The following is a 461,373-nucleotide window of genomic DNA, read 5'->3' on the forward strand; positions in this document are numbered from 1 at the left end:
TAAGCTGATAAGACTGTCTAATGTCTGCAAACGCTCAGGATCAGGCAACTGTTGCTCAGCATAATCTGACAGTAAACCTGTTACCTCAGTAATTTGTTGCTGTGCTAAATGCAGCTGCTCGGAGGCTTGCTCAAAGGTTTGGCTGACACTCATTTGATTATCACAAAGCTTAATCGCCTGCCCAAGCAAGGTCATGACGTCTGGCTCATCCGTGTCATTGTCGAGCAGATGCAAGCCATGACTGGCCTCTTGCATGAGGGCGTCGATATTAGACAGCTCTTCGTGCTCTGCTTCAACTTCTGCATAATCAACCGCCAATAACGGCGCAATATCAGCAAGTTGGCTTTGCAATAGTTGAATACGGTCTTGTCGTTGAGCCTCACGGCTCGCAATGTCGTCAGCACGGCGTTTGAGCTGCTGATAGGTTTGATAGCTACTGGCAGTTTGTATGGCTAGTGGCGTGATTTGTGCCATCTCGTCGAGCCATTGCACTACAAACTGCGGCTTGAGGAGCGCTTGCTGAGCATGTTGACTATGAATATTGACCAGCAATGCACCTAAGCTTTTGAGCTCTGCCAAGCTGACAGGCGTGCCATTTAACCACGCTTTTGAGCGTCCGCTATTGCTGAGCTGACGACGAATGAGGACTTCAGGCTCTTCTAGAGCTCGATCATTTTTAGCAAACCACTCAGCGATGACACCGTTATTTTCTACATCAAACTGCGCATAGATATCTGCATGCGCTGCGCCATGTCTGACCATTGCACTGTCTGCGCGCTCACCAACACATAAAGACAGCGCATCAAGCAATAATGACTTGCCAGCACCGGTCTCACCAGTGATGACATTGAAGCCTTCGGCCACACTCAGCTCATGCTGAGCGATCAACGCAAACTGATGTAAAGTTAATGATACTAGCATCAACGCCTCTCATGACAGACAATAGACTTCATATAAATCTCAAGAAGCCATAGATAAAGTAGGGTAGATAAGGGAGTGAAATTATTCATTTAACCGTGTTAATGAGATAAATGTTATAGGCAAATAGTATGATGTTAAACGCGCTTAAATACAAACTTTCAGGCACTGTATAATAGAATTTATTCTTGGAAGATTACCATAAAGCTATCAAAAACTGGCAATGAGTCGTCATCATAATATTCACAATATCAATCATTAAGATGACTAAGCCTGTCAAAATGATGGCGTTAGACTAAGAATGGTTGCGGATCAAATGTATAAAAAAAGCTCCATTATAGTGATAAGGTGCTGACTCAAAAAAAGATGAGTAAGTAAGTTTAAGATTCGCATCAAACAGCATTTTCCTAGTCGCTTTAACAAACTTTATAGATATAATGTGGTAGCATAATCTCACATAATGATAAACTCTTCTGATTAGATTAGTACGGTGTAATACACGATAACGAGTCATAATTTTGTAAAATGATAGGCGTATAGTTGGAAGAGTATGCCACTCGGTCATTATTCTAAAGTATTTTCATAGAACCTGTGGCTAGCTTTAGCGCACAGATACCTAGTATAGAAGGATACAGTACGTAGTACAGAGGTGTCGGTTAACGACGCAACTCTGGCGGTACTCTAACCAATTACTTATTTTTTAGTTTCGTAATGATTATTTGATAAGGAAGCCACTATGACAGCGGCGCAATTTACTAATGTAACAGTCAATGCTCAAGCGACGGTATCTTATGATGGTCGTTGTTCAAGCCACACTATTATGTTCGAAGATGGTCGACATAAAACATTGGGCGTTATCTTGCCTTGTGATAATTTGGTTGAGCATTACCATTTTAGCACCAATACCTCCGAGCGTATCGAAATCACGGGCGGTGAGTGTGAGGTCAAAATTAATGGTGATGAAGAATTCAGCTATTACCGCGCTGGTCAATCATTCGTGGTTGGAGGCAATAGTGGTTTTAATCTGCGGACAGAAGAAATTGTTCAATATATCTGCCACTTAGAAGGGTAAGTTTGCTAAAGCTGTTATTAAGTGATTGATGACAGCAAAAAGCCTTTTACTCAAAAAAAGAAAAACCTTATCGGATTGGTAAGGTTTTTCTTTTTCTGCTGATATTATTTATATGCAGATATCCATTTATTGATACAATTACTGTCATCTCTTTTTATCGCCTAGTTTTTATCATATAGCGCGATACCCACTTTATAATCAATAGGCCTATTATGGCAAAACCTACCTATTTTTATGGCATTCATGCGATTGATGCCTTACTCGAATATCGTCCTTTAGATGGGCTAAGCTTGTTTGTGCAGCAAGGTCGTGAGACTGATAGCCATGTACAAGCGATTATGGCGCAAGCACGTGACAATGGTATCAGTATCCAACCCACGCAAAAAGACAAACTCACGCAATTGTGTGGCAGCCCGCAGCACCAAGGTGTGGTGCTGAATGCGCGTCCTTTAGGATTTGCTGATGAAGGCTTGCTTGCTACCCTTGCTGGGCGTGACCAATGCTTATTATTGGTCTTAGATCAAATTACGGATGCACATAACTTTGGTGCTTGCTTGCGTACCGCAGTGGCGATGGGTGTGGATGCCGTGGTTTGTCCGAAACATCATGCGGCAAGTCTGACACCAACAGTGGCTAAAGTATCAGTCGGTGCAGCAGAGATGATGCCGATTATTAGTGTTACCAATCTGGCACGTACGCTCACGCAAATCAAAAATGCTGGGGTATTTGTGTTTGGTACAGCGCTTAATGCGGATGCCAAACCCATTCATGCTGCTGATCTGACTGGCAAAACAGCCATTATCATGGGTTCAGAAGGTGAGGGGATGCGTCGCCTGACTATGGAGAGCTGTGATGAGCTGGTGTATATTCCGATGTCAGGAAATGAGCATGGCAACCTTCAAAGTCTAAATGTGAGTGTTGCCACTGGTATGGCGCTATATGAAGTCAATCGACAGCGTACTTTAGCTGCTGGGCAAGCTTAAGATATTCTTGGTGTAATGGCGCTAATTGCACATACAGAGCCGCAAGATCACTTTCGTTGAGCACCACATCATCTGCATGACGATTACGCTCTTCGCGGCTCAGCTGATTCACCATGATGGCTTTGATTTTTTGTATGCTTTGTTCGTCGCGCTGACTGGCACGCGCAATCTGCGTATCTTCGGTGGCATCCATTACTAAGATACGTTGGCATAAATTGGCAAGCCCTGCTTCTGCTGCTTCAATAAGTAAAGGCGCTGACAATATCACGTAAGGCGAAGTACTGGTTGCCAACTGTGCTTTTGCTGCTTCGCGTATCGCTGGGTGAGTGATGGCTTCTAACTCAATCAATGCCTCAGGATGTGAAAAGACGTGCGTTCTTACTGCCACTCGATCCATTGATCCATCACTATTCAAAACCCAATCACCAAATTTTTTCTGGATTTTGTGCAGAGTGGTGCTACCTTTAGCGACGACTTCATGGGCAATTACATCCGCATCGATAATGTCAATGCCTTGCTCAGCGAACCAAGCACTCGCAGCGGACTTACCACTACCGATACCACCCGTTAAGCCAACTACTAAGGTTTTGCTTTTCTTTTGAGGGGTCTGGGGCTTATGAGAATAAGGTGAAGATGCTTGTTTTGACATAATAATGACTTATCTGCTCGATATAATGACAGTGATGGTTATAAGCTAAGAAAGTATTTTGGTGTCTATTTTAAGATTTGGTATCTGCTTGAAAAGGAGCGACCGAAATACTTTCTAGGACAATTTAGTAAGTATACATGCCGAGATACCAGTTGACGATATCTGAGCCATATAATAAAGCAACAATACCAGCGATAGCGATATAAGGACCAAAGGCAAACGGCTTGCTTTCACCCTGTTTCTTCATCAAAATAATCCCAACGATTGAGCCTAATAGAGAAGACAATAAAATAATCAATGGCAACATCATGGGTCCAAGCCAAGCACCTAATACTGCCAATAATTTGAAATCTCCCTGCCCCATACCATGCTTTTTAGTGATTAGATAAAATATCTTAACCACTATCCACAATGACAAAAATCCTAGCAATAAGCCCCAAATTGACTGGGTAGGTGAGACAAACCAGCCTTGTGAATTCACTGCTAATCCTAAACCTGCTAATGGAAAGGTCAAGCGATCAGGCAGTAATTGGGTATCAAAATCAATACCGGTTAAGGCAACCAGCGTCCATACCAAAATCATGGCCGACAAGCCAGCTGCAGTTACGCCAAACTGATAAATGACTAATACTGACAGTAGGGCTGTTGCTAGCTCGACTAGTGGATAACGCAGTCCAATCGCAGCTTTACATTCTGAGCAACGGCCACGTAGTATTAACCAGCTAATTAACGGTATGTTTTCGTACCACTTTATTTTGTGGGCGCAATGAGGGCAGCGTGAGGCTGGTCGACTCAAAGTAATCGGCTGGTCAGCTGCTACGATATTTGTTAGGGGCAGAGTGTGTTCGCGAGGCATGTCTGCTTGTTCTGACATAAACTGGCTGCACTCTTGTCGCCAACTATAAACCATCATCAGCGGAATACGGTGGATCACCACATTTAAAAAACTGCCAACACAAAGACCTAATAGGCCGAATATGCCTAAAGCGATAGGCATATTATCTTGTAATAACTCTATAAATTGCATGAACAAGCTGTCCTTTAAATAGCTTTTAGCCTACTACTGCGCCCATCTGGAAAATCGGTAAATACATGGCAATCACCAAGCCACCTACTAATACACCGAGCACTGCCATAATCATAGGCTCCATCAAGCTAGTTAGACCATCAACGGCATTATCGACTTCGTTTTCATAATATACTGCTACTTTATCAAGCATCTCTTCTAAGCTACCAGACTCTTCACCGATGCCAACCATTTGAATAGCCATACTTGGAAATAAATTAGTAGAACGTATTGAAAACTGTAGCTGTTGACCAGTAGAAACATCATTTTTGATTTGCTGAGTGGCATTATAAAATACAACATTATTGGTTGCACCCGCTGTAGAATCGAGGGCATCAATAAGCGGCACGCCTGCAGCAAAGGTCGTCGATAGTGTACGAGCAAAACGCGCAATAATCGCTTGATAAGCGATATTGCCAAATACTGGAACCTTTAAAACCGCACGGTCTAAAAAGTCACGGAATTTCTTAGAGCGTTTTTTCGCCTCTGAAAAGCCAACGATAGTACCGCCGATAATGATGATTAAAATAAACCACCACGCCTGCATCCACTCAGACATATTGACAACCATTTGGGTAAAAGCAGGCAGCTCTGCACCAAAAGATTCGAATAAATCTGAGAAAACTGGAACTACTTTTATCAATAGAATCATGGTGACAATGATAGCGACTACGATGACTGCAATAGGATATTTTACTGCTTTTTTAATTTTAGATTTGAGTAATTCACTTTTTTCTTTATAGGTCGCGACGCGTTCAAGCATGGTTTCCAGTGCACCTGACTGCTCACCAGAATCGACGAGTGAACAAAACAGATCATCAAAATAACGCGGGTGCTTGCGTAATGCTGAAGCAAAGGTTCCACCCGCTTCAATGTCAGATTTTATTTGTAATACCAAGTCTTTCATACTGGGGTTATCAAGTGAGTCAGCAACAATCTCAAAGGATTGGGTCAATGGCACGCCCGCTTTCATCATAGTAGCCAATTGACGGGCAAAAATAGCAATATCCATGGGTTTGATGGATTTCTTGAAAGTGTAAAGCGGCTTCGGTTTTTTCTTAATACCTTTGACGCTGATACCTTGTTTGCGTAAAGTCGCTTTTGCTAACTCTAAACTACGGCTGGTGGTCTCCCCTTTTACTTTTTGTCCGCGTCGATTCACCCCATCATAGACAAAGTCTAACAGCATGTCGGTCTTCGCTTTTGCCATGTTACTACCCTCAAAATATTGTCTAATATAGATATTGCAAAGATGTACAACGATGCCTGACTAATTACATAAAAAAGGCATACTTTATTTTAACGTAAAAAACCAGTATAACTCTGTTTTATATTTAAGTATATCTGGTAGGGATTATTGCTAATTTATAAAAGTCTGTACGATTACCACCCATCATATAAGTCCTCATATAAATAATGGCATTATTCATATAAGAGTGATTCTGAACTTTCGACTATACTTTTCACCATCGCACTGACAAAGACTGCTTTTTAGATAGCTAAAGATTAAAAAGTAGTTGGTTAGTCGCTTTGAACGTTCCCTTTCAGCAATCAGCAGTGCTTTTTTCTGTGCGTATTTGACCTGTAAAAAAGCAAACATCCTTACTCGGAAGTAACGCGCATCATTTCTTGAATACTGGTTACGCCTTGCAAGACTTTTAAAATGCCAGAGCGACGCAGGTCTCGGAAGCCATTTTTAAGTGCAGCGTCTTTAATATCTATCGCGTTACCGTCTTCCATAATGATGCGTGAGATATCAGGGCTGACTTTCATGACTTCGTAGATACCGACTCGTCCTTTATAACCTTCACGGCATTCATTACAGCCTACTGGCTCGTGAATGATATTGTCTGGATTGTCCAAATCGGCGTCTGTAAAGCCGAGCTCAAGCAGACTTTGCTTAGGGATGTTAATAGGTTTTTTGCAGTTTTTACACAAACGTCGTGCTAGGCGCTGGGCGATAACCAAGTTCACTGAAGTCGCGATATTAAAGGAGGCCACACCCATGTTACGCAGCCGCGTCAGTGTTTCAGGTGCTGAGTTGGTATGTAGGGTTGAGAGCACCATATGCCCTGTTTGCGCTGCTTTAATTGCAATTTCAGCAGTTTCAAGGTCACGAATCTCACCAACCATGACAATATCAGGATCTTGGCGTAAAAAAGATTTGAGGGCATTTGCGAAAGTTAGACCCACTTTTGGATTGACGCTGACTCGATTGATCCCCTCCAAGTTAATCTCCACTGGATCTTCAGCAGTGGATATGTTGGTCGCGCCAGTATTTAAAATATTAATACCAGTATAAAGCGACACGGTCTTACCAGAACCAGTTGGTCCCGTGATAAGCAACATACCTTGCGGTTTATGCAGTGCCTCTAAAAACATATCTTTCTGATCAGGTTCATAACCGAGCGCTTCAATACCCAACATCGCTGAAGAAGGATCCAAAATACGAAGTACAAGTTTTTCGCCAAATAGGGTAGGCAGACAGCTTACTCGAAAGTCGATGGCTTTATCTTTAGATATCTTGAGCTTGATACGTCCATCTTGTGGCACACGGCGCTCTGAAATATCCATCTGCGACATGACTTTTAAACGGGCCGCAATTTTCCCAGCCAGTTGTACAGGTGGATTGGCCATTTTTTGCATCACCCCATCGACACGAAAGCGAACGCGATAGGTTTTTTCATAGGGTTCAAAGTGCAAATCAGAGGCGCCCATACGAATGGCATCAACCAGCATTTTATTAACAAATTTTACAACAGGTGCTTCCTCGACGCTATCACTAAGCTTGGTCTCGCTTTCCTCTTCTTCACCTTCATCAAAGCCAATATTTAAATCGCTATCAGAGAAGCTATTAAAATTTTGCATGGTATCAGCGTAAAGACTTTCAATACGCTTTTTTAACTTATCTTCTTCGACGACAATAGTTTCAATAGACAGCCGTGAATTAAAAGCAATAGCGTCGATTGCATCCACACGAGTTGGATCACTCAATGCGACGAATAAACGCTGTCCTCGTTTGAATAGTGGCAACGCATTAAATTTACGAACGATTTTTTCATCTACTAAGTCTTTTGGAATGACATCAATATGTAAGGCATCAAGGTCGAAAAGAGGATCACCAAAAGCTTGTGACAACATCTGCGCAAGATGATAAGCATCTGCCAATTTATTGTCGACTAGGTAGGGCACTAGTCCTACTTGTTGCTGTTGCGATTCGGTCTGCGCGATTTTCATATTCGCTTCGCTGACGATACCTTCGCTGATTAGCTGGTGCGCTAAACCACCATATTTGCTCGTGGTGATAGACATTACGACTTCTCCTTAATACCCCATATGCTATATATTTGTCTGAAATCCATACACTTCTGAGAGCCACTTACTATTATAATTTTTAACAGATACCTGCTATAAGTCATTGTTAGCCTTTGGGCTATCATTAATAACAGTCAATGCAGAGATGCTCTTACAAGAGATTTAGCAGAGAAAGCGTTTTAATAGTGTAGGTCATCAGTAGCTTGGTCATTAGATTGTTGATAATGTTCTGTTATATATAGACACAATACTATAAAACATTACTTTAGTTTAAAGGTTTTATATGAACGATTGAGTGCTTGACCCAAAAAATTATAGCTTGAGACAATGTCTAGAGCGTATCCTCAATTTAATAGACTATCCTCTAAATAAGTTGAAAATGGTTGGATTTTGCCAAACATCGTCGAGTAGCCTATCAATATCTCGATAATATTTGCGCTACTTTCATTGTTTGATATCAATTTATCTCATTTTCATCATAATTTTTTAGAGTGAGGACAAGCCCTAGTAAATATTCGCACTGACTGTCTGTTTTTCTGCTGGCGGCAGCATACTATAGCACTTGGGAATTATTTGTTATACTGGCGCGCATATTAGCCAAATTGGCAAGAATAGATGAAACAAGGTAGATGAGTATGCAAGCTTGGGTAATTGGTAATTGGAAACAAAATCCAGCAACGAGTCACGACGTCGATTTGTTGTTGAATAATTTGTTGACTACGATTGATGCTAAAGAGCAAGCCGACACAGAACGGTCAAATAGTCGCTGTCAGTTGATGGTGGCACCAAGCTGTATTCATCTGGCAGCTGTCAGTGCGCGTTTAGCCGGTAGTTCGATATTGAGTGCAGCGCAAGACGTCAGTGCGCATAGTGCTAGCGTTGGCGCTTATACAGGCGATTGCTCAGCACAGCAAATAGCAGACGCTGGGGCAACTTGGACGATACTGGGTCATTCTGAGCGTCGCCAGTATCATAGCGAGTCTCACGATACGTTATTGCAAAAAGTGACTCACGCACTCACCCAAGGTTTGGGTATGGTATTTTGTATTGGTGAAACTCAGGCTCAATATGATGATAAGCAAACCCTTGACGTAATTGACACTCAGTTATCAGTCATAAAAGAAGTAATTACTACTCAACCAGATCTCATATCATCACTATCTAATCGCCTGATCATTGCTTATGAGCCAGTGTGGGCGATTGGTACTGGCAAAGTCCCAACCGTGAGCGAAGTCAGTCAAACGCATCAGCATATTAAGCAAACCATCACAGGCTTTGCAGAATCACTAAAGGTAATGAGTGTGCTATATGGTGGTAGTGTCAATGCGGACAATGCTGATAGCTTTGCCGCAGATCCTATGATTGATGGGGCATTGGTTGGCGGCGCATCATTAAAGGTAGAGAGTTTTTTGGCAATTGCCAATGCCTTTAGTCGAGCTAAAGACTAGTTAATAGAGATAAAACGTGCATTTCATAGCGGTCTCGATTATAAAATGTCTTTATCAGTTGGCAAAAGTAGGTTTAACAGTGCCCTTGCAATCGTGTACAATGCGCCTTATTTATATAATCGATTTGGCAGCATTACCCGTCAATTGCTATTCCTATTAACCGTAAGATTTATTTTCCGTTATCAGTCGTCATTACGCGGCAAAAGAGGCCACCATGTTTACGTTTATATTAGCCCTGCATATTATCGTGGCGATTGCCATGATCGGCTTGATTTTGATACAGCATGGTAAAGGGGCAGACGCTGGAGCTTCTTTTGGCGCTGGCTCGTCAGGTACGGTCTTTGGTGCGGCAGGAACAGCGAACTTTTTAACGCGTGCGACAGCAGTCTTAACAGTGATATTTTTTATCACCAGTATGACGCTAGCCGTTCATGCGCGCAAACAGGCTGAAGATCAGTTCCGTTTAGATGCACCTGTGTCAGCACCACAAACGCCGCGTCCATTGACACAGAATTCTCAATAACTGTACTTTAAAGACACTTGCCTTTACTAGCTGTCTTTAGTCATTGCCTTTTAATTGAGGCAGCTCTTGCTATTTTGAGGCGTTAGATTTACAATGCTTTTCTGTTTTAGCAGTCTGATTCTATCGATGCCTACCTTAAGCATCTATTATGATAGATTAGATAGTAATAATAGAGCAGTGAAAAATGCGATTGTGGTGGAATGGTAGACACGCCATCTTGAGGGGGTGGTGGCGCAAGCTGTGGGGGTTCAAGTCCCCCCAATCGCACCAAGTTTTTAAAGTTGTAACGTATTGAGTGCGGCGTTAGTAATATAGGTAAGAAATTTAGTTTAATTTATTTAAAATAAAGATTGACACTTATATAAAATCTCCCTATAATACGCACCATAGATTGATGCGGGGTGGAGCAGTCTGGTAGCTCGTCGGGCTCATAACCCGAAGGTCGTTGGTTCAAATCCAGCCCCCGCTACCACTTTTTATACTGATGTTTTGTACACTAAATTTGTCAGTAACGATTAGCCCACCATTATGTTTGTGGGTTTTTTTGTATCTGATGGTCAGTGGTATCGCGGTATCTATCCTACTTATGCTAAGCTCTAGTTCTATAGAGTGCGATATTATTCGTTATTGGTTGTCACCTGCCGCTATCGGCGCGCTGCTTCTTAAGCACACTATCCTTTATTCCTCACTCTTTTATCGATAGTACTGCTTTGTGAATAATAAAAGCATTGTCTGGCTGAGCTTGATGTTTTTTGTGCTCATCCCTATATAAGCGCATATCATATAAAATAATATGTTTGTGATTTAAGATAATATAATGATTGTGTCTCTCACTAATAAATAAACTCCATGAGTGAGCGACAATTACGCGGTTTACTAAGTACGATAGATACGTGAATAGGAAAAGATAAATAGATTATGAAGCTTTCAACCAAAGTTACAGAACTAACCAATATTATTGCTCCTGCCGTCGCGGCTTGCGATGTGGCATTATGGGGTATCGAGTTTGCACCGCAAGGCAATCGCTCTTTATTACGCATCTATATTGAGGCATTGCCAGAAGAGCAGGCTCAAAATAAACAAGTAACCATTGAAAACTGTGCAGCAGTGAACCATCAAGTGAGTGGTATTCTTGAGGTTCATGATCCGATTGCTGGTGAGTTTATCTTAGAAGTCTCTTCACCAGGTTTCGACCGTGCATTCTTTTCCGATGAGCAGATGCATGCCTATGTTGGTCAAACCGTCAGCTTGCGTTTAATACAAGCGATTGGTGAAGGTGATCAAAAACGTCGCAAAGCGACAGGTACTTTAGATAGTATCGATGCAAATGTCTTAAATCTGACATCAAGCGATGGTCAGCAGTTTGAGATTGCACTGAGTAATATTGATAAAGCCAATTTGATTTATGAAGATGCCTAAGCTTTTGTACAGCTTGGTTTGATTTGAAAACTTGAAGTAACAAATCATCCATCAGCATTTTAATATCCAAACAGCTTATATAGCTTACGGTGAAAATATAATAGCAATACATAAATTATAAAATTTAAGTCAATTAAAAATGATAGGACAGGTATAGCATGAGTCGTGAAATCTTAACGGTAGTAGAAACTGTCAGTAATGAAAAGGGCTTAAATCCTGAAGATATCTTTGAAGCGATAGAAGATGCTTTGGTGGTATCGACTAAGAAAAAAGTATACACCGAACAGCCAGAAGTGGCAGTACGGGTTGCTATTGACCGTACAACGGGCGATTATGATACTTATCGTTACTGGACAGTGGTTGCAGATGAAGACCATGAAATGCCGGCTTGTCAGCTAGCCATCAGCGATCTTGATCCAGAAGAATGGTCAATCGGTGATGTCAAAGAAGAACAGATTGAATCGATTGAGTTTGGTCGTATTGCTGCGACGCAAGCCAAACAAGTCATCATCCAAAAGATTCGTGAAGCTGAGCGTAATTTAGTAGCAGATGCTTTTGAGCCACGTGTTGGCGAGATGATGTATGGCGAAGTCAAGAAGCAGACTCGTGATGGCTATATCATTGATCTAGGTGACAATGCCGAAGGCTATTTGTCACGTGATCAGATGCTGCCGCGTGAGCAATTACGTGCAAAATCACGTATCAATGCCATTTTGTATCATGTAAACCGTGAAAACCGCGGCGCTCAGTTGCTACTGTCTCGTACTCATCCTGAAATGCTTTCAGCATTGATGCAAAAAGAAGTGCCTGAAATTGCCGAACAAATTATTGAAATCCGCAACGTCGCGCGCTTGCCGGGTACTCGTGCTAAAATAGCTGTGAAAACCAACGATCATCGTATCGATCCAGTTGGTGCTTGTATTGGTATGCGTGGTACACGTATCCAAGCCGTACAGCAGGAGCTTGATGGCGAACGCATTGATGTGGTGGTATGGTCAGATGATCCAGCACAGTTCATTATCAGTGCTTTAGAGCCAGCTGACGTCAGTAGCATCATCTTGGATGAAGATACGCAAACGGCTGATATTATCTTTAGCACCAATGATCAGTTGGCGCGTGCGATCGGTTCACAAGGTCAAAACGTACGTTTGGCGTCTGAGCTAACGGGCTATAAGCTTAATATGATGCTAGAAGAAGAATATCAGCAGCGTCAACAAAACGAATCGAAAGCCTTTATCGAATTATTCTATGAACGTTTAGAAGTGGATAAAGACTTAGCGCAAGCACTGGTCGATATTGGTTTTACCAGTATTGAAGAAGTGGCTTACGTACCAGTTGAAACCTTTTACGATATCGAAGGTCTAGACGATGAAGCGATTGAGATGATTCAAGAGCGTGCAAAAGAAGTCGTCATCGCTGATGAGCTGGTCAAACAACAGAACATGAAAGAGCCAAGTCAAGAGCTACAAGAGCTTGAAGGTATGACAGTCAATTGGGCTTATAAAATGGCACAAAAAGACATTATTACCGTTGATGATTTGGCAGAACAAGCAGTCTTCGATCTCGAAGATATCGAAGGTTTAGACTCTGAAACCGCAGGAAAACTCATCATGAAAGCTCGGGAATCTTGGTTCAATGAATAAGCGGTAACTGCATATCGCTGTCTTTTAGTGATATGCTATCGATAATAAAGTGCTGGTATGAACGCAGTACCAATACCAGCCTTACCCCAATCATTTGTAGCCAACAACTGAATTGAACATATAGCAAATAATAGACAGTAGGTGATAATAAATGGCAGATAAGACCGTCAAAGAACTGGCAGATATGGTAGGCAAAACCGCAAGTGCTGTACAACAGCAATTGGTAGATGCTGGACTGCCTGCTCGTGCAGAGGGTGACCTAGTCACTGAGCTTGAGCAAGAGAAGTTGGTGACGTATTTAAAGCAAAGTCATGGTCAGCAAGAAAAGCGTCGTATTAGTCTTAAATCTAAGACAACTAGCACTGCGCGCGTGACCGGCTCTTCAGGTAAATCTAAGAGCGTCAATGTGGAAGTGCGTAAAAAGAAAGTATTTGAAAAGCCTGATCCAGAAAAAATGGCTGAAGAGTTGGCTGCGCGTGAGCAAGCGATGATTGAGTCGCAAGCGCGTGCTGCTAAAGATGCTGAAGAGCGTGCTGCTACTAAGAAAAAATCTGAAGAACGTCAAGCTGCAACCTTGGCGGCAATGCGTGCAAGCTTAGGCTCTAGCAAAAAGTCAGATGATAAAAACGACGATATCTCAACCTCAGTGGTTGTGAAAAAAGGTGGCAAAACCACTGTCGAAGTCAAACCTAAAGACCAACCGAAGAAAAAAGTTGCAGCGACGAAACCGAAAGTTGAAACGGCAGTTGAGCGTAAAGCGCGCGAAATGCGTGAGAAAGAAGAAGCTCGTTTACGTGAAATCGAAACAGAAACACGCCGCGCTCAAGCTGAAGAAGCACAGAAACGTACGCTTGAACAAATGCGTAAAATGGCTGGAAAATATACAGATCAGCCTGCTTCTGAAGTTCGTAAAGACGAGCCACTAGCAGAAGGTTTGGTTGGTGATGCCTTAGAAGAATCGTTTGAAAAAGAACGTCGTGAAATCAAGCGTGGCACCAGTAGTACTAGTGCTCGTGGCCGTGGTCGTCGTAAGAATCAAGATGAGCGTGAGATCAAAAACCGTAAAAACGGTTTGCGTTCAACGCAAGCATCACAGCATAAGTTCGAAAAGCCTGTTGAAAAAATTGTTTACGATGTTGAGATTAGTGAACAAATTACCGTTGCAGATCTTGCTCAACGTATGGCAGTTAAAGCGCGCGAAGTCACCAAATTGCTTATGAAAATGGGTGAGATGGCTCGTGAGTCAGATACGATTGATCAAGCGACAGCAAGTTTGCTCGTTGAAGAGATGGGTCACAATCCAGTACTGGTTAGTGATACTAAGGTTGAAGACGATCTACAAGACGCCGTTGATGAGCGTAGCAGTAACGTTCAAACTCGTCCGCCAGTCGTCACAATCATGGGTCACGTCGATCACGGTAAGACATCATTACTTGATAAAATTCGTGAAACAAAAGTGGCAACTGGTGAAGCAGGTGGTATTACTCAGCATATCGGTGCTTATCACGTTAAAACCGATCGTGGTGTGATTACCTTCCTTGATACTCCAGGTCACGCCGCCTTTAGTGCTATGCGTTCACGCGGTGCACAGGCGACTGATATTGTTGTGTTAGTTGTGGCCGCTGATGATGGTATGATGCCGCAAACAGCAGAAGCTATTGATCATGCCCGTGCTGCTGGTACACCAATTATCGTTGCAATTAATAAAATGGATAAGCCAAGCGCTGATCCAGATCGCGTCCTTAATGAATTAACTGCTAAAGAAGTTGTTTCAGAAGAGTGGGGCGGTGATACCCCAATGGCTCGCATCTCAGCCAAAACTGGTGATGGTATTGATGAGCTGTTAGAACTTATTAGCCTACAAGCTGAACTAATGGAGCTAGAAGCACCGTTAGATGGCGCTGCTCAAGGTGTGGTCATTGAATCAAGACTTGAAAAAGGGCGCGGTCCAGTTGTTAGCGTCTTAGTTAAAAAAGGTACATTGAAGCAAGGCGACTTGGTATTGGCCGGCGAGCATTACGGTAAAGTTCGTGCGATGACTGATGAACATGGTAAGCGTATTCAATCAGCAGGTCCTTCTATCCCTGTAGAAATTTTAGGCCTACCTGAAACACCAGCAGCTGGCAGCGAGTTCTTAGTCTTAACCGACGAGAAAAAAGCTCGCGAAGTGGCAGAGTTTAGAAGCAACCGTGAGCGTGAGCGTCAACTTGAACGTCAGAATGCCATGCGTTTAGAAAGCATGTTTGATCAGATGGAACAAGGCGATGTGTCATTCTTGAATATCGTATTGAAAACCGATGTTCGTGGTTCGCTTGAAGCACTGCTTTCTGCATTGAATGAGCTATCAACTGATGAAGTTAAAGTCAGAGTAATCAGCTCAGGCGTCGGTCCTATCTCTGAATCTGATGTGACACTTGCAGAATCTAGCGAAGCGGTATTGTTAGGTTTCAACGTTCGTGCTGATGCGACCGCACGTCGCAAAGCGGATGCCGCCAACATGGATATCCGTTATTACAGCGTTATCTATGGTTTGATTGATGATGTCAAAGCAGCTATGAGTGGTATGCTTGCGCCAGAACATCGTGAGAAAATCCTTGGTGTTGCAGACGTTCGTGAAGTATTCCGTTCTAGTAAGTTCGGTGCTGCTGCTGGTTGTATGGTGGTTGAAGGTACAATTTATCGCAACAAACCGATCCGCGTATTGCGTGATGACCAAGTTATCTTTACCGGTCAATTGCAATCATTGCGTCGCTATAAAGAAGACGTTAATGAAGTACGTACTGGTATGGAATGTGGTATGGCTGTTCGTGGCTATGATGTCGAAGCTGGCGATAAGATCGAAGTCTTTGAAATCCAAGAGTTTGCACGTACTATCTAACGTTACAGTTCGATAGCAGGATATCTAATCATGCAATATGCTTAATCAGCTGAGCAGGTTAGTATCTTCTTAATATCTAGCTGTACTTAGGCCTAACAGGTACATCCTGCTAGGCCTTTTTTACCAACTATTAGTCCTAAAATTTGTTAATGAGCCAATATATCAATCAGTGAAAATAAGCCATATTAAAGTAAGGTAAAAATATGAACCAACGTCTACAACGCTTAGCCGACCAAATTCAGCGTGAGCTTGCTGTTCTCATCCGTGATGCAGTCAATGACCCTCGTTTAACTGGTTTTGTCACTATTTCTAGTGTCAAAGTTAGTCCTGACTTAGGATATGCTGATGTCTATGTCACCATCATGGAGCCTGAGCTTAATGATTCCATGAATAAGACCAATCATGAAGAGAGTATCAAAGTACTTAATAAAGCGGCGGGCTTTTTGCGTACTGAATTGAGCCATAGTCTCAAAACACGTACCACACCACGCTTGCGTTTTCATTATGACGAAGTGACTGCTCGTGGTAATTACATGATGGATTTAATCAGTAAAGCAGTTATTAAGACTGAAGAAAATGAGTCTGACGAGCAAGAAAACGAAGAGTAGAAGGGTAAAAGTCGTTATGTCTATCGCATCTACGCAAGCGGATAAAAAGTCTAGTAATCACTTTAACAAGATTAAAGTCTCGGGTGTTATTTTAGTCGACAAGCCTCAAGGTATGACCTCTCAGCAAGTCGTATCGAAGGTGAAGTATCTTTTTAAGTCGCCAAATCATGACAGTAAAAAAGCGGGGCACACAGGGACACTTGATCCAATGGCAACCGGTCTATTGCCGATTTGTATGGGTGAAGCGACGAAATTTAGTCATTATCAGCTAGATGCAGATAAATCTTATCAAGCAACTATTCTACTTGGTGGTCAAACTGATACTGGTGATGCCGATGGTCAAATCGTTGCACAAGCACCCATTCCAAAATTTGATGATGTACTTTTAGACAAAGTCGCCCAGCAGTTTTTAGGTGCCCAGCAGCAGATACCACCGATGTATTCTGCACTAAAAAAAGATGGCAAAAAACTCTATGAGTATGCTCGTGCTGGTATTAAAGTAGAACGAGCGCCTAGAGATATTGTAATCAAGGCCATTGATTTAAAAGCGCTTGATCATGAGAAAATTCAATTGACAGTGACCTGTACTAAAGGGACTTATGTGCGTGTACTTGGTGAGGACATCGCCAAAGCGATGGGTACATTAGGGCATTTGACTGCATTACGCCGTACGCAGGTTGGTGATTTTAAAATCAATGATGCGATTACTTTGTCAGACTTGGAAGTATTAGCGTTTGATAACAGGCAAGAGCAATTGATGCCGGTAGATGCTTGCATTAATATTGAAGCTGAGATGGTATTGACGGTTGAGCAGTGTGAGCGTATACACATGGGTCAACGTTTGAATGTATTTGAGCAACTGACAGACAGTCTGCGCGACTATATTTCAACTAGTATCAGTCATCAGTCGTCTGTGTCAGAAAACAACGATATTCAACTAGATAGTGATATTGTGAGTAGTGACGATGACCAACAACCCTTGATCCATGAGATTCCAGTTGATATTCGTTTGATAAATCAGCAAGGTCAGTTTCTTGGATTGGGTGCCGTAAGTCTCAACGGTAGATTGCAGCCTAAAAAATTAATCCAGCGTTAATGTTACGGTTCTTATATAACCCTCGTTTAAACACGATTTAGCTTACTAATAGTTTACACTAATCACATATCCTCACATTTTATTGCAGGTTTCACCTATGGTGGAACCTGTTTTTTTTGTACTTTAGATCTACCGGATAGGAAGTCTGGATAGAAAAATAAATCGAACTAAGACTCTAAGAATAAGAACATAAAAAAATAATAAGATAAAAAGTCATATATCAAAAATAAAAACTAGGTTCGAAAGAGAATGTTTAATAGGAACAAGATGGGTCAGAGGAAGACTATACAGCCAATAATAACAACAACTCATAAAAATAAAGTATGAATAATAAAACAACTAAAAGAAAATCACTCATAACGAAAAAAGGAATATCATGAAAACCATCGCTTTTTTACTACACAATAACTTCGAGCAAGCAGAATACGAAGAGGTTAATAACCAACTCAAAGATAAAGGTTACAAGACACTTCTTATAACCACAAATAAAGAAAAAGAAGTGCAAGCCATGCAGCAAGATGTAGACAAAGGCGACACCTTTATTGCTGATATTTTTGCAAAAGACGCAAGCATTTCTGATTATGATGCGTTGGTACTACCAGGTGGTACTGTCAATGCGGATACGATTCGTGGCAATGAAGAGGCTCATAGTATTATCAATGCTATCAATGATGCAGGCAAGCCATTAGCTGTCATTTGCCATGCTCCTTGGGCACTTATCAATACAGGTATTGCTAAAGGTAAAACACTTACTGCTTATCATACGTTGCAGATAGATTTAGGAAACGCTGGTGCAAAATTTGTAGATCAAACAGTACAGGTAGACGGTAATTTGATTACCTCACGTAATCCCGATGATATCAGCAATTTCGTTGATGCTATTGATAAGGCGTTATCTTAATTTTTCTACCCATTTACTGAATAATTAATTATTTATATTTCTTAAACATTCACAACCGTAACTGAGGAAAATATTATGTCAAACTCTAACCCAAACGATACCAAGCTTGAGCAACAACGTTCTGAATCAGCAACTGCAGCGCTTAAAGGCCAAACTGAGAACAGTCATATTGAAGATAGTGAAGCCGCAGCAGATCGTATTGCAGACAATGTAAAAAACGCTAAAAAAGACAAGTAGGATATGTAACGTGTCATCCATAATAAGGTGACACTGATATATTTGCTGATTATCTCTACATCTCAATATCACTGATGACATTTGCATCTCAATGTAAAAAGTATAAAGCAGCTAATTCAAAAAATAATAATTTAGGAGCTAATATGAGTAATTCATTGAATAACATGGATGAGCAAGAAAAAGAGATTGAAAGGCTTGCAGAAGACATTAATCCTAGTGAGCATGCTACTCCTGATAGTTTAGCAGAAGTTACCACAGCTGCACCGCTTGAAGATGATGAGTTAGGCGGTAACGCAACGGAAAATGACGTCAAGTAATAAGCAAATTCTATTGCCTATTGACGGATGATTTAACTATAAAAAATAAATCTGACTTTACAAGTATTATGAAAAACTGCTGCTAGTTCAGCAGTTTTTTGTTATAATCACCGTCACATTTACATTAGGTTGAGATAAGACATCGTGCTTCATAGGCTGTCCAAAACGGATAGTTATATTAAGTGGTCTCTCATCGCCGCTTATTCTAGATGGTCGTTATGACTAATTAGCTTGTCGTACACTAGGTCAACTCTAGTAATGCAGGGTTGTCCTGAATGATGTGCAGGCTATTTTATTTACTATTCTACTGCTTTAGAACTTACTCAAATTCGAGAATGTCTTAAAGCTTTTAGCATTGCCGGAGATATTTATGCTAACTAATACCGATCGCGAACAAATCATTGCTCAATACCAACGTGGCGAAAATGACACTGGTTCTCCAGAAGTTCAAGTAGCACTATTGAGTGCTCGTATCAACGATTTGCAGAACCATTTTAAAGCACATAAAGCTGATCATCATAGCCGTCGCGGTCTTATCCGTATGGTTAACACGCGTCGTAAATTGCTTGATTACCTAAAAGGTAAAGATCTTGGTCGTTACACCACGCTTATCAGCCAGTTAGGTCTACGTCGTTAATCTAACGACAATAGTACGAGTGGATGCTAAAATAAAAGAAGCCATCATATGGTGCTATTTTAGAATTTTTGCTGAATCGCTTGGAACTTGCTTGTTGCTATCGATAAAATAGATTTTTCTAAAAACGGTGTGGAATAGTTTCACGCCGTTTTTTTATGCTTATTCATTTTCAAGATTGATTTTGGATAGCATTGGTTATAAAGACCAATTCAAAGTAGGTAATAGACGTTTTCGTAAAAACAGTAATACTAGAGCCTAGAGCTAAGTGTTTTCTATCGATAATTGCTGTGTTCCGCAATTCATTGGTCAATGGCTATAAATCACTGTAAAATAATGCCTTGTGAGTTTGATAGCATATCTACTACATATATGGTGACTATTTATAAAGTACCTGTTGCTTAGCTTATAGAATAGCTAGCTGCGCTAATATCCAACTCTCAAAAGCGCAGAAAAATAGCCTGTAGGGTTTTTAGCACCGAAGTCTTTTGACTTAAGGTCTTTTTGATAGTATTTATAGTAAAGCCAAAATTGAATGACCAAATATACACAATAGTACGATGTCTAGCACCGATAGGCATATGGAATAACTAGGTAATGTTATTGGCACTGGTTGAGATGATTTCTGAGAGAAAGACTGTCAATTATTAGTCATATACACTAGTAGTCACATACACAGAATTTTAATGAAAAATATCAGCTTTTTATAATGCTGATATTACTTTCGTCAGTCAACATTAGGAAGATTATATGACAATGTTTAACACCATTAAGCGTGAATTTCAGTATGGCAACCAACAGGTTGTGATCGAGACAGGTCGTATTGCTCGTCAAGCAAACTCTATCTTAGTACATATGGGCGGCGTTACGGTACTTGTCGCAGCAGTGGTAAAGTCAGAGGCTAAAGAAGGTCAAAACTTCTTTCCGCTAACGGTCAACTATCAAGAAAAAATGTATGCAGCGGGCAAAATCCCAGGTGCCTATGGCAAACGTGAAGGTCGTGCAAGCGAGTTCGAAACCCTAACCTCACGCTTGATTGACCGCCCGATTCGTCCGCTATTCCCTGAAGGTTATGTTAACGAAATTCAAATTACGGCAACGGTTGTTTCATCAGATAAAACTCAGTCTGCAGATATCGCAGCCTTAATCGGTGCTTCAGCAGCATTGGCCATCTCTGATGCACCATTCAATGGTCCTGTCGCAGCTGCCCGTGTTGGCTTCATCAACGGCGAGTACATCCTGAACCCAACAATTGAGCAGCTTAAAGAGAGTGATCTTGATTTGGTTGTGGCTGGTACGAAATCTGCGGTACTAATGGTTGAATCTGAAGCAGCAGAGCTGTCAGAAGATCAAATGCTAGGCGCGGTATTATATGGTCATCAGCAACAGCAAATCGTTATTGATAACATTGCTTCAATGGCAGAAGAAATCGGTACTGCTAAGCAGCAGTATACTGCCCCTGAGCGTGATCAAGCGCTTACCAGCAGCATGAAAGAGCAGTTTGGCGAGCAAGTTGCTGACGCTTATACGATTACTGATAAGCAAGCGCGCTACACTAAGCTTGATGAAATCAAGCAGTCAATTATTGATGCACTTGCTGGTGATGCTGAGTCAGAAACTTACGCTGATACAGTATCTGAGCTTAAAGAAATCTATGACGATCTTAAATATCGTACGGTTCGTGACAATATCTTGTCAGGTAAGCCGCGTATTGATGGTCGTGACCTTGAGACTGTTCGTGCCCTTGACGTACAAGTTGGTGTATTGCCATACACGCATGGTTCAGCATTGTTCACACGCGGTGAAACGCAAGCATTGGTTACGACCACGCTTGGTAACAGCCGTGATGTCAACATGATTGACTCACTAGGTGGCACGATTCGTGACCATTTCATGCTGCATTACAACTTCCCACATTTCTCAGTTGGTGAGACGGGCCGCGAAGGTATTCCAAAACGTCGTGAAATTGGTCATGGCCGTTTAGCACGCCGTGGTGTACAAGCGATGCTACCGGATAGCGAACGCTTCCCGTATGTCATCCGTGTGGTATCAGAGATTACTGAGTCAAACGGTTCATCTTCTATGGCGTCTGTTTGTGGTGCAAGTTTGGCATTGATGGATGCTGGTGTTCCACTAAAAGCACCAGTTGCTGGTATCGCCATGGGTCTGGTTAAAGAAGGTGAGCGTTTCGCTGTACTATCAGACATCTTAGGTGATGAAGATCATCTTGGCGATATGGATTTTAAAGTTGCTGGTTCTAAAGATGGTATCACTGCGCTGCAGATGGACATCAAAATCGAAGGTATTACGCCTGACATCATGGAGCAAGCGCTTAAGCAAGCCCATGCCGGTCGTATCCACATCTTAGATGCGATGAATAAAGTATTGCCTGAGAGCCGTACTGAAATCAACGCTCATGCACCAAACTATGCGGTTATCGAAATCAATCCGGACAAAATCCGTGACGTAATCGGTAAAGGCGGCGCGATGATTCGTCAGCTAACCGAAGAGACTGGCGCAGTTATCGATATCGATGATGGCGGCACGATTCGTATCTTTGGTGAAAACAAAGCGGCAACTAAAGCAGCTATCGGTAGAATCGAAGCGTTGACGGCAGAAGTTGAAGTGGGCAAAACTTATGAAGGTACGGTTGCTCGTATCGTTGATTTTGGCGCGTTTATTAACGTCTTGCCAAACACTGATGGCTTGGTACACATCTCACAAATCGCTGAAGAGCGCGTTGAGAATGTTTCTGACTACCTAAAAGAAGGTCAGATCGTTAAAGTCTTCGTCCAAGACGTTGATAACCGTGGTCGTATTAAATTGACTATGAAAGGTATCGAACAAAGCTAATCGATATCTAATATAGTCAACATCTAAAAACCGCTTTAAGTCTCTCGTCATGAGTGCTTAAGGCGGTTTTTTTATGGGTGTAAAATCTTGTTTGCAGTAGAATATCTTATTAAAGTAACTGGCCTATATCAAAGTGATTGGTCTATATTAAAGTCTTTAGGAAGGTGAATATCGATACGAAGTTTTGGCAAGTCTTGTAGGTGCTGTAAGAGTAACGGTAAGATATCAGCATGCCAGTCTAACGCAAGTGAGCCTGCGTTTGCTAAATTGGCTGCGTTAGACACGTTAGCTGTCTCATTTCGTGAGTGGTTATGAATAAGTGGGCGTGCGAGGAGGGCAATTCTACGAATACCTTGATAACGGATAAGCGGGATAAGCTGCTCAGATAAATCATTCAATGCGGCAATTAACCATTGTGACCGTGTGGGGTGGTAAGGATGATTTGATACCACAAGATTAGCAATATAACTAGGCTGATTGCCATTACTGCTGATGCTTAAACCAGCTTGCTCAAGCACGCGTTTATGCAGTAAGCAGCTGCCAACACTCAGACTGCCATCGCGGCATGCGCGATAGTAACGTTGATAATTATCAGCAAATAAAGTTTTAGCTTTTGTGAGAACAGGGTCTAAAAGAATCCCTGCAGTATTGACTGGTAGAATAAGCAGCTGCGCGCTACTATTTAAGATAGGGGCGTGGGTAAGTTGCAAAGTCGCCATTGTCAGCCCCTTGATAAAAGTCTAAATAATGAGCTACTGGTTGTCGCCGTTTGTCTCGGCTTCTAATTGCGCTATTTGTTGTTCAAGTAGGGCGATTTGCTCTGCTTTCATATCAGTTAATTGCTTGTTCATCGTCAGTTGTTCAGCAGCCAATTTTTCTTGTTCGGCTAAGCGCTTACGCTCGTCTTCTAAGCGATCTATTTCTTCTTTGGCAAGACTATCTGTTTCTGGCAAAGCCGCATTTAAGATGGCATCAGCATTAGGTATTTGATTAACTGTGGTTGTCTCATTAGTATTTGACGTTAAGTCACTATTGTTTAAACTATTGTCATTATTACCTAAGGACGTAGCATCTAATTGGGTAGCGCTATCTGGTTCGGTAGTCGACGGTGTACTTTCGATAGGCGCAGTATTAGTGTCTATCGAATTGTTTTTCCAGACCAAGTAGCCAATCAATAATGCCGCTAATATAATAATTGACCACCATTTCTGGCGTGACTTAGAGGGCTTTTTTTTCAGTGATTTGGTTGACAGAGGACGCATTTTTTGGCTTTTCATACTATAGTCGATTTATGTTAGAAATATAAGTAGCCATACTATAGCAAACTCAAAATAAAAAGCCTATCTATTGCTAGATAGGCTGGTAGCTATTAATACTTGACGCTTAATATTTAAGGCTTGAATTTTTCTGTGCCGCTGGTACCAGTAGCCATAGCATCACGAGAAATTTGGTCTTCAGCATGGTTTTTGGCACTGATAGCATCAGGGTCGGGGCGATGCTCTGTATGTCCGCACTGCGTACATTCTATATACTCATCTGGCGCAGGTGTGACGATGTTTACTTGCACCACCGCATCCATCGCCTGACACTTAGGGCAGCGAACACCGGATAAAAACTGCCGCTTTGGTCGCGTTGATTGATAGCGCATTTAGATAACCTCGTGCGTCGTTTGGGCATTGCTTTCAATATTGGCAGCATCGTCATTTTTAGCGTTATCAAAACCGCTATGACGTAACAAAGCATCGATACTAGCACTGCGACCACGGAAGTTCTCAAAGTTGGTCTTGGCAGGGAAGCTACCACCAACTGATAGGATTGTCTCACGGAAGGCTTTACCAGTGACTGGGTTAAAAATACCTTCTTCTTCAAACTTGCTAAACGCATCGGCAGATAGCAGCTCCGCCCATTTATACGAGTAATAACCTGCCGCATAGCCGCCTGCAAAGATATGACTAAAGCCGTTGGCAAAACGGTTGTAGTCAGGTGTCTGCATGATAGCAATGTCGTCTCGAACGGTATTTAGCGTGGCTAATATACCGTCATAATCTAGCGCTGGCGTATGCGCATGAATCAATAAGTCAAACAGTGCGAATTCGATTTGACGTAGGGTTTGCATGCCGCTTTGGAAATTCTTCACCGCCAATAATGCTGCAAGTTTGTCTTTTGGTAATGGCGCACCCGTTTCGACGTGGCTACTAATCAGCGCAATACCTTCGGCATCCCACGCCCAGTTTTCCATAAATTGACTGGGCAGCTCGACCGCGTCCCACTCAACGCCATTGACACCAGCGACATCACCGACCGTCACTTGGGTCAACAGGTGATGTAGGCCGTGACCAAACTCATGGAATAGAGTCAATACTTCATCATGCGTCAATAAGCTTGGTTTGCCATCGAGGGCAGGGGTAAAGTTACCCACCATAAAGCAAACGGGTAGCTGCTGATGGTCTTGCTCGTCATACGTATAACGCGACTGAAAACCACTCATCCAAGCGCCGCCGCGTTTACCACTACGAGCAAATAAGTCAAAGTAAAAGCCACCAAGCACGTTATCATCAGCATCAAACAACTGATAAAAGCTGACATCGTCGTGCCAGCGTGATACGGATTCACTTTGCTCTTGGACTTTGATACCGTACAAACGCTCAACGATGGCAAATAATCCGCTAATTACTTTTGGTAAGGGAAAGTACGGGCGGATTTCTTCTTGTGATAAGCTGAACTCGCTTTGTTTGACTTTTTCAGCGATATAAGCACTGTCCCACGCTTGTAACTCCTTAATATCATAATCCTGCGCATACTTTTGCAACTGAGCTAAGTCTTGCTTAGCCGCTGGAGTTGCTTGCGTGGCCAAACTCCGTAAAAAGGTTTCTACTTCTGCCACGTTATCTGCCATTTTAGTCGATAATGAGACTTCTGCATAATTGTCAAAACCTAATAGCTTGGCTTTTTGCTCACGTAATTGCAGGATTTGACCCATGATATTGGCGTTGTTTAGCGACTCACCTTTGGCATTGGTATGCGCATCAAACTCAGAAGCACGGGTGACATAAGCGCGGTATAGGGTCTCGCGCAGTTTACGGTCATCCGCATGGGTCATGATGGCAAGATAAACAGGGATATTTAAGCTTGCCACGTAATAAGGACTTGGTAACGCATCGACTTCTACTTGCGTGAGCGTACCGTTGGTAAGCGCGCGCGCTTTATACTGTTCGCCAGCATCTGCGAGTAGGGCCAGTCCACTTTCTGTTAGACCTGTCAATTGCTCTTGCTGCAGCGGTAAGGCATAAGCTTGGGTGGCGTCTAATACATTGTCTGAAAAGGTCGCTGATAAGGTGGAAAGCTCACTTTGAATAGCCGCAAACTTTTCCTGTTTATCTTTTGGTAATGCGACACCTGACAGCTCAAAACTGCGTAGCGCAAGCTCAATAGCCCGCGCTCGTGCAGGCTCAAGCGCAGCAAAAAATGCTGTGTCATTAACGATAGTTTGATAACGATTAAATAGCGGCTGATGCTGTCCCACTCGTGTGCCATAAGCAGATAATTTAGGTAGCAGTTCATGATGGACATGACGAATGTCGTCATTGCTCATGACGCTATTCAGGTGCGATAAAATGCCCCAACTGCGATCCAATGCCAGATTAATATGATCAAAAGTCATCACATCGGCCAGCGCTTGCTCAGCATTGATATTAGCAGCACTGTTATGGCTATCAGTATCTGCACTCATCTCATCTAAAAATGTATTGGCTGCATCAATGGCACTTATGACATGGCTTTGTAATGTACTTGGCGAAACGTTGTCAAAATCGACAAGGCGTAAATCTGCAGGAAGGGTTTTCATAAAAGTATCCGATATCTGATCGTAGTGAATGAATTATTATTGAGTAAACGTCGCTTTATATAAGAGATTGGCTTGCCGTGACATTTAGAACGTTATTAGCTTTGTGTTATTTTTCTTTTTTTGCTGTCTTATCGATAAGCTATATAAAAGATGGGTTCGTTTGACGAAAATGCAACCTAATCATTGACTATATAAAAAGTGAAGCGAGAAGATAGTGAATATCAAACGGGTTTAAAGCCGATCAGCTAGACTTTTAGAACAATACAGAGTGTTCTACTTACAAAGCGCTATCATTTGCTTGCAAATTAACCCTACAGCGAGTGAGGTTTGACTGCTAGCATCAAGGCAATGGAATAGAAATATTAAGTGCTGCTGATAGTAAAAACTATGAATCAGTTGATTAATAGTAAAAATCACAATGTTAAAAGTAAATGATAATAAAACAAGGAGCAATAAATGAAAGCGACTCTCAAAAGTTTACGTGAAACCAAAGCCAACCCTGCGGTTAGTATCTTTGTTAAGACTCATCGCGAGCATCCTGCTAATGATCAAGATCCCATTGCCCTGAAGAACCAATTAAAAGTGGCTGAAGAACGCTTAACCAACGAATACGATAAGCGCACAGCGACTACAATACTTGATAAGATTCATGATAAGACCAAAGAGCTAAATCACAACTTAAATCTTGATACCTTAGCTATTTTTGCCAGTACCGACGATGTGCAAGTTATCCGTATGCCGATTGACACCACGGAGCGTGTGGTGATTTCACATCGTTTTGCGACTCGAGATTTGGTGCGTGATATGGCAAGTGCGGTGCACTATTACACCTTGGTGCTCACTCGTGATAATGCTCGCTTGATTGAAGCGTCTAATGATCGTGTGGTGAGAGAGTTCGATAAGGACGATGACTTACAAAAAAACATGGATAATATTCCATTTCCTATTGAAAACAATGGTCTATATACGACAGGCGACGGTGGCTCAGATCGCTCATCTAATAATGAAAGCAGCTATCTAAAAGAGTTTTTTAATCAGGTGGATAAAAGTGTCCAAGAGCTGTGGGGTGAGCATAAAATGCCTTTGGTTGTCGTTGGCGATGCTAAAAATATCGGCTACTATAAAGAAGTTTGTGATCGTCCAGACAACATCATTGCCACAGTGTCAAATGCGACCAATCTAGAAGATGGTAGTGCTCAGCATATTATCAATAGTGTGCAAGAGGCGGTGGAAGGCTATCGTGCATCACTGCATCAAGCAGCCATGGGTGAGATTGATAAAGCACGCGGTGCTAATATGTTGCAAACAGATCTACAAGAAGTCTACCGCAGTGCCTTCCAAGGTGCAGGCGAGACACTTTATGTCCGTCGTGGTTATATACAATCGGCTAAAATTGATGAAAAGGCACAGACTTTGAGTCCTGCAGATGATGCGGCTTCAGAAGGTGTCACCGATGATGCCATTGGCGAAATCATTGAGCATGTCATTCATAATGGTGGCGAAGCAGTATTTATGCCACAAGATATTATGGGGGAAGATCAACCAATTGCTTTGGTGACACGCTATTAATTGCTAGATAGTGGCTATTGATGACAATCCTTTGCGAATTCGCCATTGATAGAAGATAGGTATAATATGGGAGCATTGGTTCGATAACAATCAATGCTCTTTTTACATTGATGATATATTAAGCCTTTATCTAAAACTTATACTTGATTGCCTTAGGTTATTAAATGATGCTAAATAACATACCAAATACTCTCATGCTATTTAGCGTCACAGCAATGATAGCCTTTAGCTCCAGTCTCAGTATGGCAGAGACAGATATGAATAATATATCTGTGAGCCATCTATCATGGGGTCAATTGCCGCCTTCTATTCAAAACTATTATCAAATAGACTCTAAAAAAAATAAAATGAGGCTAAAGACCAAAGATATTGTTGCTATTCGTTCTTGGATTGGCACAGTAGGAGAACAGTATTTGGTTCAATTACAGCGTTTCAATTCAACTAATAGCCCTGACGAGCCAGCAGGAGAGGTCTTCACGCATTTATATGTTATAGATGAACAAGAGGCTTTACGAGTATGGCAAATATATGACTATGTACCCTGCGATGGGTTAGATGTAATCGCAGAATTCGCTAAAAACACCGCCGTAGTGACTGATATTAATAATAACGGTGTTGTCGAAGTGAGTGTGCCTTATTATCTCGGTTGTCGTGGTGACGTAAGTTATGATGAGATGAAAATAATCATGTACGAAGGGCAGCAAAAACTTGCCATCCGTGGTAACTCTGCAATTTGTAACGCCAAGACGGGTCAGCCAGTTGACGCTACTGGTTATTACGGTGGCGACTATAAGGTTGATGAAAAATTACTACAGCAATCAGCGCTATCAGCTCCTCAAAAATCAGTATTTAGGCGTCACTTGCAATCAGTGTGGCGAGATAACCAATGTTCCATTTATTTTAAGTATGATGACTAATTCTATGACTACCACAACCTCTTTTGTGCTAACCAGCTATAACATTCATAAAGGCATGTCGCCGATGAATCGCCAAGTTAAAATACAAGGTATCGCCCAAGCGCTCGATATTATTGGCTCCGATGTACTGTGTCTCCAAGAAGTGCAAGGTCAGAATCTTAAGCGCAATATGCAGTACAACGAATACCCTGATCAATCGCAACATGAATGGTTTGGTGAGTATTTACAGCTGCAAAATAGCTATGGTAAAAACTCAGAGTATGAAAATGGTCATCATGGCAATGCGGTATTGAGCCGTTTTCCATTGGATCCTAAGCATAACGTCAATATCACCGTTAATAAGCTTGAGCAGCGTGGCGTCTTGCACTGCGAAGTACAACCAGTTGGATGGGATGTACCAGTCGTTGTATTGTGTGCACACCTAAATTTGTTTGAGCGTGATCGCATCAAGCAATATGAAGCCATTGCCAACTATGTTCGTAATGAGATTGCACCTGATCAACCACTGATTTTGGCAGGAGATTTTAATGATTGGAAAAAAATGTCTTGTGATAAGCTGGCTACTAGCTTGGGTATGACCGAAGCTTTCAAGCATTGTCATGGCAAACTGCTGCCAACTTTCCCAGCCAAGCTTCCTGTGCTGAGCTTAGATCGTATTTATGTGCGTAATTTAAGCGTGAAAAATGCTTGGGTGCATACGGGCAAACCATGGTCGACACTGTCTGATCATCTGCCACTCAGTGCGGAATTGGCACATTTATAAATGATTATTAAATAAGCTTAAGTTATTCACTAAAAATAAAATTGAATGCAACTATAAAGTAATAGATACCTATAAGGATATATAACGATGTCTACTCTTTCTCATAATCCGCTACCAACGACCCAACATGCCGTACTCATACGTGAGTTTGGCGAACCTGAAGTGATGAGCTATCAAGAGGATGTGGCCATTCCTGTGTTAACAGACAATCAGGTATTGGTCAAAATTGCTTATGCGGGTATCAATCCTGTCGATTACAAAACACGTCAAGGCAAAGGCTGGGGCGCTGATGCCATTCAAAAAGACAAGTTTGATAAAAATGAGCCTGCAATTTTGGGGTTTGATATGTCAGGCACTGTGGTCGATAGTCGTAGTGAGCAATTTACTATCGGTACACAGGTCGCTGCCCTGACTTTTCATGGTGGCTGTTATGCAGAGTATGTAGCAGTCGATGCTGACATGCTGGCAAAAGTACCGGATTCTGTCACGTTACAGCAAGCAGGTGCGCTGCCTTGTATCGGACAGACGGCGATACAGTTTGTAGAGTTTGCAGATATTCAAGATGGTGAGCATGTGGTGATAAACGCGCCAGCAGGCGGCGTGGGTCACTTATTGATTCAGCTGCTCATGGATAAAGTGGCTAAAAACAATATCAAGGTGACCGTCATTTGCTCACCAGAAAAATATGCCAAGCTTGATGAAATAATAGATACCAATCAGCTTACAGGTTGGATTGATTATACCAAAGATGGTGAATTCCCTGAGTTACAGGCAGATGTGCTACTGGATTTGGTCGGTAATGAAGCAGGGGTACGGGCGCTTAGCGTGCTCAAATCTGGTGGTCGCGTCAATGTGTTACCAACGATTTGGGTGGATAAACTCAAAGAGGCGGGTAGCCAGAAACAGCTAAAGGTAGCGGGTTATAAGGCGCAGCGTAGTGGTGAAGATATGGCGCGAGTTTTACAGCTCGTTGCAGATGGTAAGCTAACGCTACGTATTCAGCAAACCTATCCTTTGTCCGAAGTGGTCGCGGCTCATCATGAGCTGCAAAAAGGTGCTGCTTTTGGCAAGATCGTTTTAAAAGTGAGCTAGGACATGTCTTCAATCTGAAGGCATGCGAATAAGTGGGCTAAAAATGGTTAAATCTTTCTAGACTGCATCAAATAGCACTGTTAATATTCCGATATTAACGGTGCTATTTTCCTTGTTTGGCTACCGTTTAGCTCATTTTTATCACCATTTTCAAAACGAGGACGCGCTCTAGCTTATATTAAGTTACATTAATTTAATGCGGTAGCACTTTTCGAAACGTGAGGCTGATGCGCCCTGATGCGACAGTTTTGGTTTTTGTAATGGTATGATTCCAAAAATCCTGCGTATCGCCATGCATAACGATAAGCTGACCGGACTCAAGATATAGCTCAACTTTGACGGGCTTGTTCTTTTGTCTAATAGTTTTATGCTTAAAAACAAATTTTCGCCTAGCACCGAGCGATAAAGAAGCAATAATCGGCTGCGCGCCCAGCTCTTTTTCATCGTCAGCATGATAGCCCATACCATCCTCACCAGAGGGATAGTAATTAAGCAAGCAAGAATTAAAATCAACGTTGATACCACTGCTTGATAACTGCTGTTCAATATGTCGTTTTACGTGCAACATCTGCTTTGTCCATGGAATGGCTCGACGCGTCTGTCCAGAGTAATGATAACTGACATCGTGGTCACCCATCCAGACGATTTGGCGAGTGGTAACATGCGTTTTACCAAACAACGTCACGATGTCAGACTGCCAAGGTAGCTCATTTAGTAAATTCTCATACAGAGCGTTAGCATCATTGATAACTACCCCTAAGTCATTGACCTGACCATCGTAAGGCAACAGATTGTCAGTCGGTTTAGGGGCAAAGAGGTCAGTCATCACTTAGACGGCTCAGCTTATTTATGACTATGATAATGCTCATTGATAACTTGAGCACATAATTCAGGTGCTTCCATCGGCAGTAGATGACCGTAATCTAACAAAGATATGATGCTGTCATCAGGGACGAATTTTTGCCATTGTTGTCGCACTTTATGGTTAATAAACAACGTCGGCTTACCAGTGATAAGTGTATAAGGACAGCTTAATTGCTTGAGAGCGGTATCGATATGTGGCGCGCCGAAATAGTTGGCGAGCTCTTGCTCAGGCGCAAATATCAGCGTGTAACTGCCACTGGTATCTTTGGATAAACTTTGCTCTGCAAATACCCGCAAATGCGCATCACTCATTCGCCTATAAGCACGTTGAGCGCGTAAGTTCTCATAATAATCATCGATGCTTGCCCAAGTAGATTGTTTGGTGAGAGTGCTTTTAAACGGTTCGCGACTAAGCAGAAGCTTACGCGGCAATAGATTATAGAGTCGGGCTTGTGGTTTGGTAAACGTCACAGGCTCTATTAAATAGAGCTGTGAAAACAGATCTGGGCGCTGGGCTGCAGCGATGGCAGTGGCAGTGGCTCCTTGCGAATGACCAATACCAACGATGGGTTTGTCTTGCGTTTTTTCTAAAAACTCAATAAGTATCTCAGCATCCTGCTCGCGCGTAAGACGACGGCGCTGCGGCTTGTCATACCAATAGCCACGAAGTGCAAGCGAGCTGATTTTGAAGTCAGTTGCCAGCGCATTTAATAAGGGACTATAAGTACCAACGGTAAAACTATTGCCACCATAAAAGTGTGCTGGCACGCGAGAGGCAGTACTTGATTGTATCGATGGTGTAAGCTGGCTAAGGTTATAGTAGCGCGCTTGTTTTCCACTAATATTAATATTTTTTGCAAATGCTTTCATAATGTACACACCTCCTTGTGTCTGATTTTTAATGAAAATTAAGGGTTGTACTTAGCTGTCTTCACCTAAAAAACCACCACTTTGACGGTGCCACAAGCGAGCATAAACACCGTGTAGATTTAATAATTCATCATGGCTGCCTTGTTCGATAATTTGACCTTTATCCATGACCACCAATCGATCAAGTGCGGCAATGGTAGAGAGACGATGGGCAATCGCAATAACCGTTTTACCTGTCATAATGTCATTCAGGCTTTCGGTAATGGCAAATTCAATCTCAGAGTCAAGGGCGCTGGTCGCTTCGTCCAATAGTAAGATGGGCGCATTTTTCAGCATAACACGTGAGATGGCGATACGCTGACGTTGACCGCCAGATAGTTTGACGCCGCGCTCACCGACTTGGGTATCAAGTCCTGTATTGCCTTTATCATCATATAAGTCTTTAATAAAGTCCCATGCTTGCGCTTGCTTGGCAGCGGTAATAATTTCTTCATCGGTTGCGTCAGGACGACCGTAAGCGATATTTTCACGTACTGTCCGATGTAGCAAAGACGTATCTTGCGTCACCATACCTATCTGCTGGCGCAAAGACTCTTGGGTGACTTCATCAATTGCTTGTCCATCGATAAGGATTTTACCGCTATCAACATCAAAGAAGCGTAACAATAAATTAACTAAGGTAGATTTGCCGGCACCTGAGCGCCCAACCAAGCCTATCTTTTCGCCGGGTTTAATGTCCAAATAAAAGTTATCGAGCAGTTTAGTCTTCGTAGTAGGCGTTGCTGATGTTTTCACTGTATCTAAGATATCGCCTTCGACAGCGTCGCTATCATTCTCATAACTGAAATCAACATGATCAAAAACGATACGACCTTCGGTGACTTTCAAGGCGGGTGCATTGGGCTTATCAACGATTTTTTGCGGCGCTGATAAGGTACGCATGCCATCTTGTACGGTTCCGATACTTTCAAATAGACTGGCAGTTTGCCACATGATCCAACGAGTCAAACCGTTCAAACGTAGTGCCATGGCTGTCGCGGCAGCAATCGCACCGACACCGACCGCGCCTTGTTGCCATAAATATAAGCCAATAGCTGCAGTGCCACTAACCAAAATCACACTGATTAGATGGGTTGATACTTCTAAGTAACTGACCCAGCGCATCTGTGCATGGACGGTACCTAAAAATTGCCCCATGGCATTTTTGGCATAACTCAGCTCACGGCGTGAATGGCTAAACAGCTTGACGGTCATGATATTGGCATAAGCATCGGTAATGCGGCCAGTCATCAAGGCACGGGCATCGGCTTGCACAATGGCAGTTTGTTTGAGCTTAGGAATAAAGTACCAAATGGTCAGCGCAACCAAGACTAGCCAAACGATAAACGGGATTAATAATAGGCTGTCCAGATTAAATAAAATGACACCTGACGTAATAAAATAAACGGTGACATACATAAACATGTCGGTGACGGTCATGACTGTATCACGTACGGCCAGTGCGGTTTGCATTACTTTGGCTGAGACACGTCCAGAGAATTCATCTTGATAAAACTGCATCGATTGCCCAAGCATCCGCTGGTGAAAGCGCCAGCGCATTTGCATAGGAAAGACGCCTTGCAAGGTCTGAAAATGGATGAATGATGACAATGCAATCCATAGCGGACTCATGATCATGACGGCTAGCATGAGCAGTAGCATATCGCCTTTTTCTAACCACAGATTCTGCGGTGTATAGACGCCTAGCCAGTCAACAATATTCCCAATCCAAGCAAATAGCATCGCTTCATAGATGCCAATGCCCGCAGACAAAATCATAAATATCAATAGCCAGCCACGTAAACCGTTGGTACACGCCCACAAGAACTTTAGCATGCCCTCACGGGGTGAAGGTAGCGGCATAGGGGTTTCAGGAAAGGCAGGGAGGCGAGTTTCAAAAAATCGAAATAGAGCATTCATAGGCAGTCATAAAACATCAATAGCAGTACGCCAAAATCAACGACATTACTCGTTATTTTGAATCTTTACTTTTGTTATTAGGATTGAGTACTATTTTAGCAAACTTCCCAATCAGACCTGCATGCTAATTGTAAATTGAAGGCTAAAGAGCTACTTGTCAGCAGTCGAATAAAAGCCAATAAATAGATTGCTGTGTAAGAAATACTTTGTTACATTCTATGGCTTTATCCTAATTGGCGGTTCGCGCTTTATCTTCAGTATATGAATGATGAGCGAATAATGTCCCCATAAAGCGGCAGTTTAACAAGGTAATAGCTCATGATATATTTGACGATAGCGGTGCTTTGTAGTGTCGCCGTTTCAGTATTGCTAAAAGTGTTACGACAGAAAAATATAGACATACGGCAGACTATCGTCGCAGGCTATCCGGTGGCTTTTCTGCTGACGTGGTTTTTATTGAAGCCAGACGTCAGTGGACTCGGTACGCTTGGCAGTGCATGGGGCATTATTATCGCGCTTGGTATCCTGCTTCCCGCCGTGTTTATTGTCCTTGGAAGGGCGATTGAATCTGTGGGAATGGTAGCAACCGATGCGGCTCAGCGGCTATCGTTGATTATTCCTATCGTCGCGGCTTTTTTATTGTTTGGTGAAATACTGACCAGCACGCGAATATTTGGACTGTTATTGGGCTTTCTAGCACTCGGAGCGTTGATTTATCGTCCACAGCAGGGTCAGATTAGCAGACAATCGAAGCATACACCGCTATGGTTGTTTGGCGTCTGGGCAGGCTATGGCATTATTGATATCTTGTTCAAGCAAGTTGCCAAGCAGGGCGCTGCTTTTCCTCTTACATTATTTGTCAGTTTTGGCTTAGCAGGATTATTGCTGTTTATTTATTTGCTGATTACGCGGGTGCGCTGGCAGGGGAATGCGCTCGCAGCAGGATTGTTATTAGGTGCGCTCAATATGGGCAATATTTATGCTTATGTACGTGCGCATCAATTATTATCCGAGTCGCCTAGCATCGTCTTTACCGGTATGAATGTCGGTGTCATTGCAGTGGCAACCTTGATAGGGGTTGGTGTGTTTAAGGAGTCGCTTAACCGTATTAATGTATTGGGTTTATTATTAGCCATTTGCTGTGTGGCAGTGCTGTTTTTAGCATAAACGTTTAGCCTAGTGAGTTTGCTTATAGGATAGGTGATAATTATTTTATCAACGCGTTAACTTATCAGATATAGGCACAAAGAGCGTCCTATGATAAGGTTGTCTACAAACAGTAAGGCTGATATTAGCCAATAAAAAGCGATTTACTTTGTGACACTTGACCTTAACAAATAACAATAGGACGCACTCTCAATGGAATATCAAAACCAATATAACAAACAACTACAACGTATCAAAAATGGTTCAGGGTTCATTGCGGCACTTGATCAAAGTGGTGGCAGTACACCAAAAGCGTTAGAGAATTATGGTGTCACAGGCGATGATTATGACAACGATGAAGCCATGTTCGACCAAGTGCATGAAATGCGCGCGCGTATCATGACTTGTGAGGCTTTTGATAATGAGCGTGTGCTTGGGGCGATTTTGTTCGAAGATACTATGGAACGTGAGGTCAATGGCAAACCGACGGCCAATTATCTATGGGAAGATAAAAATATCGTACCGTTTTTAAAAGTGGATAAGGGTTTGGCTGAGCAAATGAATGGCGTCCAAGTGATGCGTCCGATGCCAAATTTAGATTTGCTACTCGATAAAGCCAAAAACTATCCAGTATTTGGCACCAAAATGCGCTCAGTAATTTATGAGCCGAATGTCGATGGCATTGAGCTGGTCGTGCAACAGCAATTCGATGTGGCAAAACAGATACTCTCAAAAGGTCTGATGCCAATCGTAGAGCCTGAAGTAGATATCAACAGTAGCAAAAAGCATGAATGTGAAATAATACTCAAAACTAATATTTTGCGCAACCTTGAGCGTTTAAACGATGAGCAGCAAGTGATGCTAAAACTGACTTTGCCAGAAGAAGCGGGTTTTTACCAAGAGCTGATTGATCATCCAAAAATGCTAAAAGTTGTGGCGTTATCGGGCGGCTACAGCCGTGGCGATGCTTGTGCTAAGCTCAAGCAAAATCCAGGTATGATTGCTAGTTTTTCACGGGCCTTTACTGAGGGGCTGAGTAAGCAGCAAAGTGATGAAGCATTTTCTGAAACGATTAATAACTCAATCGAAGAGATTTATGAGGCGTCGAAGGTTTAAAGCCTTATACTTTTATAATTGATTTTGAATCCCAGCTGACTTTAGGTTTGCTGGGATTTTTTTAATGGCATTCACAGTAGATATTTATTAAACTTGTGTTTGTTTTTATGGTTTCTGGAGAGGTTGTGTTTCGCTTTATTACTTTAGGATTGTTTTTATTAAGTTGGAGTGTTTCTAGTCAATCTATGGAGCCTGTAGGCTATTCAGGTACTTGGGCAAGCGCTGCTTATTTTAATAATGCCATCGATGTTATATCAGAGACAGTTAATATCGATATTACAGATGATGCTAATAATGCTGGTTATACAGTGAGCTATAAGCTGTATAACAATCGTGAAGGGCTTCAATTCCCATTGGTTTTTGAAGTATTCGATGAATTTGGACAAAGTAATGAGTTCGAAATTACTGTCGATGGTCAATCAGTGCCTGTCGTAACGGTTACTGAAGATAATAAAGGGCTTGAGACATCTGACTTCTATATGCCAGCCAATACTGGTTTAGAGCAATTCAGAGCAGATTCAAAGTATATCAACCTGGATTTGTCGTCAGGGTTGCATACTATTACAGCTACTTATGACGTCCAGCCGCATTATTATGGCAGTGATTGGACTGGGATAAGCACTTACTCTTATTCGTTAGTGCCGATGAAGGAGAGCGTCAGTGATGATAAGCAGTTTAAAGGGTCATTTATTAAGCTAAATTTCAATGGTAGTTTAGACTATATCAGTATGAGTATCGATGGCATGAAGAATACTTTACCTTCTAATAACCAATGGCATTTCAAAGATAATCTAACAAAAGAGATTGATTTTACTATTCAAGCACCTCTGAATCCTGTGGCAAAAGTTTTGACGGCTGTTTCGCCATTCATAACTATAAGTTTCGCGCTATTTGTATTGGGTGGACTACATTTACGTATGATGAAACGTAGACAGCAAGCCCAGCCCGAAACCCTTTGGACAGTCATGCTCGTGGGTGGTTTCCTAGTGCCTCTGCTTAGCCTGATAATTTATTACCTCTATCTACTGGTGACAGATATGATCATTGGTCAAGGCGCAACAGGAGACAGTCGTGATTTGTTCTTTATATGGGTTTTGCCGTTAGGCTATATAGTAATAACACCTATTTATTTGATAATTAGTTTTGTGGTTTTTATGATGGTTAAACAGACGGTTACTAAAACAGTAAAGTAATTATAGTTGAAGGCTGTAAATAGCTTTGTGATTCGCGAACAGCTAGCTGACGAGCCATTTGAGAGAATATTAATGCGTAGGATCATTTTAGGATTGCTTTTATTAAGTACTAGCATGTCTAGCTATGCCAATATGGCGTCTCCCATTATCGACGGTACTAATGCCAGTACGGCATATTCAAGCAAAGATATCGATATATTGTCTGAAAGCATAGATATCAATATTGCTGAAGGTTTTAATCAAGCTGACTATGATGTCACTTACGAAATTTATAGCGCTAAAGAAGGCGATCGAATACCTTTGGTTTTTGAGGTGTTCGATAGCATAGGTAATGATGCAGACAAAAGCTTTATAGTCGAAGTCGATGGGCAAGCGGTACCAGTACTCATCAATTATGATTATGAAAGTCATTCAAAATCATTGCCTGCTTATTATGATCCGGAAACGGATACGGCTGTGCCGTTCAATAATGACGCTAAATACTTTGAGATAAACTTAAGCGAAGGCAATCATGTCATTAATGTTAAATATTCTGCTCATCCTACAATAGACCGTAGTAATTGGACCAATCAGTATATCTATAGCTATTCATTAAAACCTGCCAAAACTTGGAAAAGCTTTGGTGACCTGACCGTTACTCTAAAGATTGCTGATGAACCACAATACTTAAAGACTAATCTTGGTAAGCCTTTAGATGGAGCGCTACAAGCTGATTCGAAGTGGGTCTTTGATCATCTGCCTCAAGATGTTCTTGAGATATCTTATCAACCACAACCAATGCCTCTAGCACAGTGGTTAATTAACTTAGACTCATTAATACTTCTGTTGTTTTTGATATGTTTGTTAGGGGGTGCTCACTATGGACTTATGTATTGGAGCCGGAAGAAAAGCCTTAAAAAAGCATGGATGGTCACATGGTTAGGGATTCTGATAGTTCCATTTATCGTATTGATGATAGTTTTCTATAAGATATATCTTATAGATTGGTTACTGGGCGAGCATGCCAGCAGGTATCATGGTTATACTATTATTATTATTATCTTTGGCTATCCACTGATTTTGCTTGTTTATTTAATCATTATGAAGTTATGCGATTCTTATTTGAAACGGGTTTTTTTACAACCCTCACAAGTAAGTACTTAAAAAGCTTGAACCCAGTGGATGGATTCAAGCTTTTTAAGTTAGCCAGTTTTCAGTAAGTAAAGCACTACACCTCTTTAATAACATGACCTACATTGATTGAATCATCCGATTTCGGAGTTGATTTTTTATTAGCGGCATCTTTATCCAGCCCTGCCGCATAATCCCGCACATTCTGAGTGATTTTCATTGAGCAAAACTTAGGTCCACACATCGAGCAAAAGTGCGCCGTCTTATGCGCGTCTTTAGGCAAGGTTTCATCATGGAACTCACGGGCGGTATCTGGGTCGAGCGCCAGATTAAACTGGTCGTCCCAGCGGAATTCAAATCGTGCTTTCGATAACGCATTATCACGTGCCTGCGCACCGGGATGACCTTTAGCCAAATCAGCCGCGTGGGCTGCGATTTTATAGGTGATGATACCGTCTTTAACATCTTTTTTATTAGGCAGACCTAAATGCTCTTTTGGCGTGACATAGCACAGCATGGCCGTACCGAACCAGCCAATCATTGCCGCGCCAATCGCACTGGTGATGTGGTCATAACCGGGTGCGATATCAGTCGTTAATGGTCCCAAGGTATAAAAAGGCGCGTCGGCACAAACCTCAAGCTGCAAGTCCATATTTTCTTTAATACGGTTCATCGCGACATGTCCCGGACCTTCAATCATGACCTGCACGTCATGCTTCCAAGCGATTTGAGTCAACTCGCCAAGGGTACGCAGCTCACCAAATTGCGCCTCATCATTGGCATCTTGCAAGCAGCCTGGGCGCAAGCCATCGCCTAGACTAAACGCCACGTCATACTGCTTCATGATTTCGCAGATATCTTCAAAATGAGTATATAAAAAGCTCTCTTTATTATGAAACATGCACCACTGCGCCATGATAGATCCGCCACGCGAGACGATGCCCGTCAAGCGTCCAGCAGTTAGCGGCACATAACGCAGCAGTACACCGGCGTGAATGGTGAAGTAATCAACGCCTTGTTCTGCTTGCTCAATGAGTGTATCCCGAAATATTTCCCACGTTAAATCTTCTGCTACGCCATCGACTTTTTCGAGCGCTTGATAAATGGGTACGGTACCAATAGGTACGGGCGAGTTACGAATCAGCCATTCACGCGTTTCATGAATATGGTTACCAGTGGATAAATCCATGATGTTATCCGCACCCCAACGTGTGGCCCACGTCATCTTGGACACTTCTTCATCGATAGAAGAGCCTAGCGCTGAGTTACCAATATTGGCGTTAATTTTAACCAAGAAATTGCGTCCGATAATCATCGGCTCAGATTCAGGGTGATTGATATTGTTTGGAATAATCGCTCGCCCAGCCGCCACTTCACTCCGCACAAACTCAGGGGTAATAACCGTCGGCGTATTAGCGCCAAAGTTATCACCGTCATGCTGACGCATATCGGTCAATTCGTGCTGCTTTTGGGTTTCGCGAATGGCGATATATTCCATTTCTGGGGTGATGATGCCGCGGCGTGCATAGTACATCTGCGTGACGTTGCCAGCTTTGCCATCGACATCTTTGGCGCGGCGAGGTTTGTCGATATGAGCAAATCGTAGATTGGCAGTGCTGATATCGCGGGCGCGTGCCATTCCGTAAGAGCTAGACAGTCCGCTTAATTGCTCGGTATCACCGCGCTCATTTATCCAACCTTCACGCAGTTTCGGCAAGCCTTTCGTCAAATCAATCTCGACGTTGGGGTCGGTATACACGCCTGATGTGTCATATACATAAAAGGGTGGGTTCTGTTCCCATTCGTTCTCAGAAACGCCTTGCACAGGAGTAGGGTCAAGCGTGATTTCACGCATGGGTACTTGAATATCGGATCTAGAGCCTTCGATATAGACTTTACGAGAGGCGGGGAGTATGCGGTGTAAATCGCGAGCGTCTTCTTCAAAGCGCGCATCACTAGCACTGCGGTGAGCAGGGGTCTTTAACGCATCTGTCTTAGAAGGTTTTTGAGAAGGAGAAGTGGCTAATAAAGTTGTCATATGCTGTCCTAGCGTGTTGGTTTTTGAATAAAAGCAACACCGCCAGTAGCTGCGGGGGGTAGCACCTGTGATCCAGACAAATTCAGCTCATGAGCATTAGCCTACGACCAAAAAACATAGTCGCGGATGATGCTCATCAAACGTTGGACGCAGCTTTATATCAGTCTTCACTACTTAATAGTACATCAGGCACATTAAGGGAGTAATGAGGATAAAAAAGGCATTTCTGCACGTCCTTTGCCATAAATAACAAAGTGCTTAAGACTTCCCTGCGTCGGTACTAACCGCATCAGGTTCGGCGGGTGATCTCTCAGCGAATGTATAAAGACGACTACTTTAATAAAGCAAGTTTAGTAAAGCGAGCCAATAATACACCGCACCCCGAGTCTGTCAGTGTTGTAAATCAACTCAATACTAACAAAGTTCTGCAATGAGGGCTAATGATATTTAGATGAAAATATCAGGCGTTGAGTTTGAGGTTCGATGTTTTTATGAGAACGACTCTAGAGTACCAGTGATTGAAATCACTTGATATTACTGAGCTGTAGATAGCTTATCTAAATATTATGTAAAGCGAATGAAAGATTCTGGAGGTTGTCATTAAACTGTCATAAAAATTTGGCAAGATAGCACGCATGTCACAAACAATGCTTTTTTGTATCGTTGTTAAACTTTAGGAGTCCTACATGCGTTATTCGTTATTAGCAGTGGCCGTTAGTTGTACATTAGTGCTTACGGCATGTAATAAATCGACTGAAACGACAGAGCCAGCTGCGGATAGCAGTAGCGCTGTCACCACCACTGAAGCAACTACTCAGACAACCTCTGCTTCTGCAGCAGGTTTTAAATCTGCTGAGAATATCGCTATGAATATCACGGGTGCAGGGGCATCGTTCCCGCAGCCTATCTATGCTAAATGGTCTTACGACTATAACGCTGCTACCGGTGGTCAAGTCAATTACCAGTCGATTGGCTCTTCTGGTGGTATCAAACAAATCGAATCAAAGACAGTCGATTTTGGGGCGTCTGACGCGCCGATGACGCCTGAAGAGCTAGACGCAGCAGGCTTAATTCAGTTTCCGACGGTTATCGGTGGCGTCGTGCCAATCGTCAACATCGATGGTATTGAGCCGGGCGCGTTGAAATTAGACGGTGCAATGTTGGCAGACATCTATTTGGGTAAAATCAGTAATTGGAATGACCCTGCTATCAAAGCCATGAACCCAGATTTGACTTTGCCTGATGCCGCTATTACGACAGTATTCCGCTCAGACGGTTCAGGGACAACGTTTAACTTTACGGATTATCTTGCCAAGGTTTCACCAGACTGGAAAGACAGCGTCGGGGTTGATAAAACAGTCAAATGGCCAACTTCTGCGACTGGTGCAGGTGGTAAAGGTAACGAAGGGGTTTCAAGCTACGTCAACCGTATGAAAAACTCTATCGGTTATGTGGAATATGCTTACGCTAAGCAAAATAACATGTCACATACTGCATTGAAAAACGCTGCTGGCAACGTCGTTCAACCATCTGCTGAGACATTTGCTGCGGCAGGTGATATCGACTGGTCACAGCAAGCAGGCTTTTATAAAGTCATCACCAACTCTGAGACTGAGCAAGCATGGCCGATCGCTGCTGCGACCTTTATCTTGGTACATAAGCAGCCAGAGAATCCTCAGCAAGTGGCTGGCGTGTTGAACTTCTTTGATTGGGCTTATACCCAAGGCGACGATGATGCCATGGCACTCGATTACGTACCATTCTCTGATGCAGCGGTTGCCTTATTCAAGGAAAAATGGAACGAGGTAAAAGGCAGTGATGGACAGCCTGTTTATAAGCCTGCTCAGTAACCTGTTTCTGCTAAATATTCTTTAATATCTTGTCAGTGCCTTACTAGTCCCTTTCGAGTTATCCTCTCGAATAACTATTCTCCGGTAGTTATTTGAGAGGTTTTATCACAGCAAATTTGATGACAAGTTTGTTGTGATAAAACCGAATGAATGCTTCTACTATTTTGACTTGATCCTATTTAATGCTGAGACACTTATGAATGATTTAAGGTCCCAACTGGCTAAACAAAAGCGCTATGACTTATTGTTTGTGAATGCTACTAAGGCTTTTGCCATATTGGTACTCTTATCGTTGGGCGGCATTTTAGTCTCCTTGATCATCGGAGCATGGCCGAGCATTCAGGCATTTGGTCTTGGATTTTATACCAGTAATAATTGGGATACGGTCGCCAATGAGTACGGGGCTCTTGCCCCTATTTATGGCACGCTAGTAACGTCATTTATAGCTATTCTTATTGCAGTACCAATCAGTTTTGGCATTGCCATATTTTTGACCGAGATGTGCCCAACCTTCCTCAAAAAACCACTTGGTATTGCCATTGAGTTATTAGCGGGTATCCCTTCTATCATTTACGGTATGTGGGGATTGTTTGTCTTTGCGCCTTTCTTCGGTGATCACATTCAGCCTTGGTTTATTGAGCACGTCGGTCCATTGCCTATCATTGGCAAGCTATTTACGGGCGCGCCAATGGGACTGGGTATGTTTACGGCATCCCTTGTACTCGCCATCATGATCATTCCATTTATCGCCGCTACCATGCGCGACGTCTTCTCTGTTGTGCCAGACCTGCTTAAAGAATCAGCATATGGTATGGGCGCAACGACGTGGGAAGTCATGTTCAAGATCATTTTGCCATATACCAAAGCTGGCGTGGTTGGTGGCGTGATCTTAGGACTGGGTCGGGCATTGGGTGAGACGATGGCAGTGACTTTCTTGATTGGTAATGCCTTTAATATCAGTCCGAGTCTATTTACCTCTGGTGTCACCATTACCTCAGCTTTAGCCAACGAGTTTGCCGAAGCGTCGAGTGAGCTACATTTGGCTTCCTTATTACATTTAGGCTTAATCTTATTTGTCATCACCTTCATTGTACTATCTCTAGCAAAACTCATGCTCATGCGCATGGATCACAAGGCAGGCAATCGGTAGTCGTTTGACAATCTCGATAGGTGTTTTACGGATTTATTGGACATCAATAAACATTGATAGATATTGATAAAAGATATGGGAAATAAATAGTATGGCTGCTAACAATGCGATCAATGCACCACTACCGACTCAGCCAAACAGCGCTAGCCGCTACAATCAAAACCTTTATAACAAGCGCCGTTTGACCAACAAGTTAGGTCTAGGCTTTGCCATGTCGGCGATGGTTTTTGGACTATTTTGGTTGTTTTGGATATTGTTGACGCTCTTTGTTGAAGGCTTTCAAGGTATTGTGCAGCTGCCTATTTTTACTGCTGATACACCGCCACCGATGAGTGCGGGCGGGCTGCGTAACGCCATTGTCGGTTCAGTAATGCTCGCGTTTTCAGGATTGTTTATCGGTGCACCTATTGGCCTCATGACGGGTATTTATTTATCCGAGTTCGCTCAAGGCAGTATGCTTGGCAAGGTAACGCGTTTCTTAAATGATATTTTGTTATCCGCACCCTCGATTGTGATTGGTCTCTTTATTTATGCATTAATGGTAAAAGGTCAAAGTTTCTCTGGTTGGGCAGGCGCGTTGGCCTTGGCATTAATCGTTATTCCTGTGGTCGTGCGTACCACTGAGAATATGCTCAATCTGGTTCCTAATAGCATTCGTGAAGCGGCTTACGCACTTGGCACACCCAAGTGGAAAATGGTGACTCAAGTAACGATTAAGGCGGCTAGAGCAGGACTGACCACTGGGGTGTTACTGGCATTTGCTCGAATCACCGGTGAGACAGCACCGTTGCTATTTACGGCGCTTAACAACCAATATTTCAGTACAGATATGGGTCAGCCTATTGCCAACTTGCCCAATACCATCTACCAGTTTGCGATGAGTCCTTATGATAACTGGCATACCTTAGCGTGGGCGGCAGCGTTGCTGATCACGACCTCTGTCTTGGTATTAAACATTTTGGCAAGGTTCATCGGTAGTAGAGGTCAGGCTAAATAAAGACTGATGGTAAATTAAGGCTTGTCCTAGATTACCTCGAGCATTTACTTCCATTTATATTCATTGAGCTGGGTTGGAACATATTATGAATGACGTCATGAGTAAAATCCGTACAAAAAAGCCTGTCGATAAATTCAATGCGGCAGATAAATTTAATCCAACAACAGACAGTTTATTAAACAGACCGATGTCGACGGCAGCACAAATAGAGCAGCCAGATATTGCCAGCCTAACCAAACAGACGCTTCATGATATTCCCAAAAACATGCCTGCAGCAAAAATGCAAATTCGAGATCTGAATTTTTATTATGGTGACTTTCAAGCGCTAAAAAATATCAATATCGATATTCCTGATAAAAAAGTCACTGCTTTCATTGGTCCTTCAGGTTGCGGCAAGTCGACGCTGTTGCGTACCTTCAACCGTATGTATGATTTATATCCAGGTATGCGGGCAGAAGGCAATATTAATCTTGATGGCAACAATATCTTGGGTAAAGACGTCGATGTCAATTTGCTACGCGCCCAAGTTGGTATGGTCTTTCAGAAACCAACCCCGTTCCCGATGTCAATCTATGACAATGTCGCCTTTGGAGTACGCCTTTATGAAAAGTTGAGCAAGGCTGAGCTAGACAATCGGGTAGAGTGGGCACTCAAAAAATCTGCATTATGGCCAGAAGTAAAAGACAAGCTCAAAGCATCAGGGCTTTCGTTATCAGGCGGTCAGCAGCAACGCTTGTGTATTGCGCGTAGCGTCGCGACCAAGCCTGAAGTATTGCTGCTTGATGAGCCGACATCAGCGCTTGACCCTATCTCGACAGGTGCGATCGAAGATTTGATTGAAGACTTAAAACAGGATTACACCATTGCCATTGTCACGCATAACATGCAACAGGCCGCGCGCGTGTCAGATTACACCGTCTATATGTACTTAGGCGATATGATTGAGATGGGCGAGACCGACCAGATATTTACCAAGCCTGCCCAAACCGCCACAGAAGATTATATTACGGGTCGTTATGGCTAACATCGCGGTCTGAGCAAGGACGACGTGCTCGATATGTTCGATAAGATATCGTGAGCCAATCTGTTCGACTCAACAGCCACACCGCGCTACCAAAATATGGATTTTAGGGAATACCTCTTATGCAAAGCGATAAGCATATCTCCAAAAGTTTTGACCAAGATCTTGATGAAGCTATCCGTTTATTTTTATACATGGGTGATAGCGCGGCCAACCAAGTGGCGAAAGCGATCCATGCGCTTATCGATAAAAATGAGACACTGGCGCAAGAGGTGATTGATATGGACTTTGATATCAATCGAATGGAAGTCGAGTTGGATGAGCATATCTTGCTATTGGTCGCCAAACGCCAGCCAGCTGCCAGTGATTTACGCTTGGTCATGTCCATCAGTAAAGGCGTGGTTGATTTAGAACGCATCGGTGATGAAGCTGTCAAAATCGCTCAGATGGCCAAAAAAATTGCGGCACAAGGTAAACTGTCATACGGTTATGCGGAGGTGCAACACCTCAGCAATCAGGTTCGTTTGATGCTGCACAATGCGCTAGAGGCATTTAGTCAATCGAATGCTGAGCAAGCGTTTGAGGTCATGCGTAACGATAGCATGGTCAATGATGAGTATCAGTCAGCCATCCGTGCTTTGATGACCTATATTATGGAAGATTCACGGCACGTTTCAAAAGTTATCAATATTATGTGGGTATTGCGCGCGCTTGAGCGGGTAGGCGATCATGCACAAAATATTGCAGAACTGGTGATTAACTATATTAGTGGGCAAGATGTGCGTCATTCCGACTATGCGCTGGTCGAAAAAGCCGTGCAAGAAGCCAATGACCGTATGGCGGCGCGCCAAGTCAGCACCCTGTCTGCCACTAAACCTGCCGTCAATTCAGCCGCTGATTTTGTAGACTCAAACGGTGATGAGGGCTGAAAAAAACAGTTCATCGTTAATTTTACATCCAAAAAAACGCGCGATATTAAATAGCGCGTTTTTTATTTTATGGCAATAATAAAAAACAACTAGCTCTCCGGCGTCCAACCTTGTGCACGCTCATAATCTTCATTATCTAAAAATTTATCCCGTTGTTCGGTGAGGAATTTTTTGGCAGCAGGATCTAACATACTTAGATGGTTTTCGTTAATCAGCATCGTTTGCTGTTCAAGCCATTCTTTCCACGCTTTGTCAGATACCGTTTCTTGTAGCTCCTGACCTTTTTTATTAGGAAAAGGCGGGTGCGGCATTTTTGGCAATTCTTGCTGATACTTACGGCAAAATACCGTATTGGCTTGCGGATTAAAAGTTTCAGTCATAAGGCGTTCCTTATTATGGTTTGGTTATTATAAAAATATGTTATTGAATCACTCATGAGAATAGTTATACCAAACCCAAAAAGTAAGATTAGCTGTGTCAAACTCGCTTAGCCTACAAGGCGTAGTACTTTCACTCGTTTTCCTTGCTACTCTAATTTCTGTGAATGGTATTAGTTAGCACTTATTCAGCATGAGCGCCTTAAATATTATTAGCTGAATTTACTTTACCTCATCATGGTATCAAAAACACCCGCAGCAGGGGCGGGTGTTTTTTATGGTAAAAGCTGTCAGGTCAACAATGCGCTTTTACGCAAATACCTCTAAACGGCTGCGACCGCGAGCAACGGCTTGCTTAACTTGATTTGGTGCTGTACCACCTAAGTGGTCACGGGCTGCTAATGAGCCTTCTAACGTTAAATATTCAAAGACATCATCACCGATTGCATCGCTAAACTGCTGTAGCTGTGCCAATGATAAATCACTTAAATCAACGCCCTCGGCAATACCCAAAGCAACGGCATTACCGACCACTTCATGCGCATCACGGAACGCCACGCCTTGGCGTACCAGATAATCTGCAAGATCAGTCGCAGTCGCATAGCCTTTCATCGTAGCGGCGCGCATGTTTTCTTTATTTGGAGTGATATTCGGTAGCATATCAGCAAAAGCCAATAAACAGCCGGTAAGCGTATCGACGCAATCAAACAACGGCTCTTTGTCTTCTTGGTTGTCTTTGTTATAAGCCAGTGGCTGACTCTTCATTAGACTTAAAAGTGTCATTAACTGCCCAAAGACACGTGCTGCTTTACCGCGGACCAACTCTGGCACATCAGGATTTTTCTTTTGCGGCATGATAGATGAGCCAGTACAAAAGCGATCAGGGATTTGTACAAAGTTAAACTGCGCTGACATCCATAGGATAATCTCTTCGCTCATCCGTGACATATGCATCATCAAGATAGAAGCGGCTGAGGTAAATTCAATCGCAAAGTCACGGTCTGATACGGCATCAAGCGAGTTTTGGCAAATACCTTCGAAACCTAACAACTCAGCAGTAATGGTACGATCGATTGGGAATGTCGTGCCAGCAAGGGCAGCACTACCAAGTGGCATCTGATTAATACGGCGGCGCGCATCGACCAGACGTTCGGTATCGCGATATAACATCTCAAACCACGCCATGACGTGATGACCAAAGCTCACTGGCTGCGCCGTTTGTAAATGCGTAAAGCCGGGCATAATAGTGTCAGTATGCTGCTCAGCCAAATCAAGTAAACCACTTTGCAAGCGTACTAATAAGGCAATGATATTATCAGTCTCTTCGCGTAGCCAAAGACGAATATCGGTGGCAACCTGATCGTTACGGCTACGACCCGTATGCAGTTTTTTACCAACAGCGCCGATGATGTCAGTCAAGCGCGACTCAACATTCATGTGCACGTCTTCTAGCGCGATTGACCAGTTAAACTCGCCAGCCTCAATCTCACGCAGTACCTGATGCAGACCATCAATAATGGTGGCTACTTCGTCAGCGGTCAAAATGTCACATTCTTTAAGCATGGTCGCGTGGGCGATTGAGCCTTGAATATCGTGACGTGCAAAGCGTTGGTCAAAGCCCACAGAGGCGGTGAAGGCAGCAACAAAGCTGTCCGTCGCTTCACTGAAGCGTCCGCCCCACATCTGCTGGCCTTGGCTGTTTGAAGAACTGCTTACAGGGTTGTTTTGTGCAGCGTTATTTGTTATCGGAGCATCTGTGCTAGAATCAGAGACAGATGGGTTTACATTTGATTCGGGACTACTAGGTTTTGAAGAATTGGCGTTCATATCGGTACAAGACAAGTCAGCAGAATAAGAGCTCAAGTATAGCAAAGGATGAGGTTGCCTTACTAGCGGAGCGCTTAGAGTTTTTTATTCCCAAGCTCATGGAAGTCATGAAGCCTTGGCAGTGGTTCATTTATATCTTTTTTTGGTCACTATTTGTCACGGTAATAAATCGCTATGATATTGCCACGTGGTCAGATTTTTTGATTCAGCTGTTTAGCAGAGTCCTGCAAAACACCTTGAGTATTATTCCTTCCTTATACCTCATTGATTATTTGCGTCCCATTTTTAAGGGTATGAGCATACCTAAAGCCAGCATGTATGTGCTTGCCTTACTCATGGTGGCATCTACCATATCCATGATTTTAGTCATGCTGGTGATGATTAATATTGGTTGGTTTGAATATGACCGTCAAACTTTTATTCTAAATATATTATTTGATGCGGTGATTAGTGGTGGCTTTACCTTAGTGTTCTTACTGTATTTTTTACGTCGTTATCGTGAGACGAATGCGCTCAAACAATCGTTTGAGCAGAAATTGAGTGCACAAAATGATGTGATCAAAGCACGAATCGCTCCGCATTTCTTCTTTAATACCATTAATACCCTTGTGTCACTGATAGAGTCCAATCCAGCAAGAGCTTCTGCTTTATTACAGCACGTTTCTGCATTATTCCGTGCCAGTTTCAATGGGGCACGAGAGATTAGTTTTGAAGAAGAAATTGCTCTTTGTGAGCACTATCTAGCGATTGAGTCTAGCCGCTTAGCGGATAAGCTTGAAGTGAGTTGGCAATTACCTGACGAAGATATCATGTATGACATGGTGATTACCGCCTTGACCTTACAGAGCGTGCTAGAAAAAATGCTGCTGAATGTGGTGGAGATGACCACTGAAACCATTTATATCAATATTAAAGTCACTTGGCAGCAGCATCGGGTTGTGATTACGATTGGTGTCGCGCTGCCGAAAAAAACCATGATTATTAACCATGATTTACGTCAGCACATGAACTTTTATATTCAAGCGGAACGTTTACGGGCTTATTTCGGTCAAAGTGCGGATATTAAAAGTAGCGTTACCAGTAGTCGAATTATTACCGTCATCGACTATCCGCTGCAAGATGTTAGTTTATGACCATTTTGTTGGGGCTTAATTTTGTATTTTATTTCTCAAGAAATAGGTATGGCATATTTATTGCATCATCTTTATAGCTAATGGGTTGTTTTACTTTATATTTAGCCATGATCCCCCATAAAAATTATTATCGATAAATGCATCGCAATAAAACTCAATGCACAAGGCTATCAACGTCAATATAGCCAGTTATTGTTTTATGAAATAATTAAAGGTTTTTATGCTAAGTGATTGGTAATGAGTGCTAATATGTTGGTAAGGCCATTGAAAAAAATACTAAGTTTATCCTGGGATTGGAGTTTGCATGCGTATCGTAGTTTGTGATGATGAGCCACTAGCACGTGAGCGTTTGGTTAGAATTGTACAGGAGTCAGGTCATCAAGTCGTTGCTCAAGCAACCACGGGTGCAGAAGCCATTATCGCTGTCAAAACTCAGCAGCCAGACATCATATTATTAGATATTCGTATGCCTGAGATGGATGGGGTGCGCTGTGCGCAAGAGCTTGCCAAGCTTGAGCATCCGCCAGCTATTATATTTGTCACCGCTTATGATCATTATGCCATTGCCGCGCTAAAAGCCAATGCGATTGGTTATTTATTAAAGCCTGCCAATAAAGATGAGTTACTAGAAGCACTAGATAAAGCGAAAAATTTGAACGCGGCGCAGTTAAATGAGATTCGTAAACTCGAAGACCCAACAGCGCGGCCAGTACGTGAGCATATCGCTGCTCGTACTCACCGAGGCGTTGAGCTCATCAAGCTTAAAGATATCTATTATTTTACCGCCGATCAAAAGTACGTCAAAGTCCGTCACAAAGATGGCATTGTCCTGATTGATGAGACGCTAAAAGAGCTTGAGCAAGAATTTGAGGATCGGCTGTTTCGAGTACACCGTAATGCCATCATCAACCTTAGCTTTTTGGACTTTTTAGAAACGTTGGATGCAGGACAATATCAAATACGCTTTAAAGGCATTGATGAGACACTCGCGGTTAGCCGCCGTCACTTACCTGCATTACGTGACAAGATTCAAAGCATGTAAGCTGCGGTTTGCATAGTGAAATAACAGCAAAATAACCGTGAAATAATCATCCCATATCATCAAACCCTTATTTATGCTTAAATAGGGGTATTTTTTTTGCGTCAGCATTGACTATATATGGTTTATATCGCCCATTTTTTGTGGAAAATTTACAGTATTGTTTAATACTGACCTGCATAGTACTGACGTGAACAGTATCGAATTTATTGAGGCCCTTTATGAGCAATCCGCAGCAAACTGCTTTGACTACCTTGAATATCGCCACGCGTCAGAGCCCTTTAGCATTATGGCAAGCTGAGCATATCCGTGCTCGTCTACTAGATTTGTATCCTGAATTGACGATTAACTTGCTAAAAATTGTCACTAAGGGTGACAAGATTTTGGACACACCTTTGGCTAAAATTGGCGGTAAAGGTTTGTTTGTCAAAGAGCTTGAGCAAGCGCTATATGACAAACAAGCGGACATCGCGGTACATTCATTAAAGGACGTACCGATGCAGCTTCCTGAAGGCTTGGTGCTAGGCGTCTATTGCAAACGCGCCTCACCGACTGATGCTTTTGTGTCTAACACCTATAATAGTATTGATGAATTGCCGCAAGGGGCAGTCGTTGGCACGTCTAGTTTGCGTCGTCAGTGTCAGCTTAAAGCCTATCGTCCAGACCTACAAATTAAAACCTTACGCGGTAACGTCGGTACACGTTTGGGCAAGCTGGATGCTGGCGAGTATGATGCGATTATTTTAGCGACCAGTGGTTTGCAGCGTATCGAGCTGGATGAGCGCATACGCGGCGAGCTTGATATCAATGCCTGCCTGCCTGCGGTTGGTCAGGGCGCCTTAGCGATTGAATGCCGTGAAGGTGATGATGAGGTGCTAAAATTACTGGCACCACTGAATGATGATAAAGCTCGTATCCGCCTCATTGCTGAACGCGCGCTAAACCGTCATTTAGAGGGTGGCTGCCAAGTGCCCATTGCTGCTTATGCTGTGTTACAAATGGCGGATGAAACAAGCAGCAACAATGATGATAACGGTGACAATGGCAATAACGACAACGGCAATGTGTTATGGCTACGTGGCCGCGTCGGTCAAGCGGATGGCAGTGAGCTGCTAAAAGCAGAAAAACGTGTCACGTTGATTGGCACACAAGAAGAGCAAGAAGTACAGGCTAATCAGCTTGGTATTGATGTTGCCAATATACTGCTTGCCGATGGTGCGGGTGATATCTTATCCGCGATTTATCATCCTGAATAACAGGCCAGTATTTTGATTATCTTAGTCATAGCCCCAGTATTATTGATGCTAGGGCTATCGTTAAGCCAATTCTATCAGTCTTTTGTCATGGTATGTCTATGTCATCAACATTAAATCACGCCCAGCTTATTGCTAACAGTCAATCAAATAATGAGTCATCACCCACGCAAGTAGTCATCAATACTCGCCCAGTGGAGCGTGCCGCTGCATTGACGGATCATCTACAAGCAGCAGGGCTGACGATGGTAGAGATACCGATGTTGACGTTACAATCGCGCCCAACGACTGAGCAAGACATGACGCTGATGCGGCATTGGCTAGCAGGCGATTATAAAGCGCTTGTGATTGTTAGCCCAACGGCGGCTGCTTCAGGACTGGCTGTTTGGCAAGCGCTTGAAGATGAGCGTCAAGCTCAAAACCATGACAATGACAATGATAATAATAATGAGCGAAAAGATATAGCAATTAATGCTCTGCAAGCGCCGAGCTACTTGATTGCCGTGGGTGAAGCGACCGCGTCGGTATTAAACAATGCCAAAATCGAGGCGTCGAACTATCAAGTACTTCAGCCTCACATTGCCAATAACGAAGGTATGCTAGCGATGCCTGAGATTGAGCATTTGCAAGCAGGTGACAAGTTGCTCGTGTGGCGCGGATTGGGTGGTAGGCGATTATTGGTCGATACGTTGCTGGCACGCGGTGTGCATATCGATAGCATTGCTTGGTATGAGCGCATAATGCCGGTCGATGCGATGGCTCAATACGAGCAGTGGCTACAAGGGTTTGTAGCTCGCAATGATATGCAAGATACATCAGCTAGTCAGCCAAAGCCAATCGTTGTGGTCAGTAGCGGTACAGCCTTTGAGCATTGGGAAAGCATTGTTCGGGCTGTGGCAGAAAAGGCATTAAAGCAAGAAACAGCCAGAGAAACCCCTGCTATTTTGCCCTATAAATTGTCAGACTTTTCTTATGTGGTGTTGGGTGAGCGTTTAGCCAATATGGTCGCTGAACAGCAGTTAAGTTATTGGCGTGTGGAAGATTTGGCACCAGAAACTATTCTTGCTGCTATCCATGCTAAAGCCTGTTAAATGTATAAATGTACCAACCGATGATCTGTCCTTATCTATTATGTTTCACTTTTTATTTATTCGCTTTAAACCTGTTTTAGCCAAAATAACGGTGCTGCCTTATGTCAATCAATTCTGAATCGTTATCTCAGGAACCTTCTGCTACTCAGCAGCGCCGACAAGCAAATGTGTTTTTGTTGCGCCTGCAGTGGTTGGTTATCTTGTTGCTTATCGCCGCCCTATTGTGGCTCTACATCAGCCAGCAGCGTTTCCAGCATAGTGTTAATGAGCGTTTGCAAAGCAACGAGCAAGTCGTCAGCCGTCTGAATGAGATGGATGACCGTCTATTTGCGATGAGTCAGCAGACGCTGCCAGAGCCTCGATCTGCCGCCAGTAGCCAAGCGCAAAACCAGTTAGATTTATTGCGTATTCAGATACAAGCCGCTGATAGATTGTTGGCAGACAATAACGACAGTGCAGCGATTGATTTGTTGCGTGGTCTACACTGGCAGCTTTCGCAAAGCAGCAATGAGATTGCTCCAGCGCTAACGGTTGTGATCAAACAAAGCTTGATGAAAGACATCGAACGTTTGCAGGCGAGCAGCACTCAGCCCAGTCCTTGGCAGCTACAAAACCTCGCCATCCAAAATATTCAAGAGTTTTTGCACCGCTATGAGCGTGTGAGTAGTGAGGCGACACCGCACAATAGCGCTGATAATAATATGAGCCTCTCGCGCAAACAACTGACCATTCACGAAGTGATTATGACCTTAAATCTGGCCAGTCAAGCCAGTAATATGCGCGAACAAGAGCAGCTGGTTGGTTATCTGCGTCAAGCACGAAATCAACTACAAACCTTGGTGCCGAAATCTGCTATTCCTCAAGAGTCAGCGCCAAAGGCAGCCATGACTAATACTGAAAACGCCTCTAATGATGCGTCCGTAGGCAAAAAGCAAACCTCTACCGACAAGAACCTACCAACCAGATCCTCTCCGACAAATATCGCAGAAGTTATAGATTGGTTAGATAAATTGATTGCCAATGCACCAAAACCAACGCCATTGTTGACCACTCAGATTTTGGATAAATCTCAGCGTTAGTGGTTCATTGGATGTTGATTGATAGATTTATGAATACAAAAATAAGAGAAGTGACGTTATGGACAGTTTGAATCAAGCAGCACATGCAGCCTCCAATATCGCAGATAATCATCCTGACGAATTGTCTCATTATCCCATTATTCATCACCAGCCCATTCACTGGGGCGAGATGGATGCGTTTAACCATTTAAATAATGTGATTTATTACCGTTATGCTGAATCAGCACGAATTGGCTATTTGCAGGCGCTAGGTATGTTTGATGGTAATATGGTGACGGTATTGGCACAATCTCGCTGCCAGTATTTACGCCCTGTGACTTATCCTGATACTTTGCTATTAGGAGTGCGCTGTCAGCGCTTGGGCAATACGAGTATCGTGATGGAATATAGCTACTATAGCACCGCGCAAGCGGCCATCGTCGCGACAGCTGAGGCAGTCGTGGTACGTCTCGATAGTGAGGGAAAGCGTAAATTAGCTTGGACAGAGGAAGAGCGCGCTCGGCTATTGGCATTAGAAGCGAAAGTTGGTCATACACCAAAGCTTTAGCACTGAATATTAAATATGTGAAAAAAGGGCACGCTAACGTAACGTTAGCGTGCCCTTTTGCTATTTGACTGATATCGAATTAGCCAGTCAAACAGTCAAACAGTCAAACAGTCAAACATTAATCTTGCTTTGGCGCATGTACGAAATCGATGACGTTCAAGTCAAAGCCTGATAATGCGTAAAACTTCATGGGTGATGATAATAAACGCATATCACGAACGCCTAAATGACGCAAAATCTGTGCGCCAACACCAATGCTGCGATACGGCTGCTGAGTAATGGTCGATTGCGATTCATTGTCTGCCGCTTTGTCTAACGCCTCTCCTAAATCTATTGGCTGGTTGTTGCCAATCCAAACTAATACGCCGCGATCTGAATTACTGATTTCCTCCAGTGCTGAGCGCACGCTCCAGCCACTACGACCCGTCATATCATTTTTGGCAGCAAACAAGTCGCGTAGTGGGTGAAAACCATGGACACGGACGGTGCTGACGCCTTCGCTCACATCGCCTTTTACCAAAGCCAAATGCGTTTCATCAGCGCCAAATTCGCGGAAGCGATGTAGCGTAAAGGTGCCGTATTCCGTTTCAAAAGGACGCGACTCAATTTCTTCTACCGTTTGCTCGTTCGCGATGCGGTAGTTGATGAGGTCAGCAATTGTACCCATCTTGATGCCATGCTCTTCGGCAAATATCTCAAGGTCATCACGGCGCGCCATCGTACCATCAGCATTGATGATTTCGACAATCACTGCTGCGGGCTCAAGCCCTGCTAGGCGTGCTAAATCACAACCAGCTTCGGTATGTCCAGCGCGGTGCAAGACGCCACCATTTTGAGCCATGATTGGGAAGATATGTCCAGGCTGGACGATGTCTTCAGGTTTTGCCGAAGAAGAAACCGCGGCTTGAATTGTACGAGCGCGATCAGCAGCAGAGATACCCGTGGTAACGCCTTCAGCGGCTTCGATAGAAACCGTAAAGTTGGTGCTAAATTTTGCTTCGTTACGATCAGACATCAGCGGCAATGCCAACTGTTGGCAGCGTGCTTGTGACAAGGTCAAGCAGACCAAACCACGTGCATGAGTAATCATAAAGTTAATATCTTCAGGGCGCACATGGGTCGCTGCCATGATGATATCACCTTCATTTTCACGGTCTTCATCATCCATTAAGATGACCATCTTGCCAGCACGAATGTCTTCGATAATCTCAGGAATCGTATTTAAACTCATAGTAAGTCTCAATATTTTATTATTTATAGATAGGTGTGATGTGGAATATAAAGCATTGTCTGTCTATTGTAACAGTAGATGCTACATAGCGCTGTTGCGGTTAGGCAAAGTGCATGGAATCAAATTGATCCACCGTAGACATTATCTAATCATTGCTTATATATCAATATGAGGACATTTTAACGCTTTTCAGCCCACTGTGCTGATTCATCTCAAAACTATATGGACTAGTCTGTCAAATATAGTGATAAGTATTACTAATGGTCACGACGATTCATGTATTCAATGACGCAGTAAGCAATGTGCTAACCTATATTGCGAGCCATCAGTCGTTGCTGGCTGCTTGGCTTTTTAGCCAATCCATAAACTGTTTACTGTGTTGCTCGCGCTGGTTGTCAGCAAATTCATAAAAGCTGGTATCAACTAAATTGTCTGGCAAATAGCTTTGCGGATAATAGTGATTGGGATAATCGTGTGGATAGGCGTAACCTTGACCATAGCCTTGATTACGCATCAGTTTGGTCACGCCATTACGTAGGTGTAGCGGTACTGGAGAGGCATCTTTTTCTGCTAACGCCATCGCAGCGTTGATGGCTTTATAAGTGCTGTTACTTTTGGCACTGGTCGCCAGATAAACCACTACTTGCCCCAAGATAATACGCGCTTCTGGCATACCAATTGATTGCACACTACGTAATGCTGCATCGGCAAGGAGTAAAGCATTAGGGTTGGCATTACCAATATCTTCACTGGCCAAGATGACCAAACGCCGCGCGATAAAATCAGCAGGCTCACCGCCAACTAACATCCGCGCCATCCAATAAAGCGCGGCATCAGGGTCTGAGCCACGTACGGACTTTATCATCGCCGAGATAATATCGTAATGCTGCTCGCCATCTTTGTCATAGCGTACCAGCGCGGTCTGAGCGACACGGGCGACCAATTCATCGTTAATGACGAGCGGTGATTGCTTAGTGTCCGCCGTTTGAATAGCCAGCTCTAATAAATTTAGCGCCTTCCTAGCATCGCCATGCGCCAGTTGGCTGATAGTGTCCTGTGCTTGTAAATCAACCGTCAAATTCTTCAGCACTGAATCTTCTGAAATTGCCCTTTGCAATACCGCACTGATTTGCTCAGGCGTCAGTGGCTCTAAACGATACACTTGGCAACGTGATAGCAGCGCATTATTGACACTAAAGGAGGGGTTTTCAGTTGTCGCACCAATCAAGGTAATATCACCAGATTCGACCGCGCCCAGTAAGGCATCCTGCTGAGCCTTGTTAAAGCGGTGTATCTCATCGATAAAAACCACTGGCGATTCAAATGCTAATGAGTCCTTATTGTCTAACACTTCTCGCAGCTGTTTGACCCCAGTATTCAAGGCAGACAAGGCATGAAAAGGTCTGCCAACAGCATCAGCCAACAGCATGGCAATAGTCGTTTTGCCGATGCCAGCTTCACCATGCAAAATAATCGATGGCAGATGTCCTTGTTCGACCAAACGCCGCAAGGGCGCACCTGCTGCCAGTAGATGTTCTTGACCAATGATTGCATCAAGTGTCGTTGGGCGCATACGCTGGGCAAGGGGTGTGTCGGCATGAAAATTAGGCGGCATAGAAATCTCTATTATCAATTTAAACAGCTATCAATTAGTTCATAACGACAGTGATTAATGGGTTTTTATTGCTGCATCTAAATGACTACATCCTAGATTACATTCATCATTGCTATGGAAAAAGACCATATCTGTCTGTTTGGCATGATTTTCGCACTAATGAATATTAGACATGAGTAGTAAAAGTAGGCTAATTTATAAAGATGCTATTTGGTATGTGTCTTGATATGTGTCATACACGATAGGCTAACGCAGATTTACGTTAATAAAAGTCAATCAAGTGTACAGCTTATGTCCCAAATACTTTGATTTTTATGCTTTTATCCCTATTAACGGTTCAGCAGCATTGATAGATCGCAGATATCACGCCCGATTTACGACCTATCATTTGTGATTATCCATTCATTAGGCATAAGGTATTACCGTCATGATGTCTCCGCCGATATTGCAGCGCTTGTTTGCTCGCTATTTATATCGCAGTGCCAAACAGCAATCACGTTTGCTTACTACAGGTGAGATAGCGCTGGCGCGTTCAGTATTTGGCGACAGTATCAATCTCGATGAGGTTCAGCTCAAGACTGCTTGGTGGGTGTTGAAACATTATGCCGTTAGTCCTAATGGCAATATTTATTTTAACCCAGCAGATTGGATAATAGATTTTAGCGATGCTTCATTGAGTAAAAAAAGTTGGCTGATACATGAATTGACCCATGTATGGCAATTACAGCAAGGCTTAAAAGTGGTGCGCGGTGCACTTATTGATCGCCGCTATGATTATGTACTCAAGACAGGCAAATCCTTCTTTAACTACGGTATCGAACAGCAGGCGCGTATGGTTCAGGATTATTTTATTCGTCGTCAGCGTGGACAAGACTGTCAAGCGTTAGAAACTTGTATTCCATTTTTAATCGTGAAGTCTGACGACAATATGAAGTGATATCCATTGGCAATGGATTGCCATGACGACTTTGGTTTTTATTATTTTGCCTTAACAAGGACACGTACCCTTATGTTTAAATTTTTGCCGAAAAAGCCCAATTATAAAATGAATAAAGGTGTGGTTGATGATTCTATCAATCAAAACAACACCCTTTTACAGCACTCGTCAACCTTGCTTGCGGCAACACTCAGCGGCGTATTGCTGTTAAGTGGTTGTCAGCAGCAAGCAGAGACTCAACCTGCGCCAGAAGACAGTCAGAGCGTTGAAAAAACGAGCACTGAAGACAGTCAGCCTATGCGGCCAAGTGATTCTGCTGCTACCCGTATAAAGCAGTTTCAGCCTATATATGTCGCGCAAGCACAAAGGCTACAGCGTCGTTTACAAGCAGAGTATGAATCCCTACAAGCCGCTGATAGCTTAGATAGTGAGGATTCATTGCTGATAAATGATGATACTGCTAGCGATACTAATACTGATAACGTGATGGAGAATAACAGCGATACAGCTGATAGCAACACACCATCTGCTGAAATCACAGATGATGAAGTGGATATCCCCGCTGAGGCTGATATCAATACCAGTACGGAAGTTGGCGAGCGTGATTTGACGGTGTTAAAGCGCATTAGCCTTGAGCCGCGTAAGCCTGTCATGCTAACAGAAGATCAAATCATCGAAGGCTACCAGCAAGCGATGGAAGCGCTTTATCAGCCTGTGACGACGCCTCTTAGCGCAGAAGATGTTGATACGTTAATCAATATCGCGACATTGGCTCCACAGTTATTTGAGCATGCAGAAATTGCTGGCAGGCTCAGTGCCAAGAGCCCAGCATTAGCGCGTTTGATTATTCAGCATCAGGTTTGGGAGCAGATAGAAGCGCAGCAAGTGATTGATATGCAGCAGATGAAACTGAATCAACAAAAAGAGTTTGAGACGCTTATGACTAAGTTTAATGACACCATTAAAGGTTATGATGAGCAAATTGCCAAATATGAGCAAACACTAAAAGAATTCCAGTAGCCGCAATTCTGTCACTCAACCAGTTATTCATTCAGTAACGGATAGGGTTTCTATAAAATGTAATGTGGCTAACCGTATCAAATGAGACAGTAAGAACCATAAAAAATCCCGCACGATGGCGGGATTTTTTATGGTTCTAAAAACTAAAATATAAGTGACTATTTACGGTCTTCAACTTTAACGAAGTCGCGATGCGTTTCACCCGTGTATAACTGACGTGGACGACCGATTTTGAACGGTGTGCTGTGCATCTCTAACCAATGGCTGATCCAACCAGAGGTACGAGCCAATGAGAAGATTACGGTAAACATTGACGTTGGGATACCGATGGCTTTAAGGATAATGCCCGAGTAAAAATCAACGTTTGGATACAAGTTACGCTCAACGAAGAACGGGTCTTCTAAAGCGATTTTCTCAAGTGCCATGGCAAGCTCAAGCTTAGGATCATTGATGCCCAATGCGCCCAATACTTCGTCACAAGTTTCTTTCATCACTTGTGCGCGTGGATCAAAGTTTTTATAAACGCGATGACCAAAGCCCATCAGTTTCACTTCACGGCTCTTCACTTTTTCCATGAACTCAGGCACATTTTCAACTGAACCGATCTCATCTAACATCTCAAGCACGGCTTCGTTCGCGCCGCCATGTGATGGCCCCCAAAGGGCGGCGATACCAGCAGCGATACACGCATACGGGTTAGCGCCAGTAGAACCTGCTAGACGTACCGTAGACGTTGACGCGTTTTGCTCATGGTCAGCATGCAAAGTAAAGATTTTGTCCATGGCGCGAGTGATGACGTCATTGGTTTGGTAATCAACATCAGCAGGCGTGGCAAACATCATGTATAAGAAGTTTTCAGCATAGCTAAAGTCATTGCGTGGATACATGAACGGTTCGCCTTGCGAGTATTTATAACTCATCGCAGCAAGCGTTGGCATTTTAGCGATTAGACGGATAGCCGTGATTTCACGATGCTCTTCGTTACTGACGTCTAATGCTTCATGATAAAACGCAGATAAAGCGCCAACGACACCAACCATAATGGCCATTGGATGTGCGTCACGGCGGAAGCCTTCAAAGAACTTGCGTAATTGATCATGAACACCCGTATGCTTACGGATTTTTTCAAAGAAATCTGCTTTTTGCTCAGCGTTCGGCAAGTCGCCATGAATCAAGGCATAAGCCACTTCTAAATATTCAGCATTGTTTGCCAATTGATCGATAGGGTAGCCGCGGTGTAGTAGCTCACCTTTACCGCCATCAATATAAGTAATCTTTGATTCAACAGGAGCGGTTACTTTAAAACCAGGGTCATAAGACCAAAATCCTGATTCTTGTAGAGCAGCAATATCTAGAACTGGACGCCCTAAAGTACCTTCGATAATAGGAAACTCGTATTCTTTACCATTGACGGTTAGTTTGGCATTAGTGTCAGCCATAAATTGCTCTCCATTGGTTTTAGCTTGTTAGAATAAAATTACGACAGACGCATACCCTCGGTCTATCGTTAGTCAAATCATAAAAATGCATTTAACTCATTTAATACGCAGGGTATATTAGCAGTAATTACTTATGATTTGAAAAGACTTTTACCATCAATAGCACCAATTGGCACGGTTTAGTCGTGTTTATTCACTGTAATTTTTGTATCAAAATATGTCTGATTGGTTATTTTGCTTAGAAAGCTTGTTTTTATGACAGTAAGTACAGCTACATTATCCGCATAATTTTTAAAGAATTTTACGATAATAATGTAGCAGGTTTTATTAATATTCGGGTTAAAAACAGACAGAGTATGCGTAGTAGACGAATTGAGTTTGGCGTAAATTTCCTCAAAATTGAGCAATTTTGGCAAATACGTATGACCGCTGTCTATTTATTTGTTAACCCAGCGTTTGCCTTTTACTACTTAGGGGATAAATTTGTAATTATCGCCCAGTCATTTTATAATTGTAGGAACTTAACTGGCACTCGCTTTGTGCGAATTGATAAGTGGTCATGATGTAGTGTCGTTTTTCTATTCATACTCGGTTATGGCTGAGTAGCACAAGAGCAACGACGCACTAGCGTTTTGATAGACAATATCTGTAATCCATGGTTTGAATGCTTTTGTTAACTGTTCTATTTTTAAGTCATTAGTAAAAGGGCTGTATTGATATCGATGACGGAGTAGCGCTGTCTTTATTGATATGACCAGTAAAAATAGACTAGTTAATCGATCTTACTCATGTTTATTTTCTTTGTTGTATAATAGACGGGTTGTTTTATAGACCTGTCGATTTGACGAGCGATATTAAACAGTTTATCAATACCTTGTACCCCACGATCCTTTCTTCATATTTAGCGCAAACTAAACGAAGTCAGCTAGCTCTTCCTTACTTTATTCGTCTCGTGTGTTGCTCAATGCTTAATCGACATCAGTGATATCAAGCGTTGATAGCAGATACAGGAGTATAACCGCAAAAAGGATGCCCGCTGTGAAAAGCAACCGACCTATTGATCTGCCTTTAAGCCAAGTGATTAGCGTTAATCGCTCACCGATTGCGATCGCCTCTATCTTGCATCGTATCTCTGGCATTATTTTATTTTTATTGATTCCTGTCATGCTGTGGTTACTACAGAACTCATTGGCTTCGGCTGAGAGCTTTGCAACCGTATTTGACAATGTACTTGTGCGCTTCTTAGCATGGATATTTGTTGCCGCGATTGCTTATCACTTTGTGATGGGTATTAAGCACTTATTTGCTGATATGGGCATGAACGAAGAGCTAAAATCTGGTCGCACTGCGTCTATGGTTAGTTTTGTGATTGCAGCGATTCTAATTGTCGCGTCATTTGTATGGGTGATGTTCTAATGATAAAAAATGATTCAGGAATCAAAAGTGCGACTGGTCTGACAGGTTCAGGCTCACGCGATTGGATTATCCAGCGTATTAGCGCTGTCGTTTTAGCCATTTATAGTGTGGTATTGCTGGGCTTCTTTTTGACGCACGGCGATGTTACTTATCTTGAATGGTCATCATTTATGACCAGTTTACCTATGCGTCTATTTAGCTTGGTGGCGGTACTTGCCCTAGCTGGTCATGCTTGGGTTGGTATGTGGACGGTTTTCACTGACTATATTACCACGGGCAAATTGGGCTCAAGCGCAGCAGGTCTACGCTTAGTGCTACAGTCATTGATGATTATCGCTATTTTAGTGTTTCTATTTTGGGGTATTATGATTTTTTGGGGTACTGGTTTCGGTGTGGTTGCTGTTTAACGATAGCCAATCCCCTATAATCTGGATACGGTGTCAGACTCGCCTAGTCTACTATTTGTAGTTCTGGTGACATGCCCTCCTTGTATCCATATTATATTGAACAGACTATGTATTGATAATATTTATTTATCTGCAACTTGATTTATCTATAAACAATAACGGACGCGACTAGCAAATGTCAAAGTCATCCGTTAGTAGCCAAAAATAGTCATAGCCAATCATAGCGTTGGACATCATTGACTTAGCCAGTCACTTATATAATAGGTGCGCTATGGTTTAGTCAGTGAGCGAACCCAATATAACGATAGATATGCAAATTAGGTGGTTAAAGGTTGTGAGCGTCATCCACTTTGATAATTGCAAATAGTGGCAAGACAATAAAGTTTTTTGTCCAGCAATAGGATGATTTTGAGACAGCCTTTTTATTTACTTCTAAGCATTAATAGGCATTAGGAAAACCGTAATGGCAACTAGACAAGATAATACCATTAGTAATATTAAGACGCTAAACTATGACGCAGTCATCGTTGGTGGCGGCGGCTCAGGTATGCGTGCTTCACTACATTTGGCAGAAGCAGGCATGAAAGTTGCCGTTTTGACCAAAGTATTCCCAACCCGTTCGCACACGGTTGCGGCTCAGGGCGGTATCGGCGCAAGTTTGGGCAACATGAGCAACGATAACTGGCATTTCCACTTTTATGACACCGTTAAAGGGTCAGATTGGTTGGGTGACCAAGACGCGATTGAATATATGTGCCGTGAAGCGCCTAAAGTCGTCTATGAGCTTGAGCACATGGGCATGCCGTTTGACCGTAACGAAGACGGCACGATTTATCAGCGCCCATTCGGTGGTCATACCTCAAACTATGGCGAAAAAGCCGTACAACGTGCGTGTGCTGCAGCTGACCGTACGGGTCACGCGCTATTACATACGCTATATCAGAAGAATTTGCAGCAAGGCACTGAGTTCTTTATCGAGTGGATTGCGCTTGATTTGATCAAAGACGAAGCGGGTAATATCAACGGTGTTATCGCGCTTGAGCAAGAAACAGGTACGGTTGCCGTATTCCAATCACCAATTACTGTCCTAGCGACAGGTGGTGCAGGTCGTATCTTCGCCGCCTCTACTAACGCTTATATCAATACTGGTGACGGTATTGGTATGGCCGTTCGTGCTGGTATTCCATTACAAGACATGGAGTTTTGGCAGTTCCACCCAACAGGTGTCCACGGTGCAGGCGTACTGTTAACTGAAGGTTGCCGTGGTGAAGGCGCTATCTTACGTAATAAAGATGGCGAAGCGTTCATGGAGCGTTATGCGCCAACGGTTAAAGACTTAGCACCACGTGATTTGGTTTCTCGTTCTATGGATCAAGAAATCAAAGAAGGTCGTGGTTGTGGTCCAAATGCTGACCATATTGTGATGGATATGACGCATTTAGGTGTTGAAACTATCATGAAGCGTTTACCATCAGTATTTGAGATTGGTAAAAACTTCGCTAACGTTGATATCACCAAAGAGCCAATTCCCGTTATTCCAACCATTCACTATATGATGGGCGGTATTCCAACCACTATCCATGGTCAAGTAATCACGCCTGATCTAGAAGCAGGTACGGATGAAGACGGTCTATATGCAAAAGGCAACGTGGTTAAAGGTCTTTATGCTATCGGTGAATGTGCTTGTGTCAGTGTTCACGGTGCCAACCGTTTAGGTACGAATTCACTGCTTGATCTCTTGGTATTTGGTCGTGCTGCTGGTAAGCATATCGTTGATGAATTCCATCATGCCGATCATAACTATAAGCCTCTAGATCCACGCGTGCTAGATTATACGGTCGGTCGTTTAGACAAGCTGCAACAGTCAACTGAAGGCTACAATGCCCAAGACGTGGCTGACGAGATTCGTGCAACCATGCAAGCGCATGCGAGTGTGTTCCGTACTCAAGCGATGATGGACGAAGGCGTTGAGAAGATTTTAGCGCTTGGTGACAAGATTGAGAAAATCCATTTGGCCGATAAATCACAAGTATTTAACACAGCGCGCATTGAAGCATTCGAAGTGGCTAACTTGTATGAAGTGGCGAAAGCGACGATGGTATCAGCGGCAATGCGTCACGAAAGCCGCGGTGCTCATAGTGTGTCTGACTATGACCGTCCAGAAGATGATGATTACGCACCAAATGGCCGTAATGACCACGAGTGGATGAAGCATACCTTATGGTATTCTGAAGGCAATCGAATCATTTATAAGCCAGTTCGTAAAGTACCACTAACGGTTGATTATATCGAACCAAAAGTTCGCGTCTACTAATTTTAGACTGCGCAATTTAGCGATACGAACAGCGTAAACGTTTTATTTTTTATTCATTTATTAAAAGGTGACCGCCAGCTACATGCTCATGCCAGCGTGACAATATGATTAGTTGATATTTGATAATTACTGTCAATATGGGCTAATCAATAGCGCTGATATGCTGCAACCTTTGTATGCCCGCCATCACCTACGTGTGGAGTTTAGCATTATGAGCCGAGGTACTCGCACCATCGAAATCTATCGCTACGATCCTGATCTGGACGCAGCGCCGCGCATGCAAACGTATACGATTGAGTTGTTAGACTCAGATCGTATGTTGCTTGACGTGTTATTACGCCTGAAAAAGGAAGACGAAACACTGACCTTCCGTCGCTCTTGCCGTGAAGGTATTTGTGGCTCTGATGGCATGAACATCAATGGCAAAAATGGTCTAGCGTGTCTCATTAACATGAACACTCTGCCAGAAAAAGTCACGGTTCGTCCATTACCAGGTCTACCTGTTGTTCGCGATTTGGTTGTTGATATGAACCAATTCTATGAGCAGTATGAGAAAGTACATCCTTACTTGATCAATGACCAGCCAGCACCGCCGACAGAGCGTTTGCAGTCACCTGAACAACGCGAAAAGCTAAACGGTTTGTACGAATGTATTCTATGCGCATGCTGTTCAACCAGCTGCCCATCGTTCTGGTGGAACCCTGATAAATTCTTAGGTCCATCAGCACTACTGCATGCTTATCGCTTCGTGGCTGATAGCCGTGATGGTGATACGCAAGCACGTTTGGCGCGCTTAGATGATCCATTTAGCCTATTCCGTTGCCGCGGTATCATGAACTGTGTATCAGTTTGTCCAAAAGGTTTAAACCCAACCAAAGCAATTGGTCATTTACGTAATATGCTCATTGACCAAGCAGGTTAATCGTTTATAATTGTCTGGTTTTTTTGCAGATAGCGTACGAAAAACACCACCTAATCATTAGGTGGTGTTTTTTATGAGCAATAATCTGAGATTCTTTGATTGTCTTTCAGTGCCAGATAGGGCTTATAGAGAAAGTTATTCGACATGGTTAAAGGTAAGGCTGGGCTATCAATACGTTGGTTGTATGTAAGAAGGCATGATATATACGTCAGCAATCTATATAATTGGTGTTAGAAAAAAGTATTCAGCCAGAGATATTCACCACGTTAAATGTTAGAATAGCGCATTATTTTAATAATTAGTCGTTTTGACGAACCACTATCAGTCGTTAATGTTTAACTTACTGATAAATAAGTATTCAAAACAAGTAATAGACTGGAATAATGCATTCAAAATGATAGTAGATATTCATTAACTAAATAGTTAGTATTGAACAAACAAACTATGGCGCGAAACGCTGTCATGCTACTCTATACAGCAACGTATGTTTGCCATAAAAGTAATGATAGCTTGGGAATAACCAGACGTTCCAGCGAGGATAGCCAAATAATAGGCCAGCTGAAGGCGTCAATAATTCATCGATCGTTTATCTTTGATGAATTGGTTATGACTAACTTCAGTATATATAAATTAATGTTGTGAGACGAGTCAGATAACAAAACTGGACGTTCACAAATAATTATATTTTTAATATAGGTATTGTAATGGCACTTATTATCACTATTTAGCATCACTGTCTGTCATAAGCAAAAGTACAGACAAGCGTACTTCTTTTATAGTAATAAGTGTGGTTCATAAATCAGTACTGAACAGAATACGATTGAGTTTTTATAGCATTAAGTATTTAGATGTCTCACATACAACAGATTACACAATAATAAGCACGATTCCATTCATTTATCTATCAAATAGACGATTATTATGAATAGTATAACTAAAGAAGCCGCAAGCCTAGGACATACAGAACTGGCTGCTGACAACGCCAGCTATATAGAAGCTCTTTATGAGCAGTACCTAAACGACCCTGATAGCGTTGATACCGATTGGCAAACGTATTTTGAACAATACAAATCGCCAAACGATGCACAGCATAAAGCTATTAAGGAACAGTTTTTGTTGCTTGCCCGCAACCAAACTGCTAATAAAGCCAGCACTCAAGAGCCTGCTGCAAATGCAGGCTTAGCCGACTGTGCTAACCCTAAACAAATGGGTGTACAACAGCTAATTTCAGCTTACCGTCGCCGTGGTCATCGCCGCGCGAAGCTTGATCCGTTAAATCTACATCCACGTGCAGAAGTGGAAGATTTAACCCTTGCTTATCATAATCTTTCAGAAGCAGATCTGGATACAGTATTTCCTACCAATGATTTGAACATCGGTAAAGACGAAGCGCCTTTACGTGAAATCATCGAAATTATGGAACGTGTTTACTGCCGTTACATTGGTACTGAATACATGCACGTTACCACCAGTACTGAAAAACGCTGGATGGAAAAGTATCTAGAAACTAACTTAGGTTACATCAAGTTTGATAAAGAAAAGCGCTTATCTATTCTTGAGCGGCTCACAGCAGCTGAAGGTCTAGAAAAATACTTAGCACGTAAATATACGGGCGTTAAGCGTTTCGGGCTAGAGGGCGGCGAAAGCTTTATCCCTGCTATCAATGAAATCATCCAACGTGCAGGCGGTTATGGCACTAAAGAGATGGTCATTGGTATGGCTCACCGTGGTCGCCTAAACCTACTGGTCAATATCTTAGGTAAAAACCCTGCGGACTTGTTTGACGAGTTTGATGGTAAAGTACAGCCAGAAAAAGGCTCAGGTGACGTTAAATACCATAATGGTTTTTCATCAAACGTGATGACGCCAGGCGGTGAAGCGCATTTGGCTTTGGCATTTAACCCATCACATCTTGAGATTGTCGCACCGGTATTGCAAGGCTCTGTACGTGCCCGTCAGGTGCGCCGCAACGATCAGCCGCTATTGGATAATAAAGGTGGTAATTCAGTATTGCCAATCGTTATTCATGGTGATGCTGCGTTTGCTGGTCAAGGCGTGGTTCAAGAAACGTTCCAAATGTCACAAACCCGTGCTTATACCACTGGTGGTACTGTACATATTGTGATCAATAACCAAGTCGGTTTCACGACCAGCCGTCAAGAAGATGTGCGTTCGACTGAGTACTGTACTGACGTTGCAAAAATGGTACATGCACCTATCCTACATGTGAATGGTGATGATCCTGAGTCGGTCGTATTTGCCGCGCAGTTAGCATTAGATTACCGTCACGAGTTTGATAAAGACATCATTATCGATCTGTTCTGCTATCGCCGTAATGGTCATAATGAAGCCGATGAGCCGTCAGCGACTCAGCCACTCATGTATGCAGTTATCAAGAAGCTACCAACGACTCGTACGATTTATGCACAAAAACTTATCGAAGACGGTATTTTGAATGCTGAAGAAGAAAAGCAGTATGAAGATGACTATCGTGAGTCTTTAGACCGTGGTGACTATGTTGCAAACTCATTGGTTAATGAGCCTAACGAAGAGTTGTTCGTCGATTGGAAACCTTATTTAGGTCACGATTTGGTGGATGATTGGGATACCAGTGTCGACATCGAGATTCTAAAAGGGTATGGACGTCGTATGGCGGAAATGCCAGAAGGCTATAAGTTACAACGCCAAGTACAAAAAGTGGTTGAGCAGCGCTTGGCCATGCAGACAGGCGAAGAGCCATTAAACTGGGGTGCAGCTGAAACGTTGGCATACGCATCACTAGTCGATAACGATAAAGTATTGGTACGCATCACTGGTGAAGATGTGGGTCGCGGTACTTTCTCACATCGTCATAGCGAAATCTATAATATCAATGATGGCAGTATGTATGTGCCATTGGCTCATATGAGTGACACTCAAGCCCGCTTTGCCACTTATAACTCATTGTTGTCAGAAGAAGCGGTATTAGCCTTTGAGTATGGTTATGCAACGACAGTACCAAATGCCTTGATCGTTTGGGAAGCGCAGTTTGGTGACTTCGTCAACGGCGCGCAGGTAGTGATTGACCAGTTTATCTCAAGTGGTGAGACGAAATGGCAGCGCGTTTGTGGTCTGACTATGTTATTACCACATGGTTTTGAAGGTCAAGGTCCTGAGCATTCATCTGCTCGTCTTGAGCGTTTCTTACAGCTATGTGCTGAAGACAATATGCAAGTAATAACGCCAACGACACCTGCGCAGATCTATCATGCGCTACGTCGTCAAGCAGTTCGCCCAATTCGTAAGCCATTGATTGTCATGTCACCGAAGAGTTTACTACGTCATAAGCTAGCCACTTCAAATCTTGAAGAGCTGGCGAATGGTAAGTTTGAAACGGTACTGCCAGAGATGGACAACCAAAATGCAGACCAAGTCACTCGTATGGTGCTTTGTGGCGGTAAAGTTTACTATGACCTATTAGAGCAACGCCGTGCGCTAGGTTTGGATCATGTTGCGATTGTGCGTATTGAGCAGCTTTATCCATTACCAGAAGAGCGTTTGATTGCTGAGATTGAAAAATATAGTAACTTGGCTGAGATCGTTTGGACGCAAGAAGAGCCACTTAACCAAGGTGCTTGGTATTATTTAGCGCCGCATATGTTCCGCATTGTTGTGCCACACCCAACCAAAGCAAAAGTAATGGAGCCGGTCGCGCGTCCTGCGAGTGCAGCACCTGCTACAGGGTCACCGAAACTGCATGCTCAGCAGCAGCAAGCGTTGATCGCTGGTGGTCTTGGTATCAGTGTCGATGAGTTGGCTAAGTAACAGATTATTGAAGATAAATGAATCAGGCGATAACAGTCAGTATGTTGTAATAAAATCTAGATAGTATTATCTAAGATCGCTATGCAAGATGGCACTGACTGCCTATCACGACTTAATAACAAATATGAATATCCCAATCTAAGGAGTATATCGATGGCTGATATCAAAGCCCCCGTTTTTCCAGAATCAGTTGCCGACGGTACTATCGTTGAGTGGCATGTCACTGAAGGTCAGCAAGTCAATCGTGATGACCTATTGGCTGAAATCGAAACTGATAAAGTCGTATTAGAAGTTGTGGCGCCTGATAACGGCGTTGTGACCAAAATCGTTAAGCAGGTTGATGATACCGTGTTGTCTGACGAGATCATTGGTCAATTTGAAGCTGGTGCAAGCGCCAGTGCAGATAGTGCTCCTGCGGTAGATCCAGATCAACCAGCAGCGCCAGTACAAGCTAAGCAAGCAGCAGATGGTGGCGAGCCTGTCCAAGCAACAGATAAAAAAGACGAAGCGGATCATAAAGATCAAAGCCCAGCAGTGCGTAAAGCAGCGAAAGAGTCTGGTGTAGATCCTAAAGAAGTGGAAGGCAGTGGTCGCGGCGGTCGTGTGACCAAAACCGATATGGCTAACCCAACATTGAAAGCAGACAGCAGCATCAAATCTGATAGCGGCCGTCCAGTGGCTGAATCAATGGGTGAGCGTACTGAGAAACGTGTGCCAATGACGCGTCTACGTAAGACAGTCGCCAATCGTCTGCTAGCAGCTTCACAAGAAACGGCGATGCTAACGACGTTTAACGAAGTGAACATGAAGCCATTAATGGACATGCGCGCTAAATATAAAGACCAGTTCGAAAAACGTCATGGCGTACGTTTAGGCTTTATGTCATTGTTCGTGAAAGCGGCAACCGAAGCACTTAAGCGCTTCCCAGCAGTAAACGCTTCACTAGACGGTGATGACATTGTTTATCATGGTTTCTACGATATCGGTGTTGCTGTATCATCTGACCGTGGTTTGGTTGTTCCAGTACTACGTGATACCGATCGCATGAGCATGGCGGATGTTGAAAGCCGTATCCGTGAGCTTGGTGGCTTGGCTCAGAAAGGTAAACTTGGTCTAGATGACATGACTGGTGGTACATTCACTATCTCAAATGGCGGTGTATTTGGCTCATTGATGTCAACGCCTATTTTGAACCCACCACAAACGGCTATCCTAGGTATGCATGCGATCAACGACCGCCCTATGGCTGTTGATGGTAAAGTTGAAATTCTACCGATGATGTATCTTGCATTGTCTTATGACCATCGTATGATTGATGGTAAAGAAGCGGTACAGTTCTTAGTAACCATCAAAGAATTGGTTGAAGATCCAGCCATGTTGCTACTAGACCTGTAAGCTTTTAAGCTTGTATTGGCAACCACCGATACAAGCTTTTTAACTTTAGTCTAAACAGTGGTGCTCGTTGTTTATTAATAAATAAGAATGTTTCACTGATGTGGTGTATTTACCATAAAGTGAAAAAATTGGAACTAAAATATGGCTTATTTATTAACGAGACAATCCTCAGTTTAAACGATATTTACAATTAGAATGATAATTAGAAATAGGAACGTACTATGAAAGACAATTATGATTTAGTCGTCATCGGCGGCGGTCCTGGTGGTTATGAAGCCGCTATCCGTGCAGGTCAGTTAGGTATGAGCGTTGCTTGTATCGAAAAGCGCGTTTATAAAGGTGAGCCAGCACTTGGCGGCACTTGCTTAAACGTTGGTTGCATTCCATCAAAAGCATTACTTGATAGCTCGCATCGTTACGAAGCGACTAAGCATGACCTTGCTGAACATGGTATCAGCACTGGTGACGTTGCTATTGATATTGAGCAAATGATTGCACGCAAAGAAGGTATCGTTAAGCAATTGACGGGCGGCGTTGCTGCACTATTGAAAGGCAATGGCGTTGACTGGCTACAAGGCTGGGGCACGTTAGAAGATGGCAAGGGCGCTGATAAAAAAGTTAAATTTACCGCGCTTGCAGATGAAGCAGAAACGACTATCACTGCTAAAAACGTGATTCTTGCGGCAGGTTCTGTACCGATCGATATCCCAGTTGCTAAAACTGATGGTGATCGTATCGTTGACTCTACTGGCGCACTTGATTTCACTTCAGTTCCTAAGCGTCTAGGCGTGATTGGTGCTGGTGTCATCGGTCTTGAGCTTGGTTCAGTATGGCGTCGTCTAGGCGCTGAAGTGGTTGTTTATGAAGCGTTGCCAAGTTTCTTAGCAGCCGCTGACAAAGATATCGCAAAAGAAGCGGGCAAAATGCTGAAGAAGCAAGGTCTTGATATCCGCGTTGATACCAAAGTAACCAATGCTGAAGTCAAAGGCGATCAAGTTGTCGTCACGAGCGAAACCAAAGGCGAGTCATCTGAAGAAAGCTTCGACAAACTGATCGTTTGTGTTGGTCGCCGTGCATACTCTGAGAAACTGCTTGGTGATGACAGTGGCATTCAATTGACTGAACGTGGTCTTATCGACGTGAATGATCAATGTAAAACCAATCTTGATGGTGTTTATGCCATCGGTGATTTGGTTCGTGGTCCAATGCTTGCGCATAAAGCGATGGAAGAAGGCATGATGGCCGTTGAGCGCATTCATGGCGAAAAAGCCCAAGTTAATTATGACACGATTATTAACGTTATCTATACCCATCCAGAAATCGCATGGGTTGGTTTGACTGAGCAAGAAGCTGAAGCCGCTGGCTACGAAGTTAAAACAGGTTCATTCAATCTAGCAGCGAACGGCCGTGCATTGGCTCAAAGCGAAGCAGAAGGCTCTATCAAAGTCGTGGCTGATGCTAAAACAGATCGCCTATTAGGTATGCATGCTATCTCTGCTGGTGCTGGTGATATCGTCCATCAAGGTATGATCGCGATGGAATTTGTCTCTAGTATCGAAGATTTGCAGTTGATGACCTTTGCTCATCCAACCATTTCAGAAGCCGTGCACGAAGCTGCTCTGTCTGCTGATGGCCGTGCTATTCATGCCATTCAGCGTAAAAAGCGTAAGAAATAAGTCGTTATTTTGATCAGTACCAACTTATAACCTGATCGCGGTGGGGTTGTTATGGCTTCCACCACGGTCATGAGTGCGCCATATGCTTGTCTAATATGTATATACGCGCACTTGTTTTCACTTTTTATTAATTGTAAAAAATAAAGGATACAATCAATGAATTTACATGAGTATCAAGCAAAAGAGCTATTAAAAAGCTATGGTTTGCCGATTCAAGAAGGCATTATTGCCTATAACGGCGACGAAGCTGCTGCTGCTTTTGATAAAACGCCAACAGACATTGCGGTAATCAAAGCGCAAGTACATGCTGGTGGTCGCGGTAAAGCGGGTGGCGTAAAGCTGGTTAAAACTCGTGAAGAAGCCAAGCAAGTTGCTGAAGAGCTAATTGGTACCAATTTGGTTACTTTCCAAACTGACGCTGATGGCCAACCAGTTAACTTCGTATTGGTTGCAGAAGATATGTATCCAGTACAAACTGAGCTATATCTTGGTGCAGTCGTTGATCGTTCTACGCGTCGCGTAACGTTCATGGCATCAACCGAAGGCGGCGTTGATATCGAAGAAGTCGCAAATGAGACACCAGAAAAAATCTTTAAAGTAAACGTTGATCCTCTAGTTGGTTTGATGCCCTTCCAAGCACGTGATGTGGCATTCAAACTAGGTTTAGAAGGCAAGCAAATCAATCAATTCGTTAAATTGATGACGGGTGCTTATCAAGCATTTATCGATAACGATTTTGCCTTGTTAGAAATCAACCCATTAGCCGTTCGTGAAAATGGCGAAATCGTTTGTGTTGATGGCAAAATTGGTATCGATTCAAACGCATTGTATCGTCTGCCTAAAATCGCAGCACTACAAGACAAGTCACAAGAAAATGAGCGTGAGCTTAAAGCGGCTGAGTTTGACCTAAACTATGTTGCGCTAGAAGGCAATATCGGTTGTATGGTTAACGGTGCTGGTCTTGCAATGGCAACGATGGACATCATCAAATTGTATGGCGGCAAACCTGCTAACTTCTTGGACGTTGGCGGCGGTGCAACTAAAGATCGCGTTGTTGAAGCATTCAAGATCATTCTTGAAGACAGCAGCGTTGAAGGTGTTCTAATCAACATCTTCGGTGGTATTGTACGTTGTGACATGATTGCAGAAGCGATTATCGCTGCTATCAAAGAAGTTGACGTAAAAGTACCTGTTGTTGTACGTCTAGAGGGTAACAACGCTGAAAAAGGCGCGCAAATCCTAGAAGAGTCTGGTCTGAAATTGATTTCTGCCCAAGGCCTATCAGATGCGGCTCAAAAAATTGTCGATGCTGTTAAAGCTTAATATATTTGAGGCATAGTCCTTTAAATATACGTGCTTAAGCATAGTAGTCAACGCGTAATAGCAGCTTGTTGATATAAATTTATCATTAATATTTAATGGATAACACATCATCAAGTGGCTATTGCAAGACAACCGAATACAAGGAATAAATAATGAGTGTATTAATCGATAAAGATACCAAAGTATTGGTACAAGGTTTTACTGGTAAAAATGGTACTTTCCACTCTGAACAAGCGATTGAGTACGGTACTAAAGTCGTCGGCGGCGTAACTCCAGGTAAAGGCGGTCAAACGCATTTAGGCCTACCAGTATTCAACACGATGGCAGAAGCTATGGAAGCGACCCAAGCTGACGCTTCTGTTATCTATGTACCAGCACCATTCGTACTAGATTCTATCGTTGAAGCGGTAGATGCTGGTGTTAAATTGATTATCGTTATTACTGAAGGCGTGCCTACTTTAGACATGCTAAAAGCAAAACGTTATATCGAAGAAGCTGAAGGCGTACGCATGGTTGGTCCTAACTGTCCAGGTGTTATCACGCCAGGTCAGTGCAAAATCGGCATCATGCCAGGTCATATCCATTTACCAGGTAAAGTGGGTATCATCTCACGCTCTGGTACATTGACTTATGAAGCCGTTGCTCAGACCACTAAGCTTGGTTTTGGTCAGTCAACTTGTATCGGTATCGGTGGTGACCCTATCCCTGGTATGAACCAAATTGACGCATTGAAACTGTTTCAAGAAGATCCGCAAACTGAAGCGATCATCCTAATCGGTGAGATCGGTGGTACTGCTGAAGAAGAAGCTGCTGCTTATATCAAAGACCATGTAACCAAGCCAGTTGTTGGTTATATCGCTGGTGTTACCGCTCCAGAAGGCAAGCGTATGGGTCATGCTGGCGCAATCATCTCTGGTGGTCAAGGTACTGCTGAAGAGAAATTCAAAGCGTTTGAAGATGCTGGTATCGCGTATACACGTGACCCATCTAAACTTGGCGAAAAGCTAAAAGAAGTGACAGGTTGGTAATATAGACATAAGTCTATTGTATAGCTACCAAAACTATCTTGAAAAAACAAAGAGACACCCCTACAATGGGGTGTCTCTTTGTATGGAAGACAAGTAGGATGTATTTTGGATAATAGTTGCTAATAATCAAACATATCAAAATTGAAGTTTAAGCTGCTTTTCTCCATGAAAAAAATAAATTTTTTATTCTAGTAAGGAAGTCAGATATTATAGTTATTGAATGTTCAAAATAGAATGAGAGAGATCAACATGAAAAGTGTAGAAGCGCTAGAGTTAAAATTACTAATTTTAGAAAAAGAAAACTTAGAAATTAAAAAAAACTTACATGAAGCCTATGAAGAGATGGAAAAAATATTTATAAACAACAATCCTAATAAAATTAAAAATAATTTTAAAGTAACACAGATTGATCAGCGCTATGGAGCTGCTGAGATAATTAGAAAATCATTACAATATAGGCTGGGTGCCACTATTATAAACGATACAAGGTCTATTAATAGTATACCAAAAGTCCCTTTTAATTTGTTGAAAAATTATATAGATTTCAAAAAAATAATGCAATTACTAAAGAAAAACATGATTTGCATGATTATTATGATTATCCAAAAGCAGTGGAGTTACAAGATCACTTATCATATAAAGTAGGTTCATGTATAGTTAATAGTATTGAGAATCCACTTCAAGCACCTTTACTGCTTTTTAGGATATTTTCTGAAATATATAAATTTAAACATAAATGATATTTTGATTTTTAATCTGTTGAGAGGTTGATATAAGGATATGACTTTTAGAAAATTTGAAATTGCAGATAAAAAATTGAGAAATAATAATTTTACTCAATCTATTAAGTTGTATGAAGAACTAATTAATTCCTGTCCCTTTTATCCTTTCTACTATAAAAATCTTGCAGATGCATATGAAAGTATTAACAAAGGTTTAAAATCATATATTAATTTAGTACAAGCATCAATCCTACTAGGAGATAAAGAATCTCTTGAAGAAGCTAATATACATAAATTATGGAGTAGAAAGATAGCTAGTACTAAGGATTTAAATTCCGATAAGGCTTTAGTTATAGTTCCAGTTTATAACTCGTCTTCTACTATCGAAAAATCATTATCATCAGTATTTAATCAAACTCATAAAAGCATATTAGTAGTAGCAATTGATGATGGAAGTAGTGATGAAAGTGTAAGTTTACTCAAGAATTTACAAAAAAAACACAGTAATTTAATTGTTCTTATATCGCCAGTTAATCAAGGTACCTATAGTTCTATAAATCTTGTACTACGTATATTCTCCAGACTTGATTTTAGTTATTTTTGTATTCATGGTGCTGATGATCTTATGCATAAGAGTAAGATAGAACTCCAAATAAGGTCAATTTATAATAATAATTATTTAGGTAGTATAGCTGGATATAAAAGAATATCTATACATGGGAAATGTCTAGGATACCAAGAAATTGGTCATTCAATGGTTGTTTACAAAAAAGCGGTTTTCGAAAAAATAGGATATTATGATGATACGAGATTTGGTGGGGACAGTGAATATATATCAAGATTTAAGTCGAAATTTGGAACTCAGAAACTTCATTTGATTAAAAAGCCATTAACTGAAGCTTATTATGGTGTCAATAATATTAGTCACGCTATAGCAGATAAATCCGAGATCCGAAAAGCATATGCTGATGGTTTTAAAATTAAACATAAGTTAATGAAAAAATCTCATAATTGGTATATGTCTTATCAGTTTAGTAATAATTTCGTTGAGTATAGTAAGAAAAAATATTATGGTAGTAGAATAATATGTGGAGTGGCTACTATAGAGTCTCGATCATCTGCTTTGTTTGATATGGTAAGCTCTATATTGAATCAAGTCGATAAACTAATAATATATCAAAATGGTTATAAAAAAATTAATGACTTTCTTAATCATGAGAAAATAGAAGTGATAAGCTCTATTGATACTGGAAGCGACATGGGTGATGCAGGTAAATATTACTGTGTTGATAATTATGATAATTGTTATTATCTTTCTTTAGATGATGATCTCATATACCCTCCAGATTATGTAGAGAATTTGATTCAAGGTCTTAACTATTATAATAATGAAGTCATTTTATCCTATCATGGTAGAACATTGAAACCAGATGCTCACTGCTATTATAAAGATTATCAAGAATATTTCAGGTGCTTAGGTGCTTTAAACGAAGATAGGTTTGTACATTTTGGAGGAACTGGAGTTATGGGTTTTCATACAAGTGCTTTCAATGTGAAATATGAAATGCTCAAAAAAGCTAATATGGCAGACATATGGATCGGATTATTAGCTAGGAAACAGCTTCTACCTATCGTAGTTCGAAAGCATGCTAGTGGATGGATTAAGTATAATGATAAGGTCAATCTAAATGAAACTATATATAAAAAATATGAACATAGCCATAGTTTTCAGAATAAACTTTTAGTTGGCTTTGAGACTAATATTATAATTGAATACAAATAAGTATTTTTGCTAATTATATAGGGCATGATGCCTTAAAGAGATACTAAGGAATAACATGAAGAAGTTTATTACAGTAGTTGGTGCTCGTCCTCAGTTTGTAAAAGCAGCTGCTTTTAGTAAGACAATTAAAGAAGAGTATAGTAACGAATTCGATGAAAAAATATTACATACAGGTCAGCATTATGATTTTAGTATGAGCCAATCTTTTTTCAATGAACTTAATATACCCGCACCATATAAAAACTTAAATATAAATTCAGAAAAATATCCTGAGCCAACTGGAATAATGGTGAACGAGTTATATCATGAATTTCAAAATGAGCAGCCAGATTTTGTTTTAGTATACGGTGATACTAACTCTACATTAGCCGCGGCTATAGCTGCAGGTAAGTTGTATATCCCAGTAGTACATATTGAAGGGGGAGTTAGAAACGCTGACACAAAAGTACCTGAACATTTCAATAGAGTCTTAACTGATCATGCTTCAGAACTTATATTTTGCGTATCTAATCAGGATTTAAAAAATCTTAAAAACGAAGGTTTGGGTTCAAAATCTTTCAAAACTGGAGATATAATGCTCGATACAGTACGTATCTTCAGAGAAAGTTCTATTCCTACAGAAAATGAGGTAGATTATACTAATCATGCATTATTAACTATACATCGTAATTTTAATACTGATAATCCCATCGTATTAGGTAATATTCTTAAAAATATTGGAGAGCTTAATACTAAAATTATTTTCCCAATACATCCTAGAACTATGAATGCTATAAATAGTTTAAATTTAAAAATTCCAAAAAATATTGAAATTTGTAAGCCTTTGACTTATGTTGAAATGCTAAAGGTTTTAAAACAGTGTAAGTATGTATTGACAGACTCAGGCGGATTACAAAAAGAGGCTTTCTATTTTGGGAAAAAAGCAGCTTTCGTTTGTCATTTTGATACATTTTGGGATGACCTTGTTAGTTTAGATGCGTTAAAAACTTTGGATCCTATGAATAGTTTTTTACCTTATGAGAGCTGGTTGAACGAGCCTATGTTATTAGATTCAAACCCCTATGGCGATGGATATACGGCTAAACATACTATTGATATAATCCGAAATAATATATAGATTTTTTTAAGCCACTCACTATATAAGAATCATGGGACTACAAGTGAAAGATAATAAATTTTTTACCGTTAGAAAAATGAAAAAATTACTAAGAAATCCAAAGTTATTTTTTATTGACTCTTATAATAAAAGATTCTCGAAAACGCATAAAATGTTTCCTGTATTAAATGTTAGTACTAAAAATTCTAACATTACTTCTAATAGGTATTCTAAAGAAGATATTTCAAGCCCTGTATCTTTTGCTAATAAATTTATCAATGATACGAAACAGATGTACCAACTGAAATATGATGGTGATATATATCCACTGCTCAATGAAAGAGTCTTTAAAGCTAATGAAGAAAGTTTACAAGGGTTTTGGAATCCTTTATTGGATTCTGATTTAGGAAAAGGGTTAAAGATTGAAAAGAACAATACTATAGTGCGCCATTTTAGTAAGGTGAACAGCTGTAAGACAGGTAAGATTAAAGTTGCAGTGCTATCTGAGAACTTTCATTTTATGAAGCCCCTCTATCAATCCGAAATAGTAAAACAATATATTGAGTTTAGAGAAGTAAGCTTTACAGAGATTAGTAGAGGTTTTTCTGCACAGCATCGAAAATTTCCATCTTTGGACCACTTGCATACGCACGGCCAATTAGTAGGGAGAGGCGAGTCAGCCTCTGATATTGATAAAGTGTTTTCTTCTTTTGCACGTTTTTTTCCAGGAAATTACGAAACTATACAGTGGGCAGATATCGTTTGGGCAGAGTGGTGGGTTCACCCTACGGTCTGGGCATCTAGATTTCTTCCCGATAATACTAAGCTCATTACACGATGTCATGCATATGAAGCATTTACGTACTGGCCACATTTTATTGATTTTGAAAGAATTGACAAAAATATATTTGTTGGTGAACATATTAAGGAAATTGCATTAGAAAGTTTTGAAAATTTTAGAGATTTTGACGATACCAATAATCACTTAATTAGAAATTATATTGATTTCTCAAATTTTGAAACATCAAAAACATTTAATGCTAGATTTCATATAGGTATGGTCCAGTGGGGGGATTCTAATAAGAATCCGCTATTGGCTCTACAAGTCCTTGAGAAATTAGTTAGTATAGATTCTCGTTTCAAAATGAAATTTGCAGGATTACCTTTTAATAAACCTACTAATGAAATCGAAGAAGCCTATCAAAAGCTCTTTGAAGGAAAAGCTGCTCAACTTTCAAGCAATATTGAGTTTTCAGGTTTTGTTGATGATATGAATGTTTGGTACAAGGACGTTGGATTTGTAATCAACTGTTCAAATAGAGAAAGTCAATCTGTCTCTGTATGTGAAGGAGCGGCTACTGGCGCTATTCCTGTAATCAAAGAATGGTCTATGTTGGATAAATTCGAAGCAGCTAGTAAAATATACCCTGGCTATGTTTATAGTGATGTTGATAGTATGGTTCAAAGTATACTTAGAGATAATGAAAATTTTGATAGAGTTCGTTCAAATATAATACATAAATTTAGAGAAGATTTTGGTCTTGAGAAAACAGCTAAACAGACATTAAATCTAATCCTTGAAACTATGAATAGATAATTATGAAAATTGAAATTTTGTATACGCAGTATGAAAAATATTTTGCAGAGAACTTAGCTGCTATTATTATAAATAATGGGGGTTCTGCTAACTTAGTAGAAGTGATTACAAATGAAAACTATTTAGTAAATCATAATAATGGTTATCAGAAAGTCTTGATCTTCCCTAGTATATTTCTAGTCTACCATACACAGGGCCTTATAAGATTTCTTGAACATATTATCAGGTTAGGCTGTTTAGAAAAAACTATATGTTTTGACTACTCAGATGTTAATGATATAGTAGACAAAAATTTATGTAAAGAAGCTTTAAGTTTCTTAGCGACTAAATTTAAAAAAATAGAAGCTATGAAAAAAAATATATGTTTAGATCAGTACTTTCATAAAAAGATTGGGGTGTTGAATACTTCTGAATTTAAATATATTACAATAAATAGTCGAAATAGTTTGAAGAATTTTAACTTTAGCTTAGAGTCACATAAACCTATACAAAGTTTCTTTTTAGATTCTGAGTTTAGCTTTTACGACTACATTTTTGCTTTAGAAAAATCAGACTTTTGTTTAGCAAATTATAATATAAGTCCAGATTCTATAATATATCAAATAAGTAATTATCTAAACAAACCTATACTAACAACTGATTTCAAAGATTCTAATATTAATAACTTGAATTTCAATTTTTCCGATTTTGTATCTGGGAAATTAAAAATGCGCGATGAACATATCAATCGAATTTTAAATGAAAATTTAGTTGATAGAGGCTTATTGCAAAGCAGTTTGATTGAATTACTTAGCTAATTAGAGTAAAAACTATGTCAGTAGTAAAAAATAAAGATATCAAAGTTAGTATAATTACCTATGTTTATGTAGATGGTAATAATAGCCGATTACAATTATTTAGAGAAAATCTTGATTCTGTAAGTAGGCAAAAGTATAGCTCCTATGAGCACGTAATCGTTGACGATGGTTCAAAAATTGATATTAAGTCTTTAATAGATCTTTATCCAAATACAGTGTACGTTAGAAAAAATCAATCGGGCATAACAGCATCATCACACACTTTTAATACTGCTATTAAAAATACACAAGGTAGTTATATTGCAGTCTTATCTTCTGATGATTTGCATTTAGATAATTCTATTGAAGTGATGGCAAAAGCTTTAGATGAAAATCCAAACTGGGTAGGAGTTTGCGGCGCTGCAATTTATTCAGTCAATAATGAAAGACAAATTATATTTATTCCTAGTTATGAAGCAACTGTTGAAAACTTTGCACAATACGGTTGTTTTATAAATGGTTGCGCAGTAATGTTCAGAAAATCTATTTTCAAAGAAATTGGTATGCCACCTCATTTTGCTTCTTCAGCCGCCGATTTTGATTTATGGATTCGTCTAGCCCACTTGGGTAAAATAGGGTACATTAGTAATATAGTCGTCGATTATAGAGATCATTCAGACTCTACTAGAAAAAAGACAGTTATGCCTAGGCAGCTTAGGCCTAAAGAGTATGAGAGTGGCTACTATAAATATGATAAGTCAACTAGAATAATTTTTGTTATAAGTTCTGCTATTAAAAGGTTGAAAAAAATCAAATCTTCTATTAATCCGGCAATTCAAACTGAAAATAGGGTTGAAGTTGCAGGTAATACATATTATTTGCCACATAATGAATTTGAAAAATTACTACCGTTCTTACATAAAGCTAGGAATTTAGAGTTTAAAAAAGATTATTTAAAAAAAATGATAAATGTTGAATATAAAAAAGTCTTAAATATTATAGACGGAGTAGGGGAAGTAACGTTTGACTCTATTAATCCGGTTTCTGTTGTCTTGTCTCATTTCTTAGAACCTACTACTAAACAAAATTTAAATATCCAAGAAGATTATAAAGTTATATTTTACACAGAATTCTTCAACTGGGGATATTTAGATGTATTGAATGCTGAAAATGAAGAAATTTCGTATCTAGGTCTCGAAGGTATGGTGAATAAACCAGATCAACTCAGCTATATAGATGGTTTATCTGATAGTGATATTATCTGAATTACTTAACATAAAGTACTGCTATAATAATTTTTTATCTGTATGTTTAATATAAAATATTTCAATGACTAAAATGAGAAATTTAATGAAAAGATTTGCTTTAATTGGAGCAGCAGGTTATATAGCACCACGTCACATGAAGGCTATTAAAGAATTAGGCGGCACTTTAGTTGCGGCTTATGATAAATCCGATTCTGTAGGCGTTATTGATAGCATTTCACCTGATTCGGAATTTTTTACTGAGTTTGAACGTTTTTCCCATTATATATATCAGCTGCAAAGAAATGGGGCTACAAAAGTTGACTATATATCTATATGCTCTCCCAATTATCTACACTTATCGCATATAACTCTTGCATTAAGAATGGGATGTGACGTCATATGTGAGAAGCCCTTAGTTTTAAGTAAAGAAGATCTTGAAGAAATACAGTTGGTAGAGCAAGAAACAGGAAAACGTCTTTATAACATTCTTCAGTTACGTTTACATGATGCTGTTATTTCTTTGAAGTCTCAAATTGATCAAGAGTTGCTGGAAAATCCTGATAAGCAGTATGATTGCGAGATACAGTACATTACGTCTCGTGGTAAATGGTACCAAGAGAGCTGGAAAGGTGACATAAATAAATCGGGCGGTATAGCGACAAATATAGGTGTGCATTTCTTTGATCTTCTGCATCACCTATTTGGTGAGCCAATTATTAATGAGAATGATTTTCAAGGTTCGCACTCTTCAAAAGGTATGTTGAAATTTAAAAATGCGAATGTAAACTGGTTTCTATCGGTCAATTCAGATGATTTGCCTGAAGAAGTTAAAGGTAAGCAGCCAACTTTCCGTGCAATAAAAATTGGTGATGAGTTAGTAGAGTTCTCCAAAGGTTTCACTGATTTACATACAATAAGTTATAAAGAAATACTTGAAGGAAGAGGTTTTGGTGCACAAGAAGCCGTTTGTTGTATTGAAATGACAGAATCAATTAGAAATCAGTCAATGGTTTCTTAAATAAGCTATAGGCATACTTATGAGCAATACAATTCATCCCTCTGCTGTTATTAATGAAAACGTTATCTTAGGTGATAATGTATATATAGGCCCAAACTGTACTATCGGTTTCCCCGCTGAGTACAAAGAAGGGTTCGGTAAAAGTGTAGGTTATACTGTTAAGGTTGAAGATAATGTTGTTCTTACTGGTAATGTTACTATAGATGCAGGCTCTCGTAGAGATACTGTAATTGGGGAGGGCAGCTTTTTAATGAAAGCTGCTTATATAGCTCATGACGTAGTAATTGGCAAACGGTCTATAATCTCTGCGCATACTTGCTTAGGTGGGCACGTAGAAGTCGGAGACTTCGTTAATATAGGGATGGGTGCCATTGTACACCCTCGGCAGCGGATTGGTTCTCATGCCATGATTGGTATGGGAACGGTAGTAACGAAGAAGGCCAGAATCTTACCAGGCCGTATTTATGCAGGGAACCCATCTAAAGAAATAGGTATAAATAAGATAGGTTTAGAGCGAAATGAAATTAATGATTTAAAGCTTAGACAGCTAATTGATGACTTCGAGAGTAATAATGGAAATTAACTTTATAGATTTAGAGCGCCAACAGCAAAAAATTGAAAAAGGGGTCAATGAAGCTATATCTCGGGTATTGAGAGCTGGCCAATATATTATGGGTCAAGAATGCTTGGATTTAGAGCAGCAATTATCTGAATATACAGGTAGGAAATACTGTCTCTTATGTGCCAATGGCACGGATGCCATTCGTTTAGCTTTGATAGCGCTTAAAATTAAGAAAGGTGATTTAGTACTTACCACGGACTTCACATTTTTTGCAACTTCTGAGGTTATTGCAGAATTGGGTGCTATTCCTATATTTGTAGATATTGATGATACATACAATATTTGCCCTCTAGATTTAGAGAAAAAAATATTAACATTAAAGAATAGTAATAAAAATTTAGCTGGTATTCTGAGTGTTGATCTTTTTGGACTTCCTGCCAATCATAATGAAATTGATCGTTTGGCGAAAGAGCATGGATTATGGCATGTTGAAGATGCCGCTCAAGGTTTCGGAGGTAAGATAGATAATAATAGGGCGTGCAGTTTTGGAGACATAAGTACTACTAGCTTCTTCCCGGCGAAACCTTTAGGTTGTTACGGTGATGGAGGCGCTATATTTACCGATAATATAGATGTGGCAGAGCATATCAAGTCATTGCGAGTACATGGCAAAGGATCACACAAATACGAAAATGTTAATATTGGGTATAATAGTAGACTTGATACTATCCAAGCTGCCATTTTGCTCGAAAAGCTCAAGATATTTGATAAAGAAGTAGTTAAGAAGAATGAAATAGCAGCCATGTATACTTCTGCTTTAGAAGATGTTAAAGGCGTTATAGTGCCCAAGATTACACCAGGCTATACTAGTAGTTGGGCACAATACACTTTGAGAGTAGATAAAAGAGAAGAATTAATGGCTTACCTTAAGAGTCAGGGTATTCCAACTACAGTATATTATCCTAAAACAATGAGTCAGACTAAAGCTCTAGCCTCATTCTTGAAGTATCAAATTGGTGAATTGAAAAATTCTACAAATTTTGCTAGTTCAGTACTCAGTCTTCCGATGCACGCTTATTTAACAGACGAAGAAGTTGGCTATATCTATAGTAAGATATCAAATTTTTATAATTGATAATGACCAAACGGTAGACAGTTTTCCTGAAAAGAAATTCGTAATGGATATTTTTTCTCGAGCTTTCTGTGCTAATTTTTACTATTCCATAGATTTCTAGAAGTGCTGTAGGTTGTATATTAATGCTGATTGAAAAAATAAATCTTCATGAGATTGCTCATCTCACTACAGAAAGGCCTGAAGCTCCTATAGTTGAAGATTTTTTTAACTATTTTTCCAATTTTAATTTAGAGCGTGTATTAATTGTCACAGATGAAGATGTAAGAACTGATATACGGGTTTTGAATCAACTAACAGCCCTACAGCGAACAACTAAAAACATAACTATTTTAAAAGTAAAGCCAGATAATAATTATACAAATAGTCAAAAAAAGGATATGTTGAAAGCGTTACATTTGAAAACCTTGAAAAATATTATATATTTACCATGGTTTTTTATATTAGTTGTTATACATCATCCATTCTTAGCGTTTAGAAATAAAGCAAAGCAGGGAATATATAACGATCATAGTTATTCTCTAACACAGAAAATTGATACTTCTAGTTATACTTGTGTGATTTGCAATAATTTAATATCGACAAGTAGTGTTGACTCCCATAGTGAAGTTGATTATATATACGATATCCATGAACTTGAGGTCTTTAGAAATCGAAACAAAGCTTCGATTCAGAGGTCTTTCTATATCTATCTTAAAGAGATGGAAGAGCTGCGTAAGCGGGAAAATATCATTACGATAAGTAAGTATATTGCTGACACTCTTTCTACTATGTATAATTTCAGAAGATCAAAAATAAAAGCTATTTATAATAAGAATTTTTTTAATACAAATATTTCCTTTGATTCCGAAAGTAAGAAAGATAAATATTTATTGATATACATAGGTAATGTATCAATAGACCGTGGATTAGACGATATTGCCAGACTGTCTTATAAATACGACATATTAATAATTGCATGTAATTACAATGAAGAAGCCATATCATATTTAGAGAACAATAGTAATCTCTACCGTCTTACAATTTTTAAAGGGATGGATTATCAATCTATATTGCTAAAAAAAATTAGGAAATATCAATATCCCTTCTTTTTAATTTTGATAAATCCCAACCATCCTAGCTATAGATATGCATTACCTAATAAATTTTTCCAAGCTCAAGCTGTCGAATGCCCTATTATAGTATATGATAAAACTTATTTAGGGAGCATTGTAAAGAAATATGGATGTGGTTTAATTTTTCTGATATAACTCATATAGATTTTTAAATAGTATAAGTAATATAGAATATGTGGCTATGCAACAAGCTATGAAAGTGAAAATAGCTGAAGCTATAGAAGATAAGAGCCTATAGTCTAGATTTGACCTTTTACTATAGTAAGTTTGCATTTTGTGAGAAACGAGAAAGATACTGAACTTTAAAAACCATAACATTAATAAGAAAGTAAGGATAGTTTTAACTATCTTACTTTCCTACAGAGATATAACGTACTTATAAACGCCAGTCTGGATTTACTAATGCACCTTTAACATCGATAACTACTTTAGGCTTAGTACAAAATCCATCTATTCTGTCATCTTCACCAACAAAATCTGAATGGTTAACAGCTACAATAACAGCGTCAAAACTATTCTCTTGAATATCTTCATAGTCGATATAATCAACATCTAGGCTATTCCAGTCTTCTTCAGTAACCCAAGGATCGGAATAAGTCATTCTTACCCCATATTTCTCAAGTTCAATACCAATATCTGTTACTTTAGTATTTCTGACATCTGGACAGTTTTCTTTAAAGGTAACACCTAAAAGTAAAATACGGGCATCTTTGATATTTTTTCCATATGAGATAAGCTTTTTGATGGTTTGTTCGGCAACGAATTTACTCATAGAGTTGTTGATTGCGCGAGAAGTCAAAATTAAATTGGGATTTAATCCTAAAGATGATGCTTTGTGTGCCAAGTAATAAGGATCTACGCCAATACAATGCCCACCTACTAAACCAGGCATAAGCTTGATAAAGTTCCATTTAGTAGCAGCAGCTTCTATGACTTCATGAGTGTCGATACCAACTTCGTTGAAAATAAGGGCCAATTCGTTTATCAAAGCAATATTGACATCACGCTGAGTGTTTTCAATAACTTTAGATGCTTCTGCGACTTTTATAGAGGAAGCCTTGAATGTGCCAGCAGTAATTACTGAGCTATATAATTCATCCACTATGTCTGTGTAGTAAGGGTTTGAACCTGAAGTGACTTTTAATATGTTCTCTACTGTGCGCAGTTTGTCGCCTGGATTAATACGTTCTGGAGAATAACCAACACCAAAATCTATATTTAACTTTAAGTTGGATTTTTCTAGCTCAGGAATACAAACTTCTTCTGTAGCACCTGGATATACTGTTGATTCATAGATAACGATATCATCTCGCTTAATAATTTTACTTAACATCTGAGAAGCTTTAACCAATGGGGACAAATCTGGTAAGTTATTATCATCAATTGGTGTTGGTACGGTAATGATAAATACGTTTGCTGCGGTTAGGTCATTAGTGTCAGAAGTAAAAGTAAGACGAGAAGTGTTTTTGAGATATTCGCTAGTCACTTCTCTAGTTTTATCAATATTATTAGATAACTCGTTAATACGTGTTTCATTTATATCAAAGCCTATAACGTCATATTTTTTTGCAAACGCACAAGCTAGTGGTAGACCTACGTAACCTAACCCTATAATGGCGATTTTTTTGGAATTCATCGAATGACCTTTTTGTATGAATTAATTAGATAAGAGTGTTTGGCTACTTTAGTGATAATTAAGATTGTAGGCATAATAGCAGATATAAAATAGCTGAGAAAGTAACGGTGTGTTTGATTTTATATCATCAGAGCATAAGCCGTAATAAAAAGGTCGCCCTAATACGGTGACCTTTTTGCCTCTTAACAACGCCTCAAATCCACCCAAAGACGTAATCGTATATACGTGATCGACTGTCTCTAACGCGTCGACCAAATGAATAGACTGGTTAAGGATTAGGCAATCTAGCTCAGTGAGTTCATCAACGATAGAGTGATCATCAAGCGTCATTGGATGTGGTTTGACTATAATTTGTGCATCAGGATTTTCTGCAATTGCCTGATTGACCACATCAAGCAATGTAATACCAATGCCGCCGCCGTACTTTAATGAATCATCATGCGGCACTTGACCTAATACCAAAATACGCTTTTTATCTTTAACGCCATATATTGGTGCTATATCGACATAAGGCTGATGATTGTATTTGCTCACGCGATGTGACACATAATAATCAAGTATCTCTTGAGCCAATGTCTTATCATAGCCATCCTGTTCAAAATTAAAGTTTGCTATGAGGTCAGTTAAGTCATTTGGGCGAGTGGTATCGAAGTAGGGCGCTTGGCTATCCATTACAATAGACAATGGTGGAGCGCCTGATTCATCATCAGGGCCAGAACGAATGAATCCGTCTTCTAAAAAGAAAATATCTAGACCTTGCTTGCGGATATAATCAATAAAATACTCAGGCGCTTTATAACCCCAAATATAGATAACAGGGTTTACACGCTTGATAAATGGCTTTAACCACGTAGCAAAGTAACGCTTATCAAAATGTCGTTGTATTTGAACATGTGATGACTCCAATACCCAGTCACCAACCAAGTCTTGCCATGGCAGCATACCAACGACTAACGCCAAACGCTGTTTTGGCTGACGATTATGTTTATAATAACCGAATAGTAGCGGTTGGATGTAAGCGTTAAATTTCATAATATGTTGGCTGGCTTAGATTGATAGTTGAAGAGCAGATAGGCATGATTGGGGCATTTACGTTGGCAATGTTTTATCGTTCCCAGTATAGTTGCATTTACGAGTAAAAACGAATATCTACTTCGAAAAATAATAGCTTTAAAAAATAATAGGTCGATATTATGAAAAACAAGATACTAGTCACAGGCGGTGCGGGTTATATTGGTACACACACCTGTATCGCCTTGCATGAAGCAGGCTATGATATTGTCGTATATGACAATTTATCTAATAGTAGCCGTGAATCGATCAATCGTGTCTCAGCTCTCATTAGCCAACCTATTGAGTTTATCGAAGGCGATATTCGCGATGCTGAGTCACTCAAGCAAGTATTTGCTACGCATCAGTTTTTTGGCGTCATTCACTTTGCAGGTCTTAAAGCGGTTGGAGAATCTGTTGCCAAGCCATTGCTGTACTACAATAACAACGTCAGTGGTACCATTACCTTGCTAGAAGTGATGACTGAGTATGATGTCAAAAACCTCGTTTTTTCTTCCTCTGCGACTGTTTATGGTGATCCCGAAACGCTACCTATCGATGAGAACTCAAAGCGCTCTTGTACCAATCCTTATGGACAAAGTAAACTGACGGTCGAGCACATATTAGAAGATCTTGCCGTATCCGATGACAGTTGGAACCTGATACCTCTTAGATACTTTAATCCAGTAGGAGCGCATCCATCAGGGCAGATTGGTGAAGACCCTAATGATATCCCAAATAATTTGATGCCTTATATCTCGCAAGTCGCTGTTGGTAAGCTTGCCAAACTTAATATTTTTGGTAATGACTATCCAACTACTGATGGTACTGGCGTGCGTGATTTTATCCATGTCACTGATTTGGCGCAAGGTCATGTCGCTGCGTTAAATTATTTAGAGCAACAAGTGGCACCAGTAGGATTTTTACCCATTAACTTAGGTACTGGTAAAGGGACTTCTGTATTAGAGTTAGTAACGGCATTTTCTAAAGTTTCTGGACAACCAATTCCTTATCAATTCGCAGACCGCCGCGCAGGTGACATTGCCAGTTGCTATGCCAGTGCTGATAAAGCGAAAAACCTGTTAGAGTGGCAAGCAAAATTATCAATTACTGAGATGTGCCAAGATAGCTGGCGTTGGCAAAGTATGAATCCGAATGGCTATAATCTAGCTTAGTTTTTATAAAATATAACCTTTATCTTATTCTCTTTTAATACAGTTTAAAAATTATGAAAAAAATCACCCACGCTGTTATCCCTGTTGCAGGCTTTGGTACCCGTATGTTGCCATTGTCTAAATCTGTGCCAAAAGAGCTATTGCCACTTGGTAATCGTCCCGCTATTCACTATGTGGTTGAAGAGGCAATTGCCGCTGGTATTAAGCATATTGTCTTGGTTGGTCATGCACAAAAGAGCGCGATTGAAAACTACTTCGATATCAATGCTGAGCTGGACAACCAGCTGCGTCATAAAGGTAAAGATGAGCTAGCCGATAGCTTAAACTGGCTGCCAGACGATGTGACGGTTTCGATGATACGTCAAGGCAAGGCGTTAGGTTTAGGTCATGCGGTACTCGCGGCTCGCCCCATTATTGGTGAGCATGATTTTGCCGTATTATTGCCCGACGTTGTGCTTGATCCTTTTACGGGCGATATGGCTGCTGATAACTTAGCCTTTATGATTGATGCTTTTGCTGAAGACAACCATTCACAGATATTGGTGGATAAAGTCGCTGATGAAGATGTGCATAAGTATGGTATTGCCAAATTGAATGAAGCGTTTAGTGAAGTGAATAGGGAAGATGATAAAGCAAATATAAATGCCAGCTTTAAAGTCGCGGGATTTATAGAAAAGCCCAACTTAGCCGATGCTCCTTCGAAATTAGCAGTTGTTGGTCGTTATGTCTTTAGCAATCACATTTTTGACTATCTGGCCAATACCAAAGCCTCGGTCGGTGGTGAAATTCAGCTGACCGATGCTATTGATGCACTGATTAGTGAATACGGCGTGAATGTCACGACCATGCGCGGCGACAGCTATGATGCAGGCGATATGCGCTCATACATGCAAGCATTTATCTATTTTGCCGAGCAGCAATTAGCAAATGAAGAGTAATCAATGAGCGATACGAAAGATAATAACAAGTATAGTAGTGCTCGAAATTCTAAGTACTGGCAGCAATTGCAAGAATTAGCGGCACAGCCATGGTCGCTGGATAAACTATTTACGCAAGATACTGAGCGCACGAGTCGTTTTAGCACTCAAGTTGGTGCACTATATATGGACTATAGCAAGCAATGTATTGATGAACAGGTACTGGCAAGTCTTTTGCAGCTAGCAGAAAGCTGTGAATTGCCCACAAGGATTGATGCACTTATGCAAGGTGCGATGGTCAATACTAGCGAGGAGCGTGCTGCCTTGCATACAGCACTACGATTGCCAGAGTCTGCCAAACTAGACGTTGATGGACAAAATGTCGTCGCTGATGTGCATGATAGTCTGTCGCAAGTAGCACGTTTATCTGAACGTGTCCGTAGTGGTACATGGCGCGGATTTTCTGGTAAAGCCATCACGGATGTGGTCAATATTGGTGTTGGTGGCTCTGACCTTGGGCCGCTTATGGCGACGACCGCGCTAGATGAGTGGGCAGATACCGACATTGAAGTACATTTCGTCTCTAATATGGACGGTACTCAGCTTGATAATTTGCTCAAGCACCTCAATCCTGAGACCACCTTGTTTATTATTTCGTCCAAATCATTTGGTACGGTTGATACGTTATCTAATGCTAAAACAGCATTGTCATGGCTGCTTGCCACTGCCAAGCGGCGTGCAGGTACTGAAGACAGTGTGCTACGCCGCCACTTTATTGGTATCTCCGCTAATAGTGAAAGAATGAGTGCGTGGGGTATTCATCCTGAGCATCAATTGCAGCTTTGGGAATGGGTGGGCGGGCGCTTTTCTTTATGGTCAGCGATTGGATTGGCGATTGCCATTCGTATTGGCATGGCTGGTTTTAAAGCGTTATTAGCTGGTGCGCATAGTATGGATCAGCACTTTGCCAAAGCAGGTTTTGCAGAAAATTTACCAGTATTGTTGGGTTTGCTTGCTGTTTGGAACAGTACCTTTTTACAGGTAAATGCTCATACCGTATTGCCCTATGATGGTCGTCTCAGCTATTTACCAAGCTACTTAACCCAGCTTGAGATGGAGAGTAATGGTAAATCGGTCACCCAACACGGGGATCATATTGATTATGATACCTGTCCGATTCTGTGGGGCGAGATTGGCTCCAATGCTCAGCATGCCTTTTATCAGCTGCTACATCAAGGCACACAGCAAGTATCTTGTGACTTTATTGCTTGTGTGCGCCGTTATAGTGGTCAATCGCAAAATGCGCCATTACAGCAGCAGCATGAGCTGTCTTTAGCCAATTGTCTAGCACAGAGCCGAGTGCTGGCTTTTGGTAATGCGGCGCTCCAAGAGTCTGAGGTTCAAGTAGCTTCTGCCGCTGATAAATACAAATATTACCGTGGCAATCAGCCATCAACGACATTGCTGATCGACGAACTGACGCCGCACAGTTTGGGCGCACTGATTGCGCTTTATGAGCATAAAGTCTATGTCATGGCCAGCATTTGGGATATTAACCCGTTTGATCAATGGGGCGTTGAGATGGGTAAGCAGATGGCGGAGTCCGTACATCAAGCCATGCAGCAAGCAGGTGAGAGTCAGTTTGACAGCTCCACTAACCAGCTGTTAAAACATATTCAGCAGTTGTCTTGATCGTTTTGCTACTAAGTCGATAATCATTAAAGGTGAACGCATGAGCGCTGTTTCTATAAATAACAATACACCTAAATATACGCATGAATCTAAACCACATAGCACTGCAAGCAAGCAAGTTTGTGTGCTTATTGGTCATAGCATTGAGGCCATTACTAGCGCCGTGGTGCTGGCAAGTCTAGGTCAGCGCGTGCATCTTTATGCAGATAGTGAGCTATTGACGCAGCAAATACAACAATACGGCTTTGAGCATCATTTACAAGCACTGTGGCAGATGTATGAGCAGCAGCAGGTTATTATCAGTACAGCATTACCAGCTAGCGCTGACACGTTAATACAATATTATGAAACGACAAATTTTAGTGACAGTCGTCACATCAATGAGAGCAATGAGATTGACGACCAAAGCACCGTTGCGTTGTATTGGTTATTTTTAGACAGTATCAAGCCAGTATGGGCAGAAGCCAGCTGGATTACTGCCTTCAACCACAGCCATCAGCAATCGCTACCCGTGATTATAAGTGGCATTGAGAAACTAGGGGTGGTCTCAGCACTGGCGCAAAATTTGCAGCGCGCGTGGGTCTATTATGTGCCGTTCGTATTCTTGCAAGACGGCGATGCCTATAGCTCAATGTTAAATCCTTCACTGTGGTTGCTTGGTGAAAAAACAGCCAACAGTAGCCAGCATCTAGAAGTATTGAAGCCGTTAATGCAGCATGCGCGTGCCGCTCATCACGCTGATATCGCAACGATAGAGTTTGCCCGTAGCAGTATCATGGCGATGCTGGCGACGCGAGTGAGTTTTATGAATGAGATGTCACGCTTGGCGGACAGTCAACAGGTAGATATCAAGCAAGTCAGTCGTATCATAGGGCTAGACGCGCGGGTCGGCAGCAGTTATCTGCAAGCAGGCTGGGGCTTTGGTGGTAACACACTACCCATCGAATTGGCGAAGTTACAGCAGTCCAGCCAAATGCACAGTTTAAATATGCCGCTTTTGCAGTCAGTCATGCACATCAACGAAGATCAAAAAGAGCTGATATTCCGCAAATTTTGGCAATACTTTGATGGATTTATTGACAATAAAACGGTGATGATTTGGGGCGGTAGTTATAAATCAGGCTCTGGACGTACTGCAGGCTCAGCCATACATCCATTACTAGCGTTATTATGGTCTTATAATATTCGTACGATAGTCTATAGTGACAAAGCGCAGGCCGAACTCGCTGTGCTTTATCAGCAGCAACCTTTACTGCAATTGATTAATAATCCTTATCAGCAGCTAAGTGCCGCACAGGCGATTTTTATCATTAGTTGGTCGCCACAAGATCAACTAGACATCGCTAAGCTTAATCAACACGCGATGCCAGTATTTGATGCGCAAAATGCACTGACACGATTGCAGATCGATAGTCTGGTAGGCGACTATATGGGCATTGGTCGGTCTAAATAGCTTTATTCAAGTTTTTCAGTTACTAAAAAAGCTCGTTGATAATTATCAGCGAGCTTTTTTTGGTTTTTAATCGAAATCACCCATATTAAATCGTATTCGTTTACGCTGGTACAGCACCTTGTGCCGCTAGCCACTGTTGAATCTCTCGAATTTTAATAGCTAATAACTCTTTATCGCCACGACTTTCAATATTTAATCTGATCAGTGGTTCGGTATTGGAAGCACGCAGATTAAAGCGCCACTCGCCAAAGTTCAAACTGAGTCCGTCAAGGGTTGATTTGGTCGGATTTTCGCTGCTAAATTTTTCCTCAATAGCGCTAATAATCGTTGGCGCATCATTTGTTGTGAGCCGAAAATTAAGCTCGCCTGAACTTGGATAGGCTTGAATATATCCAGTAACCAATTCTGATAAAGTCTTACCAGTGACAGACAACAGCTCAATGGTTAATAACCAAGGGATCATGCCGCTATCGCAATAGAAAAAGTCACGGAAATAGTGATGTGCAGACATCTCGCCGCCATAAACAGCGCCAGAGTCACGCATGACTTGCTTAATAAATGAATGTCCAGATTTACTGATGACAGCCTTACCGTTATGTTCCTTAATCACTGCTTCAGTATTGTAAATGACACGTGGATCGTAGACGATTGACTCATTTGGGTACTTATTCAAAAATGCTTGAGCGAGCATGCCGACGATGTAACTGCCATCAATAAATTCACCATGTTCATCGAATAAAAAGCAGCGGTCAAAGTCGCCATCAAAGGCAATGCCAAGGTCTGCTTTGTTTTCCAAAACAGCATGTTGGGTCGCCACTCTATTGGCTTCAATCATAGGATTAGGGATGCCATTAGGAAAGCTGCCATCCGGTGTATGGTGCAGTTTAATCACTTCAATTGGCGCGCCAGCTTGTGCAAGCTTCTCAATCAATAAATCAACCGCGGGTCCCGCACTGCCATTACCTGAGTTAATTACTAATTTAAGCGGTTTGAGTTTATCAGTATCAATAAAAGTCATGACATGATTTATATACGCACTTTTATCAGTCAATAATTGCAATGTTCCTGATCGGTTTTCAGCGGTAAATTGCCCAGACTCTGCCAATGCCTGAATCTCTGCCAAACCATCATCAGCACTGATCGGCTTTGAGTGATCTTTGACCAGTTTTAAGCCGTTATAATTGATAGGATTGTGACTGGCTGTGACTTCGATACCACCCAACGCCTGATAGTGACTGGTGGAAAAATACACTTCTTCTGTACCGCTCATGCCCAAGTCAATCACATCGACACCAGCATCTACAATGCCTTTGATAGCTGCCTGCTTTAATTGCTCGCTTGAATGACGAATATCACTACCGATAACGATGGCAGGTTTTAGAGTTACCATATCATTGTCATGAGCCTCAACCGCCGCATGATAACGCTGAGATAAAATCTGTGCGAAGGCACGACCAATACGGTAAGCGATATCTTCGTTTAGATTAACCCCCAGCTCGCCGCGAATATCGTAAGCTTTAAATGAATCAATAATAATAGGGCTGAATTCAGTCGCTGGCTGATAGCTAGTGGTCGCAGACGTAGACATAATGATAAAATTCCTTATGCTAAAGCAGTGATAAAGTAATGAAATGGACAACACAATTATAAGCTAATAAGCGTTCAATGCTACACTAACGAGAAAATCGTTATGAAGTTAACGTAATTCTATAGTCGATACTAAATAAAATGGGTACACAACATTATGATGCGTGACTGGTACAAACTTTTCTTGCTTGCTGTGCCTACGCAGACAGAGGCTACGAAAAATTTATACCAGTCACGCTGTCTCTTTTTTATATTGACCTGACTATATCTAATAACAAACGAAAGTGTAAGAGTATCCCTCATGAGCAATCAAGACGATAAAGTAGCAGCGCCTGCACCAGTACAAGGAACGCCAACCGCCAGTGGTGAATTAGACGATTTATTGGCTTTGATGGCACGGCTACGTGTTGACTGTCCGTGGGATAAAAAGCAAACCAATCACAGCCTTATTCCGTATGCCATCGAAGAAGCTTATGAGCTGGGCGAGGCGGTACAAAGTAATGACGATGAGGATATCAAAGGCGAGCTAGGCGATGTGCTGCTGCAAGTGGTGTTTCATTGTCAGATGTATGCGGAGCAAGGTCGCTTTGATATGAGCGATGTTATCGCCACTTTACAAGAAAAGCTTATTCGTCGTCATCCGCATGTGTTTGAGGCTGAAACCCTTGAAGATGACGCGGCGGTAAAAGCTCGTTGGGATGAGATTAAAGTGGAAGAGCAGCAAGCGCGCGAGGCACGAGGCAAACCCAAACGTCGTCTAGACAATACTAAAGCGGGCAGTGCGCTCATGCAAGCGCAAGATGTGCAAAAACAGGCGTCAAAGCTAGGTTTTGACTGGGAGGGCGTTGGCGGTGCTTTTGATAAGCTAGATGAAGAGATTGCCGAGTTAAAGGCTGAATTGATAGATAAATCAAAAGATGTTGCTGAATATAACACAAGCAAAGCCAATATTAGCGATATTGAAAAAGAGCTGGGTGATTGTATGTTTGCGCTCGTCAATGTGGCGCGTAAACTCAATCTTGATGCAGAAGCAGCCACCTTAACGTGTGTGCATAAATTCAAATCACGTTTTGGTTATATTGAAGCGCAATTAGCCGCGGCTGATAAGTGTTTAGAGGACAGCGATATTAACGAGATGGATGCGTTATGGGAAGCGGCGAAACAACATGAACGATCGTCATGAACGCTTATCATACGGCCTCGTTTGTTAGCTTGGTCAATATGGCTGTTTTCAGTCTAATATTGGCGGTTTTTATGTTGAACAGTGTTCAAGCTGCGCCCTGTTTTGATAATCCTCAAAGGGCTTATGAATATCTATTGGCGCAAGAAAGTGCCAAAATACAGGTACGTGACCAAGCCACCATTAATATCAATCGTGCTAGTGAAGGCGCGCTCGTTTCATTAAATGGTATCGGCAGCAGCAAAGCCCAAGCGATTATTTTATATCGTGAGATGTTTGGTGGTTTTAAGACAGTGGATGAGTTAGCAAAGGTCAAAGGTATTGGCGTAAAAACGGTTGAGAAAAATCGAGGACGTTTACGCGTACAAGATTAAGGGCAGTATTTTGCTTTAATTAACCCCAATATTGACAAAATAGCACGTAAGTATCAGTCATAACACACCTACTAGGCGCAAAATTTGTTAAACTAGCAGGTACATCCGCCTGATAAACGCTGTGTTCATCAGGGGTGGTTAAAGAATACCGGCGAGGAGTAGATGCATGGCCGAGCGTGCCGCCAAGCAGTTAGAACTGAATAAATCTGAATTACCCAATTCCATTACTGAAGTGATTGCCACCTTAAACCGAGCTGGGTTTGATGCCTATATCGTCGGTGGCGGTGTGCGTGATACCTTATTGGGTTTACGTCCAAAAGACTTTGACGCTGTCACTGATGCCAAGCCGCATGAGATCAAAGACGTCTTTGGCAAGCGCTGCCGCATTATCGGTCGCCGCTTTCAGTTGGCGCACGTGTATTCAGGCCGTGAGTTGATTGAGGTTGCTACCTTCCGTGGTCCACCAACCAATGATGCTAATACCAATCAAGACGGTATGATCCTGCGTGATAATGTTTGGGGTGATATCAAACAAGACTTCTCTCGTCGTGATTTTTCTATCAACGCGCTTTATTATCAACCGCTTAAAGGTGTGGTTCATGATTTTTGCGGTGCGCTTGACGACATTGATAATAAAATCATTCGTCTGCTCGGCCATGCGCCAGTGCGTATCGAAGAAGATCCAGTACGTTTGTTGCGTGCTTTACGTTTCAAAGCCAAGCTCGGTTTTGAGTTTGATGACGAGTTAGCCGATCAGTTTCATGATGGCAACTGGGCATTGCTTGAGCAAATATCACCGCATCGTCTCTATGATGAAACCCAGAAAATGTTTACCGGTGGTTATCTGGTGCCATTATTGCTGCTATTGTTTGAGTCAGGGGCGATTGATAGCTTAATTATCTATCCACCATCTGAGCCGAGTGCACTGGTCAATCAAGTCGCTATTAATACCGACAAACGTATTGCTGCTGGCAAAAGCATCAATCCGGCGTTCTTTTATGCTGCGCTATTATGGGAAAACTATCTGCATCAGTTGGCAAAAGCTAAAAAGCGCAATATGCCGTTTGCTGAAGCACAAATGCACGCCGCTGGTAAAGTGATTGATCGTCAACGTATCAAGACCGCGATTCCTAAATTTGCAGAGCAGTTTATCCGTGATATCTGGATATTGCAGCCAAGACTTGCAGCCCCGCGTAGCAAACAAATCGTCCAACTCTCTGAGCATCCACGCTTTCGCGCAGGTTTTGACTTTTTGTTATTGCGTGAGCAATGCGGTGATGCTGAGCATCCGTTATCAGAGTCGACCAATGGTATGGGCGATTGGTGGCAGACTTATCAGACATTGTCTGAACGAGAGCAGCAGCAAGCCATTGATGATTTTGATGAAAATATTCGTCGCGGTGCCTATAAAAAAGGGCAACAAGCGCAGCGTGGTCGTGGGCGTAATCGTCAAAATTCAGAGTCAAATAGCATCGATCACTCAATATCTCATCAAAAAAATACCAAGCACAGCAAAGCCAATGATACTGCTGAGCAGGGTAGGAATGATCAGAATATGGTAAATGACCCGTCAAATATTCCAGCACGCCGTCGCCGCGCTGTCAGTCAATCAGCCTCTGTTAAGCAATCTGGTGGCAATAACAACAAGCACTATGAATCGCAGCAAGTAAGTCAAGACAGCCATGAGCTTGCTCAGTTACGACTGCTATCCCTTGCCAATAGCAGCAACCAAGCGGCAAATAAACGCCATCATTCCAAGCCTGCACCACTCTTTGTAATTGAGCATGAAAAAGTCGTGCCGCCATTACAGAAGCAGCTATCAAATGGCGATAAGCCTGATAGACGTCAAGGGACAGCACAGAAAAAACCTGCTCAGAAGAATGTATCGGCTGAGAAAGCGCTAAAAAGTCAGGATGCCAGTTCTGATGCCAACTCTTATAGTAGTAAGGCTGACAGTAAACCTGATCGCTCAAATCAAGCTCAGCAACCAAAAGCAACACAGTCAGAGGTTATGCCTTCATCTGTGGCTCGCTCGGTAGCAAGATCGCCATCGCTCGTCATTATGAATAACGAGCCGATACCGCATAAGCGTCGCCGTCGTCAGCCGAGTGTAGAGAGTATAAATCTCGCTAGTAACACAGAGACGCAAGTAACGACTAACAACGATGTTAAAGCTGCAGCAAAGTATGCAAAAAAAGCACCTAAGCCCCCAGCCCAGCCTACTGATAAAACAGATATTCCGGCTAAAAAAACGGCTGAGCGCAAAAAAGTGGCGAAGGTTACGACACCTGCAAGCACTAAAAAACCAGCCAAAGCGACAGAAGCAAAGTCTGCTAAAACCAGCCAAGCTGCTAACGGCAATGTTGGTATGAGTAGTGTAAATGACAATAAAGGCCCTATCCCATCGAAACGTCGCCGTCGCCAGCCTAGTACTGACAATGTCTAATATTACTAATGATGCGGGCAACGCGAATTGGGTAACCTGCTACGTAGGTTTGGGTAGCAATTTGTCTAACGACTTGGGTTCACCAGTAGAACATTTGCAGCAGGCAATCGCCGCGATGCAAGAGCATAAGCAAATACGTGCGGTTCGTGTTTCTTCGTTTTATGCTTCAGCGCCTATGGGACCGCAAGATCAGCCTGATTTTGTTAATGCCGTCGCTGAGTTTGAGACGATATTGCCGCCTTTTGAGTTGCTTGCTTACTGTCAACAGTTAGAAAAAGAGGCTAAGCGTGCACGAATACGGCGTTGGGGTGAGCGTAGTTTGGATGTCGATATTTTGTTATACGGTGAGGCGCAAATCACTGAGCCACAATTAACCGTACCGCACGCTGGATTGTTTGAGCGTAATTTTGTCTTATTACCACTGCGTGAGTTAACTCCAGCGCTTATCATTGCTGGCAAATCGATAGATGACTATCCGCCTAGCAAAGATTGGGCAGGCTTAAAATTACTGTAGCCAATCTATTGTAAAAGAGTGAAAACGTTCACCTCTTTTAAGGTAAATCACCTATACCAAACGATTGCTAAAAGTTTTGATCACAATCAGAATAATAGCTAAAGGTACTAAAGGTTAATCGAGGATCATATGACGACGTTATCTACTTTAAAAAAATTCAAAAAAGACGGCACCAAGTTCACTTGCTTAACGTGCTATGACTCGATGTTTGCACGCATGATGGAAAAAGCAGAGATTGATACCATTTTAATAGGTGACAGTTTAGGTATGGTGGTGCAAGGTCATGACTCAACGTTACCTGTGACTGTCAATGACATGGCTTATCATACAGCCAATATTGCCCGTAGCAATAAACACGCACTGATTTTGGCTGACCTACCATTTATGAGCTATGTCACCCTACCAGAAGCAGTTGCCAATAGTCGCCAGCTGATGCAGGCGGGCGCGCATGTGATTAAGATTGAAGGTGGTAGTGAGCTTTGCGATTTAATCACGACGTTGGCGCAAGCAGGGACGCCTACTTGTGTGCATTTAGGATTAACACCGCAATCAGTCAATGTGTTTGGTGGTTATAAAATCCAAGGTCGTGGTGACGAAGCGGCTGATAAATTGCTTGCTGATGCGAAAGCAGTCGTTGCGGCAGGTGCTGCGCTGCTAGTGTTAGAGTGCGTACCTGCTGAGCTTGCAAAAGTAGTGACAGAAGCCGTCGCAGTGCCAGTTATTGGGATTGGCGCTGGCGCAGATACGGATGGTCAAGTGTTGGTCATGCATGACATGTTAGGTATGGCGCACGGCCGTGTCCCGCGCTTTATTCATGACTTTTTGACCGATGAACGTAATATCGCGCACAGTATCGTAGGCGCATTTGCCCTTTACCAGCAGTCAGTACGTGAAGGCAGTTTTCCAACCGAGCAGCACCAGTTTAGCTAACATTTTAGTTTTTACGATTATCAGTAGAAGAATAGTTAACCATGCCAATCATTCATCATCATATCTCCGCATTGCGTACGGCTTTACAGTCTTATCGTGGACAAAAAAATGACAATCAAGATGGCCCACAGCGTATCGCTTTAGTGCCAACGATGGGCAATCTGCATGCTGGTCATCTTGAATTAGTAAAAATAGCCAAGCAACATGCTGATATCGTGGTGGTTAGTATTTTTGTCAACCCTACTCAATTTGGCGAGGGAGAGGATTTTGATAGTTATCCTCGCACGCTTGATGAGGATGTCGCTAAGCTAGCATCAGTCGATACTGATTATGTGTTTGCGCCCAGTATTGAAGAGATGTACCCAGTCTTACCGCCGCCAACCTCCGTTCTCGCGGGAGCTATTACCACTCAATTATGTGGTCAATCACGCCCTGGGCATTTTGACGGTGTTGGTATTGTCGTCTCTAAACTGTTCAATATTGTACAACCGGATATGGCTATTTTTGGACAAAAAGATTATCAGCAATTAGCGATTATTAAACAATTGGTACGTGATTTAAGTTATCCCATTGAAATTATAGGGGCACCTATTGTCCGCGCTGCAGATGGTTTGGCGCTCTCATCGCGTAACCAATATTTAAGTGCCACTGAACGTGAGGTAGCACCTGTTATCCATCAAGCGCTACAATATTTAGCAAAGCAGTTAGAAAAAGGCGAACAGAGCCAACAAGCTGTTCAGTCGTTGTTAGCAGAAACGCATCAGCGCATTACGGATGCTGGCTTCATTATTGATTATTTAGACATTAAAACCGATACGCTAGAGTCACTCACTAATGATACTGTAACTTTTAATGCAGAAAACAAGAATTTGATGATTTTAGTCGCTGCTTGGCTGGGACGTGCACGTTTGTTAGACAATCAATTGGTGACGGTGGATCAATCGTTGTGACATAGTAATTTGCAGGATGCAATGACTAGAATGGGTGAATCATGGATGTGAGTCAGGGTGAAAATAACAGTCAATCTGAGCAGGCAGCGTGTAAAATAGCAACCGACAAGCTCAGTATCCTAGTGGTATCAGGGCGTTCAGGCTCAGGTAAAACATCAGTATTAAATATCTTAGAAGATTTAGGATATTATTCTATTGATAACTTACCGTTATCCTTATTGCCGGATGCTGCGCATAAATTGGTCAATGAAAGTGGGATTCGTCGTATTGCGCTTGGTGTTGATATTCGAACACCGCGAGCGGATCTATCCAACTTTGCAGAGATGCATGCATCCCTAAAAAAAACATACGGGGCGCATGCGGTCAAAGTAGTGTACGTGACCGCGCAAGAAAGCACTTTGATAGCACGTTTTAATGCGACACGCCGCGTACATCCGCTGATGTCGCAGGATATCGATAGTGATAATGCCAAGCACATTGCTTTTAATCTACCTGCCGCGATTAAAAAAGAAGTGGAGCTGTTAGAGCCTATCGCAGGTCATGCCGATATCAGAATTGATACCAGCAATTTGAATATTCATCAATTGAAAGACAGCTTGCGTGAACATGTCGGCGTGGGCAATCAGATTGTGATTAATCTGCTGTCTTTTGGCTTTAAATATGGCAGTCCTATTGATGCAGATTTTGTCTTTGATGTGAGAATTTTGCCGAATCCACATTGGAATCCTGAATTGCGTACTTCGACAGGTCTAGACACGGAAGTTGCCGCATTCTTTGCCGACTATCCAGAAGTGGCTGAGATGACTGATGATATAGATAAGTTTTTGACCCGTTGGTTACCCGAATTTTTACACAATAACCGCCATACAGTGACAGTGGCTATTGGCTGTACTGGTGGTAAGCATCGTTCAGTATTCATCACCGATAATTTACAACGTCGTCTTGCCGATGTTATGCCGCAAAGTATAAAAGTGCTGGCGAAACATCGTGAAAAAAATCGTTGGTAGTTATTGGTAAACACTGGGGCATATCTTCATTTTTATGACTATTCCTAAAATGAGGACATGCCCCTGTTAATTTTATTATTTATTATTTTGGAAAGCTTTTATGATTGACTGGAAAGAACAGGATATGCGCGTCTCGCGCACTGAACTCAAAAAGGCCCATGAGCGCTTGCAGAAGTTGTCGATACCACTTGCCAGCTTATCGAAAAAGCAACTCAAAAATCTGCCAGCCAGTGACTATTTTATGGCAGAACTCATGGCATTGGCCGATATCACCAGCGCTAATGCGCGTATTCGCCAAACCAAGCGCGTTGGTAAGCTGATTAGTGAAGAAAACCGCCACGAATTGGTAAAAGCATTATTTGATGCGTTTTTCCCTAAAGAACAGGTCTCAAAGATAGAAAGTTGGTTTGAGCGTTTAAATATTAATGATGAAGGGACGCTTAAGCAGTTCGTTAAACAATACCAAGCATCTGAACAAAATAGTATGTATCAATTACTGTTATGGATTGAGTACGCCAAACATACCCAAGATGATGAGCTGATGGCAGAGTCTAAAGCAGACTTAGCCAGTTATATTCGTGAAGTCACTATTTTGTCGCAATTGAAAAAAGAAAAATAATAAGATGATATTGTACAAATAGCTTTGACCACTATTTATACAATATCTCCACTTATAAATGAATGTAGTCTGCAAATGCAAAAAGCCAATCATCACGTGATTGGCTTTTTTATGGGTGAGAGCATTTAGGTACAAATGGCACTTGTGGATAAATGCTAGTCCCTAATTTATAACGGTACTTAATTTATATTGGTACTTAACCTATTTCTTTTCAGCACGCACTTTGTCAACCAAATAGTCAACGACTTTAGGTACAGTGGCGCTTTCACCAGTTACAACGTATTTGCCTTGCACGACGACTGCTGGCACACCAGAGAGCTGATAACGCTTAGCACCTGCTTGTGAACGACCAATTTTCGTACCAACGGCGAATGAATTATAAAGGCTATTGAATTTCTTCTCATTAACGCCTTTCGATGCATACCATTTGCTTAATGATGATTGGTCAAAGATTTTCTTACCATCTTTGTGAATGGCATCAAATAGCGCGTCATGAGTCTTGTCTTCAAACCCTAGCAGCTGAGCGGCATAGAAACCACGAGCGTTGGCTTCCCAGACAGGGTTAAGCGCTGCTGGCGTTTTGAAAAAGGCAACGTCTTTGTCTTTGTTTTTAGCCCATTTTTCCATATGCGGGTTAAGAACGTTACAATGCGGGCAACCATACCAAAAAAACTCACGAACAATGATAGCATCACCGCTGATTTTTTCTGGATTGTCTAGCACGCGATAGTCTTTTCCGGCGACATAGTCGGCAGCTTGTGCGCCCATAGTGGCAAGTCCAATGGCCATGGCCAGACCAGTCAGTGTGATGACACGTTTCATACTTTATCCTTGAGGTGTGAAAACTTAGGGTTTGTTGAGGTGTTTTAGTATCGTATGGTTTTGGGTATAGCGCACAGGTTTTTAAAGTGCCCAAACGAGACAGTGTCGAGTATAATCGAACTATAGTGACGTATCGACTATAATAACGTAAAACATGGTCGCTTGTGAATCCGATTCTTAACTAATGGTTGTAAAGCTGTGAGCCATTATTCAAGGCTTATTTCACCGCATTTTTTGGAATTTTTTTAGCGTTTTATTATTTAGGTTTGAAGCTGTTTGAAGCATCTATCCTCTAAAAAAACGGTACAGAAAGTATGAACGTTTGCTAAGAGCATTCACAATCGGTGACGATGTACTCACGACAAAGCTGCCGCTCTCATGCTAATATTAGGCACATAATTGTGCACTGTATATGATTACAACGATAATGACAATAAAGGAAAAATGCAATGAGCTCAGCTCTATCTTCCTCGCCTTCTTTGAATGAGCAAGCAAACAGCGGTCTTGATGATACAACGGCTACCGCCATTAATGTAGATCCTAGCGAAGTCGACAAGTTTAATAAGTTGGCAAGCGAATGGTGGAGTAAGACGGGTGCATTTGCGACTTTGCATGAAATAAATCCACTGCGTCTAAATTGGATAGAAGAAAACGTCAAGCGCAGTTATCAAAATGACAGTGCTGATACAGATATTCATAAAACGGCTGAAACCGGCTTGGCTGGAAAAAAAGTGCTCGATGTCGGCTGTGGCGGCGGTATATTGTCAGAGTCTATGGCACGTCGCGGTGCGGATGTGACAGGGATTGATTTGGGTACCGAAAACCTAAAAGCGGCAGCGCTGCATGCAGAGCAAAGCGCTTTACATGAGACGCTGCGCTATCAGCATATCCCAGTAGAAGAATTGGCCAAAACTCATGCAGGTCAGTTTGATGTAGTGACTTGTATGGAGATGCTCGAACATGTGCCTGACCCCAGCTCGATTGTGCAGGCGTGTTTTGAGTTATTGGCACCAGGCGGTGTTTGCGTGCTATCGACGATCAATCGAAACCCTAAATCATACCTATTTGCCATCGTTGGGGCAGAATATGTATTGCGCTTGCTCGATCGCGGCACTCATGACTACGCCAAATTTATCACGCCAGCCGAATTAGATAAAATAGCAATTGATGCGGGATTCACACGTCAAGATATCATTGGCTTGCATTATAATCCGCTGACCAAGCGTTATTGGCTGGCTCAAAATGTCGATGTTAATTACATGATGGCAGTACACAAGCCACTGGCTTAAGCTGAATGCCGTATTTGGTTGTTTTCATGCCATACTATTTCACTCAACACCTTATCTATATTAAGAGCATTCACTATGAGCCAATTTGTAAAAGCGGTTTTATTTGATCTCGATGGGACATTAATCGATACGGCTGCTGACTTTGTCCGTATTATCGGTAAAATGAGCCGCGAAAATGATTGGCAAGCACCGCCTGAAACAGAAATTCGCGAGCAAGTTTCTGCTGGTGCCTCAGCGATGGTACAGTTGATGCTACGTCATAACGATCAAATTGAGGTTAGCGAAGAAGCTTTGCAGGAGTTTCGCCAACAGTTTTTAGATGATTATGAAGCTGAGATATGCGTCGATAGTTGTGTGTTCGCTGAATTAGAAGACGTGTTGACTGCTCTTGAAGAAAAAGGGGTGCCATGGGGTATTGTGACCAACAAGCCGCGTTATCTGGCAGAGAAGTTACTAGACAAGATGCAGTTAGACGGGCGCTGTTCTGCTTTGGTCTGTCCTGATGATGTGTCTCGCTCAAAGCCTGACCCAGAGCCTATGTATGCGGCGTTAGAGAAGCTTGGTATCCCTCGCGGCGCCGCTGAAAGCGTGATTTATGTTGGCGATCATATACGTGACATTGAAGCTGGCAACGCGGCTGGTATGCCAACAATTTTGGCAGCCTACGGTTATATCCCGCCTGAAGATCAAAAAAACCTAAAGAAATGGGGTGCAGATTATATTACTGATACGCCTGAGCAATTAAATAAACTGTTGCTCTCATCTGGTAAATTTGACTATTTATAAATCAAATTATAAATCGAGTCCGCCACACTCTATGTTTTTAAAGAAATACGATAAATACTTAGCATCCCAACTATTAAACGATAAGCAGTGAGCAATGCCATGAGTGACAATATTAACCAGTCAGCTAGTCAGCAAGACCACCAAAAAACCGTTCAAAGTCTAACTCAACCTTTAACTCATAACGATATTCGCAACTTTGTACCATCTGATAATTGTTTAGACGGTAAGACTATTTTGGTCACAGGTGCAGGTGATGGTATCGGCCGCGTTGCCGCGCTGACTTATGCTCGCTATGGAGCGACAGTCCTGTTATTGGGACGTACCAGCAGCAAGCTTGAATATGTTTATGATGAGATTGAAAGTCTTGGCGGCAAACAGCCTGCCATGCTACCGATGAATCTAGAAGGGGCAACCTATGCTGAGATGCAGCAGTTAGAGGGGTTGATTAATAAAGAAGTCGGTCAGCTCGATGGTATCTTGCACAATGCGGGCATGCTTGGGCAGCTAACCCCACTTGAGATGTATGACGTCGATACTTTTGCACAAGTTATGAAGGTGAACTTTACCTCGACTTTTATGCTCACCCAAGCACTGCTACCACTACTTAAAGATGCTGAGAATGGTTCTATTGTTTTCACCTCTAGCACGGTCGGTACACATCCTCGCGCGTTCTGGGGTGCTTATGCGCTGTCCAAGCAAGCCGTAGAAGGTATGAGTGATATCTTTACCCAAGAGACGCAGAATACGACTAATTTACGTTTTAACTGTGTCAATCCTGGTGGCACTCGTACCAATATGCGCGCCCATGCTTATCCAGGAGAGAGTCCTATGAGCTTAAAAACGCCTGAAGATATCATGGCAGGCTATGTTTGTCTGATGAGTGATGCCAGTATCGGGGTACGCGGGCAAGTGGTCGAGCTACAGCCAAAAGATTAGTCATGTGATTTTTTGCTAGGAAATGTCATTACTTAGCGCATTTATTCGCATACTTTCAGATTGAGGCATGCTCTAGTAGGTTGCAATTAATTATAAACAACCCCATCTATTTGTTATTAAAGCGATTTGTAATATCTGATTATCGTAAATAGGATAGAATTATGGCAGGTGGTTGGTCAAGAGATGGTGCTGAGCATGAGCAAATGGATGCAACGGTAAATGATGCATTAGAGCGGGCAAGACGTGCGTTGCCAACTGGCATCAGTGCCGAGATGTGTGATGAATGCGGCAAGCCTATTCCAGAAGCACGGCGGTTAGCAGTGCCTGGTATTCAGCATTGCGTCAGCTGTCAGACAGAACTTGAACAAGAGGCGAGAGCCGCTGAGTTGTTCAACCGGCGAGGTAGTAAAGACAGTCAATTACGTTAAAAAAGAAAAAGGGCAGACATTGCTATATCGAACAGCAATGTCTGCCCTTTTTTTGTCTATTACTATATAACCAGTGCCATTAGTTTACGGTCGCAGGTATCCCAATCGATAGAAGGTAGCGTCTCTATAGAAGATAAAAATGCTGTCCTATCTTGTTCTTCTGAGCGGTCGCTTTCTACCGCTGTATCGTTGTCGTTATTAGCATTTGCCTCCAACTGTAATATAATCTCTAGCCGACTATCAACTTGTGCGCTGACCGTACTGGTGGTTAAGCTGTCAGGGGTAAAATTGATTTGTAGCCAGCCATCAGACGTATGCACCACACCTTTGATACGTTGCCAGTTCGGTAGCGTTAATAACCAACTCTGTAACTCATCCGCTTTTAATATGTAGTGCGCTGGCAGTCGCCAACCCGCCAACTGTAACTCTTGCTGTTTTTCATGATAACGATAAGGTAGCTCAATATCTGTGTCGGTCTGCGAATCATCTTTGTTTGTAAAAGCGTCGGATGACAAGGTGGTCGATATCGATAGGGCATTACTCTGCGGTTGCAAGCTAGTAGTCGATTTTTGAGGGTGAACAATATTGACTGTACGTTGTTTAGAGATAACCTGACTGGGCTTGGTTAGCTGAGTTTTCAACTCTGACACGCTTGATTCTGATAAAAGAATATTGGATGAGTCGTTTGTATCATGAGAGATCTGCTCAGATGCTGCCCAAATAATTTTTACCTGTGCATTGAGCTTGGCTATCCATTGTTGCAGTGCTTGCTTTTCGCTATCGCTCAATCGAGCATAGCGATTAATGACTAACACATCGGCATCACGGACATGCGCTTGAAAACCGTCGTGATGACGATATTTATCTTGTTGCCATTGCACGCCACTCAGTACCGTTATTACTGCCTGCATATTGAGCGCTGTTTGCCAATGCGGTGCACTGAGCTGCATGATAAGCTCACGTGGATGAGCAAGCCCTGTGGGTTCGATGAGCAACCGCTGTGGATGATGCTCACTAAGTAGCCGACTGATAGCAATTTGTAATGGCAGCTGACTGGTACAACAAATACAGCCACCACTGACTTCGCGTATAGCAATATTATCTTGCTCAGGCTTACTATCTTGCGCGCTTGCCAGCAGCGCACCATCAATACCGATACGACCAAACTCATTGATTAGTAATGCCCAGCGCTCATCGGCAGGTTTGATAGCAAGCAGCTGATTAATCACTGTGGTCTTGCCAGCACCCAAAAACCCTGTCACCAAGGTGCAGGGTATGTTTTGAAAAATAATAGGTTTTTTCACAGAGACACTCATCATATAGGCCGTATTTGTGAGTAATCAAACACGGCCTATATTAAAAGGAAATGATGTTAGCGTGTGTTCTCAATTCAATCGATAATCGGAATTTTCGAAATGAGGACACACATAGTCAAAAGTTACTCACTTTTAACGGTTTCTACTTCAGCTTCGTCAGGAACGAATACATAGCCTACACCCCAAACGGTTTGGATGTAACGCGCTTGTGAAGGGTTGTCTTCAATCAAACGACGCAAACGTGATACCTGTACGTCGATAGAACGCTCCATCGCACCCCATTCACGACCACGCGCAAGGTTCATCAGTTTGTCACGGGTTAATGGCTCACGTGGATGCTGCACCAGTGCTTTTAGCACCGAAAACTCACCTGTCGTTAAAGTGACAACGTTGCCGTCACGTTTAAGCGTACGTGTCGATAAATCAAGCGTCCACGGTCCAAACTCAACCACTTCAAGCTGATGGCTTGGTGCGCCAGGCAGCTCGCGATTTTGACGACGTAATACCGCTTTGATACGAGCCAACAGCTCTTTTGGGTTAAATGGTTTTGGCAGATAATCATCTGCGCCCGCTTCTAGACCAGCGATACGATCGGCATCACCACCTTTAGCTGTCAGCATGATGATAGGAATGTCGCCATTGTCTTCGCGTAGACGCTTACAGATACTGATGCCGTCTTCGCCTGGCAGCATCAAATCGAGTACCACCAACGAGAAAAGCTCACGCTGTAACAGTTTGTCCATTTGGCTACCATCATGAGCGGTACGGACGACAAAACCGTCGTCTTCTAGAAAGCGCTGTAATAAAGAGCGCAAGCGTGCATCGTCATCAACGACTAAAATTCGTTGAGTTAAGGTATCAGGGCTGTTATTTTCAGACATACAGGCATCCTCTTATAAAAATTATTATTAGTAGAAATTATCGTTAACAGTCAAGGCTAAAGGTTATATCATCAAAATGATATAAAAAAAATACGGTGTCAGGCTCGTTGAGTCTACTATTTATAGTATTTTAACGTGCTTTCCTCATCGCTAAATTATCTTGAATCGACTATACAAAAAAACCTGAGCAAAAAAACTGTCTTTATTCAATGAGTGTTCAAAAGTAAAGGTCCGTCTCAATCCATCATAAATTTGAATACTATTGTTAAATGCGTCAGCACGTACCAATATTTGCGCCTTCGATACTTTAGTGTATAAGATTGCACCACTAATTGCATCACCCATCAGGACAAATGCTGTATGCGTTTGTTTAACAAAGCGACAGAACCTATGATATGAGACGATTTTCGTCATAAAACTAGCGATAAATAACGAAAAGATAAAAAGGATTTTTATTCATGCAGCTTTTGCTATAATGCAAAACTACATTTCTCAACGATTGATACGTCTATGAGTAGCACTGATACCTTAACGCCATCTCAAACCTCGACAAATGCACAGGTTTTGGATGCAACCACACACGCGAATATTCACGACAAGCTTGCTCGCGCGCTTGGCATTAAGACTGCTCAAGTCAATGCGTTTGTCAAACTTTACGATGAAGGCGCGACCGTTCCGTTTATTGCCCGTTACCGTAAAGAAAAGACGCAGAATCTTGACGATGCGCAATTGCGAGCTTTAGAGAAGTCGCTCAATTATGAGCGCGATATGGCAACCCGTCGCCTCAAAATTACCGAGCTGCTCAGCACGCAGGGCAATTTGACTGACGAGCTACAGACGCGTATCGATAATGCGACGTCGAAACTTGAGCTTGAAGATATTTACTTGCCATACCGCCCGCGTCGCCGCTCTCCTGCCGCCAAAGCACGTGCTGCTGGTCTTGATGTGGCAGCGCAAGCCGTCTTGACGCAAGAAATCACGCCGACCGATGCGCTAGCAGACTATCAAGTACAATCTAGCATTACCGATGATAGTGGTAATGAGATCGAAGTTGATTTTAGCGATATCACCAAGCAACTTGCTGGTGTACAAGCCATCATCGTTGATGAATGGACACAGGCTTTGGCTTTGCTAGACAACTTGCGCAGTGGCTTTGCCAAGACGGCCAGTATCGTATCTGCCGTTGCCAGTGAGGAAAAACGCGAAGTCGGCGAGAAATTCAAAGATTACTTCGAGCATAGTGAAAGCCTTGCGCGTCTGCCGAATCATCGTTTATTAGCGATGCTACGTGGTCGTCAAGAAAACGTCTTAGGCCTCAAAATAGAAGGCGAAGACGCACCCTTTATCGAAAAAATTATTAAGCATTTTGACGTTGATACAAAAGCTCCAGCCGAGCGTCAAGAGTTTTTGACAGAAGCGGCGACGAGTTTGTGGAAAGACAAATGGCGTCCGCATATTGAACACCGTTTATTGACAGAAAAACGTCTGACCGCTGAAGCTGACGCGATTGACGTGTTTGCTAATAATTTACAGCACTTATTAATGTCAGCGCCTGCCGGTCGTAAAGTGATTTTAGGTGTTGATCCTGGCATTCGTCATGGCGTAAAAATGGCCATCGTCGATGCTCAAGGTCACGTTATGTTAGACAGTGAAGACAAGCCTGTCGTCGCAACCGTTTATCCATTTGCCCCTGATAATAAAATGGATGAAGCCAAAAAAGTCATCGATGAATTATTAAGTACTTACAACGTTGATTTGGTGGCTATCGGTAATGGTACGGCGAGCCGCGAAACAGATGCGATGATTAAAGAAATTTTGGCTGCCAACTCTGAATTACAAGCCAAATCAGTTATCGTCAATGAGTCAGGTGCGTCTGTTTATTCAGCCAGTGAGCTTGCCACTGATGAGCTTGGTAATTTAGACGTTTCTGTACGCGGTGCGGTTTCTATCGCCCGTCGCTTGCAAGACCCTTTATCAGAATTGGTCAAGGTTGATCCAAAAGCCATTGGCGTTGGTCAATATCAGCATGATGTCAACCAAACGCAATTGGCAGATAGTCTTGATAAAGTCACGCAAGATAGCGTAAATGCGGTTGGCGTTGATGTAAATACTGCAAGCCCTGCTATCTTGACACATATCGCTGGTTTGAATAAAAACGTCGCGCAGCAAATCGTGACCTATCGTAAAGAGCATGGTGCTTTTGAAAGTCGTGAATCATTAAAAAACGTTCCACGCTTAGGCGCTAAGACCTTTGAGCAAGCAGCAGGCTTCTTGCGTATCCATGGTGGTAGTAATCCTCTTGATGCCACTGGTGTGCATCCAGAAAGCTATGCGCTGGTCGATAGCTTATTGGCACAAACTGGTAAAGCATTGCCAGAAGTCATCGGTAATGACGGCGTACTAAATACGATCGATACTACTGCATTGGCTGCTAATGATGACAATATTAGTGTAACTGCTATCATCGATGAGCTAGCCAAACCAGCACGCGACCCACGTCCTGAGTTTAAGACTGCTAACTTCCGTGAAGACGTTAACAGTATTAAAGACTTGAGTGAGGGCATGCAGCTTGAAGGCGTGGTGACCAATGTGACAGCCTTTGGTTGCTTCGTTGATGTTGGCGTCCATCAGGATGGTTTGGTACATATCTCACAAATGGCCAATGACTTTGTCGCTGATCCGATGAACCGCGTCAAGCCTGGCGATATTGTTTCGGTACGTGTCATCTCTATCGATGAAAAACGTGGTCGTATTGGCTTTAGTATGAAGCCAGAATCTGAAAAGCCTGCGCGCCCAGCAGCGAAATCGGCTGAAAGTACTGGTAATGATGAGAAAGTCAGTCGTCCACGTAGCGATCATACAAATAGCAAACGCCCAAACAGTAGCCGTCCAGCGACTGATAAGCGCCCGTCGAAATCTCGCGGTAATCGTCAGGATAAAGACAATGCTAATAACGATCGTAGCAAAGCGCCAAGGGCTGATAAAGCAGAAGCACCTAGCAAAATGGGTACGCTTGGGGCGCTGTTACAGGAAGCTGGCGTGACTAAAACCAAAAAATAGTTAATGTTAATAGTGATAAAAAAGGCAGCCATTAGGCTGCCTTTTTTATGGAATGTATCTAAAGATAGAAATTGTTAATGAACACTGATAACTGCTCAAACCTAACTCGCTGAATAACCTCTTTTCAATGATTTCAGCTAACAGCGGGATTTGTATCGTATTCTATAATTCTTCTGTGGCTTCTTCAGCTTCTTGTAATTCTTCTTGTGTGTCTAACGAGTCTTCTTCTTGCATCGCTTCTTCAGAATCTTGAATCACCTCTTGTTCGGCAGCCATTGCTTCTCGCTCCGCTTGAAGCTCAGTAGTCATCGGCTGTTGCTCAGCACTGTTGTTAACGTTTGCTCTTGAGATAATCTGTGTCTCACTAATCTGAAATGGGCTAGATTGATTGTCTGCTGAGGCATTATTTGTATTGTCAACTTCCATCTCAAGTGTGGTGGCGGTAGCCGCTGCTTGCACATCTACTGCCGCAATATCAGCAGGTGCTGCCATCGCCAAACTTGGGATAGTGAGCGCAGCGCCAATCAGTAGCGATAAAGATAGAGTACTTTTTTTCATTAATCAATTCCTTAATTTACAATCTTATAATGTCAGCTTAAAAAATTTCAAACTTGACGCTTATGTTGCTAACTGCTGTATACAGCAGTTGCATATTACACATTCATTTAGTAATTCAAATCTATATATTTAATATATCTAACATTTAATTGATAGACAAAATAAAATCATGATAACCATTAAGAGACTATCATGATGGATTTGGATAAAGAGCTTTATAAGCTGACCTAAATCAGTGATAAAAATCTAAAGGGGAGAATACCAATTAAACAAGCGTTAGTTCAGTAGTCCATAGATTAAAATTCTAACAGACGGATGTTAGCAGGTGACTTTGTGCAACTATTGTATGGTTATTGTCAGATAGGAAAATAGCATTATTTTCTACTTTCCCATCTCTAATTTTCCCATCTCTAATTCTTTTACCAATGATGTCTCAACGAATCTCGTTCGTCTGTATTTCATTAAAGTCTTATTCAATAACGATATACTTGCCAGTGTTTGGATCAATGACGCGTTGTTGAGTGCTGCTACTAGGAACACGAATGACTGGGAAGGTTTGATTGATTTCAGTATTTTCGATGACATCCGCATCTGCTTCTTCACCAACGATTACAGTACGGTTAGCCTCGTCTTCGATAGCAATGGCTGTACCTGACGCTGTGTTTACTCGCTTGATTTGATCTTTCGGTACGATGATGACTTCTTTGACACTATATTTAGTAGGGCGGATAACACGTGTGGTTTCAACGATGACAGGCTCTACACGGCGATCTTCGATAATCGCGAGTTGTGCTTCTGGTGCTGTAGCTTCTTTTGTTTCGCTCATAATAGGCGTTGGAAACTTGGCACCGAAGTGGTTATCGCACTGCTGCATGCTTAAGCGTACTGGATTGCCAGCCTTATCCATATAGACGTTGACAGGCATATCAGCGGCGATAGGGACGTATTTTCCAACCAATGCTCCCGAAACACCATAGCGACCATTTGACTGCCCAACCCCTAAATCACAAGCACCTGCTGAGTAATCACTGGCTGTTAAGTTGTTTGCATTGACCACTGTTTGAGGAATCATTACTTCAGACAAGCGCATTTTTTTGACAGTCGCTTCAGCTGCTTGGCGCTTTGGGTTTTGATAAGTATAAGGGGTATAAAATTTGGCCGAACCGTCTTTGACAGCGGTGACACACTCCTCATAACTGTCATAGCCAACATTACCGTGGCTATCGGTAGTCATAGCAGCGTTAGCAGAGCTTGCAAACATAGCAAGACTGGATGTTATCACGGCAGCGGTCAATATATTTATTTTCATTGTTATGTCCTTTTAATTAGATGAGGGTCTATTGATTTATTACAAATTTATGATAAACAAGTAAAACTTAATTTTTATTAATATGATTTTTATTGCACTAGAAAATTACTCTGACGCGTTTAAAGCCGCAATGAAATTTTAATGAGCCAATTACTCCTCTCAAAGCTGCTATACAATATGGGATAAAAAAATATGAGGTAAAAAATTGCCTAACCTTTTTTATCCTACGTCATTCACTGCAATATGGCTGTGACATTACTCTAGAAATGTGTAGCTTAATGTATTAAAAAGGCAAGAAGTGCCAATATCGTTTACCAAAGAATCACGTTATTATTATTTATTAACAATCGCTCAAAAGATTTAAATCTGAATAATGAGGAAAAATAGGCAATAAAAAACCGTATCTCGTTGCTAAGATACGGTCATTAATTAGATGTTAAGAGGTAGATTGCTTCGATTTATAAATGGGTAATCTTACGAATCGACAACTTCAAAACTAAGACCCGCATGCTCTTCTAAACGTGCTAGTAGATGATTACCCATGGCAGAGGCTGGCGTCCAAAAACCACCACCAACTTCTTCTTTGCTGATATCTTGTGCTAAGCATAACGCTGCTTGCGCTAGCATACGCGAGGTACTGCCGTAACCTGGATCTTTATCACCCGTTACTTTCGTATTGATGGTGTTTTTATTAGCTGTTTCCCCAAAGAGGCGAATGTCAAAGTAGCCGTTTGCTTGCTCTTCTGCAGACGGACCAGAACCTGACTTGGGTAGCACGTGCTTAGCTAATAATTCACGGCTCGGTTTGACCATCATAGCAGTAGCAAATCCAAACAAGCCTGCGCTCATTGCATAGCTTGATAATTGACCTTTCACACCATCTTGCATCCACATTGCTTCGTCATATTTAAAGTCACGACCATATTCATAGCCAAGCAATTGGTTGGTGCGATGCACGATACGGGTATTGATACTGGCCATGACAAAAGGCGCAAGCCAGCGTTTGTGCTCACTATCGTATTCTGGCTTACTGACATTAGCTTGGCGCACGTTTGGCGCATCTTTGTCATCATTGAGTAGATAAGGATTTGCTACCTGCTTACGACGTGACTTGTCCTTTCCAACTTCTTCAAAAATAGTCGCCATCGAGGCAATGGTGCCACCTGATAGACCGCCTTTCGCCGCTTTGACACGCATATGAATCACATCACAAGCGCGACCAAATTTCTCTTCTGCTTGGGTTTGGGTAAAGTAGACGCCCAAATCCGATGGAATAGAATCAAAGCCACACGAGTTGACAATACGAGCGCCGCTTTGCTTTGCCGCGTCCTGATACTTGTCCATCATGTCTTTGATGAAAATGGCTTCACCGGTAAGGTCGACATAATCTGTCCCATGAGTGGTACAAGATTTGATCAACGGCTCACCGTATTTGAGATAAGGACCGACGGTTGAAATGATGACTTGGGTTTGTTTGGTCATCTCATCAAGGCTGTCCGCATCGTCACTATTAGCAAGAATAATATCGACAGTGCTGCCAAGTTTAGATTGCAATTCGTTCAGTTTTGCTTCATCACGCCCAGCAATCGCCCACGTGACATCGGCGCCATCTTTGTCTTTAGTATTAGATAGAAACTCTGTTAAATAGTGTGCTGTAATTTGACCAACAAAGCTGGTTGCACCATATAAGACGACCGCGTAAGGGCGCTTTTCATCGCTGCGCTGTCGTGTATTGTTCGAGGTATCCGTATTGGTATTGGTATCCATATTTATTATCCTTAATAGCTATTTTGATGAGTTGTGTGACGTTTAAAATTTGTTGCCATTTAACAGTCAGATTTTGAAGTCTAATTTTTTGATAGCAATCAGGCAGATATATTAAAGTATTTTTGACCAGTAAAAATGACTTGTAAGTTACTGTTTATAGCAGATTATATGATGGAAATGTTGACGGCTAAGTAATAACTAACCATCTATACACATATAGTTAATCTTAGATAAAACCGATACAATGTTTATAATCAATTCATTTAGTGAAATAAACGATGACCTATTCAATCGACTTTCGCAAACAAGTACTGCGTAGCATTAAAGACGGCATGACCATTCGAGAAGCTGCTGCTTTTTACGAGCTTAGCACAAGCTCTATTCACAGCTGGCAGCAGAGCTTAGTTCCTAAAACGACTAGAAATAAAGCACCGACTAAAATATCAAATGAAGCATTACTGAAAGATGTTAAGCAGTATCCAGACGATTATATGTACGAGCGAGCACAGCGTTTAGGTTGCAGTAAGTCAGGCATTGAGTCGGCCTTAAAGCGTCTTGGCATCAGTCAAAAAAGACCTTAGAACATCCAAAAGCATGTCCGATCAAAAGAGCGGCGTATCAAAGTAAGCTTGATCATTTTATGAAGCAAGGCTATCCCATTATTTATATGGATGAAAGCGGCTTTGAAGCTGAAACTATTCGCCCTTACGGCTATACACCAATAGGAAAACCTTGCATTGATCGCTACAACTGGCAAGCAAAAAGCGTACCAACGTCATCGGTGCTTTATATGAAAAGATGCTGTTTGCGCTTGATTACTTTGATAAAAATATTAATGGCGATATATTCTACGACTGGTGTAAATACACCCTAATCCCAAGTCTTAGAACCAAATGTGTAATTGTTATGGATAACGCCAGCTTTCACAAACGAGTTCAAAGACTGCTGAATAGGTACGGTCACAGGCTTCTATTCTTACCACCCTACAGTCCTGATCTAAATCCTATCGAAAAGAAATGGGCGCAAGCAAAGTTTCTACGCCAAGGTTGGATGGAGAATAATCTACCTAAACTATTTTATGATATGGGTTGTTCCAGTTTTATTGTGGATTGACTATAACTCCCATAAAGAGATGAAAAAAAGGTTCGATGTTAAGATTTGCTACAAAGGTTACATAACCTACCGATATCATTACCAAAATGAACGTTTTCTAAAGATAAATATTGCTAATCTATGGTCGTAAGCAGTAATAATGGTTGAAAAACTAATAAGTATTAAAAAAACAAAAAGTAAAGAAAAAGGAGTTTTAGAGAGAGCAAGGTACTCATTAATAATAGTAGTTATGTCTTATTAATAATTGTCCATTGCATCAATCTAAATATCTGGTTTTCTAATAATAATTTTTAAGGAGAAGGTTATGTTTCGCTGGGCTATTATTTTTGCCGTGATCGCACTGTTAGCAAGTTTATTGGGTTTTGGCGGTGTCGCAGGATTGTCTGCTAATTTGGCATATATTTTCTTAGCAGTCGCTGTCATTTTATTTATTGTGGCATTTGTAAGCCGCAAGATGTAATTAATACCTGTAGATTATTAAATACCAAAAAAAAGTCCTCAATTGAGGACTTTTTTTTGGTATTTAATAATGTATTTACTAATAAAGGATTTTTATAAACATTATAAAAACAAACACATCACTATAAACGTTTCGGCTGGACTATGTGTTCCATCCGTTTCGCCAGACGAATATCATGGCTGGTAATACCGCCAGTATCGCCAGTAGTTAAGCGCACCTCTACCACGTTATACGTGTTGCGCCATTCGGGATGATGCTCGAGCGCTTCGGCATGGAACGCTGCTTGATTCATAAAGCTTATGGCTTCGATGAAATCGCTAAAGTGATATGTTTTTACGATAGCATTGCCCTCGCGCTGCCAACCGGGCAATTCTTCCAGCTGCAAATTTACTTGCTTATCAGATAAACTACTCATATTAATCACCTTTATTATTATGTTGGTTTGGTTTATTAAAAACTATATCAGGCACTACATTGTAGCTGTCAAAGCTATTGTACGAAATATCAATTCTATTTTTCAGTTATATCATTAACGCTATTACGTCACTGTAAAGACCTTTTGTTCTATTGCCATTATAGGCCAGAAAATCCGCCTATATTTGCTATCTTGCTATATATTCGAAGATAAATATACGAGGGCAGATAGCAAATAAATAGGAGGGTAGTAAGGTATTAACGCTTCAATTTTATTAGACAAGCTGAACCATAATAAATGCTTAAAATATTTCTAAAGAAATCGTGGTGCTTATTAGCATGCTACATTTTCTACGGCTTATTGCTAAGGAGTGGACTATAGCAAGTCTTGGTAATCAGGATGTTTGCTGATATATGACGAGACAAATGAGCACTGTGGTATCACTTTTTTATTCTGTTCACGAGCATAGTTGAGGGCATGCTTGACCAATGCTGAGCCAATACCGCGCCCGCCTAGCTCCTGAGGTACGATAGTATGATCATAAACTAATGTATCGTCACGCTCTTGATAGCTAATATAGCCAGTATAACCGTCAATAGAGGTTTCAAAGCGTTTAGCTTGTTCATCATGGGTAATGGTTAGGTTTTGTTCAGAGTTTTGATTTTTCATGGATATTCTCCGTTATTATTGATTATTATCGTTAAATATGGGGCTGTCCTAGATAACTAGTTCAGTTCTTGTTTAACCCATTGTTTAACCCATTGTTTTAGCTGATATAATTGACGTTTTGGTTCGCTGTAGTTAAAACGCCACTCACATTCCTTCAAAAACAGATGGAAATGCTCTTTTGGGATGCCATTATATTTACGCATATGTCGCTTGGCTTGGCTCCAAAAGTTCTCTATTCCGTTGATATGGTTTCTGTCTTGTGCAAACTCTTTTGAATGATTGATACGGTAATGGGTGAACTCACTGATATCAAGTGCGTTGTAACTTCTAAAGGAGTCAGTGTGAACAATACTATCAGGCTCTACTTTCTCTCTTATATATAGGGATTAAGGTATCGGCTCTGGTATTAGGGATAATACAAGCGTAGATGCTAGCAGTACGCTTAAGCAGTCCAAACACAGGCACTTTGTTACCAGCACCGCGACCACGTTTGCCTTTGCGCCTGCCGCCAAAGTAGCTCTCATCAACTTCTATTTCGCCTTCTAGAAGGCCAGGTTCCTGACTATTTTCATAAATCAATAGTCTTAGCCTGTGAAAGTAATAGCTAGCTGTTGTTTTATTAACACCCACTAAGCTTGATGCTGTTCTTGCGGTAGAATCGGCAATAAATAGTTCAATGAGTCTGGTTTGTTTGTACCAACTTAATCTACTCTTTCTCATATGACTATCCTAGATTATTTTACTTATCTAGGACAGCCCCTTAAATATTATTGGTTTTTTTTAGTATGGATCAAGCGTATTTTTAAATGAAAAGAGCTTGAATGACCAAATAGATTGTTCACTAAAGTATGAGTCCTTTCGATTCACATTTATAGTTCTTTAGCGTAAGAGTCGATAGAGTAAATGTTAAGACTAAAGGGGTCTACCAGTGATCTCCATATGAGCTGTACATCAAGCATAAAATAAGGCTTGGCGCATGACAGGGGGAAGATATTTACCTAATCCACGTATAGCGGGCAGCTCTTTTGGTCTTTCTGTTACGGCATGATTTGTTTCAGCGATTGACGTAGTTTGTGAGTGTAAATAAGACTGCCATTCTTCAGCACTTGGCTTGCTAAAGTGGCGGATACGTCCCAGCATTTGCCGGAATTGTGTACTAAAGCGCCCAGTATTGTAGGGTAGATTGTACTTGCGACAGATCACCTGTAATTGTGGTGCGATACGAGCATAGTGACTGGCTGGCATATCAGGGAAAATATGATGCTCGATTTGATGCGATAAATTACCCGTCAAAATATGAAACAGCTTACTGCCTTGAATATTGCTGGAGCCAAGAATTTGACGCACATACCAGTCGCCTTTAGTCTCATCGGCATCGAGATGGGTATAGATATGGGCTTGTTCGGTAAAGTGTCCACAGAATATTACCGCCCATGTCCACAGATTACGAGCGATATTGGCAGTAACATTACCGCTCAGTGTCGTCATAGCACTACCTCGACCTAATGTCAGCCCTGCTAACGTGGGTAGCACAATATGATCTTTGCCCACTTGCCGGGCGATTTTGGCAAATAATGCGCGAGATTTCTGTTGCATGGTTTGGTGTCGATCAGGGGAGTCCGCGTATTCGTCGACACTGATTTGAATATCATGAAAGGCGACAGCCCACTCAAAACCTAGAGCCAATATCGCTGTTTTAAACATATTATGGCGGTCGCTTGGCGTCCAAGGTTGCTCATCAGTCACGCGAATTAAGTGATAGCCAACGTCGTGGTCACGACCAACGATATTGGTAAAAGTATGATGCAAGTAATTATGAGAGTGTTGCCACAAGGGGGCAGGACAGACAATGTCCCAATCAAAATTTTGGCTATTGAGATACGGGTGCTGCATCCAGTCATACTGACCATGCATGACATTATGCCCAAGTTCCATATTATTTAGGATTTTGCTGAGACTCAGTAGTGAGGTACCCAATAACCAAGTCGCGACAATTTTACGTTTTGACTGCATGCATCCAGCCGCTGCCAGTAAGCCACGTGCTGTCATTTCACTATAGACTACCGCGGCATACACTCGTTTAATGTATCGTGCCTCCTCACTACCTAACGAATCCATCACGCTTCGGTAAAGCATATTTGATTCATGAGCGAGGGCATCAGATTGCGCCTTTGGTAAGGGCGCTCCTGTCAACGTTGGGTAGCGAGTCAACTGCTTTGCTTTCTGCTGTTTTGCATCAGTTAGTGGGGTCAAAACTGGTACAGCAGATTGTGCAGTAGTGACGGGTGGTAGCAAGCGCATAAATAATCCTTAACCGAAATGGTACGGAGAGTCGGTACTGGGTTCGGTTTAATAAGTTGTTTAAGTTTTTTACCGTAGGCTATAAGGTAACAGCAGGCTGTGTTTCTATCTTATGAGCCGTTATGAGCATTTATTTTTATCACCGTGTTGCTAAATATCCAGTACCACATCAGTCATGGCAATGTTGATGCAAGTTTGAATAGATTCATAACCATCACTGCTTATTTTTCCTGTGTGAATATTTTTGACCACACCGCTGACTTTATTGCAGCGACACAACTGGCAGATACCCTGTCTACAACCATGCGCTAAGCGAATTCCTGCGTTTTCTGCGGCATTCAATAATGTCGTGCTACTGTCAAACTGCCGTTGCCTCGCCCGTAAATAAACAGTATGTTGTGCTGCGTGTTTTTTTCTATCGAGCGCTTGTTCGTTATCAAAGTTGAAATCAGGCAACGCATGACCAAAGTTTTCTACAATGATATTATCGCGCAGGTTTTTATTGTGGGGTAAGGTTACCTTCGCCGCTGCTCTATATAAGCCAGTCAACAGAGCCTGTGACCCGCATGCAAATATTTGCGTATCTGCCAGCGGTAAGTTCAATGCCAACAAACTGTCTACGCTCAAGTGTCGCTTGCCAGCCAAATAAGTATCAGATTTCTCGGTATTGACCAGATGATAGGTGAAAGCTGGATACGCTGTGCTCAGTTGTTGCCATTGGTTTTTGAACGCGAGCATTTCAGTGCGACTGTAATATAGCAACGTCACCTGATGTCCGTTGTCCAGTGCTTGCGTGATGAGCCCTAACATGGGCGTAATACCGCTGCCACCCGCGATAAATAGTAAATAAGTAGGTTTTTCGGCAGCTGATTTTTTCTGTACCGTTATAGATGCTTGTGCCAAAGTGAAAGAGCCACTGGGGACACTACTGTTGATGACACTGCCAAGTGCCATATGTTTGGTTAAGTAATCCGAAACCAAGCCTTGTGGCTTAATAGCAATGGTAATCGCAAGATAAGGTGGTTGCTTTTTGCTATCGCCACTATTAATACTGTTGCCAGTAGTAACGTCGTGCCACCAGAGCGGTTGGTGCGCCAAACCTAATAATGAATAGCTGCGCTGATGATACACGTCCTCAATAAGAACGTTTAAGTTAAGATGTTGCCCACCCTGCCAACCACGTTGCGAACCCACTAATTGCCGTCGAAAAGCATGATTGGTCTCAAATTTGAGCGCTATTAAGTCATCGCTAAGGGTATACCGCGCAACAAGGCGCAGCTTTGGGACAGTGAAAGACCAAAGCGGCTGTAAGTGTGATCCAATAAAATCGATAAATGCATGTTGAATCATTTCAGGGCGATAGCCGTTGGTCATATTATCAATACCTTTGTTAATATTATCAAAATGATTGACGTCATAAATATTGTGTTCACCTGTGCGCCGATTTAGCGGATATCACTTAGGTCAGGTCGCTTGAATTTGTTAAGCTATCCTAACATGCTAACGGCTATTGATTAAATTTGCGAAAGTTTTGATGCTATTTTTTGTGGTCTTTATAAAACAGTTATAAGTCAGAATGTTAAGCGAAACGGTTCGATAGTAGGTTTCGTTACCGCTTTTAGCTAGAAAGCTGAGCACTCTGTGATAAAAGCCGTAAAACAATCGTTAAAACAATCTGTTGGCTTGCAGGGTATGCGCCACAATGCGATAATGGCTTATAATTTGTAACCCTGATTTTGAGGTGCAGCACGCTTGGCATCATTGCTAAGTATGATTCGCTTGCCTCTTTTATGCAGTCTATCGGAGTGTTAATGGCTCAATATATTTACACGATGAACAACGTGTCAAAACTTGTTCCGCCTAAGCGTGAAATCTTAAAGAACATAAACTTATCATTTTTCCCAGGTGCCAAAATTGGTGTCTTGGGTATCAATGGTTCAGGTAAATCAACCTTGCTACGCATTATGGCGGGCGTGGATACAGAATTTAGTGGCGAAGCGCGCGCGCAAACTGGCACCAAAATTGGTTATTTGCCGCAGGAACCACAGCTTGACGACAGCAAAGACGTGCGTGGTAACGTCGAAGACGGTATGCGTGAAGCCTTAGATGCGCTCGCACGTTTAGATGCCATTTACGCAGAATACGCTGAACCCGATGCTGACTTTGATAAGCTTGCTGAAGAACAAGGCAAGATGGAAGACATTATTCAAGCGTGGGATGCCCATAACTTAAATACTCAGTTAGAAAAAGCGGCTGATGCCCTACGTCTGCCACCTTGGGATGCGGATGTGAGTAAGCTGTCTGGTGGTGAAAAACGCCGTGTGGCACTATGTCGTTTGCTATTGTCACGCCCTGATATGCTGTTACTTGACGAACCAACCAACCATTTAGACGCCGAATCTGTTGCATGGCTAGAGCAGTTCTTACAGAACTACAGCGGTACAATCGTTGCCATTACCCATGATAGATATTTCCTAGACAACGTCGCTCAGTGGATTTTGGAGCTAGATCGTGGCCATGGTTATCCGTATGAAGGCAACTATACTGAGTGGCTCGAGCAAAAGAACACGCGTTTAGAGCAGCAGAATAAGCAAGAAGAATCATTTGCTAAAGCACTGAAAAAAGAGCTAGATTGGATTCGCAAAAACCAAAAAGGTCAACAAGCCAAGTCTAAATCTCGTGTACAGCGCTTTGAAGAGCTGAACTCAACAGAGTTCCAGCAGCGCAATGAGACAGCTGAGATTTATATTCCGCCCGGTCCACGTTTAGGTAATAAAGTCATTGAAGTGAATAACATCTCCAAATCATTTGGTGATCGTCTGCTTTATGAAAACTTAAGCTTTAACGTGCCAGCTGGTGCGATCGTCGGTATCATCGGACCAAATGGTGCGGGTAAAACCACGCTATTTAATATGATTACCGAACGTGATACGCCAGATACCGGTTCAGTCGATTTGGGCGAAAGTGTTAAAGTTGCCTATGTTGGTCAGGTACGTGACAACTTAGATGACAGCAAAACCGTTTGGGAAGAAGTGTCTGACGGTCTTGATATTATTACGGTTGGCGATTACACCACGCCAAGCCGCGCTTATATCGGTCGCTTTAACTTCAAAGGCTCAGATCAGCAAAAGCACGTCGGTCAATTGTCAGGTGGTGAGCGTAACCGCTTGCAGCTTGCTAAGACATTGAAGCAGGGCGCCAACGTCTTGCTCCTTGATGAACCTTCAAACGATTTGGACATTGAAACCTTACGTGCGCTAGAAGATGCGATTCAGGTCTTCCCAGGTACGGTCATGGTCGTCTCGCATGATCGCTGGTTCCTTGACCGTATCGCGACTCATATCTTAGCGTTCGAAGATGAAGGCCCAGTTTGGTTCGATGGTAACTATTCTGAGTTTGAAACCTATCGCAAAAAGACGATGGGTGATGCTGCCACTCCTAAGCGCATGAAATATAAAAAGATTTCGACCTAGGACTGTTGTTTAAAAGGTAGTTACTTAAAAGATAGTTGTTAAAAAAACCGCTACTTAGAAATTTTAAATTTGAAGATAAAAAAAGACCTCTAATCAATTAGAGGTCTTTTTTTGCTCGATATATTCAGTTTAGCTCATTAAATATTGTAGCTGGTTACAAATTAACGCTTACGCCCAAATTTACGCTGCTTTTTATTACTAATCTCAGTAATCGCATGAGTAATTTCTTCTTCATCTAAGCTGGCGACTTGCTGCAAAATCTGCATCATGTCAGGCGTTAGCACGTACTTAGCATGACGAGCAATATCATTGATACGATGATCGAAGGTCAATACGCCAGTTTCATCATCTTTTTGCAAGTAATCAAGACGAGTCAAGGCACTGATGAAGCTGGTGAATAAGGCGCGGTCAAAGAAATCAGGAATATCATCTGCATATAGTACAGATAAGCGCTGACCCAGCAGATGACACAGATCAACGACTTCGCTTTCGGTTAGATTGCCTGAGCCTTGCTGGGCGAGTAGGGCAAGCGTCATAAAGTAACGCTCAAGGCTCTGTCCGACAGGCGTCGCTAGCACTTGCAGCTGCTGATAGCATTTGCTGTTTGACTCAGGGACGCTGAGTACGCCATCGCTCAATTCTACAATTAGACCATGCGAGAGTAAGCTGTCGACTTTTTTGTTTAAGGTATCAGCTAAGCCATGTGCTGGGTAATATAAGAACAGCTCGCTTTGTAAAAATGGATAGAGTTGCTTAGCAATATTGTCCAAACGACTACGCTCGATACGACCGTTCCGCGCCACTAATGCTGATAAGAAAGACAGTAAAATAAACACATGCAGGATGTTATTACGGAAATAGCTGAGCAATGCCGCTTGCTTGCCGGCAATCTGAATGATGTCACCTAAAATATGCGGCGTACGTTCAATGAGCTTTAGCTTGATACCATAATCAATAATTTGCTGCGGACTCATATCTGTAATAACGGTATCATCTGAGTAGGACAACTGCTGAGCAAGACCTTGATAGAGAGCAATTTGCTCACGGCAGATTTCTTCATCTAAAGCCGCTTTAGGCGCTGATAATAATACCAATGATAATAACGAAACGGGCGTCACAACCGCCGCCTTATTGATGTGCTGCATGATTTTGACGCCGATGTTATCGACCATCGCGCTGGCTTTATCATCGAGCGGGGTATCGGTGCGATCCGTTGGCAAGCTATTGGCTGGCACATCGAATTTTGTCATAAAGTCGCTAAGATGCAGCGGTGTGCCAAAGCTTAGATGTACATTACCAAAGATACGCTCAATTTTACGACCAACCTTGAGTAAGCCTAGTAAAGATTCAGATTCTTTTGGCTTGCCTTTTAGCTCACCAACATAGGTGCCACCTTCCATAATACGCTCATAACCGATATAAGTCGGAATGAAAACCACTGGCTTCTCAGAATGACGTAATTGACTGTGCACTGTCATTGCTAGCATGCCCATCTTCGGTGGTAATAAACGTCCTGAACGCGAGCGACCACCCTCGATAAAGTATTCAATCGGTGTGTTACGCGTAATAAGGGTGTGCATATATTCGCGGAGGACGGCAGTATAAAGTGCATTGCCACGAAAGCTACGACGTATATAAAAGGCAACCGCGCCGCGTAATAAAGGCCCTAATACGGGTACATCTAGGTTGTCACCAGCAGCGACATAAGGAATGCTCAGACCGCGCTTGTAGATGACGTAAGATAGCAATAGATAATCGACATGGCTACGATGACAAGGCACATAAACCAGCTCATAGTCAGTCGCAAGCTCACGTACGCGCTCGAAATGATGGACTTCTACGCCATCATAGAGTTGCGTCCATAACCACGTTAAAAACTTATAAAAACCGCGCACGATGGAATGTGAATAGTCATTGACCATCTCATTGGCGTAACCTTTAGCCAAGACACGGGCTTCACGTACACTGATACCAGATTCTACTGCTTCTGCCTCTATCGCATGTTTGATAGCTGGGGAATACACCAGCTTGTCTACTAAGTTGCGTCTGTCTGATAAATCAGGACCGAGCATACTGGCACGCTGCTTGTCTAAATAAACCGTAAGCCGCTGCTGTAGTATACGTACCAGTTCACGATTGCTGTCAGCGGTCGCTACCAAAGCATAGTTTGGTGCTTCGTCAGCATCGCCCACGCTACTCGTGATGTCTAAATTGCTATCCTTTACATCACCTTCTTTTATAAAGTTCTCTTTTGAATCAGTAGCTAGCGAATCAAAAATAGAAAACCCTTCTTCATCACCTTTAAGGCTATCATTGATAAGGGTACGTAGATCTTGAGGTGGATGGAACTGTACAAAGGTGTCACGTCCCATTACTCCGATATTAAAGAGCTGCTTGGTGATGCTAGGGTCTTGCCAGTTGTCAGCGGTCAGCAGTTTAAACAGGGAATCCTCTTTTTCTGGGGCGCGTCCCCATAAAATAGAGACGGGCACCAAACGTACTTTTAGCTCTGGATGTTGCAATACAGCAGACACCAAACGTGACAGGCGCGGCGATAGCTGACTGTCTTTGGCGCTTGGATGGTTCAAAAATATGATGGCTGCGTTTTCTTTGATATTATGGGCGGCATCATGTACCCCAACCAATGCTGGTGGTAAATTGTGCTCTTGCGTCTGCAGGTCAATCAAAATACTGTTGGAGCGCGAATAATCTTGCAACACATAAAATCTTAGCGTTTGATCGTCTGTATCGAACTCAGGTAATTCACCCAACAGCTTAGGTTTGACAGCGACATCGAGTAGCTGCCCCGATAGCTTGCGATAAATTTGATTAATCGGCGCATTGGAATAAGGCTTGGGGGCGATTGGATTGACGTCAGTATTAGAAGCGTTGTCGGTTGTGACTGGCGCTTTAAAAATCCGTTTTTTTAAGAACTTCGGTATCATAATCAGTATCAAAAATAGTCAAATATGTTGCGCTTATGATGCCATAAAAGCCATCAAAGCGATATATAGTGTCTGTATATACTGCTAATATTAATACGGTCTGGTTACTATATAGTGAGTTAAGTCGCTCTTAATAAGCTCAAATAATTGAAAGTTAATGTATTTAGCGCAATAATAGTTCGGCGACAACCAAGAGTCACTATAGAGTAATTATGTTTAAATCTACCCATTAATATCATTGATATAAGCTGAAATATTATGACACCAGCGATTAATCTTGCCAAACAACGCGCTCTGAACTATCAATTACACGACTATGTCCATGACAGTAATGCCGCCTCTTTTGGCTTAGAGGCGGCAGAAAAGCTAGGCGTGGATGTGTCACAAGTCTTCAAAACCTTGGTGGTGTCGACAGAGACTGGTACGCTTGCCGTTGCTATCTTACCCGTGGATAAAACGTTAAACTTTAAAAAAATGGCTAAGGCGCTATCTTCGAATAAGTTGCTGACCTGCAAAAAAGTGCAAATGGCAGATCCTAAGCAGGTAGAGCGTAGTACGGGCTATGTGCTAGGTGGCGTCAGCCCATTGGGACAAAAAAAGCGCTTGCCGACTATCATAGACAGCTCGGCTGCAGAGCAGACAACGATTTATGTCAGCGGTGGTCGCCGTGGTTTAGAAATTGAGCTGCCACCAGCACAATTAGCTGAGACCCTTGCTGCTTGCTTTAGTACTATTATTGATGACTAAAAAGTTACTGATGACTAAAAATCGTTGCCGCTGATGGGCTGTTCAATCAAGCCTGAAACGATGGCTAATATTTTACTCCCTCACTCATATTTTATAAGGACATATTCATGCCACATCTAACCATTCAAATGACGCCCAATGTCAGTATTGCTCATGAAGAATCATTGCTTAAAGCGTTAAATAAAGCGTTATGGGACAGTGGGCACTTTGGCACGCTGACTGATATTAAAGCACGGATCGTGCCCATTGAGACATTTTTGGTAGGCGTTGAAGATGATGAGCAGGCGTATGGCTTTATTTATGCGCATCTAAAACTAATGACTGGTCGTGACAAGGTTATTCGTAATCAGCTAGCAGGGCTGCTGGTAACGGCGATAGAGCAGGAGATAGGCGCAGAGCAATCAGGGCGAGCAGCCTTACAGATATGTGTGGAAGTTGAAGAAATTAGCACGGTGTATCATAAAAAAATGCTGGGTAGCTAAAATGCTGATATCGTCCGAAACAACGATTCATCAATCGTTATAAGTATTCACATAGCGATTTACTGGCATATGTGGGTAATATCATTACCTCAACCTTATAACCAGCCGTTTTGTTTTCAGTCGCCATCAAGTTGCGGGCAATGCGTAAGCGATATTCTCCGGTTGCGGGTAGGCAGCCTTGATACACGATACCGCCTTTGCTGCCATCTTGCGTACCGTTTGGCATATGTAATACGCCGACATTGGCGGTCTCAGGCGTACCAGTAAGTGGTGCAATATTAATAACGGCATATTGCCAGCTGGTGGCATCAAAGCGATACCAGCGCCCATCTTCATTGGGGCTTAATTTGCCAGTGACCGTACTACTGATCGCACCTTGGGCAAATTTAATAGGAACGTAAGGGTTTTTAGCCAGCTCCGTAGCACTAGTTGCGCTAAAACTGATCAGTGCTGTACTGAGCAGTAGTACTCGTATAGATAATGAGGCTAAAGAAGTTTTTTGATAATCAATGGATAACATTATTGGCTCCTAAAATGGCCGTTTATCTATAATGAATTACTCGTTAACCCTCATCTATGATGTATATTTATTATCGATAGGCTTTAATGAGAACGTCTGTACTTTTAGTTAAGCATAAAAAAGCGCCTACATGCTAGGCGCTTTTCTTATTAATTACTGCTTAATTGTGATGCTATCTTAGTCTAAAAAACTTAGTCTAGAAAAGCAAAGTTCTCAATCTTCATTGCTGTCATGCTGTCACTTGGTGCAACCATGGCTTCGGCATGCCCTGAGGTACGTGGTAACAACTTATCAAAGTAGAATTCAGCCGTTTGGATCTTAGCTTTGTAGAATTCTGGTGATTCAGCGCCGCCATTTTCTAGCTTGTCATAAGCGACCGCTGCCATACGCGCCCAATGATAACCCATCATGACATAGCCTGAGTACATCAAGAAATCGTCTGATGCAGCAGAGATGATCTCACGGTCTTTACGTGCCATTAGCATCAAGCGTACAGTCAGTGTGTTCCACTCAGCACATAGCTTGGTGAGCGCCCAAACAAATTTACGCATGTCTTTATCAAGTGCATACTCACCACACCATTTCATAATGCTTGAGGTGTAATCACGGATGATTTTGCCTTTAGACTGCAAGATCACTTTACGACCGAGTAAATCCAATGCTTGAATACCAGTTGTACCTTCGTACATGGTGGCGATACGAGCATCACGAGCAATTAGCTCCATGCCCCATTCTTTGATATAACCATGACCGCCATAGATTTGCTGACCGTGTTTGGCCGCTTCAATGCCTAGTTCAGTTAGGAAGCCTTTTAGGATTGGTGTGTAGAAACCCAATTTGTCATCCCATTTTTCAAACTCTTCATCATCGCCATTGATGATACCCTGTGCCATTTTATCAGCATAGCGCGCAGAATGATAAATCATCGAGCGACCGCCTTCGGCAAAGGCTTTTTGGGTCAATAGCATACGACGTACGTCAGCATGGTTGATGATGGCATCAGCAACTTTTTCAGGCTCTTTCGTGCCTGATAAGGTGCGCATAGAACGGCGATCTTTTGCATACGGCAGCGCGTTTTGGAATGACAATTCAGTATGCGCCAAACCTTGGATACCAGTACCAATACGGGCTGTGTTCATAAAGGTGAACATAGCTTTTAGACCTTTGTTCGGCTCACCAATTAAGTAACCCACGGCATCATCAAAGTTCAACACACAAGTAGCCGATGAGCTAATGCCCATTTTGTGTTCGATCGATCCACAAGTCACACCATTACGCTCGCCAATTTCACCCTCAGTAGTTGGTAAAAATTTCGGTACGATAAATAATGAGATACCGCGTGTGCCTTCTGGTGCATTTGGCAAACGTGCTAAAACAATATGAACGATGTTTTCCGTTAAATCATGCTCACCACTTGAGATGAAAATCTTAGTACCGCTAAGCTTATAAGAGCCGTCATCTTGTGGAATAGCTTTAGACTTAACTTGACCCAAATCCGTACCACATTGTGGTTCAGTCAAGCACATGGTACCAGCCCAAGAGCCTTCGACCAATTTATGCAAGTAGGTTTCTTTTTGCTCATCGGTACCATATTGCATAATGGTATTAATACAGCCAGTTGATAGACCAGGATACATTGCCCATGGCCAGTTCGCCGTACCGATCATTTCAGCTTTAATTAAGTTCAATGAGGTCGGTAAGTTCATACCGCCGTACTCTTCAGGGTAAGAAATACCCTGCCAGCCGCCTTCTACAAATTGATCATAAGCTTCTTTAAAGCCTTTAGGGGTTGTGACAACCCCATTCTCAAAATGACAACCTTCAGCATCTGCTGGCTGATATAAAGGCGCTAAGACATTTTCAGCAAAATCTGCCATCCCTTGAAGAATCATATCAACGGTTTCAGGATCGGCATTTTCGCCATTGTCCAAATCTTTATAATGAGTTTGAAAGTCGAAAACATCATTTATTAAAAACTTGATATCACGTAAAGGTGCTTTGTAAGTTAACATAGTCGCTCTCTTTAGTTATTCGCTATCATAAATGGCTAGCTCGGTATTTGAGCCACGTTTCATGTAAAAGGGTGTTTAATTATTTGGGGTAAGAATAGACGATATCACGGCTCGTCATTCAGATTTATCAAAAACAGCTCATCCATTTTGATTACCGTTAAGGCATCCTTGATAAAAAACAGCTGTCGCGGCGTTACTGTCAGTATAAATCTTCTATAGCGACAAATATATAACTAATAACTAATATTCATAATTAATATTTTAAATCAAAACATTAATTTATGTATTGATGAATTCGATTTTTATTAGTGTCTGTGGTTAAGTAGCTATTTATGATAGATGTGACCGTATCAGAAAAATATTTTTTAACTGCATTTACGATATAAGGAAAGCCAATTATGAGCGCATCCAAGCGCGAGGCAACGCGAGCATCTTGGCTGACAGCGTTATTTGCTCGCATAAAGGCTTTAATTGATGGCGAGCTGGCGCATTTGCTGACAGTGAACCGTAGTAAGAGACCGTGGCATATGCCGATTATCGCGGCGATTGCGATTAGCTTCCCCGTGTTTGTGGGCGCTTATTTTGATGCTTTATCGTCAGGCATTAAAGCGTCTTTGGGGGCGATGGTTATTTTGAATATACCGTTAGTGGGCAAGCTGCCGTATCGATTGGTGACGGTGATGGCTTGGGGTTTTGCCATGTCGCTGTGCTTTGCGCTCGGTCTAATTGCTCAGCAAATCCCGCTATTAAAACTGCCGATATTTACGCTAATGGCGTTTGGTATTGTGATTTTTGGACGTTATTATCGTCAGCCACCGCCAGCGGGACTGTTTGTGATGATGGCAGGTGCTATTGCGCTATTTATACCGCTACCTTTGGAAGACATCTTACGTGCAACTGGACTGGTGATGCTTGGCAGTGGCTTTGCTTTAGTGATGGCATTGCTTTATTCGTTGTTTTTATTAGCAACGCGCCCAGCGACGCCGACGCCTACTTATAGCTACGAGCCAGATACCATTACTGAAAGTTTGATTGTCGCCAGTTTTGTCAGTTTAGCCTTGCTCATAGCCGTTACTTTACAGCTGTCCAACCCCTATTGGGCAGCAGTTAGTTGCTTTTTGATTATCCAAGGTATTCATTTGCGTACCATGTGGATTAAGCAAATACATCGTTTACTTGGTACAGTATTGGGCGTGGTTTTGGCGAGTTGGATGTTGTCTTGGGGATTATCAATATGGGGGGTGGCACTGGCGATACTGACGATGATGCTTTGTATCGAGACGTTGGTGGATCGACATTATGGTTTGGCAGTCATATTTATCACGCCGTTGACGATATTTATTGCAGAATACGGCAGTGGTTTACCGTTTTCTGAGTCCGCCTATCAAGAAGTGATTCGCACGCGCCTTTTTGATACCGTGATTGGCTGCTTGGTGGGTCTGAGCGGCGGAGTAGTAATGCATTCAACCAACTTACGCATACCACTACGGCGTATCGAAAACTGGCTGCTGGCGCGCTTTGGCTAATTGATGAGTGTCAAATCATCAGTACGTTTGAAATCAAGTATTAATCAAAGTCGCATGAGCTAAGTTCATGCGACTTTTTTCATATCAATTTTCGATTAACGATTGTGTAACGCTTCGGTCGCTTGCGCAACATCGATCGTATGACCTGTCCAACGCTCAAAACTTAGCGCTGCTTGCCCGATGAGCATGCCATAGCCATTAGAAATCTGCGCGCCACGTGCAGAAAAATGCTGCAAAAACGGCAGCGTGCGTCCGTACATCATGTCATAAGCATAGTCACCGTTTAGCGTGTCGCTTAGTGGTAGCGTATCTGCTGATAAACCAATAGAAGTCGCATTGATAATAATATCAAACTTTCCATTTAAATCCGCTGTGCGACAAGTTTCAATCTGCTGCTCATGAATAGCAGTGCTTGCCGCGCTAAGCTCAGTGACTAACGCTGTTGCCTTGCTCAGCGTACGATTGGCAATCGTAAGATGTGCGATACCGGCTTCAATCAATGGCAATATCACCCCACGTGCTGCGCCGCCTGCACCAATGAGTGCCACACGTGCACCATTCAATGGCCAACCCAAACTTACGATGTGATTGACCAGTCCTTGTCCATCGGTATTATCGCCATACAATGCCTCGGTGATTGGCACGCCACTTTTCACCAGCGCTTTATTTAGTAACAGCGTATTGACTGCGCCTGCAGCTTTGGCATGCTCCGATAAACCACCGCGCGCCACGCAGCAGTCATAAGCGATTTGTTTAAAAGGTACAGTCACGTTGGCTCCAACGCCACCACCCTGAAAAAACGCCTCAAGCACCGCGGTAAAACTGGCTACATCATCGGGGCAATATTGGCGTTGATAGCTAATCTCAATGCCCGTCTGCGCTGCAAATAACGTATGAATTTCAGGGGATTTGCTGTGGGCAATGGGATTGCCGATAACGATAAAATGCTGGGTCATAATGGGTCTGCTTGCGGTAAGAGGCAAAAATTAATCAGCGGAAGGGCATTGATATGCAATCATCATAAGGGATAACGCAATATTTGACAAATCGGTGGTCTAACAAGTAAACACTTGAATAGGTAGGTTTTTTGACAGGTTAGGTCTTTAACAAATCTGTACTGTCTGGGAGCGTTATCCGTAACGTAAAGGGTGGTCAAGTGTTAAGCAGTTGGGTAAACTAGAGAGCATGAAATTTTTATATTGATATTTTGGCAGTTGCATAACTATCAGTAACTGAACTGTCAAACACCAAGTCATAAGAAACTGACATAACAAACTGAGTCATACAATACCAAGTATAAGAACGCTTGTTTATAAAATATAATGTCCATTATCAGCGGCCTATCTGCCTGCTCGTTAATACTATTTTGAGAATCATCTAAAAGTGTGAGTAAATTGCCCATGTGGAATAATAGCCTACAGACCCTCTTGGTCGGTACGATAATGGCAGTCGGCGTGTCGCTTAGTGGCTGTGATAGCAGTAAAGACGACGCCCAAAACCAAGATGCCGATATGAGCGAGCAAACCGTCGCTGACGATGCGCTAGTACAGGACAATGCTGCGACGAACGCCGATTTAGACGGCGCTACTGCTCAGCAAGGTACACAAGTGAAATATGACGTTGCGGGATGGGGCACTAAAAATGTAGCGTCACTGAACGTCGATAATTTAGATGAGATCAAAGCGACTTTTGGCAAGGTCATGAGCACTGATGAGAACAGCCTCGACTATGCCAGTAATCCAGCCGCCAAATATCGTTTTATGGATACCGATGCGCCGTATTTGGATCTGATTGATTCTGAAAAGTATCTCGAACTGGGCTGGTACTTTGCCAATCCTACTGACTCTGATAAAGAAAAAGAGATAAGTCAAAACCATGCTGAAAAAGCGCATAAGCTTGCCCGCCAACTGATGGGTGATGAGGGCGGACAACTGATTTCTGATATGCTTAATGGTCAAATTATCAAAAATAAAGTCATCGGTGGTCAAAAAATAGAACTGGCAAAATGTGAGTTTTATAGTTGTATGCTGGTCATCAATAAATCTGCTGCCCAAACAGATAAGAGGTAAGCTGTGCTCGCTATCATGCCGCTCAATAATTGGCTATGCATACATCCATCAAGTGCTACGACGGATAGCTCAGGCACAGTATCGCTAGACAATCGTGGGTTGGCATATGGCGATGGATTTTTTACCACGATGGGGGTCATCGATGGGCAAATACTGTGGTTGGCTCATCATCAGCAGCGCCTTATTTCCCATGCTGAAGCTTTACAACTTGAATTCGACAGTCACTCTGTATTGGCTATAATACGGACGCATGCCGAGCAACTACAACAAGGCATGTTGAAACTGATGGTGACTCGCGCCGTGCAAGATGTCCGTGGTTATGGCTATGTGCCAACCACGTCTGGTAGCGCTTGTGAGATTTGGCTGAAATCCTCTGCGATGACCGTCACTACGACTGAGCAATTACGCTTGCCTGATGGATGCTTAATCCCGATGCAGCCTATCAGTTCTGCCATTTGCCTATCTTCGCAGCTTGCCTGCTTACCGCCACCATTAGCAGGACTCAAAAGCCTCAATCGCCTTGATAATGTGCTGGCAAGTGGTGAGCTACAAGGCATCAAAGCCAAAGTATTGGAAGACAATATTAAACCAAGCATCAGTGAGGGGCTGCTACGAGATATGAGTGGTCGTTGGGTTGAAGGTACGATGAGCAATGTCTTTTATCAGTTATCAGACTCGCGTTTATCAACACTATCATCAGAAAAAACGGCATCAGAAAAATTGTCTACGCTACCGCTTTATGAAGACAATGCAAACTATCTAACCACTGGTCAATGGTATACACCATCCATGGCGCAATCGGGCGTCGCTGGCGTGATGCGGCAAGTGCTTATCGATGCGTTATCGACTAGCAAACATCCCGTCATTATCAGATCATTAAAAGATGAGGATTTGCCACGACTAAGCCAGCTATTCTTTTGCAATGCGCTGCGCGGTGTCATGCCAATGACTAGCCTGACGTTATTATCGGGTGAAGTGGTGGATTTTTAAGCGATTCTAATCGTATTTAAAAATATTAAACTTGGTATCAATAAAGTCATCTTGGTACAAAATAACTTCCTCATTGCGATACATATCTCGCACTTTTAATAGTGCTTCTTGCTCGTTCTCTGCGTTAACCTCCACTATATTATTCAACGTCTCGACAATCTCTATCTGAAAGGCTCTTTTCAGTTTTTTATCTACTTTCATCATTACTATTCCCGATATATGCTTATCAAAATTTCTTGAGTATTTATATATTCTAGGTTAGTAAAGGCGCTTAAAAAGAAGTGATCGTCTTTTGTTACGTAGACTTGTGCGATAAGGAAAATCGATCAATGATAGTGTTTTGATAAGGAGAGATATCCATGGACTACATCTACGAAGATGAACGAATACCTTTACAAATCCGTCGACTATTAATTTTTGATGAGATTTGCAAATTAGCAAAAAAACAACCTGATGAAATTATTCACTTATCAAGATTCACTAAATTATCGCTCGGTGTTATGTATTTGAAAGACTTTAAAAAGTTTATTGCGTTTGGCAGTGTGTTTGAGTACGCAGAAACAAGAGAAGAAGTTATCGAGCAACGTATTAGAGTCTTTCCTAACGACGAACCAGTCACACGTGCGCTGACAGTCAACTTAAAACAGTTTACTCAGCCCGCGCGCACAGCTATCCAGCTGGTCTGGTATTGGAATAAATATGTTAAAAATAGAATGCACGCTTACGTCGATTATCGTGAAGAGCACTTTTTTAAAATCAATGATGAAATTGATGGAGAGTATCCACCGCATAAGTGTCATGGCCGTTTAGTTGCAACGGCACGTTTACCTTTATGGGACGATAGAGATGATTTAATTGCAGACGTGTACCGTGATAATGAGGGAAAACCAAGGCCTGAGCGATTCAATGAGAAACGTTTAATATAATTTTCGATAATGCCCGCGACTGATAAATTCAATAATGCCTCTATCACGTAACACTTGTAGCTGCTGACGAATTTTATCTTTAATATGATTGTTTTCGGGATGCTTAAGCTTTAATAGTTCAGCAAACGCATAAACCTGATTGAGAGAAAAATTAACGTTCAGTTTATCAATACATTGCCAAACATCTAACGTCCAACCACGTGAGGTCGTAGATTGCTCGCGTAAAAACAAGGTTTTTTGAAATTGCTCGGTGACATTATCGCGTGGTATGACTTGCTGGTTTTTAACCAAAAATACTTTGCCTGATTCGGGCACTTGTCGCAAATCAATATTGCAACCAACCCAACCGGCACGTTTAGCAGAGACTGATAAAGGCTTACGTTTGACAATCATATCAGGCTTGAAGAACTGCTTGGGAATGATTAAGAAGTTATGAACGCTATATTCTTGAGAATAGGTTAAAAAGAAAAAGTTAGGATTATTGTCGCTACTGATACGCTCAATCATGGTGTCATAAGCGCCGTCATTGATAATGTTGCTTAACTTTGCTTGCTTACTTTTTAGCTCATATTGCTCATTACAATTTGCACAATAAAAGTCAGCGACAGGCTGATTGTTAGTAAATTCCGCCAATGGTTCAGCATCGCAATTAGGGCAGTAACTTTGCTTAGCAACCCAATCTTCACTGAGTACTCTAATGATTTGACTAGGCGACTTGTAATTTTTGGCAAGGTTTTGATTAAAATGTAGGTTCATAACCAGTTTTCGTTATTAGAGAAAAGGAAAAACACCAAAATAAGGTAGAAATATTAGCCCATATCAGCAGGCGTAAATACCAAGATAATTGGTAAGCTAAGCAAATACCATTGAAAATCGCACGGTTCAGTGCTAAATTCTAGCAAACTTCTGCCTCGCGAGTTGCCATGAGCAAGCCTACATCTGAAACGCCTCCTGAACGTCCTAATGAAACGCAATCGAATAAACCAGATAGCAGTGTTGAGGAGCGTGTCGATACCACACTACCAGACACGCAACCAGCAGTTGATGGAGTAGAGGAAACGCCAGCGACAGATGTGTCACTCATCAGTGGAGCGGCTAAGCCACGCGAATATAAAGCGGATAATCAATCGTTCTTTATGCAGCGTGGTTATCAAGTGTTGCTAGTGTTGGGGCTTATCGCTGCGTTTTTCTTAGTGATGGTCTATCAGACATTGTTTGGGCGGATTGAGCAGCCAAAGCAAATGGTCACCATTGAGCAGGGTCAGAGCTATTATGGCTTACTGCCGCAGTGGCAACAGCAAATCCCGCTGTTTTCTGCCACGATTGCCAAGCTCTATATGAAAACACAAGTCGATGGGCCCTTACATGCTGGTATTTATCAATTACCAGAAAACCCTACCTTTGCTGAAACGCTACATATACTTGGGCAAGGGGTAAAAGCATCGATGGTAAAGGTGCAAATCATCGAAGGCAAAACCTCTAAAGATTTATATCAAACATTGAGGGACAATAAAGGCATCAAAAAAGAGGTGCTGACCGACGATAGTGGCAATGATAGAGACAATGCTGGTATTGCTCAAGCGTTGGATTTGGTCGGTATATTGCCAAATGAAGTGATCAATAGTAGCGACCCTATCGTCAATCACAATCTTGAAGGCTGGTTTGCCCCTGACACTTATTATTATGGTGAAGGTAGCACTGATAAGCAGGTACTGACCGATTTATATAAGCGTCAGCAGCAAGTATTGACTGAAGCGTGGGAAAATCGTGCGCCCAATTTGCCTTATAAGACGCCTTATGAGGCGTTAGTGATGGCCTCTATTATCGAAAAAGAAACCAGTGTGGCAGAAGAGCGTCCTTTGGTCTCTGCGGTGTTTAGAAATCGTTTAGATAAAGGCATGCGAATGCAGACCGATCCGACCATCATCTATGGTATGGGCAGTCGCTATGAAGGCAACATTCGCCGTAAAGACATTGATGAAAAAACGGCTTATAACACCTATCAAATTGATGGCCTACCGCCAACACCTATCGCGCTACCATCTGCTGCCTCTATCGAAGCGACCTTGCACCCAGCAGATAGTGATGCATTGTACTTTGTAGCGACGGGTAATGGCGGGCACAAATTTACCAATAGCTTGGCGGCGCACAATCAAGCGGTAAAAGAATATCTCGGCGTCATGCGTGAGAAAAAATCACAAACCCCGCCGCAGTAATTTAATCCTCTATCTTTTCTCAAAACCTATCGTGAACTGAGCGTTATGCAACTGTCTACATAAAGACATAAAGACATAACGCTCATCAATGACATAAGGTCATATCATGTCAGCATCTATACAAAACCATGTATCTCAAACAGTCCAGTCGCAAGCAAGTCAGCCCAAAACAAGTCAGCCCAAAGCAAGCAATGACATCAATGATATCGCACTCAATCAAGGGCGCTTTATCAGTTTTGAAGGTACTGAGGGCGTAGGCAAAACGACTGCCATTGAGCAGCTGTGCACACGCTTAGACGATAACAATATTGCGTATCTGCGTACCCGTGAGCCGGGTGGTAGCCTGTTTGCAGAACGTTTGCGCGCGATATTATTGGACCCTGCGACCGATATCAATGATGATACAGAGCTATTGCTACTATTTGCGGCGCGCTGCGACCATATGCAGCAAGTGATTTTGCCAGCGCTACAACGTGGGACGTGGGTAATATGCGATCGTTTTACCGATTCTACCATTGCTTATCAGGGCTTTGGGCGGGCACATGGCGATGCGGTGGTACGAGCCAAAATTGAATCGCTTATCGAGCAGTTTGTGCCGCAACTACCTGAGCTGACATTGTGGCTAGATTTGCCCGTATTAGAAGGTATGACACGCGCTAATAAACGTAGCGCCGCTGATAGATTTGAGCAGCAAGCGACCGAGTTTTTTACTTGGGTGCATAAAGGCTTTAACACGCTGGCGACTCAGCACCCCGAACGGATACAGCGTATTGACGCATCAGGCAGCGCCGATGAGGTGAGCGCGCGAGTATGGCAGACGGTACAAGGCAGATTTGATGTTTCGTAACGGATTTTATAAAGCCATCACCTAGCCAAATAAAAAGCCCCAACATTGCGTTGGGGCTTTCGTGTTTTATAAACTATTATTTTTTACAAAGTATTAAAGCAGTTGTCAAGATATTGTCAAAACTGTGTTAAATCAAAGCTGTGGCAACGATTATTTATCCTGCTTATTCACAGCTTTATTATCTGAAATTTCTTGAATATTGTCTTTGTTAATGTTGTCTTTAGTGATATCGCCTTTAGTAATATCGCCATCAGAGCTTGCATTGGTTGTATTATCTTGACTAGAGTCGGGTAAACGATTTGGATCGAGCGCGCCCTTCTTGGTTTTAGGTGCGTTGCCATTACCATTCGTACTACTGCTGTTAGACACCTTATTTTTAGGAATTGCCTTCGAAGTCGCTGTCGAGTTGGCTGACATGACGCCTTTATTAACGACGTCAATAGACTTATCTTTTGACGCTATCACTTTGTCATTTAAGGTGTCTGGCGTGGTTTTAGTTTCAGCATTGCTGCTCGAATGGTTTGATACCTCAGTATGTGCATTTTGCTCAGTGATTGCCTGCTCAGCAATTGTTTCTTTAGCGCTGTCGCTATCAGTGGCAATGGATTGTTCTGTTGCATTAACATTATCATCGCTCAGCTCTTTTTCTTTACGCTTTTCAGGTGCTTTTGAGCTGGACTCAAAGTTAGCATCAGCTGCCAGTCGCGCCTGCTCTTGTTTAGGTGTCACGTCGACAGGTTTTGGCTGTACTTCATCTTCCACTACCAGTGAGATGAGTTTGCGATCGCGTGGCACGATGCCATCAAACTTATCGGTAATGACGTGTAGCTTGCCTTCTTTGTCGATTGTATACAGCGGCACGAATTGCTTATTGTCGGCTTTGTATTGCTCAAAGCTGTAGCTGTCGGTGATGTTGGTAATCTTGATACGGGCTTTTTTCGACAGCATGCTGGCAAGTTTGGTATAGGTGACGTCTTTGCCAAACAGCCACTGCGAGTGGAAGTTGCCTTGCTTATCATCGCGCTCGCTTTTGACTTTTTCGTCGCTGAACTTGAGACGGTACAATTTGCGCTCACCAAATTCATGACGATAATGAATCTCAGACAAGGTATTCATCTCTTTGTCCATACTCATGGCAAACAGACGACCTATACCGATCAGGTCAAGATGATGATCGGCATGATCAGAGATAGGATTGCCAAAATAAGTACGCAGACCGCTCATGCGTGCGCGGGCAATATTGGTATAGTTGTTGTGTGCGACGATGACATCAAAGCCCTGATCTTTTAGAGAAGTTGCTACCAAAAGCGCAATGGGATTTGAGCCGACGATAAGAATACCATTAGTCTCAGGCTCACGGACGCCCAGCAAGTTGCCGACTATTTTCGCCCCCAAGCCCTGAATCATAACCGCGCCAATAATGACCATGAATACTAAGGGTACAAGCAGTTCAACACCTTGAATATCATACTCTTGCAGACGAATCGCAAACAACGATGAAATAGCCGCAGCGACGATACCACGTGGCCCAATCCAACTAATCATCAGCTTTTCATTGGTCTTTAAGTTTGAGCCAATAGACGATGCCCAAACGGATAAAGGTCGCGCCACAAACATGACGATAGCAAGTAACACCAGACCTGCGAAACCAACGCTAAGTAAGCTTTCCAGCTCTACACGTGCTGCAAGGATAATAAACAGCACAGAGATAAGAAGGATGGTTAAAGATTCATTGAACTCTAAAATCGTATCGCGTGGGAATTTTGGCCAATTCGCCAATGCCACGCCCAATACGGTGACTGTCAATAGCCCAGACTCATGCTCTAAATGGTTCGATACTGAAAATAACACTAAGACAAAGGCGAGCGTAAAGACATTGCGTAAAAATTCAGGAATCATATGCCGACGCATCAAGAAGGCAAGCAGCCAAGCGCCTGCCATACCCATCGCTGTCGCTAATACCACGATTTTGGCAAACAATAAGATACTGCTGGCTTCGCCGCCTGAGATGATGTATTCATAAACCAAAACCACGGCAATAGCGCCGATTGGGTCAATGATGATACCTTCCCATTTGAGGATATTAGAGATGGTCTTATTGGGACGCACACTACGTAATAGCGGCATAATCACCGTTGGACCCGTGACGCACACGAGCGCACCGAACAGCAAAGCAATCAGTGGATCGACGTCAAATAAGAGATAAGTCGATAACGCCACGATAGCAATGGTGATAAGTACACCGACCGACACCAGCATTTGCACCACGGTGCCATGCTGTTTAATCTCGTCAAACTCTAACGTCAGCGAGCCTTCAAATAGGATAATCGCCACGCCCAAAGAGATGAAGGGGAACATCAGCTCCCCCAGCACCAAGTCAGGATCGAAGACTCCCAGCACTGGGCCCACGATAATGCCAATCAGTAATAAAAATAAAATGGACGGTTGCTTTAAATACCAAGCCAACCATTGGGCAGCAATGCCAATCCCAACCACGCCAGATAATAATAGGGCGGTATCCATAAATTGATCCTTTTATAATCTTGTCGTATTTTATAGCTATCAACCGCTTTTTTAGAGTAGCGGCTGCCAGTAGTATAGTAATAAGTTGACGCTACTCGCTATAGAGACACATCTCTATGAAACGTAAGCGACGACAATGGTATCCATCATGAATCACAACATGAGCTAGATATGATATAACTACTATAGAGTAGTAAAGACAAAAGCATTGCTAGAAAAAATAGTCAATCTTATATAAATCGTATATGGCATCAAGCTCGCTCAGTCTATTATTGATAGTACTGTCACGCGACTTTTTTTTATCCATTTATCTTGAATCGACCATCGCATTATTCTAGTGATGCAAAAGATGAAAAATAAGGGTGATAATAGCCAGCTTCATAAAACAATAGTCAATAATGATTATTTATAGACTTTAGTTTGCTTAAAAATTTATTTGGCTTGCTATCATAACATGCTTTTATTTCATGCTGAGCAAGGCTGTATATAGCACGATATCAGTAGGCAGCGATAAAAATATACAATAACTGGGTCAAATAATTGCGCCTTGGGTTATCCTACATGATCGGAATAATGACAAAATAGCACGATGACTTATCATACAGTAGCCGTCTTTATCATGCACCTAGCGAGGATTATCATTGTTTTGGGGTGTTTATATAAGGAAAGGCGAATGGTCGATGGCATAAGGGTATAAAAAACAGTAATCTAATAAACGACTAGATGGCGACTAAAAAGGTTGGCCGCCGTAACATTCAGTGCCGATGCAACGTTTGTCATATACGGGCTTGGTTAAAATTAAAATATCGTATACACGTCACTAGCGATAGTAGCCAAAACATAACCACTAAAAATAACAACGATTACTTATATGGAGGACAACATGCCTATCAATATGCTTACAGCGCAATCTAAGTTTTGTGTGCCGCATTGGTTAAAACGTAGTGCGCTGGTGCTTGCTGTCAGTACCTCGATGGTTACTGGCGTCACTGCCACCGCCATGGCAAGCGCCCAAGCTGTCGTCACTACGGCGGATTTTTCTGATTTAGTACAGCAAGTTACCCCAGCCGTTGCTCGCGTAAATGTCACCAAGACCGTCAGCGAGGCTGAGCTTGCCAAAGCCCAAACAGCCGAATTGTTGCGGCAGTTCTTTGGTGATCGTTTACGTATTCCTGATCAGGCTGCCACGCCAGCGATTGAGCATGCTTATGGCACGGCCTTTTTTGTCACAGCCGATGGTTATATGCTGACCAACCATCATGTGGTGGAGGGCGCTGATAAAATCACTGTCACTCTTAACGATAGAACAGAGCTTGATGCAACCTTGGTTGGTAGTGATGAGCGCTCTGATGTGGCTGTACTAAAAGTTTCGGGCAACCAATTTCCTGCTTTGCCTATTGGCGACTCAAATGCTCTGAAAGTAGGAGAACCAGTACTAGCCATTGGTTCGCCATTTGGTTTTGATTACTCTGCATCGGCGGGCATTGTCAGTGCTAAATCACGCAGTTTTTCACGCGATACTAGCGTGCCATTTATCCAAACAGACGTGGCATTGAACCCTGGTAACTCAGGCGGACCACTATTTAATCAGCGCGGTGAAGTGATTGGTATTAATTCGCGTATCTTTAGTGGTACTGGTGGTTACATGGGTCTGTCGTTTTCCATTCCGATTGATGCGGCGATGGATATTTACGAGCAGTTAAAAACCGATGGCGAAGTGGTACGTGCTTATTTAGGTATTTATCCACAAGACATCGATCGCAATTTAGCAGAAGCTTATAACTTAGATCGTCCTCAAGGTGCGCTACTGACAAGAGTATCACCAGACTCACCTGCACAAAAAGCTGGTCTAAAACCTGGCGATATCATTTTGCAATATAATGAAGTGCAAATTATGCGCGCCTCAGATTTATTAAACTTGCTCAATCGTGCCAAACCGAGCGATAGCTTCCGCGCACAGATTCAGCGTAATGGTAAGCAGATGACCATCAGCGGTAAACTCACTTATGCGCCCAATGATGTGAGAGCACAAAGCGGCGATCAGCAGAATGATGAGGTGCAGTTAGGCTTGCGTTTACGTAACTTGACCGCTGATGAGCAAGCAGAAATCGCAGTGGATAATAAGACGGGCATTTTGGTCACCACAGTTGACCCAACGGGATTGGCGGCGCGCTCAGGTCTATTGGCAGGTGATGTGATTACCAATTTCCACCAAAAGCCAATTAAAAAGGTCACGGATTTTTCAAGCGCGATCTCATCATTGCCCAAAAAAGGCGTAGTAACCATTGAAATTATCCGCCAAGGTATTCCCGCGATTATTGGCTTACGTATTGAGTAAGCCTTGATAGCTTTGATAGCTTTGATAGCTTTGATAGCTTGGTAGGAGTAATGGGTAGTCGGGGCAGCAATTGAGCATGGCATAACAGGCGCGTCAATAATTCTACTTGTCTATGATAGAGCTCGACCCCTATAATGGCTGATTTTTTTAACCATGACTTAAAATAATTTAACACTGTCACTAACTTATTCATTGAGCGATTTATTTATCGCTCTATACGTTCTAATATAGGGTAAGCCAGTTGCTAGGCTCATACCCTCCCGTAACCATCAGGTAATTATGACTGACCATGCTCTTTATATCCTAAGTATCTCTACGGTAGCAGTATTGCTCGCGTATATTATACTGTGGTCAGGATTACAAACGTTCAATGCCAATCCTACCAAACGTTTCATGCGTATTTGGTTTAAATTGGCACTATATTATGTTGCCTATACTATGCCCGTTTGGGCTTTGCTGTTGGTGATAGGTTGGTCGCAAGACATGCTGCCGATACTGGCGCAGCTATCACTGCCACTCGTGCTAGTGGCTATATTTGCAATGGGGTTCTATTTTTATACTGTGGTGATACAACCCAATCGTTTACGTTTAGATCATCATGCAATCGACTTAGATTTATCCACACCGCTGACGGTTGCCGTATTGGCTGATTTACGCATAGGCTTGTATAGCGGCAAGCCGCGTCATATTCGTAAATTGGTTGCTACCATCAATGCGTTACCAGCAGATGCGGTGCTGATTACGGGCGACTGGTTGTATTACCCAAGTGCTGATTTAGTGGGTCAGCTCATGTTGTTTAAAGGGGTTAATAAGCCTATTTATACAGTGATGAGTACCTCAGACTTGCGTTATCAATCGATTAATACAACTAAACAAGGACAGCCGCTATTAGAAGATACGTTGTCTAGTGCCTTTGATGTGCTTGATATCAGCTATATCGGTCAGCAGTGTACCTCGCTGCCACTCAAATGTACTGGGGCTACTAATGCGCTTTCAGTAATGCCCGATGCGAGCTATTCTAAAAATAGTAAAGAGGGTTTTAGACAGCAAAATTTGGAAAATAGCCCAACCGTCGCCGTGCTTTGCGGCTGGCAAGATATTCCTAAACAGTTTGCTGATATTGAAGGTGCAAATGCGTCTGATAAAGCCGCACTTGGTGCTGAAATTGCTAATACCACGAAGCCCGTCATCATCTTGGCTTCACGATTTGATAGTATTAGCGATTTGCCAAAATCCTTACAACCACGACCACTATTGATTACTGGTGCAGCAAAGGCGATTCAAAAAAATATATGGTTGGCACAAAAACAAAAAAATATCGCACGTAGTAGCGAGCAGTCAACCCTGTTAAATAATAGCCGCATGGGCAAGCAGCGAGGTTTATACCAACACGGCAGTGCGCAGATATTTGTCAGTAGCGGTATCGGTACACGAGGGCTGCCTTTTCGCTTGTATCGCCCCACTATCGATGTGTTGACGATTCGTTAACATGACTCAAAAGACTTATCAGCGCTGATTCATTGCGCTAAACTGAGAGTTGAATAATAAGGCTGTTGGTTTGTAGGTTGTAATGGCATGTCAGCAATTCAATTGATTGAACGTTAATTGATTGATAGCGGTCAAATCAAAATATGCTACACTAGCAGGCGTTTTTATTATTCTATTTTTAGTATTAAATAAGCGTTGTCGGTCATTGGCAAAAATAAGGCTAAGACGATTTTTAGCATTTATATTGCGAACGCTTTTATCATAGAAAAAGATTGATCATAAAAAATACTCAGCATTAATATCAAGCAAGATATTGCCAATGGCGCCTATGAATGTACACAATATGAGTACAGGTGTAGACGTAATCATTGACACTTGCCAACGACCTATCATGTGACAGCTTTGAAAAAAGCTAGGATAATACAGTAAGGCACGGTTATGAGCACAGCATACGACGAGATCAAAACCCGACTACAAGGCTCAATGGTAGCCTTGGTAACGCCCATGCATCCTGACGGCACGGTCGATTATAAACGTCTGGCGGATCTCATAGATTGGCAGATTGAGCAAGGCACGCATTGTCTCGTTGCCGTTGGTACTACTGGCGAGTCAGCGACCCTATCTATGCAAGAACACAGCGATGTCATTCGCTACTTTGTTCAGCATGTCAAAGGTCGTGTACCAGTGATTGCTGGAACAGGTGCCAATAATACGATGGAAGCCATTAAGCTGACCCAAGATGCTGCCGACGCTGGTGCAGATTGTGCCTTATTGGTTGCGCCTTATTATAACAAGCCGCCACAAGAAGGCTTATACCAACATTATAAGGCTATCGCGCGCGCGGTGAATATCCCGCAGATGCTTTATAATGTGCCAGGACGTACGGTCGTTGATATTGCACAAGAGACGGTAGAACGTCTGGCTGATATCGATAATATCGTCGCGATTAAAGATGCCACAGGCTCTATCGCTCGCGGTGAGCAATTGATCAAAGCAGTGGGCGATAGAATCGTCGTGCTATCTGGCGATGACAGTACGGCGCTTGATTTGATGACATTTGGTGGTAAAGGTAATATCTCAGTCACTGCCAACGTCGCCCCGAAAGCGATGAGCGAGACTTTTACAGCCGCGCTTCGTGGTGATTTTGATGCGGCTCATAAAGCACATGATGTGGTCAAGCATTTACACCGTGACTTGTTTATTGAGTCAAGTCCTAACCCAGCCAAATATGCGCTTCATAAAATGGGTATGATAGATACTGGTATTCGTCTGCCTTTGGTATGGTTGGCTGAACAACATCATGCCACTATTGATGAAGCCTTGGTGCGTGCGAACTTATTATAAAATGATGCGTGTAAATGCTAACTCAGAGAGATAATATGATGAAAACATCATCACCGACTGCAAAAATATTCCCTGCGCTGCTGACCTTAATATTGGGAAGCACCTTAGTATTGAGCGGTTGCCAAAGTGCTAAAAACTTACTTGGTAAGCGTGACAATGGTAGCTTAGAATATCAGCAAAGCAAGAAGCTTGTGCCAATAGAGCTGCCTGCTAACAAAGAACCAGCGCCTTTTGTACCTTTGTATGCAACTCCTAATGCTGGTGCAAATACGCTGAAATTACAGAACGAATCAGGTAATCAGTACCAGCTACCGAAGCCTGAGCGCGCTGTCAGTAGTCCTTCGAATTAAAGCTATTTCCTTATTTATACCGCTGACATTTTACAGTGATTAATGTAAATATTATTCATTCTGTCATACAAAAATCAGCGGTCGCTGCGCGTTTTTACCACATAAGCTTGAACGAACAGGAACTCCCTTAATGCAAAAGCAACAACTGCTGTATAAAGGCAAAGCCAAATCTGTCTATGAAACTGAAGATAATGATCTTTTGATTCTACATTTCCGTGATGATACTTCAGCGCTTGATGGCAAGCGTATTGAGCAATTAGCACGCAAAGGTGTCGTTAATAATCGTTTTAACGCTTTCATCATGCAAAAACTGGCTGATGCTGGTATCGAAACGCATTTTGAAAAGCAATTGTCTGAAGATGAAGTATTGGTCAAGCGTTTAGAGATGATTCCAGTTGAGTGCGTGGTTCGTAACTTTGCTGCGGGCAGCTTGGTTCGTCGTTTGGGCTTAGAAGAAGGGCAAGCATTGACGCCGCCTACTTATGAATTGTTTTATAAAGATGATGCGCTGGGTGATCCAATGGTCAATGAGTCACTTGCTGTGTCTCTTGGCTGGGCAACCGAAGCACAACTGGCAAGAATGGAAGAGCTGACTCATCAAGTAAATGAGGTGTTAAAGGCGTTATTCGAAGCAGGTGATTTGATACTAGTTGATTTCAAACTAGAATTTGGTGTGTTCCATGACCGTATCGTCTTAGGGGATGAATTCTCACCAGATGGCTGCCGTATTTGGGACAAGACGACTAAGAAGAAGCTGGATAAAGACCGCTTCCGTCAATCATTAGGCGATGTCATTGAAGCTTATGAAGAAGTGGCTAACCGTATTGGTGTGCCATTAAGCTAGATGTTTGATTGGCACTGCACTGCAGGTCAATCTTTAGCGTAAAAAAAACTGAGCCATGTGCTCAGTTTTTTTGTGATTTTAAATTAATCTTCGTGTTTATCTTACGACTAATAATATAAAGGCTTTGACCTAAAGGTAGTCGTTATTATCAAATATGGCTATTCTGAATAGCTCCACTGCTATTTGATTTACTTCATTATTATCTAAAGATAAGAACAACCTCTTTATTAAAATAGTTAAGGTTGGAGTTATAGGATTTATTATAAAAACAAGAGTCCTAAACCAATCACAACACCACTGACAATCAGCACGATGACACAAAAACCCATGATATCTTTGGCTTTTAGACCTGCGATCGCAAGTGCTGGTAATGCCCAAAATGGCTGAATCATATTTGTCCAAGCATCACCCCATGCTACAGCCATAGCAACTCGTGACGGATCACTACCCAACATTTCCGCCGCTTCTAACATGATTGGTGCTTGTACTGCCCATTGTCCACCACCTGAAGGAACAAAAAAGTTGACGAGTCCTGCACTGAGGAAAGCAAAAAGTGGTAGCGTCTCCGCTGTTGAAACGTTGACAAAAGCTTCTGACATCACACCTGCCAACCCTGAAGCTGTCATCATTCCCATAATGCCTGCATAAAAAGGAAATTGGACGATGATAGCGCCTGCACCTTTAACCGCTTCTTGAACTGCAATCAAATACTTGCGAGGTGTACCGTGAAATATAATACCAAGAAACAAGAACATAAAGTTAACCAAGTCGAGCGTTAGAGCAAAACCGTTCTGTGCGAAATAATACACGATAAAGGCGATGCCCAATACGCCAATGACCATTGATAAAATCCAGCTGTTTTCTAAACGTTCTGCTGGTGTCATATCCGATTTGGCTGGCAGATCCTCAGAGATAGGATCTACTAGAATTTTTGGATCTACCGTAATCGTATCTTCTTTTTTTGGCATCATCAGACGGTTTAATAAAGGGACGATAATAACCAATGCTGCAACGATAATTAGGTTATAGCTAGCAAAGATGGTCGCACTTGTTGGAATAACACCGATTTTATCAACGAAGGGATGGCCTGCTGTTGCAATGGATAATGGAATCGACCCAGAGAATCCGGCATGCCAAATGATAAATCCAGAATAGGCGCTGGCAATCAATAAACGGTAATCGACATTTTCGACACGCTTGGCCAGCTCTTTGGCAAATAATGCCCCAATGACCAAGCCAAATCCCCAATTAATCCAGCTTGCTGCAAGCGATACTAAGGTAACCAGTATAATCGCACTACCTGGCGAGCGTGCGAAACTGGCAAGTTTACCCAGACCTTTTTTAAATATGGGGCTGCTTGCTAATACAAAACCAGTTACTAGCACCAAAACCATTTGCATTGAGAATGCCAGCAAAGCCCAGAAGCCTTCACCCCAAAACGCCACCATCTGTACCGGTGAAGAGTCGGTTAAACCTAAGCCCATTACAAAAATAACCAAGGTTAAAATAATGACGAATAAAAATGGATCTGGTAGATATTTTTCCATCAAGCTATTCGAGAAGCGTGTAATCCCTTTCATTTTTTGACTTCCTTTTTGTCTAAGTTTACGTTTCATTCCTCATTCCAATGTTACCTCATTCTTACTTTTTTATGCTTATTCATTCAGCAGAAATCATCTTTTTGAATGCTATACCGACCTTGCAAGGTTTGTTTAAACATTCCTTAAACACTGTGCGCCATATCTTGCTTTATTTTTATGCTAACTTATTAGGGTATGTGGAACAGTCACAAATCGGTACTGTCAGTGCCATGGTCAAATATTACACACGCCCTAATTATTCAATAATACAAAAAGTATAAAAGGCCATTACTAATGTCAACGCCTCAAACTTCCACGGCGCAGCCTACTATTTTAGAGCCATCATGGTTTACTCGACCAACCTGTGTGGTCGCTGCTGACTTAATAGGTAAAGTGCTGTGTAGAAAGCTGTTAGATACGGATGGCACAACTAAAATATTGCGTATGCGCATCTCAGAAACTGAAGCTTATATCGGTGCGGGCGATTCCGCTTGTCATTCACATGCTGGCAGCCGTACGCCGCGTACTGAAATCATGTATGAGCAAGGTGGCGTTTTTTATGTATATTTGACTTATGGTGTCCATCATATGCTCAATTTAATCAGTGGTGCTCTCGACTCCCCTGAGTCAGTGCTGATACGCGCAGGGTTTTTAGCAGAAGATAGTGACCGCCTGCGAGATGAGCAATTATTGAACTTAGATCAACAACTGATTCATCCCAAGCAGTTCGCTGGTCCCGGTAAGCTGACCAAGCGTTTACAAATCGACCGTGACTTGTATGGCAAATCTATTCATCCAGCATCAGCCGTTTGGGTAGAAGAAGACGGTTGTAAGCCACCAGTATCGCTGCGTCCACGGATTGGCATTGATTATGCGGGCGAGGCAAAAGAGTGGTTATTGCGCTACATTTGGACTGACCATCCTTCGTTATCCAAAAAATAGTAAGATTGATAGTTGATGGCTGTTTTTCTAAATAGACTGGAAGGAAGTAATACATGTATAAACTGACGGTTTTTATTCCAGATACAGCATTAGAGCAGGTAAAGTCCGCTTTATTTTCGGCAGGCGCGGGGATGATTGGCAATTATGAACAGTGCTGTTGGCAAGTGCAGGGAATAGGGCAGTTTATGCCACTGGCAGGCAGTAATCCGAATATTGGAGCACATAATCAACTGGAAACCGTTGAGGAGTGGCGGGTAGAAATGGTAGTGGCTGATGCTGATATTAAACAGGTCATCGAGGTGTTAAAGCAGGTGCATCCTTATGAAATGCCTGCCTATGATGTGATTGAAGTACTAGACTTTTAGGGTTAGCTATTAGTCCTCTTTGATCTTGATCACGTTATAACTCGGATAGCCAAGCTCGATTTTGTAATCTTCACTGCCGCGTTTGGCTTTTACTTTTATTTTACTGTCACCTTTTTTGTATTTGACTCGATAACCCATATTGCTGACTTTATTGGCAGCCCTTTGCTCGATAGCAGGCTGATAAAGCTCTTTATCAATGGAGCTGATAGTCTTCTTGTGCTTTTTGTAGACCTTACTGTCTTTATAAATATCTTCATAAAGGTCGCCGTAAGCATTATAACCAGGTGCGGTGGCACAGCCAGTCGTTATCGTCAGCAACACTGCAATCATACTGGCGCTAGTAGTGGTTTTTAATAAAGTATGGGGGTTCATCAAATCCTCTTATGATGTCAAAGATGTTTTTGCTGCTCTTATAAAAAAGGGTCAAATAAACCAAGGGCTGGCTTATTTGACCAAAGGCATCAAGTAATAAACGATGCCAAAACTTTATTTAATAGCTTTATTTTGCTACTCTCATTTTTAGCGCACTTAGATATAGTCGGTTCAATATAATTTAGATTCAAGGAAGGCAAGCGAAAGCACTACAAATAGTAGACTAAGCGAGCCTGATACCGTATCTGATTTATATAGGATTGACTATAACTATCAATTGAATGGAGGATATGCTCTAGTCTTTTTCAATCTTAATCACATTTAAGTTTGGGTAACCAAGTCGTATTTCATATTCTTGCGAGCCGCGCTTGGCTTCAATCTCGAACACGCCGCGTCCGTTATTTTCTTCCAGCTCAATGTCTTTGACCCGATAGCCCATGCCTTGTATTTTATTGATTGCACGTTGCTTAATTGCTGGATAACGCGAGTCTCTTTTAATGCTATCTTCGATATCATCATTCTTATAGTGCTTATTATTCTTATGCTTGCCATTATTTTTATATTTGTCTTTGTTGTAATGGTCTTTGTCATATCTATCGTCTTGCCATACATTAGACCAAGCTTTTTTATTTGAGCTAATAAGTTTTAGATCGGGATACGTGTATTTTAGCTCGTATGCTTGGTTGTTCTTTTTGGCATAAGCGGTCATTGTGCGATTGCCACGGTAGTTATCGGATTTGATATCCATAACCTGATAGCCTTTACGGCGCAGATCAGCGCGTAGCTTTTGACTAATGCGGTTGTAGTCAGCGTTACCATAATCATCATTACCACCATATACTGGGTAATTATCATACCCTGGACCGACGACGGCACACCCAACTGTAGTACCCAATAATGCAACCGCAAGACCAGTAGATATAACGGTCTTAAATGAGAAAGGCTTTAGAGTTTTCATGATCCAATATCCTATAATATTTTTAAATTACCCGTCGCATTATTGCTGGTGATAGCCGAGCACGTACGCACTCTGTAAATTTTTCATATAATCGTACTCATAACTTACTGGCAAATTAATTATTACCATCGTCATTACCATCATGCGCTTTGAAATATTTTCTTACATTATCTATCATAATGGACAAAGCTTGATGATTAGTGTCTTTTGCGTTAATAAGTTGTAATCAGAGCAACGAATATGAATCATGTAAGCATATGCTTACACGTAATGACGCTTACGCCACTTAACATCAGGTTAGGAATTAGGCATTATAGTCACACGGCATTAGGGAATGTGACTCAAGGATTGAGTTGACCGCATTAAGGATAATGATTCACTTATTACCATCAGGATGATAATGATAAGTGGAGTAAGGACACATACCCTTTGCTGCTATCAGTAGTTAATGCTGGTAGTTGTAGTAAAAAGGGCAGGATGCCCAGTATCACAATGTGCTGAATATTATGCAAGGATGCATGGGAAACAGTGGTGATAGGTAACATGGATGGTTAACAATAAAACCGCATAACAGTTAATTGCTATGCGGTTTTATCGTGTCTGGACTTTGAGTTTTATCTCTTATAATTATTTGATATAAATCAAGTTGGTGATAAGTCCAGCATAAAAAAACCGCATTAGAAACTAATGCGGTTTTCGTTTAAATAATCTGCTTATAAAATTTTTATCTTAATACTTCTTACAGCATGATTATCTACTAGTATTTATGTTCAGTACGCCATGCATCTACTTCACGTTCAGCATCATCTTTGCTGTGACCATAACGTTCTTGAACTTTTCCGACCAATTTATCACGGCTACCTTCAACGTGTAATAAATCATCATCAGTAAGATCAGCCCATTTTTGCTTTACTGAGCCTTTTATTTGGTTCCATTCACCTTTTAGAGTATGTTCGTTCATTTTTATGTTCCTTCTTTTATTATAAAATTGGTTATTGAGACAATTATTCCATCTGTCTTTAATCGACATTTTACTCAGCTGCTATCAGTACTTATTAATCAGCTAACTGGTGATATCTAATATAAGTGCTCACCATCGTCATGTCTGTATATGCAATGTTGAGAGTGTTGCTCCATTATTGAGATCTGCACAGCTATGTTATGCATCGTCCATTTGTGTAATGAATGAAGTGTTTTATCAGTGACATACGTAAAGAGAATCAACAAGTCTGGCGATGATTTATAAAAAATGACGTCGTAACACGCTGTAAATATAGGAATAAAAAAAGTAGCTGTCATCATAAATATGGCGGCTATTTTTTATGATAGTTTTAGGATGGGTTAAAACGAATCATCAAGAATAGGTAAGGTTAAAAATTTAGTGATAGACTTCTTGTTTAAATGGCTATAGCCTTATAGTTAAAATAACAATTGTTTTATAGATTAAGTTGGGGCAGATTGATAATGGATGTACTTAACAGCGTAAGTGCTAAAAAACCGGAAACTAAGCGCGAGCTGGCAAAGGCGAAAACGCGTCATACGTTACTAAAAAGTGCCTTGCAGCTGTATAGCGTAGAGGGCGCTTGTGGTATGAGTATGAATAAAATCGCGAAAGGCGCAGGTATTGCTCAGCCAAGTTTTTATAATCATTTTGATAGTTTAGATGCGTTGCAGCAGGTGTTAAGCGAGCAACTTAAAGGCAATTATTTATCTCCGATGCGCATGGCGTGGGTAGATATGCTTAAAGACTATCCAACGCTGTCTAAAGAGGATTTCAATGAGCGTTGTCAGGAATGCCTAACATTGATTTTTGATGCCGCCTTTCAAAACATCACTTTATTTCAACGTTTGCTCGAAGACAGTCTGCGCTTTGATTCAAACATAGAACGTAACGGGTTGGGAAGTCTAATCATAGAGATAAGACACGAGTGGACTAAGATATTTATAGAGGGATTGCAGTCAGCTGAGTGTTCTTTTGAGGCGTTTGACGTTCAACTCTGTGTCGATATCGCTGCCGCCCAAGTACATGAGTTGATATTGGGATGTCATCAACAGCGTTATTCACGGCAGCAAGCCATTGAGATGTTGTGCAAAAACTTTGATGGCGTCTTTAGCCATTTTTTCACCAAAGACAAGCGCAGAGTAGATGGCTAGTTATTTAGCTTATCAATGTTGAACTTTGACTAATTCTCAGTGTTTTTAAGATTGTTAAGGTGAGTAAATTTAGCAACCATATTAAACCTATAAAACGGAATTTATATAGTGAAAGCGCTATAGTCGATTCAATTTAAAAGTAGTACAAGGCAACCGAGTGTAGATGTATATTTAATACTTCAAGCGAGGTTAACGCAGTAATACCTTTGTAGTGGAATGACTATAGTAAAAAATAACAGGGAGCGCGACCATGGCTAGTGAAAAGAGTCACACGGATGAACAAACACATTTTAGAACCTGCAATTTATGCGAAGCAATGTGCGGAATTGTTATCAAGCACGATGGTGACAAGGTATTATCGATTAAAGGCGATAAAGACGATCCATTTTCTAAAGGGTATATTTGTCCAAAAGCGACTGCTTTGCAAGACTTGCATGAAGACAGTGATCGCCTGCGTCATCCCGTTGAGAGAACCGCTAACGGTTGGAAAGAGATTAGCTGGGCTGATGCGTTGGATAAGGTGGCAGCTGGTATTCAGTTGGTACAGAAAAAACACGGTCAAAATGCCTTTGGTATTTATCTAGGCAATCCTAATGTCCATAATTTGGGCGGCATGTTAACCATTAAGCATCTATTAACCAGTATCAATACGCGCAGCCGCTTTTCTGCGACTTCCATCGACCAGTTACCGCATCACATTGTGAGCATGCACCTGTTCGGGCATATGCTGCGCATCCCTGTGCCTGACGTCAATCGTACCCAATATATGCTTATCATTGGTGGCAATCCGCTGGCGTCTAACGGCAGTATTATGACCGCGCCAAATATGCGTCAAAAATTAAAAGACATCCAAGCACGTGATGGTAAAGTGGTGGTGATTGATCCAAGGCGCACCGAAACGGCAGATATTGCTAGCGAGCATCACTTTATTCGTCCAGCGACCGATGTTTTGCTCTTGCTCGCCATGCTCAATGAAATCTATGCGCAAGGTTACGCGGACCAAGCACAGGCTCATAATAGAGCCGCAGCACTGACGCCAGAGCTTGCGAGCTTGGCAGATTTTGCCAAAGACTATAGCGCCGAGTCCGTCGCTGAGATTACTGGCATTGCGGCAAAAAAGATTAAGCGACTGGTCAAAGAATTTTGTGAAGCCGAAAGCTCGGTCTGTTACGGGCGTATGGGCGTCTCGGTGCAAGAGTTTGGCTTATTAAGCCAGTATCTAATCATGCTGATTAATATTGTCACAGGTCGTTTGGATGAAGTGGGTGGTCTGATGTTCCCCAATCCTGCGGTCGACGTGGTCAATAACTCAGGCCCAGGTTATTTAGGTAAGCGCCATAGCCGCGTGAGTAACTTGCCTGACTTTAATGGTGATTATCCCGTCGTGGCAATGGCGGATGAGATGTTGGTAGAAGGGGCGGGGCAGTTAAAAGGCTTTATGACTGTCGCGGGCAACCCTGTACTCAGCACGCCGAATGGTGAAAAGTTGGATAAAGCCTTTGCCAACTTGGACTTTATGGTCGCTATTGATTACTTTGTCACAGAAACCAGCCGTCATGCGCATATTATTTTGCCGCCGGTATCGCCACTAGAGCGCGATCATTATGACGTCACCTTTAACAATTTTGCCGTCCATAACGTCGCCAAATATTCAAAGGCATTGTTTGCTAAGCAAAGAAGTGCCAAACATGACTGGCAAATCTACTTAGAGCTGGCGAAACGCTTGGATAAAAAAGCCGTACTTGCAACCAAAGTCGAACGCCTATTAATAAAATTTTTGGGTCCGCAGTTTGTGCTTAATCAAGGTCTAAAACGTGGGCCTTATAAGGGTCTCAATCTAAAGCAATTGAAGAAAAATCCGCATGGAATTGATTTGGGAGCGCTCAAAACCATGCTGCCACAAGCGTTAAAACATAAAGATAAGCAGATTCATCTCAATGTTGATTTTTATCAAGCAGATTTAGAGCGGGTACAGGAGATGATGCAGGACTATGATGACAAGCAAATTCTATTGATTGGTCGTCGTCATGTCCGCAGCAATAATTCGTGGCTGCATAACAGCTATCGCTTGGTAAAAGGTAAGCCGCGCTGTACGCTCATGCTGCATCCTGAAACAGCGAAAGAGTACGGTATTGAGGATGGTCAAAACGTGAAAGTAACGTCGCGTGTGGGTAGTGTGACGATCGTAGCAGAAGTGACGGATGAGCTGATGCCCAAAGTGGTGAGTATCCCTCATGGGTGGGGTCACGGCCGTAAAGGGGTAAAACAAAAAATCGCTCAAGCGCATGCGGGCGTCAGTGTCAATGATTTGACAGACGATACCTTAATCGATCAGCTAAGTGGCAATGCGGCAGTCAATGGCGTCCCAGTACAATTGCAAGCAATCGCGCCAGAAGCGACTGATTTGGAGACGGCTGATTCTGACGTTGATTTCGATATGAAATCAGGGAGCGCTGCATAAAATAGTTCTAAAATAAAAGTCTTCCATGTAAAGAAAAAAGGCGCTGACTTATATTGGTAGCGCCTTTTTTACGTTTCCTATTCTTACGTTTCTTATTTTTACGTTCCTAAGCCAACAAAATCAAAATCGACTTGCGGTGTCTCACCCTGTATTAATAAACTGATCGCCTTTGCAGAACCGCAAGCATGGGTCCAGCCAAGCGTACCATGACCTGTATTGAGCCATAAATTATCAAAACTAGCATCCACATTATGACTGCCATGACGGACTTGACCCCTATGCGCGCGCCCAATTAACGGCACATTTGATGGAGTCATTGGACGTAGCCCTGTCCAATATTGCACAGAATTGGCAATGATACCTTTCGGGAATAACTGCTGCACACGGCGCGTGATGGCTTCGCAGCGTGTGCTATTCAAATCCAAATTGTAGCCGTTAAATTCTGCCGTTCCAGCGACGCGTAACTTGTCGCCAAGGCGTGATGTCACCAGCTTAAACTCATCATCAATGAGACTGACAAAGGGTGCTAGATGCGGGGCGCGGGGGTTGATATGATAAGTAGCTGAGTAGCCTTTGGCTGGAAATATAGACGCATGTATTCCCAAAGGTCTTAGTAATGACACACTATAGCTACCGAGGGCTAGTACATGGCTGTCTGCACTAAAGGTTTGCGCGTTTTCTCCCTTAGGTTGAATGGTAATACTATGTACATGCGGGCGAGCAGAATGGGCGTCAGTGTTTAACGCCAGAATCTCGGTATCGTATAAAAACTTCACGCCAGACTTTATGCAGCGCTCGGCTAAGCGCTGGGTAAATAAATGGGCATTACCCGATTCATCACGGCTGGTATAAGTCGCACCTTTTAGCTTATGAGCAATAGGGTAAAGCGCAGGCTCTAAGTTAACGGCATTATTGATATCGATGATATGACGCTCACAGCCTAACGCTTGCATGCGCTCCGTTGGCGCAATAGCGGCATCAAATTCCGCTTGATTGGTATAAAAATGCATAATACCGCGCGTTTGCTGCTCGTAATCAATACCAATATCAGCACGCAGCTGTTGTAGTGCATCTCGTGAATACAAGCCCAAACGTACCATTTGTACCAGATTGGCATCGGCTCTATCTGCACGGCATTCTTGCAAAAACTGCATCGCCCACTTAAGCTGCGCCTTATCAGCACGCAAGCGATACAACAGCGGCGCATCCTCGCGAAACAGCCATTTAAGGGCTTTCATTGGAGCCGCAGGGTTTGCCCAAGGGGTTGCGTGCGAGACAGATATTTGCCCACCATTGGCAAATGAGGTCTGCATACCGGCAGCAGATTCGCGCTCAATGATGGTCACATCGTAGCCTGCTTGGCGAAGATACCATGCGGTGGTCACGCCCACCACACCCGCTCCGAGTACCGCAATATGGGTCATAGATTACTCTGCTGCTTTTTTAGTAAAAATGTTTGTACGAGTGCTGTTTATTATGCGTCATTCATCATGTCGCACTATTTTTGGCGCGCAACATCGGCTTGCAGCGCTGGCGGTAAGTCTAATATCGTAAGCTCACTATCGGCTAAATGCTCTGGACGGGCAACGACCAATGCTTTAAAACCATTACCATTAATAGTGTCATCGGCAATCGCATTAACCACATGGATTTTTTCTAGCTTGTCACCGGCTGCTGGCACGTCACCTGCGCCGCTGACATAATGTAAAAACGCTTTTGGCGCTGCTTTAAAATAAATACGGGCAATCACTTCTTGACCAAGATAGCAGCCTTTATCATAGTCCATACCGCCGCGCTGATGCAGACGCAGCTCTTGTGGCTGAAACAGACCCTGTGTAGCAGCAACTATCCAATAGTTGCCAATGGCAAGACTCGCTTGCATCCACGCTTGCATCCACGCTTGGGTATCGGTTGGCGTATTGTGGTCTTCCTGATGACTAAAAGTTGGAACGTCATCAAGCACGCAAGGATAAATGGGCGCGGGCGTACTGGTATCAAACTTTGAAAAGGCACCGAACTTTTTTAAATGGGCTTGAAAAGCCTCAGCGCAATCGGCACTGATAACCACATCATAATGCTTTTCGGCTTGTTTTTTTATCCACAAACCAAAATCAATGCGACCTTTTAAATTGCTAAGCGCCGTTGCTTGATAACTGAGTCCGAGCTTGGTGACATCAGAGGTTAGCTGACCCTGCAAGAATTTTTCTGCATCTTCACCTTGAATCGTTAGTTGAACAAATTGTGGCAGTGTTGATGAGAGGGTCGATACGTTTGATTGAGTCATTATTATTATCCTATTCATAAGTCGCTATCGTTATCAGTAGCCATAGCCTCAGATATTGTGGTGAATACTGAGTTGTTAAAGTAATTGATAAAGTAAATATTGAGGTTTTACCATCTAAAGATACATGGTCATCAAACCAAATTTAGTTAAAGCAGAGTACCACAAAACACTGTGTGATAAAAAACGTCCGCTGTAAGACATGAGCGAATCTATCAATTAGTCACAGCACCGCATTTACGAGCGAAGCGATTGGTTAAAGCTGGCGAGTTACGGTACAATGTTAGCTCTAGAATACACCCAATTTATCACGGCTGACGAGGAAATTATGAGCTTACCCAATTGCCCAAAATGCGATGCTGAATATACGTACGAAGATGGTGCGTTACTGGTATGTCCCATGTGTGCTCATGAATGGACTGCGGCTGAAACCGATGCGGCACAAGCTGAAGCGCAAGACGCGGTCATTCGTGATGCGGTCGGTAATGAGCTGCAAGATGGCGATACTGTCACCGTGATTAAAGACTTAAAAGTCAAAGGCTCATCGACCGTTATTAAAGTCGGTACTAAAGCAAAAGGTATTCGCCTGCTGCCCGATGCCTCTGATGGTCATGATATTGACTGTAAACTTGATGGTTTTGGCCCAATGAAGCTTAAATCATCTGTGGTCAAAAAAGCATAAATTATTAAATGTGCTTTAAAAATCTGCTAAGCATTAACAACAAGCAGCAAAGTTATTTTTAATAAAATAAGACAGAATCAATATTAAAGAAATAATAAGTAGAGAATAATGATGAGCACTAAAAACGAACAGCTATTTGCGCAAGCCCGCAAACATATTCCTGGCGGCGTAAACTCGCCCGTCCGTGCCTTTGCTGGTGTCGGTGGCACGCCTATTTTTATGCACCGTGCTAACGGCAGCAAAATTTATGATACCGAAGACAATGCGTATATCGATTATGTCGGCTCTTGGGGCCCAATGATTTTGGGACACGCACACCCTAAAGTGATTGATGCGGTCAAAAAAGCCGCTGATGATGGTTTAAGTTTTGGTACGCCTACACCGTTTGAAACAACCGTTGCAGATAAGATTTGCGAAATCGTTCCTAGTGTGGAGATGATTCGTATGACTAGCTCAGGTACAGAAGCGACCATGAGTGCGATTCGCTTGGCACGTGGTTATACCCAACGTGACAAAATCGTTAAATTTGAAGGTTGCTATCATGGGCACTCAGACAGCTTATTGGTAAAAGCAGGTTCGGGCATGCTTGATATCGGTGAGCCAACCTCAAAAGGCGTGCCTGCTGATTTTGCCAAGCATACGATTACGATTCCTTATAATGACCCACAAGCGATTAAAGATTGCTTTGAGAAATGGGGCGAAGAAGTCGCTTGCGTGATCTTAGAGCCGATCGCCGGCAACATGAATATGGTCATTCCAACCCAAGAATTCCATGATACGTTGCGTGCAGAGTGTACTGCCAACGGTTCAGTGCTGATCTTTGATGAAGTGATGACCGGCTTTCGCGTTGGACTTGGCGGTGCACAAGCACATTTCGGCATTGATCCTGATTTGACGTGCTTTGGCAAAATCATCGGTGCAGGTCTGCCAGTTGGTGCTTTCGGTGGTAAAAAAGAAGTCATGTCTTGTATCGCACCACTTGGCGGTGTCTACCAAGCTGGTACGTTATCAGGAAACCCACTCGCGATGCGTGCGGGTATTGCGATGTTTGAAGACTTAACCGTAGATGGTTTTTATGCTGAGTTAGCAGCGAAAGTTGATCGTCTAGTAGATGGTTTTCAAGCAGCGGCTGACAAACACGGCATCAACATGCGTACCAATAAATTGGGCGGTATGTTTGGCATGTTCTTTGTTAAAAACAATGAAACTGACACGCCAAAGAACTTCGATGACGTGACAGAGTGCGATATGACGGTGTTTAACACGTTCTTCCATGGCATGTTGGATCGCGGTATTTATCTGGCACCCTCTGCTTATGAAGCAGGCTTTATGTCAATTAAACACAGCAATGAAGATATTGATGCGTCGATTAAAGCCGCTGACGAGATTTTTGCAGAAATGGCAAAAGCGTAACTGTTTGTTCAGGACCTTATTTATTCAGGACCTTATTTATTCAGGACCTTATTTATTCAGGACCTTGTTTATTTAAGACCTGTTTAAAATGTATGTACTTACAAGAACCAGTATGAGAAATCATGCTGGTTTTTTTGTGCCCAATATTTATCCTTTTGTGATTTTTACTATAAGAGATAAAGATTTTCTGACGATGACTGCATAAATTAAAAAACTAAGACTAAGACAGTTCCTTCTTTGGGTGATTGCAAAATAAACAATAAATTATGCTATTCTGAGATGAATCAAGACAATTGAGCAAGGATGCCAACTGATGACTACAAGCACTAATGATATGCCTAGCAGTAATACGCCACCGTTATGGCAAGCCTCATATGAGAAATATGGAATAAGAAATAATTTAGATGTATTAGAGGACAAGCACAACCTGCTAAATTTGTTGCAACCCAAGATAGATCAGCATAGTGATTCTGTGGCTTTTAGTATGGGGCCCGCCACCCTTACCTTTGCACAATTGGATATTGCCAGCCGCCGTTTTGCTGCTTTTTTGCAAGCACAAGGAATCAATAAAGGCGACCGTGTCGCTGTGCAATTACCTAATATATTGCAGTATGCCGTGGTGTTACTTGGTTGCCTGCGAGCAGGCGCGGTATTGGTGAATGTCAATCCGATGTATACCCATTATGAATTGGCGCATCAGCTGACGGATGCTCAAGCTAGTGTGCTGATTGTCCTCGATGGTATGACCTCTGCTTACGATCAGTTAGATGATGCAGTCAAAGCGCAACTGTCATTCGTCGTACATTGTTCCGTCAATCCGAATGCTGCACCTGCTGATAACGATATTGCTTTGCTTACCCAACTTAAACCGTCGACCGATACTACTCGTCAATTCAATCAAACCAACCGAACCACAGCCGATAATGCTGCAAACTATATCTCAGAGCATAATATAAGCTTTGCCCATATTATGAGTGCATACCACGCTGAGCAATATCAGGCTGTTACTATCGAGCGTGAAGATTTAGCTTTATTGCAATATACGGGTGGCACGACTGGCAAGCCAAAAGGCGCGATGCTCACGCACTACAATGTCATGGCCAATGTCTGTCAGTGTTATGCGATGTTTGGTCATGCGATTGAAGCGGGTCGTAGCGAGCAGATCAAAATACTCAATCCGTTGCCGCTCTATCATATCTTCTCATTTACCGTTTGCGGCTTACTAGGCATTTATGGCGGCTGGGAAGACATACTGGTCACCAATCCGCGTGATATCGATGGACTAGTCAATACCATCGAGCAGCACCGTCCGCATGTCATTCCTTCGGTTAATACCTTATTTATTGGTATGCTGCATCATCCAAAGTTTGCCAACCTTGATTTTAGTCGCTTGGCACTATCTATAGGTGGCGGTACCGCAATTATCAAAGCCGTATCTGATCAGTGGCAACAAGTCACTGGTATGATTATCAATGAAGGTTATGGCATGTCCGAAACTGCACCAGTTATCTCTTTTAACCCACCTGGTATAGATCGTTTTAATGGTAGCGTTGGTCTGCCACTTGCGATGATGGATATTAAAATCATTGATGAACAGGGTGCAACTTGTGCAATAGGTACACGGGGCGAGGTTTGTATTAAAGGCCCTCAGGTCATGCGTGGTTATTGGCAACGAGACAATGCAGATACTTTTACAAAGGATGGCTACTTTAAATCGGGTGATATTGGTGTGCTAGATGAACATGGATTTTTGACGCTGGTGGATCGCAAAAAAGACATGATACTGGTTTCAGGATTTAACGTCTATCCAAACGAAGTGGAAGCGGCATTGACAGAGCATCCGAAAGTACTTGAAGTCGCGGTGGTTGGTATTGCAGATGAGCACAGCGGTGAAGTACCTAAAGCGTTTGTGGTTAAAAAGGAGTTGAGCCTAACGGTAGAAGAGCTACAAAGCTTCGCAAGCGAGCGTTTAACAGGTTATAAACGCCCGCAGTCATACGAGTTTATCGATGAATTGCCCAAAACTGCGGTAGGCAAAATATTACGTAAGTCTTTACGTTAGTTGGGCTAGTGGCGAGTTATAATCGTCCGGTTTTATCAAATTTACGGTCTTTTAAGCTGAGTCTACCACGTAGGACATCACTGTACATACGAAAGTCGCTAGCAAAGCTTTTTAGCGGGAATTTGAACGAGGCAGGTTTGTTTTTTTCAAAGAAAAAATGACCGACCCAAGCGCAAGCATATCCAGCAGCGATGCCTTTGAGTAATGGTTTTGGCGAAGCGGTTTTTACCGACTTTGCGAGTCCCAATAAGCCAAAGCTACTACCGGCGAAATGTAAGCGGCGACAAGCCATGTTTTGATGTTCAGCTAAATAGAAGTCATAAAATTTCTGCTTTGTTGGGCTGACGGTTGTCATCATGTTTTTTTTAGCATTGCTGACCGCTTGAGCATCGGCGTTTTTGGTAGTGTTTTGTGTGGTCGTTTGATTCATTTGTTTAGCTTCCTTGCTAATCGTTTCTTGAGTATAGATATTAGGGTGAGTCATTAGGGGGCTTTCTGTTTTAATAAAGCGGCTAGGCGGTCATTAAGTAACTGTTATTTATTATAATATTGGTCGTTTTTAATGTAGCAAAACGCTATCCTTAACACAAGCAATGGATATTTATGGCGCATTGGTTATTTTGTGAATGATGCGCTTGCTGCTTAATTAGCATTTGGGTCACTTGCCAGTGTTTGGCATAAATGCTTTAATGGCGAAAATTACGTCAAACACGTGAGCATCTTTGTATAGATGGCATTATTTGGTGCAGCTATGATGTTTATATGACTCAATCGTCTGATTTTTAGCCCATATCCTCTCCCTTTTATCCAACACGGTAACGATTCCTCTTATGCCTATTGACTACCTTACAAATCCGCCGCTCGCTGATGATGAAATGATGGCAGCCATTGATATCGGTTCCAATAGTTTTCATCTGGCCATTGCGCGTCTTGACCATGGTGAGGTGCGAAAAGTCGTTTCTATGTCTGAAAAAGTCCAGCTCGCCGCAGGCTTGGATGAGAATAATATCTTAAGTGCGGCAGCTGCACAGCGAGGTCTTGACTGTTTGAGCCGATTTGTGGCGCGTTTGGATTCGGTGCCACCCGAACGCATTCGCGTGGTCGCGACCAACGCTTTACGCCAAGCCAAAAATGCCAATGACTTTATTGCCCGTGCCAATAAAATATTGCCGAAACCTATTGAGATTATCGCGGGACGAGAAGAGGCACGCTTGATTTATTTGGGCGTCTCACACACCAATGCCAGTAGTGACAAGCGTTTGGTCATCGATATTGGTGGCGGTTCGACAGAGTTTATCATTGGTCAAGAGTTCGATCCGCTACTGACCGAGAGTTTGCAGATGGGCTGTGTCGCCTTTACCCAGAAGTACTTTGCCGATGGTCAAATCACGAAAGAAGCCTTTAATAATGCGATATCAGCCGCTCGCAAAGAAGTGTTAGCGATTCAGGGTCGTTATCAAAAATTGGGCTGGAGTAGTGTGGTTGGCTCGAGTGGGACGATTAAAGCGGTACGTAATGTGCTGGTATCTAAGGGCTGGGCTGATGAGCAAGAGCGCATCACTTATAAAGGTGTCAAAAAGTTAGAGAAACTGTTGCTTAAAATTGGCAATGTCGATGACATCGATTTAGAAGGCGTTAAGGAACATCGCAAAGCCGTCTTCCCAGCAGGCGTTGCGGTACTGCGTGCAGTCATGAAAGTGCTGGGTGTCGATACCATTACTTACTCAGATGGTGCACTACGTGAAGGTGTGATGTACGACATGCTTGGACGCTTTGCTAGCGAAGATGTTCGTGACCGCAGTGTGCTGGCGCTGATTAAGCGTTATTCAGGGGACAAAAAACAAGCCAAACAAGTGGTGAAAACCAGTCGTCATTTATTTGAACAAGTGAAGAGTCAGCTTGCCCTTACCAATGATGATTGTGATTTACTCAGACGTGCGGCTTTCTTGCATGAGATAGGATTGGCCATCAGTCATAGTAGTTATCATAAGCACAGCGCGTATTTGCTTGAGTATTCTGATATTCCAGGATTCTCGCAAGTCGATCAAAAGCGCATGGCACAGCTGATGCTCAATCATCGTCGTAAGCTCAAGGCTGATATGTTAGAGCAGACCTGTACTATCGGTGGTAATCAGCTCGTTTATCTTTGCCTGTTGCTACGCTTAGCCGTACTGGCGCATCACAGCCGCAGCGATTATGAATTACCAGAATTACAGTTACAAGCCATGGATGATCATTGCTGGCAAATCACCGTTGCCAATAGCAGTGAGCACTACGCTTTCTTATTGCCCGATTTGCATACTGAGATTGAGCAGTTTGCCAAATGGGGCGTGACGCTGAGCGTGGTTGAGGGCTAGGCAGCGCTAGTTTGCACTGACGATCAACACGATGCCGTTACTATTGTAATGAATATGCTATAGATTAACGTAACAAAAGCGGCTTTGTCAGTAATGTCATGCCATTTAAGATGTGCTACTATAGCTTCTATTGAGTTTACAACTGTACTTTCATTATCTAAAAATCGATAACGATATTATTCTTAAACATAAATACATTAAGTATAATTATTAAAGGGAAGCGTCTATGAGCACTGTCTGGGATAGTGTGCAGCTTGCACGGCACGCCAAGCGTCCATTATTTATGGACTATGTTAATCAGCTGTTTACCGAATTCGATGAGCTGCACGGTGACCGTGCTTTTGCCGATGACAAAGCCATTCTTGGTGGTCTGGCGCGTTTTGATGGTCAGCCTGTGATGGTAATTGGTCAACATCGCGGTCGCAGCACCCGTGAGCGTATTGCTCATAACTTTGGCATGGCCAATCCTGAAGGTTACCGCAAAGTCATTCGTTTGGTCAAAATGGCTGAGCGCTTTAATATCCCTGTGATGACCTTTGTCGATACCCAAGGCGCTTATCCGGGTATCGGCGCTGAAGAGCGCGGACAAGCGCAAGCCATTGCCGAAAGTATCGCCGTTTTTTCTAGCCTAAAAGTGCCTATTATCGTGACTATCATCGGTGAAGGCGGCTCAGGTGGGGCGTTGGCTATTGGCGTTGGTGACAAAGTAAATATGCTACAAAATAGTATTTATTCGGTTATCTCTCCGGAAGGTTGTGCTTCTATCCTGTGGAAAACAGCTGAAAAAGCACAAGACGCTAGTGAAGCCTTGAAATTAAATGCGATTAATTTATATCAAATGGGGCTGATTGATGCCGTCATTGAAGAAGGTGAAGGCGCGCATATCAAGCCGCAACCAGTCATGATCGCCTTGAAAGCACTTATTGCTGAGCAGTTAGATGAGATTAAAGATTTAGACGCACACGCGCGTTGTGAGCTGCGTTATGAGAAGCTGAAAACCTTTAACTCAGAAGTGATGTTGCCTGCTTAATTGGTCGCTATGACACCTCTGTTACAAAGCCTCTATTCATGGACACAAAGCTTTTCATATTAGAGACTGAGTCTTAATGCTAAAATAAAAACGTGTCATTTTATGGCGCGTTTTTTTGTGGCTGTTAATATAGGTACTAACTGACACTATAACTGATGCCGTAGCTGACGTATAAGCAGATTCATTTATATGTCAATTCATGTATGCATGCTAAATAAATAAGGCTGATTATGACCAGCAGTGCAATCCTTTCGCATCCTATGAAGCCAATCGCAGACTTGCCTGTCGATGCCGATCTGGCACAAGCATTATTGAGCAGTATGGCTGAGTATGGTGAACAGCTGCACGGTCGACGGCTTTGGCTGGCGTGTAGTGGTGGTCGTGATTCATTAGCATTGGCTGCGCTGTGTGTGCAGCTCTATCGCCAAGGTAAGTTGCCATTTTTACCGCAGCTCTTACATGTGAACCATGGTTTGCAAGCAGATAGTGACACTTGGGCGATGCATGTCGCTCATTGGGCAGCAGTGCAGCAGATACCGTGTCGGATTTTACGTGCGCAAGTGAATGGTCATGATGAGCAAGCCGCAAGGCTAGCTCGTTATGATGTCATGCGAGCGCAACTCAATCAAGATGATGTATTGCTCTTAGCGCATCATGCCGATGACCAAGCAGAGACAGTGCTGATGCGGCTGATACAAGGCGCTGGGGTGAATGGTCTGTCGGGTATGCAGCCGTGGTGTATCCAAACGCAAGGCACACAGCGTATGGCATTATGGCGACCTTGGCTGACGGTCAAACGCGCCAACATCAGCAATTATGCTCAGCGCCTAAAGCTCCCTTATATTGATGACCCAACCAATGATGCTGGCGATAATGTACGTAGTGGGCTACGCCTCGACATCATGCCAGTATTGGCGACCTATAATTCCAATGTCATTGACAATATCGCCCGTAGCGCACAGCTATTGCGTGATGCCCAATTAATAATCAATGCACAAGCGGCAGAAGATTTACAGCAGATAGAGGTAGCATCATTACAGCTATCGTCTGCCCAGCGTGTGCTAAATATAGACAAGCTACAAGCATTACCCATTTACCGTCAGCGCCAACTATTGCATCATTGGCTCGGTCAAGATGAACCGTTACCGCCTGCTAAGCAGTTGGTCGATGATGTATTTATGCTAAGCCAACGTGAAGATCCTGATCACCAAACGGCGCTTTTTTGGCAAGCTCGCAAGCAGTCCTATACGATTTGCCGCTATCGTCAGCAGCTTTATCGTTTAAGCAGTGAGTGGAGCAAGTGGTTAGTATTGCCGCTTACCAAACAGATTCAACCCTTATCTAATCTTGTGGTGGCTGATGCTGATTCAGCGGCTGCTCAGCCTGTATCAGTTACCTTACGTAGTGATGATAACTTTATTTGGCAAGTGCAAATGATGCCAAATGCCTTGGCAGAGCTATTAGACAGCGACCAAGATGGTGATGAGAAGTTTGAGATTACCTTTGCACCATTAGGTCGTCAACAGCGTGTGCAAACTGCCTTGGCATCACGTCCACAAGCGGGCAAGAAACTATATCAAACGCTTGGTGTACCTTTATGGTTGCGCGAGAGTTTGGTGGTGGTCAGTGCCGTATCCGTACAGCAGGATAAAGAATGGCCATTATTGCTGGTATCACCTTTTGAGAGCTGGATACTAGGGACGAGTAGATCGCTGACAGGCACACCAGACAATACTGGTGTTTTAGACAGTGCTATTAGAAGCAATGTTATTACAAACAATGTTATTACAAACAATGTTATTACAAACAATGTTATTACAAACAATGTTATTACAAACAATGTTATTACAAACAGTCTAAGCATCAATAATGCTTTTTAATATTTGTAACATAAACCTTTTAGGAGGTCAGGTTATCTAGGGCTAGGCCATCAAGTTATCAAGTTATCAAGCTTTCTGATCATTTTGATATCTATTATTTGCATGCTTTTGTAGCATTCTTCACTCTTTTCGCCATTACCTACAAAGCCAAATTTTTGATAGAAATCAATAGCAGCCACATTATTTTCTAATACCCATAAATAAAAATAGGCATGGATATGAGATTCTAAGAGGGCTTGTAATGATGCTGTCATTAATTGAGTGCCTATACCCAATCCTTGATAGTCGGGCAAAACATACAACGTGGTAATTTCATAATTTTTATTATTAATGAAGTAGCCAATAAACCCCAAGTTATGATGATGAGCATCATATGCTATCCAGACAATAACATCAGGATGTGCCATTAACTCCTGCCACATTTTTGTCTTATTACATAAGTTGTTTTTATCATTGATATAGGACACTGGTAGCAAATCTAAATAGGCGGCATGCCAACTTTTGAAGTGAATGTTAGCAACATCTGCATAATCCTCAGGGTTGGCTTTACGAATGAAAAACATAGTACTCTCCGTCACTGATTTTATATAATGCCCTTGTTAATCTAACCGTTTGATTGTGCAATAGTCCATGGCAATTCAGTGGTTCAATGGAGCTTACAGCCGGGTTAGATGCCGTCAATTTATCAAACGATGCCAGTAGCAGTATGGTAAACTGAGTGTCATTTTACCTATCATTATGTTAGTTTGAATACCTTTGGATTTTTGAATGGGAGACATGTATGTCAGTATTAGATAATAAGAAAATCAGCTTTATCGGTGGCGGTAATATGGCGCAGGCTTTGATTAGCGGGCTTGTCAGCTGCGGTGTCAAACCGAGTTTGATTACCGTTGCTGATCCTAGCAGTGAAGCGCGCGAGCAATTGGCTGCTAAAGGACTGAACACGGTCGATCCAACTGCTGATGCAAAAGCTGCCGTTATCGATGCTGACATTGTGGTGCTGGCGGTCAAGCCGCAAGTGATGAAAGCGGTAGTCAGTAGCTTTGCGGATGTCTTAGACACGCAGTTGGTAATTTCAGTGGCAGCAGGTTTGTCGACTGAGCTTTTATCTGACATGTTGGGTGGCTATGATAATATCGTCCGTGCGATGCCAAATACCCCTGCAATGATTCAAATGGGCGCAACGGGTCTGTACGGTACTGATAATATTTCTGCTGAACAAAAGCAGTTAGCAACGGCGGCGATGGAAGCATCCGGATTGGTCATGGGGGTCGATAATGGAGAACACATGCATGCGGTAACCGCCGTATCAGGATCAGCGCCAGCGTATATTTTTTACTTCATTGAATCCATGATTGACGGGGCAGTGGCTTTAGGTTTGGATAAAGAGCAGGCTTCAGCATTGGCCATGCAAACCATGCTAGGCGCAGCAAAAATGGCGATGAATAGTGAGGATGCACCTGCTGAATTGCGTCGCAAGGTTACCTCGCCAAATGGAACAACCCAAGCAGCCGTTGAGTCAATGCAAGCCAATGATATCGGTAGTCAAATCGTTGAGGCTATGCAGGCCTGCTATGACCGTAGCCAAGCCTTGAGTGAAGAGATGAGTAAATAATCATCCATATATCAGGCGCGTTATTTGCTACAAGCGAATGACGCGCCTGAGCTGTAATACTAAGCACCAATACCAAGCACCTAGTAATGACAGTCGTCATCCCAAAACCTGTTAATAATGTCACATTGAGTAGCACTTCATGAACAACATGTTATTTCAAATCTTTGATTTGGTCACCACCTTCGCCATGATGTTGGTGTTTATTCGCTTTATGCTGCAATTTGCAGGGATGGATGCCAGCAACCCCATGATTGCGCCTGCTTATAAAGCAACGCATATTGTCGACGTGTTTGGGCGTATTTTTCCAACCGTCGGGCAAGGGCGTATCAGTATTGCGGCTATCGTCCTGATGTTTTTGATTCGTTTGATCGATATCTCTGGAAAAGCAGCACTGACCCATAAAGGTATCGCTCCTGTACCGTTATTTTTCACTGGTACTATCAGCTTGGTATTAGACTTTTTACGTATGTGTCGCTATCTCGTCATTGGTTCCATCATTGTCAGCTGGATTGTGGTATTTACCCAATCTCAGCATCCGATTATTGGTATCATTGTCAATTTAGCGGAGCCAATCTTGGCACCATTTCGTCGAATCACGCCAAACTTGGGCATGATTGATTTATCACCAATGGTTGCATTCATTGCTTTTATTTTGCTTGAGATGCTCATTGGTGGCTTTGCCGCGAGCTTTATGCCGATGTTGGGTTGAGCTGGATTAATGGTCACTTGAAAGCTGCTATCTGAAATTACCAGTAGCTATCTGAAAAAGGGCGCTCTAAGAGATATAGAGCGCCCTTTTTTTATTGATTATTTAGAGGTTATGTTGAAAGTCTATAAAACGATTGGGTATTAATTGGGCTTGGTCATTATTAGGGTGCGGTGCATCAGCGGCACGCAGCGTCTGGGTAATCCAGCTGTCTGCTGCCCTTACTGCATCGATAAGCGCATCACCCATTGCTAAGCGCCCAGCGATAAAGCTGGCAAGCGAACAGCCAGAGCCATGAAATTCGCCCGTTAAGCGCGGCAAGGTGCTTTTATGTACCATCTCACCCTTTATATACAAATACTGCTCTATATCGCCGCTATCAAAGTCGTGTGAGGTCTTTACCAATACAGCATAGGTGCCTTGGGCGCATAATTCTTGCGCGCCAATGTGTAAGTCTTGCTCACCGCTTAATGCGCGTAGCTCATGAGTATTCGGTGTGATGAGGGTCGCGTATGGTAACAGCTCCCTAAATGCGCTAACGAGCGTTTTTTCATCGCCCAAACTGCCACCACTATTGGCAACCAATACAGGATCTAATACAAATGGCGTATCAGCGGCGATAAGGCGCTCGGCAAACAATTGAGTCAGCATAGCGATATTATCAGTCGTACCCAACATACCTGACTTAATAGCTGCAACAGGCAAATCATCGAGCACTGCGGTGGCCTGATCCTTTACCAAATTTGCTGCACAAGCTTCAAAACCAAAGACTTGCTGCGAGTTTTGTATGGTAATAGCTGTACAAGCAATGGCAGCATGCGCACCTGCTTGACCGATGGCTTCAATATCCGCTTGTAATCCAGCGCCGCCTGAGGGGTCTAATCCTGAAAAACACAGTACCACTGGTCGCATAAAAATTCCTTTGACATAATCTAAAATGAGTAACAAATACTATAGACACCCACTGCTAAAAAAGCCATAGTAGGTGAGAGATGATACATAGACAATCCATCCATTAATCCATCAATTAACAACAACCCAGAGCGTGCTGACTAACTTAAACATCGTTTTTAATAGTTTTTATTGATATTTGAGCTGCTCAAGAGGCTATGAGACCATATAAACAAATAAATATGATAAAAACTGCATTAAATTTGTAGACAGTGCTTGCAATTCGTTTTGGCTTTGCTATAATACTCGCCCACGGGATAAGACGTATTATCAGCAATAATACTATTTTTTAGAACTTAAAAAGTCTTACATCGTTTGGTGAAGTGGGTGAGTGGCTGAAACCAGTTCCCTGCTAAGGAACCATACGTTTGCGCGTATCGAGGGTTCGAATCCCTCCTTCACCTCCATTTATTCGGTTTTTAGTAGAGTAGTGACGCGATATAAAAGCGTTAATAATCTTCTGTTTTATTAAAGCAAAAAATAATTTGATTTTAATAAAAAAAGATATTGACACAAGCGAAATTATATATATAATAACCAACCTAATTTGCTGCAATTGTTTCTTAACAACGCAGTAAATGATGTGCAAAGTACGCGCTTGTAGCTCAGTTGGATAGAGCACTTGGCTACGAACTAAGGGGTCGGGAGTTCGAATCTCTCCAAGCGCACCATTTGCATCATCAATTCTTTAACCCAGTTAAAGAAACCTTAAAATAATCGCCTGTCTTATGACAATTTGGCGATTTTTTTATGTCTGCAATTTCTGTGTGATAGTCTTATGAGTTGATGAGTCATACGACATGGTTATACCACATTGTTATATGATTTATGGCATCTTAGGATAATGTACGATAAGACAGTGAATTACGGTACAATAGAGTCACTATTCACTGCTTGCTATGAGCTTGTACCATGTCAAAGAGTTTACCTAAACGACCTACCAAATCTGCTGCTAAAACTAAAGCATCAGCACGCCATGCCTCTGAAAGTGAAGAGCTAGCGATTGCTAAACCTGGCACCCGTATGGCAGCCATTCTCTATGATGGCATGTTAATTTTAGCGTTGTTGTTTTTGGTCGGTACCCTGCTAACCGTGATTGGTACACTTATCACGATGGAGACGGGTAGCGAGTCGTCACAAGCGCAGTCGCTGCCAACGTGGTATCAAAACGTGATTATGACGCCGTCTTTTATACTGACGTTAGTAGGATTCTATGGGATATTTTGGCGTCGCGGTGGACAGACATTAGGTATGCAGACTTGGCGGTTAAAGACGGTCAATAGTAATGGTCATTTGCTAACGTGGGGACAGTCATTTAAGCGGATTGTAGCGGCCAGTATTATGCCACTTATATTTGGTATCATTGGTAGTGTCATCGATGGCTCGCGTGCTGTTTTATTGACCAGTGCCTTTCTGGGCTTTGTCTTTAACTATACTTTTTGCCTCTTTAACCCACGTGGTCTCGCAGTGCAAGATATGCTATCGAATACCATTACCTTAAAAATGCCAAAAACAGAGAATGAAGGACTATGGCGGGTGATTAGAAATCGCAAGCAAGGAAAATAAAACACATTATCATCGCCATAGTCTGTTCATACATTTTGAGGTCTGTTAATACACTTTAAGCGTTACAGGTTGACGGTTTGTATCAGCCATAAAGTATAGCCGACAAAGAATAAGACCAAGGTTGACCCAGAAGTGCGACCGAATGGACGCTTACTCATAAAGGCAAACCCGCACAATACCAAGAGTAACAAGGTGACCAATCCCATCGCCACTATATCGCGTGATAAGATAATTGGACTGACTGTGATTGGCGCTATAAGCGCTGCGAGACCAACGACGCCTAAGGTGTTAAATATATTAGAGCCAATAATATTACCCAGTGCCATGTCGTGTTCGCCTTTACGGGCAGCTGATAAGCTCGATACCAGCTCAGGTAACGAGGTCCCCACAGCAACAATCGTCAATCCAATCACCAGTTCGCTCACGCCCCACAGCGTTGCCAATTCTACTGCACCCCAAACTATAGCCCGTGAGCTAATGACCAGTAAAAGCATGCCGATAACTAAGCTGATGAGTCCCCGTGTTAGGGTTTGTTCGATATGTTCAGCATCGACGCTTTCTGCTATGGGTTCTCCTTCGTGCTCATGGTTGCCTTCACGTAAGCTTAGTACAATCTGAATGCCTAAAGTCACGACCAGCAGTGCTATCAATACAATCGCATCTGCTTGGTCTAATTGCCCATCACGCAGCTGCCATGCGGCGACCATAGTAATCAATACTAATAGAGGTAAATCACGCTTGATGATGCCCTTACGAATGATAATAGGGCTAATCAATACGGTTGCACCCAATACCAGCGCAATATTGATGATGTTTGAGCCATAAGCGTTGCCTAATGCCAAATCAGGGCTGCCTTCTAGTGCCGCCAATACCGACACGACCATCTCAGGGGCGGATGTACCCACACCCAAAATCAACACACCTATTAAGAAACTAGGGACGTTGAATTTTTTTGCTAAGGCAGTGGCGCCATCAACAAAAAGGTCTGCACTCCAAACAAGAATAGCTAGTCCGATCAATACTGCAATAACTGCCAACCACATCAGTCTGTTTCCTTATTAGTGTTAATACCAAACCTAAAAATACGCTTAGCCGTGTCAAATTCATTTAGCCTAAAAACATAGCGCTGACGTTTATTTTCCTGACGACTTCATCTTTTAAGAGTGGTATAAAATGTGAATTTGCCATATAAAAATGGCATAAAAAAAGCTGAATCGGAATGGAGATTCAGCTCTCATATTAGCATAGCGGTTTTGGTTGGATAATAAGAATAACTTCAACAGCTTAGTCGATTATTTATCCTTGCTTTATCCAAAAATCTTCGGTGTTCCAGTGCTTTAAGCCACTTGTACCGGAATGATGTTTGCTGTGTCTTTTACAGTGTTGTCTTCGTTGCAATACACCAGTTTTGGCTGGTAGGTTGCCGCCTCTACTTCATCAAAATGAGCATAGGCACAGATGATAACGATATCGCCTAAATCTGCCATGTGAGCCGCCGCACCATTTAGCGAGATGATACCAGAACCCGCTTCAGCGCGGATAGCGTAGGTGCGAAAGCGCTTACCATTGGTCACATTGTAGATATCGATAGACTCATTTTCGCGCAGACCAGCAAGATCCAATAAATCACCATCGATACCGCATGAGCCTTCATAATGAAGTTCGGCATGGGTGACGCGAGCACGGTGTAATTTGCATTTAAGCATATTAAGTAGCATAGGTTGCTTCCTTAGCGTAACTGAGATTAATGATTCAAATCAAAAGGTTAATGGGGGATAACTTGCTAAAATAAAAGGCTATTATAGTTAAAGCATGATTTTATTCTGGCAGTTTGAAGCCATTAATTTGTGAACGTGCTTTTTCAATATCGCCATTTAGTAATAATGGTAGCGCCTCAAATGCTGCTGTCAGAGCGCTATCAATGGCAATCTGTTCATCGGGCGCAGCTTTTGAGAGCACATGACCACTAACTTTAGACTTATGACCAGGATGACCAATACCAATACGCAAACGATGGAAGTCGTTGCCGATATGAGGGGTGATATCACGCAGACCATTATGACCGCCATGACCACCATTCGTCTTAAGTTTGATACTGCCAGCTGGAATATCGAGCTCATCATGAGCAATCAGTAACTCATCATTTGCAATGCCATAAAATTTCACCATCGGCACCACTGACTGACCAGACTTATTCATAAAGGTGAGCGGCATCAATAGACGTACGTCATGCCCATGAATCTGCCCACGTCCTGTGATTCCATGAAACTTTTTATCATGAGAGAGGGTAATGTTGAACTGCTGAGCCAAGTGATGGACAAACCAAAACCCTGCATTATGACGTGTAAACATATACTGCTGACCAGGATTACCAAGACCGACAATAAGCTTTATGGCCATAAAAACACCCTGCTTAAATTGAATAAATGAGGCATAAGGTTTGCGATTATGCTATTTATTCATAGCATATCTGTTATTTTTCAAACCTTACTTACAAAAACAGCAGGAGATATTTATCACCTGCTGTTTTTTGACTAAACAAACCTTGTATTACATAGCAGACGCTAGATTGCGTGCTCTATGTAAACGTGGTTTATTATTCGCCGTCTTTGTCTTCAGTGCCTTGCTCAGTAGCAGGTACGTCAGCAGCATCAACTTCTTCAGCGTCTGCGTCAACTTCTTCAACCGTTGGTGGCTGCATGTTAACGATAGTACGGTCGTGAGCATCTTCCATGTCAAGATCAAAGATGATAACGCCTTCAGGTAGTTTGATGTCTGATAGACGGAATAGATCACCAATTTCCATGCCTGATACGTCAATTTCTAGGTATTCAGGTAATTGTGATGGTAGGCAAACGATTTCGATATCAGATACTAGCGTTGATAGAACACCACCAGCTTTAGTACCAGGCGCTTCTTCACGACCAGCAAAATGCACAGGAACGTTCATGTTGATTTTCTGACCTTTTACAACGCGCTGGAAATCAGCATGCATTGGGAAGCCTTTAGCTGGATGGCGTTGCAAGTCTTTAATAACCGCTTGATGCTCTACGCCATCAACATTGATTGTCAAAATGTGTGAGAAGAACGCTTCGAATTCAAGTGACTTTACTAGCTCGTTGATCTTGATAGAGATAGACGTTGGCTCTTCGTTACCACCATAGATGATAGCAGGAACTAGGTTCTGCTTACGTAGGCGGCGGCTCGCACCTTTACCTTGTTGCTCAGCAGAACGATCAACAGCGTTTAGTTCAAAATGATTAATGCTCATGGATATAATCCTATAAAAAGAATGATGAAGTGTCTGGTCATAAAAAAGTGGATTTGCGACCAATCCACTAATACGTGATGATAGCTAACATTTATGATTGCTAATAAAATTCACAATTTTTAAATGTAGCCATTTGCTCATCATAACGATTTTTTGGATAGTCATTATCATGACAATCGTTACTTTTGGGCATGATCAGCACTTTTGAGAATGCCAACCTAATTAAATCGAACAAATGGTTGGCACAGGCGCGCATTATACGTGATTTTGTAGTAATAATAAAGACCTACGCAAAATGACTGTGCAACACCAATAGGCAAAAAAAGCGTCAAGTAAGAATACTTGACGCTTTTTTTTAAACTTAAGCAGTGTTTTATAACGAGCATTGCCAACAGAAAGTAGAGCGAGTGCTCATTAAAAATCTAAGCGTCAAACATGGCGCTGATAGATTCTTCGTTATTGATACGGCGTAAGCTTTCAGCAAGCATCGGTGCGATACTCACTTGGCGGATTTTGCTACAGGATTTTGCCGCTTCAGACAATGGAATCGTATCGGTAACAACGACTTCGTCTAGCGCAGATTCGCTGATATTTTGTAGTGCGTTGCCTGATAGGACAGGGTGCGTAATATAAGCCAATACGCGACGTGCACCGTTTGCTTTTAATGCTTCAGCTGCTTTACATAGCGTACCTGCGGTATCAACCATGTCATCAACGATGACGCAATCACGGTCACGAACATCGCCGATGATGTGCATGACTTGCGACTCATTGGCACGGGCACGGCGTTTATCGATAATCGCCATGTCAGTATCGCCCAACTGTTTAGCCATAGCACGCGCACGCACCACGCCGCCCACATCAGGTGAAACAACCATGATGTTGTCGTAATCTTGTTTTTGTAGGTCGTTAAGCAATACAGGCGTGCCGTAGATATTGTCTACAGGAATGTCAAAGAAGCCTTGAATCTGATCTGAGTGCAAATCAACCGTCATCACGCGATCGATACTCACGATATTTAGCATGTCAGCGACGACTTTAGCAGAGATAGGCACACGAGCTGAACGAGGGCGACGGTCTTGACGGGCATAACCGAAGTAGGGCATGACTGCTGTGATGCGACCCGCACTAGAGCGACGCAGCGCATCGGCCATCATCATGATTTCCATCAAATTGTCATTGGTTGGTGCACAGGTTGGCTGCATGATAAACACGTCTTTACCGCGCACGTGTTCTTTGATTTCTACGGCGATTTCGCCATCAGAAAAACGCGTGATATCAGCTTTACCAAGAGGTATATGGAGATGATCGGCTACGGTTTTTGCTAATTCAGGGTGGGCATTACCCGTAAAAATCGCCAAATAAGGCATGACAGAAGTCCTATTGATTGACTCAAGCAGCGACCGCTAAGCAGTGTCAAACTGCTCAAATTCAGAAAAGAGTATTGAAAACTATTGATGACTACTATTACAGTAAAAAATGGCAGGGGTAGCTGGACTCGAACCAACGGATGTCAGGATCAAAACCTGATGCCTTACCAACTTGGCTATACCCCTGTAATGTCTAGGCTGTGTACGTCGATATCTAATCATAACTTTACTAACAGTTATTCTTAAAGTAGCGTCACGACCTGTTTGTTATCTAATAAACGGAAAAACCGTTTACAACATAACTGTTCCCTAGCGGTGTCCATTGCGAACTATACCGAAACTGGGATAACGTTGTCAATGTCAATAAGATAAGCGGCTATTTATAAACCACCTATGATCACTGCATATCAAACGCTTCGTACTAAAAAATGGCAGGGGTAGCTGGACTCGAACCAACGGATGTCAGGATCAAAACCTGATGCCTTACCAACTTGGCTATACCCCTATTGAGGCGACCTATTATAATTAAATTTTCAGATTTTGCAAGTCATTTGCGCCTTTTTATGGATTTTATTAAAAAATAGGTCAAAAAAAACGAATATCGGGTCAACAAAGCGCTTTACGCTGTATTTATAATCATTTTATCTTCGCACTACAGCTCAAATCTAACTCATAGATTACGAACTAAATATGCAGAACAAGGCGCCTCTTCAATCCACTTTGCTAAAAGTGCTTTGTCAGTAGCCACGCTTGCATCCAAAGGCAAGAACACCGCGCTACCAGAGCCTGTCATTCGTGCTGTGCCGAGTGCTTGCGCCTCTAACCCTTGCAAGTAACGTAATGCTTCGCTGACCGTATGGGCGAGGCTCGTCACCACTGGCGTAAAGACATTGTGATAGGGCGTGTTTAAATGTTGTACATAGTCAGCTTGCTTATTTTTAATTGTCTCAACCGATAGCACAGCGATATCACGTTGTAATTTAGGATGCGCGAACAGCTTGGCAGTATTAACGTGAGCATTGGGGGTCAATACTAAATATTGCTGGTCGGGCAACTTGATTGCGGTTAACTGCTCTCCAATACCCATCGCAATCGCATCTTGCCCAAAGATAAAAATCGGCACATCTGCGCCAATAGCGGCAGCAATTTTTATCAGCTTATCTTGCGTCAATTTAAGCTGCCAAATTTCATTAAGTGTCATCAATGTCGTTGCGGCATTGGATGAGCCGCCACCCAAGCCTGCACCCATCGGCAAATGCTTATCTAAAGCGATATGCACAGGTGCTAACTGCTCAGGTAAGGTGTCTGACTGTATGGCAGACGCTAGCAATGCACGTGCTGCTTTAAAAATTAAGTTGTCTTCTATATCGACAGTTATAGTCTCTGCACCAGCCAATATTAGCAGTTGATGACAGAGCTTATTGGCATCCAATTTACTATTTTCCGTAGATTCACTATCTACTGTAAAAATTACGGCTTCATCTATGACTGAGAAATGCAAATAATCGCCCCAATCAAGCAGGCGAAACACGGTTTGCAAATTATGATAGCCATCAGCACGCTTACCTGTGATATGCAAAAACAGATTAATCTTTGCCGGTGATAAGCGGGTGATGGTGGAAGTAGGCGTAGCGGCTAGGTTTTTAATCATAGTTCTTAATGATTGTTCTCAGTGATAGTTTTTAATCATAACTTTTCGCCATAACCATCAGTTATAGACAGCTATGTTAATAAATATTGACGATTTGATAGTTATAGTCAAGTTCATATAAATTCGATACATCGTCAGCCTTGCTAACCATACTAATGTATAGCTCTCAATCGGCTTCCTTGTATCGGAATCATTTGAATTCAACTATATTTATTCATCATTCAATGACGTCTTAATGATTGATCGTCATTACCACCTTATTGCCTTGTGGCAGCACGGCACTGATTTTATTTGGTAACTTATCGGACCCTTTATAGGTGAAGCTTGCGGTCCATTCACCATTGACTGAGCTGATTAAACGATTCTGATCATCGAGCTGTGGTGCGCTATCGGAAGGCGCCGGGCGACCAGATATCCAATAGGGCATTTGTGAAATAGGCGCTTGCCATCCTGTGGCCTTTTTGAGCAAAGTCTCAGGATCATCAGCAGTTAAGGTACCTGTTTTTTCGCTGACTAAAGTGGCGGTTTGACCATTATACTCGATGTTGGTTTTACCAATACCGAGCGCGCCGATCAGCTCAATGGCAAAGCGATCATTCTGCTGCCCCCATGCATAGAACGCACTACCACCTTGAGTGCCTGTGGTGTCATTGGCGGGCATCGTTACACCGATTTTGCCAGTGATATTAAAGTTCTCAAGCTTTTGCGGTGGCTCAGCGTTTTGACCTTGTAAGGTCGCGCTGGGTTGGTTAGTAGCGTTTGCTGTTTTTAGTGATTGACAACCAGACGTGATGACGAGCGCGGTTGTCACGGCAGCGAATAGCGCCAATTTATTAGGCTTATTAGCATTGACCAATACTGACATGATGTTTCCTCAAAAATAGACAAATTTACGAAATCATTGTTTCGAAAATAGATTAGCTTAATGGTTGTATGTTACTCAGTTATGCGTGGCTGTTAGCATCTTATGAGTGCCTTGTAATCATAGCACGCAACGATTTGTCCACTATAAAACGGCGGGTCAGTAAAGTTGTATACGGTCATTGATATTGTGTTGCCCAAATGAGAAGCGCTGCTGCAAGTCTGCGAGTAATGCCTCAACTTTTTCATTGTTGCCTAAACCTTGATAAGCGCGCAGCAGTAAGCTGCCAGAGCGCAAGGTAGGAAACACATCGTAAGGGGTTTGCAGGTAGTCGATGACTTGTTGGTAGTTCTCATTGGCCAATGCATTGCCAGCCAGCACATTCAGCGCTTGCAGGTGCAGCTCATTGTCATAACGTGGATCATCATAGCGAATCTGAATGATGGCTGTGGCCAATGCCAATCCTTGTTCAGAGCTGCGTTCATTGGCTAGCAATAGCTGCGCATAACTGAGCTGGTAGGAGAGGTTGGTTGGGTCAAGTGCTTGCAGATGATTGAGCAAGGTGCGCTTAACGATATAGTCGTCTTTGTCATCAAGGAGCTGGGCGCGTGCAAACAAGAGCATCTCATTATCAGGATACTTGCGAGCAGCTTTGGTTAGTAGGCGCAGGGCTTCTTCAGACTCATTTTGCTGCCATAAAATATCAGCTTGTAGCACAAAGGTATCTGGCGCAAAGACGTTGAAGTCTTTACGCAGCTTTTCTAAAGTAGCAATCGCCGCATCTACATCGCCGTTAAGCAATTCAAAAGCCACTACTTTTCTACGAGCCTCTAATACCAAGTCTTCTTGCATGACACCGTTGAGATAGTATTTGGCTTGGTCAAAGTGCTGCTGACGCTCGGCACTGATGCCAAGGTAATAATAAGCTTGATCAAGGTAAGCGGGGTTTTTTGCGAGCATATTGAGTAGCTCATCGGCACTGTTATATTCTTCGATGTCTAAGCTCACCAACGCAGCCAACAGAGTAATCTCGGCATCATCAGCAAAGCGACCATGGGCATCCAGCAATAATTGCCACGCTTCTTGGCTTTGCTTTAAGTCAAGCAAGTAGCGAATCTCATACAGATAGAGACTTTTACTATCGGGATTACGCAGGCGTGCTTGGCTCACATAATTGACGACGGTTTCAGCCGTGACGATTTTGCGCAGTATGTCTGCCTTTAGCGTAATAAAAGGTACATAGTCAGGCTGGCGTTCTAGCGCCCGATTGATATGGACAATGGCAATCTCAGGCTCGTTAAATTGGTAAAGCAACCCTGCTTTCAATACCGACAATGAGGCATTCTGCTCGCTATCTAGTGGTTGCAAAGCGGCAAGTAATTCACGTTTGTCTTCATCATTGTTTGGATAGATACCGATAAGGATTTCGCTTAAGTCCGCTCTAGGGTCATAAAGCAAAATACGATTCAAGGTTTCGCCAGCTAACAGATAATCGTGTGCTCGCAGGGCCAAATGCGCCACATAAAACCAAGCAGGCACGTGATCCGGATTTTGGTCTTGCCATGACTTGGCAAATTGTAAGGATTTCTCAACCCTTTCAGTGCGTAAAGAAAGGCTGAGTGCTCTTTCAAATACGGCAGTTGCATCTTCTTTAAATGCTTGCTGCTTATAGATAGTAATCGCTCGTTGTCTATCACCGCGATCTGCTGCGAATTCTGCATCAAGCAGCGCATACAGGCTAGGCTCTTTGAGCTCAGGTTGCCATAAGGTAGTTGGCGCTAATCCATTAATATTGGCGACATTCTCTATTGGTTGTGCGTTGGTAGGAGTAGTTGCTGGTAGCGTTGAGCGGCTATTATCAATGCCGTCGCTACTGACTGCCTTGTCGTTCTTATCAGCAATGGATATGTTGGGTACATGGGCTTCGAGCGAGATATCAGGATGACTGGCATGAACGGAAGACGATCCTAAGCATAGGCAAAAGGCCAACGACAAGGTTAGCTTATAACGCTGGCACAGACGTTCGATAACCGCATGCAATAGAGCACGCAGATTAGATTGGTCGTCATGCGCAAGTTGTGATCGAAATAATGACCCAAAAAAAATCATAGATAACCGTATTCGCCCATTATTCATCTATATCGATAAGACAATTTTATTTTAATCATTTCAAACTAACTATTGGTAACGAGTACCCATGCCTGACATTATAAAAGCAGACTGATGGGATAAACAATAGTGCCCGTGTTACTCCGTTATTAATAGCCGCCGCTCTACCAAGTCTTTGCTAACAAAGTAGGATTGGCCGATAACCTGTATCAACGAGGTATTTCATTGGTTGTAAGTCTTAGCCTAAATATTGTGAAAATATAACAAGTTAACGTCAAGTAAGCGAATGATTTCTATCCATTTCTATAAGCGCTCGCTAAAACATAGATATTGGTTTTAACAATCGTATCGGTAGTTGATTTGTTACTCATGTGCCCAGATACAAGCAAATAGCTATCATCGATAGCTGAGTGTTAATTAAAGCTGGCAATAATGATATAATAGGCGGCTTTTAGAGTCTTCCTTTCAGCGCTGTCGTCTACAACTGTCTTTTAACAATAATGAGATAGCGTGGGCTGGCAGGTGAGCGTCATGTTTATGGTCTATCAATAATGAGATTAGTGGTCATTGGGGTCAATCACAAAACTGCACCAGTCGCTCTAAGAGAGCGCTTGGCGCTTGTGGGTGACGATGTGAATATCGCTCTCAAACAATTAGAGGCCTTTACTGATGGCAGTGTGATTGTTTCGACTTGCAATCGTACGGAAATCTATGCGCTCGTGCCGCAGCTAGCAGAGCCGCAAGATGTCCCCTCTATGTCTGCTAATGGCGCGGTCGGTGCTCAGACATCTTCGGCGGCCATTAGTGCTCATATCTTAAAAATTAAAGCGTGGCTTGCTGACTTTAAGCAGTTGTCACTGTCTGAGATTGATCCCTATCTTTATGTACACCGTGACACTCACGCGCTGACCCATTGGCTTAGGGTCGCTGCAGGGCTTGACTCTATGATATTGGGTGAGCCGCAGATACTCGGTCAAATCAAACGCTCAGTACAGCTCGCGCAAGAACAAAAAGCGCTGAGTAATCAGCTTGGCTGGATTATCGATCAAGTATTTGCTGCCGCCAAACGCGTACGTAATGAGACCCAAGTGGGTGCTCAAGCGGTATCGCTTAGCTATGCAGCCGCCAAATTAGTGACGCAAATATTTGATGATTTACCCAGTCGCACTTTGCTGGTGGTCGCGGCAGGCGAGATGAACCGTTTGGTTGCCACCCACATTGCTGGGCTTGGTGTAGGTCGTGTGATTATTTGCAACCGCAATCCTGAGCGCGCTGAAGCGCTGGCAGTGGATCTGCGCCGCGCAGGTCACTTGGTAGAAGTCAGACCTTTGCAAGAGTTACCACAAGTTTTAGCAGAAGCCGATATCGTTAGTAGCTGTAGCGGTAGTATGGATGTGTTGATCGATAAAACCATGACTTTGCGGGCGCTGAAACATCGTCGTTATCAGCCCATGTTGATGATTGACTTAGCCGTACCGCGCGATATTGACTCGACCATTAGTCGTATCGATGATGTTTATCTCTACTCTGTCGATGATTTACAACACGTGATCGCTGGAAATATTGAACAGCGGAGGCAAGCAGCAGTTGATGCAGAATTGCTCGTTAGCCAATTAGTCGTTGAGATGGATCGCAGCTTTCAAGTGCGCCAAGTCGGTAAAGACATTCAGCAGTATCGCGCGCATACGCAGGATCAAGTAGATAAACTCCTGCATGAATCCATTGCCAAGCTACAACAGGATAATGCCAGTCCTGAAGATATTATCATTGAGCTGTCACGCCGCCTGACGCAGACGCTAACCCACGCACCATCGAAGCTTATGCGCAAGGCTGCCCGTGAAGGGGATAGTGAGTTGCTAGACTTTGTGGTATCTGGGCTGCAAGAGGCTCATCGCGGACGTCGATAGCCATTATGGACTGATCAAAAAAACATAAGTGGCGCAAACGTTATTATTGCGCAAACATATCGTTGTCAACCTGCATTATCAGTGCTAATATCAAGCTGTTATGAGTATATTAAGCGATGATAATCTTTTGTTATATGCGAGCGGTTATTCTCCAAAACCTTAGTGTATATGTTCTCGTTTGATGCCTATTCATCTCATCAGTTGTTAGTGACCATTATTAGCCTACCACCGCGTAGCCCCTATAGTGGCGCACCTGTTCTGTACGACTTTGTCTAAAATCAATAAAAACACGGCGTGCAAAACACAATCACCAACGGCAATAGCGCTAGGATAAAGTGCTATATCGTCAACCCTGCGTCATGCTCTCGACTATTACCCAATATTAATATTCAGTTAATACTACCCATAGTAGTATCTAGCTGCTATGCAATCTAACAACTATACTATTGGTCAGCAATGCTATTTGACAGCCATATTATTTAACAAAGACGTTATTTGACAACCATGTTATCTAATAGAAGCACTATTTGGCTAAGTTGGCGAACAGTAGGTTTCTAGATTGGTTAGCGTTATTAAGGCAGGTTGGTTTAAGAGAGTATCTGGATTTTGCTATAGCCAATGCTTGAGAAAAATTAAACTATCTAACTATAAACTAGGAGCTTCCTATGACTGCATTACGTCAAGATATTGATCCAAACGGCTTATTAGAATACTCAGTGGTCTATACTGACCGCGCCTTAAACCACATGTCAAAAGTCTTTCAACAAGTAATGAATGACTTATCTAGCGACTTAAAATCCGTGTATAACGCCGAAGCAGTGGTCATTGTACCCGGTGCTGGTACTTATGGAATGGAAGCCGTTGCGCGCCAATTGGCTAATGACGAAGATTGCCTCATTATTCGTAACGGTTGGTTTAGCTATCGCTGGACGCAAATTTTAGAAAAAGGCAAAATCGCCAAGTCGTCTACGGTATTGACGGCACATCGTGAAGAGGGTGAGTCACCAAAGCCATTTGCCCCCGTTGATATCGATGAAGCCGTTGCTAAAATTAAAGCAGAGAAACCAGCAGTGGTCTTTGCGCCGCACGTCGAAACCTCATCGGGTATTATTTTATCATCAGACTATATCAAAGCGCTAAGCGCGGCTGTACATAGCGTTGGCGGTTTATTGGTCATTGATTGTATCGCTTCAGGTTGTGTGTGGTTGGACATGAAAGACTTGGGTATTGATGTTCTCATCAGCGCCCCGCAAAAAGGGTGGAGCAGCACTCCGTGTGCAGGCTTAGTCATGTTAAGCGCTGCGGCAATCGAAAAAGTAGACAATACAGAATCAGATAGCTTTAGCTTAGACTTAAAGCAGTGGTTAAATGTCATGCGTGCCTATGAAAATGGCGGTCACGCTTATCATGCCACCATGCCAACCGATAGCTTACGTCAATTCCGCGATACTATTTTAGAGTCAAAAGAGATTGGCTTTGATAAACTGCGTGATGCGCAGTGGCAATTGGGCAACCGTATTCGTGAAGTATTAGCCGCTAAAGGCATTGAAAGCGTCGCGGCGAAAGGTTTTGAAGCGCCAGGCGTCGTGGTTGCTTATACTGATCGCGATGATATGCATAAAGGCAGTGCGTTTGCCGAAACAGGCATGCAAATCGCTGCTGGTGTACCGCTAAAAGTTGGTGAGCCGGATAACTTTAAAACGTTCCGCTTAGGTTTATTTGGTCTAGATAAATTGACTGATGTAGACGGAGCAGTACAGCGTTTTGAAACTGCACTTGATGAAGTATTGGCAAAATAATATCTTTATCTCGTAAGATGTTCTTTAAGTAAAAAGAATACTGAGCCCTTGTAACGAGGGTTCAGTATTTTTTACCTATTTATTATATTTTATAATATAATGTATTTATATAAAACGAAATCCAAAACTGTTTTGATAAAAATTGGCTTAGGTAAATATTATGAGTATACAAATAGATTGGCAGGCCTTTACGCCAATTTTCTTGGTAGGCGGGCTGATGCTAGGCGTTGCAACGGTCATCTTGCTATTGGGCATTGGTCGTATTGCGGGTATTAGTGGTATTTTCTCAAGTCTCTTAAAACCCAAGCGTGTCGAGATGTGGCAGGTGTTATTCATACTTGGTCTTGTTATCTCGCCATTACTTTATGGTCTGGTGAAACCGTTGCCCGATATAGAGATTAGTAGCTCTTTGCCACTGCTTATTGGGGCAGGATTGCTGGTTGGTTTTGGGACACGTTTGGGTTCAGGTTGCACCAGTGGACATGGTATCTGCGGTAATGCGCGACTGTCACCACGATCAATGGCGGCGACGGTTACCTTTATGTTATTTGGTATTGTGACCGTTTATATTGGTCGTCATGTCTTGGGTTTGATTTAAAAACCACATAGACAGTACGTTGCGAAGACAGATTTTAGTACTATTATGAAAAAATAAAGACAGCGAGAAAAAACATGCTAAAAAATATAATTGGATTACTGGCAGGGTTATTATTTGGCTTTGGACTGCTGATATCAGGCATGACTGATCCTGTAAAAGTACAGGGCTTTTTGGACGTCTTTGGTGCATGGGATATTTCTCTGGCACTGGTGATGGGCGGCGGTCTAATGGTAGCAATAGTCGGTGTACAATTGGCTAAGCGTCAAAAGACCAGCTGGATTGGGTCATCAATTGAGATGCCAACCAAAACCACCATTAATAAAAAACTGCTAATCGGCGCCATGCTATTTGGTATCGGTTGGGGTTTGGTTGGTATTTGCCCAGGCCCCGGTATTGTGTTGCTTGGTACAGGACAGTGGCAGGCTTATGTCTTTATCCCAGCGATGATAGTCGGGATGTTGGTGTATCAGTGGCTAGAACCTAAGCTTAATTAACATTGGTTTGGTTTTTTTAGCGCAATAAAAGGTTCAGTCTAATTCAATTAGGCTGACCTTTTTTTATCAATGATGTTTCATTAATATTAACGATACTTCCGTACTATTGAGGCTTAGTGATAAACACTTACTTAGCGCTAGCCGTTACTTTTGGCGTCTCATGTGCCAATGATTTAGCCGCTTGACGCAGCTCAAACTTCTGCACTTTACCGGTGCTAGTTTTTGGAATTTCAGCGAAGATAATATATTTTGGCACTTTAAAGCCCGCCAAATGCTGCTTGCAATGCTCCATCACATGGTCGCGCTGCAAGGTGCTGCCTTCATGAATCTCGATAAAGGCGACGGGCACTTCACCCCATTTATCATGCGGCGCGGCGACGACCGCACAGCTTTGGATTTCTGGCATTTTATATAAGACGTTTTCGACCTCGATACTAGAGATGTTTTCGCCACCTGAGATGATGATATCTTTGAGCCTGTCCATGATTTTGATATAGCCGTCAGGGTATTTAATGCCCAAATCACCAGTACGGAACCAACCGTCAGCAAAAGCTTCTTCGGTGGCTTTACGGCTTTTTAGATAACCTTTCATCACCATATTGCCGCGCAATGCTAGCTCGCCCATTTCTTCGCCATCCGCGGCAACTGGCTCCGTGGTGCCTTGTTTAAACAGCTCAAAGCCAGTCATCAAATGTGACGTTACGCCCTGACGTGATTTCTTTTGTGCACGAGTAGCGACATCCAGTTCATCCCATTCTTGCTGCTCAGCGCAGACGGTGACTGGACCATAGACTTCGGTAAGACCGTAAACGTGCGAGATATGAAAGCCCATGGCTTCCATGGCGGCGAGCATGGTTTCAGACGGCGGCGCACCAGCGACCCAGCCTTTTACTTCATGATTAATCGCTTTTTTATATTCAGGTTTGCCGCCAGCAATCATATTGTGCACCACAGGCGCTGAGCAATAATGCGTGACTTTATGCTTGGCAATCAGCTGCAAAATCAAATCAGCGTCAATCTTGCGCAAGCAGACATTGACGCCCGCACGTTCGGCAATCGTCCACGGAAAGCACCAACCATTACAGTGAAATAATGGCAGCGTCCATAGATACATCGGGTGCTTGGGCATATCCCAATCTAAAATATTGGAGACGGCGTTAAGCGTCGCACCGCGATGATGATAGACCACGCCTTTTGGCTTACCCGTCGTGCCAGAGGTATAGTTGAGCGCGATAGCATCCCATTCGTCTAAAGGTTTCTCCCAATTATCTAAACTGTCTGAGCTGGCGATTAATGCTTCGTAGCTCATTTGCCCAAAACGTTCAATATCGAGCGCCGCATCCGTCGCATGAATCACGATTAGATTAGGAAAGGCTTCATCGATAATTTCAGCATGCTCAGCAAACTCGCTGTCTAGAATCAACACTTTGGCTTCAGAATGTTGTAGGCAAAAGGTCAGGGCGTTGATATCAAGACGGGTATTAAGGGTGCAAAGTACCCCGCCTGACATCGGTACACCAAAAGCGCACTCGATCATCGCTGGGGTGTTTGGCATCATGACTGCGACAGTGTCATTTTTATCGATGCCTAATTTGCGTAGACCATCCGCCAATTGACGACAACGGTCATAAGTCTGTTGCCACGTTTGCATGAGGTTATTGTGTTCTAAATCGTCATAAATGATGGCAGTTTTATCGGGATAGACCTGAGCACTACGGATAATAAAGTCGATAGGGGTAAGCGGTTGATGGTTGGCAGCATTTTTGCCGAGACCTGTGTGGAAGTCTGTCATGGGGATAGTCCTTTATCTTGCTGTTATAATTCGGTGAATACGCTACAAACTTGCTATAAAGTCGGCTTCGTTATTTATCACTGCTTGCTAAGCCGTTAATATTTTGCTGACCTTCCTTGTAGCAACCCGCCAATAGATGACTCACGGTAAATATTTGTTCGTCCATTATAGACAATGCTCTGTGAAAAGCGAGTATGTTTTTAGCGCTTGCTTATATTGAATCACATGATCAATTAGCCGAATGCACATAGTGTTCACTCATCAGTCGCTTGTCTGCATAGCTGATGATAATGGCGGTGTGTTACGATACCAGTGATGTTAAATCCTATCGCTTAACTATTTCTAAAAGCCTCATTTTTAAAAATCTTAACTTTTAAAAAGCCCGGCCAGCTTTAATAAGCATTTCCACAAACCATTCATAAGGAAAATGATATGTCCGCCAGCCGCACTGCCAATACCATCGAGACTGCTAGCACCAATGAACACTACCCACATTTATTTGAGCCGCTAGATTTAGGGTTTACCACGCTTAAAAACCGTATAGTCATGGGCTCAATGCACACGGGGCTTGAAGACCGTTTTTATAATTATGGTAAGCTGGCGGCGTATTTTGCTGAACGTGCCAAAGGCGGCGTGGCGATGATGATTACGGGCGGTATTTCGCCCAATCGTGAAGGGTGGTTGCTCCCTGCTGGTGGCACCATGAATACCAAAGCTGACGTGATTAACCATCAGCGTGTGACCCGTGCGGCGCATAAATATGACAGCAAAATCATCATGCAAATCTTGCACAGTGGTCGTTACGGCTATCATCCGTTTGTCGTCTCCTCTAGTCCAATAAAATCACCAATTTCACCCTTTAAGCCGCGTAAGATGAGCATTAAAAACATCGAACAAACGGTAAAGGATTATGCCCGTTCAGCTAAACTTGCCAAGCAAGCGGGTTATGACGGTGTGGAAATCATGGGCTCAGAAGGTTATTTGCTCAATCAGTTTTTATCGCGTCATGTAAATCAACGTACCGACGAATACGGCGGTGATATTCAAGGTCGTATGAAGCTGGCGGTTGATGTCGTCAAAGCCGTACGCGAAGCTGCTGGTGAAGATTTCATTATCTTATTCCGCTTGTCAGTGATTGATCTGGTCAAAGACGGCAACGTCATGAACGAAGTTATTACCGTTGCCAAAGCGCTAGAAGAAGCGGGCGTAACCATTATGAATACGGGTATCGGCTGGCATGAAGCGCGTGTACCGACGATTGTCACCAGCGTACCGCGTGCCGCGTTTGTTGATTTCACTGCTGAAATTAAAAAGCACATTAGCATTCCCATGATGGCAGCCAACCGTATCAATATGCCAGACACCGCTGAGGAAATCGTGGCTAGTGGTCAGGCGGATATGATTCAAATGGCGCGTCCGTTCTTAGCCGATGCCCATTGGGTCAATAAAGCCAAAGATGGTCAAGCCGATCGCATTAATACCTGTATCGCTTGTAATCAAGCTTGCCTCGACCATACCTTTGAGAATAAACGCTCAACTTGTTTGGTTAATCCACAAGCGTGTTATGAGACGGAATTGGTTTATAAGAAAACTAAAAAACCTAAAAAAGTTGCCGTTATCGGTGGGGGTGTCGCTGGTATGTCAGCCGCTCATGTTGCCGCCTTGCGTGGTCATGACGTCACATTATTTGAAGCAAAAGACATCTTAGGCGGGCAGTTTAACTACGCCAAAGTTATCCCTGGTAAAGAAGAGTTCTTTGAAACCATCCGCTACTATATCAATGAGCTTGAGCATTTAGGCGTTGAGATTAGACTCAATACTAAAGTCGATAAAGCGATGCTAGAAAAAGCGAAATTTCATCATGTTATCGTCGCAACGGGTGTTGTCCCTAGAAGCCTAGCTGGCAAACTGGAAGGCGCGGATTTGCCACAAGTAATGAGCTATGCTGAATTACTCTCTGGTGAAAAATCCGTCGGTGATACCGTTGCTGTCATTGGTGCTGGCGGTATTGGCTTTGATGTCAGTGAGTATCTGACCGCCAATCACGGTCAGTCATTAGATGAAATCGGTCCTGACGCACTAAAAGATCCAAGCTACCGCACCACGCCGCAGTCAATTAGCGAGTGGCGCGAAGAGTGGGGCGTGACCTCTGATACCAATTATCAAACCGAGGGTGGTCTGATTAAGCCTGAAGCCATCAAGCCGGTGCGCCAAGTATACTTGATGCAGCGTACCAAAGGTCGTTTGGGCAGTGGTCTTAATAAAACCTCGGGCTGGGTACATCGCGCTCACGTTAAATCGCACGGCGTCATCCAAGTATCAGGCGCCCAGTACGATAAGATCACCAATGAAGGCATTTGGATCACCAATAACCAAGGTCAAAGCCAGCTGCTACGTGTCGATAGCGTCGTTGTCTGTGCGGGTCAAGAGTCGGTCGTTGAGCTGATGCCAAACGTCGGTGATGCACCTGATGCGCAATATCACTTAATTGGTGGTGCTAAGCTTGCTGCTGAGCTGGATGCCAAACGAGCGATTCGTGATGGTGCTGAGGTTGCGGCAGCGATTTAGGGTTTAGTTCAGAAGTAATGAGAGCGGCAAGATGGATTATCTTGCCGCTTTTTTTGTTAGATAATATAGACTTGCTCAGTGTATAGATGATCGTAAAAAGCTATAAGTATCTTTAAATTACTATTTGGATAAAGGCTAAGAGGTATGAGAAAGGAACACTTCCAATTTGGTGACGTAAATTTTAAATGGGGTGATAAGTTATCTGATATAAAAGCTCAGCTTCCTGAAAAAGATACGGTAATGCATTCTTATGAAGAAAGCTATATGCCTGAAACAGTCACTATAAAACTGTCTGAAATGTGGTCTCTTAAAGTTGCTTACTGTCATTTTAGTGCAGCAGATGATGACCGATTGATAGATTCAATATGGATCAACATCCCAGCACAACTATTTAATAGACAACCAGTGATTAAAAAGCTAATAGCATATTTAGGATCAGAGTCAAACTACTCCTCCGATAGCCATTACTGTAGTGGCAACGTAGTAGAACACTGTGAATGGATATTTGATAATTGTGTCATTGGCGTTAGCATGTATGGTGGCGTACGAGAGGAAGACGACGAAAGAATTATTGGCTGTTTATCTATATCATTAAGTGATGTAGAGCTTTTAGATTCATTGTATTCAAAGCCTATACGTGATGTAGAGTATAAAATGGCTGACGAGGTTGATATCAGCACTATCCAATCTTTTCAGACACAGCAAGCACAGAGTATGCGACGGTCAAGGGAAAGAGAAGAGTTTCCGAACCATCCTGCTGCTTTCGTCATCCGCGCATTCGATGGATTTCACAAAGAGGCACTGTTTCAAACGCCATTAGCGGTTCAATCAATCATAACTGAATCTGAAGTTTAATCTATGACAGGAGATTATTATTTATCGAACTATTGGCAAACTGTAAAACTAGAGAATAATATTTCATCTAAGTGGACTAATCTATTACCCACTAAGTCTTTTGGTGTCTGCTATGTTTCGATAGGAGGTCTGCTAATTATTGACGAAGATAGTAGACCTGAGACAAAAGTATTTGTCGAGCATATTGAAAAAATAATTAAGTCTAAGATAGCGTATCACGAAACATATGACTGTTAGGTTACCTAAGTTAATATCTGGCGAGCCTTTCCTAAAAACTGTGTAACTGCTTATAATCCACTAACCGGAGAATAAGCAATGACTACTCAATCTGACATTAAAAAACTGGCCGAGCAAATGGCTGGTAGCATGAAAAGCTTTGATGACATCAAAGACTCCCAAAAGCAGCTCATGCAATCCTTTATCGATACTGCCTTAGAGGCTGAGATGGAAGACCATCTCGGCTATCCCAAGCATGAAAAGGCGGATAAACCTAATAAGCGTAACGGTCACACTAAAAAGACCGTCCGCAGTGACACAGGCGATCTTGAGATCTCCACCCCAAGAGACCGTCATGGTGACTTTGAACCTACACTCGTGCGCAAGCATCAAACCCGTATTAGTGGCCTTGATGACAAGATCATATTCCTTTACGCCAAGGGTCAAACCACCACCGAGATCGTAGAGAGCATTAAAGAGCTCTACGATGTCGACATCTCAAGCTCTCTTGTCTCAAGAGTCACCGATAACATATTAGAGGACATCACCGCTTGGCAGAACCGGCCGCTGAGCAGTGTTTATCCTATCGTCTATTTGGACTGCATCGTCGTGAAGATACGTCAAGACAAGCAGATCATCAACAAGGCGATCTATCTGGCCTTAGGCGTGGGACTCGACGGCAGAAAAGAGCTGCTTGGTATGTGGCTCTCAGAGAATGAAGGCGCTAAGTTCTGGCTAGGCGTTCTCACTGAACTACAAAACCGCGGGGTACAAGATATCCTCATTGCCTGTGTCGATGGTTTAAAGGGCTTCCCTGATGCTATCAACACCGTTTATCCAAACGCTCAGGTTCAGCTGTGTATCGTGCATATGCTGCGCTATTCAATGAAGTTTGTGCCATGGACGGATAAGAAGAAAGTAGCGGCTGATTTAAAAGCCATCTACGGAGCTGATACGCTTGAGATAGCCGAGGCCAATCTTGAACACTTTGATGAGACTTGGGGCACAGAGTACCCGCACGTGGTCAAGTCTTGGCGCAATAACTGGGAGGGCTTAACGGTGTTCTTTAATTACCCTAAAGACATCAGAAAAGCCATTTATACCACCAATGCTATTGAGTCTTTAAACAGCGTGATTCGGACAGCGGTGAATAAGCGTAAGGTGTTCCCCTCTGATCAGGCAGCATTCAAAGTGGTGTACTTAGCCACCCAGCAGGCATCCAAAAAGTGGTCGATGCCAATCCGTAACTGGACGTCTGCTCTGAATCGTTTTATGATTATGTTTGATGATCGTATCAGCAGGCATTTAATCTAAATGGCAGTTACACAGAATCTGGGATGGTCTCTATCTGGCTCATCATTATCATTGGCTCATGTTTTCAATATCACCTAATGTGAGACCAGTTTCCTGTGTGCTATAAATAACGATACCTTCATCGTCAATTTTACCATTCATGACCAATCTACCAATGCGATTGCTGGCTTCTTGATTGCCTTGATCGGCGGCTTTTTTGTACCATTCAAAAGCTGTGTCATAGTCTTGAGGGACGCCATAGCCATTCTCGTAGAGACCACCAATATTAAGTTGTGCCACATCTAGTCCTTGGTCAGCCGCTTTGGTATACCACTCAAAAGCTTTGTCATAGTCTTGCGTCACACCATAACCGTATTCGTAAAAATTACCAATATTATTTTGAGCGTCAAAAGATCCATTGTTAGCTGCTAATAGATACCACTGCATTGCTTTTTGATAATCTTGCTCAATACCAATACTCTCATGATACATAATTCCGAGATTGAATTGAGCATCAGTGTATCCTTGATTAGCGGATTTTTGAAACCATTCAAGTTTTTTTATCTCATCTTGTTCGACAGCAATACCTTCATGATACATAACACCGAGATCGAATTGAGCATTAGCATATCCTTGGTTGGCAGCTTGCTCGATCCATTCAAATGCTTTTTGATAATTTTGATCTACGCCCAAACCTTCATAATACATAATACCTAGATAATGTTTAGCAGGTGCGTAGCCTTGATCGGCAGATTTTTGAAACAGTTCAAAAGCTTTGTCATCATCTTCAGGGACTGAATCGCCCTCATAGTAGGCGAGGCCGAGTTCGTACATTTCATTAGGGGTACTTTGATCTGATAGTACTGGTATGTTTGATGACTCTGCTGAGCAAGCAGAAGTTATTAAGCTACTGGATAGCACTGTCGCTAGCAATATAGATTGAGTTAAGGTATAGAATTTTTTTTGATACATTATAATTCCTTCGGAAAAATTGTTTTTTATCTATAATGAAACTTTGAGGAAAATATCCTCAATTATTTATTATCTGGCATTAGTATGACTATACTGTGGCTCATTTAAGTCATAACAAGGTAAGCTGTAATCGTACTTAAGCTCCACCAAAGTACGTGCTTTAAATAAATCAATAAGATAATCATTTTGCATGTCGGTCATATACATAAAAATGGTAGCTTTATCCTTACATAGAATACGGACACGTTTGGCTGTTTTATCAGATCTACTTGAGGTATTAGCTATATAATCGTTTTTGTCAATTTTATCAGTCATATCTACCCAGCCTTCTTTGAGAAGAAAGCCATGTAAATGTAACAGTCTATTCTTGTCAAACTCGGGGCTTGCATATCTGGATGTGTACCACACATCCCTATTAGAATGACTATGATCGCTTACTTTGAAGTTCATAAACTTAGCAATATTATCAAGTTCGGATATAAGCCAGCTTTCTTTCTCAACCAATTCTTGTTGGTATATTTCAAGCTCTTTATTTGGTTCTAAGTCTACAGTCCATATAAATAAAATAATAACGAAAGCAATAAGTGAAATATCAGATAACTTATATTCTTTACCTCTTATTTTCACTGATTATTTTCCTACATACTTAATTATATTTCCTGCAGAGTTATATTCCATATCTGCTGCTGCTTCCATATTTGTAGAGCCTTTACCAGCGCCAAAAGAAGAACTCTTTTTATTACCTCCTAGAGAGAGTTGTTTACCTAAACTGAAAACCCCTCCAGTTACTTTTCCGTCATGAGTAGTTTCAAAAGCAGTACTTGCGGGGCCAAATTCAACCGAATATGAATGGCCTTGCCCTGATAGTATAATATCAGTGGCATCAGTACGGCTTTCTCCATTCCTGTTTATGATACGCCCAACTCCTATTTGGGCACTAATAGAAAGTGCCTTATTAGTGCTAACGTTAGCATTTGCAGCTACAGGCACATATACTTTTCCATTATGCACATTCACAACCATTGAGGTTTCTATAGCGAAGTGTTTAATACCGCCTCCGCCAACTATATATACAAAGTCTACGTTCGATCTTTGGCCAAATCGTAGCATGGCAGTTGCTGCTGATGCCTTAGTTCTCTCGGGGAAATCCTTTAATCCAGCTTCTATAACGCCAAGGTTTATAATCATTGCATTTTTAGTATGCTTGGCAACATTGACCGTGTTTTCACCAAACTCTTTCCCTTTCTTTTTAGTGCCACCCCAATATGAAGTTACAGTATCAACAGCTGCTTGATACGAATCTGACGCAAGAGCAGAGAGCTGATTTCCAATACCTTTTTCTTTATACCAAGTTGAATCAGAAACCAATAGATCACTAGGTTTATCTGCTAGATTATAGCTACCTAAATAATCTCCATCATCATTGTATTCATCGACTGCAATATTGCTAGAGTTACCTTCTGAACCATAATTACTTATTGAATCTTCTTTATGGTTGAACTCAATTACTTCAATAGCAAAGTGAATTTCTTCAAGTTCTTCCTCATTATCATCTACAAACGAATTACTCATATCCGACTTCGCAAACTGCAAAGGCGCTGCCTGCGCAATACTGCCGACATCAAAACCTGACTCCGCAAATGACTGCTGACTAGCAATCAGTTTCGCACCGCAGCTGGTGACATCACCGCCACGTGCAATGGGTGCGCCATCGACAATAAAGGAGGCATCACCACTAACAATAGTGGTGACCTTTTTGCATTTTTTACAGATGACTTTATCGCCTTTACGCGCGATAGGGATACCGTTATGAGTGGTGTGCGGTGAGCCGGAGATGACCGTCCCACCGTGGGAGGTCTTTGCGCCGACGGTGATATAGGCTGCCATAGTGCTACCTTACTTAAACGTTTAAAGTTTGAACTTTTATAGCGGATCTATTATTTGCATCACATTATAGATGGCTAAAGCGTAAAATATCAAACTTAAGTTTGTCTAAGGGTGTGACCTAGACAGCAAGCCTAATCTGTACAAAGTATAAAGGCGATTGAAATATTGACGTCAATAAGAAATTGAGACTCTTTACTAATTATCAATAACAAGCAAAAATCTAACCTTCCATCTCACCAGTCAGCCATTTAGACACATCATCAATTTGTGCTGCCAACTCAGTATGCGCTCTACCTAATTCATCAAGCTTTGTTTTGATGTCGACTTTATTGTATTTAGCGTCAGTCAGCGTGTTTTTTAATAGCTCAATTAATTCAACATTTAGCGCATCAGAGAAGATAACCACATCGCGTATCACTGCTTGCTTCACATCAAGGTGCAAGTCAATAATGCCCCAATCAAAGCGCGTCTCAATATGATGGCTGAATTCAGGTGTCTTACCAAAGCGCCAATCCCAATCTGCCATTTGTTGATAGTATTTTTTTAATGACGGCTCTTTTGCAAGTGTGGCTTCATCCAATTCTTCGACTGGCGTAGTGTCGCCATAATCAGTGTCACGATAATATTCACAAAAGGCCTCGATAATCGCATCGGATAAGATCTCGTGATTGATGTCTGCATTAAACTCAACCAAATTAGCGACGCGCGCGCGCACGGATTTAATACCTTTGGCTTTTAGTTTTAGCGGATGCGGATTGAGATAATCGCCCAGTTTTTGCATGTTGGCATTTACCAGTAATGTGCCGTGATGAAAGCTACGATCGGACGCATGTTTAAACGCGCTGCCTGATATTTTCTTATCACCGACTTGCATGTCGTTACGCCCAGATAAATCCGCGTCTATGCCTAACTTTTTTAGTGCATTAATGATGATGGTGAAGTTTGCCTCTTGGTCGTAGTCGGCTTTGGGCGATAAAAAGGTAAAGTTGGTATTGCCCAAATCATGAAATACCGCGCCGCCGCCACTTTGACGCCGTGCCAAAAACACATAGTCTTCTTCCATCTTATCGATTTTGCATTCTACCCATGGGTTTTGCGAGCGCCCAATGACCACGGTCTCGCTATTGCGCCATAAGAATAGGGTGTGCGAGTCGGGATTGAGCGTATTAAATATCCAATCCTCGGTCGCGAGGTTAAACCAAGGGTTGGTCACGGCAGATTTTAAGATGCGCAGTTTCATTATTTGTCCTTTTTCTCGAATGGTTTTAAAGCTGTAAAATTAGTATACTTTTGTATAACTTAACATCTGAAGTGTATATACTTAACTATTTTCGCTAAAATACTATCAAGTATAAAGAATGCTCTAGATATTAAAGCGTTTTTATCATCAAATTATAAAGGTATTAAGTAATATGAGTAACAATAAAATAATATTAGATGGCTGTATAAAGGCTTTCAAAGAAAGTAACGAAATAGACCTTTCTGACAGTGAGGTCTTTGAAATATTTGCATTAACTCAAGTTCATAAAGATATAGTTAATCTTAGATAAAACCGATACAATGTTTATAATCAATTCATTTAGTGAAATAAACGATGACCTATTCAATCGACTTTCGCAAACAAGTACTGCGTAGCATTAAAGACGGCATGACCATTCGAGAAGCTGCTGCTTTTTACGAGCTTAGCACAAGCTCTATTCACAGCTGGCAGCAGAGCTTAGTTCCTAAAACGACTAGAAATAAAGCACCGACTAAAATATCAAATGAAGCATTACTGAAAGATGTTAAGCAGTATCCAGACGATTATATGTACGAGCGAGCACAGCGTTTAGGTTGCAGTAAGTCAGGCATTGAGTCGGCCTTAAAGCGTCTTGGCATCAGTCAAAAAAGACCTTAGAACATCCAAAAGCATGTCCGATCAAAAGAGCGGCGTATCAAAGTAAGCTTGATCATTTTATGAAGCAAGGCTATCCCATTATTTATATGGATGAAAGCGGCTTTGAAGCTGAAACTATTCGCCCTTACGGCTATACACCAATAGGAAAACCTTGCATTGATCGCTACAACTGGCAAGCAAAAAAGCGTACCAACGTCATCGGTGCTTTATATGAAAAGATGCTGTTTGCGCTTGATTACTTTGATAAAAATATTAATGGCGATATATTCTACGACTGGTGTAAATACACCCTAATCCCAAGTCTTAGAACCAAATGTGTAATTGTTATGGATAACGCCAGCTTTCACAAACGAGTTCAAAGACTGCTGAATAGGTACGGTCACAGGCTTCTATTCTTACCACCCTACAGTCCTGATCTAAATCCTATCGAAAAGAAATGGGCGCAAGCAAAGTTTCTACGCCAAGGTTGGATGGAGAATAATCTACCTAAACTATTTTATGATATGGGTTGTTCCAGTTTTATTGTGGATTGACTATAGTAATGTTACTTATGAGAACATCATTTCATCGATTGTTGATGGAGGTAATGATGGTGGGATTGACTCAATCATGGTGTTTATAGACGATGAATTTATCGAGACTATTTACAGTCTTGAAAGCTTTGATTTTACAAATAAAACTAATGCAAAGTTCATCATCTCTCAATGTAAAAAAGTATAGTCTAATCCAAATAAAACCGATACAATCCTATTAACAATTGCATTTAATGAAATAAACGATGACTTATTCAATAGACTATCGCAAGCAGGTACTTTCTAGCATCGCTAATGGTATGACCATACGTGAAGCTTCCCTGTTTTATGGACTTAGCACCAGCACCATTCACAGCTGGCAGCAGAATTTAGCCCCTAAAACAACCAGAAATAAAGCACCGACTAAAATACCTGATGACGCATTGATTGAAGACGTAAGAAGATTCCCTGATGATTATAACTACGAAAGAGCTCGTCGATTAAATTGTAGTAAAACGGGCATCTTCAATGCTCTAAAGCGTCTTGGCATCAGTCAAAAAAAGACACTGGAGCATCCAAAAGCATGTCTGATAAAGAGAGCTCAGTATCAGAGTAGGCTTAGTAGCTTTATGCAGCAAGGTTATCCCATAGTATATATGGATGAAAGTGGCTTTGAGGCTGAAACTATCAGACCTTATGGCTATGCACCGATTGGAACCCCTTGTATTGATAGCTACAACTGGCAAGCAAAAAAACGTACCAACGTCATCGGTGCTCTCTATGAGAAAGTACTGTTTGCGCTTGATTACTTTGAACAGAATATCAACAGCCATATATTTTATGACTGGTGCAAGTTCACGCTTATTCCAAGTCTCAAGACTAAATGCGTGATTGTCATGGATAATGCTCGGTTTCATAAAAATAAGCGTATTCAGAGATTACTGAACAGGCATGGCCATCGCATTCTATGGCTGCCACCCTACAGTCCTGATCTCAACCCCATTGAAAAGAAGTGGGCACAAGCAAAGTTTTTACGCCAAGGTTGGATGGAGAATAATCTGCCTAAACTATTTCATGATATAAGCTGTATCGATTTTATAACGACTTAACTATAGATAAATTCAAAGAAAGCACTATTGATAAACTTATTACAACGGTACCAGTTTTATTCGATTTAGAAAATGATGAGACTAATCTTTTGAAGAGATTTAATTCTGACCTAGTGAATCAGACACTGTTGCTCATAGATGTTTGGAAAAAGACTGCAATAAGCGGTGGTAAAATATCATTAGAGTACCTGTACATATGTAATGCGTCGGATAAAAAATATAACACAGTTTTCACTCAGAAAACTGAGCAACTGGTAGACGCTACTAAAAATTTATTTGGTACTTCTGATGTATGTTTTTCAAATTATAGCTCTCATGAGTTGTTAAAGTTATATCAAAAACAAAAATCAAATCGAATTGCTATCGAATTTAAAGATAGACCATTATCGACAGATTTTAATGAAAATGGTATAGGTTATATTGGAACAGTAAAACTTGGTCAGTATAGAGAGTTTTTAACTTCTGATAATGGCGAGATTAGAGATGATCTGTTTGAAAGTAATATTAGACATTTTCAAGGTTCAGTCGATGTTAATAAGAAAATAAAAGACTCCATTGAAAACCCTTCTACCGAAGACTTTTGGTGGTTAAATAATGGCATTACGATCATCGCTGAAGAACCTAAGGAGGTTGGGAAAAAACTATCCATTGAAAATATTCAAATAGTTAACGGGTTGCAAACATCTTATTCCATCTTCAATCACCATACCTCTGATTTAGAAGATAACAGGTCAGTACTAGTCAAAGTTATAATAAATAAGGATAAAGAAACAACAGATAATATCATTGCTTCTACTAATAGTCAGAGCCCTGTATCAGCAACATTATTAAGAGCTACAGAACCAGTGCAAAAAGATATTGAGCAGTTCTTCATAAATGAAGGGTATTATTATGACAGGCGTAAAAATTATTAGACCTCTTGCAAAAGTCAGATATTAAGCTCAAGATTTACCAGTCCTGCGAACAGCTTCATTCTTAAATCATAACGTTGACGTCGATTACGGTAGCGTTCAGCCACAATTTTGAATAGCTTAATCAGCCCTATTTTATGCTCAACCAGAATACGACATTTTGCCAAATATTGATTGGCCTGTTTGCAAAGCGCTAGCAACTCACCGCCTTTTGGTTTCTTAAAGGGGATAAAGGTCTGATCGTGTAGCTTGGCTATACCTTGATAACCGCTGTCTGCTAGATAGCTGGTGTTTTTAGGCAGCCAATCAGGACAAGTTTGTTTATAAAGACTAAAGTCATGTACTGAACCGTTGCAGGTTTGCACATCCAATATCAGTCCTGTTTGCCAATGTACGATGACTTGCGCTTTTAAGGTATGTTGTTTCTTTTTTCCACTGTAGTACTGTTTTTGGTTTTTTTGGCCGTTCAATGGGCGTTTCGGTGGCATCAATGATGACTGCTGACCAATTGATATCCTCAGGCTTACCGTGTGGCAGTTTTCGTGGCAAATCAAATCTGCCTGAGTGGATAAGGATGTCTTCTACTCTTCTGACAATGCGACTGGCAGAGGACTCATGAACGTTGAAGTCCACACCAATATGATAAAGGGTTCGGTATTCACGCCAATAGGTCAGTGCGAGTAAAATCTGCGCCTCTAAGCTAAGTTCACTTGGACGACCTGATTTGGTCTTGGAAGCTTCATGCTCTTGCATGGCTTCTAGCATTTTCTCAAAAGTGGCTTTGTGGATGCCAGTATAACGTTTAAAACCTGCATCGCTCTGTTCAAGTAGTTTGGCTATATTTGGCATATCTTTTAAATATTTAGGGTTCAGTTATAGTCTTTGAGTCTTGAAACTACTTTTGCAAGAGGTCTATTATAAAAACCAAGGAAAGCCTGCTACAAAAATCTTTAGTATTCAATTAACTGCTCAGTCAGTACAGTCTATTGCATACAATGATCCACATACTGCTCGATCTAGGCCTACCTCGCTATTGAAAAAAGAGAGCAACTATAAGAAGGTTTTTGATCCTAAGAAAAGTTTCAAAAGTATTCTGAATTGTTGCTTAATATATAAAAAAGGTCATGGTTTTTGGCTTAAATATGATGATCCCGCAGTCAAAAACAAGACTTCTAATTTTAAACTACATCTTGCTATGATACTCTCTAAAGAGTATTTTAAAAAATCTAATGTTAGTTTTAAGGAAGTTGAAACTGTTGATATGGACCTTATTAATGAGGATCTATTTGACGTAGCTATAACATTTCTGAATAAAGAAATAGATGATTACTTACTCAATAACCATGAAACTAACTTGATCAATATTGCTAAGAATAAAGTTTTCACTGATTATTTGTTAGAGAGATTAAAAAATAAGTATCAAACGAATATCCTATCGCTACTTTGATCGTATATTTCTTTTAAGTCGGGGCAAGTGTATCCCAAACAATTAATATTCCCTTCCTCGCCAAGATGAACAAATACAAGCAGAAGGTAAGAAATAGCTCCATTAAGCCGACTAAAACCCAAAGAAAACGCTCCTCAAGAGCGTTTTCATCCAACCAAATTTTATAACTACAACAACCTACCCAAAATCTTCCTTCAAAATACTCGCCATATTACGCTCAGCAAGTCCTGTGATAAATACATATGGATTGACGCCAGCGCTACCGGGGATTAACGCGCCATCTTGCACATAGATATTTTCGTGCCCTTTGATGCGACCGAACTCATCAGTCGCTTTGCCTAATACGCAGCCACCTAGTGGGTGATAACAGAAGTCGTCACCAAAGCCTTTGGTAAACAGCAAACTTGAAGTTGATCCACCATTTACTTTGGCGAGTTTTTCGATCAGCTCTTTAGCCGCATTTACTGAGTACTCATTTTGCTCGCGTTTCCAGTTGAGCTTGACGGTTTTTGAGGTTTTATCATAGTAATAGTTACCGCGTTCTGGGTTGTCAGTGATGGCGAGATAGAGCGTCGTCCAAGTCTCAAGTCCTAGCGGTAATGGCGCAAGTTCAGCAAAGATTTTATACTTTGAGCCACCTCTATCACCGTCCCACATATTGATGCCCTTGACTGGAATAGTAGATTGGGTAGTGCCCGCGGCGTGGACGAAATTGCGTCCCGTCATGATGTTACCGTTGGGTCCCCAATGCTGTCCAATATGCTCGTTTAGCTTAGTAAGCTTGCCCTCCGCTTGGCTTTTGAGTAGCAGCTCTGAGGTTCCCGTACTGCCTGCATTGAGAAACAGCTTATCGCAGGTATAATGCTCAACTTTATCCACACCGCCAGTCTTATTGATAACATGGACTTCTAAACGCAGTTGGTCGTTATCAAGCGCTTGAATAGTATTAACTTTGCGCAAGGTTTTGACCGTGACATTGCCCGTGGCTTCAGCGTCTTTTAGGTAGGTTAAATCCAGTGAAAACTTGCCCGCATTGTTGCCATAGATAACTTCACCGCCGAGCGCAGATTTATACACTTCGCCGCGCGCTTCCTTTTGCATATAGTCAAAATCGTAGCTATTACCGAAAAACTCTGTTTTTAGTCCCGCCCTTGAAGCTTGGCGTTCAGCCGAACGAGTAAACTCGTAATGCTCGGATTGATTAAAAAACGACTCAGGAATTTGGCTGACTTTTAATTCTCGCATGGCGCGAGGGAAGTAAATATCATACATCTCATCGCTGTCAATCCAAGGAAAAACCGCTTCAAAGTGCGAGCGTCTGGGCTGAATGGCAATCGCGCCATTTACGATAGAGCCGCCACCATAAGCACGCCCTGCGAAGACTTTCATATCATCATATTCGATTAAATCTAAAACCTCAGGGTACTTTTTGATAGGTATCGGAATGGGAATAGGGGCGTTTGGCATATTGCTAAACCAGCTTGAGCGTTTATCAGCGTTAATCATTTTGCAAAAGGTATTATGTTCGGGTGTTCTGTCCCAGCGCATACCCATCTCAAGTATCAACACTTTATGACCTTTTTCACTCAATCGCAGCGCCGATACCGCACCGCCATAGCCACTACCAACGATGATATTAGGAAAATGCCCAGCTTGAGTAATTTTGCTTGGTAGCTTTGGCTGCTTGGCAAGCGTTTGGCAACCACTCACCGCAGCGGAGGTGCTGATAGCGCCTAAGCTTAAACCCATGGCTTTAATCAGTTGGCGTCGTTGCATGGTGTATCCTAATTTGATATTTAAGCTAAAAAGCCTGTATGAAATAATATTAGCTTTCGACCGCAAAGGTGCGCTAAGCCAAGCGAGTATCATATTAGCAAACATAGGTTGCGTTATTATTTCAGTCACACGATTGCTGTAATACTTATAGTCAAATCGGGCTTTCATTCACTGATTATTCTTGCCAGCTTTTAATCAATTGTTTTTAGAGTGACGTGTAAACTTGACCGAATAGAGAATTTCGCTTATTATCTTGTTTCAATGTACTAGAACACAAATACATCAAAATATTTTTATTACTAAAAATGCTAAATAATTCGGCAAAAATGCCAATACTAATACTCCATTTAAAATAACAAGGCTTAACTATGACAACGCAAAATACAGCAGCTGGCTACGGTTTACATCAATCAATACTACCGAATAACGATGGTTTATATGGCGAGTTCGGTGGCAAAATTGGTCATCCTGAGCTTGCCAAAGCCATGGCAGAAATCGAAGTAGGCTTTCGTGAAATCATTAAAAATGACGATTTTATCGCTGAGATGAAGCGCTTGCGTGAGACCTATGTTGGTCGTCCAAGTCCTATTTATCATGCGCAGCGTTTGACCGAGCATTGCGGCGGCGCGCAGATTTATTTTAAGCGTGAAGATTTAAATCATACGGGCGCGCACAAGATTAATCACTGTTTGGGTGAAGTGTTATTAGCCAAAAAATTAGGCAAAAAAAAGGTGATTGCCGAGACGGGTGCGGGGCAACATGGCGTAGCGTTGGCAACGGCAGCGGCATTGATGGGCTTAGAGTGTGAGATTCACATGGGTGTGGTCGATATTAAAAAGGAGCATCCAAACGTCAGTCGTATGAAGATTTTGGGTGCCAATATCGTACCAGTCTCGCGTGGCGCGGGTACGCTAAAAGAAGCGGTCGATAGCGCCTTTGAGACTTATTTGAATGAGCTTGATAGCAGTATGTTTGCGATTGGCTCGGCACTGGGACCTGCGCCCTATCCTGAAATGGTCAGCTATTTTCAGTCAGTGGTCGGACATGAAGCGCGGGCGCAGTTCTTAGCGACGACGGGTAAGCTACCTAATAAAGTGGTTGCTTGTATTGGCGGCGGCTCTAATGCTATTGGTATGTTTAGCGGCTTTTTTGATGATGCAGAGGTACAAAAAATCGGCGTGGAACCTGCAGGTGAAGGCTTGGATACTCCTAATCATGCCGCAACGATGTCACTGGGCGTGAAAGGTGAGATTCATGGTTTTAAATGTTACGTGCTGCTCGATGAAAAAGGCGAGCCAGCTCCCGTACATTCGATTGCCTCCGGTCTTGATTATCCTGGGGTTGGACCACAGCACTCGCATCTGCGAGATTTAAAACTGGCTACTTATGAGTCGGCAACTGATGCTGAATGTCTAGAAGCGTTTATGGCATTGTCGCGCCTTGAGGGTATTATTCCTGCCTTAGAGTCGGCACATGCCATCGCTTATGCGATGAAAATCGCCAAGGATATGTCAGCGGATGAGACGATTTTGGTCAATTTGTCAGGTCGCGGCGATAAGGATATTGACTTTATTTTGGATAAAGTAAATTTGTAGAAGAAATCAGCGATAAATACAGAAAATACAACATCAATCGAGCAATTAAAAAGTTATCATCGAGGTTTTTTTATCACACGATACTTTTTACGACTGAGCCTTTTATAACTGCGCTTTTATGATGAATTTATTGATAACAATCATTTCATAACGAGAAGTTCATAAATAGCCATTTTATAAGTAAGGAGCAATCGTCTAACGCTTGATAGGATCACCCCATGTCTAACCGCGACCTCATTATTTTTATCACCTTATCTTTTATGTGGTCGCTGTCTTTTATTTTTTATCGTATCGGCGTGCCTGAATTTGGCTCGTTAGCTTTTGCCAGCCTTCGTGTGGTCTTGGCTGGGCTGACCATGCTGGTTTTTGTTTTGATCAGCCCAAAAAACAGAGAGGGTATACGGGATAATTGGAAAGTGTTGACGCTGGTTGGATTATTTTCTGCGGCTATTCCCTTTATCCTGTTTGCCTTTTCAGCGCGCTCGGTAAATGCAGGGGTGTTGGCGGTACTTAATGCATCTGTGCCGATGATGAGCGGTTTCATCGCCAGTACCTTTTTTAAAGACAGACTGTCAAGAACACAAATTCTCGGTTTAGTCATCGGTGTTATCGGTGTGATTATTTTGATGAGTGAAAACTTATTTGGCGGTAGCGGGCAGAGCGCTGAGTCAAGTTCAGGGTTGCTGCCAATGGGCTATGCGTTACTGGCCTGTGTCGGTTATGCCGTCGGTGCCAATATCACCAGAAACTACTTATACAATGTCTCACCAGTCGCTATTACCGCAGGTTCGCTCATCATTGCCAGTATTATCATGCTGCCGATAGCAGTCTATGAATTCCCGTATGGTAAAAGCATTAGCCTTACTGCTTGGGTTTCTGTCATTTGTATTGGCGTATTTTCAACCGCCATTGCCTTGATTTTTATGAATCAATTGATAAAAAGTATTGGTCCTATGCGCGCAACCAGTATTACCTTAGTGATTCCAATTTTTGCCATTATTTTTGGCTATCTGCTACTTGGCGAAGCGTTAGACACGCCAGCGATTATCGGCTCGATGGTGATATTGTTTGGCACTTACTTGTCTTTAGAGTTGTCCATTAAAAAGATGCTCAAGTTGTAAAAATCTCGATTGGGTCATCGTTCAACACTCTCCAAGTAGACTTTTAACTGAAAGGTTATGAGTACAGGTTATTGATGAATAAATTATTTTGCTATTTATGTTTTTAAATGATTAAAGCCATTCGCTTAATAGGCTAATAAGAGGCGTTGAATAATGAGTATTATCAATACCGATATCATGCCATATTGATATTTTTATTGGTCATTTTTCCTTGGAATTATCACGTTTGCCCCCTATAAAGACTACGGATTATAAATAGCGTATTAAAAAACGAGCGCGCTATTTATTCATTAATAACAAACCAATCATTATGGTTTTATAACAACAAATAAGGCTTTTTATGGCACACGATAATTTATTTGAACCCGTAAAAATGGGTACGCAAACCCTAAAAAACCGCATCATCATGGCACCGTTGACACGTCTGCGTTCTGTTGAACCTGGTGATGTACCTACGGCACTTGCTGGAGAGTATTATTCACAGCGTGCGAGCGCTGGGCTTGTTATTACTGAAGCGACGCAGGTATCTTTTCAGGCAAAAGGCTATGCTGGCGCGCCGGGTATCCATACCCAAGATCAAATCACTGCGTGGAAAACCATCGTTGACAATGTCCATGCCAAAGGTGGCAAGATTGTGGTGCAGTTATGGCATACAGGATTGGTTGCGCATGAAAGCGTGCAGCCTGATGGCAAAGCGCCGATTTCAGCGTCTGATGTGCATGTCGGTGTGCGTACGTCATTGCGTGATAGCAATAATCACGCCATTCGCGTTGAAGCGACTACGCCACGTCCAGCGACACTTGATGAGATTAAGCAAGTCATCGCTGATTTTGCCCAAGCGACCAAAAATGCTAAAGAAGCAGGCTTTGATGGGGTAGAGATTCATGGTGCACACGGTTATCTATTACATCAGTTTTGGGTTGAGCAAACCAACCAGCGTGATGATGAGTATGGCGGTAGCCGTGAGAATCGTGCGCGTCTGACTCTTGATGTTATCGATGCTTGTGTTGATGCGTGGGATGCTGATCATGTGGGTATTCGTATCTCGCCACTTGGCACGTTTAACAATGTAGAAGCAGGCTACAACGAAGACGAAAACATCTGGCTAGTTGAACAGATCAACAAGCGTGGTCTGATGTATTTGCATATCTCTGAGCCTGATTGGGCAGGTGGTACGCCTTATAGTGATGCATTCCGTCAGCGTGTCCGTGATGCTTTTGATAATATGATTATTGCTGCTGGTGGCTATACTGCTGAAAAAGCGGAGAAAAATATCAAGGAAGGCTATATCGATGCGGTTGCTTTTGGCCGTGATTATATCGCCAATCCTGATTTGGTTGAGCGTATCCGAGAAGGGGCGGCGCTCAATGAGCAGCACCCAGAGAGTTTTTATGGTGGTGGCAATGAAGGCTATACCGATTATCCATTCCTTAACCAAGCATAATGGATAATCAGCTGCCCTTATAATTAGCTAACCTTAAGGTGTGTTAAAAACACCCTCAGCGTTAGCCGATACATAAGCACATAATAAAAAGCCACCTGACGCAGACCGTCAGGTGGCTTTTTGATGCCTGTATTTTAACTATTTAACAAAGTTGCCCGTTTGGTAATCCCGAAACGTTTGGCGGAGCTCTTCTTGGGTGTTCATTACAAAGGGTCCATAACCTGCGACTGGTTCGCCGATAGGTTCGCCGCTCAATAGTAAAAGCTTGACTGGTGCTTGCTCGCCATTTTCGGTAGCAGGATAATGCAGCTCAATGTTATCAGTAGCCAGTGTTTGCTGAGCTTGCCCATCAGTGCGGTGCTGAGTTGGCGCATCAAATTGAATCAAATTGCCAGCACTGACTGACGTACCATTGACCAGTAGCTCACCTTCTTGTACCAGCAGTAGCGTATTGTGGGTGTTGGGCACTTTTAGCGTCGTCGCGCCCGCAGTATGCAGTTCAATATCCCATAAGTTAATCGGAGTAAAGGTATTTGCCGCGCCTGTTATTTCTTGCCACACACCAGCAATGATAGCCGCCTTACCAATCGTCGTTTGGTGGTCAGGGTTGCTGCTGTCGATCAACTCAACGATAGGCAGATCTGCCCGTTTGATGCTTTGATAGTTTGGGTCGGTCAGTTTGTGCGCACTTGGCAAGTTAACCCACAGTTGCACCATACTAAAGACCCCACCGCGTTGACCGAAAGCCTCGGAATGAAACTCTTCGTGCATGATGCCACGACCTGCGGTCGTCCATTGCACATCGCCTTTTTGAATAATCCCTTGCCCGCCCACTGAATCGGCATGACTGATTTCACCTTCGTAGGCGATAGTGACGGTTTCAAAGCCTTTGTGTGGATGCTGTCCGACTCCATGCGGCTGTGTTTTATAATTGGGGTTCGGATGAAAGGTCGTTGGTTTGCCATAATCGAATAATAAAAAAGGGTCGGTATGGCTATAATTAAAATGAGGGTTGTCGTCAAGATGGTTGATTAAGGTCTTTACATAAAAACCGTCACCTACCCAGTGCGGCGCTTTATCACCATGAATATTTTTAATAGGACGCATTTATTACCTCGTCAGACAAAACGTATTTTTTAATAAAAAAGTTCTGTTAAGTTACGCTACATTTATAGCTACCTATATTGTGTTTATTTTAATAATTTATCAAGGGCTAATATAGATAAAAGGCAACTTAAGTAGAATAAAAATAGGGGTATCTCATTAGGGCGTGGTGGGCGTTTAGCCATGGCACTGTTTATAAGTGCTGTCTGTAAACACTGCTGATAAGCACTGTTTATGATTAAGCAATGCCAAATCGTTATGATTAAATGAGGTTAAACCACTTCACCGCACACAAAGCCACTGGCCCATGCCCATTGGAAGTTATAACCGCCAAGCCAACCAGTAACATCCAGCACTTCACCGATAAAGTATAAGCCCTCCTGCATGTTACTTTGCATGGTCTTTGAGGAGACTTCATCAGTTTTTACGCCACCGCGAGTCACCTCAGCGGTACGATAGCCTTCTGTACCAGAGGGTTTGAGCTGCCAACCATTCAAAGTCGCGCCAAGCTCCGTCAGCCGCTCATCTTTAATATTGGCAAGTTCGGTGTCTTTGATATCGTCCCAAAGGTGCGTTTGTAGCGCGGCAAGCAGCTTTTTTGGTAGCTTATTACTGTCATCGCCACTATCGGTATAATCCGCGACGACCGTCCGAATCAGTTGCTTTGGGTGCGATTTTTTGTGCGCAAGGAGCAGCGCTGTCATGTCGATATTTGGCAGCAGGTTGATACTAATGGTCTCGCCAGTGTGCCAATAGTTTGATAGTTGTAGCATAGCAGGGCCTGACAGTCCGCGATGGGTAAACAACATAGGCAATTTAAAAGAGATGCGCTCATTGCTAGCGATGACTGGCAAACTAATACCAGCCAAAGATCGGATCAGCTCACCCGTTTTATCCGTAAAGGTAAAAGGCACTAAGCTGGCATCGGTTGCAATCAGCGTGTGCCCAAATTGCTGCGCCAATTCATATCCCAAACCACTGGCTCCCATCGTTGGAATAGACAGTCCGCCCGTGGCGACCACGAGTGACTCACAGCGGTAGCCTGTTTGCGGCAGTTTGGTTTGATTGGCGGATTCTTTTCTCTCTTGCTTTTCTTTTTTGCTAAGCTGCTTGCTGGTCAGTAATTCAAATTTGGCGTTCTTGCCGTTTTCGATAGCTTGCACACTGTCAATCTGCGCATTTAGCTTTACTTGTACACCAGCTGCCGTACATTCCGCGAGGAGCATGGTCAAAATATCTTGCGCTGAATCATCACAAAATAGCTGACCATGTTCGCGCTCATGGTAAGGGATCTTATGTGCTGCCACCATACCAATAAATTCCCAGCTGGGATAACGACTGAGCGCGGATTTACAGAAATGTTGATTGGCACCGATAAAGTGCTCAGGCTCCACATAATAATTGGTAAAGTTGCAGCGTCCACCACCTGACATGAGGATTTTTTTGCCCGCTTTATTGGCATGGTCTAATACCAGTACGCGGCGACCACGGCGACCCGCTGTGAGCGCACAGTATAGCCCTGACGCGCCAGCGCCGATGATGATGACATCATAGTGGGTGTATTGTGATGCATTGCGCAGATTGCTCATGGTAGTCTCATAAAATAATAGGTTTAAAAACCAGCCACCAAATCCGTCATCGAATCAACAACGCCGATTGCTTATCTTTATAGCAGCAGGTCAATAAGAGGGTTTGGTGAAGGGTGTATTTTGGCGTCGTATCTCGCGTGTAGCTATTGTCCATATTTCATACAAGGTTACAAGGATTAAATGTCATATCGTTATCTGATATCTGGACGGTGATGCCTTTATTTATACCAAAATAAAAGTTTATGCCAAAATCAAAACATGTTTTAAATTGGCCAATACCAATACCAATACCAATACCAATACCAATACCAATACCAATACCAATAGCGAGTAGATGCAAAACCACACCTCGTCAATAAATTTTATCATGGGTGAGCAAGTATACCGCTATATAGGCATATTGTTATGAATGGCTTTTGATACCTTGCAACCGTTCTGCTTATTTGTCAAACTAACCATGAGTGTCACACATTATGGAAGATGACCCTTATCACCTGTACAGGCAGTCGTTTTCGACCGTTATGCGTGCAGGTCATAATAATTAAAAAGGACAAATACGATGACTCAAAAATCATTCCCCATTGCAGCCGAATTTATCGCTGCTGCCAATACTACCGCTGAACAATACCGCGAAGACTATGAAAAATCTATCGAATCACCTCAGGCTAATAATGCTTTTTGGGCGAAGCGTGCCGAGCTGATCGATTGGATAAAAAAACCGACCAAAATCAGCAACGTTAACTATGATTTGGATGATTTTCGCATAAAATGGTTTGAGGACGGCGAGTTGAATATCTCTGTCAATTGTCTCGACCGACATGTCAAAAAAAATCCTTACAAGCCTGCCATTATTTGGGAGGGCGATCACCCTTCACTGCACAAAATCATCTCCTTTAAAGAGCTACATCAAGCGGTCTGTCGCTTGGGTAATTCTATGCGTAAGCTTGGGGTCAAAAAAGGCGATCGCGTGACCTTATATATGCCGATGATACCTGAAGCAATGATAGCGATGCTGGCATGTACACGTATTGGCGCTGTACATTCCGTGGTCTTTGGTGGCTTTTCTGCTGAGAGCTTGGGCAATCGTCTAATAGACAGTCGCTCAAAAATCATCATTACGGCTGATGAAGGCTTACGTGGTAATAAGCATACGCCGCTCAAAGCCAATGTCGATCGGGCACTAGATATGGATGGCACTGATAGCGTGACCAACGTCATCGTCGTTCATCGTACGGGTAATTCTGTACCGATGAGTGGTCGCCGTGATGTTTGGTATCATAACTTGGTCGATGGCGAGTCAGAACATTGCGAGCCAGAAGTCATGAATGCCGAAGACCCGCTATTTTTATTGTATACCTCTGGCTCTACTGGCAAACCTAAAGGTGTGCTGCATACCACGGGCGGCTATATCACCTATGCTCTCTCTACTTTTCGAGATGTGTTCGATATTAAAGACGATGACGTCTACTGGTGTACTGCGGACGTAGGCTGGATCACAGGTCATACCTATGCAACCTACGCACCGCTTGCCAACGGTACGACGACGGTGATGTTCGAGGGCGTACCAGAATATCCCACATGGGCACGCATCGGTCATATTATCGATAAGCACGATGTGACCATTCTGTACACTGCACCGACGGCGATTCGAGCGATGATGAAGGAGGGCGATGTCTTTGTGCGGGAGTCTGATCGTTCAAGTTTGCGGCTACTCGGAACAGTCGGCGAGCCGATCAATCCAGAAGCATGGGATTGGTATTATCATGTCGTCGGCGGTGGCAAGTGTCCGATTGTAGATACTTGGTGGCAAACTGAGACAGGTGGCATCCTCATGGCACCGATACCAGGCACGGTCGCCCTCAAGCCGGGTGCAGCGATGAATCCTTTGTACGGTATCAAGCCAGAGATTGTTGATAGTGACGGTACTATGCTAGAAGGCTCTGCTGAAGGAAACCTAGCAATTAACAGCAGTTGGCCGGGGCAAATGCGTACTATTTATAATGACCATGAGCGTTTTTTACAGACGTACTTTAGTGAGTATCCCGGTTATTATTTCACTGGTGATGGGGCGCAGCGTGACGAAGATGGACATTACTGGATCACAGGTCGCGTCGATGATGTGCTTAATGTCGCAGGTCATCGTCTGGGAACAGCAGAAATTGAGAGCGCCGTGGTCGCGCATCCTGCGACAGCGGAGGCCGCCATTGTTGGGATGCCGCACGAGATTCGCGGCATGGGCGTTTGTGCCTTTATTATTCTAAAATCGGGTGAAAAAGAGACAGAAGCGCTAAAGGCTGAGCTGAATCGACATGTTCGCGCTGAGATTGGTCCGATTGCCAATTTGGATGCTATTCATATCGTTGAGGCGCTACCCAAAACCCGCTCGGGCAAAATCATGCGCCGTATTTTACGTAATCTTGCAGCAGGTCAGTATGTTGGTTTGGGTGATTTGTCTACTCTTGCGGATAGCTCGGTGATTAATCAGCTGGTTGAGGTAGTCAAAGCTGCGCGAGGAGAGTAGGCTAAATTATCGATTAAAAGCACGTTCAGTAAATAGATGATTAGCGTTCAGAAAAGTCATGTTATGAAAACTAGCATGGCTTTTTTACGCAGACGATATTGATATCAACAAACTTTAAAGGTTCAATACTTTCTATAACCATCTTATCTAACGATAACCACATTATCTAAAACATTCCTACTATTATCACTCCCTTTTTTATCAAACATTATATGAGGCCTGCTGTCATTATGACCAATCACTCTTTGCCCGCTGTCGCTACCCAATCACCAAAAATCGCTATCATTGGTGGTGGTTTGACGGGGCTATTTACCGCTACATTATTAGAGCGCGCCTTTGCTCAAAACATAGCACAAGATAGTGCGAAAACATCCTTACCGCAAATTATTGTCTTTGAAAAGTCACGTAGCGTAGGGCGTTTAGCCACTCGATATCGTACTGATAGCCACACTGGCAAAAACTGGCAATGGGCATTTGGAGCACAGTTTTTTACGGCTAAGACGGCAAGTTTTAAGCAATTCATTACGCCTTGGTTAGAGACGGGATTGCTACAGCCATGGTGCGCGCAGGTGATCAATTTAACACCAGCGAATCATGATACTCAATCGCTTGATATCCAAGCGCCCGATATTCAGAGTAAGGAGCAATGGAACACCACGCAAGCCCGCTATATCAGTACACCAAAAATGACCAGTTGGGGACGTACACTGGCTGATGAGTTGCAGTACAGCACCATAAAATTTAAAACCCGCGTTGCGCCATTGGCTCAATATGACAGGTCTATAGCGGGAAAGGTTGATAAAAAAACTGAGCTATTTGACGAGACTGGCGCGAGTCTAGGTCACTTTGACTGGGTGATATGTACCGCGCCAAATGGTCAGACCATAGAGCTAATGGCAGAGAGCGGCTTTGCTGAGCAAGCCAAGATTTCTGAGCCAAAAATGCTGGCGTGTTATACACTGATGCTGGGTTGGGATAATTTTGATACATTACCAAAAATGTTAAGCGCTCAAGCAGAGCCACGCTGGGATGTGGCTTATCTCAATCACTCTATACTCGATAGAATATTTATCGAGCACCAAAAACCTGCTCGCGATGACCTGCTACCCAGTGTCACTATTCATGCGCGCAACGACTGGTCAGAGCAGCATGTCGATGACGATATGGAGACGATCAAAGCGCAGTTATTAACAGCTGCCAAGCAGTCATTGAATTGGAACGATGACCATGCTCCTAGCCAAATAGATTGCCATCGTTGGCGCTATGCCGCCACTGTTTCTGATAGTGATAAAGAAGCATTAGGCATCTTGATAGATGAGTCTCATCAATGGATTGTCAGTGGTGATTGGTGCGGACAAGGCAATATCGAAAGTTGCTATCAAATGGCGCAACAGACGGTTGAGGCAATCAACAAAGCAAAATAATGGCGAAAGTTTACTTAGCGACTGACGCTATCCGAAACTGGACTTTAAGGGTGTTTTCTTAATATGACAAGGTGATAACGATGTTTGGATTCGATATAGATTTAGAGCTGATGGGCTATCATTTTTTCCAGTTGGGCATCGCCTTTATATTGTCATTACCGATTGCCCTTAATCGTGAGATGAAAGACAACGGCGCGGGGTTAAGGACGTTTCCACTGGTAACCATTGCGTCATGCGCGTTTATGTTGGTTGGTATGGATATTTATGATGCTACTGGTGAAGCGAGAATCATGTATGCCATCATCACAGGTATGGGATTTATCGGTGGTGGGGCGATTTTTAAAAATGAAAAAGGCTCAAAGGGCACTGCCACGGCAGCGAGCTTATGGAATACGGGTGCCATCGGTATTTCGGTGGCTTACGGTCGTTATGAGATTGCCATTATATTATCGGTCGTTGGTTTTTTGATTTTGCAATTTTCAGAGCCCTTTAAAGTTAAAAAACACTAAGCGATGGATGAGATGAGTTAATGTGCATATACACTTAAATACTAAAGAGACTATAAATCAATACTATATAGTATCTCTATATCTATATGATATAGCAAGAAATCTATAAATTGTTGAAAATAAAGGATAGTTTATGAGTACCAGATTGAGAGGAAGTGGGCTGACTTGTGCCATGCTAGCACGAGGGGATAAGCAGGTTTTATGCGCGGTCAGTAATGAGAGCGACGAGCAAGCGATGGCTAGTATCGATAGCGCTGAATATGATTTGCTAAGGCACATTATTTCTTTTGAAAATGATAAATTCTCCTGTAAAGAAGGCGTTGAATGGCAATGCGCCATACCAGTAAAAAAAGTAGAACTTTTTTATGATGATATAAATCTATAGCCGCTTATAACTGAAAATTTGTGTATTAATTTGTAATACTTTAATTGAAAATAAAGCTGTCCAAATTGCTAAGAAACAGTTATATTCGTATAACATAATATACAAAATAGTACGAAGTTAGAGGTGAATATAGTGCTTAGAGGAAGTGAGCTGACTCGTGTAATGCTTGAGCATGGCTGCCATGAGATATGGTGTGCGGTAGATGATAATAGTGATGAAGAAGCTATGTGTGATCAAGATTCAAACGATTTTACTGCCCAAATCGTTTCTTATCATAACGACAGATTCTATTGTACTGCTGGTACTGCGTGGCTATTCGCTGTGCCAATTAAGATAACTGCGATGACACTGAGTGATGTAAAGCTCTGAATATCTTTCTTTGTGTTATTAAGCCATCGCCGATTCATTGTTTGTATTATAAAAACCCACCTTATGGTGGGTTTTTCCTTGTAAGCAATATGCCGCTTTTTAGATTATTGCTCAAACGATACAGATTTTTGCAGATAGTCATACTTATATATGACAAACCTTTAATTAAGCATGAATTACAGGCAAAAAAAGAGCCCACAGAGGAGGAGCTGTGGGCCGAGGAAAACTGATCGTGTAAAGGAGCTACAGAGGCAGTGGTTGTGACCTATTGTTATTATGAGTGTTTCTATATTAACTAATATTAGGGTGGTGGTGATTAATTCAATAACTGCATATATTTACTTACATATTTAAGTATACAAGTGTTTTTATTAGAATCGCTATCATAGCGCAATTAGCAGCGGTTTGGCTATTTTGGTTACATGACATTACGTTTAGAGCTTATAAGAGAGAAAATTAACGTCGTATTGCATCTCCAGTAGATGAGTCTTTTAGTCGTGTCATATCTGACATTGATAAATACGTATCAAAGTTTTGTAGTTATATATGAAAGATTGATTAATTTTAATAGTCATTCCACTATAAAAATATTACTGCGTTAACCTCGCTTGAAGTATTAAAGATACATCTACATTCGGTTGCCTTGTACTATTTTTAAATTCAACCGACTGTTTTTAAATGCAACTGACTATATCGATAACTGAATAGCTAAAGAGATGGCATGACGACCTGCGTGAAAAATGCTAAGCTATCTACCATTAATACGTCTATATAAAACTGGGTTTGCCATGACTGAGAATACGCATTTGCATACGCAGGAGCCGCAAAATACCAAGAGTATTTTTAATTTGCCTAATAACCTTACTATCGCGCGGATTTTAATGATTCCGCTATTTGTCGCGATTGCTTATTGGCCACCTGCTATGGGAATTGGCATGCCTGCCATCTCAGACAATGTGATTGCGCGGGTCGGTATGAGCGAATTTAGTGATAGCTTGTTACGCCATTTACTTTTGACTAGCGTTTTTATTATTGCAGCGATTACTGATTGGCTTGATGGATATTTTGCCCGTAAGCTTAATGTTATGTCAGCCTTCGGTCGTTTTTTAGACCCTGTCGCTGATAAGTTAATGGTGGCAGCGGCGCTTATTATCTTGGTGCAATGGCATCCCAATATTATTATGGCAATCGCCGCGATTGTGATTATCTCGCGTGAAATTGCGGTATCAGCGCTGCGTGAATGGATGGCAGAGCTGGGCAAAAGTACCAGTGTGGCAGTGTCATATGTCGGCAAGCTAAAAACGACGTTTCAAATGGTGGCTATTACGGTACTTTTATTAAACTGGGAGTCGCTCGAAACGATCGGTTATGTGCTGATGGTTGCTGCTGTTATTTTGACACTATGGTCGATGATGATTTATCTCAAAGCGGCTTGGCCGTACCTAAAGCAAAGCGGGTAAATATATAACGCAGATATGGTCAACAAACAACATAGACCACAAAAAACGCCAGTCGCATTAGCCGCTGGCGTTTTTTATGGTCTGTTTGAAATACGGCTGATGTTGCCTATTTGCCTTAGACATTGTTTGTATGGTTGATATATACTCGAAATTATTAGGGTCTGTTGAACATTCAAATATTAGGGCTGCTGATTGTTAAAATTGCACCAAACTAGGCGCAAACCGACGATAATGTCGAGACCTTAGCTAGGCTTGCAACAACGTTTGGGGTGATTTTAGCATCAGCCTTTCAGGGCAATACTCTTTTTTGCCAATATATGGCGAAATTGTTTAACCTAGAATGACTAGGCATCAAAAATTTCACTGCATATTGTCTAAAAAATAATGACTGCCAGTACCACATTTGAATGTTCAACAGACCCTGAACAAAATACAAGAAAGTTGATCGAGCTATCATGAAACGGCATTCAAATAAGGAAATAAGCATGACATCATATCAGGCACAGTCGGGCATTGCCGTATTATTGTTGGCATTATTAACGGGGTGTTCTTCTGGCTCAAACATGCAGGAAGAGTCCACCTCAACCATTCAGCGAGAAAAATCTATTCAAATAGACGCTACTGCAGAACGTTCCACTCAGGACGCGGCAGAATCGGAGCGTTTGGGCACAAAATGGGGTGATGACGTTAATTCAGAAGTGACGACTGTTGATCTGCGCCGTACGAGCAGTGAGCCTATCGAGCAGATGCAAGTCCGTTATGCTGATAAATCTTATAATGGACGTGCGGTTAATAGCATGTCACTACTGGCGGGCAAGGTGGATTTTTCGATGGAAACCGACACAGATACGTTATCGATCTATCGAGACTCGGGCAATTATTACGTGCAAGGTCAAGCGGGTCAGGCCTACCGCTTGGTGTATCATAATAACAGCGATAACACTTATGAAATCGTCGCTAGTGTCGATGGAATAAATGTCCTCAATGGCAGTGCTGCCAGTCGCTATGACAGTGGATATGTGCTAAACCCACATGATAATTTGGTGATTGAAGGCTTCCGTAAGAGCCAAAGCTCAGTGGCTTCCTTTATATTTAGCAAGCCCGCGAGTGCTTATGCTGCTAATACCAGCTTAGGCTCTATCAATAACACAGGTGTAATAGGTACAGTCATCTATGGCTTATATGATCCTACTAGACCTAAATCTAAGCAACCGCAAGCGTATCCAGCAGACAATGGTTATGCGAAACCACCGCAGTAATGCCTATCAATAGATAACTTATATATAGATAACGCATAAAGAAACGCCAGTCGCATTAGCCACTGGCGTTTTTAATTTTGCTATTTCTGGTTTAGATAACTTATAACGTGACTGAGTTATTTTCACCCAGATTGGTCGCTTTTTTGCCGTCCATTACGGCAGCAGTGGTCATCTTAAACATATTGACGACCGAACTACCACTGAGCCAGTACTCTGCGCCATGTGGTACGACTTTGATCAGCTGTACATTTGGATCATCTTTACCTTGCTCATAGAATGCATTGTAAATCGGCGACCATAGCTCGTCTAATTTCTCTTGGTCTTCGACCAGTTCCGCTTTACCATTAATTGAGACATAATTTTTGGCATCTTGACTGACATAAGCCAAGTTTACTTGCCGGTCTTTCTCAATGTCGCTGACGGTTTCGGTACTCTTGTCACCGATGAACCAAATCTCTTTTGCACCGAGGCTCGTCTCGCTCGTTGTCATTGGGCAGGCATGCAAATGGCCTTCGTGGGTACGAGTTGTCATCATGGCAAACTTGATGTCTTTTACTAATTCTTGCACTTTATTGATATGGTCTTGTCTACTCATAGTAAATTTCCCTTTCTTTATTTTGATTAAGTCGTAGTGATTAAATAGTTGATTGTTTATAGTAGTTTTTATTCAAGCTAAGCGTTTTTCAAATATCGAAAACCAGATGAATTGAGAAAAACAATCGTCGCCTTAACAACTGAAACTAGAATACCGAGTTGTGAACTTGTGTTTATATAGGTTGCCCGTAAGGCGATGTGAGGGTTTGTAAGGACTATAAGCTTTAGGTAAAAATTGTGACGATATCGCTGTTAAGTTTCTATTGTGAAAGTAGCATGTTGTAAAAGTAACAAGGGTTTCAACGATGGCAAAAATTTCACTATTATTGAATAGCAACCATCAGCAATTTATCTTGGTTTTGACCTGCTTATTACAGGGCTTCTTGTTATAATACCCAGACCATTTACTTTGCATGGCAGAGATGCCTTGATCTTACGGATTATGCCTTTATGATGACCATCGCCGGACAACCGTTTCTTACCGATTTTCAGACGCAGCAACTCATCAGTCAGTTTCAGCAAAAAACCGAGCTCAATGTCAGTCAAATAAGTACCCAGCAAGTGTATGTGCTATCACGCAAGCTCGAAGGTGATGAACATAAAAAGGCGTTAGACCTACTCGCTGTTGACAGTGCGACAGTGCTGACTGACCCACAAGCTAATCAAATACAAGTCATCGTTGGTCCACGTTTTGGCACGATTTCGCCATGGGCAAGTAAAGCGACTGATATCTTTAATAACTGTGAAATTGAGCTCAACCGTGTTGAGCGTGTGGTTGTTTATACGTTAACCATTGATGGTGACGCAGGCGAAAAACTACCAGCAGACGCTGAGCAATTATTGTTTGACCGTATGACGCAGAGCTTGGTTTATGATTTGAATGATTTGAACAAATTGTTTGATGATGAGCAGCCAGCATCATTGAATCATATTGATGTCATCGGACAAGGTCAGTCAGCGCTAGAGTCTGCCAATACCCAGTTTGGTTTTGCATTATCAAGTGAAGACATTGACTATTTGATGAATGCTTATGTCAATGAGCTAAAGCGTAATCCAACTGACGTTGAGCTAATGATGTTTGCACAGGCCAACTCAGAGCATTGCCGTCATAAGATTTTCAACGCTGAGTGGACAGTCGATGGTGCTGTACAGCCAAAGTCATTGTTCCAAATGATTAAGAACACTTATAAAGCCAATCCACAAGGTATCTTGTCAGCGTATAAAGACAATGCCGCGGTAATGGCAGGTTCTGAGGGTATGCGTTTTTATCCAATTCCTACCGACGCGATGGATGCCAATTCAATTCACCCTTATGACTTTCATCAAGAAGAAATCGACATTTTAATGAAGGTCGAAACCCATAACCATCCAACCGCGATTGCCCCTTATTCTGGTGCAGCGACGGGTGCTGGTGGCGAGATTCGTGATGAAGGCGCGACTGGTCGTGGCGGTAAGCCAAAAGCAGGTCTGACAGGCTTCCATGTATCACACTTGCATATCCCAGAGCTCGCTGAGAAGTGGGAGCAGTCAGGTCAGTTGAGTACTCAGGCTTATGGCACGCCAGATCGTATGGCAACCAGTCTTGAGATTATGACTGAAGCGCCTCTCGGTTCAGCCAACTTCTCAAACGAATTTGGTCGTCCAAACCTATGCGGTTATTTCCGTAGTTTTCAGCTTGATACCTCAGCGGCAAAAGACGGCAGCGAAATGCGCGGCTATCATAAGCCAATCATGCTGGCAGGTGGTTATGGCAATATCAAACGCAACCTCATTGAAAAAAACACCATTCAGCAAGGTGATTTATTAATCGTCCTTGGTGGCCCTGCGATGCAGATTGGTCTAGGCGGTGGTGCAGCCTCTTCGGTTGATAGTGGTGACCTTGATGAAGGCTTGGATTTTGCCTCAGTTCAGCGCGATAACGCTGAGATGGAGCGTCGTTGCCAAGAAGTTTTAGATCGCTGCTGGGCACTTGCTGGTAATGATGTCGATGCGAGTAACAATAGTAAAGATGGTGACCCTATCGTGTCATTGCATGATGTGGGCGCGGGCGGTATCTCTAATGCAATGCCTGAACTGGTCAATGACCATGAGATGGGCGCGATACTAAATCTGCGTAAAATACCATCGTTAGAAGCTGGCATGTCGCCAATGGCTATTTGGTCAAACGAAGCGCAAGAGCGTTATGTCCTCGCGATTCGTCCAGACAGCGAAGCCCAATTCGATGCGATCTGTGCGCGTGAGCGTTGCCCGTATGCCATCTTGGGAACAGCCACGGATGTCCGTCAGCTAGTTGTTAATGATACGCTGCTAGAAGACCAACCTGTCGATATGCCGATGCAAGTATTGCTCGGTGGCACGCCGAAGATGAAGCGTAGCTTTGACCGTCATGACAGCAGCTTACCTGCATTAGAGTTAGGTGAGGTCAATTTAGCTGAGTCAATCAAAGACGTGTTGCGTCACCCAACGGTCGCTAGCAAATCATTCTTGATCAGCATTGGTGACCGCTCTATCACAGGTATGGTCGTGCGCGATCAGTATGTGGGTCGCTATCAAGTGCCTGTATCGGATTGTGCAGTGACGGCGTCAGGCTTGGTTGCGCTCGATGGTCAGGTGATGAGCGGCGAAGCGATGAGTGTCGGCGAGCGTACGCCTGTTGCGCTTATTAGTCCAAAAGCCTCAGCACGCCTTGCCATTGGTGAAGCGATTACCAACATCGCTGGCGCACGTATTGCTCAGTTGTCTGATATCACGATGTCAGCGAACTGGATGGCAGCTTGCGGTGATGATGCAGAAGATGCAGCATTATTCGACGCGGTATATACCGTCGGTGAAGAGTTATGCCCAGCACTGGGTATCGCGATTCCAGTCGGTAAAGACTCGCTATCGATGCGTGCGAACTGGACTGACAGTAGTGAAGCAGGTGATACGGATAAATCAGTCGTTTCACCAATGAGCTTGGTGATTACTGCATTTGCTCCTGTGGTTGATGTGGCAAAAACGCTAACCCCTGAGCTAATCAATGGTGACAGCGCGTTCTACCGTATTGATTTGTCTAAAGGCAAGCTACGTCTAGGCGGCTCAATCCTTGCGCAAACGCTTAGCCAATTGGGTAACGATTGCCCAGATTTGGCACAGCCAAGCGACTTGGTTGATTTCTTTAACTTTGTCCAAGCGGGTAATGCGCAAGGCGTCATCAGTGCATATCACGATATCGGTGATGGTGGTCTATTGGCAACGATCGCTGAGATGCAATTCACCAGCCGTCAAGGTATCAAACTGTCATTGACCGATGACAATCTGCTTGGTCAGCTGTTCAGTGAAGAGCTGGGTGCCGTCATCCAAGTATTGCCAGAAAACGTCGCGGCTCTCATGCAATTGGCAGAAGAGTTCAACGTTGCTGATATGCTCAGCCTTGTGGGTCAAAGCTCAGAAGAAGACAGTCTGCTTATCCAAACGCCAACGCTCATGGGTAATGACACTCTCAGCTTTAGCCGTACTGAATTGCAGCAAGCGTGGACTCAGGTCAGTTATCAAATCGCGCGTCGCCGTGATAACCCTGCGTGCGTACAGCAAGAGTACGACTTAATCGCTGATGCGAGCCATCAAGGCCTAATCGCTGCGCCAAACTTTGATTTGAATCAAAAAGTTGAAGAACCATATGTAAACAGCCGTGCTGATTCTGATAACAGCACGCCAAGAGTCGCTATCTTGCGTGAGCAAGGCGTAAATGGTCAGACGGAAATGGCAGCAGGCTTTACGCAAGCTGGCTTTGAAGCGGTCGATGTACACATGAGCGATCTGCTGAATGGTCGTATCAATCTACGTGACTTCGATGGTTTAGTCGCTTGTGGTGGCTTTAGTTATGGTGATGTACTGGGCGCTGGCTCTGGCTGGGCAAACTCTATCTTGTTCCATGACGAGCTACGCATGCAGTTTGTCCGCTTCTTTGCCCGTCCTGAAACCTTCTCACTAGGCGTCTGTAACGGTTGTCAGATGATGGCTCAGTTAAAAGACCTCATCCCAGGTGCGGACAACTTCCCACGCTTCATCGCTAACCAGTCAGCGCGTTTTGAAGGGCGTACGGTTAATGTGAAAATCGAGCGTACCAAGTCTATCCTGTTCAAAGGCATGCAAGACAGCATCTTGCCAATCGCCGTGGCGCATGGTGAAGGCTATGCCACACTAGACAACACAGAGATTGACGGTATGGCCAAACACGGTCAGCTTGCGATGCGTTATGTTGATAGCCAAGGTCATCCAACTGAGACGTATCCGCTCAATCCAAACGGTTCTGTCGGCGGTGTCACGGGTCTGTGTAGCACTGATGGTCGTGTGACGATTATGATGCCACATCCTGAGCGTAACCTAAAAGCCTACAATCATAGCTGGAAACCAGAAGAGTGGGACGAGGACGGCGCGTGGATGCGTATGTTCCGTAACGCTCGTGCTTGGTTGCGCTAGTCGCAAACCTAGATGCTTGATTAGCTTCGTCAAACTTGCTGAGCCTACGACATGTAGTGCTTGTGCATGTTTTCCTCGCTACTCAAACCTCTAGCAATTGCTGATAGTTTTAGATAGCGGTTTTTTAAAATAAAAAGGTGGGCTCAAAGCTCACCTTTTTTGTGTTTGGGATTTGGGTGTTTTTAAGAGTAGGGGAGCTATTTCCCGCCTTACGCTTGTATCTGCCAGTCTGGGCGCGGCGCTGTCTACGGTTTGGATCGTCGCTTGCTTCGCGTCGACACCCCAAAACCTAGCCATCGCAACTTGCCCAAACCAGCAGGATACCGCTACAGTCGGGGCTAAAACGCGTCTCAAGGCCACTATTTGTAGCTAACGAAGATTTTCAGACATCAGCTTATCGTGGTTGTCCCAGTATTTAGCTGTATCTTCATACGAACGTGCCATATTCTCAAACATTTCAGCTACATAAGGATGTGAAATAATCCACGGTTTAGCATACTGTCTGTACTTGTCTGCTAAAGCCCTTTCTTGTTTTCCACCTTTGTCCCTCCAGTGAGCACCTCTTTGGTTGATAGTACCTGAATAGAACCCTCGTCTCAAATCTTCAGCGTCAAACAAATCTAAAACATCTGCCACCATCGTCAATATACTTTTTTCATCGTCTTCATGTGGAGAGTGAGATAATATTCGACCAAGTACTCTATCGCAAGCTTCTAAAATACCAAGAGCTTCGCTTCGCACTCTAACTTCTTTAACAAAAGCTCTAAAATCAGGTTCATTAAGTTCCATATCTTTATTAATACTTGGTAAAAACTCACACTCATCAAGTATTTTGTAGTTGTGCAGAGTTGTAGGTTTTTCTTGTTTAGGTGCATCATCATTTTTTAAGTAAAATGACTGAAGTAATTGTATAAAGAAATTTGGGTCATTCATTATATTTCTATAAAGAGTTTTTAGCCTGATCGCTTCATCGTACCCAAGTAATGAAAACAGCTGATATTCTATATATACCAATCTTGACTCGTCAAAACCACTTTGCTCTTCAAGATATTCAATCATCTCTTTAATTATATGACTGTCGAAATTTTTATACTGATCTTCAGGGTTGTTAATAAAAAGCTCTAAAATTTGTAGAAGCTGCTCGACTGGTAAGACTGTAAACTTTAAGCTAATAGCATTTAATAAAGCCACTGGACGTTGTCTTTCTATAAGCTTCCCGATACAGTATTCTTTGTCCTGTACATCGCCTATCCAAGCTAAATAACCATTAAACCTGTCCCAGTATTCATCTTCAAGGTTATATAGCTTTGCTGTATCCCATACGTTTTTATTAAACGGTAAGTTCAAAAGCAAACTAACTTTATCTTCATTATTCAATATAGAAGATATATTTGATTCATCCATGATTAATTTAAAGTTTGTGATAACTTTTGAGTTGCCTTCAGACCATACAATACTATCTAGGATATCAAGATCATATAAATCGATATTCTGTACTAACAAATCTATGATATTTTTGGGCTCTAAAATTTTGGATTGAATGATTGCAACTGAGCAGAGTCTTTTATTATTTGATTTAGCTAGTAGTTTAAATATTACTTCTTTTCCATATTTTTCATAGATTACTATGATAGCTTCAATTCTTTTTTTATCGCCTATCTCTTGGCGCTCTTTGTAATCGTAATCATTAGAAGCTCCTTTAAAGCAGCTATCAGCTTGATTAGTAAATAGCCATAAATACTCATTAACAATAGATTCGGGTTTAAAAATTTCAATATAATAATCCAGCTGACGTGTTAGATCCTCAGAATTCAAAGAGGTTCTTGGGTGATGATTTTTAAATTGTCTTAATTTACTTTGAAAGCGTATACGAACATCGTCTTCTATATATGATTTAGCCAAATCATAAAGCAAGTTAAGTACTTTTTGCCATAAGTCTAAACTATCAAATATATATAACTCAAGAATTTGTAAAATTCTATCCGAATTAAGATTTGCTAATTTTATTATGCTGTCATTCGCATATTCTATGCCTTTATGCATATCAGCTTCTAATACAATATGACCAGCATTATCATCTCGCCAAACTGGCTGAGCATTTGAATATGCATGATCACCCCTCAAATCTATTTGTCTTAAAAATATTTTGAAAGCAGTTTTTTCGTCAAGCGTTATGATTCGTTCTAGCAGTGTTATACGTTGTTCTACAGTTGTATTGGTCTGTGGAAACCATGGTCTAAAGAAGGAATAAAGAGTGTTAAATGGACTATTAGACCAGTTTGAAGGAACTATAAATTTATCTAACACAATTAAAATTTTGCAGGCACGAGTAATGTATCGAGGATTCCAAGCTAAAACTTCGAATGCCCATAATAGGTTATTGAAATAACGTCGACCAGTCATGACGTCACTACTACTCTCTGTAAATAAAGTTTGAATTAAAGGAGTGTCTCTTTGAAGGTCTTTTTCTATCGAACCCAAGAATTCTTCTGGACTAGCTTCTGCAAAGCTTCTAAAGTACGGCTCTAGTGTCAACCAGTTTTCTCTACTATTGTTTGATAATATTTCTTTTATCAGTTGATTGATTTCAAATTGAAAATTAGTAGCTGTTAGCTTGACGAATCTATCACCTATGACAGCGAGCTTAACCAATGAGTTAGTAATACCTTCAAGCAATACTTCTGAATAAGGGAATTGTTTACCAATGACTTTAGCCATATAGCGTTGATTGATATCTAGTTCAAACTTTGGATGCTTTGTTAAAAATAATTCAAGCAAACTATCAAAGTAGTGTTGGACTAACTCACTGCTAATGGAACTACTAACAAAAGGTAATGCCTCTACAGGGGATTTGATCTTCCATACCTGCTCAATTTTCATTACAGGCGTATTATCAATAGAAGCTAACTTCAAAAGCTCCGATTCAATATTTTGATATTCAGTTTGTGCAATAGAAGATACAAAAGCCTTATCATTTGCATTGTTTCCGTCCCATGAACCAATCAGGGATAATAAACTAAGAGCTAGAGAATTTCCGTCTGACCAGTCAGGTTTGGAGATAGCTGGATTAATAGCTTTAAGTCTTCGGTAAACTGACCATGACCTACCTGCTTGATGTGATAAGCGTTTTGCATCGCTTTCTTCTTCTCCTAAAGCTACTAAAGCTTTCTCAAACTCTGAGTAACTGGCTCTTTCTAGAATAATATTTTTCTCATCAGCAGGTTTGTTGCCTAATGATTGAGGTGATATTAGTGTTAAGTCGTTTCTAACACTAGGTTGTTTAGCAATTTCAGGTGACGCACAGATTATGATTTTAACTTCTGGATTATTTTGAACGTATTGCCAACCTTGTTCATTAGTAATTACTAGAGAGTTTAAGAGAAGCTTGTTATTATTAATTACGGTAACGATAGCACTTATCACAGACTCTTCAATACTGTCAGAGTACACACTAATAACTGAATAATTGTCCTTAATAAAATTGTTAGTAAATTCTTTATCCAATGGTTCGAAAGAGCTTTCTCTTCCTAATGTTAGCGCTTCTTTAGTTATAGCTGGTTTACATTGATGCGCCCAATCATTGAAATAAACTTCAGCACTTTTAATGCCGTAGCCACCAATCCCTAGAACCTCTGCAATATAGACTGCATTTGAAGGCTGACTATCAATCCACTCCTCTAAATCAGTAGCATCATATGCTCTAACTTCTTTCCAGCCTTCTGTATTTTTATTGTCAGTAATCCATCTTTCTTTATTCTTCCAACGTCGGGGAGTAATAAAGATATAAGTATTTTCAGCTTTAAACTCTTCTGAAGCGTCTTCTGTTCTTTTCCCAAAATCACTATTAGCTTTACTACCTATTGAACTATAGTTAAGTCTTTATAAAATCGATACAGCCCATATCATGAAACAGTTTAGGGAGATTATTCTCCATCCACCCTTGGCGCAGAAACTTAGCCTGTGCCCATTTTTTCTCGATAGGGTTCAGATCAGGGCTGTACGGCGGCAGCCATAAAATACGATGGCCATGCCTGTTGAGTAGTTTTTGAATGCGTCTACTTTTATGAAACCGAGCGTTATCCATGACAATCACGCACTTGGTTTTAAGACTTGGAATAAGTGTGAACTTACACCAATCATAAAATATATTGCTATTGATGTTCTGCTCAACGTACTCAAGCGCAAACAGCATCTTTTTATAGAGAGCTCCGATGACATTAGTACGCTTCTTTGCTTGCCAGTTGTAGCTATCGATACAGGGTTTACCTATCGGTGCATAGCCATGAGAACGAATAGTTTCAGCCTCAAAGCCGCTTTCATCCATATAGACAATGGGATAGCCTTGCTGAGTAAAGCAATCAAGCCTACTCTGGAATATCGCTCTTTTTATCGGACACGCTTTTGGATGTTCTAAGGTCTTTTTTTTGACTGATACCAAGACGCTTTAAAGCATTAAAGATGCCCGTTTTACTACAGTTCAAGCGACGAGCTCTTTCATAGTTATAATCATCTGGGTATCTTTTTACGTCTTCAATCAATGCGTCATCAGGTATTTTAGTCGGTGCTTTATTTCTGGTTGTTTTAGGCGCTAATTTCTTCTGCCAGCTGTGAATGGTGCTGGTGCTAAGTCCATAAAATAGCGCAGCTTCTCGTATGGTCATACCATCAGTGATGCTAGAAAGTACCTGTTTGCGATAGTCTATTGAATAAGTCATCGTTTATTTCATTAAATGCAATTGTTAATAGGGTTGTATCGGTTTTATTTGGATTAGACTATATCTGTACCTATCTCCCAAACGGATTTCCCAGCAGGAATCCATGCATTCCCGTCAGTTGATTCAAGAGTTCCGTCCCATGATGGCATAAAAGTAGAGTCACCAGCAGGGAACGAGATTGCCTTTGTATCTTTTGCATGAAAGCAGAGCCGCCTTATTATTTGAGGTAGCTCTTGCTGCGCTATTTTATTATTGTTTTCTACCCAGCTAATTATATTGGATGCGGATACTTTCAATTTGAGTCCTTAGATATTTGTGAGTCAATAGTCCGTTACTATAGTTAATCTTAGATAAAACCGATACAATGTTTATAATCAATTCATTTAGTGAAATAAACGATGACCTATTCAATCGACTTTCGCAAACAAGTACTGCGTAGCATTAAAGACGGCATGACCATTCGAGAAGCTGCTGCTTTTTACGAGCTTAGCACAAGCTCTATTCACAGCTGGCAGCAGAGCTTAGTTCCTAAAACGACTAGAAATAAAGCACCGACTAAAATATCAAATGAAGCATTACTGAAAGATGTTAAGCAGTATCCAGACGATTATATGTACGAGCGAGCACAGCGTTTAGGTTGCAGTAAGTCAGGCATTGAGTCGGCCTTAAAGCGTCTTGGCATCAGTCAAAAAAAAGACCTTAGAACATCCAAAAGCATGTCCGATCAAAAGAGCGGCGTATCAAAGTAAGCTTGATCATTTTATGAAGCAAGGCTATCCCATTATTTATATGGATGAAAGCGGCTTTGAAGCTGAAACTATTCGCCCTTACGGCTATACACCAATAGGAAAACCTTGCATTGATCGCTACAACTGGCAAGCAAAAAAGCGTACCAACGTCATCGGTGCTTTATATGAAAAGATGCTGTTTGCGCTTGATTACTTTGATAAAAATATTAATGGCGATATATTCTACGACTGGTGTAAATACACCCTAATCCCAAGTCTTAGAACCAAATGTGTAATTGTTATGGATAACGCCAGCTTTCACAAACGAGTTCAAAGACTGCTGAATAGGTACGGTCACAGGCTTCTATTCTTACCACCCTACAGTCCTGATCTAAATCCTATCGAAAAGAAATGGGCGCAAGCAAAGTTTCTACGCCAAGGTTGGATGGAGAATAATCTACCTAAACTATTTTATGATATGGGTTGTTCCAGTTTTATTGTGGATTGACTATACCAATTTAAATGAGGGCTTTAGTTTGGTTCTCAATCTATATACACAAAAAAGGTGAGCTAAAAAGCCCACCTCTTATATTTCAGTTTTATATTCCACAGATTTACTTTTCAATAATTCTCTGAGCCTCCGCTATCAATTCATGAATCTTAGCACTTTCCTTTAGCACACAAGCATCATAAGCAGAGAGCGGCTCAGATACATGCTCTTTTTCCTGATCTTGTTTGGCTTTTTCTTCCAAATACTTTTCAAGTTTATCGGCTTCAGAATTGCCCATAGTTTATCCTCGTATAATTTTTACCATAAAAAAACGGCACTGAAATCAGTGCCGTTTTATTAGTCGTGACAATGTAAACCCTAATCACGACTCATCAAAGACTGACGCACCACATTATCAATCCCAGCTTAAAATCACCTTACCGCATTGCCCACTTTCCATGATATCAAAGCCTTCTTGAAAGTCATCAATGTGCATGCGATGGGTAATGATTGGCGATAGATCAATACCGCTAATTAGCATTTGCTCCATCTGATACCACGTCTCCCACATCTCACGGCCATAGATACCTTTTAGGGTTAACGCCTTAAAGATAATCTTGCTCCAATCCACCGTGGTGGTGTTAGGTAAAATACCCAAGAGAGAGATTTTAGAGCCGTTATACATATTACTAATCATCGAATCAAAGGCCTGAGGCGAGCCTGACATTTCAAGTCCAATATCAAACCCGTGCATTTTTAACTCAGCAATGGCGCCTTCGATGGTTTCACCTTTGGCTGGGTTGATGGTCATCGTCGCGCCCATTTTTTTGGCAAGCGCTAGGCGATAGTCACTGATATCACTGACCACAATATTACGCGCCCCTGCGAAGCGGCAAATCGCTGTTGCCATAGAACCAATCAGTCCCGCACCCGTGATTAGCACATCTTCACCAAGGACAGGAAATGAAAGGGCGGTATGCGTGGCATTGCCAAAAGGGTCCATGATGGCTGCCATCTCATCGCTGATACGCTCATCGAGCTTGATGACATTATCGGCAGGTATCACCAAATATTCGGCAAACGCGCCATCGCGGTCGACGCCCACGCCGATGGTGTTTTCACACACATGCAGCTTGCCACGGCGGCAGTTACGGCAATGCCCGCAAGCGATATGTCCTTCGCCAGTGACTCGATCACCCACTTCAAAGTGCTTCACACCATCGCCTATTTCGCTAATGATACCGACGTATTCGTGTCCGATAATCATCGGCGTCTTGATGGTTTTTTCTGACCACTCATCCCACTTATAAATGTGCAAATCTGTACCACAAATGGCGGTTTTTTTAATTTTAATTTTAACGTCATTGATGCCAACAGTAGGTTCTGGCATGTCTTGCATCCAGATGCCTTTTTTGGCATGGGTTTTAACCAGTGCTTTCATACTTTTCTCTTATTTAACGGTGTTGTACTTAATGGTTGAATCTAGCGAGTGAATACCGAACAAATACTGAACGATGCTTAATCAATCACTTTCATTTGCTTGGCGACTTTGATAAAGGCGGTGATACATTGGTCTAGCTGCTCGCGAGTATGGGCAGCAGAGAGCTGGACACGGATGCGAGCCTCGTCTTTGGGTACGACAGGGTAGAAGAAGCCAATCACATAAATGCCTTCTTTCAACAGCTCGTTGGCCATTTGTTGCGAGACATTGGCGTCATAAAGCATGACCGCACAAATTGCTGATGCGGTGGGTTTGATATCGAAGCCTGCATCTTGCATCTTCTTCACAAAATAGGCGGTATTTTCATGCAATTTATCTTGTAGGGTATTGTCTTGCGACAGCATCTCAAATGCTTTTACCCCAGCCGCTGCCACCATAGGAGGAATGGAGTTTGAAAACAGATACGGACGTGAGCGCTGACGCAACATCTCAACGATTTCTTTTTTACCCGTGGTAAAGCCGCCAATAGCACCGCCAAATGCCTTGCCCAAGGTACCAGTGATCAGCTCAATATCACCACGTAGATTGAATAATTCAGTCACGCCGCCACCCGTGTGACCGACCACGCCTGCTGAATGCGACTCGTCAATCATCACCATGGCATCATATTTCTGTGCCAACGCATAAATCTCATCCATTGGTGCCACATTACCATCCATCGAAAACACACCGTCGGTCACAATCAAACGAAAACGCTGTGCTTGCGCCGCTTGTAATTGCGTCTCTAAATCTTGCATATCCGCATTGGCATAGCGATAGCGAGCCGCTTTACACAGGCGCACACCGTCGATGATTGAGGCATGATTTAACGAATCAGAAATAATGGCATCCTCAGCAGTCAGCAGTGGCTCAAAGGCACCGCCATTGGCATCGAAACAGGCCGCATAAAGAATCGTGTCTTCGGTATTAAAAAACTTAGAAATCGCCGCTTCTAATTGCTTATGCAAATCTTGCGTACCGCAAATAAACCGCACCGATGACATGCCATAACCTGAGTTTTCGATGGCTTCGATAGCTGCCTTTTTAATCTCAGGGTGATCAGACAATCCAAGATAATTATTGGCACAGAAGTTAAGCACTTCACGGCCATCAGTGATCTTAATGAGCGCATCTTGGGGAGAGGTAATCACGCGCTCGTTTTTATACAGTCCTGCCGCGCGTATATCACTGATTTCTTGTTGTAGGTGTTTCTGAAAGTCTTGATACATAAAGATTCCTGTTTTAATATTATTAGCGTTTTTATTGATAATGCAGATATTAGGACTGCTGATAGAACCAAACTGTAGTCATTTTAAAATAAAATTGATACGCCAATATTGCCATGCTACTGGTATGAATTTTACTTGCTTGCTGTGTCTACGCTGACAGAGGCTGCATAAAATATATCCCAGCATCACCGCATCGAGTGTAAAGTGAATAGACTATTTGCTTATTAGTTTGGACTACCCACAAATTGCTAAATACTGACGCACGACATTATCCATACCTTGCTCCAGTGATTCAATCGTAAATGCATGACCAATCGACACTTCAGCGATATCACTAAGCGCGAGCAAATCAGCCAAATTCTCCAAATTCAAATCATGACCCGCATTGACGCGGATACTGTTTTGATTGGCTAGATTAATACAGTCGCTAAAGCGTTGCTTGACCTCATCGAACTGGTTACCGCTCTTACTATTACTGTAGGCGCGCGCCCATTCTTTGGTATACATCTCGATCGTCTGTACATCGCTCTCGATGACCGCTTTGATTTGCTCAATATCAGGGTCGATGAACACCGCACAGCGCGTACCAAAGGCTTGCAGCTCTTTGCTTAACGTTGATAAAAACTCATGATGTTTAATGATATCAAAACCATGATCGGAGGTCAACTGATCGTCGCTATCTGGTACGAGCGTACATTGATGCGGCTTTACTTCACGGATAATCTTTAAGAACTGCTCGTTTGGATTGCCTTCGATATTGAACTCAATCTCTGGATAATCGGTTAAGAATGCACTGATATCATAGACATCTTGGTATCTGATATGACGCTCATCTGGTCTCGGGTGTACGGTAAAGCCTTTGACACCTAAGTCAATCAGCTTCTTCACAAAGGTCAACAGATTAGGGTAGTCAGTACCGCGCGAGTTACGGATCAAAGCCAATTTATTCAAATTTACGCTAAACAATGTGTTCATAAAATTCCTTGTACAGCTCGTTTATTATTGATGATATGAAAGGGTTAATAAAAATCGTTGGTATCAGCATACTTCTTATTCAATGCCTTTAAAATAGCATAAGTCTCTAAGTCTACCGTTCCTGTTGGGTTACGGGGTCTAAAATGCAGCTGAAATGCATAGACGACATCGCGACTGGCTTTGTCCCACTCGTCGCTACTGTTAATCTGATAGCCATAGTCACGAAATTGCTGCTTCAGCTCAGGTATCGTTGCCGCTGCAAATGTGTCTATATCCATAAAAGACAATTTATCAGCGTTATCATACCAAGCTCCGATGTCATATTGCTTATACAGTTGCTGCCAAGGGAACTTTGCACCGGGATCTATCTTACGTGAGGGTGCCATATCAGAATGACCGATGATATTCTTTGGTGAGATGTCATATCTCGCGGTGATATCTTGTACCAGCTCTGCGACTTTTTTAATCTGTAACTCGTCAAACGCCACATAATGGTCATAAGGATGATAGTCGAGTTCGCCATTTTTTAGTGCATCTTTATATTCAGGTGCAATTCCTGCATTGACGATTTCTATGCCGATAGAAGTATCGTTCAGGATTGTCCGTCCCGCAAAGCCACCATCGCCCGCATGCCAAGCGCGCTCGTTTTCTGGTACGAGGTTATAAATTTTATCATCGTCATTATCTAACACTAGATAGTGCGCGCTCACCTTGCCTGTGGTCAGTGTTTTTATCGATCGGTCATTGTCTGACACCGTGTAGTGCAAGACGATGGTTTTGATGCGCTCGCTTTTGCCAGTGGCTTGGTAAGTTTTACTATCCACGATGTAGCTTTTGGTAGTTGCTACTGGGGAGGTCGTGGTCACGCAGCCAATCAGGGGCAGTGTTAAGCCAAACGCTAAGAAGATATTTTTTACCATGAAATGCTCTGTGTGAATAAAGGTAAGCTTTGATATAGTCGTTTCAATATAATTTGGATATAAGGAAGGCGAGCGAAAGTACTACAAATAGTAGACTAAGCGAGCCTGACACCGTATCTGATTTATATAGGATTGACTATACTTGCCTTTATTTTTTTATTGATAGTAGATAGATGAGATCGAGATATCTTTGAAAGCTTTTTTAATTCTTGCGAATCTTCTTAGCCAACACCTTTTTCCAACTCTCCTCCAAACACTCAATCGCGAGCCATGGCTCAATCACCTCGGCATCGTATTTCTCTTTAGAGTTAGACAATTGCCACAGTTTTTCAAGTGTTGCAAACGGGTAGGGACGTTCGATTAAATAGACGGGCAAATCAGCGCTAATCATGCCATCACGTACCACTTTGAAATACCAACCAGCGATGCCTTGTTTGCTGACCCATGCCGCGATATTTGGCACTCTGGTAAACTGTCCGATTTGGTCGTTGATTTTGTAGCAGGGGCGGCGTGGTTGGACGATACGCAGTTGTAAATTATCAACATCATCTGTACTAGTAGCCGTATTACCATATTCAAAAACGTCGCCAATACAAACTGTAGATTCGGTCATTTCAGGCAAATCATTTACTGCTTCGGTCGTGAGGTTTTCGCCCAATGTACCGACGCGGACTTTTAGACCAAATTCTGCGTTAATTTTCTCATAAGTTGCAGGTGCCAGTTGATGCACGGCTTTGAGTGGGCCGCCATGATGCTTGCGATCGGCTTGTTCGTCAGTGGTTAATCCCATAAAATTGACCGCGACAGGCGCTTTGATGGGCGCTTTATCAATAGCGCTCATTTCTTCACGGGTGAATGGCATGGCTTTGCCAGCGCGGACGCAGGTTAGATTGGCGATATGTAGCGGCAGGGTTTGGTTAAAGTCGGCTACATTTTTTGGGGTAGAAGATGTTAGCGTTGCTATATTTATAGGTTCTAAGCTCATAGGTTTTCCTAATCTATAGGGATTTATTAGGGGAGAGGCTACTTTAATACTGGTATTAATAATGCGTATTATCTTAGCTTAATCATTCATCTAATGCTAAGCATTCAGCCGCTTAAAATTTAGCAGTAGGTGAAAGGGTATTAGAACGGTAAATTTTAGACAAAAAAAGACCAGAATAGATATCTGGCCTTTTTGGTTTTCACAGCGTTATAAAAATAAATAAAATTATTTATTTTTATTGCGGCGACCGGCCGTTTTCTTTTCACGCGGTACAGCGACCAGCTCAGCCAATTGCTCAGGTGATGACCATAAACCTTCTAAGTCATAGAACCCACGGGCTTGTGGCGTCATTACATGCACGACGACAGCGCCCAGATCAATCAATGTCCAGTCAGAATCGATACCGCCTTCGCGACCAAGTGGCATAAAGCCCGCTTGCTTCGCTTCAGCACCGACATTGTCAGCCATCGCGCGTACATGGCGCTTAGAAGTACCGTCAGCGATAACGATGCGTTCGGTTACGTCAGTCAAATCTTCTACATTCATTACGGTGATGTTCTTCGCTTTCATATCGTCTAGAGCGGTCTCAACAACGGCTAAGCATTCTTTTAAGCGTTCTTCAGTCATGGTGTTGGTCATAAATTTTGATCTCTTGAATCGTCAATATTAAAAATAAAAAGGTAAATCGTCAATTTGCATGCGTTGGCATTGTCGAATGGACTAGATGTCGCCAGTCAGCTGTAGAGACTGGATGGGCAAAATGACAAAGATAAGGCGATTTTAACGGAATTGAGCAGCAGAATATAGCTGATGGGCGATAATATATTGATAAACAGCAGGATTTAGCCATTTAGCTAATGGATTGGGTGCAGTATTGTCTATGATATCATTTATTGGTGCGATAGATGTCATTTGCCTTGCCGCTGCGGATATTATATTCGATCGATTTTCCGTCGGCTGTAACTGTTGGCGTATCTGTGTACTGGATATCGTGGCGATAGGACGCGAGTCTATATAAATGTGGCCTTGATGGGTGTTTTTCAAGAGACGGCTATCGGTCAGTGCTTGAGAGGTGGGCGGTAATAAATCAATAGGCGCATCGATGCGTAAAGATTGCAGCTGCGCAGGTAATTGGGCGTGCAAGTTCATCGTATCCTGCGCAACTAACATTTTTTTCGTGGAATGAGTCGTGGTTGCCAACAGATGATTATTTTTATTATTAATATTAGACAGATCATCACGATTAAACACCCAAAGATTGACGTAATCCGTAAGCTCTAAACCGTTTTTCCATTCGCTCAAACTCAGCGCGCTATCCATACCGATGATGAATATTAGACTGTCATACGGATAACGCTGGCGCAACGTGCGTACACTATCGATGGTATAAACAGGCGGTGTTTGCCACAGCTCAAGCTCATTAATTTGTAGCGGTGTATGGAGTGTCGCAAGCTTTAACATCGCCAGACGGTGTTTAGGATCTGTACTTTTTTCTTTAAAGGGAGAGCGCGCATTGGGCAATAGTGACACGTGCAGCGCTCGCTGTTGCTGCTTGGCTATCGGTAGCAAACGCTGATAAACAGTCATCGCCATTTGCAGATGACCATCATGTACGGGATCAAATGAGCCGCCAAGATAAGCACGAATGGCTGGCGCAGGTGTATTTTTTTGAGAATTTTTGCTGGTATTTGGCATAAATAAATGCGTAAAAATAGATAAGAGGCACGTTGTCGTTGATGCATTTTATCCTTTTATCAGCGGACCTTTTTAGGTTAAATGCTTCGATGGTAGCGCTATTGTAGAGGGCAAGCGGGCATCTGTCATTAAAAGCGCTGAAATACTAGGTAAAATGAGCGCTTAGCTATCCATTATGAAAGATTTTTAAAAAGTCAGTTGTAAACGTAGCCAATAAAAAACCGACCATCATGTTGATAGTCGGTTACTTATAGCGCAATTAGTCATACATTTTAATGCAATTAAATCGCGTCGCTATGAGCTTGAATAGCGGTAAGGGCGATGGTGTAGATAATATCATCGACCAAGGCTCCACGAGACAAGTCGTTTACTGGCTTATTCAAACCTTGCAGCATTGGGCCAACACTCACTACATTGGCGCTACGTTGTACGGCTTTATAAGTGGTATTGCCCGTATTGAGGTCTGGGAAAATAAAGACATTGGCTTGCCCAGCAACCGGTGAATCAGGCGCTTTTTGCTTGCCGACGCTCATGACAGAAGCGGCGTCATACTGTAGCGGTCCATCGACTTTTAGGTGTGGCGCACGCTCGCGGACGATTTGGGTCGCACGGGTGACTTTTTCGACGTCCGCACCAGTTCCTGATGAGCCTGTAGAATAGCTAATCATCGCAACTTTTGGATCAATACCGAAGGCGGCAGCAGACTGTGCTGATTGAATGGCAATCTCAGCCAGTTCTTCGGCATTTGGATCAGGATTAATGGCACAGTCACCGTAGACAACCACTTGCTCAGGTAGCAGCATAAAAAATACTGATGATACGAGCGAGTATTGCGGTGCGGTCTTAATCAACTGAAATGCTGGACGGACAGTATTGGCGGTGGTATGAATCGCGCCAGAAACGAGGCCGTCGACTTCATCCATCTGTAGCATGGTCGTGCCTAGATATACGGTGTCTTTTAAGTATTCAGCAGCGACTTCTGCGCTGGTTTTACCTTTACGGCGTTCGACCACTGCAGCGATATATTTGCTCATATCAAGCGTGTCGGGGTCAATTATTTCAAGACCTTCAGGTAAAACTAAGTCGAGATTTTTAGCCACTTGCTCGACATCGCTACGCTTAGCGAGTAGTACACAGTTGGCGATGCCGCGGCTTTGACAGATACAAGCGGCTTCAACAGTACGCGGCTCAGAACCCTCTGGTAGCACGATGCGTTTTTTGGCGTCTTGTGCTTTTTTAACCACTTGATGACGGAATGCAGATGGTGAGAGGCGCGGCTCATGATTTTGACTAAAATAGTCTTTAATCCAGCTAAGATCTAAATGAGCGGCGACATAACGGGCCACTTCTTCAGCACGTTCAGTATCATCACTTGGAATCTCTGCGCTCATGTGCATGAGGCTTTGTACGGTCTCATAGCTGTCGCTTTCGACACTCATGACAGGGATGCCTGTTTTGAGGGCAGATTGCCATAGCTCAGCGACGGTTGCACTCGGCTCGACGCCGCCAGTTAATACCAATCCTGCCAGCGGGATACCATTGATACAAGCCAAACCTGCTGCTAATAGTAAATCATCTCGATCGCCCGGTACGACGATAAGGGTGCCACGTTTAAACACCTCATCGACGCGTGCGACCGAGCGTGCGGTTAGGCTAATGCGGTTAATACGGCGTGACTTAGCTTCACCGACATTGAGCCATTTGGCATCAAGCTCAGTGGCGATATCCCAGGTGCGAGGCACGGACAGTGAATCACTGAATGGCACTACCCCGATTAAACGGAACGCATCAGTATTAAAATGCGGTGATAGGCGCTGGACTTCTTGCATAAAGCCGTCATCTAAACTCACAACCGCTTCACCAGGGGCAACGATTTGATTTTCTACGGTGCTTTGCGCATTTGGCAAGTCATGTACACGCATCAAAATCGCGCCGAGCGTGCGCTCATGGGCGATGCCGCCAAACTCACGAGCGTGAACGTCAAGTTTATCAGCCAGATAGGCCGGTTTACTGGTATCAGCAGTGCTAACAAAGATGATTCTAGCATCTAATGCATGGGCAATCGCCCGGTTGATTTGCGAGGCATAAGAGGTCTCTGTGGTCGGTACTAAGCCTTCACAGATCACCACATCGTAATCATCGCCAAGAGTATGATAATTGACGACCACTTCTTCCATCAAGTCATCAAGATTACCATCACCAATCATACGCTCGACACGCTGCCGACTGATAGATTTAGGTGGCGTCAGACCAAAAGCATGCATTGCTAACGCGCTTGAGCTGTCTAAACTGTTTTGCTTATCAAGTGTATCATCTTGCAAAAATGGCTTCATAAAGCCCGCTTTGATACCGTTGTAATCAAGAGCGCGGATCAATCCAAGCGCTGCTGACGTTACGCCGATACCACGGCTAATGGGAACTAGTAAAATGGTTTGCATAAAGTATCCTACGGTTTATTATATTTTTAAAGCTCACTTCATCCTTGCTGGAATGAGTAAAACGTCGCGCTTCTCATCATAGGCTATGTATAAGAAACGCTGGGCAAAAAACAATCCAAAACGTCTAATGAATAAAAGCTTATAAGACGACTAGGGCGTGTCCTCAATTCAATCGATTATTATCTAAATGGACTAAAAATGGCTAAATTTTGCCAAACATCGTCAACTAGCTTATTAATATCTCGATATTATTTGCGCTACTTTCCTTGTTTGACGGCAATTTATCTCATTTTTATCACCATTTTTAAAATGAGGACACGCCCTAGAAGGTTATGAGAAAATTATAAGCAACTTATAATATAAGCAACTTATAAAAAGTGTCGAGCTCAGAGTAAGCCCAATGCTTCACGTGTTTCTTGAGCAATACGGCACTCTTCATCAGTTGGCACAACCCACAGCTCGATGCTGCTATCGTCTGCGTGGAAGCTGCCTTCGCTACCACCAAACAAGCTCGCATTTTTGTCAGCGTCTACTTTTATGCCGAAATGACGCATCACTTCTAGGATACTGGTTCGGGTGGTGACTGAGTTTTCGCCGATACCACCTGTAAAGACAATGCCTGTGAATTCTGGCAGCGCGCAGCTTAAGCTGGCAAGATATTTACCGACGCGGTAACAGAACATCTCGATAGCGAGTTTGGCATCTGCATGACCTTCGTTCGCCGCTTGTTCGACGGTACGTAAATCATTAGACAATCCTGAGACACCCAATAGACCACTTTCATTATTGAGCATGGCATCAATCTCTTCCAAGCTCATACCGAGCTGGCGCTTTAGGTGTATGTGTAGACTTGGGTCAACATCACCACTACGCGTACCCATCATGAGCCCCTCAAGCGGGGTCAGACCCATACTGGTATCGAAACTTTTACCATCATAAACGGCAGTCGCCGAGCAGCCATTACCCAGATGCGCTGTAAGCCAGCCATGTGGGCCTTTAGACTCTGTAATTTCACTGGCACGCTCTGAGACGTAAGCATGAGACGTACCATGAAAGCCATAACGGCGGATTTTGTGTTCTTCGTACAGGGCTTTTGGTAGTGGGTAGCGAAAAGCAACGGGAGGCATGGTTTGGTGAAAGGCTGTATCAAAGACGACGACTTGAGGAATATCAGGATAAATCGCCTGTACCGCTTCGATGCCTAAAGCATGAGCAGGGTTATGTAGGGGCGCGAGTATTTTTAAGCGTTTTACTTCGTCCAGTACATGCTCATCGACACGGACTGCTGCAGAGTACTCACGGCCACCATGAACCACGCGATGACCAACGGCGATGAAATGATACTGTTCTAATAGCTCAAGGATTTTTTGTAGTGCTAACTGATGACGACCACCTGAGATAGAGATTTCCAGCTTATCACCATTCAATGTCGTGTGTTTGATACGAGCAGTATCGAGTCCTAAGTTTTCGGCCAAACCAGTGATACGAATAGAATTGTCTTCGCTAATCAGCGCGTATTTGATAGATGAAGAACCGCAGTTGAGGACTAAGGTGGGATTGATTAGATTCGATGTTTCGGTATTTTTGTCATCAAAAGTGGTGGTTAGGCTGGCGCTCATACTCTGTCCTTAGATTGTATTTTGTAAAGGGTGACTCATCACAGACGAGTACCGGTTGAATAAACAAAAACCAGCCGCATCCATGCCGACATAGGTCAAGCAAGTACATTGCTGATTCTGGTCACTCTTGGGCTGGCACTATTGATCAGTGCTTGTTAAGTCGCATGCTAGCGCCTCAACACAGTCGCAAGGTCTACACATAATGTACCATAGTTTTATGGCTATACCACGATAACTATAAGGGTTAAATTGATAGAATGTGGTATAGACAATACAACTGTACACCGAGTGTCGCTAGGGTTTGTCGGCTGCTACAGCCAAATATAGTAGCTCATAATAAATTGTAAGAAAATTTGTCTAAGTAAATATAATAGGCTGTTTTACCATTATAGCGATACATTAAGACCGCTAGTATCAACGCTCGCTTAGTAAATGGCAGTCGCACGGTCTAGTAAAGCTTAGCAAAACTTAGCAAAACCGAACTCATCCAAATTTATTGATTAGGGATATTCAGTATGCACACAGCATTATGTAATAATGCTATTATCCAAAGCAGTCATATTGTCATTTTTTAGCGATGGCGATAGCTTTTATTTAGCTGTCTATAGGGTTTGATCTATCGCCTTTATGACTCGTGCTTTTTATCATCCTCATGCCATTGCAAAGTCACAGGTTCTTTATTCTATGTTTACTATTAACCGCTTTTCGAAAACTGAGCACACTAATGTCGCTGATCTTGGTCGCCGTGTTATCTCCACTTTTATTATTAGTGGGGTGATGATGATGGGTTTGACAGGTTGCGGTCAAAAAGGCAATCTATACCTCGCCGACGCTAGTAGCCAGACGGTTCAAGGAGCTACGGATAGCGCTGGCATACAGGGTAGTACCTATTCGACACAAGATGATGGTCATCAAGAAATGGATGATTTTAAGCTACCGGAACCCAGTGAAGACCCGAATGATTATTGATTTTTATTAAAAACTCAATGCCGTCAACGAGATTTCGGTGTGCACCCTAAGATTTTTTAACTTTGTAACCTGATGAAATTAGAGATGTTTATATGAGTCATTCTGAGCAACAAACTGGCGAATCTGTCACGATCCAAACTGAGCAAGGCTTGTATGTTAATCCTCAAGCTTTAACCGCCCATTTACCCGCGCTAGATTATCGCGATGGTGCACTGTATATGGAGCAGGTGAATATTGATGATGTGGTTAAACACTACGATACGCCATGCTATGTCTACTCAAAACAAGCCATTTTGGATGTTTATCAAGCTTATAGCGATAGTTTTGCCAGTTTAACGCACCAGATTTGTTATGCGGTAAAAGCAAACTCTAACCTTGCGGTACTTGGTATATTGGCGCAAGCAGGGGCAGGATTTGACATCGTCTCTCGTGGCGAGTTGATGCGCGTATTGGCGGCAGGTGGTGACGCTTCACGTGTGGTATTCTCAGGCGTCGGCAAAACCTATAGCGATATCGAGTATGCCCTGACCCAAGGTATTGGTTGTTTTAACGTTGAGTCAATCAGCGAGCTGACTTTGATTAATGATGTGGCACAGAAATTGGATAAACCTGCGCCAATTTCACTACGGGTTAATCCCAATGTCGACGCCAAGACGCATCCGTATATTTCAACAGGGTTAAAAGACAATAAATTTGGTATCACCCACGAAGACGCGGTTGCCGTCTATGAGCAAGCGGCGCAGTTATCGCATATCGATATCGTCGGTATTGACTGTCATATTGGCTCGCAGTTGACTGAAGTTGCGCCATTTGTCGCGGCATTGGATAAAGTGATTGAGCTGATACACAACCTACGTGATAAAGGTATCGAGCTGCGTCATATCGATTTGGGCGGTGGTTTGGGTGTGCGTTATATCGATGAGACACCAGTATCTATCGACGAGTTTGCTCAAGCGTTATTACCGAAACTTAGCGAGCTTGGCTTAACGGTATTCTTTGAGCCGGGTCGCAGTATTGTGGCAAATGCTGGGATATTATTGACCAAGGTTGATGTACTCAAACCAACGGAACATAAGAACTTTGCCATTGTTGACGCAGCAATGAATGACTTGATTCGTCCGGCGTTATATCAAGCTGAAATGGCAGTCATTCCAAGTGTCTTGCCTGATAATGGCATCGACACTGATGGCACACAGCCATGGGATATCGTTGGCGCTATTTGCGAAACGGGTGATTTTTTAGCGAAAGACCGTTTATTGTCGCTCGCGGCAGGCGATGTTTTAGCAATCACAGGCGCTGGTGCGTACGGCTTTACCATGAGTAGCAATTATAATTCACGCCCGCGTGCTAGTGAAGTAATGGTCGCCGATGATAGCCATCAACTGATTCGCAAACGCGAAACCATTGAAGCGCTATATGCAGACGAAGTATTTTGGCAAGGTAAATAAATCGGTGACCAACAGATTTAGCCCATTTAGGCGTTTTCGTTTAGACTGAGGACATGCTCTAGATAAAAAGCCCATTGTCTTTATGATGATGGGCTTTTTTATGGCCTGCTCTAATGAGAGATATCAGTTTGACTGTACAAGGTGGATTTAGCATCGTGTGAACTTAGTATTTGATAGCGGTGATAGTTATGATTGTATCTGACAGCGTGCTAATATAAGACATACATAAAAATAGGATAGGATAACAAGGATATGCTAATAGAATTTACGAAGATGCATGGTCTGGGCAATGATTTTATGGTCATCGATTTGGTGACTCAGCGCTTAGATTTGACCAAGGATTTGGTACAGTTACTGGGTGACCGTCATTTGGGTATTGGCTTTGATCAGCTGCTCGTCGTTGAGCCACCGATGCGTCCTGACGTTGATTTTAGTTATCGCATTTTTAATGCTGATGGGTCAGAAGTTGAGCAGTGCGGTAATGGTGCGCGCTGTTTTGCTCGTTTTGTGCAAGCGCGTAAACTGTCATTTAAACAGCGCCTACGCGTTGAGACGGCAAGCGGCATCATTTCATTGACCACTGATCGTTATGGCTGGGTCGAAGTCGATATGGGTAAGCCTAAGTTTGAACCAAGTGAGATTCCTTTTACCCCCAGAGCCACAACCAAAATTCAAAACGCCTATCATCTCGATGTAAATGGCACTCCTGTACAGCTTTATGTTGCCAATATGGGCAACCCGCATGCCGTTATTAAAGTTGATAACGTGCTCGATGCCGACGTTGAAACCTTAGGCAAAGCCATCGAATCGCATCCTGCCTTTCCTGACCGTGTCAATGTCGGCTTTATGCAAGTGATGAATCAGCGTCACATTCGTCTGCGTGTCTATGAGCGCGGTGTCGGTGAGACACAAGCCTGTGGTACTGGCGCTTGTGCCGCAGTAGCGGTTGGTATCCGCGAAGGCTGGCTCGATGAAGGCGAAGACGTGCGTGCGCAGCTTTATGGTGGCAGTATGATCATCAAATGGCAGCCGGGTTATTCAGTGATGATGACCGGTCCGACCGCCTTTGTTTACGAAGGCGTATTTAGCCCAGATGGTCTGATGGCCCAAGCGGGCATCAAGCCCAATCCAGAAGGCTAATGGATAATAGGGCTATGTCCAATAAAAACAATCATACGATGGAGCCTACTTCAGATTCTGAGGCAAAAGTATGGCTATCAGTCGATCACGCCGCGGCTATAGAGTCGGATGCTGCATTACGTGATTTGTTAGCGCCCGTGCATCGTTGGCTTAATGTCTTGTCGGTGCGTAACCATTCACCGCATACGTTGACCGCTTATTTTGCAGGACTGAACCAATTGGCGCTATTTTTACGTGGGAAACGCCTGACGTGGACGCGCTGCGATAAGCGCCAATTAGCCCAGCATATTAGCCAACGCTTGGATGAAGACAAGCTGGCACTTGCCAGCGTCCAGCAAGAGCTGTCAGCCATTCGCCATTTTTATGGCTGGCTGATAGAAGAGGATTTAGCACGTATTAACCCAACGACTGGCTATCAGCTCAAACGTAGTCCTCGACCGCTGCCGTCTATCGCTGATGTTGATTTGCTCACTCAGCTGCTTGACCAAGAGATGCCTGATACACCTGAACAAGCGCGCCTATGGCTGCGTGATAAGGCGATGTTTGAATTGCTATACAGCAGCGGTCTGCGCGTAGGTGAGTTGGTCGCGTTGGATATGGTCGATGTGGATTTGTCAGACCTGCGCGTGCGCGTGACAGGTAAAGGCAATAAAACGCGTTTGGTGCCGTTAGGTATCAAGGCAGCAGAAGCGATTAGCCGTTATCTACCGCATCGTAATCTGTGGGTGGAGCAAATGGACAGCGCATTATTCATTAGTGAAAAATTGGGTACGCGTTTATCAACACGGGCAGTGCAGCAGCGTCTCAAAGTTGCGGCTACCCGTGCCGGCATCGCACAAAATATGTATCCGCATCTATTGCGTCATTGTTTTGCCTCGCACATGCTGTCGGGCAGTGGTGATTTGCGCGCGGTGCAAGAAATGCTTGGGCATAGCGATATCAGTACCACGCAAATTTATACCCATGTCGATTTTGCTAAACTTACACAAGTCTATGATCGCGCCCATCCGCGCGCGACTCATACACGGACCGAAGAAAACAACACCTAATATTCGATATTCAATACTTACTATTCAGTATCGAAACTGACTTACGCCAAACGATGACAATCAAAAATGGGCATTTTTTGGCGGCCTTGCTGTTGAGTCTGTTTGTCTAATGTTGCCAAGATCAAAGCATAATTTTTATTATCTTTATTAATAGCGTTGTTTAATTCACTATCCTCATAGCTGTTAATAATCGTGCCATCAAAAGCTGTGATAGTGGTATGCCCCCACGTTTGACGGATATCACCGTTTTTATAAACATGGTCGCCGCCTTGTGCTGCGCCAATGACCATGCACTGACTGTCTAACGCCCGTGCGCGAAGTAACAGCGACCAGTGTGCTTCCCCCGTTAAGTAAGTAAATGCTGATGGCGCACTTAATAGATCAGCGCCTGCTTGACGTAAGCGCTGTGCCAATGCGGGAAAACGCAAATCAAAACAAACCATCATACCCAGTTGATAGGCAGCTTGATCACTCTCTACTGTTGCAACTACAGTCTGTGTGCCAGGCTCAAACGTCGCCGCTTCATTATAGCTGCCATGTTTATCTGCTACCGTCGCCGTGAATAGGTGGATTTTGTCATAGCGTGCCACTCGCGTGCCGTCAGGGGCAAATAGCTGACTGACTTGGCGTAGTCTGCCATCAGGCACGATGACGCCATCAGGGCGATAAGGGCAGGGCAGTGAGCCTGCCAGCACATAGACACCGTAAGTACTGGCATAGTCTGCTATCGTCGCTGATAGCGCATCAAAGCGCTCTGCGATGGCAAATTGCTCGCCCATGCTACAGCAGTTTTCAGGTAAGACAACAAGATGAGCACCTTGATGACTGGCATCGCTGATGGCAGCTTTTATAGCCGCTAGGTTCTTTTCGATGTCTTGCTGGCTATTCATTTGAATCGCAGCAGTGATAAGATGCGGTTTGTTTGCTTGGTCATTCATCGTATTATTCTCGGTTAATGTTAAGAGTGATTCAATTGGCTCGAAGGTTTTGTGTCATGTACCTTGTATTTTTTATATAGCCTTATTATTATCAACAAGATTTGGTTGTTTATTGTTTAGTAGTTCATGCTAAAACGGTTAAATTTATAGAGTTTTATAAGTAGAGAGCAATAAGCGTATTGGGCCGTCTATAAATTATCATAGCAAAATTGCCACGAAAAATGCTATCGTCATGTCCTGATAACATTAAATCGCTACTTTAAGTGGCAACATATATAGACTATCACCAGTATCGGAGTGTAATAAGCCACCCATGAGTATGTCTTTCGGATTGGCGACCACGCTGAGCACCTCACAAAAACTGACCCCGCAAATGCAGCAAGCCATTAAATTGCTGCAACTCTCTAGTCTTGAGCTTGCGCAAGAAGTTCAGGCCAAGCTGGATAGTAATCCATTGCTTGAACGTATTGAGGATGATGAAGATGAATACGATTATGGCAGCGGCGATAGAGTAGATGAGTCATTGACACTTGATAGCTGGAACCAGAGTAATGATACATTTAGTACAATCTCTGAGAGTAATACCCATACCTCTGAACCAGATGAAGACTTTAGTGACAGCTTAGACAAATTACAGCAAACCAGTATCGATGATGGTGCCATAGACAATCATACGATGGATAGTGACGACTATAGTAGCTTTGAAAGTAGTGTTGATAGCAGTAATTATGCATCTACGGCAAGCAGTTCGGGGAGCAAAAGTGACGAGGATTTTGATAGTTATCAAGGCGGCACTTCTGCCACCATACAAGACCATGTGCGCTGGCAGCTGAACTTTAAGCATCTCTCAGAAGCGGACATGTTGATTGCAACCTATCTGATGGATTCTATGGATGACATGGGTTTTGTGCGGCTTGATATCGATGAGCTGTTGCAAAGCTTCGATACGATGGCAAGTTTTTATCAATGGGAAGAGCCTGTTGAGCACGATGAAGTCATGGCTGTTTTACGTGTTATTCAGTCTTGTGATCCGCTGGGTGTTGGGGCGCGAAATCTCAGTGAGTGCCTAGCGATTCAGTTGTCCAAGCTTGATGCAAATACTGACCATCTAAAAGAAGCGCAAGCATTATTGTCAGCCAGTGAGCATTTGGTGAGCAATAACATCAAAGCATTGACTGAGCGGACTGGTCTCGCACCTGCACAGATTACCCCCGCGCTTAACTTGCTGCGTACCTTGAATCCATCACCTGGATTGCTGTTTCAAAGCAGTCAACCAGACTATACTCAGTCGCCAGCCAGCTATGATATTCCTGATGTTTTGGTCACGCCTATACGTCACCATCAGAGTCAGACGAGTTCAGATACATCGACGCAGGAGGACGGCTGGTATGTGCGCCTCAATCCTGACACCATGCCAAAGCTAAGAGTCAATCAAGAATATGCCAATTTGGTGAAGCGCGGTGATGACAGCCCCGACAATCAATATCTGCGTGAAAACCTCACCGATGCCCGCTTGTTTATTCGTAGTATCGAAGAGCGTAATCAAAACTTATTAAAAGTGGCAACCAGTATCGTGCGTTATCAGCAAGAGTTCTTGCAGCATGGCGCAACTGCCATGCAACCGCTCATCCTAAAAGCCATTGCGGAAGAAGTGGGTTTGCACGAATCGACCGTTTCACGTCTAACCACCAGTAAAACAATTTTGACGCCGCAGGGATTATTTTCACTCAAACATTTCTTTTCATCTCATGTCAGCAGTACCGACGGTGATATTTCATCGACTGCCATTAGCGCCATGATTAAGCAACTGATAGCCGATGAAGATGCCAAAAAGCCATTATCTGACAGTCGCATAAAAGATTGTTTATTATCGGAAGGTATCGATATCGCCAGAAGAACCGTGGCCAAATATCGTGAAGCAATGAATATTGGCTCGTCTACTCAGCGTAAACAGAAGTATTAAATGTCACAATTCAATGAGTTAGCAGAAGGGTAATGCTGTTGTTAGTATGTTTTTTAGAAGATATAAAAAATAAAATTTTTTGATTATATAGAAACACTGAGGAAACAACCGTTTTTATTACATTTAATTACAATTTACTGTCTTGCTACTATTCGATATTCATGACAAATTAGAGTCATACCAACAACGAAATCCAAGTGTCGATCTAGCGTATTTACTTATATCATTAGTCAAAATGACGACAAAAGGACACGTTCAATTTTTGCTAACAGTATCGATTATTAAAGGCGCTGATTAATAAAGACACCCCATTCATTGTTGGTAAGGCAGGGTGAAAAAGCAGGAATGCTGGCTCATCTGTTGATTGTAAGTAACAACGCAAGCAACAACGTAGGCAACAATGTAAGTCATAATAAAAGGACAATAATATGAATGTTTCTATCAGTGGTCACCATATCAGTGTTACCGACGCTATGAACGCAGCTGTTCAAGAAAAACTTGATAAAATTGGTCGTCATTTTGATCAAATACAAAGTATTCAAGTCATTTTATCATTAGATAACAGCGGTGCTATAAAGAGCCATAAGGCTGAAGCGATTATGCGAGTCTCGGGTAAAGAGATGTTTGTCCAAGCGCTTGACGATGATATGTATAAAGCCATTAACGAGATGGCAGACAAACTCGATAGACAAGTACGCAAATATAAAACCAAGTTGGAGAGCAAAAAGACTCAGGGTGCTGGGCGTGATGGACGCTATGAAGAGCTGATGACAGACGATGCTGCTCCAGCAGTCTAATGTTATAGAGTTTAGGATATTTAAAGGTTAATGATTACTGGCTGATGAAATAATAAATAGTATAAATAGCCGCATTTTTAGATATCTCTAAATGACATTGCCTAAAACGGGAAAAGACCTCGAACGTTTGCTACGTTGAGGTCTTTTTTATGAGCAATTATTTTTTAAAAACTCATCTTTAAATATATTTCTTTAAGTACATTCATTTTCAAATCAACAGATCATTATTTTGGCTAATTAGCCACCACCGACTGCTTGTACCACTTCGATATTCATACCTTCAGCGATACTTAATTGAGCAAGCTCACTCTTTGGAATCAGTTCGCCATCGACTTCTACTGCATAACGACCTTGGCTAAGACCAAGCTCATTGATGACCAATTGCACGGTCTGATGGGTAGTCTGTAGTGTCTTACCATTAACGATAATGGTACTCATAAAATATACTCCTTAATGATTTTTTATCCTTTTGTGCGTACTAAGGCGTATCCTCAGTTTTATCTCCATTTTCAAAATGAGGACATGCTCTAAAATTTAATTTACTTATTTAACTGGCTATTTTGCGACCAATTTGTTCATCTTAAATGATGACAATGCTAGCCATAGCCAACCTGCAATCATTAGTACACCACCGATAGGCGTGATCGCGCCAAACCAAAGTGGTGCGCCAAGTGTCATTGCATATAAGCTACCAGCAAATATTATTACGCCAATTTGTAATAGCCATGCGGTGGTTTGCGTGGCATATCTTAGGCGAATTAACAGACCAACCAGTAATAAACCCAGCGCATGTATAAACAAATACAGTGTTGCAGTGTGCCACCATTCGAGTTGTTGAGCACTGGCGATGTTTTTTAGGCCATGCGCCCCAAACGCCCCTAAAGCGACAGCAATGGCCATATTGATCGCCGCAATACCTATCCAATTTAACATGACAAACTCGTATTATCTAAAAACTACCGCTGGTGAAAGACAGGCACTACTGATAGGTAATTGCTACTGAATATCGTCTGGCAAAATAACGCTATCAATGGTCATTGCCTCGCGGATTTTGTCCATGGCATTTTTTTCGATTTGGCGTACGCGTTCTGCTGAGATCGAGTAGACGGCTGCCAATTCGTGTAAGGTTGATTTTTGCTCAGAGAGCCAGCGTTGCTCCACGATATCGCGTGAGCGCTCATCAAGGGTATCCATTGCCGCAATCAATGCAGATGAGTTGCTTTCTTCCCAATCTGCTTCTTCTAACTGCTCGGCAGGATCGATACCATCTTCTAAAAATAGCTGCGGTGCATAACGTCCATCGTCGTCATCGCTAGATTGTGCTTCAAACGAGGCGTCATAAGAGGTAAGCCGCGACTCCATTTCTAACACTTGCTTGCGTGTGACATTTAAGTCTTTGGCAATGGCATCAGCCTCTTCTAGCGTGAGTTGGTTGTTGGTTTTTTTGAGACTACGTAAGTTAAAGAATAGTTTACGATGCGCTTTGGTGGTCGCGACTTTGACAATGCGCCAGTTACGAATCACAAATTCATGGATTTCTGCTTTAATCCAATGCACAGCAAATGACACCAAACGCACGCCCTTATTCGGGTCAAAGCGTTTTACAGCTTTCATTAGTCCCAGATTGCCCTCTTGGATTAAGTCTGCTTGCGGCAAACCATAACCCGAGTAGCTGCGGGCAATATGAATCACAAAACGCAGGTGCGACATCACGAGCAGACGCGCCGCTTCTACATCGCCTTCATCATAATAACGATGCGCCAGCTCTTGCTCTTGGATTGGTGTCAAAATTGGGATTTGGTGCACCGTGTTGATATAAGCGCCCAAATTGACCCCAGGCGCTGACAAATGAGTCGGCATCGCTGGCACTAAGTCACGGGTGCTAGTATCGCCTAAGGCGCTAGCATCATAAGGTGGACGTTGGGCGGCAGCTTTTAATGCGGCATCACGTGCTTCGTTTTTTATAGGAGCTGCCTCATCTTTTTTATTCGTTTTTGCCGTATCAATAGAATTATTAGCCATATTCTTGACCTTGATTAAATAGTGACGCAAATAGTCAGATAAAAATCTTTATAGTTGTAATTGTAAAGGATAGCGACACTTAGTTGCTATCAGTTTTAGTAATGATGAAGTGATATATTGTATCGAAACGCTGTGCTGATAAGCTATCCGCTGATGGCTGATCCGTCATGCTACTAACGATTAATCGCAGTTGACTTGCGGCATTTGTTTGCTGGCTTTGTTGACAAAAAGCGGTGATATCAGCCTGTGAGTTGGCATCAGTTGCGACCACATATAATGAACCGCCAGCCGTGACGTCACGTAATGCCACTTTGGTTTTTAACAGCGGCATTGGACAAGCAAGTCCGCGACCATCGACGAAACGTTGGACATGAATGGGCTGCGTTTCATTCGCCTCATGATCTGTAGTGACAGTATGTGCTGGTAACAAGTCTAACAGGTTGTTGATGTCTTGCTGCTCAGTATCAGACAAATCTGCTGATAAGTTTATAGAATAAGGCGAATATACGGTGGTTGACTGACGATCAGCAGACATAAAATAAACCTTATAAATATTTTGGTTTGTACTAGATTGTATTGAATATTCGCAAACACGCAATGACAGTGCCTATAATTCATAAAAGACACTCGGCAGTGACCAGATCCTATAGTCATGAAATGCCATTATACCAAATAGCCGATATGTAGTTGAAGTTGAATATAGTCAACGTCACATTCAGTTCATTAGAATCACATATAGTTTGTTCAAGATAATTTAGATACAAGGAAGGCGAGCAAAAGTACTAAAAATAGTAGACTGAGCGCGCCTGACACCACATCCATTTTATATGGGATTGACTAAAGACATGTTGCACAATAGTGACGGACAGCTGAGTTATTGGTAGTCGAATGCAGACTAGAATTGACCTTATATCAGCAAGCTCGTATAGTCGAAAAACGTTTAGTCAAAAAATCAGTCGAAAAAACCTTACTTCAAAAACACCTTATTTCAAAAACAGTATCATTACTCACTTGCATAGGATACGCACTTGAACCATTTTAATAGACAATCGATACTTGGTAATGCGCCCATGACCCAGGAAAAAAAATGTAAAAGTGCCGAGCGTTCGATGGCATTATCGAGCGCTATTAAATTGGCATTGTCGGCGGTACTAATGACGATGACCACTGCTGCCATGAGTGAGGATAGTTTTAATAATGCTAATACGAGCAGCAAAGCGATGGCATCCAATTATAATTCATGGAAAACCAGCGGCTCAGAAGAACTAAATCTGCCCAATTTGCGCGGACAAGGCTTGAGCTTCGCTGAGCAATATCAAAATAAATTGCTCGGCGAATGGTCGTTACGGAACGTCAATGGTCGTATCAAAATGGAGCATGATCCTTGGATTCAAGAAACGGTCAAAGACATGACTTGGCGTCTCAATGCGCAAGCAAGGCAGCAAGCGCCGATGGGTTTGGTTATCATTGATAACCCAAGTATCAATGCCTTTGCAGCACCAGGCGGGGTCATTGGACTTAATACAGGGACGATTCTGGCCGCTAGCAGTATGGATGAGCTTGCCAGTGTGGTGGCGCATGAAGTTGCTCACATCAGTCAGCGCCATTACGAAAGTGGTGCTGATGAGCGCAAAAAGGCCTTGCTGATGCAGATAGGCGGTATGCTGGCAGCGATTGCAGCATCGGCGGTCGATGGTGATGCAGCGGCGGCAGTGATGATGGGCAGCCAAACGGCAACGATGAACAGCACGATGGCATTTAGTCGAAATAATGAGCGCGAGGCCGATCGGGTGGGCATGCAAATCATGACCCAAGCAGGCTATGACCCAAGGGCGATGCCGCGATTCTTTGCCACGATGAACCAACGCAGCCAGCTCAACCAAGTTGAAAATCGATTTTTACCAAGCTTTGTACGCTCGCATCCACTCAGTAACGAGCGCTTAAGTGAAGCACAAAGTCGTGCCCAGCATTATCCCTCATTGTCACTAAATCAGCAGCAGCGCCATCAGGCTTTATTTGATCTGCTCTATTGGCGTGTCCAAAGTACGGGTAAACACGCCTCAGAGACAGTGCTAATGACGGCTGCTAAAAATAGCGTAGGTGCCAAATTGGCTTTGATGAACTGGTATGGCGAACAGCAACGCTTTACAGAGGCAAGTGATTTACTGGCTGAGATCAATCGACTGCCGCCTACGCAGCGCCAAAATTTAGAGCCTTTACTATCGATTACTCATAGCCAAATTCTAACGGAGCAGAATAAATGGTCACAAGCGGCGGACGTATTAGCCAGCCAGCAGCGTGTGTATCCTGAGCGTCGTGATCTGCGTCTTTATTTGGCAGAAGCGCTCACCAATAGCAATCAGCCAATCAAAGCCCAAGCACTACTCAAGCCACTGACCGAGCAGCAGCCAAGCGACCGTTATGCTTGGCAAAGTCTGCAACTGGCCAATGAAAAACTGGCAAAAATGACCGACTCTGCGTCCCTGAAAAATATTGCCACCATTAACGCGCTACGCTATCGCAGTCATGACCAACTATGGAGTAGTCGTTACGAGAGTGCGTTGACGTCACTGACCCAAGCCAAACAACTGGCGGAAAAACTACAAACCACGGCTCAAGCCAGTAGCGCCCGTCCATTGCTTGCCAATATCAATGCAGAAATCAAAGCAGTAAAAACCGCCAAAGACTTTGAGCCTTAGGCGGTTATTTTTACGATGTCGTCATTAGCTTTTGATGACACTAATTACTAGCCTTGCAGCGCATCTTTCACCAGCTTAGAGATGAGCGCAGGGTCTGCGCGTCCTGCGGTTTTGTTCTTTAGTATACCCATCACACTGCCCATGTCACGCATAGATGTCGCACCTTGTGCAGCGATTTCCGCATTGACCAAGGCCGCAAGTTCAGCATCATCCATTTGTTTTGGCATAAATTCATTGATGATATCAATCTCAAACTGCTCTTTGGTTGCCAAATCATCACGGTTGTTTTCGGTAAAAATAGTCAACGACTCATGGCGTTGTTTTAGCTGCTTTTGCAGTATATCTAAGACTTGCGCATCATCAAGCTCTATTTGACGGTCAATCTCAATTTGCTTGATAACCGCTTGCACGTTGCGTAAGACTTTAACGCGTTCAAGCTCACGTGCTTTCATAGACACTTTGACATTGTCTGATAAAGTTTGTTTAAGTTGGCTCATTGTTATTATCCTTATTTGTTAAGAGGTATTTATTCAAATTTTTAAGCAATAATAATAAAAATTGTAGCATAAAAAACGCCACTGATATCAATGGATAACAGTGGCGTTAATGTAGCACTTGTACTTAATTAATCGAATTATCGATTAGTACATACGAGTGGTACGAATAGTTTCGCGTTGTAATTTTTTCTTATAACGCTTTACGGCAGCAGCTTTTTTACGCTTACGTACTTGCGTTGGTTTTTCATAAAACTCACGCTTACGTACGTCTGATAATACGCCAGCTTTTTCGCAAGCACGCTTGAAACGACGGATAGCGATGTCAACTGGTTCGTTTTCTTTAACCTTAACTGCAGGCATGAAGACTCCTCGATTAGGATGAGATATAAGGGCATTAGTTTGGCTGTGTATTAGTATTTAGCCGTAATATCTCAAGATTACAGGCATCAGCTCAAACTAGGATAATCTTGCGCATGAGCACAAGGGCAAGCATTTTAATAAAAAATATCAGTTAAGTCAATGATTTTAGCACATTAATCCATATTTATCATTAAGTTGCAAGGGGCAATGCGCAGAGACAATTCTAAAAGTAGTTAGAACGCAGGTTTTTGCTCCAGCTTTAATGAAACTATAAATGCAAAGTATAAAATTACTATGAATAAAAACCCTACTGTCTATAACGGTTTGGTTGGAGTTTATGCTATGATAATTTGCATATAATAGTCAGTATATTAACCATTTTATGTGTATTTTATTGAGGATGTTGGAATGAAAAAAACAGGACTAAATACAGCGCTAAGTACCGCATTTATCATTGCTCTTGGCTTTGGTATTAGCGCTTGTAGTGGTGAGAAAGAAGGCGAATCACACGAAGTATTGGCAAAAGATCGCGTTGATGAAGCCGCTGAGCTGGCTCGCAAAAACGCGCCTGAAGCTGAAAAAATGGAGTTCCCAGAAACGGCTCCAGCGCCAGTAACTGAAGCTGATGGCACCGTAGATGGTGCTGCAACTACTGAAGCAGGGACGACTGCTACTGATATGACAGATGCAACGGATAGCGATGTTGCTGTCGCTGACAGTGCAGATATGCCAGCTAGTAGTGCAGATGTGCCAGCTGCTGATACGGCGGCAACGCCTACTGCTGACGCTGAACCAGCTACGAACTAATCACGGTTTGTGTGTTGATATGTTTTGAATTTATGCGCTGTCATAAACAGTCGCTAACATGAAATATCGAATAGAGGTGTGATCATGATAAGTAAACAGCAGCGTATGAATAAACTGGTCTTATCTGCCATTAGTTTAAGTGCGCTATTAGCAATCACTGCTTGTAGTGGTGACAATGCAGCGGTTGAAGAGCCTGCTGTTGTCAATGAATCTGCCGATACAACGGCAGTGGTAGAAGACGCACCTATAGTCGAACCTGAAGTCGTTACACCTGAACCTGTGGCAGATACCGAGACGACGGTCATTGAAGATAAGCCAGTGCAGGAAATCTCCGCGGAGCCTGAAGTGTTGGCTGCGGATGCAGGCGCCAAGCTTTATGAGACCAACTGCAAGGTTTGTCATGAAGGAGGGCTGCTGAACGCGCCGAAATACGGTGATAAAGCCGCGTGGGAGCCGCGACTGGCTAAAGGCACAGAGACGCTGCACATGCATTCGGCAAAAGGCTTTAATAAGATGCCAGCACAAGCCACCGATAAGGTCAGTGAAGCCCAAGTTTACGCGGCTGTAGATTACATGATTGAAGCAGTTAGCTGATCTGATATATTAAGAGATATTGACCATTGAAATTTGTTAAACTGACCGTCATTGTGACTGACAATGGCGGTTTTTTTTATGCACGTTTTTTAGCAGATAAGAGGGCGTGTCCTCAATTCAATCGATTAACCTCTAAATAGGCTAAAAATGGCTAAATTTTGTCAAACATCGCCAAACATTGTCAAATAGCTTATTAATATCTCGATATTATTTGCGCTGCTTTCCTTGTTTGACGGCAATTTTTATCACCATTTTTAAAAAGAAGACACGCCCTAAAAGATAGCAACGTTGTAACAAATAATACGCAGACCAAAGTATGATAAAGGCAAAAATATGAAAGTATTGGGTTTAGAGACTTCTTGTGATGAGACAGGTCTGGCGATTTTTGACAGTGAACAGGTGAATAGTGACAATCAAGGGCTGGTTGGACAAGTCCTGTATTCACAAATAGAGCTGCACGCACTGTATGGTGGCGTTGTGCCTGAGCTTGCCAGCCGCGATCATATTCGTAAGTTGGTGCCTTTGCTTAATGAGTTGTTAGAGCAGTGCAATGTAAAGAAAAATGAGATTGATGCCATTGCTTATACTAAGGGACCTGGACTCATTGGCGCTCTGATGACGGGCGCATTATTTGGGCGCAGTTTGGCGTATGGTTTGGATATACCAGCGATTGGTATCCATCATATGGAAGGACATCTGCTCGCACCACTGATGGGTGCTAATCCACCGGCCTTTCCGTTTGTTTCGTTATTGGTCTCAGGTGGGCATACATTACTCATCGCCGCACGTGGTGTCGGGCAATATGAAATATTGGGTGAGTCGATCGATGATGCCGCAGGTGAATGCTTTGATAAAGCCGCCAAAATGCTAGGCTTGCCTTATCCGGGTGGTCCCAATATTGCCAAATTGGCTGAAACAGGCAACCCAACTGCTTACAATTTGCCAAGACCCATGCTGCATCGCGGCTTAGATTTTTCTTTTAGCGGTATGAAAACCGCCGTGCATAATCTTATTAAAGACACCGATGGTTCAGGTGGCTCAGGGAATAATGCGGATAGCGATCCGCAAGTTCGCGCCGATATCGCCGCCAGTTTTCAGCATGCAGTCGTCGATACGCTGGTGAGAAAGTGCGTGAAAGCACTGAAGCAAGTAGAGATGAGTCGATTGGTGATTGCGGGCGGTGTCAGTGCCAACACTCATCTGCGTGAAACTTTGGAGAGCGAGCTTGCCAAGATAAATGCCACTGTGCATTATGCGCCTCCTGCATTATGTACTGATAATGGGGCGATGATTGCTTATGCTGGTTATGAGCGCCTGCAGGCAGGGCAGTCTGATGATTTAGCGGTGAGCTGTGTGCCGCGTTGGCCGATGACTGAGCTACCAGCAGTGTAAGACGGCTTTGCTCAATACTATCTCCGTTAACCTTTCTTAAACCTAAGGATAAACTATGCAGTGGCTTGCTATTGGACTAGGGGCTGCCATTGGGGCTTGCCTGAGGGCGTGGTTGGCTCGCTTTAATCCGCTGCATCACTGGATACCCCTTGGGACGCTTGGTGCCAATGTATTGGGTGGATTATTAATAGGGTTAGCACTGGTGTGGTTTGAGCGCGTGGGCAGCAGTTTATCGCCCAATGTCCGACTGTTTGTGATTACCGGTTTTTTGGGCGGATTGACCACCTTTAGTACTTTTAGTGCAGAAGTTTTTACCTTTATCAACGCTGGTAAATTATTAGCAGGTTTGGGATTGGTCGGACTACATCTGGGACTGACGTTACTAGCAACCGCTATCGGATTTTACTTTTTTAAGCTGGTTTTATAAGCTTCGATAGATGTCATTCGTATAATGGTCTAATATAAGTGGTTCCATTATACCAGTCTGTTTTAAGTGGTCTATTAATAGGTTTTCGAGACTTTTTAGCTGGTTCCCTTGGGGTATATTTTTAGTTACCTTCGATCTTGTCCATATTATTAGTCCCAATCACTTCGATATTTGGTTTGGTCGCTATGCGGCAAAAATGGTACAAGTGAATTCCGTGTCGGTTGTCGCCGTATTATTAGTATTATGTATGTTATATAAGTACCATATTATGAAGCCGCATCTCTCTTTTATCATTACAAAACCAAACCCTCATCACCTATTACCTATATTTAACGAGACATTATCAAACAGGTAATAAGTACGCGCTATTCAGCCACAGTCGTTACTCTTCTTTAACTTTCATAAATCTACGCAACACCATAATCCGTTATCATTTCCTTTGTCGACAGAACGAAGTTTGATCATAATGTTTGAGCGTCTTTCTCTCAAAAAAAGATGGATAACAAAAACTAAGATTTATAGCCAGTGTCAATTAAAAAGGAAATAACGATGAAAATTATTATGTTTAAAAAAATTGCCGTAGGCTCAGTATTAGCAATCTCTACCTGCCTAGCTATGGTTGGTCAGGCAAATGCGGCACCGTCTAACCCTACTCACTATGGAATGGGTGTAAATAATGGTCCATTGTCTAAACTGAACCTAACCAAAAAACAAAAAAGCCAAATTCAAGCGATTCAAAAATCAAATCATAACAATGGTAAAAACGGTTATAAAAATAACCATGCGGCAATCTCAAAAGTACTGACCGTATCACAGCGTAATCAGTTAGAAAAAATGAGAGCTGGAAATAGAGCAAAACGTGGTCAATAAAATGGTCACAACCAAGGTAAGTATAATCAAAATCAGAACCACAACCGTCACCGTTAATTGAAAAAGACAGGTTTGGCTTAAAATATTGTTTTATCAGCATTATGATGAGAAATGGTATATATAAAGGATCGCGCTCATGAAGAATAATTTGGTTCGTATAAAATCCCAAATATTATTTAGCTTAACATTATTCATTTTAGCCATGGTGCCCGTCACCTCTACCTTTGCCATCCTGCCCATGGCATCGGAAATCTTCCAATCTGAGTCATCTTTCACTGCGTCTAATGATGAAAAAACCTTAACGGCTGATGGTGTTTTTTCTACCGAAAATAGTATAACAATTGAAAATCATAGGATTATTGCTTCCAGTGAGAGAGCAACATCCTCAAATTCCATTAATGAGTATAAGCATAAATCTGACCTTAAAAAGCAGTCAAATTTTATGAAGTATGATTGAGCTTGTAGAATAGTCGCAAGCGGTAATCTCCCACGATAAATAAGAACACTTATAAAAGGTGTCTCTATCGCTGACTTGTGTTAATGCTTAAATGAAATTCCGCACACTCTTTATAATAAGTACTTTATTGTAGATACAGCCTTAAACTGTTCAGAAAGTACACTGCAACTATTTAGATAACTAAATTCGTTACCATCATTAGCCTACAGCCAAAGGTTCAAGTCCTCACTAGGGTACCGTTATTTACCATAACGCTCGTCATAGCGTAAGAGAGCGGATGATATTTCTCAACTGGAATAATTTAGTAGATAGTGAAATACTACACCGGCTTCACAATACCTTCTAATAAATTCGCAAAACCTTGCATATAAGCGGTATCTTGGCTCGATGTGCGCGTCGCTGCATATAGCTGACAATGCACACCCGTACCCAATGGACGCGAGACGACCCAGCCTTTTTTCTCATATTCAGCAACCACCCAATCAGGTAACGCCGCCACACCGCGTTCACTAGCAACCAATTGAATCAGCATCGCCGTCAATTCTGTAGTACGAATACTATCAAAGCTTACCTGCGCGGGGGTCATAAAATTGGCAATAATATCAAGGCGCTTGGCTTCCACTGGATACGCAATCAGGGTTTCATTGGTTAAATCATCTGGCTCAATAAATTTCTGCGCCGCCAAATCATGCGTTGGCGATAGCACCAAGCGACTTTCATACTCAAATAACGGCTGATAGCTGATACCGTCTATCGGTAAATCGCTGGTGGTAATGAGTAAATCAATATCACCTTCCATCAATAAGTGGTGCGGCTCTGGCTCAAAACCTGTCGCAAAATCTAGCTCTACATCAGACCATTCGCGGCGGTAATGATTGAGTATCGGCATTAGCCAATCGAAGCAACTGTGACATTCAGAGGCTAGCCGTAATCTACCCGCTTGACCGTGAGCTAAGCGCTTAAGATTGGATTTGGTACGAGTGACCTGCGGCATGATGCTATCTGCCAATGCTAGTACCGTTTTACCTGCTGGCGTAAAAGTCAGCGGGCGTGTTCGGCGATTGACCAAGCTGATATCGTAATAATTTTCCAGCTCTTTTAGCTGATGCGAGACCGCGGAAGCCGTGACGTGCAGTTCATCGGCAGCCGCCGCCAATGAGCCATGCGCTCGCAGCGCGGTTAAGGTATTGAGATGACGAAGCTCTAACATAAGACAACCTAACCGCTAAAGTGAGAAAAATTCATTATAATCGATATAGCGCTGATTTTCATTCAAAGTCTGATTTTTAATCAGCAATGCTAAATGAGCAATGGCAAACTAGCGTCGACGCAATAATAGCTGTGAAATAATCACCAATATCAGCGAGGCAACCAATAAAATCGTCCCAATGGCATTGACCTCTGGCTTGAGTCCTACCCGTACCATCGAATAAATCCGCAGTGGTAAAATCTCATAACTGGGCCCCGTGACAAAGGTAGAAACCACCACATCATCGAGTGATAAGGTAAAAGCAAGTAACCAACCAGCCATCACGGCTGGAAAGATGACAGGAATGAGCACGGTACGCACCATCGTTGATTCATTGGCACCCAAGTCGCGTGCGGCTTCCATCAAGCGTTCATCCAGACTGCTCAATCGTGCAAACACCGTGATGACTACAAACGGTAAGCAAAAAGTAATGTGCGCGAGTAACAGCGAGACGAACCCTAATTGCAACCCTATTAATAAGAATAATGCCAATAATGAAATAGCGAGTACAATTTCAGGCGACATCATTAATACAAATAACAACCCATTTAATAAGCCTTTACCGCGAAAGTTATATCGATGTAGCGCGAGGGCGGTCAATGTTCCTATCAAAGTTGAGACGGTGGCTGCGACCAACCCCAATACAATAGAATGCCAAAAAGCATCGAGCATCGCTTGGTTATTCAACAGCGACTCATACCACTTTAAGCTAAAGCCGCCCCAGTTATAGCCGACTTTAGACTTATTAAAGGACATGACAACTAAGACGATAATTGGCAAATACAGCATGGTATAAATGAGGCTAAGATAGCCTTTAGCCGCGATACTGCCAATCTTAATAGACGATCTTTTTTTAGTTGCCGAGCTATTCAGTTGATGATTCAGTGAACTATCAGACATTAGGCCACCTCATTAAAGTCGGTCTTGCCAATGCGGCGACTACTGGCACGGTAGGCGAGTAATAGCACTGCCATTGCTAGCGTTAATAACACGCTGGCAGCTGCGCCAAATGGCCAGTCACGCGCATCCAAGAACTGGTTTTTGATGATATTGCCGACCAATAAATTGCGTGAACCACCCAAAATATCTGCCACATAAAACATACCCATTGCAGGCAGCAGCACCAATAATACTCCTGAGATAATGCCAGGCGTCGTCAATGGCAATATGATATGCCAAAAAGTCTGGGTCTTTGATGCACCTAAGTCTTGTGATGCCAGTAGCATGTCATGGCGCAGATCGGTAAAGACCGCATACAACGGCAACACCATAAATGGGAACAGTAAATACGTCAAACCAGCAATCACCGCCACTTGCGTGTATAAAATATCAATCGGGGCATCGATGATACCGATTGCCAGCAGCGATTTATTAATCAAACCATTATTGGCAAACAATAACTTGAGTGCATACGTCCGCACCAAAGAGTTGGTCCAAAATGGTAGAATTAACAGCATCATGAGTAGCGGCTGCCAACGCGTTTTGGCTTTGGCTATCAGCCAAGCAAAAGGGTAGCCAAGTAACAAGCAGATGATGGTTGTGATGCCTGCCATCCATAACGAATGAATAAATACGCCAAAATATAGCGGATCAATCATGCGTATATAGCTGTCGATGTTGACAGGCAAGCTAATAAAAGCACTGCTATCGCGGCTCAAAAAACTGACAGCGATGACTAAGATATTTGGCAATAGCGCAAATATCAATAACCAACCCCAAATCAGCCAGAGCGTTACGGTACGAAAAGGACTTTTGCTGCCTAAGCTATGACCTGCCATCAGCTAATATCCTTTTGAGCAGCTAAACTGGCAGCTTGATGATTGGCTTCATCATCAAGCGTACCGTCTTCTGGTAGTACCCATTCCCAGCCATCGACCCATGATACTTTAACGCCTTCATATAACTTGTAATCAAAGCTTGGATCATCCTCATCAAAGAATTCAGAAGCCTTAATAATGTGACCGTTTGCTAATTCAATAATCGAATCTAGGGTGCTACCTTTATAGTTGCTTTCAATTACTCGCCCGAGTAAGCCACCATGTTCTTTATCATTGGGGTCATAAATTCGCAAATCTTCAGGACGTAGCAATAAATTAACGATATCGCCCACTTGTACATCGTTAGCAAAATCAGGGCGGCGTAGATTGCGTAAGGTGGTCGGACCGTCTTGCGCTTGTGCTTCACAAACTTCGACTTCGATACGGCCATTGGTCACGCGACCGTCGCGATCTGGTTGGTTAGGATAAACGCCTCTGACTTCCGCTTTAAACAAGTTGGTCTCACCGATAAACTTGGCGGTAAATAAATTCGCCGGTGTTTCATAAATCTCAATAGGCGTGCCGATTTGCTGAAAAGTGCCATTTTTCATCACGGCGATACGATCTGACATCGATAGCGCTTCTTCTTGATCGTGGGTGACAAATACAAAAGTGATGCCAAGCTCTCGTTGCAGCCGTTTAAGCTCAGATTGCATTTGTAAACGCAGCTTATGATCGAGCGCAGATAGTGGCTCATCAAGTAGCAACAGTTTAGGACGATTGATGACCGCCCGTGCAATGGCGACACGCTGCTGCTGACCACCAGACAAGTCTTGTGGCCTGCGATTGGCTAAATGCTCCAGCTGTACCATGGCGAGCATCTCGCGCACGCGGGTTTGAATCTCATCTTTCGGTACTTTTTTGAGCTTAAGCCCGTAAGCAACGTTTTGCGCGACACTCATATGTGGAAACAAGGCGTACTGCTGAAATACTGTGTTTACGGGACGTTTATCCGCTGGCAAGCCAGCCATCTGTACGCCGTCTAGATAAATTGCCCCAGCATTTGGCTGCTCAAAACCAGCGATTAGGCGCAGTAAGGTTGTTTTACCGCAGCCTGATGGACCAAGTAGCGTCAAAAATTCACCGTGCTTGATATCAAGATTGATGTCTTTTAATACTTCAGTTTGATCATAGGTTTTTTTTAGACCAGTCAGTTGCAGTAGTACTTTGTCATCTTGAGCTGATGCAGAGGCTCTGTGCATATTTGGCGGTGAATTGGTCATAATATTTATTCCTACGTGTCCGACATCGCAGTACAGCTATTTATTTAGGACACTGTGGTCAAGGTGATTTGATATGGATATAAGCGATGGGTGTAAACCCGATTTGGTCGCCGCGTATTATAACAAACCCTTGATATAAATCAGTGCAAGTTCGTTATAAGTTCTGCGAGCAACACGGTTACGCTGTCAATGGCTGTTGATGCTTGATAGTTCGGTGTTGTCTGTTTGATGCTCGGTTTTGGCTAACGCATTTCTGTTTTTCAGTTTCACTTCCAACTTTATAATTCTGTATGATTGGCAATAACTGCCATTCTATAACGATATTTAAACAAAAATTTTTATCATTTTTTGGTTTTTATTCCTATACAATCACGGTATGGCAGACAAACACAATGCGCCTGATAGGTTGGTAGCCATTCGCAAATCTATGTTTGAATACATGTGTGTAAAGCTGTTTATAACGCTAATATTATTAATGATAAAGGATGTCTTATGCCTAACGATACACGCCCGAAAACCGGTCAAGAAGCTCTTGCGCTTTTAAAAGAAGGCAATATGCGCTACATAGATAGTTTGACCACCACTGATCCAACAATGCAAAGACGACCTGAATTGGTTAAAGATCAAGATCCCTTGGCCATTATTTTGGGTTGCTCGGATGCACGAGTACCAGTTGAGATTGTATTTGATCAAGGTCTGGGTGATTTGTTCGTTATTCGAGTCGCTGGTAATGTCGTCGCGCCCTCACAGATTGGCTCGATTGAGTTTGCGGCCGAAAAGTTCGGTACAAAATTGGTGGTCGTGCTTGGGCACTCACATTGCGGCGCGGTCACGGCTTGTGTTGAGACACTGATCAATCCTGAGAAAAACTATTCGCCCAACTTGCAGTCGATTGTCGATCGCATTCGCCCAAGCGTTTATAATTTGCATGAGCTGGCCACTGCTAATGGTCAAGATGTCGATGCCGACGAGTTGGTCGATCGCTCTATCCGCGCTAACGTCCGTATGTCAGTTAGCCAGCTCAAACATGGCTCGCGGGCATTAGAAGACTTAACCAATAGCGGTCAATTGCTGGTCGTTGGTGCAGAGTATGATTTGGAGACAGGAAAAGTACGTTTCTTAGACAGCTAATTAATCGGTTAAATGGGTAGCACCAAGTGTGCGCTCTTACAAAACCCACTCAATGCTTTCGCGATTTTTTATTATGATAAAAGGGTCAAGCGCGTAAAAAATATTCACGCGCTTGCTTTTAAACTCTCTATTTTGTCAATATTAGGATGACTATGTCTACAGCAAATACTGGCTCAGCCACTGATAATAATAACGAATCACTTATCGCCCAGCCAACGAGCAGCGTCAATACCGATGGTGTGCAGCCTATCTCAGCACAGACGACAGGTTTCACTTTTAACCACACCATGCTACGTGTCAAAGATCCTGCCAAGTCGTTGGCGTTTTATACTGGTGTCCTTGGTATGACTTTGCTGGCGGTAAAAAAATTCCCTGATATGGGTTTTGATTTGTACTTTTTAGCCAAGTTAACCGAAAGCGAGCGCGACAATTTGCCCGCAGGTAATGATTTGGAAATCTTTGCCTTCCGTCAACGCGGCATCTTAGAATTGACCCATAATTATGGTACTGAAACGAAAGCTGACTTTAGTTATCATGATGGTAATGGTGAGCCACAAGGTTTTGGACATATCTGCTTTAGCGTACCTAGTCTCGACGAAGCGGTTGCTTGGTTTGATAAAAATAATGTCGAATTCAAAAAACGTCCAGAAGATGGCAGTATGAAAAACATTGCCTTTATCAAAGATGTTGATGGTTACTGGATTGAAATTGTACAAGCAGATTTAATGGGCTAGCTTGACAGGCTGGTACGTCAATACGGCAATACGTCAGTTAGTCTAGGACACGCCCTAGTCAAACAATCAATTAATCGAGTGAATGGAAGCATAAAGCCAACCAACCAAAGGAGTGACGTCTAGATGCCTACCTCTGAGGCAGAAACGACAGTAAATACCAATATAGCGGCTGAACCAGTGACAACAGATGTGCTGACATATCAAAGCATCATTGATTCAGCAAATGAGATAGTGGTTGGCTTTGTTGAACGCATTCCTTATTTTGTCGCATCAATTATTGTTATTCTGATTTTTTGGTTTCTATCGATTGTCTTCAAAAAAGTGGTATACAAACTTTTAGGCAGTCGCAGTCGGCATCAGAACTTGGTTAAAGTGTTTCAGCGAGTAGGCGGCGCACTCATCATTTTTATCGGTTTTATGATTGCTATGGTGATTGCCGTGCCAGGATTTACCCCTGCTAAGCTGATTGGTGCACTCGGTATTGGTTCCGTCGCTATTGGTTTTGCCTTTAAAGATATTTTTCAAAACTTGCTCTCTGGTATTTTGCTGCTGATCTCAGAGCCGTTTCGCATCGGTGATCAGATTGTCTCAGGCGACTATGAAGGGACGGTTGAGGATATTAAAATACGCGCCACGACTATCAAGACGTATGACGGTCGGCAAGTGGTTATTCCCAACTCTGATTTGTATACCTCAGCATTGACTGTCAATACCGCCTATAAGCAGCGCCGTTTGCAAGTGGCTGTCGGTATTGGCTATGAAGATGATATCGAGGCAGCAAAAGCTGAGATTCTACAAGCGTTAAATAAAGTCGAAAGCGTATCGAAGAAAGCGCAGCCAAGTGTGATTGCTACGGGCTTTGGTGATTCAACGATAGATTTGATGGTACGTTGGTTTATCGAAGATGGCACTCAAGCCAACAAAGTGACGTCGATTCATCAAGTGATCGTAGAGATTAAGAGCGCACTCGATGCAGCAGGTGTCAACATTCCATTCCCGATACGCACGATAGATTTGAGTGACCCATCAGTGACATCGATTGTGAATAAATTGCATGAGCAAAAGGCGATCGATGTTAATAACGATGTTAATAAAGCTGTAGCAGAGTAATTTGTTTAGCGCGTTATTTTAAAGAACTACCTTTTACACAATATTTTCGAAATAAAAATCCGCCCTATCAAATGACATGGCGGATTTTTTTACGATATCAATTTATGACAATTTAGTCAGTTTTGACTTTAAAGTCAGTATGACATGATTTACAGCTAGCGCCGACTTCACCAAAGGCTGGTTTGACGTCGTCGATGCTAGTGGCTGTTTGTGCAGCAGCGTTCAGCTCAGCAGTGACTTTTTGAAAGTTTTCTGCTTCTGCGCGAAAACCATCGGCATTTGACCAAACGGCATCAGTCGCATTGCCAACGGCTTCTTTATTTTCAAAATGACTCCAAGGCGTAGCAGCGTCTTCTGCTAAAAATGCGGCTTGCTCTTTGAACACGGTGGCATCAAAGGTGTCAGGTGCTTTCATCATATCACCCATGACACCCATCGCATCACCATAGCTTTTCATGCTATCTTGGCGGGCTTTTACATCAGGGTCAGTGGCAGTGCTACACGCTGTTAGACCTAGGGCGGCTGCCATCAATGTGATGCCAAAGATAGATTTTAATGATTGGTTGGTATGAACCTGTGCCATGTGAATTACTCCTGTAAAATTGATTAGTAGTAGGCGCGCTTATAAACGCTGGCTTTACATACTGTTTTTAAATATCTGCCTTTAAAGACTTCTTTTAAATCGAAAGGTTTCTTCTAAATACTGCTTTTAAATAAAGCGTATTGTTATAAAAATTACCTCAACATCTTTTGGAAACGCATTCGCTTCTAAAGGATTTTTCCAACAATAGTTTTCATTGTAACGGTTATCTGTGCAGTGGACGTAAATTTAGTTGTTATATCATCGTAATTTTTGAGTCAGTGACTTTCGCTCATATAAATTATCGCTCATATAAAAAGGTCAGCGTGGATAGCTGACCTTCTTAATACTCTCTAAAGACAAGCTAATAAATACCTTAGCCTTTATTATATTCACACAAACTATAGAGTCAACCAAGCGCGTGGTTTTAGATAAAAATCGGTCAATGCAAACTCAGGCGAGCCTTCAGTCGGCTCAAAGCGATAATGCCAGCTGGCAAGCGGCGGCATACTGACTAAGATAGACTCGATACGGCCATTGCTTTGTAGTCCAAATAAAGTGCCGCGGTCATAAACAAGGTTGTACTCAACATAGCGACCACGGCGATAGAGCTGAAATTCGCGCTGTGCCTCGGTATAAGGGGTATCTTTACGCTGTTCAAAGATGGGCATGATACCGTCAAGATAACCGTTGCCGACCGCCTTCATAAAATTAAAACAGGTTTCAAAGTCCCAGCCGCGACTTTCTGTATTGACATCATCATAAAATAAGCCGCCGATACCGCGCTGCTCATTACGATGACGTAGGTGAAAATACTCATCACACCATTGCTTGAAATCAGGGTAGACGCTGTCACCAAAAGGCGCGCACAGATCATGACAGACTTGATGCCAATGCACGCAATCAGCGAGTACGGGATAAAACGGCGTCAAATCAAAACCACCACCAAACCACCAAATAGGGTCTTCGCCCTCAGCTTCAGCAACGAACAAACGCACATTGGCATGGCTGGTTGGGACGTTCGGGTTTTTGGGATGGACAACCAATGAGACACCCATGGCTTGGGCTTTACGACCAGCGATATGGGGATGGCGTGCAGTGGCTGAAGCAGGCAAGTTATGCACGTGAATATGACTGAACATCACACCCGCTTTTTCAATCACCTCACCATCTGCTAGGACACACGAGCGACCGCCGCCGCCTTCAGGACGTTCCCAGTCATCAGGGACAAAGGTTGCATTGCCGCCACCATCGCGCTCTTGCGCTTCTAAGGCTTGACAGATACGAGCCTGCAAATCGACCAAAAATTCACGCACACGCATGATGTCGTTATTGGCTGGCACTGTTAAGTTTGCCGCTGATAGCTCTGTCTTATTCTCTGTATTTGAAATACTCATAAAATATCTATTTATTTAGTGTATTGATGTCTACTTATTAAGATGTAACGCGGTATTGAAATCTTTATCTAATAAATGACCCATGCGGTCGCGCTTAGTCGCTAAATATTCAGCATTCATATCATTCACCCCAACCAATAAAGGCACGCGTTCCACGACATTAATACCGTGCTCGGTTAGATAAGCCACTTTGTCTGGATTGTTGGTGATGAGTCTGACGGCATCAACACCGATATGAGCGAGCATCGGCCCGCACATATCATAAATGCGCGCATCAGCAGGTAAGCCCAACATGAGGTTGGCATCTAAAGTATCATGACCTTGGTCTTGCAGGGCGTAAGCGCGAATCTTATTGGTCAGACCAATACCGCGACCTTCTTGGCGCAAGTATAATATCGCCCCGCAGCCAGTCTCTTGTATTGCTTGCATCGCTGTGTTGAGCTGCGGTCCACAGTCACATTTTAATGAGCTAAAAGCATCGCCCGTCAAGCATTCTGAATGAATGCGAATCAATGGAATGGTTTTTTCTGCTCGCGTGGCGTCCGTTTGACTCGGTGAGTTGTCCGCCGTATGTTGATCGACGACAGGCAGACCGACAGTCAGCATCACATGCTCTTGACCTTCGTCGTTTTCAAAGATATGAATATCAAACTCGCCGTGACGAGTAGGTAGTTTGGCACTGGTAATAAATTGATATGACATTAATGTCCTGCATAAGCCGATAAGCGTGGCGGTAGAGGGTCTTTTTTAACCATATTAAAACAGCGATGACATCCTAGCTGCATGATGAAAGTAGGATAATGCCAGTATAATTCATTCGTAAAGACTGCATGCTGATTGTCTTTATTATAAAAACACACAAAGTTCACAAACGACGCACGATGATTAAAGCGACAATTAAAAATAAATGCTATTATGCCATACTATTTTGACGGATACAGTGACAAGTCTTTGCCCTTACATTACTATGTCGTCACTAACATCCGATATTGATGCACAATAATAAGGCATAATATTATCCCTTGTTATGAAAGCGCCAAAGCAAACTCCATCGCTGTCTATGACGGCAGCGTATGTGCTATTCGGTGTAGCGCCGCTCTTTATATGTTTATATAAAGACATAGAGGCTGCCTGAATAAATTTATGAACAGTTAGATGGTCGATTACACCAATAATGGTGTAGATATTATTGACGTCACTTAGGTAGCATTATGCACTAAGAGGCTGTCTTGTCAGCAGATTGGTAGGTATCGTACGGTTTATGCAGCAGTCACCTCATTCCCCACAGTCTCAGTCCGTATCTATGCCAGCTGTCGATTCTGCTGCCCAGCTGTCGAATTTACAGCAGACTTATACTGTGATTCCACGCGTCCGTCCTGATACGCCTTTGCTGGATAGCATTGCAGCGCCAGCTGATCTTAATGCCCTGACAACCGCTCAACTTATCACCTTGGCTGATGAGCTGCGGCTATTTCTATTGTATTCAGCAGGTCAAAGCGGTGGGCATTTTGGTGCTAATTTGGGCGTGGTTGAATTGACCATTGCGCTGCATTACCTACTAGATACGCCGCAAGATCAAATCGTTTGGGACGTGGGTCATCAAGCCTATGCCCATAAAGTCTTGACGGGTCGCCGTGATCAGTTGGCGACGATTCGCTCAAAAGATGGTCTGACTGCTTTTCCTGAGCGTGCAGAATCCGTTTACGATACCTTTGGCGTTGGTCATTCATCGACGTCAATCTCAGCTGGTCTAGGCATGAGCTTAGCACTGCGCTATCAAGGGTCGCGCGCAAACCGTTGCTTGTATCATTGGTGATGGTGCAATGACCGGTGGTATGGCGTTTGAAGCGATGAATGATGCGGTGCAACAAGATGCGGATTTATTGGTCATTTTAAATGACAATGATATGTCGATCTCTTGTTCTATCGGTGGTTTTTCACGGCATTTAGCGATGCTGTGGGAGTCAGGGTATCAGGTTGATATCTCTGATGCAGGCGAGCCAGTACTATGCCAGCGCCCTGACATGCAAGGCTTTGATCGCCGTAAGCGTCACAAAGAGATGCGCGATGTGCCGCAGTTAGAAGACAATTTATTTAAAGCGATTGGTTTTACCTACTTCGGTCCGTTTGATGGTCATAATATCCCTGAGCTACTGCGAGTATTGTCACTTGCCAAGCAGATAAAAGGGCCTGTTTTAGTCCATATTTATACCACCAAAGGAAAAGGTTTTGCCCCAGCTGAGTTAGATCCCGTCGGCTATCATGCTATCAGCAAGCTGCCTGCCGAAGATAATGAAGCAAAAGATAAAATAGCGAGTAATTCGGAAGCTAAGGTTTCAAAAGTGAAGCCGGCGTTAAAATACTCGCAAGTATTTGGGCAATTCTTATGTGACAAAGCAGTCGCAGACGATAAGCTGCTTGCCGTCACACCTGCTATGGAAGAAGGCTCGGGGATGATTGATTTTGCCCGTCAATTTCCGGAGCGTTTTTTTGATGTAGCCATTGCCGAGCAACACGCAGTCACACTGGCTGCTGGTATGGCAACCCAAGGCGTCAAACCGATTGTGGCGATTTATTCGACGTTTTTGCAACGTGGCTATGATCAGCTGATTCATGATGTGGCTTTGCAAAACCTTGATGTGATGTTTGCTATTGATCGTGCTGGCCTAGTCGGTGAAGATGGTGCAACGCATGCAGGCGTATTCGATTTTGCCTTTTTACGCTGCGTGCCCAATATGCTGATCGCCGCGCCAAAAGATGAAAACGAATGCTACCATTTACTCAATACGTGCTATGAGTACCAAGGCTGCACGGCAGTACGCTATCCGCGTGGTGTCGGTACTGGCGCAGTTATCGCATCGCCAGCACAAACTTATAACGTTGGCGAGGCAGTGGTAGAGTCGGTATTAGGTAGTGAGGATGCGCCTAAAAAGCTGGCGCTACTCGCATTTGGCACTATGGTTGCGACGGCTCAGCAAGCGGCAGAAAGCCTAATTGACAATGATATAGAATCAGACTGTCAGATACATGTCATTAATATGCGCTGGGTAAAACCTTTAGACACGGCATTATTAGAAAAGTTATTAGAGCAAGGTATTACACACATTGCGACTTTGGAAGAGCACATGGTTATGGGCGGCGCGGGCAGTGCGGTAAATGAGTATTTGCTTAACGAATCACCAGCCTTTAAAGACAACCGCCCCGCCGTTATTAATGTCGGCATTCCAGATCGCTTTGTCGCCCATGGCTCACAAGCAGAGCAAATGGCTGATTGTGGTTTAGATGTTAATGGTGTGGTAAGGCAGCTTGAAAAGCTTCTGTCGTAAGTTATAACTTTGAACGTTTTTAAGTTTTTAAACTGTCATTTGGACAGAGTATTGGTTAAATAGATAAAAGCTCGATCGATAGAGCGAACGCCTACTTAGTCGTAGGTGCTGACTTTTTTACAACTTACGCAGTTTGTGATGACCACCAAAATTTGGGTTGGTTTGGCGAACGTCATGGTTTTTTTCGTTTTTTATCGAACAATTTTAGTATAATGCGATCATCGCTTTTAAATGGCGCATTTTTTTAATCGTATAAATACAGTGTGATGCAGCGGCTGATTGGCATGTTGTGGGCACAGAGTTCGTCTTATTTTTGACATTCATTCATCAAGCAAATAGGTTATTTATGGAACCCATGGTCGTCATCGCAGCACGTACTGCTGAAAAAGTTGGTAAAGAGATTTTATATGCGCATCAAAACCGCCATAAAATCGAATTGGATATTGAGTCAAAAGGGCTTGATGGATTGGTTACGCGTATTGATCGCTTTAGCGAAGAGCTGACGATTGAAACCCTAAAAGCCAGCTATCCAAATCACTCGTACTTGGGTGAAGAGTTTGGTATGCAAGAAGGTCGCGGTGAAGATGCGGACTGGTGCTGGATTATTGATCCGCTAGATGGTACCAAAAACTTCGTCCATGGTGTGCCGCAGTTTTGTGTGTCTATCGCCGTACAGCATAAAGGCGTAACCCAACATGGCGTGATCTATGATCCTGTCCGTGATGAGATGTTCTCTGCTAGCCGTGGTAAAGGCGCGCGCTTGAACAATCGCCGCATGCAAGTAAGCGAGCGCAAAACGATTGATGGCGGTCTATTTACCACTGGTCATCCGCTTGAGCGTAAACGCAATGGCGAAATCATTTCTTATGCCAAGCAGCATTTTGAGAGCTTACAGAAAATCTCTGAAGCAGGCGGTCAAGTTCGTCGTCTAGGCTCAGCTGCGCTTGATTTATGTTATGTCGCTGCTGGTCGTTTTGACGGTTATTTTGAGATGTCAATTAAGCCTTGGGATATCGCGGCAGGTGAGCTTATCGTGACCGAAGCACGTGGCGTGGTGGTTGACCATACAGGTGCACACAACTCAATGACTTCAGGCTCTATTTTCGCCTGTAACATTAAGTTATTGAAGCCATTGATGCAAGTGGTTGTCCCAACGTGGGGTGACGCATTTTAAGCACCACTTAAGCATAATTATTAAGACAACTTAAAACTAAAAAGCTGGTTCCATTATGGAGCCAGCTTTTTAGTTTTACCATTACCTTTATAGCTACTTTTGTCTTCAACCGTAATGCCTTGGAACTTAAGCGCTTTACTGGTGGTTTCCAACAGTTGCAACTCTTCTTCAATAAGCGTCAGCATTTCTTGCACATGCGGCAGTGCTTTACTACAAGCCGTAATCCCAAATTCAATCTTATCTAGATAACTAGCAAGGGTGATATTCATTGCTTGACCATTGAAGACAATAGACGCAGGGTATAACGATTGTAAACGTGCACCATTCCAATATAGCGGTTTTTCAGAACCAGGTACATTAGAGATAATCAGGTTAAACGCCTGCTTTTTGGGAAATAGACTGGTTGCTAAGTTGATACCTTCCCAAGCATAGGCAAGCACGCTGTAGTTAATCACTTGGGCTTGATTCATGCGTCGAAAGCGGCGTTTGCCGTTATTCATACTGCGATGAATCAGTTTGATTCGGCTCAGAGGATCATCTAAATGCGTGCCCAAATTGGCCAGTACAAAGGATAATTGATTGCCTGCCACACTGTCATCCGTACGCAGCGACATCGGTACAAAAGCAATGAGCGGCTTGCTCGGCAGCGCATCCATGGAGATGAGATAACGACGAATGGCACCCGCACATACAGCTAGCACCACATCGTTTTTACTGATATTTAGTCGCTCAGCAATATCATTAAAACGCTGAATATCATAAGACTGCGCGGCTATACGCCGTGATGCTGAGATGCGTTTATTGAGCACACTCATCGGCGCATCAAAAGTACCGACATAACTGTCATCACCATAATTTTTCAAATTATCCAGCAGTTCGGTAAATACAGGTTTAATAGTAGATATTTGCTCTTTAATGATGCGTAATGCGGATCGTTCTTTGGGTAAAATCGCATCGACTTGATTGCGATGGCGTGCCATTAATGACCAAATCGGTAGCGTTACTGGCTCAGTGGGCGATTGTGATAATGATTTTTTGACAAGGCGCATGGCAGCAATGCCATCAACCAACGAATGGTGAATTTTGAAATATAGAGCAAAACGCTCAGGGTCGCCTTCGTTTTCTGGTTGAATACCTTCAATCACGTGACATTCCCACAATGGCATGGCACGATCCAAAAGCCGACCATGTTCTCTTGAAACATACATCAATAACTCGCGAACCCGTGCAGGCTTTGGTAAGGCAACATGATGCAGATGATGCTCAACATCAAAATGCTTGTCCTTTTTCCAAAAAGCCAAATGCTCAAGCACTTGGTTAAAAGGAAAGGTAGGCGACACATCAGAATCTTGCATTTGTTTGACCAATTGGCAAACAAAACCGCTACCCGCATTCTCTGGCAATTCGAATAGGAATAGACCTCCAACATGCATGGGCTGTTTACGCGACTCAAGAAGTAAAAACAACTGGTCGACTGCTGTGAGAAGCCGCATAATAAATCCTTTTATGACGATAAGTTGAGTAAAAGTTACTTCTTTTATTATTATTTTATAGCTGACTTTTTATTAAATACTATGAATTTAATAATGGTCATTAAGTTTAAAAACTATTGAAAAAAGTATCCTGTTTGCGGTGAGCTCGCAGTCGCCATTTTGCGCATTGGCATACGACCCGCCAAAAACGCCGCGCGCCCTGCCCAGATGGCATGCTTCATGGCATGGGCCATCATGATTGGGTTTTGCGCATTGGCAATCGCCGAATTCATCAGGACGCCATCACAGCCAAGCTCCATGGCCAGCGCTGCATCAGAGGCCGTGCCAACGCCTGCATCGACCAATACCGGTACTTTGGCATTCTCGATAATAAGACTGAGGGTGTGACGATTCAGCAAACCAAGACCTGAACCAATCAAGCTACCAAGTGGCATAATTGCCACACAGCCCATACTTTCTAATTCTTGAGCGACGATAGGGTCGTCTGAGGTATAAACCATCACCTCAAAGCCATCATCAATCAATACTTTGGCAGCTTTTAGCGTTTCCATCACATTCGGATAGAGGGTTTTTTCATCGCCCAATACTTCAAGCTTAACCAGATTATGCCCGCCTAACAGCTCGCGAGCAAGCTTACAGGTACGAATGGCAGTCTCGGCGTCAAAACAACCAGCAGTGTTGGGTAAGATGGTATATTTATCGGGGGAAATCACATCAAGTAGATTGGGTTCATTGCTTTTTTGGCCAATATTGGTACGACGAATAGCAACGGTGACAATCTCTGCTGCCGACGCGCCAATGGCGGCGCCCGTTTCAGTCATATCCTTATACTTGCCCGTACCGACCAACAGGCGAGAAGAAAAAGTACGACTCCCGACCGTAAAAGTGTCTTGTGAAAGGGGCGTCGGATGAGTAGCAGTGCTTGTGTTCTCTGACATAACTGAAAATCCTAATGGCGAGTAAAACAAAATGCTATTATAACAAAATCATGCAATCTTACTTGCAGTCTTTTTTGGTTTAGCCAGTTAAGCATAATACGTTTGCCACGCTTTGACACGAGTTTCTTTCTGAGTTTATCTTTATCTATCAGGTCGCTTTTATGATGCAACTGCCGTACAGTTTTGCGAAACGCCATCAAATTTTGGTCATACTTGCCATTGACCCTGAGCTGCCAGCGACTTTGGTGCTGACCAAAGCCACGCCATTATCAGCGATTAATGAGGCAGTGCGATTTTTACAGCAGCAAGGGGTACGCGGCGTGCCCACTTATGAAAGCATCAGCGCCGATGACTTTGAAAAGCGCATGAACGCCGCTTATGCAGGCAATACTGGTGAGTCGCAACATATTGCCGCTGGGCTCGAAGACCATCCTGATCTTGATAGTTTGGCAGACAGTGTCCCTGAAACTGAAGATCTGATGGATCAACAAGATGATGCACCTATCATTCGTCTCATCAATGCGTTGTTGTCCGAAGCGATACGTTTAAACGCCTCAGACATCCATATTGAAACCTTTGAAAAACGCTTAGTGGTTCGCTTTCGCGTCGACGGTGAGCTCAAAGAAATCATTACGCCAAAACGCCAATTAGCGCCATTATTGGTATCGCGTATTAAGGTCATGGCCAAGCTCGATATCGCCGAAAAGCGTGTGCCACAAGATGGACGTATCAGCTTACGGCTGGCAGGGCGTGAGGTTGATGTGCGGGTATCGACATTGCCATCGAGCTTTGGTGAACGCGTGGTCATGCGTCTATTAGATAAGCAAGCAGGTCGCTTGAATATGACGTATTTAGGGCTGTCTGATAATGATTATAGCGAGCTAAAACGCTTGATCCATCGCCCACACGGCATTATTTTGGTGACAGGGCCGACAGGTTCAGGGAAAACCACGACGCTATATTCAGCACTGACCGATCTCAATGACCAAACCCGCAATATCTTGACCGCTGAAGATCCGATTGAGTTTCAGCTCGATGGCATTGGGCAAACGCAGGTTAATAATAAAGTCGATATGACTTTTGCCAAAAGTTTACGTGCGATGTTACGCCAAGATCCGGACGTGGTCATGGTTGGTGAGATTCGCGATTTAGAAACGGCAGAGATTGCCGTACAAGCGTCGCTTACTGGACATTTGGTGTTATCAACTTTACACACCAACACCGCCATTGGTGCCGTCACGCGTCTGCAAGATATGGGTGTTGAGCCATTCTTATTATCGTCATCGCTGATTGGTGTCGTCGCCCAGCGCTTGGTGCGTACGTTATGCCCGCATTGTCATGGTTGGCAGGCTGCTGATAGTGAGCAAGCCAAATTATTTACTGAAATTGGTATTGTGCCAGTCTCAGAGAATGGTGCTGACGCTTTAACAACTACACCTATCAATCTACCCAGACCAGTTGGCTGCGACAAATGCAATCAATCAGGGTTTAAAGGACGGACGGCGATATATGAAGTGGTGCCCGTTGATGATACCTTGCGCCGTATGATTCATAGTAATACCGCCGAGTATGAGCTAGAGGAGTACGCACGTCAGCAGACACCATCGATTCGTGCGGATGGGTTGCATAAAGTCATTGCAGGTCGTACGACGTTAGAGGAAGTGCTACGAGTGACGAAAGAGAGTGCCTTAGCTGATGACACGATACTTGTATAAAATACTTAAGGTGTGTTGGTGATTATTTAATCTACCTCAGCCAAAGGGTTTGTATAGCAGATAAAAGATAACTGGCTATGGTAGCCAGTTATTTGATGGTCATTCTTTACTGCTTTGAATACTTTAGTGTTTTGAATACTTCAATGCTTTGAATAGTCTAACGTGTGACATCGCTATTATTTTGCAGCGATACATTCAACTTCAACGCTGGCACCTGCCGCCAATTCAGCGACGCCAAAGGCTGAACGTACCGGATAAGGTTTGGCCAATTCCGCTTTATAGACTTTATTAAAATCGTCAAAGTCATCCATGTCTGTCAGCATCGCCATACATTTGACGATGTCTGATTTTTGATAGCCGTATTTTAACAAGGTTTCATTGATATTATCCAATGCTTGCTTGGCTTCGGCTTTGACACCACCTTTGACCAATTTGCCATCTTTAAAACCAATTTGTCCAGACATGTATAGCGTATCGCCCACCCGTACTGCCTCTGAAAAAGGATAATTACCGCCATCACCAAGAAACACAGGGCTAGATTTAGTCACACTTGCGGTATTTGCCATTGGCGCCGCATTCGCTGTCATAGCAAGGCCTAGTGAGCACGCGCCCACGAGCAACGCCTTAGTTAAATGGGCAGTCAATTTATGGGTAATCTTGGACATCGCTGTCTCCTTATTATACGTTTTTTTCACAATTTTTTTAAATTCACTAGGGCGTGTTGAACATTCATAATTTCAACCAAAGATAAGCACAAGCCAAAGCCACAGTGTTTTCATAACTTTGTTTGAGCTTATCAAATCTGGTTGCAACTGCTCTGTAATTTTTTAGCTTAGCGAAAGCGTTTTCTACTAAGTGGCGAGCTTTGTACAAGTGCCAGTCCATATGATCGTTAGAGGACCTTGTATTTCTTTTCCGAGGGATGTTATTGAAGCAGCCCACTTGTTTAATATGAGCACGTAGCGCATCAGAATCATAGCCCTTATCAGCACATACAGTCACTGTTGCGCTCAAATCTATGTTATCAATTAAGTCTGGAGCCACTTTCACATCATGAGTAGTACCATCTGACAAGAGAAAATTGATGGGATTGCCATGTGCATCAACTGCTAAGTGAATCTTAGTGGCACGTCCTGCCACACTTTTACTAATACCTTGAAGATTCTCATGACCGCCACTGCTATGCTGATGCGCTTTAATATGAGTACCATCAATAAAGACCCATTCAAGGTCTGAATCTTTGATTAACAAAGAAAATAGCGCAATCAACTTATTACTGCGAAACCAGCGTCGATAAGCTTTGTAGACGGTGTTGGGCTTACCAAAATAATCGGGTAAGTCACGCCAAGGGCAACCAACGCGCATCCGATAAAGAATACCTTCAACGGTACATCGAAGATTTCCTTTGTCATAGATATTCAGTTTTAGTAAGATAGGTCTTAGTTTGGTCCAGTGTTCATCTTTGAGCATTGTGCGAGGCATAGCGAACGAGATCTTTTGGTGTGAGAACTTAAAGATTAACCGTTCGCTATTTTTTTTGCCATAATTTACTCTCAATGTTCAACACGCCCTATACAAGTTTAACAAACATAATGTCTCATCACACTAGATGACACATTATGTCTTACTTATGCTTAACCAGTTATTGGTCGTTTTGCTCAGCTTCGACTTCTGTTTTAGATTCAGTGTCAGCTCCTAGCGGCTTTTCGCTACTTTTGCCTTGACGGCGGGCTTCTAATTCAGACTTAGGAATCCAAGCCCATGTCATCTCAACCACGATAGGGTCACGATCACTGTCAGACTCACGGTCATGAATGACGCACGGAATCACCATTTCACCTTTTGGCGTATTTAGGATATCTAAGCGCTGTTCATCCGATAAAGATGCCACTGCTGCAATTTGGCCTTTTTTAATCGGGCGATAAAAATTAACCGAGTATGATTTAATCAATAGTACGCGGTCAGAGGGTAGGTTTAAACCCAAAATAAAACCAGTCGCTGTTTCGGCAAGTAAGGTAATAGCGACCGCATGAATAGAGCCAATATGATTTTGCACTGCTTTGGTGTTGTTTAAGCTCACGACGACTTGGTTGGGTTCGACCGTTTCATAATAGACGCCCGTTGTGCCCACATATGGCACCACTTTACCAAAGGCTTTGGATAAAATGCTCGAGCGTGCGCTGGCAGGCAAGTATTTGGTAACAGATAACAGTTTGGTGAATTGATTGCTGATGGGCTTGAGCGTGCTGTCGGGTTTTTCGACGGGCGATCTTGTGCTGTCAGAGGTTTTGGCTGGCAATTTATTGGTTAGCTTGCTAGGGAGTTTTTTTAATAATCCTGACATACAAAATTCCTTAATGTAGATAGATTAAATGACGCTTTGAGTGTTATATATTTCATCATAGCAGCTGATAGGATGCCTATTGTGCAAGCTGCCATGCTTACTATGGTACATTAACCGCCGTCTGCCTACTATTATTAGCATGAACTGCTGCGCTTATAAAATAGGGCTAACGTCATGATACCCTAGATGCTAGGAATACTATCGCTCAATGCAATATCGTATCACTCAGATGCTTTCATAAACAGTGCTGCTGGATGCCGTAAAGACAGCCACGCTATAATGATGACATTTTAGTGTACCTCATTGATCATTTTTCTTATTTCCTTTTTCTATGCTGGATGAAGCTATGCCTGACACGTCAATTCATGCGCCGACCAATATTATTTATACAGGCGTTGCTGGTACGGGGAAAACCTATCGACTGTTACAAATTGCTAAGCGATATACCGACTATCTGCCGAGAGCCGATGAGGCAGATTTGTTTGGGCAGCTATTGCAAGCGCTTAGCTGGCGTGAAATCGTATGCTTGGTACTTTTGGATTTTCAATCTAAACACCAAGACTTGGTAAAAGTGCCTGAAATCGTCAATCATGCGTTCTTTGTCGCGAAAGCGGCGCAGAATGCCCGCGAAAAAAACTTAAGCAATACGGCTTGGTCTGTCCTCCAAATGCATAGCCCTACCAATTCAAAAACTGTGACTTATAAAAACCGTGCCAGCCAAGCCTATTTTGATAAAGATGAGGGCGGTGCGTGGTATTTGCTGCCAGAAAGCTTTGAGTTATTAACAGAGCTATCGCAGCAACTTGCCGAATTTCAGCAAGCGCAGCGTGATAACAGTGTCAACCAAAGCCAAGCAAACCCAAATCAAGGTTTTAGCCAGCAGCGTTTTACCATGGTCAGCTTCCATCAAGCGTATGGCTATGAAGAGTTTGTCGAAGGCATTCGTCCTGTCATGGCAGCGTCTAATCATACAACAAGTAGCTTATCTCAAATGAATTACGCCATTCAAGATGGTGCATTTTTAAAACTGTGTCAAAGGGCAGCAAATGATCCAGAGCAGCGTTATGCCATCTTAATTGATGAGATCAATCGCGCCAACATGTCACGAGTATTTGGCGAGCTACTCAGTCTAATTGAGCCAGACAAACGGGCTGGCATGGCAAACGCGATGGCCGTTCATTTGGCCTATTCTGGACGGGTTTTTAGCGTCCCTGCTAACATCGATATTTATGCCACGATGAACATCCAAGATCACTCGTTAGCACCACTTGATATGGCATTACGTCGGCGCTTTCGTTTTATAGACTGTCCTCCGCAGCCCAAGTTATTACCGATGATTCATGTACACCGAAACTCAGAAACTGACAGTCCAGCAGCAACGATAGATTTGGCAAAGCTCTTAGCTGGTTTGAATGATCGCATCACGCAAACATTGGGAATGGAAGCGCAATTGGGTCATGCTTTTTTATGGTCAGTGACGGATCTTGGACAATTGCAAGCGGCGTTGGTTGAACAAATTATTCCGCAGTTAATGCAAGCGACGGGTGGGCAAGAGGGTACTTTGCAATATATCTTTAGAGACGAGCAGCAGCCACTGCGAGCGCAGTTTATTCATGATAGTCATGTATCCATCAATGACAGTGTGAATGATCAAGTGAATGCTAATAGTCAAAATCCGCTGTTTACTGGTCAAAACGCATTTTTCGGTCAGTCTATGCGCACATCTGGCTATAAGATAAATGCCGACCTCATCGCAAGGGTAGGCGATTTTGCCAAACCTACTGTCTATCAACGTTTATATCCATAAAGGTGCTCAGCGTTGATAGATAATAGTTTTAGTCATAAAGTCATAGCCAATAATATTGACAGTGCTAACGTTAATGCGTTTGATGTAAATACCATCACTGTGTTTGAACACCAGCGTTTGACAGCGCATGACTTCTTACAGGTATCTGATTTCCATTGGTTGATGGCGCAAGAGTTTGCGGTATTTAGCATTAAGCGCAGACAGGGACAATGGCAGTTAAAAGTCGGACATTATATAGGGGTTATTTTACTGCCTAGCGGCATGACGCTTGAGATTTTACCTAAACTTGCGGCAAAAACTTCTAGCGATCAAGTCGCGCAGCAATCATACCTTTCACAGAATACCAGTCATCGCCATGCCAGTCATCGCCCCGATATCAGGCAAACTCGCCAATGGGTGCAGAGCATGCTATCGGATTTGACCAATAGCAGTCATGCCAAAAACAAGCTACCCAATACAAAAAATCTAGGTCAATTTAGCAGCCAACTGTCGCCGTTATCGATAGCTGTACTGCCATTGTCAGATTGGCTTATCACGCAGTTTTTGCAGCGGCTGGTACATTATCGACCAAGCAAACACTATCAGACGCAGGTCGATAATCAAGCATCGCTACAAGGTCGACTGCTCATCAAAGAACAATTGCGCCATAACAGCATGCAGCCGCATAAGTTTGTCTGTGAGAGCAGTATACTGAGCGAAGACATGCTAGGTAATCGGCTGATTAAGAGTACGTTGATTTTGCTGACGCCTTTATTTTTTCAATCAACGCTATCGAAAGCAGATGCGCCTAAATTTTTGCAGGCTTGGCAGCGAGTAGCGGCGTTGAGTTATCAAGAGTTGACCCAGTTAGAGTCGATATACAAGCAAGCCAAGCGTCAGTTAGCCGCTCAACCGCTTCGAGCACCGCAATTACAAGCTGCTCAGCAGTTGTTAGATATGGCTTATTGGTTACTAAGGCAGTCCAATGTGGCAACAGGTAATGGTATTGCGCCAAATAAACCATTCAAGCAAAATCTGTCCTCTCCGCGTTTATGCTTGCTGATTGATATGAATCAAGCCTTTGAACAATGGGTAAGTATGCGCATTGCCTCGATGTTTCAGCAAGTGAGTCAACAATATCAGCCGTTATATCAAACGCAAAGTATCTGGCTAACCGATGCAGAAGGGCGCGCATGTCTGTCTATACGACCTGATTTGCTCATATATAAAACTGATGCTGATGATAATTGTCAAAATCAGAGTAGCACTGCGGTTATTGAAGCTAGAGAAAAAGGTCACTATAGCCATGTCATCGATATTAAATGGAAACATTTATCGCAGACAGCCAGCATGAGTGCCAGCGATGCTTATCAATTGATGAGTTACGCTCAGGCCTATCAAGCAGGGCAGGTGTGGCTGGTTTACCCAGTACAAGATAATGAGCGGTTGCCAGTTGCGCTCAGCCAACAAGTGCATGATTATAAAAAGACTGATGGTGCTAACAACCATGATAAGAGGCATAATATTGCTGGTGAAAAAGTGAGTCCTGCGCCATTGTGGCTCGTACCATTCAATGTTCTGACTGGTACGATAAACGGCAGCTTGCTTCCTGATTGGAATAGAGTATAATGAGCGCTGTCGATGAGTAAGTAGCACTTAGCATCGTGGAGAAAAGGATTTGTCATAGTGGTTTTTATGATAAATGAGCGTTTTTTAAGTAATTTAGCAGTTTTTTTAAATTAATTAAAAATAGGTGTTGACACCATCGGCTTTTCCCCTTAATATGTGCACCTCGATAGCAAGGAACGTTAACAAGTTAGTGGCATTGCCAACAACGAGTTAATCAACAAACTATCGTGATAATAGAAATTTCGGAGTGTGGCGCAGTTTGGTAGCGCATCTGGTTTGGGACCAGAGGGTCGTAGGTTCGAATCCTATCACTCCGACCATCTATTTTTAAGAGCCTTACAGGCTTTTTTTTATGTATAATGGTTTAGTTTCTGATATATTTAAAACTTGCTTTAGTATATAAAAGTCCTCTAAGAGCGCCTGTAGCTCAGCTGGATAGAGCATCTCCCTTCTAAGGAGGTGGCCGCAGGTTCGAATCCTGCCAGGCGCACCATTTAGCCTGCAAATCTTGCCTCATCAGGCAATAGTTATGGCGGTTGTAGCTCAGTTGGTAGAGCCCCGGGTTGTGATCTCGGTTGTCGTGGGTTCGAGTCCCATCAGTCGCCCCATATTTTATTCTGCATTATCCTCTTCCTGTTCTACCTCATTATAAAAACCTTATTCTAAATAATAATACTTGCCATGTTTGGCTTTTTTTTGTGTCTGTATGATTGGTTTTAACCTATCTTACCCCCTGCGATTAAAATTTATAGACTCATCAGCCCTTTGATTGTCTATTGGTTTACTGGCCTTTTGTCTTATTTATTCTTATTATAGGTTCTCTTTTTAGACGCTCGCTATCTCTGTACGTGCCTTAAACCTGCTTTGTTATTCTTTAACCGCCTTTATATAGAATAACAAAGGCAACGCTTTTAGTGATGCATCATGATAAGGTCTTAAAGCCCGTTGTTATATTAGGTCATCCATTAAGAAGTGATCCATTGAAGATGATGCAGGTGTTCAGAAAACCAAAGGTCAGTTAAAAAATATATTGAATAGATTAAGTAAGCCTAAGACCGTAGTAGGGATGTGAGTGCTTGTCTGAGATGCGCTGCTATGGATCTTATATTATTGAGGAAGTGATTGATGGACGCATTGAGCGTATTGCTACAAAACGTGCATTTGTTTGAAACCAAGTATTATCGTTTGAATGGGACTGGTAATTGGTCTTATTCCATCACTAGACAAGATACGATTTTGTTTTATTTAGTGATGTCTGGGAGCTTTTGCATCGATGTCGGCAATGGTTTGCGACAGGCGCACGCAGGCGATATGATTATGATTCCCAGTGCCCATAAGCATGTGAGCTATGCCTTAGATCATAATGGTGACGATGCGCTACCGCTAGATGAGTTGCTGACTCATTGTAAGGAAAACACCCTTGATATCGATGGCAACGGTGATCCTAACTCGTCTTTGATATTGATTGAATGCAAGTATGACAAAGAAATGATACGTCCTTTGCTGTCTGTGCTGCCTGCGATTTTGCCTGAAATCAACGATGAGTCTGACGGTAGATTTGAGGTCATTGATGTCGAGATTAAGCTGCTGACCTTAGAAGCCGAGCGTGAGCGCATGGGCAAGACCGCGATCATCAATCATTGGGCAAGTATTATGATGATTGAATGTTTGCGGGTTTATATTGAAAGTTTGCCTGAGGCCACGGAAAACTGGCTAAAAGCCATGAAAGACCCGTTTTTGACCAAGGCGTTAGCAGCGATGCATCAAGCTCCCAATCAAAACTGGACCATTCATAAACTGGCTGAAGTCGCAGGAATGTCACGCTCAAGCTTTGCGCAGCGCTTTAAAGATACAGTTGGTATGCCGCCGCTGACCTATCTCATTGATTATCGCTTGCGCTTGGCGGCCCGTTATCTACGCTTGCAGCAAAACAGTATTGGCCGTATCAGTGAGTTGGTTGGCTATGCGTCAGACTCGACCTTTAGTCAAGCATTCAAGCGCGTTTATGGGGTATCACCAAAAGCCTATCGCCAACAATATCAACAAGAAAACATCGCATAACGTATCGTTAATACACTATAAAAGCGTTAAGGTTGCCATTAGGCCCTTAACGCTTTTTTGTTTTCTCATGGTGAAGTATGAGACTTTTATGGAGATATTTCGTCTATGGTCGACAGGTGCCGACACGGAGTATTTTTTGACGATGGACAGCTGACAATGTGCTTGTGTTCAGGTACTATGGAATAATGAGTCATCTAGGCGCAAACGCTTGTTTTTAGCGTAAGATATGTCACTGTATGGTGGTCAGATCGTTTGTTCTAAATGATATTTATTTTTGCTGCTGATGGTATGTTATGACTGAACCGACCGCAAAGCCACGCGCAGGAGCCAATAGCCAACAAGGCTCAGCTGTGTCCGCTAAAAAACAAAGCGATATGAATCCAAGCAACGTCAAGCGTGGTCGAAAAGACAAGGCGGGTGCGACACTTGACAAAGCCATGTTATTGGCACTGTTTACGCTGCCAGATATTGAAGAGGCAGTTGTTGAAGAGACAGTCGTTAAAGAGGTCGTTAAAGCCGCCGCTGATGAGTTGTCTAATACCCCTAGCAGGGTGCAACAGCCTGCTGCTAGCGAGATGAATATTGCCGAGCAGCGTGTGGCACTGTATCGTACCCAGCATGAGCGTACGCGATTATTATATATGGCATCCGCTGCCACGCGACCTACTTATTTGGTACAAACGCTCAAATCACAATTTGCAGAACATCAGCAATACTTGTTGGCACAGCAGCTTGATAAACGCGGCTTGATGGATACCGATGGATTAGAGCGTCTTTGGCAGCAGCTGCATGTGGTCGATGACATCATCGCTGATATTGTCCGTCATATGCCAGCTCAGCAGCCAGCAGGTTGGCAACTGACCACTCAGGATGGCCGAAATCCGCTATGCTTTGCCACCGTTGGCAAATTAAAGAACAGTAAGCCTATTCGTGATCAAGGCAGTCTAAATAGCTATGTGCTTGGGCACTTCGGCGTGAGTAGTTTTACCTATGACCGCGGCTATTATATTGGCCATGTCGTTGGCTACTTATTCAGCTGTTATTTTTGTGCCCATCTATCTATTAGCTATGGTGTTACGGCACTTGGTTCGCAGGTTATAGCTGATTACGATTATGCCAGTCTTGAGACGCCATACATGGTTAGACTGCTACAAGGGCTGGATGGCTACTGTAAAAAACGTATTTATCAGTTGGCAGTTATCTGTGCACGATTGAGTGTTTTTGCCAGTGACAAGCGTATCGAGAGAATGCTCATTGCTGAGGTCAACGACTTCGATAAAAAACTGCAGCAGCAGCACTTAGATGTTTTGTTATTGCAAGGTTTGATGCCAGACAGTAGCGATTCCACGCCGCTTTTTTAAGCCATTAAATCTCGATAGACCGCCTTTATAAGTCCTTGTTTATTACCTTTTATTGTTGACCACTTTAGGATATTCGCTGCTATGCCCGCTTATCATTATAAAGCGTTAGATGACCATGGCAGTGTGCAAAAAGGCTTGCTCGAAGGTGATTCTGCGCGACAAGTTCGCCAGCAGCTGCGTGATAAACAATGGACGCCCGTTGAAGTCAGTGCTGTCAATGACAGACAAAACCAGAATAAAAACCGCTATAAAAAACCGTCTGCTTACGAGTTGGCATTGCTGACTCGTCAATTATCGGTATTATTGGCAGCGGGTATTCCGTTAGAGGAAACGCTTGCCGCCGTCGCCAAACAATCACCAAAAACCCATATTAAATCTCTCATGCTTGCCGTGCGCTCGCATGTATTAGAGGGTTTGAGCTTGGCGCGAGCATTGCAGCAAGCCGCCAGTTTTCCACCACTATATATCGCGACCATTGCGGCAGGAGAAAAGTCAGGTCACTTGGATTTAATCTTGAACCAGTTGGCAGATTACACCGAAAACCGCTTTGCATTGCAAAAGAAAATCCAAGGCGCGATGGTTTATCCGATTGTGCTGATGGTGATGGCAGTCGGCGTGATTATGGGCTTGATGAGTTTTGTGGTGCCCAAAATTGTCAAAGTGTTTGAGCAATCTGAGCAAGCGCTACCGCTCATTACCCAAATTGTTCTTAGCCTATCTAACCTCATTACGCAGTGGTGGTGGCTGATGCTGCTAGTATTGGCCGGAACGGCGTTTTTGTTTTATCGTTTCGCGCAGACGCAAGCGGGTAAGTTAGCGATAGACAGCATCGTGCTAAGATTACCGATATTGGCGCGGTTATCAAAAGGGCTGAATGCAGCACGTTTTGCCAGTACATTGGCGATATTGGTACGCTCAGGGGTGCCGTTGATTGAGGCACTGCATATTGGTGCGGCGGTGACGACCAATTTGCATATTCAAAAAACCATCATCACTGCGGCTGATAGGGTGACGGAAGGCTCAAGCTTATCGAGTCAATTAGAAAAGTCCAGTTACTTTCCGCCGATGATGGTGCAAATGATTAAAAGTGGCGAAAACTCAGGCGAGCTCGAAAATATGCTCAGCCGCGCCGCCAATATGCAGGAAGCGGAAGCCACTAACTTTATCAGTACCCTATTATCGCTACTTGAGCCGTTGATGCTAGTGCTGATGGGCGTGGTAGTCATGATTATAGTGATGGCAGTGATGCTGCCGATTGTCAATATGAATGATCTAGCAGGATAATGAGCAATCAAATCTTCTGAGCTTGTGTGCCTCCCCCTCACATTTCTATTGTAGCCATCTTACTAAATATTACGCTAGCTTTCTTAAGATTTGCTTACTGTTGTAGATTGTTGACTGAGTCACGTTTTTATTAGGGTAAAGCCAGCCATCAAGCTATAGTAAGCGTCAGTCAAAAGTTATCCTTATAAATATCACTCGTTATGCTGTGGTTCAGTATTGATGCTTATAAAAGTCAAGGTTCATAACAATATACTTGCGGTGCTAGGGTGTGTCCTCATTTTAAAAATGGTGACAAAAATGAGATAAATTGCCGTCAAACAAGGAAAGTAGCTTATTAATATCTCTATATTAATAAGCTATTTGACGATGTTTGGCAAAATTCAGCTATTTTTAGCCCATTTATAAAGTAAACGATTGAATTGAGGACACGCTCTAGATAACAATAAAAGGGGCTGTCCTAAAAGGGGATGTCCTAGACTTTTATAAGAAATAATCTAGGATAGTCATATGAGAAAGAGCAGATTAAGTTGGTACAAACAAACCAGACTCATTGAACTATTTATTGCCGATTCTACCGCAAGAACAGCATCAAGCTTAGTGGGTGTTAATAAAACAACAGCTAGCTATTACTTTCACAGGCTAAGACTATTGATTTATGAAAATAGTCAGGAACCTGGCCTTCTAGAAGGCGAAATAGAAGTTGATGAGAGCTACTTTGGCGGCAGGCGCAAAGGCAAACGTGGTCGCGGTGCTGGTAACAAAGTGCCTGTGTTTGGACTGCTTAAGCGTAATGCTAGCATCTACGCTTGTATTATCCCTAATACCAGAGCCGATACCTTAATCCCTATATATAAGAGAGAAAGTAGAGCCTGATAGTATTGTTTACACTGACTCCTTTAGAAGTTACAACGCACTTGATATCAGTGAGTTCACCCATTACCGTATCAATCATTCAAAAGAGTTTGCACAAGACAGAAACCATATCAACGGAATAGAGAACTTTTGGAGCCAAGCCAAGCGACATATGCGTAAATATAATGGCATCCCAAAAGAGCATTTCCATCTGTTTTTGAAGGAATGTGAGTGGCGTTTTAACTACAGCGAACTAAAACGTCAATTACACCAGCTAAAACAATGGGTTAAACAGGAACTGAACTAGTTATCTAGGACAGCCCCAAATAAAATCATGGTTTATAGTGATAATCGTTTCAGTGCTCATTAATACGCCGATCATTAATGTTACTTGAACGCCACTTTTCCTATTTACATCACCTTGATGCCAAAAGCGATGACAAAAGCGATGACTATAATTGACAAAATTCAAGTAACTACTATGCCAATAAGTGCCATGAGTGCCAACAAGACAGCTCCTACGAGAGCCAGTCAGCCACTGCCTATGCGTGATAACCAATCTGGATTTACTCTGATCGAGATCATGGTCGTGATTGTAATCTTGGCAATTCTTGCAGGCTTGGTTGTCCCGAAAGTGGTGGGACAAAGTGATAAAGCTCGTGTCAAGACCACTGAAACAGCGCTTTCTACAGTATCCAACGCCCTTGATATGTATAAGGTTGATAATTCACGCTATCCGACTACCGCACAAGGTCTAGAAGCATTAACCACACCGCCAGCAGAAGCCAAAAACTATCCAGATGGTGGTTATATCAAAGGCGGCTATCCAACAGATGGCTGGGAAAATGAGATGCAATATGTCGCACCAGGCAGTGAAGGTCGTCCTTATGACTTATTCTCGCTGGGTGCAGATGGCCAGCAAGGCGGCGAAGGTCAAGATGCTGATCTTTATGCCCAATTATAAGTATTAGCTTGATGAGCAATTAAAATATGGGTAGCTAACGATCCTTTACTCCATAGTATATTTATTGGTGACGGTCGCTCTAATGCTCTTAAATATCAACCAATAAGACCTTATTGGTTGATATTTTTATATCAGTAAATAAGTGGCGTGGCATTCCATAGGAAGTGTCAAACCATCCATTTTTCCAACAATCTATACGTTTGATACCAGTCATATCGCCCCGCTCATTTGTCATTAAAATCAGCCAGTAGAGGTTATTACTCATGTTTACCAACAAACTCAATTCACAAGCCGTCATTATAAATAAACGAGTCTCTAAGTTGCCTCACGCACTTGCAATCATGAGTACTTCATTGATGATAGGGTTGTCAATGGCATCTATGAGCGCTCAAGCTGCAGGTTTGGGCGAGTTATTTGCTAATAATGGTGCCGCAAAATCGAAGTTTTTGCCTGTCGATAAAGCGTTTCAAGTTATCAGCAGCACTAAGGCTACGTCTAAGGGCACGCGCTTATCTATTAATTTTGATATTACGCCAGGTCATTATGTCTATAAAGATCAGCTTACTCTCAGTTTTCCTAAGGGCGTGAGTGCAACCCCCTTTACTTTTAGTCAGTCGCCGGTCTCCATTGACGACCCAACCTTTGGTAAGGTTCCCGTTTTTACCCAAAAAAACATGGTAGCAACCACGACTCTGACTACTAACAATGGTAAAGGCGCAAAAAATGCACCGATTGTCATTGGCTGGCAAGGCTGTGCAAAAGCTGGGCTATGCTATCCGCCAGAGAAAATCAAAACCACGGTTGATATCGCCGTGACACGCAAATAGACCACAAGCCGATCGACTCAAATATTGGTAATAAATAGCATATTAGGTAATAAATAGGTAGCTCTTCATGTCCATCAAGACAATAGAAAAAAAACCATCGCTAACGGTACATCGCTCGTCCAAAAAATCTTATCTACTAGCATTTGCGGTCTCTAGTAGCTCGTTGTTTACAGGACTGGCTGCGATGCCCATGATGACGCACGCGGCAGGGCTGGGTGATTTATTTAGCAGTGATAAAAATGCGGAACAGACGAAATTTTTACCAGTGGACAAAGCTTTCCAAGTCAGTGATAGCAGTAAAACTACCAATAATGGCACGCGCTTAGCCATTAATTTTGACATTACGCCTGAGCATTATGTTTATAAAGACCAAATCAAACTGACGTTGCCAGCTGGCGTGACCGCCGCGCCTTTTACCTTTAGTCAAAAGCCAGTGTCAATCGATGATCCGACATTCGGGAAGGTACTGGTGTTTGACCAAGCGAATATGGTGGCGACGACGACCTTGAGCAGTAGTAATGGTAAAAGCGTCAACGATGCCGCCGTGGTGATTGGTTGGCAAGGTTGTGCCAAAGCAGGACTATGCTATCCACCTGAAAAAATTAAAACGACGATTGATATCGCTGCTGCAACACCACAAATTGCAGGAAGTAGCGCCAGTACTTCTACTCAAGAGTCTGCTAATAATAGTCTGACAGATAATGACAACACCGCCGAGTCAAGTGCAACGGTTGCCGATAGTCTTGCAGCAGAGCAAGCGCTGACTGATGATGGGGTGATTGATTATGCCTTGTTGGATGATGAGGCTTTAGAGGGAGAGCTTGGCGCCACCAATACGATTTCTGGCGCAGATGAACAAGGCGTCGATGGCACTGCGACAAGTGAGGTTTCTGCGACAACCAACAATACTGTCGCTGGAAATAATGCCACTGATAGCGATCCTTTTGGTCTGGCTTCTCATCCTTGGTTGGCATTGGTATTATTGTTTTTAGCAGGGCTGGGTTTGGCATTGACACCATGCGTACTACCAATGTTGCCAATCGTTGCCAATATCGTTGCCCGTGAGGAAAATCCAACGGTGAAACGCGGTGTTATTCTGACCACCAGTTACGCTATTGGCGTGGCAACGGCTTATGGTATTTTGGGCGCAGTTATTGCCGTGTTTGGTGAATCATTAGGCATTATCGGCTGGCTACAAAACCCCATTATCCTGATTGGTTTTGCGATTGTTTTTGTCCTACTTGCACTATATATGCTGGGTGTGTTTAGTATCCGCTTACCGAGATTTATTAGTAATAAAATGCAAGGCTTGAGTCAAGCAGGGGATAGCAAGCTGGGTAGTACGGGCGGTAGTTTAATCGCGGGTTTCTTATCTGCGCTCGTCGTATCGCCTTGTGTTTCTGCGCCATTGTTTGGGGCACTGCTTGCCGTATCGACGATTGGTAGTCCACTACTGGGTTTTGCGGCTTTATTTATGTTGGGTTTTGGTTTATCCGCACCGCTTATCTTAATTGGTGCCACCCAAGGTAAAATTATGCCGAAAGCGGGCGCGTGGATGAACTGGGTCAAGCAAGGTTTTGCCTTATTGCTCTTTGCCGTTGCTTTATTATTAATTGAGCGCGTCTTTATCTCACCCGTGATGCTGATGGTATGGGCGTTATGGTTTATGGTTGTAGCGATGTGGGCGTGGAGTTGGTTGGGTAAAGGTCGTATGCTGACCCAAGCATTAGGGTTAATCGCCGGTATTTGGGCCACATGTTTAGTCATCGGCGCGGCGTTGGGTAACGATGATAGTTTGCATCCGCTGGCATCTTTGAGTGCTGCTCCGACGATGCAGACGACTGGTCAGCCAGCCATGAGTAATACAACAGATAAAACCGTCACATCGCTGACTGAGTTAGATGCCATTATCGCCGCCAACCCTAAAGTGCTTGTCGATGTCACTGCTGAATGGTGTATCGAGTGCCGTATTATGGATAAAAACTTATTTCATAATCGTCCAGCGCAGATGCAGGATTGGCAGTTGGTGAGACTGGATATAACAGAAACTACGGACGATTCTAAAGCAATCTTAGCGCGCTATAAATTGTTTGGCCCGCCAGCATTGCTGTATTATCAAGACGGTCAGTTGACCAATCAACAAGTAGGTGAGATTGATCGTCCAGAATTTGAGCAAACGTTGACGATGCTTAATAACTGATACTTAACAAAACGAATAAGTCTTTTCTAAAGGCTTAACAATACAAAAGAGCCAATGTACTATTCATACAGTACGTTGGCTCTTTTATTTTTATCAATGGTTACCTGACATCCTGACGCTAAGCATTTGGTTTAGCGTTGATTATTGATATTTACATTGGTATAGGGCAGCGATAACGCTAGTATAGTACACACATTTTCATTACAATAAAGCAACAATGCTGAAGGCGCATTACTCGTTGTAATTGCTGACTTCTATGTCTGAATGTCATTGGGTTTATTTTAGCGATGACGCTAATGGTCATACTCATTATCTTATATACTCTGCTGGCGATAATGTCAGTTAGATAAAGGACACTTATGTTTTCCCATATCACCGCACAGCGCCGCCCTATGCCTCTTATTACAGCGCGCAAAAACACTTTATTTCAGACAAGAAAGCATTATTTGAATATTGCTGTTGGTCTAGCGCTAACCTGCTTTACCGTGCAAGTCCAAGCTGCCGATAAAACTCAGAGCGATAATGAGTTACCAGTACCGGAGGCAGCGTTTGAGTTTGAAGATTATCAGGTGTCACAGGATGCCAATACAGCTTCGCAAGATCGCCAAGTAGTCAGTAAAGAATTTATTGCTCAGCAAGCAAAATTGTTTTTTGAATGTACTCAAGTACAGACCAGTGCCGCCCGTTTGGCTTGCTTTGACAAAGTGGCTGAAGAAGGTAAAACACCCAGCTACACCACAACTAAGCAGCCAGTAGATTTGGCAAAAACCTTTCAAAGTACGCTTTCAGGTAATCCGCAAGTTGTCTTTGTAGAAGAGAAATCTACCATTGCTGGTGCTAATAATGGCGCTACTGACTCAGTTGCGCGCGCGCCTGCTACTAATGAAGGTTTAGACACCGTTGGGCTAACGCAAAGAGAAGCACAAGTTTTAGAAAATGTTGGGGTCACTCAAAAAGATATCGAAAAATATACACCGCTTAGCTTATCCTATGATCTTGATAAAAACAGTGAGCGTGGGACTTGGACCGTCAGACCATACCGACCAACCTATGTATTGCCAGTATTTTATACCTTTGACCCTAACCTAGATCCAAGCACGCCGTCACAGGAAACTGAGTCCTTTACTTCTAATGACATACGCAATACTGAACTAAAATTTCAGTTGTCTTTGAAGACCAAAGTTGCCGAAGACTTATTCGATACCAGTGCTGATTTGTGGTTTGGTTATACCCAAGAGTCACATTGGCAAGTCTATAACGAAGATAACTCGCGACCATTCCGTGCCACCGACTATCAGCCTGAAATATTTTTGACTCAGCCAGTGACCGCAGATTTACCTTTTGGTGGTCGTCTTCGTATGCTTGGTGCTGGTGCCATTCATCATTCTAATGGACAAGATGATCCGTTATCACGCTCATGGAACCGTGCTTATCTCATGGCAGGGGCAGAGTGGGGTAAGCTATCAATCGTACCGCGCCTGTGGGCTCGAGTGAATAGTGAAAGCAGCAGCAGTGAAGACAATCCAGATATCGAAGACTACATGGGTTACGGTGATATCAAATTCTTATATGATTTGCCTGATCAACAGAGTCTGAGCGGTACATTCCGCTACAATCCAAGCACCAATAAAGGGGCGGCGCAAGTCGATTATATTTATCCATTATCAGAGAATGTTAATGGCTTTGTTCAGGTTTTCCAAGGCTATGGCGAATCCATCATCGATTATAATCACGAAAATACCTCTATTGGTTTTGGTATCGTACTGAATGATTGGAAAGGTTTCTAATATCAGCGCACATTTTGATAATCGTCCATGCGACTTTTAGCGCCTTATCAAACTGGACTATGGCTGGCAGAGTATCTCGATATACGCTGCCAGTTGTGCCGTGTTTATCGCAGCACGCCACAATCTCAGCTATCTCAAAATTACCTCTTATCAAATATTAGTAGCTTGCCAACGGCTGATTCTATATCGCACTCTCTAAAGACCCTGCCAAACGATCCTTCATTTCTTGCTAATTTGCGCCAGCAATTCAACCACCGTTTTAACAGCGGACTACTTTGCTCACATTGTCATGACAGTATCGCGTGGTTGCCGAAACCTTTCAATGTTGACATTGCTTCTGGTAAAGTTTTATCTATCCAAACGGCGACTTATTATGAGTATCCGCTACGTCAAGCGATCAGAGCTTTTAAGCACCATGAAGACATGACCAAATTGCCGTTATTGTTACATGCTATACGTCAGCTACCACGTCCTCATGGTTGTCATCATGATAATAGCGTGATTGTCGCCATGCCAACAACCGAGCAACGACTGGTCAAACGTGGCTTCGATCCTGTCAGTATTTTATCCGCACAATTGTCTAAGCATTGGCAGATACCTTTATGGCATGGTGTAAAGCGTATTGACGACACTGTCAGTCAGCAAGGGCTTACACGTGCTGAGCGCCTGAGTAATCTAGACAATGCTTTTGTTTTAATCGAAAAGCCTCCTGTGAAACGCTTATTATTGTTTGATGATGTTGCGACCACGGGTGCTAGTTTACAAGCATTGGGGCGTACACTGCTTACCCCGTCTGAAACAGTCACCATGTCAGATATTCAAGCCAATCGTAAATACCATCTTTCTGCCTATGCTTTAGCGCATGGAAATCAGTCTTAAAATCTGTTCCTCTCTATTGATAATCACTAATATGTTGCCTTAACGCTATATTATTAAAATAATATATGTTTATTTGTTATTAATATCCAAGATATGATGCTTATCACTCAATAGCATTGCTTATAAAATGATGTTTTCTAAATAGCTTGCATAACTGCTATGGCTATTGTTATTTCTATGCAAAACTTTTGTTAAATATTATGGAACAAAAATTGCAGCATTTTGATTAAATGACAATAAAAAGACTGGCAAAAATGATATGAAAATATGAAGTCATTGTTAGTTTTTTGGTCCAGTATTGGTATTGGACAAACAATAGTTATTATAAAATTGCCGTTATAAATAGGGATTTGATGTGAACGCATCTACAAATAATCTACCACTTACGCTACGAACAACCAACTCAGGATTTACCCTGATTGAACTGATGGTAACGATTGCTGTGCTTGCTATTATTGTCGGTATTGCCGCGCCCAGCATCAGTAATCAGTTGGCTAATCAAAGAGTGAAGTCAACGACTGCGACGCTCGTTAATGCACTAAAAGAAGCTAAGGTGGAGAGTATACTCCGTCGTCAGAATGTAACTGTTATATATACGAATACTACCACACCTAAAACAATCAGATTACAAGCTGGCGGCAACGATATATCTAGCTATAGTATCAGTGATAAAAGTGTTGTTACCCAAACGATTACCCCATCTACGGTAAGCAATATTGTTTTTCAACCAAATAAGAAAATGGCTAATAACGCCACAGTAGTATATACCATCTGTGATAGCGGTTCTAATAGTGAGACGCCTAAACAAGTAAGTCTTACTAACATTGCTAATGTTAATACTCTAAATGCTGGGAGTTGTTAATGAGGATTGGAAACACACAAGCAGGCGTGGGATTAATAGAAGTGATGGTAGCATTACTATTGCTAGCTGTAGCTGTACTAGGATTTAGCGCCATGCAAATGTCAGCGATAAAAGCAACAGACGAAAGTTTAATGCGCACTCGTTCTTTAGCGATTATGCGAGGCGGAGCAGAGACAATGCGTACTAACCCTAGCGGTATTGCTGCTTTCAAAACAGCGATAAACGGATCTTCAGATAGTGTTACTGTTGATAGTAAAGTTATAACTAAAAGTAGTTGTGTTACGAGTGCTAATACTGCACCTACAGCAGCAGCCAGTTGTACTATTAATCAGCTGGCGACACGTGATGGATTATTACTAAAATCATATGCAAGCGCTAATGATATTAATATTGGTATGGCACCAAACGGCTGTCCTGGCACGTCGGGCAATCAAGAACTTCAGTGTTTTGTGGCAAGCTGGGGAGATACTACCGTTGATTTGAGTGATACTGCACCTAAAGCTTGTGCCAAGGCAAATGGCAGTTATAAAAATGGAGCCGAGTGCTTTATTATGGAGGCTTATTGATGTCATATAATTATCAAAGAAAGTATATGAATGATCATCAAGCAGGCTTTACGTTAATAGAGCTCATGATTTCTTTAGTACTTGGTTTAATCGTATCTGCAGCCGTTATTCAAGTATATCTGATTAATGTAAAAACAAGCAGTATTCAGGCCAGTGGTAGTGAGTTACAGGATGCCAGCGTGTTTGGATTACAACAATTAGAAAAAAGTATTCGCCTAGCCAATCTTGGTAATCCAACCACTGCAATTGATGGTACTACACCTAATGGCGGCATTGTCCTGACAGGTCTTAATCTTGGCATTCCAGTGTTACCGACTCCTTATCCTAATACGGGATATCTAACAAGACGTGCAGGAGATAGTGGCGTTGGCGCGAATGGTTGGTCCGGTATATCAAATACCAATACCAATAGCGATCAGCTGACAATTCAATATACCAATATAACAGGCGCTCCAATGATAGATTGTGAGGGTGCAGTCGCTGCTGTCAATGATATCGTTGTTGAGCGTTATTTTGTACGTCAGGCAACCGGAGATATCAGTACTGGTGCTATCAAAGATTTAGCATTGGCATGTGATGCCGGACGCGTAAATAAAACTGGTGGTATAGCTACTTTTACACCTTCATCTGATTCCAAAAATTTTGGTCAAGCAGGGCAAGAGTTTATCGTCAATGTTGATCAGTTTAAAGTGTTATTAGGTGCCCAGTACACAACTGGTGCTAATGCAGGGCAAACTATTTATCTCCCTAGCAGTGCCTACTCAGCGATAATGACTGGTAAGCCAGCAATCACTTCTGTAAAGATTGGCTTAATTGTTCATGGTAGTACACCTATTATAGGGAGTGCTGAGCAGTCGGAATTTGCCCTGTTAGGACAGTTGCCTGCAAATAATAAACTGAAGACAGATAGCAGTAGTAAAAAGAAAGTCCGTAGCACTTATGAGACCACAACGTTATTACGCAACGCTCGTGTCGTAAACATAAATACTAGCCTATAGCATATTGGTAAGGAGACTAAAAGTGATTCGACATCAGGATTTATCTAGTTCGACACAAAAGCGTATCAATATTGGCTTGGCATATCGGAGTACCGAGCAAGGGGCGACGCTGATAGTAGTCCTATTGTTTTTAGTGCTTATTATGTTGGCAGGGGCTATCGCGGTCAGACAAAGTACGACAGATCTCAAAGTTGCGACTAGCGATCAAATCAATACGGTATTATTGCAATCAGCAGATAGTGCCAACCAAAAGCTAGAGACAATGGTAAATGGTAGTCCAGCATCTGAAGGATATAAAGATGTGACAAGTGCAACAGGTGCTCTCGGTCATTTTTTATTATTTGAAGGGAATAGGGCGTGTTGAACATTGAGAGTAAATTATGGCAAAAAAAATAGCGAACGGTTAATCTTTAAGTTCTCACACCAAAAGATCTCGTTCGCTATGCCTCGCACAATGCTCAAAGATGAACACTGGACCAAACTAAGACCTATCTTACTAAAACTGAATATCTATGACAAAGGAAATCTTCGATGTACCGTTGAAGGTATTCTTTATCGGATGCGCGTTGGTTGCCCTTGGCGTGACTTACCCGATTATTTTGGTAAGCCCAACACCGTCTACAAAGCTTATCGACGCTGGTTTCGCAGTAATAAGTTGATTGCGCTATTTTCTTTGTTAATCAAAGATTCAGACCTTGAATGGGTCTTTATTGATGGTACTCATATTAAAGCGCATCAGCATAGCAGTGGCGGTCATGAGAATCTGCAAGGTATTAGTAAAAGTGTGGCAGGACGTGCGACTAAGATTCACTTAGCAGTTGATGCACATGGCAATCCCATCAATTTTCTCTTGTCAGATGGTACTACTCATGATGTGAAAGTGGCTCCAGACTTAATTGATAACATAGATTTGAGCGCAACAGTGACTGTATGTGCTGATAAGGGCTATGATTCTGATGCGCTACGTGCTCATATTAAACAAGTGGGCTGCTTCAATAACATCCCTCGGAAAAGAAATACAAGGTCCTCTAACGATCATATGGACTGGCACTTGTACAAAGCTCGCCACTTAGTAGAAAACGCTTTCGCTAAGCTAAAAAATTACAGAGCAGTTGCAACCAGATTTGATAAGCTCAAACAAAGTTATGAAAACACTGTGGCTTTGGCTTGTGCTTATCTTTGGTTGAAATTATGAATGTTCAACACGCCCTAATCTTACTATGAATCTAAAATCTAAATTTAGCTTAATCTATTTGTTAATAGTCTTAGTTTTATTATCGATGACTGTAATTATAATGAAAAACCTATGGTATCCATATCCGCTCCTACATGCGGCTGGCACTCAACCATTATTACAAATAATAGTTTTAGTCAATATAGGCCTTGCGTTTGGCTTAGCTATAATGATTTTCGTAAAAAGAAGTCGGACTTTGTAAAAGATATTGTAACTTCTATGCTCGTACAGCTGTTATTCTTGATGGTTTCAACATATGGAGTCTATCAAATAAAACCCGTATGGATAGCTTATAACGTCGATCGTTTTGAACTTATTCTATCCACCGATTTGGTCAATATTAATATTCATAACGCGGATAAATCTTTTAAAAGTCCCAGTTATTTCTCTCCACAGTATGTTGGTGTCGAGTTTTCGAAGGATAATGAAGAGCGCAACAATAATATGTTTGATGAAGTGCTCCAAGGCATATCTATTGCGCAAAGACCAGAGAGAGATATATACCTATTCAGCAAGTAAGCGCGCAAATAAAAGATCGTGCACAGGATTTAGCACTACTAGAGCAGTATAATAATAAAAATGATATCCATTCTGTATTGAAAAGATATCCACAAGCGGATAGTTTTGTACCTTTACAAGCAAAGGCGGTAAATATGACGGTACTGCTGAGTAAAGATAACGATAATCAACTAGTGGAAACCGTAGATTTGCGTCCTTGGTAAATCTAAAAAAGTATCTAAACAATCATAATGTGGGCATTTTCAGCATATAGCTATAAAAACTCAGTATTTACATGTTGAGTTTGTTCTTCTTATGCAAATATATAATGCTGGTACAGTGTGTGCATTAACTAATACACGCTTACGATATATTAGTCATTATGAAACCCCTCACCATTTATTATAATAAAACCCAAGTTGGGTTTACTTTAATAGAGCTAATGATTGTTATTGCCATTATTGGTATTTTAGCATCTATAGCTATCCCTGCTTATCAAGAATATACCACTCGCGCCCGTGCGTTGGAAGCCGTTATAGCGGGTGCTGCGGTCAAAACGATAGTCACACAGAACATCGCCAACAATGGCGGCACTATGCCAACCGATGCCTGTGTTGGATTTACAAATATCAATACCGCAAGCAATAATTTAATGAGCGTTGAATGTGAGACTGCAACAGGCGCTATAACTATGCTTACAACAGCCAAAGCTGGTGCGACTACTTTTACTCTAACGCCAACTGCAACAGCTAATGGAGTATCGTGGGTATGCTCAGCTGATATAACCAGATATGCGCCTAATAATTGCCGTTAATGGCTAAATAGTGAGCTTTTTATATAAGCTAATGTAATAAAAAACCACCCAATCACAAAGTCGTTATTAGGTGGTTTTTTATCTCAATACATTGAGCAGTTTTTAAGTTTTAGCTACTTCTCTAAATACTGAATCTTACCTTCCACGCCATCCCATTTCTCAGCTTCTGGCAATTGTCCCTTCATCTCAGTGATGTTTGGCCACTTTTGCGCCAGCTCTTCGTTTAGCTGGGTGAACATCTCTTGCCCTTTTGGTACTTCATCTTCTGAGAAGATCGCATTGGCAGGGCATTCAGGCTCACATAGTGCGCAGTCGATGCACTCGTCAGGATCGATGACGAGGAAGTTTGGGCCTTCATAAAAGCAGTCCACAGGACAGACTTCCACACAGTCGGTGTATTTGCAAAGAATGCAGTTATCTGTAACGACAAAGGTCATAGTGAGGTCTACCTGTTATTGGATTGGCTGATATGGTTCATCCCTTTTAAAAGAGTTACTGTGCTCACCGTGCGAGAAGTATTATTGGTACATCCGCACTTGATTGCCTTGATTTTCTTTTAAAGTGAATCAACGATAAGGGCTACATAGAATAGTTGGAAAATAAGGCACATTTTAACGCCTTTACGGCTAATTGACAATTCCCTTTAATGACTAATGATTTTCTTCAAATGATAGAGTAAATCATGGGCTTGCTTTGGCGTTAAGGTATCAGGATCAATCGCGCTTAGCTCATCTTGTAAGCTAAACAGCTGATTTTGTTGTGGAATATCAGTCATTATTTGAGATTGATTGGTGGTTTTTATATCGGCTTTCTCTATTTCATGACCATTCATATGATTGCATTTATCATTTACTGACTTAGCTAATTCATTTTTGTCATCAACGGTTCTCACGTTTTCTACCCTGCTAGGGTCTAATTTTAAGTTATCTGCTAAGTAGCGCTTGGCATCATCCAGTGCTTGGGTAGGAATCCCTGCCATTTTTGCCACATGCAGACCAAAACTAGAACTTGCTGCACCGTCTTTGATTTGATGCAGTAGTAACAGTTGATCGTCGATTTCACTGGCAGCGACATGGACGTTGCGGATTAGTTTATCATTGCTGCCACTGCTTTCTTTATAGTTTTCCGCCAATTTTGTCAGCTCAAAGTAGTGGGTGGCAAATAACGTCAGGCAGCCAATCTCTAGCAGTCGATTGACGCAAGCATGAGCAATGGCTAAACCGTCAGTGGTCGCTGTGCCGCGTCCGACTTCATCCATCAGCACCAACGATTTATTGGTTGCTTGATTGAGAATATTAGCCGTCTCAATCATCTCTACCATAAAGGTGGATTTGCCGCCCGCCAAATCATCAGCTGAGCCAATACGGGTAAAGATACGGTCGATATCGCCGATGTGCGCACGCGCTGCTGGCACAAAGCTGCCGCAATGAGCGAGCAGGACAATCAATGCCGTTTGGCGCATATAGGTTGATTTACCACCCATATTAGGCCCAGTAATCATCAACAGTCTTTCAGGGTTTTCATCACTGCCTATTGCACAATCATTAGCGACAAAATAGCTGCTATGCTTGGCAGGAGTATTGCTGTGAGTATGAACAGGGTTTAGTGCGGCTTCGACGACGACATGACGACCTGCTTTAATATCAATACTGGTTTGACTGTTATGGTTCAAGCCATTTTTTGAGTGACTATTTTCTAAGCCACTATCTTCTTTTGAGTCGTTACTCATGACTGGGCGCTGCCAGTTATACATAACTGCTAGATGTGCCCAATTACTGAGAACGTCTATTTGGGCGATAGCAGCGCTTAGTTGTTGCAGTTCGGCTAAATGGTTGCTGAGTTCAGTTAAGAGTTCGTGATACAGCTGCTTTTCACGAGTCAATGCTAAGCTTTGCGCGCTTAGATATTCAGTTTCGACTGTTTTTAGCTCATCAGTGATAAATCGCTCGCTACTTTTCAGCGTTTGCCGACGGATAAAATGTGCTGGTGCATTTTTTGCCTGCATTTTAGGCAGTTCAAAATAAAAGCCGCTCACTTTATTAAAGCCTACTTTTAGACTGGGTAATTGGCTCTCTAAACGCGCGCGTTCCACCATCTCATCCAATGTCACTTGGATATTGTCATGCAGATGAGTGAGGCGATCAAACTCAGCATCGTAACCTGCGGCAAGCATGCCACCATCACGGATATGGGCGGGCGGTTCTGCGATAATGGCTCGCTCAATCAGCTCAGCGACAGACTGTATGGCAGGTAACTGTGCAGGCAATTGTTGCATTAGCATCGGCAACAGTCCTGCTTGCTCATGGCGAATACCTGCATTCGTCAGTAGCGTCGTAAGCTGGGCGCTACTAGCAATACCCTCAGCAAGTTTACGCAGGTCACGCGGCTTAGCACTCATTAGCCCAATACGGCTACTAATACGTTCCATATCACTGATAGCGTTTAAGGTTTCGCGTAAGCTGGTAACTAATGAGATATTTCCCGAGCTTTGCTCAGACTGTTTATCAGTATTTAACAAACTGTTTATCGCATCTAAGCGCAAATTGATACGCGAATGCTGACGCAGTGGGCGTTTCATTTGCTGCACGAGTAAGCGTCGACCCATCGGCGTTTGACAATGATTGAGGACAGATATTAATGATGTACCATTACTGCTAACGGGGGTAAATAGCTCAAAATTTTGCTGACTATTGGCATCAATAATCAAATAATCCTTACTGTATTCAACGATCAGCTGATTAAGTTGTGGCACATGACGCTGCTGAGTTTGCCGCGCATAATGTATTAGCGCTGCACAGCTAGATTGAGCAAGAAGTGCGTCATTGATTCCTAGTCCATCGAGGCGCTGCACGTCAAACTGCTGGCAAAGGGTTGCGCTGGCATGCTCACGGTGGAAGTCATTTGCCGCCACTTCGATAATCGGACAGTCGAGATTTTGACGTAGCCATAACATCCAATCTTCGCCGATACGGTCGTTAAGTGCTTCGCTAACGATACATTCACTAGGCGCAAAGCGTGCCAACACCGTCAGCATTTGCGTTTGCAAATTTTTAACATCATCAGGGCTGTTATTATAGCTGGCACTAAGCGTTTGCGTCGTTAGTGTTCCAGCGGCTAAATCCATTTGGCTAATGGCAGCTTGCACAGGTTGTTTGCTGTTCGATTTAGGTATCTCGATATCAATGGCGACCACAGTTGGCGTATGATTGGGCGCAATTAAAGCATCATCAGTAATCGTTCCTGCGGTCAGGGTTTTAACCACCTCACGGCGCATAATACTGCCAGCAGCAGATTTGCTTTTATCTTTTTTCTGCTTATCGCCCATCGTCGGAGCATTAGACGGACTACTCGTGTTGTCAGTGTCAGTGCCAGTGGCTGATTCGTCAATTTGCTCACACACAACGACGGTTTGCCCAGCAGCTATCAACCTTGCCATGTAGCTATCGGCCGCATGAAAAGGCACACCTGCCATGGCAATGGTATTGCCCGCTTTATCCGTACCACGGCGAGTCAAGGTGATGTCTAATATTTGTGCAGCGCGCTTGGCATCATCAAAAAATAACTCATAAAAATCACCCATGCGGTACAGCAGTAACGCTTGTGGATAGTTAGCTTTCATGGTTAGATATTGCACCATCATCGGCGTATGATCTGCCAAGTGATAAACGGTATCGCCTACCATCAACTGATCGGCGGTCAAAGGTGTCGCGGTCTGTTGTTTTGATATTGCGTACTTCGACGGAGTAGGTTTTTCGGCGTTAAGGTTTTGAGCGGATGGCTTAGCGGTCATGCAGAGTCTCTTATAATGCTTAAATGGGTTTTTTAGTCTGTTGGCGTTAGATGGACGACGGTATATACATATCAGCGTAAAAAAATAGATGAGAAAAACACTCGCTTATGAGTGGTTAATTTGCAAGATTCTGGTTGATTTTTACCAAAATAGCTTTATTAAAGGGTCATCATAACGCGCAAATTTAGCAGTCGAAAAACTAAGAAGTGTGAAAGTGTAAATACTATTTTAGCACGTCCTGCCGCGCTTTTACGTCGGCAAATATCTACTCGCTGCCCTTGTATCCATCGGCGTCATAACCATATATAATGACGTCACACTTAATTGGGCGATACTTCATTAGGCGACACTTCATTGGGCAGTACCTTATTAATCAGTGCTTTGTTAAGAGGTGCTTTGTTAACAAAAGGTACTTAGTCAGGTGATGACTGTAATGACAAGGCGGCAGCGGGCGAAGCTTTGGCTAATGCGCACTAATTATCGAATATTTCCATAGGTCAAAAAATTATGTTATCAAAGATTATAGGCAGTGTGGTTGGCACTAAAAATGACCGCGAATTAAAGCGCATGCGCAAAGTGGTCAGCAAAATCAACGCACAAGAGGCTGCGGTACAAGCCCTGTCTGATGAGCAATTACAACAAAAAACTGAAGAGTTTAAAGCAAGGCACCAACAAGGTGAAAGCTTAGATGCACTACTACCAGAAGCGTTTGCCGTCTGCCGTGAAGCGTCATTACGCGTCAATGGTATGCGTCATTATGATGTGCAGCTGATCGGTGGTATCACCTTGCACGAAGGCAAAATCGCTGAGATGAAAACGGGCGAAGGTAAAACCCTAATGGGTACTTTGGCGATGTACCTCAATGCCATCAGCGGCAAGGGTGTGCATTTGGTTACGGTCAACGATTATTTGGCGGCACGTGATGCTGAATTGAACCGTCCATTATTTGGCTTTTTGGGCATGACCGTCGGTGTCATTTATTCACAACAACCGCCGCAAGAAAAAATCGACGCTTATCAAGCGGATATTACTTACGGTACCAATAACGAATATGGCTTTGATTATCTGCGCGATAACATGGTTTTTAGTTTAAAAGAGAAAAAGCAGCGTCCATTAAACTTCTGTATTATCGATGAAATTGACTCTATTTTAATCGATGAGGCTCGTACGCCGCTGATTATCTCAGGTCAAGCCGAAGACTCTTCACGTATGTATGCGCTGATTAATACCATTATCCCGGTGCTGATTCGCTCAAAAGACGAAGAGGCCAATAAGAATAACGAAGAAGAAGATTTCTGGATTGATGAAAAAAATCGTCAAATCGAAATCAGTGAAAAAGGCTATGAAAAAATTGAGCGCTTCTTAATCGAAGTCGGTGAGTTGGGTGAAAATGAAAGTTTATACAGCCCAAGCCGTTTGCCATTATTGGCTCACGTACAAGCTGCCATTCGCGCCCATCATGTATTCGTTAAAAACGTACACTATATCGTCGATGATGGTGAAGTGGTTATCGTTGATGAAAACACCGGTCGTACCATGCCGGGTCGCCGTTGGTCAGAAGGTCTGCATCAAGCGGTAGAAGCCAAAGAAAACGTCGAAATTCAAGCAGAAAACCAAACGCTTGCGACCACGACGTTCCAGAACTACTTCCGTTTGTATGAAAAATTATCAGGCATGACAGGTACCGCTGATACCGAAGCAGCAGAATTTAAATCAACTTATGACTTAGATGTCATCGTGATTCCAACGCACGAGCCGATTGCTCGTATCGATATGGATGACCAGATTTTCTTAACCAAGCTAGGCAAATACAAAGGTATCATTCGCGAAATCAAAGAGATTCAAGCCAAAGGTGCCCCAGTCTTGGTTGGTACGGCGACGATTGAAGCCAGTGAAGAGTTGTCTTACTTGCTCGATCAAGAGGGCGTCAAGCATAACGTCCTAAACGCCAAACAACACGAACGTGAAGCCGAAATCATCGCGCAGGCAGGTAGTCCAAAGGCTGTGACGATCGCGACCAACATGGCAGGTCGTGGTACCGATATTATCCTTGGTGGTAACTGGCAGTCGTTTATTGAAGATATCGATTCGGTCAGTCCTGAAGAAATGGCACGCCTAAAAGCAGAATGGCAAGTCAAACATGACCAAGTGGTCGCGGCTGGTGGTTTGCATATCATTGGTTCTGAGCGCCATGAATCACGTCGTATCGATAACCAGCTACGGGGTCGTGCCGGTCGCCAAGGTGACCCTGGGATGTCGCGTTTCTTTTTATCGCTCGAAGATGACTTGATGCGTATCTTTGCTGGTGATCGCGTCGTAAATATGATGCGTGCCATGGGTCTTAAAGAAGATGAAGCCATTGAGCATAAGATGGTCTCAAAATCGATTGAAAATGCCCAAGGTAAAGTAGAAAGCCGCGATTTTGATGCGCGTAAAAATCTGTTGAAATATGATGACGTCGCCAATGAGCAGCGTAAAGTGATCTATGGTCAGCGTGATGACTTGCTAGCAGAGATGGACTTGCTTGAAGCCATTGAGATTATGCACGAAGAAGTTTATAACGCCATGATTAACCAGTTTATTCCACCAGGTTCTATCGATGACCAATGGAATATTGATGGCTTAGAAGACGAGCTTGAAAATGAATTTAAGATTGCGATGCCGATCAATGATTGGCTCGATGAAGATCGTCGCTTAGATGAAGAAGGGTTGCGTGCCAAAATCATCCAAACGGCTATCGATCGCTATCATAGCCGCCGTGAGCAGATGGGCGAAAAAGATGCTGCTCAGCTTGAGCGTCACTTTATGCTACAGAGCTTAGACAAGCATTGGAAAGAGCATTTGACCCAAATGGATCAGCTACGTAAAGGGATTCATCTGCGTGGTTATGCACAGAAAAACCCTGAGCAAGAATATAAGCGTGAATCATTTGAGCTGTTCCAAATGATGCTTGGCGCAATTAAATCTGAGACCGTTCAAGATTTATCACGTGTCCATATTCCGACCAAAGAAGAGCTAGAAGCGCTGGAAATACAGCAGCGTGAGAATGCTGCTCATATGCAAATGCAGTTCGAGCATAGTGATATTGATAATATGGATAGCGGGGCTGAAAAAGCCGCCGCGCAAAATCGCAATCTTGCTGGTAGTGCGGTCGCAGGTGCTATGGTAGGTAGTGGTAATAATGCCAATGAGGCAGACCCATACGCTGGTATGAATATCAGTCGTAACGCCCCATGTCCTTGTGGTTCAGGTCTTAAGTACAAGCAATGTCATGGTAAAATATAGCATTCATAAGCGAATATTGATAATAAACAGCTAAGCATTGCTGCTTATATATCTTTAATATTCGTTAGTCTCAAAAGCCCTTATCTATTTTAGATAAGGGCTTTTCTGTATTTGCTCGTATTCTTTGTCTCTACATTATCTTGAATCGACCATATTATTTGTAGACAGTAAAGTTGATTCTTCACAAACGTGTTGGCTATATTTTGTATTGATTACTTACAAATTCAACATAGGCGTGAATTTATGGACACGTTATAGTGTTTAACATATTCATTGGGGAAAGTGTTATGACTATAGAATTATTAAAAAAATTGCGCACTTCTGTGGCGCTGACTGGGCTACTTGCTGGCGTTCTGACGCTTGGTGCTTGTCAGCAACAGTCAGATACAGAAGCGGGTACAGATGATGGTGCTCATAGCGAAGAAACGGTACCGATGTCCGCTGAACCTGCTGAGCCTAATGAGGTGGTTGTCGATACAGCGGATGCATCGCTCAGTGAAGTACAGGATGATACCGTAGCTTCGGTAAATAGTGACGTCAGTCAAATAGCTTATCTTTGCTCACCTGAGCTGAAAGTTAATGCAACTTATAAAGAAGATGCCAAGCAAGTAGTCATCGCGACTGATGCGGGTACGGTGACATTAAATAAAACCAATGATGCCAGTAATCCAGAAGTGTTCGAAGTAGCAACTGCTATTGATGGCAGTAAGGGCTTTACCCAGTGGCGTGTAGCACACGAAGCGCGTGAGACGGGTGTGATGCGTACAGCAGGTACAGATGCGGCGAATGTCAGCACTTATGAATGTAAAAAAACCTCATAATAAGTAAGCAATCATAAAAAAAGCAACGATAACGTTGCTTTTTTTATGTCTGGTTTTAATGAGTCAGCAAAATTATTTACCAGGAGTGGTGCTAGACTCATGTGCCAAAAATCCCTCTTCTTTCACATCTAATTCTTCATGCTTAAGCGCTACTTGGATGCTATCTGTATGGGTATGAGTGGTTTTGTTGATATCGATTTCTTGAATAGCATAAGTGTCTTTAGTAATGGTAGCCACTTGACGTGATAGGACAATTTCAATCGGCTCATCACCAATTTCGATCTGTTTGCCATTTACGGTAACGACCGCCTTGCTATCTAACGATGGCTCGACATGGCGCAATATATCCTTTTCATCATAATTGCCTGACAATAAGTCCTGACTTTTCGCATCGTGGTATTCAGTGCGAATAGTAATATATTCTTCTACCAACTCAATAGGCACGTCAATAGTTTTGGTACGAGCATGCTTGGTCACCGTTACTTTACCGACATCTAAACGCTCTTTATTGATGACAGGGCGCTCTTCTAATAGCTCCAAGTGTCCAACATTATGATTGCTCTTATCTATGTCGTTAGCTACTGTGCCATTAGGAGTATCAATTGGGGCAGTCATAGCGTTTGGTGTCACTTGTTTGTTATGTAAACCCTCTTTTAGAAAGCTATCGTTCTGGATACTGTCGTCGTGATTGGTAGTCATCATAATGCCCTTATCTTTATGAAATAATCGTTATACAATATTTTAGAGCCATTTTTGCAGATTTTGCAAGGTTAGCCTTATCAGATGTCATTAAGTATTTTTAATTCCTAAGTATTTTTGAGTATAGTAAGCAAAAAAAGACCAGAGGCATGCTCTGGTCTTAAGTCACTAAGTAAAAATACTTAGCTGCTTATTACGGTCATGTATTGCTCGGCGATCTTACTTTTTAATGACAGCCAAACAGTATGACGGTTTAGCGTATTACATACCACGAGCGCGGCGTACGTCTTCTGCAGTAATACCATCACGGTCGATTATGTTACCTTCGCGATCTACTACGTTACCATCGCGATCGATATCCAATTCTTCACGTTGGATAGTCTCAACGATAGTTTCAGTATGACGTTCAGTGGTTTTACCGACGTTCACTTCTTCAGATACGTAAGTGTCTTTACCAACGCGGGCACGTTCAGCCTCTAGTTCAACTTCAATGGTTTGATTGCCATCAATGTCACCGATACGGCGATCTGTTGGACGATCTACGTTAGTACGCTGGATATTAGCATGCTCTTCTTCTAGCTCAACATCGACATTGCGCTCTTCGGTCACTATATGCTTACCAACTTTAACCAAACCTGCCACGATACGATCTTTATTGACGGTCAGGCGCTCTTCTAGTAGCTCTAGTGTGTTTGGTGCGTCATAGGCATGGTCTGCAATCTCCATACGCTCTGCAACTGGAACAGTATCAGCAACAAATGCTTGACGGTCCTTTTGATACTGGTCTTTGTAGCTATATTGATAATCATGGTCATATACTTCCATGGCATCGACTTGAGACTTGGTCAAGCTGTCAAAGAATACGTCATCACCAACAATACGTGCCAAACCTGCTGGTACCAATACTTCTTTTGAGCTGAACCAGCCACCAGCATCAACGATCAAATAACGAATGCGACCAGTGGTGTCTTCTACTAATGCACCTTCAATTTTACCGATTTTTTCTTCATTGACGCCGTAAGCAGTTTTACCTGTTGGGTCGTAATAATCATCACCGATCAAATCTTTATGAGTAGCTTGGATATCTTTTAAACGAATTAGTTGGCTCATTGTTGTCTTCCTTTTTTATGAGTTAATCATTATTAATTATTTTAAAAACAATCGTTGTTTTGGAAAAGTTAAATTTCTAGTAAAAATATTTTTATAATAAAAGGTGTAGCAAGCCATGTGAGTAGCCTCTACATCGACTTGTAAGAATCTTAACATCATGATTTTCGATGAGATATATGAGCAAGGTAGCAAAGTGTGCGCTTGGAGTAATTGCGTGTAATAGGCTGTAAGTGGCATAACATAGCTGGGGTCAAAGATTAACGTGTCTTTACACAGAGCAATATTTCTAGCTTATTTAAGAGTCATAGACACAGAAAAACCGCAAAGCAAATAGCGATGCGGTTTCTGATATTTTGAAAATTTTGTAATAAATGATAATTATAGAGGTGAATTTAACATATCAATCGATTAATTAATCTGCTTGAGTGTTAAGCAAGTTCAATAGCAACAGCCACGGCTTCACCGCCACCAATACAAAGTGTCGCAACCCCTTTTTTGCCGCCAGTACGCTTGAGAGAGTTGATAAGCGTGATCAAGATACGAGCACCTGAACAGCCTACTGGATGACCGAGTGCACAAGCGCCGCCTTCAACGTTTACTTTGGCATGGTCGATTTTTAGCTCGTCCATCGCCGCCATAGTGACCATTGCAAACGCTTCGTTGATTTCCCATAGGTCAACATCAGCGACTGACCAACCAGCACTAGCCAATACTTTTTCAATTGCACCAATCGGAGCAATGGTAAACTCGCTTGGGTGACGAGAGTTTGATGCGGTTGCAACGATACGCGCTTGATAATCAAGGCCTTCAGCTTTTGCTTGCGATTCTTTCATGACTACAACCGCTGCCGCACCGTCTGAGATTGAGCTGGCGTTTGCTGCCGTGATGGTGCCGTCTTTAGCGAAGGCTGGACGTAGAGTAGGGATACGCTCAGCATTAGCAAGCGCTGGTTGCTCATCGGTATCGACGGTTTGCTCGCCTTTACGGGTTTTAAAAGTCACTGGCGTGATTTCATCTTTGAAGTGGTCGTCTTTGATAGCAGTGAGCGCACGATTTAGCGATTCGATAGCAAACGCATCCATTTGCTCACGGGTATAGCCTTTTTCATCAGCCATTTCCTGTGCGAACATACCCATCAGTTTGCCAGTTTCAGCATCTTCTAGACCATCTAAGAACATGTGATCTTTGACTTCTTTATGTCCCATACGGTAGCCACCACGTGACCCTGGCATGATGTATGGCGCATTGGTCATTGATTCCATGCCACCAGCGACTGCCACATTGAAACTACCAGCTTTGATGCCGTCATGTGCTTGCATGACTGCTTTTAGCCCTGAACCACAAAGCTTGTTAATAGTGACAGCGCCAGTTGCATCAGATAAACCTGCATTACGCATCGCTTGACGCGCAGGGCCTTGACCCAAGCCTGCGGTCAAGATACAGCCCATAATGACCTCGTCAATACTATCGACTGCCACACCTGAGCGTTCGACAGCGGCTTTAATAGCAGCGCCACCAAGTTCAGTTGCGCTCATATCTTTTAGTGCGCCTTGGAAGCCGCCCATTGGGGTACGTGCGCCGTTTAAAATTACAATTGCATCATTTGACATCGTTATTATTCCTTTTTACGTATTTTAAATGAGTTTGTTTTAATTAAAACCAAACGCGGACTAGATAGCATCTTTTAGGCTCAATAACTGCAGGCTTTATGCTAGCTCATCTAAGCGAATGCGTACTACTTTATCAGTAATGGTCTCTAATTTTTCAATTTTTTCGATGGCTAGATTCATCTGGCTTCCAATCACGGGCAGCGTTAAAATAATAACCGGAACTTGACCAACTTTGTGCGCAGGTTTTTGTAAAATTGCATCGATATTGATACCAGCATCGCTTAGAATGCGAGTAATATCTGCCAACACACCAGGGCTGTCATAAGCATGTACGCGCAGATAATAACCGGTAATCATCTGCTCAGCGCGCAATATGGGCGTGTCTGATAGCTGCTCAGGGATAAATGCTAAATGCGGCACATGGTGACCGTGATTGTTTTGATTACTGTTGCTTTCATCGCTACTGTCTTTGCTACCTAGAACACGCACCAAATCCATCACATCGGCCATCACCGCAGAAGCCGTCGCACCAGCGCCAGCACCATCACCGCAATATAGCGTCTGTCCAAGCGGATGGGAGTTTACCAATACCGCATTTTTTACGCCATTGACGTTGGCGAGTAACGCATCCTGCGGAATTAGCGTTGGGTGTACGCGCAGCTCGATACCAGAAGCCTCATCATTACCTTGACCATCACGGCGTACGGCAAAGCCCAAATGCTTGATACGGTAGCCAAGCTCTTCCGCATAGTTGACGTCTTGTAAGGTGATGCCAGTGATGCCTTCACAGTAGACCTTGTCAAATTGCAGCGGAATACCAAAGGCGATAGAGGCGAGTAATGCCAGTTTATGAGCTGCATCAATACCTTCGACATCAAAAGTCGGATCTGCTTCCGCATAACCCAATTCTTGTGCTTCGCTCAACACGTCGGCAAACGGGCGACCTTTGTCACGCATTTCGGTCATGATAAAGTTGCCAGTACCGTTGATGATACCTGCTAGCCAATCGATTTTATTGGCAGCGAGCGCTTCGCGCATGACTTTAATAATGGGGATACCGCCTGCGACTGCTGCTTCATAAGCGACATGGACATTATGCTCTTCAGCAAAGGCAAAGATTTCGTTGCCATGCTCTGCCAATAACGCCTTATTTGCAGTCACCACATGCTTGCCGTTTTTAATGGCATGCATGATGACATCTTTTGCTAAGGTAGTACCGCCAATCACTTCGACGACGATATCGACATTGTCGCTTGCAGCAGTTGCCATCAAGTCACTGTTTTGCATAATATTGGGATCAATATCATCACGATGACGGCGCGTACCAACTTCGGTAATGATAATGTCGCGTCCGCTACGGCGTTTTAGCTCATTTAAGTTGTCATTGATTAGATTGATCACGCCCGTTCCGACGGTGCCCAGACCAAGTATCGCTAGTTTGATGGAATTACTCACAGTATCCTCAAGAGGTTAAATATAATGAACCAATGATAACGCTGTCATAGAGTCAAATGCACATGCGCTACTAGCTGTAGTAGTTGCGTGCATTTTGACAGTCGCAGCTTTATCGATTTCTCATTACAGTTGAATAAAAAATACTCAAATAAAAAGTATGCTGCTGATTTTTCATAGCGCTTTATCGTATCATACCGACAAGCAGTTGTGACGTCTACACAATGTCGCCATCGTCATAGATATCACAAAGGCCTGAACAATAACAGATTTTAGCTAGCACCGACAGCTTGAGCTAACTCCGCCGCAGGTAGATAGCCGCCTACTTGCTGACCAGATTCTGTAAAGATAGCGGGAGTGCCACGCACACCAAGTTTTGCACCCAGTGCCATGTGTTCTTGTACAGGGCTGGCACAGCTAGGCGCTTGTACATCAGCGCCCATTTTTCCTTGATTCATGGCCGCCTTACGATCTTGACTACACCAAATGGCTTCCATTTTTGGCACCGATTCCTGACTGCGCGGCCATGCCAAATAACGTACCTCGATACCACGTGCATTGATATCATCCATCTCTTCATGCAATTTGCGACAATAACCACAGTCTGCATCGGTAAAGGCATATACCACTGACTTCGTTTCGCCTATGGCTGGATAAATCACCATGTCTTTTTTATCGACGGCTTTTAGGGCTTCTTGTGCGGTACTAGCAACCAATGCCGCACTGATATCGACAGGCGCAGCCTCGCCAACAGCAATAATCTGACCTTGGATAATGTGTTTGCCAGATTTATCAGTAAAGAAAGAAGGCAGTCCTTCCGCTGTGACCCAATAAATACCATCCATATCTGTTGGTACGGCTGAAATGATATTTTCTTCAATACCGGACGTATTCAAATTCGCCTGCAACGCCTTTACCACGGCAGCATCGCTATCAGCAGATGCTTTACTTGTACTGGTTTTAGCATCGGTATTATTGACGATACTGGTGTTGCTGGTCGCATCTGCTGCATTGTTTGAGCAGCCCGCAGCAACCACAACAAGCAGTGCACTCATCATAAAGCGAGATAAATTATTTCGAGAAAAGCGGTTTTGAGCAAAGGTGTTTTTTGCAATCGGGGATGACATATATAGGTGTCCTGTAGGCATCGTGCCTAATCGTGAAGTCGTTTTAAGAAAAATGATACTAAATTTCTATATAAAGCAATACGTATCGATATTGTCTTAAAGGTTTAAAATTAAAAGGTTTTTTTACAATTTAATAATTATAAAAGGTAAGTAATCATGTCGCCTATATTAACATATTTATGGTAAATAACAGCCACAGGCTATGAGGTGATATAGGGAGGTGAGGGTAGCAATAATAGTAGTAGGCATAAACGTCAATTCAAAAAAATAAGATACATTTGTACTATTTAATATCGACGCTTGCCCTTGTAGTCTACGGCTAATAACAGTGTTTTTATAAAAATTCATATAAAACTATTGGTATCAGTTATTTTTAACCCTTTATTTCAATAAATTTTTGCTAAGGAGCACACATGGCAGGTGCCAGTTTATTAACCCTACTTGATGATATCAGTGTGATATTGGATGATGTTTCCGTCATGACCAAAGTCGCTGCTAAAAAAACCGCTGGTGTATTGGGCGATGATTTGGCGCTCAACGCAGAACAGGTTACGGGTGTCAAAGCCAATCGTGAGCTTCCAGTGGTCTGGGCGGTCGCCAAAGGCTCATTTATTAATAAGCTTATTCTAGTACCAGCGGCACTCTTGATTAGTGCTGTTTATCCACCGCTGGTCACTTTTTTACTAATGTGTGGTGGTTTGTTTTTGGTTTATGAAGGCGCTGAAAAAGTCATTCATCGATTTTGGCCGCATGCTTTGCCGCATGATGAGGAGCAAGAAGCGCGTCGAAAAGCCAATGCTGATGAGACTATAGATTTGGTCGCTTTTGAAAAGGAAAAGATCAAAGGTGCAGTACGTACGGATTTCATTCTGTCAGCTGAGATTATCGTGATTGCCTTGGGATCAACGGCAAGCGCCACTTTATTAGAACGAAGCTTGGTGCTGTCTATTTTAGCCATCGGTATTACGATTGGTATTTATGGCTTGGTCGCTGGTATCGTGAAAATAGACGATGCAGGTCTGCATTTAATGGAACAAGAAGGGGCGTTCAAGCAAAAACTGGGCAAGTTAATGTTTGCAGCGGCACCAAAACTGATGAAGTTTCTATCTATCGCTGGCACGTTGGCGATGTTTTTAGTAGGCGGTGGTATCTTGGTACATGGTATCGGCTTCTTACATCATGGAGTAGAGGATATCGCTGATTTAACGGGTATCTTTGAAAGCTTAACGACAACAATATTAAATGGCGTCATTGGTTTTATTATTGGTGCTGCGGTTGTGGCTATCTTAACAGTTATTAGTAAAATTCGTGGAAAGGACGACACAGCGTCATCTGCACACTAAGTCAGTTACCTGTGCTTTAGCTTTATATTTTTTGTAATTTTATTTCGTAAAAAAGCCCCAAAGTTGCTGACAACTTTGGGGTTTTTGCGTTGGGAGTTATATGATTAGCTTTCGCTATCTGAGTCATCAGCCTCTAGCTTTTCAGCTTGCGTGGGCTTTTTATGCTCCGTTTTAGGCTTGCGGCTACGTGCCTTTGGTACTTTTGGCGTGGTCAAATTAAACATGCCAGTTTGCGGCAGCAGTTGTTCAGCCACATTCTCAATCATGTTTTTATAACTGGCAATCGTGGTTTTTGACTTAGCAGCCTGACTGTCGTCTTTGCCCGCTTCTTTGATATTGATAGGTTGCTCTACCTTAGGCTCATCTGCTGGCTTAGTTTTTTCAACGTCAGCTTCTTGAATATTAGCCTCTTCAATATCAGCAGCTTCGCTATCGTCATGTGCCTCGTCAATCTTTTCAGCTGCTACGTGCTCAGCTATAACAGTGCCTCCATTCGACGGCTCGTTAGTTACTTCTACTAGCGCTTGATCTGCTTCTAGTAATTGTTCGCTGTGAACACTGATATTATCAGCCTGAGCTTGATTGGCTAGCGCATTTGCCTCAACATCATGAGCATCCACATTGTTATCATCATGTTCAATAACCGTTTGCTCAGTATCAGCCGCTTGTTCGGTCGGTAGACTCAACACTGCGGGCTCCTGATAACTAGGATGTTGACCACGTGGATCGTTGCCAGCACGCTTACCAATGGCGCGTGGTTCGACGTCTGTTTTACCTTGCGTTGCCGCAAACTGACTGACCGCTTGTGTCATCGTTTCAAAGCGAGTCAGGTAATCTGCCGCCAATGGCTGATAGCCATAGTTGCTAAAGTCGAAATTGCTGTCCTCAACGTTAGTATCAGCAGTCGGTGTGACGCTCGTTTCAATGTTAGCTGATTTGTTAGCTGATTTTGCTTGCTGCGTATGTGCATCGATAGCAGCAATAAAGCAACTAATGACACCGTCATTTTTCAAACGACTTTCTGCATCTACTAATGCTTTACGAACAAAATCACCAACGGTGCCACGAATAGTCGATGGGCTTACTACTGCAGGCTCAGCTACTGGTGGTTGTTCAGTTGCTTGCACTTGCTGACTACGAACCACACGTGGATCATTGCTAGCCTGACCAAACTTCTCAGCAGTCACGTAGCGCTTGGCAAATAATGCTTCGTGCGTTAGTGCCAGTGCTGAGTTGTTCTTATCATTTGCGCTATGACCACTTGCGCTATGACTGTCATTGGCATTGCTAACATCGGCGTCACTGTCGGTAGCGTCAACAGTGTCACTATTCGCTTTTTCTGTCGATTCTGCTTCGGGCTGTTTTGGCGTTATTGCTACGCTGTCCACGTCAGTATCCACAGATTTTGAATGGTCAGTTTGGTCTTTGGTAACGCTGTTAGATGCTGGTTGCTCATCTAGAGCAGGTTTTTTGTCAGCAGTGTTACTGTCTGTTTTCGGGGCATTATTTTGTCCCTTGTCCTCAGTGGTGCTAACATTAACATCATGTGTTGCTACAGTGCCTTCGTCGTTACCCTTCACAGCAGCTGTTTCAGGAGCAATTTTTTTGTCATTGCTCTGCTGATTATCACTTTGCTGTGTATGAGCTTCTTTTTTGCTGCTTTCTTTATTAACATCATTTACTGACTTTTGCTTTTCAGTAGACTGAGGTTTTGTCTGTATAGACTTACTGTCATCTAGAGACAAGTGCACGACTTCTGGCGATTTCAGCTCAATGGCTGCTTCATTGACCTGTAGCACGACTTCATTAGGATCTTGATTTCGACGCGTGTTAGAGTGATTTTTTCGGCCGTTTGCACCTGTCGTCGCTTGCTGATTGGGTTGCTTAATATTTTCAGCTGTTAGTGTCTCGCCGCGCTCTAACTTGCCACGTGAACCGCGTTGATTATGCGATTTACGCTTCGCACGAGTTTGCTCATCTGCCGTATTACTGTCTTTATCAGCATCATCATTGCGCTCGTTTGCATGGTGGCTACTGTCTTGACGATTACTGTTTTGCTGGTTATTGTCTTGACGATTGTTGCGGTTACGCTCATTCGTGCGTCTGGTCTCCTGCTGACGTTTGTTTCGATTGTCAGCCTGCTTGTCATCAGCGTTATTTGCCGCATTATTTGAGGTGTTGTTCTCGGTATCGCCGCTTACTTCATTGCTCGACTCTTCTGCCTGATCTTTTCTTTGACGAGGTTTAGATGATCTAGATTTACGTGGCTTACGTCTTCTTCTATCTTCATTACTGCTATCATCATCGGTGTCGCTGTCTGAGCTACGACGCGCTTGTTGACGATTGGCGTTGTTGTCGGACGGTTGTTCGTCATTTTTCTGACTGTTCTGCTGATTTGCTGGTACATTGTTCGATGCACCCGTTGATGAATTACTCAGGGCACTGCTATCCACTTGTCCAAATGAGCCTAAGCTTTGTGCGCCATTATTTACTAGTGCTTCAATGGCTTCTGCTGCATCACGACTACTGACGCTAGGCGTCGTTGAGGCTTGTGGTGCTTGCGCAAATAGGTTTGATAACCACGCCACTGCTTGTGGCTGAGCTGCTGTCTCAACATGTGCAGGAGCTGTAGTTGCTGCTATTGGAGCAACAGGGGCAGGGGCTGCCACACTCTGGTTGTTGTTTGCTTGTGGCGCGCGCGCCGATGAAACGTTGGTCGTATTTTTATTGTTACGATGGTCGTTGCTGTGTTTACTATGATCAGCTGTACTGGTCGGTTTGTTTGATTGGCTAGCAGTATTAGTATCATTGCTCGCTACCTGACGTGGCTGGCGCGTTGGCTGTTGCTCTGGACGCTCTTTTTCAGCCGTTTGCCAGTCAACTTCATAACCCAAATCGCTATGTTCTTGGGCTGTATCCGTAATACGCTCATAACTTGAAGGCGCAAAGCCATCACGGTTAAAGTGTAGTTTAAAGTTAGGCGACTCTAAATGCGCGTGTGGCAAAATCGTGATACGCGTGCCACTGTCTTGCTCAAGATAAACTAAGGCATCACGTTTTTCGTTTAATAAGAAGGCGGCGATATCTGTTGGAACTTCTGCTTGTACTTCGCCTTGACGTTCTTTTAGCGCGATTTGTTCAATCTGACGCATAATTGATAGTGACAATGAGCGCAAATCGCGAATCATGCCGTTACCATGGCAGCGTGGGCAGATATAGCCGGTTGATTCTTCTAGTGAAGGACGTAGACGCTGACGGCTCATCTCCATCAAACCAAACTTAGAAATATCACCAAATTGCACACGTGCACGATCATATTTAGTGGCATCAATCAGACGTTTTTCGACTTCTTTTTGATGCTTATTGTCATTCATATCAATGAAATCAATGACAATCAAACCACCCATATCACGCAAACGTAGCTGACGGGCAATCTCATCGGCTGCTTCTAGGTTGGTGTGATATGCAGTTTCGGCAACGTCTGAACCTTTGGTCGATTTGGCTGAGTTGATATCGATAGAGACTAGTGCTTCTGTTTGGTCAATGACGATCGAGCCGCCTGATGGCAGACGCACTTCACGCTGATAGGCGGTTTCGATTTGCTTTTCGATATTAAAGCGCGAAAACATGGGCTCATAGTCGGTATATTTGCGTAGCTTTTCTGCTTGTTTTGGCATAACCGCATCGATGAAGCCAGCGGCTTCAATATAAGCGTTTTCATTATCAATCCAAATCTCAGCGATATCATCACGTAGATAATCACGGACAGCACGGGTTACGACGCCTGCTTCTTGATGTACCAAGCGCGGTGAAGGGTATTTTTGATTTTGTTCTTGAATGGCTTGCCAGATATTCAGCAAGTGGTTTAAATCGTGCTGTAAGTCTTCTTGAGTTTTACCAATACCCGCAGTACGAATGATGACACTCATACCTTTTGGCAAATCAAGATTGCTTAGCATACGCTTCATATCTTCACGAAGTTTGCCTGAAATTTGACGTGAGATACCGCCGCCACGAGGGTTATTTGGCATCAATACCAGATAACGACCAGCTAATGAGACATACGTCGATAGGGCAGCGCCTTTGTTACCGCGCTCCTCTTTTTCGACTTGGACGATTAATTCATCGCCTTCTTTGATCAGTTTTTTGATGTTTTCGTCACGTGGATTACCGCTTAAATATTCAGCAGAGATTTCACGAATTGGTAAAAAACCTTGGCGCTGTGAGCCGTATTCGACAAACACCGCTTCAAGCGATGGCTCGACACGGGTTACATGACCTTTATATATATTGGATTTTTTTTGTTCACGAGTACGGTTTTCAAGATCGAAATCGTAAAGATGATTGCCTTTACATAAGGCGACACGAATTTCTTCGTTTTGAGTAGCGTTGATCAAAATGCGTTTCATATTTGTATCCTATGAGTACGCATAACAACGACGAGACGGGCTTTAGAGCGCAATGGCAAGTATGGCTAATATTTAAATTAGCATGGGCAGATGTTAATCAACGATAGAACGTAAATCATGGGTTAATAAAGCACTTGGGCTTTGTCAATGGCTTGTTTTTTACCTAAAGTGTGTTAGCAAAACTAACGTAAATATAAAATTTATAGGGTGTAAGGCTATCTATTTATATCCTATTATTGATAGGTTTGGTACAAATATTAATGCGTCAGCATGCGATTCAGTTTTACTATCAGCAAGCTTTATTGGTAGTCATGCCAGCTTACTTTGTAAGAGCAGGCGACGGGCAGTGACGAGATTCAATATACTGATACTCAAAAGGCGTTATGCTGCTGCAATCCATCCATCAAAGTCTAGCAATAATATCGCTGTTATAAATACCATTATATGAAATGGTGATATTCAGCAATTATTTGTTTAGGTAAAGCAATTGGTCACTCTTTATTTATCGTTCTTTCTGGTATAACGTCAATAATATCTTGGGTGTTTTACGGTTAGGTGTCGCGGCTCCGGTGATCAGCGGGGCGTACTTGGCAAACAGAATAAATGACCAAACTATCGGTGTGGTGCTGTATTCATATCTTTTTTATCGTTATCTGTTTGACCACCAATACGTAGGCAGCTATCGATATACTTCTCGATCCTAATGCTAAACAACCCATACTTGCTCAACTACACTTGCGTAAAGGACCGCCAGATAACCAGTCATTAAATCATGAATAATTATCAAATAAAGTCGTTGTCATGCAGGTTGTGAGTCAATGTAGTGTCATTATCGGTCAATAAACAGGCGCTTAGCCAAACTTATCAACGCTGAATTTATGAACACAAAGGTATTTAGTGTCACTATTTATTCTATGGTACTGAGTAAAGTCAGTACGATACTTTCATTTTACAATTTATGGGGACATATCTATAAATATCTACAAGTGATATTTCTAAACAGATACTGCGCCCTAAAATTCGATTAAACATACAATGTTGGCAGGGCATACCGCTAATACCTTTTCACTAAAAGTTCGTAAAAATGGTAATGCGCTATTTAGAACAACAACAATGATTATTGCTGCAGTCTCTGCTTAATTGTCGCTCAACATGCTAAACTATAGCAAATCTTTCTGTAAATACCTAACTAAAAATGACGAAGCCAAAAATGACTGACGACGCACCTACCCATGAAGCCCCTGCTATTTTTAATAGTAAAACACGCCCGCAAAGCGCTGATGATGAAATCAGCAACTTTGGTAAGGTAAATTATCTTGAAGTAACCCGCCATCAACACGATCAGCGCTTAGACAATTTCTTACTGAACCGTTTAAAAGGTTTGCCAAAACCGCATATCTATAAAATGATTCGCTCAGATGAGATTCGGGTCAATAATAAACGCTGCAAAGCGCATGATAGAGTACAGCGTGAAGACGTGGTACGTATCGCGCCAGTGGTACTTGCTACCCGCGAAAAACCAATCATCAGTGCCGAGTTTGCTAAAAGCTTGTTAGCGCGCGTAGTGTATGAAGACGAAGGAATGCTAGTACTGAATAAGCCTTCTGGCATCGCCGTTCATGGTGGTAGTGGTTTGGACTTTGGTGTTATCGAAGCCATGCGTGAAGTGACAGGTAAAAATACCTAGAGCTGATACATCGCATTGATAAAGACACTTCAGGTCTATTGATGATTTCTAAAAAACGCTCAGCGCTAAAAGCGTTGCAACAGCATCTCGTCGATAAAACCATCCAAAAGCATTACTTATGTATCGCCAAAGGTCAGCCAGCATTAAATGAGCAACGCATTGATGCCTCATTGCTACGCTATACAGTTGCTAGTGGTGAACGCCGCGTCAAAGTAGATGCGCAAGATCCGCAATCTAAAGACAGCCAGACGGATATCGTCGTTCATGGTCGTTTTATGATTGCTGATCAGCCAGTTAGTTTAATTGAAGCCAAACCACTGACCGGTCGCACTCATCAAATCCGTGTGCATTTGGCTCATATTGGTCACGCTATCTTGGGTGATGATAAATATAATGTGCATGATAAATCAGGCGTCCATCGCCTGTGTCTGCATGCGTGGCGTTTAGACATTCCAGGCTATGAAACTATTACCGCACCGCTACCAGATGACATGGCAGATTGGTTGCCAGAGCAAGTTAAATTACCTGAATAAGTCGCCAAATAAAATTTTTAAGCATTAACTTTAAACGTCACGAACACTTATTTTTCTTAATAAGTCGCCGTGACGTTTTCGTATCTACCATTTATTATTGATATTCGTTAAGGTCTATTTATGAGCAATCAATCTGTCGCTAGTATCTCTAGCGCTTCCAAAGGAACTCAGTTATCAGCCAGTCATCGTTTAGCGGATAAGACGCTGATTATTTTTGATTGGGATGGGACGCTGATGGATTCCATTGGATTAATCGTTGAGTCAATGCATGTGGCAGGAAAGGCGCATGGTTTTCAGACGACCGATAAAGCAGTACAAGACATCATTGGGCTGAGCTTAATGAATGGCATTGAGGTTTTGTATCCGCAAGCCAATGACACGCAAAAGCTTGCGATTCAGCAAAGCTACGCAGACCACTATATTGCCAACAGCCACAGTACGCCGCTTTTTGCGCCGATAGAAGGGATGTTGCAGACCCTACAAGCCCAAGGTAAAAGCCTCGCGGTTGCAACTGGTAAAAAGCGAAAGGGCTTAGACCGCGTATTAGATGCTTCAGAGAGCCACCATTATTTTGTGATGACCCGCTGTGCCGATGAGGCAGGCTCAAAACCTGACCCGCAGATGTTGACCGATATTTTGGATTATACGCAGCAGCAAATCGCCGATGCTGTTTTCATCGGTGACAGTATCTACGATATCCAAATGGCAACGAGACTGGGCATGACCAGTATTGCGGTGAATTATGGTACAGCATCACCTGCAGAGCTCGCCGCACAGCAACCCACGTATCAGGTTGACACGCCACAAGCGTTGGCTGAGCTACTATGTGCTTAAATAAAAGCACTTAAATAAAAGTGCTTAAATAAAGGTGCTTAAATAAAAATCTTTTTAGATGCTAAAAATGATAATAAAAAAAGGGCTTATTGAACTGAACCCCATAAGTTGGACACAACTTATGGGGTATTTTTATGCGTTACGATCTAGACTTTAAGATGCAAGTCATCGCATACTATCGGCAAGGCCATAGTAGTCACGCCACCGCTAAGAAGTTTAACGTCAATCCAGAGTTTGTACTCAAATGGGTTAAGCAATACCAAAGCGGTGGCATAAATGCCATTAAGCCAAAGACAAGTAAGGCCAAATACAGCAGTGAGTTTAAACTTAACGTACTAACCACCATGCTTAAAGAAGATTTAAGTCAATCTGAGGTGGCACTGAAGTTTAACATCAGCTCACCGGCGCTCATTAGTCATTGGCACAAAGCTTATCGACTACAGGGTATGTCTGGACTCGTATCTAAACATAAAGGTAGAACCGCCATGAGCAAACCATTTATCACAGACAAGCCAGATGATGAAAAGAGCTTAGCAGAGCTTAAGCGTGAGAATGAGTATCTACGTGCGGAGAACGCCTACCTAAAAAGCTAGATGCCTTGCTCAAACAGAAGAAGAAACAAGCTTTGAAAAAGCAAGGCTCATCGAAGGACTAAGAGAGCGCTGCTGTTTATCTGACTTACTTAAAGCCGCTGGTATGCCCAAAAGTGTCTTTTACTATCATAGAGCAAGACTTGAGCGTGATGACAAATACACTGAATTAAAACAGCGTATTGCTAAGCTGTATCATCAGCACAAAGGCAGGTATGGCTATCGCAGAATCACTGAGGCTCTAAAGCAGTTAGGTAGTCATTACAACCACAAGCTCATCGCTAAGCTGATGCGTAACATGAAGCTTAGCGCCAAGATAAGACGTCAGAAGTACCGCTCTTATAAAGGACAACAAGGTAAGATTGCAAAGAACTATTTAAAGCGCCAGTTTACTGCAGATAAACCGAACACACGCTGGCTCACCGATATTACTGAGTTTAAGGTGGGTGATCATAAGCTGTATTTATCACCCATACTCGATTGTTATAACAATGAGATCATCAGCTATACGCTCTCAAAGAGACCCACTTATGACTTAGTTGGTAAGATGCTAGCTAGTGCTTTAGATAAGACAAAGGCGTGCCGTGGTAAAAGATTAATGCTGCATTCAGATCAAGGGTGGCATTATCAAATGAAACCGTTTAGCACGACGCTTAAACAGCATGGAATTAAGCAAAGTATGAGCAGAAAAGGCAACTGTTTGGATAATGCACTGATAGAGGGGTTCTTCGGTACGCTGAAGTGCGAGACGATTTATATTGAGAAACCGAAAACTATTGAGCAGTTAGAGAAACAGATTCATGAGTATATGCATTATTATAATCATGAGCGTATTCAACTTAAATTAAAAGGACTGAGTCCTGTGCAATACAGAACTCAGTCCTTGTTATAAACTAAACCGTCCAACATTTGGGGTTCAGTTCATATCGATAATAATGATAAACCCTTTTTACTTGGAGACGATGATATTTATTGGCTTTATTTTTGAGTGCTATCCTTTTGAGCACTGTCCTTTTCAATCGCGCCTTTTTCGATATTGTCTTTTTCAATCGCTTCTTCCAACTCAGCGCCTTCTAGTAACGCAAAAGAGGATTCAATGATTTTGTCTGCATCGAGCTGATATTCATACCAGTTGCCCATGACACCAGCCAGCTCATCAAGACCTTCTTTTCTTAGTGCTGAAAATAGCTGAATGCTACAGTTCAATCCCAGTTCTTTTAGTCTTTTACGAGTATTAAGTAACGCATTTTTAGATGCGCCATATTTCAATTTATCAGCTTTGGTTAGCAAGATATGTACTGGCAGTTCACCATCATTTGCCCAACGTAGCATTTGCTCGTCAAAGAACTTCAATGGATGACGAATATCAGTCATGAGCACCAAACCTGCAAGGCTTGAGCGCGCCACCAAGTATTCTTCTAGCTCAACCTGCCATTCTTTTTTCATCTCAAGCGGTACCGCTGCGCAGCCATAACCTGGCAAATCCACCAAACGTCTATCAGCATCACCAATACTAAAAAAGTTAATCATCTGCGTACGACCAGGCGTTTTAGATGAGCGTGCTAGTTGGCGCTGATTGGTTAAGGCATTAATAGCAGAGGATTTACCTGCGTTTGAGCGTCCTGCAAAGGCAACTTCTAAGCCCATATCGGGTGGGCAGAGACGAAAAGTAGGCGCTGACATCATAAACTCAGTTTGCTGAATTTTTTGACGAGATTTAGTGTTGAACAATGCATGTTCGGCGGCGACATCAGTAAACGGGGTACTCATAAATGGCTCATTAATCTTTAAGAAATTGGATACGGTTATAAAATTTTAATCAACTGGTTGTCGAGAAGACAGTGCATTAGACAAAAAATCGTTACGAAGTTATTCATCATAACTTTCAATGTTTATTGGTCATAAACACAGTCATTTCAAGTTATCGACTATTCTATACTATTACTTATCTTACTTATTGAAATAACTATGATTAGCATCACATAAATGACAGAATACCATTAAAATAAGCGCTCATTAGAGCAAGTTGCCGCTTTTATTCATGCGTTACCAAAGCCAAACTATATTTATCTATATTTATACGACATACATTGTTACAATGTTTAATAAGATATACTGAACGAACGACGTTTAATAGCAAGATTGATTAAACGAGAGAAGCATCAAAAGGAGGTGTTCTATGGTTTCAATCAATGCACTTTTTAGCCAGACCTACCGAGTTTTAGTAGGTAGCGGAGCGGCATTACTGCTCAGTAGTGCCATCATGACTAGCGCTAATGCTGCTGATATTGCAGCCACCTATGATAACTCATGTGCTGCCTGTCACGATAGTGGGGCGCTGAACGCCATCAAAAAAGGTGATAGTGCCAAATGGCAACAGCTTATCAAACAAAAAAGCATGCCGACACTTATTAATTCTGTTAAAAGTGGTATGACGCAGATGCCTGCTGGTGGTCTTTGTAACAGTTGTAGCGATGATGATTATCGTAAGTTGATTGAGTACATGAGTAAGTGAGACGCTGACCGATAAAGCACCACAATACGACACACTATAAAACAACATAAAAAAGCGCTGGGTTTTTTAGCCTGTAAGCGCTTTTTGTTTTTTGTTGGCATACTTGTCTATGTGTTAGAAAAACTGATGGATGTGACGATTAAGTAGGCAAATGCTACAAAGTCTTGCTATAATAATCGAAAATAAACCCTGATGTTAGTAAGTACTTTCAGACTGCTTGTGGCCAAGACCTTAAAACATATACCTACCTAACCAATAGTAGGGTAGTTTATATGAGGTATCTTATCAGTGCAATCACTCTAAATAATGCTTACGCCGAGCTAGTAGGATTTGTATCAATGAAAAAGTTAATCGCTGCTGCCAGCTTATGCGTTGCAAGTTTCAGCGTACAAGCTGCTATTATTGTTCCTGAGTACGACGTCAATGCCGGTAAGCAAATTGCAGAAACGGTTTGTGCTGCTTGTCATGGTGTTGATGGTGTGAGTGTTGTCCCTGCGCAGCCCAACTTGGGTGGCCAAAACGTAAAATACCTTTACAAACAGTTGGTCAACTTTAAAGCAGGTTATCGCAAGAACGGTATTATGCAATCACAAGTTGCAAATTTATCGCAGCAAGATTTAGCCAACGTGGCTGGTTATTATGCTAGCCAAGCGCCTTGGGGTGTTGGATTTGGTAATCCTGCGACCAATCAAGAAGCCACTAAGCTATTCTTAGGTGGTGATAAGTCACGCGGTGTCATCGGTTGTGCAGGCTGTCATGGTCCAGATGCTGCTGGTAATACTTGGGCGGCATTTCCACGCTTAGGTGGTCAGCATGCACAGTACATCGCAACTCAGCTAAAACTCTTCCGTGCGGCTGGCCGTGTTGATGATGTTGATAGTGATGAGCAAAAACGTGTCAATGATGCTGCGAAAGAAGGCGATATGGGCATGATGCAGACAGTCGCATCGAAACTATCGGATCGTGATATTCGTATCTTGTCAGATTATATCAGTGCTGTTCACTAATTGATTGATATCAGCTACTAGTGCCTAATGCACGTTGCCTCACTGAAATTGATAAGCACTTGACCATATATTCGCCATTGTTTCATTATTAAACCCCGATTTCGGGGTTTTTTTATAACTGTTCATCCCTTATATTATAGAGACCTTATAGTCATTCCATTATAAAAGAGTCGCTGCATTAACCTCGCTTGAAGTATTGAATATATATTTGCTTCTGGTTACCTTGTGCTTCTTTTAAATTGAATCGACTATTATAAAATAAAACTGCTTACAGAGGCCTATCGTTGCTCTGTATCATGATAAATTATCGTTATTCACTTTATACCAAACCCACAGAGTATGATTGGCAGTGTCAAACTTGTTTCGTCTACAATGTGTAGTACGGACACTCGTTTTCCTAGCTATTCTCATTTTTGTGAAAGGTATTAGATCGTTTGGATTTAGATTATGATGATCCGTTATGCTTCTTATTTTATCGCGGCACTGCTACCGCTACTGCTGTTTCGTTGGTTTGCACCAGCATCCATTGGTGAGATTGACTTTTGGTTACTCTGGCTATTGGCTATGGTATTGGTATCCTTGCCCGTTGTTTATGCGGAAATTGCCTTAGCCTATCGTAGTGTCGATGCGCCATTAGCAGGGATGCAAAAGCTTACTCGCGAAGCAGATGCCAGCCCAATATGGCGTAGTTTTGGTTGGCTCGCCGCGCTGGTCTCTATTCTGATTGCGGCGTTAGTGATCTCAGGCGCGAGCACAGGTATTTTGGCGGCATTGACGGAGCTTAATAGCGCTCCTGCTATACCAGATTTTGCGATCGCTGCTGGCCTGATGGTCATTGCTGTGTTACTCAGTTTATTGGGCGTTGCGCCATTACCGATTGGCCTGGGATTAATGGTGATAGGCTTGTTGCTCGGCGTGGCAAATGGCCTACCCAATATTGACTTTGCGATGACTGATATCAGCTTAAATGAATGGGCGCGTGCAGTCGCGTTAGCGTTGGTTAGTGTGGGTGCAGGCACAGGCTTATACTGGTTTGGTCAAAACTTGGTAACGAACCAAGTGGCAACAGCAGTAGACACGGATAATATCAATGCGCAAAAACCTGCTCGCAGCCGTGCGATGAGTGAGTATCGGGCAACCAAATTGGTACTCCCGATTTGGATATTGCAATTGATCGTTGGGGTTGTGGCGTTATCTATTGGTGGCATGGCATTGCCACCAATTGGGCAGCTATCATATTGGATAGGGGTGTTATTTGTCGCCAGCTATTTGCTGCATTATAGTACCCAGCAATTAGCGCACAAGTTTGGACTACTGGTCAGTTTGGTATTAACCTTTGTCTTGGCACTTTTGTTAGTCGTTATCATACCAACTGTTTGGCTGGTCGGACTTTTAGTGATTATTAGCAGCATAGCGGTATTATTGCTGTCTATCTTTGCGGGTTGGCAGATGAAAATTAGTCATCTGCGTAAGTCATTAAATTTTGGCAATGAAGCGTTTTATAACTTATGGCGAATAGCGATTCGTTTGATTGTGCCACTAGCACTGTTATTGGCATTGATAGGTTGGGTGATGCAGTGGTTGAGTTAAACGCTAATGGCGTTCAATCTGATAATAATTGTGCGCTGTCATCTGAGCAGACCATGCTAATGACTGTTTATTTGGCATATGCTGAAGATGCAAAATGTCAGCATTATTTAACCCTACAAGTTAATGATGAAACAAGTTTGTATGAGGCATTGAGGCAGGCAGGGTGGTTGGTGAAATTTCCAGCGTTAGCACGTTGGTGTGAGCAAGTGGCAGATATTGCAACGCCAACGGCGAAGCGTTGGCATGTGGGTATCTATGCACAAAAACAGCCGCTCAGCTATCGCTTGCAGCCTTTTGATCGTATCGAAGTATATCGCAGCTTAAGCGCTGATCCCATGTCTCAGCGCAAAAATAAATCTCGAGTTTAAGCGATGTTGCGCCATCTATCATCAAAGCCAGTTGCCGTTCTTGATTATGAGGCAGGCAGGCTTTCGATACCTTCAATACGATTGACCAAACCATTATTATCAAAGTAGATAATTAAGTGCTGACTGGCATTTTTGACATCAGCAATACCCTTGCGGCTACCTTCTGTCCCTGCTTTGTAATCGTAAATATAATCCCAACGCTTAGGTTCTAAGGTGTCTCTAATAGCTGGGCTACCAAGGATATAAAGGACTTGGTTTTGATTCATACCCACTTGCAGTTTTTGCGCTTGTGCTTGAGTGATGGCAGTGCCTTGTGGCAAATCAATCTTATAAACACTCAATAATGAGCAGCCAGACATAGCGACAGTAGCGCTAAGTATACTGGTTATGACAATCTTGCGTAATACGCTTGCAGGGCTTAACGGACGAAAAGTTAATGTCTTTATCATGGTAAGATGACTCATAAGAAATGAATTAGGCGCAGCCAGAGGTGGTTAATGCGAGTCTGGCCGACAATCTTGGACAAATGATACGTCATTTACTTGCAATTTCCTACCACTTACGACATTATTTACCAAATGCTACCTGAGTCATTTTATTATTTATATTTTAAATTCATAGACTTGCGTTAGTATTATTATAGAAAATAACAGGCTTGGACATGAGGTCAAATCAGCCAGTCTGCTGTTATTAAAATGTTTCATATACTATAAAAAATAATCGTTAACGATTATTTATCTCATATTTTTGGTTCTTTATTTGCTAAGACTGCCACAGTCAGAAGGGATATTATGGCTTCTTTTACCAATCAAGATTTACGTAAAGCGGGATTAAAAGTCACGTTACCTCGCATCAAGATTTTAGAGCTACTGGAGAGTGCAGAGTTGCATCATATGAGTGCTGAGGAGGTTTATAAGGCACTGATAGAGCAAGGTGAGGATGTGGGTTTAGCGACTGTCTACCGAGTACTGACGCAGTTTGAACAAGCTGGTATCGTCGAGCGTCATAACTTCGAAAATAATTTATCGGTGTTTGAGATTACCCAAGAAGGCCATCATGACCATTTGGTTTGTGACGTTTGTGGCAAGATTATAGAATTTCATAACGAAGTCATCGAAGAAGAGCAGCTTAAAGTCGCAGAAAAGCACGGATTTAAATTATCAGGTCATTCATTGGTGCTATACGGTATTTGTAATGACCAAGAGTGTCGGGATAGCATCAAGTAATTTTTTGGGGCTGTCCTAGATAACTAGTTCAGTTCCTGTTTAACCCATTGTTTTAGCTGGTGTAATTGACGTTTTAGTTCGCTGTAGTTAAAACGCCACTCACATTCCTTCAAAAACAGATGGAAATGCTCTTTTGGGATGCCATTATATTTACGCATATGTCGCTTGGCTTGGCTCCAAAAGTTCTCTATTCCGTTGATATGGTTTCTGTCTTGTGCAAACTCTTTTGAATGATTGATACGGTAATGGGTGAACTCACTGATATCAAGTGCGTTGTAACTTCTAAAGGAGTCAGTGTAAACAATACTATCAGGCTCTACTTTCTCTCTTATATATAGGGATTAAGGTATCGGCTCTGGTATTAGGGATAATACAAGCGTAGATGCTAGCATTACGCTTAAGCAGTCCAAACACAGGCACTTTGTTACCAGCACCGCGACCACGTTTGCCTTTGCGCCTGCCGCCAAAGTAGCTCTCATCAACTTCTATTTCGCCTTCTAGAAGGCCAGGTTCCTGACTATTTTCATAAATCAATAGTCTTAGCCTGTGAAAGTAATAGCTAGCTGTTGTTTTATTAACACCCACTAAGCTTGATGCTGTTCTTGCGGTAGAATCGGCAATAAATAGTTCAATGAGTCTGGTTTGTTTGTACCAACTTAATCTGCTCTTTCTCATATGACTATCCTAGATTATTTTACTTATCTAGGACAGCCCCAATTTTTTAATTGGTGAGCATGATCTACCTTTGATATCGTTTTTAGTGCGTTATCGCCACGTATAAAATAGGAAAAGCCCTCATAATAATATGAGGGCTTTCTTATAATTCTTTATGGCAAAAACGAATAACAACGCTCAAAAGCCATGCTTAACTGATATCTAACGATAAGTTATCCGCACCTTCATCCAGATTGGCTGTGCCATTTTTACTGCTGAGTTTGATTTTTAGGCGCAAATCATTAGGAGAGTCAGCATGAAGAATCGCTTCTTTATAGGTGATTTCTCCTTGCTCATATAAGTCAAAAAGAGCCTGATCAAAGGTTTGCATGCCGCTATCTCGCGATCGTGTCATGACATCTTTGATTTCATGAACCTCGCCTTTACGGATATAGTCACTAATCAGCTGTGAGTTCAATAAAATCTCAATAGCCGCACGGCGTCCTTTACCATCAGGAGTTGGGATGAGCTGCTGCGCAATAATGGCTTGCAAGTTGAGCGACAAATCCATAAATAACTGATTGTGGCGACTGGTTTCAAAAAAGTGAATGATACGGTCAATCGCTTGGTTGGCGTTGTTGGCGTGTAAGGTTGCAAACACCAAATGCCCTGTCTCAGCGTACTGAATCGCGTAACTCATGACTTCACGGTTACGAATCTCACCAATCAAAATAACATCAGGTGCTTGGCGTAACGTGTTTTTTAGCCCTGCCTCAAATGAATGGGTATCGATACCAACTTCACGCTGGGTAATAATACAACCACGATGTTTGTGGACAAACTCGATAGGATCTTCGATGGTAATGATGTGACCATGCGAGTTTTGATTACGGTGTCCGATCATAGAAGCAAGGGTCGTTGATTTACCTGTACCTGTTGCACCCACAAGCAGAATGATACCGCGTTTTTTCATTGCCAACTCTTTTAACGCGGGCGGCAAACGTAGCTCTTCGACAGTCGGAATTTTATTCTCAATTTTCCGTAAAATCATCCCTGCCATATCACGCTGTATAAAGGCACTGACCCGAAAACGTGCTTGCTGTGCTTCATCAGCAATGGCAAATTGGCACTCGTTGGTCTCTTCAAACTCTTTTTGCTGGTTTGGTGTCATGACACCTTTGACCAATCGCATGGTTTGCTCAGCAGTTAAAGGCGTTTTACCGACAGGCAAAATTTTGCCATTCACTTTCATGGAAGGCGCTACATCAGCGGTAATAAAAAGGTCCGAGCCATTTTTATTGATCATTAACTGCAATAGTTTATCAATGTCCATATCGTACCTGCATTCGATGTAAATCGATTAAAAAAGTATTTAAAATCATGTTTTAAAAATCGCTAATAATAACCATTAGAATAAAAGTAAGGCATATCATGGCTCATGAATGCTTGTATTATTGACTCACACATCAATCAAGATAAGCCAGTGACGCACGATGAATAATATTACAAGAATGCCTCAGGCTGTTTGGCATAAGGACGGGCTACGTCTTTACTAATGGTGCCTTTCGCTACTAGATTTTTGAGTGTTTGATCCAGCGTAATCATACCTTCACCTGCACCTGTTTGGATAGCAGAGTACATTAGACCTCTTGCAAAAGTAGTTTCAAGACTCAAAGACTATAACTGAACCCTAAATATTTAAAAGATATGCCAAATATAGCCAAACTACTTGAACAGAGCGATGCAGGTTTTAAACGTTATACTGGCATCCACAAAGCCACTTTTGAGAAAATGCTAGAAGCCATGCAAGAGCATGAAGCTTCCAAGACCAAATCAGGTCGTCCAAGTGAACTTAGCTTAGAGGCGCAGATTTTACTCGCACTGACCTATTGGCGTGAATACCGAACCCTTTATCATATTGGTGTGGACTTCAACGTTCATGAGTCCTCTGCCAGTCGCATTGTCAGAAGAGTAGAAGACATCCTTATCCACTCAGGCAGATTTGATTTGCCACGAAAACTGCCACACGGTAAGCCTGAGGATATCAATTGGTCAGCAGTCATCATTGATGCCACCGAAACGCCCATTGAACGGCCAAAAAAAACCAAAAACAGTACTACAGTGGAAAAAAGAAACAACATACCTTAAAAGCGCAAGTCATCGTACATTGGCAAACAGGACTGATATTGGATGTGCAAACCTGCAACGGTTCAGTACATGACTTTAGTCTTTATAAACAAACTTGTCCTGATTGGCTGCCTAAAAACACCAGCTATCTAGCAGACAGCGGTTATCAAGGTATAGCCAAGCTACACGATCAGACCTTTATCCCCTTTAAGAAACCAAAAGGCGGTGAGTTGCTAGCGCTTTGCAAACAGGCCAATCAATATTTGGCAAAATGTCGTATTCTGGTTGAGCATAAAATAGGGCTGATTAAGCTATTCAAAATTGTGGCTGAACGCTACCGTAATCGACGTCAACGTTATGATTTAAGAATGAAGCTGTTCGCAGGACTGGTAAATCTTGAGCTTAATATCTGACTTTTGCAAGAGGTCTATTTGAGCGATTTTATTCTCACGTATCAAGTTACGGATAGCGGGTGTGCCGAGCATGATTTCATGTGCTGCTACACGTCCGCCTGCTTGACGACGCAAAAGCGTTTGTGAAATAACGGCTTGTAGTGACTCTGATAGCATCGCCCGAATCATGTCTTTTTCTGCGGCGGGGAATACATCAATGACACGGTCAATAGTCTTAGCGGCTGAACTGGTGTGTAGAGTGCCGAATACTAAGTGCCCAGTCTCTGCTGCTGTCAATGCCAAGAGAATGGTCTCAAGGTCACGTAGCTCACCGACCAAAATCACATCGGGATCCTCACGTGGCGCAGAGCGCAATGCAGGCTCGAAACCCAAGGTGTCACGATGCACCTCACGTTGGTTAATCAGACTTTTCTTGGAATCGTGAACAAATTCGATCGGATCTTCAATAGTTAGAATATGCTCTTTACGGCTCTCGTTGATATAGTCAATCATGGCAGCCAGCGTTGTGGACTTACCAGAACCTGTCGGACCCGTGACCAATACTACGCCACGTTTAAAGTCTGACACGCGCTTAAACACATCGCCCATCCCTAAGTCTTCCATCGTTAGGACTTTAGATGGAATGGTACGAAAGACAGCGCCCGCCCCACGGTTTTGATTGAATGCGTTTACCCGAAAACGTGCTAGATTGGGAATCTCAAAAGAGAAATCCGTCTCATAAAATTCTTCAAAGTCAGCGCGCTGCTTATCGTTCATGATGTCATAAATAAGCTGATGCACAACCTGATGAGTCATCTCTGGCATATTAATACGGGTCATTTCACCATCAACACGTATCATTGCTGGCATACCGGCTGAAATATGTAAATCTGATGCTTTATGCTTAACCGTAAAGCGCAGCAAGTCTTCGATGCTTAAATTGTTTTTTTCAGCCATAATCGGATATTCCTATCAATCAATAAGGGTAGGACAAAAGAGCAAAAAAGGGGAGTGATTCTCAATCGATAAACGATCTGATTAAAGTCGGTCACGTTAATAAAGGAGTAGCGATGGTCTTTACCATTACTATTATATTCAGTAGCATATGTTAAACCATGTAACAATATAATAACAAGACTACCGCTAATTAACCATCTACTACACCAATAAAATGTAAAATTAGTCAATATGAGTATCGATTTATAGATTGATGCTTATTGAGTTTTTCTATATTAGGAGAGATTTATATAAAGTTTAACCATAATTAATAAAAGTTCATTATATAAGTCATTAAAAATAGAAGTCATTAAAAGTGACTGATTAAAAAATGGATTAAATTATTCTCGTGAGTAATATATGAAAGAAATAGAAAATAACATTGATAGCCAAAATCTTATTGCGAGCTGGCAGCAAGTGAGTAAGCAAATGACTCAAGCGTGTGAGCATGCGGCACGACAAGCAGATAGTATGACGTTGCTGGCAGTTTCCAAGACTAAGCCAGCTGATATGATTGCTACTTTGGCTCAGCAAGGACAGCAGCACTTTGGTGAAAATTATTTGCAAGAAGCCATCGAAAAAATCGATAAGCTAAAACGACAGCCAGAAACTAAAGGCATTGTTTGGCATTATATTGGTAGTATCCAGCGCAATAAGACCCGCGATATTGCTGAGCATTTCGATTGGGTACAAACGGTTGAGCGTGACATTATTGCTCAACGCCTAAACGACCAGCGCCCAGCTGAGCTGCCCCCACTGAATGTATTAATTCAGTTGAATATCGATAACGAAGAAAGCAAATCAGGCTGCCTGCCAGCACAGCTACCTGATTTGATAACTGCTATCAAGGGGTATGACAGGTTACAGCTGCGAGGTTTGATGATTATTCCTGCTAAGGGAGGTACGGATGCTTTTACCCGTACCAAGCAGTTATTTGATGAGATTAAAGAGACTCATGCAGAGCTAAATGCTTGGGATACACTGAGCATGGGCATGAGCGGTGATATGACAGAGGCGATAGCCAGTGGTTCGACAATGGTGCGCGTTGGTAGCGCCATATTTGGCGCACGAGCTTAAATTTTTATTTATCAGACAGTCTCATCCATTCTGGTCACTAGCATCTGAGTGATTTTGAGATTGTCCGTTGCGATAATCTCAAATCGATAATTGGCATACTCGATAGTATCGGTTTTCTTTGGAATCTTGCGTAGCATGTACATCATAAAGCCACTGATGGTTTCATAGTTCTGACTGCGTGGCAGATCAACGATATCTAAAGCGCGTACGACGTCTTCGATAGGAGTCATGCCATCGATTAGCCATGAGTTGTCAGTACGTTGAACAATGGGCTGCTCCTCCAAGGTGACAAGCTCCCCCATGACGATACTCATCACATCCTTAAGCGTGATTACACCCACTACCAATCCATACTCATTCACGATAACGGCAAAGTCAGCGCCTGTAGATTTAAACATCTCTAATACTTCAAACAAGGACAAGGTATCAGGAACGAAGAGTGCAGGTTTTAGTAGGGCTTTGTCTGTTAAGCTGACCTCTTGCTGGTTAAGAACCAATGCCAAAAAGCTGCGCGACTCTACATAACCAATAATGTGCTCTAGATCATCTTCCTGACAGACCAAAAACTTGTTATGTGGTTGTTCAATCATCACTTCAACGACTTTTTCAGTGCTCGTTTTGGTATCAAAATAAACAATGTTTTCACGTGGATTCATCACCGACGTTACGGTGCGCTCTTGCATATCAAAGATATTTTCTATCAGATGATGTTCTTGTTTTTTGAGCACACCAGCTTCAGCACCTGCATCCATGACGGCATAAATATCTTCTGGCGTCATATCGTCTTGCCGTATGGTTGAAATACCCAGTAATTCAAAGATGACATTTGCTGCACCATCAAATATCCAAATCACGGGTTTGAATATAAAAATCAATAGCATCATTGGTCGTACGAGACGTACAGCGATAGCTTCAGTGTTTGACATCGCCAATCGTCTGGGCATTAAATCAGCGAGCAGAGAAAATAAACTAGTGATCAGCACAAATGATATGACGGATGACACTGCTTCATTCTTCACCAAAAGCTCTAGATAAGGGCTAATAGCTGACTCACCGACCGCACCAGCCGAGATAGCGACGGCATTCAAAACCACTTGTACGACAGTAATAAAACTGCCAGGGTGCTCTTGCATTTTAAGGACGTCAAATGCGCGGACATCCCCTTCTTTTGCCATGATTTGTAGCTTAATTTTGCGACCAGCAGCGATGGCAATTTCGGCAGCAGATACAAAGGCACTTAGGGCAAGCAATAAAAGAAGAAAGATACTAGCGGTTAGCAAACTCATGACATACTCGGTAAAAAAATATAGGGATTAAAATAATTGAAGTTAAAGAATGAATGGGTTAGACGTACAAAAAAGAAAGCGTTGTTTATAACAGCTTGGCATTAAAAATCGGTTTATAGAAACTAAAAAAGCTGGGTAAGCACCCAGCTAGTCATAAGAAACTTGATTTTTTATAAAAGTATTAAATTAGCCATGTTGCTCGCGTTCTACATAATAAAAGTAGGGCAAGCAACAATGGTTAATCTAATTTAGCCTTTTACTGACCATTTATTCACTAATGGATAACGACGTTCACGTCCAAAGGCTTTATGGCTAATTTTGGTACCGATTGGCGCTTGTAAACGCTTATATTCGCTATTGTCTACCATCTGGATGACTTTTGCGACCAGTTCAGCGTCAAACCCTTTATTAATGATGTCTTGATAGCCCATGTCTTCATCGATGTATGACATTAAGATGCCATCTAATACATCATAGTCAGGCAAGCTGTCTTGGTCTTTTTGGTCTGGGCGTAATTCAGCAGATGGCGGGCGAGTGATGACACGCTCAGGGATGACAGGGGTGTCTTCCAAGCGGTTGCGATAACTGGCCAATTTATAAACCTGCGACTTATAAACGTCTTTTAGCACATCAAAGCCGCCTGCCATATCACCATATAATGTCGAATAGCCGACTGCTAACTCAGACTTATTACCAGTGGTGATGACCAAGTGCCCAAACTTATTGGACAGCGCCATCAGTACCACACCGCGCGCACGCGCTTGGATATTTTCTTCAGTGGTGTCTGCTGGCGATTTGTTAAATAGTGGGGCTAAGGTATGACGGATACCTTCAACCGCATCAAAAATAGGACAAACCGTATAAGAAACATTTAAGCGGCGAGCCTGTGCTTGAGCATCTTCTAGACTAATCTGAGAAGTATATTCATAAGGCATCATCACCGCATATACCTTGTCAGCACCCAAAGCATCAACAGCGATACATAGCGTTAAGGCAGAATCAATACCACCTGATAGGCCGAGGATAATACCAGTGAATCCTGAATGGTTGACATAATCACGCAGGCCAACGACCAGTGCTTGATACATCTCTGACTCACGGCTCAGTGTTAATGGCGCTTTAGTTTGACTATTAAACTTGGCAGTTTTGACGTCTAAAGTGGCAAGAAGTAACTGATTCATAAAACGGGGTGCTTCGTGGGCAACGCTACCATCAGCTTGCACCGCCATAGAACCACCGTCAAATACCAAGTCGTCTTGACCACCAACGGCATTGACATAGACGATAGGCAAATTATTCTCACGGCTACGCTTAGACAGCATCGTTTTACGATTGTCTTGTTTTTCGATCTCAAAAGGTGAGGCGTTCAAGCTAATAATCAGATCAGCACCTTGCTTTTTAAGCTCGGCAATAGGGCCTTTTTCCCACAAGTCTTCACAGATAAGCAGACCGATTGTGATGCCTTTATAGTCAAATAAAACTTGGTTACGACCTTTATCAAAATAACGACGCTCATCAAATACGCCATAATTTGGCAAGATTTGCTTATGATAAAAGCCTTTTTGATGACCATTATGCAAGATAGCAGCAGAGTTGAAAGTACCATGATGGTCGACATGTGGATAACCGACAATCATCACGATGTCATCGATATCACTTAAAGTAGACAAGGCACTTTTGATGCGACCAGATAAACTTGGGCGTAGTAATAAATCTTGCGGTGGGTAACCTAATAAAGCAAGTTCTGGGAAAATAATGACATCCGCACCTTGCTCGCGAGCTTGCAATGCGAGTGCACGCATTTTTTCAGCATTGGCAGTGATATCACCAACCAAAAAATGCGACTGAGCCAATGCAAAAGTAACGGTTTCTTGGGTTTTATTGGTCTTACTGGCCTCAGTTGAGGGAGTTATATTGGGATTATCATTGTCTTTTGACATTGTTATTGTTCCTATCGATATATGGTTTAAAATTTGTTGGGTCATTGTTGATTTAAAATAAAATCAAAGTAAGTCCGAAATTCACTCAAAATAGCACTCTGTCATATCGAATTCTAATAGTGAACGGATATGATGAGCTTGCTTACGCACAGCATCCAACGTTTTAACGCCCCTCTACAGGTTTGATCTTATGATAGTCTATAGAAGGACGCTAAAAGAGGGCTGTAGCGCATCGTCTGAAAAATGTTATATATGTAGAATGATCCAAATAAATAAGAACAAACGAATTTAATGCTATTAAAAAGCTTAAAATAATTGCTTTAGTATAGCATCAATTATCGTTGCAAATAGAACGCGCCAGTGAATTACCTTTCAATGAGTCAGTTTAAAGTATGAATGTAAAATATTCTTTTAGTGCCTTGTTTTTACATGTTAAATCTATGTGTCAACTTCTATCTATTAATGTCATCATCTAGTAAGCTTACACAGAGAAAGTTGTAAGTAAAGATTACAACATATCGTTATATCATTGTCGTATTTTGCGGCATAATAAGCCGTGATAATCGCTTAATATTTATCTTGCGTTAGTCAAAACTATCGTCCGTAAGTATGCTACGATTTGATGCTCTCAAAGCAGATTTACTGGTACGGATTGTTTACACCCCTCGCTAATGGATACCGCTAATGGACAGGGTCTTTTTATGGGCACCGTCTGTGAGTTGATATTCATCACACATTTATAAACTTGCCAGCAAGGTCGCGATAGATCTTCGCTGTCTGCTCTTGGTTTATACGCTATGATTGAAAATTGGACAAAAGAATTTATTATTCAGCGCCTATTGGCTATTACTCTGTTGGTGGTGCTGTTCGTACTGTGTTTTCAAGTGGTACAGTTTTTTATTGTACCCGCATTATGGGCGGCGATTTTAGCGTATGTTACCTTTCCTATTTATAACTTTTTTTACGAAAAAGTAAAGCTGAGTCCTAATTTTAGCGCTGCTATTATGACGGTGAGTATCTCCTTAATGATAGGTGTGCCACTGGTTATCGGTGTTTTTATTCTACAGCAAGAAGCCTTGAGTCTAATCAGTAACTTGATTTATCGTATAAAAGTGGGCTATTTAGATGTGCCTGATTCTATTAAAGATATGCCTATCATCGGTCAGCAAGTGAAAGATGTGCTGTGGAGAATCAATAAAAACCCAGAAGGGACGTTAGAGGCGTTTCGTATTTGGGTACAGTCACATTTATATTATGGCGAAGTAGCATTTGATGTGGTGTTTAGCGGTCTTGCCAAGTTAGGTATGGCGCTGATGACGTTGTTTTTCTTTTATCGTGATGGTACCAGTTTGGTGCGTCAAATTCGCCAAGCACTGCGTAATATCATTGGCAATCGCATTGATGGTTATATTGATTCTGTGGGTACGACCACGCGTGCGGTGGTTTATGGTATTGGTTTGACGGCATTGGCGCAAGCACTGCTCGCAGGTGTGGGTTACTACTTCGCTGGTGCACCAAGTCCTATCTTACTCACTATCGTAACCTTTATTATCGCCCTGATTCCGTTTGGCACGCCATTTGTGTGGGGCGGTGTATCCATTTGGTTGTTAAGCCAAGGTCATACTGTAGAAGGAATTGGCTTGGCACTATGGGGCACTTTGGTTATCAGCTGGGTTGACAATCTCATCCGTCCTATTGTGATTAGTGGCGCGACCAAAATCCCTTTTATTATTATTTTTATTGGTGTATTAGGTGGTCTAACGGCTTTTGGCTTTGTTGGTTTGTTTATCGGTCCTGTGGTGCTAGCCATCGGATTGGCGGTATGGCGAGAATGGATATCGCAGCATAAAAATGAGATATTTGCCCCGCAGGATTTGGTATTGTCTGACAACCAAACGTTGCCACCAGTCAATGAATCAGAGTAGAGGCACATAGTCATGTTAAATAAGAATACTGCAAGCGCTATGCAAAATAGAGCGAAATCTATTGACAGCATTACTATCGTGGCCGATAGCAATATCGCAAGCTTGGATGCGTTTTTTAATGCTTCGATGCTTGGGCAGGCGTCTGAGCAGACGGTCAATATAATCACCGTCGCCGGACGCGATATCAATGCGCAATTACTGGCAGACGTTGAGCCTGATGTGCTGTTGATACGCTCGGTGACGCCAGTAAGTGAGGCACTGCTAGCCAATAATAACAGCGTAAAATTTGTCGGTTCGGCGACTATCGGTACCGATCATGTCGATCAAGACTATTTGGCGGCGCGAAATATCACTTTCGCCAATGCGGCTGGATGTAGTAAACATTCTGTTGCACAGTATGTCTTGACGGCGATTTTGACGTTGCGTCCGCACTATTGGCAGCAATCCACGAAGCCATTAACATTGGGCATCATCGGACTTGGTAATATTGGTAGTACGCTAGCTCAATATGCCAATGATTTAGGCTGGCAAGTACTAGGCTATGATCCATTACTGCCTACCTCGAATACGAATAATGCCAGCCTTGAGCAAGTGCTTAGCCAAAGCGATGTAGTGAGCTTACATGTGCCTTTAACCGATAAAGATACTACAAACCCTAGTGGCAGTGATTATCCAACAAAGCATCTGATTGACGCAAATGCGCTGGCAATGATGCCTGCGCATACCTTGCTGATTAATAGTGCGCGCGGACCAGTCATTAATGCGCGTGATTTAGAAGCAGATATTGAACGCACAGATCGCCAAGTAGTGCTCGATGTGTTTGAATTTGAACCAGAGATTTCTGAGCACTTATTGTCCAAACTGGCTATCGCCACCCCTCATATCGCAGGCTATACGGTCGAAGGTAAACTGCGTGGTACGCAAATCATCTATGATGCGCTCTGTGAAAAGTTAGCAGTCTTGCCTGTATTGTCGATGCATAGTTTGCTACCGCTCAATACTTATCTCTGGTCTGAGCTAAAAGCACATCCAGACAGATTACAGAAGTTTTACGATATCATGCACAATGATGCTGCACTAAGAAGCAAGCTGGCTGACGGTCAAGTAAAGGGTGCTGACTTTGATCAGTTGCGCCGAGATTATCACTTACGCCGTGAATGGCAGTGGTAAAAGTTAGGCAGCCTTCAACCCTAAAGTAGCATCTGAGAACTTATTCTTATCCTTTAATTGCAGTAAATAATAATGACCCAAGCAAGTAATTCTTCTTCAAAACCCAGCTATGCGCCGACCATGACATTGGCAATGGCTCAGCAGCGTGCGCAATTGATGAGCACCGTTCGTCAGTTTTTCGCCACGCATCAAGTGCTTGAAGTGCAAACACTGCTACTATCGCAGGCTGGCAATACTGATACTTTCTTACAATCAGTCGCCGCACAAGTGACTTACCAAGATAAACATTGTACTTATTATCTGCATACTTCACCTGAGTTTGCCATGAAGCGTTTACTTGCCAGCTGGCAAGTGCCTATATATCAAATTTGCTCCGTATTTCGAGATAATGAAATAGGCGTACGCCATAATATTGAATTTACCATGCTTGAGTGGTATCAGCCGAATTATAGTCTGGATGATATGGCGGCTGAATTAGGTGAATTATTAGCGGCGCTTTATGGGCATTCAGTGGTGATGAGTCATTACCGCTATGTTGATGCGTTTATGGATTTTGTCGGCATACATCCGCTGACAGCTAGCCTTGATGCCCTGCAAGCAGTAGCAGAAGATAAGGGTTTGACAGGTTTTGATTTTAATAGCGACTTGGATAACACAGAAGATGGCGAAGCAGATATTCGTCAAAGCTGGCTAGATTTGCTGTTTAGTCATGCGGTCGAGCCAAACTTGGGTCACGACTTACCGACCTTGATTATAGAATATCCACCTGCCACGGCGGCACTGGCAAAAACAGCGGTTGATAAAGCGGGCAATACAGTCGCTAAACGTTTCGAGCTGTATATCAATGGCATTGAGATTGCCAACGCTTATGATGAGCTAGCAGATGGACAAGCGTTAAGAGAACGGTTTGAGCAAGACAATCAACTGCGTAAGCGTCATAACCTGCCACAAATGCCAATCGATGAGCATTTATTAGCAGCGTCTGATGCTTTAATACCCTGTAGCGGTATCGCCGTTGGTATCGATAGATTACTCATGGTAATCACAGGCGCGAATAGCTTAGAAGATGTGATTTCTTTTCCAAGCGGTTTGGCCTAGTCGATTATTGAGAGACTTAATACAGTTGCCACTTATTTGACAAGCCTATTAGAAAAAAGCGAGTAACCCATTAGGCTTACTCGCTTTTTTCGTTTTAATCGCTGTAAAGTTGATTCTTATAATTTTGCAATCGCTTCATCAATCGCAGTCTCACCGTTATGCATACTAAACACTTTCTTGACGGTATTATTGGCATTTAGGACGGCTGCCAGAGTAGTCGCCACATCGGCAATTGAATTTTCTCCAGCATTATCATCGTTAACAGTGACTTTACCAGTTGCTTCGCGCTCTTTTAGCGCCCCTGCTTGAACGATGGTGTAGTCAAGGTTACTGTTATTAATCAACCACTGATCCGCATAATGCTTGCAGATATAGTATTCTTTTAGGTCAGCAATACCAGCATTGTCCCATTTGCTGGTGTCTAATGAAAAGACGGTGCTAAGCATGATATAGCGCTTAATACCTCTATCTTCTGAGGCTTGCATGGTCTTGACCGCCCCATGTAAATCCACTTCTAAGACGTCTTTACCGCCAGACCCTGCAACGAAATAGACAGCGTCAATGTCTTGATCAATTTGCTTTTGTATAGTCTCTTTTTCGGCAGTGATATCTAAATCGAGTTGGCTATAATTGTCATCGGTAAACAGTTTTTCTTCTTGGCGTGTCGTGCCAATAACTTGATGGTTATCCGCTAATAGCTGCTTGACCAAATCCGTTCCCACTCGACCACTTGCCCCAATTACTAAAATTTTCATTGTCATTCCTATTCTTATATACGTTATCGTTGTTGTAAAAACTGAATATAGCGTATCAAGAAAAAACGGCATACTTCGTTATGAAGCGTGCCGATTGCATAGTGTTTGGTTATGGCGTGTATACAGTTTGCAAAGTGGATAAGATCAAAAAACAAAAGACAAAGCGTGTGAAAACTAGCGTACCAACTTGTTTAATCCATCAGCAAAAGCTTTTTTGTCACGATCGCCATAAGGTTTTTGACCACTCATTTCTTGTAGCTCAAGCACGCCAGTACCGCGCATGGTATCCATAAAATCACGCATATTGAGCTTTTGCTTGATATTATTTTTGTCGTAGATCATGCCGCGAGAGGTCAAGACCATACCACCTTTGTCCAAAATATCATTAGCCAAAGGAATGTCGCTAGTAATAGCCAGATCGCCTGGCTGTATTTTCTCAACGATATAATCATCGGCTTTATCAAACCCTGATGGCACCACTGTCATGACAAGCAGTGGTGACTTACGCAGTTTGATGGGCTGATTGGCGACGAATATTGCCATGGTTTGTGTGCGTTCAGCGGTTTTGATAATCAAATCTTTGGCAATCAATGGCACCGAATCGGCATCTACCCAAATCTGCATTATTTCTTAACCTTTTCTGTTTTTGCCTTAGCATCGATAGACTTAGTTGTTTGGCTGTCATCGATATTGACTTCTATACTCTCTAAAATATTGTCATTGTTATTGTCAGTAGTGGTTAGACTATTTGCCGCTTTTGGCTGGCTATCAATCGCAGATGGTTTTTTCTCAAGTCCCATTTTATTGGGTAGCGTAGCGACGAGCTTGGCCAAAGCAGGCTCTAAGTCGGCAACATCATTAGGCATCAAGGTAATATGCGCAATTTTGCGGTCATCGCGTTCTGCTTTGTGGTAGCTATGATAGTGTGCGCCATCGATATTTATTACGGCGCTGATATCTGGATATTGCCCCAAGACATTGAGCATAATCGCTGGATGCACGTTGTCGGTATCACCTAATGGCAGATTGACGACGGCACGAATATGGTTTTCAAATTGGCTAGTGACAGCGCCTTCAATGCTCCAATGTCCTGAATTGTGCACACGTGGCGCAATTTCATTAGCGAGTAGCGTGTCATGACCACGCGCATCTTTGGTCACAAAGAGCTCAAGTGCCATCACACCAACATAGTCTAAGTGGTTCATGATCTTGGTGATGGCATCGGTTGCCTGTTTGAATAAATGACTGGTGCCAACGGCAGGCGCTTGGGTCTTGGCTAAAATACCATTATGGTGATGGTTTTCGACCAAATCGTAGCAACGAACCTGACCATTTTGTGCGCGTGCGGCGATAATAGAAAGCTCGCGGCTAAAGTTAATGAAACCTTCTGCAATCAAAGGTGCTGGCGTTGGCGTTAGTGAGCCCTTACCCGTAACTGCATCTTTAAGATCTTGCCATGCCGCCTTGATATCACTGTCTTGTCTAATTACGAACTGACCTTTACCATCATAACCACCACGGCTGGTTTTTAGGACGATAGGCAGTCCTAATTCATGACAGGCTTGCTGCAAATCCGCTTCAGAGTTGACAGCCATAAAGGGCACGGTAGCAATATCAAGTGAATTGAACATTTGCTTTTCTTTGAAGCGGTCTTGAGCGATATCAAGCGCAATCAATGGCGGAAACATACCTTGTTTACTACCTGATTTTGACAGATCAGTAAGCTGTTCTACAGTCGCCGTCGGTGTGTTTTCAAACTCTAAAGTGAAAACGTCTGCTGCGGCGATGAAGTCTTCCAATTGATCGCTATGAAAGACGTGGCCGTATAGGCTAGCAGGGCAGTCAGCGCTGTCTTCTAAAAACACACATTGGTAGCCTAGTGGCATCGCTGCTTCGGCAAGCATCATACCAAGCTGACCACCGCCTAAAATACCGATGGTACGAATGGTTTGGGTAACAGGGTAAGCGTTCGCTGTAGTCATGGCAGGCTCTTTGAGTTAAAAATGAATAATATTTTGGGTGTAATAAAAGGCAAAAAGTCATCTATTAAAATAGGAAAAGGTGCATTACATGCACCTTGTATTAAGTAAAACCCATCTAAAAATAAATATCAAGTAAATAGCCGCTATATCTCAATAAAGGGATTTAAGAACCGCTATCAAAGACAGGTAATTAGCTATGGAGAATGCCAGGCGTTGGGCTAGCAAGGATGGTATCAGTTTGCATTTGGCGCAGATTGTCCAGTTTAGCCGCAATGGTCTCATCATTCAATGCTAACACTTGAATCGCAAGCAGAGCAGCATTGTAAGCACCTGCTGAGCCAATCGCCAATGTGCCAACGGCAACGCCTTTAGGCATTTGTACGATGGACAACAAGCTATCCCAACCGCTAAGCATGGAAGACTTTACAGGAACACCAAACACAGGTAACGGCGTTTGACTGGCACACATGCCAGGCAGATGAGCAGCACCACCAGCGCCAGCGATGATAACTTGTAGACCGTTATCTTTTGCACTTTTTGCATAGTCAAACAATCTATCAGGGGTGCGGTGTGCTGACACTACTTCACAATCAAAGGCGATATCAAAGTCTGCGAGCAATTGCGCTGCCGCACTCATGGTTGCCCAATCAGATTGTGATCCCATAATAATGCCAACTTTCGGCTGACCAGCAGGGGAGGCGATAGGGCTGTTTTGATCCATCGTGTTAACAGTAGCTGTTGTGGTGCTCATGCTTTGATATCCTCAAAAAGACCATCATACAAAAGTTTTGTTGCTCTCGTAAAGCCAAGTTTGATTTTTAATAAGAAAGCGGGGGCAATAGTACCAATTTTATGGATTGGGGTTTGCCGTTTTATCATGGTGATATTGGACAAAGTTACTGGCTCTTAGTGGCAGTGGTTGCTCAGTATCGAGCTGATAACAAGTCAGATATCCGCTGTCTACCGCCGCTGAATAATCAGTACAGGCAACTTGTGAACTCAGTGGCTCAGGCGTGCCAGTTAGCCAATAATGACCGACAAATACCGCTTTATCCGTTTTCAGGGCGAAATCAATACTTTCAGCCAACACCTCTTTTGGAATCTGCGCCAATGCTGATGCAGGCGCACGCGCCACCTCATAAAGACGGCGCTTATTCAGCCCGTCAAGCCACCAGCATACTCGCACGCGCTTGCGCTCAGTGCCTTCTTTATCGACCATGACCATGCCGTCGGGTAATGCTGTTTCTACACCTTTTAATACCCGCTCTAGCGCGTCAAATGGCGCCGTGTTTTCTTTGGCAGTGGCGACTAGCCCGTGCGGCGTTAAACAGTTATCGTCAGTCAATAGTGGCTGCAATACCGCCATACTATCGACATCCCAGCAGGCATGAACAAAACAAGCGTCGTCTGTTTCAATCCATAAAGGCAGCTCATATAACCGATTAAGCCAATATTGATGACGCTCTGAGCCAAAAGCTATTTCGGCTAAAAATGCGGTATGTTGGCGTGTATGTATGTCATTGTGCGAGCGCAGATATTGGCTGGAGTTATCAGGGTCAAGTGTGCTAAAGGCGAGGGCATTATATTCATGATTACCCATTATCGCATCTGCCACGTTAGCATCTAACATGGCAAAAACAATCTCTAAGGTAGCCAATTGCTGTGGTCCTCGGTCAATCAAATCACCGATAAATAACGCCCGATGCCCTGCTGGCGGTACAAAGTACGTGCCATTATGAACGTAACCTAGCTGTTCTAATAAACCAACTAACTTGTCTGCGTAGCCGTGAATATCACCGATAACATCTATCATCATAATAATTATCAAATTCTTAAATAGTTTGTTGAGTATAAGTTTGTGCAAAACATAACGCGACGTTAATCATCGCTTAATTATTAAACTGCCATCATAAACCAAGTGATCATTTCAATTTTTACCACTGAGTTTTATTTCAATTTTTATCATTGAGCGTCATTAATAAACTTCATTACTAAATTTAAAGCCCAGGTGATAAAAGCGCATTGATAAAATGCGGTAGGACTTGTGGTTCTAAAATAATCGTGGCAATAACCCCAAACGCGCCGCCCCACATATGCGCCATATGATTGATATTAGAGCCGCCCCGTTTGTCTGCATAGATACTATAAGCGATATAAGCGACGGCGAATAATATCGCAGGTATAGGAACAATCGCGAATAGATAGATTTTTTCCCACGGTGCCAGCAAAATAAAAGCAAACAATACGGCTGATACACCGCCTGATGCGCCAAGGCTTAAATAGCTCGCATTGTTTTTATTCTTGAGGTAGCTTGGAATCATCGCAATGATAATGGCCAATACGTAAAAGACCACAAAACCATAACCAAATAAGAACGGCTGATACAGTCCTTCAATAGCACGACCAAAAAAGTATAAAGTAAACATATTAAAGAGCAGGTGCATGCTATCGGCATGAATAAAGCCATGCGTGACAAAACGGTCCCATTGCCCATTATTTACCGCTGGCGGATAAAAAATAAGCCGATTAAATACTGTTTTGTTTTGCCATGCCACTAAGCTGACAATAACCGTGATAATAATAATAAGGGTCGTATGATTGAACAAAGGAAAATCCTTAGGCTGCGCCTGATATGTGACAAGGTGATGAATAACAATGTTCAAAGCCTACGCATTATGGCTGAGTGCAAACTAAATAGGACTGACAAGCAATTATTAAGCATGAGCTATTTATAATAAAGTAATACTAACAGTAGTTATGATAATGCAAAAACTTATTATGTGACAAAATAGTGCATTTATATGCTTTTATAGTGAATAATATAGCAGGCTGTCAGGCAAATTGAGTAATGCTTCGTATCTTGACGGTAATGGTGGGTTAAATGAGAGCGGTATCCAAGAATACAGACGCTAACGACAAGTAAAATAAACGTTTCATGCGTTGGTAAATTTAAAATAAAGGCCGAAAGAGGCAGTAATCTATGAGTATTATCGACCAATTAGAAAAGACCGTAACGCCAGCTGTCATAGGTGAGCGTAATGGTCATGATAGTGTGGCTTACATCAGCTTATTGGAGCAGTTTTATGCCATCTTGGCATCACGTCTCGCCTTGCCGCAAGTCTACTCACAATTTATCCGCGCCGAGCAAGGGATGGTTGATAGAGTCACAGAAAGTCCACTGTTCGAACAACTGTGGCAAGATAAAAGCATACAGCAGCTTATGATCCGAGAGCTGTCTGCTACCCATCATATTGATGAGTCTGCTACGTTACAGCTGCTCACCAATGCCGCGCCACTGGCTTATCGTGAGCTGACAGTATTGGCAAACGGACAGTTTTTGCCAGCGTTTTTGCAGGGAGAGCAGGCGGCACTGCGTCAGTATTTACCGATGTGGTCAGCACCTATTATTACTGCTCCTCAAAACGTCAATAGCGCATCAGAAGCACACCCACACATCGCCGCAGATATTGATAGCGTACCAGTGCGTGACACCTCTTTGGATGGACGACAAAATTCTCATATAGATACCAGTAAGATCGCCGCAGCGACAGCCGCTTATAGGCAAAATGCTGATACAGCAGATAAAAAAGATATTGGAAATACTGATGTAGAAAGTATGAAGATAGGCGATACCGATGGCCATTTTAGCGCTCATACTGGCGCCATTCATGCCAATCCATCCGCGCATCATTTGGCAGAAAATAGCAGTATGAAGCAAGAAAAAGTGCGTAATCGCAATCAACGTAATGATTTACTGGTACGGGTGGGGTTATTAATAGTAGCCCTTGCCGCGATAGGGCTTGCTGCTTGGGCAATATTGATCAGACCGAACAACGCGCCGCCTGTAGAAGCCGCTGCGACAGTGCCTGTTGTGGTAGCACCAACGCCTGCACCAGTAGCGCAGGTAATAACTCCCATTGAGCTCATCGTTGGCGTAGATAACAGCGGTAGTCTGTATGCCTGTAGTGCTACCATTGGCGATGCAGCGCTACAAAGCACCTTGCAACAAGCGCTCAATACCAGCTTTGGTGAGCAAGCGAGTATTTGCGAATTAACAGTACAGGCTGGAGTTGCCAGTAGTATTGCCAATTTACCAGCGGAATTACTACCCAATGTCTTGACGATGATTAGGTCTACGCCATTTGCACGCCTACATTTGCAGAATGATCGTCTTATGTTAGAAGCGCCAGATAGTATGCTATTGCAACGACTGGTTACGGATATACGCACTTTGATACCTGCCATGGTCATCGATAGTACTGCACCATTACCATTGCCTGAAAATAACGATGCCAATGTAATGAATAATACGAATAACCAGTTTGAGAATGAGGGAGCTGCCAATAATCAGTATGCTAATGACTATAACAACAGTGGGTCTGGAGAATTCCAAGCAGCAGATGATGATACAGGCGATCGTATCGTACCTAATCCTGCACCCAACAATTATAGTAACAATGCCAACAATATTCCCAGTAACATTCCTAACAATACCCCTAGCAATGCACCGATGAATAACAGACCGTCAGGTTCTATTTCAGAATCGGAGGTAGATGATATGGCAAGCACACTCATCATCGCTGAACCTGTACAAGTAAGGAATAAATGATTGGATAATAGAGGTGTTTAACGATTGTTTGATCAATTTATCCATTGAAACAAGTTATCAAGTAAAGATGGTGGTATAAGTTGCTTATACCGCCATTTTTTCTGCAGATACCCAATTAGAGGTATCTAAAAAACCATAAAGTATCTGAAAAAAGGATGTATTTTCTCTATTTATTCATAAGTTTTACTGATTATTTTATGGCTTCTCACTAGGTTGATGATTGGTTATTTGCCATGTTTTTGGTTACGTGTGACACTTGAAATATTACCTAACGTATCATTTGTACAACAACCTGTTGATTGTTAACACTGACTTAAAACTTTTATAATGATGAAAATTGAAAAGGGTCAAGATGGTTTTAGCTGTCATGGTTCTTATTTCCAAATCATTATTTTATCTGGTGTTTTTTGAATATTTTAATTAGGGGCTGTCCTAGATAACTAGTTCAGTTCCTGTTTAACCCATTGTTTTAGCTGGTGTAATTGACGTTTTGGTTCGCTGTAGTTAAAACGCCACTCACATTCCTTCAAAAACAGATGGAAATGCTCTTTTGGGATGCCATTATATTTGCGCATATGACGCTTGGCTTGGCTCCAAAAGTTCTCTATTCCGTTGATATGGTTTCTGTCTTGTGCAAACTCTTTTGAATGATTGATACGGTAATGGGTAAACTCACTGACATCAAGGGCATTGTAACTTCTGAATGAGTCAGTATAAACGATGCTATCAGGCTTTACTTTTTCTCTTATAATAGGGATTAAGGTATCGGCTCTGGCATTAGGGATGAGACAAGCATAGACGCTGCCATTGCGCTTAAGCAGTCCAAACACAGGCACTTTATTACCAGCACCGCGACCACGTTTGCCTTTGCGTCTACCGCCAAAGTAGCTCTCATCAACTTCTATTTCGCCTTCTAGAAGACCAGGTTCCTGACTATTTTCATAAATCAGTAGTCTTAGCCTGTGAAAGTAATAGCTAGCTGTTGTTTTATTAACACCCACTAAGCTTGCTGCTGTTCTTGCGGTAGAACCGGCAATAAATAGTTCAATGAGTCTGGTTTGTTTGTACCAACTTAATCTGCTCTTTCTCATATGACTATCCTAGATTATTTTACTTATCTAGGACAGCCCCTTTAATTATATAAATCGATACTAATATAGGCATTAATAGGAGAATTGTATTATGGATATTATCAGTCATTTGACGCGTACAGTCAGCCCAGCCGTGCTGGAAGATGATCATAGTCCCGCTAAAAAGGGGCTGCTTGAACAGTTCTACGCTATTTTTGCGGCTCGCTTAGCGGATAACGATACTTATAATCGTTTTGCAAATGAAAATATCACTCGTGACGACCAAGGTTTTTATGACCGTGTATGGAGCGATGATTCGCAACGTGATCAAATCGCTCGTGAGCTGGCAGGCAAGCATAATGTTGATGCAACGTCTTCGCGTGGACTGATAGCGATGGCAGCGCCACTGGCTTTTCACGAAATCAAAAGCTTGGCAGGTACCACACCAGTGCCGCAGTTCTTAAATGATAATCTCGACAGTTATCAGCGTTATATCCCTGCTTGGGCAAGCGCCGTTCTGCCAGTCGGTATGTTGGCAGCGACGCCTGCTGCTGGCGCGCGTATCTCTGATACGGTGAGCACCGCTCCATTACAACGCGAAGAAGAGCAGCAAGGCAGCTTTATGAAAGCATTGCTCCCCATTGTTGGCTTGATTATTTTAGGCGCATTGGCTTGGGCTTTACTTCGTGGTTGCCAAGAGAACCCTGAGCCTGTCGCTACACCGGTGGCTACTGCCCAACAAGCAGCGCAGGGAGAGGGTCAGTTGGCAGCGGCAGGTGATATTGAGCCTGCATCATTGCGCATTGCGACTGGTGAAAATAGTGAGCTGTATGCTTGCCGTATGAATGTGGGCGACGAGACCTTGCAGACCAATGTAATGAATGCGTTAACCAGTGCATTTGGTGAAGAAGCCAATAAATGCCGTGCTGATGTCGATGACAATTTTGCAGTAGATATGCCAGCGGCGGCTCAGCTAGCTACTATCTTACCTATCGTCAAAAATGTACCAAATGCGAGCATGATCATCAAAGGCGATGTTATCACTGTCAATGCGCCTGATGCAGCGGCATTAGATAAGCTAGTGGCTGACTTACAAGCGGCTGTTCCTGCGATGACCATACAAGCCGAAGGGCCGTTAGATTTGCAGGGTGAGATTGATAATAGTTTGGCAGCTGCGGATGTTGCTATGACCAATCTTGGTAAAAACCCAGATCCACGTGATGTGGCTCGTGCATTGAGTATTCAGGTGATCAACTTTGAAGTGGATGAAGCGGTCATTCCTGATGTCAATAAAGAGCTGCTTGACCGCGCTGCTAAGATCATCAACGAAGTACCGAATATGAAGCTGACGATTATCGGTCATACTGACAGTCAGGCATCCGATTCTTACAATGTAGAGTTGTCTCGTGATCGCGCTGAGGCAGTGAAAGAGTATTTGGTATCTCAAGGTGTTGATGCTAGTAAACTGATGACGAAAGGCATGGGTGAATCAGAACCTATCGCTGATAACTCAACGGAGCAGGGTCGCTTCCGTAATCGCCGTATTGAATTTATAGTCAATGACGAGATGGCCAGTGCAAACGATGGTATGATTATTAGTAATGATGCGCTTGACCCAGACATAAACCCTTTGGATAGCAATAACGATGACTTATTGCCTGATGGTGATGATGCCACTCAAGGTACGGCAGTAGATCCAACCAATTAATGCACAGAAGATTGATTGAGTTATTACTAATTTAAAAAACCGCATCTTATAAAAGGTGCGGTTTTTTTATTTTGTTAAGGCTATTGTTTATAGGCGGTCGGATCTTTTAATTCAGTAGCGCTGCGAGTCGCTTGTGCCTCAGATTGAGGATTAAAAAAGGTTTGAGTTACGTTTTTCTTTGCCTGTTGCCAATAGTCAAATTGTTGACAAGTTGATTCTAGATCACCTTGCCATGTTGGTATCTGTCCGCACATTGTTTTAATGCGGTTTTGATTGGGATAAGGCAGCTCTTGTGCGGTCTCTGCGGCTTCATGGGCGGCGACGCGATCATTACAAACCAGCGCAATATCACAACCCGCTTCAATCGCGGCTTTCACACGTGCTCTGACATCGCCTGCGGCTTGAGCACCTGCCATACATAGATCATCAGAGAATAAGACCCCATCAAACTTTAGCTGATCCCGTATGATGTCCTTGAGCCAAGTTTTAGAAAAACCTGCTGGCTTATCATCGACTTGCGAAAAAATAACATGGGCAGGCATTAAGGCATCAAGCCACGGTAAGGTTTGGGCAAAAGGCTGCATATCGCTATGCATAATCTCATCCAAGCTACGCGTATCGATGGCCTCAGCCACATGGGAGTCAGGGGCAATGGCGCCATGACCGGGGAAATGCTTGCCTGTGGTTGCCATGCCAGCGGCTTTCATACCGCGCATAAACTGAGTCGCCAGCGCAGTGATCGCTTGCGGCTCTTGATGAAAGCTACGATCCCCAATGACTTGGCTGATGCCATCTCTATCAAGTACTGGAGCAAAACTGAGATCAATGCCCACGGCCAATACTTCTGTTGCCATTAGATAGCCACAATCGTAAGCACAGCTTAGCGCATGGCTAGGCTCTTGATTGAAGAGCTCCCCAAGCTTGCCCATGGCGGGTAGTGGGGTAAAGCCATTGCGCAGGCGTGCGACTCGTCCACCTTCTTGGTCGACGCCGATTAATATATCCGGGTTGTGATAACGTATGTCGTCACACAATGCCCGTACTTGTGCCGCATCTGCAACGTTTCGGGCAAATAGAATCACCCCGCCCACCTGTGCCTGTTTGATTAAGCTGACATCTTCTGCTGTCAGTGCGGTACTATCGATATCAATCATTAAAACGCCGTACATTGCGTAATCCTTATGGTGTTATATATTGTTATATGATCGGTTCAGCTTCAAATAAATGATGATAATTGGCAGTGTGCCACTATTATCAAAACTGCTTTATTATGACAGTTATTAGCAAATGAGCATAATGTGGCAGATGAATAGACTCAAATCAATTCGTGAGTGGGCATTGAATCGTCAATAAATGACCCAAATAATGATGAACAATAAATGTAATAGAAAGTTTGGTATGTGCAGGCGTAGCGTGTAAGATTGCTTATACAGTTTGAGACAGTTGGATATCTATGTGCATGATAATATTGAGTGATTTTTAACAACATATTAGCAAACAGCAATGGCATTTAGTGACCATAATTATTCAGAAAATAGCATTTTAGAAAGTATCGTTTTAGATTTTAGAAACTATCATTGAATAAATATTCGATTGATAATGGTAGATAAGTATTTCGTGACTTAAAGATAAAGCATTTATAGGCGGCGACTGATTCAGTCACTTTTGATTTTTATAAAACAAATAATATTATTAACGTAAAATAACTAGGTATATATGATGAAAAAACAACCAGCACAGTGGTTACTCAGTGCAGCGTCAGTGGGCATCGCCGGTATTATTCTCACCCAGAGCTACGGGGCGGCAATGGCCGACACCAATACTGAAGGCTTTGTACAAACCCCTGAACAAAAAGTCACCACTCGCCAAGTAGCCGCATTGCTGGATCGTAGCCACTATTTGAATCAGCCGCTAGATAGCAAAACGGGCAGCGAAATCTTGTCTATGTATATCGATAGCCTTGACCCAAACCATACGTTGTTTTTGCAGTCTGATGTGGATGAGTTTAAGAAAAAATACGCCGATGAATTCGGTGCTCGCCTCAAGCGTGGCGACTTATCTGCAGGAGTAGAGGTCTTTGAACGCTATCGCAAACGCTCAAATGAGTATTTTGCGATGGCGAGCAAGATGCTAAAAACCGATATCGATTTGACGAGTGATGATACGATCGTGCTCGACCGTGAAAAACTTAATCATTTTAAAACCAAAAAAGAGCAGCGTGATTATTGGACGCGTCAGCTGAAGTTTCAGCTGATGAGTATTACCTTGGGTCAAGAAGATGAAAAAGCCAAAGAAAAAGTATTTCTGAGCAATCCAGATATTACTCGTGGGCAAGATTTGGTGCGCAACGACCAACGTACACCAAGCGAGATTTTACAAAATCGTTTATCGCGACAGCAAGAGCAGTTTAAGCGTCTCACAAACGATGAAATCATGGAAACCATCTTAAATACGGCGATGCTGACTTACGATCCGCACAGTAATTATTATGCACCGATTCAGGCCAACGAATTACAAATCCAATCTAGCCTACAATTGGAAGGCATTGGCGTTTCTATTCGCCCTGATCGTAAAAACCCAGATTATACTCGCATCGTGACCTTGGTCGATGGTGGTCCAGCAGCCAAATCTGGTCAGATTAAACCCAACGATTTGATTATCGGTATTGCCAAAGATGGCGAGAACATGACAGATGTAGTTGGCTGGTCAACGCGTGAGATTGTGAGCTTGATTCGCGGCAAACGTGGTACGTCAGTGACCATCAAAGTGCGTCAGCCAAATACGCCTGATGCCAGTGCCCGTAACGTGACGGTGGTTCGTGACATTATTCAACAAGAAGAGTCAGGGGTTACCCAGCGCGTGGTAGAAGTACAGCGCCCTAATATTGATAAAACGCCAAAACGCATCGGCGTCCTTGAGATACCAAGCTTTTATCTAAATTATCAGGCACGCCGTAACGGTGAGGATTATCGCAGCGTCAGTATCGATACCGAAAAAGCATTGAAAGCATTGAATAAAGAAAATATTGATGGCCTCGTGGTTGATTTGCGCAATAATCCAGGTGGTTCATTGGATGAAGTAGCAAAAATGCTTGGCTTCTTTATCAAGAGCGGACCGATGGTGCAAATCCGTGACAATCGCGGCAACATTCAGGTCTACCGTGACGATGATGGCGGTGAGCAACTTTATGATGGCAAAGTGGTCGTTATTACCAACCTAGCGTCTGCCTCAGCCAGTGAGATATTTGCCGCGGCTATCCAAGATTACGGTCGTGGGCTAGTGGTTGGCAGTACGACAACGGGTAAGGGTTCAGCGCAGATTCAACTCGATAATTTGGCATTGGGTTCAGCCACTTTAACGCAGCGCAAATTCTATCGCATCACTGGTGGTAGTACACAGAATAAAGGTGTGGTACCTGATGTAGAGTTGGTCAATATCTACGATGATGCCACTTTTGGCGAACGTGCGCAGAAAAAAGCGTTGCCTTGGGATACCATCAAAACGGCGCCTTACAAGCCTGAAGGTAAGTTCACTGATACGACGCTGGCGACACTTAACCAGCAGTCTAAAATTCGTCAAGAGCAAAACCCACAGTTTGTTTATCTATCAGCGCTAAACAACATTCGCGATATGGAAGATGAGAAAAAACCAATTCCACTTGATATCAATAGCCGCCGAGCTAAGATGCAATTGATTGAAAAGCGTTCACTAGAGGCTGAAAATAAACGTCTTATTGCAACGGGTGAGCGCCCTTATGCCAATTGGAACACCTATCAAGCAGCAATGGATGCAAAATTTGAAGAGCGCAGCCGCATGAAAGCCAAGGAGCGCCCAGAGTTACCTGAAGACGAAGCGTTCATCAATGAAGCGGCCTATATTATGTTAAGCGCTGAACCCAAAGCATTGTTAAGCCCTGAAGAGAAGCTATAAACAGTCAGTATTGTCAGCCAAAAAGGCTGTGATTAAAATCCATGTAAGTATATGCTTACATGGATTGACGTTTATACCTCTTACTAACCATGAGGCAATCTGCGATTATAACTGTACGGCACGATTGAACGAAAAGGTTCATTGATACTAGGGATTGGTATCTCAAAGGTCGCATCAGGGATAGGTGGTTTGCTGATTAAGGATGATAAGGCTGGATGCCTGTCAGTTATAGGATACTCCGGGATTAGGTATCATGTAACGATAACATGGATGGTTAGTGATAAAAGCCGCATAACGCTTGTCGTTATGCGGCTTTGTTACGTTTGCTATATATTAATTGAGAAACACGCCTAACTAGCTAATAGATGTTAATAGGTAACACATTAGCAGTGAATAGTTTGTAAGCCTGTCAGGCTACTTAATGTACACCTAAGAGGCTCATATTTTAAAAAGATGATTGTGATAAATAATAGCCATAAAAAAAGGTCAGTAGACAAAGCCACTGACCTTTTTTGACCAAATGGCAATCTTAATAAAGACTACCATTTAACATCTCACTATACTCTAGAAGAGATTAGTGCTCAACGCCACCAGCGCCATGGACATGACCATGGTTTAGTTCATCTTCAGTCGCTGCACGCACTTCTTGGATTTCAACATCAAACGTCAAACGCTTACCAGCCAATGGATGGTTTGCATCAACGGTCACTTCTTTGTCATTTACTTCAGTAACGGTAACTAGCATTACTTGTCCGCCAGCTTCTGACTGAAACTGCATACCCGGCTGGATATCTTCAACGCCTTGGAAGTTATCACGTGGTACATGTTGTACCGCTTGCTCTTGATATTCGCCGTAGCCATCAGCAGGTTCAACAACAGCATTGACTTGTTCGCCAGCAGATTTACCTTCTAGCTGCTGCTCAAGGCCTGGAATGATGTTGCTGTGGCCATGCAAGTATGCAAGTGGTTGACCTTCTGGTGATTGGTCAAGAATGTTGCCTTCGTCGTCTTTTAGTGTGTAATTGAATTTGACGGCAGTGTCTTTTGCAATAATAGTCATAAGTTATCCTAAATATATCTATGTAAAAAATTAAATACGGTTGCAATAAACCTAAAAAATCCAATCAGCAAGCCAAATAGCCACGTCATTAGTCAATTATCATCAGTTTATTAAAGTAACTTTAGCAGTTAGCATCTTTAATTGAGATGGCTCATATAACTTTCAAGGTAAAAACAATAAAAAATGCTATTTTATACTGATAAATGTCGTTTTTTATGAAAATAAACACAGTTTTTTGTGGTTTGAAGACCGTAAATGGATATTCGGGGTTTGCCAGTTGCGTTTTTGGACAATGGCTTTTACCATAATGATATAAATAAGGATAAAAAGACAATGACTTCATTTGCCAATAATTCAGGCTGTCAGCTATCGGATGCCAATACAATCAGCGATCACCATAAAGCAAAACCTGATATCAATTATCGACTCAATTTCGAGCGGTTTTCTGAGCACTTGGTTGATGTGTCGCTCAATTTTACGGCAGTAAATGATGTGCCTCAACTTTGGTTGCCAGCGTGGATACCAGGCAGTTATCTGATGCGTGAGTTTGCGCGCAACATTACCGCGGTGCATTATCAGGTGTTAGACAGCCAAATCATGGATGACGATACTCACGAGACTTATCGCGCGCACAAAATAGATAAAAACACGTGGCAATTACCAAAAGCTAAGGCAGGGCAAGCCATCAGTGTCCATTATGAAGTGTACTGCTATGATTTATCGGTACGTACTGCCTATGTCGATCAGCAGCGTTTGTATGGGAATTTTACCTCACTGGCATTGGCTGTAGAGGGGCAGGAGCATCGAGCTGTACAAGCTAGCTTAGCAGTGCCAGCAGCATTTTTAGCAGGTAAAGACGAGAGTCGGCTGCTATTGGCATGTGGATTAGAGTCTACTCATTTACGTCTTGATGGGCAGCATAGCTATGGACTACAAGCAGGCAGTTATCACGACCTTATTGATTACCCGTTTGAGATTGCAGAGCAAGATAAGTTTGACTTTATTATTCAAGACAGTACGCATCAGACGCTACCTCATCGTTTTTATCTCTCAGGTAAGCACAGCGCCAATATGGGCAGGCTACAGCAGGATATCACTCAGATCTGTCAGTGCTATTTAGATTGGTTGGGTGATGCGCCATTTAATGATTATACTTTTATGACCTTTGCCAGTGGTCAGGATTATGGTGGACTTGAGCATATCAATTCGACCAGTCTCATTACGCCGCGCCGAGACTTACCAACTCTTGATGAGCCAAAAATACCAAGCGCCGATTATCAGCGATTTTTGGGCTTATGCAGCCATGAGTATTTTCATTCGTGGTGGGTCAAAACGGTACGTCCAGATGTTATGTTGGATGTCGATTTGCGCCGCGAGGCATTTACACCACTGCTATGGGTATTTGAGGGATTTACTTCGTATATCGATGACTTTATGTTGCAAGCGTCGGGCGTGATTGATAAGCCAAGCTATCTCAAGCTACTGGCTGAGCAAATTAATCGTTACTATCAAACCGCGGGTCGCGCGTATCAAAGCGTTGCAGAGTCGAGCTTTGATGCGTGGATTAAGCTATACCGTAACGATGAAAATACAGGCAACGCTGGTATCAGTTATTACAACAAAGGCGCACTGGTGGCGTTATGCTTGGATTTGACACTGCTCCAAAAGAGCAATGGTCGCTATCGTCTGTTTGATGTGGTCAAGGCTTTTTATACTCAAGCAAAGCAAAACGACAATAAACGCATTGGCATCAATAGTGCTGATATGGGTACAGTCATTGGGCAGTTCATGCCCATAGAGGATTGGGAAGACTTTGAGTATCGTTATGTCAATGGTGTTGAAGAGTTGCCAATTGAAGCGCTGCTGGCGGCAAACGATATTAGCATGCATAGTAATAGCAAAGAGACGGCTGACAAGAATTTGCCTTGGGGCATGCGCTGTACTGAAACACCTGCTGGACTCAAGGTTAATCGCGTGACACGTGCTAGTGTCGCTGCTAGAGCGGGTATTTCAGCGAACGATGTCATTGTGGCGCTTGACGGTATCAAAGCTGATAGTAAACAATTGGCGTTGCTAAGTAATGTGGAGCGCGACATTGAGTGTCACCTGTTTCGCCGTGATGAGTTGATGCGTATTAATGTGCTGCCTAAGGCGGCTGATGAAGCCATCGACAAAGCATCTCCTCATAAAGTGAGCTTGCACTTGGCAAAAGCAAATCAATCGTCAGGAGTCAGTGATAATTCTTCTCCAGTCGATGCAGGCTGGCAAGCATGGCTTAACGCTATAGAGCGTTATCAAAGTTAAATACATTGCTAAATGTATTAATGTGAATGTATTTTTTCTCACTATTCTGTCCAATAATTGGTTAAAAGTAAAAACCCCTGCTAAATAATATTATTTGGCAGGGGCTTTATGTAATGACTGGTAGTCTTTTTCAGGCGTGCTAAAAATTAACAGCTAGGTCAGCGTTTAGTAATTCAGCACCTAAGAAGCAGCTTGCTCAGATTGCTGATGATTATCCGCTTCATTTGCAGCCTGTGCATTTTTAGCATTTTTATCGGTACTAGCACTAGCACTAGCACTAGCATCTGCAATCCATTGTTGCATATGCTCAATCTCAGTCTGCTGACCATCGATGATATCTTGTGCCAATTGACGCATCTCTTCGTCAGTGCCATATGTCAGCTGAATGTTTGCCATCTCTACCGCGCCAATATGATGCGGCAGCATACCACGTGCAAATGCCATGTCAGGCACAGGATCGGCGATACCCAATACCATCTCGCCATTTAAGACATCCATGCTTCTGGCATAGGCTTGCTGCATCGCTTCAGTATTGGGTTTAGGTTTGGCTGTATCAGGGTGGCTAGCAAGCCATTTATTCAAAATATCGATTTCAACTTGCTGAGCGGCGATAATCTCTTGTGCCAATTGACGCATCTCTTCGTCAGTACCATGTTTCAGCTGAATTTTTGCCATTTCTACGGCACCGCGGTGGTGTCCAAGCATCGCTTTAGCAAAGGCTGTATCAGGATCGTTATAACCCATACCGATCATCATCTCATCATGCATTCTAGTCATCGACCTTGTATAGTCTCTGAGTATGTCAGTCATTTGACTCTCATACGCGCTGTTTTCGCCAGCTACTAGTTCGTTGTCAGCGTCAACGTCATTTGGAGCATCGACGATATCAGTCACAGGTGGGGTCGCTGCATTAGAATCTGTGTCATCGTTGTCTTTTGTCGGCTGACAGGCGCTCAGTATAAGCGCCGTAGAGACGCTAGTGGCCAACAAGATCCAACGACGAGAAACAAACATAACATATCCCTATAATAAAAAATCAAATGATAAGTGGATGAGACTTATGATACCTAAACAATGGTGTACTGAAGCTTAGCAGATAAACCTTGCTCGTTCGAGACGCGATGTTTAGCAAGTCGTAATTGGTTTTAATTGCTATCAAAGCCAATGACTAAGACGTATTCTGATCTAAAAAACTGATAGAAATGCGGGCACGCCCAAATAAGCAGATGCCAGTCACAAGTAATCAGCAATGAGATACCAGTAGATTGATAGTAATAATTAATTAATCAATCAAGAATGCCTAATTGCTGACAGCGTTCGCTAGTGAGATGAATGCGCACAAACTCACCAACGGCTAAATCACCCAATTCAAACCCTGCCACTGACCAGCGTATCAAACGCAGGCAAGGCAGTCCAACCTGCGCTGTCATACGTCTGACTTGGCGATTCTTACCTTCATAAATCGTCAGCATGAGCCATGAAGTCGGTACATTCTTACGCTCACGAATAGGCGGCTCACGTTGCCATAAATCAATGGGTAAGTTTGCCTCTTCTACCATGAGAGCCGTCGCCGGTAGTGTCTTGCCATCTTTTAAATGTACGCCAGAGGCAAGCTCATTCAACTGCGCTGGCGTTGCTGTGCCTTCAACTTGCACCAAGTAAGTTTTGCCCTGCTTATGACGGTTTTTTGCAAAATCAGCAGCAGAAGGTGGCTGGGTAATGGCTTTATTGACTCGACCATCACTCGTTAAAATCAGCAAGCCCTCTGAGGTGGCATCAAGCCTACCAGCAATCCGTAAAGACTTATCGGTAAAATACTGTGATAGGGTGGTGTGATTATTGTTGCTGTCAGCACGAAACTGACTTTGCACCCCATAAGGTTTATTGAATAAAATCAGACTAGAGGTCGACATGGTTTGGGATTTCCTAAATTTGAATCATTATTTTGTGCGTATTTTGAGGCTGGGGCGGGTCCTCAATTTACGATTTTTAAAACGAGGACACGCCCTAATAAAACGTTATTTTTTTAAATCAACGCTATAAGCTGCAAATTTGTTGATTTTATATAAAGTATCTTTGTTATTTTGCGCGTTATTATAACAGTCTGTGTGGATGCTGTTTTACTAAAGGGATTTCTACAGTATCGTTAAGTCAATAAATGATTATTCAGTGCACCGCTATTTTATTTATTCATTTTTTAAATCATTTATCAGCATATCGCAACTTACCTATTGCTAAAAGTTTTTAGTTTGGCCAATCCGCGTTTAAAGCGGTATAAATAATCATAGTAGAGTGGCTAGCATAACAGAGTGCTAAGGATGCTTGCGATATCTAACATACAACCAAGGAGTTTTATCCATGTCTTATGAGAAGGTTATCGTCCCGAGAGACGGCGAAAAAATTACCGTAAATGCTGATCTGTCGCTAAATGTACCCAATCATCCTATTATCCCGTTCGTTGAAGGCGATGGTATCGGGATCGATATCACGCCGGTCATGATAAAAGTGGTCAATGCGGCCGTGGAGAAAGCTTATCATGGCAAACAGTCCATCATTTGGATGGAGGCTTATCTTGGCGAAAAAGCCGCTAAAATATACGATGGTGACTATCTGCCAAGCGAGACGCTAGAGATTTTAAAAGACTATGTTATCAGTATCAAAGGCCCATTGACCACGCCAGTTGGCGGTGGCTTTCGCTCATTGAATGTGGCGGTACGTCAAGAGCTTGACCTCTATGTCTGTCAGCGCCCAGTTCGCTGGTTTGAAGGTGTACCAAGTCCTGTTCAGCATCCTGAGCTGACAGATATGGTTATTTTCCGTGAAAATTCAGAAGATATCTATGCAGGTATCGAATGGAAAGCGGGCAGTGAGGATGCTAAGAAAATCATCAAATTCTTAAAAGAAGAGATGGGCGTTACGAAGATCCGCTTCGATGATGATTGCGGTATCGGCATCAAGCCAGTATCCAAAGAAGGCTCGCAGCGTCTGGTACGTAAAGCCATTCAACATGCTATCGATAATGATTTGCCCAGTGTGACTTTAGTGCACAAAGGCAATATTATGAAGTATACCGAAGGCGCATTTAAGGAATGGGGCTATGAGCTGGCAGCAGAACGCTTCGATGCAGAATTATTAGATGGTGGTCCTTGGATGACAATGAAAAATCCAAAAACAGGCAATGATATTATTATCAAGGATGTTATTGCTGATGCCTTTCTGCAGCAAATCTTGATGCGTCCTGCGGATTATTCAGTCGTTGCGACGCTAAACTTAAACGGTGATTATATCTCTGATGCCCTAGCAGCCGAGGTGGGCGGTATTGGTATCGCACCGGGCGCTAACAAAGGCGGCGCAATTGCGGTTTATGAGGCAACTCATGGCACAGCACCTAAATATGCGGGTCAGAATAAAGTAAATCCTGGCTCATTAATTTTATCAGCTGAGATGATGTTACGAGACATGGGTTGGACAGAAGCCGCTGATCTCATTATCAGTGGTATCCAAGGTGCTATCGCTAATAAAACAGTCACTTATGACTTTGAGCGCCTCATGCCAGATGCTATCTTGCTCAGTACTTCTGAGTTTGGTAAAGCGGTTATCAAGCACATGGATGTTTAAAAAGTATATAGCACTGAGTCAGCTGTTATCAGCATTTTATAGTATTGATAAAAGTATCAATATTCACAAAAGTATCGCTGAACTTATCAATGTCAAAAAGCCATCTCCAGTTATGTAGGTGGCTTTTTTATTGGCAGTTTTTTGCTGTTTATAAGTGATATTTTAAAAGTAACGTTTTAAACGTACTGTCTTATGTTCAAGCATAAAAAACACCGCTTAAGTCTGAGACCTAAGCGGTGTTTTTATTGTGCCTAACTGGGTTCAAAAGTCTTTATAAGTAAAGAAAATTAAGCCCAATTGTTTGCTGTATGAGCACACAACTCAATTACAATGAGGCGATGGCTGCATTGAATAGCGTGCTTGGACGCATCGCTTGTTCAGCTAATGCTTCGTCTGCCAAGTAGTAACCTTTTAAGTCTACAGGCTTGCCTTGAGCTTCATTTAGCTCTTTGACGATAGCAGCTTCGTTGCTCTCAAGTTTTTCTGCCAATGGTGCAAATTTTGCTTTAAGATCAGCATCTTTATCTTGTGCCGCAAGCTCTTGTGCCCAGTACATCGCCAGATAGAAATGACTACCACGGTTATCGATTTCACCTGTTTTACGTGAAGGACCTTTGTTGTTTAACAACAGTTTTTCTGTCGCCGTGTCCAATGTATCCGCCAAGATTTGCGCTTTAGCATTGTTATCGTGACTGGCCAAATGCTCCAAAGACACGGTCAAGGCTAAGAACTCACCCAATGAATCCCAACGTAAATGGTTCTCTTCTAACAACTGTTGAACGTGTTTAGGTGCAGAACCACCAGCGCCCGTTTCAAACAAACCGCCGCCTTTCATTAATGGTACGACTGACAGCATTTTCGCACTGGTTCCTAATTCTAAAATTGGGAACAAGTCAGTCAAGTAATCACGTAAAATATTACCGGTCGCAGAGATAGTATCCAGACCACGGGCAACGCGCTCTAGCGTATAACGCATCGCACGAACCTGTGACATGATTTCAATATGCAGGCCTGTCGTATCATGATCTTTTAAGTAAGTTTGAACTTTTTTGATCAGCTCGTTTTCGTGCGGACGGTAAGGGTCTAGCCAAAAGATAACTGGTGTATCTGATTCGCGGGCACGGCGTACCGCAAGTTTTACCCAATCTTGGATAGGCTCATCCTTAACCTGACACATGCGCCAAATATCGCCGTTTTCAACCTGCTGCTCAAGCAATACCTCATCAGTATCTTCATCGACAATACGAGCCAATCCTGAACCACTCGCCTCAAAAGTCTTGTCATGCGAGCCATACTCTTCGGCTTTTTGTGCCATCAAACCAACGTTAGGAACCGTACCCATCGTCGTTGGGTCAAAATTGCCATGCCATTTACAGAAGTTAATCATTTCTTGATAGATACGAGCAAAGGTAGACTCAGGCATGACGGCTTTACAGTCATACATTTTGCCATCAGCGCCCCACATTTTACCGCCTGAGCGAATCATTGCAGGCATAGACGCATCAACAATCACGTCACTTGGCGAATGAAAGTTGGTGATGCCTTTTGATGAATCAACCATCGCTAGGCGTGGACGATGCACTTGGCAAGCATGTAAATCGCGTTCGATTTCTTCACGTTTACTGGCTGGTAGCTCAGCGATCTTTTCATACAAACTTGCCATGCCGTTGTTGACGTTGATACCTAGCTCGTCAAAGAAAGCACCATGTTTATTAAAGGCATCTTTATAATAAGTTTTGACCGCATGACCGAACACGATAGGATGCGATACTTTCATCATCGTGGCTTTTACGTGCAGTGAAAACAAGATACCAGCTTCGCGGCAATCTTCCATTTCACGCTCATAAAACTCAAGTAATGATTTTTTGCTCATAAACATCAAGTCGATGACTTCTTTGTCCAGCAAGGCAATGCCTGTTTTGAAGACATGAATAGTGCCATCTTCAGCGACACGTTCCATACGTACAGTACGTGCTTTATCCAAAGTGATAGATTGCTCACCAGCATAGAAATCGCCACTGTGCATGTGCGATACGTGGGTCTGTGACCATTGCTTCCATTCACCCATAGAGTGTGGATGCTTGCGTGCATAGTTTTTAACCGCTTTTGGTGCACGGCGATCTGAGTTGCCTTCACGCAATACTGGGTTGACAGAACTGCCCAAGCTTTTGCCATAACGCTTACGGATCTCTTCTTCTTCTTCTGTCTTAGGATCATCTGGAAAGTCAGGAATAGCGTAGCCTTTGCTTTGTAATTCTTTGATACAAGCTTTTAGCTGTTGAACAGAAGCACTGATATTAGGCAGTTTAATGATATTGGTGTCTGGATCTTGAGTCAGACGACCCAGCTCAGCCAGATTATCAGGAACGCGCTGCTCTTCCGTTAAGTACTCTGGAAACTCAGCCAACACACGGGCAGCAACAGAGATATCGCTGGTTTCAACTTCGATGCCTGCTGTTTGAGTAAAAGCTTTTACAATTGGCAAAAATGATAAGGTTGCTAGCGCTGGTGCTTCGTCAGTTTTTGTATAAATAATTTTAGACATTAGTTGGGCATTCCTTTTAGTTGTAATTAATAATAAGGCTCAAATATAAGTTAATAATTCCATGCAGCTCTGATGTAATAATGGATCATGCAACGATACTAAATAATGTGTCGCGAGTTTTTTGTAGCCAGTTTCTTGGAGACCATCGAGTCTGCTTAGAATTTTTCTTCGTTAAGCGGCAGTTTGACTGTCTTGTCTGAACGACCTGCTCATATGAATGACTTAAAAATAGAGTGCGGACGCTACATCATAGTTAACTGATTATAAATCTGATACGATGTCAATATCGCATAATGAACTAAGTGTAGTGTTTTCGGTTGTTTCTAATATGTCTTAATTACATTAAGCTGTTAAGAGCCTTATTCTACCAGTCATCGATAAAAATTTCATCCTTTCTATACAAACACTGCCTGCTAATATTCGTCATAAAACGATGAATAATACAATCATTATTCAAAAAACTGCCAGTCATATCATAGATATGAGTCGTGACTAAGTGATTCTTACTCTTCTGTCAGAAATGAGCTGACAAACCAAATCATCTATGTTTTTAGAGATGATTTTACTGGGGTAGCTTTTATTATTGAGAACGCATTGTTATCTGTTTTATTCATAATATCTGAAAATGATGAGAGCATAATTGTGACAGAATTTGAGTAGAATTTTGCTAGGCTAGTCATATACGAAACAAGGTATAAAAAACTACGCCCATATAAAAATAAATAGTGAGTATTATGAGTTTACAATATGCATTACTCAATGACACCAGCTGGCAGAGTCAAGCAGACTGGCAAACCCCCGATACCCCTTTTATGTCGTTTGCCTTTTGGCAGGCGCTAGCTGACACTGGCGCGATTGGTGAGCAGGCAGGCTGGTTGCCGATATTTGTGTTGGTACATCGTGTCGCAGATAGTCAAAGCGGCAGCTCGATAGACCACGCTGATCATAGTGAAAACCATAGCGAAAACCATTCTGCGATTAATGAAGCTGCGCAAACAGTCGCGCATCCTGTGGCGGTGTTGCCAATATTCCTCAAAGGTCATCATCGTGGCGAGTTTGTGTTTGATCATTCATGGGCAGAAGCCTATGCGCGTTATGGTGTGGATTATTATCCAAGGCTGGTCACCAGCGTGCCCTATACACCGATTACGGGTCAGCGGCTTTGGTTGGCAAAAGGTGAAACGTTAACCACCGATATTATAAAAGCAGCTATCGCAGGCGTCGATGATATTGCTCAGCAAGTAGGTGCCTCAAGCTGGCACGGATTATTCATTACGCCTGAATTGGCTACAATTGCCACGGCATCTATGCCTACTGATATTGATGTAGCGCATTTGCTAGCCGCTCAAGATAATGGTTTAGAATCAACCGCAATTGACATGCCCATACTGGAACGTCAAGGCTGCCAGTTCTTATGGCAAAATAAAGACTTGCTACAAGACTGCCAACCGTTTGCTGATTTTGAAGCATTCTTAGCGACGCTAAAAGCCAAAAAACGCAAAACCATCCGTGCTGAGCGTCGTAAGGTCGCCGAGCAAGGCATCAGCTGCCAACGTAAATGCGGTGATGCTATTACCGATGAGGACTGGAAAGCCTTTTATCATTGTTATGTGATGACGTATGCAGTACGTGGACAACAGCCTTATTTGACGATAGATTTTTTTATGGCACTGGCAGCGACTATGTCTGAGCACTTAATGCTCGCACAAGCGTTAGATGCCTCTGGAGAAATTATCGCCAGTAGCTTGTTTTTATACGATGATCGCCATAGCGAAAATGCCACTCTCTATGGTCGCTATTGGGGGGCACTGGGTGAGTACGACAGCTTACACTTCGAGCTGTGTTATTATCAAGGTATTGAGTTTGCCATCGAGCAAGGGCTTAAGTATTTTGATCCGGGTACGCAAGGGGAGCATAAGCTGGTTCGTGGTTTTATTCCAACGACGACACACTCTATCCACCGTATTTATGACCCACGTTTTGTGCCAGCTATCGCAAATTTTTGCGCCCAAGACCGTGAGCATATGGCGCAGTATCGTCAGCAAGCGTTTGAGGCATTGCCCTTTAATGCGGATAATATGCCAGCCTTTGATACCAATCAATAGGCTTTGCTTAATACGCCTAACGCTCGCTTTCTTTTTTATTATTATGTCACTATTAGCCGTTAACTATGTCCAGTACTCCTTTTATTTGTCTTACCCATTTGTCTCCTCCTAGTGAGCTACTCTCGTGGCTCAATGTCGCAGGCTCTCTCACGGCGGTGTTGGAAGTGAAAGCAGGGCAGCCCTTGCGCGTGGAGCGTAGCTTTGAGGGCTACCGATTGCTGTCATTGGCACAAAAAAAACAATTGAATGTCACAGGTGCCATGCTAAATCGTCCCATGCTAGCATGGGTGCGTGAAGCGCAACTATATGGCAATGACGCGCGCCCGTGGGTGGCCGCGCAAAGTATCTTTCCGTTACCCAGTCTCAAAGGTCACGCCCGCCGTTTACAGCAGCTCAAAGGTACACCCATCGGTTATGTGTTATTTAAACGCAGTCGGACTTTGCCCAATCAGCGTTTTATCCAGCAGACAAGTGAGGGTTGGCAACGGCAAACACGTTATGATTGGTATGGTCGCCAGTTGCTGATCAGCGAAACTTTCTTGCCAGCATTTGTCACTACTGACAGTTGAATATCCGTTAAGTAGCCAGCCAATAGATAAATATCGCTAATAATCTGCTGACCAACAACAGGCTAGGAGCAATATGATATCGGTAAACCATTTATTTTATTGGCTATTTATCTGCGTTATATCACCATTTAATTCACTCAGCTTACAGTGAGGTTTTTTTGCGCTCACCGCACAAATTTTCATGTTACACTTAATGTTTAGCGATGATTTTGATGCCAACGCGTATCGAGTTTATTGCCGAATTGGACAAGTTAATGATAGGCCTATTGCCTCTGCTTACTCCTACTTATCTTTGCTAATAGACTCAATTCACAATAATGGTCATACCATAAAACTGAGCGTAAAAGTACCGCTGGTACTTTGAGCGACGTTGACACAGTAATTGTTTTATTGTGGGCAGCCTATAAGCTTCTTTTCAACGACATTTTTCAATGACAGTCACTACCTAGGACATCACTATGTTTAAAGATATTTCTATCAAAGATTTTGATCCAGTACTTGCTGAAGCGATGGCTGCAGAAAGCGTTCGTCAAGAAAACCATATCGAATTGATTGCGTCTGAAAACTACTGCTCGCAAGCAGTGATGGAAGCGCAAGGCACAGATCTGACCAACAAATACGCTGAAGGCTATCCTGGCAAGCGTTACTATGGTGGTTGTGAGCATGTAGACGTTGTAGAGCAATTGGCGATTGATCGTGCAAAAGAGTTGTTCGGTGCTGAGTACGTCAACGTCCAGCCACATTCTGGTAGCCAAGCAAACTCTGCCGTATTTTTAGCGTTACTTGAAGCAAATGACACCGTACTAGGCATGAGCTTAGATGCAGGTGGTCACTTGACTCACGGCGCACACATTAACTTTTCAGGTCTGAACTACAATGCTGTACAGTACGGCTTGGTCGAAGGCACTGGTCTTATCGATTATGACCAAGTTGAAAGTTTGGCAAAAGAGCATAAGCCTAAAATGATTATTGCTGGTTTTTCAGCGTATTCACAGGTAGTAGATTGGGCGCGTTTCCGTGAAATCGCTGATGAAGTTGGTGCTTATTTGCTAGTAGATATGGCGCACGTTGCTGGTCTAGTTGCTGGTGGTGTTTATCCAAACCCAGTACCGTTCGCTGATGTGGTTACAACGACAACACACAAAACCCTACGTGGCCCACGTTCAGGTATGATTTTGGCACGTGATGAAGTACTTGCTAAAAAGCTGAATTCTGCCGTATTCCCAGGTAACCAAGGTGGCCCGTTGATGCATGTCATCGCGGCAAAAGCGGTTTGCTTTAAAGAAGCGTTAGAAGATAACTTTTCTACTTATCAGCAGCAAGTGGTTAAAAACGCTAAAGCGATGGCAAAAGTGGTTCAAGACCGCGGCTATGAAATCATATCTGGCGGTACGGAAAACCATCTCATGCTGATCAGCCTCGTTAAGCAAGAAATGACGGGTAAAGAAGCGGACAAATGGCTTGGCGATGCGCATATTACTGTGAATAAAAACGCCGTACCAAATGATCCAAAATCGCCGTTCGTGACGTCTGGTATCCGTATCGGCACGCCAGCAATCACTACTCGTGGCTTCAACGAAGCGCAAGCGGGTGATTTGGCAGGTTGGATTTGTGATGTACTAGATAGCCGCGGTGATGAAGCGGTCGCTACTGAAGTACGCGGTAAAGTAGAAGCGATCTGCAAAGAGTTACCAGTTTACGAAAAAAATCAGTAAGCCGTTTCTCTCTGTTTTAGCCAGCGCTTATTAAGTGTTGTATAAAGTAAAAAACCGCTTAGCGTTTGCTAGGCGGTTTTTTTATGGTCGGCGCACTTCTGTTTTGAGATAAAATATACTGCCTTCTTTTTTAACAAGTATGACACCTTTATTAAAAGGCTTTATAGCGTCTTGGTTCTGCGGAATAATGGCGATATCATTATCGAAATATCCTAATTGCGCCTCTTGTTTTACACCAGCAATGTCTCCTTCAAAGTACCATAGACTATCTTCTGAAAATTTGTTTTTTTTATCTACTACAGCTAAGCTATTGTCTTGCTCATCTTCTAATTTAAAGGTCGTTGCACCTTTTAGAGCTTCATCCAAAAAATTAATATACGTTAAATCTAAAAACTTAAGGTCATTGAACTGTACTGGCACAATCTCTTTACCCAGTTTATCTACCAAGCCCACTTTAGTCTTTTTGGTGACGTGAGCTATACCATTGGTAAAAGGCTCAACCTTATCGTATTTAAAGGGAACAACGGTTTTATTTTTTGTATCAATAAAGCCCCATAATCCGTCTTTTTGAGCGGGTGCTAAACCTGCTTCAAACGTATCAATTTTATCGTATTCTAACGGTATGACCACTTGGCCAATTTGATTGATTAGCCCCATCATACCGTCTATATCAACTGCTAATAAGTCTTTATCAAAATGCCAAGTATAATCATACTTTAGAGGGATAATTATAGCTCCTGTCGTATCTATAAACCCTGATTGACCATTTTTAGTGACAGGGGCAAGACCTTTATTAAAATCCAAAACATTCTCATATTGCAAGGGGATAACTGCGTTACCTAACTTGTCAATGAAACCATATTTATTGTCTTTTTTAACCCACGCTAGACCATCAATAAATACACCAGCCTCATCGTATTGTGGTGGTGAGATGACTTTACCTGACGCATCTAAAAAGCCAAATTTATCTGCTTGAGAGATATGTATAATACCGTCGGCAGTGTGCGAGATACTGTCAAATTCCACAGCCACAATGACATTACCTGTGCTATCGATAACCCCTCTTTTATTTTCTTTTGTGACGATAACTAACCCTTGACTAAAGTCTTCGACAGAATCATATACTGTAGGTATGACCTCATGACCCGCTCTATTAATAAAGCCAAACTTATAGTTCTTCTCAACGCGGGCTAGCCCTTCATCGAAAACTTCAATAGCACTGTACTGTATAGGAGTGATTTTATTTCCGCTTTGGTCGATGAGACTCCATTTGCCTTCTTTTTCTACCCGTGCGATACCCTGCTCAAAAGAGTGAGCGCTATTAAACTGCTCTGGAATGACAAAATCTCCTTTTTTATCAATAAATCCATAATGATCATCTGAGGATGGATAGTGTTCAGCCATGGTTACACTGGCTAAGCCCTCACTAAAAGAGGTTGCATTGCCATATTGTGGAGGGATAATTTCATCGGCCTGTTTATTGATAAATCCATATTTCCCAGCCTTTTCGACGACGGCTAACCCTTCAGAAAAAGAGTTTACATATTCATACTGGATAGGGATAACAACCTCTCCAGCTCTATTAATAAAACCCCATTTATCATCTTTTTGAACTCTTGCCATGCCTTCAGAAAAAGACCCAGCATTACTATATTGTAATGGGATGACTTGCTCTCCAGTTTTATTGATGAATCCACTACTACCATTTTTCTCAACCATTGCTAAGCCTTCAGAAAAAGACTCAACATTTTCATATTGTAATGAAGCAATAGTGTTGCCCTTTTCATTGATAAAGCCCCATTTATCTAGCATAACGATATTTGCCAATGGGCGAGATGTCGCGACAGCGGCCAACCCTTCATTAAAAGATTTAGCCTTATCATATTGCAGTGGTACAATGATTTGTCCTGAAGCGTCAACATAACCATATTTGTCGTAATTATATGGGCTTTTAAAAGTAGTACGCATTACTCGTGCTAATCCTTCACTTAAGCAATCAATACTCTCGTAGTTTGCGATAGGTGGCTTTTTACATACCTCGGTCAATGAGTCATTTGCCCAAGCAATTTGTGCAAATAACGTTGTCGCTAGAGCGAGGCTGACCTTCAGTTTTGAGAAAATCGGATTAAAGAACATAAATATCTACAACAGTCATCATTAGTTCAATAGTAGGTAGACAACTAAGTTAAGTCCAGACAAATATTCTCATCCGTTACTTTACCTGTTTTATGCTAAAAATCAGTAAGTCTTAATTATTGAGTTTTAAGCTTGAAATAAAAAGCCGCTTAGCATTTGCTAGGCGGTTTTTTTGTGTCGTAGAAAATAGTAGCTAATCCTTCTTCAGCGCATGACTGTCTTCTAATATGCCCATAAACCTCTCATATAACCAAGGCTCAGCATCATCGATGGCTTGGTTATATATTTTAGAGCCAATCAAGTCCACTATAAAATCGAATAAGAACTTGGCAGGTAAATTACCGATATCCAAATCAAACTCTTCGCTCATATAATCTCTCAAATTATCTAACAGCGCTTCTTCCTCTTCTTTCGATAACTTGATAAGTTTGTCTTTACTCATATCATTCTCTCAATACTAGGTAATGATCTAGCTTAGTTCAATCATATCTTTATAGGAAGGTTGAATAACCAATAAAAAGGCTGGGTTACGATAGCGTAGCCCAGCCTTATTCAGGTTAATTCGACTTTATTGCTTATAAAATTACATAAACGGCAGTTTAGTAAATATCTGCAAGATCGTCGCGTTGACGATATCGACAAAGAATGCACCAACCATTGGCACAATCAAAAACGCCTTAGGCGAAGGCAGATAGCGATCCGTGACCGCCTGCATATTGGCAATCGCCGTTGGCGTCGCACCCATACCGAAACCACAATGTCCAGCTGACAAGACCGCTGCATCATAGTCTTTACCCATCACCTTAAAGGTTATGAAATAGACATAAACAACCATAATGACCGTCTGTACCAATAAGATAATCAACACAGGGCCTGCCAAATCAGTCAGCTGCCATAGCTTCAATGACAGCAGCGCCATGGCTAAGAACAGACTCAAAGAAGCGTTACCAAATACGTCGATAGAGCGATCAAACATATCAAAATTAAAGATTGTGGTTAAGACATTACGAATAATCACACCACCTGCCAACGCCCAAACGAAGGTAGGTAGCTCAAACCACGTGCCTTGCGCAACAAGCGTCATGACATCGGCGAAGGCCAACGCTGCGGCAAACAATGCCAATGTCTCAATAGTAGAAGAGGCGGTGATAAAGCGCATGCTGTCAGGTCTTTCGAAAATTTCTTTATTGCTACTCGCCGAATCTTCATCATGTTTGGTGCTATAAAGCGACTGCGCACCAGCGACTTTTTCGATGTCACTAGGATTGGGATTGGCAGGTGTTGGTTTTAACCCCAGCTTTTGAATCAGACGACGGGCAACAGGACCACCAATGATACCACCAGCGACTAAGCCGTAGGTGGCAACGGCGATACCAAGTGTCGTTGCACCGACCACACCGTAATCTTGCTCCAAGGTGATACCCCAAGCGCCTGCCGTACCGTGACCACCAGTCAGGGCGATAGAACCTGTCACTAATCCAAGTAGTGGATCAAGTCCCAACGCGCTTGCCATGGCCACACCAACGACATCTTGCAAGACGATAAAAACGGACACAACGATGGTAAAAATCAACAATGGCGTACCACCAGCTTTGAGTCTACTAAAATCAGCGCTCAAACCAATAGAGGCAAAAAACATCAGCATGGTAGCCGTCTGTAATCCTTGATGAAAGTTAAAACTATATCCCCAAATGATATTTAGAATATAGACCACTATTGCCGCGACCAAACCACCAGCAACAGGCTCTGGAATATTAAAATCTTCTAAGAATTTAATTTTCTTGACCAAAAAGCGCCCAAGCAGCAGCACTAGAGTGGCTAGTATCAGCGTGTAATAGCCGTTTAGGGTAATTTCCATATATTAATCCTTTCTATAAAAATAAATTAACCTGAATTCGGGATAAATATGGTTTTATCTCGAATTCAGGTTTGTGTGGTGATTGGCGACTAGGCATCATCCACGGACGGCATAATAACCCATAATTGCGGCTTGCCAAAATCTCTGTAGGCATCTTCAATGATGCTTTTGAAAACATTAAAATCTTCGGTGTTTATTTTTTTCACCGCTGTTAGATCCAGCATCAGGTGAGTCACTTTGCTGTCCGTTAAACAGTCCCATGCGCTATCCCAGTTATGTGAAAAATAGCTGGGAAAATCACAAGCATTAGCTAAGTTTGTTAATAATGTGGTTTTATTAAGTATCTCGTTTATAGGTATGTTAACAGTCTGAGCGGGCATGCTAGCATTTAGTGCTGTAGTTTTTTGGTTAATATCTTGGTCAAAACCCAGATTAATATAGTGGATGGCTTTACTCATATTATTTTACGTCCAGTCTGCGAAAGCTATCATAGTGATCAACGGTTAAGTAATATACGGTCGGCGGATGACCACCTGTGACGATACGCCGTGCACCGCGATGTGACACGCCAGGGGTCGGCACGGTATATTCGCGGTAGTAGCCTTGTGACTGCGTGGGCAATACTCCCTCACGATTATAAAATGTCGTGCCATCTTTATGAGGATAAGGAAAAGGCCCGCCTCGTTGTATAAGGGCAATGGTATTGTCTATCTGAGCATCGCCCGTGACGCCGCTTGTCTTTGCTGGCTGGGTCTCGGATGAGGTTTGTGATACCGTCGTTGGGTCAATACTATCGGTCAAAAACCCAGACGACAAATCACCAAAAAAATAAACAGCAACGGCAATCAGGGCAATCACACTAAATAGGGTAGAGCCTAAGCTTCTCTTGTTTTGGTTACCACGCTGACTATGGCGATTGTCACGGGTAGTGTGTCGCGGGTTTTTGTTATTATCAATAGAGTTGTGTCGGCTGCCAGTATTTGAATAGGGATTGGTTATATTTGAGTCTGGAGTGGCTAAAATACTCAATTCGTTGGAAGTGACTTCAGTGGCTCGTAGTTGGTTTTTATCATTACGCTGACTATTAAAATAGACGCTTTGACCAATGGTTATCGGCTGTGATAATCGCACTTTACTCACATGAAAAAACACGTCTTCACTTTGGTTGTCTACATCGATAAAGCCATAGCCTTTATCTGAATTCCAGTGCTTGATTTTACCACTCTGCATAAGCCCACTTTCCTATCGCCTGTTTTGTTATCGTGCCGCATGACTTCTACCATATACATGGTTTTAATACCGCATATATAACATATTTGACACTACTAAAAAACGCCAGCAATTGAGCTGGCGTTTTTCTGTGGATTATACGTTAAATGAGAGAGTGGATGATAGGCTAAGCGATAAGACGTTAGGCGCGAGTCTCACCATGACCATAAACGATCCATTTCTGTGAGGTGAGACCTTCAAGTCCTACTGGGCCACGAGCGTGGATTTTATCGGTCGAGATGCCAATCTCAGCACCCAATCCATACTCAAAGCCATCGGCAAAACGACTAGAGGCGTTAATCATGACGCTCGCTGAGTCGACTTCACGGATGAAACGTTGCGACTTGGTATAGTTGTCGGTAATGATGACATCGGTATGATGGCTGCCATGAGTGTTGATATGTTCAATGGCTTCGTCAATACCTGACAATACTTTTACCGCTAAGATAGGCGCTAAATATTCGGTATCCCAATCCTCAGCAGTGGCCGCAGACAGATGTCCAGCAAGCTTAGCATTGTCATTTAAGATGGCTTGCGACTTGTCATCAAGGCGCAGTTGCATCGCATCGTCAGCGGCTATAATGGCTTCGGCAATCTTTGGCAATAGCGCACCCGCGACTGATTCGTCGATCAATAGCGTCTCCATAGTATTACACGTACCGTAGCGATGGGTTTTTGCATTGACGCTGACCTTGATGGCGATTTCGGCATCTGCATCGCTATCGATAAAGGTATGGCAGTTGCCATCTAAATGCTTGATGACAGGAACACGAGCATCACGGCTGATACGTTCAATCAATCCTTTGCCACCGCGTGGGACGATGACATCGACATAATCTGTCATGGTGATCAGCTCGCCGACAGCAGCACGATCTGTCGTTTGTAGTACTTGCACACTGTGCTCAGACAGCCCGACTTTCTGTAGCCCTTCCAAGATACACTTGGCAATCGCTTGATTGGATTCAAACGCTTCAGAGCCGCCGCGCAAGATAATAGCGTTGCCTGATTTTAGCGCCAATGAAGCCGCTTCTAAGGTCACGTTAGGGCGCGACTCATAAATCATGCCGACCACGCCGAGCGGCACCCGCATTTTACCCAAATGAATCCCTGATGGCTGATAGGTCATGTCAGTGACTTCGCCGATAGGATCTGGTAATGAGGCGACGTCTTTTAACCCCTGGAGCATACCGTCAAAGCGGGCATCATTTAGCTCTAGGCGATCTAGTAAGGCTGCCTCTAAATCGTTGCTTTGTCCATTATCCATATCGATTTTATTGGCGGCCAAAATATCTGATTTGGCCTCTTTTAACACATCATGAATCGCCATTAATGCTGAGTTTTTGTCACCCGTGTTTGCTGCAGCCAGTACACGAGAAGCCGCTCGTGCTTGTTTGCCAACAGTTTGCATATAGGCAGTAACGTCTGTGGTATTCGATTGACTCATAAATTATTTTCCTTATGTTATAAATGTTTTAAGCAAATGAAAGCGCCCAAAAAGGCGAAAATGTGGCAAAAAGATGATTTTGATACCTGTCAGGTATTATGCTATTTAACATAGAGGAGATTGAGGCGATAGTAAAGATGATTTTGTGAACAGTGCCTGCTTTACATAGCGTTTATGAGCATTGTTGTCGCGTCATTTTACTGACTTTATCATTACTGAGTCCTTGCCATTTCATGGTACAAATATCATTTTAGAGAAAGCAAAAACGCAAGTTTGCGGTTACGTGGTTTCAACAGAACTGCGTTGTAATTACTAAGGTAGCTAGCATTAATCATACGTATAGTAGAGCTTAACGGTGCATCAAAAAGCAATTAAAGGGCAGACATTCATGTACGAATGGTTGTTCGTCAAATACAATTCAATAAATGAAATAATGATGGAGAATAAAAATGGCTATTAGAAATGACACTATCGACAACAGCACGCGTAAAAGCTTGCTGATAGTTGGTTTGGTTGCCACGGCATTGACATTGGGCGCTTGCGGTAAGAAAGAAGAAGCGCCTATGGAAACTGCTCCAGCCGTTGATGCACAAACAGCGGTGGAGGATGAAGCTACTGGTGTTGCGACAGCAGGCGAAGGTGATGATATTGCAGTTGCTAGCGCCGATGATGGCATGGCAGTGGGTAATAATGATGATGTGGCGGTGGTAACAGCAGATGACGCAGAAGTGCTAGACGGTACTGAGAGCGAAGAACATGTCTCGACGTATTAAATCGCTACTTTGATTAACTGGTTATCATTAGTTGATGATATAAGCGAATAAAACTAGATAATCAGATAAAACTACGCCCAGTACACGAAAGTGATAAAATAAGGCTCAGCGCTGTAAATACAGTCTGGGCTTTTTTATATTAGCTATTTAGTGGCTTATTAATATGTATTTACCACTGATTGAGCATCTGGTTCAATACAGGATTTGCCTTTTTGCTGTGTAATAAGAGACAATGTGACATTTTTTCTATTTGTGTCACGAATCATAGCCTTATCACAATAATGCTATGATTGATGCTGATACTATTTATGCTGCCTATGCCGCTATTTTTTATTTATTTTTATTCGTGTTTTCACTCATATTTATTGGAAGTCTGCTGAACCATGCTTGATATTGCAAAAGATCCGACTCGGCCTATCGCCTTAGATTTACAAGACGTCCATAAAAGCTATGGCTCATTGGCAGTACTAAAAGGAGTGTCCCTTACCGCATATGACGGTGATGTCATCTCTATTTTGGGCTCATCAGGCTCAGGTAAATCTACCTTGCTGCGCTGCATTAATTTGCTCGAAAAGCCCAATCAAGGTCGTATCATTATCGGTAATGATGAGCTGATGCTCAAGCCTGCCAAGTCAGGTGAGCTGCAAGCGGTCGATATCAAGCAATTGGAAAATTTGCGCGCGCGCGTGGGTTTTGTCTTCCAAAACTTTAACTTGTGGCCGCACAAAACGATTTTGCAAAACATCATCGAAGGACCAACGCAGGTTTTAAAGATTAAAAAAGATCAAGCCATTAGCGATGCTGAAAAGCTGCTCGACAAAGTCGGTTTGCTTGATAAAAAAGACGCCTATCCAGCGAATTTATCTGGTGGTCAGCGTCAGCGTGTCGCGATTGCCCGTGCCCTTGCCATGCAGCCACAGGTGCTACTATTCGATGAGCCAACCTCAGCCTTAGATCCAGAGCTGGTCAATGAAGTGCTCGCCGTCATGCGTGAGTTGGCAGAAGAGGGGCGTACTATGCTTATCGTCACCCACGAGATGCGTTTTGCGAGAGAAGTATCAAGCAAAGTGGTGTTCTTGCATCAAGGCGTGATTGAAGAGATTGGCACGCCCGAGCAAGTTTTTGATAATCCTACCTCTGAGCGTGTCAAAGACTTTATGGCATCGCATCGTCAGAACTAGCCTCGTATTTAGTATCCGTTTTATATGAAAAAATGGGGTGGTAATATTCTTACCACCCTATCGTCATTTTATTTTAAGCATAAAATTACTGCTTAGTAAGCAGCGTTGACCGTTTATTACTCGTTAATAACAGTCGGTATGTAAAACGTTTGTTTTTGATATTTTACTCAGGTATTATCAAAAGGTTTACAGGTGGTCGATAATGACGGCTGCTTGTGTATTCTGCTATCTATATTGCTTGTCTGGCAGGGACGTCAGAGAACAAAATATCAGAACCCTACATTAAAAACCCATCAGAATTTAAGGAATGTATGATGTCGAATTCTCGCCTATTGTGGTCATCGATGACCGTTACCGCCGCATTGATGCTGAGCGCCTGTAGTCAACCGGCTAATGAAACTACTGATAGCAACACTGACGCCACTGCAGCAGAAACGGCTGGCAAGACCATTCGTATCGCGACCGAAGGTGCTTATCCTCCTTTTAACTACACCAATGCTGATGGCAGCTTGGCAGGCTACGATATTGACGTTGCCAATGCCTTGTGTAAACAGATGCAAGCCAAATGTGAAATCGTCGCTCAAGATTGGGATGGTATTATTCCGGGTCTTTTAGCACAAAAATATGATGCAGTGATTGCGGGTATGTCTATTACACCTGAGCGTCAAGAAAAAGTCGACTTTACCGAGCCTTACTTTGCCAATACGATGGTTTGGCTGACCGATACCAAAGGCAGTTTTGATCCTATGGCGATCAAAAACTTGACACTTGGTGGTCAACGTTCAACCACGCCTGGCGCTTATTTACAAGATAACTATGAAGGCAAAGACGGCAATACTGTGCAGTTGTATGACAATTATGACAATGCTTATCTGGATCTAAAGTCTGGTCGTAGCGATGCAGTATTGGCGGAAAAAGTCTCTGCCAAATCATGGTTGGCAGACAACCCTGAAGGCTTTGGTATCGTTGGTGACGAAATTGACAATGACGACAATATTGCCATTGCTGTTCGTAAAGGTGACGCACTCAGAGACGACTTTAATAAAGCACTCAGCGAAATCCGTAGTAACGGTGAGCTGGCACGTCTTGAGCAAGCGAACTTTGGTCAATAATCTTCTGATTGAAAAATGAAGGAATAGCAAACATGACAATATCAATGACATCATCGTTAAAAACTAAGGCGCTTTGGCTTGCGCCATTAAGTGCCGCGATGCTTATGCTGGCTGGTTGTAATAATAGCGCCACGCCAGAAGATGGTGCGGCAGCTGACACCACAGCCGATGCACCTATGAACATAAAAATTGCCACCGAATCAAGCTATAAGCCGTTCAGTTATACCGATGCTGATGGCAAGTTAATTGGTTATGAGATTGAGCTGGTCGACGCTCTGTGTGCACAAATGAAAGCGAAATGTGAAGTCATCTCACAAGATTGGGATGGTCTCATTCCTGGTCTAAATGCCCAGAAATTCGATGCAATTATCGCAGGTATGTCGATCACGCCTGAGCGTAAAGAAGTGGTTGAATTCACTGACCCGTACTTTCACACCGGCATTATCTTGATTGGTAAAAAAGGTGATGACATTCGCGTCGATGCCTTAAAAGGTCAGCCCATTGCCCCACAGCGTTCAACCGTCGCTTCACAGTACTTGCAGGATGAACATGCAGATGCTGATATCAAGCTTTATGATACCCAAGACAATGCGTATCTGGATCTGACTTCAGGTCGCGTACGGGCAATGATGTCCGATAAAGTCACTGGCATCGATTGGCTAAAAACGGATGCTGGCAAAGACTATGAAGTAAAAGGACAAGAAATCAGCACCGACGAAGATGCCATGGGTATCGCGCTTCGTAAAGGCGATCCATTGGTCGCTAAGTTCAATAAAGCGTTGGCTGAATTAAAAGAAAACGGTACTTATGATCAAATCACAGGCAGCTATTTTGGCACCAGCTCTACCGCTGCTGCGCAAAAAGCCGTGGCAACCACCGACGTAAAAGAAGTGATGGTGGTTGAAGGTGATGATGCTGTTGAAGTGAAAGAAGAATCAGCTGAAGCGGCGACTAACTAATATCATAGCTCATCTCTGTGCTCGGCTGATATGGCTGTCACGTATGGCGATATTCACTCATAGAGATGAGTGTTATTTTACTCACAAACCCCAAGGATGATCATGAATAACCATTTTGACCAACACCGTGCAATCGCGAACGCATCCGTTATCAATGGCATCAAGGCGCGACGTTTTTCAGCGCCCTTGCTTGCGATGGCGGCGCTTTTAACCTTAGTAGGGTGTAGCAATGGTCAAAATGATGCAAATGATGATGTCAGCCCAGATGCCGCTGAGACCGCAGCGACGGGTGATGTGTTACGTATTGGTACCGAAGGCGCTTATGCTCCCTTTAATTATACCAATGCGGATGGCACCCTTGGTGGTTTTGATGTTGATATTGCCAACGCTATCTGTGCCGATATGAAGGTAACATGTGAAATCACGGCGCAAGATTGGGACGGTATTATCCCGGGTCTAAAAGCGGGTAAGTATGATGCGATTGTGGCCGCTATGTCGGTGACGCCTGAGCGTGAGCAACAAGTCAGCTTTACAGAGCCGTACTTTAGCAATACCTTGGTATTTTTGGCAAAAAAAGACAGCAGCTTCGATCCCAGTAATAGCGATGATATCAATGCGCATTCTATTGCCGCTCAGCGCTCGACCATTTCTTCGCAGTGGTTAGAAAAGGTTTATCCGAATGCTGACATGAAGCTTTATGACACGCTCAGTAATGCGTTTTTGGATTTGGGTTCGAATCGTGTCGATGCGATGGTGTCTGATAAGCTGCCAGCGCTAGAATGGCTTGGCTCCACCTCAGGTAGTCAGTATGCGCTCAAAGGTCAAGAGATTGACATCAATGATAATTTTGCCATCGCGGTGCGTCCAGGCGATGCATTGCAAGCAAAAATTAATAAGTCATTGGTCAATATTAAAGCCGATGGCACTTACGATAAAATCAATCAAAAATATTTTGCGATTCCAGCGTCAAGCTCGACGGTCACTACTGAGCCGACAGAAAAACCTGCTGAATAAGTCTTAAAATATGTTTAGCACTGTTGCATCGTAACCGTGAGAATGGTGATTTTTAATAGGTTAATTTGAATCCCATTTCATAGGAAGGGTATTGCTTCAATAGCGATATCCTTTTTTTGTTTTTTATAAAAAATAGTTCGGTCTTGTGATATTGACTGTTCGGTTTGTAAAAATATGACTAATCTAATGTGTTTTTAAGAAGATAAGCGTCTATTTAAGCACCGCTTTTACGTGTGAGTATTAACATAGCTGGCAGCGAATATGATAAAATCAGCGCTCATTTCTACTGTGTCAATTTCCGCCGCAATAATCGTATTGATTTGACGTCGATCTATGACGCAAGGCACCAAGGTCTATTTGGTATAAAATACGCTTATCAGCAGCGCTCAGCGATTGATGCTGATTCTTTTAACTCATATTTTGCAAATTGCTAATATAAAGAGACTGAGTGGATAATTGTGTTTGATTTACAAGGATTTGGCGCGCTACTACTGAGCGGCGCTACCGTCACCATCAAGCTTGCCATGACCAGTTTAGTCATCGGCATGGCTTTAGGGCTGCTCGGTGCCACAGCTAAGCTGTCCAACGTCTGGCTGCTGCGTAAGCTTGCGACTGTATATACGGCGACAATGCGCGGTATTCCAGAGTTGCTATTGGTACTGTTTATCTATTACGGTGGCTCTATGCTGCTGATGACGATTCTCAAGAAATTCGGCTATAACGAATATGTTGAGATCAGTGCCTTTTGGGGTGGCGTGATGGCGTTATCTATCGCGTTTGGCGCTTATGCGACTGAAATTTTTCGCATGTCGATCCAAGAGATTCCGATAGGGCAAAAGGAGGCGGCGCAAGCGATTGGTATGCGTCCTTTTCAGACGTTTTATCGCATTACCTTGCCACAAGTTTGGCAGATTGCGTTGCCAGGATTGGGTAATTTGTTTTTGGTGTTGCTCAAAGATACCGCATTGGTATCGGTCGTGGGTCTCAAAGACATCATGTATCAGGCGTCACGTGCCGCCCAATCAACGCAGCAGCCATTTACTTTTTATATGGCAGCGGCGATTATTTATCTGGGTTTAACCATGTTGATTACTGGTTTTATGATGTGGCTCGAGTGGCGCGCCAATCCAGCGGCACGCTACGCTAAAAAGCTGAGCCGTCAGTCAACCCACCGTCAATCGACCATAGGATAGAGGAGAGATACTATGGATTGGAATTGGCAGGTTATTTTTGATAGTATTCCTGATTTATTAAACGGGGCAGTATTGACCGTACAGCTGGTGGTTATCTCAGGTATTATCGGTCTATTTTTTGGTTTGGTTTTAGCCCAGTTGCGCTTGTCAAAAAACTGGCTGGTGCAGATACTACCCTTTTCTTATATCTTCTTCTTCCGTGGCACGCCGCTGCTGGTACAGATATTTTTGATTTATTATGGTCTAGGACAGTTTGAGGCTATACGGAATTCGTTCTTATGGGAACCTGTGCTCAGTCGAGCGTATTGGTGTGCCATCATTGCCTTTACCATGAATACCAGTGCTTATTTGGCAGAAATCATTCGCGGTGCGATTCAGACTATTCCTGTTGGTGAGCTCGAAGCAGCTGACGCTATCGGTATGTCGAAATGGCAGAAGCTTACGCGTATTACCTTACCGCGTGCCTTTGGTATTGTCATTCCAGCCTACAGCAATGAAGTGATCTTTATGCTAAAAGGCAGTGCGCTAGCGTCAACCATCGCTTTGATGGATATCACGGGTGTCGCTCGAACCATTAGTGCGCGAACTTATACCTTAATGGAGCTGTTCTTCGCTGCTGGTATTATTTACCTTCTATTATCATGGGTGATTCTGTTTAGCTTTAGGTTGTTTGAAAAAAGAATGAATCGCCACACAAGCTATGTACCGCCTGATGTAATGACAAACACCATACCTTAAGGGTTTGGCTAAAAATAATGCTAAAAAATCAATGAAATAGCGGGTTAATATCTCAATATTAACCCGCTATTATTTTGTTTAACTGCTATTTATCTCATTTTTATAGCTATTTTTAAAATGAAGATAAGCCCTAGAAAAATAACGACAGATAGTGCAGTATGTATGACCAACCTATCAATAACCTGCTATGAGTGCCTAGTATGAGCCAATCACCCCATATGTCTTTAATCAATGCGATTGCTGCCAGTGTCAATGATGACGCGAGCATTGCAACGGTTAACGATAGCGTACGTGCATCCATCGGCAAGGTGGTCTGTGTCGGCCGTAACTATGCGGAACACGCCCGCGAGCTTGGCAATGAGATACCAAAATCACCCATCTTATTTATGAAACCAGCATCGTCAGTGGTCAGTGTGCGTTACGATATCGTCCGTCCCAATCCAGCGATATATGGTGATACTCATTATGAAGCTGAGCTGTGTGTGCAATTAGCAGCAGACTTATCGGCAGCCACGCTTGAACAAGCACAGAAAGCGATAGGTGGCGTGACCTTGGGGCTGGATTTGACCTTACGTGACTTGCAAAGTAAGCTCAAAGAAAAAGGTCATCCATGGGAGCGTGCTAAGTGTTTTGATGGTGCCTGTGTGCTTGCTGATTGGATTGATCCGCAAGCGTTTGGTGATTTTAGCCATGTCGAATATCAGCTTTATATCAATGATGAGTTGAAGCAAGATGGCGATAGTGCTTTGATGCTATTTCCAGTGTATGAATTACTGGCAGAGATTAGCCATGCCTTTAGCTTACAAGCAGGTGATGTGATTATGACTGGGACGCCAAGCGGCGTTGGCATATTACAAGCAGGCGATGCGTTAAAATTGAAGCTCGGTGCCCATGAATGGCAGGCGCAGGTTCAATAAGTTTTTATAGCAGCACTATTTTATCAGTCGTCAAATCCAGCGACGCCATCATGAAATCCCAAGTTAACGCTTGGGATTTTTTTTCGTTTTATGAAGTGCTTACAAAGTGTTGTCATGAGACTGTCATCTATGTTTCAACGTTCTGTCATAAACTCTCGGTAGACTTAGGCGTAATTCGTATTTTTGTGGTGATAATTGTAAAGCCGCGCCCAACTCTCCGCCAATCCAGCCTAATAGCAAGGTGACTGATAATGACATTATTGAATAATAAACAACCACTTGCCCATGAAGTCGTTGAAGACTCTAATCCGACCGACAATATCGATTTTCAAACCATTATTAGTCGTCGTTTAAATCGTCGTAGTATCCTAAAAGGTGGCACAGGATTGACGGCGGCGGCTTTTTTTGGGGCGCTACCTTTGGTTGGCTGTAGCGATGACGATGATAGCAGTCCTATCAAAAATACTGATAATAACGCGGCTATCCCTGCACAGGGCGATCTCAAACGTCCTGAGACTTTGAAGTTTACGGCAGTGGCGCATTCAACTGCCGAAACGATGAGCGTGGCAGCAGGCTATAAAGCCGAGATGATATTACCACTGGGTACGCCGCTGATATCGGGTATCGATGATTGGAAAGACAATCGAGAGCAGTCGGCAGAGTCATTCGAATGGCGCATGGGTGATAACCATGATGGCATGTGGTTCTTTGGTAAGAATGGCGGCACGTATAATGCTAAAGCGTCAGATAATGGTTTGCTAGTCATGAATCATGAATACGTGAATAGTAACGAATTGAGTCCGTTTGGCTATCATGTGATCCAAGATAATAATGCCGCGCCCATCTTTAAAAATCGTCGCCTCGCAAGTGACGTGCGCCGTGAGGTTAATTGTCATGGAGTGGCGGTGGTCGAGATGAAACGCCGCGCTGATGGCATGGGCTATGAGATGGTACCTGATTCGAAATTTAATCGTCGTCTCACGAGTAGTAGTACAGCGCACTTGACAGGGCCCGTTGCGGGTTCTGATTTGGTCAAGACTAAGTTTGATCCGACAGGCTTTCAGACGCGCGGCATCAATAATAACTGTGGTGCAGGTTTGTCACCTTGGGGTACCTATCTGACCACCGAAGAGAACTTTTTAGGGGTATTCGCCCGTGGGCAAGATGCTAGCCAATTAAGTGATGGGCAAAACTATGGTCGCGAGCGCTACGGTGCAACAGAGGATTTCCCAGGCTGGGAGTATCTGTGGCACACACCTGAAGCCAAAGATGCCAAGATAGCCGATGAATTTTCGCGCTGGGATATGACCGCCGTCGGTACCAGTGCTGCTGAGGATTATCGTAATGGCTTTAATACCTTTGGCTATATCACCGAAATTGACCCGTTTGACCAAAACTCTATGCCGCAAAAACGTACGGCACTGGGACGTTTTGCCCATGAAAACTGTGCTTATGCCCCCGTTGAACAAGGCAAACCGGTAGTCTTTTATATGGGCGATGATGCTCGCGGCGAATATATTTATAAGTTTGTCTCCAAAGCTACATGGTCAAACAGTGATATCGGTGGTGGCTTAAAAGCGGGCGATAAGTATTTGAATGATGGCACGCTCTATGTTGCTATCTTTAATGAAGATGGCAGCGGTGAATGGAAAGCACTCGTCCATAGTCAGAACGGACTGGATGCCTCCAATACGGCATTGCCTTTTAATGGACAAGATGAGGTGTTGGTTTTTGCTCGTGCCGCAGCAGATGTGGTCGGTGCCACCAAAATGGATCGACCAGAGTGGGTATCGGTTAGCCCTATGACGGGTGAGGTATACGTCACATTGACCAATAATAAATACCGCGGCGTACGTGAGGATCAACCTGTCTCAGCCTCTAATCCGCGTAGCTATCAGGCAGGTGAAAAAGCGGCAGGTAATGACAACGGTCATATCATTCGCTGGGCAGAAGCAGGTGGCGATCATGCGGCTATGAGTTTTGAGTGGGATATTTATCTGTTTGCCACGCCTTATGATCTGACCGCAGAAAATTTGTCACAGTTAAATGATAGCAATGATTTGTCTTCTCCCGATGGTTTGTACTTCGATCCGCGTGGCGTATTATGGATTCAGACCGATGACGGCGCTTATACCGATACCACCAGCTGTATGTTACTGGCGGCGCTGCCGGGTAAAGTCAGTGATGGAACAGCCATAACGACCTCAGCAGGGCAACAAACACGAGTTGGGATGCCTGCTAGTAATGACAATATCAAACGTTTTTTTGTCGGTCCTGAAGGCTGTGAAGTCACAGGTATTACCATGGCTCCTGACTTTAAAACCTTATTTATCAATATTCAGCATCCGGGTAATACTTGGGGCGCTATTGCTGGAGGCAGTACACCGCGCTCAGCGACCGTGATGATTACGCGTGAAGATGGCGACGTCATACTGGCAGAGTCGTTTGTCTAGTTAGACATTTGCATGAGTAATGATGTGTCTTTCTCAACAAAAAAAACCCAAGTCATGGCTTGGGATTTTGTATTTTGGAGGACAGTTATTAATATGCAAGCTTTGATGTTAAAGGATAGCGCCTTTCTTTGACAATAAAGATACTTGATAGTTAAATCATTCTCTTCTGTTTATGACAATTACAGGATAGTATGGAAAATCCTTTCAACTGCTTGATATGTTAACACTATGCCCAGTCCAAAACCTTTAGAAACCATTCATGATTTATTTGCCACCACTCGGCGTCCAACTGCTGTTGAGTCGGATACTGGTGAAGGTTTTCAGGGCGATGTCTATGAAGAGTTGGCGAAACTCGAATATATCTATGTCGATGAGCTGAGCGCCGAGACGGTGGACAACAGCTATAGCAAACCGCATCAGCCTATTACGTTGGTTGATTTTTTTGAAGGCTTGGCTCAGTTGGCAACGATGGGCGTGGTGGAAGTCACTGATATTGTAGAGGCTATCCATCGTGAGATTCTGCTGCGTCCTTTAGGGCGGTTTAATAAAGGCAATATTGAGCACTGGCAGCGCGGTATCACGGGGCGTATTTATGGCACGGTGCGTTATACGATGCAATTGGTGGGCAATAATCTTGCCTCAGGGCTGCGTCTTTATAACACTGTTTCTAAACCCAAAAAAATACAACCTTTGCCCAAAAACTTACGTCGCTTGGTCAATATTCTAAATGGCGTCATGGGCGATCACCTTATCACTCATCACAATCCATTGGCAGTATCGATGGTGCTATACGATGAATACAATCGTGTACAAAGTGGCGCGCTGTCAGGGCGCGTTATTATCTTATGCCATGGGCTTTGTATGAGTCACTTGAGCTGGCAGGTATCTGGAGAAGGCAATTTGGGTGAAGCGTTGGTCAATCACTTGCCAAAAGCGACGGTGCTGTATTTAAACTATAATACGGGTCGGCGTATTTCTAGCAACGGACGTAGCTTTGCAAAAGTCTTGCAAGATTTGGTTGAGAATAATCCCGACGTCACTCAAATAGATTTAATCGGTCATAGTATGGGCGGTTTGTTGAGCCGTAGTGCGTTGTTTTACGGTAAAGAGCAAGGCTTTAGCTGGGTCAAACGCGTGGGATGACGAAACTCTGCTGGCAGCACACTGCGCCCTTCGGTAGACTTCCAATCAGCATCGCGAATACTGCCGTAACGTAAATCTATAATACCGGCGCTACGCAAGTCGCCCAATTTAGCCAATGATCCTGCAAAAGGCAGCTTAGCGATTTTATCTTGAACAAAATGTCCAATCTGCTCCAAGCTTGCGCCATGATGCGGTGAGCCTAAGGTGACAAGATTGCCCACGCGTTTGCCCCTGCATGTGAATACCTATTTAGTGGCGGCAGCTTTGATTGAAACTCATTATGAATCTAAGACCACAAGTTTGCTTGGGGACGGATTGGTCTCAGTAGAGTCAGCGCTCGGCGAATATACCGAAGAGCATACGCTAGCAGTACCAGAGGGACATAAGGCGATTTTTTATGGAGTCAATCACATGAATTTAATCTACAGCGATAGAGTACATGAGCAAGTTATTGCTTGGCTGTTGGATAATAGGCTAGGCGATGCCCATGATGCAAAGTATGGGCTTGATAGTCGTATCTATTCTTATCCAGAAGTGGATGAAGTAGCCAATTAAGCGTGCTCGAAACCATTTATATCGTCAGTCATAAATTTCAAGCCATGACATTAAAAACCCCCAAGCATGATACTTGAGGGTTTTTTTATTACTAAGCGAGCTGCACTAAATCCTAACTACTCAGAAAATATCGTGGTCACATCGTCTTTATTAAATTTATACATCTCGCCACAAAATCCGCAATCCATCTCAAAGTTACCGCCTTGCTCATCAATGATGTCTAAGACTTCTGCTTCACCGATTTGCTCAATGGCCATCTCACATTTCTCACGTGAGCAGGTGCAACCAAATGATAATGCAACAGGATCGGGCGCGACGACATTTTCTTCATGATACAAGCGATAAAGGATTTCGTTGGCATCAAGCGTGGTCAACTCTTCAGCTTTCACTGTCCGTGTCAAAACGCTCAGACGCGTCCACAAGTCATCGTCGATACCCGCATCTTGGTTTTGCTCGACTTCATAGGTTTCTTCAGCAGTACGAGGAAGCATCTGTACCAACATGCCACCCGCTTGCAGACCATCAGATGCCAAATTAATCAAGGTTGGAATCTGCGCCGATTGCTTTTGGTAGTGCGCCAAGCAGTCTGCCAAATTGTCATGGCTGCGCTCGACGATGCCTTGATAGGCTTCGCCGCCTTCAGGTTGAATGTTAATAAACAAGACGCCTTGACCCATCGCACCCAATTCAGCAAATGCCTCTTTGGCATGAGTCATATTTTCCCAAGCCTGTACTTGCTCATCAGTCTCACCCTTCCAGCTAGCAAGGGCACGGATGATACCGTCTTGATTGCATTCTGCCATTGCCCAGTTTAACAAGCTATCGCTGTCTGATGATTGCAATTGAATGGACAGATGACCATTGATTTTGACCGTGCCGATAAGCAAACTCGCTGCTGTCAGCATCTCACCCAATAAGCGCTTAATCGCTTCAGGATAAGGCTTTTGGGCTATCGTACTGGCATAGCTGCGTGATAGGCGCACCACATCACCGCGCACTGGCGAATCTTCAATAAAGAAACGTTGACGTACGTCATTGTCACTATGGTTGCCAGCGTTCTGGCTGTCCGTATTAGGGACTTGAGTATCTTGTGTCATAGGTCATTTATAGTATTAAGAAGTTGTTAGCTTTATGGGGATTCATCGTGATTTATCAATTGCTCTTTAGATATTGTTTAACAGATTAAAGGCGTTTATTGGATAGTTATGGTGATACTAAACCCGATATCCTTAAAAAATAAGCCTCATTAAAAATTTTTTACCCACACCCACTAATTTGTTGTACAGTAACATTAAGTTGCATTGTGATAAATAACAGCAACAACCACCGCATGGATGCGTGGCAATAAGGTCAATGAATAAGACCTGTGTCGTCCAAGCACTCATTCAATCTTGTGATAATGTGATAAAAGGATGTATCTCATGAGCTATCTATCTTCTAGGTCTTTCTCTAAACCTTTAACTCTCGCTGCTTTTATGGCACTAGGTCTTGCAGGGTGTAATAACAGTAGCCAAACCAGCACTGATGCGCCAGCAGATGATGCAACAGCGACAGAAACCACTACCAACGGTACTCTACAAAAAATCAAAGACTCGGGTACTATCGTGGTCGGTCACCGTGACTCTTCTATTCCATTTTCTTATATCACTGACGACCCAAATCAGCCGATTGGTTATGCGCACGATTTAGAGATGAAAGTCGTCGAAGCGGTTAAGCAAAAGCTAAACATGCCAGACCTCAACGTCCGTTATAACCTTATCACCTCACAAACCCGTATTCCCTTGGTACAAAACGGCACGGTCGACTTTGAATGTGGTTCAACCACCAACAACGAAGAGCGTCAAAAACAAGTGGCATTCTCTAACGGTTTCTTTGAAATCGGTACGCGTCTATTGACCAAAAAAGACTCAGGTATTCAAGATTTTGAAGACCTAAAAGGTAAGACTTTGGTCACGACTGCCGGTACGACCTCAGAGCGTTATATTCGTCAGTATAATGATGACAACAAAATGGACATGAATATCATCTCAGCAAAAGACCACGGCGAAGGCTTCCTTATGCTAGAAAATGGTCGCGCTGATGCCTTTATGATGGATGATGTACTACTTGCTGGCGAAAAAGCCAAAGCAAAAAATCCTGATGAATGGGTCATCGTCGGCACGCCGCAATCGTTTGAAATTTATGGTTGTATGATGCGTAAGGATGATCCTGAGTTCAAAGCAGTGGTCGATGAAGCGTTAGCGAATGTCTTTAAATCAGGGGAAATCAACAGCATTTATGACAAGTGGTTCTTAAACCCAATCCCACCAAAGAACGTCAATCTAAACTTTGAGATGTCTGATAACTTAAAAGCCTTGATTGCCAGTCCGCATGACAGCGCTCAGCCGAAAGTTGCGACGGCACAGTAATTATTGTCCTGCAACATAGCTTGCTTACGTGTTCAGACTGATGTTGATATTAATCTCAACACGTAGGATTTTCAGTCGCTGCTCGGAGAGACAACCATGAATTATAGCTGGAACTGGGGTGTGCTCTTTGAGCAGACTGGTATCGGTAATGAGCTTTATATCCATTGGATGATTACTGGTCTTGGCTGGCTACTATTGATTGGTAGTATCGCATGGGCCATTGCTATGGTCGTAGGTACTATCTTTGGCATCATGCGTACTTTGCCTAATAAGACCGCTCGTGCCATTGGCACCGCTTATGTGACATTTTTTCGTAATATTCCACTGCTTGTCCAGTTGTTCTTTTGGTTTTATATTGCACCTGGCTGGCTCACGCCCACGATACAAGAGTGGTGGTATAAGGATTTATCGCCCAACACGTCAGCCATGCTCTCAGCAAGTATCGGTCTTGGCTTATTTACCGCCGCTCGTATCGTTGAACAAGTACGTACAGGTATTGAGTCATTGCCCGAAGGTCAGATCAATGCTGCTTATGCACTAGGCTTTAGTATTCCGCAAGTCTACAAAGAAGTACTGCTACCGCAGGCCTTTCGTATTATTTTGCCACCGCTCAGCTCTGAGCTGACCAACTGCTTCAAAAACGCCTCCGTCGCCTCATTAGTGGGGGTAATGGAGCTGATCAGTCAAACCAAAACCATCAGCGAATACACCCAAAACAGCATCGAGATTTATACCTACGCGACGATTATTTATTTAGTATTTAACTTATCGTTGATTGCTATGATGGGGTTAATTGAGCGCAAACTGCGTGTACCTGGGCTCATTGCAGGAGGTCAGAAATGAACATGATGACCGAATTGGCAACAGCCTATCCTGGTTTGATGGGCGGCATGATTACCACCTTAAAAGTGCTGTTTTTGGCGATTATTGGTGGTATTAGCTTAGGAACGGTATTGGCATTGATGCGCTTGTCTGGTATCAAAGCGCTTGAGATTCCAGCAAAGCTATACGTCAATTACTTCCGCTCTGTACCTCTACTACTAGTGCTACTGTGGTTTTACTTTGCCGTACCGATGATTTATTTTTGGATAGCGGGTAAGTACTTACAACTTGATGCTGCCTTTGCCTCTTGTGTGGTTGCTTTTATGATGTTTGAGGCCGCTTACTTTTCAGAGGTGGTGCGTGCTGGTATTCAATCGATTGGTAGTGGGCAGGTCAATGCCGCCAAAGCGCTGGGCATGACTTATGGGCAGACCATGCGTCTGGTTATTTTGCCACAAGCCTTTCGCAAAATGCTGCCGCTAATCTTGCAGCAGTGTATTATTTTATTCCAAGATACGACGTTGGTTTTTGCTATTGGTTTGACAGACTTTTTCCGTGCCGCCTATGTACGCGGTGAGCTGATGGGTTTGCTGACGCCTTACATTTTGGGTGCTGGTGCGGTGTATTTCATCATCAGTGTCAGTGCCTCCGTGGGTGTACAACAGTTGCAAAAGCGTTTGCGATTTTGATAGATATTTATCTTGGCTTGCACTTTTTGAGTGTTGAGGCTTTGGTTGAGTACTTGATCTAACTTTTCTTAAATGACGATTATTAAAAACAATGTGGTTAGGAGCCAGTGATGAGCAAAGCTGATACATACTTAAATGCCTTTGGCGGACTGGTCACCAATAATGGTCATGCTAGTGATGAGATGGTCATTCAAATGTCCGATGTAAGCAAATGGTATGGGGATTTTCAAGTATTGAGTGACTGTACGGCGCATGTACATAAAGGTGATGTCGTCGTCGTGTGCGGGCCATCAGGTAGTGGTAAGTCAACCTTGATTAAGACGGTCAATGGACTGGAACCTTTTCAAGAAGGTGGGATCATGGTAAATGGTATCTCAGTTGGTGCGGCAAAAACCAATTTGCCAAAATTACGCAGCCGTGTCGGCATGGTCTTTCAGCATTTTGAGTTGTTTCCGCATTTGACCATTATTGATAATTTGACAGTCGCTCAAATTAAGGTATTGGGTCGCAAAGAGAGCGAGGCCAAGCAAAAAGCAATGGCATATTTAGATCGTGTCGGATTAACGGTGCAGGCCGCGAAGTATCCAGCGGAGCTATCTGGTGGTCAGCAGCAGCGTGTTGCGATTGCACGAGCGCTGGCAATGGATCCTGTAGCGATGCTCTTTGATGAGCCGACCTCTGCGCTCGACCCTGAGATGATTCAAGAAGTACTTGATGTTATGGTCGAGTTGACTCGCGATGGCATGACCATGATGTGTGTGACCCATGAAATGGGCTTTGCCAGTCAGGTAGCCAATCGTATTATCTTTATGGACGAAGGTCATATTGTCGAGAACTGTAGTAAAGATGAGTTTTTTGAAGGGGCAAAAAGTGATCGCGCGCAACTGTTCTTATCGAAGATTTTGAATCACTAACCATTTATATATTTTTTCTCATGTAGCTTTAGGGTGATATCAAGCGTCTATTTATCAATAGGCGCTTTTTTGTGAGTGATAGCTTGATGTATTTAACAGTGATGTTGATATGATTGGTCTATAAGTGAGTAGATGAGTGCATGGCTGTTTACTGATACAATAGCGGTCAATATTCTAACAACTAAAATAATTGCTTATCTATATGGGAGCTAATATGAGCGCTGAAAACTCAGAAGTATCAAACAACGGTATCGTCATTATTGGTGCAGGTTTGGCAGGCTGGCATGTCATTGATGCCATTCGTGCAAAAGACAAAGACATTCCGATTACCTTAATTACTTCCGACAGTGGCGATCGTTATCACAAGCCAATGCTGACCATGGCGATTAGCCAAAAGAAAAGTGCGGCAGATTTGGTCAGAGCAACGGGCATTGATGCCGCAGAAGCTACAAATGTTAAGCTACTTGCCAACACGCAAGTGACGGATGTTGATACGACCACTCAACAGTTGCAGCTTATCTCTGCGCTGCGCTCAGATCCCGTTTATACCAATTACGCCACGATTGGCTATGATAAGCTGGTACTAGCGATGGGTGCGCATCCTATCTTCCCAAAAAGCTTGCCAGAGGAACTAGTCTGGCATGTCAATCATATTGAGCGCTTTGGACAGTTGCAAGAAAAGCTAGCAACTGGCAGTCAGCACGTCGCTATCGTTGGTGCAGGTATGGTCGGGACGGAGATTGCAGAGGATTTGCTCAAAGCAGGTCATCAAGTGACACTCATTGATTTAAACGGTGCACCACTATCACAAATGCTACCGCCAAAGGCGACGGCTCGTATTGCTCAAGCGGTGAAGTCGCAAGGCATTAACTTTTTAGGTGGCTATCAGGTATCTGCTATTACCCGTCTTAGTGATGGAAAACTACAAGTCAGTTACGAGGCGCTAGCATCAGTAAATACGACTGCTGAGCCAATCGAACCACTCATCGTGGATCATGTGATTGCCAGTACAGGTTTGACGGTCGATGACAAACTGCCTACCGCAGCTGGTGTCGATTTTGACCGTCGCACTGGGATCGTGGTGGATGCGCCGACCTTGCGTACCAGTACAGCCAATATTTATGCGATTGGTGACTGTATGTCTATCGATGGTGTACCGTGTCGCTATGTCGCCCCATTACGCGCGCAGGCTGCTACCATTGCTGATGATGTGTTGGGCCTAGATCATAATGGCTATGAGCATAAACCGCCAATGATTCGTCTAAAAAACAAAGCAATCTCCGTCATGGTGACAGGTGTGCCAAAAGCGACTGGTAATTGGCAGGTCAAGACAGAAAGTGATGAAGAGCTGGTCATGGACTTGCTAAATGATAGTGATGAAGTCAGCGCAACAGTAACGATTAAATCGCCTGTAGCACCTACATTGTAACGATTAAAAAAGCTCTAAATCATAGCCAGTGTTGCTATCCTAATGCAGCGCTGGCTTTTTTATGTCTATCGTATCTTTTATATAAATAATCAACTTAATAAGATGGCGCAGCAATAGTAATCGATACGTCCTGTATCAATATTATTGACAGGCTTTCATTTAAGAGGCTATATTGGTTAGGGCTTGATTTAATTATAGTCTATGGTGACAGAGAATATTCAAGGAAGAATATGACATTTACCTTTGTAGTCTATTACCGCTCTGATAACAAACATTAAACAGCAAAACGAAAGGACTCGTTATGACTCAAGTTTCTGACTTTGAAAGTACTATTAATGAAAGTACGCCTAATAACAGTATTCTCAACAATATCCCTAAAGTTAATGTAGGCGTGCGTTCAGCAAATGCGCCACTCACCCAAAGCCATGATAAAGGCATTGATGTGTCGCTGATTGAAGCGACAATCGGTGATTTTTTTGATGCCATTGTCAATAAATATCTAGAGCGTGAAGCTTTGGTTTCTCGTCATCAAAATATTCGCTGGGCGTATCGCGAACTACAAGAGAAAGTTAATCAGTTAGCGAGTGCCATGATTGAAATGGGGCTAGAAATCGGTGATCGCATCGGTATCTGGTCACACAATAATGCTGAATGGCTTTTGATGCAATTGGCAACCGCGAAAGTCGGCGTTATCCTCGTCAATATCAATCCCGCTTACCGTACCTTTGAGCTGCAATATGCACTGAATAAGCTGGGCTGTTCGGCATTGGTATTAATGCGTCATTTCAAAAGCAGCGACTATACGCAAATGATTCGTGAGCTTTGTCCTGAGATTTATCATAAAGATTATACTCAGCTTGATTTGGTCGAGATTCCAACGATTGAGCGCATCATTTGGATTGACGAGCCAGCATCTGATGAAAATTTCAATTTTATGCAGAAATTCTCTGCTTGGATGGCAGAGGGTAACGCAAACGACCCTCGCGTCGCGGAGCGCCAAGCCCAGCTTAAGAATACCGATGCTATTAGTGTGCAGTTTACTAGTGGGACAACGGGTACACCAAAAGGCGCTACTTTAACGCATCGAAATATCTTGAATAATGGCTACTTCCTTGGCGAAGGTATGAGGCTGACAGAGGAGGATAGGCTATGCATTCCATTACCGCTTTATCACTGCTTTGGCATGGTAGGTGGTAATTTAGCTATTTTAACCCATGGTGGTTGCGCCGTTTATCCTAATGATGGCTTTGATCCGCTCACCGTATTGCAAACGGTCGAAAAAGAAAAATGTACCGCCTTGCTCGGCGTACCGACGATGTTTATCGCAGAGCTGGATCATCCAGACTTCGACAGTTTTGACTTGACCAGCTTACGTACTGGTATTATGGGCGGCTCTAGTTGTCCCATCGAAGTCATGCGCCGCGTCATGGATAAAATGCACATGAGCGAGGTGACGATTGCTTATGGCATGACCGAGACCAGTCCAGCTTCTTGTCAAACCAGCTCGCAAACACCCCTTGAAAAAAGAGTTTCTACCGTAGGGATGGTGCTGCCCGCGCTTGAGGTCAAAATCGTGGATACCGAAACGGGTGATGTCGTCCCGATTGGAGAGACGGGTGAATTACTCACTTATGGCTACGCGGTGATGAAAGGCTATTGGGGCAGCCGCTTTAAAACACGCGCGGCGATTACTGATGGCTGGATGCATACGGGTGATTTGGCGGTAATGGACGAAGATGGCTACATCACTGTGGTGGGACGTAGCAAGGACATGGTCATTCGCGGCGGCGAAAACATCTATCCAGTAGAAGTCGAAAACTATCTCTATCGTCATCCGAAGATTCGCGATGTACAAATTGTTGGTGTTCCTGATAAAAAGTACGGTGAGGTACTTGCGGCGTGGATTATTACAAAAGAGCCAAATAGCTTAAGCGAAGAATAGGTAAGGCAGTTTTGTTGTGACCATATTGCTCATTATAAAGTGCCGACCTACTTTCGTTTCGTTGATGAATATCCAATGACCATCACTGGTAAAATTCAGAAATTCAAAATTGTTGAGCAAATGATAAAAGAATTGGGTCTGGAGTGATTTGAGACTATTAATCACTGGAAAAGCTAGCTTTTTTCTATATATGATAAGGCTGGCTTTTTTGATTTAAGTCATTCAGAAAATTCGTCACTTAATCATGACTGATGAATTTATCTTATCTTATACTATCATTTTAAATGATACATATTGTATTACTATTATTGACAGCCTTCGATTTAAGACGGTATAGTAGCTAACGCTAGTTAAGACCTGTTCAAGGAAGAATGAATCGGTGATAGGCGACTAATAAGCACCATAAAAAGTAAAACGAAAGGACTCGTTATGACGCAAACTTCTGATTTTGATGCGACTCACATTAATTTTGATACTATTCTAAATAGCATTCCTAGTATTAATATGGGCGCACGCTCAGCAAATGCACCGCTTACCCAAAGCTATGATAAAGGCCCTGATGTGCCGCTCATTGAAGCGACCATTGGTGACTTTTTTGATGCTATCGTATCCAAGTATCCAGAGCGCGAAGCTTTGGTTTCTTGCCATCAAAATATCCGCTGGACATATCGCGAGCTACAACAGCAAGTCAATCAGTTAGCGAGTGCCATGATTGAGATGGGGCTGGAAATCGGCGATCGCATCGGTATCTGGTCACACAATAATGCTGAATGGCTGCTCATGCAATTAGCAACGGCAAAAGCCGGTATTATCCTTGTCAATATCAATCCTGCCTATCGTACCTTTGAGCTGCAATATGCCTTGAATAAATTGGGCTGCTCAGCGCTTGTGCTTATGCGTCATTTCAAAACCAGCGATTACGCCAGTTTAATCCGCGAACTGTGTCCTGAGATTTATCATAAAGACTATACCCAGCTTGATTTGGTCGAGATTCCAACGATTGAGCGCATTATTTGGATTGATGAGCCTGACAGTAAAGAAACATTTGGCTTTATGCAGAAATTCTCTGCATGGATGGCGGAAGGCGATGCCAACGATCCACGGGTGGCAGAGCGCCAAGCCCAGCTCAAGAACGCCGATGCCATCAATGTTCAGTTCACCAGTGGCACGACTGGTACGCCAAAAGGTGCAACATTAAGCCATCGTAATATTCTTAACAACGGTTACTTCATCGGTGAGGCTATGAATCTCACAGAAGAGGATAAACTGTGTATTCCGGTGCCACTCTACCATTGCTTTGGTATGGTGCTTGGTAACTTGGCGATTCTGACGCATGGCGGTTGTATCGTTTATCCGAACGATGGTTTTGAGCCTTTGACCGTATTACAAGCCGTTGAAGAAGAGAAGTGTACGGGTCTACATGGTGTGCCAACGATGTTTATCGCTGAGCTTGACCATCCGGAGTTTAAAAACTTTGATTTATCGACTTTGCGTACGGGCATCATGGCAGGCTCTAGTTGTCCGATTGAAGTCATGCGCCGCGTCATTGATGAGATGCATATGAGTGAAGTCACCATTGCGTATGGCATGACAGAGACCAGTCCCGTATCTTGTCAGACCAATGAACATACGCCGCTTGATAAGCAAGTATCGACGGTTGGTTTAGTGCAGCCTGCGCTTGAGGTCAAAGTCGTCAATACTGAAACGGGTGAGACTGTTGCGTTGGGCGAAACGGGTGAGTTATTGACACGCGGTTATTCAGTGATGAAAGGCTATTGGGGCAGTCGCTTCAAAACCCGCGCGGCCATCCAAGACGGTTGGATGCATACAGGTGATTTGGCTACGATGGATGAAGATGGCTACGTAAAAATCGTTGGTCGTAGTAAAGACATGGTGATTCGCGGCGGAGAAAATATTTATCCTGTCGAAATCGAAAATTATCTTTATCGTCATCCAAAGATTCGGGATGTGCAAATCGTCGGTATTCCTGATAAAAAGTATGGTGAAGTACTCGCGGCATGGATTATTCCTAAAGAAGCAGACAGCTTAACAGAAGAGGAGGTTCGTCAGTTCTGTAGCGAGCATATTGCCCATTATAAGGTGCCAACTTATTATCGTTTTGTCACCGAATATCCAATGACCATCACTGGAAAAATTCAGAAATATAAAATCATTGAACAAATGAAAGAAGAGCTAGGTTTGTAGTCAGATGATTATTTAACCTGTAATACTAAAGACTATTTAACATCTGTCATATTGAAAATCATTATTATGAGTCAAGACTAAAAGAAAAAAGCCACTCGCATTTACGTATCTACGTATTAAAGAAAAAGGGATATCATGAGCGCTATCATAACCAGTAAACTGAGTCCAAACTCAAGCGACTTTCAGCAAAACAGTGCCGCCATGCAAGCAGTGGTCGATGATTTATATAGTCACTTACGTAAAGTCGTGCAAGGCGGTTCAGAGCGTGCCCGTGCCAAGCATTTAGCCCGTGGCAAACTCTTGCCTCGTGAGCGTGTCGAGCGTTTATTAGATGTGGGTACGCCATTTTTAGAAGTGGCACCGATGGCTGCACACGATATGTATGGCGAAGAGATTCCTGCTGCTGGCGTGATTGCGGGTATCGGTCGTATCAATGGTATTGAGTGTATGATCGTCTGTAACGATGCCACGGTAAAGGGCGGCACTTATTATCCAATGACGGTCAAAAAACATCTGCGTGCGCAAGAAATCGCGCAAGAAAATAACTTGCCTTGTGTCTATTTGGTGGATTCAGGCGGTGCTAACTTACCCAATCAAGATGACGTGTTCCCTGATAAAGAGCACTTTGGTCGCATCTTCTTTAATCAGGCCAATATGAGTGCGGCAGGTATTCCACAGATTGCCGTGGTCATGGGTAGCTGTACGGCTGGCGGGGCCTATGTACCAGCGATGAGTGACGAGTCGATTATCGTCAAAGATCAAGGTACTATCTTTTTGGGTGGTCCGCCATTGGTCAAAGCGGCGACAGGTGAAGAAGTCACTGCTGAAGACTTAGGCGGCGGAGATGTGCATACCCGTCTGTCAGGGGTTGTCGATCACTTAGCACAAAGCGATACCCATGCGTTGTCGATTGCGCGCAACATTGTTAGCCATTTAAATCGTCCTGCGAAGCAAGTGCCCAATCAAATTAAGCCACGTCCACCACGCTATGATGCCAAAGAACTATATGGCGTCATTCCAACGGACAAGCGCAAGCCATTTGATATCAAAGAAATCATTGCTCGTATCGTCGATGACAGTGCTTTTGATGAATTCAAATCCCGCTTTGGCACGACGCTAGTCTGTGGCTTCGCTCATATTGAAGGGATGCCAGTCGGTATCATTGCCAACAACGGCATCTTGTTTAGTGAGTCCGCGCAAAAAGGCACACACTTCATTGAGCTATGTTGCAAGCGCAAAATTCCATTAGTATTCCTCCAGAATATCACTGGCTTTATGGTTGGTCGTAAATACGAAAACGAAGGCATTGCACGTCATGGTGCCAAAATGGTCATGGCAGTCGCCAATGCAAAAGTGCCAAAATTCACAGTCATTGTCGGTGGTTCATTCGGTGCCGGTAACTACGGCATGTGTGGCCGCGCTTATAGCCCACGCTTCTTATGGATGTGGCCAAATGCGCGTATCTCTGTGATGGGCGGCGAGCAAGCCGCATCAGTACTAGCAACGGTCAAGCGTGACAACTTTGACCGTAAAGGCGAGGCATGGAGTGATGAGGATGAAGCCGCATTTAAAGCGCCGATTCTCGATATGTATGAAAAGCAAGGTCATCCATATTATGCCACCGCACGTCTATGGGATGATGGCGTGATTGACCCTGCTGATACCCGTCATGTATTAGCATTAGGGTTAAGCGCTGCCTATAATGCACCGATCGAAGAGACGACGTTTGGTGTCTTTAGAATGTAATCATTCTAAGGTCAGCTTAAATAATGAGATATCAAATATAGAGAAAGTTATGCAAAAAGACAGTTATAAAAGTTATAAAAGCCTATTGGTTAAAGTGGAGCAGCACGTGGCGACGGTGACGTTAAATCGTCCTGAGATACGTAATGCCTTTAACGATGAAATGATTGCTGAGCTAACCGATGCATTTAATACGCTTGGCGCTGATGATGACGTACGTGTCATTGTATTAGCAGCTACTGGCAAGGAATTCTGTGCAGGTGCTGATTTGAACTGGATGCGTGCCATGGCGGATTATAGCTATGAAGAGAATCTAGCAGACGCAGATAAATTAGCACAGATGCTTAAGACTATTTATGAGTGTTCTAAGCCAACAGTTGCGGCTATTCAAGGTGATGTTTATGCAGGCGGCATGGGTTTAGTAGCTGTTTGCGATGTGGCCATCGCCGTCAAAATTGCTAACTTCTGCCTAAGCGAAGTGCGTTTAGGCTTAGCCCCTGCAACGATTAGCCCTTATGTCATCCGAGCGCTAGGCGCTAGAGCATCGCAGCGTTATTTCTTAAGTGCTGAAGTATTTGATGCCAAAAAGGCACGTCAGCTTGGCTTTATTCATGAACGTGTTAGCGAAGAATGGTTAGCTGATGAGGTTGCTATATTTTGTAGCAAAATCGTCAAAAATAGCCCTGATGCAGTCAAAACCTGCAAGCAGCTATTACACGATGTCGCTGATGCGCCCATCACTGATGAGCTGATTGCTGATACAGTAAAAGGCATCGCTGATATACGTTCATCCGAGCAGGGCAAAGAGGGCGTGCAAGCCTTTTTGCAAAAACGTAAGCCCAATTGGTTGACGGCAGATTGATAATGCACGAGAGATAAATGAGTAAGTAGACAAGACCTCAAATAAAAACGATAACACACAGGGATAGTTATGTTTTCTAAAATTCTAATTGCCAACCGTGGTGAAATTGCTTGCCGAGTGGCCGCGACTGCTAAGCGTCTTGGTGTTAGCACCGTCGCTGTTTACTCTGATGCGGATCGCGAAGCCAAGCATGTGGCTGTCTGTGATGAAGCGATCTATTTGGGCGGTTCGGCACCAAAAGACAGCTATCTCAAAGGTGATGCGATCATTGCGATAGCGCTTGAAACTGGTGCACAAGCAATCCATCCAGGATATGGGTTTTTAAGTGAAAATGCAGACTTTGCACAGGCATGCCAAGATGCTGGCTTGGTATTTATTGGCCCATCGGCCGATGCTATCCGCGCCATGGGCGGTAAGTCCGAGTCCAAGCGCTTGATGGAGTCCGCTGGCGTGCCACTGATACCGGGCTATCATGGTGACAATCAAGATGCAGAATTTTTGCAACAGCAAGCAGATGCTATTGGTTACCCTGTCTTGATTAAAGCCAGTGCGGGTGGCGGCGGTAAAGGTATGCGTATCGTGGAGCAAAGCAGCGATTTTGTTGACTTGCTAGACTCATGTCGCCGTGAAGCCATTACCAGCTTCGGTGATGATAAAGTGTTGGTTGAAAAATATGCCTTAAAACCGCGCCATATCGAAATCCAAGTATTTGGCGATACGCATGGCAACTATGTGCATTTGTTTGAGCGTGATTGTTCAGTACAGCGTCGTCATCAAAAAGTATTAGAAGAAGCGCCCGCACCGGGTGTTGATATTGCGATGCGTGAGGCGATGGGCACTGCTGCCATCGAAGCGGCTCGTGCGGTCGATTATGTTGGCGCAGGTACGGTTGAGTTCATCGTTGAGCAGCGTGAAGATTCTATGAATTTTTATTTCATGGAAATGAATACACGCCTGCAGGTTGAGCACCCAGTCAGTGAAGCGATTACGGGTGTCGATTTGGTCGAGTGGCAGCTCTTAGTAGCGGCAGGTCAGCCATTGCCAAAAACCCAAGCCGATCTGACTATCAACGGTCATGCAATTGAAGCGCGCATCTGTGCTGAAAATCCTGACAATAGCTTCTTGCCCGCGACCGGTACGTTGTTTACGTATCAAAAACCTGAACACAGCGCTTTTATGATTGATAAAGACGGTACTGGTGTGCGTATCGATGATGGCGTGCGCGAAGGCGATGTGATTAGCCCGTTCTACGACTCTATGATTGCCAAGCTCATCGTTCATGCACCAACGCGAGAGCAAGCCTTAGCCAAGCTCGATCGAGCACTTGCGCAAACGCGTATCGTGGGTTTGCCGAATAATGCGGCGTTTTTACGCTACATCTTAAATACAGAGTCTTTTAGCAAAGCCAATCTCGATACGGCATTGATTGAACATGAGCGTGATGCGATTTTTAACCAGCAGCCTTTGGCATTATCCACGCTTGTTGTGACCGCCATTACTCGTCAACTTGCGAGCGAGATGGCGACGCAAGAGTCAGATATTGATCCATTTAGTAAACCTACCGGCTTCCGTGCTTATAACGATTACACTCGCTCATTCGGCTTAGTTTATGATGAGAGTGCTTATACTGCCCGCATGAGCAACTGGCACAATGCAAGTTGTTCAGACAGCAAAAAAGGCAGTGATAACCTCAGTAGCTTTACGCTCGTCATTGGTAAAGAGATCGCGCATACGCAGGATAATAGCAATATCAATGTAGCCGCTCAGACTGAAACGGTTTATGAAGGTCAAGTGAGCTATGCCAGTAGCGACGAGCACAATCATACGCTATGGTTAGATGGTGCACGTACTAGCGCGCAAAGCTGGATGCATAATGAGACCGTTTATGTGTTCACAGACAGTGGTCGTGACGAGATTACGCTTGTTGATATTATGGCGCACGTTGGCGAAGAGTCCGCAGCGGTTGGCAGTTTAAAATCACCGATGCCAGGGCAGGTGGTTGCCTTTAAAGTGGCGGTTGGTGATACTGTGAAAAAAGGCGAGCCGTTAGCGGTCATCGAAGCTATGAAAATTGAGCACACTATTACTGCGCCGACGGATGGCGTGGTGGCAGAATTGCTATTTGCAGCCGGTGATTTGGTCGCTGATGGTGACGAGTTATTACGCATTGATGCTGGCGAAAATACTGAGAGCGAATAGCTGACATAGCTTAATAATAGGTAAGTAATAAAAAGGACGACAAGCATGAGCCATTCGTATCTAAATCATTCATATCCAAGTCACGTCAGAATCGTTGATGTCAGTCCGCGTGATGGACTACAAAACGAGTCAACGACGGTGCCGACTGAGGTTAAGCAAGCGCTTATCAATGATTTGATTGCAGCCGGTGTCAAAAAGCTAGAAGCAACCAGTTTTGTCTCGCCAAAGTGGGTGCCACAAATGGGCGATAATAGCGCGCTACTTGATGCGCTAGCGCCGACACGGCAGACAGATATTTGCTACTCGGTACTGGTACCTAATATGCGCGGCTTTGAAAACGCCATCATTCATCGTCCTGATGAAATCGTTATTTTTGGTTCAGCAAGTGAAACCTTTAGTCAAAAAAATATCAATTGTAGTATTGATGAGAGTATCGAGCGTTTTGCGCCAGTAGCTGCGGCTGCAAAAGCGCAAGGCATCAAAGTACGAGGCGTTATCTCTTGTACGGTTGGCTGTCCTTATGAAGGCGACATTGACCCAAGCCAAGTAGCGTACGTCACCAAACGATTGGTTGAGATTGGTGCTGAGCAGATTGGCATTGCCGATACCATTGGTGTTGGTACACCGCTCAAGGTACAGCGCGCCTTACAAGCCGCTTTAGAATATGCTGATATCTCTATGCTATCGGGTCATTTTCACGATACTTATGGTCAAGCATTGAGCAATACGCTAGCCGCATTACAAATAGGTGTCAGCGAATTTGATACCTCGGTGGCTGGACTGGGCGGCTGTCCTTATGCCAAAGGCGCAACAGGTAACGTGGCAACCGAAGATGTGGTGTATATGCTACACGGTATGGGTATCAGCACAGGTATCGATTTGGATAAATTGGTCGTGGCAGGCGAACGTATCAGTGCGTTCTTAAAGCGTCCGAATGGTTCAAACGTGGCACGTGCCTTAATCAATAAACGCCATTAATAAACGTCAGTCTTAATTAGTATAGTGAATTGACTATGACCTCAAAAATGGCATTAGAAATATAGCGGCTTTCAAAAACAGATTAAAATCCGAAATTTAAAAAAATCAAAACACAAGGAATAGTTATGAGTTTACCTGGATTGAATTTTCAGCTTGGCGAAGATATTGATGCATTACGCGATATGGTACAGCAGTTTGCAACCAATGAAATCGCCCCACGTGCTGCCGAGATTGATAGCAGCGATGAATTCCCAATGGATCTATGGCAAAAGATGGGTGATATCGGTCTGCATGGCATTACCGTTCCTGAAGAATACGGCGGCTCTAACATGGGCTACGTCGCACACATGGTCGCGATGGAAGAAATCAGCCGTGCTTCGGCATCGGTCGCGCTAAGCTATGGTGCGCATTCGAACCTATGTATCAACCAAATCAAACGTAATGGCTCTGAGGCACAAAAACAAAAATATTTACCAAAACTGGTCAGCGGTGAGTTCATCGGTGCATTGGCTATGAGTGAGACAGGCGCTGGCTCAGACGTCGTTAGTATGAAGCTAAAAGCGGAAGAAAAAGACGGCAGCTACGTGTTAAACGGTAGCAAAATGTGGATTACCAATGGTCCCGATGCTGACGTGATGGTGGTTTATGCTAAGACTAATCCAGAGCTAGGCGCGAAAGGCATGACTGCCTTTATCGTTGAAAAAGGCATGGAAGGTTTCGGCACAGCGCAAAAGCTCGATAAGCTTGGTATGCGTGGTAGCCATACGGGCGAGATGACCTTTAACAATGTGACCGTACCGAGCGAAAATATCTTAGGTGGTCTCAATGAAGGCGTTAAGGTATTGATGAGCGGGCTAGATTACGAGCGTGCAGTATTAGCTGCAGGTCCTATCGGCATCATGCAAGCGGTGATGGACAATGTCGTGCCTTATATCCACGACCGTAAACAGTTTGGTCAAGCGATTGGTGAGTTTCAGCTCATCCAAGGTAAAGTCGCAGACATGTATACGATACTGCAAGCAGGTCGTAGCTTCTTATATACCGTCGGAAAAAATCTCGATATGTTGGACGCGCGCGGTGCTGGTCATAGTCGCGAAGTACGTAAAGATTGTGCTAGTGTGATTTTATGGTGTGCCGAAAAAGCCACTTGGATGGCAGGCGAAGGCATTCAAATCTTTGGTGGTAATGGCTACACCAATGAGTATCCACTTGGTCGCTACTGGCGTGATGCCAAGCTATATGAGATTGGCGCGGGCACTAGTGAGATTCGTCGTATGCTTATCGGTCGTGAGCTGTTTAATGAGACTAAATAACGTTAACACAGGCTAGATTGATCAACATGGCTTTGGGCTGTGCGAGGTAACGGCTAGAAAAAAATAAACAATTGTGCTAAGATGCGGTTTTATTTTTTGATTAACAATAATCGATTAATAAAGCTGACCCTTAGCCTTTTTTATCCACCATATTTATCAGATAATGCTTATGATGCCGACTACTACTACCGCGCTTAAAAGACACTTAAAAATACGCCTTCGATTAACTATCATTTCTGCGCTGACAAAGGCGATGCTAGTACTGAGTATATTTTCGGCACACATTGCAAATGCTGAAATAGCAGACTTATCACCAGCGCAACCTGTCATCCAGTTTGCGACTTCTGATGCGAAGTGGTTACGTCAGCCAAGTTTTAACAATCGCCACATTCGTGCTTTAGGGGGTTATTGCGATCCGGAAGAACCTTGCAAAAAGAAGCGTGTTCAAATGGAATTCTTATTAAGGGTAAATCAAGAAGGCAAAGTCGCCAATATTACCGTATTAAAGAGTAGCGGCTCTGATAGAATTGATAGTGGATTTGAAAAAGAACTACGTCGTTCTCTTTTTAAACCATTTAGAAAAGATAGTAAGACAGTAGTAGGTAATGTCACCATCCCAATAGTCTTTGAGTATTAATAAAGCTTAAACAATAATAAAAAAGCAGTACGCCTTACACGTACTGCTTTTTTTGTTTTCAATGTAAAAGTATCTATTGAGTATTACGACTGTTTGGTATGATCAAAATATCGTGCCAGACCATTCAACAATAAATCATCACGCAAGCGTACTGGACGGTTGACGTGCTGCGAGATAATAGATGCATCACCACCCGTCATGATAACTTCAAAGTTGGGATGGCGATGGCTAATCTCATTGATGGCACCGACGATAGAGAGCAAGATACCGCGATGTACCGCATCTTGTGTGGTCATGCCTTGACCAACACTATCAAAGGTGCCATTGGATATGGTAATTTGCTTAGTGCCTGAAAATAGTGATTCACGTTGCAGATAAATACTGGGGAAAATATAACCGCCCAAATGCTCAGCATGATCAATCAAGTCAATGGTCACTGCTGTGCCACAGCCAATCACGCATTGACGTTTTTTCTTATCTACGGCGCCGAGCATCTGTAGCCAACGATCACAGCCAAGTTGTTGGTCATTATAAGCACTCTTCATCAAAGCATGCGCGGCATCGACATGGACAAAATCAAACGGAATATTCAGACGACCTAACGTCTCTGACACTTTAATATTCAAATCGTCGCCCAGCACCGATGAGATACCAATAAAATCAGGCGCATAACGCTCGAAGCGATCGGTCAAACCCATCAGTAGTTCGGCAGGCGCTTGCAAATGTTGCTTGGCATCATGCGCGACTATTTGTCCGATATCATCGGTGAGCCAGTATTTTAGGCGGGTGTTGCCAAGATCTAACCAGAGCATAAAAATCCCTTTATATCGTGCCCATTGGGTCTTTGATTTAAGCTTTATCAATAACGTCGATGCGTCCGGTAAAAAGCGCAGAAATCTTACCGCTATCTTGACGCAATTGCAAACATCCATGTGTATCAAGACCACAAGCATAACCTGTGATGCTATCTGTTTTACCGTTATGCTCTTGAGTAACGTGCAAGCGTAATCCTGCCAGTGCATCCATCGATTCAAACTGTTTTAAAAAGCTGTCCAAATTATAGCTTTGACCAGTGGGCTTCTCTAATCCTAGGTGCTCAAAGCGTGTCATCGCGGCTAGCAGGGCTTTACTCATTTGTTGGTAAAGCATTTTTAGGCTTGGTAGGCTCACAATATCTGTCTCTAGTTTTAGCCTCTCATAAATATCCTGTAGGCTAATCGCCTGATAACTCATGCCTTCGCAGGTCTTTGCAGTGAGTTTGGGCGTTGCCTGTACATTAAGTCCTACGCCCATCACCACGCCGACCAATTTGCCCGTTTGGGTAACAGGTTCTATTAAAATACCCGCAAGTTTATGAAAAGGTAGGGTCTGTGCTGCCAGTTTAGGCTCATTTGACACTGAGTCAGATGGCAGTTGATAAAAGCCCAAATCATTTGCCCATTTTACCCCAATTGGCGTCAATCCTTGCGCGCGTAATTGCTCATTTAATATTTGAATAACGGGCATTTTTGCCAGTTCAACGCCGATAATCAGCGACAATAAACCGCTAATCGGCAGATGAACAGGATGATATAACGACAGATAGACATTGCCGCGCGGTGATTGCCACGAGCGCCCGTGTTGCCCACGACCTGCGCTTTGGGTTTCAGCGGTCAGTAGATGCATCTGCGCAGCATTTAACGTGCCATGTTGTACATCTGCTATTAGCTCGCTATTGGTAGAGGCACTGCTGACAAGGTGGCGATGGTTCAGCTGTGGTAAATGATGAAGCTCTAATGAGTCGTCAGAAAAATTGGAAAATGGCGGCATAAGTTTCGTCGATGTGGTTAATATAGCGTGGATAATCTTTGTTATACTGGGCGATTGTCATGAGATTGTCACGATTAGACAGTATCAAATAAACAGCATAAAGGTCGGATTATGATTTAGCAAATGCGATAGGCAAGTGATTATAAAACTAAAGAATTTTTATAAAAATAAGTGTGATAAAAGGCTGATTCGATGATGTTATATGTGTGGTTTGTGATTGCAGGCGCGTTTGCGGGTGTCAGTGCCGGTTTATTTGGCGTTGGCGGCGGCATGATTATCGTACCAGCATTGGTCTGGATTTTTACTGCTTATGATTTTTCGCCAGAAGTGGTGACCCATTTGGCGATTGGTACGTCACTGGCGACCATCGTTGTGACCTCGATCAGCTCAATGACTGCGCACAATAAGCGTGGCGGCGTACGTTGGGAAGTGTGGCGCAAAATGGCACTCGGCTTGGTCATCGGTAGTTTGGTGGGAGCAGGTATTGCCGATATGATTGACGGTAAAGTATTGCAAGCCATCATCGGTGTCGGCGCGTTATTGGTTGCTTTAAAAATGCTGTTTTTATCCAATAAAGAGCAGCTGGGTAAACCGCTACCGTCAGCTGGTGTACAGTTCGGCGCGGGTACAGGGATTGGCATGGCGTCGTCTATTTTTGGTATTGGGGGTGGCAGCTTGACCGTGCCGTTTTTGAATTGGGCGGGGTTACCGATGAAGCAGTCGGTCGGCACGTCTGCCGCTTGTGGATTGCCGATTGCATTGGCTGGTGCGGCAGGGTTTGCATGGTTCGGGCAAGATGTGGTCAATCTGCCTGAGGGCACGATAGGCTTTGTGCATATCACGGGATTTTTATGTATTTCTGTCGCTAGCTTTGCGATGGCAAAAGTCGGTGCGAAGCTTGCGCACCAGTTGCCTGCGCTAACGCTTAAACGTGCCTTTGGGGTGTTGTTATTGTTTGCAGGCGGGCAGCTATTGTTAAGTGGGATTGGGGTGATTTAGGTTTTAATTGTAAAGTGTCTAGCTTTAAGGAATAAGAAATGGCGATACACGATTTATATTTTAAACGACAAAAGCAGTTACGTGGTAAGTATCCTGATATCTATCAATACGAAGAGTTACCAGAAACACTGAAAATTCAGATAATACATATTTGGAAAGGCGAAGATTATCCACGCAATACTGGATATTCTAGTAGTTTAAATCGTAAGTATTTGCAAAAGTGCCATAATATCCTATGTAAGGAGTTGGGTACCTTTAAACTCAATAGAGATGATAGAGATAATGAAATGCATATCATCTACTTTAGAAGTATCTCTCAATATTTTTTAACAGAGCAAGATGTTGAAAAAGCGTTAAGTGTTATCGAGTTAATGGTAGAAATCACAAAGCTTTTTACTGAAAATTGTCGAACCAACATAAATGTTAAAAACGTTATATCTGAACTAAATCAAAGATTCCGTGAACATGCCGTAGGTTACCAATACGAAAGCGATCAAATCATCAGAGTGGATTCTGAGTTTATCCACACTGAAGCAGTTAAGCCAGCTTTACAACTACTAAGTAATCCAATATATAAAGGTGCACAAGAAGAATTCTTAAAGGCTCACGAACATTATCGTCATGGTCGTTACGATTCAGCACTAACAGATTGTCTAAAAGCCTTTGAAAGCACCATGAAAATCATATTAGATAAACGTGACTGGGAATATGGTAAAAAGGACACTTCAAAGAAGCTTATTGATTGTTGCATAGCTAATGAATTGATACCAAAGTTTTGGACTGATCATTTTAATTCATTAAGTAATATGTTGACTTCTAGCATACCCACACCTCGAAACAAATTGAGTGGTCATGGTAAAGGTAACGATGACATAGAAGTTCCTGAACACCTTATTCAGTATGTGCTACACATGACAGCCTCTACCATTGTATTTTTAATCAAAGCAGATGAAAGCTTGAAATGATTATTTTTTATCAATCGCATCCAGCCCCAAACGCATCCACTTTCTTGCTACCTCATCATGGTCGCTGAGCATACTCCACAGCGCATCTTCACTAAAGATAGAGTATTCATCACCTGAATGTTCAATTGGCAGATCCGCTTCACGATCTGCCATCCATTGCGGGTTAAGATAGTAATCTTTCAACTCATTTTGTAAGGCTTCAGCTTGCAAAAACTGCTGTTGCGCCTCAAGCTGTTGACGATGCAGCTCGCACCATTGCTCATATTTTTGCTGTAGTTCTTGCGGATTATAGTTAGGCATTTTTATACTCTTATTTTTTGATAGTTAGACGAATGATTATTATTTTCAGCCCTATTATAGCATTCCTGACAAACCCTAAAAAGCCGTCACAATTTCAGGTAGAATAGCCGCCTGTTTTCGCCATATTTACTGATCCTTCATGCGCCTAAAATCTCTCAAGCTGGCAGGCTTTAAATCCTTTGCCAATCCAACGACTTTTACCTTTCGTCATGGTATCACCGCCATTGTCGGGCCGAACGGCTGTGGCAAATCTAACGTCATTGATGCCATACGTTGGGTGTTGGGTGAAACCTCTGCCAAGCAGCTGCGTGGCGGCGCGATGAGTGATGTTATCTTTGCTGGTACGCAAGATAAGTCTGCCAAAAGTGTTGCCAGTGTCGAGCTAACCTTTGAGCATACGCAAGACGAGCAAAACGGTATTCGCCATGAGTTTAATCTCTATCAAGAGCTATCCGTTCGTCGTCAGGTAAATAAGGAAGGTCGCTCGGATTACTTTATCAATGGTACGCGCTGTCGTCGCCGTGATGTGGTCGATGTGTTCTTAGGTACGGGACTTGGCGCACGTAGCTATGCGGTGATTGAGCAAGGCATGATTGGGCGTATCGTTGAGTCTAGCCCCATGCAGCTGCGTGAATTTATCGAAGAGGCGGCAGGGGTGTCGCGCTATCAAGCACGCCGTGAAGAAACCCAAAAGAAGCTCGAGAAAACGAAAGATAATTTAGCACGCCTGTATGATATGCAAAGCGAGCTGGTCAGCCAACAAAAACGTCTGTCTAAACAAGCCGCTAGTGCTGAGCGTTATGAGGAATTAGCGCTAACGCTTGCTGATATCAAACAGCAGCTCGCCATTCAGCAGCTCTATCAAGCCAAGCATACTCAGCAGCAGCAAAAAATAGCGCATGAGCGCATCGCCACTGAAGTATCAACTTTACAAGCCAACTATGACACCCTAAAAGCCAAACAAGATAAGCTTGCTGCTCATATCAATCAAGAACAGTGGCTCAAAGACGATGCGCAAAGCAACCATTATCAACAGCAGCTAAGCTATCAACAAGCTGAACACCAGCTTAGTGATGTCAAGTCACAGCTGACCGCTACCGCGCAGCAACTAGCTAGCTTGGATCAGCAGCGTAAGCAAGCAGTCGATGAGATAAATCGCCTAAAGGCTGAGCAAACCGAGCAGCAGACTGTGCTAGAAGCATTGCGTCCGAAGCTTATTGAATTAACGAATAAACGTGAAGCGCATAAACGCAACGAGCAACCATTACAGCGCGCCTACCATGACGCGCAAAATCAGCTATCAAGGCTGCAAGATGAAGCTCGCTCGCTAGAACAACAGCAAGCCATTAATAGCCAAGCACAAAAACGTTATCAGCAAAACCATGAAAAATGGCAACGTCGCCAACAAAACTGGCAGGATTTATGGCAGCAATTACAAGAGTCACTATCACCAGTTGCAAGTGCTGGTTTGCAAGATAATTCTGATACGAATAATTTGCAGCAGACATTAGCGGCGCAAGTTGCTGAGCTAAACAAACAATTGCAGCGGATTGAACGCCAACAAGACAGCGTCGATGAGCGACTGTCTGAGCTACAACCGCAAGCGCAGGATTTACAACAGCAATTGCATACGCAGCAGCGCGAGTTGAGCGAAAATGAGAAGCGCCACGCCGTATTGGCAGGTGAGTACGATACCCTGCATCAAATAGTGCATCCTAAGCCGACACCAAAATCGCAACCGCTTGTTTATGCAAAAACTGCTGATGTTAAAAGTGATTTAGAAAATGATATAGCCAAGGATTATAAAGACTTAGCTATTACCACCTTGCGTGACCAGATTGAGTTAAGCGCAAAAGGGCAGCAGCATGCAGAGCTACTTGATAGTGTGTTGGCATTATGGTTAGACAGCCATGTGCTGGTTTCTAACCAAACTTATCAACCAAATGTTAATAACGTGAGCGCTGACTCCGAGCAAACGCATAGCTTATGGCAGGCGCTTGAGCATGAGTTAAAAGATTTATTTGTTTATCAAAATGCGCAAACCAATACAGTGGAAAAGTCATTAATTAAAATAGAAACGGGTCATAGCTTGTGGCTATCCGCTAAGAAAAATGAGGTAAATACAAAGCCACTGGTTAGCGAATTGCCTGAGAGTTTGATTGATAAAATACTGCCTTTATCACAGCTGATTAGCGCACCGAACTTAGCGCTTTGGCGGCAGTGCTATTTATATATTGCACAGCCTGAGACAGATAATAGGCAAACGTTAGAAGCGCTTGCTGAGATTTTAAAAGTATTGCCATCGTCAGCTATTTTACTAACGACTGACGGCTGGCTTATCAGTCGTCAGGGTACGATGAATCTAAGTAAATTTGCTGGTGCGCAAGATGGACAAAATGGTAGCAATAACAGCAACAGTCAATTTTTAACCCAGCGTTTGCAGCAGCGCAGCCGTTTGCAAGCGTTAGAAGACTTGCTCGATGAGTTTGAGAACAAAATAGAAGCGCAGAAAAAAGCGATTACAAAAGACCAGCGTAACTATGATGCATTAACAGTTAGCTTAGAGGAAACTCGAGCACAAGCTGAGCAATTAACCCGTGATAAGCATCAATACCAGCAACAGCTCACTACTCAGCGCGCCAACGCTGAACGTTTGCAAGCGGACAGCCAACGCCTCAATGCTGACAAAGTTACCCTTGAGCAAGAGCAACAAGAATTAGAGCAAGAACAACAAACGCTGAATCAAGAACAGCAGGATATCCAAAGCAAAATAGCAGCGCTAACGCCACAAATCGCCGATGCTCGTGCGGCAACTCAGCAATTACAAGCGGAGCGCAGTGAGCTAAGTCGTAACCGTCAAGCAGATGATGACGCTTGGCAAGCAATGCAGCTGCGTATTCAGCAGAGCGAGATGCGTCTAGAGCACAGCACTAGCAGTCTTGCTCGGGCAAGTGCGCAATTTGAAAAGTCATTACAAAGCGAGCAAAATCTAAAGACGCGTCATGAGCAGCAGCAAAGTACATTGCCAGCACTGCAAGCTGCATTGCAAACAGCACAGACCGCGCGCGATGAGCAGCAGGCAGTATTAACAGGGCGAGAAACTGCATTAACGGTGCTCAAGCAAGAATACAATCAGCAGCAGGTTGAGCTAGATAGCTTGCAAAATACACTGCAAACCCAGCAAAATGCGCTTGCCAATCACTCGACCGAGTTGGCATTAAGCGCTGCAAAATTAGAGGATGCCAGTAGCCATACGCAAGAAGCGCTAGATGCTTATTATAAGGTGAGTCATAAATATAAAGCACAATCAGACATAGCGCAGCGTCCACAGCATCAGCAACAAGTGATGAGCGTCTCAAACTTATTAGCAGATTTTATCGCTCATGATCGCCGTGTGCGCCCAGATAAAATCACTGAGCTTGAGTCTGAGCGCGTGCAGCTTGAGCAGCAGCTAAGCAAAATTGGCGCAGTCAACTTGGCAGCCGTGGCAGAGTTGGCAGAGGTTAATGAGCGCCTACAACCACTCGCGCAGCAGACCGCAGATATTGCTGCCAGTATGCAGACGTTAACGGAGGCGATTGCTTCGATTGATGAGACCACCAAAACGCTATTTATGCAGACGCTCGATGCCGTCAATATTGAGCTTGCCAATTTATTTGCCAAAGTGTTTGGTGGCGGGCAGGCCAGTTTAACGCTCAATACGGATGATATGCCCGTTAATGCGCCAAAAATCAGAACAGTGGCGGGCAGGGCTCACTTTAATGGCACAGCCAAAAGGCAAACGTAATAGCCGTCTAGCTGTGCTTTCAGGCGGTGAAAAGACGCTTACTGCACTGAGTTTGATTTTTGCAATATTTAAGCAGCATCCCGCGCCATTTTGTGTACTGGATGAAGTCGATGCACCACTTGATGATGCCAACGTCGCTCGCTTTACCAGTCTTATTCATGAATTAGCAGACGATTTGCAGTTTATCTTTATCAGCCATAATAAATTAACGATGCAGATTGCCGATGAATTAAAGGGCGTGACCATGCCAAGCGCAGGGATTTCTACCTTGGTCAGTGTGTCACTCGATGAGGCAGCGCGTTACCTTTCTGATTAAGAGCAGCGCTGAATAGCAAAAATAATTGATAACTGGCAGCAGTTGTCAGTGGTATAGTTAGAAATGATGTGCCAATATTACAATATTACAACGTCACGCAAGTGTGTCAGCCTCACGGTAAACGATGACTATATGGTGACGATATTCATTAGCCATGCTAGACTATTGCCATTTATTCCCTCTTATGTATTCCCTTTTGTCATATATTAGGATGTATCTCTTATGACCGCTATTCAGTTTATATTGATTGCCATTGCCGCATTTATCATGCTTGCAGGGCTATTTATGGTCATTCGTAGCTTTAAGCGCCGCAGCAATGCTGAAGCGGTAGCGGTCAATTATGATAAAAACGGTATTCCTATCATACCGCGCCATGAACGCAATATCGTCGATCAGCCAGACTTGGATGATACAGTCGCTGGCGAAACAAGTATCGCCCCTGATCGCAGTTATCTAAATGCGGTGGTCGAAGACGAGCTTTTGACCCAACCTCATACCCATGTTGATACGCAGCTGACAGCTGGGCATGCGGATGTTAATGATAGCGATACTGAAACCGATACTGGCACAATAGATGATGCTGACTATGTGCGCTGGCAAGCAGAGCAGCAGCGTGCTGACAACAGCGAGTTTGCAGAAGCCGCTGAGCAAAGGCATATCGAGCAAGAGCAGGATGCGTTTTCAAGCTTGATGTCGGCAACTGACAGCTTGATGCCCTCTATTGATACCGCAGACGAGCCAAGCTTCGATAATAACAGTCCGATACTCGATCAGCATCTCTCAGAGCCAGTGGATGAAGCGCAAAACGGTCCACTCATCAATGCCAAAGACAACATTAATATCACTATCTTGCCGCATCAATATCGCGACCGTCCAGCCGCAATTATCCGTGGTCGTGATTTATTGGCATTAATTGATAAGTATGGTCTGCGCTATGGCGCGATGAATATGTTCCATCGTTATGAGCAAAAAGACGGCACTGGTATGCTCTGGTTTAGCATGATGGGCATTACTGATAGTGGCATCGCACCTTTTGACCCGCATAGCGTGGCGACCAATACGTATAACGGCGTGGTGGTGTTTTTGTCGTTGCCGCATCCGCAAGCGCTGCGTAGCTTTGATAGTATGATGAGTATTGCTTATATGATGGCAAGCGATTTGGATGCCATTATGCTCGATGAAGAGAACGAACCAATCACCCCTGAATATAAGCAACAGCTGCGTAATCAAGTTCGCGATTATGAAGGTTAGTTTTAATGTATTAATACAGCTTGATTAATAAAAGCTGATTCATATTAGCAGTATTCTAAAAGGCAAATAGCGCTTGACGTTATTTGCCTTTTTTAGTTTTTGGTTGACGCGTTTTTTATTAGCCTGATTTTCTATAAACTTGGTTTTCAACAGAATTAGTTTTCTGCAAAATGCTAGAGTCGGTTCAAGATAATTTAGATATAGTTAAGTCGTTATAAAATCGATACAACCTATATCATGAAATAGTTTAGGCAGATTATTCTCCATCCAACCTTGGCGTAAAAACTTTGCTTGTGCCCACTTCTTTTCAATGGGGTTGAGATCAGGACTGTAGGGTGGCAGCCATAGAATGCGATGGCCATGCCTGTTCAGTAATCTCTGAATACGCTTATTTTTATGAAACCGAGCATTATCCATGACAATCACGCATTTAGTCTTGAGACTTGGAATAAGCGTGAACTTGCACCAGTCATAAAATATATGGCTGTTGATATTCTGTTCAAAGTAATCAAGCGCAAACAGTACTTTCTCATAGAGAGCACCGATGACGTTGGTACGTTTTTTTGCTTGCCAGTTGTAGCTATCAATACAAGGGGTTCCAATCGGTGCATAGCCATAAGGTCTGATAGTTTCAGCCTCAAAGCCACTTTCATCCATATATACTATGGGATAACCTTGCTGCATAAAGCTACTAAGCCTACTCTGATACTGAGCTCTCTTTATCAGACATGCTTTTGGATGCTCCAGTGTCTTTTTTTTGACTGATGCCAAGACGCTTTAGAGCATTGAAGATGCCCGTTTTACTACAATTTAATCGACGAGCTCTTTCGTAGTTATAATCATCAGGGAATCTTCTTACGTCTTCAATCAATGCGTCATCAGGTATTTTAGTCGGTGCTTTATTTCTGGTTGTTTTAGGGGCTAAATTCTGCTGCCAGCTGTGAATGGTGCTGGTGCTAAGTCCATAAAACAGGGAAGCTTCACGTATGGTCATACCATTAGCGATGCTAGAAAGTACCTGCTTGCGATAGTCTATTGAATAAGTCATCGTTTATTTCATTAAATGCAATTGTTAATAGGATTGTATCGGTTTTATTTGGATTAGACTATACAAGGAAGGTGAGTGAAAGTACTACATATAGTAGACTGAGCGAGCCTGACACAGTATCTAATTTATATAGGAACGACTATATCCGAGCATCCTACAAAATTGTTATCATATCGGCATCTTGAATTGCAAAGAAAAAGACGCCGACTATGACTGACCCTATCTCACCGCTTACCTCTAAAAACATTAATAAAGACATTAATAAAGACATTAATACTGCCAATCCTATAAAAAAGAATGATGCTATCGTCACCCAGATGCGCACGTTTATCGATGCGCTTAAGCAGCACAATTATGCCTACTATGTGCTTGATAATCCCATTTTAGAAGACAGCGAATACGATCAGTTGCGTCGCTCTTTATTGGCGCTTGAAGAACAATATCCGGATTTGGTACAGCCAGACAGCCCAATTAACCAAGTTGGCGACATGGCGCTATCGGCTTTTACCCAAGTCACTCATGATATTCCCATGCTCTCGCTTGGCAATGTCTTTGATTATGATGAATTACATGGCTTTATGCGCCGCGTGAATGATCGCCTCAACGATGCACAGCAAAACCCTGAATACGAGATGGAGCTAAAGCTAGATGGCTTGGCGGTGTCACTCAAATATGCTTATGGCAAGTTTGTCCAAGCGGTGACACGCGGTGATGGGCAAACGGGCGAAGACATTACCCAAAATGCCAAAACCATTCGCAATTTGCCACTTTGGCTCGCGGCTGCAAGCGATATTCCATTATTAGAAGTGCGCGGTGAAGTTTTGATGCCGAAAGCGGGCTTTGAGCGTTTGAATCGCCTTGCTAAAGAAAAGGGCGACAAAACTTTTGCCAATCCACGCAATGCCGCTGCTGGAAGCTTACGTCAGCTAGATCCCGCCATTGCTGCTAGCCGTCCGCTCGCATTTTACTGTTATTCAGTCAATCAAGGGTTACCTGAACATATCAAAACCCAATCAGCAGCGCTTGCATGGCTAAAGACCATTGGCTTTACCGTCAGTGCAGTTGAGGTGGTACAAAATCCACGCGAGGCTCAAGCTTATTATGAATCGGTAAAGGAAACACGTGGCGAGCTGCCGTTTGAGATTGATGGCATGGTCATCAAGGTCAATAGCTTGGCGTTGCAGCAGCAGCTTGGTTTTTTATCGCGAGAGCCGCGCTGGGCAACCGCTTATAAATTCCCTGCCGAAACGGTCATGACACGCTTGCATGCTATCGAATGGCAAGTCGGACGCACTGGCGCGATTACGCCTGTTGGCAAATTAGAACCTGTGAAAGTCGGCGGCGTCACGGTCAGCAATGTCACCTTGCATAACTTTGGCGAGATTCAGCGCTTGGATGTGCGCGCAGGCGATATGGTCAGCGTTCACCGTGCAGGCGATGTGATTCCTAAAGTGACCCGTGTTTGGACAGATCAGCGTCCAGAAAATTCTGAACCCGTTACATTGCCATCGACCTGCCCAGTATGTGACTCGCCTGTGGTGTTGCCCAAAGATGAAGCGTTGGCGCGTTGCACTGGTGGGCTATTTTGTCCCGCGCAGCAGGTCGAAGCGCTCATCCACTTTGTCTCGCGTCGGGCAATGGATATCGATGGCTTAGGCGCAAGTTGGTTGATTAGCTTTTTTGAGCACGGCTTGGTCAAGACTGTCGCCGATATTTATCAATTGCACAATCATCAAGACGAGCTGATTACGCTTGAGAAATTAGGCGAAAAATCAGTACAGAATATCCTCAGTGCTATCGAAGCCAGTAAGCATACGACACTCGCGCGCTTTATCTATGCGCTGGGTATTCGCGGTGTCGGTGAGACGACGGCGCAGAATTTGGCGCAGCAATTTGGCGACCTCGATAGCTTGATGGCTGCTGATATCGATAAGCTACTGCAAACGCCTGACGTGGGCGCGATCACCGCTGAACTTGCTTATAAATTCTTCCGCGCACCGCATAATATCGAAGTCATCACGGCATTGCGAGAAGCTGGCGTGCATTGGGATAAGGTTGAGCAAGTCGCGTCAGAAGGATTGCCACTCGATGGGCAAACATGGGTGATCACAGGTGCGCTAGATAGCATGGCGCGTGATGAAGCCAAAGCTAAACTGCAAGCGCTTGGTGCCAAAGTATCAGGCAGTATCTCCGCGAAAACCACGGCATTATTGGCAGGCGAAAAAGCTGGCTCAAAAATGGCGAAAGCTGAGAAGTTGGGCGTGAAAGTGGTGAGTGAGGGCGAGTTTTTGGCGTTGGTTGGTGGGTAAAGTATGAATATTGATGATTTGGAAGGCTTGGATGAAGCCACTCAGAAAGAAATTGAAGAGTTGATGAAAGTGACGCGTGAGAGCGAAAGTGATGAGCAATTCTCACTTTCTCAGAGAAAATTGGCTGAAATATTCTATAAGAATGGATTGCTTGACGAAGCTGTTAGAGTTAGTAAATTAATTAAGCCTCAGGACAAAAGAGAACATTATAAAAAAGCACAATATAATATTGCTACTGTTTATGATGAACAAGGTAATACTAGCGAAGCTCTAAAGATATGGTCGAGAATAGGAGAGGACGATGTTCCAGACGTATATGCTAGGGCACAATACAATATTGGCGTTATATTAGCCGATGCAGGTAGAGCTGAAGAGGCGAAAATAGCTTGGAATAATGTTAAGCAAAACGCTAATAAGGAAGCTTATGCTAAGGCACAATCCAACATGGCTAATCTTCTCATCAAAGAAGGTAATGAAGAAGATGCTGATAAGGCATGGAGTAGCATAGAAAAGAATGATGACCCTGAGGTCTACGAACGTGCACAATTCAACTTAGGTGTTAGGTTAAATAGAAAAGGGAATACTAATGAAGCTTTAGATATATGGGGAAGAATAAAATCTGAAAATTCCTTAGAAATATTCAATCTTGCTCAATATAATATCTGTACGGTATCTATGGAAGACACACAGTATCAAAATATTGATAAGGCTGAAAATGCACTCAAGAAAATTGTAGACGCGTATCAATACGAGAGACTTTGTTTGGCTAAAATTTGTAGGTTAATTAGACAGGATTCTACCAAGAGTATTGGAAATAATTTGTTACTACTACTTATTAATATTTCTAAGGTTATTGAGATACTTAAAGTGGATTTTAGCCACAGATTAACTGAGGATAAACCTGTAGAGCGCAAACTAGCTCATTACACAGGGACTGACACAACCAATTTATTACTAGCTAATGATAAGAATAAAAAACTTCCAAGTTCATTTAGACTGAACACTATAAATAATGTAAACGATCCTAGTGAGGGTAAACTTCTTTTAAATTATCTGAAAGGAGTCAAGAAGGAGTTATCATATAAATCTCAATTTGATGAAAATTTACATGCTTTTATTAGTTGCTTCACTTTTAATCACGATAGCTTGAATCAATTCAGACTCTACGGCAAGCAAGGTAATAAAGAGGCTTCTGGAATTAGCTTAGTTTTCGAAAAAGATTTTTTTCAAAAATACAATTTTATCGGAGGATTGTCATATGTGCTTTTTGAAGATAGATCGAGTATTACTGGCTCTAACTTACTTAAAAAAGCAACTGAAATTGATTTAAGTGAAGAAAAAATAGAAAAGCAGCCAGTAATGAGGTGTGTTTATCTTGATCCTACTTCCGACTATATTCATTTAGCTCAGCGTAATCGACTAACGTTTTTTCGGGAATTTAATGATGAATCTGTGCAGATAGGAAGTGAAAGTATAAGTAAAGCTGAACACGAGTGGAAAAGCTACAAAAGCTTTATTGATAAAAAAACTGAAGATTTTAAAAGTGTCTTTATAGATCTTCAAAGTGATTATAGAGCTATTACTGAAGAAGTGATTGAGATTGAGAAAAAAAACGCAAGCTTGTCAGGTAAGATAGAAGTTCTATTAAACGAAATTCTTTTACCTCTGAAATACCTTATCAAACATTCAGCATTTCAAGAAGAGCAAGAGTGCCGTATGGTTTATATGACTTCGCTTGACGATGAAAAAGTGAAAATGGAGTTTGGCAAGTTTTTATATGTTGAATATGAAGCGGATGTAAGAGACAATCTTGACAAAATATATATTGCACCAGCCGCTACTCAATATCAACCGTACTTAGCTAAGCTACTTTGTAATACTAATGTAAAAATCGAACTCTCAAACAATCCATATCGCCAGACCTAATATTTTTTAGTAGCGTGTGTCATATAAATAAAAACACACGCTATCAACTTCTACTCCGCCATCTCCCCATGCGCCTTCGCTTCACTTTTCTTACCATCAGGTTTAATCTCAATCGGTAATACCAACCCTTTGGCAAAGTCATCGGACAGCACGTAATCATAGCTACTGGCAGCGATATCAGGCGTAGTATGAATAATGAGTTTCATCTCATTTCCATCAGTTAGCTCATGAGAGACATAGCTTTCACTCAGCTGATCCAAGGCTTTCGATAGTGCCTCATTACTCGCCATGCTCACCGTTAGATTATGCTGAGCCGTCGCATTATCCACTTTGAAATACTCTGCATAATCACGGACATTTTGGCTATCAAGCGCAAACGGATATTGATAATTGGCAGGGTCAGCGGGCTTTTCACCGCTCGCCATGATAGACCAGTCGATAGTCTTAGTGGCTGTCGTTGATGAGTCTGCGGTCGCCACCACTGGCTCAGAAGCTTGAGCGGCAGTTTCAGCACTGTTGTCGCAGCCTGCCAGTGCCCACAGGCTAGTAGTAGCGATGATCATCATATTCATTAGGCGCTTAGCCATCGACGTATCCTTAGTATTATTAATCATAAACAATATCCTATCAGCGCTATTTTGACAGGTTTCTTGATGCTTCTCTAGACAAAAGCAGCAAACCGTTCATTCTAATCAACGCTTTACCTAAATCTATGGTTTTGATGTCAGTTTTTATACAGGTATTCAGCGCCATTATTGCTTAATCAACACACAAAAAAACAGCCATCCTATGATGACTGTTTTTTATAAGTAGCTAGTTTTTTACAACTGGCAGACTGTTTATAGCTAGCAAATTAGATTTGGCAGTTTACTTGATATTCTTTACCGTTTGCCCATTTGATGGCAAAAATACCTTTGTCGCCTTTCATGTGCCATGCATAGACAGCTTCTGGGTTTGACTCATTAACGTAACTTGCGGTATCACCTTGCACATCACCATTTAAGATGATTGGTTGCTCAGCCCATTTTACTTTAGGCAAGGTCGCATTGAGCATCACTTGTTTTTTATTAATAGATTGTTTAGCCATGATGGTGCTGTCGTCAGTACAGGTATAAGGTGCTGGTGCCATACGATCATAAGCGGCATCGGTGACGCTTTCTGATGCAGGCGTGTTTGATGCATTTGGCGTAGTAGGAGCCGTGGTCGCACAAGCACTTAATAAGGCAAGGGTAGGTAGCGCAACAGCAAATTTGGTTAGGGTGTTCATGGCATTCTCCAAAGATATAAAAATCTTAATGTATTTATTTTTAACAATGCGTTAAGCATATAGCGCATATGGTAACGAAAACAGCGCTTGAAGAATGTTAGAAATTGTTTGTTACGTGTTCATTAAGTTACTTAATCACTGACTAATGTAACGCATCATTTGGTACGTTTTGGTCGGTATTTGAGCTTTGATTATGCATTTATTAAAAATAAACCGCTTCAAAGGAAAAAGCGTCTATCGATATTTTGACCGATAGACGCTTTTTGATGAGCTTAAATAAGTGTTCGTCACTCATTTAAGCATCTGTAGTTAAAGCACTGAGATACAGGGCTTTAACTACTTGGTTTTACGCGGCGGTAGACCAGTATGCTGGGTTTGGAAATTGCCTTTGCTTACGCGCTTTTTGGTGTTTTTGCTGACTGTGTTTTGACCCGCAGCGCCTTTAGCGGATGCGCCATTGATTGACGAATTATTATTACGCTTCACCGAATCATTACCCAAGCGGCTGTTCTTTTTACGCGCTGATTGATAGCTGTCTTGTGCCGCATCGCGCCCTTCTAAACTGGCGTTGAACGGCGGGATTAAGCAGCCACGATTTTTACCGATCAAATCGCCACGACCCATATCTTGCAGAGCTTTACGCAATAATACCCAGTTTTTTGGATCATGATAGCGCAAGAACGCTTTATGCAATTTGCGCTGCTTACCAGATTTGACGATATCCATGTCACCTTCATCACGGCTGATCTTATGCAGTGGATCTTTGTGCGTGTGATACATGGTGGTCGCTGTCGCCATCGGGCTAGGATAAAACGCTTGCACTTGGTCAGCGCGGTAGCCATGGCTTTTTAGCCACAGCGCAAGGTTCATCATATCCTCATCTTTCGTACCCGGATGCGCGGCAATAAAGTAAGGAATCAGATATTGCTCTTTGCCAGCTTCTTGGCTGTACTGCTCAAACATGGCTTTGAATTTATCATAGCTGCCCATACCCGGCTTCATCATTTTCGATAAGACGTTTTCTTCTGAATGCTCAGGTGCAATTTTTAGATAACCACCGACATGATGGCTGACCAATTCTTTGACGTATTCTGGGTCTTTCACCGCTAAGTCATAACGCAAGCCAGAGGCGATAAGAATCTTTTTCACGCCTTTGATATCACGGGCTTTGCGATATAGTTTGGTCAAATTACTGTGATCGGTAATTAGGTTTTCACAGACGTCAGGATAGACACAAGATGGCTTACGGCAATTCTTTTCAATGGTCTCGTCTTTACAGCTCAGACGATACATATTGGCCGTTGGCCCGCCAAGGTCAGAGATAACGCCAGTGTAGTTAGGTGCGGTATCACGAATCGCTTCGACTTCTCGTAGGATAGATTCTTCCGAGCGGTTTTGGATAATGCGTCCTTCGTGCTCAGTGATTGAGCAGAAAGTACAACCACCAAAACAGCCGCGCATGATATTGACCGAAAACTTAATCATGTCATAAGCAGGGATGCGTGCATCGCCATAGCTTGGATGCGGCAAACGTGCGTACGGCAAGTCAAATACGTAATCCATCTCTTCGGTCGAGAGCGGAATCGGTGGTGGATTGAGCCAGACATCGATGGAGGTGTGTGAGTTACCAGCGCCGCTACTATGACGTTGCACGAGGGCACGGGCATTACCCGGATTGGTCTCAAGATGTAAGATACGGCTGGCATGAGCATAGAGCACAGGGTCAGATTTGACGTGCTCATAATCAGGCAGACGAATGACCGTCTTTTTACGTGGCGGCATTTTTATTTTATGCTTACGCGCCGTCATTGGCTTGTCAAAACCACGCATTTGCACCACTTGCGTTTCTTCGTCAACTTGCTCAGCATTTAGAATTTTATTGGCAACTGGTTCAGACACAAAGCCCGGATACTGTGAAGCCATTCCTGAGAGCGCTTGCCCAACCGGTGAATCGCTGGGTTTGTCTTGCTCGATTGAGCATTGATCCACGTCTTCGGTCATCACATACGGATTGATAATCGGGTCAACACGGCCCACGGTATCGACGTCATTACTAGCAACTTCGGTCATATCGTCTTGCCAATGGCGGCGCGTTGGCGTCAATAGATATGAGGTACCGCGCAATTTGCTCATTTGCTCAAAGCTGTAGCCTTTTGACAGACCATGTACCACATCGACGATGGCGCGCTCAGCATTACCGTACAATAAAACATCGGCACGGGCATCCATCAAGATACTACGGCGGACTTTATCCGACCAGTAATCATAATGAGCGATACGGCGTAGGCTGCCTTCGATACCGCCTAAGATAATTGGCACATCAGGATAAGCTTCGCGGCAGCGCTGGCTATAGACGATAGCGGCGCGGTCAGGGCGTTTATTTGCCACGTTGCCCGGCGAGTACGCATCATCGCTACGAATCTTGCGATCGGCGGTATAGCGGTTGATCATGCTGTCCATGTTGCCTGCGGTCACGCCGTAAGCATAGACAGGTTTGCCCAATTCCATAAAGGCGTCTTTGCTCTTCCAATCGGGCTGAGCAATGATACCCACACGAAAGCCTTGTGACTCTAGTAGACGACCGATAATCGCCATACCAAAGCTTGGATGATCGACATAAGCATCGCCTGAAATGATGATGACATCACAGGCATCCCAGCCCAAATCGTCCATCTCTTTGCGGCTCATTGGCAAATAAGGCGCAGGCTCGTAACAGCTTGCCCAATGTTTGTCGTAGTCGTAAAGTGGTTTGGTGCCTTGTTTAAAGGCGGTGCGGGCGATGGTATCGGCAGACATGAGCGGACCTGTTAATTAGAAAAATGGTACTAAAAAAAGCCGTTATTCATTAAAAATATTAACGGCTCATTTAAAAGCGCTCATTTTAACATGAATTGTCTTCATGATGTCATAAACGATTAGCGATAAGTTATTGATAGTTTAAGTAATCTATGAATAAAAAGGCTTGTAGAAACTAAGCGCATCTTTATTCCAAATCATCGTTTATAGTAAGGATTTACTGCTCTAATAATTGAAATGGGAAAGTAACCACGTCAAAAGCAAGCGCAAAAGGCAATAAAACCAGCTTCTGAGCCGTATTTGCGCCACTACGAGACACTTGATTTTGCTGACTTTGGGTATAAAAGCTCACCGTATAAGGCTTAGTTAAAGGGCGATAATTGGATTGGATTAAGCTGAGATTACTCACTTGCGGATAAATAGCGCCTTTGACAGGAACGCTAAAGCAAAAGCGCTGAGCATTGATACGCTGGTCACTGGTTGAGGTACATTCTTTGCCGTTGTTTTGCAAAAAGAACTGATAGTCAGAACGTTTAAATTCATCTTTTAGTTTGGCATAAGACAGCTTCATCTCTCCCTGAAAGTAGCCATCATTATTAGGCACATAAAAATTCATCTCATTATCGACTTGGATATTTTTTGGTGTCAAATTGGTCAGTAAATTCACCATCTCTGTCCCACCTTGGGTCAGCACATAGCTGTTCTTTTCGCCAACGATAACCATCGTCGCATTTGGCATTTTGGGTAATGCTTGTGCAGGGCGACCAAAAGCCACGATTTGATCTTCAGACAAAACGTGTTTAGTCGTTGTGGTGTTGACTCGATTGTCACTGTCTAATAATGAACTGGTTGCACAGCCAGAGCTGGCGAGCAATGCCGCAAGCGATGCACTGGCCATCACTGTTTTAAAGCTTAATGCTTTTAGTACTGGATTATTACTTTCTTCTTTTCTAATGGTACGGGTGTTTTTAGTCATGGTAAGGCTTCCTTGTCTACTAGGCGATGGACTACTGGTGCGGCATCTATTATTTACTGCCAAACTTTCGTTGATATCGTACCTTGTTTGACCGCGACTTATCTACTTTTAATTAAACAGCCAAGCAGTTTTCATAACCAAATTAATCGAGCAAAATCTTTGTACCACTTTTAGTGAAGTTCATCACAAATTGGCTTTTAAAGTTGCGCACATTATTCTCATAGGTGAGCAAACCAGTCGTGAATCGATGGTAGTCGCTCATATTTTTGGCATTGACCATCAACATAAAATCCGCATCACCTGATACCTCATAACAGCTCATCACCTGTGGCTGTGTATTCATCAAGCGCTCAAACCGACGTTGCATCGAGGTATTTGAGCGCGCCATCTCTATCATCACCACCGCGGTCAGTCCGTAACCCACCTTATTTGGGTCAACGATAGCAACTTGCTTGGTAATGACGCCATTGCTGATTAATGCTTGGATGCGGCGTTGAGCCGTCGCAATAGACACATGCACTTGTTCTGCCACGGTTTTTAATGGCAAGGACGCATCGTCTTGTAATAAATTTAAAATCGCTTTATCGATATCATCTAAAACTTGGCTCATGGTGTTCTCTCTTTTAGAAAGCGTTTCATTCACTGAATCTTTTATAATTATTATCACTATAAGTCAAAATTTAAGAAAATCTTTATTTTTAAAGGTTATAAAGGATAAATTTGTTCATAAATAAATTTTTATAGCAATAATATATCACCGAAACTCAGTAAAATAGACGCTATTAATCAAGGTTTAACAATCAAAACTTAGCAATTAAAGCCTAGCAACCAAAGCTTAACCATAACAAGTAAAAGCTCACAGCTGGTTTTCTAATATCTATTTAAACTTACGGTGCTTTTATGTCTACTTCAATGCTCTCTTCTGTCTTCGCAAATACGCTCGCAACGACTGTCTCACGCTTGCCATTGCCAGCGATTTGGACGGCGGGTAGCGCAAAGCAACGCACATTAATATTGGGCGTCATACTAGCAATCTTGTCGAACCTTTTATTTGGCGTACTTTATGCTTACAGCAGCTTTTTAGCGCCGCTATCAGGTACGCAAGTCTTTATCTGGCGGATGCTGGCAATGTGGGCGGCATTGGTGGGATATTTGCTGATCAGTGGGCGCTTAGGTTTTCACATCGATAAACTCAAAGCGCTACGCACAGTTAAGCAGTGGGCGTGGTTGCTATTGCCCACACCGATATTCTTAAGTCAGTTTTGGTTATTTATGTGGGCGCCCGTCAATGGGCAGGGCGTACAAACCGCAATGGGCTACTTTTTATTTCCGCTTATGATGGTTGTGTTTGGTTGCGTGCTATTTGGTGAAAAGTTAAGCCGTCTGCAATGGTTGGCGGTTGGCTTTGCCGCATTAGGAGTCGGCAGTGAAATTATTCGTACGCAAAGCGTTTCGTGGGCAACGCTATGGGTCTGCGGTACTTATCCTGTTTATTATATTTTGCGCCGTTTGCAAGGTATCGGTGCGATTACTGGGTTATTGGTTGATTTGACGATATTTGCACCGTTTGCTTTGGCGTATTTATTTTTTATTGCACCGAGTAGTCTAAGCTTGGTTAGCGGTTCCGGCTTTTTTATTCTCATGCTGGCGGGACTTGGTGTCATGAGCGTGCTGGCGATGAAAACCAACGTCGATGCCAGTCAGATGCTACCAGTCAACGTCTATGGCATGATGAGCTATTTGGAGCCTGCTTTATTATTCATATTGGCAATCACCGTTTTGGGCAATCCATTTCAATCGGCGATGATTTATAGCTATGGTTTGATTTGGCTTGGTATTGTCTGTCTGATTATGCACGGTATACGTCAATTACGCAGTGCTCATAAACAATCAAAAACGACAAAGATTGCGCCAGTTATTTGAGGGTTGATAAGTAACCTTGATTGAACAAATAAAAACGGACGATTCAGCATAAAGTTGAGTCGTCCATTTTTTTAAGATTAACACCAATCTGTTGAAAGATGGCTTTAATCTAAATCCTTCTTAAAGCCACGCTGCTTATCACGTTCCCAGTCACGGTCTTTAAGCGTTTTGCGTTTGTCGTGCTGTTTTTTGCCCAGTGCCAAGCCAATTTGACATTTCACCAGCGAGTTTTTCCAATAGCAGGATAATGGTACGCAGGCATAGCCTTTTTGGTTGACTGCACCCATTAACTTTTCGATTTCGCGGCGATTAAGCAGCAGTTTACGGGTACGGATACTATCAGGACTGACATGCGTCGAGCTGGATAGTAGCGGCTGGATATGCGCGCCAAATAAGAATGCCTCATTATTACGAAAGATAATATAAGCTTCGGTAATGGTCATTTTGCCTGCGCGAATGGCTTTTACTTCCCAACCTTGTAACGACAATCCTGCCTCAAACGTTTCTTCAATAAAGTACTCGTGTCGAGCTTTTTTATTGGCACAAATTTGATTCTCTGGTTTTTTTGATTTTTTTGACATAATTTCTCCATAAGGACTGCCTACAAATACAAAGTCCTTATCTGACTAGTCCTACTGATTCCTCATCCTAACTCAATAAATGGTATTGTCTTTTATTTGGTTTATAAAATGGATGAGTCGAACCGTCTATTGTAGCAAAGCCTCTAACAAAAATGTAAGTCGGCTATTAGGACAAATGTAGCCAGTATAGTCGGAGTGATTTAAGTTGTTCACACAGCAATCGAGCGCAAACAGAAGACGGAGTACATTCAGTGAGTTTAAGGCGGTAACTATTTACAAATGCATCGACGATAAGTATTAAGTTTGAGCAAAATTTGCTAGCATATAGCCTACTATTACTGACCCTATTAGCCACGCTATGAGCCACTCTACTTCTGCTAACTCCTCAAAGCTGCACACTAGAATTTTATATCCTGGTACCTTTGATCCTATTACCAATGGTCATGTGGACTTGGTCACACGCGCCACCAAACTGTTTGATGAGGTTGTTATTGCGGTTGCCTCAGGACATCATAAAAAGCCTTTATTTAACTTTGAGGAGCGCGTCGCCTTAGTCGAGACGGTATTTGCTGACTTACCACAAGTATCGGTCGTGGGTTTTGAAGGTTTGCTCGTTGACTTTATGCGTGAAAAAAATGCCACTGCTGTCTTACGAGGTCTGCGGGCGATGTCAGATTTTGAATATGAATTTCAGCTGGCCAATATGAACCGTGAGCTTGATGAAAACTTTGAAGCGGTGTTTTTGACGCCATCGCAGAATTACTCATTCATCTCCTCGACGATGATTCGAGAAATCGCCAAACTCGGTGGTGATGTGACTAAATTTGTCCCACCATGTGTGTCACAAGCTTTTGCTGAAAAACTCAATCTTAAATAGCAAAATACCTGCTGATAATTAAGATGTGTCGAATATTTAAACGCATCGAAATCGTCAAAGCCAACGATACAAGTGTTATAAGAAAAATATAAGGAGCAGTCTATGGCGTTATTAATTACTGATGAATGCATCAACTGTGATGTGTGCGAGCCTGCCTGCCCAAACGAAGCCATCTCAGAAGGCGATGATATTTATGTGATTGACCCTGATTTATGCACCGAATGTGTCGGGCACTTCGACGAGCCGCAATGCGTGGTCATTTGCCCAGTCGATTGTATTCCTCATGATCCCAAGCATGTCGAGACCGAAAGCGATTTGTTGTCCAAATACAAACGCATTACGGGTCAATAAATGGCTCGCACTATTGATAATACTGGGGTTCAAAGCGCTCTAGGGACAATGTAATGACGATAAATTCAAACCAGATAGCAAGCGACTTTGACCAACAACATCTCTGGCATCCGTATGCTAGTCTACCGCCGACTTATCCTAATATTGTGATTGATCACGCTGATGGTATTTATATCGTCACGCAAGATGGTACGCGTCTGATCGATGGGATGTCATCGTGGTGGGCGAGTGTCCATGGCTATAATCATCCCAAGCTGAATGCAGCGATGATTGAGCAGTTGGGTAAAATGGCGCATGTCATGTTTGGTGGTTTGACCCATCAACCCGCAATAGATTTGGGCAAAAAACTGCTGTCAATTGTGCCTGCTGGACTGGATGCCATATTTTATGCCGATAGCGGCAGCATTGCGGTAGAAGTAGCATTAAAAATGGCATTGCAATATCAAATTGCTGCTAAGCGTCCGCAAAAGTGCCAATTTGCCTCGACCCATTCTGGCTATTATGGTGATACGTGGCATGCGATGAGTGTCTGCGACCCTATCAATGGCATGCACAGCTTGTATGGTAAACAGTTACCGATGCAGCATTTTGTGCCAGCTCCGCCAATGGGCTTTGAGCGTGATATTAGCCAGTCTGAATATGATGAATTAACGGATTTCTTTGATAAAAATAGCCATCAGCTCGCCGGTTTTATTATCGAGCCGATTATTCAAGGCGCAGGCGGGATGCGCTTTTATAGTCCTCAGTATTTGCAGCTGCTTCGCAAATTGTGTGATAAATACAAAGTAGTACTAATTGCCGATGAAATCGCGACTGGTTTTGGGCGTAGTGGCAAATTATTCGCTTGTGAGCATGCGAGTATCAGCCCTGATATCATGACGATTGGCAAGGCATTAACTGGCGGTTATATGACATTTGCCGCAACATTGTGTACTCGAGAAATTGCCGATACCATTAGCCAAAGTGATTATCCGGCACTGATGCACGGTCCGACCTTTATGGGCAATCCGCTGGCTTGTGCCGTCGCTTGTGCCTCAATTGATTTAATACTGTCCTATGATATTGAAGCGCGTACAGCAAATATCCGAACAATAATGGAACAACAACTTGCTGTAGCAGCAAAGCTAGACGGTGTTAAGGAAGTACGCTGTCTGGGCGCAGTTGTCGTCATTGAGCTAAATGAAGCGGTTGATATGCCGACCTTTCAAACCTTGCTGATTGAAAACAGTATTTGGGTCAGACCGTTTGGTAAATTGGTGTATATCATGCCGCCTTATGTGATTACAGATGACGAACTTGCTACCCTATGCCAAGCATTGTTAAAAGTAGTCAGTATTTATTTAACGCAAAAAGGTCAATAATGAGCGTTCTCTTTATCTCCGGTATCGATACCGACATCGGCAAAACTTATGCGACGGGACTGCTTGCCAAAGCGTTTATGCAGCAAGGTATTGATGTTATTACCCAAAAGCTGGTGCAAACTGGTGTCGCAATAAATCTAGATAGTGGCGAGATGGGAATTGCTGATGATATCCTTACCCATCGTCAGCTGATGAACCTTCCGTTGCAACCTTGCGACCTCAATTTCACCACTTGTCCATATCGTTATGAGAAGCCTGCGTCACCGCATTTATCTGCCAAGCTTGCAGGGCAAACTCTTAATCCTGAATTGATTACTAAAGCGACGCAGCAATTGCAACAAAGCTACGATGTGGTGCTCTTAGAAGGTGCTGGTGGATTGCTCGTACCAATAACGGAGCAATTATTAATTTTAGATTATATTGCTGCTCAAGGTTATCCGATTGTTTTGGTCACTTCTGGTCGTTTGGGCAGTATCAATCATACGTTACTGAGTTTAGAGGCAATAAAGAGTCGTGGGTTATCTGTACATAGCGTTATTTATAATCATATCCATGACGATGCTGCTCAGACAGATGAAGAGATAGCCACTAGTACAATAGAGTTTTTGCAAAGCTATCTCAAAAGCAACTATCCAAAGATACATTGGCTACAGCTACCCGATTTGAAAAATGCAACATTTGCCAATGATAGCCTGTTAAAAGATCGCCATTTAAACTTACCAATAAACTTTATTTAACCTATTTGTGCTGATGCTAAAAATAAATCCAAAAGACGTTCGCACTCTGTCATAAGTTTGCTATACTAGCGCGCTTGGTAGACTAGGCAATCGCCGCTGCACACTGGCAACAGACTGAGCAGGGGAGGAAAGTCCGGGCTACATAGGGCAGCGTGCCAGCTAACGGCTGGGCAGGGTAACTTGACGACAAGTGCAGCAGAGAGTAGACCGCCTTTGGCTTATATGAGTATCGCAAGATGTTCATGTCATCGGTAAGGGTGAAAGGGTGCGGTAAGAGCGCACCGCGTGTCTGGCAACAGTTCACGGCATGGTAAACTCCACGCGTAGCAAGACCAAATAGGCATCGGCATGGCGCGGCCCGCGTTCGATGCGGGTAGGTTGCTTGAGCGTACGAGCGATTGTACGCCTAGAGGAATGATTGTCCACGACAGAACCCGGCTTATCGGTTTGCCAAACCTTTTTTATGGTTCGTGATAAAAATGCAGCTAATTTGAATAAATTTCATATTTTCTGCAAAAAATGCCCTTATAGGGGTTGACGACAGTCAACAGCTTGGGTAAGATGTGCATCCTAAAATGGCGATGTAGCTCAGCTGGTTAGAGCGCATGACTCATAATCGTGAGGTCAAGAGTTCAAGTCTCTTCATCGCCACCATTTTTAGCAATACCTGTAATATTAAAAATACCAATCATTATTTGATTGGTTTTTTTTTGCCTGAAATAAATTATTTCAGAATATGGTGAATGGTTCAATGCGCACCATAAAATTATAATTACCTACTGATTTCTTGCTAAATCATAGCTTTATCTGTTTAGGTACAGATTAATTGTTGTAACTTATGTCCCTCTTACTTATCATAGGGGCTGTTTTCGGTAAAGTCCTGTAACGCCATGTCTGTACAACTACCTCCTTATCGTCCTATCAAGCATCGCAGTGGTCTAAAAGTCATGGGTGCTGCCTTTCACGCATTGCTCATGCGTGAGCTGCAAACGCGCTTTGGTGGTTATCGCTTGGGCTATCTGTGGGCACCACTAGAGATACTGTTCCAAGTTGCTATTTATTTGATAGTATTTGGCGCTATTATGACCCGTGTGCTGCCAGGGATGGATTACATGTTATTTCTGGTGGCAGGCCTAGTGCCTTTTCGTATGATGAGTACCATAGCAACACGATCGTTAGGAGCAGTTGAGGCCAATCAAGGGCTTTTAATGTATCGATCAGTACGTCACATTGACGTCATTATTGCCCGCTCATTTTTAGAGTTAGTGATTTATTTTTTTACCTTTGTACTGTTGTTAGTCATACTTGCATTCATTGGTATTCCCATCAGCCTTGCACATTTGAATGTAGTATTGTTTTGTTGGTTAACCTTATTCTTATTTGGTTTTGGTCTAGCGATGATTATGATGGTTGTCGGTTATTATGGTGGTGAAATCAGCAAAATTATAGGTTTGATTTTTACTATTTTATATTTTGTATCTGGAATTATGTATTCTATTCATATTATTCCTGAACCATATCTGAGTTATTTATTATATATTCCATTTGTCCATAATATTGAACTAATGAGAAATGCACTATCTCCTACTTATCCTGCGTATCATATTGACATAACGTATTTTTTAAAATGGATGGTCGCAGTCAATTTCTTAGGTTTATTGATGTATAAAGCAGTAGAAAGAGACTTAATACGTTCTAAATAACGACAGGTAAATGAATGATTGAAATTAGAAATGTTTCTAAATCCTTTATGACCAAGCAAGGTCGGCATTATCTATTTAAAGATCTAAATCTGACTATTGGTGATAAAAAAAGTGTGGGTTTACTCGGTCGTAATGGGGCGGGTAAATCAACTTTGCTGCGTATTATTTGCGGACTAGATAAGCCTGATCACGGAGAGATTATTACCGACTCGACGATTTCTTGGCCAGTAGGGGTAGCCGGCGGTTTCCAAGGTAGTTTGACGGGTCGTCAAAACGTCCGCTTTGTTTGCCGTCTGTATTCAAGCGGTTCCTATATTGACGAAAAAATTCGTTTTGTGGAAGAGTTTGCAGATATCGGAAACTATTTCGATATGCCGGTAAAAAGTTATTCATCAGGCATGAGAGCGCGATTAACCTTTGGGCTAAGTTTGGCCTTTGATTTTGATTATTATATGCTTGATGAAGCGGGTGCGGTTGGGGACGCGGCTTTTCGTAAGCGTAGTGAAGAGATATTGGCCGCGCGCCGTGAACAAGCAGGGTTTTTAATCGTATCGCATAACATCGGTGATATTAAGCGTAATTGTGACATTGGTATTGTGCTAATGGATCAAACAGCACACGTCTTTGAAGACACAACAGAAGCGATTGAGGTATATGAAGAGCATGTCCACAAAGCGAAAAAATAAGATAATTGACTTCTCGCTGTTTATTGGCTTGGTGTCCTCCCTTGGGTATTGGTGATATTTTATGTCATGACCATTGCTCATCCGCGGTTTATTTCGACGGCTGATGTGGTGGTCAAACAAGTCAGTGATACCAGTGTGCCTTCTGGCGGTGGACTGTCGGCCTTGTTGGGTGTGAACAGTACCAGTAAAGAAGATGCGACTTATCTGACCGAGTATATTCTATCCAATGATATGGTGAAGCGCCTTGATAATAAGTTCAAGTTCCGCGAAGCGTATCATGTCGATGGCTCAGATCCACTTAATGAGATTGAGCCTGATGCCACACAAGAAGAGTTACTTGAGTACTTTAAAAAACGCGTGCACATCAATCTGGACGAGCAAAGCTATGTGCTGTCAGTATCGACAGAAGCCTTTGATCCAAAGTATGCTTTTGAGCTGAATAAAACGATCCTCAATGAGTCTGAGCAGTTCGTCAACCGTATTTCACAAGAGGTGGCTCGTGATCAGCTGGTATTTGCAGAGACGCAATTGGATGAATCACAAGATCGCTTGAATGATGCCAAAGAGAAATTGTTAAACTATCAGAACGAAAATGAGATTTACGATCCACAATCCAATGCTCAAATTGTGAATCAGCTGATTGGTAGTTTGCAAGCGCAATTAAGCTCATTACGTACCGAAGAGCGTCAATTACTCAGCTATCTAAATCCAGATGCTCCGCAAGTAGTGTCATTAAGAAGCCAGATCAAAGCAGTCGAAGAGCAAATCAACCAAGAGCAAACCAAACTGACATCACCGAATACCACCAAGTTAAACCGTCAAGCGGTACAGTTTGAGACTATCAAGGCAGATGTTGATTTCGCTACTGAGCTCTATAAATTGTCGTTATCTTCACTTGAGAAGGCACGTTTAGAAGCTTTTAAAAAGATGAAGAATTTGATTGTTATCTCAACACCATATCAGGCTGAAGAAGCAACTTATCCACGCCGTGCTTATATTATTTGGACGTCGCTAGCATTACTTTTGATGCTTTATGGATTTGTGCGCCTAGTGATGGCGGTTGTCCGTGATCATCGTAGCTAGTTTTAACACACCAGATATCAGTAATGATCGATAGATCAGCAAAGGAATACCACTCATGAATATGAAACCACGTCCTCTTGTGACCGTGATAAAAGTGTTAAGTTTGGCCATGGCCGCCAGCAGTGTATCAGCACTAGCAGCAGGCAGTTATGCTGATCAAATCTCAGGATCTAGCTTTGGCACCAGCAATAACAGCATGAGTCAAGACCAAAACAGCAATAACATCAATGTCTCAACACAGGCATTTGCAGGCGGTGTATCAGGACAGGCGACCGCGCAAGAAGCGGTTAATGCCTCAAGCTTGCCAAGTCAGTCAGTCATCAATACCACGCGCCCCTATCAAGACATCAACACGCAAGACATGATGTTTGGTGAGCAGCTCTTCCGTGGAGCATTTTCGACCACCTCTGGCTCTACCTTTAATGACAGTTACGTGATCAACCCGGGTGATAACGTCCAAGTACGGATGTGGGGCGCTTATCAATATGCGGCTACCATGACCGTCGACCCACAAGGCAATATTTTCTTACCAAATATCGGTCCAGTACGTGTCTCAGGTGTGCAAAATGGCAGTCTGCAAAATGTGGTAAAAAGTGCTGTCAGTCGTATTTATCGCTCGAACGTTGGCGTTTATGCCTCATTAGAGCAAGCACAGCCAGTAAAAATATTTGTAACAGGTTTCGTTAAACAACCTGGTTATTACGGCGGTTTAGCAGCAGACTCTGTATTGTCTTATTTGGATAGAGCAGGCGGCGTTGACCCAACACGTGGTAGTTATATTGATATTCAAATCAAACGTAATGGGCAAATGCTACAGCAAGTCAACCTGTATGATTTTTTACTAGCGGGTAAATTACAAGCATTCTCTTTTCGTGACGGCGATGTGATTACGGTCGCGCCGCAGAAAAAAACCTTTGAAGTAGGCGGTCAAGTCCAAAACGAATATACCTTTGAATTTGATGTGAACGATCTGACCATTGGTGATGTATTGCAAGTGGCCAATCCAGCAGCAAATGCGACCAACGTTAGTATCACTCGCAGTGCAGGACGCGCGCAGACGGCAGAATATTACTCGTTAGCAGAAGCTCAAAACGTGCCTGTTTATAATGGTGATCAGATGGTAGTTACCTCCGATCGCTATGCGGGCACAATTGCGGTGCAAGTAAAAGGTGCGCATACGGGTAATGGTGCCATGGTTGTACCATATGGTGCTCGCTTAAAGGACATCGTGCCACAGCTACAGCCAAGCCCACTCGCTAAACTGACTCATCTGACCATTTATCGTGAGTCTGTTGCTGAGCAACAAAAACGCATGATTAATGAGTCGCTCGATCGTCTAGAAGAGCTGACGCTTGCCACGCAGTCAACCACTCGTGAAGAAGCAGCACTGCGTCAAGACGATGCAGTGTTGGTTAAGCAGTTTGTTGCCAAAGCGCGTAATGTTAAAACGACGGGTCAAATTGTTGTCGTCCCGAATTCGTGGCAGGATATTATCTTACAGCAAGGTGATATCATTGAGATACCTGCGCAAACGTCTGTCATTACCGTTAATGGTCAAGTACGAGCACAAGGCGCGCTGACCTTTAATCCAGATTATACCGTTGGTGATTATGTTGCCAATTCAGGCGGTTTCTCTGACAATGCTGATGTTAAAGAAATCTTGATTATCCATCAAAATGGCGCCAGTGAGGTGGTCAATACCGCTTACCGTATCCAGCAAGGCGATGAGATTATGGTATTACCAAAAGTCAAAACCAAGCGCGTAGAAATTGCTCGTGGCTTATCGCAAATTGTTTATCAGTTGGCCATTGCTGCTAAAGTGGTTCTCGATTTATAACCATTATTGAAAAGTTGTATAACAAGAGAACAAGTCATTTGCATAGATAGATGCAAAAGTAATGAATAAGGGTGTTAAAAATGGCAAAAAGTGCGGCAGATGATGTCAATGTGGCAGTGACCTCTCACTCTGATAATGCGCTGCTTTTGCCATCATCCCCATACCAATTGCCACAGCATTTGGCGGTCATTGGTAAAGGTATGCGTCAAAACAATGTACTTTTGTCTCAGGTATTGCAAGCAGATATTCAGCGCTGGTATCCGTGGTCAGGTATACCGCAACGTATCAATGCAGGTAAAACGCATTTACTGTCTGCATTGCCATTACCAAACATGATAAAAAATCAGATAACTCATTTGTCCAGTTCCTCTCTCTCTTTTCAGCAACCCGATGCCTTTATCGGTTGGGGTCGTAAAAAAAGTTATCAACGAGCTAATAAAGTGGCTAAGCGGCAAAAGCTTGAGACATTAAGTGTCGAAGATGGCTTTTTGCGCTCATTAGATTCTGGTATTAGCAGCCGTCATGGCCTGAGTGTCGTCGTTGATGACCTTGGTATTTATTTTGATACGACGCATGACTCACGCCTTGAGCAGCTGATTATTGAGCGTACTAAAAATGCTACTACGCCTAATAGTTACGAAATAGATGACGCGCGTGCGCGGCAATTGATGGCATGTATTTGTAATGAGCAGCTCAGTAAATATAACGCAGTGATCGATTGTCCGTCCTTGAATGAATTGATGAATCAAGACGGCGTTAACACAACGGCAGATTCCTTGAAATCACATGTTTTATTGATTGACCAAGTGGTTGGTGATGCTTCTATCACTGGTGCGGGCGCGGATAAACGTCAGTTTAAAAAGATGTTAACATCTGCGTGTCGTAATCATCCTCACGCCCATATTTGGATAAAGGCACATCCTGCGTCAAAATCAGGATACCTGACCCGTTTAAAACTACCTAAACAGGTTCGGCTATTAACGCAAGCACTCAATCCTATACAGCTATTAGAGCAAGTTGACCATGTTTATACGGTCAGCTCACATATGGGCTTTGAAGGGTTGATGTTAGGTAAAGCAGTACATTGCTTCGGGGTCAATTGGTATAGTGGCTGGGGTCTAACTGATGACAGCGGCGCACCCAAAAAGCTGCTTAAAGCGGTCGAGAAACGTCGTCAAAAACTTGTCAGCAAACTGCTAGAGGCTCAGGGACATTCAAATCCTGCATTGTTTCCTAAATCATTTGCTAAAAAAACATCTGCAACGTTAGAAACGTTATTTTATAGCGCCTATATAGATTATAGTCGTTATGTAGATCCAGCCACCAAGCAAGCCTGTGATATTGATACAGCGATAGAATGGCTAGTGACTAATCGATATTGGCAAGCGCGCCTTGAAGGGGATCTCACGATATATGAATTTAGTCGCTGGAAATTACCATTTGTAAAAGCTTTTACGAATCTACCGCGTACGACATTATTTATCAAACCCAAGCCACGTCTCAAGAATTTATTGCATCCTGATCATTTTCGTGTTGATTATCAGCAGCCTCTACTAGTGTGGGGTTTAGCTAAGCGACAACAGGTACAAAATAAATTACAGCGTAAGCTTGAGAAACAGCCGCATTTGTCCATACCGTCTATATACTGTATGGAAGATGGGTTTATCCGCTCAAATGGTTTGGGCGCGACGTTGTTAGCACCGTTGTCGGTCGTCATAGACAAGCAAGGTATTTATTATGATGCGACCCAGCCTTCAGATTTAGAGACGTTGCTACGCCATTGTCAAGCACTGAACCCACAGCAAAGTGTCCGTGTACAACAGCTGCAAGATAAATTGCTGAATCAGCGGGTGAGTAAATACAATGTTGGGGCTGAGGTCGACAGTGCTAATAACCGGCATAATTCTTGGATGCATGACGCTAGGGTATCTGGCAAGCGCCGTCTTCTTATCATTGGCCAAGTCGAAGATGATTTATCGGTGCAGTACTGTGGCTCGACGATCAAAACCAACAGCGGCTTGATTGAGCGTGTATGCCAAGACAATCCTGAGGCTTATCTTATTTATAAGCCGCATCCTGACGTTGAAGCAGGACTAAGGGCTGGTAAGGTTAGCGCAGAGTTTTTACAGCAGATCAGTGCCGTCGCCTATGATACCGCGATGCCTGATTGCTTAGAATGTGTCGATGAAGTACATACGATTAGCTCATTGACTGGCTTTGAGGCGTTGCTGCGTGGTTTAGACGTTACTTGCTACGGCTTACCGTTTTATGCTGGTTGGGGGTTAACGGCAGATATTGATGCCCAGTTTTCACCGAAAGCTGACTATTTAGAGAGACGAAAACGCGACACTGCATTAACGCTTGAGCAATTGTTATATTGTGCGCTTATTCGCTATCCCTTATATCGTTTACCTAATGGCTACGGGCTTGCACAAGTAGAGCAAGTGATTGACTATTTATACCCTCCTAAAAGCGCTCCTTTGCTTAAAGATATTCATAATACAGCGTCTCAAGCGCAAATATCTAACCCTATAAATAGCTCGATTAACCATGCGACTTCAGTTTTATCCATGCTATCTGAAAATTTTAAACGCCAATCGACGACTCGTTTTATGCAGCAGCGTCATCAATGGCAGCAGCGCCTGCGTAAACTATCTCGTTAGTTTATGCTAAACTTGTGACGCAAATCCATTGCGACAAGTAGGGGCTTTTTCGGTATAATCAGTGATGATTAGTGTGTATTTACACAGCTTAATATTCAAGTTGTGTAATAAATACTCTCGCTTTTATCCTTCATCTTCTCATTAATGGTAATTCAATACTATGGCAGCTTCGATGTCTCACTTGCTTACTCATCGACACGTCTTGCTGTTACAAGGAAAGATGGGCGGATTCTTCAACCGTTTTTCGACATTTCTGCAAACTCAAAATATTAAGGTTAGTAAGATTAACTTTAATGCAGGTGATGCATTTTTTTATCATCATGATAATACCTATGAATATACCGATACGTTAGCGCAGTTCTCTTCTTGGTTGCAGGCTTTCATTGAAGAAAATAGCATTGATGCGATTGTCTGTTTTGGTGATTGTCGCCCGCATCACACCCAAGCTGCTTATATCAGTGAGCAGTTGGGCACCTCTTTTTTTGTATTTGAAGAAGGCTACTTGCGTCCCGATTACATTACATTGCAAGAATATGGCATTAATGGCTATTCGCGCTTAAATACGGCAGATATTAAAGCGCTCAAAAAAGCCAATGATAAACCACTGTATACTCACAATCGTTTTTATCGTTTGAGTATCGCTGCGATTGTCTACTATATTATCGTTTGGATATACAAAAGTCGCTATCCGCACTATTCGCACTATCGCGGTATGACGGCGTGGCAAGAAGCAATCGCTTGGCTCAAAGCACCATGGCGTAAATTGCGAGGGTATTTACCTGATAAGCGATTGCAAAATAAGCTGACCAAAGAACAAAGTAATAATTATTTTTTGATTAGTTTACAAGTGCATAATGACTCGCAGATTACCCATCATAGTGACTATCGTGATGTGGTGCAGTTTATTGATGAGTCTATTGCCAGCTTTGCAGAGTATGCTGATAAGCAGCAATTACTAGTATTCAAGCATCATCCGTTAGATCGTGGTCATCGAGATTATCGCGAACTGGTATCTAGCTTGGCTAGACGATATCAAGTGGCGGATCGTGTATTCTATGGTTGCGACATGCACCTGCCAACCTTGATGAAACACAGTATTGGGATGGTGACCATCAATAGCACGACAGGGTTGCAATCGGTATATCACAAAAAACCTACCAAGATCATGGGTCGCGCGATTTATGATACGCCGAAACTGATAGATCAAAAACCACTTAATGAGTTTTGGCAACGACCTAACCGCCCAGATAATGAGTTTTATCTTAGATTCCGTGAATACTTGATAGAGCAAACTCAAATCAACGGGGCTTTTTACGGTAAGTCACCATGGATGCATAAATATCTGCATAGCGCAGGATGTGAACCCATAGAGAGGGATCTGTCCAAAACCAATACCCCTCAGTAGATTATTGATTGTTCATATCCAGTTAGCATGAGTCTTGTCGAAGTGAATAAGGTGCTATCAAGCCGCTCGCTTTCTATCTGTACAGTTATCCGCTCGTAACTTCACTTGTAAATCATCCCTCTGCTAATAAAATCGCCTTACTTTATGGTAGAAAACTGCTAGAATACTCTTTCATGCCTGCGCGTAAGAGTTGACGTCCTGAGCGGTTGATTGGAGATGATAATATTGGCAAATAAGCTGATTCTAATTATATTCTTTTCAACGATGGACAGCTATTTTAGCGGTTGCGCCTGACAGCATTTATTTCTTAATTTTATTATTCTATCACCCTTAATTTAGTAGGCGCTTTGTGACTGCATTAGCAAATATTCGTAACTTTTCAATCATTGCCCACATTGATCATGGCAAGTCGACGCTTGCTGATCGTTTTATTCAAATGTGCGGTGCCTTGCAAGATCGCGAGATGCAGGCGCAAGTACTTGACTCCATGGATATTGAGCGTGAGCGCGGTATCACCATTAAAGCGCAGTCGGTAACCTTATTCTACGATCATCCTAATGGTGAGCGCTATCAGCTCAACTTTATTGATACTCCAGGACACGTTGACTTCTCATATGAGGTGTCGCGTTCACTAGCCGCTTGTGAAGGGGCGCTATTGGTCGTTGATGCTGCGCAAGGGGTGGAAGCTCAGTCCGTGGCCAACTGCTATACTGCCGTAGATCAGGGTCTAGAAGTCATGGCGGTATTAAATAAAATTGATTTGCCACAAGTCGAGCCAGAACGCGTTATTCAAGAGATTGAAGACATCATTGGGATTGACGCTGTTGATGCGCCACGAGTCTCTGCTAAATCGGGCTTGGGCGTCGATAAGCTGCTAGAAGCATTGGTTGAATTTATCCCTGCACCGACTGGTGATCGTGAGGCGCCACTACAAGCATTGATTATTGACTCTTGGTTTGATAACTATCTAGGCGTTGTGTCTTTAGTTCGGGTACGTGAAGGTACTATCCGAAAAGGTGATAAACTTTATATCAAATCAACCAAAGAATCGCATTTAGTCGGCTCGATCGGTGTCTTTACGCCCAAGCCTGTCGATACGGGTATCTTGGAAGCGGGTGAAGTCGGTTTCATTATTGCTGGTATCAAAGATATCGCTGGCGCGCCAGTGGGTGATACGATTACTCATTCTAAAACGCCAGACGTTGAGCGTATTCCAGGTTTTAAACAGATTACTCCGCAAGTCTATGCCGGTATGTTCCCTGTTGATTCTACTGATTTTGAAAAATTCCGTGAAGCGCTACAAAAGCTACAAATCAATGATGCGTCATTGTTTTTTGAGCCTGATACCTCAGATGCACTAGGCTTTGGTTTCCGTTGTGGTTTCCTTGGTATGCTGCACATGGAAATTATCCAAGAGCGTTTAGAGCGTGAATATGACTTGGATTTGATTACTACTGCGCCATCCGTTATCTACGAGATCGTCAAGAAAAATGGCGATATCATGTATGTTGATAATCCATCAAGACTCCCTGAGCCGAATAATATTGAAGAGTTCCGTGAGCCCATTGCCCGCTGTCAGATTTTAGTACCGCAAGATTACTTAGGTAATGTCATGACGCTTTGTATCGAGCGCCGCGGCGTACAGGTAGATATGCGTTTTATGGGTCGTCAAGTACAGCTGATCTTTGATATTCCGATGGGAGAGGTGGTCATGGACTTCTTTGACCGTCTAAAATCAGTTTCGCGCGGTTTTGCCTCACTTGACTATAATTTTGAGCGTTATCAAGTCGATAAATTGGTTAAAGTAGATGTATTAATCAATGGCGAAAAAGTCGATGCGCTGGCCATGATTGTTCATGAAACCCAATCACGCTATCGTGGTAATGCTTTGGTGACTAAGATGAAAGAGTTGATTCCGCGTCAGATGTTTGATGTGGCAATTCAGGCCGCGATTGGTAGCCAAATTATTGGGCGTAGTACGGTGAAAGCCATGCGTAAAGACGTCTTGGCTAAGTGTTATGGCGGTGATGTGTCGCGTAAGAAAAAGCTATTGTCTAAGCAAAAAGCGGGTAAGAAACGTATGAAGCAAGTCGGTAATGTGGAGATTCCACAAGAAGCCTTCTTAGCGGTATTGCAGGTTGAGTAAGTCATTACTAATTGACTGGTCAATGATAGTTTTGTTGGTGTCATTAGTGGCGCAGTTGATAGTATAGATAGCCAGATAAGTCGCTCGTTAATAGGCAATTGAGTATGGATTTTGATTTTAATTTAATTTTAGTACCATTAACCATTGGTTTGGGTATTATTTGGCTATTAGATAAGCTAGCCCTGAAACAGCGTAAAACTCGCGGGCGTGGTCAAGAAAGTCTCTTGGTACGCTGGGCTTACGATTTTTTCCCCGTATTGGCAGTGGTGTTAATAGTACGCTCGTTTTTGATTGAGCCTTTTAATATCCCTTCATCTTCTATGGTGCCGACATTATATACGGGTGATTTTATTGCGGTTAATAAGTATGCCTACGGGGTGCGCCTACCGCTGACGTATAACAAAGTGCTGGATACGGGCGCGCCTGAGCATGGTGATGTGGCGGTATTCCGCTATCCTGAAAACCCAAGTATTTATTACATTAAGCGTGTCATTGGTTTGCCTGGTGATACTGTTAGTTATGATCAAGGGACACTTTCTATCAATGATATCCTAGTTGATACTAAGCCTGTCGATTTTGCGGCGAACCCTGAGTTGACCTCACAGCTTTATTTACCAGGACAAATTGGTCCAGGGCAAGTACTGACCGAAGACAGTGCGGCAGCGATGAGTGAGCAAGAAGAGGGTGAGGCGCAATACTTTCAGGAAACACAAGGTGAAAACAAGCATCTCGTTCGTTACTTAAATGGTATGAATAGCTCTCAATATGCACCATTTTTGCAGCAGCAATCGCCAGAGGTGGTTAGCTCAGCAGGTACCAAATGGCGTATTAGCGTTCCAGAAGGTCAGTATTTTGTGATGGGTGATAACCGTGATCGTAGTGCTGATGGTCGGTTTTGGGGATTTGTTCCTGATGAGAATTTAGCGGGTAAAGCGGTTTATATCTGGATGCATAAGCCACCCGGACTTAATTTACCAACCTTTGAACGCAATGGTACTATTGATTAAGATTATGTAATTAAGATTATGAGACGCTCTATTGGTTGATTTATCGATAATAGTTTTATGCTAATATTGTTGCTATCTAATAAACGGCTACCTAGTATTTCGGTAGCTCCTAAAAATAGTTGTTTACCAGTAGAGGGATATCATAGTGCAGCAATTATCTGGAATCGCCACACAGCGTGGTGCTAGCGTAACGAGTATCGTTTTAATTATTCTTGTGTTAGGAGTTGCTGCCAAATTGATGGTTGCTATCGTACCTGCTCAGATCGGTGATTATCAATTGACCAAGACCTTAAGCGCACAGCTTAAGGAAGCAAATAATAATAATGAGACGGCCAAGCAGTTTGTCGAGCGTGTCAATAGACAGCTATCTATTAATGCTGATTATGATACTCAGGCGGAAGACGTATTTACTTTTATTGATAAAAAGACGGGACAATTGGCTATTCGTAAACAATATGCAGTCACTAACAATTTCTTTGGTAATGTTGATATCGTTAATCGCTTCGAAGGTGATATCGATATGACAACAGCAGAGTAACTAAAAAGAGTGTTAGATCACTCTTAAACTTTTTAATATCTGAATGTCTTTATAATATTTATTAATCCATACTATTACTAACCAAATCAGTAAAACAGAAGGGATAACCACAAGCCACGCATGAAACCAACTTTGCAGCACTCCCAAGCGATTCCTACTCCTCAACAAAATAGCACGTCTGTCGACACGCTGATTGTTAGCTCAGAATTTATTCAGCAATTAGCCGTATTAACACGCAAGTTAGGCTATGTGTTTAAGGACTTGAGCCTTCCCAAACTTGCGTTGACACACCGCTCATTTGATAGCAAAAAAAATTATGAGCGTTTAGAGTTTTTAGGAGACGCGCTGTTAGGAATGATTGTGGGTGAGGCTTTATATCATCGCTATCCTAGCCAAAATGAGGGTCGCTTGACTCGTATGCGTGCCACTTTGGTACGTCAAGAATCATTGGTCATTATTGCGCAAAACTTAGAGCTCTCTAATCATTTGATATTAGGGATAGGCGAGCGTAAAGGTGGTGGGCGCAATCGCGCTTCTATATTGGCTGATGCCGTGGAGTCTTTGATTGGTGCTATTTATTTAGACAGCCAAGATTTGGATATTACTCGCGATTGTGTACTCTCATGGTATGGTGATTTGATTGACAACGTTAATGACCAAAAAGCGTTAAAAGATGCCAAGAGTCGATTGCAAGAGTGGCTACAATCTAAGCAATTTGATCTGCCACATTATGAGCTAATGGAAACACGTGGTAACGCGCCGCATCAAATTTTTGTTGTACGTTGTCATGTTAATATCAATAACTGTGTTGATATTACTGAATCTGGTGAGAGCCGCCGTATCGCTGAACAAAAAGCAGCAGAACTAATGATTAACCAATTGCATAAACTGCCGAGCTCAGCTAAAAAGCGATCCTAACTAGGATTAACCTATGGATCGTACATACCACTTTTTTTGACAATATATGTTAAGTGACGTTTCAAAAATCGTTTATTTGAATTAGCGTAAACGTCACACATTTCAAAACCTTAAATATTTCCCAGCCGATGATGGTTTTGCTTTTTTAGTGCTGATACAGCCAATACATCATTAAGCATCATTTGACTGGGCATAAATTCTATAGGATTAACCTATGAGCAATCGTACTGACTTGCCATCCAATGATGAAGATAATGCCAAAAATATGACCGAAAACACAGAATTGAATCAAAACCAAGATAATATCGATATTACTAATGATGGCATCAATCAAGCAGAAGATACTACTGTAGACAATGATATGGCAATTGAAGAATTCTTTGCCCCTAGTAGTCATGCAGGTATTGCTGATGATTTTAAAGCGGGTTATGTCGCGATCGTTGGACGTCCAAACGTTGGTAAATCGACTTTAATGAATCACTTATTGGGTCAAAAGCTGTCTATTACATCACGTAAGCCGCAAACGACTCGTCACCGTATCCACGGTATTTTGTCAAATCATGAGATGCAGGCAGTATTCGTTGACACGCCAGGTATTCACCGCAATGAAGTACGTGCTATTAATGAGCGTATGAATAAAGCTGCGGTATCTGCATTAGTAGATGTTGATTTGGTATTATTCGTTGTTGATTCAGATCAATGGCGTGATGATGATTTGTTGGTTTTACAAAAGCTTGGCGATACCAATTTAAATGTAGTATTAGTTATTAATAAATCTGATACCTTAAAAGATAAAGGCAGCGTGTTGCCGCTGATTGAGACGTTTAATGACAGTTTTGATTTTGCTGATATCGTACCAGTATCTGCCTTAAAAAACCAAAACCTAGATCGTCTACAAGAAGTGATTGCTTCGCATCTTCCTATTGCTGCCCCTATCTATGATACCGAGCAAATTACTGACCGCTCAGAACGATTTTTGGCCAGTGAAATTATCCGCGAAAAAATCATGCGTAGCGCTGGTGACGAAGTGCCATATGACTTAACTGTACAGATTGATGGATTCAAAGATGAGCCTGCGCACACTGATCCAAAGACAGGGCGTCCACGTAAGGCTTGTACTTTCATCGATGCGACTATTTATGTTGAACGTAGTGGTCAAAAGGCCATTGTGATTGGTGATAAAGGTCAGCGTATTAAGCAAGTTGGTATGGATGCTCGTAAAGATATGGAGCAGCTATTTGATAAAAAAATCATGCTGACACTGTGGGTGAAAGTGAAACGTGGCTGGTCTGATGACGAACGTGCATTGACTAGCTTAGGATATTGATTGAAGAATAGCGCTTGAATCACTTTTCTATAGTTTTGATGCTGAGGTGATAAAAAATGCGTAACGAAGCGTTAATCGGTTATTTATTGCATCAGCGTCCTTATCAAGAAAAGCGCGCCTTATATTATCTGTTTTCTCAGCAACATGGTGTGATCCATGGTATTGGGAAAAAAGGCGCGCCATTGTTCATGCCATTGCAGCTCTTTGCCACTGGTAAACGCGATTTAAAAACGTTTAGTCAGATCAATATTGCATCGCAACACACAACTCAAACAGGCATAGCAAAAGATGATGGCATTGCCACTGTTTTAGAAGCACTGCCCTACGAAAATATCACAGGTCAACATCAATATGCGGCGTTGTATTTAAACGAAATACTATGGCGGTTGTTGTCGACTGAAGATCCAATGCCAGTATTATGGCTACATTACCAGGACAGTCTGTCTCAGCTTAGGCGACCTTTGAGCGCCAACGAATTACGGTTATGCTTGCGCCAATTTGAGCAGCATTTATTCAATGAGTTGGGTTTTAGCTTAATATTGACGCAGGATAGTATTGAAAACATCATTCAGCCTGACGATTCTTATCGTTTTCTACCTGATGTTGGTTTAGTGCCTGTCTTGCAGAATGATATACAGACTGAGCATTTAGACAATACTATTGAGCAATGTTTTTTCAAAGGTACTGATATCATTGCGATGACGCAGTTAGGTATTACTGACAAAACCTTAAATAATTGGTCAAAAATCCATCGACAGCTTATTGACCATTTACTGGATTATCAACCATTGCAAAGCCGTCTATTATGGCAGCAGCAACAGCGTTACCAATAAATAATAGTGCTACTCTCAAAGTGCTGTAACCACTCGGATTGCTACTGAGACTGTCTAAAGTTTCATATTCTTGTACCGTTGTTCAGTCAATTGGTTTTCGTTATCAAAAAAAATTCTTATGACCACTGCTTCATTAACTTCATCTAACAACCCCTTCCAAAAACTTTTATTAAGTGTAAACATTGATCACATAGCAACTTTACGTCAAGCGCGTGGGGTTAGTTATCCAAGCCCTTTAGCCGAAGCTCTTTGATGCGAGAAGGCGGGAGCAGATGGTATTGAGTTATATACAGGCGCTTATGCTGAGGCAAGCTTGGTAGCCGATATGGACATGCAAAATGCTGAGCTGAAACGAATTAAGCAAGCTGTTGCTACTGTTTGACGCAGTGATAATAACCTCTTAATTAACGCAGGTTATGGTCTGACACGTGATAATGTGAGTGCTATCGCACAAATTAAGGGTATTTATGAGTTGAATATTGGTCGTGCATTCATTGCAGGCGCTGTATTTGTAGGACTCGAACAGGCAGTGATTATGTGAAAGAAGCAATATATACAGATCTACAAAGCTATTAAAAAATATCATTGCTAATTTATGTGAGTGGTAACTTATGCCATTAGTAATTTCTTATTCGTCACATTCAGTGGGATGATCTTCATTAAGTTTTTGTTTAACAATACCTCCTTGGTTAAATGATATTAGATACATTGCTTCATTATAAGCAACGATGGGACAGTATTTTATATGGCCAAAATGTCCTCGTGGTTTGCCACTATCACCCCAAAATTTGGTGTAGTGGCGTCGACTTCCAACTCGTAAACTTAGCTTACTGTATTTAGGATTTAAAGACTGCTGAACGACTAATGAATCTACCTGAGCATCAAAGTGATTATTGTCATTTTTATCTATGAATAACAAAAGCGTCTTATCGCTGTCTCTATGGCAGCGCCCTCCAGTATCAGATAAGCAAACAATGACATTCTGTCTTCTGATGTAACTCTCAGCCTTGGCTAAGGCAAGAGAATTCTCTAACTGACTTTGAATCCGTTTGGCTTCCATACGTGCTAATTGTGTTCGTATGACTGGGGCTACGATCATCACTATAATTACTAATACACATACAGTGACGATAAGTTCAACCAGCGTAAAACCCTTGTTATGTCTATTAACAGTGCTTGGGTCTGTTCTAGTGTTTGTATTAGGTGCTCTTTTATAGAGAGATACTATATATCTGTGATACACATAAAGAATCAATCGGCTCTGAGCTAGCCTGTGCTTATTTGAAGTAAAAACCCATAATATAAATGCTGAGAGCTTTTTATAACTTGATAATGTTTTATGCAGCAATGCCATGAGGCTTGTTACCTATAATAAGTAGTTTAGTTCAATAAAACAGTCTCGCTTCTTTAAATGTTATTCAATCCAATCATTGCATAAAATCGAGCCAATATGCGCGCGAAGTTTTGGAGTAATGATCAAATTTATGATGTTTGAAATAATGTTGAGTGCTATAATATAAACAGAATATATGTCTACTGTCAAAAAATGTTTCAATTAGTGAATGACTGGTTTTAATAATAGAGAAAAAATACTAACTGTACTAAAATACGCCCAGACAATAGATACTGTTAGGTTTACTATCTATTGTGAACTGACATACAAAAGATAAAAAGCGTAAGGTGTGTTAGTTCTAGGTAACTTAAGCTGGTTATTGTGTTTTAGTTACGACATTATCGTGTAATAATGTGTAGCTCGTTAACGAAAAAAGTTGTAAACTGAATTGATAATCGCTAAGCTACTCCTTAATTGGTTTTGCTTTGTCACTTAAAATTCGTAAAAGATGTCTATTTTAGAGCATCTTGAGAAGCGGTTTTGCTTAATGCATCACTCAAATTATCCTTTGGAGGAAGTCCATGAAATTGAATAAAATTGCTCTAGCTCTGGTTGCTGTAGCAGCTGCACCTTTAGCAGCTAATGCTGGCGTAACTATTAGCCCATTGTTACTAGGTTATCATTACACTGGCGAAGCTCATGACGAGCAACGCGAAGTCCTTAAGACTGGTAAAGACCTTTATATGAATGGTCAGAATCCATCACAACCAATTGATGGTCGTAACGGAAATCTAAACGGTGGCGTAGCTAAAGAAAGCAGTCTATATACTGGTGCTGCACTAGGTATTGAGCTAACTCCTTCTACTCAGTTCCAAGTAGAGTATGGTGTATCAAATGCAAACGGCGAAGCTTCAGAAAGATCAGCAGACGCTGGTGTTAACCGTTTTGACGTAGAACAAACCATGCTTTCTGGTAACTTCTTAATCGGTACTGAAGAATTTACTGGTTATACTGATAGCGCATTCAAACCATATGTATTGGTTGGTGCTGGTCAATCTAAGATTAAAGTAGAGAACCAAGAGCAATATGTTGCGACGGGTAATGCGCAAGGTACTACAGCAGGTCAACCTGTATCAGCTGGTACTGAAGTTGCAGAGTCTAAAGATACCATTGGTAACCTAGGTCTAGGTGCTATGTATCGTATCAACGATGCTTTAAGCCTACGTGGTGAAGCTCGTGCGATTCATAACTTTGATAATAACTGGTGGGAAGGCATGGCTTTGGCCGGTCTAGAAGTTGTACTTGGTGGCCATTTAGCGCCTACAGTAGCAGTACCACCAATGCAAGAGCCAGTTATCGATACTACTCCAGTAGTCGTAGTTGAATCTGATCTTGATTCTGATGGCGATGGCGTACCTGATAGCATCGATGCATGCCCAGGCACTCCTATGAATGTCGTAGTAGATGAGCGCGGTTGCCCAGTACCAGTAGATATTACTGATGAGCTGAAAATGGAACTACGTGTATTCTTTGATAACGATAAATCAACTATCAAATCTCAGTATCAACCTGAAATCGCTAAAGTAGCAGAGAAGATGCGCGAGTATCCTAACTCTACAGCACGTATCGAAGGTCATGCTTCTAAAACTGGTCCTTCAGCACGTTATAACCAACGTTTATCTGAAGCCCGTGCCGTTGCTGTTAAATCTATGTTAACTAACGAATTCGGTATTGCTCCAAACCGTATATCAACAGTTGGCTATGGTTATGACCAACCAATCGCTCCAAACGACACTGAAGAAGGTCGTGCTATGAACCGTCGTGTTTATGCCATCATCACTGGTGACAAAACAATGACTGTTGAACAAACTAAAGATATGGTTGTTCAGTAAATAGTATTGGACCGATTGTTTTACTAAATATATAGTTACAAAAAAAGTCACCTAATGGGTGGCTTTTTTTTATTTATGGATTGAGAAAAGCAAGTTATTACATAAATTTGTGGAGCAATAATGTTATACTAGCTGCCCAAACATTCTGTAAATTGACAGAATGTACATTAGCATAGCTATCTGTATGATGAATTTATCAGTGTAGATACTTGATTATATTGAAATTATTTGATTAACCGCATCTATTGTGCAGTCTTCTAAAAGTAAGTACTCAATATCTATCTGGTTGATGATAAAAGTTTATCCAGCGGCGCTTATTGCTACTGCATTTTTTTAAGACGAAACGAGCATTTTATATGGCGAACGATATCAAACACCTGCGTAACATTGCAATTATTGCCCACGTTGACCACGGTAAAACAACTTTGGTTGATAAGTTATTACATCAGTCTGGTACTTTTGGCGACCGTGCAAACATTGCTGAACGTGCAATGGATTCAGGCGATATTGAGCAAGAACGTGGTATTACCATTTTGGCTAAAAATACAGCCATCCGCTGGACAGATAAGACTGATGATACTGAATATCGTATCAACATTGTTGACACCCCAGGTCACGCCGACTTTGGTGGTGAAGTTGAGCGTGTAATGTCTATGGTTGACTGCGTGCTTCTAGTCGTTGATGCGGTTGATGGCCCAATGCCACAGACCCGTTTTGTGACGCAAAAAGCGTTCGAGCAAGGTCTAAAACCTATCGTTGTCATCAATAAAATTGACCGTCCTGGCTCACGCCCTGACTGGGTAATGGATCAAATCTTTGATCTTTTTGATAACTTGGGTGCAACTGATGAACAGCTTGATTTCCCAGTTGTTTATGCCTCAGCATTGAATGGTATTGCAGGTTTGGAAGCTGACGATTTGGCTGATGACATGACACCGCTTTTCAAAACAATTGTTGATGTGGTTCAGCCTCCTCAAGTTGATGCTGACGCACCTTTCCGTATGCAAATCTCAAGCCTTGATTACAACAGTTTTGTTGGCGTTATCGGCATTGGTCGTATTCAGCGTGGTAAAGTTAAAACCAATACTCAAGTGACTGTAATCGACAAAAACGGCAATACCCGTAATGGCCGTATTTTGAAAATTATGGGTTATCATGGTCTTGATCGTATTGATGTTGAAGATGCACAAGCTGGTGATATCGTTTGTATTACTGGTATTGATTCGCTTAATATCTCAGATACGATTTGTGATCCTAGTGCTGTCGAAGCATTACCAGCATTAACGGTTGATGAACCTACCGTTTCTATGAACTTCCAAGTAAATAACTCACCTTTTGCTGGTCGTGATGGTAAGTTTGTGACCTCGCGCAATATCCGTGAACGTCTTGAGCGTGAATTGATTCATAACGTAGCATTACGTGTAGAAGATACAGAGTCTCCTGATAAATTTAAAGTATCAGGTCGCGGTGAGCTTCATCTGTCTGTATTGATTGAAAACATGCGCCGTGAAGGTTTTGAGATGGGTGTTTCAGGCCCAGAAGTTATCGTAAAAGAAGTGGATGGTAAATTACAAGAGCCGTATGAAAACGTTGTTTTCGATATTGAAGATGAGCATCAAGGTTCTATCATGGAGCAGGTTGGCTTGCGTAAAGGCGAGATGACTAATATGGAGCTTGATGGTAAAGGTCGTATGCGTATCGAAGCGACGATGCCTGCCCGTGGTTTGATTGGTTTCCGTTCTGAGTTCTTAACGTTGACCTCAGGAACTGGTATCATGACGTCAAGCTTCTCACATTACGGTCCACAAAAGATCGGTGATGTTGGTGGTCGCTCGAACGGTGTCTTGGTTTCTATGGCAAAAGGTGTTTGCTTAGGTTTCGCGCTATTTAACCTGCAAAAACGCGGTAAGTTATTTGCTGAGCCACAGCTTGAAGTTTACGAAGGTATGATTGTTGGTCTTAACTCACGTAACGATGATATGGCTGTTAATCCAACGACTGCTAAGCAGTTAACCAACGTTCGTGCGAGTGGTACTGATGAAGCATTGACGTTGACTCCAGCAGTCAAGTTCACACTTGAGCAAGCGCTTGAATTCATTCAAGATGATGAATTGGTTGAAGTAACACCTAAGGCGATCCGTCTACGTAAGCGCTATTTGACTGAAAGTGAGCGTAAGCGTCACGGCCGTGGTAAAAAAAGTGCTTAATATTGAGCCATGAATTACTGAGTAATTTATTGGATTGATATTTTGTAGAAGCATTTGATGCTGTTTTTATTTAATAATGGTCATCAAGATAACTAAAAAATTAGCAGTATAGGGTGAACTAAATATGGTTCATTTTATGCTGCTTTTTTTTGTTGTAATTTCCATAAAATATAGTCAGAATAACCGACAGTAGTAGTGTTTCTTACTATTACTCTTAAGGCTCAAGATTGGGTCGACTGTTGAGATACTTATTCGATTATAGATTGGTATTTTGAGGAGAAAATAATGAGTATGGTTTCTGAGTTTAAAGAATTCGCTCTAAAAGGTAATGTGATGGACTTAGCGGTCGGTGTCATTATCGGTGGGGCATTTGCTACTATCACAACGTCCTTAGTTGAAGACATTATTATGCCAATAGTGGCTTTCATAGCAGGTGGCGAAATCAACTTCAAAAACATGTTCTTAGTGTTGGGTGATGCGCCTGAAGGTGTTGCCATGACCTATGATGCTCTCAAAGCAGCTGGCGTTCCTGTATTAGCCTATGGCAGTTTCATTACTGTACTGATTAATTTCTTAATTTTAGCATTTATTATTTTTATGATGGTTAGAGTGGTTAACAAAATGCGTCGTAAAGAAGAAGTGCAAGAGCTGGTAAAACAACCTTCAGAAGAGGTGCAATTGCTTCGTGAAATTAGTGCTAAGTTAAGTAATACCACTGTTTCAAAATAAAATATGATGATTTGATTAAAAATACAAAAAAGGCTAACACGACGTTAGCCTTTTTGATGGATAATTTATAAATGCATTGTCTTTAGCGCAGTTATATCATTTAACCAGCTGTTAATATAAAGACTATGGCGTAACTACGACATAATCGTTGGTATTAATCAAAATCTCAGATGGTTGGTCAACGACAATACGGACAACATTATCATTAGTCACTTGTGATTTGTAATAGTTGTCTTCAGCCACAGTACAACCTAAGCAACGTCCCATCGCATCCCAAGGTTCAACAAAAAGTTTCTGCTGCGCCTTATCCGCATTACCACCGATAAGCGAGAAGGGTAGACTAACTAGGTAGGCGGCAGTACCAGCAACGGCACTGACCAGTTGTAGAGGTTTACCCACTACAGTATCAACCACCATTGTCTCATAAGAAGGCCCAAAGTCTGTCTCATCAATTTCTATGGCTGCCAAGGCAGGCTGCATAGTAGCAGCCATTAAACTTAAGCTTGCGGCTATAGTAAAGGCTTTTTGCTTAACTGTGCGTTGGTTTTTGGCTTTAACAGTCATAACGATGTCCTAAAATTCATAATTGGTATGATTATTAGCTGCTGCTATTTCCACACAGAGACAATTTCCCTATATAAACAATGCGCAACGGTAAGTAGGCTAAATATATTACAGATATATAAACATTATGCACTATTTATGTAAGTGCTCATACTATTAAAGCAAGATGTGTGTCAATAAGCAACAAAAATGGCGCGCGATATAATGATATTAGTGCAAAATAATAGGACACTTAGTCAAGAGTATTGTGCTGCTATATTATACGACTTGATACCTAAGTTATTCTGGTACTTAAGGCGAAACAGATAGTGATAGTTTCAGATAATATTTAAAGGATTGGCTGACAGTTGGGGCAGAATACACTGGCGCGACCATTAATTTTGATATTCTCAAGCACGGCATCACAATGCGGACAAGTTTCCCCTTGTCTACCATAGACATTTAATGTTTGCTGGAAGTAACCGGTTTGGCCATCTGCTACGGTGAAGTCTCGCAGTGTCGAACCACCAAGCGCTATCGCCTTTTGTAGAATAACTTTAATATGATCGACCAAAATAATCATCTGAGCATGGGACAGTTGGTGAGCGGGGGTGGCTGGATGAATAGCTGATAAATATAGGCTTTCAGTCGCATAGATATTACCGACACCCACGACGACCTGTTGTTCCATGATGACTGATTTTATAGCGCGAGCAATGGGCTGCTTCTTTGATTTGGCGTTGCCAATTGCTACGGTATCAGCACTGTGATCAAGCAAGTTTGACCGTTGAATCAATTGATACAGGTAGTCTGCAGTAAATTCATCTGATAATGGTTCAGGACCTAAATGATCTAATAGCTTAGCACTATAATCCTTGTGCCATAACACTGACCCAAAACGTCTTGGGTCATAGTAATGTAGTTGGGATTTTGTATTATTAACGCCCTTAAAAACAATGATGAGATGATCATGCTTGCGCTTTTCAGTACCGTAGCTCTGCTGTTGCAGGCTGCCCGACATGCCTAAATGAACTAAAAGTTGACGCGGTACTAACGTAGCAGTTTGAGCCACAGCGCTATCGTCATTGGGTAATAAAGGTAAAAAGTTAAGAATTAAATATTTTGCGCGGCGCTCAACGCTATCTAGTGTGTAATCAATCAAGCTATCTAAATCATCTGGCATCGCCCAGCGCAGCTTTGGCTGGAAAACTTTTATATCGATGATGCGTTGCCCTAATAGCGGTGCAAGGCTGGTTTTGGTTGTTTCTACTTCAGGCAGTTCAGGCATGATATTTTTATAATAACCTTATGATTCAGTGGACGTACTTTGTGATTTTATATCTAAGCGACGGCGCGGCGAGCATGCAAGATACCATGCTGTTGCTCTAGTTTCGCCAAAAGCTTAGATAGGTGTGCCAATCCTGAGACTTCAATATGAAATTTCAAAAAGGCAATGTTATCATCATTACTAAGCGTTTCAACTTGACGAATATTGACATTTTCTTTATCAATAATTTGCGTCAAGTCACGCAACAGTCCGCGTCTATCATAGGCTTCTACGTGAATATCAACGGGTTGATAACGACCAGCTTGTACCCGCCACGAAGCTTCTATTTCGCGCTCAGGATCGCGTTCAATCAAGCGTGAGTATTCAGGGCAACCACGATTATGGACACTGACACCTCGTGATAAGGTAATGTAACCAGCAATTGGCTCGCCATGCACAGGGTGGCAACAGCCTGCTAGATTGATTTCTATATTATCCAGCCCGTCGATACGAATTTTATAAGCATCGATTTTTCCTGCCTCTCTAGCATCTATACTTGGCGAAAAATTTTCTGGCGGTCTTTCAGGTTCTAGGTGTAGCTGACGAGAGATGTGGCTGGTGAGTTGGTTGAGACCAATGTCGCCTGTGACCAATCCAACGATAATATCATCAGTCGTATTGACATGGAAATGCTGAATATAGTCGTTTAAATCGATGCTATTGGGATGTACTGATAATCGTTCAAGCTCTTTACTGAGCATTTGACGACCAATTTCAATGTTCTTATCACGGTCTTGCTTATTGAACCATTGACGCAATTTTGAACGTGCACGGTTGGTATGAATGTATCCAAGTGAAGCAACTAGCCAATCACGGTTGGGCTCACGTGATGCTTTGGTGATAATTTCAACTTGTTCACCCGTTTTGAG

Annotated in this window: 384 protein-coding genes, 10 tRNA genes, 1 other RNA gene, 10 pseudogenes and 1 riboswitch (2 of these 406 only partly in view); of the genes and pseudogenes, 252 read left to right on the forward strand and 153 right to left on the reverse strand. The window is 42.8% G+C overall.

The genetic code is table 11. The features are described from left to right. Nucleotides 1-921: the 5' portion of a DNA repair protein RecN gene (recN, locus tag JMV76_RS04170; protein ID WP_201501747.1), read on the reverse strand. The gene continues 759 nt to the left of window position 1, outside the view; 921 of the gene's 1,680 nt are visible here — the first part of the coding sequence; the start codon lies at nt 919-921; the stop codon falls past the left edge of the window. A gap of 733 nt (nt 922-1,654) precedes the next feature. On the opposite strand from recN, the gene ppnP reads away from it, so the two are divergent. Continuing rightward, nucleotides 1,655-1,990, forward strand: coding sequence for a pyrimidine/purine nucleoside phosphorylase (gene ppnP, locus JMV76_RS04175; RefSeq protein WP_201501748.1), 336 nt, complete (start codon nt 1,655-1,657; stop codon nt 1,988-1,990). Between the two features lie 212 nt (nt 1,991-2,202). Further along, nucleotides 2,203-2,973 (forward strand): 23S rRNA (guanosine(2251)-2'-O)-methyltransferase RlmB, encoded by a 771-nt coding sequence (gene rlmB / locus JMV76_RS04180; protein WP_055123702.1) that lies wholly within the window; start codon nt 2,203-2,205, stop codon nt 2,971-2,973. Here rlmB and coaE read toward each other — a convergent pair. From coaE to pilB, 4 genes are all read right to left on the reverse strand, one after another. Further along, on the reverse strand, nt 2,936-3,622 hold the full coding sequence (gene coaE, locus JMV76_RS04185; protein ID WP_045454863.1) for a dephospho-CoA kinase: 687 nt from the start codon (nt 3,620-3,622) through the stop codon (nt 2,936-2,938). The genes rlmB and coaE overlap by 38 nt on opposite strands. A 124-nt stretch (nt 3,623-3,746) precedes the next feature. After that, nucleotides 3,747-4,649 carry a prepilin peptidase gene (locus JMV76_RS04190; RefSeq protein ID WP_201501749.1) on the reverse strand — a complete coding sequence of 301 codons (903 nt, stop codon included), beginning with the start codon at nt 4,647-4,649 and terminating at the stop codon, nt 3,747-3,749. 25 nt (nt 4,650-4,674) lie between these two features. After that, nucleotides 4,675-5,898, reverse strand: a complete 1,224-nt coding sequence (locus tag JMV76_RS04195; RefSeq protein ID WP_045454865.1) for a type II secretion system F family protein — start codon at nt 5,896-5,898, stop codon at nt 4,675-4,677. 392 nt (nt 5,899-6,290) lie between these two features. Beyond that, nucleotides 6,291-8,000, reverse strand: a complete 1,710-nt coding sequence (gene pilB, locus JMV76_RS04200; RefSeq protein ID WP_201501750.1) for a type IV-A pilus assembly ATPase PilB — start codon at nt 7,998-8,000, stop codon at nt 6,291-6,293. Nucleotides 8,001-8,638: 638 nt separating this feature from the next. Here pilB and tpiA point away from each other — a divergent pair. The 14 genes from tpiA (at nt 8,639) to pnp (ending at nt 22,560) form a co-directional block, all read left to right on the forward strand. Next, nucleotides 8,639-9,451 carry a triose-phosphate isomerase gene (gene tpiA / locus JMV76_RS04205; protein WP_201501751.1) on the forward strand — a complete coding sequence of 271 codons (813 nt, stop codon included), beginning with the start codon at nt 8,639-8,641 and terminating at the stop codon, nt 9,449-9,451. Nucleotides 9,452-9,665: 214 nt separating this feature from the next. Then, a complete protein-coding gene (gene secG, locus JMV76_RS04210) occupies nt 9,666-9,974 on the forward strand; it encodes a preprotein translocase subunit SecG (protein WP_045454869.1) in 309 nt (102 codons plus the stop codon). A 186-nt stretch (nt 9,975-10,160) separates the two neighbouring features. Continuing rightward, nucleotides 10,161-10,244: transfer RNA gene (locus tag JMV76_RS04215), tRNA-Leu, on the forward strand. A 125-nt stretch (nt 10,245-10,369) separates the two neighbouring features. Continuing rightward, a tRNA-Met gene (locus JMV76_RS04220) sits at nt 10,370-10,446 on the forward strand. A gap of 446 nt (nt 10,447-10,892) precedes the next feature. Continuing rightward, complete coding sequence (gene rimP / locus JMV76_RS04225; protein ID WP_045454872.1) at nt 10,893-11,393, forward strand: ribosome maturation factor RimP; 501 nt, start codon at nt 10,893-10,895, stop codon at nt 11,391-11,393. Nucleotides 11,394-11,551: 158 nt separating this feature from the next. After that, entirely contained in the window at nt 11,552-13,036 is a 1,485-nt protein-coding gene (nusA, locus tag JMV76_RS04230; protein ID WP_055123697.1) for a transcription termination factor NusA, read from the forward strand. Between the two features lie 151 nt (nt 13,037-13,187). Continuing rightward, complete coding sequence (infB, locus tag JMV76_RS04235; protein WP_201501752.1) at nt 13,188-15,914, forward strand: translation initiation factor IF-2; 2,727 nt, start codon at nt 13,188-13,190, stop codon at nt 15,912-15,914. Nucleotides 15,915-16,117: 203 nt separating this feature from the next. Continuing rightward, the gene (locus tag JMV76_RS04240; RefSeq protein ID WP_045443024.1) at nt 16,118-16,522 is read left to right on the forward strand and encodes a ribosome-binding factor A; all 405 of its coding nucleotides are present in this window, start codon (nt 16,118-16,120) and stop codon (nt 16,520-16,522) included. A gap of 16 nt (nt 16,523-16,538) precedes the next feature. Continuing rightward, nucleotides 16,539-17,618, forward strand: a complete 1,080-nt coding sequence (gene truB, locus JMV76_RS04245) for a tRNA pseudouridine(55) synthase TruB (RefSeq protein ID WP_201501753.1) — start codon at nt 16,539-16,541, stop codon at nt 17,616-17,618. A gap of 376 nt (nt 17,619-17,994) precedes the next feature. Continuing rightward, a complete protein-coding gene (locus tag JMV76_RS04250) occupies nt 17,995-18,519 on the forward strand; it encodes a type 1 glutamine amidotransferase domain-containing protein (protein ID WP_201501754.1) in 525 nt (174 codons plus the stop codon). Nucleotides 18,520-18,594: 75 nt separating this feature from the next. Continuing rightward, nucleotides 18,595-18,756 (forward strand): hypothetical protein, encoded by a 162-nt coding sequence (locus JMV76_RS04255; RefSeq protein ID WP_201501755.1) that lies wholly within the window; start codon nt 18,595-18,597, stop codon nt 18,754-18,756. Nucleotides 18,757-18,899: 143 nt separating this feature from the next. Next, nucleotides 18,900-19,073: a hypothetical protein gene (locus JMV76_RS04260; protein ID WP_201501756.1), complete on the forward strand. Its 174-nt coding sequence runs from the start codon at nt 18,900-18,902 to the stop codon at nt 19,071-19,073. Between the two features lie 370 nt (nt 19,074-19,443). After that, a complete protein-coding gene (gene rpsO / locus JMV76_RS04265; protein ID WP_045443035.1) occupies nt 19,444-19,710 on the forward strand; it encodes a 30S ribosomal protein S15 in 267 nt (88 codons plus the stop codon). 747 nt (nt 19,711-20,457) lie between these two features. Further along, entirely contained in the window at nt 20,458-22,560 is a 2,103-nt protein-coding gene (pnp, locus tag JMV76_RS04270; protein ID WP_201501757.1) for a polyribonucleotide nucleotidyltransferase, read from the forward strand. Between the two features lie 128 nt (nt 22,561-22,688). Here pnp and JMV76_RS04275 read toward each other — a convergent pair whose 3' ends face one another. The 4 genes from JMV76_RS04275 to JMV76_RS04290 all read right to left on the reverse strand — a co-directional run bounded on the left by JMV76_RS04275 (nt 22,689) and on the right by JMV76_RS04290 (nt 26,404). Beyond that, nucleotides 22,689-23,279, reverse strand: a complete 591-nt coding sequence (locus JMV76_RS04275; RefSeq protein WP_045454879.1) for a hypothetical protein — start codon at nt 23,277-23,279, stop codon at nt 22,689-22,691. A gap of 33 nt (nt 23,280-23,312) precedes the next feature. Next, nucleotides 23,313-23,837, reverse strand: coding sequence for a hypothetical protein (locus JMV76_RS04280; RefSeq protein WP_201501758.1), 525 nt, complete (start codon nt 23,835-23,837; stop codon nt 23,313-23,315). A 113-nt stretch (nt 23,838-23,950) separates the two neighbouring features. Continuing rightward, on the reverse strand, nt 23,951-24,208 hold the full coding sequence (locus JMV76_RS04285; protein WP_201501759.1) for a YheV family putative zinc ribbon protein: 258 nt from the start codon (nt 24,206-24,208) through the stop codon (nt 23,951-23,953). Then, a complete protein-coding gene (locus tag JMV76_RS04290; protein ID WP_201501760.1) occupies nt 24,209-26,404 on the reverse strand; it encodes a M3 family metallopeptidase in 2,196 nt (731 codons plus the stop codon). Between the two features lie 456 nt (nt 26,405-26,860). On the opposite strand from JMV76_RS04290, the gene JMV76_RS04295 reads away from it, so the two are divergent. The 4 genes from JMV76_RS04295 (at nt 26,861) to JMV76_RS04310 (ending at nt 30,745) form a co-directional block, all read left to right on the forward strand. After that, nucleotides 26,861-27,973 carry an AOC03_06830 family ribosome hibernation factor gene (locus JMV76_RS04295; RefSeq protein ID WP_201501761.1) on the forward strand — a complete coding sequence of 371 codons (1,113 nt, stop codon included), beginning with the start codon at nt 26,861-26,863 and terminating at the stop codon, nt 27,971-27,973. Between the two features lie 164 nt (nt 27,974-28,137). After that, nucleotides 28,138-28,890 (forward strand): M949_RS01915 family surface polysaccharide biosynthesis protein, encoded by a 753-nt coding sequence (locus JMV76_RS04300; RefSeq protein WP_201501762.1) that lies wholly within the window; start codon nt 28,138-28,140, stop codon nt 28,888-28,890. A gap of 4 nt (nt 28,891-28,894) precedes the next feature. Further along, complete coding sequence (locus tag JMV76_RS04305) at nt 28,895-29,653, forward strand: endonuclease/exonuclease/phosphatase family protein (protein WP_201501763.1); 759 nt, start codon at nt 28,895-28,897, stop codon at nt 29,651-29,653. A gap of 87 nt (nt 29,654-29,740) precedes the next feature. Further along, nucleotides 29,741-30,745, forward strand: coding sequence for an NADP-dependent oxidoreductase (locus JMV76_RS04310; RefSeq protein WP_201501764.1), 1,005 nt, complete (start codon nt 29,741-29,743; stop codon nt 30,743-30,745). Nucleotides 30,746-30,938: 193 nt separating this feature from the next. Here JMV76_RS04310 and JMV76_RS04315 read toward each other — a convergent pair whose 3' ends face one another. From JMV76_RS04315 to JMV76_RS04325, 3 genes are read right to left on the reverse strand one after another with little or no spacing between them, the layout of a single operon-like run. Then, nucleotides 30,939-31,571 (reverse strand): alpha-ketoglutarate-dependent dioxygenase AlkB family protein, encoded by a 633-nt coding sequence (locus tag JMV76_RS04315; protein ID WP_201501765.1) that lies wholly within the window; start codon nt 31,569-31,571, stop codon nt 30,939-30,941. A gap of 17 nt (nt 31,572-31,588) precedes the next feature. After that, nucleotides 31,589-32,479 (reverse strand): alpha/beta fold hydrolase, encoded by an 891-nt coding sequence (locus JMV76_RS04320; RefSeq protein WP_201501766.1) that lies wholly within the window; start codon nt 32,477-32,479, stop codon nt 31,589-31,591. 51 nt (nt 32,480-32,530) lie between these two features. Further along, the gene (locus JMV76_RS04325) at nt 32,531-34,438 is read right to left on the reverse strand and encodes an ABC transporter ATP-binding protein (RefSeq protein WP_201501767.1); all 1,908 of its coding nucleotides are present in this window, start codon (nt 34,436-34,438) and stop codon (nt 32,531-32,533) included. Between the two features lie 318 nt (nt 34,439-34,756). Between JMV76_RS04325 and JMV76_RS04330 the strand changes: the two genes are divergently transcribed. The 4 genes from JMV76_RS04330 (at nt 34,757) to JMV76_RS04345 (ending at nt 39,036) form a co-directional block, all read left to right on the forward strand. After that, complete coding sequence (locus JMV76_RS04330; protein ID WP_045454888.1) at nt 34,757-35,605, forward strand: hypothetical protein; 849 nt, start codon at nt 34,757-34,759, stop codon at nt 35,603-35,605. A 192-nt stretch (nt 35,606-35,797) separates the two neighbouring features. Next, nucleotides 35,798-36,700: a fructose bisphosphate aldolase gene (locus tag JMV76_RS04335; protein ID WP_201501768.1), complete on the forward strand. Its 903-nt coding sequence runs from the start codon at nt 35,798-35,800 to the stop codon at nt 36,698-36,700. Between the two features lie 125 nt (nt 36,701-36,825). Beyond that, entirely contained in the window at nt 36,826-37,893 is a 1,068-nt protein-coding gene (locus tag JMV76_RS04340) for a hypothetical protein (RefSeq protein ID WP_201501769.1), read from the forward strand. Nucleotides 37,894-37,899: 6 nt separating this feature from the next. Next, nucleotides 37,900-39,036 carry a hypothetical protein gene (locus JMV76_RS04345; protein WP_201501770.1) on the forward strand — a complete coding sequence of 379 codons (1,137 nt, stop codon included), beginning with the start codon at nt 37,900-37,902 and terminating at the stop codon, nt 39,034-39,036. Nucleotides 39,037-39,100: 64 nt separating this feature from the next. On the opposite strand, the gene thiC is transcribed toward JMV76_RS04345, so the two are convergent. Continuing rightward, entirely contained in the window at nt 39,101-41,041 is a 1,941-nt protein-coding gene (thiC, locus tag JMV76_RS04350) for a phosphomethylpyrimidine synthase ThiC (protein ID WP_201501771.1), read from the reverse strand. Between the two features lie 249 nt (nt 41,042-41,290). Next, a riboswitch (TPP riboswitch) is annotated at nt 41,291-41,435 on the reverse strand. A 292-nt stretch (nt 41,436-41,727) separates the two neighbouring features. On the opposite strand from thiC, the gene pstS reads away from it, so the two are divergent. The 5 genes from pstS to phoU all read left to right on the forward strand — a co-directional run bounded on the left by pstS (nt 41,728) and on the right by phoU (nt 46,988). Then, nucleotides 41,728-42,891, forward strand: a complete 1,164-nt coding sequence (gene pstS / locus JMV76_RS04355) for a phosphate ABC transporter substrate-binding protein PstS (RefSeq protein ID WP_201501772.1) — start codon at nt 41,728-41,730, stop codon at nt 42,889-42,891. A 196-nt stretch (nt 42,892-43,087) separates the two neighbouring features. Then, complete coding sequence (pstC, locus tag JMV76_RS04360; protein ID WP_201501773.1) at nt 43,088-44,041, forward strand: phosphate ABC transporter permease subunit PstC; 954 nt, start codon at nt 43,088-43,090, stop codon at nt 44,039-44,041. Nucleotides 44,042-44,132: 91 nt separating this feature from the next. Then, complete coding sequence (pstA, locus tag JMV76_RS04365; RefSeq protein WP_045454893.1) at nt 44,133-45,038, forward strand: phosphate ABC transporter permease PstA; 906 nt, start codon at nt 44,133-44,135, stop codon at nt 45,036-45,038. Nucleotides 45,039-45,135: 97 nt separating this feature from the next. Beyond that, a complete protein-coding gene (pstB, locus tag JMV76_RS04370) occupies nt 45,136-46,062 on the forward strand; it encodes a phosphate ABC transporter ATP-binding protein PstB (protein ID WP_201502068.1) in 927 nt (308 codons plus the stop codon). 119 nt (nt 46,063-46,181) lie between these two features. After that, the gene (gene phoU / locus JMV76_RS04375; RefSeq protein WP_045454895.1) at nt 46,182-46,988 is read left to right on the forward strand and encodes a phosphate signaling complex protein PhoU; all 807 of its coding nucleotides are present in this window, start codon (nt 46,182-46,184) and stop codon (nt 46,986-46,988) included. Nucleotides 46,989-47,077: 89 nt separating this feature from the next. Here phoU and JMV76_RS04380 read toward each other — a convergent pair whose 3' ends face one another. After that, entirely contained in the window at nt 47,078-47,368 is a 291-nt protein-coding gene (locus JMV76_RS04380; protein WP_045443086.1) for an oxidative damage protection protein, read from the reverse strand. A 306-nt stretch (nt 47,369-47,674) separates the two neighbouring features. Beyond that, a complete protein-coding gene (gene argH, locus JMV76_RS04385; RefSeq protein WP_045454898.1) occupies nt 47,675-49,048 on the reverse strand; it encodes an argininosuccinate lyase in 1,374 nt (457 codons plus the stop codon). Between the two features lie 125 nt (nt 49,049-49,173). On the opposite strand from argH, the gene JMV76_RS04390 reads away from it, so the two are divergent. The 6 genes from JMV76_RS04390 to JMV76_RS04415 all read left to right on the forward strand — a co-directional run bounded on the left by JMV76_RS04390 (nt 49,174) and on the right by JMV76_RS04415 (nt 55,334). Further along, nucleotides 49,174-50,325 carry a sensor histidine kinase gene (locus JMV76_RS04390; RefSeq protein WP_201501774.1) on the forward strand — a complete coding sequence of 384 codons (1,152 nt, stop codon included), beginning with the start codon at nt 49,174-49,176 and terminating at the stop codon, nt 50,323-50,325. Nucleotides 50,326-50,629: 304 nt separating this feature from the next. After that, complete coding sequence (locus tag JMV76_RS04395; RefSeq protein WP_045443089.1) at nt 50,630-51,367, forward strand: LytR/AlgR family response regulator transcription factor; 738 nt, start codon at nt 50,630-50,632, stop codon at nt 51,365-51,367. Between the two features lie 218 nt (nt 51,368-51,585). Next, a complete protein-coding gene (gene hemC, locus JMV76_RS04400) occupies nt 51,586-52,620 on the forward strand; it encodes a hydroxymethylbilane synthase (RefSeq protein WP_201501775.1) in 1,035 nt (344 codons plus the stop codon). Between the two features lie 98 nt (nt 52,621-52,718). After that, a complete protein-coding gene (locus tag JMV76_RS04405) occupies nt 52,719-53,708 on the forward strand; it encodes a uroporphyrinogen-III synthase (RefSeq protein ID WP_201501776.1) in 990 nt (329 codons plus the stop codon). Between the two features lie 101 nt (nt 53,709-53,809). Continuing rightward, complete coding sequence (locus JMV76_RS04410) at nt 53,810-54,787, forward strand: hypothetical protein (protein ID WP_201501777.1); 978 nt, start codon at nt 53,810-53,812, stop codon at nt 54,785-54,787. 58 nt (nt 54,788-54,845) lie between these two features. Further along, complete coding sequence (locus JMV76_RS04415) at nt 54,846-55,334, forward strand: acyl-CoA thioesterase (protein ID WP_201501778.1); 489 nt, start codon at nt 54,846-54,848, stop codon at nt 55,332-55,334. Nucleotides 55,335-55,452: 118 nt separating this feature from the next. Here the strand turns inward: JMV76_RS04415 and ribBA are convergent, their stop codons facing one another. Further along, the gene (gene ribBA / locus JMV76_RS04420) at nt 55,453-56,565 is read right to left on the reverse strand and encodes a bifunctional 3,4-dihydroxy-2-butanone-4-phosphate synthase/GTP cyclohydrolase II (protein WP_201501779.1); all 1,113 of its coding nucleotides are present in this window, start codon (nt 56,563-56,565) and stop codon (nt 55,453-55,455) included. Between the two features lie 325 nt (nt 56,566-56,890). Further along, nucleotides 56,891-58,180, reverse strand: coding sequence for a replication-associated recombination protein A (locus tag JMV76_RS04425; protein ID WP_198332758.1), 1,290 nt, complete (start codon nt 58,178-58,180; stop codon nt 56,891-56,893). Nucleotides 58,181-58,610: 430 nt separating this feature from the next. On the opposite strand from JMV76_RS04425, the gene JMV76_RS04430 reads away from it, so the two are divergent. Both JMV76_RS04430 and JMV76_RS04435 read left to right on the forward strand, forming a co-directional pair. Then, nucleotides 58,611-59,117 carry a hypothetical protein gene (locus JMV76_RS04430; protein ID WP_045443744.1) on the forward strand — a complete coding sequence of 169 codons (507 nt, stop codon included), beginning with the start codon at nt 58,611-58,613 and terminating at the stop codon, nt 59,115-59,117. 72 nt (nt 59,118-59,189) lie between these two features. Continuing rightward, nucleotides 59,190-60,137 carry a hypothetical protein gene (locus JMV76_RS04435; protein WP_201501780.1) on the forward strand — a complete coding sequence of 316 codons (948 nt, stop codon included), beginning with the start codon at nt 59,190-59,192 and terminating at the stop codon, nt 60,135-60,137. A 158-nt stretch (nt 60,138-60,295) separates the two neighbouring features. Here the strand turns inward: JMV76_RS04435 and gltA are convergent, their stop codons facing one another. Continuing rightward, complete coding sequence (gene gltA / locus JMV76_RS04440) at nt 60,296-61,576, reverse strand: citrate synthase (protein WP_055123667.1); 1,281 nt, start codon at nt 61,574-61,576, stop codon at nt 60,296-60,298. A gap of 1,029 nt (nt 61,577-62,605) precedes the next feature. On the opposite strand from gltA, the gene sdhC reads away from it, so the two are divergent. From sdhC to JMV76_RS04535, 19 genes are all read left to right on the forward strand, one after another. Further along, nucleotides 62,606-62,992, forward strand: coding sequence for a succinate dehydrogenase, cytochrome b556 subunit (gene sdhC, locus JMV76_RS04445; protein ID WP_201501781.1), 387 nt, complete (start codon nt 62,606-62,608; stop codon nt 62,990-62,992). 20 nt (nt 62,993-63,012) lie between these two features. After that, nucleotides 63,013-63,399 carry a succinate dehydrogenase, hydrophobic membrane anchor protein gene (gene sdhD, locus JMV76_RS04450; protein WP_227690157.1) on the forward strand — a complete coding sequence of 129 codons (387 nt, stop codon included), beginning with the start codon at nt 63,013-63,015 and terminating at the stop codon, nt 63,397-63,399. A gap of 463 nt (nt 63,400-63,862) precedes the next feature. Beyond that, nucleotides 63,863-65,713 (forward strand): succinate dehydrogenase flavoprotein subunit, encoded by a 1,851-nt coding sequence (gene sdhA / locus JMV76_RS04455; protein ID WP_045443095.1) that lies wholly within the window; start codon nt 63,863-63,865, stop codon nt 65,711-65,713. Between the two features lie 211 nt (nt 65,714-65,924). Beyond that, entirely contained in the window at nt 65,925-66,635 is a 711-nt protein-coding gene (locus JMV76_RS04460; protein ID WP_055123743.1) for a succinate dehydrogenase iron-sulfur subunit, read from the forward strand. 921 nt (nt 66,636-67,556) lie between these two features. Then, nucleotides 67,557-70,439, forward strand: coding sequence for a 2-oxoglutarate dehydrogenase E1 component (locus JMV76_RS04465; protein WP_201501783.1), 2,883 nt, complete (start codon nt 67,557-67,559; stop codon nt 70,437-70,439). A gap of 153 nt (nt 70,440-70,592) precedes the next feature. Beyond that, on the forward strand, nt 70,593-71,834 hold the full coding sequence (odhB, locus tag JMV76_RS04470) for a 2-oxoglutarate dehydrogenase complex dihydrolipoyllysine-residue succinyltransferase (RefSeq protein ID WP_055123664.1): 1,242 nt from the start codon (nt 70,593-70,595) through the stop codon (nt 71,832-71,834). Between the two features lie 221 nt (nt 71,835-72,055). Then, complete coding sequence (lpdA, locus tag JMV76_RS04475; protein ID WP_201501784.1) at nt 72,056-73,510, forward strand: dihydrolipoyl dehydrogenase; 1,455 nt, start codon at nt 72,056-72,058, stop codon at nt 73,508-73,510. 156 nt (nt 73,511-73,666) lie between these two features. Next, a complete protein-coding gene (gene sucC, locus JMV76_RS04480; protein ID WP_055123662.1) occupies nt 73,667-74,833 on the forward strand; it encodes an ADP-forming succinate--CoA ligase subunit beta in 1,167 nt (388 codons plus the stop codon). A 152-nt stretch (nt 74,834-74,985) separates the two neighbouring features. Next, nucleotides 74,986-75,861 carry a succinate--CoA ligase subunit alpha gene (gene sucD / locus JMV76_RS04485; protein WP_045455414.1) on the forward strand — a complete coding sequence of 292 codons (876 nt, stop codon included), beginning with the start codon at nt 74,986-74,988 and terminating at the stop codon, nt 75,859-75,861. Nucleotides 75,862-76,110: 249 nt separating this feature from the next. After that, nucleotides 76,111-76,506: a hypothetical protein gene (locus JMV76_RS04490; protein WP_201501785.1), complete on the forward strand. Its 396-nt coding sequence runs from the start codon at nt 76,111-76,113 to the stop codon at nt 76,504-76,506. Between the two features lie 135 nt (nt 76,507-76,641). After that, entirely contained in the window at nt 76,642-78,366 is a 1,725-nt protein-coding gene (locus JMV76_RS04495) for a glycosyltransferase family 2 protein (protein ID WP_201501786.1), read from the forward strand. A 55-nt stretch (nt 78,367-78,421) separates the two neighbouring features. After that, complete coding sequence (locus JMV76_RS04500) at nt 78,422-79,483, forward strand: UDP-N-acetyl glucosamine 2-epimerase (RefSeq protein WP_201501787.1); 1,062 nt, start codon at nt 78,422-78,424, stop codon at nt 79,481-79,483. Nucleotides 79,484-79,526: 43 nt separating this feature from the next. Beyond that, complete coding sequence (locus tag JMV76_RS04505; RefSeq protein ID WP_201501788.1) at nt 79,527-81,059, forward strand: glycosyltransferase family 4 protein; 1,533 nt, start codon at nt 79,527-79,529, stop codon at nt 81,057-81,059. 2 nt (nt 81,060-81,061) lie between these two features. Continuing rightward, a complete protein-coding gene (locus JMV76_RS04510; protein WP_201501789.1) occupies nt 81,062-81,856 on the forward strand; it encodes a hypothetical protein in 795 nt (264 codons plus the stop codon). A 14-nt stretch (nt 81,857-81,870) separates the two neighbouring features. Then, nucleotides 81,871-83,100 carry a glycosyltransferase gene (locus tag JMV76_RS04515; RefSeq protein WP_201501790.1) on the forward strand — a complete coding sequence of 410 codons (1,230 nt, stop codon included), beginning with the start codon at nt 81,871-81,873 and terminating at the stop codon, nt 83,098-83,100. Nucleotides 83,101-83,185: 85 nt separating this feature from the next. After that, nucleotides 83,186-84,100 (forward strand): Gfo/Idh/MocA family oxidoreductase, encoded by a 915-nt coding sequence (locus JMV76_RS04520; RefSeq protein WP_201502069.1) that lies wholly within the window; start codon nt 83,186-83,188, stop codon nt 84,098-84,100. Nucleotides 84,101-84,119: 19 nt separating this feature from the next. Further along, a complete protein-coding gene (locus JMV76_RS04525; RefSeq protein WP_201501791.1) occupies nt 84,120-84,683 on the forward strand; it encodes a DapH/DapD/GlmU-related protein in 564 nt (187 codons plus the stop codon). Next, nucleotides 84,673-85,797 (forward strand): DegT/DnrJ/EryC1/StrS family aminotransferase, encoded by a 1,125-nt coding sequence (locus JMV76_RS04530; protein WP_201501792.1) that lies wholly within the window; start codon nt 84,673-84,675, stop codon nt 85,795-85,797. Before JMV76_RS04525 ends, JMV76_RS04530 begins: the two co-directional genes overlap by 11 nt. Before the next feature lie 122 nt (nt 85,798-85,919). Next, nucleotides 85,920-87,044, forward strand: a complete 1,125-nt coding sequence (locus tag JMV76_RS04535; protein ID WP_201501793.1) for a hypothetical protein — start codon at nt 85,920-85,922, stop codon at nt 87,042-87,044. Nucleotides 87,045-87,285: 241 nt separating this feature from the next. Here JMV76_RS04535 and JMV76_RS04540 read toward each other — a convergent pair whose 3' ends face one another. Next, nucleotides 87,286-88,545: a nucleotide sugar dehydrogenase gene (locus JMV76_RS04540; RefSeq protein ID WP_055123655.1), complete on the reverse strand. Its 1,260-nt coding sequence runs from the start codon at nt 88,543-88,545 to the stop codon at nt 87,286-87,288. Nucleotides 88,546-88,593: 48 nt separating this feature from the next. Continuing rightward, on the reverse strand, nt 88,594-89,577 hold the full coding sequence (locus JMV76_RS04545; RefSeq protein ID WP_201501794.1) for a capsular polysaccharide export protein, LipB/KpsS family: 984 nt from the start codon (nt 89,575-89,577) through the stop codon (nt 88,594-88,596). 161 nt (nt 89,578-89,738) lie between these two features. Between JMV76_RS04545 and galE the strand changes: the two genes are divergently transcribed. The 4 genes from galE to JMV76_RS04565 are packed head-to-tail and all read left to right on the forward strand — an operon-like array spanning nt 89,739 to nt 94,832. Further along, nucleotides 89,739-90,770 carry a UDP-glucose 4-epimerase GalE gene (gene galE, locus JMV76_RS04550; RefSeq protein ID WP_201501795.1) on the forward strand — a complete coding sequence of 344 codons (1,032 nt, stop codon included), beginning with the start codon at nt 89,739-89,741 and terminating at the stop codon, nt 90,768-90,770. Nucleotides 90,771-90,823: 53 nt separating this feature from the next. Beyond that, nucleotides 90,824-91,708, forward strand: coding sequence for a UTP--glucose-1-phosphate uridylyltransferase (locus JMV76_RS04555; protein ID WP_201501796.1), 885 nt, complete (start codon nt 90,824-90,826; stop codon nt 91,706-91,708). A 3-nt stretch (nt 91,709-91,711) separates the two neighbouring features. After that, nucleotides 91,712-93,379 (forward strand): glucose-6-phosphate isomerase, encoded by a 1,668-nt coding sequence (gene pgi, locus JMV76_RS04560; RefSeq protein WP_201501797.1) that lies wholly within the window; start codon nt 91,712-91,714, stop codon nt 93,377-93,379. A 40-nt stretch (nt 93,380-93,419) separates the two neighbouring features. Further along, complete coding sequence (locus tag JMV76_RS04565) at nt 93,420-94,832, forward strand: UDP-glucose/GDP-mannose dehydrogenase family protein (protein WP_201501798.1); 1,413 nt, start codon at nt 93,420-93,422, stop codon at nt 94,830-94,832. A gap of 100 nt (nt 94,833-94,932) precedes the next feature. On the opposite strand, the gene JMV76_RS04570 is transcribed toward JMV76_RS04565, so the two are convergent. Then, nucleotides 94,933-96,420 carry a phosphomannomutase CpsG gene (locus tag JMV76_RS04570; RefSeq protein WP_227690094.1) on the reverse strand — a complete coding sequence of 496 codons (1,488 nt, stop codon included), beginning with the start codon at nt 96,418-96,420 and terminating at the stop codon, nt 94,933-94,935. Nucleotides 96,421-96,720: 300 nt separating this feature from the next. On the opposite strand from JMV76_RS04570, the gene mazG reads away from it, so the two are divergent. The 8 genes from mazG to yjgA all read left to right on the forward strand — a co-directional run bounded on the left by mazG (nt 96,721) and on the right by yjgA (nt 104,439). After that, nucleotides 96,721-97,602 carry a nucleoside triphosphate pyrophosphohydrolase gene (gene mazG / locus JMV76_RS04575; RefSeq protein WP_201501799.1) on the forward strand — a complete coding sequence of 294 codons (882 nt, stop codon included), beginning with the start codon at nt 96,721-96,723 and terminating at the stop codon, nt 97,600-97,602. Nucleotides 97,603-97,673: 71 nt separating this feature from the next. After that, nucleotides 97,674-97,973, forward strand: coding sequence for a ComEA family DNA-binding protein (locus JMV76_RS04580; RefSeq protein WP_227690096.1), 300 nt, complete (start codon nt 97,674-97,676; stop codon nt 97,971-97,973). Nucleotides 97,974-98,139: 166 nt separating this feature from the next. Further along, on the forward strand, nt 98,140-100,419 hold the full coding sequence (gene pcnB, locus JMV76_RS04585; protein ID WP_201501801.1) for a polynucleotide adenylyltransferase PcnB: 2,280 nt from the start codon (nt 98,140-98,142) through the stop codon (nt 100,417-100,419). Beyond that, nucleotides 100,412-100,933 carry a 2-amino-4-hydroxy-6-hydroxymethyldihydropteridine diphosphokinase gene (gene folK, locus JMV76_RS04590; RefSeq protein ID WP_201501802.1) on the forward strand — a complete coding sequence of 174 codons (522 nt, stop codon included), beginning with the start codon at nt 100,412-100,414 and terminating at the stop codon, nt 100,931-100,933. The genes pcnB and folK overlap by 8 nt, the downstream gene beginning before the upstream one ends. Nucleotides 100,934-101,062: 129 nt before the next feature. Beyond that, complete coding sequence (panB, locus tag JMV76_RS04595) at nt 101,063-101,863, forward strand: 3-methyl-2-oxobutanoate hydroxymethyltransferase (protein WP_201501803.1); 801 nt, start codon at nt 101,063-101,065, stop codon at nt 101,861-101,863. 41 nt (nt 101,864-101,904) lie between these two features. Continuing rightward, nucleotides 101,905-102,813, forward strand: a complete 909-nt coding sequence (gene panC, locus JMV76_RS04600) for a pantoate--beta-alanine ligase (protein ID WP_201501804.1) — start codon at nt 101,905-101,907, stop codon at nt 102,811-102,813. Between the two features lie 41 nt (nt 102,814-102,854). Then, nucleotides 102,855-103,820 carry an RNase adapter RapZ gene (gene rapZ, locus JMV76_RS04605; protein WP_201501805.1) on the forward strand — a complete coding sequence of 322 codons (966 nt, stop codon included), beginning with the start codon at nt 102,855-102,857 and terminating at the stop codon, nt 103,818-103,820. A gap of 100 nt (nt 103,821-103,920) precedes the next feature. After that, on the forward strand, nt 103,921-104,439 hold the full coding sequence (yjgA, locus tag JMV76_RS04610) for a ribosome biogenesis factor YjgA (RefSeq protein WP_045443152.1): 519 nt from the start codon (nt 103,921-103,923) through the stop codon (nt 104,437-104,439). Between the two features lie 201 nt (nt 104,440-104,640). Here the strand turns inward: yjgA and JMV76_RS04615 are convergent, their stop codons facing one another. Continuing rightward, nucleotides 104,641-105,261: a thiol:disulfide interchange protein DsbA/DsbL gene (locus JMV76_RS04615; RefSeq protein ID WP_045443155.1), complete on the reverse strand. Its 621-nt coding sequence runs from the start codon at nt 105,259-105,261 to the stop codon at nt 104,641-104,643. Between the two features lie 449 nt (nt 105,262-105,710). On the opposite strand from JMV76_RS04615, the gene ubiG reads away from it, so the two are divergent. The 4 genes from ubiG to JMV76_RS04635 all read left to right on the forward strand — a co-directional run bounded on the left by ubiG (nt 105,711) and on the right by JMV76_RS04635 (nt 108,700). Next, a complete protein-coding gene (ubiG, locus tag JMV76_RS04620) occupies nt 105,711-106,550 on the forward strand; it encodes a bifunctional 2-polyprenyl-6-hydroxyphenol methylase/3-demethylubiquinol 3-O-methyltransferase UbiG (protein ID WP_201501806.1) in 840 nt (279 codons plus the stop codon). A gap of 75 nt (nt 106,551-106,625) precedes the next feature. Next, on the forward strand, nt 106,626-107,336 hold the full coding sequence (locus JMV76_RS04625) for an HAD family hydrolase (protein WP_045443161.1): 711 nt from the start codon (nt 106,626-106,628) through the stop codon (nt 107,334-107,336). Nucleotides 107,337-107,435: 99 nt separating this feature from the next. After that, complete coding sequence (locus JMV76_RS04630; RefSeq protein ID WP_055123640.1) at nt 107,436-108,272, forward strand: YciK family oxidoreductase; 837 nt, start codon at nt 107,436-107,438, stop codon at nt 108,270-108,272. A 161-nt stretch (nt 108,273-108,433) separates the two neighbouring features. Next, a complete protein-coding gene (locus tag JMV76_RS04635; protein ID WP_045443167.1) occupies nt 108,434-108,700 on the forward strand; it encodes a DksA/TraR family C4-type zinc finger protein in 267 nt (88 codons plus the stop codon). Between the two features lie 62 nt (nt 108,701-108,762). Here the strand turns inward: JMV76_RS04635 and JMV76_RS04640 are convergent, their stop codons facing one another. Then, nucleotides 108,763-110,016 (reverse strand): CobW family GTP-binding protein, encoded by a 1,254-nt coding sequence (locus JMV76_RS04640; RefSeq protein ID WP_201502071.1) that lies wholly within the window; start codon nt 110,014-110,016, stop codon nt 108,763-108,765. A 122-nt stretch (nt 110,017-110,138) separates the two neighbouring features. Beyond that, nucleotides 110,139-110,897 (reverse strand): osmolarity response regulator transcription factor OmpR, encoded by a 759-nt coding sequence (gene ompR / locus JMV76_RS04645; protein ID WP_055123637.1) that lies wholly within the window; start codon nt 110,895-110,897, stop codon nt 110,139-110,141. A 510-nt stretch (nt 110,898-111,407) separates the two neighbouring features. On the opposite strand from ompR, the gene JMV76_RS04650 reads away from it, so the two are divergent. After that, nucleotides 111,408-113,957 (forward strand): Tex family protein, encoded by a 2,550-nt coding sequence (locus JMV76_RS04650; RefSeq protein WP_201501807.1) that lies wholly within the window; start codon nt 111,408-111,410, stop codon nt 113,955-113,957. Between the two features lie 162 nt (nt 113,958-114,119). Here JMV76_RS04650 and JMV76_RS04655 read toward each other — a convergent pair whose 3' ends face one another. From JMV76_RS04655 to JMV76_RS04665, 3 genes are all read right to left on the reverse strand, one after another. Continuing rightward, nucleotides 114,120-114,515: a hypothetical protein gene (locus JMV76_RS04655; RefSeq protein WP_201501808.1), complete on the reverse strand. Its 396-nt coding sequence runs from the start codon at nt 114,513-114,515 to the stop codon at nt 114,120-114,122. Between the two features lie 469 nt (nt 114,516-114,984). Further along, a complete protein-coding gene (locus JMV76_RS04660) occupies nt 114,985-115,824 on the reverse strand; it encodes a hypothetical protein (protein WP_201501809.1) in 840 nt (279 codons plus the stop codon). Nucleotides 115,825-116,298: 474 nt separating this feature from the next. Then, nucleotides 116,299-117,591 carry a saccharopine dehydrogenase family protein gene (locus tag JMV76_RS04665; protein WP_201501810.1) on the reverse strand — a complete coding sequence of 431 codons (1,293 nt, stop codon included), beginning with the start codon at nt 117,589-117,591 and terminating at the stop codon, nt 116,299-116,301. 278 nt (nt 117,592-117,869) lie between these two features. Here JMV76_RS04665 and JMV76_RS04670 point away from each other — a divergent pair, with 278 nt between their 5' ends. From JMV76_RS04670 to JMV76_RS04685, 4 genes are all read left to right on the forward strand, one after another. Further along, nucleotides 117,870-118,172, forward strand: coding sequence for an IS630 transposase-related protein (locus JMV76_RS04670; RefSeq protein ID WP_201501811.1), 303 nt, complete (start codon nt 117,870-117,872; stop codon nt 118,170-118,172). A 59-nt stretch (nt 118,173-118,231) separates the two neighbouring features. Beyond that, the gene (locus tag JMV76_RS04675; RefSeq protein ID WP_201501812.1) at nt 118,232-118,465 is read left to right on the forward strand and encodes a hypothetical protein; all 234 of its coding nucleotides are present in this window, start codon (nt 118,232-118,234) and stop codon (nt 118,463-118,465) included. Next, nucleotides 118,390-118,704: a transposase gene (locus JMV76_RS04680; protein ID WP_201502072.1), complete on the forward strand. Its 315-nt coding sequence runs from the start codon at nt 118,390-118,392 to the stop codon at nt 118,702-118,704. Before JMV76_RS04675 ends, JMV76_RS04680 begins: the two co-directional genes overlap by 76 nt. 304 nt (nt 118,705-119,008) lie before the next feature. Continuing rightward, on the forward strand, nt 119,009-119,164 hold the full coding sequence (locus JMV76_RS04685; RefSeq protein ID WP_021814049.1) for a DUF1328 domain-containing protein: 156 nt from the start codon (nt 119,009-119,011) through the stop codon (nt 119,162-119,164). A 121-nt stretch (nt 119,165-119,285) separates the two neighbouring features. On the opposite strand, the gene JMV76_RS04690 is transcribed toward JMV76_RS04685, so the two are convergent. The 5 genes and pseudogenes from JMV76_RS04690 to JMV76_RS04710 all read right to left on the reverse strand — a co-directional run bounded on the left by JMV76_RS04690 (nt 119,286) and on the right by JMV76_RS04710 (nt 123,923). Continuing rightward, nucleotides 119,286-119,579 (reverse strand): 4a-hydroxytetrahydrobiopterin dehydratase, encoded by a 294-nt coding sequence (locus JMV76_RS04690; protein WP_055123632.1) that lies wholly within the window; start codon nt 119,577-119,579, stop codon nt 119,286-119,288. Between the two features lie 375 nt (nt 119,580-119,954). Continuing rightward, nucleotides 119,955-120,248 (reverse strand): GNAT family N-acetyltransferase, encoded by a 294-nt coding sequence (locus JMV76_RS04695; RefSeq protein WP_045456426.1) that lies wholly within the window; start codon nt 120,246-120,248, stop codon nt 119,955-119,957. 56 nt (nt 120,249-120,304) lie between these two features. Continuing rightward, nucleotides 120,305-120,968 (reverse strand): annotated as a pseudogene (locus tag JMV76_RS04700) (IS1595 family transposase). A 231-nt stretch (nt 120,969-121,199) separates the two neighbouring features. Next, nucleotides 121,200-122,549 (reverse strand): fatty acid desaturase family protein, encoded by a 1,350-nt coding sequence (locus JMV76_RS04705; protein ID WP_201501813.1) that lies wholly within the window; start codon nt 122,547-122,549, stop codon nt 121,200-121,202. A 150-nt stretch (nt 122,550-122,699) separates the two neighbouring features. Then, nucleotides 122,700-123,923, reverse strand: coding sequence for a flavin reductase family protein (locus tag JMV76_RS04710; RefSeq protein ID WP_201501814.1), 1,224 nt, complete (start codon nt 123,921-123,923; stop codon nt 122,700-122,702). Nucleotides 123,924-124,360: 437 nt separating this feature from the next. On the opposite strand from JMV76_RS04710, the gene ettA reads away from it, so the two are divergent. Continuing rightward, nucleotides 124,361-126,022, forward strand: coding sequence for an energy-dependent translational throttle protein EttA (ettA, locus tag JMV76_RS04715; protein WP_045443195.1), 1,662 nt, complete (start codon nt 124,361-124,363; stop codon nt 126,020-126,022). A 161-nt stretch (nt 126,023-126,183) separates the two neighbouring features. On the opposite strand, the gene plsB is transcribed toward ettA, so the two are convergent. Further along, entirely contained in the window at nt 126,184-128,967 is a 2,784-nt protein-coding gene (plsB, locus tag JMV76_RS04720; RefSeq protein ID WP_201501815.1) for a glycerol-3-phosphate 1-O-acyltransferase PlsB, read from the reverse strand. Nucleotides 128,968-129,225: 258 nt separating this feature from the next. Here plsB and ybaK point away from each other — a divergent pair, with 258 nt between their 5' ends. Continuing rightward, nucleotides 129,226-129,714, forward strand: coding sequence for a Cys-tRNA(Pro) deacylase (gene ybaK, locus JMV76_RS04725; RefSeq protein ID WP_201501816.1), 489 nt, complete (start codon nt 129,226-129,228; stop codon nt 129,712-129,714). A gap of 107 nt (nt 129,715-129,821) precedes the next feature. Further along, nucleotides 129,822-130,196 carry a 5-carboxymethyl-2-hydroxymuconate Delta-isomerase gene (locus JMV76_RS04730; protein WP_201501817.1) on the forward strand — a complete coding sequence of 125 codons (375 nt, stop codon included), beginning with the start codon at nt 129,822-129,824 and terminating at the stop codon, nt 130,194-130,196. Between the two features lie 37 nt (nt 130,197-130,233). On the opposite strand, the gene JMV76_RS04735 is transcribed toward JMV76_RS04730, so the two are convergent. Beyond that, entirely contained in the window at nt 130,234-130,716 is a 483-nt protein-coding gene (locus tag JMV76_RS04735; protein WP_201501818.1) for a hypothetical protein, read from the reverse strand. 191 nt (nt 130,717-130,907) lie between these two features. Then, nucleotides 130,908-132,728, reverse strand: a complete 1,821-nt coding sequence (locus JMV76_RS04740; protein WP_201501819.1) for an acyl-CoA dehydrogenase C-terminal domain-containing protein — start codon at nt 132,726-132,728, stop codon at nt 130,908-130,910. Between the two features lie 398 nt (nt 132,729-133,126). Between JMV76_RS04740 and JMV76_RS04745 the strand changes: the two genes are divergently transcribed. Beyond that, the gene (locus tag JMV76_RS04745) at nt 133,127-134,254 is read left to right on the forward strand and encodes an FUSC family protein (RefSeq protein ID WP_201501820.1); all 1,128 of its coding nucleotides are present in this window, start codon (nt 133,127-133,129) and stop codon (nt 134,252-134,254) included. A gap of 95 nt (nt 134,255-134,349) precedes the next feature. On the opposite strand, the gene aroE is transcribed toward JMV76_RS04745, so the two are convergent. Further along, complete coding sequence (gene aroE / locus JMV76_RS04750; protein ID WP_201501821.1) at nt 134,350-135,210, reverse strand: shikimate dehydrogenase; 861 nt, start codon at nt 135,208-135,210, stop codon at nt 134,350-134,352. 444 nt (nt 135,211-135,654) lie between these two features. Here aroE and JMV76_RS04755 point away from each other — a divergent pair, with 444 nt between their 5' ends. Continuing rightward, nucleotides 135,655-136,323: a hypothetical protein gene (locus JMV76_RS04755; protein WP_201501822.1), complete on the forward strand. Its 669-nt coding sequence runs from the start codon at nt 135,655-135,657 to the stop codon at nt 136,321-136,323. A gap of 3 nt (nt 136,324-136,326) precedes the next feature. Beyond that, a complete protein-coding gene (locus tag JMV76_RS04760; protein ID WP_227690099.1) occupies nt 136,327-137,313 on the forward strand; it encodes an aminotransferase class IV in 987 nt (328 codons plus the stop codon). Nucleotides 137,314-137,319: 6 nt separating this feature from the next. Here JMV76_RS04760 and JMV76_RS04765 read toward each other — a convergent pair whose 3' ends face one another. Next, entirely contained in the window at nt 137,320-137,517 is a 198-nt protein-coding gene (locus JMV76_RS04765; RefSeq protein ID WP_226950341.1) for a DpnD/PcfM family protein, read from the reverse strand. Between the two features lie 155 nt (nt 137,518-137,672). Between JMV76_RS04765 and JMV76_RS04770 the strand changes: the two genes are divergently transcribed. Further along, entirely contained in the window at nt 137,673-138,239 is a 567-nt protein-coding gene (locus tag JMV76_RS04770) for a hypothetical protein (protein ID WP_201501823.1), read from the forward strand. On the opposite strand, the gene JMV76_RS04775 is transcribed toward JMV76_RS04770, so the two are convergent. Beyond that, nucleotides 138,231-138,995, reverse strand: coding sequence for a DpnI domain-containing protein (locus JMV76_RS04775; RefSeq protein ID WP_201501824.1), 765 nt, complete (start codon nt 138,993-138,995; stop codon nt 138,231-138,233). The two genes, JMV76_RS04770 and JMV76_RS04775, sit on opposite strands and share 9 nt — an antisense overlap. Before the next feature lie 167 nt (nt 138,996-139,162). Here JMV76_RS04775 and mltG point away from each other — a divergent pair, with 167 nt between their 5' ends. Next, on the forward strand, nt 139,163-140,455 hold the full coding sequence (gene mltG / locus JMV76_RS04780) for an endolytic transglycosylase MltG (RefSeq protein ID WP_201501825.1): 1,293 nt from the start codon (nt 139,163-139,165) through the stop codon (nt 140,453-140,455). A gap of 106 nt (nt 140,456-140,561) precedes the next feature. After that, nucleotides 140,562-141,302 (forward strand): dTMP kinase, encoded by a 741-nt coding sequence (tmk, locus tag JMV76_RS04785; RefSeq protein ID WP_201501826.1) that lies wholly within the window; start codon nt 140,562-140,564, stop codon nt 141,300-141,302. Nucleotides 141,303-141,452: 150 nt separating this feature from the next. On the opposite strand, the gene JMV76_RS04790 is transcribed toward tmk, so the two are convergent. Next, complete coding sequence (locus tag JMV76_RS04790; RefSeq protein WP_227690101.1) at nt 141,453-143,825, reverse strand: cation:proton antiporter domain-containing protein; 2,373 nt, start codon at nt 143,823-143,825, stop codon at nt 141,453-141,455. Nucleotides 143,826-144,798: 973 nt separating this feature from the next. Between JMV76_RS04790 and JMV76_RS04795 the strand changes: the two genes are divergently transcribed. The 5 genes from JMV76_RS04795 to purC all read left to right on the forward strand — a co-directional run bounded on the left by JMV76_RS04795 (nt 144,799) and on the right by purC (nt 150,189). After that, nucleotides 144,799-146,163 carry a Do family serine endopeptidase gene (locus JMV76_RS04795; protein ID WP_374190047.1) on the forward strand — a complete coding sequence of 455 codons (1,365 nt, stop codon included), beginning with the start codon at nt 144,799-144,801 and terminating at the stop codon, nt 146,161-146,163. A 279-nt stretch (nt 146,164-146,442) separates the two neighbouring features. After that, complete coding sequence (locus JMV76_RS04800) at nt 146,443-147,651, forward strand: hypothetical protein (protein ID WP_201501828.1); 1,209 nt, start codon at nt 146,443-146,445, stop codon at nt 147,649-147,651. 438 nt (nt 147,652-148,089) lie between these two features. Beyond that, a complete protein-coding gene (dapA, locus tag JMV76_RS04805; RefSeq protein ID WP_201501829.1) occupies nt 148,090-148,995 on the forward strand; it encodes a 4-hydroxy-tetrahydrodipicolinate synthase in 906 nt (301 codons plus the stop codon). A gap of 35 nt (nt 148,996-149,030) precedes the next feature. Beyond that, the gene (locus JMV76_RS04810; RefSeq protein ID WP_227685480.1) at nt 149,031-149,345 is read left to right on the forward strand and encodes a hypothetical protein; all 315 of its coding nucleotides are present in this window, start codon (nt 149,031-149,033) and stop codon (nt 149,343-149,345) included. 130 nt (nt 149,346-149,475) lie between these two features. After that, nucleotides 149,476-150,189 carry a phosphoribosylaminoimidazolesuccinocarboxamide synthase gene (purC, locus tag JMV76_RS04815; protein WP_045443231.1) on the forward strand — a complete coding sequence of 238 codons (714 nt, stop codon included), beginning with the start codon at nt 149,476-149,478 and terminating at the stop codon, nt 150,187-150,189. 260 nt (nt 150,190-150,449) lie between these two features. Here the strand turns inward: purC and JMV76_RS04820 are convergent, their stop codons facing one another. After that, entirely contained in the window at nt 150,450-151,769 is a 1,320-nt protein-coding gene (locus JMV76_RS04820; protein ID WP_201501830.1) for a short-chain fatty acid transporter, read from the reverse strand. A gap of 294 nt (nt 151,770-152,063) precedes the next feature. On the opposite strand from JMV76_RS04820, the gene JMV76_RS04825 reads away from it, so the two are divergent. Both JMV76_RS04825 and JMV76_RS04830 read left to right on the forward strand, forming a co-directional pair. Continuing rightward, a complete protein-coding gene (locus tag JMV76_RS04825; protein WP_201501831.1) occupies nt 152,064-152,711 on the forward strand; it encodes a DNA-3-methyladenine glycosylase in 648 nt (215 codons plus the stop codon). 53 nt (nt 152,712-152,764) lie between these two features. Continuing rightward, complete coding sequence (locus tag JMV76_RS04830) at nt 152,765-153,076, forward strand: NGG1p interacting factor NIF3 (RefSeq protein ID WP_201501832.1); 312 nt, start codon at nt 152,765-152,767, stop codon at nt 153,074-153,076. Nucleotides 153,077-153,085: 9 nt separating this feature from the next. On the opposite strand, the gene JMV76_RS04835 is transcribed toward JMV76_RS04830, so the two are convergent. The 3 genes from JMV76_RS04835 to JMV76_RS04845 all read right to left on the reverse strand — a co-directional run bounded on the left by JMV76_RS04835 (nt 153,086) and on the right by JMV76_RS04845 (nt 155,367). Continuing rightward, entirely contained in the window at nt 153,086-153,448 is a 363-nt protein-coding gene (locus JMV76_RS04835) for a hypothetical protein (protein WP_201501833.1), read from the reverse strand. 295 nt (nt 153,449-153,743) lie between these two features. Continuing rightward, nucleotides 153,744-154,406 (reverse strand): PepSY domain-containing protein, encoded by a 663-nt coding sequence (locus tag JMV76_RS04840; protein WP_201501834.1) that lies wholly within the window; start codon nt 154,404-154,406, stop codon nt 153,744-153,746. 757 nt (nt 154,407-155,163) lie between these two features. After that, nucleotides 155,164-155,367 carry a CsbD family protein gene (locus tag JMV76_RS04845; protein WP_045443240.1) on the reverse strand — a complete coding sequence of 68 codons (204 nt, stop codon included), beginning with the start codon at nt 155,365-155,367 and terminating at the stop codon, nt 155,164-155,166. A gap of 503 nt (nt 155,368-155,870) precedes the next feature. Here JMV76_RS04845 and JMV76_RS04850 point away from each other — a divergent pair. Together JMV76_RS04850 and JMV76_RS04855 are read left to right on the forward strand one after the other, a co-directional pair. Further along, nucleotides 155,871-156,560, forward strand: coding sequence for a TetR/AcrR family transcriptional regulator (locus tag JMV76_RS04850; RefSeq protein ID WP_201501835.1), 690 nt, complete (start codon nt 155,871-155,873; stop codon nt 156,558-156,560). Between the two features lie 250 nt (nt 156,561-156,810). Then, nucleotides 156,811-159,021 carry a molybdopterin oxidoreductase family protein gene (locus JMV76_RS04855; RefSeq protein ID WP_201501836.1) on the forward strand — a complete coding sequence of 737 codons (2,211 nt, stop codon included), beginning with the start codon at nt 156,811-156,813 and terminating at the stop codon, nt 159,019-159,021. A gap of 98 nt (nt 159,022-159,119) precedes the next feature. On the opposite strand, the gene JMV76_RS04860 is transcribed toward JMV76_RS04855, so the two are convergent. After that, the gene (locus JMV76_RS04860; RefSeq protein ID WP_201501837.1) at nt 159,120-160,445 is read right to left on the reverse strand and encodes a D-amino acid dehydrogenase; all 1,326 of its coding nucleotides are present in this window, start codon (nt 160,443-160,445) and stop codon (nt 159,120-159,122) included. Nucleotides 160,446-160,519: 74 nt separating this feature from the next. Further along, nucleotides 160,520-161,305: a CAF17-like 4Fe-4S cluster assembly/insertion protein YgfZ gene (gene ygfZ / locus JMV76_RS04865; protein WP_201501838.1), complete on the reverse strand. Its 786-nt coding sequence runs from the start codon at nt 161,303-161,305 to the stop codon at nt 160,520-160,522. A gap of 325 nt (nt 161,306-161,630) precedes the next feature. On the opposite strand from ygfZ, the gene JMV76_RS04870 reads away from it, so the two are divergent. The 3 genes from JMV76_RS04870 to JMV76_RS04880 all read left to right on the forward strand — a co-directional run bounded on the left by JMV76_RS04870 (nt 161,631) and on the right by JMV76_RS04880 (nt 165,459). Then, nucleotides 161,631-161,984, forward strand: a complete 354-nt coding sequence (locus JMV76_RS04870) for a zinc ribbon domain-containing protein YjdM (RefSeq protein WP_307783624.1) — start codon at nt 161,631-161,633, stop codon at nt 161,982-161,984. A gap of 111 nt (nt 161,985-162,095) precedes the next feature. After that, nucleotides 162,096-163,397: a glutamate-1-semialdehyde 2,1-aminomutase gene (hemL, locus tag JMV76_RS04875; protein ID WP_109590738.1), complete on the forward strand. Its 1,302-nt coding sequence runs from the start codon at nt 162,096-162,098 to the stop codon at nt 163,395-163,397. Nucleotides 163,398-163,710: 313 nt separating this feature from the next. Then, nucleotides 163,711-165,459: an AMP-binding protein gene (locus tag JMV76_RS04880; RefSeq protein ID WP_201501839.1), complete on the forward strand. Its 1,749-nt coding sequence runs from the start codon at nt 163,711-163,713 to the stop codon at nt 165,457-165,459. A 16-nt stretch (nt 165,460-165,475) separates the two neighbouring features. Here the strand turns inward: JMV76_RS04880 and JMV76_RS04885 are convergent, their stop codons facing one another. Next, nucleotides 165,476-165,817, reverse strand: a complete 342-nt coding sequence (locus JMV76_RS04885; protein ID WP_227690165.1) for a DUF962 domain-containing protein — start codon at nt 165,815-165,817, stop codon at nt 165,476-165,478. A gap of 472 nt (nt 165,818-166,289) precedes the next feature. Here JMV76_RS04885 and ppx point away from each other — a divergent pair, with 472 nt between their 5' ends. The 3 genes from ppx (at nt 166,290) to tilS (ending at nt 170,726) form a co-directional block, all read left to right on the forward strand. Next, nucleotides 166,290-167,816, forward strand: a complete 1,527-nt coding sequence (gene ppx / locus JMV76_RS04890; protein WP_201501841.1) for an exopolyphosphatase — start codon at nt 166,290-166,292, stop codon at nt 167,814-167,816. Between the two features lie 226 nt (nt 167,817-168,042). Beyond that, entirely contained in the window at nt 168,043-168,846 is an 804-nt protein-coding gene (locus tag JMV76_RS04895) for an acetyl-CoA carboxylase carboxyltransferase subunit alpha (protein ID WP_055123593.1), read from the forward strand. 230 nt (nt 168,847-169,076) lie between these two features. Next, nucleotides 169,077-170,726, forward strand: coding sequence for a tRNA lysidine(34) synthetase TilS (gene tilS, locus JMV76_RS04900; RefSeq protein WP_201501842.1), 1,650 nt, complete (start codon nt 169,077-169,079; stop codon nt 170,724-170,726). A 50-nt stretch (nt 170,727-170,776) separates the two neighbouring features. Here the strand turns inward: tilS and JMV76_RS04905 are convergent, their stop codons facing one another. Beyond that, nucleotides 170,777-171,289, reverse strand: coding sequence for a GNAT family N-acetyltransferase (locus JMV76_RS04905; protein ID WP_201501843.1), 513 nt, complete (start codon nt 171,287-171,289; stop codon nt 170,777-170,779). Between the two features lie 218 nt (nt 171,290-171,507). Between JMV76_RS04905 and proC the strand changes: the two genes are divergently transcribed. Beyond that, nucleotides 171,508-172,341 carry a pyrroline-5-carboxylate reductase gene (gene proC / locus JMV76_RS04910; RefSeq protein WP_201501844.1) on the forward strand — a complete coding sequence of 278 codons (834 nt, stop codon included), beginning with the start codon at nt 171,508-171,510 and terminating at the stop codon, nt 172,339-172,341. Nucleotides 172,342-172,480: 139 nt separating this feature from the next. Further along, nucleotides 172,481-173,050 carry a YggT family protein gene (locus JMV76_RS04915; protein WP_201501845.1) on the forward strand — a complete coding sequence of 190 codons (570 nt, stop codon included), beginning with the start codon at nt 172,481-172,483 and terminating at the stop codon, nt 173,048-173,050. A 102-nt stretch (nt 173,051-173,152) separates the two neighbouring features. On the opposite strand, the gene JMV76_RS04920 is transcribed toward JMV76_RS04915, so the two are convergent. Then, nucleotides 173,153-173,959, reverse strand: coding sequence for a hydroxymethylpyrimidine/phosphomethylpyrimidine kinase (locus JMV76_RS04920; protein WP_201501846.1), 807 nt, complete (start codon nt 173,957-173,959; stop codon nt 173,153-173,155). Nucleotides 173,960-174,315: 356 nt separating this feature from the next. Between JMV76_RS04920 and JMV76_RS04925 the strand changes: the two genes are divergently transcribed. From JMV76_RS04925 to JMV76_RS04935, 3 genes are all read left to right on the forward strand, one after another. Further along, a tRNA-Ser gene (locus tag JMV76_RS04925) sits at nt 174,316-174,405 on the forward strand. A gap of 187 nt (nt 174,406-174,592) precedes the next feature. After that, a tRNA-Arg gene (locus JMV76_RS04930) sits at nt 174,593-174,669 on the forward strand. A 241-nt stretch (nt 174,670-174,910) separates the two neighbouring features. Then, complete coding sequence (locus tag JMV76_RS04935) at nt 174,911-175,564, forward strand: RDD family protein (protein ID WP_201501847.1); 654 nt, start codon at nt 174,911-174,913, stop codon at nt 175,562-175,564. Between the two features lie 62 nt (nt 175,565-175,626). Here the strand turns inward: JMV76_RS04935 and JMV76_RS04940 are convergent, their stop codons facing one another. The 10 genes from JMV76_RS04940 to JMV76_RS04985 form a co-directional block, all read right to left on the reverse strand. Then, nucleotides 175,627-176,607, reverse strand: coding sequence for a calcium/sodium antiporter (locus JMV76_RS04940; RefSeq protein WP_060490271.1), 981 nt, complete (start codon nt 176,605-176,607; stop codon nt 175,627-175,629). A gap of 294 nt (nt 176,608-176,901) precedes the next feature. After that, a complete protein-coding gene (panD, locus tag JMV76_RS04945; RefSeq protein WP_045443274.1) occupies nt 176,902-177,282 on the reverse strand; it encodes an aspartate 1-decarboxylase in 381 nt (126 codons plus the stop codon). A 100-nt stretch (nt 177,283-177,382) separates the two neighbouring features. Beyond that, nucleotides 177,383-177,964, reverse strand: a complete 582-nt coding sequence (pth, locus tag JMV76_RS04950; RefSeq protein WP_201501848.1) for an aminoacyl-tRNA hydrolase — start codon at nt 177,962-177,964, stop codon at nt 177,383-177,385. Between the two features lie 196 nt (nt 177,965-178,160). Then, nucleotides 178,161-178,835, reverse strand: a complete 675-nt coding sequence (locus tag JMV76_RS04955) for a 50S ribosomal protein L25/general stress protein Ctc (protein WP_045443278.1) — start codon at nt 178,833-178,835, stop codon at nt 178,161-178,163. A 422-nt stretch (nt 178,836-179,257) separates the two neighbouring features. Next, a complete protein-coding gene (locus tag JMV76_RS04960; RefSeq protein ID WP_201501849.1) occupies nt 179,258-180,205 on the reverse strand; it encodes a ribose-phosphate pyrophosphokinase in 948 nt (315 codons plus the stop codon). A 110-nt stretch (nt 180,206-180,315) separates the two neighbouring features. After that, nucleotides 180,316-180,391: transfer RNA gene (locus JMV76_RS04965), tRNA-Gln, on the reverse strand. 243 nt (nt 180,392-180,634) lie between these two features. After that, a tRNA-Gln gene (locus JMV76_RS04970) sits at nt 180,635-180,710 on the reverse strand. 165 nt (nt 180,711-180,875) lie between these two features. After that, nucleotides 180,876-181,856 carry a 4-(cytidine 5'-diphospho)-2-C-methyl-D-erythritol kinase gene (gene ispE / locus JMV76_RS04975; RefSeq protein WP_201501850.1) on the reverse strand — a complete coding sequence of 327 codons (981 nt, stop codon included), beginning with the start codon at nt 181,854-181,856 and terminating at the stop codon, nt 180,876-180,878. Nucleotides 181,857-182,088: 232 nt separating this feature from the next. Further along, nucleotides 182,089-182,721 carry a lipoprotein insertase outer membrane protein LolB gene (gene lolB, locus JMV76_RS04980; RefSeq protein WP_201501851.1) on the reverse strand — a complete coding sequence of 211 codons (633 nt, stop codon included), beginning with the start codon at nt 182,719-182,721 and terminating at the stop codon, nt 182,089-182,091. 156 nt (nt 182,722-182,877) lie between these two features. Further along, nucleotides 182,878-184,827, reverse strand: a complete 1,950-nt coding sequence (locus tag JMV76_RS04985) for a tetratricopeptide repeat protein (protein WP_201501852.1) — start codon at nt 184,825-184,827, stop codon at nt 182,878-182,880. A gap of 551 nt (nt 184,828-185,378) precedes the next feature. Between JMV76_RS04985 and hemA the strand changes: the two genes are divergently transcribed. The 4 genes from hemA to JMV76_RS05005 all read left to right on the forward strand — a co-directional run bounded on the left by hemA (nt 185,379) and on the right by JMV76_RS05005 (nt 189,625). Continuing rightward, the gene (hemA, locus tag JMV76_RS04990; RefSeq protein ID WP_201501853.1) at nt 185,379-186,734 is read left to right on the forward strand and encodes a glutamyl-tRNA reductase; all 1,356 of its coding nucleotides are present in this window, start codon (nt 185,379-185,381) and stop codon (nt 186,732-186,734) included. 665 nt (nt 186,735-187,399) lie between these two features. Then, the gene (locus JMV76_RS04995) at nt 187,400-188,533 is read left to right on the forward strand and encodes an aminotransferase class V-fold PLP-dependent enzyme (protein ID WP_060490277.1); all 1,134 of its coding nucleotides are present in this window, start codon (nt 187,400-187,402) and stop codon (nt 188,531-188,533) included. Between the two features lie 160 nt (nt 188,534-188,693). After that, nucleotides 188,694-189,131: a YeeE/YedE family protein gene (locus tag JMV76_RS05000; protein WP_201501854.1), complete on the forward strand. Its 438-nt coding sequence runs from the start codon at nt 188,694-188,696 to the stop codon at nt 189,129-189,131. A gap of 74 nt (nt 189,132-189,205) precedes the next feature. After that, complete coding sequence (locus JMV76_RS05005; protein ID WP_045443289.1) at nt 189,206-189,625, forward strand: DUF6691 family protein; 420 nt, start codon at nt 189,206-189,208, stop codon at nt 189,623-189,625. A gap of 127 nt (nt 189,626-189,752) precedes the next feature. On the opposite strand, the gene JMV76_RS05010 is transcribed toward JMV76_RS05005, so the two are convergent. Further along, on the reverse strand, nt 189,753-191,417 hold the full coding sequence (locus tag JMV76_RS05010) for an AMP-binding protein (protein ID WP_201501855.1): 1,665 nt from the start codon (nt 191,415-191,417) through the stop codon (nt 189,753-189,755). 432 nt (nt 191,418-191,849) lie between these two features. Here JMV76_RS05010 and JMV76_RS05015 point away from each other — a divergent pair, with 432 nt between their 5' ends. The 3 genes from JMV76_RS05015 (at nt 191,850) to JMV76_RS05025 (ending at nt 196,370) form a co-directional block, all read left to right on the forward strand. Next, nucleotides 191,850-193,985, forward strand: a complete 2,136-nt coding sequence (locus tag JMV76_RS05015; RefSeq protein ID WP_201501856.1) for an NADPH-dependent 2,4-dienoyl-CoA reductase — start codon at nt 191,850-191,852, stop codon at nt 193,983-193,985. Between the two features lie 144 nt (nt 193,986-194,129). Next, nucleotides 194,130-194,840 (forward strand): hypothetical protein, encoded by a 711-nt coding sequence (locus tag JMV76_RS05020; protein WP_045452647.1) that lies wholly within the window; start codon nt 194,130-194,132, stop codon nt 194,838-194,840. A gap of 315 nt (nt 194,841-195,155) precedes the next feature. After that, the gene (locus JMV76_RS05025) at nt 195,156-196,370 is read left to right on the forward strand and encodes an IS256 family transposase (protein WP_201501857.1); all 1,215 of its coding nucleotides are present in this window, start codon (nt 195,156-195,158) and stop codon (nt 196,368-196,370) included. 48 nt (nt 196,371-196,418) lie between these two features. Here JMV76_RS05025 and JMV76_RS05030 read toward each other — a convergent pair whose 3' ends face one another. The 4 genes from JMV76_RS05030 to JMV76_RS05045 form a co-directional block, all read right to left on the reverse strand. Further along, on the reverse strand, nt 196,419-197,321 hold the full coding sequence (locus JMV76_RS05030) for a tetratricopeptide repeat protein (protein WP_201501858.1): 903 nt from the start codon (nt 197,319-197,321) through the stop codon (nt 196,419-196,421). A 69-nt stretch (nt 197,322-197,390) separates the two neighbouring features. Continuing rightward, a complete protein-coding gene (locus JMV76_RS05035; RefSeq protein ID WP_201501859.1) occupies nt 197,391-197,948 on the reverse strand; it encodes a hypothetical protein in 558 nt (185 codons plus the stop codon). A 3-nt stretch (nt 197,949-197,951) separates the two neighbouring features. After that, nucleotides 197,952-199,208 carry a PAAR domain-containing protein gene (locus JMV76_RS05040; protein ID WP_201501860.1) on the reverse strand — a complete coding sequence of 419 codons (1,257 nt, stop codon included), beginning with the start codon at nt 199,206-199,208 and terminating at the stop codon, nt 197,952-197,954. A 220-nt stretch (nt 199,209-199,428) separates the two neighbouring features. Next, nucleotides 199,429-200,448 carry a lipoate--protein ligase gene (locus tag JMV76_RS05045; protein ID WP_201501861.1) on the reverse strand — a complete coding sequence of 340 codons (1,020 nt, stop codon included), beginning with the start codon at nt 200,446-200,448 and terminating at the stop codon, nt 199,429-199,431. Nucleotides 200,449-200,620: 172 nt separating this feature from the next. Here JMV76_RS05045 and JMV76_RS05050 point away from each other — a divergent pair, with 172 nt between their 5' ends. The 5 genes from JMV76_RS05050 (at nt 200,621) to JMV76_RS05065 (ending at nt 203,640) form a co-directional block, all read left to right on the forward strand. Beyond that, nucleotides 200,621-200,758 carry a hypothetical protein gene (locus tag JMV76_RS05050; RefSeq protein WP_201501862.1) on the forward strand — a complete coding sequence of 46 codons (138 nt, stop codon included), beginning with the start codon at nt 200,621-200,623 and terminating at the stop codon, nt 200,756-200,758. Nucleotides 200,759-200,802: 44 nt separating this feature from the next. Continuing rightward, a complete protein-coding gene (locus JMV76_RS14755; protein WP_201501811.1) occupies nt 200,803-201,105 on the forward strand; it encodes an IS630 transposase-related protein in 303 nt (100 codons plus the stop codon). 20 nt (nt 201,106-201,125) lie between these two features. Continuing rightward, nucleotides 201,126-201,638 (forward strand): IS630 family transposase, encoded by a 513-nt coding sequence (locus JMV76_RS14760; RefSeq protein WP_227690167.1) that lies wholly within the window; start codon nt 201,126-201,128, stop codon nt 201,636-201,638. Nucleotides 201,639-201,883: 245 nt separating this feature from the next. After that, nucleotides 201,884-202,726 (forward strand): IS630 family transposase, encoded by an 843-nt coding sequence (locus JMV76_RS05060; protein ID WP_201501863.1) that lies wholly within the window; start codon nt 201,884-201,886, stop codon nt 202,724-202,726. An 89-nt stretch (nt 202,727-202,815) separates the two neighbouring features. Continuing rightward, entirely contained in the window at nt 202,816-203,640 is an 825-nt protein-coding gene (locus JMV76_RS05065) for an AIPR family protein (RefSeq protein ID WP_201501864.1), read from the forward strand. A 14-nt stretch (nt 203,641-203,654) separates the two neighbouring features. Here JMV76_RS05065 and JMV76_RS05070 read toward each other — a convergent pair whose 3' ends face one another. Beyond that, complete coding sequence (locus JMV76_RS05070; RefSeq protein ID WP_227690170.1) at nt 203,655-204,125, reverse strand: transposase family protein; 471 nt, start codon at nt 204,123-204,125, stop codon at nt 203,655-203,657. Between the two features lie 79 nt (nt 204,126-204,204). Then, nucleotides 204,205-204,486, reverse strand: a pseudogene (locus JMV76_RS15160) (helix-turn-helix domain-containing protein); the annotation flags it as partial. Nucleotides 204,487-204,526: 40 nt separating this feature from the next. On the opposite strand from JMV76_RS15160, the gene JMV76_RS05080 reads away from it, so the two are divergent. Further along, a complete protein-coding gene (locus JMV76_RS05080; RefSeq protein ID WP_201501866.1) occupies nt 204,527-205,084 on the forward strand; it encodes a hypothetical protein in 558 nt (185 codons plus the stop codon). A 177-nt stretch (nt 205,085-205,261) separates the two neighbouring features. On the opposite strand, the gene JMV76_RS05085 is transcribed toward JMV76_RS05080, so the two are convergent. Further along, a complete protein-coding gene (locus tag JMV76_RS05085) occupies nt 205,262-206,860 on the reverse strand; it encodes a GMC oxidoreductase (RefSeq protein ID WP_201501867.1) in 1,599 nt (532 codons plus the stop codon). Nucleotides 206,861-207,228: 368 nt separating this feature from the next. Here JMV76_RS05085 and trpB point away from each other — a divergent pair, with 368 nt between their 5' ends. From trpB to JMV76_RS05100, 3 genes are all read left to right on the forward strand, one after another. Further along, nucleotides 207,229-208,455, forward strand: a complete 1,227-nt coding sequence (trpB, locus tag JMV76_RS05090; RefSeq protein WP_201501868.1) for a tryptophan synthase subunit beta — start codon at nt 207,229-207,231, stop codon at nt 208,453-208,455. A gap of 218 nt (nt 208,456-208,673) precedes the next feature. Further along, entirely contained in the window at nt 208,674-209,576 is a 903-nt protein-coding gene (locus tag JMV76_RS05095) for a DMT family transporter (RefSeq protein ID WP_201501869.1), read from the forward strand. A gap of 340 nt (nt 209,577-209,916) precedes the next feature. Then, on the forward strand, nt 209,917-211,020 hold the full coding sequence (locus JMV76_RS05100; protein ID WP_201501870.1) for an alkene reductase: 1,104 nt from the start codon (nt 209,917-209,919) through the stop codon (nt 211,018-211,020). Between the two features lie 138 nt (nt 211,021-211,158). Here the strand turns inward: JMV76_RS05100 and JMV76_RS05105 are convergent, their stop codons facing one another. The 3 genes from JMV76_RS05105 to JMV76_RS15055 form a co-directional block, all read right to left on the reverse strand. Then, nucleotides 211,159-212,127: a pirin family protein gene (locus JMV76_RS05105; protein WP_201501871.1), complete on the reverse strand. Its 969-nt coding sequence runs from the start codon at nt 212,125-212,127 to the stop codon at nt 211,159-211,161. Nucleotides 212,128-212,396: 269 nt separating this feature from the next. Next, nucleotides 212,397-213,713, reverse strand: coding sequence for an NAD(P)/FAD-dependent oxidoreductase (locus JMV76_RS05110; RefSeq protein WP_201501872.1), 1,317 nt, complete (start codon nt 213,711-213,713; stop codon nt 212,397-212,399). Between the two features lie 240 nt (nt 213,714-213,953). Continuing rightward, nucleotides 213,954-214,082, reverse strand: a complete 129-nt coding sequence (locus JMV76_RS15055) for a hypothetical protein (protein WP_265090274.1) — start codon at nt 214,080-214,082, stop codon at nt 213,954-213,956. Nucleotides 214,083-214,272: 190 nt separating this feature from the next. Between JMV76_RS15055 and acs the strand changes: the two genes are divergently transcribed. The 7 genes from acs (at nt 214,273) to JMV76_RS05145 (ending at nt 221,640) form a co-directional block, all read left to right on the forward strand. Beyond that, nucleotides 214,273-216,234 carry an acetate--CoA ligase gene (acs, locus tag JMV76_RS05115; RefSeq protein WP_201501873.1) on the forward strand — a complete coding sequence of 654 codons (1,962 nt, stop codon included), beginning with the start codon at nt 214,273-214,275 and terminating at the stop codon, nt 216,232-216,234. Between the two features lie 230 nt (nt 216,235-216,464). After that, a complete protein-coding gene (locus JMV76_RS05120) occupies nt 216,465-217,658 on the forward strand; it encodes an NAD(P)/FAD-dependent oxidoreductase (RefSeq protein ID WP_201501874.1) in 1,194 nt (397 codons plus the stop codon). Nucleotides 217,659-217,738: 80 nt separating this feature from the next. Beyond that, complete coding sequence (locus tag JMV76_RS05125) at nt 217,739-218,167, forward strand: MgtC/SapB family protein (protein WP_055123559.1); 429 nt, start codon at nt 217,739-217,741, stop codon at nt 218,165-218,167. A gap of 133 nt (nt 218,168-218,300) precedes the next feature. After that, nucleotides 218,301-218,552 (forward strand): hypothetical protein, encoded by a 252-nt coding sequence (locus tag JMV76_RS05130; RefSeq protein ID WP_045452621.1) that lies wholly within the window; start codon nt 218,301-218,303, stop codon nt 218,550-218,552. Nucleotides 218,553-218,684: 132 nt separating this feature from the next. Continuing rightward, complete coding sequence (locus JMV76_RS05135) at nt 218,685-218,921, forward strand: hypothetical protein (RefSeq protein ID WP_227678999.1); 237 nt, start codon at nt 218,685-218,687, stop codon at nt 218,919-218,921. A 788-nt stretch (nt 218,922-219,709) separates the two neighbouring features. Then, a complete protein-coding gene (gene pgsA, locus JMV76_RS05140) occupies nt 219,710-220,381 on the forward strand; it encodes a CDP-diacylglycerol--glycerol-3-phosphate 3-phosphatidyltransferase (protein WP_045443785.1) in 672 nt (223 codons plus the stop codon). A 485-nt stretch (nt 220,382-220,866) separates the two neighbouring features. Then, nucleotides 220,867-221,640 (forward strand): hypothetical protein, encoded by a 774-nt coding sequence (locus JMV76_RS05145; RefSeq protein WP_201501875.1) that lies wholly within the window; start codon nt 220,867-220,869, stop codon nt 221,638-221,640. A gap of 100 nt (nt 221,641-221,740) precedes the next feature. Here JMV76_RS05145 and JMV76_RS05150 read toward each other — a convergent pair whose 3' ends face one another. Then, nucleotides 221,741-222,235: a pyridoxamine 5'-phosphate oxidase family protein gene (locus JMV76_RS05150; RefSeq protein ID WP_201501876.1), complete on the reverse strand. Its 495-nt coding sequence runs from the start codon at nt 222,233-222,235 to the stop codon at nt 221,741-221,743. A gap of 449 nt (nt 222,236-222,684) precedes the next feature. Here JMV76_RS05150 and purL point away from each other — a divergent pair, with 449 nt between their 5' ends. Beyond that, on the forward strand, nt 222,685-226,695 hold the full coding sequence (gene purL, locus JMV76_RS05155) for a phosphoribosylformylglycinamidine synthase (RefSeq protein WP_201501877.1): 4,011 nt from the start codon (nt 222,685-222,687) through the stop codon (nt 226,693-226,695). Between the two features lie 369 nt (nt 226,696-227,064). Here the strand turns inward: purL and JMV76_RS05160 are convergent, their stop codons facing one another. The 3 genes from JMV76_RS05160 to JMV76_RS14770 form a co-directional block, all read right to left on the reverse strand. Next, nucleotides 227,065-230,118 carry a hypothetical protein gene (locus JMV76_RS05160; RefSeq protein WP_201501878.1) on the reverse strand — a complete coding sequence of 1,018 codons (3,054 nt, stop codon included), beginning with the start codon at nt 230,116-230,118 and terminating at the stop codon, nt 227,065-227,067. 448 nt (nt 230,119-230,566) lie between these two features. Next, on the reverse strand, nt 230,567-231,133 hold the full coding sequence (locus JMV76_RS05165; RefSeq protein ID WP_227690103.1) for an IS630 family transposase: 567 nt from the start codon (nt 231,131-231,133) through the stop codon (nt 230,567-230,569). Further along, entirely contained in the window at nt 231,060-231,410 is a 351-nt protein-coding gene (locus JMV76_RS14770; RefSeq protein WP_227690105.1) for an IS630 transposase-related protein, read from the reverse strand. The genes JMV76_RS05165 and JMV76_RS14770 overlap by 74 nt, the downstream gene beginning before the upstream one ends. A 398-nt stretch (nt 231,411-231,808) precedes the next feature. On the opposite strand from JMV76_RS14770, the gene JMV76_RS14775 reads away from it, so the two are divergent. Together JMV76_RS14775 and JMV76_RS05170 are read left to right on the forward strand one after the other, a co-directional pair. Beyond that, on the forward strand, nt 231,809-232,159 hold the full coding sequence (locus JMV76_RS14775) for an IS630 transposase-related protein (RefSeq protein ID WP_201502539.1): 351 nt from the start codon (nt 231,809-231,811) through the stop codon (nt 232,157-232,159). After that, the gene (locus JMV76_RS05170; protein ID WP_227690107.1) at nt 232,086-232,646 is read left to right on the forward strand and encodes an IS630 family transposase; all 561 of its coding nucleotides are present in this window, start codon (nt 232,086-232,088) and stop codon (nt 232,644-232,646) included. Before JMV76_RS14775 ends, JMV76_RS05170 begins: the two co-directional genes overlap by 74 nt. A gap of 106 nt (nt 232,647-232,752) precedes the next feature. On the opposite strand, the gene JMV76_RS05175 is transcribed toward JMV76_RS05170, so the two are convergent. The 10 genes from JMV76_RS05175 to JMV76_RS05220 form a co-directional block, all read right to left on the reverse strand. Then, nucleotides 232,753-232,926 (reverse strand): hypothetical protein, encoded by a 174-nt coding sequence (locus tag JMV76_RS05175; protein WP_170108287.1) that lies wholly within the window; start codon nt 232,924-232,926, stop codon nt 232,753-232,755. A 117-nt stretch (nt 232,927-233,043) separates the two neighbouring features. Further along, entirely contained in the window at nt 233,044-234,069 is a 1,026-nt protein-coding gene (gene tdh / locus JMV76_RS05180; RefSeq protein WP_201501879.1) for an L-threonine 3-dehydrogenase, read from the reverse strand. A gap of 77 nt (nt 234,070-234,146) precedes the next feature. Further along, the gene (kbl, locus tag JMV76_RS05185; RefSeq protein WP_201501880.1) at nt 234,147-235,337 is read right to left on the reverse strand and encodes a glycine C-acetyltransferase; all 1,191 of its coding nucleotides are present in this window, start codon (nt 235,335-235,337) and stop codon (nt 234,147-234,149) included. A 234-nt stretch (nt 235,338-235,571) separates the two neighbouring features. Beyond that, a complete protein-coding gene (locus tag JMV76_RS05190) occupies nt 235,572-236,312 on the reverse strand; it encodes a pyridoxine 5'-phosphate synthase (RefSeq protein WP_201501881.1) in 741 nt (246 codons plus the stop codon). A gap of 44 nt (nt 236,313-236,356) precedes the next feature. Continuing rightward, nucleotides 236,357-237,232: an N-acetylmuramoyl-L-alanine amidase gene (locus JMV76_RS05195; RefSeq protein ID WP_201501882.1), complete on the reverse strand. Its 876-nt coding sequence runs from the start codon at nt 237,230-237,232 to the stop codon at nt 236,357-236,359. Between the two features lie 202 nt (nt 237,233-237,434). Next, nucleotides 237,435-238,217, reverse strand: coding sequence for an MOSC domain-containing protein (locus tag JMV76_RS05200; RefSeq protein ID WP_201501883.1), 783 nt, complete (start codon nt 238,215-238,217; stop codon nt 237,435-237,437). A 225-nt stretch (nt 238,218-238,442) separates the two neighbouring features. Then, nucleotides 238,443-238,856, reverse strand: coding sequence for a ribosome silencing factor (rsfS, locus tag JMV76_RS05205; RefSeq protein WP_201501884.1), 414 nt, complete (start codon nt 238,854-238,856; stop codon nt 238,443-238,445). 141 nt (nt 238,857-238,997) lie between these two features. After that, nucleotides 238,998-239,912, reverse strand: a complete 915-nt coding sequence (locus tag JMV76_RS05210; RefSeq protein ID WP_201501885.1) for a nicotinate-nicotinamide nucleotide adenylyltransferase — start codon at nt 239,910-239,912, stop codon at nt 238,998-239,000. Nucleotides 239,913-240,193: 281 nt separating this feature from the next. Further along, nucleotides 240,194-242,350 (reverse strand): phosphate acetyltransferase, encoded by a 2,157-nt coding sequence (gene pta, locus JMV76_RS05215; RefSeq protein WP_201501886.1) that lies wholly within the window; start codon nt 242,348-242,350, stop codon nt 240,194-240,196. 386 nt (nt 242,351-242,736) lie between these two features. Beyond that, nucleotides 242,737-243,969, reverse strand: coding sequence for an acetate/propionate family kinase (locus tag JMV76_RS05220; protein ID WP_055123535.1), 1,233 nt, complete (start codon nt 243,967-243,969; stop codon nt 242,737-242,739). 684 nt (nt 243,970-244,653) lie between these two features. Here JMV76_RS05220 and lptM point away from each other — a divergent pair. The 4 genes from lptM to JMV76_RS05240 all read left to right on the forward strand — a co-directional run bounded on the left by lptM (nt 244,654) and on the right by JMV76_RS05240 (nt 248,575). Next, complete coding sequence (gene lptM, locus JMV76_RS05225; RefSeq protein WP_198329549.1) at nt 244,654-244,938, forward strand: LPS translocon maturation chaperone LptM; 285 nt, start codon at nt 244,654-244,656, stop codon at nt 244,936-244,938. 92 nt (nt 244,939-245,030) lie between these two features. Continuing rightward, nucleotides 245,031-246,386 carry a diaminopimelate decarboxylase gene (gene lysA / locus JMV76_RS05230; RefSeq protein ID WP_201501887.1) on the forward strand — a complete coding sequence of 452 codons (1,356 nt, stop codon included), beginning with the start codon at nt 245,031-245,033 and terminating at the stop codon, nt 246,384-246,386. 252 nt (nt 246,387-246,638) lie between these two features. Continuing rightward, nucleotides 246,639-247,526: a diaminopimelate epimerase gene (gene dapF / locus JMV76_RS05235; RefSeq protein ID WP_045443366.1), complete on the forward strand. Its 888-nt coding sequence runs from the start codon at nt 246,639-246,641 to the stop codon at nt 247,524-247,526. A 14-nt stretch (nt 247,527-247,540) separates the two neighbouring features. Continuing rightward, nucleotides 247,541-248,575, forward strand: a complete 1,035-nt coding sequence (locus JMV76_RS05240; protein ID WP_374190040.1) for a tyrosine recombinase XerC — start codon at nt 247,541-247,543, stop codon at nt 248,573-248,575. A gap of 41 nt (nt 248,576-248,616) precedes the next feature. On the opposite strand, the gene JMV76_RS05245 is transcribed toward JMV76_RS05240, so the two are convergent. Then, complete coding sequence (locus JMV76_RS05245) at nt 248,617-249,513, reverse strand: nitrilase-related carbon-nitrogen hydrolase (RefSeq protein ID WP_201501888.1); 897 nt, start codon at nt 249,511-249,513, stop codon at nt 248,617-248,619. Nucleotides 249,514-249,826: 313 nt separating this feature from the next. Here JMV76_RS05245 and JMV76_RS05250 point away from each other — a divergent pair, with 313 nt between their 5' ends. Both JMV76_RS05250 and hpf read left to right on the forward strand, forming a co-directional pair. After that, nucleotides 249,827-251,476, forward strand: a complete 1,650-nt coding sequence (locus tag JMV76_RS05250; protein ID WP_201501889.1) for an RNA polymerase factor sigma-54 — start codon at nt 249,827-249,829, stop codon at nt 251,474-251,476. 428 nt (nt 251,477-251,904) lie between these two features. Then, a complete protein-coding gene (hpf, locus tag JMV76_RS05255) occupies nt 251,905-252,273 on the forward strand; it encodes a ribosome hibernation-promoting factor, HPF/YfiA family (protein ID WP_045443369.1) in 369 nt (122 codons plus the stop codon). Nucleotides 252,274-252,510: 237 nt separating this feature from the next. On the opposite strand, the gene thiS is transcribed toward hpf, so the two are convergent. From thiS to JMV76_RS05275, 4 genes are all read right to left on the reverse strand, one after another. Then, nucleotides 252,511-252,711, reverse strand: coding sequence for a sulfur carrier protein ThiS (thiS, locus tag JMV76_RS05260; RefSeq protein WP_055123529.1), 201 nt, complete (start codon nt 252,709-252,711; stop codon nt 252,511-252,513). A 117-nt stretch (nt 252,712-252,828) separates the two neighbouring features. After that, nucleotides 252,829-253,206: a DUF423 domain-containing protein gene (locus JMV76_RS05265; RefSeq protein ID WP_201501890.1), complete on the reverse strand. Its 378-nt coding sequence runs from the start codon at nt 253,204-253,206 to the stop codon at nt 252,829-252,831. A 63-nt stretch (nt 253,207-253,269) separates the two neighbouring features. Continuing rightward, nucleotides 253,270-254,133 (reverse strand): RNA polymerase sigma factor RpoH, encoded by an 864-nt coding sequence (rpoH, locus tag JMV76_RS05270; protein ID WP_198329691.1) that lies wholly within the window; start codon nt 254,131-254,133, stop codon nt 253,270-253,272. Nucleotides 254,134-254,374: 241 nt separating this feature from the next. Next, the gene (locus tag JMV76_RS05275; RefSeq protein ID WP_193009274.1) at nt 254,375-254,830 is read right to left on the reverse strand and encodes a sulfurtransferase TusA family protein; all 456 of its coding nucleotides are present in this window, start codon (nt 254,828-254,830) and stop codon (nt 254,375-254,377) included. Between the two features lie 535 nt (nt 254,831-255,365). On the opposite strand from JMV76_RS05275, the gene JMV76_RS05280 reads away from it, so the two are divergent. Beyond that, nucleotides 255,366-256,994, forward strand: coding sequence for a M48 family metalloprotease (locus JMV76_RS05280; protein WP_201501891.1), 1,629 nt, complete (start codon nt 255,366-255,368; stop codon nt 256,992-256,994). A gap of 47 nt (nt 256,995-257,041) precedes the next feature. On the opposite strand, the gene JMV76_RS05285 is transcribed toward JMV76_RS05280, so the two are convergent. Both JMV76_RS05285 and rpsU read right to left on the reverse strand, forming a co-directional pair. After that, nucleotides 257,042-257,491: a GatB/YqeY domain-containing protein gene (locus JMV76_RS05285; protein ID WP_201501892.1), complete on the reverse strand. Its 450-nt coding sequence runs from the start codon at nt 257,489-257,491 to the stop codon at nt 257,042-257,044. Nucleotides 257,492-257,635: 144 nt separating this feature from the next. After that, entirely contained in the window at nt 257,636-257,851 is a 216-nt protein-coding gene (gene rpsU, locus JMV76_RS05290; protein ID WP_010195908.1) for a 30S ribosomal protein S21, read from the reverse strand. 408 nt (nt 257,852-258,259) lie between these two features. Here rpsU and JMV76_RS05295 point away from each other — a divergent pair, with 408 nt between their 5' ends. The 6 genes from JMV76_RS05295 (at nt 258,260) to JMV76_RS05320 (ending at nt 262,398) form a co-directional block, all read left to right on the forward strand. Then, nucleotides 258,260-258,658, forward strand: coding sequence for a hypothetical protein (locus JMV76_RS05295; protein WP_201501893.1), 399 nt, complete (start codon nt 258,260-258,262; stop codon nt 258,656-258,658). Nucleotides 258,659-258,742: 84 nt separating this feature from the next. Beyond that, complete coding sequence (locus tag JMV76_RS05300; protein WP_109591187.1) at nt 258,743-259,252, forward strand: c-type cytochrome; 510 nt, start codon at nt 258,743-258,745, stop codon at nt 259,250-259,252. Between the two features lie 333 nt (nt 259,253-259,585). After that, nucleotides 259,586-260,644 carry a tRNA (adenosine(37)-N6)-threonylcarbamoyltransferase complex transferase subunit TsaD gene (tsaD, locus tag JMV76_RS05305; protein ID WP_201501894.1) on the forward strand — a complete coding sequence of 353 codons (1,059 nt, stop codon included), beginning with the start codon at nt 259,586-259,588 and terminating at the stop codon, nt 260,642-260,644. Nucleotides 260,645-260,699: 55 nt separating this feature from the next. Then, complete coding sequence (locus JMV76_RS05310; RefSeq protein WP_045452571.1) at nt 260,700-261,071, forward strand: CrcB family protein; 372 nt, start codon at nt 260,700-260,702, stop codon at nt 261,069-261,071. A gap of 549 nt (nt 261,072-261,620) precedes the next feature. After that, entirely contained in the window at nt 261,621-261,941 is a 321-nt protein-coding gene (locus JMV76_RS05315) for a hypothetical protein (RefSeq protein WP_201501895.1), read from the forward strand. 136 nt (nt 261,942-262,077) lie between these two features. After that, nucleotides 262,078-262,398 carry a hypothetical protein gene (locus JMV76_RS05320; protein WP_201501896.1) on the forward strand — a complete coding sequence of 107 codons (321 nt, stop codon included), beginning with the start codon at nt 262,078-262,080 and terminating at the stop codon, nt 262,396-262,398. Between the two features lie 319 nt (nt 262,399-262,717). Here the strand turns inward: JMV76_RS05320 and JMV76_RS05325 are convergent, their stop codons facing one another. From JMV76_RS05325 to potA, 4 genes are all read right to left on the reverse strand, one after another. Next, a complete protein-coding gene (locus JMV76_RS05325) occupies nt 262,718-263,608 on the reverse strand; it encodes a LysR family transcriptional regulator (RefSeq protein ID WP_045452563.1) in 891 nt (296 codons plus the stop codon). Between the two features lie 108 nt (nt 263,609-263,716). After that, nucleotides 263,717-264,547 (reverse strand): spermidine/putrescine ABC transporter permease PotC, encoded by an 831-nt coding sequence (potC, locus tag JMV76_RS05330; protein ID WP_201501897.1) that lies wholly within the window; start codon nt 264,545-264,547, stop codon nt 263,717-263,719. Next, on the reverse strand, nt 264,547-265,425 hold the full coding sequence (potB, locus tag JMV76_RS05335; RefSeq protein WP_201501898.1) for a spermidine/putrescine ABC transporter permease PotB: 879 nt from the start codon (nt 265,423-265,425) through the stop codon (nt 264,547-264,549). The genes potC and potB overlap by 1 nt, the downstream gene beginning before the upstream one ends. Further along, entirely contained in the window at nt 265,425-266,687 is a 1,263-nt protein-coding gene (potA, locus tag JMV76_RS05340) for a spermidine/putrescine ABC transporter ATP-binding protein PotA (protein WP_201501899.1), read from the reverse strand. The genes potB and potA overlap by 1 nt, the downstream gene beginning before the upstream one ends. A 492-nt stretch (nt 266,688-267,179) precedes the next feature. Here potA and JMV76_RS05345 point away from each other — a divergent pair, with 492 nt between their 5' ends. The 3 genes from JMV76_RS05345 to JMV76_RS05355 all read left to right on the forward strand — a co-directional run bounded on the left by JMV76_RS05345 (nt 267,180) and on the right by JMV76_RS05355 (nt 269,662). Beyond that, nucleotides 267,180-267,818, forward strand: a complete 639-nt coding sequence (locus JMV76_RS05345; RefSeq protein ID WP_045443399.1) for a carbonic anhydrase — start codon at nt 267,180-267,182, stop codon at nt 267,816-267,818. Nucleotides 267,819-267,970: 152 nt separating this feature from the next. Then, nucleotides 267,971-268,552: a lactoylglutathione lyase gene (gloA, locus tag JMV76_RS05350; RefSeq protein ID WP_201501900.1), complete on the forward strand. Its 582-nt coding sequence runs from the start codon at nt 267,971-267,973 to the stop codon at nt 268,550-268,552. Nucleotides 268,553-268,675: 123 nt separating this feature from the next. Beyond that, the gene (locus JMV76_RS05355) at nt 268,676-269,662 is read left to right on the forward strand and encodes a mechanosensitive ion channel family protein (protein ID WP_227690110.1); all 987 of its coding nucleotides are present in this window, start codon (nt 268,676-268,678) and stop codon (nt 269,660-269,662) included. A gap of 112 nt (nt 269,663-269,774) precedes the next feature. On the opposite strand, the gene JMV76_RS05360 is transcribed toward JMV76_RS05355, so the two are convergent. From JMV76_RS05360 to ribA, 3 genes are all read right to left on the reverse strand, one after another. Continuing rightward, nucleotides 269,775-270,245 carry a c-type cytochrome gene (locus JMV76_RS05360; RefSeq protein ID WP_201501901.1) on the reverse strand — a complete coding sequence of 157 codons (471 nt, stop codon included), beginning with the start codon at nt 270,243-270,245 and terminating at the stop codon, nt 269,775-269,777. 398 nt (nt 270,246-270,643) lie between these two features. Then, nucleotides 270,644-271,639 carry an oxygen-dependent coproporphyrinogen oxidase gene (gene hemF / locus JMV76_RS05365; protein ID WP_201501902.1) on the reverse strand — a complete coding sequence of 332 codons (996 nt, stop codon included), beginning with the start codon at nt 271,637-271,639 and terminating at the stop codon, nt 270,644-270,646. Nucleotides 271,640-271,669: 30 nt separating this feature from the next. Then, the gene (ribA, locus tag JMV76_RS05370; RefSeq protein ID WP_045452548.1) at nt 271,670-272,341 is read right to left on the reverse strand and encodes a GTP cyclohydrolase II; all 672 of its coding nucleotides are present in this window, start codon (nt 272,339-272,341) and stop codon (nt 271,670-271,672) included. A 601-nt stretch (nt 272,342-272,942) separates the two neighbouring features. On the opposite strand from ribA, the pseudogene dxs reads away from it, so the two are divergent. Beyond that, nucleotides 272,943-274,965, forward strand: a pseudogene (dxs, locus tag JMV76_RS05375) (1-deoxy-D-xylulose-5-phosphate synthase). Nucleotides 274,966-275,311: 346 nt separating this feature from the next. Next, nucleotides 275,312-276,139: an inositol monophosphatase family protein gene (locus JMV76_RS05380; protein ID WP_045443417.1), complete on the forward strand. Its 828-nt coding sequence runs from the start codon at nt 275,312-275,314 to the stop codon at nt 276,137-276,139. A gap of 53 nt (nt 276,140-276,192) precedes the next feature. Here JMV76_RS05380 and JMV76_RS05385 read toward each other — a convergent pair whose 3' ends face one another. Then, the gene (locus tag JMV76_RS05385) at nt 276,193-277,632 is read right to left on the reverse strand and encodes a WS/DGAT/MGAT family O-acyltransferase (RefSeq protein ID WP_201501903.1); all 1,440 of its coding nucleotides are present in this window, start codon (nt 277,630-277,632) and stop codon (nt 276,193-276,195) included. Nucleotides 277,633-277,745: 113 nt separating this feature from the next. Next, on the reverse strand, nt 277,746-278,570 hold the full coding sequence (locus JMV76_RS05390; protein WP_201501904.1) for a thiazole synthase: 825 nt from the start codon (nt 278,568-278,570) through the stop codon (nt 277,746-277,748). 161 nt (nt 278,571-278,731) lie between these two features. Here JMV76_RS05390 and gspE point away from each other — a divergent pair, with 161 nt between their 5' ends. Beyond that, a complete protein-coding gene (gene gspE, locus JMV76_RS05395) occupies nt 278,732-280,285 on the forward strand; it encodes a type II secretion system ATPase GspE (protein ID WP_201501905.1) in 1,554 nt (517 codons plus the stop codon). Between the two features lie 176 nt (nt 280,286-280,461). Here the strand turns inward: gspE and JMV76_RS05400 are convergent, their stop codons facing one another. The 3 genes from JMV76_RS05400 to JMV76_RS05410 form a co-directional block, all read right to left on the reverse strand. Beyond that, nucleotides 280,462-280,950 carry a RidA family protein gene (locus tag JMV76_RS05400; protein WP_060490333.1) on the reverse strand — a complete coding sequence of 163 codons (489 nt, stop codon included), beginning with the start codon at nt 280,948-280,950 and terminating at the stop codon, nt 280,462-280,464. Nucleotides 280,951-281,014: 64 nt separating this feature from the next. After that, on the reverse strand, nt 281,015-281,767 hold the full coding sequence (locus JMV76_RS05405; protein ID WP_045456533.1) for an IS5 family transposase: 753 nt from the start codon (nt 281,765-281,767) through the stop codon (nt 281,015-281,017). A 160-nt stretch (nt 281,768-281,927) separates the two neighbouring features. Continuing rightward, nucleotides 281,928-282,629: a DUF4442 domain-containing protein gene (locus tag JMV76_RS05410; protein WP_201501906.1), complete on the reverse strand. Its 702-nt coding sequence runs from the start codon at nt 282,627-282,629 to the stop codon at nt 281,928-281,930. A gap of 346 nt (nt 282,630-282,975) precedes the next feature. Here JMV76_RS05410 and JMV76_RS05415 point away from each other — a divergent pair, with 346 nt between their 5' ends. The 21 genes and pseudogenes from JMV76_RS05415 (at nt 282,976) to JMV76_RS05515 (ending at nt 303,231) form a co-directional block, all read left to right on the forward strand. Beyond that, nucleotides 282,976-284,436, forward strand: a complete 1,461-nt coding sequence (locus JMV76_RS05415; protein WP_201501907.1) for an McrB family protein — start codon at nt 282,976-282,978, stop codon at nt 284,434-284,436. Between the two features lie 12 nt (nt 284,437-284,448). Beyond that, nucleotides 284,449-286,044, forward strand: coding sequence for an McrC family protein (locus JMV76_RS05420; protein WP_227690113.1), 1,596 nt, complete (start codon nt 284,449-284,451; stop codon nt 286,042-286,044). A 243-nt stretch (nt 286,045-286,287) separates the two neighbouring features. Further along, nucleotides 286,288-286,364: transfer RNA gene (locus JMV76_RS05425), tRNA-Pro, on the forward strand. A 96-nt stretch (nt 286,365-286,460) separates the two neighbouring features. Beyond that, nucleotides 286,461-286,537 (forward strand) — tRNA-Arg (locus tag JMV76_RS05430). A gap of 39 nt (nt 286,538-286,576) precedes the next feature. Then, nucleotides 286,577-286,652: transfer RNA gene (locus tag JMV76_RS05435), tRNA-His, on the forward strand. 517 nt (nt 286,653-287,169) lie between these two features. Beyond that, the gene (locus JMV76_RS05440; protein ID WP_045452534.1) at nt 287,170-288,105 is read left to right on the forward strand and encodes an AraC family transcriptional regulator; all 936 of its coding nucleotides are present in this window, start codon (nt 287,170-287,172) and stop codon (nt 288,103-288,105) included. A 293-nt stretch (nt 288,106-288,398) separates the two neighbouring features. Continuing rightward, a complete protein-coding gene (locus tag JMV76_RS05445; RefSeq protein WP_201501908.1) occupies nt 288,399-289,466 on the forward strand; it encodes a hypothetical protein in 1,068 nt (355 codons plus the stop codon). 81 nt (nt 289,467-289,547) lie between these two features. Then, nucleotides 289,548-290,750, forward strand: a complete 1,203-nt coding sequence (gene gspF / locus JMV76_RS05450) for a type II secretion system inner membrane protein GspF (protein ID WP_109591221.1) — start codon at nt 289,548-289,550, stop codon at nt 290,748-290,750. A gap of 507 nt (nt 290,751-291,257) precedes the next feature. Then, a pseudogene (locus JMV76_RS05455) lies at nt 291,258-291,909 on the forward strand (IS1595 family transposase). A gap of 237 nt (nt 291,910-292,146) precedes the next feature. Then, the gene (gene gspG, locus JMV76_RS05460) at nt 292,147-292,566 is read left to right on the forward strand and encodes a type II secretion system major pseudopilin GspG (protein WP_374190048.1); all 420 of its coding nucleotides are present in this window, start codon (nt 292,147-292,149) and stop codon (nt 292,564-292,566) included. Between the two features lie 263 nt (nt 292,567-292,829). After that, the gene (locus JMV76_RS05465; RefSeq protein ID WP_201501909.1) at nt 292,830-293,393 is read left to right on the forward strand and encodes a protein-disulfide reductase DsbD domain-containing protein; all 564 of its coding nucleotides are present in this window, start codon (nt 292,830-292,832) and stop codon (nt 293,391-293,393) included. Between the two features lie 67 nt (nt 293,394-293,460). Next, complete coding sequence (locus JMV76_RS05470; protein WP_201501910.1) at nt 293,461-295,593, forward strand: cytochrome c biogenesis protein CcdA; 2,133 nt, start codon at nt 293,461-293,463, stop codon at nt 295,591-295,593. Nucleotides 295,594-295,952: 359 nt separating this feature from the next. Further along, nucleotides 295,953-297,380, forward strand: a complete 1,428-nt coding sequence (locus tag JMV76_RS05475; protein ID WP_201501911.1) for a phospholipase A — start codon at nt 295,953-295,955, stop codon at nt 297,378-297,380. Between the two features lie 27 nt (nt 297,381-297,407). Beyond that, nucleotides 297,408-298,259: a ComF family protein gene (locus tag JMV76_RS05480; protein ID WP_201501912.1), complete on the forward strand. Its 852-nt coding sequence runs from the start codon at nt 297,408-297,410 to the stop codon at nt 298,257-298,259. Between the two features lie 355 nt (nt 298,260-298,614). Then, nucleotides 298,615-299,121: a GspH/FimT family pseudopilin gene (locus JMV76_RS05485; protein WP_045452525.1), complete on the forward strand. Its 507-nt coding sequence runs from the start codon at nt 298,615-298,617 to the stop codon at nt 299,119-299,121. Beyond that, entirely contained in the window at nt 299,121-299,687 is a 567-nt protein-coding gene (gene pilV, locus JMV76_RS05490; protein WP_201501913.1) for a type IV pilus modification protein PilV, read from the forward strand. Before JMV76_RS05485 ends, pilV begins: the two co-directional genes overlap by 1 nt. A gap of 26 nt (nt 299,688-299,713) precedes the next feature. Further along, complete coding sequence (locus JMV76_RS05495; protein ID WP_227690116.1) at nt 299,714-300,685, forward strand: prepilin-type N-terminal cleavage/methylation domain-containing protein; 972 nt, start codon at nt 299,714-299,716, stop codon at nt 300,683-300,685. A 22-nt stretch (nt 300,686-300,707) separates the two neighbouring features. Further along, nucleotides 300,708-301,049 (forward strand): PilX N-terminal domain-containing pilus assembly protein, encoded by a 342-nt coding sequence (locus JMV76_RS05500; RefSeq protein WP_227690118.1) that lies wholly within the window; start codon nt 300,708-300,710, stop codon nt 301,047-301,049. Between the two features lie 78 nt (nt 301,050-301,127). After that, nucleotides 301,128-301,880 (forward strand): IS5 family transposase, encoded by a 753-nt coding sequence (locus JMV76_RS05505; RefSeq protein WP_045456533.1) that lies wholly within the window; start codon nt 301,128-301,130, stop codon nt 301,878-301,880. Between the two features lie 111 nt (nt 301,881-301,991). Beyond that, nucleotides 301,992-302,438 (forward strand): hypothetical protein, encoded by a 447-nt coding sequence (locus tag JMV76_RS05510; protein ID WP_201501915.1) that lies wholly within the window; start codon nt 301,992-301,994, stop codon nt 302,436-302,438. Nucleotides 302,439-302,799: 361 nt separating this feature from the next. Continuing rightward, the gene (locus tag JMV76_RS05515; protein ID WP_201501916.1) at nt 302,800-303,231 is read left to right on the forward strand and encodes a pilin; all 432 of its coding nucleotides are present in this window, start codon (nt 302,800-302,802) and stop codon (nt 303,229-303,231) included. A gap of 113 nt (nt 303,232-303,344) precedes the next feature. On the opposite strand, the gene fdxA is transcribed toward JMV76_RS05515, so the two are convergent. Together fdxA and mutS are read right to left on the reverse strand one after the other, a co-directional pair. Beyond that, nucleotides 303,345-303,668, reverse strand: coding sequence for a ferredoxin FdxA (fdxA, locus tag JMV76_RS05520; protein ID WP_055123496.1), 324 nt, complete (start codon nt 303,666-303,668; stop codon nt 303,345-303,347). Nucleotides 303,669-303,874: 206 nt separating this feature from the next. Then, entirely contained in the window at nt 303,875-307,021 is a 3,147-nt protein-coding gene (gene mutS, locus JMV76_RS05525) for a DNA mismatch repair protein MutS (RefSeq protein WP_201501917.1), read from the reverse strand. A gap of 507 nt (nt 307,022-307,528) precedes the next feature. Between mutS and secA the strand changes: the two genes are divergently transcribed. Together secA and JMV76_RS05535 are read left to right on the forward strand one after the other, a co-directional pair. Further along, the gene (gene secA / locus JMV76_RS05530) at nt 307,529-310,306 is read left to right on the forward strand and encodes a preprotein translocase subunit SecA (protein WP_201501918.1); all 2,778 of its coding nucleotides are present in this window, start codon (nt 307,529-307,531) and stop codon (nt 310,304-310,306) included. 287 nt (nt 310,307-310,593) lie between these two features. Beyond that, entirely contained in the window at nt 310,594-311,127 is a 534-nt protein-coding gene (locus tag JMV76_RS05535; RefSeq protein ID WP_201501919.1) for a hypothetical protein, read from the forward strand. 72 nt (nt 311,128-311,199) lie between these two features. Here JMV76_RS05535 and JMV76_RS05540 read toward each other — a convergent pair whose 3' ends face one another. From JMV76_RS05540 to JMV76_RS05560, 5 genes are all read right to left on the reverse strand, one after another. Further along, nucleotides 311,200-311,829: a YsnF/AvaK domain-containing protein gene (locus JMV76_RS05540; RefSeq protein ID WP_201501920.1), complete on the reverse strand. Its 630-nt coding sequence runs from the start codon at nt 311,827-311,829 to the stop codon at nt 311,200-311,202. A gap of 258 nt (nt 311,830-312,087) precedes the next feature. Next, nucleotides 312,088-312,936, reverse strand: coding sequence for a DUF2382 domain-containing protein (locus JMV76_RS05545; RefSeq protein ID WP_045443477.1), 849 nt, complete (start codon nt 312,934-312,936; stop codon nt 312,088-312,090). 428 nt (nt 312,937-313,364) lie between these two features. Beyond that, nucleotides 313,365-314,546 carry a thiolase family protein gene (locus tag JMV76_RS05550; RefSeq protein ID WP_109592340.1) on the reverse strand — a complete coding sequence of 394 codons (1,182 nt, stop codon included), beginning with the start codon at nt 314,544-314,546 and terminating at the stop codon, nt 313,365-313,367. Between the two features lie 96 nt (nt 314,547-314,642). Beyond that, a complete protein-coding gene (locus JMV76_RS05555; protein WP_201501921.1) occupies nt 314,643-316,001 on the reverse strand; it encodes a homoserine dehydrogenase in 1,359 nt (452 codons plus the stop codon). Nucleotides 316,002-316,270: 269 nt separating this feature from the next. Then, a complete protein-coding gene (locus JMV76_RS05560; protein ID WP_201501922.1) occupies nt 316,271-317,125 on the reverse strand; it encodes a DsbC family protein in 855 nt (284 codons plus the stop codon). 413 nt (nt 317,126-317,538) lie between these two features. Here JMV76_RS05560 and JMV76_RS05565 point away from each other — a divergent pair, with 413 nt between their 5' ends. Further along, nucleotides 317,539-318,468, forward strand: a complete 930-nt coding sequence (locus JMV76_RS05565) for a DUF808 domain-containing protein (RefSeq protein ID WP_201501923.1) — start codon at nt 317,539-317,541, stop codon at nt 318,466-318,468. 104 nt (nt 318,469-318,572) lie between these two features. Here JMV76_RS05565 and JMV76_RS05570 read toward each other — a convergent pair whose 3' ends face one another. Further along, nucleotides 318,573-322,877: an Rne/Rng family ribonuclease gene (locus JMV76_RS05570; protein ID WP_201501924.1), complete on the reverse strand. Its 4,305-nt coding sequence runs from the start codon at nt 322,875-322,877 to the stop codon at nt 318,573-318,575. Nucleotides 322,878-324,087: 1,210 nt separating this feature from the next. On the opposite strand from JMV76_RS05570, the pseudogene JMV76_RS05575 reads away from it, so the two are divergent. The 4 genes and pseudogenes from JMV76_RS05575 (at nt 324,088) to JMV76_RS05590 (ending at nt 327,413) form a co-directional block, all read left to right on the forward strand. Next, nucleotides 324,088-325,097, forward strand: a pseudogene (locus tag JMV76_RS05575) (RluA family pseudouridine synthase). A gap of 120 nt (nt 325,098-325,217) precedes the next feature. Then, a complete protein-coding gene (locus tag JMV76_RS05580; RefSeq protein WP_201501925.1) occupies nt 325,218-325,931 on the forward strand; it encodes an HAD family hydrolase in 714 nt (237 codons plus the stop codon). Nucleotides 325,932-326,065: 134 nt separating this feature from the next. Further along, on the forward strand, nt 326,066-326,524 hold the full coding sequence (locus JMV76_RS05585) for a helix-turn-helix domain-containing protein (RefSeq protein ID WP_227690121.1): 459 nt from the start codon (nt 326,066-326,068) through the stop codon (nt 326,522-326,524). Between the two features lie 49 nt (nt 326,525-326,573). Next, complete coding sequence (locus JMV76_RS05590) at nt 326,574-327,413, forward strand: IS3 family transposase (RefSeq protein WP_201502079.1); 840 nt, start codon at nt 326,574-326,576, stop codon at nt 327,411-327,413. Nucleotides 327,414-327,499: 86 nt separating this feature from the next. Here the strand turns inward: JMV76_RS05590 and yihA are convergent, their stop codons facing one another. Continuing rightward, nucleotides 327,500-328,291: a ribosome biogenesis GTP-binding protein YihA/YsxC gene (gene yihA, locus JMV76_RS05595; RefSeq protein ID WP_201501926.1), complete on the reverse strand. Its 792-nt coding sequence runs from the start codon at nt 328,289-328,291 to the stop codon at nt 327,500-327,502. A gap of 409 nt (nt 328,292-328,700) precedes the next feature. Here yihA and JMV76_RS05600 point away from each other — a divergent pair, with 409 nt between their 5' ends. From JMV76_RS05600 to JMV76_RS05615, 4 genes are all read left to right on the forward strand, one after another. Further along, nucleotides 328,701-329,036: a c-type cytochrome gene (locus tag JMV76_RS05600; RefSeq protein WP_045455333.1), complete on the forward strand. Its 336-nt coding sequence runs from the start codon at nt 328,701-328,703 to the stop codon at nt 329,034-329,036. Between the two features lie 338 nt (nt 329,037-329,374). Then, the gene (locus JMV76_RS05605; protein WP_045443487.1) at nt 329,375-330,043 is read left to right on the forward strand and encodes a c-type cytochrome; all 669 of its coding nucleotides are present in this window, start codon (nt 329,375-329,377) and stop codon (nt 330,041-330,043) included. Between the two features lie 447 nt (nt 330,044-330,490). Further along, on the forward strand, nt 330,491-331,633 hold the full coding sequence (locus tag JMV76_RS05610) for a hypothetical protein (protein ID WP_201501927.1): 1,143 nt from the start codon (nt 330,491-330,493) through the stop codon (nt 331,631-331,633). Further along, nucleotides 331,621-332,001: an RnfH family protein gene (locus JMV76_RS05615; protein WP_227690124.1), complete on the forward strand. Its 381-nt coding sequence runs from the start codon at nt 331,621-331,623 to the stop codon at nt 331,999-332,001. Before JMV76_RS05610 ends, JMV76_RS05615 begins: the two co-directional genes overlap by 13 nt. A gap of 44 nt (nt 332,002-332,045) precedes the next feature. Here the strand turns inward: JMV76_RS05615 and JMV76_RS05620 are convergent, their stop codons facing one another. Further along, entirely contained in the window at nt 332,046-332,465 is a 420-nt protein-coding gene (locus JMV76_RS05620; RefSeq protein ID WP_201501928.1) for an outer membrane protein assembly factor BamE, read from the reverse strand. Between the two features lie 327 nt (nt 332,466-332,792). Between JMV76_RS05620 and fur the strand changes: the two genes are divergently transcribed. Then, nucleotides 332,793-333,227: a ferric iron uptake transcriptional regulator gene (gene fur, locus JMV76_RS05625; protein ID WP_045443492.1), complete on the forward strand. Its 435-nt coding sequence runs from the start codon at nt 332,793-332,795 to the stop codon at nt 333,225-333,227. 23 nt (nt 333,228-333,250) lie between these two features. On the opposite strand, the pseudogene JMV76_RS05630 reads toward fur, so the two are convergent. From JMV76_RS05630 to JMV76_RS05640, 3 genes and pseudogenes are all read right to left on the reverse strand, one after another. Further along, nucleotides 333,251-333,902 (reverse strand): annotated as a pseudogene (locus JMV76_RS05630) (IS1595 family transposase). Nucleotides 333,903-334,092: 190 nt separating this feature from the next. Further along, the gene (locus JMV76_RS05635) at nt 334,093-335,214 is read right to left on the reverse strand and encodes a PilT/PilU family type 4a pilus ATPase (RefSeq protein ID WP_055123483.1); all 1,122 of its coding nucleotides are present in this window, start codon (nt 335,212-335,214) and stop codon (nt 334,093-334,095) included. 170 nt (nt 335,215-335,384) lie between these two features. After that, nucleotides 335,385-335,522: pseudogene (locus JMV76_RS05640) on the reverse strand (twitching motility protein PilT); the annotation flags it as partial. A 66-nt stretch (nt 335,523-335,588) separates the two neighbouring features. Between JMV76_RS05640 and JMV76_RS05645 the strand changes: the two are divergent. After that, nucleotides 335,589-336,029: a transposase family protein gene (locus tag JMV76_RS05645; RefSeq protein ID WP_201501705.1), complete on the forward strand. Its 441-nt coding sequence runs from the start codon at nt 335,589-335,591 to the stop codon at nt 336,027-336,029. Nucleotides 336,030-336,040: 11 nt separating this feature from the next. Then, a complete protein-coding gene (locus JMV76_RS05650) occupies nt 336,041-336,421 on the forward strand; it encodes a transposase family protein (RefSeq protein ID WP_238069273.1) in 381 nt (126 codons plus the stop codon). 15 nt (nt 336,422-336,436) lie between these two features. On the opposite strand, the pseudogene JMV76_RS05655 reads toward JMV76_RS05650, so the two are convergent. After that, nucleotides 336,437-337,357: pseudogene (locus JMV76_RS05655) on the reverse strand (type IV pilus twitching motility protein PilT); the annotation flags it as partial. A gap of 399 nt (nt 337,358-337,756) precedes the next feature. Between JMV76_RS05655 and JMV76_RS05660 the strand changes: the two are divergent. Continuing rightward, nucleotides 337,757-338,473, forward strand: a complete 717-nt coding sequence (locus JMV76_RS05660) for a YggS family pyridoxal phosphate-dependent enzyme (RefSeq protein ID WP_201501930.1) — start codon at nt 337,757-337,759, stop codon at nt 338,471-338,473. A gap of 11 nt (nt 338,474-338,484) precedes the next feature. Here the strand turns inward: JMV76_RS05660 and JMV76_RS05665 are convergent, their stop codons facing one another. Both JMV76_RS05665 and JMV76_RS05670 read right to left on the reverse strand, forming a co-directional pair. Beyond that, nucleotides 338,485-339,759, reverse strand: a complete 1,275-nt coding sequence (locus tag JMV76_RS05665) for a hemolysin family protein (RefSeq protein WP_055123481.1) — start codon at nt 339,757-339,759, stop codon at nt 338,485-338,487. 248 nt (nt 339,760-340,007) lie between these two features. Continuing rightward, nucleotides 340,008-341,699 (reverse strand): NAD+ synthase, encoded by a 1,692-nt coding sequence (locus JMV76_RS05670; RefSeq protein WP_087814851.1) that lies wholly within the window; start codon nt 341,697-341,699, stop codon nt 340,008-340,010. Nucleotides 341,700-342,496: 797 nt separating this feature from the next. Between JMV76_RS05670 and JMV76_RS05675 the strand changes: the two genes are divergently transcribed. The 3 genes from JMV76_RS05675 to epmA all read left to right on the forward strand — a co-directional run bounded on the left by JMV76_RS05675 (nt 342,497) and on the right by epmA (nt 345,892). After that, entirely contained in the window at nt 342,497-343,624 is a 1,128-nt protein-coding gene (locus tag JMV76_RS05675) for an AI-2E family transporter (protein WP_201501931.1), read from the forward strand. 60 nt (nt 343,625-343,684) lie between these two features. Next, the gene (locus tag JMV76_RS05680; RefSeq protein WP_201502080.1) at nt 343,685-344,794 is read left to right on the forward strand and encodes a 4-phosphoerythronate dehydrogenase; all 1,110 of its coding nucleotides are present in this window, start codon (nt 343,685-343,687) and stop codon (nt 344,792-344,794) included. A 72-nt stretch (nt 344,795-344,866) separates the two neighbouring features. Then, nucleotides 344,867-345,892: an EF-P lysine aminoacylase EpmA gene (gene epmA / locus JMV76_RS05685; RefSeq protein ID WP_201501932.1), complete on the forward strand. Its 1,026-nt coding sequence runs from the start codon at nt 344,867-344,869 to the stop codon at nt 345,890-345,892. Between the two features lie 116 nt (nt 345,893-346,008). Here epmA and JMV76_RS05690 read toward each other — a convergent pair whose 3' ends face one another. The 6 genes from JMV76_RS05690 to JMV76_RS05715 form a co-directional block, all read right to left on the reverse strand. Then, nucleotides 346,009-346,647, reverse strand: a complete 639-nt coding sequence (locus JMV76_RS05690; RefSeq protein WP_201501933.1) for an NAD(P)H-binding protein — start codon at nt 346,645-346,647, stop codon at nt 346,009-346,011. A 174-nt stretch (nt 346,648-346,821) separates the two neighbouring features. Further along, nucleotides 346,822-347,271: a YaiI/YqxD family protein gene (locus tag JMV76_RS05695; RefSeq protein WP_201501934.1), complete on the reverse strand. Its 450-nt coding sequence runs from the start codon at nt 347,269-347,271 to the stop codon at nt 346,822-346,824. Then, entirely contained in the window at nt 347,271-348,629 is a 1,359-nt protein-coding gene (locus tag JMV76_RS05700) for a 5-(carboxyamino)imidazole ribonucleotide synthase (protein ID WP_201501935.1), read from the reverse strand. The genes JMV76_RS05695 and JMV76_RS05700 overlap by 1 nt, the downstream gene beginning before the upstream one ends. A gap of 190 nt (nt 348,630-348,819) precedes the next feature. Beyond that, the gene (gene purE, locus JMV76_RS05705; protein WP_201501936.1) at nt 348,820-349,380 is read right to left on the reverse strand and encodes a 5-(carboxyamino)imidazole ribonucleotide mutase; all 561 of its coding nucleotides are present in this window, start codon (nt 349,378-349,380) and stop codon (nt 348,820-348,822) included. A 99-nt stretch (nt 349,381-349,479) separates the two neighbouring features. Further along, nucleotides 349,480-350,445 (reverse strand): metallophosphoesterase, encoded by a 966-nt coding sequence (locus tag JMV76_RS05710; RefSeq protein WP_201501937.1) that lies wholly within the window; start codon nt 350,443-350,445, stop codon nt 349,480-349,482. 181 nt (nt 350,446-350,626) lie between these two features. Beyond that, nucleotides 350,627-351,235, reverse strand: coding sequence for a rhomboid family intramembrane serine protease (locus tag JMV76_RS05715; protein ID WP_045443506.1), 609 nt, complete (start codon nt 351,233-351,235; stop codon nt 350,627-350,629). 374 nt (nt 351,236-351,609) lie between these two features. Between JMV76_RS05715 and JMV76_RS05720 the strand changes: the two genes are divergently transcribed. After that, complete coding sequence (locus tag JMV76_RS05720; protein WP_201501938.1) at nt 351,610-353,238, forward strand: hypothetical protein; 1,629 nt, start codon at nt 351,610-351,612, stop codon at nt 353,236-353,238. Nucleotides 353,239-353,678: 440 nt separating this feature from the next. Here JMV76_RS05720 and JMV76_RS05725 read toward each other — a convergent pair whose 3' ends face one another. After that, nucleotides 353,679-354,329, reverse strand: coding sequence for an IS1595 family transposase (locus JMV76_RS05725; protein WP_201501939.1), 651 nt, complete (start codon nt 354,327-354,329; stop codon nt 353,679-353,681). Between the two features lie 91 nt (nt 354,330-354,420). Here JMV76_RS05725 and JMV76_RS05730 point away from each other — a divergent pair, with 91 nt between their 5' ends. After that, nucleotides 354,421-356,016, forward strand: coding sequence for an OmpA family protein (locus JMV76_RS05730; protein WP_201501940.1), 1,596 nt, complete (start codon nt 354,421-354,423; stop codon nt 356,014-356,016). Between the two features lie 80 nt (nt 356,017-356,096). Here JMV76_RS05730 and nagZ read toward each other — a convergent pair whose 3' ends face one another. Then, nucleotides 356,097-357,185 (reverse strand): beta-N-acetylhexosaminidase, encoded by a 1,089-nt coding sequence (gene nagZ / locus JMV76_RS05735; RefSeq protein ID WP_201501941.1) that lies wholly within the window; start codon nt 357,183-357,185, stop codon nt 356,097-356,099. A 550-nt stretch (nt 357,186-357,735) separates the two neighbouring features. Here nagZ and JMV76_RS05740 point away from each other — a divergent pair. Continuing rightward, entirely contained in the window at nt 357,736-359,946 is a 2,211-nt protein-coding gene (locus JMV76_RS05740; protein WP_201501942.1) for a carboxy terminal-processing peptidase, read from the forward strand. Nucleotides 359,947-360,520: 574 nt separating this feature from the next. Here JMV76_RS05740 and JMV76_RS05745 read toward each other — a convergent pair. After that, on the reverse strand, nt 360,521-361,006 hold the full coding sequence (locus tag JMV76_RS05745) for an FKBP-type peptidyl-prolyl cis-trans isomerase (RefSeq protein ID WP_045443514.1): 486 nt from the start codon (nt 361,004-361,006) through the stop codon (nt 360,521-360,523). 333 nt (nt 361,007-361,339) lie between these two features. Here JMV76_RS05745 and JMV76_RS05750 point away from each other — a divergent pair, with 333 nt between their 5' ends. Beyond that, nucleotides 361,340-363,310 (forward strand): M61 family metallopeptidase, encoded by a 1,971-nt coding sequence (locus tag JMV76_RS05750; protein ID WP_201501943.1) that lies wholly within the window; start codon nt 361,340-361,342, stop codon nt 363,308-363,310. Nucleotides 363,311-363,490: 180 nt separating this feature from the next. Here JMV76_RS05750 and copM read toward each other — a convergent pair whose 3' ends face one another. Continuing rightward, on the reverse strand, nt 363,491-364,324 hold the full coding sequence (copM, locus tag JMV76_RS05755; RefSeq protein WP_201501944.1) for a CopM family metallochaperone: 834 nt from the start codon (nt 364,322-364,324) through the stop codon (nt 363,491-363,493). A 272-nt stretch (nt 364,325-364,596) separates the two neighbouring features. Beyond that, entirely contained in the window at nt 364,597-365,223 is a 627-nt protein-coding gene (locus JMV76_RS05760; protein ID WP_201501945.1) for a pseudouridine synthase, read from the reverse strand. A gap of 445 nt (nt 365,224-365,668) precedes the next feature. Here JMV76_RS05760 and icd point away from each other — a divergent pair, with 445 nt between their 5' ends. Beyond that, a complete protein-coding gene (gene icd, locus JMV76_RS05765; protein WP_055123470.1) occupies nt 365,669-366,928 on the forward strand; it encodes an NADP-dependent isocitrate dehydrogenase in 1,260 nt (419 codons plus the stop codon). A 325-nt stretch (nt 366,929-367,253) separates the two neighbouring features. On the opposite strand, the gene JMV76_RS05770 is transcribed toward icd, so the two are convergent. Next, nucleotides 367,254-369,473 (reverse strand): NADP-dependent isocitrate dehydrogenase, encoded by a 2,220-nt coding sequence (locus JMV76_RS05770; protein ID WP_055123469.1) that lies wholly within the window; start codon nt 369,471-369,473, stop codon nt 367,254-367,256. Nucleotides 369,474-370,207: 734 nt separating this feature from the next. Between JMV76_RS05770 and JMV76_RS05775 the strand changes: the two genes are divergently transcribed. The 3 genes from JMV76_RS05775 to glyA all read left to right on the forward strand — a co-directional run bounded on the left by JMV76_RS05775 (nt 370,208) and on the right by glyA (nt 373,862). After that, complete coding sequence (locus tag JMV76_RS05775) at nt 370,208-371,578, forward strand: GNAT family N-acetyltransferase (RefSeq protein WP_201501946.1); 1,371 nt, start codon at nt 370,208-370,210, stop codon at nt 371,576-371,578. A 65-nt stretch (nt 371,579-371,643) separates the two neighbouring features. Continuing rightward, a complete protein-coding gene (locus tag JMV76_RS05780) occupies nt 371,644-372,147 on the forward strand; it encodes a chorismate--pyruvate lyase family protein (protein ID WP_198329611.1) in 504 nt (167 codons plus the stop codon). A 458-nt stretch (nt 372,148-372,605) separates the two neighbouring features. Then, nucleotides 372,606-373,862 carry a serine hydroxymethyltransferase gene (gene glyA / locus JMV76_RS05785; protein ID WP_055123466.1) on the forward strand — a complete coding sequence of 419 codons (1,257 nt, stop codon included), beginning with the start codon at nt 372,606-372,608 and terminating at the stop codon, nt 373,860-373,862. A gap of 81 nt (nt 373,863-373,943) precedes the next feature. Here glyA and JMV76_RS05790 read toward each other — a convergent pair whose 3' ends face one another. The 6 genes from JMV76_RS05790 to JMV76_RS05815 all read right to left on the reverse strand — a co-directional run bounded on the left by JMV76_RS05790 (nt 373,944) and on the right by JMV76_RS05815 (nt 380,569). Further along, nucleotides 373,944-375,998 carry a WG repeat-containing protein gene (locus JMV76_RS05790; RefSeq protein ID WP_201501947.1) on the reverse strand — a complete coding sequence of 685 codons (2,055 nt, stop codon included), beginning with the start codon at nt 375,996-375,998 and terminating at the stop codon, nt 373,944-373,946. A 193-nt stretch (nt 375,999-376,191) separates the two neighbouring features. Then, nucleotides 376,192-376,440, reverse strand: a complete 249-nt coding sequence (locus JMV76_RS05795) for a DUF2164 domain-containing protein (RefSeq protein WP_045443523.1) — start codon at nt 376,438-376,440, stop codon at nt 376,192-376,194. Between the two features lie 141 nt (nt 376,441-376,581). Then, on the reverse strand, nt 376,582-377,856 hold the full coding sequence (gltS, locus tag JMV76_RS05800) for a sodium/glutamate symporter (RefSeq protein WP_045453577.1): 1,275 nt from the start codon (nt 377,854-377,856) through the stop codon (nt 376,582-376,584). 89 nt (nt 377,857-377,945) lie between these two features. Then, on the reverse strand, nt 377,946-378,314 hold the full coding sequence (locus tag JMV76_RS05805) for a barstar family protein (protein WP_201501948.1): 369 nt from the start codon (nt 378,312-378,314) through the stop codon (nt 377,946-377,948). A gap of 1 nt (nt 378,315) precedes the next feature. Beyond that, nucleotides 378,316-379,086 carry a ribonuclease domain-containing protein gene (locus JMV76_RS15060; RefSeq protein ID WP_201501949.1) on the reverse strand — a complete coding sequence of 257 codons (771 nt, stop codon included), beginning with the start codon at nt 379,084-379,086 and terminating at the stop codon, nt 378,316-378,318. Nucleotides 379,087-379,267: 181 nt separating this feature from the next. After that, nucleotides 379,268-380,569 (reverse strand): glutamate-5-semialdehyde dehydrogenase, encoded by a 1,302-nt coding sequence (locus JMV76_RS05815; protein WP_201501950.1) that lies wholly within the window; start codon nt 380,567-380,569, stop codon nt 379,268-379,270. Nucleotides 380,570-381,018: 449 nt separating this feature from the next. On the opposite strand from JMV76_RS05815, the gene JMV76_RS05820 reads away from it, so the two are divergent. From JMV76_RS05820 to JMV76_RS15235, 10 genes are all read left to right on the forward strand, one after another. Continuing rightward, entirely contained in the window at nt 381,019-381,342 is a 324-nt protein-coding gene (locus tag JMV76_RS05820) for a hypothetical protein (RefSeq protein WP_201501951.1), read from the forward strand. A 383-nt stretch (nt 381,343-381,725) separates the two neighbouring features. After that, complete coding sequence (locus JMV76_RS05825) at nt 381,726-382,523, forward strand: ABC transporter ATP-binding protein (RefSeq protein ID WP_045443533.1); 798 nt, start codon at nt 381,726-381,728, stop codon at nt 382,521-382,523. A gap of 311 nt (nt 382,524-382,834) precedes the next feature. After that, nucleotides 382,835-383,635, forward strand: a complete 801-nt coding sequence (locus JMV76_RS05830; protein WP_173936682.1) for a transporter substrate-binding domain-containing protein — start codon at nt 382,835-382,837, stop codon at nt 383,633-383,635. 32 nt (nt 383,636-383,667) lie between these two features. Further along, entirely contained in the window at nt 383,668-384,594 is a 927-nt protein-coding gene (locus tag JMV76_RS05835) for a transporter substrate-binding domain-containing protein (RefSeq protein WP_201501952.1), read from the forward strand. Between the two features lie 102 nt (nt 384,595-384,696). After that, on the forward strand, nt 384,697-385,608 hold the full coding sequence (locus JMV76_RS05840) for an ABC transporter substrate-binding protein (protein ID WP_372814685.1): 912 nt from the start codon (nt 384,697-384,699) through the stop codon (nt 385,606-385,608). Nucleotides 385,609-386,066: 458 nt separating this feature from the next. Then, nucleotides 386,067-386,801 carry an ABC transporter permease gene (locus JMV76_RS05845; protein ID WP_201501953.1) on the forward strand — a complete coding sequence of 245 codons (735 nt, stop codon included), beginning with the start codon at nt 386,067-386,069 and terminating at the stop codon, nt 386,799-386,801. Nucleotides 386,802-386,813: 12 nt separating this feature from the next. Next, nucleotides 386,814-387,539 (forward strand): ABC transporter permease, encoded by a 726-nt coding sequence (locus tag JMV76_RS05850; protein ID WP_201501954.1) that lies wholly within the window; start codon nt 386,814-386,816, stop codon nt 387,537-387,539. Between the two features lie 200 nt (nt 387,540-387,739). Next, a complete protein-coding gene (locus JMV76_RS05855; RefSeq protein ID WP_201501955.1) occupies nt 387,740-388,456 on the forward strand; it encodes a fumarylacetoacetate hydrolase family protein in 717 nt (238 codons plus the stop codon). A gap of 251 nt (nt 388,457-388,707) precedes the next feature. Continuing rightward, entirely contained in the window at nt 388,708-390,909 is a 2,202-nt protein-coding gene (locus JMV76_RS05860) for a PhoX family protein (RefSeq protein ID WP_201501956.1), read from the forward strand. Nucleotides 390,910-391,137: 228 nt separating this feature from the next. Beyond that, the gene (locus JMV76_RS15235; RefSeq protein ID WP_374190042.1) at nt 391,138-392,052 is read left to right on the forward strand and encodes an esterase/lipase family protein; all 915 of its coding nucleotides are present in this window, start codon (nt 391,138-391,140) and stop codon (nt 392,050-392,052) included. Here the strand turns inward: JMV76_RS15235 and JMV76_RS14795 are convergent. Beyond that, nucleotides 392,007-392,273 carry a hypothetical protein gene (locus tag JMV76_RS14795; RefSeq protein WP_374190043.1) on the reverse strand — a complete coding sequence of 89 codons (267 nt, stop codon included), beginning with the start codon at nt 392,271-392,273 and terminating at the stop codon, nt 392,007-392,009. The genes JMV76_RS15235 and JMV76_RS14795 overlap by 46 nt on opposite strands. On the opposite strand from JMV76_RS14795, the gene JMV76_RS14800 reads away from it, so the two are divergent. Next, the gene (locus JMV76_RS14800; protein ID WP_227690126.1) at nt 392,266-392,607 is read left to right on the forward strand and encodes a hypothetical protein; all 342 of its coding nucleotides are present in this window, start codon (nt 392,266-392,268) and stop codon (nt 392,605-392,607) included. The genes JMV76_RS14795 and JMV76_RS14800 overlap by 8 nt on opposite strands. A 116-nt stretch (nt 392,608-392,723) precedes the next feature. On the opposite strand, the gene hslO is transcribed toward JMV76_RS14800, so the two are convergent. Next, nucleotides 392,724-393,704 (reverse strand): Hsp33 family molecular chaperone HslO, encoded by a 981-nt coding sequence (gene hslO, locus JMV76_RS05870; protein ID WP_193216829.1) that lies wholly within the window; start codon nt 393,702-393,704, stop codon nt 392,724-392,726. A 324-nt stretch (nt 393,705-394,028) separates the two neighbouring features. Here hslO and JMV76_RS05875 point away from each other — a divergent pair, with 324 nt between their 5' ends. The 13 genes and pseudogenes from JMV76_RS05875 (at nt 394,029) to JMV76_RS05935 (ending at nt 410,748) form a co-directional block, all read left to right on the forward strand. After that, on the forward strand, nt 394,029-395,015 hold the full coding sequence (locus tag JMV76_RS05875) for a glutamate/aspartate ABC transporter substrate-binding protein (protein ID WP_201501957.1): 987 nt from the start codon (nt 394,029-394,031) through the stop codon (nt 395,013-395,015). A 96-nt stretch (nt 395,016-395,111) separates the two neighbouring features. Then, the gene (locus tag JMV76_RS05880) at nt 395,112-395,858 is read left to right on the forward strand and encodes an amino acid ABC transporter permease (RefSeq protein ID WP_201501958.1); all 747 of its coding nucleotides are present in this window, start codon (nt 395,112-395,114) and stop codon (nt 395,856-395,858) included. Further along, nucleotides 395,855-396,526, forward strand: a complete 672-nt coding sequence (locus JMV76_RS05885) for an ABC transporter permease subunit (protein ID WP_060490392.1) — start codon at nt 395,855-395,857, stop codon at nt 396,524-396,526. Before JMV76_RS05880 ends, JMV76_RS05885 begins: the two co-directional genes overlap by 4 nt. 182 nt (nt 396,527-396,708) lie before the next feature. Continuing rightward, nucleotides 396,709-397,440 carry an amino acid ABC transporter ATP-binding protein gene (locus JMV76_RS05890; RefSeq protein WP_045443837.1) on the forward strand — a complete coding sequence of 244 codons (732 nt, stop codon included), beginning with the start codon at nt 396,709-396,711 and terminating at the stop codon, nt 397,438-397,440. Between the two features lie 214 nt (nt 397,441-397,654). Continuing rightward, nucleotides 397,655-398,869 carry an FAD-dependent oxidoreductase gene (locus tag JMV76_RS05895; protein WP_045453601.1) on the forward strand — a complete coding sequence of 405 codons (1,215 nt, stop codon included), beginning with the start codon at nt 397,655-397,657 and terminating at the stop codon, nt 398,867-398,869. Nucleotides 398,870-399,170: 301 nt separating this feature from the next. Further along, nucleotides 399,171-400,958, forward strand: a pseudogene (locus JMV76_RS05900) (AMP-binding protein). Nucleotides 400,959-401,240: 282 nt separating this feature from the next. Further along, nucleotides 401,241-403,016: an AMP-binding protein gene (locus JMV76_RS05905; RefSeq protein WP_201501960.1), complete on the forward strand. Its 1,776-nt coding sequence runs from the start codon at nt 401,241-401,243 to the stop codon at nt 403,014-403,016. 135 nt (nt 403,017-403,151) lie between these two features. After that, complete coding sequence (locus JMV76_RS05910) at nt 403,152-404,762, forward strand: carboxyl transferase domain-containing protein (RefSeq protein ID WP_201501961.1); 1,611 nt, start codon at nt 403,152-403,154, stop codon at nt 404,760-404,762. 49 nt (nt 404,763-404,811) lie between these two features. After that, complete coding sequence (locus JMV76_RS05915) at nt 404,812-405,621, forward strand: enoyl-CoA hydratase/isomerase family protein (RefSeq protein WP_201501962.1); 810 nt, start codon at nt 404,812-404,814, stop codon at nt 405,619-405,621. Between the two features lie 69 nt (nt 405,622-405,690). Beyond that, a complete protein-coding gene (locus tag JMV76_RS05920; protein WP_201501963.1) occupies nt 405,691-407,820 on the forward strand; it encodes an acetyl/propionyl/methylcrotonyl-CoA carboxylase subunit alpha in 2,130 nt (709 codons plus the stop codon). A gap of 45 nt (nt 407,821-407,865) precedes the next feature. Beyond that, complete coding sequence (locus tag JMV76_RS05925; RefSeq protein ID WP_198329629.1) at nt 407,866-408,798, forward strand: hydroxymethylglutaryl-CoA lyase; 933 nt, start codon at nt 407,866-407,868, stop codon at nt 408,796-408,798. A gap of 125 nt (nt 408,799-408,923) precedes the next feature. After that, entirely contained in the window at nt 408,924-410,111 is a 1,188-nt protein-coding gene (locus tag JMV76_RS05930; protein WP_201501964.1) for an isovaleryl-CoA dehydrogenase, read from the forward strand. Between the two features lie 169 nt (nt 410,112-410,280). Further along, on the forward strand, nt 410,281-410,748 hold the full coding sequence (locus tag JMV76_RS05935; protein WP_060490399.1) for an energy transducer TonB: 468 nt from the start codon (nt 410,281-410,283) through the stop codon (nt 410,746-410,748). Between the two features lie 83 nt (nt 410,749-410,831). Here JMV76_RS05935 and JMV76_RS05940 read toward each other — a convergent pair whose 3' ends face one another. After that, nucleotides 410,832-411,560: a pantothenate kinase gene (locus JMV76_RS05940; protein ID WP_201501965.1), complete on the reverse strand. Its 729-nt coding sequence runs from the start codon at nt 411,558-411,560 to the stop codon at nt 410,832-410,834. A gap of 37 nt (nt 411,561-411,597) precedes the next feature. Next, on the reverse strand, nt 411,598-412,557 hold the full coding sequence (locus JMV76_RS05945) for a biotin--[acetyl-CoA-carboxylase] ligase (protein WP_201501966.1): 960 nt from the start codon (nt 412,555-412,557) through the stop codon (nt 411,598-411,600). A 195-nt stretch (nt 412,558-412,752) separates the two neighbouring features. Between JMV76_RS05945 and JMV76_RS05950 the strand changes: the two genes are divergently transcribed. Both JMV76_RS05950 and JMV76_RS05955 read left to right on the forward strand, forming a co-directional pair. Further along, on the forward strand, nt 412,753-413,556 hold the full coding sequence (locus JMV76_RS05950; protein WP_201502082.1) for a sulfite exporter TauE/SafE family protein: 804 nt from the start codon (nt 412,753-412,755) through the stop codon (nt 413,554-413,556). Nucleotides 413,557-413,594: 38 nt separating this feature from the next. Continuing rightward, entirely contained in the window at nt 413,595-414,521 is a 927-nt protein-coding gene (locus JMV76_RS05955; RefSeq protein WP_201501967.1) for an STM4504/CBY_0614 family protein, read from the forward strand. On the opposite strand, the gene JMV76_RS05960 is transcribed toward JMV76_RS05955, so the two are convergent. After that, complete coding sequence (locus JMV76_RS05960) at nt 414,522-414,821, reverse strand: DUF4298 domain-containing protein (protein WP_201501968.1); 300 nt, start codon at nt 414,819-414,821, stop codon at nt 414,522-414,524. A gap of 139 nt (nt 414,822-414,960) precedes the next feature. On the opposite strand from JMV76_RS05960, the gene JMV76_RS05965 reads away from it, so the two are divergent. The 3 genes from JMV76_RS05965 (at nt 414,961) to JMV76_RS05970 (ending at nt 420,175) form a co-directional block, all read left to right on the forward strand. Beyond that, on the forward strand, nt 414,961-418,608 hold the full coding sequence (locus JMV76_RS05965) for an AAA family ATPase (protein ID WP_227690129.1): 3,648 nt from the start codon (nt 414,961-414,963) through the stop codon (nt 418,606-418,608). After that, nucleotides 418,583-418,924, forward strand: a complete 342-nt coding sequence (locus tag JMV76_RS14805; RefSeq protein ID WP_227690131.1) for a hypothetical protein — start codon at nt 418,583-418,585, stop codon at nt 418,922-418,924. The genes JMV76_RS05965 and JMV76_RS14805 overlap by 26 nt, the downstream gene beginning before the upstream one ends. Nucleotides 418,925-419,146: 222 nt before the next feature. After that, complete coding sequence (locus JMV76_RS05970) at nt 419,147-420,175, forward strand: cell division protein ZipA (protein ID WP_201501969.1); 1,029 nt, start codon at nt 419,147-419,149, stop codon at nt 420,173-420,175. Nucleotides 420,176-420,379: 204 nt separating this feature from the next. On the opposite strand, the gene JMV76_RS05975 is transcribed toward JMV76_RS05970, so the two are convergent. Continuing rightward, nucleotides 420,380-420,859 carry an IS630 family transposase gene (locus tag JMV76_RS05975; RefSeq protein WP_265090271.1) on the reverse strand — a complete coding sequence of 160 codons (480 nt, stop codon included), beginning with the start codon at nt 420,857-420,859 and terminating at the stop codon, nt 420,380-420,382. 13 nt (nt 420,860-420,872) lie between these two features. Next, a complete protein-coding gene (locus tag JMV76_RS14810) occupies nt 420,873-421,223 on the reverse strand; it encodes an IS630 transposase-related protein (protein WP_227690088.1) in 351 nt (116 codons plus the stop codon). A gap of 209 nt (nt 421,224-421,432) precedes the next feature. Between JMV76_RS14810 and ligA the strand changes: the two genes are divergently transcribed. Both ligA and JMV76_RS05985 read left to right on the forward strand, forming a co-directional pair. Next, the gene (gene ligA, locus JMV76_RS05980; protein WP_201501970.1) at nt 421,433-423,532 is read left to right on the forward strand and encodes an NAD-dependent DNA ligase LigA; all 2,100 of its coding nucleotides are present in this window, start codon (nt 421,433-421,435) and stop codon (nt 423,530-423,532) included. Between the two features lie 3 nt (nt 423,533-423,535). Continuing rightward, the gene (locus JMV76_RS05985; RefSeq protein WP_201501971.1) at nt 423,536-425,458 is read left to right on the forward strand and encodes a tetratricopeptide repeat protein; all 1,923 of its coding nucleotides are present in this window, start codon (nt 423,536-423,538) and stop codon (nt 425,456-425,458) included. Nucleotides 425,459-425,508: 50 nt separating this feature from the next. On the opposite strand, the gene JMV76_RS05990 is transcribed toward JMV76_RS05985, so the two are convergent. From JMV76_RS05990 to JMV76_RS06010, 5 genes are all read right to left on the reverse strand, one after another. Then, entirely contained in the window at nt 425,509-426,072 is a 564-nt protein-coding gene (locus tag JMV76_RS05990; RefSeq protein ID WP_227690133.1) for a hypothetical protein, read from the reverse strand. A gap of 239 nt (nt 426,073-426,311) precedes the next feature. After that, nucleotides 426,312-426,725 (reverse strand): hypothetical protein, encoded by a 414-nt coding sequence (locus JMV76_RS05995; protein ID WP_045443583.1) that lies wholly within the window; start codon nt 426,723-426,725, stop codon nt 426,312-426,314. 336 nt (nt 426,726-427,061) lie between these two features. Further along, nucleotides 427,062-429,521, reverse strand: a complete 2,460-nt coding sequence (locus JMV76_RS06000; RefSeq protein ID WP_201501972.1) for a YgiQ family radical SAM protein — start codon at nt 429,519-429,521, stop codon at nt 427,062-427,064. A gap of 217 nt (nt 429,522-429,738) precedes the next feature. Continuing rightward, a complete protein-coding gene (locus tag JMV76_RS06005) occupies nt 429,739-430,497 on the reverse strand; it encodes a hypothetical protein (RefSeq protein ID WP_227690135.1) in 759 nt (252 codons plus the stop codon). Between the two features lie 142 nt (nt 430,498-430,639). Further along, nucleotides 430,640-431,107: an Lrp/AsnC family transcriptional regulator gene (locus JMV76_RS06010; RefSeq protein WP_201501973.1), complete on the reverse strand. Its 468-nt coding sequence runs from the start codon at nt 431,105-431,107 to the stop codon at nt 430,640-430,642. Nucleotides 431,108-431,397: 290 nt separating this feature from the next. On the opposite strand from JMV76_RS06010, the gene rarD reads away from it, so the two are divergent. Continuing rightward, entirely contained in the window at nt 431,398-432,420 is a 1,023-nt protein-coding gene (gene rarD, locus JMV76_RS06015; protein WP_265090275.1) for an EamA family transporter RarD, read from the forward strand. Nucleotides 432,421-432,524: 104 nt separating this feature from the next. Here rarD and smpB read toward each other — a convergent pair whose 3' ends face one another. Next, entirely contained in the window at nt 432,525-433,001 is a 477-nt protein-coding gene (smpB, locus tag JMV76_RS06020) for an SsrA-binding protein SmpB (RefSeq protein ID WP_011512728.1), read from the reverse strand. A gap of 358 nt (nt 433,002-433,359) precedes the next feature. On the opposite strand from smpB, the gene coaD reads away from it, so the two are divergent. The 19 genes and pseudogenes from coaD to JMV76_RS06115 all read left to right on the forward strand — a co-directional run bounded on the left by coaD (nt 433,360) and on the right by JMV76_RS06115 (nt 453,014). Continuing rightward, nucleotides 433,360-433,878 (forward strand): pantetheine-phosphate adenylyltransferase, encoded by a 519-nt coding sequence (coaD, locus tag JMV76_RS06025; RefSeq protein WP_060490411.1) that lies wholly within the window; start codon nt 433,360-433,362, stop codon nt 433,876-433,878. A 102-nt stretch (nt 433,879-433,980) separates the two neighbouring features. Further along, entirely contained in the window at nt 433,981-434,229 is a 249-nt protein-coding gene (locus tag JMV76_RS06030) for a YfhL family 4Fe-4S dicluster ferredoxin (protein ID WP_060490412.1), read from the forward strand. Between the two features lie 74 nt (nt 434,230-434,303). Continuing rightward, nucleotides 434,304-435,590 carry an adenosylmethionine--8-amino-7-oxononanoate transaminase gene (bioA, locus tag JMV76_RS06035; protein WP_374190049.1) on the forward strand — a complete coding sequence of 429 codons (1,287 nt, stop codon included), beginning with the start codon at nt 434,304-434,306 and terminating at the stop codon, nt 435,588-435,590. Beyond that, entirely contained in the window at nt 435,590-436,327 is a 738-nt protein-coding gene (gene bioD, locus JMV76_RS06040) for a dethiobiotin synthase (RefSeq protein WP_374190044.1), read from the forward strand. The genes bioA and bioD overlap by 1 nt, the downstream gene beginning before the upstream one ends. Before the next feature lie 74 nt (nt 436,328-436,401). After that, an RNA gene (gene rnpB / locus JMV76_RS06045) (RNase P RNA component class A) lies at nt 436,402-436,785 on the forward strand. Nucleotides 436,786-436,904: 119 nt separating this feature from the next. Then, a tRNA-Met gene (locus JMV76_RS06050) sits at nt 436,905-436,981 on the forward strand. 236 nt (nt 436,982-437,217) lie between these two features. Then, complete coding sequence (locus tag JMV76_RS06055; RefSeq protein ID WP_201501975.1) at nt 437,218-438,030, forward strand: ABC transporter permease; 813 nt, start codon at nt 437,218-437,220, stop codon at nt 438,028-438,030. A 14-nt stretch (nt 438,031-438,044) separates the two neighbouring features. Then, complete coding sequence (locus tag JMV76_RS06060; RefSeq protein WP_201501976.1) at nt 438,045-438,716, forward strand: ABC transporter ATP-binding protein; 672 nt, start codon at nt 438,045-438,047, stop codon at nt 438,714-438,716. 66 nt (nt 438,717-438,782) lie between these two features. Next, the gene (locus tag JMV76_RS06065) at nt 438,783-439,799 is read left to right on the forward strand and encodes a capsule biosynthesis protein (protein WP_201501977.1); all 1,017 of its coding nucleotides are present in this window, start codon (nt 438,783-438,785) and stop codon (nt 439,797-439,799) included. A gap of 55 nt (nt 439,800-439,854) precedes the next feature. Further along, complete coding sequence (locus tag JMV76_RS06070; protein WP_201501978.1) at nt 439,855-441,636, forward strand: polysaccharide biosynthesis/export family protein; 1,782 nt, start codon at nt 439,855-439,857, stop codon at nt 441,634-441,636. Between the two features lie 80 nt (nt 441,637-441,716). Then, nucleotides 441,717-444,299: a capsular polysaccharide biosynthesis protein gene (locus JMV76_RS06075; protein WP_201501979.1), complete on the forward strand. Its 2,583-nt coding sequence runs from the start codon at nt 441,717-441,719 to the stop codon at nt 444,297-444,299. Nucleotides 444,300-444,459: 160 nt separating this feature from the next. Further along, a complete protein-coding gene (locus tag JMV76_RS06080) occupies nt 444,460-445,704 on the forward strand; it encodes a capsule biosynthesis protein (RefSeq protein WP_201501980.1) in 1,245 nt (414 codons plus the stop codon). Between the two features lie 349 nt (nt 445,705-446,053). Then, nucleotides 446,054-447,850, forward strand: coding sequence for a translation elongation factor 4 (lepA, locus tag JMV76_RS06085; protein ID WP_060490420.1), 1,797 nt, complete (start codon nt 446,054-446,056; stop codon nt 447,848-447,850). Nucleotides 447,851-447,954: 104 nt separating this feature from the next. Next, nucleotides 447,955-448,857 carry a signal peptidase I gene (gene lepB / locus JMV76_RS06090; RefSeq protein WP_201501981.1) on the forward strand — a complete coding sequence of 301 codons (903 nt, stop codon included), beginning with the start codon at nt 447,955-447,957 and terminating at the stop codon, nt 448,855-448,857. Nucleotides 448,858-449,002: 145 nt separating this feature from the next. Further along, nucleotides 449,003-449,395, forward strand: coding sequence for a DUF4845 domain-containing protein (locus tag JMV76_RS06095; protein ID WP_227690139.1), 393 nt, complete (start codon nt 449,003-449,005; stop codon nt 449,393-449,395). 120 nt (nt 449,396-449,515) lie between these two features. Further along, complete coding sequence (gene rnc, locus JMV76_RS06100; protein WP_055125735.1) at nt 449,516-450,313, forward strand: ribonuclease III; 798 nt, start codon at nt 449,516-449,518, stop codon at nt 450,311-450,313. Nucleotides 450,314-450,674: 361 nt separating this feature from the next. Next, nucleotides 450,675-451,640 carry a GTPase Era gene (gene era, locus JMV76_RS06105; protein ID WP_045443844.1) on the forward strand — a complete coding sequence of 322 codons (966 nt, stop codon included), beginning with the start codon at nt 450,675-450,677 and terminating at the stop codon, nt 451,638-451,640. Nucleotides 451,641-451,696: 56 nt separating this feature from the next. Then, a complete protein-coding gene (gene recO / locus JMV76_RS06110) occupies nt 451,697-452,473 on the forward strand; it encodes a DNA repair protein RecO (RefSeq protein ID WP_201501982.1) in 777 nt (258 codons plus the stop codon). Nucleotides 452,474-452,591: 118 nt separating this feature from the next. Further along, nucleotides 452,592-453,014 (forward strand): annotated as a pseudogene (locus JMV76_RS06115) (pyridoxine 5'-phosphate synthase). An 87-nt stretch (nt 453,015-453,101) separates the two neighbouring features. Here the strand turns inward: JMV76_RS06115 and JMV76_RS06120 are convergent. Beyond that, complete coding sequence (locus JMV76_RS06120; protein WP_201501983.1) at nt 453,102-453,827, reverse strand: GspH/FimT family pseudopilin; 726 nt, start codon at nt 453,825-453,827, stop codon at nt 453,102-453,104. A 560-nt stretch (nt 453,828-454,387) separates the two neighbouring features. Between JMV76_RS06120 and JMV76_RS06125 the strand changes: the two genes are divergently transcribed. From JMV76_RS06125 to mscL, 3 genes are all read left to right on the forward strand, one after another. After that, a complete protein-coding gene (locus JMV76_RS06125; RefSeq protein ID WP_060490426.1) occupies nt 454,388-455,698 on the forward strand; it encodes an OmpA family protein in 1,311 nt (436 codons plus the stop codon). Between the two features lie 356 nt (nt 455,699-456,054). Continuing rightward, complete coding sequence (typA, locus tag JMV76_RS06130; protein ID WP_193007712.1) at nt 456,055-457,905, forward strand: translational GTPase TypA; 1,851 nt, start codon at nt 456,055-456,057, stop codon at nt 457,903-457,905. A gap of 285 nt (nt 457,906-458,190) precedes the next feature. Further along, nucleotides 458,191-458,634 carry a large conductance mechanosensitive channel protein MscL gene (gene mscL, locus JMV76_RS06135; protein WP_201501984.1) on the forward strand — a complete coding sequence of 148 codons (444 nt, stop codon included), beginning with the start codon at nt 458,191-458,193 and terminating at the stop codon, nt 458,632-458,634. Nucleotides 458,635-458,757: 123 nt separating this feature from the next. Here the strand turns inward: mscL and JMV76_RS06140 are convergent, their stop codons facing one another. The 3 genes from JMV76_RS06140 to JMV76_RS06150 form a co-directional block, all read right to left on the reverse strand. Next, nucleotides 458,758-459,198: a hypothetical protein gene (locus tag JMV76_RS06140; RefSeq protein WP_045453692.1), complete on the reverse strand. Its 441-nt coding sequence runs from the start codon at nt 459,196-459,198 to the stop codon at nt 458,758-458,760. A gap of 328 nt (nt 459,199-459,526) precedes the next feature. Then, nucleotides 459,527-460,465: a bifunctional DNA-formamidopyrimidine glycosylase/DNA-(apurinic or apyrimidinic site) lyase gene (gene mutM / locus JMV76_RS06145; RefSeq protein ID WP_201501985.1), complete on the reverse strand. Its 939-nt coding sequence runs from the start codon at nt 460,463-460,465 to the stop codon at nt 459,527-459,529. Between the two features lie 53 nt (nt 460,466-460,518). Further along, nucleotides 460,519-461,373, reverse strand: partial view of a RelA/SpoT family protein gene (locus JMV76_RS06150; protein WP_201501986.1) — the 3' portion only. 1,698 nt of this gene lie beyond the right edge of the window; only the last 855 of its 2,553 coding nucleotides appear in the window; the start codon falls outside the window, past its right edge; the stop codon is at nt 460,519-460,521.

The organism is Psychrobacter cibarius, from assembly GCF_904845955.1.
GTDB classification, from domain to species: Bacteria; Pseudomonadota; Gammaproteobacteria; order Pseudomonadales; family Moraxellaceae; genus Psychrobacter; species Psychrobacter cibarius_B.

What these genes read in the sequence shown, in the direction of transcription:
- ppnP (WP_201501748.1), top strand. Translation starts at nt 1,655, where the DNA reads ATGACAGCGGCGCAATTTACTAATGTAACAGTCAATGCTCAAGCGACG.
- rlmB (WP_055123702.1), top strand. Translation starts at nt 2,203, where the DNA reads ATGGCAAAACCTACCTATTTTTATGGCATTCATGCGATTGATGCCTTA.
- coaE (WP_045454863.1), bottom strand. Translation starts at nt 3,622, where the DNA reads ATGTCAAAACAAGCATCTTCACCTTATTCTCATAAGCCCCAGACCCCT.
- JMV76_RS04190 (WP_201501749.1), bottom strand. Translation starts at nt 4,649, where the DNA reads ATGCAATTTATAGAGTTATTACAAGATAATATGCCTATCGCTTTAGGC.
- JMV76_RS04195 (WP_045454865.1), bottom strand. Translation starts at nt 5,898, where the DNA reads ATGGCAAAAGCGAAGACCGACATGCTGTTAGACTTTGTCTATGATGGG.
- pilB (WP_201501750.1), bottom strand. Translation starts at nt 8,000, where the DNA reads ATGTCTATCACCACGAGCAAATATGGTGGTTTAGCGCACCAGCTAATC.
- tpiA (WP_201501751.1), top strand. Translation starts at nt 8,639, where the DNA reads ATGCAAGCTTGGGTAATTGGTAATTGGAAACAAAATCCAGCAACGAGT.
- secG (WP_045454869.1), top strand. Translation starts at nt 9,666, where the DNA reads ATGTTTACGTTTATATTAGCCCTGCATATTATCGTGGCGATTGCCATG.
- rimP (WP_045454872.1), top strand. Translation starts at nt 10,893, where the DNA reads ATGAAGCTTTCAACCAAAGTTACAGAACTAACCAATATTATTGCTCCT.
- nusA (WP_055123697.1), top strand. Translation starts at nt 11,552, where the DNA reads ATGAGTCGTGAAATCTTAACGGTAGTAGAAACTGTCAGTAATGAAAAG.
- infB (WP_201501752.1), top strand. Translation starts at nt 13,188, where the DNA reads ATGGCAGATAAGACCGTCAAAGAACTGGCAGATATGGTAGGCAAAACC.
- JMV76_RS04240 (WP_045443024.1), top strand. Translation starts at nt 16,118, where the DNA reads ATGAACCAACGTCTACAACGCTTAGCCGACCAAATTCAGCGTGAGCTT.
- truB (WP_201501753.1), top strand. Translation starts at nt 16,539, where the DNA reads ATGTCTATCGCATCTACGCAAGCGGATAAAAAGTCTAGTAATCACTTT.
- JMV76_RS04250 (WP_201501754.1), top strand. Translation starts at nt 17,995, where the DNA reads ATGAAAACCATCGCTTTTTTACTACACAATAACTTCGAGCAAGCAGAA.
- JMV76_RS04255 (WP_201501755.1), top strand. Translation starts at nt 18,595, where the DNA reads ATGTCAAACTCTAACCCAAACGATACCAAGCTTGAGCAACAACGTTCT.
- JMV76_RS04260 (WP_201501756.1), top strand. Translation starts at nt 18,900, where the DNA reads ATGAGTAATTCATTGAATAACATGGATGAGCAAGAAAAAGAGATTGAA.
- rpsO (WP_045443035.1), top strand. Translation starts at nt 19,444, where the DNA reads ATGCTAACTAATACCGATCGCGAACAAATCATTGCTCAATACCAACGT.
- pnp (WP_201501757.1), top strand. Translation starts at nt 20,458, where the DNA reads ATGACAATGTTTAACACCATTAAGCGTGAATTTCAGTATGGCAACCAA.
- JMV76_RS04275 (WP_045454879.1), bottom strand. Translation starts at nt 23,279, where the DNA reads ATGGCGACTTTGCAACTTACCCACGCCCCTATCTTAAATAGTAGCGCG.
- JMV76_RS04280 (WP_201501758.1), bottom strand. Translation starts at nt 23,837, where the DNA reads ATGAAAAGCCAAAAAATGCGTCCTCTGTCAACCAAATCACTGAAAAAA.
- JMV76_RS04285 (WP_201501759.1), bottom strand. Translation starts at nt 24,208, where the DNA reads ATGCGCTATCAATCAACGCGACCAAAGCGGCAGTTTTTATCCGGTGTT.
- JMV76_RS04290 (WP_201501760.1), bottom strand. Translation starts at nt 26,404, where the DNA reads ATGAAAACCCTTCCTGCAGATTTACGCCTTGTCGATTTTGACAACGTT.
- JMV76_RS04295 (WP_201501761.1), top strand. Translation starts at nt 26,861, where the DNA reads ATGAAAGCGACTCTCAAAAGTTTACGTGAAACCAAAGCCAACCCTGCG.
- JMV76_RS04300 (WP_201501762.1), top strand. Translation starts at nt 28,138, where the DNA reads ATGATGCTAAATAACATACCAAATACTCTCATGCTATTTAGCGTCACA.
- JMV76_RS04305 (WP_201501763.1), top strand. Translation starts at nt 28,895, where the DNA reads ATGACTACCACAACCTCTTTTGTGCTAACCAGCTATAACATTCATAAA.
- JMV76_RS04310 (WP_201501764.1), top strand. Translation starts at nt 29,741, where the DNA reads ATGTCTACTCTTTCTCATAATCCGCTACCAACGACCCAACATGCCGTA.
- JMV76_RS04315 (WP_201501765.1), bottom strand. Translation starts at nt 31,571, where the DNA reads ATGACTGACCTCTTTGCCCCTAAACCGACTGACAATCTGTTGCCTTAC.
- JMV76_RS04320 (WP_201501766.1), bottom strand. Translation starts at nt 32,479, where the DNA reads ATGAAAGCATTTGCAAAAAATATTAATATTAGTGGAAAACAAGCGCGC.
- JMV76_RS04325 (WP_201501767.1), bottom strand. Translation starts at nt 34,438, where the DNA reads ATGAATGCTCTATTTCGATTTTTTGAAACTCGCCTCCCTGCCTTTCCT.
- JMV76_RS04330 (WP_045454888.1), top strand. Translation starts at nt 34,757, where the DNA reads ATGATATATTTGACGATAGCGGTGCTTTGTAGTGTCGCCGTTTCAGTA.
- JMV76_RS04335 (WP_201501768.1), top strand. Translation starts at nt 35,798, where the DNA reads ATGGAATATCAAAACCAATATAACAAACAACTACAACGTATCAAAAAT.
- thiC (WP_201501771.1), bottom strand. Translation starts at nt 41,041, where the DNA reads ATGACAACTTTATTAGCCACTTCTCCTTCTCAAAAACCTTCTAAGACA.
- pstS (WP_201501772.1), top strand. Translation starts at nt 41,728, where the DNA reads ATGCGTTATTCGTTATTAGCAGTGGCCGTTAGTTGTACATTAGTGCTT.
- pstC (WP_201501773.1), top strand. Translation starts at nt 43,088, where the DNA reads ATGAATGATTTAAGGTCCCAACTGGCTAAACAAAAGCGCTATGACTTA.
- pstA (WP_045454893.1), top strand. Translation starts at nt 44,133, where the DNA reads ATGGCTGCTAACAATGCGATCAATGCACCACTACCGACTCAGCCAAAC.
- pstB (WP_201502068.1), top strand. Translation starts at nt 45,136, where the DNA reads ATGAGTAAAATCCGTACAAAAAAGCCTGTCGATAAATTCAATGCGGCA.
- phoU (WP_045454895.1), top strand. Translation starts at nt 46,182, where the DNA reads ATGCAAAGCGATAAGCATATCTCCAAAAGTTTTGACCAAGATCTTGAT.
- JMV76_RS04380 (WP_045443086.1), bottom strand. Translation starts at nt 47,368, where the DNA reads ATGACTGAAACTTTTAATCCGCAAGCCAATACGGTATTTTGCCGTAAG.
- argH (WP_045454898.1), bottom strand. Translation starts at nt 49,048, where the DNA reads ATGTGGGGCGGACGCTTCAGTGAAGCGACGGACAGCTTTGTTGCTGCC.
- JMV76_RS04395 (WP_045443089.1), top strand. Translation starts at nt 50,630, where the DNA reads ATGCGTATCGTAGTTTGTGATGATGAGCCACTAGCACGTGAGCGTTTG.
- hemC (WP_201501775.1), top strand. Translation starts at nt 51,586, where the DNA reads ATGAGCAATCCGCAGCAAACTGCTTTGACTACCTTGAATATCGCCACG.
- JMV76_RS04405 (WP_201501776.1), top strand. Translation starts at nt 52,719, where the DNA reads ATGTCATCAACATTAAATCACGCCCAGCTTATTGCTAACAGTCAATCA.
- JMV76_RS04410 (WP_201501777.1), top strand. Translation starts at nt 53,810, where the DNA reads ATGTCAATCAATTCTGAATCGTTATCTCAGGAACCTTCTGCTACTCAG.
- JMV76_RS04415 (WP_201501778.1), top strand. Translation starts at nt 54,846, where the DNA reads ATGGACAGTTTGAATCAAGCAGCACATGCAGCCTCCAATATCGCAGAT.
- ribBA (WP_201501779.1), bottom strand. Translation starts at nt 56,565, where the DNA reads ATGAGTTTAAATACGATTCCTGAGATTATCGAAGACATTCGTGCTGGC.
- JMV76_RS04425 (WP_198332758.1), bottom strand. Translation starts at nt 58,180, where the DNA reads ATGCCGCCTAATTTTCATGCCGACACACCCCTTGCCCAGCGTATGCGC.
- JMV76_RS04430 (WP_045443744.1), top strand. Translation starts at nt 58,611, where the DNA reads ATGTCTCCGCCGATATTGCAGCGCTTGTTTGCTCGCTATTTATATCGC.
- JMV76_RS04435 (WP_201501780.1), top strand. Translation starts at nt 59,190, where the DNA reads ATGTTTAAATTTTTGCCGAAAAAGCCCAATTATAAAATGAATAAAGGT.
- gltA (WP_055123667.1), bottom strand. Translation starts at nt 61,576, where the DNA reads ATGGCTGACACTAATGCCAAACTAACCGTCAATGGTAAAGAATACGAG.
- sdhC (WP_201501781.1), top strand. Translation starts at nt 62,606, where the DNA reads ATGCCCGCTGTGAAAAGCAACCGACCTATTGATCTGCCTTTAAGCCAA.
- sdhA (WP_045443095.1), top strand. Translation starts at nt 63,863, where the DNA reads ATGGCAACTAGACAAGATAATACCATTAGTAATATTAAGACGCTAAAC.
- JMV76_RS04460 (WP_055123743.1), top strand. Translation starts at nt 65,925, where the DNA reads ATGAGCCGAGGTACTCGCACCATCGAAATCTATCGCTACGATCCTGAT.
- JMV76_RS04465 (WP_201501783.1), top strand. Translation starts at nt 67,557, where the DNA reads ATGAATAGTATAACTAAAGAAGCCGCAAGCCTAGGACATACAGAACTG.
- odhB (WP_055123664.1), top strand. Translation starts at nt 70,593, where the DNA reads ATGGCTGATATCAAAGCCCCCGTTTTTCCAGAATCAGTTGCCGACGGT.
- lpdA (WP_201501784.1), top strand. Translation starts at nt 72,056, where the DNA reads ATGAAAGACAATTATGATTTAGTCGTCATCGGCGGCGGTCCTGGTGGT.
- sucC (WP_055123662.1), top strand. Translation starts at nt 73,667, where the DNA reads ATGAATTTACATGAGTATCAAGCAAAAGAGCTATTAAAAAGCTATGGT.
- sucD (WP_045455414.1), top strand. Translation starts at nt 74,986, where the DNA reads ATGAGTGTATTAATCGATAAAGATACCAAAGTATTGGTACAAGGTTTT.
- JMV76_RS04490 (WP_201501785.1), top strand. Translation starts at nt 76,111, where the DNA reads ATGAAAAGTGTAGAAGCGCTAGAGTTAAAATTACTAATTTTAGAAAAA.
- JMV76_RS04495 (WP_201501786.1), top strand. Translation starts at nt 76,642, where the DNA reads ATGACTTTTAGAAAATTTGAAATTGCAGATAAAAAATTGAGAAATAAT.
- JMV76_RS04500 (WP_201501787.1), top strand. Translation starts at nt 78,422, where the DNA reads ATGAAGAAGTTTATTACAGTAGTTGGTGCTCGTCCTCAGTTTGTAAAA.
- JMV76_RS04510 (WP_201501789.1), top strand. Translation starts at nt 81,062, where the DNA reads ATGAAAATTGAAATTTTGTATACGCAGTATGAAAAATATTTTGCAGAG.
- JMV76_RS04515 (WP_201501790.1), top strand. Translation starts at nt 81,871, where the DNA reads ATGTCAGTAGTAAAAAATAAAGATATCAAAGTTAGTATAATTACCTAT.
- JMV76_RS04520 (WP_201502069.1), top strand. Translation starts at nt 83,186, where the DNA reads ATGAAAAGATTTGCTTTAATTGGAGCAGCAGGTTATATAGCACCACGT.
- JMV76_RS04525 (WP_201501791.1), top strand. Translation starts at nt 84,120, where the DNA reads ATGAGCAATACAATTCATCCCTCTGCTGTTATTAATGAAAACGTTATC.
- JMV76_RS04530 (WP_201501792.1), top strand. Translation starts at nt 84,673, where the DNA reads ATGGAAATTAACTTTATAGATTTAGAGCGCCAACAGCAAAAAATTGAA.
- JMV76_RS04535 (WP_201501793.1), top strand. Translation starts at nt 85,920, where the DNA reads ATGCTGATTGAAAAAATAAATCTTCATGAGATTGCTCATCTCACTACA.
- JMV76_RS04540 (WP_055123655.1), bottom strand. Translation starts at nt 88,545, where the DNA reads ATGAATTCCAAAAAAATCGCCATTATAGGGTTAGGTTACGTAGGTCTA.
- JMV76_RS04545 (WP_201501794.1), bottom strand. Translation starts at nt 89,577, where the DNA reads ATGAAATTTAACGCTTACATCCAACCGCTACTATTCGGTTATTATAAA.
- galE (WP_201501795.1), top strand. Translation starts at nt 89,739, where the DNA reads ATGAAAAACAAGATACTAGTCACAGGCGGTGCGGGTTATATTGGTACA.
- JMV76_RS04555 (WP_201501796.1), top strand. Translation starts at nt 90,824, where the DNA reads ATGAAAAAAATCACCCACGCTGTTATCCCTGTTGCAGGCTTTGGTACC.
- pgi (WP_201501797.1), top strand. Translation starts at nt 91,712, where the DNA reads ATGAGCGATACGAAAGATAATAACAAGTATAGTAGTGCTCGAAATTCT.
- JMV76_RS04565 (WP_201501798.1), top strand. Translation starts at nt 93,420, where the DNA reads ATGAGCGCTGTTTCTATAAATAACAATACACCTAAATATACGCATGAA.
- JMV76_RS04570 (WP_227690094.1), bottom strand. Translation starts at nt 96,420, where the DNA reads ATGTCTACGTCTGCGACCACTAGCTATCAGCCAGCGACTGAATTCAGC.
- mazG (WP_201501799.1), top strand. Translation starts at nt 96,721, where the DNA reads ATGAGCAATCAAGACGATAAAGTAGCAGCGCCTGCACCAGTACAAGGA.
- JMV76_RS04580 (WP_227690096.1), top strand. Translation starts at nt 97,674, where the DNA reads ATGTTGAACAGTGTTCAAGCTGCGCCCTGTTTTGATAATCCTCAAAGG.
- pcnB (WP_201501801.1), top strand. Translation starts at nt 98,140, where the DNA reads ATGGCCGAGCGTGCCGCCAAGCAGTTAGAACTGAATAAATCTGAATTA.
- folK (WP_201501802.1), top strand. Translation starts at nt 100,412, where the DNA reads ATGTCTAATATTACTAATGATGCGGGCAACGCGAATTGGGTAACCTGC.
- panB (WP_201501803.1), top strand. Translation starts at nt 101,063, where the DNA reads ATGACGACGTTATCTACTTTAAAAAAATTCAAAAAAGACGGCACCAAG.
- panC (WP_201501804.1), top strand. Translation starts at nt 101,905, where the DNA reads ATGCCAATCATTCATCATCATATCTCCGCATTGCGTACGGCTTTACAG.
- rapZ (WP_201501805.1), top strand. Translation starts at nt 102,855, where the DNA reads ATGGATGTGAGTCAGGGTGAAAATAACAGTCAATCTGAGCAGGCAGCG.
- yjgA (WP_045443152.1), top strand. Translation starts at nt 103,921, where the DNA reads ATGATTGACTGGAAAGAACAGGATATGCGCGTCTCGCGCACTGAACTC.
- JMV76_RS04615 (WP_045443155.1), bottom strand. Translation starts at nt 105,261, where the DNA reads ATGAAACGTGTCATCACACTGACTGGTCTGGCCATGGCCATTGGACTT.
- ubiG (WP_201501806.1), top strand. Translation starts at nt 105,711, where the DNA reads ATGAGCTCAGCTCTATCTTCCTCGCCTTCTTTGAATGAGCAAGCAAAC.
- JMV76_RS04625 (WP_045443161.1), top strand. Translation starts at nt 106,626, where the DNA reads ATGAGCCAATTTGTAAAAGCGGTTTTATTTGATCTCGATGGGACATTA.
- JMV76_RS04630 (WP_055123640.1), top strand. Translation starts at nt 107,436, where the DNA reads ATGAGTGACAATATTAACCAGTCAGCTAGTCAGCAAGACCACCAAAAA.
- JMV76_RS04635 (WP_045443167.1), top strand. Translation starts at nt 108,434, where the DNA reads ATGGCAGGTGGTTGGTCAAGAGATGGTGCTGAGCATGAGCAAATGGAT.
- JMV76_RS04640 (WP_201502071.1), bottom strand. Translation starts at nt 110,016, where the DNA reads ATGAGTGTCTCTGTGAAAAAACCTATTATTTTTCAAAACATACCCTGC.
- ompR (WP_055123637.1), bottom strand. Translation starts at nt 110,897, where the DNA reads ATGTCTGAAAATAACAGCCCTGATACCTTAACTCAACGAATTTTAGTC.
- JMV76_RS04650 (WP_201501807.1), top strand. Translation starts at nt 111,408, where the DNA reads ATGAGTAGCACTGATACCTTAACGCCATCTCAAACCTCGACAAATGCA.
- JMV76_RS04655 (WP_201501808.1), bottom strand. Translation starts at nt 114,515, where the DNA reads ATGAAAAAAAGTACTCTATCTTTATCGCTACTGATTGGCGCTGCGCTC.
- JMV76_RS04660 (WP_201501809.1), bottom strand. Translation starts at nt 115,824, where the DNA reads ATGAAAATAAATATATTGACCGCTGCCGTGATAACATCCAGTCTTGCT.
- JMV76_RS04665 (WP_201501810.1), bottom strand. Translation starts at nt 117,591, where the DNA reads ATGGATACCAATACCAATACGGATACCTCGAACAATACACGACAGCGC.
- JMV76_RS04670 (WP_201501811.1), top strand. Translation starts at nt 117,870, where the DNA reads ATGACCTATTCAATCGACTTTCGCAAACAAGTACTGCGTAGCATTAAA.
- JMV76_RS04675 (WP_201501812.1), top strand. Translation starts at nt 118,232, where the DNA reads ATGAAGCAAGGCTATCCCATTATTTATATGGATGAAAGCGGCTTTGAA.
- JMV76_RS04680 (WP_201502072.1), top strand. Translation starts at nt 118,390, where the DNA reads ATGCTGTTTGCGCTTGATTACTTTGATAAAAATATTAATGGCGATATA.
- JMV76_RS04685 (WP_021814049.1), top strand. Translation starts at nt 119,009, where the DNA reads ATGTTTCGCTGGGCTATTATTTTTGCCGTGATCGCACTGTTAGCAAGT.
- JMV76_RS04690 (WP_055123632.1), bottom strand. Translation starts at nt 119,579, where the DNA reads ATGAGTAGTTTATCTGATAAGCAAGTAAATTTGCAGCTGGAAGAATTG.
- JMV76_RS04695 (WP_045456426.1), bottom strand. Translation starts at nt 120,248, where the DNA reads ATGAAAAATCAAAACTCTGAACAAAACCTAACCATTACCCATGATGAA.
- JMV76_RS04705 (WP_201501813.1), bottom strand. Translation starts at nt 122,549, where the DNA reads ATGCGCTTGCTACCACCCGTCACTACTGCACAATCTGCTGTACCAGTT.
- JMV76_RS04710 (WP_201501814.1), bottom strand. Translation starts at nt 123,923, where the DNA reads ATGACCAACGGCTATCGCCCTGAAATGATTCAACATGCATTTATCGAT.
- ettA (WP_045443195.1), top strand. Translation starts at nt 124,361, where the DNA reads ATGGCTCAATATATTTACACGATGAACAACGTGTCAAAACTTGTTCCG.
- plsB (WP_201501815.1), bottom strand. Translation starts at nt 128,967, where the DNA reads ATGATACCGAAGTTCTTAAAAAAACGGATTTTTAAAGCGCCAGTCACA.
- ybaK (WP_201501816.1), top strand. Translation starts at nt 129,226, where the DNA reads ATGACACCAGCGATTAATCTTGCCAAACAACGCGCTCTGAACTATCAA.
- JMV76_RS04730 (WP_201501817.1), top strand. Translation starts at nt 129,822, where the DNA reads ATGCCACATCTAACCATTCAAATGACGCCCAATGTCAGTATTGCTCAT.
- JMV76_RS04735 (WP_201501818.1), bottom strand. Translation starts at nt 130,716, where the DNA reads ATGTTATCCATTGATTATCAAAAAACTTCTTTAGCCTCATTATCTATA.
- JMV76_RS04740 (WP_201501819.1), bottom strand. Translation starts at nt 132,728, where the DNA reads ATGTTAACTTACAAAGCACCTTTACGTGATATCAAGTTTTTAATAAAT.
- JMV76_RS04745 (WP_201501820.1), top strand. Translation starts at nt 133,127, where the DNA reads ATGAGCGCATCCAAGCGCGAGGCAACGCGAGCATCTTGGCTGACAGCG.
- aroE (WP_201501821.1), bottom strand. Translation starts at nt 135,210, where the DNA reads ATGACCCAGCATTTTATCGTTATCGGCAATCCCATTGCCCACAGCAAA.
- JMV76_RS04755 (WP_201501822.1), top strand. Translation starts at nt 135,655, where the DNA reads ATGTGGAATAATAGCCTACAGACCCTCTTGGTCGGTACGATAATGGCA.
- JMV76_RS04765 (WP_226950341.1), bottom strand. Translation starts at nt 137,517, where the DNA reads ATGATGAAAGTAGATAAAAAACTGAAAAGAGCCTTTCAGATAGAGATT.
- JMV76_RS04770 (WP_201501823.1), top strand. Translation starts at nt 137,673, where the DNA reads ATGGACTACATCTACGAAGATGAACGAATACCTTTACAAATCCGTCGA.
- JMV76_RS04775 (WP_201501824.1), bottom strand. Translation starts at nt 138,995, where the DNA reads ATGAACCTACATTTTAATCAAAACCTTGCCAAAAATTACAAGTCGCCT.
- mltG (WP_201501825.1), top strand. Translation starts at nt 139,163, where the DNA reads ATGAGCAAGCCTACATCTGAAACGCCTCCTGAACGTCCTAATGAAACG.
- tmk (WP_201501826.1), top strand. Translation starts at nt 140,562, where the DNA reads ATGTCAGCATCTATACAAAACCATGTATCTCAAACAGTCCAGTCGCAA.
- JMV76_RS04790 (WP_227690101.1), bottom strand. Translation starts at nt 143,825, where the DNA reads ATGGATACCGCCCTATTATTATCTGGCGTGGTTGGGATTGGCATTGCT.
- JMV76_RS04795 (WP_374190047.1), top strand. Translation starts at nt 144,799, where the DNA reads ATGGTTACTGGCGTCACTGCCACCGCCATGGCAAGCGCCCAAGCTGTC.
- JMV76_RS04800 (WP_201501828.1), top strand. Translation starts at nt 146,443, where the DNA reads ATGACTGACCATGCTCTTTATATCCTAAGTATCTCTACGGTAGCAGTA.
- dapA (WP_201501829.1), top strand. Translation starts at nt 148,090, where the DNA reads ATGAGCACAGCATACGACGAGATCAAAACCCGACTACAAGGCTCAATG.
- JMV76_RS04810 (WP_227685480.1), top strand. Translation starts at nt 149,031, where the DNA reads ATGATGAAAACATCATCACCGACTGCAAAAATATTCCCTGCGCTGCTG.
- purC (WP_045443231.1), top strand. Translation starts at nt 149,476, where the DNA reads ATGCAAAAGCAACAACTGCTGTATAAAGGCAAAGCCAAATCTGTCTAT.
- JMV76_RS04820 (WP_201501830.1), bottom strand. Translation starts at nt 151,769, where the DNA reads ATGAAAGGGATTACACGCTTCTCGAATAGCTTGATGGAAAAATATCTA.
- JMV76_RS04825 (WP_201501831.1), top strand. Translation starts at nt 152,064, where the DNA reads ATGTCAACGCCTCAAACTTCCACGGCGCAGCCTACTATTTTAGAGCCA.
- JMV76_RS04830 (WP_201501832.1), top strand. Translation starts at nt 152,765, where the DNA reads ATGTATAAACTGACGGTTTTTATTCCAGATACAGCATTAGAGCAGGTA.
- JMV76_RS04835 (WP_201501833.1), bottom strand. Translation starts at nt 153,448, where the DNA reads ATGAACCCCCATACTTTATTAAAAACCACTACTAGCGCCAGTATGATT.
- JMV76_RS04840 (WP_201501834.1), bottom strand. Translation starts at nt 154,406, where the DNA reads ATGAAAACTCTAAAGCCTTTCTCATTTAAGACCGTTATATCTACTGGT.
- JMV76_RS04845 (WP_045443240.1), bottom strand. Translation starts at nt 155,367, where the DNA reads ATGAACGAACATACTCTAAAAGGTGAATGGAACCAAATAAAAGGCTCA.
- JMV76_RS04850 (WP_201501835.1), top strand. Translation starts at nt 155,871, where the DNA reads ATGGATGTACTTAACAGCGTAAGTGCTAAAAAACCGGAAACTAAGCGC.
- JMV76_RS04855 (WP_201501836.1), top strand. Translation starts at nt 156,811, where the DNA reads ATGGCTAGTGAAAAGAGTCACACGGATGAACAAACACATTTTAGAACC.
- JMV76_RS04860 (WP_201501837.1), bottom strand. Translation starts at nt 160,445, where the DNA reads ATGACCCATATTGCGGTACTCGGAGCGGGTGTGGTGGGCGTGACCACC.
- ygfZ (WP_201501838.1), bottom strand. Translation starts at nt 161,305, where the DNA reads ATGACTCAATCAAACGTATCGACCCTCTCATCAACACTGCCACAATTT.
- JMV76_RS04870 (WP_307783624.1), top strand. Translation starts at nt 161,631, where the DNA reads ATGAGCTTACCCAATTGCCCAAAATGCGATGCTGAATATACGTACGAA.
- hemL (WP_109590738.1), top strand. Translation starts at nt 162,096, where the DNA reads ATGAGCACTAAAAACGAACAGCTATTTGCGCAAGCCCGCAAACATATT.
- JMV76_RS04880 (WP_201501839.1), top strand. Translation starts at nt 163,711, where the DNA reads ATGACTACAAGCACTAATGATATGCCTAGCAGTAATACGCCACCGTTA.
- JMV76_RS04885 (WP_227690165.1), bottom strand. Translation starts at nt 165,817, where the DNA reads ATGATGACAACCGTCAGCCCAACAAAGCAGAAATTTTATGACTTCTAT.
- ppx (WP_201501841.1), top strand. Translation starts at nt 166,290, where the DNA reads ATGCCTATTGACTACCTTACAAATCCGCCGCTCGCTGATGATGAAATG.
- JMV76_RS04895 (WP_055123593.1), top strand. Translation starts at nt 168,043, where the DNA reads ATGAGCACTGTCTGGGATAGTGTGCAGCTTGCACGGCACGCCAAGCGT.
- tilS (WP_201501842.1), top strand. Translation starts at nt 169,077, where the DNA reads ATGACCAGCAGTGCAATCCTTTCGCATCCTATGAAGCCAATCGCAGAC.
- JMV76_RS04905 (WP_201501843.1), bottom strand. Translation starts at nt 171,289, where the DNA reads ATGTTTTTCATTCGTAAAGCCAACCCTGAGGATTATGCAGATGTTGCT.
- proC (WP_201501844.1), top strand. Translation starts at nt 171,508, where the DNA reads ATGTCAGTATTAGATAATAAGAAAATCAGCTTTATCGGTGGCGGTAAT.
- JMV76_RS04915 (WP_201501845.1), top strand. Translation starts at nt 172,481, where the DNA reads ATGAACAACATGTTATTTCAAATCTTTGATTTGGTCACCACCTTCGCC.
- JMV76_RS04920 (WP_201501846.1), bottom strand. Translation starts at nt 173,959, where the DNA reads ATGCGACCAGTGGTACTGTGTTTTTCAGGATTAGACCCCTCAGGCGGC.
- JMV76_RS04935 (WP_201501847.1), top strand. Translation starts at nt 174,911, where the DNA reads ATGTCAAAGAGTTTACCTAAACGACCTACCAAATCTGCTGCTAAAACT.
- JMV76_RS04940 (WP_060490271.1), bottom strand. Translation starts at nt 176,607, where the DNA reads ATGTGGTTGGCAGTTATTGCAGTATTGATCGGACTAGCTATTCTTGTT.
- panD (WP_045443274.1), bottom strand. Translation starts at nt 177,282, where the DNA reads ATGCTACTTAATATGCTTAAATGCAAATTACACCGTGCTCGCGTCACC.
- pth (WP_201501848.1), bottom strand. Translation starts at nt 177,964, where the DNA reads ATGGCCATAAAGCTTATTGTCGGTCTTGGTAATCCTGGTCAGCAGTAT.
- JMV76_RS04955 (WP_045443278.1), bottom strand. Translation starts at nt 178,835, where the DNA reads ATGAGCATTAATCATTTTGAACTAAACGCTGTTGATCGTTCTGCTGAG.
- JMV76_RS04960 (WP_201501849.1), bottom strand. Translation starts at nt 180,205, where the DNA reads ATGCCTTATTTGGCGATTTTTACGGGTAATGCCCACCCTGAATTAGCA.
- ispE (WP_201501850.1), bottom strand. Translation starts at nt 181,856, where the DNA reads ATGATTAAAAACCTAGCCGCTACGCCTACTTCCACCATCACCCGCTTA.
- lolB (WP_201501851.1), bottom strand. Translation starts at nt 182,721, where the DNA reads ATGTCAGTATTGGTCAATGCTAATAAGCCTAATAAATTGGCGCTATTC.
- JMV76_RS04985 (WP_201501852.1), bottom strand. Translation starts at nt 184,827, where the DNA reads ATGATTTTTTTTGGGTCATTATTTCGATCACAACTTGCGCATGACGAC.
- hemA (WP_201501853.1), top strand. Translation starts at nt 185,379, where the DNA reads ATGAGATTAGTGGTCATTGGGGTCAATCACAAAACTGCACCAGTCGCT.
- JMV76_RS04995 (WP_060490277.1), top strand. Translation starts at nt 187,400, where the DNA reads ATGACTGCATTACGTCAAGATATTGATCCAAACGGCTTATTAGAATAC.
- JMV76_RS05000 (WP_201501854.1), top strand. Translation starts at nt 188,694, where the DNA reads ATGAGTATACAAATAGATTGGCAGGCCTTTACGCCAATTTTCTTGGTA.
- JMV76_RS05005 (WP_045443289.1), top strand. Translation starts at nt 189,206, where the DNA reads ATGCTAAAAAATATAATTGGATTACTGGCAGGGTTATTATTTGGCTTT.
- JMV76_RS05010 (WP_201501855.1), bottom strand. Translation starts at nt 191,417, where the DNA reads ATGACAGACTTCCACACAGGTCTCGGCAAAAATGCTGCCAACCATCAA.
- JMV76_RS05015 (WP_201501856.1), top strand. Translation starts at nt 191,850, where the DNA reads ATGTCCGCCAGCCGCACTGCCAATACCATCGAGACTGCTAGCACCAAT.
- JMV76_RS05020 (WP_045452647.1), top strand. Translation starts at nt 194,130, where the DNA reads ATGAGAAAGGAACACTTCCAATTTGGTGACGTAAATTTTAAATGGGGT.
- JMV76_RS05025 (WP_201501857.1), top strand. Translation starts at nt 195,156, where the DNA reads ATGACTACTCAATCTGACATTAAAAAACTGGCCGAGCAAATGGCTGGT.
- JMV76_RS05030 (WP_201501858.1), bottom strand. Translation starts at nt 197,321, where the DNA reads ATGTATCAAAAAAAATTCTATACCTTAACTCAATCTATATTGCTAGCG.
- JMV76_RS05040 (WP_201501860.1), bottom strand. Translation starts at nt 199,208, where the DNA reads ATGGCAGCCTATATCACCGTCGGCGCAAAGACCTCCCACGGTGGGACG.
- JMV76_RS05045 (WP_201501861.1), bottom strand. Translation starts at nt 200,448, where the DNA reads ATGAAACTGCGCATCTTAAAATCTGCCGTGACCAACCCTTGGTTTAAC.
- JMV76_RS05050 (WP_201501862.1), top strand. Translation starts at nt 200,621, where the DNA reads ATGAGTAACAATAAAATAATATTAGATGGCTGTATAAAGGCTTTCAAA.
- JMV76_RS14755 (WP_201501811.1), top strand. Translation starts at nt 200,803, where the DNA reads ATGACCTATTCAATCGACTTTCGCAAACAAGTACTGCGTAGCATTAAA.
- JMV76_RS05060 (WP_201501863.1), top strand. Translation starts at nt 201,884, where the DNA reads ATGACTTATTCAATAGACTATCGCAAGCAGGTACTTTCTAGCATCGCT.
- JMV76_RS05070 (WP_227690170.1), bottom strand. Translation starts at nt 204,125, where the DNA reads ATGCCACCGAAACGCCCATTGAACGGCCAAAAAAACCAAAAACAGTAC.
- JMV76_RS05085 (WP_201501867.1), bottom strand. Translation starts at nt 206,860, where the DNA reads ATGCAACGACGCCAACTGATTAAAGCCATGGGTTTAAGCTTAGGCGCT.
- trpB (WP_201501868.1), top strand. Translation starts at nt 207,229, where the DNA reads ATGACAACGCAAAATACAGCAGCTGGCTACGGTTTACATCAATCAATA.
- JMV76_RS05095 (WP_201501869.1), top strand. Translation starts at nt 208,674, where the DNA reads ATGTCTAACCGCGACCTCATTATTTTTATCACCTTATCTTTTATGTGG.
- JMV76_RS05100 (WP_201501870.1), top strand. Translation starts at nt 209,917, where the DNA reads ATGGCACACGATAATTTATTTGAACCCGTAAAAATGGGTACGCAAACC.
- JMV76_RS05105 (WP_201501871.1), bottom strand. Translation starts at nt 212,127, where the DNA reads ATGCGTCCTATTAAAAATATTCATGGTGATAAAGCGCCGCACTGGGTA.
- JMV76_RS05110 (WP_201501872.1), bottom strand. Translation starts at nt 213,713, where the DNA reads ATGAGCAATCTGCGCAATGCATCACAATACACCCACTATGATGTCATC.
- JMV76_RS15055 (WP_265090274.1), bottom strand. Translation starts at nt 214,082, where the DNA reads ATGATAAAATTTATTGACGAGGTGTGGTTTTGCATCTACTCGCTATTG.
- acs (WP_201501873.1), top strand. Translation starts at nt 214,273, where the DNA reads ATGACTCAAAAATCATTCCCCATTGCAGCCGAATTTATCGCTGCTGCC.
- JMV76_RS05120 (WP_201501874.1), top strand. Translation starts at nt 216,465, where the DNA reads ATGACCAATCACTCTTTGCCCGCTGTCGCTACCCAATCACCAAAAATC.
- JMV76_RS05125 (WP_055123559.1), top strand. Translation starts at nt 217,739, where the DNA reads ATGTTTGGATTCGATATAGATTTAGAGCTGATGGGCTATCATTTTTTC.
- JMV76_RS05130 (WP_045452621.1), top strand. Translation starts at nt 218,301, where the DNA reads ATGAGTACCAGATTGAGAGGAAGTGGGCTGACTTGTGCCATGCTAGCA.
- pgsA (WP_045443785.1), top strand. Translation starts at nt 219,710, where the DNA reads ATGACTGAGAATACGCATTTGCATACGCAGGAGCCGCAAAATACCAAG.
- JMV76_RS05145 (WP_201501875.1), top strand. Translation starts at nt 220,867, where the DNA reads ATGACATCATATCAGGCACAGTCGGGCATTGCCGTATTATTGTTGGCA.
- JMV76_RS05150 (WP_201501876.1), bottom strand. Translation starts at nt 222,235, where the DNA reads ATGAGTAGACAAGACCATATCAATAAAGTGCAAGAATTAGTAAAAGAC.
- purL (WP_201501877.1), top strand. Translation starts at nt 222,685, where the DNA reads ATGATGACCATCGCCGGACAACCGTTTCTTACCGATTTTCAGACGCAG.
- JMV76_RS14770 (WP_227690105.1), bottom strand. Translation starts at nt 231,410, where the DNA reads ATGACTTATTCAATAGACTATCGCAAACAGGTACTTTCTAGCATCACT.
- JMV76_RS14775 (WP_201502539.1), top strand. Translation starts at nt 231,809, where the DNA reads ATGACCTATTCAATCGACTTTCGCAAACAAGTACTGCGTAGCATTAAA.
- JMV76_RS05175 (WP_170108287.1), bottom strand. Translation starts at nt 232,926, where the DNA reads ATGGGCAATTCTGAAGCCGATAAACTTGAAAAGTATTTGGAAGAAAAA.
- tdh (WP_201501879.1), bottom strand. Translation starts at nt 234,069, where the DNA reads ATGAAAGCACTGGTTAAAACCCATGCCAAAAAAGGCATCTGGATGCAA.
- kbl (WP_201501880.1), bottom strand. Translation starts at nt 235,337, where the DNA reads ATGTATCAAGACTTTCAGAAACACCTACAACAAGAAATCAGTGATATA.
- JMV76_RS05190 (WP_201501881.1), bottom strand. Translation starts at nt 236,312, where the DNA reads ATGAACACATTGTTTAGCGTAAATTTGAATAAATTGGCTTTGATCCGT.
- JMV76_RS05195 (WP_201501882.1), bottom strand. Translation starts at nt 237,232, where the DNA reads ATGGTAAAAAATATCTTCTTAGCGTTTGGCTTAACACTGCCCCTGATT.
- JMV76_RS05200 (WP_201501883.1), bottom strand. Translation starts at nt 238,217, where the DNA reads ATGAGCTTAGAACCTATAAATATAGCAACGCTAACATCTTCTACCCCA.
- rsfS (WP_201501884.1), bottom strand. Translation starts at nt 238,856, where the DNA reads ATGACCAACACCATGACTGAAGAACGCTTAAAAGAATGCTTAGCCGTT.
- JMV76_RS05210 (WP_201501885.1), bottom strand. Translation starts at nt 239,912, where the DNA reads ATGCCAAATACCAGCAAAAATTCTCAAAAAAATACACCTGCGCCAGCC.
- pta (WP_201501886.1), bottom strand. Translation starts at nt 242,350, where the DNA reads ATGCAAACCATTTTACTAGTTCCCATTAGCCGTGGTATCGGCGTAACG.
- JMV76_RS05220 (WP_055123535.1), bottom strand. Translation starts at nt 243,969, where the DNA reads ATGAGCGCCAGCCTAACCACCACTTTTGATGACAAAAATACCGAAACA.
- lptM (WP_198329549.1), top strand. Translation starts at nt 244,654, where the DNA reads ATGTTTACTATTAACCGCTTTTCGAAAACTGAGCACACTAATGTCGCT.
- lysA (WP_201501887.1), top strand. Translation starts at nt 245,031, where the DNA reads ATGAGTCATTCTGAGCAACAAACTGGCGAATCTGTCACGATCCAAACT.
- dapF (WP_045443366.1), top strand. Translation starts at nt 246,639, where the DNA reads ATGCTAATAGAATTTACGAAGATGCATGGTCTGGGCAATGATTTTATG.
- JMV76_RS05240 (WP_374190040.1), top strand. Translation starts at nt 247,541, where the DNA reads ATGTCCAATAAAAACAATCATACGATGGAGCCTACTTCAGATTCTGAG.
- JMV76_RS05245 (WP_201501888.1), bottom strand. Translation starts at nt 249,513, where the DNA reads ATGAATGACCAAGCAAACAAACCGCATCTTATCACTGCTGCGATTCAA.
- JMV76_RS05250 (WP_201501889.1), top strand. Translation starts at nt 249,827, where the DNA reads ATGAGTATGTCTTTCGGATTGGCGACCACGCTGAGCACCTCACAAAAA.
- hpf (WP_045443369.1), top strand. Translation starts at nt 251,905, where the DNA reads ATGAATGTTTCTATCAGTGGTCACCATATCAGTGTTACCGACGCTATG.
- thiS (WP_055123529.1), bottom strand. Translation starts at nt 252,711, where the DNA reads ATGAGTACCATTATCGTTAATGGTAAGACACTACAGACTACCCATCAG.
- JMV76_RS05265 (WP_201501890.1), bottom strand. Translation starts at nt 253,206, where the DNA reads ATGTTAAATTGGATAGGTATTGCGGCGATCAATATGGCCATTGCTGTC.
- rpoH (WP_198329691.1), bottom strand. Translation starts at nt 254,133, where the DNA reads ATGCCGACTCATTTGTCAGCGCCTGGGGTCAATTTGGGCGCTTATATC.
- JMV76_RS05275 (WP_193009274.1), bottom strand. Translation starts at nt 254,830, where the DNA reads ATGTCTGCTGATCGTCAGTCAACCACCGTATATTCGCCTTATTCTATA.
- JMV76_RS05280 (WP_201501891.1), top strand. Translation starts at nt 255,366, where the DNA reads ATGACCCAGGAAAAAAAATGTAAAAGTGCCGAGCGTTCGATGGCATTA.
- JMV76_RS05285 (WP_201501892.1), bottom strand. Translation starts at nt 257,491, where the DNA reads ATGAGCCAACTTAAACAAACTTTATCAGACAATGTCAAAGTGTCTATG.
- rpsU (WP_010195908.1), bottom strand. Translation starts at nt 257,851, where the DNA reads ATGCCTGCAGTTAAGGTTAAAGAAAACGAACCAGTTGACATCGCTATC.
- JMV76_RS05295 (WP_201501893.1), top strand. Translation starts at nt 258,260, where the DNA reads ATGAAAAAAACAGGACTAAATACAGCGCTAAGTACCGCATTTATCATT.
- JMV76_RS05300 (WP_109591187.1), top strand. Translation starts at nt 258,743, where the DNA reads ATGATAAGTAAACAGCAGCGTATGAATAAACTGGTCTTATCTGCCATT.
- tsaD (WP_201501894.1), top strand. Translation starts at nt 259,586, where the DNA reads ATGAAAGTATTGGGTTTAGAGACTTCTTGTGATGAGACAGGTCTGGCG.
- JMV76_RS05310 (WP_045452571.1), top strand. Translation starts at nt 260,700, where the DNA reads ATGCAGTGGCTTGCTATTGGACTAGGGGCTGCCATTGGGGCTTGCCTG.
- JMV76_RS05315 (WP_201501895.1), top strand. Translation starts at nt 261,621, where the DNA reads ATGAAAATTATTATGTTTAAAAAAATTGCCGTAGGCTCAGTATTAGCA.
- JMV76_RS05320 (WP_201501896.1), top strand. Translation starts at nt 262,078, where the DNA reads ATGAAGAATAATTTGGTTCGTATAAAATCCCAAATATTATTTAGCTTA.
- JMV76_RS05325 (WP_045452563.1), bottom strand. Translation starts at nt 263,608, where the DNA reads ATGTTAGAGCTTCGTCATCTCAATACCTTAACCGCGCTGCGAGCGCAT.
- potC (WP_201501897.1), bottom strand. Translation starts at nt 264,547, where the DNA reads ATGTCTGATAGTTCACTGAATCATCAACTGAATAGCTCGGCAACTAAA.
- potB (WP_201501898.1), bottom strand. Translation starts at nt 265,425, where the DNA reads ATGGCAGGTCATAGCTTAGGCAGCAAAAGTCCTTTTCGTACCGTAACG.
- potA (WP_201501899.1), bottom strand. Translation starts at nt 266,687, where the DNA reads ATGACCAATTCACCGCCAAATATGCACAGAGCCTCTGCATCAGCTCAA.
- JMV76_RS05345 (WP_045443399.1), top strand. Translation starts at nt 267,180, where the DNA reads ATGCCTAACGATACACGCCCGAAAACCGGTCAAGAAGCTCTTGCGCTT.
- gloA (WP_201501900.1), top strand. Translation starts at nt 267,971, where the DNA reads ATGTCTACAGCAAATACTGGCTCAGCCACTGATAATAATAACGAATCA.
- JMV76_RS05355 (WP_227690110.1), top strand. Translation starts at nt 268,676, where the DNA reads ATGCCTACCTCTGAGGCAGAAACGACAGTAAATACCAATATAGCGGCT.
- JMV76_RS05360 (WP_201501901.1), bottom strand. Translation starts at nt 270,245, where the DNA reads ATGGCACAGGTTCATACCAACCAATCATTAAAATCTATCTTTGGCATC.
- hemF (WP_201501902.1), bottom strand. Translation starts at nt 271,639, where the DNA reads ATGAGTATTTCAAATACAGAGAATAAGACAGAGCTATCAGCGGCAAAC.
- ribA (WP_045452548.1), bottom strand. Translation starts at nt 272,341, where the DNA reads ATGTCATATCAATTTATTACCAGTGCCAAACTACCTACTCGTCACGGC.
- JMV76_RS05380 (WP_045443417.1), top strand. Translation starts at nt 275,312, where the DNA reads ATGGAACCCATGGTCGTCATCGCAGCACGTACTGCTGAAAAAGTTGGT.
- JMV76_RS05385 (WP_201501903.1), bottom strand. Translation starts at nt 277,632, where the DNA reads ATGCGGCTTCTCACAGCAGTCGACCAGTTGTTTTTACTTCTTGAGTCG.
- JMV76_RS05390 (WP_201501904.1), bottom strand. Translation starts at nt 278,570, where the DNA reads ATGTCAGAGAACACAAGCACTGCTACTCATCCGACGCCCCTTTCACAA.
- gspE (WP_201501905.1), top strand. Translation starts at nt 278,732, where the DNA reads ATGATGCAACTGCCGTACAGTTTTGCGAAACGCCATCAAATTTTGGTC.
- JMV76_RS05400 (WP_060490333.1), bottom strand. Translation starts at nt 280,950, where the DNA reads ATGTCCAAGATTACCCATAAATTGACTGCCCATTTAACTAAGGCGTTG.
- JMV76_RS05405 (WP_045456533.1), bottom strand. Translation starts at nt 281,767, where the DNA reads ATGCCTCGCACAATGCTCAAAGATGAACACTGGACCAAACTAAGACCT.
- JMV76_RS05410 (WP_201501906.1), bottom strand. Translation starts at nt 282,629, where the DNA reads ATGTCAGGATTATTAAAAAAACTCCCTAGCAAGCTAACCAATAAATTG.
- JMV76_RS05415 (WP_201501907.1), top strand. Translation starts at nt 282,976, where the DNA reads ATGCCTGACACGTCAATTCATGCGCCGACCAATATTATTTATACAGGC.
- JMV76_RS05440 (WP_045452534.1), top strand. Translation starts at nt 287,170, where the DNA reads ATGGACGCATTGAGCGTATTGCTACAAAACGTGCATTTGTTTGAAACC.
- JMV76_RS05445 (WP_201501908.1), top strand. Translation starts at nt 288,399, where the DNA reads ATGACTGAACCGACCGCAAAGCCACGCGCAGGAGCCAATAGCCAACAA.
- gspF (WP_109591221.1), top strand. Translation starts at nt 289,548, where the DNA reads ATGCCCGCTTATCATTATAAAGCGTTAGATGACCATGGCAGTGTGCAA.
- gspG (WP_374190048.1), top strand. Translation starts at nt 292,147, where the DNA reads ATGCGTGATAACCAATCTGGATTTACTCTGATCGAGATCATGGTCGTG.
- JMV76_RS05465 (WP_201501909.1), top strand. Translation starts at nt 292,830, where the DNA reads ATGTTTACCAACAAACTCAATTCACAAGCCGTCATTATAAATAAACGA.
- JMV76_RS05470 (WP_201501910.1), top strand. Translation starts at nt 293,461, where the DNA reads ATGTCCATCAAGACAATAGAAAAAAAACCATCGCTAACGGTACATCGC.
- JMV76_RS05475 (WP_201501911.1), top strand. Translation starts at nt 295,953, where the DNA reads ATGTTTTCCCATATCACCGCACAGCGCCGCCCTATGCCTCTTATTACA.
- JMV76_RS05480 (WP_201501912.1), top strand. Translation starts at nt 297,408, where the DNA reads ATGCGACTTTTAGCGCCTTATCAAACTGGACTATGGCTGGCAGAGTAT.
- pilV (WP_201501913.1), top strand. Translation starts at nt 299,121, where the DNA reads ATGAGGATTGGAAACACACAAGCAGGCGTGGGATTAATAGAAGTGATG.
- JMV76_RS05495 (WP_227690116.1), top strand. Translation starts at nt 299,714, where the DNA reads ATGAATGATCATCAAGCAGGCTTTACGTTAATAGAGCTCATGATTTCT.
- JMV76_RS05505 (WP_045456533.1), top strand. Translation starts at nt 301,128, where the DNA reads ATGCCTCGCACAATGCTCAAAGATGAACACTGGACCAAACTAAGACCT.
- JMV76_RS05510 (WP_201501915.1), top strand. Translation starts at nt 301,992, where the DNA reads ATGGTATCCATATCCGCTCCTACATGCGGCTGGCACTCAACCATTATT.
- JMV76_RS05515 (WP_201501916.1), top strand. Translation starts at nt 302,800, where the DNA reads ATGAAACCCCTCACCATTTATTATAATAAAACCCAAGTTGGGTTTACT.
- fdxA (WP_055123496.1), bottom strand. Translation starts at nt 303,668, where the DNA reads ATGACCTTTGTCGTTACAGATAACTGCATTCTTTGCAAATACACCGAC.
- mutS (WP_201501917.1), bottom strand. Translation starts at nt 307,021, where the DNA reads ATGACCGCTAAGCCATCCGCTCAAAACCTTAACGCCGAAAAACCTACT.
- secA (WP_201501918.1), top strand. Translation starts at nt 307,529, where the DNA reads ATGTTATCAAAGATTATAGGCAGTGTGGTTGGCACTAAAAATGACCGC.
- JMV76_RS05535 (WP_201501919.1), top strand. Translation starts at nt 310,594, where the DNA reads ATGACTATAGAATTATTAAAAAAATTGCGCACTTCTGTGGCGCTGACT.
- JMV76_RS05540 (WP_201501920.1), bottom strand. Translation starts at nt 311,829, where the DNA reads ATGATGACTACCAATCACGACGACAGTATCCAGAACGATAGCTTTCTA.
- JMV76_RS05545 (WP_045443477.1), bottom strand. Translation starts at nt 312,936, where the DNA reads ATGAGCCAACTAATTCGTTTAAAAGATATCCAAGCTACTCATAAAGAT.
- JMV76_RS05550 (WP_109592340.1), bottom strand. Translation starts at nt 314,546, where the DNA reads ATGTCAAATGATGCAATTGTAATTTTAAACGGCGCACGTACCCCAATG.
- JMV76_RS05560 (WP_201501922.1), bottom strand. Translation starts at nt 317,125, where the DNA reads ATGTCATCCCCGATTGCAAAAAACACCTTTGCTCAAAACCGCTTTTCT.
- JMV76_RS05565 (WP_201501923.1), top strand. Translation starts at nt 317,539, where the DNA reads ATGGCAGGTGCCAGTTTATTAACCCTACTTGATGATATCAGTGTGATA.
- JMV76_RS05570 (WP_201501924.1), bottom strand. Translation starts at nt 322,877, where the DNA reads ATGAAACGCATTTTGATCAACGCTACTCAAAACGAAGAAATTCGTGTC.
- JMV76_RS05580 (WP_201501925.1), top strand. Translation starts at nt 325,218, where the DNA reads ATGAGCAATCAATCTGTCGCTAGTATCTCTAGCGCTTCCAAAGGAACT.
- JMV76_RS05585 (WP_227690121.1), top strand. Translation starts at nt 326,066, where the DNA reads ATGCGTTACGATCTAGACTTTAAGATGCAAGTCATCGCATACTATCGG.
- yihA (WP_201501926.1), bottom strand. Translation starts at nt 328,291, where the DNA reads ATGAGTACCCCGTTTACTGATGTCGCCGCCGAACATGCATTGTTCAAC.
- JMV76_RS05600 (WP_045455333.1), top strand. Translation starts at nt 328,701, where the DNA reads ATGGTTTCAATCAATGCACTTTTTAGCCAGACCTACCGAGTTTTAGTA.
- JMV76_RS05605 (WP_045443487.1), top strand. Translation starts at nt 329,375, where the DNA reads ATGAAAAAGTTAATCGCTGCTGCCAGCTTATGCGTTGCAAGTTTCAGC.
- JMV76_RS05610 (WP_201501927.1), top strand. Translation starts at nt 330,491, where the DNA reads ATGATGATCCGTTATGCTTCTTATTTTATCGCGGCACTGCTACCGCTA.
- JMV76_RS05620 (WP_201501928.1), bottom strand. Translation starts at nt 332,465, where the DNA reads ATGAGTCATCTTACCATGATAAAGACATTAACTTTTCGTCCGTTAAGC.
- fur (WP_045443492.1), top strand. Translation starts at nt 332,793, where the DNA reads ATGGCTTCTTTTACCAATCAAGATTTACGTAAAGCGGGATTAAAAGTC.
- JMV76_RS05635 (WP_055123483.1), bottom strand. Translation starts at nt 335,214, where the DNA reads ATGGACATTGATAAACTATTGCAGTTAATGATCAATAAAAATGGCTCG.
- JMV76_RS05645 (WP_201501705.1), top strand. Translation starts at nt 335,589, where the DNA reads ATGCCAAATATAGCCAAACTACTTGAACAGAGCGATGCAGGTTTTAAA.
- JMV76_RS05660 (WP_201501930.1), top strand. Translation starts at nt 337,757, where the DNA reads ATGAAAGAAATAGAAAATAACATTGATAGCCAAAATCTTATTGCGAGC.
- JMV76_RS05665 (WP_055123481.1), bottom strand. Translation starts at nt 339,759, where the DNA reads ATGAGTTTGCTAACCGCTAGTATCTTTCTTCTTTTATTGCTTGCCCTA.
- JMV76_RS05670 (WP_087814851.1), bottom strand. Translation starts at nt 341,699, where the DNA reads ATGTCAAAAGACAATGATAATCCCAATATAACTCCCTCAACTGAGGCC.
- JMV76_RS05675 (WP_201501931.1), top strand. Translation starts at nt 342,497, where the DNA reads ATGATTGAAAATTGGACAAAAGAATTTATTATTCAGCGCCTATTGGCT.
- epmA (WP_201501932.1), top strand. Translation starts at nt 344,867, where the DNA reads ATGACCCAAGCAAGTAATTCTTCTTCAAAACCCAGCTATGCGCCGACC.
- JMV76_RS05690 (WP_201501933.1), bottom strand. Translation starts at nt 346,647, where the DNA reads ATGAAAATTTTAGTAATTGGGGCAAGTGGTCGAGTGGGAACGGATTTG.
- JMV76_RS05695 (WP_201501934.1), bottom strand. Translation starts at nt 347,271, where the DNA reads ATGCAGATTTGGGTAGATGCCGATTCGGTGCCATTGATTGCCAAAGAT.
- JMV76_RS05700 (WP_201501935.1), bottom strand. Translation starts at nt 348,629, where the DNA reads ATGACTACAGCGAACGCTTACCCTGTTACCCAAACCATTCGTACCATC.
- purE (WP_201501936.1), bottom strand. Translation starts at nt 349,380, where the DNA reads ATGAGCACCACAACAGCTACTGTTAACACGATGGATCAAAACAGCCCT.
- JMV76_RS05710 (WP_201501937.1), bottom strand. Translation starts at nt 350,445, where the DNA reads ATGATGATAGATGTTATCGGTGATATTCACGGCTACGCAGACAAGTTA.
- JMV76_RS05720 (WP_201501938.1), top strand. Translation starts at nt 351,610, where the DNA reads ATGAGTATTATCGACCAATTAGAAAAGACCGTAACGCCAGCTGTCATA.
- JMV76_RS05725 (WP_201501939.1), bottom strand. Translation starts at nt 354,329, where the DNA reads ATGAGAAAGAGCAGATTAAGTTGGTACAAACAAACCAGACTCATTGAA.
- JMV76_RS05730 (WP_201501940.1), top strand. Translation starts at nt 354,421, where the DNA reads ATGGATATTATCAGTCATTTGACGCGTACAGTCAGCCCAGCCGTGCTG.
- nagZ (WP_201501941.1), bottom strand. Translation starts at nt 357,185, where the DNA reads ATGTACGGCGTTTTAATGATTGATATCGATAGTACCGCACTGACAGCA.
- JMV76_RS05740 (WP_201501942.1), top strand. Translation starts at nt 357,736, where the DNA reads ATGAAAAAACAACCAGCACAGTGGTTACTCAGTGCAGCGTCAGTGGGC.
- JMV76_RS05745 (WP_045443514.1), bottom strand. Translation starts at nt 361,006, where the DNA reads ATGACTATTATTGCAAAAGACACTGCCGTCAAATTCAATTACACACTA.
- JMV76_RS05750 (WP_201501943.1), top strand. Translation starts at nt 361,340, where the DNA reads ATGACTTCATTTGCCAATAATTCAGGCTGTCAGCTATCGGATGCCAAT.
- copM (WP_201501944.1), bottom strand. Translation starts at nt 364,324, where the DNA reads ATGTTTGTTTCTCGTCGTTGGATCTTGTTGGCCACTAGCGTCTCTACG.
- JMV76_RS05760 (WP_201501945.1), bottom strand. Translation starts at nt 365,223, where the DNA reads ATGTCGACCTCTAGTCTGATTTTATTCAATAAACCTTATGGGGTGCAA.
- icd (WP_055123470.1), top strand. Translation starts at nt 365,669, where the DNA reads ATGTCTTATGAGAAGGTTATCGTCCCGAGAGACGGCGAAAAAATTACC.
- JMV76_RS05770 (WP_055123469.1), bottom strand. Translation starts at nt 369,473, where the DNA reads ATGTCTAAAATTATTTATACAAAAACTGACGAAGCACCAGCGCTAGCA.
- JMV76_RS05775 (WP_201501946.1), top strand. Translation starts at nt 370,208, where the DNA reads ATGAGTTTACAATATGCATTACTCAATGACACCAGCTGGCAGAGTCAA.
- JMV76_RS05780 (WP_198329611.1), top strand. Translation starts at nt 371,644, where the DNA reads ATGTCCAGTACTCCTTTTATTTGTCTTACCCATTTGTCTCCTCCTAGT.
- glyA (WP_055123466.1), top strand. Translation starts at nt 372,606, where the DNA reads ATGTTTAAAGATATTTCTATCAAAGATTTTGATCCAGTACTTGCTGAA.
- JMV76_RS05790 (WP_201501947.1), bottom strand. Translation starts at nt 375,998, where the DNA reads ATGTTCTTTAATCCGATTTTCTCAAAACTGAAGGTCAGCCTCGCTCTA.
- JMV76_RS05795 (WP_045443523.1), bottom strand. Translation starts at nt 376,440, where the DNA reads ATGAGTAAAGACAAACTTATCAAGTTATCGAAAGAAGAGGAAGAAGCG.
- gltS (WP_045453577.1), bottom strand. Translation starts at nt 377,856, where the DNA reads ATGGAAATTACCCTAAACGGCTATTACACGCTGATACTAGCCACTCTA.
- JMV76_RS05805 (WP_201501948.1), bottom strand. Translation starts at nt 378,314, where the DNA reads ATGAGTAAAGCCATCCACTATATTAATCTGGGTTTTGACCAAGATATT.
- JMV76_RS15060 (WP_201501949.1), bottom strand. Translation starts at nt 379,086, where the DNA reads ATGCAGAGTGGTAAAATCAAGCACTGGAATTCAGATAAAGGCTATGGC.
- JMV76_RS05815 (WP_201501950.1), bottom strand. Translation starts at nt 380,569, where the DNA reads ATGAGTCAATCGAATACCACAGACGTTACTGCCTATATGCAAACTGTT.
- JMV76_RS05820 (WP_201501951.1), top strand. Translation starts at nt 381,019, where the DNA reads ATGGCTATTAGAAATGACACTATCGACAACAGCACGCGTAAAAGCTTG.
- JMV76_RS05825 (WP_045443533.1), top strand. Translation starts at nt 381,726, where the DNA reads ATGCTTGATATTGCAAAAGATCCGACTCGGCCTATCGCCTTAGATTTA.
- JMV76_RS05830 (WP_173936682.1), top strand. Translation starts at nt 382,835, where the DNA reads ATGATGTCGAATTCTCGCCTATTGTGGTCATCGATGACCGTTACCGCC.
- JMV76_RS05835 (WP_201501952.1), top strand. Translation starts at nt 383,668, where the DNA reads ATGACAATATCAATGACATCATCGTTAAAAACTAAGGCGCTTTGGCTT.
- JMV76_RS05840 (WP_372814685.1), top strand. Translation starts at nt 384,697, where the DNA reads ATGAATAACCATTTTGACCAACACCGTGCAATCGCGAACGCATCCGTT.
- JMV76_RS05850 (WP_201501954.1), top strand. Translation starts at nt 386,814, where the DNA reads ATGGATTGGAATTGGCAGGTTATTTTTGATAGTATTCCTGATTTATTA.
- JMV76_RS05855 (WP_201501955.1), top strand. Translation starts at nt 387,740, where the DNA reads ATGAGCCAATCACCCCATATGTCTTTAATCAATGCGATTGCTGCCAGT.
- JMV76_RS05860 (WP_201501956.1), top strand. Translation starts at nt 388,708, where the DNA reads ATGACATTATTGAATAATAAACAACCACTTGCCCATGAAGTCGTTGAA.
- JMV76_RS15235 (WP_374190042.1), top strand. Translation starts at nt 391,138, where the DNA reads ATGCCCAGTCCAAAACCTTTAGAAACCATTCATGATTTATTTGCCACC.
- hslO (WP_193216829.1), bottom strand. Translation starts at nt 393,704, where the DNA reads ATGACACAAGATACTCAAGTCCCTAATACGGACAGCCAGAACGCTGGC.
- JMV76_RS05875 (WP_201501957.1), top strand. Translation starts at nt 394,029, where the DNA reads ATGAGCTATCTATCTTCTAGGTCTTTCTCTAAACCTTTAACTCTCGCT.
- JMV76_RS05880 (WP_201501958.1), top strand. Translation starts at nt 395,112, where the DNA reads ATGAATTATAGCTGGAACTGGGGTGTGCTCTTTGAGCAGACTGGTATC.
- JMV76_RS05885 (WP_060490392.1), top strand. Translation starts at nt 395,855, where the DNA reads ATGAACATGATGACCGAATTGGCAACAGCCTATCCTGGTTTGATGGGC.
- JMV76_RS05890 (WP_045443837.1), top strand. Translation starts at nt 396,709, where the DNA reads ATGGTCATTCAAATGTCCGATGTAAGCAAATGGTATGGGGATTTTCAA.
- JMV76_RS05895 (WP_045453601.1), top strand. Translation starts at nt 397,655, where the DNA reads ATGAGCGCTGAAAACTCAGAAGTATCAAACAACGGTATCGTCATTATT.
- JMV76_RS05905 (WP_201501960.1), top strand. Translation starts at nt 401,241, where the DNA reads ATGACGCAAACTTCTGATTTTGATGCGACTCACATTAATTTTGATACT.
- JMV76_RS05910 (WP_201501961.1), top strand. Translation starts at nt 403,152, where the DNA reads ATGAGCGCTATCATAACCAGTAAACTGAGTCCAAACTCAAGCGACTTT.
- JMV76_RS05915 (WP_201501962.1), top strand. Translation starts at nt 404,812, where the DNA reads ATGCAAAAAGACAGTTATAAAAGTTATAAAAGCCTATTGGTTAAAGTG.
- JMV76_RS05920 (WP_201501963.1), top strand. Translation starts at nt 405,691, where the DNA reads ATGTTTTCTAAAATTCTAATTGCCAACCGTGGTGAAATTGCTTGCCGA.
- JMV76_RS05925 (WP_198329629.1), top strand. Translation starts at nt 407,866, where the DNA reads ATGAGCCATTCGTATCTAAATCATTCATATCCAAGTCACGTCAGAATC.
- JMV76_RS05930 (WP_201501964.1), top strand. Translation starts at nt 408,924, where the DNA reads ATGAGTTTACCTGGATTGAATTTTCAGCTTGGCGAAGATATTGATGCA.
- JMV76_RS05935 (WP_060490399.1), top strand. Translation starts at nt 410,281, where the DNA reads ATGATGCCGACTACTACTACCGCGCTTAAAAGACACTTAAAAATACGC.
- JMV76_RS05940 (WP_201501965.1), bottom strand. Translation starts at nt 411,560, where the DNA reads ATGCTCTGGTTAGATCTTGGCAACACCCGCCTAAAATACTGGCTCACC.
- JMV76_RS05945 (WP_201501966.1), bottom strand. Translation starts at nt 412,557, where the DNA reads ATGCCGCCATTTTCCAATTTTTCTGACGACTCATTAGAGCTTCATCAT.
- JMV76_RS05950 (WP_201502082.1), top strand. Translation starts at nt 412,753, where the DNA reads ATGTTATATGTGTGGTTTGTGATTGCAGGCGCGTTTGCGGGTGTCAGT.
- JMV76_RS05955 (WP_201501967.1), top strand. Translation starts at nt 413,595, where the DNA reads ATGGCGATACACGATTTATATTTTAAACGACAAAAGCAGTTACGTGGT.
- JMV76_RS05960 (WP_201501968.1), bottom strand. Translation starts at nt 414,821, where the DNA reads ATGCCTAACTATAATCCGCAAGAACTACAGCAAAAATATGAGCAATGG.
- JMV76_RS05965 (WP_227690129.1), top strand. Translation starts at nt 414,961, where the DNA reads ATGCGCCTAAAATCTCTCAAGCTGGCAGGCTTTAAATCCTTTGCCAAT.
- JMV76_RS14805 (WP_227690131.1), top strand. Translation starts at nt 418,583, where the DNA reads ATGGCACAGCCAAAAGGCAAACGTAATAGCCGTCTAGCTGTGCTTTCA.
- JMV76_RS05970 (WP_201501969.1), top strand. Translation starts at nt 419,147, where the DNA reads ATGACCGCTATTCAGTTTATATTGATTGCCATTGCCGCATTTATCATG.
- JMV76_RS05975 (WP_265090271.1), bottom strand. Translation starts at nt 420,859, where the DNA reads ATGCAGCAAGGTTATCCCATAGTATATATGGATGAAAGTGGCTTTGAG.
- JMV76_RS14810 (WP_227690088.1), bottom strand. Translation starts at nt 421,223, where the DNA reads ATGACTTATTCAATAGACTATCGCAAGCAGGTACTTTCTAGCATCGCT.
- ligA (WP_201501970.1), top strand. Translation starts at nt 421,433, where the DNA reads ATGACTGACCCTATCTCACCGCTTACCTCTAAAAACATTAATAAAGAC.
- JMV76_RS05985 (WP_201501971.1), top strand. Translation starts at nt 423,536, where the DNA reads ATGAATATTGATGATTTGGAAGGCTTGGATGAAGCCACTCAGAAAGAA.
- JMV76_RS05990 (WP_227690133.1), bottom strand. Translation starts at nt 426,072, where the DNA reads ATGATTAATAATACTAAGGATACGTCGATGGCTAAGCGCCTAATGAAT.
- JMV76_RS05995 (WP_045443583.1), bottom strand. Translation starts at nt 426,725, where the DNA reads ATGAACACCCTAACCAAATTTGCTGTTGCGCTACCTACCCTTGCCTTA.
- JMV76_RS06000 (WP_201501972.1), bottom strand. Translation starts at nt 429,521, where the DNA reads ATGTCTGCCGATACCATCGCCCGCACCGCCTTTAAACAAGGCACCAAA.
- JMV76_RS06005 (WP_227690135.1), bottom strand. Translation starts at nt 430,497, where the DNA reads ATGACTAAAAACACCCGTACCATTAGAAAAGAAGAAAGTAATAATCCA.
- JMV76_RS06010 (WP_201501973.1), bottom strand. Translation starts at nt 431,107, where the DNA reads ATGAGCCAAGTTTTAGATGATATCGATAAAGCGATTTTAAATTTATTA.
- rarD (WP_265090275.1), top strand. Translation starts at nt 431,398, where the DNA reads ATGTCTACTTCAATGCTCTCTTCTGTCTTCGCAAATACGCTCGCAACG.
- smpB (WP_011512728.1), bottom strand. Translation starts at nt 433,001, where the DNA reads ATGTCAAAAAAATCAAAAAAACCAGAGAATCAAATTTGTGCCAATAAA.
- coaD (WP_060490411.1), top strand. Translation starts at nt 433,360, where the DNA reads ATGAGCCACTCTACTTCTGCTAACTCCTCAAAGCTGCACACTAGAATT.
- JMV76_RS06030 (WP_060490412.1), top strand. Translation starts at nt 433,981, where the DNA reads ATGGCGTTATTAATTACTGATGAATGCATCAACTGTGATGTGTGCGAG.
- bioD (WP_374190044.1), top strand. Translation starts at nt 435,590, where the DNA reads ATGAGCGTTCTCTTTATCTCCGGTATCGATACCGACATCGGCAAAACT.
- JMV76_RS06055 (WP_201501975.1), top strand. Translation starts at nt 437,218, where the DNA reads ATGTCTGTACAACTACCTCCTTATCGTCCTATCAAGCATCGCAGTGGT.
- JMV76_RS06060 (WP_201501976.1), top strand. Translation starts at nt 438,045, where the DNA reads ATGATTGAAATTAGAAATGTTTCTAAATCCTTTATGACCAAGCAAGGT.
- JMV76_RS06065 (WP_201501977.1), top strand. Translation starts at nt 438,783, where the DNA reads ATGACCATTGCTCATCCGCGGTTTATTTCGACGGCTGATGTGGTGGTC.
- JMV76_RS06070 (WP_201501978.1), top strand. Translation starts at nt 439,855, where the DNA reads ATGAATATGAAACCACGTCCTCTTGTGACCGTGATAAAAGTGTTAAGT.
- JMV76_RS06075 (WP_201501979.1), top strand. Translation starts at nt 441,717, where the DNA reads ATGGCAAAAAGTGCGGCAGATGATGTCAATGTGGCAGTGACCTCTCAC.
- JMV76_RS06080 (WP_201501980.1), top strand. Translation starts at nt 444,460, where the DNA reads ATGGCAGCTTCGATGTCTCACTTGCTTACTCATCGACACGTCTTGCTG.
- lepB (WP_201501981.1), top strand. Translation starts at nt 447,955, where the DNA reads ATGGATTTTGATTTTAATTTAATTTTAGTACCATTAACCATTGGTTTG.
- rnc (WP_055125735.1), top strand. Translation starts at nt 449,516, where the DNA reads ATGAAACCAACTTTGCAGCACTCCCAAGCGATTCCTACTCCTCAACAA.
- era (WP_045443844.1), top strand. Translation starts at nt 450,675, where the DNA reads ATGGCAATTGAAGAATTCTTTGCCCCTAGTAGTCATGCAGGTATTGCT.
- recO (WP_201501982.1), top strand. Translation starts at nt 451,697, where the DNA reads ATGCGTAACGAAGCGTTAATCGGTTATTTATTGCATCAGCGTCCTTAT.
- JMV76_RS06120 (WP_201501983.1), bottom strand. Translation starts at nt 453,827, where the DNA reads ATGGCATTGCTGCATAAAACATTATCAAGTTATAAAAAGCTCTCAGCA.
- JMV76_RS06125 (WP_060490426.1), top strand. Translation starts at nt 454,388, where the DNA reads ATGAAATTGAATAAAATTGCTCTAGCTCTGGTTGCTGTAGCAGCTGCA.
- typA (WP_193007712.1), top strand. Translation starts at nt 456,055, where the DNA reads ATGGCGAACGATATCAAACACCTGCGTAACATTGCAATTATTGCCCAC.
- mscL (WP_201501984.1), top strand. Translation starts at nt 458,191, where the DNA reads ATGAGTATGGTTTCTGAGTTTAAAGAATTCGCTCTAAAAGGTAATGTG.
- JMV76_RS06140 (WP_045453692.1), bottom strand. Translation starts at nt 459,198, where the DNA reads ATGACTGTTAAAGCCAAAAACCAACGCACAGTTAAGCAAAAAGCCTTT.
- mutM (WP_201501985.1), bottom strand. Translation starts at nt 460,465, where the DNA reads ATGCCTGAACTGCCTGAAGTAGAAACAACCAAAACCAGCCTTGCACCG.